Source organism: Arcobacter aquimarinus, assembly GCF_013177635.1.
Taxonomy (GTDB): domain Bacteria; phylum Campylobacterota; class Campylobacteria; order Campylobacterales; family Arcobacteraceae; genus Aliarcobacter; species Aliarcobacter aquimarinus.
On the sequence record NZ_CP030944.1, the window covers coordinates 1,498,630 to 1,960,002 of the forward strand.

The following is a 461,373-nucleotide window of genomic DNA, read 5'->3' on the forward strand; positions in this document are numbered from 1 at the left end:
AAAGAAGATGGAGCTTCTTTTAAAGCATTAATTAATATAAAAGATAATACTTTTAAATCTCAAACCTTTAAAATATTAACAATTGTAGATATAAGTGATATAAAAAGAAAAGAAACTCTATTAGCAGAACAATCAAAACTTGCTGCTATGGGAGAAATGATTGGTAATATTGCTCATCAATGGAGACAACCTTTAAATATTATTTCGATAACTGCTTCAAGTACAAAGTTAAAAAAAGAGATAGGTTTATTAACGGATAAAGTTTTAATTGATGCTTTAAAACTTATTTCAGATACAACTGAACATCTATCTAATACAATTGATGTATTCAAAGATTTCTTAAAAGAAGACAAAGAAAAATCTTTATTTAATTTATCTCAAAATATTCAAAATAATATCTCTTTAATTGAAACTATACTAAATGAAAATAAAATAAAAATCCAATTAGATTTAGATAATGACATATACTTATATAATTATTCTAATGAATTTAGTCAAGCTTTTATAAACATACTAAATAATGCAAGTGATGCAATTAGTTTAAATTTATCTCAAGATGAATTAAGATTAATAAGAATATCTACAAAACAGGAAAATAACAAAATTATTATATCAATAGTTGATAATGCAGGTGGTATAGACAAAAATATTATAAATAAGATATTTGAGCCATATTTTACAACTAAACATAAATTCCAAGGAACAGGTTTAGGTCTTTATATGACTCATAAAATTATAAAAACAAGTATGAAGGGTAAAATAACCGTTTTAAATGAAACCTTTACTTACGAGGATAAACTCTATACAGGAGCTGCATTTAAAATTATCTTAGCAAGTCATACTTGATTGACATAGACTCAACCTTTTGATATAATTTTATTTTTAAAAATTTAAAAATTATATAAATACAAATAGGATTTAAAATGGCAAAAAGTTTATATGAAACATTAGAAATAAATGAAAATGCATCAGCAGATGAGATAAAAAAAGCTTATAGAAAATTAGCAAGGAAATATCATCCTGATGTAAATAAAGATCCAAAGGCAGAAGAAAAATTCAAAGAAATAAACGCTGCATACGAAGTTTTAAGTAATCCAGAAAAAAAACAACAATATGACCAATATGGAGATTCTATGTTTGGTGGTCAAAATTTTCATGATTTTGCAAGAAATCAAGGTTCAAATGTAGACTTAGATGAAATTCTAAGACAAATGTTTGGACAAAGTGGAGGATTTGGACGTTCTGGTTTCTCTCAAGGAGGTTTTGGTGGATTTGGAGGGTTTAGTGAACCTGACTTAGATACAAATGCTCAAATAACTATTCCTTTTGATGTAGCTGTTCTTGGAGGAAAACAACATATTAGTTTAAACAATGATTCTTTTGATGTAAAAATTCCTGAAGGAATAGAAGATGGTCAAAAAATTAGAGCAAAAGGAAAAGGAAAATCTTATCAAGGACAAAAAGGTGATTTGATTTTAAAAATTAATATAGCTCAAAGTCCTGAATATACAAGAGAAAATGATACATTAACTAAATATTTTGATGTTCCTTTGAAAATAGCTTTATTTGGTGGAAAAATTGAAATTAAAACGATTCATAAAGATATAACTCTAAAAATCCCACAAAATACAAAACAAAATCAAAAATTTAGAGTTAAAGAACTAGGTGTTTTAAATAGAAAATCTGGAATAAAAGGTGATTTATATTTGAAAGCAAATATTATTTTACCTAAGATTGAAGATTTAGATGAAGATTTTGTAAAAATACTTGAAACAAAACTTCCTGAAAAATAAAAGGTTATTAATATGGAAACAAATAGTTACATTGAACCCGTATATCTAATCTCAGCAGTTGCTGAGATTTTAAATATTCATCCCCAAACACTAAGACAATATGAAAGAGAAGGACTGATTAAACCTTCACGAACAAATGGAAAAATAAGACTCTATTCTCAAAAAGATATTGATAATATTAAATATGTTTTAACTCTAACTAGAGAATTAGGAGTGAATTTGGCTGGTGTAGACATAATATTACAACTAAATAAAAAAATAGAAGAATTAGAAAAAGATATTTTTGTTTACAAAAATAAAATAAAAAGTATAAATAGTTTATCAGTTGTTCCAGATACAAAAGCATTAGTTGTTCAAAAAACATCTTTAGATATGGTTATAGTTAAAAAATCTTAAAAAATATGGCGACCCCAGCAAGATTCGAACTTGCGTGTTTAGGAGGAAATCCTAACGTCCTTGGCCACTAGACGACAGGGTCAAATTTAAGAGGAATATTATATTTTAGTTTGTGTTTGTTTTTGCTTAAAACTTCTGTATTATCGTAACTTTAAGCTTCGTTTTTTTGATAATTTTATTATAGTTGATGCTTTTGTTTCATAAAAACCTCTATTATCTTCTACAATTATCTCTGCTCCATTTTGTGCAAAGTCTCTTTCAAACTTTTCAGTGGTTTTATTTGCAGAAGTAGAATACAAAACACCAAATTTATAAATAAAATTGTAAAAATCTGAATTCTTATCTACTACTCTAAAAGAGTGTCCATTTGGATAAATAAATGTAGTTCTTGTACTATTTCTTACTTTTTTTCTAAAATTTTTTGGAACTCTTGTATTTTTATTTAATGTACAAAATGAATCAACTGTATTTAAAATTTTTTTTGTTTGAGGTCTTTGTTTTAATAAAGATAGTTTCTCATCACTTGATGATGAGAAACCCACTGTTGTATCTGTTTGAACAAGATAAATTAGATTTGAATCCATTAGTCGTTTAAAAACTCTTGAATTGATTTTGGTGTTGAAACATCAGCTGTTTTTAAAACTTTTATTGCTTCAACAGCTGCAATTGCTGCAGCTACTGTTGTAAAATACGGAACATTATTTTTTAGAACAGTTCTTCTTATCTCTTTCCCATCATCTTTTGATGATTCTTTTGCTTCACTTGTATTAATAGCCATTGAAATATCACCATTTGTAAGTAAATCTGTAATATTTGGTCTACCTTCACTAACTTTTAATACTTTTTCACATTCAATTCCTGCTTGAATTATTGTGTTATAAGTACCACCAGTTGCAACTATAGTAAAGCCATTTTGAGTTAAACCTTTTGCAATACTAGGAGCAAACTCTTTATCTAAATCACATAATGAAATAAATACTTTTCCAGCTTTTGGAAGATGGTTTTTAGCAGCACTTTGAGATTTTGCAAATGCCATACCAAAAGAATTTGAAATCCCCATAACTTCACCAGTTGATTTCATTTCTGGACTTAAAAGTAAATCAGCACCCGTTAATTTATTAAATGGGAAAACTGCTTCTTTAACAGCAACATGATTTTTTAATCTTGGCTTTAATACACCATTATCTTCAAAAACAATATTTTTATCATATACATTTAAAGCATCTCTTAAAGATTGATTCCACATAACTCTTGTAGCTATTTTAGCTAACGGCATTCCTGTTGCTTTTGATACAAATGGAACTGTTCTAGAAGCTCTTGGATTTACTTCAATCAAATAAATTTGACCTTTGTGAATTGCATATTGAACATTCATAAGTCCAACTACACCTAAACCTAAAGCCATCTCTTTTGTTTTTGTTTCTAACTCTTTAATTAATCTATCTTCTATTGAAACAGGTGGTAAAGAACAAGCTGAATCTCCTGAGTGAATACCAGCTTCTTCAATATGTTGCATAATTCCACCAATATAAACCTCTTTTCCATCACAAATACAATCAACATCAAGTTCAATTGCTCTATCTAGGAATTTATCAATTAATACAGGTGCATCATTTGAAACTGAAACTGCTTCATCCATATATTGTTTTAACTCTTCAGTTGAATAAACAATTCTCATTCCTCTTCCACCAAGTACAAATGAAGGTCTTACTAAAACTGGATAACCTATTTTTTCAGCAATTTCTATTGCTTCATTCACTTCAACTGCTGTTCCATTTTCAGGTTGTAATAATCCAATATTTTCAACAAAAGCAGAGAATTTTTTTCTATCTTCAGCTAAATCAATAGTTGCTGCACTTGTTCCTATAATTTTTCCACCAAAATTATGAATTGCATTTGCAAGTTTCAATGGAGTTTGTCCACCAAAATGAACAATAATTCCATCTGGCTTTTCTTGCTCAATTACACTTCTTACGTGTTCAAAATCAATTGGTTCAAAATATAAAATATCTGATGTATCATAGTCTGTTGAAACTGTTTCAGGGTTACAGTTATACATGATAGTTGTTACTCCCATTTCATTTAAAGCAAAACTTGCATGTACACAACAATAATCAAACTCAATACCTTGACCAATTCTATTTGGTCCTCCACCAATAATCATAACTTTTTTGTTAGTTGCTTCACTTTTCGTAACTTTTGGTAATTTTGTAATATTTGTAGTTGAATATAAGTATGGCGTTAAAGCTTTAAATTCAGCAGCACAAGTATCTACTTCATTATACTCAAAATCTACTCCTAAAGCTTTTCTAGCTTCATAAACTTCATTTTCTGTTTTTCCAATTAGATTTGATATCATCTTATCACTAAATCCATTTGTTTTGATTTTTCTCATAAAAATTTCATCAGTTAAAATAGACTCATTGATTGAAGTTTCTAAATTATAAATTTCTCTAAATTTAGATAAGAACCAAGGATCAATTTTTGATAATTCAAAAATATCTTCATTTGTTAAACCTTGTCTCATACCTTCCATTAGATATAAAAGTCTTTTATCATTTGGTCTTCTAATCTCTTTTTTGATTAAATCTAAATCTCCAGCTATTCTATCAAAACCTACAAGTCCTGTTTCAAGAGAACAAAGTGCTTTTTGAATTGATTCATTAAATGTTCTTCCAATTGCCATAACTTCACCAACAGATTTCATAGAAGTTGTTAAAGTTGAGTTAGCTTTAGGGAATTTTTCAAAAGTAAATCTAGGAATTTTTGTAACAACATAGTCAATTACAGGTTCAAATGAAGCAGCAGTTCCTGTAATATCATTTGTAATTTCATCTAATGTAAATCCAACTGCTAAAAGTGTAGCAACTTTTGCAATTGGATAACCAGTTGCTTTTGAAGCAAGCGCTGAACTTCTACTAACTCTTGGATTCATTTCAATTACTATCATTCTTCCAGTATTTGGACAAATTGAGAATTGAACATTTGAACCACCTGTATCAACTCCAATTTCTCTAAGAATTGCAAAAGAAGCATTTCTCATATCTTGGTACTCTTTATCTGTAAGAGTTAAAGCTGGTGCTATTGTGATACTATCTCCTGTATGAACACCCATAGGGTCTAAGTTTTCAATAGAACATACAATAATACAGTTATCTTTGTGGTCTCTGATAACTTCCATTTCATACTCTTTCCATCCAAGCATCGATTCCATAATTTCGATTTCGTTGATTGGACTAGCCTCTAATCCTGCTGCTGCTAGAACTTTAAACTCTTCCATATTATAAGCAACACCACTTCCACCACCTGCAAGTGTAAATGAAGCTCTTGAAATTACTGGAAATCCTATCTCTTTAGCTACTTTTATAGCTTCTTCTAAATTATAAGCATTTGCACTTTTTGGTAAATCCATACCAATTTTTATCATCGCCTCATTAAAAAGATGTCTATCTTCACCTTTTTTAATAGCATCAGGATGAGCTCCAAGGAATTTTACACCTTCTAGCATACCTTTTTCATACATAGATGTGGCAACATTAAGAGCCGTTTGTCCACCCATAGTTGGTAAAATAGCATCTATTTTTTCTTTTTCAATAATCTTAGCAACAACTTCTTCTGTGATTGGTTCAATATAAGTTTTATCAGCAAATTCTGGATCTGTCATGATTGTAGCTGGATTTGAATTTATTAAAACAACTCGGTATCCTAGTTCTTTTAGCGTTTTTGTAGCTTGAGTACCTGAATAATCAAACTCACACGCTTGACCAATTACAATTGGTCCAGAACCAATAAGTAAAATAGACTTTATATCTTCTCTTTTTGGCATAAAAATTCCCCATATTTATTTTATAAAATTTGAATAGTGTATCTAAAAAGCGCTTAAAATTCGGTTATATATTACTGTTTTGTAATCAGAAGTTTTATAGCAAGTGCTAAAAATATAAAACTTGTTAATCTATTTAAGATTTTTTGAGCCAAAATAGAATTAGTGAAAAATTTAGATAAATTTGAAGAAAAAATAGCTATTAAACCAAAAATTAAAATTGTTGAAAATATAAAAAGTAATCCTAAAATTAATATCTGTAAATTAATATTTCCTATCTTTTCATCTGTAAATTGAGGGAAAAAAGCTAAAAAGAAAATAAAAACTTTAGGATTTGTAATATTCATAAAAATACCTTTTAAATAGAGTTTTTTATAGTCTACTAAAATATTTTTATTAAATTTTAACTCAGACTTTGAACTTATAAAAAGTTGCCAAGCAAGGTATAAAAGATATATTGCACCTATTATTTTAAGTATTGTAAAGGCAAATAATGAAGTTTGAAAAATTACAGAAACTCCTATTACAACCATTAAAGTATGAAATAAAAGACCAGTACACAAACCCAAAATTATCATGAAGGCTGCTTTTTTACCTTGCATGATAGATTGAGTTAAAACATATATATTATCAGGTCCTGGAATTAAAGCTAATAAAATAGAAGCTGTAAAAAAAGCTATTAAACTATCTATTTCTAGCACTTTGATTTATGCTTTTGGAAGATTAAATTTTTTTGTATTTAAAATACCTTCACTATCAAATGATAGATAATATAAAACATCTTTTTTTACTTCTAAACCTGCTAAATATCTCAAAGCTAAATTTGCTTGTAAAGAACCTATATGCATAACAATAGGACAAGCTATTCCATTTGGTTTTCTATCATTTATCTGAAAAACAGCTTCATAAGAAGCTTTTTCAAAAAAACAAACTTGACCGTGAAACTCTTCAACACTTCCATAAATCCAAGGTTGATTATGTTTCATACAATACTCATTTATTGCTGCTCGTGTTGGAAGATTATCAGTTGCATCTATGATTAAATCAAAAGTTAATCCTCTTTTAGCAAACTCATCAAAACTCTCTTTATAAGCATTTACTTTAACATAAGGGCATCTTGATTCCATCAAATCTTTTAAAACTTCAGCTTTGTATTTTCCATCATCACCTACTTTAAAACCAATTTGTCGATGGATATTATGAACTCCAACTGTATCAAAATCAACAAAAGAAAACTCCCCTATTCCAGAAGCTCCTAAAGCAATTCCTAAAGTACATCCTAATCCACCACTTCCAATAATTGCTATTTTTTTGTTTTGAAGTGAATCTTGTGTTTCTTGTCCCCAAAGTTTTATTTGTCTATTAAAATATTCATTAAATTCTTGATTCATTTTTATTCCTTACTATATTAGTTAAGATTATTATTTTTATACTATTTTGTAATAATATCAAATTAAAATTAAAATCCTATGACTAAAATCAAATATAAAAAAATAATTTTTCTTTGTAACCTTATTGTAATAATTTCAACATAAAATAGAAAAAATATAATTAAAAAATTTTATAAAATTAATCAAAAGGTAATTTAATGTTACAAAAATGGATAGATATCCTAAAAGAGTTAGATTTTGCTTTTCAACCTATAATTCACACTTTTACAGGTAAAATTTATGCAGTTGAAGCACTTCTTAGAAATGTTGAAATAGCAACAGATTTTCACAATATTCAAGACCTATTTGATACAGCATTTGAAGATGACTTACTTTATCAAGTTGATTTAGAACTAAGAAGAAAAGCTATAAAAAAATTCAAAAAAATTGATATTGAAAATATCAAACTATTTTACAATTTAGATAACAGAATAATCTATAGTAAAAATTGTCCCCAAGGACAAACAGCTAAAATATTGGAAGAGAATGGTTTAAAAAAAGATGCCATTTATTTTGAACTAAGTGAAAAAGGCTCTATGATAGAGCAAAATGCTTTAAGTTCTATGATATATAAATACAAAAATGATGGTTATTCAATAGCTATTGATGATTTTGGGATAGGTATTTCTGGTTTAAAACTGCTCTATTATAGTGAAGCAAATATCATTAAATTAGATAGATTTTTCATTACAAATATAAATACTGATTCGAAAAAAAAACTTTTTTGCTCTTCGATAATTGATATGGCACATACAATGGGAATGAAAGTTGTAGCAGAAGGTGTTGAAACAAAAGAAGAGTATTATACTTGTAAAAATATGGGTGTTGATTTTATACAAGGTTTTTTAGTACAAAGACCAACATTGCTAACTCATGAGGTTACTGAAAGTTACAAGCATATTATAAAATTTTTAAAAGAAGATAGAAGAGATAACTCAAAAAATTCTATTGATAAATCTTTTATTGAAGATATCAAACCTTTACATATTGATACCTCTTTACATGATTTATTTTTATATTTTAAAGAACATCCATATAATACTTTTGTTCCAATAATTGATACTTATAAACATTTAAAAGGTGTTATTTATGAAGTTGATGTAAAAAAAATCTCTTATTCTCAATATGGATTTTCTCTAGCAAAAAACACCTCTTATTGCAGTAATATTTGTAAATATATAAAACCTGCATTATCTGTTGAATCAACATGGGGGATTGATAAAACTTTAGAACTTTATAATATGAATGAAACTGATTCAAAAGGTATTTTTGTAACTAATGCCAATAAATATCAAGGTTTTATAAATGTAAATTCTTTATTGTCTTTGTCTCATAAAAGAAATTTAGAAATTGCAAAAAATCAAAATCCACTCTCAAAACTTCCTGGAAATAATCAAATTGAAGAGTTTATTCATAAAAGTTTTAAACTAATAAAAGATGATAATACTTTTCATATGTTATATTTTGATTTCAATGATTTTAAACCATTTAATGATACTTATGGTTTTAGACAAGGAGATAGAGCAATATTAATTTTTACAGAGATATTACAAAAATATCTTCCTTTAAACTCTTTTATAGCACATGTTGGAGGAGATGATTTTTTTGTAGGTTTCTCTTGTTTAAAGTATGAAGAGGTTTATGAATATGCTTTAAAAATACAAAAAGAGTTTAAACTTAGTGTAAAAAATCTTTATGAAAAAAAAGATATAGAAAATGGTTATATAACTTGTTATGATAGATTTAATGTTCAAAGAAAATTTGAATTATTAACTGTTTCTTGCGCTATTATAGAGATTAGTTTAAATAGTAAAAAGAAAAATTTTGACTATATTTTAGGAATAATTAAAAAAAGTTCAAAAAAAATCAACTTCCCAGTTGGAATATGTATTTAAATTATTTTACTTTTTAGGATATTATTTTAATCTAAATATTCTAAAAGGTATGAAATGAACAAATTTTTCTCAATTTTCATCTTTCTTTTTCTTTTATCTTCAACTTTAAATTCAAACTCCTTTGATACAAAAAATTATGAACAATTAAAAAAAGAGCTAAATGAAAAGTATAAAAATAAAAAACCCAAAGAGTGGGGAGAAAATGTGACAGGAGTAAAAAGTAAAATTAAAACAAATGATAAATTGATAGCTATTACAATGGATGCGTGTGGAAGTCCTCATGGTATGGGTTTTGATAAAGAATTAATAAATTTTTTAGAAAAACATAATATTCCTGCAACTTTATTTATAAATGCAAGATGGATAGATAGAAATCTTGAAATTTTTAAAACTTTAGCAAAAAAACCTCTTTTTGAAATAGGTAATCATGGACTTTTACATAAGCCAGCTTCAGTAAATGGTAAAAGTGTCTATAATTTAGAAGGAACTAAAAATATAAACGAATTAATTGATGAAATAGAATTAAATGCAAAAAAAATTGAATCTATTACAAATAAAAGACCTAAATATTTCCGTTCTGGAACAGCTTATTATGATGAAATAGCTGTAAAAATAGCAAATGAATTAAATCATGAAGTAATTGGTTTTTCAATATTAGGAGATGCAGGAGCTACATTTAATGCAAAAAAAGTAGAAGAGTCTATTTTAAACTCTAAAGAAGGAGATATAATAATCGTTCATTTTAATCATCCTTTATCTCAAACGAAAGAAGGAATGAGTAAAGCCCTTTTAAAACTAAAAAAAGAAGGCTATAAATTTGTAAAATTATCTGATTATTCTTTAAAATAATCAGATAAAACTTTTAGATAAAATATTGCCAATAAACTAAAGCAACAAAAGTTATCATTAAAATAGCTAAGATATTAATAAAAAATCCAAATTTTGCCATATCCTTTACTTTAACAGCTCCACTACTCATAGCTATAGCATTTGGTGGAGTTGCTATTGGAAGCATAAAAGCATAAGAAGCACAAATAGTTGCAACCATTAAAATCAATGTCATATCTACATTTGCAACCTGACCTAATGAATAAATTATAGGTAAAGCTATTGAAATTAAAGCTGTATTTGAAGTAATTTCAGTAGTGAAAGTAATAAGTGATGCAATCATTAAAATAAGAATAATTACAGGTAAATTTGTTAAAGCTAACATATAATTTGCAACCTCACTTGCTAATCCCGTTTTTGAAAAAGCTGCTGCTATTGTAAAACCTGCTCCAAATAAAAAAATTATTTCATAAGGAATTTTTCTTGCATCTTCCCACTCTATAAATCCAATTTTTGGAACAAACATTAAAAGTCCAAAACTTAATAAAATAGCTGTTTCATTAAGCCCTAAACCAGAATAATAAGGCTCAATTTTTGAATTTACCAATAAAGTTATAATTAAACCCAAAAGTATATAAAGCAATCTTCTTTGTGCAGGTTGTAATTCTTCTTTATGCTCAAGGGTATTATCAAGTTTTACATCGCTTAAACCTAAAGATAAGATATAAGGAATTATTAACAACATGATAAAAGCTAAAGGAGCTGTTAAAAATATCCATTGAATAAATGCAATTGGCTCAAGAGAATTTTGTTGCATAAACCCTAATAATATTAAATTTGGTGGTGTTCCAATTGGAGTAATTATTCCTCCTATACTACATCCATAAGCAATAGCTAAAGCTAATCTTGCTTTTAACTTGATGTTTTCTGTTAAAAATATAGCAATTGGAATTAATAAAAGTGCTGTTGTAGAGTTTGATAAAACAGAACTTAACAATGCTCCTGTAAATGCCACAGAAAATATCATTCCCCTTGGAGTTTTAGGAAAAATTGTTAAAAGTTTATTTGAGATGTATTTATGTAAATCTATTTTTTGCGTAGCAATTGCTATCATAAATCCACCCATAAACAAAAATATCGTTGGATTAGAATAATTTGCAGTTGCTGTTTTTACATCAATTAAACCAAAAGCTGGAAATAAAACTATGGGAAGTAAAGATACAACTCCAATAGGTAAAGCTTCATTTGTCCACAATATTACAAGTAAAGCTATTAAAGCTATTAAAATCGAATGTTGTGTTGAAAAAAACATTGTTGCAAGGAAAAAAAATCCAATAGATGCAACAATTGAAATAAATATATTTTTCAAAGATATCCTTTATAAAATTTTATTTTTTAGGTCTAAAAGCTTTAATAACCTCTTCATTAGTTTCTAAATAAGGTCCATTCATTAAATCTATACAATAAGGAATTGCAGGGAATACTGCATCTAAACACTCTTTTATAGATTTTGGTTTTCCAGGAAGATTTACTATTAAAGAACTTCCTCTTAACCCTGCTGTTTGACGTGAAAGAATAGCTGTTGGAACAAATTTTAAAGACTCTGCTCTCATAAGTTCTCCAAAACCTGGCATCATTCTATCACATACAGCTTCTGTAGCTTCTGGAGTTACATCTCTTAAAGCAGGTCCTGTTCCACCTGTTGTAACTACTAAGCAACACTCTTCTATATCAACTAACTCTTTTAATGTTTGCTCAATAGTATCTTTATCATCAGCTATACATTTATAAACAGCTTCCCATGGAGATGTTAAATATTCATTTAATGTATCTATTATAGCTTTCCCTGATAAATCTTCATAAATACCAGCACTTGCCCTATCACTTGCTGTTATAATGCCAATTTTTGCTATTTTTTCACTCATAATAAATGTCCTTTATTTTTTATATAGTATGTAGTTGCAAAATTTTTAAAAAACTCTTTTACTTTTAAAGAGTCTATTATTTTGTCTTTTTCTCCCAAATAAACTTCAATAATTGTCCCTTTATCTACTAATTTTTGAAGTTTTTCTTCACTCCATTCATAAAATAAAAGTTCTTCTAACTCCTGTGCTGTTCCTACTTTAAAATATTTTGAAATATCAATCTCTTTTGGGTAGATAACATTTTTCAAAAAATTTTCTACATAAATATTTTCATCTTTTTTAAAATAATGTAATTGAGCTCTTTTAAACTTTTCATCAAAGTTTTGGAAAAAAGCAGGAGAAAAGAGTTGAAGTCTATCAACTCTATTTTTAGAATTTAAAGCCTCTTCAAATGCTTTAATAGCACCATAAGAAAAACCACTAATTGTAAAATCATTAGTTATTAAATATTCATTAAAAAGTTCTGATTCATTGAAAAAACAAAAACCAGAAAAAAAATTTTTAGAAGTCATCAAGATTAATTACCTCATTTTTTAGCATTATCTCTTTTAATCTAATTATTTCATCTATATTTAAAGAAATTTTAGTTCTTAAATCATTTTTAATATCCAATAAAAGCTCTTGAGTTGAAGTAGCCATTTTATATCTATTTACAATCTCATTTGCTATATTTTCCGCATTTTCTAAATCATTTGAATTTACAGCGTATTTCTCTTTTTTAATTACTTCAACACCAATAAAACCTGCTAAATCTCTTCTTATATTTTCACATAATTCTAAATATGAAGGAAAAGTAGAATTTAATTTTTGAACACTCTCATCAAGAAGTGCTACTTTTGTTTTTGAAATAAATGCTTTTGAAGCTTGATATGTAGCTAAAATATCCTTTTGTTCATCATCTAAAATTTTTATCTGTTTTTTTCCAAACTCAAGTTTATTTTTTGCTATTTCTATATCTTCATTTTCAAGTATTTTTTTACCAGTTTTAATCATATATAAAAGTGCTTCATTTATTAATGTAGCTAAAGAAGCAGAACTAAATCCTGCTGTTTCATTTACTAACTTATCTATATTTATCTCATGATTTTTACCATTTAAATACAACTCTAATATTTTTTTTCTATCTTCAATATTTGGTAAACCTACATGAACACGTCTATCAAATCTTCCAGCTCTTAAAAGTGCATCATCTAAAACTTCTATTTTATTAGTTGCTGCTATTACAATAACTCCACTATCTCCATCAAATCCGTCCATTTGAGTTAGAAGTTCATTTAGCGTTGATTCTCTTTCATCATTTGATTTTCCACTTCTTGCTTTTCCAACAGCATCAATTTCATCAATAAACACAATAGCTGGAGCACTCTGTTTTGCTTTTGCAAAAAGTTCTCGAACTTTTTTAGCACCCATTCCCACATAAATATGTACAAAACTAGCACCACTTTGATAAAAAAATGGAACATCAGCTTCACCAGCAACTGCACGTGCTATCAAAGTTTTTCCAACACCAGGAGGTCCAACTAAAAGTACACCTTTTGGAAGTTTTACTCCAAATTCAAGATATTTTTTTGGATTATTTAAAAAATCAACTATCTCTTCAAGCTCTTCTTTTATCTCTTTAATACCAGCAACATCTTTAAAGGTTATATTTGAAGTTACGGCTTGAATACTTGAATTTAAATCTTCATTTGAAATTTTAGCCCTTGTTTTTATAAGTTCATTATCAAAAGCTGTTGGTTGTTTCTTATTTTTATTAAAAAATGCCTTTACTTTATCCTCTTTAAATTTTAGTATTAAAGCTAAAAAAAGGAGTATAAATAAAAAAACAATTCCTACATAATAAGAACTTCCTTGAATATGTGAACTACTTTTATAAATAGTATAAACAAATAATATCAGCAAAACTATTGCTGACATTGCCATTAATTTTAGATTTTTATCTATATTCTTTTTATTTGAATCTTGCAACATTTTTATCTGCCTTTACTTCATACTCATCTAAGTATACCCAATCTCCAACTAAATCAACACTTGAATCAATCTCAACAGTATTAAAAAATTGATCAAGTCCTATATATTTTCCATTTTTTTCTTGCTCAATTAAAACTTCTAAAGTTTTTTTATTTGCTGTTCTAAAATCAAAGTTTTTTTGCTCTATTATGCTAACTAATTCATTATACCTTTGTTTTGCTATATCACCTTTTATTTCAGGTTTCATAGTAGCACTTGGTGTTCCATCTCTTTTTGAATAGGTAAATGCGTGAACATGAGTTAAAGGAAATCTATGAAGATTTTCCATAGCTTCTTTCCAAATTTCAGCTGTTTCACCTGGATGTCCAACTATAAAATCTGTTCCTAAAGCATATCCGTTGTCTCTTAAAAACTCAAAAAGTTCTAAATCAGATAAAACTTTATTTCTTCTATTCATAATTTTTAGCATCTCTTTTGAAGTATGTTGAAGCGCAATATGAAGATGTTTTGCCATAAATGGCTCATTTATAAGTTCTTTAAACTCATCATCGATTTGAATAGGTTCAATACTTCCCATTCTTATACGTCTAACACCTTTGATTAATGCCATTTTTTTAAGAAGTTTTGCCAAACTTGTATGTTGTTTTTTTCCATAACTTCCTACATTTGTTCCAGTTAAAATAAATTCACCAAAACCATTTGATGCTAAAGTTGTAACTTGTTCTAAAATTTTATCTTCATTATAACTTCTTGCATCGCCCCTTACATAAGGAATAATACAATATGAACATCTAAAATCGCATCCCTCTTGAATTTTGATAAATGCCCTACTTTTACCAACAAACTCTTCAACGATTGTTTCATCAATATGAGTTAAATCACCAGCGTTAAAAAATCTATTTTCATTTAATAAAAGCTCATTTATTTTCTCTTTTTCAGAATGTCCAAAAAGTGAATCAACTTTATTTTCATTAAAAAGTGCTTCCCCTTTTGTCCATACTCCACACCCTGTAAAAACAACTCTTGGGTCTTTTGGAAGTTTTTTCAAACCATTTATATAACCCCTTGCAGTGCTATCAGCACTATTTGTAACTGTACATGAGTTTATAACAACTACATCCGCTAAAGATTCATCTTGAGTTACTTCAAAATCTTTTAAATTACTCATCATAACTTGAGTATCAAATACATTTGTTCTACAACCAAAAGTTTTAAAATATACTTTTGGTTTATTTTGTGAAAAATTCATAAATCTCTTTTCCTAATTATCTTCTTATTATTTCATCTTCTAAATCTTTTGGAACAGGTCTTGGTTTTGAAGCTGGTCCATAAGCATTTTCTGTCTTATTTATATTGATTTGTTGAGTTGGGTAAGCTATGTGAATATCATCTTCTTTCATAAAAGCATCTAGTATTTCAGGACTTATCGTACTTCTTAAAACTAAAGCAGCATAAGAGTTTGTTAAATACCAAGATGAAATTACAATACCATGAGATTCTACAAAAGTAAATACTCTAGGTTCAACTCCAGTTGCACGTAATTGGTACTTATTTCTCATTTTAGAAAGTTGTTTTCTTGTAATATCTGTATAACCTTTTGAATAGTGTTTTAAAATATCTCTTGCAATTTTTTGAGCTTTCTTATGATTTGAATCAAAAGTAATTGTAATATCAATTCCATCCCAAACAGTTCTTAAACCTGAGTGTGTATAGTTTGAGATAAGCTCCGAAAAAATATAGTTATTTGGAATAAAGAATATTCTTCCACTTCTTCTATTTACCATATAAGAAGTCAAAGTAATATCTTCTCTTATTGTTATTTTAAATAAAGAAATATCCAAAACATCACCAACTGTTTCAACTCCACCTTTTGTAACTTTTATTCTATCTCCTACTTGAATAGAACCTGAAGTAACTATTACCATCCATCCAAAAATTGACATAAACCAATCTTTTAGAGCAATAGCAATACCAGCTGAAGCAAATCCAAGAATTGTTACAAGATATGAAACATTATCTATATATGAAAATAAAACTACCATAACAACTAAAAAAACCAATGTAAAATTGATTATTTTATTTATCATATAGTAATTTTCATTTTGTGAAAAATACTTCTTAAGAGCTAGTTTTACCAAAAATGAAATGACAAATAAAACTAAAATAATCAAAAAGATAACAAACATTTTTTGGATTTGTTGAGAAATCTGATTTTTAATCTCTAAAATTACTTGTTCTATTTTTCTTGTGTAAACCTCTTCACTTGTAGATACAATATCTAAAACCATAGAAAAATCTTTTTTTTGCTTATCTAAAAAAGTGATTTTATCTTTATATTCTGCTTTTGGTTCTAAATTAAAAAGTTCCAAATATAAAACTAACTCTTCATCAAGTTTTGTCACTAAACTATCTATTTGAATATCAAGACTTTTAAACTGTTTTTTATTATTTTCTAATTTTTTAATATGAGATAAAGCATTAATTATTCCAAAAGGATTAGTTATATTTTCATACTTTTCTATATCAGGAGGATTGATTAAAGCCCCAATTGGTGAACCTCTATACTCTTCAATTAATTCTAACTCGTTCTCTTTTACTCTAATTTTATTATGCAATTGGTAAATTTGTTCATCAGTTGTATTTGTTTTTTTCTTTAAACCATCTTTTAAAATCTCCAATTCTGTAGAAATTTTACTATAAGATAGATAGTTAGAATATCTTTTTAATAAAATATTATCTCTTAATTCGAAATCAATAGTAGCAATTTTTTGAAGTAAACTATTTATTTGAGCTAAATTTTTCATATTTAACTCTTTTGCTTTTTGCTCTTCAAGTTCTTGAAGTTTTCTCTCTTCTTCAAGTTTTAAAGCCTCTTCTTGCTTCTCTTGAATAATATTTTGTTCAATTTTTGCTACTTCTGCTTTATCTTTTTTATTTAAAACATTCTCTTGTGAAAAACAAAAAGAGACTAAAAATACAAGAGTAAATATTTTTTTAAACACTTTAGAAACCTTTTAATATTTCAATAACATCTGTTTTACTAACTTCATTAGTAATCTTACAATTTCCTATTCCAACAGGTAAAATAAACTTGATTTTATTATCCAATGATTTTTTATCTAAGAAAAAATGCTCATAAAAATCATCAACATCTTTTATTTTATAAGTTGTTGGGATATCATACTTTTCAAGTAAATTTTTCACTCTTAACGCTTCTTCTTGACTCATAAGTCCTATTTTTACAGCTAAAGCATTTGCCATACACATACCAATCCCTACAGCTTCACCATGTAAATATGTATCATAGTTTGTCTCATTTTCAATAACATGTCCAAAAGTATGACCATAATTTAAAGCTGCTCTTATTCCTAACTCTTTTTCATCTTGTGAAACCACATCAGCTTTTGTTTGAACAGATTTTGCAATAGCTGTTTGAATGTTTTTTTCATCATTTAAATCATTTTGCTCTAACCATTCGAAAAAATCTTTATTAAAAGTAACTGCCATTTTTACAATCTCAGCAACTCCTGCACCAAACTCTCTTTTTGGTAAAGTTTTTAGCATTGATGGGTCAATATAAACTGCAATTGGTTGATGAAAAACACCAATTAAATTTTTCCCAAATTTATTATTTATTCCAGTTTTTCCACCAACACTTGCATCAACTTGAGAAAGTAAAGTTGTTGGTATTTGTACAAAATCAATACCTCTTTGATAAATTGAAGCAGCAAATCCCGTCATATCTCCAATAACTCCACCACCAAAAGCCACAAGAAGTGATTTTCTATCTAATCTTTTTTCAAAACAATGTTCTAAAATAGACTCTAATGTTTGCATATGCTTATACTCTTCACCATCAGGGATTGTACAAACACTTAACTCTCGTGCTTTTAGCTTTGATTTTAAATACTCTAAATGAAAACCACTAACAGTAGGATTTGTAACTATTACTACTTTTCTATCAAAATATAACTCTTTTAGCTCTTCTATAAAAATTTCGTATGAATTATCATGGGGTAAATTTATTTTAACAGTCATTTTATTTATCCAAATTATTTATTTAATAAGGTTTCTATATTAGCTAAATTGAGGTTAAACAAGGCTAAATTATTTTAAATTCAAATCTAATATTCTTTTGGATATAATAAAATAAAATCAAGATTAAAAGGATTTCTTATTAAAACTTTTACTTCATTAAACTTAGATGAAAAAATCATAAAAGCATTAGAAGATTTAAACTACGAAGAAGCTACACAAATACAAACAAAAACAATTCCTTTGGCACTTAAAAAAAGAGATGTTTTAGCAGCTGCACAAAGTGGTACAGGTAAAACTGCTGCTTTTTTATTGCCAATTTTAGAAGAACTATTAGAAAAAAAACAACCTAATACTCCTATTTTAAGAGCTTTAATTTTAGTTCCAACAAGAGAATTAGCAAATCAAATAGCAAAAGCCGTTGATGATTATGCTAAATATATGGATATTGAAAAATTAGCTGTTTTTGGTGGAGTTTCAGCAAAAGAACAGGAAAGAAAAATAGTAAAAGGTATTGATATTTTAGTTGCTACAAGTGGTAGATTGATGGAGCACATAAAAAATAAAAGCGTTGATTTATCAAGTGTTACAACTGTTGTAATTGATGAAGTTGATACTATGCTTGATATGGGATTTTTAGAAGATATCGAATCTATTTTACCAAATGTTGGACCTCATAGACAAATCATGATGTTTAGTGCAACAATGAATCAAAATGTAAAAAAACTTGCAAAAGAGTTTTTAACAGATCCTGTTGTAATTGAAGTAGCAAGCCAGCGTTCAACTGTAAAAATAATTGAGCAACAAATAGTTTTAGTTGATGAAAATAAAAAAGCTGAACTATTGTCTTATTTAATTGGGTCAAGAAACTACTCTCAAGTTTTAGTTTTTGTTAATATGAAAAAAGAGGCTGATGAATTAGTAGAACACCTTGAACTTGATGGACTAAGTGCTTTATGTATACATGGAGATGTAAGACAAAGTGCAAGAGGAAAAGCTCTTAAAAAGTTTAAATCAGGAGATATTAGAGTTCTAGTAGCAACAGATATTGCAGCACGTGGAATTGATATTGAACTTTTACCTGTTGTTGTAAACTTTGCATTACCAGAAACAATTGCTGATTATACACACAGAATTGGAAGAACAGGACGTGCTGGAAACGCAGGAACTGCAATCACTCTTTTAAGTGTAAAAGATTATAAGTTTATGATTGAAATTGAAAAAGAGTTGATTATAAATATTCCAAGAATTGAAGTTGAAGGTTTTGAAACAACAGAAAAAAAACCAAGACTTTTCAAAGCAAGACCAAAACAACTAAGTGTTAAAAAAGCTGAAGCAAAAAAAACTGCTAAAAAAACAGGTTACACAAAAACTAATGCACCTGAAAAAAAACCTGCTAAAAAAAGAAAAACAACAAAAAGAGATTCAAATAGAAGTTTTGGAAAATAAAAGTAGTAAAAAACTACTTTTATTTAAAAATCACTTCATACTTTCATAAATACCTTTTATAGCATCCATAAAATAAGGATGATGATTAGGAGCTTTTGCAACTCTATAATCTTTAATACCAAGCTCATGGGCAACTTCCCCATACTCAAGAACTAATTCACCTTGTGTTTCTGAATTATCAACTGTAAATGAGATAGGATAGATTATTACTTTTGATTTTATCTCTTTTAATTTATCTTCCATATAAGGTCGTAACCACTCCATTGGTCCTAATCTTGATTGGTATGCAACATGGATTTTTTTAAAACTTATATTTTGTTCTTCTAACTCTTTTTTTGCAAATTCCACATTTGCTAAAATATGTTTTTGATATAAATCACCCTTGTTTATAGTTCTTTGAGTTAAACCATGTGCTGAAAAAACCAATTCAAAATCTTTTGAATCTTCACCATTTAAAGCCTCTTTTATTCTCTCAACTATTACTTTGTTATACAAAGGATTATCATAATAACTATCTATTGTTTTTATTTTTTTATCAATATTATATTTTTTTGCAACTTTTATAAAATCTTCAATAGATGATTTTGTAGTTGTACTTGAATAGTGTGGATACATAGGAATTGCATATATCTCATCATAATTTTTAAGTTTTGGCATAATATCACTTGCGAATGGCGGTGTGTATCTCATTTCATAAAAAACATCAGCGTCAAGCTGTTTATTCAATCTTCTTACTAATCTTTTTGTATGTCCAACAATAGGAGACATTCCACCTAATTCTTTGTAGTTTTGCTTTGCAATTTCCAATCTTTTAAACACAATTAATGAACCAATCATTGCTCTTATTGGTTGAGGAGCACCTATTATATATTTATCATTAAACATATTTTTTAGAAAAACTTTTACTTCATTTAGGTTATTTGGTCCACCCATATTCATCAAAACAACTGCTCTTTTCAATTTTTACCCTTTTCTAAAATCTCTTTTGTAGCTTTATGTCTATAATCAAACATTTTTTGTAAATCTTTTTTTACAAATCCCTCTAGTAATTTTCCAAAAATTCCAAAAGGCATTTTAAAAGTAATTACATCTTTCATTTCACACATATTTCCATGTTTTATAAAAATATGTTTGTGTTCCCAATAGGAAAATGGTGATTTTAATGCAAAATCAACCAATAAATTTGGCTCATCAATCTTTTCTATTTTTACTTCCCAATTCATTGGTATAAAATATTTAGTACTTTTGATTTTTAATATTTGTCCAACTTGTGGTTTAAAATCTTTTGTTAAGAGTTCGACTTTTATATCTTTTGGAGTGATAAATGTTAGATTATTTGTATCTAAGTGAAACTCAAATAGAGATTTTATATCACAACTTATATATGAACTTTTGATAAATGTTTGCATTTTTGTATCCTTGTACAAAATATTTTATACAAAGGAAATTTACAAAAATAAAGGCTTGTTTAGTAGGTTGTTTTTGTAGGTTTATAAACTTCTTCTTTCAATATACTCTCTAAAATCTTTCGCACCCTCTTTTGAGCTTGTGATAATCTCTGCAATTCCGTCAAAAGAGATTTCAAGTTTTGATTGTTCTACACTTCTCATAGATTTTATTTTATCCACATTTACGATGTAAGACCTATGAATTCTAAAGAAATTTTTTCCACTTAAAAGTGTCTCTAAATCCCCTATTTTTCTTCTTACATAAGCGTCTGCTTCTTTTATTTTTATTATTACTTCATCTAAGTCAGCTTTAATATAATAAATATCATTTATGTCTATTAAATATAACTTGTCTCCTCTTTTTCCTAAGATTTTTTTTGATTCTTCATTTGATGTAGTTTTGAAATTTCTTACTTTTTCTAATATATTTTTTATATCATTTGATTCTATTGGTTTTACTAAATATCCCATTCCACCGCTTTTATAAGCTTCAAGTGCAAACTCTGAATATGCAGTTTGAAAAATAATAAATGTTTTTGGCTCTAGTTGAATTATAGAATCAGCAAGTTCAAGTCCTGTAATATTTGGCATAGAAATATCTAAAAAAACCGCATCAAACTTTGTTTTTGTAATCTCTTTTAGTGCATCAATTGGATTATCAAAAGCTGTAATATCTTCAATTCCATTTTCATTTAATAACCTTTTTAATCTACTTAAAGCCAAACTTTCATCATCAACAATCATTATTTTCAAAACTTATCCTTTTAACTCTATTATAAATACCATCTTATCATCTAAAATCTGATGACTCAAACTTCCAACATTTTGAAGTTCCAATCTTTTTTGAAGATTTGATAAACCTGTTCCAAATTTCACTATGTTGGTTATTTTACCATTGTTTTGCACTATTATCTTATCTTTTGAGAATTTTATATCAATTTGTAAAATTTTTCCATAAAATCCATGTTTTATTGCATTTTCGACTAAAAGTTGAATAGAAAATTTTGGTATTTTGATGTTTTTAAATTCACTAAAATCTTTTATGTGTAAAACTATTTTTTCATCAAATCTCACATTTTCTATATTTACATAAGTTTTTACCATAGAAAGTTCAGTTTCTAAAGTAATCAAACTCTCTTTATTTATAGCATTTCGTAAAAATTTTGAGATTTCAATCACTGCATTTTCAGCCTTTTTTTGGTCTTGATAAATAAGTTCAGAAACTGAATTTAAGGCATTAAATAAAAAATGAGGATTAAGCTCATTTTCCAAAGCTTTTAGTTTTGTTTCTAAAACTTGAGTTTTTATCTCTTCATTTTTGTATTTCATAGAGATAAATTGATGCAAAATAAGTCCAACTAAAAAAGTCAAAAAACCAATAGTTATAGAGATAAAAATCCAAAAAGAGGAAAAAATATGTAAAATCTTAAAATCACCAAAAGAAAAAATGAAAAATGAAAAACTAAACCCTAAAAATCCTGATAAAAAAGAGAACACAAAACTAATCAAATACCAAAATCTCTTTTCAACTTTAGGAAGAATGAATTTATTTGAAATTGTTATTAAAAAAAATGCAAATAAAGAGATAAAAATAGCTGTAGTTGTACTAAAAATAATAGTTGAAATATTTTGTAAATCATAACTTAGAAAATAAAAACATAAAGAGATAAAAAAACCAAAAAATGCCCCAATTATTATGATATAAAGCCAATCTTTAGGTGCTATTTTTAGTTCAACTGTTTGCATTTAATTCCTTGTTTAAAACATTTACCCCAATAGCAACTCCTGGCCAGCCTTGACCTGCAAAAATTGTATCTCCAACATTGTACAATCCATCAAAAGGAGTGTTGCAACTTGGAAGTTGAAATATTGTTTTTGCGGTTATTGGTTTTCCACCGCAATTACTTCTATTTATGTATCTGTAAAAAGTTTTTGAAGTAGCACTAAAAAGGGTTTTTATATTCTCTTTTTTTATATTATCAAAATTATTTAAAAACTCTGTTATTATAAAATTTTGTGTAAACTCTTTTTTTTCTTCATATTCATCTTTTGTTAAACCTTCCCAAAATATCGCTTTTGAGTGGGTTGAAATTGTTATACTATAACCATCACGTGATAATTTTTCATCATTTATATCAGAAACAGAAACAAAAAATGAGTTTGAAATACAATTTGGAATATCCTCTTTTAAAATTATTTGATAGTGATGTAAAAGTTCCTCTTTTAAATCCAATTTTAAATAAACCACAAAAGCACTCTGGTCTGAAAATGAAAATTTATCATAATATTTTTTTATATTTTCATCTAAAAATAGTTTTGAACTTTCAAAAATTGCAGAATTTAATATAACTTTTGAAGTCAAATACTCATTTTTTGTAGAAATTAATCTATATTTATTTTGCTCTTTTTTTATAGAAATTATTTCTTCTTTATTTTGAATATTTACATCTTTTAATAAATCTTCTATTATTTGTCCCATTCCACCAATTGGATAAAAAACCTTATGAAATGGATAAGCTAAACCCAAACTCATAGCTAAAAGTGATAAATCTTTAGAAGTTGTTTGAAGAGTTATTAAAAGTTGTGAGTTTATAAAAGCTTTATACTCTTTTGAGATATTTGGTAAAACTTCGTTTATATATCCCTTTGCTGTTTTAAAAAGCATAAAACCAAACTCTTTTAGAAGTTCAGATACAAACAAAGCTGTTTTAGCGTAAGCTTGAAAGCCATATTTTGCAAAATATACTTTTTTTAAAGTCCAAAATTTCTCATCAATTTCTTTGATTGTTTTCCAAAAAACTCTATTATTTTTATGATAATAAACATTGTTTAGATTTGTTAAAAACTCCTCAAAATTTGCAACTCTATCAACTATTTTTTTGTTTTGTATTGTTCTAATTGCAATTTTACTCTCAAGAATATTTGGAATAACTCCTACTTCATCAAAGATATTTTTAATTGGATGATTGTTTTCATATCCTACAAAAGTAGTTGCTCCTGCGTTAAAATAAGTTCCGAATCTTTTAAAAGTTGAAGCACAACCTCCAAGATTTTTATCTTTTTCAAAAAGAATTAAATCTTTGTTTTTATTTAAAGCAGAAATCAGACTTCCACCTATTCCACTTCCAATAACTGCAATATCAATATTTCTCATTGTTTGCTCTTTTGAACTCTTCAATAGCCCTATTTCTTGAGTATTCAATAGAAACTAATTGTTTTGGATAATCTAAAAATATATTTGATTGAACACCATTTTCGCTATGAATGAGTTTTGCATTTACATCTTTTAGTTCTGGAATTACTGATTTTATAAAAACAGCCTCTTTATCAAATTTCGCTGATTGTAAATAAGGATTAAAAACTCTAAAATATGGCACTGCATCAGCGCCAGTACTTGCTGCCCATTGCCAAGAACCAATATTTGAACTTGCTTCATAATCAAGAAGTTTTGAAGCAAAATACTCTTCTCCTTTTTTCCAATCAATTAGCAAATTTTTTGTTAGATATGAAGAAACAATCATTCTTAAACGATTGTGCATAGTTCCAGTTAAATTAAAATATCTCATAGCCGCATCAATCAAAGGAACGCCAGTATTTCCTTCACACCATTTTTGAAAAATAGTTTCATCTTTATTCCAATTTACTTTTATATCATTTAGATTTTCAAATTCACTTTTTGGAAAATGAAACAAAATATAGTTATAAAACTCTCTCCAAAAAAGCTCTCTTATATAAAAATCTTTTTGGCTTTTTATAGCTCTCATTTTTTTGATTTTATTAAAAAGTTCTCTTGGACTTATAAGACCAAATCTTAAATGAACAGCTAAATTTGAAGTTGCATTTTTATAAAAAAAATCTCGCCCTTCTTGATATTCTGAAATTTTTAAAGAAAATTCATTTATAAGTTCATCTGCACTTTTTTCTAAAAATTCTGGTAATTTTTGCTCATTAAATCCCATATCTTCTAAAGTTGGAATAAAATCATAATCAAACTCAATTTTTTTTAGATTTTTATTCCTTTCAAATAAAACTAAACTCTCACTCTCCCAAATAAACTCTAAAGATTTATAATATGGAGTAAAAACTTTATAAGGTGTGTTATCTTTTTTTAGACAATTATTTGGATGAGTAATAAATGAATCGGTAAAAGTTTGCATAGGGATGATTTTATTTATCTCTTCATCTCTTTTTTTTGCATAGTTATCAAAATCAATTGAACATAAAATAGAATCAAAGCCTTGATTTTTTAGAGTTTCAAAAATCTCTATAGGAGTTGAGTAAAATATAGCTAAATCTAGCCCTATTTCTTTCAAATCTTCTTTTAGTTGTAAAACACTTTTATAAATAAATGTAACTCTTTTATCATCTTTAGAAAATTTATCTAAGATATTTTTATCAAAAATAAAAATAGGCAATACTTCATCTTTTGCATTTGCTAATATCGCACTATCGTTTATTCTTAAATCTCTTCTAAACCATAAAACTTGTTTCATTATTTATAAGCCTTAATATCACTTCGTAAAGCTAATTCACTTGGATATGGATTTAAAAATTTTTGCACTTTTAAATACTGTACATCAAATCTTTTTACATATAAATTTATTATTTTCATAACAGCAATTAAAGGAATAATTTTTTCTTTATATTCACCTAAAGCTTGTAAAATCTCCTCTTTTTCCTCTTTTGTTATAAGTTTTTTAAAATATCCAAAAATATGAAGTAGAACATTATAAGTTTTATTTACACTTCCTTTTTGACTAATAGCTTTTAAAAACTCCTCTTTATACTCTTCTAAAACTTCGTTTAGTTGATTTTTTTCTTTATTTGCAACAATTCTTCCTAAAGTTGTATATGATTTTTGAGATTTTGAATAAATAAGATATTTATATGAAGTGTGAAAAATCACTAAATCATTAAAAGTTGGATTTGATTTTAAAAACTCGTGTAGATGTTGATAAGCAAAAATCTGCATCAAAAAGTTTTCCCTAAGCCATGGGTCAATCAATCTTCCCTCTTCTTCAACTGGCAAATATGGATATTTCTCTTTTATTTTTCTTGCAAATACTCCAACTCCTTGTTTTACACTTGGAGCATTAAAAGGTTTATAGATTTTTACTCTTTCAAGTCCACAGGTTGGAGATGCTGATTTTAAAATAAAACCACACAAATCATCATTTTTAATTTCATCTGAACACTGTTCTGAAATATCATCAAGCTCTTTTGTCACATCTTTTGGATTTTTAGTAGAAGTTAGGATTTTTAATTCCCCATTTTCATCATGAACTTGTCGTATAGCCTCTCTAGGGCTTCCCCAAATTATAGTTTCAGGACAATAAGGAACTGTTTTAAAATATTTTTGCAAAATATCAACTATAAATTTATCACTAGCACCAACTCCATCATATCTACACTTTGTACCTATTAAACAAGATGATACGCCTAAATTCATAAAAAATCCTTTTTATTTTATTTTATAATAAAAAATGTATTACTTGTAGGACTATTTATACTTTTTATAGTTTTAGATTCATTCTTTTTAGAATTTCATAGGTTTTTGTCACATCATAAGTGGCACTATGATATTTGTCTGCTTCAAATTCTATTCCATAATATAAACAAGTTTCATCAAGTTTTGGATTTTTTACTCTTCCGTTTTTTCCAAAAACATTTACAATCTTTTTATTTTCACTCATAGTACAAATGTGATTTTGAAACTTAACTCTATTATTTATATGTCTTAATTCAAAAGTTATGTTATGAGCAATCAAGGTCTCACTTTTGTAACAAAACTTTTCAAAATCTTCATCTTCACTAAAATAGGAACTATAAGATTTATCTTTTCTATAATCAAGGATTAATTCAGGAGTTAATCTATGAACCGCATAAGAATAAAAATTAACTGGAAATCTTGAAAGATAATATCTATGAAATTTATCCAAAATTTTTAAATCTTTATCTATCTTAACTGCTGCTACTTCTATTACATCACCAATATTTGCTGTATTTGTCTCAAAATCTAAAATTATCATTTTATATATTTTTCTCTTTTTTCATAAATTATCTCTTTTATTTTTCTATAATTTGAACTATTTGTTGATTCTATTTCATCTGTTAAGTATTCATACTTTTTATAAGTATTCCAAACATTATTTGAATGTTCAAATCTTTTCATTTTATAAAGTTCAAAACTAACTGTTGCATTTACAAAAGCTTTTAAAATAAAAGACTCTTTTCTACTCTTTTCATCATTTTTATAAACCCTCCAAAGTCTTTCTAAAAAATCATGACTTTCTATAAATTCATCTTCTAATAATAAAAAAATAACTTTTCTCAAATCCTCTTCTAACTTCATTTATAAACCTATTGATTAATTATATTTAGATTATATCTAATACTTAATAATATTTTAAACTCTTAAATACTAGAATAAACTAATAATTAAAAAAAGGAGTTTAAGATGCAAATAAATTCTAACTCTGTCTTAAATCAAAATGTATATTTAAATGCAAACCAAGCATTAAATAGAATTGCAACAGGTGTTGAACTAAATCAATCAAGTGATAATGCTTCTGGTTTAGCAATAGCAAATAATCTATTAACTCAATCAAATGGTTATGCCCAAGCAATAGAAAATACAAATTCAGCAATTGCAGCAACACAAATAGCATCAGGTGCAACAAATGAACAATCAAAAATTTTGGATAATGTAAGAGAAAAACTTTTACAAGCTTCAACTGATACTACGAGCCAAGAAGGAAGAGATGCTATTTTAAAAGATATAAAATCTCAACTTGAACAGTTTGATAAAATAGCAAGTAGTACAAATTATAATGGACAAACTCTACTTCAAAAAAATGAAACTGATAGTTCAGCCTCAGACGTACAACAATATCAATCAGGTTTAAAAGGTGAAAATTTAATTGAAACTTCTGCTGTTCAATCAAATACAACGGGATTGGGATTAAGTGATTTAGTAAATCAAAATGCTTCTACTTTTACATCTGCCGATGCAAGAGGTTTTTTAGAAAAAATTGATACAGCTGTAAATGGATTAAATGATATTAGAAGTGAAATAGGAGCTGTTCAAAATCAGCTTGAAAGTTCAGGAAGAAGTTTAACAATGCAAAATACTAATACTTTAAATGCAGCTTCAATGTTTGATACAAATTATGCAAAAGAGTCATCAAACTTCTCTAAGCAAAATATCTTAGCTCAAATTGGAGCTTTTGGACAAGCTCAAGCAAATAATATAAACCAACAAATGGTTTCAAGGCTTCTTGGTTAATCTTCTAAAATAAAAAAAGGCTTGAATAAAATTCAAGCCTTATCTTCCGTAATAATGTTTTTTATAATGTTTTGGGTGTCCATGATAGTTTGGATGATAATGTTTCTTATAATGATGTTTTGGATAATATCTATCATAATTTTGATAAACTATTGTAACCTGGGGTGATGGTCTATCGTAAATATAGCTTCTATCATAACCATTATAATAGTGATTATTCACATAAGTTGTAGATCTTTCATAACCATTATCATAAGAGTTATTGTTGTAATAAGCATTATTATTTGAATATGTTGGTGTTCTTGAATTATTTGCAATTGCAGCACCTAATAAGCCACCTGCTACTTTCGCAACATCTCTGCCATTTCCATCTCCTATTTGATTTCCAATAGCAACTCCAATAGTAGCTCCAACTAAAGTATCTAAACCTATTGAGTTATTATTAGCAAAAAGTAAAGAACCAGAAAATAGTAGTATTGATAATAATTTTTTCATTTTGAAATCCTTATAAATATATGCAAGATTATAAGGGTTTATTGTGAACCTATTGTGTAAATAAAAAGATTTATTTTAACTTATCAAAAACTTGATATTTATCCCAATAAATATCTAAAGCTTCCATAAGTTTTTCATCTGATAATTTAGTTTTTTTCTTAATTCCAAATCTTGTAACAAAAGATTCAGCCATAATAGTTTTATCTTTATTAGGATTTTTCAAAAACTCAAACATAGCTTTTTTTACTTCCGTTTCACTACTATATTTTAGTAAATATCTATAAAAATACTTATCAATAGTTACAGGTATTTTACTGTGACATTTAACACAATTGGTTTCATAAATATTTTTTTCATTTTTCGCAAATACTAAAATAGAAAAAAGACTCAATATAAAAAAAACTCTTACCATCTCACTTTTACCTTTGTTCCAATATCAATTTTTGAACTAATATCTATTTTGAAGTCGTACTCTTTTGCAATCAAAGATACAATATTTAAGCCTATTCCAAAACCACCTACACTTTTATCAAATCTTGAATATCTTTGGAAGAGTTTTGATAAGTTTTCTTTATCTATTCCTTTTCCACTATCTTCAATAATCAAACAATTTTTACTTAAAATAACTCTTATAAATCCTGAGATTTTATTATATTTAATAGCATTTGATAATAAATTATCTATTAATTTAGAGATTTTTTTCACATCACAAAATATAAAAATATCATCTTTTACATAAACTTGAAAATTTATTTTTTTCATATTTGCTAAGCTAGAAAAAAAATCAACTCTTTGCCTTACTATCGAAGATAGATTTATATTTTCATTATTTGAAATAATTTGATTATTTAATGTAACAAATGTTAAATCTTCATAAATATTTGATATAGTTTTTGCTCCTATTTCTATTCTATTTATCTTTTTTAACAACCTTTCATCTAATTTATTCTTATCTATCATCTCAATATTTGTAATAATAGCAGTTACTGGAGTATTTAACTCATGAGTTGTATCTTTAATAAATCTATCCAATAAATGCAATGCATCTCTCATAGGTTTTAAAAAAAGTTTTGATATAAAATAACCTATAAAAATCATAAATAAAAATGCGAAAGAAAAATAAATAGCAACTTTATATTTAATATTTTCAAACCAAATTTTATCATCAGGAACTTCAATAATAATATATTTTGCTCCTAAATAATAAGCTTCTGGTTCTTTTATAAAATGAATATAATCATCACTCAAATATATAACATCATCTAAACTTACATCCAAAGAATTTAAAGTAGAAAATATCTTTTTTTTATCACTATCAAAAATAGCTGATTTAAATCTCTCATCTCTTGGATATATATTTTGTTTATCAATATTTATATGAAGTTCTTTTAAATTATAAATGAATTCATTTGAATAATTTTGTAAAATTTGTCTTTTTTCCTGTAACATTAAATCTTTTTGAAATTGATAATATAAAAAAGATATAACACCTAAAATAACTAAAACAAGAAAAGAGTATAAAAGAGAAAAGCCTAGAAGCGTTCTAGTCTCACTCTTGGTTAAATCTATAACCGAGTTTTTTAAGACTAACAATTTTATCTTTTCCTAATATTTTTCTAAGATTTTTAATATAAGTTCTCAAAGAATTATCACTATATTCTTCATCATAATCCCAAACATAATCATAAATTCTATCATGAATTAAAAGTTCATTTGGATGTTGTAAAAAGAATTTTAAAAGTTTTAATTCTTTTAAATTTAGTTTTATTTCAATACCATTCTCTTTTAATTCATTTGAAATTGGGTTAAAAGTAATCGTAGAAGAAATATTTACAAGTTCGCTTTTATGAGAAAATTCTCTTTTCAAAATAGTTTGAACTCTTATTAGTAATTCTTTTAATTCAAAAGGTTTTCTAATATAATCATCACATCCACTTGAAAATCCTTCTTCTAAAGAATCCATTGAATTTAAAGATGTAATAAAAATTGCTGGCACATTTTTTTTGTCAACTCTAACTTCCTTTAAAACTTGAAAACCATTTTTTGAAGGAACATTTACATCAAGAAGAAGTAAATCAAAATGATGTTCATATATAGATGAAACAGCATCATCTCCATCATATACGCAAACTACTTCAAAACCTTGCTCTTCAAAATAATCAGCAACCGTTTCACTTAGATTCAAATCATCCTCTAATAATAATATTTTACTCTTCATCTTCTATTTTCTCTTCCAAAATTTCTTGATTTATTCTTCTGTCATACTGTAATTTTTCTTGTTCATTCATTTTTGGAATTCTAGAGTTTAATTCCTTTAAAAAAGATTCTTTATTTTGTTCTTTTATATACCCAATAATCTCTATCAACTCTTGGGTACTCATCTCTGAATAATCCTCTTTTTTAGCAAAAACTACACTTAGTAATAAAAAAAATACTAACAAAACCTTTTTCATCATAAACAAACTCTTTTTTTTGCTTTAATTGTAACATAACAACTGTATAATAATTGTTGAATATATGCTATTTTTCAACTCTTAAGGTTTAATATAATAAATTTTTAATAGAATCTAATAAAAAAGAGAGAGAGATGATAAAAAATTTATTGATTACTTGTTGTACTGTTTTTTTACTAAGTGGTTGTTTTGGTGGAGAAAAAGAAGAAAAATGGACGGCATTTATCTATCCAAATAAAGAAGATGCAAAAAAGAACATTAAAAGTCCTATGACTTTTGCAACACTTCAAGAGTGTAAAGAAGTATCTATTTTAGAAATCAAAAAGCAAAATTTAGAAGATATTGCAACTTTTAAATGTGGTCTAAACTGTAAATATCATGATGGTATGAAACTAGAAATTTGTGAAAAAATGTTAAGTTCTGTTGAGGAATAATTGATTTGAAAGAATTAAAAAGTTTTAATGTTTGCTCTCATTCAACTTTGATAGATGAAAGATTAAATAATTATCTTTCTTCTTATTCAAATAACTCTTTTAATTTTTTCAATCAAAATGAATTGATTGATATAATAAACACAAAAGAAATTCATATAGTAATTACAAAATATAACTATGAATTATTAAAAAAAATTAGAATTTTAAATAAACAAATTCACATAATTGCATACTTAGATGACTTAAATCATACACATTTTTTAGAGAGTTTAGAGTTGTCTCAAATAAAATTTATTCAAAATGTAGATTGTTTAAATACTTTTATAGATAGTTTAAAAGAGTGTATAAAAAATCTTGATTCTAATAATTCAAACATATTAGCTTTAAAAAATGGTTTTATTTATGATGAATATAATAAAAATTTATTTAAAGATAACAAAATGATAGTTTTAACAAAAAAAGGAAAACTTTTTTTAGATTTTTTAATAAAAAATAGAACAAAAGCTTTAAGTTATGAAGAAATAAATAGTGAAATTTGGAACAATTTGATGACTCAAGACGCCTTAAGATCCTTGATTAAAGAGATAAGAAAAAAAACTTATAAAGAGATAATAAAAAATGTTTCAGGTATTGGTTATAGAATAGATTTATGAAGTTAACTTATGAATGAAAAAATTACATTAAAATATATATTAAAACTTTTATTTGAAAATAAAAAATCTCTTATTTTAGGGCAGTTAATAACAATCATAGCTATTGTTATAAGTGTTCCTATTCCTTTATTACTTCCATTATTGGTTGATGAAGTTTTACTAAATAAACCTGACTTTTTTGTAAATAATATAAATGAATTACTAGGAAATGGTAGTGCTTTTTATTATATTGCAATAGTAACTTTTATTGTTTTATTTTTAAGATTAATATACTTTATTTTTGGTGTAATCATCACTAAAATTTTTACCAAAATCTCAAAATATGTAACTTTTAAAATTAGAGAAAAACTTTTAAATCATTTAGAACTTGTAAATATGAACGAATATGAAAGTCTTGGGAGTGGAAGTATCGGTGCTAATTTAGTAACTGATGTAAATACTTTAGATAATTTTATAGTTTCAGTTGCAAGTAAATTTATAGCTTCAATTTTAACTTTAATTGCAGTTGCTATAGTAATTATAAAAATAGATTTGATTTTAGGTTTGATGATTTTGTTTATTCAACCAATTATTATGATAATTTCAAAAAAAATAGCAAACAAAACAGGATTATTAAAAAAAGAAGAAAATAAAGCTATTGAAATTTTTCAAAATAATATAAATGAAACTTTAGACCTTTTTGGACAAATAAAAGCAAGCAACAAAGAAAAATTCTTCTTTCAAGAATCTGTAAACAAAGCAAAAAATATACAAATAACTTCAAATGAATTCAACTATAAAAGTGTAGCTTACGAAAGATTTTCTTTTACTATTTTTCTGTTTGCTTTTGAAATTTTTAGAGCAGTTGGTTTAGTTTTAGTAGCTTATAGTGATTTATCAATTGGTTTAATGTTTGCAATGTTTGGATATATTTGGTTTATTATGACTCCTGTTCAAGATATTTTAACAATGCAATACTCATATGCAAGTGCTAAAGCTGCAATAAATAGAATAAATAAAATTTTGGATTTGAAAGTTGAAAACAATGGAGAAAAGGAATTAGAAAAAGATATAAAAGAAATAGATATTTCCATAAAAAATCTATCTTTTTCATATAATGAAAATAAAAAGACTCTTCAAGATATAAGTTTTGAGATTAAATCAGGAGAAAAAGTAGCGATAATTGGAGCTAGCGGAAGTGGAAAAACAACAATAGCACATATAATTTCAGGTTTTTATTCAAAAAATTCAGGTGATATTTTATACAACAATATAAGTATTGATAAATTAAATCGACAAAGCTTAAGAGAGAATATCTTTTTAGTTTTACAGATGCCTATATTGTTTAATAACAGTTTACGATTTAATATTACAATGGGCAATGATAATATAAGTAACGAAAAAATTTATGAAGCTTTAAAAATCGCACAACTTTTTGAAACAGTTGAAAATATGCCTGAAAAACTTGATACAATTGTTGGAAAACATGGCATTAGATTAAGTGGTGGTCAAAGACAAAGATTATCAATCGCAAGAATGATTATTGCAAATCCTGCAGTTGTTATTTTTGATGAATCAACTTCTGCTCTTGATGTTCATACAGAGACTAAACTTTTTAGTGATTTAGAAGAATTTTTAAAATCAAAAACTGTTATTACCATAGCTCACAGATTAAGTACAGTAAAAAATGCTGATATGATTTATGTTTTAGAAGATGGTAAATTAGTTCAAAGTGGCAAACATGAAGAGTTGGAAGAACAAGAAGGTCATTATTTAGAGTTTGTAAAAAAACAGTTAATTTAAACAAAAGGAAATAGATGGATGCAATCAATTTAAAAAATTATTTTTTTTATTTTGCAAGTTTTGTTGTAATAATAGCAGGTATGAAAATGGCAAGTGAAGTAGTTGTTATACTATTTTTAGCAATATTTATTTCTTCTATTTTTTCATCGGTTTTAAATCTATTACAAAGAAAACATTTCCCTAAAATCATCTCTTATTTTATTTTATTACTCATAGTCGTAGCTCTTGGTTTTATGTTTGCTTATGTAATAAATATCTCTTTAAAAGACTTTCTAACAAATCTTCCTACTTATGAAGATAAATTAAAAAACCTAATTTTAAATACTATTCATTTTGCTCAAGGTTATGGTTTAGAAATTGATAAAGCAAAAATTATGGAAACATTAAATTTTGGCTCTTTCTTTGGATTAACTACAAATATAATTGGAAGTATTAGTGCATTCTTATCAAAGTTTTTACTTGTAATTATCGGAGTTGCATTTATACTTGCTGAATCAAAATCTTTTCAAACAAAATTAAGAGTAATTTTTAGAAATAATGCAAAAAAACTAGAACACTTTAATCTTTTTTCATTTAATATTCAAAAATATTTTGTAGTTAAAACTTTCACAAGTTTTCTAACTGGATTTATAGTAACACTTATGTTAACTTTCTTTAATGTTGATTATCCTATTTTATGGGGTGTTATAGCAATGCTGTTTAATTTTGTACCTGTTGTTGGGTCAATTATTGCTTCTATTCCTGCTATACTTTTAGCATTAATGAATCTTGATATTTTTTCTGCTATTTGGGTTATTATTTTATATATGATCATAAATATTTCAATAAGTAATATTTTAGAACCAAAATTAATGGGAAGAGAATTAGGATTATCTCCTTTAGTAATCTTTTTCTCTTTAATATTTTGGGGTTATATATTAGGACTTGTAGGAATGTTTTTAGCAGTTCCAATTACTATGACTTTAAAAATAGCTTTTGATTCAAATACAAGTACACACTGGCTTGGTATTTTAATGTCTAATTTATCAAGAAAAAGAGAAAAGAAAAAGGAAGTTTAATTGCTTAAAAAATCTATATTTTTACTATTTACTATTTTTATTTTTACTTCATGTTCAATACAAGAAAATAAAAAATTAAAAATAGCAACAACTTCTTGGATTGGATATACTCCTTTATTATATGCACAAGAAAAAGGTTGGCTTGAGCCTTTGAATATAAAACTATTAAATGTTGTTTCTCTTAGCGAAAGTATGTATTTATACAAAGGAAATAATGCAGATGTATATATGGGAACACAATACGAATATAATTTTTTAGCTCAAAAAATAGAATCTTTAATTCCTATTATGTTGATGAATAAATCAAATGGTGGAGATTTAGTAATGTCAAATTTTTCTGTTGATGAATTGCAAAAAACAGAACAAGAAATAGATGTATATTTAGAAATGGATTCTATAAATTCTATTTTATTTGAAGTCTTTATAAAAAAATATAATCTAGAAAACAAACAAATCAACTATATAAACAAAGACCAAGCATATATTTCAGAGTTAAAAAATATAAATAAACCCACAGTTATTGTAACTTATGTACCATATAATAAAATTTTAGAAAAAAATGGATTTAAATCATTAGAAACAACAAAAAATAATTATGATTTGTTGGTGATTGATGGAATGATTACAACAAAAGAGACTTTAAATGAAAATAAAAAAACTTTCTTAGAGTTAAAAAAATTGATTAACAAAGCTATTGAAAACTTACAAAATGATCCAAAAGAGTATTATGAAACTATAAAAGATTATTTAATAGATGCAAATTATGAAGAGTTTAGTGAATCTTTAAATGATATTATTTGGATAAATAAAAATATCCCTGAAAAAATAATTGAAAATTTAAGTAATAACAACTTTCCAACTAGAGATTTAATAAAATGATATACAACATTCAAAAATTTATACTATTTTTTATCTCTTTAATTTTAATTATTTTTTACACTATTTTTGGATATTACTTTTTTAAACAAGAAGAAGAAATTTCAAATATAATTTTGAAATCTTTAGAAAATAATATAATAGAAACAAGCTACAAACTTGCAAAAAGTATTGAAGAAAAAAGTGATATTTTAAACCATAGATCTTTACTTGATAGAATCTCTTCTAATGAAGATTTTATTCAAGCAATTTTAGTATTTGATAATGAGAAATTATTATTAACAACTAATCCGAAAATAAAAACTATTAATAGAAATTTAAAAAACTACAAACTGAATAGTTCTTATGAAAAATTAATGAATCAAGAATATATAGAAGAAGAAATTACTTTTTATGAAGGTAGAAATCTTAGAAAACTTCTTTTAGTCTTTGTTTTTGAAAAAGAAGAAATATATACTCATTTTGTAAAAAATAAACTAGATTTTATAATATATTTTGGACTTTTCCCTATTTTAACTCTTTTATTATTACTAATTATTTTAAGAATTTATATTTCAAAACCTTTAGAACTTTTAAGACAATATGCTTATTATCATAATATTGTTCCAAAAGCTTTTAAATTAAAAGAATTAGAAGCTATACGACACTCTATGGTTGATTCATTTACAAGATTGGAAGCTGAGAAAAAAGAACTCTATTTAATGGCAAGAACAGATTCATTAAGTGGTTTAGCAAATAGAAATTCACTAAATGAATACTTAGAAAGATTAATCCCTACAATGCAAAGAAATGAAAAAGAATTTGCTTTTTTATTTTTAGATATTGATCATTTTAAAACTATAAATGATTCATTAGGTCACAATATTGGGGATGAACTCTTAAAGAACATCTCTTCTATCATAAAAAAAACTTTAAGACCTAGCGATTTTGTAGCAAGAGTAGGAGGAGATGAGTTTGTTATAATTATTCAAGACTATAAATCTTATATTGAATTATCAAATATTATACAAAGAATTCAAGACTATTTATCACAAACTTGGCTTATACAAACTCATCCTATAAACATTGGTTGTAGTATAGGTGTTGCTTTTTTTCCAAAAGATGGAGAAGATATTGTATCTTTGATGAAAAATGCTGATATAGCTATGTATGAAGCAAAAAAATTAGGAAGAAATCAGTATCATTTCTTCACTGAAGAGTTAAATGAAACTGTTCAAAAAGTTATAACTTTAGACAAACAAATGAGACAAGCTTTAATTGATAATGAATATATACTTTATTATCAACCAAAAATTGATTTATCAAGTGGAAAAATTTTAGGTGTTGAAGCACTGATTAGATGGATAAATAAAACAAATAAATTTGTCCCACCTAGTGATTTTATACCACTTGCTGAAGAAAATGGTTTTATAAAAGAACTGGGTATTTGGATTGTTGATGAAGCTTTAAATCAATATGTAAAATGGAGAGATATGGGAATAGATATATCTATTGCTATTAATATTTCTGCTAAACAATTTTTAGAAAAAGATTTTGAGATAAAATTTATTGAAAAATTAGAAGAAAAAAAGATAAATCCAGCAAAAATAAATCTAGAAATAACAGAATACATTTTAATGGATAAATCAGATTATGTACAAGATATTTTAAATATATTACATGATTATGGAGTTAGAATCTCTTTAGATGATTTTGGAACGGGCTATTCTTCTTTATCTTATTTGAAAAAATTCCCAATAGATTATCTAAAAATTGACAAAGCTTTTTTAGATGATTATGAAAGTTCAAGTGGAAAGATTTTTTTAGAAACTATTGTAAAAATGGGTCAAATGTTAAAAATGAAAGTAGTTGCTGAAGGTATAGAAGAACAAGAACAAATAGACTATTTAAAAACTATTTCTTGTGATGAATATCAAGGTTATTATTTCTCAAAGCCACTGAATAATGAAGATTTTGAAAAATTATATTTCAATAATTTAAAAGATGAGTAAATCTCATCTTTTAAAAATATTTATAAATGTGCGTTTAATTTCTCTTCAAGTTTAGCTTTTGTAGTAGCCCCTATTAATTGGTCAACTATTTTTCCATCCTTGAAAAAAAGAATAGTAGGAATTGATCTTACTTGATATTGTGCTGTCAAATCTGCCTCTTCTTCAGTATTTACCTTACAAATTTTAGCTTTTCCATCAAACTCAACTGCAAGTTGGTCGATTACTGGAGAAATCATTCTACAAGGTCCACACCAAGGTGCCCAAAAGTCAACTAAAGAAACTCCCTCTTTTATTGTATCTTCCATATTATTCTGATTTAATTCTATATATTTTCCCATAATTTTTTATTCCTTATTTTATAATTTATTTTCATTTTTCGCTAAGTATTCAGCAACACCTTTAGTATCTGCTTTCATACCCTCATCACCTTTTGCCCAACCAGCTGGACAAACTTCACCATACTCATTTGTAAATAACATAGCATCAACCATTCTAACCATTTCATCAACATTTCTTCCAAGTGGTAAGTCATTGATAACTGCATGTCTAATTGTTCCATCTGCATCAATCAAAAATGAACCTCTAAGTGCAACTGATTCTCCAAATAAAACATCATAATCTTTTGAAATTTGTTTATTTAAATCTGCAACCATTGGGAATTTCACTCTTCCGATTCCACCATTTTCAACTGGTGTTTCTCTCCATGCGAAGTGAGAAAACTGAGAATCAACAGAACAACCAATTACTTGAATTCCTCTTTTTTCAAACTCATCAACTCTTTTTGAAAAAGCGATAATTTCAGAAGGACAAACAAAAGTAAAATCTAAAGGCCAGAAAAATAGTACTGCACCCTTTTCCCCAATATTTTGATATAAATTAAAATCTTCAACTATTTGACCATCTGCTAATACAGCTGTTGCTGTAAAATCTGGAGCTTTTTTTGTAACTAACATATTAAATCCTTTTTTATATTATATTTATTTTTTAAGTATTGAAATTATACATAACAAATCTTAAATATTTATTAATAAATAATATCAAATGATAATTTTTATCCATTAAAGAAAATGATTCATTTATTATAAATGATACTTTTATAGTACTATTTTCTATTATAATTTTAATAGATATCTAAAATAATTAAAGGATTTTAAATGTTTAAAAAAATTATAAAAATCTTTATATTAACACTAATGGTTTTATCAAACTCTTATGGGAATAACAAAAAAGAATTGATTTTTTATGTTGGAATAACAATGATTAAACCTATTGATTTATTGGCAAAAGAGTTTGAAAAAGAGTTTAATTGTAAAATAAAAATCTTACAAGGAGGAAGTCAAGACTTATATAATAGTATAAAGTCTAGTCAAATTGGAGATTTATATTTACCTGGTTCTTTATCATATAGAACAGATAATTTAAAAGATGGATTATTACTTGATGGGCAATTTGTTGGATTTAATAAATTGTCATTTATCGTAAAAAAGGGAAATCCAAAGAATATTAAGCCATCTTTAGAGGAATTGATAAACGAAGAATTAAGTGTTGTTTTAGGAAATGACCAAAGTGGAAGTGTAGGTCTTGCAACGAAAAAACTATTAGAAAAATTTAATCTTTATGAAAAAGCAATAATGAATGCTACTTTTCTTGCAACTGATTCAAGAAATCTAATAAGTGCTATAAAAGAGAACAAAGCAGATTTAACCCTAAATTGGTATGCAACTATTTTTTGGGATGAAAATAAAAATTTTGCTGAAGTAATTTCATTGGATGAAAACTTATCAAATAAATCTAAACTTGTAATAAATTTATTAAAAACTTCAAAAAATCCCCTACTTGCTAAAAAATTTATGGATTTTGCATCTTCACAAAGAGGTAGAGATGTTTTCAAAGATTTTGGTTTTCTCAATGAAAATGAATTAAAAGAATTTAATAAAGTGACTTTTTAATGTTTAAAAATAATACTATTCTTAATGGCTTATTAGCTTTAGTATTTACTTTTATCTTAGGTTATATAGGATTGATTTTTATTAATAATATATTTAAAAATATGGTTACGACTTTAGATTTAAAAGTAAAAAATGAACACGCAAGATATAAAATTGGGGAATATATCTTAAAAGAGATTAGTTCAGTAGAAACTAACTACTATAAAATTGCTATTTTAACTAACCTAAAAAGTGTACAACCAATTGAAAAAGAGATTAAAAAAGAGATTAATGATATAAAAAATGCAATTGATATTTTAAGTAAAGGTGGAGTTTTAGAGAATTATATTAGATTAAATCTTATTGAAGCTTCACAAGCAACTGATAAAATAGAATTTATTCCATCTTCAAATCAAAAATATACTTTTGAAGAGATAGATTTATCTCCAAAACTTGATGAGTTAGAAGAAAAACTTTATCAAATGGAAAATATAATCAAAATTAAATTATCATCAAATACAGCAAGCCAAGAAGAGATTTTTCAAATTACTCTTTTCTTTAAGCAACTCCCAACTCTATTTACAAGAATGAAAGAAAATGCTAGTAGATTGCTTTATGATAGCAAAAAAAACATATCTCAATTAGAAATTGATATACAAAAAGAGAAAGAAAACTATGAAAAATTAAAGTATATTTTTAGCTATTTTATTATGTTTATAATTATTTTCTTATGTTATTTTTTAATAAAACAAATTATCAAAAAGAGCAAAGAATTAGAATCAATTACAAAAAAAGCTCAACTTTCAGAACAAGAAGCATTAAAAGCAAATGAAACAAAATCACAATTTTTAGCAAATATGTCACATGAAATTAGAACACCATTAAATGCTATTATTGGCTTCGCTGATATATTATCAAATTCAAAGTTAGATTCAAAAGATTCTGAAAAAGCAACTATCATATCAAAAAGTGCAAAAGCATTACTAAATATTATCAATGATATTTTAGACATTTCAAAAATCGAAAGTGGTAAATTTGAAATTTCAAAAAGCCCTTTTAATTTAAGAGAATTAATAGAACAAATAGTTCAACTTTATACAGTAAATACTAAACAAAAAAATATTAGATTTCTATATAGATTAGATAAAAATATTCCAGAGTTTATTATAAGTGATGAAACAAAAATAAAACAAGTTTTATCAAATATTTTAAGTAATGCTATTAAATTTACTCCAAAAGATGGGAAAATCACTTTTGATATAGAATTAATAAAATTTGAAAATAATATTGCAAAAATAAAATTTTCTGTAAAAGATGAAGGAATTGGAATTTCTATTGAAGATCAGAAAAAAATCTTTGAACCTTTTTCTCAAGCAGATGGAAATATCTGTAAAAAATATGGAGGAACAGGTTTAGGATTAACAATAAGCCTAAATATTGTAAAAATGTTAGGTTCACAAATTCAATTAGAGAGTGAAATAAATAAAGGAAGTACTTTTTCTTTTGAACTTGATTTAGAAGTAGAAAATGTAAATAATATTATTACTTCAAAATTTAAATATGATTTTGCAATTTGTAATGTTATTGATGATAGTGAAAATATAAAAGAGCATCTATGTAATGTAGTTAAATATTTTGGAAGAATTCATCAAAATGATGATATTGATAAATGTGAAAAAATAGATTTAATATTCTGTTTTGGTGAGCCTCAATTTTATAATAGATTAAAAGGAAGAAAAAATAGATTTAATTGTCCTGTAGTTTTTGTAGGAAATATAGAAAAACTAAATAATAATATAATGAAAGATTTGATGGATTATTTTTTAGATGTGCCTATTTATGGTTCTAAGATATTCAATATAATTGCAGAAGCTAAAGCAATTGAAAAAAATAATCAAATTTTAGAAGAATCAAATAAAAAATATAAAGGCAAAATACTTGTAGCAGAAGATAATACTAATAATCAGCTATTAATGGAAATAATATTAAATAACTTAGGATTAGATGTTACTATTGTAGAGAATGGAAAAATTGCTTTTGAAAAATACAAAGAAAATCTTTACGATTTAATATTTATGGATATAAATATGCCTATTATGGATGGTATTCAAACATTAAAAGAGATTAAAAAATATGAAAAAGAGCATCAAAAAATTCATATTCCAATAATAGCTCTTACAGCAAATGCTATACAAACTGACAAAGAAAAGTATATAGAAGATGGAATGGATGGATATTTAAGTAAACCAATTGAAAATATTGAACTAGTTAAATTGCTAGATTTATATTTAGATAAAAATTGAGAATAAAATCTAACAATTAATTGTTAGATTTTAAAAGTGATAAAATAGTCCTGCATAAGCACCTTTAACCTGAATATCAGAATAAACATCACTTACATCATCTAGCTCTATTTTTTGAGTTCTATATCCTACTGTTGCTCCTAAACCAAATGATGTTTCATAAGATAACCCACCTTTTAAATCATAAAAAGTATTTGAATCATAAGTTATATAACTAACATCTGTTTCAAGTGACAAACCACTAAATGGTAAATCAAATTTAGCTTTTGCATAAACCATAGGAATAACATAATTTAAATCTTTTGATGAAGCTATTTGAGTAGTTGAATTAACTTGCGTTGAAGCATCAATATATTTAGCATTAAGTCCAAAATCAAAATTTACCCAATTATCTAATAATTCATAATAAAAAATAAAATCTGTTTGATTTAATTTTAAAGTTGAATTAATAGCTCCTGTATATGCTTTATTATCAAAAACAAAACTTGAATTTTTAGAAGAGTTTTCGTCAAGTTGTGTATGTTGAATTTTTAAATTTGGAATAATTGGAATTGGATGTTCAAAAGTTGCCCAAACAAAGTTTGTATTAAAATCTTTATATCCTAAATCTCTATCTAAATCAATTTTATCACCTTTATATCTAAAATCACCAGAAGTTTCTGCTCCCCAATAAGCACCACCTAATTCAAAACCAAAAGTATCAGCATTAGCTCCTAGAGCTAAGATTGTACTTAAAGATAATAAAACAATATTTTTTTTCATAATTTTCCTTATATTTTAGATAATAAACTATCTATTTTTTTATTTGCTTCAATTATAGTTTCTAAAGATATCTCTTCACTTAAAATTTGAGAATAAACTGTATCAACTATTTGCTTTAAAGTTATAGGTTTTGCAAGTTGATTTGCAAATAAAAGCATATTTACACCTGAATTTATAGCTAAAGTTAAAGTTTGTTTTAAATCATAATGTTTAGAAATAGCTTGCATTTGTAAATCATCACTAATTAAAACTCCATCAAATCCAAGTTTATATCTTAATAACTTAGTATTTATTTCATAAGATAAGGTTGCAGGATAAGTTTCATCTAAATTTTTATTAAAAACATGTGCTGTCATTATCATATCAACTTTGTTATTTTTAATAAAATATTTATATGGTTCTAACTCTTTTTCATTCCAAGTTTTTGTAATATCCACAAATCCCAAATGAGAATCAGCTAAAGAAGAACCATGTCCTGGAAAATGTTTTAAAACAGAGATAACTTTTTGTTTTTTTAATTCTTCCACAAAAATAGAAGAGTACTTTATCACCTCTTTTGGATTTTCACCAAATGAACGCCCTCTTGTTACTATTACTTTATTATTTTTATTTATAGCCAAATCAACAACAGGTGCAAAATCCACATTAATTCCTGATTCTTTTAAATCTTTTGCCAATAATTTATAAGTTTGTTTAGCAAAATCTTCACCTTTTAATGCCACATCAATAGCCTTTGGAGTATTTACAAATCCTGCATCACTTTTTAGTCTTTGAACAATTCCACCTTCTTGGTCTATTGATATAAATAACTTTTGTTTTGAAACAGCTTGTAATTGAGAATTTAGATTTTTTAACTGTTCTTTATCTCTTACATTTTTTATCTTATTTTTATCATTTGGATCTTTATCAAATAAAATAACACCACCTAGACCTGCTTTTATATCTTTATAAATTTCGTCATTACTATTTACTTTTTCACCATGAAAACCCAAAACTACCATTTTTGCAATCATCTTTTCTATATCTTGTTTTGAATAACCATTATTTGCAAAAAGATTCAAACCAAACAACAAAATAACTAAAACTAAAACTTTTTTTTGCATTATTGCCCTTTTCTAATCAACTTTTTCTGTATCTTTAAAAATATATCTTTGAGAAGAGATAACAGATAAATATCTAACTACTAATAAAAATATAATAACCCCTGCTAAAATCAAAAGATTATAATTTACAGCGCTTGAAAATATAGCTTCAAAGGTTGTTAATTCTTCTTTATTTACTTTTACAACATTTACTATAAATTCTCTTAAAGCTAATATTATAAAAGCATCAACTAATAAACTCATGGTTACTCTTTGTTCTCTTATATAATTTACAACTGCTCTTACTATTTCTAAAAAAATAATAAAATAAAGCATATAAATAATAAAATCCATTAGCATATCTAAAGCTAAAGCTATTAAAAATAGTGTTCCTGCTATTGATAGTTCTATATATAACTTATCTGAAAAAAAACTAATTATTCTTCTTCTCATAAATTCCCCCTAATTTTAAATCTTTGCATTAATTGATAACCACTCTTTTGGTAATTGATTTATCTCTTTGTTTGCCATAAATATTATAGTTGCAATCATTGCTCTAGCACTTGAGTCACCACCTGCTTTTGCATTATTTATAATCATCTGTTTTAAATTATCATATTTAACTAAAAGATGAATAACTCCACTGATTCCATCATGAATATCACAAGCAACTCCAAAACCTCTCAAAGTTTCGAATGTATTTTGATTTTTTGAATCAATTCCTTTTTGAATTAACTCTTTAAAAGAGTCATCATATTGCTCTTTTAGTTTTAAAATAGAGTCTAAAATATCATTTTTTTCTAAAGCTAAAATCAATAATTTTGCAAAAAAATCAGCACACATTAAAGCTAAACTACTATTATGAGTTATTTGTACAAATTTTTGAACATTTATAAAAAACTCCTCTTTATTTTTTGAAATTTTTAATAAAGGAGCAATTCTTCCAACTATTGATAAATCTGTAGATGAAGCTCCACTTGGAGATACTTTATTTTCAATATTTAAAACTGTATTTCTTGAAGAACCATCTATATAACCTGTGTAATTCTTCATTTTCTCATACCAGTATTTTGAATATAATTCTTCATCAAAACTATCTTTATCTTTCAAAAATTCATATAACCAAAGAGTTTGATCTCCATAATGAGTAAAATCACCCTCTTTTTTACCTTTATGCCAAATAGCCCTAGGAGCATTTAGTTTTTGCCAATCAAAATCTTTTTCTAAAAGTGCTAATTCATCATAAATCCAATGCATTCCTAAACAATAAGAATCTACAATCAACGAACTAAATACTAAATCTTTTATTTTTTCTTCAAACATTTTTTTTCCTTTATTTAACCCAGTTTTTATAGTTCGTAAAAGCTGGAAATTGATGCCTAAATTCATCTTTATCAAAAGAGTAACAATAAGAATCCATATAAGCTAACAAAATCTCATAGTTTTTTTTCAATTCAATAAATTTTTCATCACTACCCTCTGGCATATCAGGATGATATTTTTTTGACAATTTTAGATACTTTTTTTTCAAATCTTTTTTTGAAACTCTTGTCAATATCCCAAACATATCAACAGCTTTTTCAAATTCACTATAATCCATATAAATCCTTTAAAATTCTTTAGTATTGTACACAAAAAGTTTTAAATAACATTTGGATTTGTTTTAAGAATGATAAAATAAGTATATAAAACTATTAGTAGAATTTTTTATAAAAAGATTTTAAACAAATAGAGGTTACTTTGTATAAAGTAAAAATACAAGAAGAAATAAAAGGGAAAAATTCCCTTTTATTTCATAAGTGGATCCATTAAACCTAAACCGTAGATTCCAACAACTCCAATAATTCCAACTATAATACAATAATAAATTGTAGGTATAATCGTTTTTCTTAAAGTCTCTCCTTCTTGGTCAAGTAATCCAACAGTAGCACTAGCTGCAACCACATTGTGAATTGCTATCATATTTCCAGCTGCTGCTCCAACTGCTTGAAGTGCAACCATAAATGCTGTAGAAATTCCCAAAGCATCAGCCACACCAAATTGGAACTGTGCAAGCATCATATTAGAAACAGTATTACTCCCAGCAATAAATGCTCCTAAAGCTCCAATCATTGGGGCAAAAAATGGATATACATCTCCAACACTATGAGCAATAAAATTTGCCATAGCTATTGGCATAGAGTCAAATCCAGATTCATTTACACCTGAATTTATTAAAACTCTAACAAGTGGAATAGTAAATATAAGTACAAACCCAGCACCTATCATAACTTTTGAAGACTCACTAAAAGCTTCTTTTAACTCTTTAAATTCCATTTTATGTATAAAGTAAGTTATTAAAACAACCACTACTAAAATTCCACCTGGTAAATATAAAGGACTCATAGAGAAATTTAATCCCTCTCCTAAAATATTTTTGTATGAAAAACTTAAAGATGAAACAAAAGCTTTAACTTCAGGGCTAACTCTTGTAATTACTAAAATAATAGCAACTAAAATATATGGAATCCAAGCTTTAGTTAAAGACATAGGAATTTTAGATGTTATTGCATCAAATTTCATCTCAAATTTAGAAACCCAAATAACTGGCCATTTTTCTCTTGGAGCAAAATCCCAAATCTTTTTTGGAACTAAAAAACCTTTTTTAGCAGCAAAAATAACTATAGGAAGTCCAACTAATGCACCAATTAAAGATGGAAATTCAGCGCCTAAGAAAATTCCTGTTAAAGCGTAAGGAATAGTAAATGCAAGACCTGCAAAAATTGCAAAAGGCAAAATTGATAACCCTTCTGTCCAAGATTTGTTTTCTCCAAAGAATCTAGTAAGCATTACAATCATAAATAGTGGAATCATAGTTCCAGCAATCGCATGAGTAATAGCAACTTGTGAAGTAATAACTTGTAAGTAAACATCCCAAGATGAACCAGCTGCTTCTAATTGAGCACTAATTGTTTGAGTATCTAAACCTTTATTTACTCCAATTAAAATAGGTGTTCCAACTGCTCCAAAAGATACAGGTGTACTTTGAATCATCATACCAGCCATAACAGCAGCCATTGCTGGAAATCCAATAGCTACAAGTAATGGTGCAGCAATAGCAGCAGGTGTACCAAATCCAGAAGCACCTTCAATAAATGAACCAAATAACCAAGCGATGATAATTACTTGAATTCTTCTATCAGGACTTATATTATTAAATCCTTCTCTAATTACAACAATTGCACCTGAATGTTTTAATGTATTTAAAAGCAAAATTGCTCCAAAAATAATCCATAAAACAGAGATTGTAATCAAAATCCCCTCAATTGTAGATGCAAGAACTCTTGAAAAAGATACTTCCCAAACTATAAAAGCTATAGCAGTTGTTGCTATATAAACCAAAGGCATTGCTTTTTTAGCTGATACTCTAAGCCCTACAAGTAAAATACCTGCAAAGATTATTGGTAAAGCTGCAAAAAAAGCTTGTAAACCTAAACTCATACTCTCCTCCTTATATAATTGTAAGAGAAGAATAGTTTTCATATATGATATTTTTATGATAAAAAATTCTAAACAATAAAATAGTTTAGATTTATATAAGAAATTGATAATTTTTGTAACAAAATAGTTTAATCTTATAGGATTAATTTACTTATAGTAAAAAGGATTATATAATACGCAACTATTTAAAAAGGGTATTTTTATGTACAACAACACCGTTATTTATATTTTTAATAGATTAGTTAGACTTGCTATTTTATTTTTTATTTTATATTTAATCTTTACCAATTTTGGAACTTTTTTGATGATTTTGGGAGTATTTTTTGTAATTATTGCTTTTTTAGTTTATAACTTTAGAAAAAAGATGAGAGAAACTAGTTATAGATTTAGATTTGATAGTACAAATTTTCAAAATGGACAAAATTTTAATTTTAATGATTTTAGAAATTTTAATCAATCAGATTTTCAAGGTTTTGCAAATGCTCCTAGATTTGATGAAGTTGCAAAAGCAAAAGAATTTTTTGGATTTACTTCAACTCCTTCAAAAGAAGAGATAAAGAAAAGATATAAAGAGTTAGCAAAAAAATACCATCCAGATATAAACGATGGTAATGATGAAAAAATGAAAGAGTTAAATCATTACAGAGATATTTTGATGAAAACTGTAGAGTGAATTTAAAATTCACTCTCTCTTATTAAAACTGAAGCTACTTTTTTAAATATTTTAGAAAAAATCGAAGCTGTCTCTCCACTTGTTACTAAAACCCCTTGTTTTCTTGTCGTTAAGTTTAAATTTTCTTCTTCAAGATTTACCAAAATTTTATAATAAGCTTGTTCTGTTTTTATTTGCTTATTTAAATCTTGTCTTGTAGCAATATCTCCACCAAAATCAGAAGATAATTCAGGAAACTCTAAATATGGTATAGAAACCTTTGAAATAGTTGTGATTTTTGTATTTATATCTTTTACATCACCTGAACTAAAAATAAATTTTGCTTCACTATTTTGTTTTAATAATTTAAAATCATTTTCATTACAAAAACCAACAATTTTATAATTCAAATTATCATACAAAACAAATACAGGCTCTTTTTTACTAATCCATTGATTTTGTTTAAAGCTATTTGTAAAATAGATTTTTCCATCAAAAGAGGCTCTTACTTCAAATTTTTCTTTTACTTTTTGTAATCCTTCTAGTTCATTCTCTTTTTTTAATAAATTTTCTTCTAAAACAAATCTTCTATTTAAATTCTCTTTAAATCCTGCTTGTTTATTTATCTCTAGTTTTATTTGTTCTAACTCTTTTAAAACCTGCTCTATTTTATGCTCAACCATAGGAGATTTTATTTTTAAGAGTAAATCATCTTTTTTTACAATTTGAGCATTTGAAAAATAAATCTTTTCTATATAAGCATCTTCTGCTGGATAAAACTCAAAATAGTTTTGTGTTTCGATAATCGCTGGCATTTTAATACTACTATTCCAAGGTATAAAAATAAGCAATAAAAATACGAATATAAAAGTTAAAGAACTAATATTTCTTTTATTTAAACTTACATTTTCCCTCTTGCTCCACCAAATTTTCAACTCTTTATAAACAGGAAGTAAAATAAACCAAATAATCTCTACTAAAAATAGAATAATTCCTAAAACTTTAAAAGCAAAATAGTAAACTAATAAAGCAATTCCAAGAAATAAGAAAAATCTATAAATCCAAGTTAATATTGCATAAATAATGAAAAAATTTTCTTTTTTCTTTGTAAGAAACTCTGGCTTTTGTTCATTTAAACCTAGAATATTTTTTCTAATAAACCATCTAGCCATAGCAAAAGAACGCGGTTGTAAATTTTTGCTATCAGTCATATCAGATAAGGCATAATAACCATCAAATCGTAAAAATGGACTAATATTAATCAAAAGTGAACTAATCCAACTTGTAGTTGCAATAATAAATAAAATACTTTTAAAAATTCCCTCTGGAGCAAAAGACCATAAAAAAGTAGCAATTAAAGCAAGATATAACTCAACTTTTATTCCAGCTACAACAATTTTTAATCTTTGATATTTTGATTTTAATTTCCATGCATTTGTGGTATCAGTGTATAAAACAGGAAATAAAACTAAAAATGCAACTCCCATAGTTGGGACTTTACAGCCAAGCCTTTTTGCAGTAAATGCATGACCTAATTCATGCAAACTTTTTACAAAAACCAATGATAAAAAGTAGTAAAAAAATCCCTCTTTAGAAAAGAGATACATAAAAGTAGAAATAAAATTTTCCCAATCTCTTAATACAAAAATAATACCAATAAATCCTAAAAACAAGACAATATTTTGCCAAAGATTAGAGTATAAAAAATCCACTTTTTTTTTGTTTTTTTCAAGCCAATAATCTGGTTTTACTAGAGGAATTCTAATAAATAAATAGTTATGAATTAACCATTTAAAAATATTTTGTTTAGATTGTTTTTGAATATTTTTCATTCTAGAAGTATATTTTAAATCTTCACAAACTATCAAATTATTATTTATCAAAAAATCCACAAAAGTTTGAAGAGATTCTGTATCTATTTCATAATCTTTTTGCTCTAAGATTTTTATAAACTCTTCAAGTTCAATATCACTTTGCCAGTTTGAAATCAAATCAAAAGCATCAATTCCTATGTTGAAATATTTATTTTGAATAGGATCAAATAAAAGCCACCTTTTAGAACCATCTTCAGCAACGGAAGTTTCTAAAAGTTTTAAATCATCTCTTATTTTTGGTAATATTATTTTTTGTTCTTGTGCAAACATTACCAACCTATCCATTGTCTAGTAGCAGTAATTGGTTTTCTAAATAGATAAAAAAACAAACTTACTTGTTTTGAGTAAATTTTTGCTGTTCCTCTAAGTCCAATAGATGGAATATAACCATTCTCATTTATATCATCAAACTGGGCAATAATTTTATATGATAAAACATTTTGCTCTGTAAGTTCGGGTTTATATGAAATATATTTAACTTTTGCTTTCCAAGAGTTTGTTGGGTCATTATCAAAAAAAGCTTTGACTATTGCGTTCTCTTCTAAAAAAATAGCATCACTAACAGGAAGCATAATTTTAAGTTCTATACTATTTGGATTTGCTATTAAAAATATTCTCTCTCCTGTATTAACTGGTTTTCCTTTCCAATCATTTGGATTATTTATTATTGCTATTCCTTCTTCTTTTGCATAGATTTTTGTTTTATCTAATTGCTCTTTTGCAAAATTTAACTCAGCCTCTTTTAGTTTTACTTGATTTTCAAGTTGTGAAATTTGGCTTTTTTGTTTTGGGTCTAAAAAACTACTCTGTTTCGTACTAAAAAGTTCTGCATTTGTAACATCTAAAGTTCGTTTTGCTACTAAATAGTTATTCTTAAAATCTACATCATCAAATTGAACTATTAATTGTTCTTTTTCTATTTTATCATTTGGAAAAATCTTCACCTCTTCAATTACAGCATTTAAAGGAGAAGTTACCACATAAGGATTTTTTGCATCCACTTCAAGGGGAGCTAAAACTGATAATCTAACAGGTAAAAACATCAAAGCAATGATTAAAATAAGGGCGATTTTAAAATATCTATTTTTAAAAGAGATTTTTTTTAGAGTTTGAAAAAAACCACAATTTCTCATAGCAAATAAAAAATATGATAAAGAAGAAGAGAGATGTTTTAACATCAAAATATCATTTTCAAGCCAACTATTTTCTCTAAATAATAAAAAAACATAGTTAATATCACTATTTTCTTTTGTTGTATTTAAAGGTATATATAAAATATTTGAGGGTGCAAATTCAAAAAGAGATTTATAATTTACCTCTTTTAAATCATTTTTAGCTTCAACCACAAAAATTTCTTTTGATTTAGAATTTTCATTTAAATCTTCAACTACATTTTCAATCCATTGAACATAAGGAGAAGTTGAATCAATAACTGAAATATCAGATATTCCTACAACTTTGTATTTACCTTTTAAATCAGTTGTTAATAAAACTCCTTGTGAATAAGGAACTATATTTCTTGTTTCATTTACAATTTGAAAATATAACTCTTTTATATTTTCACAATTTCTACAGTTATGTTCTAACTGTAGAAGTTTTGAGATGTTTGATTCCAATCTTTATTTTATCCTTTATTTTTTAAGCAAATAATCTCGTAAGATATGAACCATAATCATCAAGTTTTTGATTCTCTAAAGCTATTTGCTCTTTTAATCCCATATATTTTTCATCTGCATCAACTTGATTTTTTTGAGCTTTTTTCAACTCTTTTAAATCAAGTTTTAGATTTAACACTCTTGTTGTTCCATCTTGATTAATTGCTTTTATACTTATTTCTAACTTTTCTAAATCTTCTGGAATTGTTCCTGAAATATTACCAGTTCTTGGGTCAAAAAACAATCCTGCTGGAAGTGCTGTTCCATCAATCTGTGTAACTATGAAGTTTTGAGAAAGATTTGTATCTACTACTTTTATCTCTATAGAGTTATTTTCAATTTTTATATCTTCTATTGTAATTCCAACTATTGAAAAAGAGTCTTGATTTGCTTCATTAAATACAATTTGTCCATTTGTTAATACATTTAAATCAACATTTGCTTGTAATACTCCTCTTGAATCATTTGTATTTGATGTATTATTTGTTGAAAAATTATTTGAACCTTCTGTTCCACCATTTTGATTATTAGAAGAAGTTAATTCAAAACCATTTGTTGTTGAACTATTTGAAGTATCTAAAAAACCAATTCCCGTATCAACTAATAAACCATCATTTGAATTAAAATTTAAAACACCTAGATTAGTAGTATTATCTGTAAAAGTATTTAAGCCATCTATTAAATTATTTGTATTTGTATCACCATTAGTCGTTGAAATAAAAGGTGAACTAGGTTTTGCAGAATCTGTAATTCTTGCTGGTGCAACAACTAACATATTATAAGTTCTTGTTACACTAGCTCCTGATGAATCAATTCCCGTTATAACAATTACAAAATTTCCTGATTGCGCTACTCTTCCCGAAATAATTCCAGTATTAGAATCAATAGTTAAACCTAAAGGTAAATTTGTTGCTTCAAATTTAAATTTATTAGTTAAATCCTTATCACTAAATAAAGATGAAATATCCTTATTATAAACTTCTCCAAAAGGTATTTCAAAATCAATATTTTCAAAAGACACTGTTGGAATATCATTACTTCCTATTATTGTTACAGTTACATCTTGAGTTAATTCTACACCATCATCATCTGTTACTGTTATACTAAATACTGCTGTTACGGTTTCTCCTGCTCCTAAAAAGTTTATTTTATCTTGACTTATTGTGTAATCCCAAGTTATAGTACCATTATTTACATTTGTTGGTAAATTCATAATAGAAAATGCATTTTCTATATCACTTATTTGTTTTTGCGTTAAAGATAAGTTTGTTCCATCTTGTGCTTTTCCTATAATTGATTTTGTATTTTCTACTGCCGTTGGTCTATCTGTAATATCAGCATCAGTAAATTTAATACTTCCTTTATCATTTAATTTACTTCCATCAATAATAGATCCTGTAACATCTACTACCTCTATTTGAGGAATATCATTTACAGAGTTGATTGTAAAATTAATAGTTTGATTAGAAATCTTATTTCCACCCTCTCCTGAAGCACCCAAATCATCTAAAATAATAGTTAAATAATCTTTTCCAAAATAGTTATTTTTTGGTGTATATATCAAATTTTTAATTGTTTCTTGAAGATTATCTAAAGTTCCTCTTAAAACAATTTTAGAGCTAGCATTTTCTCCTTCTAATATAGTAACATTAGATAAATCAATTAAATTTATTTTCCCCTCAATAACTTCAATTTGTAATTCTAACTCTTGAGTTGGAATATTATCAATATCTGAAATAACTATAAAATTACTATTATCAAAAGTATATGGTGTATCTTCATCTATAGTAATATCACTTGTTGTTACACTAATTACTGGTTTATCATTTACTGGTAACACAAAAACATTTATTTGTGCTATAAGACTTGTATCTCCGTCTCCTGATGTATATTGATAAACAAAAGTTTCATTTCCATACCAATTTTCATTTGGAATAAAAATAAATTGCCCATCTTTACTTGTAAAATTACTCTCTAAAGATGAACTAGAATCTGCTAAAATTAATTTACCACTTGTTAATTGATATCCAATTGCATTAGAATTTTCATCATAAATTATATCTGTAACATCGAATGATGATATATTTCCAGCAGTTGTAATGTTTCCATTTATATCTGTAATATCAGCACTTCCTACTCCAAAAGTAAAAAATCCATTATTATCGTTTATATCTAAAATTAGACTCTCCAAATCAACACTAGCAGGATTATCCTCTTTATTAACAATATTTTTACTATCTGCATTTGGAATTGCAGGTAAAACAACTACCATTTTACTTGATACAGAAGTTCCTGAAAGTTCATCTATTGCAGTTACTTTTATAAAATCAGCTCCTGGAGTTACAAAATCATTTCCAATTCCTGCAGTATAAACAATTCCATTAACAGAAGCTAATGTTTTATTTATTTCTTCAATTGTTCCAGTTAATGTCACACTATTCGTATTATTTCCAACTATTTGTGAAGAGATAAGCCCATTTGCAATAGTATTGTTAATCGTAAGTGTTCCATAATTTGTAGTTTCTAAAACAACTGTTAAAACTTCTCCATCTAAATCAGCAAAACTAATCTTATCTAAAACTAAAGTTCCATCTTCATTTATATTGATTATTTTTTCTACCACATACGATGAATTATTAAAATTAATTTGAGGTAAATCATTTATTGTTTGAATATTAACTATTGACTCTTTTGAAGAAAATCTCATACTATTATCGCTATCTCCACCATCATTTACCCTAAATTCAATAACTCTTGAAGTATTACTTAAATCATCAGTTGAATTTACGAAAGCAATAGCTCGAGCTAAAGCTTGAACTTGATGAGAATAAGCTTTATCATTTAAATTAATTTTTAAAGATTTTCCATTTTCTCCATTTTGTAAAGTATCAATTGTTCCTATTTTAATTCCAGAATATAAAACATTTCCTCTATCAAGTGTTATGCCACCTACTTCTAAAATGGTTAAATTATCACTACCTTCTTTTCCTTGTAAATAATCAACTCTTAAATATCCTGCACCAAAATCTGCATATTCAGGATCAACTATTGTAATATTTGAATCAATAATAATAGGTTTAGAGTTTTCAACAAATGTTACTTCTGATTTATCTCCTCCAATTAAAGGCATTGCATTTACATAATCTATTTTTACTGTTAGATTTTGAATAGAAGATGTTGAACTATCACTAACTTTAATTTTAAAATTCTCTGTAGCACTACTTGTTAAAGCATTTATTTTTGTATTATTTGGAATATACTCATATTGTCCTGTTGTACTATTTAGTTTTAGTACTCCATAAACTCCAACTAATTCTTGAATAGGATTATTACTAGAATTTAAAATATTATATGTTAAATTATCATTATCTAAATCAGTTGTATCAATCGTACCAGTAACTTTACTAAAACTCTCTGAACTATTGCTTGTATTCACAATCTCAATTGGAATTAAAGGATTTACAACAACTGTATCATTTGTTCCAGTTATAATTACATCAATCGTCTGTTCTGTAAGTCCCCCATTTCCATCATCTGCTTGGAAAGTATAAGTAAGTTTTAGAACTTCTCCTGCTTTTAAATAATTAAATGCTTCATTCCCAGAATTAAAATACCACTCAAAAGAACCTTTTGTACTTCCACTTTCTATAATTAAAGTAGAATCAAGTGATAACATAGATAAAAGTTGCTCATTTGTAGTTTGACTTAAGCTATTTGAAATTAAGTTATTATTACTATCTCTTAAATCTACACTAACACTTTTCACACTCACTGTTACACTATCTTTTAAATCTTTATCTTCAATTGACATAGTTCCTGAAGAGCTTAGTCCTGAATTTGTTTCAGTTAATCCAGTTTCAATTATAAAACTTTCTCCTGCAGGAATTGGAGCATTTGTATCTTGTTGTAAAGGAGCAAATACTTGATTATTTAAAGTTGTCGTTCCCACAAGATTGTCAACGAACAAATATGGATTTAAAGCAGTATCTCCTAGATTAAATACAGATAAACCTAAGGTATAACTTCCACTTTCTAAAACTTGAATTGTTGTAGTTTGCCAACCCGTACTTCCATAAGACGAAGTCGTATAATTTCCAGTTCCAGGATTTGTAGCTCCAAGAAGTATAACTTCTGCTTTTACTCCATCTAGAACAGCTGTAGAACTTGGATTTGTATTATTTGCAAAAGTTAATACTGAACCATCATTCCATGGAACATAATCTCCTGAAATATAATTCCAAGCAATAGAGTAAGTTGTTCCTGCTTCTGCATAAAATGTTTTAGATATATATGCCATATTTGTAGGAGCTTTATTTGAAGTTGCATAAAATGTATCTTTTATATATTTCACAGTGTCACTTGATACATTTAAATCTGATTGGAAATTTGTATTAAACTCATTACTCGCCCCATTAGCTTCAAGTTTAACCATACCTGTTCCATGAGAATCAACAACCCAAGTCATTTGATTTGAATTTCCTAAAATAGCTTTTACTTCAGGTGTCATTTGCATACTTGATGAAGCAGAAAAAGTAACTATATCTTTATCTACAACTGAAGCATTTCCATTTGTTGTCCACCCTGTTAAACCATTTTCGAAACCCGCATTATCAAATATCTGTTTTGGTGTTGAACTTATTGGATTTGCATTAGCTGGATCTTGAGAGCCAAATGTAGGAGCATCATTTGTCCCAATTATTTTAAATGTAACTATTTTCGTATCTGTTGCATTTTGAGTATCTGTTGCTATTATAGTATAAGAGAATGTTATTGTTTCACCTTTTGCTAAAAAGTTTAAATCAATATTACTTACATTATAACTCCAAGTTCCACCACCACTTTGTACATTATTATTTGTATTTATAGTAAATCCATTTATTAAAGCTGTAGCAATTGTATTATCAAGAACTCCTCCACTATAAACTATAGAGCCATTTATTTTTGTTATATTTACATTGTTATCTAAATCACTAAAATTTATAGTTCCACTTTTAAATAAATTTTGATTATTTGAATCTAAGCTTTCTGTAAAATTATTTTTCAAATCTAAAATTTCAAGAGTAGGAGCATCATTTACTCCTAAAACTTTTATTGTCGAAGTTGAAACTACACTATTTAGTACCCCATCATTTACAGTCCAAGAAACAATTCTTGTTTGTTCGCTTAAGCTTAAAGCTTCACTTGTTGAATCATAACTAACACTTTTTAAGGCATTTTCCCATTGAGAAAGAGTTGCTGTTTGTCCAGCAGAAGTTAACGTTAAAACTCCAGTTGTACTATTGTAAGAAGCTATAATATTCCCCATAGTAGAAGCATCATTTGTAAAATTCAACCTATCCCCACTAACAAATCCACCAATACTAACTGTTGCACTTGCTAATGTTGTATTATCTACATCATTTATAGTTATAGTAGGAGATAAAACTATTCCTGAAGCATTTTCTACATAGTTTATTGTATTTGTAGAGTTATTTATTGTTGGAGCATCATTTACAGGTAAAACTGTAACTGTAAGAAACGCCTGTTGTAAATTATCTCCAGCTAATCCTCCATATTCAACTATATATCCAGATATTGAACTTGTGTTATTTGTATTAAAATCATTCCATTTTCCAGCATTTACTCCTGTATAGTAAAAGTGAGCTACATCTTCACCATCAATACCTGAATCATTTGGTTCACCAGATGCCCAATTAGTAAAATAATTACTTAATAATTGTCCGGCTTCAGGTCCCGTTACCCATTTCCAAACTCCTTCATTTTCTGCATCACTAGCTCCAATCCAACCATTTCCACCAGCCATAGAAGTAATAAGAGCATTTTCACTATCTGAAGTAATTGTAACAAGATAGCCATTTAATCCGTAAAGAGTTCTATTTTCTGCATCAATTTTAGCTTGATCCCATGTAATTCCAGAAGCACTTACAAATTCATAATAGTGTCCATTATTAGGATTATAAAATTTTCCTGTTTGGTTTATTTTATATGGTTGTTCACCACTTCCTTGACCATCATTTATAGTAATTGTCAAAGGATCCTGTCCAGACCAATTTGAATCACCTTGATATCTAAGTGTTGCAAGTGCATTATTCAAATTTGTTACTGTTCCCGTTATTTGAAAAGTCTTATTTATTGCATCCCATGAAGTAGTTACTCCAGTTGAATTTCCTAAACTTAGAGTTCCATAATTTGCATCTATTGTAACAGTTAAATTACTACTTCCACTATCATTATCTCCAACAGTTAAACCAGAAATTGTAATAGAAGTATCTTCATTTACAGTTACTGTTTCTTTTCCTGAAATATATGGTAAATCATTTACTCCAATAATTTCAATAGATCTACTCAAAGAAACATCAGTAGTTCCACCTGAAGTAATTCCATTTATATTTATATTTTTTGTTTCACCTACTATATTTAAAGTTTCTGAACTATTATGATAAGTCAAATTTCTAGTAATATATTGTAAAACACTTCCACTAATTGCTGGTGGCATAACAGCTTGTGTTACAACTATATTATCTATATAAAGACTTGCCCCTGCTGCTCTTCCAAAAGTTTCATCAAATGTTCCAGAAACAAATACAAATTTATAAGTTCCTGCTGTATTTATATTTGTATTTTTTGTTGCCCATGCAGTTGCACTTGTTCCAACACCTGTTTGATTAAGTAACTCTACAGTTGCTCCTGTATCAACATTTAATAAATAAGCATAAATATCATAAGCATCATCTCCACCTTGTGCTTTCCAGTCAAAAGATACAGAATCTCCACTTGATAAAGTTACAGTACTATCTGAAACAACATAAGGACCATGAACAATATCTCCATCTCCTGCTGTTGTCATACCTGAGGAATAAAGTCTTAATGCTCCATCTTCAAAAGCATAAGAATATATAGCACCTGAAGGTGTATAATCATCTCCTCTACTTACTTCACTTGAATCATTTGGATTTGATGGTGTTGGTGTTGAATCAATAGGTGTTGCCCAACCATCAATAGTAGAAGTTCCAGCAACTCCATTTTGTCCTAACATTAACTGTTGAAGATAAATAGTCCACCCACTAATATCAACAACCGTACCAGTTTGAGTAGCAGTAGTATCAGAAAAATTTCCATTTGCAAAAGTATTACTAAAATTAATTCTTAATTTTTGTCCATTTTCACCATTATATGTATTATCAATAGAACCAACTAAAATAGCAACTGTTCCATTTCCTATATAAACTCCATTTCCAACTATACTAATTTGTCCATTTGTAGTACTTGCTGTTATCTCTTTTACTAAAGATAGTGTCTCTGTACTTGTACTTTCTGATAAACTAAACTCAACATATCCTCCTGAAAAATTAGTTCCAGAACTAATAGTTACATTATTTGCTACCAATGTTGCAGAATCATTTTCAGTATATGTCACATCAGCAAGTCTTGAAGAATAGTTTTCAACTACTATAGTAGAAGTTTCAATACTTCCAGTTTCGATTTCTAAATCCCAATCCCCATTTACATTAGAATTTCCAGTTACATCATTTGAAGCTGCAACATCAGCCTCTGTTATAGAAGCTAAAGTATTAATAAACTCTTGTCCTGTTCCATCATTTGCTACATTACATCCATAAAGTAATATATCTCCATTTTCAGATAAAGAATTTTTCATTGTTTGTAAAACAGCATCAAAATTATTTAGTGTATTTTGATTTAAAACATCATTTCCTACACTTATTTCACCTACATTACCATGAGATAAAATATGTATAGCATCTATATTTGTTTCACTTTTTAATATAGAATTTATATCATCTAGAGAACTTACAAGATATACTTCAACACCTTCACCTACACCATCAACTAAAGTTTGATAATCTTTTACAGTTATATCTATAAAAGCGACCTCTCTTCTGTCTCTTTCAAATCCTTGAACAGCTTGTGCTTCGTGTACAGAATTTTCAGCATTATTTTGTGTCACATCATTTGAAGTTGTAGTAGTTTCTGTATTATTTGAAGAGAAACTACTTTCATCTAAAACATCAACAGCTGTAGCAACAGCAGCACCATCAAAAAGAATTCTTTGCTCTAAGGCACTTATCATTGGTTTTTTTAAATTTTTTCTTTTCATAACTCTTCCTTAATGTTAGTTATTTTGTTGGTAAAATGTTGCTGTTGCACTCATACCAGGTATTATATTTTCAAATGGTTCTACAAGTTTCGCTCTTATACTTATAGATTGACTTGTTGGATCAACTATTGAATCTATTTGAACAATTTGAGCTTTCACTGTTGTTTGAGTCTCATCTACACCTAAATCAAACTCTATTCCTTTTTTTAACCAAATAAGCCAAGAAGAAGGAACTACAACTTTTGCTTCAAGATTATCAACTCCAACTATTTCCAAAAGTTCATCTTGTGGTTTAATATTTTGATACTTTGATACTTTTTTAGTTGCAACTTTTCCATCAAATGGAGCTTTAATATCACATCTTGAGATATTAATAGCTGCTATATCACTCTCTGCTTTTTGTTTATTTAAATTTTCTTGAGAAATTTGTATCTCAAAAGTTCCAATAGAACCAAAAGTGTCAAGTTTTTTATTTTTTTCAAGTTCTAGCCTTGCTATATCTTTTTCAACATCAATTTTTCTTTTTTGAGCTTTATAAACAGAACAATCAATTTTAATTAAGCTTTCTCCTTTTTTAAAAGAATCTCCTTCAAATTTTGAAAGCTGTATTATTTCACCAGCTATTTCACTTGAAAGAATTGTTCTATCAAGCGAAACTATTACTGCTCTTGCTGTTTGACTCTCACTTGCATACAAAGTTGAAAACAGTAAAGCAAAACTTAGAAACTTTTTCATCAAATAACCTTTTATTTAAACTCTACTCTATTTTTTTCTACTAACCAAAAATTCTCAACTACAATTTGTTTTATAGAAACACCTTGTTTTTTCGAGATTTTTGAAATATCATCATCTTTTTTAACTATATACTCTTTATCATTTATTAATAATCTTTCATTTTCATAAATTTTAATTTTTGAATTATTAAAATTTTTGTTAAATATAGAATCTTTTATTTTTACTTCTTTTTTCAAAGGTGTTTCAATATTTTCAGAAAATTCTTTTATCTCTTCTTTAGCAACTATTTTATTTTCTTCTTTTATATCTTCTACAATAACTTTTTCTTTTTGATTGAAAGATATTTCTTCTGTAGTTACTTCTTCTACTTTATCTGTAATAGAGTTTTTATTTTCATTTATTCCTAAAGAGGCAAATATTCTTCCATAACTATTTTGTACATTTGCATAAGAAGATGAATATCTAAGAGTTGCTAAAATATTATTTAGTTTTTCTTTTATTAAAATTAATCTACTATTTACATTAACTTCATTTTCTATTTTAGTTAAATCATAAATATCATCAGCAACAGTCAAATACTCTTTTGCAAGTAAATACTCTTTTTTGGCTTGATTAAATTTTACTATTGATAAATGAACTTGAGATAATACAGCCATTGAAAGAGCTAACTTTTGCTCTTTTGCTACTTCAACTTGAGTTTTAGCTAATTTATTCATTTCAGTTGCTTTAAATACATTTAAAAGATTCCATGAAACATTTGCACCATAAGAATACCAATCATTATTTAATAAATAATCACTATTTTCATAAGATAAAGACGCACTTAAATTTATTCCTGGAAGCATTTTAAGTTTTGCTGCTGTTATCTCTTTTTCAGAGATTCTTTCTTGATATCTACTCTCTGCTAATTCAGGTCTATTTTCAAGAGCTAAAATTTCCATCTCTTCAAGATTCATATCGATAGTTGGAATTTCATAATCTTTTTCTACTTTATCAGCTAAATCAAAAGCAATTCCAGGTTTTAAACCCATCAATTCAGCTAATTCAACTTTTGCAGAAATCAAACTACTTTCTAAAGTGTGAAGTGATCTTAAAATATCAAGTAACTCTCTTTGATAAGATAAAGCTTCCATAGGAGTTTTTGCAACTCTTTGTTCTTGCATTTTTTTAGAATCTTCTAAAGCTTGTTTTACTTCAACCATCATAGGCTGAATTCTTTTTAATAAATCTTGAGAAGAAACTGCCTGATAATAGGCTCTTCTTATCTCCTGAGTTAAACTGTGCTCAACTTTTTTTTGTTTTTCTTGAGCAATTAAAAATTTATCAGCTTGTTGTTGAGCTCTTACATAAGATAATCCAAAATCTAAAATATTCCAACTAAATGTTAAATCAGCTGTAGTTCTTTCTTTTTCTTGTGAAACTGAATAAGATGGATTTGAACCTAAAGGTTGAGGCTCACCATTTACGAAAGATGTACTTGCACTTGCAGCATAATTATTTCTTTCTGATAATCCAGAACTTGCTGTTAAACTAGGTAACATATCATAATATACTAAATCTAATTGTTGTTGAGAAAGAGCAGATTCTAAAACTTTTACTCTTTTTTGTAAATTATGTTCAAGTCCTCTTTGAATAGCCTCATCTAAAGAGATTGGTTTAGTAACAGGTTGAACTACTTCACTTAAAATAGTTAAATCATTTTTAACCATTTGTTTCACATCTTCTTTTAAAATTGCTTCTGGTTTTACTGCACAACCAGTTATTACAAAAGAAGCAACAACAGAAATAACTACACCTTTAGAAACTTTTTTTAACATTTTTTACTACCTATATTTATTATTTTTTTTATAATAACATTTTATAATCCTAGACAAATCTCAACTTAGTCTATTTTTTATATTATTTATGAGATGTATTTGAGATTTGGATATGATAAAATAAATTCAAATGAATAAAAAATAATAAAAAGGTTTATTATGAACTTCTTTAATGACAAAAAACTTCTACTTTTAGAGGATAGTAATGAATTTGTAGAAAATGCTATTGCACTTTTTAATATGTTTGTAAAAAAAACTCTTGTAGCAAAAAACATAAAAGAAGCATTTGAAATATTAGAAACAAATAAGATTGATTTAATAATTTCTGATATTCATCTAAAAAATGAGTGCGGATTTGACTTTATAAAAAAATTTAGAGAGACAAATAATGAAACTCCTATTTTAATCTTATCAGGATATAAAGATGAAGAATTGCTATTTAAAGCTATGACTTTAAATCTAAGTGGATATTTGATAAAACCAATAAATTTTAAAGCCCTAATTGAAGCTTTTGAAAAGTGCGAAGAAAAAATAAAATTTAATAACCAAACGGTGATAGAATTAAAAGATGGATTTAAATATGATAAAGACTTAAAAAAACTTGTAAAACAAGATGAAATATTTGAATTAAATAAAAAAGAGATTCTATTTTTTGAAATGATTTGTGAAAATAAAAAAAAGGTAATTACAAAAGATATGTTTGCAAAATTTGTATATGAGTATGAGCCAATGAGTGATAGTGCATTAAATAATTTTATTTTAAGACTTAGAAAAAGATTTGGAAAAAGTTTTTTACATACTATCCCTGATATAGGATATAAATTTATTTTATGATTAAAAAACTACTAAAAATCATATTTATTTTTACTATTTCAATAAATAATTTATTATTTGGTTTAGAAAAAGTAACCCTACAACTAGAATGGAAACATCAGTTTGAATTTGCTGGTTTTTATACTGCTATTGAAAAAGGTTATTATGAAGACATTGGTATTGACCTTGAAATCAAAGAGTTTCATGATGGCATTAACATTTCTCAAGACGTCTTAAATGGCAAATCTACTTTTGGTATCTCTTCTTCTGCTTTAATTTTAGAAAGGCTCAACAACAAACCTATTGTTTTAATCGCTTCTTATTTCAAGCAAAATGCTCTTGCTTTAGTTACCAAACCTGAAATTAAATCTCCAAATGATTTAAAAAACAAAAAAATTATGGCTTTAGATTGGGAAATGGGTCATACTAGTTTAGGAGTTATGTTAAAAGATTTTGGCATTAACAAGAACGATTATGATTTAGTTTTACACGATTATCAAATTGAAAAGTTCATAAATGGAGAAGTTGATGCTATGAGCATATTTACTACTTCTCAACCTTACGAGCTAGACAAGCTTGGAGTTAATTACAATATTTTAAATCCTGCTAATTTTGGAATATACTCTTATGATGTTGAGTTATTTACAAGCGAGGACACAATAAACAAACATCCAAAGATGGTAGAGGATTTTGTAAATGCTACAAATAAAGGTTGGGAGTATGCCTTTAACAATAAAGAAGAGATAGTAGATTTAATATATAACAAATATTCAAAAAGAAAAACAAAAGAAGCTTTATTATATGAAGCAAATCAAACAGAGCAGATATTCAAAACAAACATATTTAAAATAGGAGCAATAGCTCCTGAGTTAATAAAACTAAATGCTGACATGTATACAAATCTTGGTTTAGTTGACAAAAACTTAAAAATTACTAATTTATTGAATGGGTATTACTATTTTAACAATCCAAATAAATATACTTTTTCTTATGAAGAACTATTATATTTAAAAAACAACCCTACCCTTAAAATACACAATGAATCAAATTGGCCCCCTTTTAATTTTATAAAAAATAATAAAGCAACTGGTTTTTCTATTGATTATATGAATCTTTTAGCCTCAAAACTTGGAATACAAGTAGAATATATTTCAGGTTTTAGCTGGGATGAGTATATAGAAAAATTAAAAAACAATGAAATTGATGTAATGTTAAATATCTCAAAAACACCTCAAAGAGAAAATTTTTTTAATTTTACTACTTCATATATGGAATCAATAGACACTGTATTTGTAAAAAGTAACATAAATAATTTTAAATCTTTAAATGATTTTAAAGGCAAAAAATTAGCTGTTTTAAAAGGTTTCTATGAGGAAGAGTTATTGAAAAAACTTTACCCAGAAATAAAACTTATTTTTGTAGAAAATTCATTAGATGGTCTAAAAAAAGTTATGTTTAATGAAGTGGATGGTTTTTTTGATAATCTAATAGTTGCGAACTATTTCTTAAAAAATAATTTTATAACAAATCTAAAACCTGCTTTTGAAATAAAGGATAAAAATTTCAACTTAGATTTAAGAATAGCTACCAATAAATCAAATACCATTTTAAGAGATATTTTAGAAAAAGGTAAAAACCTAATAACAGAAGATGAACTTTTAGATTTAAAAAGAAAATGGATTGATTCTAAAAAAGAAAAATTTGTACCAGAAATAAATCTAACAAAAAATGAAAAAATATATCTTCAAAAAAAACAAGTTATCACTATGTGTGTTGACCCAGATTGGGTGCCTTTTGAAAAAATAAATGAAAATAAAGAACATGAAGGAATTGCTGCTGATTTAATCGCTATTATTTCAAAAAAACTAAATATTGATATAAAACTTATCCCTACAAAAACTTGGGAAGAGAGTCTTGAATTCTCAAAAAATAAAAAATGTGATATTTTAAGTTTTTTAAATGAAACTCCAAAAAGAAAAGAGTGGTTAAATTTCACTAATACTATCTTTAAAGATCCGAATGTAATAATTGCAAGAAATGAATTTCAAAATACTAAAAGTTTACTAGAGATTGAAAATAGAACTATAGCAATACCTAAAGAAAGTGCAATGTATGAACTTTTTGAAAAAGATTTTCCAAATTTAAAAATTATTCCTGTTGATTCCGAAAATGAAGCTTTTTCTTTAGTTGAAAATAGAAAAGTAGATATGACTGTTAGGTCATTAATAATAGCAGTTCATACAATACAAAAAGAGAATCTTTTTAATTTAAAAATAGTTGACAAACCTTTAAAATATAAAAATTTATTAAAAATTGGAGTTATAAAAGAAGAACCTATTTTATTAAATATTTTAAATAAAACTATAGAAACTATCACTAAAGAAGAAGAAGAAAATATAATAAATAAACATCTTACTATAAAAATCCCTAATAATAAAGAATATATTGATATTTTCATATATACAATTATTTTTATTATTTTACTTACTCTATTAATAATTTTTTGGAATTATCAATTAAGAAAAAGAATAGAAATAGAAATTAAAAAAAACAATGAACAACAAAATATTATGTTTCAACAAAATAAACAAGCAGAACTTGGAAACTTAATAGGAAATATTTCCCATCAATGGAGAGATTCTCTTACAAAAATTGGTTATATAAATTTAAATTTAAGAGCTAGACTTTTACAAAATAAAGAAATTCCAAAAGAATTTATGGATAAAAGTACTCTTGAAATTGAAAAAAGCTTAGATTTTATGTCTGAAACTATGCAGAATTTTTTAGATTATTATAAACCTTCATCAAATATTTATAAATTCGAAGTTTATGACTCCATAATAAGTGCATTAAGTATAATAGATACTAAAATCAAAAATTCTAATCTTCATATTGAATTTTTAGGGGATTTTGATGTGAAAATAAAAGGAATTAGAAATGAATGGATGCAAGTTTGGATAAATATAATTATAAATTCTATAAATATTTCAATTATGAGAGATATAAAGAATCCTCAAATTGAGATTTATTTAAGTAAAAATGAGATTGTATTTCAAGATAATTGTGGAAAAATAAAAGAAGAACTTTTGGAAAAAATAAATAAAGAAAAATATACAGGTATTGGTATAAAAATGGCAAAAGAGATAGCTAATAAAAATAATCAAGAAATGATTATTTCAAATTCAAAAAAAGGTGCGATATTTAAATTTGTAAAATATTCTAACTAAAATAGATAATTTATTTTATATATAATATACTTCACTATCACAAAAAGGAAGAAATTTGACAATAGATATGACAAAAGTAGCAAATGTAATTTTATATATGCTACATAAACAAGTAAAACATTTAAATGATAAAAAAGTAGCTATCATGCTTTTTTTAATGGATTATAATCATCAAAAACATTGTGGAGAGAAAATATTTAATGAAGAATATATAAAAGGTTCAAGACATCCTGAGCCTGCTATTGTAGGAGAACTTTTTGATATAGTGGCAAATCAAGAGGATTTAGATGAAGATGATGAAAGAATTTATTTAATGCAAGAATTACTTGATTATTTAGATATTGAAATTATTGAAAAAGAAAAATTTATAGAATTGAGTTTTATAAAAATGGAAGAAGAGTTTGATGAATCACTATTTACAAAAGATGAACTAAAAACTATTCATAAAATTGTAAGTTTATATTCAGACTTAAGCCCAAGAAACATTGCAAATGAGTGTTTTAAAATAGATGAAGTAAGAACTACACCAAAAGGTGAGAAAATAATATAAGGAAAAAAAATGGCAATAAAAAATAATCAAGTAATATCAATGCAATATGAATTAAAAGTAAATGGAAATCTAATAGAATCAAATTTAGATGGTGATTCAATAGAATTTGTATTTGGAAGTGGAGATATAGTTCCCGGATTGGAAGCAAGAATAATAGATATGAATGAAGGAGAATCTAAAGATATAAAAGTTCCAGCTATTGAAGCTTATGGAAATTATGATGAAAATTTATCAGAAATTGTACCTATTGAAGAGTTTAAAGGTATTGATTTACAAATTGGAATGATTCTTGAAGGTGAAAATGAAAATGGAGAACTATTTAAAGCTACTGTAAGTGATGTAACAAAAGAGAATGTAACTGTTGATTACAACCATCCCTTAGCAGGAAATGATTTAGATTTTAAAATAGTTATAAATAAAATAGTTTAAAAAAAAGAGTTTAACTCTTTTTTTTTAAATGTGATAGTTTGGTGCCTCATTTGTAATAGTTACATCATGAACATGAGACTCTCTAAGTCCTGCACTTGTAATTTCTACAAACTCTGCTCTTTCTTGGAAAGTTGGAATATCTTTACTTCCTAAGTACCCCATAGAACTTCTTAATCCACCAACCATTTGATGAATAATATCAGCTATACTTCCTCTATAAGCAACTCTTCCTTCAATTCCTTCTGGAACTAATTTATCAGCAGCTGTTCCTTCTTGGAAATATCTATCTGTACTTCCTTTAGTCATAGCTCCAATAGAACCCATTCCTCTATATGTTTTAAATTTTCTACCTTGGAATAATACAACTTCACCTGGACTTTCATCAGTTCCAGCTAATGCACTTCCCATCATAACTGAACTTGCACCAACAGCTAAAGCTTTAGCTACATCTCCAGAATATTTAATTCCACCATCAGCAATAATTGGTGTTCCTGTTTTTGCACCTTCAGCTGCACATTCATCAATTGCACTAATTTGAGGAATTCCTACACCTGCTACGATTCTTGTTGTACAAATAGAACCAGGTCCAATTCCAACTTTAACAGCATCAGCACCAGCTGCAATTAGATCAGCAGTTGCTTCAGCAGTTGCTACATTTCCAGCAATAATTTGCACATCCATTTCAGCTTTTATAGCTTTAACTGTATCTAAAATACCTTTTGAATGTCCATGAGCTGAATCAAGAACTAAAACATCAACACCAACTGCAACTAAAGCTCTAGCTCTATCTAATTGACCAACACCAATAGCAGCACCAACTCTTAATCTTCCAAATTCATCTTTATTTGCATTTGGATATTCTCTTTTTTTGTTAATATCTTTGATTGTAATCAATCCTATTAATCTATTATTGTTATCAACAATTGGTAATTTTTCTATTTTATTAGCATGCATAATATCAGCAGCTTCTTCTAAAGTAGTACCCTCTTTTGCAGTAACTAAAGGCATAATAGTCATTTTATCTTTAGCTTTTTGTGTAAAATCTTTTGTAAATCTCATATCTCTGTTTGTTAAAATACCAACTAAAATATTATTATCATCTACAACAGGAACTCCAGAGATTCTATAAGATGCCATTATATCTTCTGCATCTTGTAATGTTTGAGAAGGTTTAATTGTGATTGGGTCTATAATCATTCCTGATTCAGACTTTTTTACTTTTTTACATTGTAAAACTTGAGTTTCAATATCCATATTTTTATGAATAATTCCAATCCCTCCAAGTCTTGCCATTGCAATTGCAGCTTCAAATTCAGTTACTGTATCCATAGCTGCACTCACAAATGGAATATTTAATTCAATTTTTTTTGTAAGCTTTGTTTTAATGCAAACTTCTTTTGGTAAAACTTCTGATTTTGCTGGTACTAATAGTACATCCTCAAATGTCAATGCTCTTTTTCTAATTCTCATTTTATATTCCTAGATTAATATTTATTTTGTATAATTAATAGCTTTTTCCAAAGATAAAGCACCATCAAATAAAGTTTGTTCATTATATGCGTTTGCAATAAATTGAAGTCCCACTGGCATTCCATCTTCATCTTTATCAACAGGTAATGAAATAGCTGGAAGTCCCGCTAGATTTACAGAAATTGTATAAATATCACTTAAATACATCTCTAAAGAAGTTTTAAATGAACCAAATTTTGGAGCAGTTGTTGGAGCAACTGGAGAAAGAATTAAATCAGCTTCATTAAATATAGCTGAATATTCATCTTTTATTAAATGTCTTACTTTTTGAGCCTTAATATAATATGCATCATAATATCCAGAACTTAATACAAACGAACCTAACATTATTCTTTTTTGTACTTCTGAACCAAATCCTTGAGATTTAGTTTGAACATACATATCTTTTAAGCCAGAATCACCTTTTCTATTTCCATATCTAACACCATCAAATCTAGCTAAATTTGCACTAGCTTCTGCTGTTGCTACAATATAATAAGTTGAAACAATTTTTTGAGTATCTAACATATTTTTATGAATTATTTTATGCCCAGCTTCTTCTAATGCTTTTACAGCTTTTGCAAAACCTTTTTTTATTGCTGGACTTGCTTGTTCAACAAAATTATCAATTACAGCAATTGTTAATTTTCTATTGCTATTTAATTTTGGAGTAACAGCTTCATAGTCTATATTTGCAGAAGTTGAATCCATAGGATCATATCCTGAAATAATATCATATAAAATTGCAGCATCTTCAACATTTTGTGTAATTGGTCCACATTGATCAAGTGAAGATGAATAAGCAGTTATTCCATATCTTGAAACTCTTCCATAAGTTGGTTTCATTCCAACACAACCACAATACGCAGCAGGTTGTCTAATACTTCCACCTGTATCTGTTCCAAGTGCAGCAATTGCTATTCCAGCAGCAACAGCAGCAGCTGAACCACCTGAACTTCCTCCTGGAACTTTTGTATTATCAAGTGGATTTAATGTTCTTCCATAACAAGAAGATTCTGTTGAACTTCCCATTGCAAACTCATCCATATTTGTTCTACCAAATGGACTTAAACCAGCTTTTTCAAGATTATTTATAACTGTTGCGTTATATGGTGAAATATAACCTTTTAAAATATTACTAGAACAAGTAATTTCCCAATTTTTAACATTTATATTATCTTTTATGGCTATTGGAATACCTATTCCAGATTTTGAAATATCAGTTGAAACTAACTGTTCAACGTAAGCACCTATATTATTTTCTTTTATTTTTAAACTTAAATCATCTCTTAATTTTTTTATATCATCACTAGCTAATGTTAGTGCTTTTTTTAGGGTTATCAATCGGTTCTCCTATGATTTTGCAATTATAATATGCATCGAATTGTATCAAATAATTGATTAAAAAAAGGTTATAAAGGAGGTTTTTATTAAAATTTAAGAAATAAAAAAAGGGAATAGAAATTAAATTCTATTCCCTTGGAAGTATAATTTTTTACTCTTATACAAAAGAGATGAATGCCATTGGAGTAGCATCACCTTTTCTTATTCTAGTTTTAACTATTGAAGTATATCCACCATTTCTACCTTCGTATTTTGGTGCAATTTCATTAATTAATTTTTTAGTAGCTTCTTTTGATTGTAATGCAGCAAATACAAATCTATGTGTATTTAAGTCTGCATTTCTAGCAGATGTTACTAATTTTTCAATATATCTTTTTAATTCTTTTGCTTTTGGTACAGTTGTTTCTATTTTTTCTCTTTCGATAATAGCAATTGCCATATTTTTTAACAATGCTTTTCTATGAGAAGAAGTTCTACTTAACTTTCTATATCCATGCTTATGTCTCATATTAAACCCTTATTATGCTTTTAGTTGCTCTAATTTTCTTCTTAATGCAGAAGCAACATTTTCCGGAAGTGTATTTTCAACAGGGTATCCTAAAGATTCTAACTTTTCAGCTATTTCATCATAAGATTTTTTCCCTAGATTTTTGATATTTTTAACTTCAACTTCACTCATAAGTACTAATTCACCTAAGAATTTAAGCCCAGCTCTATCTAAAGAGTTGAAACTTCTAGCACTTAAATTTAAATCATCAATTTTAACTACTAATTCTCTTAGTTCAACTGGTTCTTCACCACTTTCACTAACTGTTACTTCTGATAAATCAAAAACTTTATTAAATACTGACATTTGAGAATACATAACAGATACAGCTTCTTTAAAAGCAGTAATTGGAGAAATTTGTCCATTTGTTTGTATAGTAAACACAGCCTTTTCAAAGTTAGGATTATCTTCAACTAACATTTTTTCAATACCATAAACCACTTTTTTAACAGGAGTAAAGAATGCATCAATTGGAATATAATCTGGTCCAACAATATCTCTAATATCTTCAGAAGGCATATAACCAATACCTCTTTGAATAATTACAGAAAAAGTTAAATTACAATCGCTATTAATCGTTGCTAAATGAGCATCTTTTGATACAACTTCAACATCAGAGTTAATTAAATCTTCACCTTTAATTTCTCTTGGTCCATTGAAAGAATACTCAACAACAACTTGTTCTTTATCACCATTTATTTTAAACTTAATATTCTTTAAATTTATAACAAAAATAGCTATATCTTCTAACATACCTCTTAATGAGTCAAACTCATGAGTAGCACCCTCTATTTTCACAGCTATTGGTGCATAACCAACTGATGAACTTAAAAGAAGTCTTCTCAAAGGGTGTGCTAAAGTAATTGCAAAACCATCCTCAAATGGGTATGCTGATATTTTAGCCTCATTATCACTGATAGCCTCTATTTCAACTTCAGTTGGTAAAAACGGAGTTTCTGCAAACTTTTTCATTAGCTACCTTTTATTTATTATTTAGAATATAACTCTACTATTAATCTCTCTTCAACAGGGATAACAACTTCTTCTCTAGCTGGTATTCTTGTGAAAATTCCAAATACTTTATCTTTATCAACATTAACCCAATCAACCATTCCTGTTTGATTTGTTAATTCTAATGCTCTTACAACTTGAGGATTAGTTTTAGATTTTTCTTTAATTTCGATTTTTTGTCCAGGTCTTACGATATAAGAAGGAATATCTACTTTCTTACCATCAACTAAAACATGTCCATGTGTTGTAAATTGTCTTGCATTTGCTCTAGTTGTAGCAAATCCCATTCTAAATACAACATTATCTAATCTTTGTTCAATTAAAGTAATTAGGTTAGCCCCTGTATTACCTTCTCTTCTTGCTGCTTCTTTAAAGTATTTTCTAAATTGTTTTTCAGAAACACCATACATAAATTTAGCTTTTTGTTTTTCTCTTAATTGTAATCCATACTCAGAAATTTTAGCTCTTCTTTGTCCGTGTTGTCCTGGAGCAAATGGTCTTTTTTCTAAAGCACTTTTACCTGATAATCTTCTCTCACCTTTTAACCCAAGATCCGCATCAAGTCTTCTTTCGATTTTTTCTACTGGTCCTCTGTATCTTGCCATTATTTACTCCTTACACTCTTCTTCTTTTAGGAGGTCTACAACCATTGTGTGGTAATGGTGTAACATCTTTTAACCAAGTAACTCTAACTCCATCCATAGAACCAACTGCTTTAACAGCTGTATCTCTACCTGAACCTGGTCCTTGAATTTTAATCCCAACATTTTTGATTCCGTGTTCCATAGCTTTATTCATAGCATCTTCAACAGCAGCTTGAGCAGCAAATGGAGTTGATTTTTTAGAACCTTTAAATCCTAAATTTCCAGCACTTGACCATGCGATTGCATTACCTGCATTATCTGTAACTGTAACCATTGTATTATTGAAACTTGCAGCAATATGTACGATACCGTCAGCAATATTTTTTCTTACAATTTTTTTTCTAGTAACTTTTCTTTTTGCCATCTACAATCCCTTATTTAGTTGCTGCACCAACAGTTTTCTTTTTACCTTTTCTTGTTCTAGCATTAGTTTTAGTCTTTTGCCCTCTACAAGGTAAACCTTTTCTATGTCTTAATCCTCTATATGAACCTAAATCCATTAAAGCTTTAATATCCATTGCAACTTTTTTTCTTAGGTCTCCCTCAACTAAATAGTTATCTTGGATCTCTTTTCTAATAATTGCCGCTTCATCTTCTGTTAATTCATATGCTCTTTTGTTGTAATCAATTCCAACTGCATCTAAAATTAATCTTGAGTTATGTAATCCAATCCCGTAAATATACGTTAAAGCGTATTCCATTCTCTTTTTATTTGGTAAATCAACACCCGCTATCCTTGCCATGTGTCTTATCCTTGTCTTTGTTTATGTTTTTTGTTTTCGCAGATTACTCTTACGATACCTCTTCTTTTGATAACCTTACATTTATCACACATTTTCTTTACTGAAGCTCTTACTTTCATAAGCCTGTCCTCTTTCTTTGTGTTATTGCCACTTTCAACAGGAAAAAGCCTTAAAAAATAAATATATTTTATTTTTAAGCTTTTACCAACTCTTTATAAAATAAAAATATTTTATAAAAACTTCCTCGATGGTTGAAAAAATGGATTTGGATTATAATTAATTTTTACTTAAAGCTAGTTGAATATAAGAATAAATATTTATTTTAACAAAATTTATAGTAGAATAATCCAAATTATGTTTAATGAAAGGATATATTTTGTCTATTATTTACAAAAATGAACTGATAAAAATTGAAATTGAACCGTCTGAAATTCCTTGGTTAAAAATATTTACAAATGAACCAATAAAAGAGTTTTCTGAATGTAATAGTGAAACAAAACAAGAAATATGGAAATATTTAGATTTAATTGAAAAAGAGATGATATCTTATTTTAAACCTGAAAAAATAAATATTGCATCTTTTGGAAACTATGTCCCTCATGTTCATTTTCATATTATGGCAAGATTTAAAGAAGATTCATTTTTTCCAGAACCAATGTGGGGGAAAAAACAAAGAGAAGCAAAACTAGATTTACCCTCTTTTGATGATTTTTATGAAAAAATAAAAAAGAAGTTTTAAACTTCTTTTTTATCCATCTTGATTTATTTTAGCAATTAACTCTTGTAATACAACTTCTGCTTTATCTGTATCAATTTGACAACCTCCAGCAGCTTTATGTCCACCACCATTGTATTTAAGCATTAATTCACCAACATTTGTATTTGAAGATTTATTGATAATTGATTTTCCAGTACTAAATACAATATTTTGTTTATCTTTACCCCAAACAACATGAATAGAAATATTTTGTTCTGGATGCATTGCATAAACCATAAATCTGTTTCCAGGATAAATAATCTCTTCATTTCTATAATCAATAATTAAAAGATTTCCTACAACTTTTGTACATCTTTTTAATTGTTCTTTAAAATCATCTTCATATTTAAAGTATAAATCAATTCTTTCTTTAATATCTGGTAAATCTAAAATTTCATCTATATTATGTCTAGCACAATATTCTATTAAATCCATCATTAATTGGTAATTTGAAATTCTAAAATCTCTAAATCTTCCAAGACCTGTTCTTGAATCCATTAAAAAGCTAAGTAATGCCCAACCTCTTGGTTTTAAAATATCATCAATACTAAAATCTGCTGAATCTGCTTTATTTGCACCATTCATCATAGCTGTAAAATATCCTGGGAAAACTTCATCTCCTCCATAATATTCATAAACAACTTGAGCTGCACTTGGTGCATCAGGATTAATAATATGATTATCCTTTTTATCATTTCTTAATGTCTCACTAAAATGATGATCAAAAGCTAGATATACACCATCAACATATGGTAGATTTGTTGTTATGTCATTTGATGTTATTACAATTTTTCCATCTTGCATATCCTTTGGATGTACAAAAGCAATTTCATCAATTATATTCAAATATTTAAGCAGTGTTCCACACACTAAACCATCCATATCACTTCTAGTAACTAATCTATATTTTTTTTCGTTCATAATTAATCCTGATTTTATAATTTTTTATTCTAACACAAAAATTATTTATTTATATAATCAACTATAATGTCACCCATTTGAACAGTATTTAAAACTTTTTTAGCATCAAATGCAGCTAAATCTTTTGTTCTATATCCATCTTTTAACACTGCTTTTATTGCTTCTTCTATCATATCTGCTGCTTTATCTTCATTTAAAGAGTATCTTAGCATCATTGCTGCGCTTACTATTGTTGCTAGTGGATTTGCTATCCCCATTCCTGCTATATCTGGTGCACTTCCATGTATTGGTTCATATATTGCTGTTTTATCTCCTGTTGATGCACTTGGAAGTAATCCAATTGAACCTACTACCATTGATGCTGTATCTGAAAGAATATCTCCAAAAATATTTCCTGTTACTATAACATCAAATTGTTTTGGATTTCTTACAAGTTGCATTGCTGCGTTATCTACATACATATGTGTTAATTCAACATCTGGGTAATCTTTAGCTAATTCATTCATAGTATCTCTCCAAAGTTGAGAAACTTCTAAAACATTTGCTTTATCAACTGAGCAAACTCTTTTATCTCTTTTTCTTGCAAGTTCAAATGCTGTTTTACCAATTCTTACAATTTCTGGTTTTGTATAAACCATTGTATTAAATGCTTTAAATCCATCATTTTCTCTTGGTTTTCCAAAATAGATTCCACCAATTAATTCTCTTACAATCATAATATCAACACCTTTAATTACTTCAGGTTTTAAAGTAGAGGCATTTACTAATTCATCATAAATAATTGCAGGTCTTAAGTTTGCGTATACACCCATTTCTTCTCTAAATTTTAATAATCCAGTTTCAGGTCTTAATTCTCTAGGAAGTGTATCCCATTTTTCTCCACCAATTGCACCAAATAAACAAGCATCAGAATTTAAAACACCTTCAACTGTTTCAGCAGGAAGTGGAACACCTGTAGTATCAATAGCAATACCACCCATTAAATACTCTTTATAAGATAAAGAGAAATCACATTTTTTTGCAACTGCGTTTAATACTTTTATTGCTTCATCTACGATTTCTGGACCTATCCCATCACCTTTGATTATTGATATTTTATAGTTTTTCATTAGTTAGCCTTTTTCATTTCTTCAATTGCATAATTTATTAATCCACCACTTGCAATTAACTCTTGCATAAAAGGAGGAATTGGAATAAATTTATAAGTTTTGTTTGTTGTATTATTTGTAATTTCACCTTTATCTAAATCAATAGAGATTTCTTCACCCTCTTTTATCTCTAAAGATTCAGGTAATTCAAATATTGGTAAACCCATATTAAATGCATTTCTATAAAAAATTCTTGCAAATGATGGTGCAACAACTGCGGCAACTCCAGCAGCTTTTAATGCAATTGGTGCATGTTCCCTACTTGAACCACAACCAAAATTCTCACCTGCAACAATAATATCACCTCTTTGTAATTTTTTTGGAAAGTCAGGATCTGCATCTTCCATTACATATTTTGCTAAATGTTCAGGGTCTGAACTATTTAAATATCTAGCTGCTATGATAACATCTGTATCAATATTTGCACCAAAATTCCATACTTTTCCACTAATTTTATTCATATTTTATATCCTTACATTTAACAAACTAACTATTTATTAAACAAATTATTTTCAAAAAAATGCATTTTAGCCAATTTTTTAGTAATATTTGTTTAAATAATTTTCTTTAATAGGATATTTAATTAATTTGGGTATAATATCCCCCTATCTTACAAGGAGGATTTCCTAAAACAATGAGCGTAAAAGATATAAATAAAGTAATTGAACAATTAGTAAAAGAGTATAAAGACTCTATACTAACTTATGAAAAAATCATTAAAATCTTTCCTAAAGCTCCTTCTGGTCCAACGGTTAAAAAACTTTTAGCATTAATACAATTATATAACGTAACTGTTATTAGTTCTCAAGAACAAGCAAAAAGAATGAATGCAGAAGAAGCAAAAAAAAGAAAAGAATTAAGAGAGAAATTAATTGAAAATGAAGATGATGTTTACGATTTATTAAAAAATAAAGAGTTACTTGAGTGGTCAAGATCAGATTCTCCTGTTAGAATGTATTTAAGAGAAATGGGACAAATTCCATTACTTACAAAAGAAGAAGAGATAGAAATCTCTAAAAAAATTGAAATGGGTGAAGATATTATTCTTGATGCTATTTGTTATGTTCCATATTTAATAGATTTCATTTTAGAATATAAAGAACCTTTAGTAAATAGAGAAAGAAAAGTTAAAGAATTATTTAAAAACTTTGATGATGATGAAAATGAAAATGAAGAAGATGAAGAACTTGATGATGAGGATTTAGATGATGCAGATTTAGAAGACTCTTCAGCTGATAGTGATGACGAAAAAATAAGCGGTAAAAAACAAAAAAAACTTGATAAAAGAGCTCAAACAATTATTGAAGCATTTAAAGAGTTAGAAAAAGCAAAAAAAGATTGGCTTAAATTTCAAGCAAAAGAGACTGCAAAATCAGATGATGAAATGGATCAAATGACATTTAATCTTGCTGTTGCTTTCAAAAAAAGAATTTTAAAAGAAGCTCTTTTAAATTTAGGACCAACTTCTAAATTAATTACTGAAATAGTAAGAGCTATGGAAACAGCGTTAAAATCTGAAACAGGTTTTGATGGTGAATTAAAAAGATTAGAGTATAAGTTACCATTATTTAATGAAACATTATTGAAAAATCACCAAAAGATTTTGGACAATATTGTTAATTTATCAAAAGCTCAAATTACTTCAATGGTTCCAGAAGCTACAATGGTTTCTACTTATATGGAAATTAAAAAACTTTTCCAAACAGCTGAAGCTTCTAAAGGTGGTTTTGATTTAGCACCTGAAGAATTAAAAGATGTTCTTGAGCAAATAAAAAGAGGTAAACAAATAACTGATACTTCAAAAACAAGAATGGCAAAGTCAAACCTAAGACTTGTTGTATCTATTGCAAAAAGATATACAAACAGAGGTTTACCATTCTTAGACTTGATTCAAGAAGGTAATATCGGTCTTATGAAAGCTGTTGATAAATTTGAGTATAAAAAAGGTTATAAATTTTCTACTTATGCAACATGGTGGATTAGACAAGCAATTTCTAGAGCAATTGCAGATCAAGCAAGAACTATTAGAATTCCAATTCATATGATTGAAACTATTAATAGAATCAATAAAATTATTAGAAAAGGTATTCAAGAAAATGGAAGAGAGCCTGATGTAGATGAAATTGCAAAAGAAGTTGGACTTCCTGTTGATAAAGTAAAACAAGTAATTAAAATTACTAAAGAACCTGTATCTTTAGAAGCACCTATAGGAAGTGATGATGATGGTAAATTTGGAGATTTTGTTCCTGATGAAAAAGCTCCAACACCAATTGATAATATCATGAAAGAAGATTTACAAGGGCAAATTGATCAAATATTAGGTCAATTAAATGAGAGAGAACAAGCAGTTATTAGAATGAGATTTGGTCTTATGGAAGATGCAAGTGATAGAACATTAGAAGAAATTGGGAAAGAACTTTCTGTAACAAGAGAGAGAGTTAGACAAATTGAATCAAGTGCTATTAAAAAATTAAAGCATCCAAAAGTAGGTAAAAATCTTAAAAACTATGTAGAAAGTTAAACCTATGAGTTTTTTTGAAGAATGGGTTGAATTAGATTTAAATCCTATACTATCTTTTTCATCTAGTTCTAAAATTTTATATTCTAATTCTGAAGCACAATTTTTATTGAATAGAATAAAACCAAAAGAACTCTTTGATTTAGCCTTAGCGTATGCTCCAAAAACATTTGGAGCATCCACTTCTTACATTGATTTAACTATTAAAAATTATACATTTTATGCTATTAGTGTTAAATATGAAAATGATGAAGAAATTCATATGAAACTATATAAAAGTGCAATGGTTAAAAAAGAATCAAAATTAAATATAAAAAATATAAATACAACTAATATTTTTACTTTAGTTGACCTCTCTATTTCTACGAGTAAAATTAAGAAAAATATAAATTTTATAAAAAACTATGATCCTTCTATTCCAGAATTTAAGTTAGATGCAAGTTCATTTATAAAAAGTCTAAATCAAGTTATTGAATCTTTTAATAATTCAGAAAATATAACTTGTTCAATACTTCTTAAAATTGGAGAATACATAAAAATTGATGGAAAAAAATATTCACTAATTAGTGTAGAAATTGCTTCAAATGAAAAAGCAGATTTTTCAGATATAAATATAAAAGAAAACAACTCTTTTATTTTATCTTTAGATGATTATAAAGCTACTTTAGATTTACCTTTAATTATTTAATAATTTCAAAGCTATATTTTTAGCTTTGAAATTAAAACTCCAAATGGAACGACACTTAAACCAATAATAAAAGAAATTGGCATAAATATTTGATTGTTATTTAAAGCAAAAAAACCGAAAATCAATATGGCATAACCAAGTATTCTATAAAGAGATAAAAATCCACTTGCGCTAAATATAGCATTTTTAATACTATTTTTTTTCAATTTAGATTTTTCATCATTTATTATCTCTTTTATTTTTTCTGGTGTTAAATCTTCTTCTTTTACAGGTTCATAATCACTATATAAATCAAAAGGGTCATCAATTTCATCTATCTTATCCCTTTCAATACCTTCTTGTGCTTTATTTGAATCAAAATTTGATAATCTATTTTGAATATTCTTTTTATAAGATAAAAAAGAGCCTGTAATAACTAATAAAGATGAAAAAAATGCAACCTGAGTATTTAAAAGCCATAAATTATTTTGAAAAATCAATGCATAAATAACTAAGCAAAAGTCTAAAAAAATAAAGACTTTTGCAAATTTTAGAATTTCAGGATTAATCTTCGTCATCAAAAGATTTATCTCCATGTTTTGCTCTATAAGAATATCTTGGGTCATTTTCCATACCCTCATAAGATTTTTGAGCTCTTTTATAAGCTTTATAAATATTAAGAGCAGCTGCAGCTATCCCCCAAAATATTCCAAGCCATAAAGTCCATGTGTATCCTGTTAAATATTTTAAACCATATCCTATACCAAATCCAATAGCAATAGCAACAACAATTGAAATTCCTAAAGACATATTATCTAAAGCTTCTAGTTTATCTCTATGTTTTGGCTTTTCTATTTCTTCATTATTTTTCATAAAAAATTACCAACTATTTTATGAAAGAACAACAATAATCTGTTATAACTTTTACTTTAATATCAAAACTTGAATTTGCAGGAACATTAAAAGATGAATCTGCTGTATAAGTTTGCCATTGTGTTGAATCTTTTAATCTAACTTCTACTTCACCTGCAATTATTTCCATAAGTTCTGCTTCATTTGTACCAAAAGTATACTCACCTGGCATCATAATACCTAAAGTTTTTTTATCTCCATTTGATTCGATAAATGTTCTACTTGTAACATTTCCATCAAAATAAATATTTGCCTTTTTTACTAATTCAACATTTTTAATACTTTCCATTTTTTTTCCTTTTTATAAATTTTTCATAACTATTGAAGCAGCTTCTAAACAAGCTTCTATATCTTCATTTGTAATTTCCGTACACATAAATCCAGCCTCATACTGAGAACAAGCAAAATAAAAACCTTTTTTAATCATCTCATGATGAAAAGTTGCAAATCTTTTGAAGTCACACTTTCCAACCTCTTTAAAATTTGTAGGACTCTCTTCACAAAAGAAAAATCCAAACATACTTCCTCTTGTATTAACTTGTAAAGAAATATTATTTTCATTTGCTATTTTTTTTAGTCCATTTACAAGTTTTAAAGCTTTTTGATTTAACTCATCGTAAATTTTTGGATTTGCTTTTAATTTTTTTAAACTCACTAGTCCTGCTGCCATAGCAACAGGATTTCCACTTAAAGTTCCAGCTTGATAAATTTTACCTTCAGGGCTTAAATTTGACATAATCTCTTTTGAAGCTGCAAAAGCACCAACGGGCATTCCAGCGCCTATTACTTTTCCAAAAGTTAAAATATCAGCTTGTGTTTTTAATATTCCACTGGCACCTTTTAACGAAGCTCTAAATCCACTCATAACTTCATCAAAAATAAGTAATGCACCATTTTTATCGCAAAGTTCTCTACAAGTAGCTAAAAACTCATCACTAGCTGGTACTAATCCCATATTGCCAGCTATTGGCTCGATTATAATACAAGCAATATCAGATGAATCTTCAAAACATTTTTTTAAATTTTCAATATTATTATATTCACAAAGTAAAGTATGTTTTGTTAAATCTGCTGGAACTCCTGGACTACTTGGACTTCCAAAAGTTGCCATTCCAGAACCTGCTTGAACAAGTAATGAATCAGAGTGTCCATGATAACAACCTTCAAATTTTACAATATCATTTTTTCCTGTAACTCCCCTTGCAAGCCTTATAGCACTCATTACAGCTTCTGTTCCTGAACTAACAAATCTTACTTTTCCAATATTATCAAACATCTCAACAATTTCATTTGCTAATTGTGTTTCAAGTAAAGTAGGAGCACCAAAAGATAAACCTTTTTTAGTAGTTTCAATAACAGCATCTTCAATATCTTTATCACAGTGCCCAAAAATTAAAGGTCCCCAACTTTGAACAAAATCTACATACTTATTTCCATCTACATCGTATAAATAAGCACCCTTTCCTTTTTCTATAAAAGGTGGCGTTCCCCCTACACTTTTAAAAGCACGAACGGGTGAATCAACTCCACCTGGTATTACTTCACAAGCCTCTTCATAAGCCTTAATTGATTTTTCAAACATAAAAATTCCTAATTAATCATTTTGAGGCAATTGTACTATAACTTCTCTAAATGATTATTTAGCATCTTTGCTATGATTCTATTTTTTAAAGAATTCTTCAATTTCAACTTCAAATAAAATTGATAGTTTATATAAATGTGTTAAATTAAAATGTTTTTTATGTTTATAATTTTCCATATGTGAATAAAAGCCTGAAGATTTTTGTCCTATTGACAAAGATACTTCTAATTGACTCATTTTTTTTTCTAACCTAATTCTTTAGATTAATTTTAGGGGGATTTATACTATAATCCTGCCCATGAAAATAGTAATACTTGCGTTTATAATTTCCTTATCACTACATCTGTTTTTATTTAAAAAATATGAGCATAAAGAATTATTAAAAAACTCTCAAAAAGAAGAGATTAAAAATAAAAAAACTGATGTTAAATTTGTAAAACTTAAAGAGAATAAACCAATTATTGAAAAAATTGAAACTGAAAAAGTTATAGAAAAACCTATTGAAAAAATAGTTAAAAAAAAAGAATCTATAAAAAAACCTGTTAAAAAAGAGAATATAATTCCTGTAAAAAAAGTTGAAAAAAAATCTAAAGTTGACATAGAAAAAGCTAAAAAATTGCAAGAAAATATTTTAAAAGAACAGATTGTTAATAAAGAAAATTCAATTCAAAATAAAACTTTAGAAAGTTTTTTATCTCAAAAAGAACCTGTAAATCAAGAGATATTAAATGAATTAGAAAAACTTTATGGAGAAGAGTATAAAACTTTTACAAAAGTTCAAAAAGCATATTTGGAAAAAAATATAAATAATTTTCAAGTTATAACTCAAAGAGTTTTAGATAGACTTGGTTATCCAAAACTTGCGGCTAAACTTAAAATCGGAGGTGTAAATATTGTTGAATTTATGTTTCATCCAGATGGAAGTATTACAGGACTTAAAATAATTAATTCATCAGGTTATGCTGTTTTAGATGACTATTCTATAGAATTAATAGAAATAGCTTATAAAGATTATCCAAGACCAACAACCACAACAAAACTTCGATTTAAAGTATTTTACAGATTATATTAGGTAAAAACTATTATGGAAAGAATAAAAAAATATTTAAAAAATCTTTTTAATGGAAATATCTCCTTAGCTATTGTATTTTGGTTTTGGTTTGTATTTATATCTGTTTTAATTGAATACTTTTTTAATTACAATAACAACTCTGTTAATTTCGTAATTCAATCTATTTTATTGTTATATTCAATATCTATTTTTTTTATTATCTTTAAAAGTGCAAACAAATATGAAGGTAATAAAATTTGGTCTTTTTTAGCTAAAACCATAATAAGTATTAATTTGTTTATCTCAACATCATATTTTATAGAAGTTTATAAATTTAATTTTTTAGAAGATTATTATATAGAAAAAGAGATAAAAAGTTTAAAAGGAAATCTTCCTATTCAAGTTGATATGAATAGTATCTTAGTAGATATTTATAAAGAAAATAAAAATATTTTTTATAAATATAGTTTAAATAATATTGATTTATCTTTAGCAAAAAATCAAAATATTTTAAAAAGAAAAATTCAAGAATCAATTTGTGAAGATTACAATACAACTGATTTATTAAAAAAAGATTATATTTTAATATATGAATATACAAATGAAAAAGAAGAAAAAGTTATAGATATTAAAACAACTAAAGAGAATTGTCCTAAATCTATTTATGATTTGGAAATTTTAGCAGAAATATTAAAACAACAAGGGATGCTTTAAATTTAAATCTTAATTTAAAACATCTTAGTTATTTATAATTTTCTTTCATAACTATATAAATTCATATATCTAAATGCTAATAAATTTTCCAAAATTGCAAAAGTTACTATAAAGTTTATAAAAGAACTTCCTCCATAAGAGAATAAAGGTAAAGGAAGTCCAACAACAGGTGCAAATCCTATAACCATCAATATATTTATACTCATATTAAAAAATATAAGTAAAGCAAGTCCTGAAGCAAAAGCCCTGACTATATAGTCTTCTTTAAAGTAAAAATTCATACTCAAAAGATGAAAAATCAATAATGTATACAAAACAATTAGACCAATAGCTCCTAAAAAACCATATCTTTCAACAAAATAAGCAAAAATAAAATCGCTAGTTGCAATTGGTAAAAATTTTAATTGAGTTTGAGTTGCTTCTTCTGAATCTTTCCCTATCAATCCACCTGAACCAATAGCAATTATTGATTGCTGTACGTGATAACTTGGCTTTTCAGATAAAAAATCAACTATTCTTTTTTTCTGATAATCTTTGATTAAATAAGTATAAATAAAAGGTGAAGATATTCCTATAATCAAAAATATTGAAGCCCAAATTTTCCAATTTACTCCAATTAAAAATAAAATTCCATAACCAACAAAAAGTAAAACCAGTGCTGTTCCTAAATCAGGTTCTTTTGCAATCAAAATAAATGGCAGTAATATATAAAAAGAAAAATATGCAAACTCTTTTAAATTATATCCATTTACAGATGGTGGTTTTTGTTGAATTAAATATCCTAACATCAAAATAAATACTGGTTTAATAAGTTCTGATGGCTGAATGGTTGTACCCAAAAATGGTATATAAATCCATCTTTTAGCACCTAATTTGGTAATTCCCCAAAACTCAACAGCTAATAATAAAATAATTCCTAACCAATATAAAATAGGTATAATTCTTATTTTTCTTCTTATTGGCAAAAGAAATACTACAACAAAAGCAAATATAGCAATAGTATAATAAAATATTTGCTTTTCAGCTAACTGTTCGTTTGTTTCACTAATTAAATGGTATGATAAGAATATCAATGGTAAAACAAATATTATTAACAAATAATCAAAATGGGAAATAATTCTTTTATCAAATAAACGCATAGTGAAAGAGTATCTAAATATGGATAAAAATTTTATTGTAAATGAAGAAAATAGATTAGATAAATTTCTTGCATCAAAAATAGATGCTTCAAGGAATCAAATCGAACAATTAATAAAAAAAGAGTACGTAAAAGTAGATGGTAAAATTGTAAGTAAAACAGGACTTAAATTAAAAGAAAATCAATTAGTTGATGTTCACTTTCCACAAGCTGAATTAAATACAAAAAAAGATGAAATTTTCGTAAAAGATTCATTAGAAAATAAAAATGTTGAAATAATTTATGAAGATGATCACATTTTAGTTGTAAATAAACCTTATAATCTCACAGTTCATGATGCACCTAGTGTAAAAGATGCTACTTTAGTGGATTGGTTAAAACTAAATAATATCTCTTTATCAACTTTAAGTGGTGAAGAAAGACATGGAATTGTTCATAGACTCGATAAAGGGACAAGTGGTGTTATGGTTGTAGCAAAAACAAATGAAGCTCATACTGGTTTATCTAAACAACTTGAAGAAAAATCAATGGGAAGATACTATTTAGCACTTATTGATATGCCATTAAAAGAGAACCTTTTTATCGAAAAACCAATAGGAAGAAATCCAAATAATAGACTAAAAATGTCTATTGAAGAAAACGGAAGAAACGCAAAATCTGCTTTTTCAAAAATTGCTTTAAGTGATAATGAAAAAATAGAATTAATTGCTTGTAAACTTTTTACAGGAAGAACTCATCAAATAAGAGTCCACTTAAGTTCGATAAATAGGCATATACTTGGAGATAATTTATATGGTTTTAAGGGCGAATTAAATAAAATAAATAGATTTTATTTGCATGCTTATTATCTTTATTTAACTCACCCAATTACAAATAAGCAAATGAGTTTCAAAGCAAATTTACCAGAAGATATAAACAATTTCTTAAATAAAAACTTTCAAAAGGAGAATATCAGTGATAAAATTAATGAAAGCAACATCATTGGCAGTTTTACTACTTCTTTCTAGTGGTTGTACTAATATATTTGATAATCTTAATACTCCTTCAAAACCAAAAATTAACCAAAATATCGAAAGTGTAGATTTTAATTCTATAAAATCTATTTCTGATATAACATCTATTGGATTTGAATGGAAAAGAGTAAATGACCCAAAAGTTGTGGGTTATAACTTTTACAGAACAGATTTACAAAAAGGTAGTAAAACTCTAAATCTTATTAAATCAATAAATAATAGATATTCTACTCATTTTGTTGATAAAGATTTAGAACCAAATACAAAATATGCTTATCAAATATCTGCAAGATTAGCAGATGGAACAGAATCACCTACAACTGATGCATATATTGCTCAAACTCTTCCAAGAATAGTTCCTGTTAGTTTTCTTCAAGCTATATCAAATTTACCAAATAGAGTAAAATTGGTGTGGAGACCACATCCTGATCATAGAATTGAATATTATAGAATTGAAAAATTCAATACTACTTTGAATGAATGGATACACCTAAAAACTATAAATCAAAGATTATCTGTTGAGTACATAGATACAGGATTAGATAATAATTCTACTCATAAATATAGACTTAAAGCTTTTACATTTAATCACGTAGAATCAGCTCCAACACCTCCTGTTACAGCAAAAACAAAACCTTTACCTTTGGGAGCAAAAAATGTTAGGGTTTCAAATAATATTCCTAAAAAAATATTTTTAGCTTGGGATGCTTCAACTACTTCTGATGTCATAAAATATGATATTCATAGAAGTTCTTATGAATCTTTTGGATATAAAAATATAGGAACTGTTGATGCTAAAACTTTAGAATTTACTGATAAAGTAGACGATGATGGTAGAGTTTATTATTATAAAGTTATCGCTATTGATAAAGATAATTTAGGAAGTTCGTTTGACATTAAACCTGTAAAAGGAATAACTCTTCCAAAACCTGCTAAACCTATTTTAACATTGGCTCAAATTCAAGGTAATAAAGCTATATTAAACTGGAGAGCAGGAGATAATAGAGCCACATCATATAATGTACATAAAAAAATAAAAATTAATTTTTTTGAACATAAATTAGTTAAATTCAATAATATAACTGATTTAAGATTTGAAGATAATGATATTATAAGTGGAGTTGAGTATAAATACTCTATTCAAGCAAATGATGAATTTGGTTTAATTTCTGATAATACAAATGAAGCTAAATTAGTTATACCAAAATCAAAAAATCAACAATAAGAAGATAGATGCCACACATATTATTTGAAAAAAATGATTTAATTAGAGTTCCTTCTATAAAGAATGATATTGAATTTGATTTTATTGCAAAGTCTTATAATTTTACTCAAAAAGAGAGAAAAACAGAGTATAGAGTTGCCGTAAAAAATCAAAATAAAGAGTTTATGTTATCTTTAAAACCAAAAGATGAAAACTTTATGATTAAAGCTGATAAGGTTACAAGAATTTCTCCTGTAGCACTTATAAAAGGTGCTTTAAATGCTTATGTTGAATTAAATAATGCAAAAGTTTTATTTTCTAATACAAATAATCTTATTGTGAAAGAAGATACAGTTCATGAGTATTTAAAAGATATAAACTATTTTGTTAATGATTTTAAAACAAATAAAGAGATTCAAATAGAGATAGGTTTTGGAAGTGGAAGACATCTTTTACATCAAGCAAAAACAAATCCAGATATTCAATTTATTGGTCTTGAAATTCACTATCCTTCGATTGAACAACTTCTAAAACAACTTGAACTTCAAAATATCACAAATGTTTTAGTTGTAAATTATGATGCAAGATTATTTATGGAATTTATAGAATCAAATAAAGTAGGAAAAATATTCGTACATTTTCCAGTTCCTTGGGATAAAAAACCTCATAGAAGAATCTATTCAGATGAATTTGTAAATGAAGCTTTAAGAGTTTTAAAAATTGGTGGAACATTAGAGCTTAGAACTGATAGTAGAAAATATTTTGATTTTTCTACAGAAGTTTTGACAAAACTTCCAAAAGGAAGAATAACAATTGATATTAATAAAGATTTAGCAGTATCAAGTAAATATGAAGATAGATGGAAAAAACAAGGAAAAAATATCTACGATGTTACTTTAGAATCTTGGAATGAAGATGAAAAAATAGACTTGAATGTTGATTTTTCTTTTGAATTTAAAATTGATTTTAGTAAAATTCTAACGTCAATTCCTACAAAATCAATTATTGAAAAAAACTATTTTGTTCATGTTGAAGAATTATATATTATAGAGAATATGGAAAATTCAGGATTGATAAAAGTAACAATGGGTAATTTTGATAGACCAGTAACTAAATATCTTTTAGTTAAAGATGGATTTATCTCTTATTATCAAGGAAATCCTCTTCCAACAAGTTCAAATATAAATGCACATAAAAAATTAAAAGAGATTTTAAGTAAATGATAGAAGCTAAGAATATTTACCTTACATACGATGATAATAAATACATTATAAAAAAAGGAAATTTTTCTATAAAATCTAAAGAGTTTATCTTTATTGGTGGAAACTCTGGAAGTGGAAAATCAACTCTATTAAAATCATTTTATGGAGATATTCCTTTAAAACATGGAAGTTTAAAAATAGAAAATCAAGAAGTTTTTGGAATAAAAGGAAAAAAGTTAAGACTTCTTAGAAAAGATATTGGAATTATTTTTCAAGATTATAAATTGGTAAATGAGTTTACAATCGAAGAAAATATAATGATACCTCTTAAAATAAATGGCTATACACATGAAGTTTCAAGAGATCAGGCAAATAAACTTTTAGCTCACGTAAGATTGAGTCATAGAGCTGGTTATCATCCAAATGAATTAAGTGGTGGAGAACAGCAAAGAGTTGCTGTAGCACGTGCACTTGCACATAATCCTAAAATTATCATTGCCGATGAACCAACGGGAAATCTTGATGATTATTCTGCTGAAGTTGTGTGGAATTTACTCAAAGGTGCTAATGAACAACTAGGTATTACTGTTGTTGTTGTAACTCACAGAGTTCCTAAAAATTTAGGAATTAAATTTAGACAGCTATCTATAGAGGATGGAATAATTTATGAAGTCTCTTAAGAATATCTTAGCTTTTTTTATTCCATTACTATCTATGTTGATAGCTTTTTCTATATATTTACTAATAAATAATGTAGTTGATGATTACAAATCTAAAATTTCAAGGGATTATTCTATTGTAATTGTTTCAAATGTTCCTATAATAAAAGAGAATATTTCGGAATTAGCTGGAATAAAAGTAGAAAGAATTCAAGCTTTACCAAATGATAAAATTGTTGCTGGAATAAAATCTAGTTTATCTGATAATTCAATTGAATTACTAAAACAAAAATTACCAAACTTTTATCAAATTTATTTGGAAATTTTTCCAACAAGTAGTGAGTTAGAAGAGATTAAACAAACATTATTAAAAAATAAAAATATTAAAAAAGTAGAAGTATTTTACAAAAATCATAATCAAACATATTTATTATTACTTTTATTAAATAGTGTATCTTTCATATTATTTTTTATTATTACTCTATTTGCTATAATAATTATTGCAAAGCAGATTAAATTATGGTTTCATGAGCATAATGTTAAAATATCGATATTAAGGCTACATGGTGCTTCAATTTTATATAGTGCTTCATCTATTTTAAATTATGCATTATTTAGTTCATTTTTATCATTTATAATTTCTGCTGGGTTTTTATTTTATGTTTCAAATAATATTGACGTTTTATTTCCTTTAGAACTTCAAGATATTGTGGATGTAGAAATAAATTTAGGTGTTGAGTTAGTAAAAATCTTTTTATTATCTTTCAGTATATCGATTTTTACAATTTTTGGTGTATTATTAAAGTATAAGATAAACAATGATTAAAATATTTTTTCTACTAATTTTATTAAATAGTATAATATTCTCTTCTAATATTGATAAAAAGATTAAACAAAATAAAGAAATCTTAAATTCAAGTAGTGAAAAAAAAGAGACTACAAACCTAAAAATCAAAGAATTAGCAGATAAAATTGAAGCTCAAAATAATAATATTATAAATCTTGAAAAAGATATAAAACAGATAAATGAAGATATTGATCAACATCAAAAATTACTTGAAGAGCAAAAAAATAAACTTTTAGAATTAAAATCAAAATCTACTGAACTAATAAAAGAAAAAAACAATAATGAAGAAGAGATAGTAAATACTATTATTGAAGAATTTTCAATATCAATGGCATTAAAATTAGCATCTGAAAATAGTCTACAAGAGTTAATAGATAGTGAGATTTATACTCTTTTATCTGAACACTCAAAAGAAAAAGTAACAAAACTAAATAGTAATTATGATGCTGTATCTTCGTCAACAAAAGTTAATCAAAAAGAGATAGAAAAAATCTCATCATATATTGAAAATAGACAAAAAACAAAAGATAAATTAACCAACTTAAAACAAAAACACTCTTCTTCATTATCTAGTTTAGAAGAACAACATAAATCTTATCAAGAAGAATTAAATAAAGTAGTTAAACAACAAGAATCATTAAAAACTCTTCTTGCAGAATTAAATATATTAAAAGAAGAAGAAGATAGAAAAGCTGCTCAAAGAGAAGAAGAAAAAAGAAGAAAACTACAAGAACTTCTTGCTAAGAAAAAAGAGAATAAAAAAGAAGTTGTAACAGAAAATGAAACTGAAGAGATTCAAACAGCTGATGTTAGAAATCAAAAATTTGCAAAAGATTTAAATTTAGATGTTAGGAAAATTGGTTCATCTACAGAAGGTATAAAAATAGTAAGTTATAAAGGACAAAAAACTATAGCACCTTTAAAATCATTTAAAATAATCAAAAATTTTGGTACATATTATGATCCTGTTTATAAAATAAAACTCTTTAATGAATCAATTGTTTTAAAAAGTAATGAACCTAAATCAAAAGTTGTATCAGTTTTAAATGGTAAAGTTGTATATGCTAAAAAAAATGCTGGAATGCTTGATAATGTTGTGATAATTCAACACGAAGGTGGACTACATACAATTTACTCTCATTTAGATGAAATATCACCTACTTTAGTAGTTGGTAAATGGATTAAACAAGGTTATGTTGTTGGACGTGTTGATAATAGCTTAATGTTTCAAGTTACAAAAGACTCTTCTCACATCAATCCAAGAGAGTTAATCAAATTATAATGAGACTTTTTATAGATGGTGATGCTTTTCCAAATTTGCTAAAACCGATTATATTAAGAGCAATTGAAAAACAAAAAATAGATACTATTGTAATTGCAAATAAAAAAATCAATATAGGTATTTCTAAACATATTAGTTATATCATTGTTGATACAAAAGAAAATGAAGCTGATGATAAAATAGTTGAAATGTTAGAAGAAAATGACCTTGTAATAACAGCAGATATTCCACTAGCTGATAGAACTATACAAAAAAATGCTCATGCTATTGACCATAGAGGTGCAACTTATACACAAGACAATATAAAACAGTATCTTGCAATTAGAAATTTAATGCAAGAAATAAGAGATAGTGGAGAAATAACAAAAGGTCCAGCTCCTTTTAGTCAAAAAGATGCACAACAATTTGCAAATTCATTTAATGCTTTTTTGCAAAAATATAACAAAAAATAAGGATTTACCATAATTTTAATAGACCAATCAACAAAAAATCAATTTAGAATTTTTTGTAAAGAAAACAACATCACAGATATGGAAAAAGCTGTTCAATATTTTATAGTATTTGGCGGTTTAAATATAAAAATAGATACAAAAAAACCATTACTTGAACTAATAGAACAACATATTTTAAATAACTATTTACAATTAAGAAATGAAATTCATAGTTTAACGGGTGGTTATAAAGTTGACCATGCTGTGTTAACAGGAATTGCTCAAGGTGATAGAAGAACTAATTCATCTTTTAAAAGAGCCTTTGTAAGTTTTGAAGAGGGTTCAAAATGTGTTGAAAAATTAGTAGAAAGAGGAATAATTGAAGTTGAATCATCTCAACATCACTTAGCAAATAAAAGAGGTGATGATAAAGTTGCTAGAAAACTACTATTTACAACTCCATTTTTAAGATTTTGGTTTGCTTTTGTTTCTCCAATATATAAAGGTATAAAAGAGAAAAATTATGAAGAATTTTATACTCTTTTTGAAAATAAACAAGCTGAATTTGGAAACTTTGTATTTGAAGAATTATCAATGGAATTTATCAGAGATTTATTAAGTGAAGACCCAATAAAACAGTTTGGAAAATATTGGGATGAAAAAAGAGAAATAGATTTAGTTGCAAAAACAACAAGCGGAAAAATCATCGCAGGAAATTGCAAATATATAAACTCTAAAATCAAAAAAAATGAATTAAACAGACTAATGGATGATTGTAAAGGTGCAGGTTTAAATGTAGATATCTTTGTAATCTTTAGTAAAAATGGATTTTCAAATGAGTTAAAATCACTTAAAAGTGATTCTTTAAGACTATTTACTCCGAAGAGCTTTAAGCTATTATTAGCTTAAACCTCGTTCATTCTTCTTTCAAACTCTTTATTCATATCATCAAGTTTAAATTGAGTTGCTTGTAACAATTCAAATTTTTGTTCAATCTCTTTTTCAATTTTTGGAATATCTCTTGAAAGTTTAACTCTTGCATCTTCAAGTGCATCTTCAAGTTTTTCTATTTGTTCTTCTAAATCTTGAATCTCTTTTTTAAGTGGCGCTGTTGCTTTACTTTTTTCAGAAACAATTGCAGCTCTTAATTTTTTACTCTCTTTTTTATTTACTTTTGGTTTTTCAACTTTTTTCTTTTCAACTGTGTCATCTTCTTCCCAACCAATTTTTTCTAAAAACTCATCATAAGTTCCATTGAAATAATCAGCTCCATCATTTGTAAATACAATCAATCTATCACAAATTGCTCTTAATAAATCTTCACTATGCGTTACAATAATACAAGAACCTTCAAAAGCTTTAATTGCATTTGTAAGTGCATCGATAGAATCCATATCAAGGTGGTTTGTAGGCTCATCTAAAAAAAGTAAGTTTACATCTTTTGCTATAATTTTTCCAAGCATTACCCTACTTTTTTCTCCCCCTGATAGAAGTGAAATTTTCTTTTTAGCATTATCACCACTAAACATCATCAATCCAGCAATTCCTCTAATAGTTGACTCAGGAAGTTTTACATTTGTAGAGTGAATTTCATCCATAATAGTATTGTTTTTATTTAGGTGAGAAATATTTGTTTGCCCAAAATGCCCAAAAACTGTACTTGTATGATAATCAATTGTTCCAGTTAAAGCTTTTAGTTCTCCTGCAATTACATTTAATAGTGTTGATTTTCCTTTACCATTTTTCCCGATGATTCCAAGAGTTTCACCACGACTAAGAGCAAAAGAAATATCTTTAAACAAAATATTTTCAGGTGTATATCCAAAACTCACATCTTTTACTTCAAGTAAAAATTTTGCTGCTGTATCTTTATAATTGAAGTTAAAACTTAGATTTGAATCATATTGTAAGTCTTCCATAACTTCCATTTTTTCAAGAATTTTTACTTTTGATTGTGCTAGGGTTGCTGTTGCAGCACGTGCTTTATTTTTAGCAATAAACTCTTCAAGCTCTTTGATTTTTTTCTCTTGAGCTATTTTTTGTTTTTCATAATGCTCTTCATTACTTGCTAATAATTCATAGAATTTATGTGTGCTTCCTTGAACCATAAAAGCACTTTTTCTAATAATTCCCATAGTATGAGTACAAACGCTATCCATAAAATCTCTATCGTGAGTGATAAGAATTACTTCTCCCTCAAAAGATTTTAGAAAAGCTTTTAGCCATCTAATAGATAAGATATCCAAGTAGTTTGTAGGCTCATCAAGTAATAACATATTTGGTTCTGTTAAAAGAAGTTTTGCAAGATTTATTCTGATTTGATAACCACCTGAAAACTCTTTTGGAGCTTTTTCTAAATCATCTTGAGTAAATCCAAGACCAAATAAAATCTTTTCAGCTTTATAGATATTGTATTTATCATCTTCTCCTAAAGCTAAAGCTGTTTCATCAAGAAGAGTTTTCTCTGTAAAATCAAAATATTGCTTTAAAGCACCAATTTTATAATTTTTAGGAATTGCAATTTCTCCACTATCTGGTTGTTCTTCTCCTAAAATCAACTTAAAAAGTGTCGATTTTCCACTTCCATTTCTTCCAACTAATCCTACTTTATTTCCAGCATTTAGTCTTAACTCAAGTTCGCTATAAAGCTCATTTGTTGGATAACTTTTTGATATGTTTACTAGTTCTATCATGATTCTTCTTTTGTATGTTTTTCTATTTTTTAAGGTTAGGATTATATGATAATGTGGGTTATATGTTGATTAGAGTAAATTTTTATTTCGAAGGTTTATTTCTTCTTACTAACTATACATTTTCTTTTAAATTTATTCTTCAAGATACTGATAATAAACTTTTATATCACTCCAAATTTTTCCTATTTTTAATATATCCTCAAATTCTAAATTATTATGGTCATATAAACAATGAAACCACCAACAATGATATTCATTTTTCATAAAATGGTCTGTTCTACCAAAAAATTCATTATGATTTTCACTCCATCTCCAAATATGTTGGTCTTTATTTAGAGATATGTTTTTTTAAATGTTCTTCAATACTTGAAAAAACATTTTCCTCATCTTCTTTAAGATAAAATGAAATAGTAAGTTCAATTTCATAATCAAATAAAAAATCATTTTTATTTGATACTCTTTTTAAAAGTTCTTTATCAAGTTTAATTGCTTCACTTAAAAGTTTATCTTGTAATTTTTTAAGTCTATTATTTACTATTTGAAGTTCATTCAACATTTTAAAATTAATTCTTTTGATAAACTAGGTTAAAAAATATTTTATCTATATCTTTGATAATAATATTGGCTAAATGTATATTGGATTCTTTATTAAATTTATTCAAATCATCTAAAAAACCATTAGCATAAAAATCAATTAATTCTTCTTCACTACTTGAAATACAATTTAACAACAAAGTTTTTACATTTTGGAACTCTTCAAAATTTATCTCTTCTATTATTTGTTCAAAAATTTCACCCTCTTCTTTAAAATATGAAAAAAAACTTTCTTTTGAACACATCTCTTGATTTTCCATAATTTTATATATTAAACTATTTTCTAAATAACTATTTCTATCTTTATATGAAACTACATTTTCTAATAGATTTTTAATACAACTATCAAGTTTATTTTCCATTTTGTTTTACCTTTAGTTTAATTCTTTAACAATAATATCCATATAGCTTTTTATTTCATTAAAAATATTTTCAACAATTTCATCTAATTTCTTATCATCAAAAATATCATAAGTTGGTTCTTCTTTATAATCTTTAGAAAAATTTAATTTTATATTTGAATCTTTATATCTTAATTTCCCTTCTCTATATTTAAAATTTATTTTATTAGAAATTAGAGATATATCTTTTGAATTATCAAAAAAAATTTGATATCTAAAATTACAACTAGAATAAGAATATATTTTAAAATAAAAATCATCTTTTATTAAATCAAAAGATATACAATCTGATGATTTATTTCTAATATTTATTATTTTATTGATTACATCCTCTTGAGATTCATTGTAATTTTCATCATATTCATTGAAAAAAACATCTGATATCTCAAATTTCCAATCTTTATTTTCAATATATGTAAATACTTTTTCTTCCAATTTTTTCCAAAATAAAAACTCTCTTTCTGCCCAAGCATAAGCTAGATTTTTTGACATAATTGTCGCTGATTTTGCCATTTCTGGAGTATTTATGAATTTTATGCTTTCCATTTGTAATTCCTCTGTTGTTTGATTTGTAATTTTTAGTATCAAATTTTTATATTGAATTAGACTTTCCCTTATTATTGGTAAATTAGCACTTTTTTCAATAGATTTTTCTATAAAATTCAATATATCCAATTGAAAAGAGATTTTTTCATATTTTTTAAAACTATTTTCTGTCGAATCTCTACCATCTAAAGTTAAATAGTAAACCTTTGAAAATTCTTTATTTTGTTTTATACTATATTTATAATAATCACTTAATTGATTTTCTTGATCTGTTGCATCTATTTTCATTTCAATTGCAATATAGTAATCTTTGTTTTCTATTGTAAAATCTATTCTTCTTGAAGTATCCGTTAATGTTTCTCTACCAACTTTTATATTATTAAAATCAAAATCTTTAATATTTAAAACTTCCTCAATAAATATCTCCAAATATTTATTGCCTTGAAAATGTGTTCCATTCGGATTTATAAGTTCATATATAAAAGCTGAATGGGTATCAACTTCTAATCTTTCCATTTTTAAAATAGAAAAGATATTAAACTTATCTCCTCTATGTTTTTGAAGCTCTTCAATAATTTCAATTTTTCCATATAACTTTATTAAAGCATTTTCTAGTTCTCTAAAATCTATATTTTTATCACTCATTTCAACAATTCCTTTTTAATTTACAAAATCTTACCATCACTAAATCCCCAAACTCCATCACTCAAACCTTTTCAAATACAAATCAATATTACTTTTAACTTTCATTTTCAACTCATCAGGTTCAATCACACCAATAAAAGGAATATATCTTTGAATAGTTGGAATTATTTCCATATAGTCTGTAATAGTTAGTTCTAAATCAACTGATTCATCATCATAGGTTTTCAGTATTCTTTGGGTTTTATTTAGTGGTTTTCTTAAAAAATATCTTGATACTTTTGAATCTATAAAAAGTTGAACTAAAATAGATTCATTATTTGGTTTATAGTAAGCACTTATTGCATTATCAAAGGTTTTGATTTTTTCTTCATCGAATGAAAAGTGAGTATTTAGAACTTCTATATTTTTTATAGTATTTAGGTGGAAAGTTTTGATTTTATTATCATTTGGTTCATATATGATTAGATACCAAAATCCTTCAAGATTAAGAATCTTTAGAGGATATATTTCTCTATTTTTACCATTATAAAAGCATTTGATAATAGATTTTGATTCAACTGCATTTTTAATCTGAATTATTTCATTTTTAAAGTTATCTATTTTTTCAATTGAGCTTGTTTGATATAGTTTATTAGTTAATTCATCTTCAAATTTTAAAAATAAACTATCAACTTTTGGGGATAAATCAACATCGCTATATTTATCTTTTGATTTGTTTTTTAATATAGCAATAATTGATAATTCATCTGCACTAAACAAAGTTTTTGTTAGAAAGTTATTTTTTGCTTTATAAGTTTTTGAAGAGTAATCATAATAGATTTTATCATCTACAAATAAAGGTAAAATATACTCTTTAAAATCAGTTTGAATAATTTTTTTAGAAACACCAAATCTTTCTACAAGACTAGGAGTTGATAACTCATAGCCTTTACTTAATAGTTCTAGTATTAGTGATAATCTATTTATTTTATTTTGAAAATTCATTTTATTCTTTAATAATAATTTAGCAATTATTATATCAATCAAATGACTCACAAATGACTCTTTTTATAAAATATAAAAAAATTTATAATTTTAGACTAATCCAGTAAAAAGTATTTTACATTTAACCTTATTTTCTGGCATATTTTCATTGATTGTAGTTTTAAAGATTATTTCACAATCTTCATCTATTTTTTCATTGAAAAAACTCATAATATCATTTATTGTAAAGATTGAAACAGTAGGTAAGATTTCAAACTCTATCCAAACACCTTTAGCACTTTTTAATTCATTAGAAAATTCATTTTGAACATCTAAAGCAATATTATCATCAAGACTAAAAACTTTAACATAACCAGCAACTTTTCCAATTTTTGACAAGATTGTTTGTAAATCAAATAAATCATCTTTTTTTGTATCTAAACTCATTTCATTCTCCTATTGTTTATATATTGAAATTATAAACTAGGTGAATTACTTAGGTTGGGAATTTAATAGTAGAAATAAAAAAAGGTAAGAGAAAAAACTCTTACCTTTTGATAGTAAAATAAAAGAAGATTAGTGTAAATCAGCGTTTAATTTAACTTCTCTTGTACTTCTCATAGCGATAGTTTGACCTGTACTTGAATTTACTCTAAAGTGAACTCCATTTACTCCTTGGAAGTCACTTCCTTTCATAACATTTGAAATCTCTTTTCCTGGATTTATTGCTTTTAATTGCTCAACAGCTTTATCAGAAAGAGTGATTTTAGTTCCTGGTAAAATTGTAACACCTGCATCTAAAATACAACCATCACCAATTGCTGTTCCTGTACAAGAGTTAGCACCTAAAAGTGTATTTTCTCCAATAGTTACAGGCACACCATCAGTTCCTGATAGAACTCCTAGAATTGAAGCTCCTCCACCAACATCTGAACCAGCTCCAACAACAGCACTTGAAGAGATTCTTCCTTCAACCATAACAGCACCTAAAGTTCCAGCGTTGAAGTTGATATAAGCAGCACCTGGCATAACAGTTGTTCCAGCTGCTAATTGAGCTCCCATTCTAACTTTTGAAGTTTCTAATATTCTTGTATTATCAGCTAAAATTACATGTTGTAATAATCTTGGGAATTTATCAACGAAATCAATATTTGGATATTTTCCAGAAAGTTTTAATACGATTTCATTTGCTCTTAACCAGTCAAGCTCGATTGGTTGATTTCCAACCCATGCGCAATTATGTAGTTTTCCAAATGCACCATTTAAGTTTAAGCTTCTTAAAGCTGCTTTTCCAGTTGAAAGGGCATAAAGCTTTAAATATACAGCTTCTGTACTTTCAGGTGCTGCGTCTTCAAAAATAAATACAACTCTATAATCATCAGCACTTAATCCTGAATCAATTGGTAAAGATGCAAGTGTTGATATAACTTGAACATTTTTATGTGCTTCACCTTTAGCTTCAGGAATAAATGGTCTAAAAGCTTCAATACAAGAAGTTAAAAACTCATCACTTATTTTGCATACTAATTCTGATTTTGAAGTATCTACGTTTTCACCAGCTACTTTTAAAGCGTTTAATAATACTGCTGCACTTCCAAAATTTTCATTCCAATTTATCAAAGGGAAAGTTGCTTGAAGTATTTTATCTTTGTTTAATTGTCCTCTATCAACTCTTGCAATACCAAATCCGATTGGATTTTTGTACCAAGATTGTGATTGAATATCATCTACTAATTGTTTAAATTCATCTTTTGTATAAGCCATTAGTTCTCCTATTAAATTTTTGCGTATTTTACAATAAACTTGACTAATATAAGGTTAATTAATAAATCGTATCCATATCTATTGTAGCATTTGGTGAATTTATGGAGTGTAAAGCATTTAAAAGTGCTTTTATATTATTTGAACGAAGAAGAATTTCATACCTATATTTATTTGCCATTTTAAAAATAGGACTTTGTCCAAAACCAACAACTTCTATTTGTTTATTATCTTTAAAAATCTTTGCATAATCTTCCATTTCATCTTTTACTTTTAAGCCATTTGAACTTGAAAAAATCACTTTTGCCATTTTTAAAAATGGTGGATAAAAATCTTGACGAAACTCTAATTCACTTTTTAAAAACTCTTCATAATTTGATTCATTTAAGTAATGACTAAAAAACTCTTGATTTTTTGTTTGAATTATTACTTCACCCTCACCACTTCTTCCACTTCTTCCTGATATTTGAATCAATAAAGACAAAGCTTTTTCCCTAGATTTATAAGAGTTCATATTTAAAACTGAATCAATTCCAAGAACAACTGCTAGTTTTACATTATGATAATCATGCCCTTTTGAAAGCATTTGAGTTCCCACTAAAATATCAATTTTTCCATCATTAAACTCGTTTAAAACTGTTTTTAATTGATTATCTGTTTTGATTTCATCCCTATCAAATCTTTTTATTTTGATATTTGGAAAATGAAATTTCAACTCCTCCTCAATTTGTGCCGTTCCAACTCGTAAATTATGAATAATTCCACTATTACAAGAAGGACAAGAATCAGGTATTTTTTGAGTATATCCACAATAATGGCACTTTAATGCCAAATCATTTTTATGTAAACTCATAGAAACCGAACAAAAAGGACACTCAACAGATTTTCCACAAGTTGTACAAATCTGATATTTAAAATTTGCACGTGTAGGTAAAAATACAATTACTTGATTTTTATCTTTTATAGTTTTTTCTATTTTTTCTATAATTTTAGAAGATAAATTTGATTGACTATCATCAAAACTATAAACTTTCTTTGTTTTATGAAAAGTCTCATTTAGTCTAAAAAATGGTATTTTATGAAAAGAACTACTACTTACAGTTGCACTTCCTAAAACTAGTTGTAAGTTATATTTTTTAGCTATATAAATTGCTAAATCTTTAGTATTTAATCTTGGTTTTGAATCACTTTTATATGAATCATCATGCTCTTCATCTACAACAATAACTCCAAGATTAAAATAAGGTAAAAACAGAGCTGATCTTGCACCTGCGATTAATCTTATAGTTCCTTCTTGTAAACCTTTTAAAATCTCAATTTTTTTCTTTTTTGTGATTTTTGAGTGCCAAATAGCAACACTTTTACCAAAAACTTTTTCCAATCTCTTTTGCATTTGAGGAGTTAAAGATATTTCAGGCATAAGTAAAACTGCTTGTCTATTTTGATTTAGATGTTCTTCTATAATTTTTATGTAAATTTCAGTTTTGCCAGCTCCTGTATTTGCAAAAAGTAGAGCCTGTTTTTTTTCATCTAAAAACTCTTTAGCTTTTTGTTGTAAAGAAGATAAAACAATTTTACTATCAAATTTCTCTTCGTTTGAAATTTTTTCTATATTTTTATCAAAAGGATTATAAACACTTAAAGCTTCACCAATTGAACAAACATAATAAGTAGAAATAAAACTTGCTATTTGAAGCATTTTTTCATCATAAAATTGATTTGTAATTTCACTTATATTTGTACAATCAAAAGTTGGTTTTTCAACCTCTTTTATAATAACAGCTTCATCTAAGACTTTTCTATTTCTTAATTTTATAAAAACTTTTGAACCAATATCTATTTTCTCTTCATTTTGAAAAGTAAGATTATTTAAAGGGGATTTTAATAAAGCAACTTCATAATAAAACACTATTCAATCTCTTTACATAATTTTTCTTCACTTTTACACAAAAAAACACCCTCTTCTAAAGTAAACAAAAAAGGATTAGTAGATGTATAAAAATAGTAACTATTCGATGAAGTTTTAGCCCAACTTCCTATTTTTTTTTCATTTAAATCTGTAGAAATAATGTCAAAATCAATAACTTTAGTAAAAAGTTTTTCATTTTTTTTATTTATTGAAGCATCATCTAAACTATTTATTTTTTGATTATCTAATAATAGAACTTTTTGATTTTTTGATTTTGCAACTCCAAAACGGATTAAAGAAAGTTCTGATTTTAAAGTTGTTATATGAGTTTTGTCATTTATTTGACTAAATTTAGGAATAGCAAAAACCGTTATTATAGAGATTAAAACTATCACTATTATGATTTCTAATAAAGAAAAGCCTTTTATTTTAAAACCTTGCTAATTTATTTGTAATATCTTCCACATCTTTTTTGAAAACATGATATTCATGAGATAGTCTTAAATATGCAACTAACAAATCTTTTGTATCATTATTTTTACTTACATCTAAATATTTTGTTAATTCTTTAAATATATTATCATCAACATTTACGGTATAAGCCATATTATTTATATGGAATGTTACTTCTTTATTCACTTCTTTGTGCCTTTATCAATGTCAATGTACTATCTATTCTTAAAAACATATCTTGATTATTTCTAACTAATTCATCATTGTCATTTTTCAATTTTTCAATCTCCTGCATCAAAGCAAGATTTTCTAATCTTAATTTTTCATAATCATGAATTAATTTATCAACTTTACTGTTTAATGTTTCTATTATTTCCATGAAGAGATTTTATCTAAAATTTCCTACTATTAGAGTTTAAAATTTAGTTAATGAAGTTTTTTTTTTCATTTATAAAAATTTTTGCCACTTCATAAAGCATAGCTACTGATTTCCCCCATTGAGAATAATCATTTACGTCGTTTATTTCTATTCCAAAACTATCTGAAATTTTTTCAATTAATATCTGCTCATTTATGTTAAAACTATGGTCAATATGAATTAAAATCATCAATTCTAAAATTACAATTCTTTTACTTGCTTCTGATTTAAAATCTTTTAAAATATCTTCTAAACTAAACTTATCCATATCAAATGAATCTAAATTTTCAATTCCCATTTCTGTGCAATATTCAGATATTATTTCTTCTTCTCTTTCACCATATTTATTATCTATTCTTGCTAAATAATGTGCTAATTGTAAAAAAGAAAACTTCTCTTTTGATTGTAATTTCATTAATAACATTTTAATCTTCCTGATTTTATATTTCGAATTATAATTAATTTAAGTTAATAAGAGATAAATGAATTTCAATCCATCTCTAAACTCATCAGATACATATCTTCTCCATCAGTTACTTTTATATTTACACTTTGACATTTTGGGCAAGAAAATTCATGTTTTTCTAAAGTGGATTTTGTATTACAATCAAGGCATAAAATCTCAATTTTTTGGACATTTATCAAAAACTGTGCATCATGGCAAACAGTTTGTTCTTTAAAAGTATCAAAAGCAGTTTGAAGTAAATCAGGCTCAACTCCACTTAAAACTCCAATTTTTACAACTACTTTTGTAACTTTTTTTGCTTCATTTACCCTTGCATGTTCTTCACAACTCTCTAATAAAGATTGAACAATACTATATTCGTGCATCAGCAAATCCTTGGAAGTAATTCACCAGTTGGTGTATCTAAAAATCTTTTTGTTCCCCAAGAACTGTTTAATATAACTCTTTGCGGATATTGCTGTGTAACTTTTCCAATAATACAAGCATTTTTTGCCTCTACAAACTTATGTAAAACTTCTATTGCTTTGGCAGCATCTTCTTTTGAAATTGCTAGTACAAATGTTCCCTCATTTGCTAGATTTGTTGCTTCAAATCCTAGCATTTCACAAATTCCTTTTACCTCATCACTAACTGGAATATTTTCTTCTTCTACTTCTATACAAATATTTGATTGTTTTGCCCACTCATTTAAAACTGCACTCACTCCTCCTCTTGTAGCATCTCTTAAAGCAGTTATTTTAACACCACTATCAATAAGTGCTTTTACTTGAGGATATAAAGAGTTACAATCACTTTTTAAATTTGAGTGCATATCCATACCCTCACGTGCAGTAAATATAGTAGCTCCATGAGCTCCAATGTCACGGCTAACAAGTATCAAGTCATCTTCACTAATATTGTTTGAGCTTATTCCACTATAAAGTATCTCTCCAATACCAGTTGTATTTATAAAGATTTTATCAACTGCACCACGTGGTACTACTTTTGTATCACCACTTACTATTATCGCTTCATTTTTTGCTAACTCTTCTTTCATAGAGTTTACGATGATTTCAAGTTGCTCTACTTCAAACCCCTCTTCTATGATAACTGAACAAGTAAGATATTTTGGCTTTGCTCCCATCATGGCTAAGTCATTGCAAGTTCCACAAATGGCAAGTTTTCCTATATTTGCTCCATTAAAAAAAAGTGGACTAACGGTAAAACTATCTGTACTAAAAGCAAGTTTTCCATTTTCTATAACAGCTGCATCTTCACTTTTTTCTAATATCTCATTTTTAAAAGCATTATAAAATACTTTTGTTATAAGCTCATTGTTCTCTGCTCCACCATTTCCTTGGGCCAATGTTATTGTTTTTGTCATTTATCTATTTTCCCTACTCTTACTATATTTTTTACTTCCACCTTGAGATGTTTCAACTGGATATTTTTTTTCATTTTTTGTCATTTTATTCATAATCGCATCTTCAAGATTTATATCTAGCTTCATACAAATTCTAAGAAGATAAATAGCAATATCTGCAACCTCTTCTTTTGTATGTTCTTTTACATCATCAGGTAAATTCATCGATTCTTCAAAATTTAGCCATTGGAAAATCTCATTTAGTTCACCTACTTCTCCATTTAATGCCATAACTAGATTTTTTGGATTATGAAAACTTTCCCAATTTCTATCATCACTAAACTTTTGAATTCTTTGTTTTATTTTTTCTATATTCATATTTACTCTTTTATATCTAAAATTTCTATTGTTTTCTTGAAGTTTATCTCATCACCGTAAAAATATTCTTCAAGTAATGGTTTGATTTTATACTCTTTTACAAAGGTTAAATCATCTTCATTTTCAACATTCATAAAATAACTATGTCCTAGTTGATAATCTTCATTAATAGTTTTTTCAATATGATCATTTAATTTTGTAAATACCTCTTTTGAAATTTGTGGAACTAAATTTATGTTTGGTTTCATTTTCAAAAATGTAAATCTTCTTCTTAAAGCTATATCAATAGTTGCTATAGATTTATCTGTACTATTCATAGTAGCTATGATATATAAGTTTGAAGGAATTTTAAATTTCTCTTTAGAGTATGGAAGTGTAACTTCATAGTTATCTCTTTTATCTTCTTCTATAAGAGTTATTAGTTCTCCAAAGATTTTAGAGATATTTCCTCTGTTTATTTCATCTATTACTATATAAAAGTTTTTTAATGGATTTTTATTTGCTTCATTACAAAGTGTTTTAAATATTCCATCTTCTCTATCTATAATCCCATTTTTTTGTGGTCTAAATCCTTCAATAAAATCTTCATAAGAATAGCTTTGATGGAAAGTTACAAACTCAATTCTTTTTTCATTTTTTACTAAATTATATAAAGTGTCAACACTGCCTTCTAATATTTCATCATCTCTATTGTTTATAATAAAATCAAAAATCTCATTTTCTACAAAATCTTGACCTTCAATCAAAGCTACCAATTTTTTATAATTATAAGTTTTACCAACACCAGGAGCTCCATAAAGCATTATATTTTTTGTTTTTACACTTATAATATTCATATTAATATTTAAATCTTCTTCTTTTTCTACATTCCAAATATTTTTAAATTCATCCAAATATAATATTTTTGATAATAAAAGACCTATGTTATCATCATTATTTAAATTTATATCATTAAGGACATCTTTAAAATAATTTTTTATTTCTTCAAAGTATTTACTTGGATTATATTCATTTTTTAATAATCGCTTCGAGGTATCCTCTCGATGTTTTTCTGATAATTGTGTTAAATTTATCTTTGGATTTTGAATATATAAAATAGCATTTTTTACACTATCTGATGACAGTCTATTAATATCCTTTGTCAACTTATACACTATAAGATTTTTAGTCCAAATATTTTGTCTAACATTAGCTCTCGCAATAACTCTTTTATCATCATAAGGATTCCAAATATTTTTGTTATAACCATTTGTATCAAAAATCGAAATCATTTTTCCAATTAATTCTAATAAATCTTTATATTTATAATTTTCTTCTATTAATTCCTTGAATGAGAAAGGTTGCTTAGTACCTATAATATTTAGTAGCTTATTTAATTCATCATTTGATATATCAAATTGCATATAACTTTGAAAATAATCTTGAAGCTTTTTATAAAAAAATTCTTTACTTTCAATAATTTTTTTTATCATTTCATCATTTAATAACATATTTACATTCATTAATCACCTCTCCTATTTTAATTCTGATTTCATCAATATACTCTTTATATTTATTCCCATAAAAATCCAAATCAATAGTGCTAATTTTTAGATTAACAATACTCTCTTTCCCTAAAACTAAATCATATTTTATACTATCTAAATGTTTTGGATATAAAAGCATTACATTTTCAACTTTATAATTTATACCATAACTAAAAGCTTGAAGTTTATCACTTTGTTTTATATCTTCTAAACTATTTAGTTTTTTATATTTTGTATCTATTATCTGATTTTTTAGTATTATATCTGGCTTTAAAGTTAAATCTCCAAAATAGTGTTTATTTTGTATTTTTGCATTATTATCTAATTCTTTTACCATTCTAGCTATAAACTTCTCAAATAATATATTCATATCAAATAAAAATGCAAATGATTTTTTATCTTTATTAAACAATGGGATAGATTGTCTCAAAAGTAAAAGAGCTATTTCAAAACTTGTTTTAAAACGTACCTTTAATCTATTAAAATTAATAGTTTCAACTCTATTTATATCTACTGACTTATATTCAACTTCATCAAAGATTAATTCACACTGTTTTAGAAGTTTCTTATCATTTACAAACTTTTGCAGATATTTTATAGCATATAAGAAAAATTGATTTAAACTATTATTTTCACTAAACTCATCATATTCACAATAGATTTTGTTTTTTGTGAAATTATATTTTAAATTCTCATTTATTAGATATTTTCCTTTTAAAACTGGAAGATTATCTTGTTTAGTTAAATACTCTTTATATAAACCTTTTTTTAGTTCATTTAAAAGATTTATTGCAAACATTTGTACAAATACTTCTAAAATAGTATGCTTTTGATTTGCACAAGAGGCTATTTGTTCATTTGATAGTTTTACATCATAAGCATACATCAACATATAAATAAAAATATTTAGATTTTGTTCATCATTGTGATTTGCAATTTTAGGCAAGATATAAAAATCTTGATTATCAAAATTTAAAATCCCACAATATTGTCTAGCTTTTAGAGTTTTCCAATCAAGTTTAAAATATTTATGTAATTCTGTTGTATTAATAATATGATTTTTTAATTCTTCATTTGTTATAGATTCATATTCATATATCGTATTTTGCATTTACTATTTTACAACAAATTACCATATTTATAATAAGCACTACAAGCACCTTCACTGCTTACCATACAAGAACCTATTGGATTAGTTGGAGTACATACATTTCCAAAAATTTTACAGTCGGTTGGTTTTGCAATTCCCATTAAAATCTCAGGACATTTACAAGCTTTATTCTCTTTTACTTCATGTGTTGGCAATATATCTTTATAAACTATTTTTGCATTGTATTTACTATATTCATCTTTTAGTTCATAACCACTCTCTTCTACCTCACCTACTCCTCTAAATTTGAAAGGAACTTTTTTGAAGTATTTATTTATAAGCTCTTGAGCTTTTAGATTTCCCTCATATGATACAAGTCTTTTATACTCGATTTCCAAATCAGCTCTTTTTTCTTTGAACTGTTTTACTATCATAGAGATACTTTGCATTACATCCACTGGTTCAAATCCACTTACAACAACTGGTTTGTTATAATCTCTTGGGAACTCTTCATATATTTTACTTCCACTTATAACACTAACATGTGAGGGTCCTAAAAAAGCATTTATCTTACAATCACTGTTTTGTACTAATACACGCATTACTTCTGGAACTGTTATGTGATTTATATGAAACAGAATATTTTTAATATCTTGTTTTATAACTTGTTCCATTAAAGCACAAGTCATTGGAGTTGTTGTTTCAAAACCAATTGCAAAAAACACTACTGTTTTATCTTTGTTCTCATATGCAATTTTCAGACAATCCATAGGAGAATAAACAAATCTTACATCAGCACCTTCACTTCTTGCTTTTTGTAAACTTCCTTTACTTCCCGGTACTTTTATCATATCTCCAAGTGTTACAAGTATTACATCTTTTTGTAAACTTAACTCATAAGCACTATCTATTCTATCTTTTGGCATAACACAAACAGGACATCCAGGACCATGAATAAAGTTTATTTTTTTATTTAAAAGTTGTGGTATTCCATACTTCATAATAGTATGAGTATGTCCTCCACAAACTTCCATGATATTTATAATTCCATCATAATCTTTTAAATCTTCATCTATTAGTTTTTTATATGCCTTTATAACTTTAGCATCTCTAAAACCATCATATAAATCTTTTAGTTGTAACTCTTTTTCCATAACTTACCTATTCGGACAGTTTTCAGCTTCTTCAATAGCAGCTAAACGGTCATTTTCTTCCATCTTATCTATGATTTCTTGATAGACTTTCAAACTTTCTAGGGCATCCTCTTCATCTATTTTATTCATTGCAAAACCAATATGAATTAAAACATAATCTCCAATTTTTACATCTTGGTCTATTAAATCTAAACTTGCACTTCTTTCAACTCCCATAGTATCAACTACACAAGTATTCATCTCAGGGTCTATACTTTTAATTTTTGAAGGTATTGATAAACACATATACTTCTATCTCATCTTTCTTTTGAAATTAATCCAATCAATTACATTTTGAAGTGATTGTTTATCTTTGATATTTACTTCTAAAATATCAACATTTGGTTTTAATTTTCTAGCTTCCATTTTCTCTTTTTCAATATCATAATCAAAATATGGAAGTAAATCTGTTTTTGTAATAAGTATTAAATCAGCACTTCTAAACATAACTGGATATTTAGCTATTTTATCTTCTCCTTCTGGAACTGAAACAAGAACGATATTTAAGTGAGTTCCCACATCATAAGATGCTGGACATACTAGATTTCCTACATTTTCCACAAAACAAACATCAATACCATCTAAAGAGATATCGTGTAAACCTTTATGAACCATAAACGCATCAAGATGACAAGCACTTCCTGTTTGTATTTGAACTGCATTTATTCCTTTTGCTTTTAATCTATCTGCATCTCTTGAAGTTTCTAAATCACCCTCAACAACTGCAAATTTAAAATCTACCATATCAGCAATATTTTCTAAAAGTGTAGTTTTCCCACTTCCAGGACTACTCATCAGATTTATTCCTAAAACTTTATGATTATCAAAATGCGCTCTATTGTGAGCTGCTTCATGGTCATTTTTATCTAAAATTTTTTGAATAACTGAGATTGTTTTTGCATCATTTAGTTGAGGATTATGATGAAGTGTTTCATGTGCTGCTTGGTGAGATGCACTATGATTATGAGAGTGAGAATGTTCATGACTATGGTCATGGTCGTGATGATGATGGTGATTATTTTCTTGTCCTGCTATTACACAGCCGCAATCTTTACACATATTAAAATCCTTTTTAGTGAATATTTATTCATTTTATTGGATTTTATCTTTTTTGATTTTAAATAACTATAATCTTTTAAATTTCTTAGGTATTTTTAGAACTATTTTATCAACAACTTATAATTTTGTAAATTCTTCATCCAATCTATAAACAGTTGAAGTCAAACTCTCTATAAAACTTCTATGATGAGATACTATAATCATTGATTTTTTTATTGAATTTAGAATTTCAATTATTCTTTTTTCACTTTGTTCATCTAAAGCATTTGTAGGTTCATCTAAAAGTAGGATTTTTGGTTTTAGTATTAGTAATCCAGCAAGTGCAACTATTTTTTGTTCTCCGCCACTTAAATCAAAAATTATTCTATCTTTTAAGTGTGTTATTTTTAGCTCTTCTAAAATTTCATTACCTTGAATTAAGGCCTCTTCTTTTGAAACTCCCTTTGCTCTTAATGAAAAAATCACATCTTCTATAACTGTTGGACATAAAAAATGATTTGTTACATCTTGAGGAAGATAAGCTATATCATTTCTATAAGTTTTAAACTCTTTTAGATTATTTATTTTACTATGAAAAATTTCCACATAGCCTTCACTTGGGTTTATCAGTCCTGCTATGATTTTTAAAAGTGTACTTTTACCACTTCCATTTGAACCAATTATTGCTATTTTTTCTTCATGTCCTAAATTTAAATTTATATTTTTAAATATCTCTTTTTCATCATTTTTATAAGATATTTCTCTTAAATTAACTGAACAACTCATAAACAACCTTTAATAAAATAATAACCACACTAAAAAACAAAAATTTATCTAAAAATCCAATATTTGAACTATTTAAAAAATAGATTTTATCTACAAATCCTCTTGCATTCATACTATATTTCATATCTTCTGATTTTTTTAAAGCTTTTATAAAAATCATCGCAAAAATATTTCCATAAGTTTGATAAGTAAACATAGAAGTATTAGCTCTAAATCCCCTTGCTTTTAAACTATTTTTTGTTTTTTTTAAATCAATAAGTAAATAATCAATAAGTGAAATAGTAAAGTAAAAAACACTAACTAACTTAGAAGGAAATTTCAAAGAATCCAATGCTCTTACAATATCATAACCCTTTGATTTATAAAAAAGAGAAATACTAAATAAAAGTATTAAATTTGTTCTAATAAAAAGCTCTATAGCTTCTGCTTTATTTTGAAAAAGAACAAATAAAACCAAAACAATAATAAAAAAATTTAAAAAAAATAGTTTTTTAAAAATATTAAAAATATAATCTTTTTCTTTTATCAAAACTATAAAAATAGGAAATAAAACAAAATAATTCAACTGAAAAAAAGCTACCAAAATAGAGTATAAAAAAGCAGTTATTAGAGATATTGCTTCTTTTGTCATTTTTTAACTTTTTTCAAAACTAAAAATACTAAAAATATTAAAGTAAGTCCTAGTAAAATATTAAAATATTTTTTATTCTCTTCTTCTTTTATATGAGTTTGTAAATTCTCTTGTTTTATATTTTCTAATACTAGTTTTTCTTTTGCAATATGTCCACCACTTGCATCAACTACAATTTCTATAGCTTTAACTGTTGGTCTATAAATATATCTTCCTTCCTCATTTAAAACATCTTCTAAAATAATTTTATCTTCATTTTTTATAAGAAGTTTACAACTTTTACAAGGATTTCCAGAAGCAAAATAAGAATAAATCTCTAAAGTATTATTTTCATTTGTAACAAAGAGATTTATTTTATGTGCATAAGAAAAATTAAATATTAAACAAAATAAAAATATATATTTCAAATCAAACCTTCAAAATTTTTGGATAGACTTTTTTGATAAATAGAAGTAAAAACATACTTACAATCCCTTCTATAATCATAGTTATAATATTAACCGAAAAGATACTAAAAGCCGCATAATTAAACTCTTCTTTTGAAAAGTATAATATTAAAGTTAAAAATAACGTAGCAAAAAATGTACCTAAAAAACCTACTAAAAAAAACTTTATTTTCTCATTTAATTTTTTTACTATTTGTAAATTATATAAATAATAAATTATCACAGCAGGTGCTGCCATTATAAATAGATTTACTCCAAGACTTGATATACCACCATATCCTAAAAGTAAAGCTTGTAAAAGTAATGCCACAAAAATAGCTACAAAACTACTCCAAGAAATAAGTATTCCAATAACACCTAAAAGTATAAGATGTATTTGAGTAACACCAAAAGGTATATGAATAAATGAAGCTATAAAAAACATAGCACTAGCTACTGCTGTAAGTGAAATATCTTCATTTTTCAACTCTTTTATAGCTTTAAAAAGTGCAAGTGCTGAAACAGCACTTACAATAATAGTAGTCTCTAAACCTAAAACACCATCAGATATATGCATATTAGTAAGCTTTTACCCACATTAAGGCACCATTTTCGATTACGTACATTTTTCCATCAGTGTGTTTTAACTCACCCTCTTCTATTAGTGCTGCAAATCCCCACCAACCTTTATGATTCATAACAAATGAAAAAACTCCATTATCATCTGTTTTTACAACTTGCGTTATATGTGCATCACTGGCAGCTTCTAAACCAAATTCATTATATAATTCTACTTCTACTTCTGTATTAATTGCAGGTTTTCCATTATGTAAAACTTTCCCTTGAAATAAATTCCCAGCATAAAGTGCAAATGGTTTTACCATAGGAATAATCTCATATTTTAATCCAACTGGCTCATCCCAACCATCTTCAAGACCAAAAGAACTGATAACTACTTTTGGAACATGTGAAATAAATTTTTCTTCTGAAGGTTCAAAATATGGTTGTGGTTGTACAAAAAACTTATAAACTCCTGGAGTTTTTATATCATAAGAACTATTCCAAGCTTTATGGTCAAACTTTTTTGTTTCGTTTAAACTTAGAGTTTTATCTAAACTATTTAAATATAATTTTGGTTTTTCCATTGTCATTCCACTTTGCTCAAAAGGGTGAATAAATGAAATATCAAAATCTATTTTTGTTTTACTCTTATCTGAAATGTTGTCACTACTTGGCAAAAATGTTAAAAAGTGTGCATTTGCTAAAACTGCCAATCCTAAAGTTAATGTTGCTATTTTTTTCATAATATTTCCTATTCATTGAATTTTGAGTGATTATATATATGAAGTTGTTATATTAGTATAAATTTTTATATTCACTTAGGTATTTTTTGAACAAAAAATAGATATTTATGAATTTATAAAATATTTTATAAAATTTTAAAATTTTATAAATCTTTAAATTTCAACTATTTATAAGAAAAAATTTTTTCCTTAAATAGTTATAAATAGGTTATTAAAGAGATATAAATATAATTATCTGTTATATCTACATAATATTACTTTTTTATAATATTTTCATTTTGTAGTTGTTTTATAGTATTTTTATAAATTTATTTAAGTTATTATTTTGCTATTTTGATATAAATTATCAGTTACTTTATGAATCCTTGGAGGTCTTGCCATGCTAAATAATCTTTCTACTAAAAAGAAATTAATGCTTCTGCCCATTACATTTGTGGGAATTGTAATCATTTGTGCCTTTGTATTTAGTTATTTTAATCAAATAACTAATCAAAGAATTAAAACTTCTATACAAACAGATGTTTTTATTCAACAAGTTTTAAAAGGAAGAATTTCTGTATATCAATTTTTAAGAGTTCCATCAGAAGAAAATGCTCAAAAAGTTAAAACTGATTTTAAAGAGTTAAATAACTCTGTTGAAAGCTTAAAACCTTCATTAACAGAAAAAGAAAATATTGATTTAAGTAATCAAATTTTGAAATTATCTACTGATTATATATCAAATTTTGATAAATTCTATCAAATAAGAATTGATGATTATAACAAGGGTGTACAAAATGAAAGTGAAGAAATTTTAGCTATCATCAAACAAATGGTAAATGTTGGATTAGAACTAGAAGAAAAGTTAGCACATATAAATAAAAATGCTGTAGAACTAAAATCTAAATCAGAAAAAACTATGACTACAGTTTTAATTTTAATTGCAATAATTTCTATAATGATTTTTGTAACATTCTCTATAATTTTATCGAATCAATTAATTAACTCTTTAAAAAACTTCCAAAATGGACTGTTAAGTTTCTTTGGTTATGTAAATAAAGAGAATTCAAATGTTGAAATGTTAGATGATAAGGCTGAAGATGAATTTGGAAATATGGCAAAAATTGTAAATGAAAATATTCTAAAAACAAAAAAAACTATTGATTCTGATAATAAATTTTTAGCTGAAATAAATGAAGTTGTACAAGTTGTAAGAAATGGTTATTTAAATAAAAGACTTGAAAATAAAGTTGAATCTGAAAGTATGGAAAAACTAAGAGAGCATATAAATGAAATGTTATATAGCTTACAACTTAGAGTTTGTACAAATATAAATGATATCTCTCATGCATTAGAAAGATACGCAAAACTTGATTTTACACATAGAATAAAAGGCTGTAATAGCGGAGTTACTGTAGGATTAAATAATTTAGCAGATATTATAAATGAAATGCTTGTTGAAAATAAATCAAATGGTTTAACTTTAGATGTAAGTAGTGGTATTTTATTAAATAATGTGGATATTTTAAATAGAAATTCAAATGAAGCAGCAGTAGCACTAGAAGAAACAGCAGCAGCTGTTGAAGAGATTTCTAGTAATATTTCAAATAATACGGATAATATTATTCAAATGTCTAAATTAGCTTCAAATGTAACAAACTCTGTAACAAAAGGTGAAACATTAGCAAGTCAAACAACAGAAGCTATGAATGAAATAGATAAAGAAGTAAATGCAATAAATGAAGCAATTAGCGTAATAGACCAAATTGCTTTTCAAACCAATATATTATCACTTAATGCGGCTGTTGAAGCTGCAACTGCAGGAGAAGCTGGAAAAGGATTTGCAGTTGTTGCACAAGAAGTTCGAAATCTAGCATCACGAAGTGCAGAAGCTGCAAAAGAGATAAAAGATTTAGTTGAAAATGCTACTAAAAAAGCAGACCAAGGTAAAAGAATCTCTGAAGATATGATAAGTGGATATAAAGCTTTAAATGAAGACATTATTCAAACTATTGATTTAATAAAAGGTGTTGAATCATCAAGTAAAGAGCAACTTTCTGGTATTGAGCAAATAAATCATGCAATCAACTCTTTAGACCAACAAACTCAACAAAATGCACAAATAGCTTCACAAACATATAGTGTTGCAACACAAACAGATACTATTGCAAAACTTATCGTTTCAAATGCAAATGCAAAAGAGTTTATTGGTAAAAATGAAGTAAAAGCTAAAACTTTAGATGAAAATAGTGTAAACAAACCTGCTTTAAATATCAAAAAACCTAATCTTAAAAAAGATAAGCCAAAAATTACTCCTTCAAAAAATGAAGATACAGAAAAATGGACAAGTTTTTAAAACTTGTTCATTTAAATAAAATATCTTTATGATTTGTAAATACTGTAAAAACAATACTTTTTATCAACTTAAAAATGATTATATAAAATGTAAATCTTGTGCAAAAAAATATTCTCTAAAAAAACTAAAAACAGATGAAAATATTCTTATTGGTTTTTGGCAAAATAAGACAGCTTTAGAGCTTTCAAAAGAGTTGAACTTAAACTATAAAACTATAAAGACAAGATTTGATGAAATTCGATATAAACTCTCAAAATTTTTGGAAGAAGAGTATTTTAAAATTCCTAAAGATTATAGTGAATATGAAGAGTTTTATTATTTTTCAAAAAAACAAAAATTACTAAATGTAAAATCTTTATATGAAGCTGTAAACATAATAGGTTTTTACTCAAATGAAAAAGTTTATACTCTTTTAATGCCAAATTTAAAACATAGACGTGAATCTAAAAATGAAGGATTTGAAGAGTATTTAAACTGGCATAAAATCTACTCAAAAGAGTCATATAAAACAAAATTATACGATTTTTGGAGATTTTTAGAAGAGAACCTAAAAAAATATAAAGGTGTAGAATATGATACATTTTTTTTCTATCTAAAAGAGTGTGAATTTAAGTTTAATTATGAAAAAGAGGAGCAATTAGAAATTTTGAAAAATTTATAATTGTTTCTTTTTTATATTATTTTCTTAATTTTCCTGCTAAAAAGCCACTTGAAAAAGACCATTGAAGATTATATCCACCACAAGGTCCATCTATATTTACAACTTCACCACAAAAGTACAAACCATCTATTATTTTACTTTGCATAGTTTTTGAATCAATCTCTTTTAATTCAACTCCACCTCTTGTAATCATGGCATTTTTAAATCCCTCATGACCTATGATTGTAAAAGGTGTCCAAGCTAAAGTTTTGACCAATTTTTCTCTTTTAACACCTTCAATTTGTTTAAATCGTAAACTTGTATCTATTTGGCAAATATTTAAAATTTCAGTTGCAACACTAGTTGCAAGTAGAGTTTCTAAATTTTCTAAAATAGTATGTGTTGGATTTTTTGCTATTTCATTTTTTAGATGAGAAAAAATCTCTTCTTCATTTTTACCTTTCAAAAAGTTTATCAAAAGTGGAACTTCATTGTGTTTTGCTAAAATAGGAGTAATTTCTCTAGCAAAATCCAAAATAACTGGACCTCTTAAACCCTCTTTTGTGAAAATCAAATCACCTACAAGTTTTAGATTTTTATACTTTGGAATATTTACTTTTAAGATAGCTTTTGCGACTGTATCAGCCTTACAAGAAGCGAAATTTTTCTCTTTTGTCATTAGTGGCATCATAGCTGGATGAGTTGAAGTAATGCTATGACCAAAATCTTTTGCATAGATATATCCATCACCAGTTGCTCCTAAGATTGGATAACCTAAACCTCCAGTTGCAATAATGATATTTTTTGATTTATAGATTTTATCTTTTGAAGTTATGATAAAAATATCATTTTCTTTTTTTATAGTTTCAATAGCTACAGAACATTCAACATCTACACCAACTCTTTTTAATTCTTCATCTAAAGCACTTAGGATTATACTTGAACTGTGATTTACAGGAAATACTCTAAAACCATCTCTTGCTATTGTTTCAACTCCAATTTTTGCAAAAAAATCTCTTAAATCGCTTGCATTAAAAAGTTCCAAAGCATGACTCATAAAACGACCGTTTTTACCAAACTTTGCCATAAACTCTTCAGTTGATAGAGTATTTGTAAGATTACATTTTCCTCCGCCAGTAGCTTTTAGTTTAGCTGCAATTTTTGGAAGTTTTTCAAGAAGTAGTACCTTGTTATTTTCACTAGCACAACTAATACTGGCTAAGATTCCAGCAGGTCCGCCACCAAGTACGATACAATCATAAATATTATTCAAATTATTCTCTTTATTCATATTTTTTAAAAAAAGTAGGTTCTAAATATATCTGCTAAAATATATAACATAAGTAATGTAAAAATTATTTTATTATAATTCATTTAAATCCTAAAAATCCATAATCAAAGAAGTCAAAAACTTTCTATCTGTTTTTTCTTTTTCAGTTTTATTTATATGGTCAAGCCTATAGCTAACTCCCAAAGATAGATTTTGTGTCATTTTTACAGCCAATGATGATTCACTTGAAATAAAATATTTATCGCTATCTTCTATAGAAATTAGATAATTTAGCATCTGTTTAAATTCTAAATTTTCATTTATTTTATGCCTATAATTTAGTTCACTTCTTGGTGCAACATATTCATCTTTTTTGGAACTATTATATTTATCAAAAGCATAATCTAATCCTACATGAATATCCAAATTTTGAATTTCATTTTCAAAAAAATTATATCCAATACCAGGACCTATATTTAATCTATAATCATAATCAGAAAATTGATCTTTCACATAATTTGCTCCAATATATGAATAAATTTTTTCACCTAACATATGATAATAATCTATTTCAATATCATATTTATTAGCTGATTTTTGTTCATTATTTTCACTATATAAAACACTTCCTTTTGCTTTAAAACTTCCTTTTCCTGTTATTTTTGTAGTGCTTTCAAGTTTTGCGGAAAAAGTATTTGTATTACTATTTCCACTTGTTTTAACGTAAGATAACTCTAAATGCCTATCAAAATGTAAAGCAAAAGAAGAAGTTGTAATAATAAATAAAAAAGAGATTTGTTTTATAAAACTCTTCATTAATTACTCCTTAGCTGTTGTCTTTTATTAGCTTTTGATACATCTTTTTGAGCAAAATCATAAGTTTCTGGAATAATTTTTTTCAAAAATGGAGGAATTTTTCTTCCACCAACTTTCATAACATCTTCTAAAATTGTATTTGCAATTAACTCTTTATCATGATTTTTTGACATATATTCAAATAAAAATTCTGCCATTCTATCAAGGGAAATCTTATAAGTTGATTCACTTCTTTTATATAACCATTTTGATAAATCATAGAAATTTTCAAACACTTTTCCATCTTCAAAAAGTAAAGCTGTTGTTTTTTGGAAATTTCCACTGTTATATACAATATCCCAAAATCTAGCAAATCTTTTCATCTCTTGCATTTGTGAAAAACTAATCAAATCATTTTGTAAAATATCATAAGGAGGTGAATCATTATAAACCATACCATATATTTTATCATGCCTATCAAGAGTAGTCCCAGATAGTTTTTTCAAAATTCCAACTTGAATCTCTCCTGTTGAAAGAGTATAGAGTTGATTTAGATTTTTTCCAAAACTCTCAATACTTTCACTAGGAAGCCCAATAATCAAATCTATATGCATATGAGCGTGTGTTTCTTGTGATAAAAATCTTAAATTATCTTTGATTTTATCTATTTTTAAATTTCTTCTTATCTCTTTTGCAACATCTAAATTTAGAGTTTGAATACCAACTTCAAGTTGTAAACATCCCTCTTTAAACTGCTTAATTAAATCTCTTAATTCTTCTGGGAAATTATCAGGTATAACTTCAAAGTGTAAAAAATAATCCTCTTTTTTTGCTAAAAAATAGTTCAAAATAGCCTTTGCATAAGAGATTTTGATATTAAAAGTTCTATCAATAAATTTAAAACTTCTAGCACCTCGAATCCATAATTTTTCGATTTGTTCTAAAAAAATATCAATATCTAAATATCTCATTTTTGTCTCAATTGATGAAAGACAAAATTCACACTCAAAAGGACAACCTCTTGCATTTTCAACATAAATATGTCTATTTTTTATATCAAAATCTGTGTAATCATCATAAGGTAAAGCTATTTTTTCAAAATCAACTTTTGGCGAATTTATAACTCGTGATTGAGTACAATTCCCCTCTAAAAGTTCTTTACAAAGGTTGTAAAAGCTAACTTCTCCTTCTCCACAAATAATATAATCAGCCATATCAAAATTTACTCTAAGAGGTGTATAACTAACTTCAGGACCTCCTAAAATTACCATTGTATTTGGAGATACTTTTTTTATTACTTTTACAAGTTCTCCAACATCAAAAGCATTCCATATATAAACAGCAATTCCTATAATCTTTGGTTTTTTTTCTAGGATTTGTTCTGCTATTGTTTGAACTGATGAGTTTATTACAAACTCTAATATTTCTGCTTGTTCTTTTAATTCTTTTAAATTTGCTATTAAATATCTCAATCCTAAAGAGGTATGAGAATATCTTGCGTTTAGTGTAGTAAGTATTATATTTTTCATTCGCGATTGTAACACAAAGTTATTGATATTAACTTTTCATAAATCAATCTTAAATATACTTGCACCATTATTTTAAAGGAGAGTTATGTTAGAAAATACATTTTCAAGATTTAGAGTAATCTCTATTATAGAGGGAATCTCTTATTTAATTTTAGTTTTAATAGCAATGCCACTTAAATATATATTTGATTATCCATTAGCTGTAAAAATTGTAGGAATGACGCACGGAATACTTTTTATTCTTTTTGTATTAACTTTAGCATTAGCAGCTAATAGATATAGATGGAGTTTGGCTTTAAATATTAAATTGTTTATTTATTCATTAATACCATTTGGGTTTATTCCAATTGAAAAAATCATTATGAAAAACCCACCAAAAACTCAAGAGATTTAATATTAAGGTTAAAAAACCTTAATATTTTTATTTTCCACCATTTGTAATAGTGTACAAATCAATATCTGCGATATTTACAGGATAACTTTGTTGGTCTTTTGTAAAACTTTGACTTTCATCAGGAGCTAATTCTGAATACTTTTTAGTAGAATCTGTTTCATTCAATGCTCCACCTCTTAAATTTATTTCTAAATAACTATTTTTCATATCTGTAATATCTATATCTAAACTAAACTCTTTTGTAGCTTTTGGGTCTGTCCAGTTTTCATCCCAACCTTCAACCATTAGATATTCAGCTTTTACATTTTTTCCTAACATACCACTATAAATTTCATTTCCAGCTGTATAATAATCAATTTTATCAAAGCTCTTAGTATTATGTGCTTTTATTTTTGAAGCATCTTTTAGTTGAGGGAAAGATACAGCAATTCCTCCCGCTGAAATAACTTCCATATTTGGAGTATATTTAAAAGAAACTCTTAAAAGATTATCATTTATTAATTCATAACTAGAAGTAACTTGAGTATTAGCACCACTAATCCCATCATAAGATAAAGTATCATAATTTTTAGATGGGAATTCTAATTCTTTTTCATCTAAAGCTTTGATTCCATTTATATAAATTCCATCTGTTTTTAATTCTGTTTCAAATCTTTTTATATTTTTGTCTTCTGTATCAACAAAAGTAAATTTAACATCACTTTTACTTAAATCATTTATTAAATTTGTTGCAGATTCATTATCCATATCAACTGTAAATTTAATAACTTCAAAGATATCTTTTATAGATTTTATATCTTTTATAGAAGGAATATTTTTATTTAGTGAAAGTGTTGCATCATATTTTAAAGTATCAAAATATTTTTTTTCTGAAATTACATAATTAGTTGCTTCACCTTTTGAAGATAAAGTAATACTATTTTGAGATAATGCTTTTAAAAACTCATCATATTGTTTTTCAAAATTTACATTATTTGAATATAAAGAATCCATCATCTCTTCATATTTTTTAAATGGAATTTTATCAAAACTTATATCCATTGATGTTTTATTTAATATAGCAGTTTTTCCAACAACAACTTCATCAAAAGAAATCTTACTATTTCCTGAAATATTCTCTTTATCTATTAAAGAGTTAGAATCCATAGTTAAATTTTTAATTTTAAATGACTCCTTTGCATCTGCAAATTCTAAGTTTCCTATATTAATTTTTGAAGTTTTTTTATCTTTATTTGAAACATAATCCATATCTATATTGTCTATAACTAAACTACCTTTTGTATAAGCGTCATTATATACATCAGAAATTTTAACTAAACCGATTTTCATATTAGATTTGTTTCCAAAAATATCTCTAAATGTAAAAAATGCCTTATTTGGAATCACAAAATTTATATCAGAAAGTTTATAATTTCCTTTTTCATCAATATTCAAATGTAATTTTTTCTCTTTTAATAATTCATCAAACCAAACTTTTTGAGTATTTGCATAATAAGAGTAAGTTTGTGCTAAATTATAAGTAGTTCTTGTAGATAATTTAGTCAAATAAACATTTAAATCAAGCTTTGAAGTTATATTATTAATTACAAAATCATAATCAAAAGTAACTCCTTCAAATAATTCATCTTTTGTAGTTCTATCAAGTAATAAAAACTGTTTTTCTAAAGATTTTTTTAAATCCTTATCTTCAATCTCATTAAACAAATATGAAGCTACTTTATCTGGATAGATAACTTCTATCTGACCACTTCCAAAAGTTTTAAATTTTTGTGAATTTTGTTCATGTTTTACAACAAACCCATTGCTATTCAGCTCTGCTATTTTAGATTCAATTTTGCTACTTACAACAAATTTAAATCCTAAGCACCCTACAAAAATAGTTACTAAAACAATAACTATTCCTAAAAAAATCTTTTTCATACTTTTCCTTTTAAAATTTATAAAAATAATATTATATCGAATTTATTTACACTTTATATTTGGTCTATAAACTTTTATATTTGTATAACCTTCGCTATCTCTTAAATATTGTGCATGTAATTGACTCATTATTCCTTTTTCACAATAGAACAGATAAGTTTTATCTTGAGATAGTTTTTTTAACTCATTTTTCAACTCATAAAATGGAATTTTTAAAGTTTCACATGAAGTTTCTATACAATCAGAAGTTTGTCTAATATCTATAACAGTATAATCTCCACTATTTAAATCAGTAACTATCTCCATTTGCCCTATTTCATTTACATCTTGGTCTATTTCATCTACATTTACAAAAACTGTTTTTTTAACAGCTTCATCTAAAATAGAGTAATCAAAAGCATTTGCCTCTTTTTCCATTCTTTCATAACTTCCATGGGTTACTGGATTTTTTGAAATTACGCCACAATATTCAGGCATAGATTCAGCAAATCTTCTTGTTCCTATCTTATTAGCTATATCAATAATATCAGGTTTACTCATCATTGCAAGTGGTCTTAAAACAAGTTTATTTGTACATTGGTCAATCAATGCTAGATTTCTTAATGTCTGACTTGAAACTTGAGCAACACTCTCTCCTGTTACTAAAGCATCAATACCTAAACTATCAGCTATTTTTTCACTTGCTTTTAACATAAGTCTTTTTAACATAACTCCCATATAAGGTTGACTTACACTTTTAAAAATCTCTGTTACTACATCATCAAAAGGTACACTAATAAATGAAACCCTATGAGAACTTCCAAATTTATTCCATAAATAATAAGCTACTTGTTTTACCCCAATTTCATGAGCAATTCCACCAAGATTAAAGAAAATAAAGTGTGTTTTAATTCCTCTTTTCATTGTAAGATAAGAAGCAACTGTTGAGTCAAATCCACCTGACATCAAAGATAATATACTTCCTTGTGTTCCAATAGGAAAACCTCTTAATCCCAAATGCTTTTGAGTAATAATATTTAATTGAGAGTGTTCAAGTTCAATAAGAATAGTAACATCAGCATTTTTTAAAGCAACACCTTTTGTTTTTCCTTCATTCATAGCAAGCATGTATCCACCAACAGTTTTTTCAATATCCATTGATTTAAACTCTTGTGTTCCTGTTCTTTTTGCTCTTACAACAAAAGTTTTACCGATGATTTCATCTTTCATAACTTCATTTACTTTTTCTTTTATATCATCTAAACTACTCATATTATCTATTTGAATAGCTTCTAAAATTTGCTCAATACCTGGAGTATCAAGTAATTTTATTCTCACTTGTTCAACCACTTCAATTGGACAAATAATTTCTACTTTATCAAAAAATTTTTTTATTTGTATCTCTTTTGAAATTTTTGTTAGCATATTATTTAGGTTATTATAAACCTGAGCTATCATTTGTCTTTTTGCTGTTGTTCCTTTTATCATAATTTCTGTGAAATATTTGATGATAAACTTTTGAGTTTTGATTTGAGATTTATCCATTTTCTAAGAAGACCTTTTGTTTTTATTATGTTAGATTATAACATAAGAGGGATTATATGAACTTTTTGACATAATAATTTTTCATTTATAAAAAAGGATAAAAATGGATATTGATACACTTGAAGATTTAGCAAAAGAGTTAAAAAATGATGAAAATGAGAATGTTTTAGCACTTTTTGAAGAGTATGCAAAAACAAATAATATGAAAGAAGAAGAATTAGAACAAATACTTTCAAAAAAATATGACTGTTTTAAATGTGAAAGTTGTAATAAATTCTATTGTTATGATGAATACTCATATTTTGATGAAGAGTGTATTTATTGTTGTGATACAGATGCGGAAGAGGAAGAAGAGTACTAAAATAAAATTATCTTTTTATTACAAAATGCAATAAAATCAAAATAAAGAAAAATTCTTTTCTATAATTCCATAATATTAATAAAAGGTAAAAAAATGAATATTTGTGGAATTGAATTAAAAGCTAACAATACAATTTTAGTTGTGTTAAATAATAATAAATATATTGATATTAAAATAAAAAAAATTAGTTTAGAAGATGATGAAAAACAAGAAGATATTAGAAAGTTTTGTAATGAATTTTTGGATTTTTTACAAAAAAATCAAATAGAAAAGATATTTATAAAAAAAAGAGCAAAAAAAGGTGCTTTTTCAGGTGGTGCTGTAACTTTTAAAATGGAAGGATTAATTCAACTAAATCCACATTGTGAAGTTGAATTAATATCTTCTAATACTATTAGTGCTTTTGAAAAGAAAAATCAAATAGAGTTCCCAAAAGAGTTAAAAAAATATCAAGAGCAAGCTTATTTAGTAGCTAAAGTTTTATCAACTTGAAAATTTTTTAAAACTTTTTTATATCTATTTTCGCTGTTACATTGAATCAACAACATATCATTCTCTTCTAAAATAGTAGAACCTGTTGGTTTTATGTATTCACTCTCTCTTTTTATCAAAAGAATTAGAAAATCAGCTGGTAAATTTAACTCAACAATACTTAATCCTATAACTTTTGAATTCTCTTCTATATAAAATTGTTTTAAAGTATGATAGAAAAGTGGAGAAGCGACAACATTTTCAGGTTTGAAATCTTTACTTTTTGATTCAACTTTTAATAACTTCGCAACAAAAGGTAAAGTTGCTCCTTGAATTAAGATAGAAAATAATACTACGAAAAATACAATATTAAAAATTAGATTAGATTGTTCAAATCCTTGTAAATAAGGATATGTAGCTAAAATAATAGGAACAGCACCTCTTAGTCCAACCCAAGAGATAAAAGTTCTTTCTTTTAAACTAAATGAACTAAACATTGTACTTAAAAAAACTCCAGCTGGTCTTGCTACAAACATCAACCAAAAAGCAATAGCTAAACCATAAAGAGCAACATCAGGAAGTTGAGAAGGAAATACCAAAAGTCCTAAAGCTAAGAAAACAGCAATTTGCATAATCCATGATAAACCATCATGAAAACCAATTAGATTTTTTTTGTGTACAAACTCTTTTGTATTTGCAACAATTCCAGCAAGATAAACAGCTAAAAATCCATTTCCCCCAAGCATAGAAGAAGAAGCAAATAAAAATAAAACCCATCCTATTGTAAATACAGGATAAAGCCCATAAAAGCTTAAATGTATTCTATTTAAAATAGGAGGTAGTAAATACCCAAAGACAAAGCCTAAAGCTCCGCCAATTAAAAACTGTAAAAAAAATGTTCCAATCCATTCAATTGCTGAAGAACTTTGAGGTAACATCAAAATTTGTAAAATAGCAACTGTTAGAAAAATTGCCATAGGATCGTTACTTCCTGATTCTAGTTCTAAAAGAGGACCTAACTTTTTCTTTAAAGCAATTCCTTTTGCTCTTAATATTGCAAATACAGCCGCTGCATCAGTTGAAGATACGATAGCTCCTAAAAGCAAGGCTTCTAAAAAAGTAAAATCAAGTAGATAATAAACACAAATAGCAACAAAAAAAGCAGTTAAAGAAACTCCCAAAGTAGCAAGTATTAAACCATCTTTTAATACAGGTTTAATAGCTTTCCAAGCTGTATCTAATCCTCCACCAAATAATATAAATATTAAAGCTAAAGTTCCAATATTTTGAGCTAACTGTACATTATCAAAATAGATTCCAAGTATTCCATCAGAACCTGCTAACATTCCAAGACCTAAAAATATAAATAAAGAAGGAATTCCAAAACTAGTAGAGAGTTTACTAGCAGCAACACTTAAAAGCATTAAAAAAGCTGTTATTAGTAAATATAGTTCTATAGAGTCCATAAAATCCTTCTTTGTTATCTGTAAATAATAAAAATTATATCAGAAAAAATTTAAATTAAAATAATCTATAAAGTTGATAATATTTCTACCTTATGCTAGAATAAATAATATTTAATCAAAGGAGTTTTTCGTGACTAATAGTAAACTTTTATTAGCTACAGATTTTTCTAAAAAAAGTTTTAAAATTATCAAAAATGTTTTAAAATATATAGAAAATAAAGAAGATGAATTATTTATAATTCATGTTATTGAAGATAAATTATTTCAGGAAAAAATAGATATAGAAATAGCTAAAACAGAGGGTTTTAAATTATTAAAGAAAAAATTTCCTATTTTAAAAGAGGAACAATTTATATGTGTTGAGGGTGATTTAGAAGAACAAATTGCACTTTATACTGAAAAGTTAATGATTTCATTTACTATTTTAGGAAATAGTAAAAAAAATGATTTTATATATAGTTTTTTTGAAAATTCAAACACAAAAGATATAGTTAGAAATCTTAAAACTTTAAATTTAATAATAAAATCAAAAGATGAAATCTCTTTTAAAAATATTTTGATTCCTAGTGATTTATCACCTGAATCAAAAAAATATATTTATGAAGTAAGTTCAGCTTTTCCTGAAGCTAAAATAAAAATATATTATTCTTACTCTTTACCTTATGAAAGAGGTTATAATTTTAATTTAAATAAAAAAGAGATAAGTGAATATCAAAAGGAAATCAAAAAAGATTTAATCAAAGAAGCAGAAGATTTTTTTAATTCTTTAGAAATTACAAATAAGAAAAAACTTATTATAAAAGAGGGTATTTTAGATGTTAAAAAACTTTTAAAAGATTCAAAAGATTTAAAAACTGACCTTTTAGCTATTCATACAACAGGATTTTTTAGCTTTTTTGCCTTTTATTTAGTTGAATATTCAAAAACAAATATTTTAATTAAAAAAGTAAACTCATAGAGTTTAATAATATAAAAGCAAAAAGCTTTTATATTATTATTTTTTTAAATTCATAATTATGCTATAACTCATAACAGTAATCATAGGAAACACTGAAGCAAATGCTATAAGTCCAAATCCATCCATTAAAACATTTCTACCTTCAATATTTGTAGCTAAAAATATTCCAAAAGCTGTAACAATAGGAACTGTAATTTCAGAAGTTGTAACACCTCCTAAATCAAAAGCAAAAGCAACTATCTGTTTTGGAGCAAAAATAGTTAAAATAACAACTATACTATATAAAATAGTTATCAAAAGCCAAATATTATAACCATTTACAATTTTATATGCCCCAAATAAAATACCAAAACCAACACCAATAGCAACAAGAAATCTAATAACAATCACATTTAATCTAACACTTGACATTCTATCAGCTTGTTTTATAACAGCAACCAAAGCAGGTTCTGCCATAGTTGTTCCAAAACCAATTAAAAATGCAAATAAATAGATAAAAAATACATTTTTCATTTGAACTAAATTTCCAGCTATTGATTCTCCAATAGGAAAAAGTCCTAGTTTTATTCCAACAATAAATCCATATAAACCAATAACTAAAAATATAAATCCAAAAATAACTCCTGAAATATTTGCCAAAGGTTTTTTAATAACTAAATATTGAAATATTAAAATTGTAGCAATTATAGGCACTAAATTTAGAAAAGTTTTAAATAAATCAGTAATTACCTTGATTATTGTAAAACCCTCTTCATAATGTGCTTCATCTTCTACAATTGAAACAAATTCTATAGCCTGAGTTCCAAAATCACTTCCAAGTGCAAATATCCCATAAAGTTGAATACTAATCATTGGAGTAATAGCAGCAAGTGCTACAAATCCAAAACCATCTTTTAAAACACTTCTTCCTTGAAGTGCCGAAGCTATTCCTATACCTAAAGCTACAATCAATGGAACTGTTGCAACATTTGTAGCAACTCCTCCTGAATCATAAGCAAGTCCAATAATAGCTGGTGGTGTAAAATATGTGATTACTAAAACCATCACATATCCAACTACAATAATAACTGCTATATTCCAACCTAAAATAGTTCTCACTATTCCAAAAGCTGTAATTAACCCAACGCTTATAGCAATAATCAATCTTAAGGTTAATGGGTCCAAAGCCCCTTTTGATATCTCTCCTGCTTGAGAAGCAACAGCTATAATCGCAGGTTCTGCAATAGAAGCACTAAATCCCAAAGAAAAACCAAATAAAGCAAATAAAAATATGGATTTTCTCTCCAAAAATTCACTTGAAAGATTATTTCCTAGAGGGAAAATTCCTATTTCTAAACCCATCAAAAAAAATGTAACTCCAATAATTACGATAAAAAAACCTATGCAAATAGAGATTACATTTTCAGGTACACTTTGAAATACAAATAATTGAAACCCTACAATAATCAAAAGAATAGGAATTAAATTAATAGTAGATTCAATAAAAGTATGTCTAAATTGCTTTATTAAATCAGACAATTTTTATTCCACCCAAGTCATTAAATAGTTTGTTAAATCAGTGATTGATAAAACTCCTAAAAGTTCATTATTATCTGTTACTACCACTCTTTTTATATTATGTTCAATCATTATTTTTGCAGCATATTTCACATCTATTTTAGAAGATACACTAAAAGCTGGTTTATTATATAAATCATATACATTTAATAATTCTATATCTCCATCTTCAGCAACTATCGCTTTTAAGATTTGTGTATTTGTAATAATCCCATAAGCATCTGAAGGTGAATTTTTATCAACAATTAAAACTTTTAAATTTTTCTCTTTCATAAGTTTTAATGCCTCTTTTAAAGTAGCGTATGGTTTTATCGTTGTAACATTTTTTTTCATCAATTCTTCAACTAACATTTTTTTCCCTTATAAATCATCTTCTTTTTTTATTGTATCTTCAAATTTTCTTAAAACTTCCCTATCTAATCCAACGATATGAGAAATTGGCATGGTAAAAGCTACGCAACTAAGTTCATCATCTAAAATCATTTTATTAATAGCTCTTAATACTTTTTTAGACAACTTTTCTTCCAAAACGTAATTAACAATTGTTTGATTTCCCTCAAAAGTCAAAGAAAAAAAGCTTTTTTTACTTCCTGAACTACTTCCTCTTCCTTGAATTACAGTAGCTCCATCAGCACCACAATCTTTCGCAATATTCTTTATAGCATCTTCATTTTCAGCAGATGTTATAACCATTAAATTAACAAATTTCACTTTTAATCCTCTAAAATTTTATAAATGATTACATCTTTTGTTGAGTGTTCCAATAAATCAAAAGAGAAAATACTAAAACTACTACTAACAGATAAACTTAATAAATCAATAGTTTTATACTCTATTGATTCATCAACCATAGATTTAATATCAATAAATTTTTTTGCTTTTTTAAAAATTTTAATCTCTTGAGGTATATTTAAACTCTCTACAAATTTATTTAATTCTAGTTCCGCTTCTGTAGCATAAAAATCTACAAAATCATGAACTTCATCATCATCAAAACCATACAACTTAATTCTATCTTCAAAAAATGTTTTATAATAATGCTCTATATGAAAATTAGCTTCAGGGAAAAGATTAACTAAATACTCAATATTTTTTTTTGAAGATTCTGATAAATCCGTAGGTATTAAAATATTTTTGTAATTTGGAGTATCTTCTGTTTTTATAACTAATACTGGTAAATCTACTTTTCTAATAATTGAATTTAAATTTGAACCATTAAAAATATCTTCAAAAAAAGTTCTCTCTCTTTTAAAACCAACTATAACTGTTGAAATATTATTTTTTGATATGTGTTCTTTTATTATTTCTATAAAATTTCCACATTTACAATAAATATTTGCATTGTTTTCATAGTACTCTTTTAATATCTCTTTACTTCTTTCCAAAGAACATTCTGTTTTTTCTTTGAAAAATCTCAAAAATGATTCATCCTCAATATGCAAAACGTCCAATTCTTTATTATATTTATTTGCTAAAAATATTGATTTTTTTGCAATAGTTGATGTAAATTCTCTAAGATCATTTAAAACTAATAATCTACTTTTATTCATTAGATATTCCTTTTATTACATTTAGCTAGATTCTAAAACAAAAAAGTTAACAAATAGTTATTTTTTATAAAAAAACAAAATAAATTAAATTAAAATTTCCAAAAGAAACTAAAATACAAAAGCTATATCAGAAATACCAATATTATATATATTTATTTTTACGCCATCACTATCAACAACACTATATGAAATAATAAGCTCATTTGGATTTTCTATTGTTTGATTTTTTTCTACAAAATCCACATATTTATCATAATCAATGATACTATAAATAAATTTTGCCTTTTGTTTAAATTTTTCATTATTTATATATTTTTCATAAACATCTTTATATACTTCAACATCATATTTATCATAAAAATTCTTTTTATACATCAACTCACAATATGACTCTTTTTTAAAATCTTTTGATGCATAACTTAGATAATCATCAGCAATTATAGCAATCAAATCTTCTTGTATCTCAAATAAATTGTATTTTTTATATCCATTTTCATCAGATATTAAAGAAGTTGTTCTAATCATAATTTTGTTTCCTTATGTTTATTTTTATTATAACACAATATAAATTTATGTTTATATTTTTCAAATATGTATAATTTATTTTAATTTATATATTATACAAATTATATAAATATTTTTTGATTATAAATTTAAAATTTTAAGATAATTTTTGATGCTTTTTTAAAAAAATTATTTTTTATAAAATAACCTATATTATAGCTATTTAAAATATTTTTATTACATAATGTATATCTATAAATATATTTTAAATATATAAATTTTGTATATATTTTATTTTTATATAAAGTAGTTTTTTCTTCATCTTTTTTACTTTACATAAATTGATGATATATTTGCCCTATACTAATACCTGAATCATTTGATGGAACATCAACATTAAAGTAAAAAATCCTACCCTCTTCTTGTAATTTATCAATCAAAAGTTCAAGTAAAATTTTATTTTGAAAAACTCCTCCACTTAAAATAACTGGAAGATTTTTGTAAGAATTTGAAATTTCTAAAATTATATTAACAAGAGTATTTATAAATTTTGAACAAATAGTTTTTTTATCTTTTTCTTTTATTATTTCTCTTATCATAGGTTTAATATCTATAGTTTTTTCCAAAATTTCATAAGAAAAACAAGCATTTATAGAACTATCATAATTTAACTCGATTTGAAGCCCTGTTTCACCCTCATAAGTTTGAGTGTGTAAAATATCTGCAAAAGATGAGATAGCATCAAATAAACGACCTATAGAGCTACATAAAGGTGCATTTAAACCCTTTTGCCACATTGTATGTAAAGTTTTGATTTGGGTATGACTAAATGCTTTTGTTGTAGGAATATCTAAATTTAATATCTCTTCTAAAGTAAAAATATCAAATAACAAAGATAAAGCTACTCTTTTTGGCTCTTTAATGGCTATTTCTGTACCTAATAGCTTAAAATACTCTATATGCTTAATTCGTTTATACTCTTTTCTCGAGGCTATTAAAACTTCACCTCCCCAAATATTCCCATCTTCACCAAAACCAGTTCCATCAAAAGCGAAACCCAAAACCTCTTCATCAAGAGAATTTTCAGCCATTACAGAAAGAATATGGGCATAATGATGTTGAACTTGTACCAATTTTATATTTGGATTTTCTTCTTTTAGTTTAAAAGCAAATTTTGTTGATTCATAGTTTGGATGTTTATCACAAATCACAACATCTGGTTTAAAATTATAAAAATTTTTAAATGTTTCTATTGTACGAATAAAATATTCAATTGATTCAATAGAGTTTAAATCTGCTATATAAGGAGATAAAATTAAATTATTTTCAAAAGCCAAACTTATTGTTGATTTTTGATTTGCTCCAAGAGATAAAATCTTTTTGTCTAATTTTTCATTTAATTTTATTAGTGTTGGAGCATATCCTCTAGCGTTTCTTAATTTGATATTATATTTTTTAACAACTTGTATAATAGAATCATCACAACTATTTACAATCTCTCTATTATAATCAAGAACAAAATCTATAATATCTACTAGTTTAGTAAAAATATCTTCTTTAGTCTTTATAATTGGTTCATCTTTTAAGTTTGCACTGGTTGCAATAAGGGGTTTATCTATATATCTAAACAATAAATGATGTATTCCTGTATAAGCTATAAAACATCCTAATTTATTTACATTTGGAGCAACAAAAGAAGATATTGAGCTATTTTCTTTTTTTTCCAGAAGAACTATAGGTTTCTCTTTTGAAGTCAAAATCTTTTCTTCTTCCAAATTTAGATTTGTATAATTTTTAATACTATTAATATCTTTAAACATTAGAGCGTAAGGCTTAGTTGGTCTATTCTTAATACATCTTAACATATTTACAACTTTATCATTTGTTGCATCACATATTAGGTGAAAACCACCCATTCCTTTAACAGCTAAAATATATCCTTGATTGATTAAATTAGCAGTTTTTTTAATAGCTTCTAAATTGTATGATATTTTTATATTATTTTTGTCATGCAAAGTTAAATTTGGTCCACAAACTTCGCAAGAAACAGGTTGTGCATGATATCTTCTATTTAAAGGATTTTTATATTCATCTTTACATTTTGGGCATAATAAAAACTCTTTCATAGAAGTATTACATCTATCATAAGGAACTGTATTAATAATAGAGTATCTAGGACCACAATTTATACAATTTGTTAAAGTATAATTGTATCTATGATTAGACACATCATTGATATCTTCTATACATTCATCACAAATTGCTATATCAGCAGATATGATAGTTGACTTATTATTTGTATTTAAACTTTGTTTAATTTCAAAGCTTTTAAACTCTTCTAAAAAAGTTATTTCTTCTATATTTATTTCATTTATTTTTGAAAGTTTTGGAGGGTTTTGTTTTAGTTCTTCTATAAATAAATTTATATTTGAATAAGAAGCATAAAGTAAAATATTTACACCCTTATCATCGTTATTAACCCACCCTTTTATGTGATGTTTTAAAGCAAGATTATAAACAAAAGGTCTAAATCCTACACCTTGGACTATACCTTTTATTTGTAGTTTAAAAGTTCTCATATAAACCTTTCAGATATTTTAATAATCTAAAGGATACTCTTTAGGAAGGATAATATTGTAGTTTTTACTCAATGTTTTTGTAGTTTTAGATAATAAAATAGAGTTTGCAAACATATTTCCACAAAAAACAACATCTTTCGCTTTTGTCTCTTTTGCTATTTCATTTACATAATTACAAATAAACTCACTTAAACTCTCATAAAAAGAGTATATAAGTGTCACATTATCAACATCTGCCATTTTATAAGCCATTATTGATTGTACTATTCTTCTATAATCTAAATAATTCACCCCATCAAGATTTACAAGTTTCATATCTATTTGTATTCCACTTGAAAGATTAGTACTTAAAGCTATATCTTCAAACTCTTTGGCATTGCTAATAGATAAAACCTTAGCACACATATTTATGATTGATTCAAAACCATTAGTATTGCTTGAAACTTCCGTTTCTAAAATATTTGGAAACTTTTTACTAAAGTTTGTAATCAATCTAGCACAATGTTCATCTATATCCATTATCTCTTCAAAACAATTCTTTATGCTATTGTGGATATTTGGAATAGATATAACCTCTTTTATACCCTTTGTTGGTATGTTTATACTAATTGAGCTATTTTTTGCGTTTAAAGAGAAATATACACCAATAGTTGGTATTAATCTTTTTGCAGTTTGAGCTAAAATAGCCTTATAAACTCCACCGTTTTCTAAAAAATACTCTTTTGATGAGTTAAATTTTTTCTTTGCAATAAAATCATATTTTGGGAATAATCCTTTATCTCCACAAATAATAATATTTTGTTCTTTGGTATATGTAACTTTTAATCCATCTTGATAAACTTCATCATTTGCATATAAAACATAATTTATACCCTGTTCTTTTAAAGCTCGTGCAAATAAAACTGTCTCTTTATCATCGGGTATTTTTGCATATATAAAGTTTGTTGATGAAAACTCTTTATTTGCATTTTTAAACATTTTAAATTTTAACTTTACTAAAGGTCGCTCAATTGAGCAAAGAAGCTGAAAATCTTTTATATTTAATTCAAAAATTTCATCAAGTTTTGATGTATCTGTTATTAAAAGTTTTATTTCATAACCTCTATTTTCAAACTCTTCTCTTAAATCTTTATTTGGTAAAAAAATATCTTTTAAACCATTATGAGTCTCAAATCTTGAAACTTCACCCTTTGTGATTTTTAATATATCATTTAAAAAATCTATATTGTTTTCTTCTATTATCTCTTTTATTGCTTCATTTGTTAATAAACTTAAATTTTGTTTTATTCCAAAATCTTCTAACTCTTCTAAACTCTCATCATAACTTTCAATAACATAAGAATTTCCAATAAATATAGAAACAGGAAGTTTCTTTTCTAAAAGTGCAAAAAAACTCTCAATATTTTGTGCTGTTTCTTCTAAAATAATTAAAATAAAACCTTTATATTGTTTACAAACACCATTTATGTTTGCCTCTTTTATTAAATCTTCAATAATATGTTTGAAGTATAAATTTGTAGTATTAAACTCTATTTTATAAATTAATTGCATGGGTAAAATCTTCTTCATTTGGAATTCTAGTTAAATGTTCTCCATTATAACTTCCTATCATACTTTTTACAACATCACTAATTGGTATATTATTTATTTTTTTAGCTTTTATACCAAGACTTTCTATCTCTTTTATACCATTTAAAATAAACTCTTCAAATTTATCTTCCATAGTTTTTGTAAGTCCTATCCCAACACTTATTATATCTTCTGGGATTATTCCTATAATTGTCACTGTTGCATGAGAATCTAAAACAGATACAATTTCTAACATCTCCACTATTTCAACCTCATGGGCTGTTTTTCTATAGTTTCCAAGTCCTAAAAGAACATCAGAAGGAAGTCTATAAATTCCTCCTACCTCATCTTCAATAGAAACTGTATCTAAAATAATTACATTATCATACTCTTGAAAATATGTCATTAATTTAAAGCCTAATGTTCCACCATCAATAATCTCTAAGGTTTCATCATCAAACTCGTAATTTTGTCTTATATACTCACTTGCATAAATTCCAATGCCTTCATCTTTAAAAAGCATATTTCCAACACCAATAACTATATTTTTCATAGTATTTATCCTTTATAACTCTTTTATAAATTTACTATTTAAACTTATAAAAAAGTTAAAGGACTAAGCTTTTGCTTAGTCCTTTTTATCTTCTTCTTTTACAAATTTACTTCCACCTATAACAATGGCTATATCGCCCTCTTTCCAAAAAATTGTTCTCCAAATTTGATAATAAATATGACACATTACCCAAACAAGTATAAAATACATTGAATAATGATGAGCAATTCTAACTCCCATATTTCCACCAAATACATAAAGTGTCCAATCTGTAACTAAATGAAGCATCCAAGGCCACCAAGTTCCAATTGAACTCTCCCCTGAAGCTAGACCATGTACATAAAGTTGAAGTCCTGTAAACAACATAAATACTAATAATAAATGGAAAATTGTAAAAAACACAATATTATAACTATCACTATGTGATGAATCAAATTTTTTTCTTCTATTAAAAGTAATTAAATTTAAAAATACTTCCCAAAATTCAACAATATTTTGTTTATTTGGAATTAATTTTTTATAAGGTTTTTCAAATCTTGAAAAGAAATATAAATAACCAACTATGATAGCAGTAACATCGAAGATAATTGCTGCCATAAAATGCCACCATCTATTCCAAGCCATTACATACTTATCCACTGCAGGATCAGCTATTAATGTTTGATAATAAGGGTAACCTATATATAAACCGGTTATAACTGCTATTATCATACATATAGCATTAGCCCAATGTATGATTCTCATAGTAGCAGTCATTCTTTTAACCTCTTTAATTTTAGGCACGGCTAGTTCCTCCAATTGGATCTACTTTATAAACTCCTAACTCTTTACCGTTAGTATCAATAATATGAACAGCACAAGCAATACAAGGATCAAAACTATGGATAGTTCTTAAAATCTCTAGTGGTTGATCTGGATTTGCTACTTTTGTACCAATCAATGAAGCTTCATAAGCTCCCAGTCTTCCTTTATAATCCCTTGGTGCTGCATTCCAAGTTGATGGAACAACTGCTTGATAATTTGCAACTTTTCCATCTTTTATTTTTACCCAGTGACCTAATCCACCTCTTGGTGCTTCAGCCATTCCATAACCTTGAGCATCTTTTGAAACATTATCAAAATTAAATTCTGTCCATGTTGATAAATCACCATGTGCAACATTTGAAGCTAACTCATCAACCCAATCCATCATAACATCAGACATAAGTTCAGTTTCGATTGCACGTGCTGCTGTTCTTCCTACTGTTGAGAATAAAACAGTTGTTGGTAGATTTCCATTTTTTAAGAAAGTTGTTACATATTTAGAAATTCTTTCATCTTTGTTTGCAACTCCTACTATCATTCTAGCAAGTGGTCCTACTTCCATTCTTTCATCGTCATACAATGGAGATTTAATCCAAGAATATTTATTTTTAGTATCTAAATAAGCAATATTATTCTCTTTTTTCCCAAATCCTGTATAGTTTGGTTTTGTAACTCCATCATAAGGGTGGAGATTTGTAGTTCCCTCATACCAAGCATGAGTTACATCTTCAGTAATTTTACTTTGATCAACTTCATAAACTTTTGATAAATCTCTATTTTTTACAATTCCTGCAGGGAATAGTTTTGAAGATTTATAAAATGGTAAATCATCTAAGTTGAAGTCTCCAAAACACATGAAGTTTCCAATTCCTCCACCAATTCCTTCTAAAGCTTCATCAGCATACATAGTTCCAGCCATATAAACATCTGGTAAATATGCCTCTTTTATAAACTTTCTACTTCTTTTTAAAAGTTGTTTAAACTCTGCTATTCTTGCAGGGTTTTTAATATCTTGAACACAAGTTACTCCACCCACTACAAAAGATTGTGGATGTGGATTTTTACCACCAAAAATAGCCATCATTTTTGCCATATCTCTTTGTAGTTCTAAAGCATCTAAATAATGAGATAATCCTATTAAATTTTGTTCAGGAGTAAGCTTAAATCCTTTACTTCCCCAATATGCATTTCCAAAAATTCCAAGTCTTCCTTGTTTTACATATTTTGTAACTCTTTCTTGAACTTGAATATATGTATCTTCACTTGCATTCCAAGCTCTTTGTCCTGATAAAGATGCCCACTTTTGAGCTTCAAGAACAGTTGCTTTTGGATTAGCTTTTAAAGCTTCTGTAATATCAACCCAATCAAGAGCATGAAGATGATAAAAGTGTACTACGTGGTCATGTAAATATAAGGCACCTTGAATTAAATTTCGCACTAGCCTTGCATTTTTTGGAATAGTTACTCCAAAAGCATGTTCAACAGCTTCTATACTTCTTTGATAGTGAGTTCCTGTACAAACTCCACAAATTCTCATAGCTAAAAGTCCGCAATCTCTTGGATCTCTTCCTTTTAAAATCTCTTCTATACCTCTAAACATCGTAGAAGAAGAGTAAGCATCAGTAACAACATTATTTTCATCAATGATTGCTTCAATTCTAAGATGTCCCTCTATTCTTGTAATTGGATCTATTACTAAATGTTTTTGTGCCATTATTTTTCCTCTTCTTCTTTTGATTTTTTATTAGCTACAACAGAAGCTACTGCATGAACTCCAATACCTATAGCAGTTGCTGTTAATAATCCAAGACCAAACTCATCAACTGTTCTTTCAACTCCACCTGTAGGAGGTTTTATATTAGCATTAGCCATTGGTCTTTGATAAGCATATTTATCCCAAAAATCTGGCTCAGAACACCCAATACATCCATGTCCTGCACCAATTGGCCAGTTTGTACCTTCGTTATATCTAATAATTGAACAATTGTTAAAAGTCATTGGACCTTTACACCCTACTTTATATAAACACCAGTTATTTTTAGCACCTTCATCTCCCCACTCTTCAACAAATTCACCAGCATCAAAGTGAGCTCTTCTTTCACAGTTATCATGAATTCTATAACCAAATGCAAATTTTGGTCTTAATAATGAATCAAGTTCTGGAATTTGACCTGTTAAAACATAATGAAGTACAACTCCTACCATATTAGCTGGATTTGCTGGGCAAGCAGGAATATTAACCACAGGTTTTCCTCTTACTAAATCCATAACTCCAACTGCTTTTGTTGGATTTGGAGCAGCTGCTGGAACTCCACCAAATGTAGCACAAGTTCCAACAGCAACAATAGCTGCAGCATCTTTTGATAATCTCATTAAATGCTCTTGGAAAGTCTCACCAGCAGGTCCAATAGTTCCATAATTTCCATTCATACCCGTAGGAATTGAACCCTCTACAAAAAGTAAATATTTATCTTTAAAATGTTCCATTGCTTCATCTAATTGATGTTCAGCATCATGCCCTGCACATGCCATTAATGCATGGTGAAACTCTAAACTTAAAACATCAAATAATAAATCATCAACTGTTGGAGCACTACTTCTTAATAATGCCTCAGTATTTCCCGCACAATCTTGTAATTCAATCCAAATTACTGGAACTCTGTTCATAAGTTCAGTTGCTTCTGCCACAAGTGGTGCAAACATAGGAGGAAGCATAAGTGTGGCAGTTGTTGCACTAACCCACTTCATAAAATCCCTTCTATTTACACCTTCTGTTTCTAGAACATCCATAATATCAACATCTCTAAGTGCTGGTTGTACTCTTAAAGATTTTAATCTACTTTTTGCTTTTTCAAATAAAGAGTTATAATACTCTTCACCTTTATTTGTTTCTACTCTTCCTGATTTTTGGGTAAAAATTTTTTTTACCATCTGTGTTGAATCAATCATACTCTTCACTCCTTAAAATGAATGTTCATTTACTTTTTGTAAACTAACAATTAACAACTTATAGTAAACTTAATTTATGAATGATTATTCATAGCATAGAAGTAGCAATCTTTAAAGGTATGATTTTAAGGTATGGTTTTATGGTAAATAGTTTAATTTTTTGTTCGAAAAATACTTAAGTGTATTTTTAATTCAGTATTTTATAATATTGTTACAAATATACACTTTTTATGAATAACTATTCACTAATGGGTTGTGCAAACAGAACATACATCAAAACTTCTAAGAACTATTTTTGCAATTTCTATATTTGGCGAACCAATTATTGCTTTTTGTGCAATTCCTTTTTCTTTTTTATTAGAAGGTCCTAAATTCCAAACAGTTGGAGTAATAACATCATAAGCTTTTATTTTTCCATTTTCAATGTCTATTTTATGATATAAAGAGCCTCTACATGCTTCTACAACTGATAATCCACTTGCTTTTTCTATATCATTTAAAGAAATTTTTGGTTTTATAAAAGAGTTTTCTAATAAATCTATTTGTGAAATTAAAGATTTAGTATCATTTATTAAAAATGCCATTTCATCAACTCTTGCCATTACTCTTGTAAAAACAGAATCATCAAAACTTTTATGTAACTCTTTTATAAATCTTCTATTTGAAATAATTGCTCTAGCAAGTGGACCTGTTTCAAAAAAATTATCATTGTAAGTAACTAATTTGCTCCAAGTATGTTTTTTAGAAATATTTTCTTTTTCATTTAAAGAAAAAGTATATTCATTACTTTCAGCTATTTTAGATAAATCGATTTTATTTACTATTTTTTGTTTTATTTTTCCACTTCTAAAGAGATTCGATTCTGCTAAACTTATAAATCTATTGTGTGATTTTCCATACACATTTAGATGATATTTAAAACAAAGATCTTTAAAATACTTCATATCTTTATCTAATTTTTCTAAATCATTTAAACTATCAAAAGATAAGTAGTCTTCTAAACTAACTCCACTAACAGAATCTTCAAAAAAATCAATAGCTATTTGAAGATAGTTTTGCATATTAATCAAATCCATTCTAGTAGGATCACTCATCACTCCACCAACATTCATATATGAAGTATGAGGCCACTGTCCACCTATAATAGCAAGAGCCTTTATTGTTTCACTTGCAGTTTTACAGGCTTCTAGCCATCTTTTTCCTTTTAAAGGAGCGTAAATACCTAAATCACTACTATTTAGTTTTATAATATCGGGCATAATAAAAAGATAAAACCATTTTATATGAGAATCTATAATCTCTATATTTAAACCTATTTGTCTTAAAAGTTTAGCTTTATTTGAAATTTCAATTTTTTCATTTATATTCTCATAGATATTTTCTAATGCTTCAACGGTTGCTTTTAGATGTGCTTGTCCACAAATTCCACAAATTCTTGGAGTGTAAATTAAGGCATCTAAAGGTGATTTTTCTTCTAATATATATTCAAATCCTCTAAAATTTAAAAAATCAATTCTTGCATCACTTACTTTATTGTTTTTCCAACTACAAATTAGTTTTGCTTCTCCTTCAATTCTTTCAACTAAATCAACTGTTTTCATCAACTATTCCATCAATTTTTTATGAAGTCTATCTATTTTAAAAGTTTTAGCAACTCCACTTATACTTAAATATGCTCTTTTAGAAATTCCTAAAGGAACTTCTAAAGGAATTCCCATATTTTTCTTTGTTTCAAGCATATTATTTCTTGGAAAATCAACTTCAGTACAACCAATACAAGGCATACCTGCCCTTGTTTTAGAGTTTATATCATTCCAAAGTATTTTATTACAAGAACTATGTGTCATAGGAGCACGACATCCTTGGTTATAAAATAAACATCCTTCTTTTTGTCCAAAATTTCCTTCAATTTTCCACTCAAAATACTCATTCCTTGTACAACCATGATGAGCTAAAGTACCATATAATTCTTTTGGTCTACCTTCATCATCTAACGATATTTCTTTAAAATTTTTCAAACTAAAAAGAGTTTGAAAAATCCATTCAGGATGAACAGGACAACCGGAAAGATTTATTATTGGATGTTTTAACTTTTTTTTATTTTCTTCCTCAATAGCATCTTTTAAACCACAAACGTCATCATTTTGAGTAAATTTGGCATGAATTCCACCAAAAGAAGCACAAGAACCAACTGCAATAAGATATTTAGACTTTTGAACTAATTTTTCTAAAATATTTTTTGTTGAATCATTTGAAGTTGTAAAAAATTTTTGATTAGAAGAGATTGCTCCTTCAACCAATAAAAAATCTATTTGTTCTTGGTTTTTTATAATATCTTCCAAAGATTTATCAATAGTTAAACTACCATGATAAATAAAATCAAAATTTTTTAAAAAAAGTTCAAATTTACTAGAGTTTGAACTTAATAAGGAGTGGGTATTTCCATTACATGTAATTGCTGAAAACCAAACAACTGTTGGTTTTTTTTCATTCATCATACTTTAATGCTCGATAAATATTATCTGCAACTGCATCTGAATAACTTAATAAATCTTTATCTAAAACATTTTCACCACTTAAAAAAGCAAAACCACCTAAACTTCCCATTATCATACCAAATGCAGGGAAAAATTCTTGTTCTCTAAACTCTTTTTTTTGTGCACCATCATCAAGTAAAATCATAACTTCTGTTACAAACTCGCCAACACATAAAAAACCTTCACAGCCTTGCTTGAAAACTTCTCTATTCGATAAATAAACCCTTAAAAAATATTCAATTACTTCAGGTGATTTTTGAACATTTTCTAAATATTTTCGTACAAATATATAAATTTTCTCTTTTGAAGATATCTCCATATTATTAACTTCTCTTAATTCATCAGCCAAAATATTTGTTGAATACTTAATTGCAAATTTAGCTAATTCTTCTTTTGAAGCAAAATAGTTATACATATTTCCAACGCTCATTTTCATAGCTTTTGCAATATCTGGAATTGTAGTGTTATAAAAACCTTTTTGAGCGAAAAGCTTTAAAGCATTTTCTATAATATTATTTTTTTTATTTTCTTTTAAATTAGATATAGTTTTTCCTTAAAAAATTTTCTCCGATTTGTTCCGATTTATTATGTTACATTATATTTTATTAAAATTGAATAATTATTTTTAAGTAAAAAAAAGCTTAGGAAAAATCCTAAGCTTTAAAATTATCTTGAAGTAACTAATGTAGTTAAATGCTCAGAAGAAACTTGGTGGAAGTTTAAGTATTTATAAACACCATCTTTGTTTGTTTCATTGATTTTTTGAGCAACAATGTTCATGTACTCTTCAACAGATGGTAATCTACCTAATAATGCAGCAACAGCAGCAACTTCAGCAGAACCTAAATAAACTTTAGAGTTTTTACCAAGTCTGTTATCGAAGTTTCTTGTAGATGTAGAGAATACAGTTGATCCTTCACCAACTTGTGCTTGGTTACCCATACATAATGAACAACCTGGAATCTCAATTCTTGCACCTGCAGCAGCAAATGCAGCATAGTAACCTTCTTCTGTTAATTGAGCTTCGTCCATTTTTGTAGGAGGTGCAACCCATAGTTTTGCTTTAGCAACACCTTCACCTTTTAATACTTCTCCTAAAGCTCTGAATAATCCGATATTAGTCATACAAGAACCAACGAATACTTCATCAATATTTTTTGGTCTGTTGTCATCAGCTAAGATTTCACTTAATGTAGCAACATCATCTGGATCGTTTGGACAAGCTAAGATTGGCTCTTTAATTTCATCTAAATTAATTTCGATTGTAGCTAAGTACTCAGCATCTGCATCTGGCTCTAATAATTCTGGATTAGCAATCCATTCTTTCATTTTATCAGCTCTTCTTTGAAGAGTTTTAGCATCTTCGTAACCTTCTTCAATCATTTTTTCAATTAAAGCAATGTTAGAAGATAAGTATTCAATAATTGGTTCTTTATTTAATTGAACAGAACAAGCTGCTGCTGATCTTTCAGCTGATGCATCTGATAATTCGAATGCTTGCTCAACTTTTAAATCTGGTAAACCTTGAATTTCAATAATTGTTCCAGCAAAAATGTTCTTTTTATTTTTCTTAGGAACTGTTAATAATCCTTGTTTAATTGCATAATATGGAATAGCATTTACTAAATCTCTTAAAGTGATTCCTGGTTGCATATTTCCTGTAAATTTAACTAATACAGATTCTGGCATAGTTAAAGGCATCATACCTGTAACACCTGCGAATGCAATAAGACCTGAACCAGCTGGGAATGAAATACCAATTGGGAATCTTGTATGAGAATCTCCACCAGTACCTACTGTATCTGGTAAACATAATCTATTTAACCATGAGTGAATAACACCGTCACCTGGCTTAAGTGTAACTCCACCTCTTGAGTTGATGAAATCTGGTAAAGTATGTCTTAATTTAATATCTGCTGGTTTTGGATAAGCAGCAGTGTGGCAGAATGATTGCATAACCATATCAGCACCAAAAGATAATGCTGCTAATTCTTTAATCTCATCTCTTGTCATTGGTCCAGTTGTATCTTGAGAACCTACAGTTGTAGCGATTGGTTCAACGTACATACCTGGTTTAATACCTTCTACACCACAAGCTTTTCCAACCATTTTTTGCGCTTGAGTAAATCCTTTACCATTATCAGCTGGTTGTTCAGGAGCAATAAACATATCTGAAGCACCTAATTTTAATGCTTCTCTAGCTTTTGCAGTTAAACCTTTACCAATAATTAATGGAATTCTTCCACCTGCTCTCATTTCATCTGTTAATGTATTTGGAGCTAATTTGAATTCAGAAACAACTGAACCATTTTTTTCAATTACACCAGCGTATGGTTTTAATACGATTACATCACCAGTTTCTAATGAATCAACATTAGCTTGAATTGGTAAACATCCTGAATCTTCTGCAGTGTTAAAGAAAATTGGAGCAATAATAGAACCAATTACAACACCACCTGTTCTTTTATTAGGAACACCTGGAATATCTCTTCCCATATGCCATTGAACAGAGTTGATTCCTGATTTTCTTGATGAACCAGTTCCAACAACATCTCCAACGTATGCTAAAGGATGACCTTTTTCTTTTAAAGAAGCCATCATTTCTAATGGTTTTTCCATTCTTGATTGTAACATTGCAGTTGCGTGTAATGGAATATCAGCTCTTGTAAATGCAACAGTTGCAGGAGATAAATCATCTGTATTTGTTTCACCAGGAATTTTATATACAGTTAATGTAATTTCTTCTTCTAATGCTGGTTTATTTGTAAACCACTCAGCGTTTGCCCATGATTCAATAACTTCTTTAGCTTTTGCATTTCCAGCATCCATTAATTCTTTAACATCGTTAAATGAATTATAAACTAAGATTGTGTTTTTTAATTGCTCAGCAGCTGCACTTGCTACTTCATCAATTTTTAAAGCTTCAACTAATGGTGGTACGTTATATCCACCCATCATTGTTCCTAAAATCTCGATTGCTTCAGTTTTAGAAATTACTGAACATGCAACATTTCCTTGAACAACGTCATTTAAAAATGCAGCTTTAACATAAGCAGCATCATCAACACCTGGGTTAATTTTATTTTTAAATAATTCTAAACAATATTCAGCTTCAGCAACAGGATTAGCTTTTAATAACTCTACTAACTCAGCAGTTTGCTCAGCAGTTAAAGCTAATGGCGGTAATCCACCTTGACTAAGTCTTTCTTCTGTATGTGCTTTATAATTAGCTAATAAACTCATATATTATCTCCTCTTTATTTTAGAAAGTTTAGATATTATATCATAAAGAAAAAAATTAGTATGTACAATTTTTGTAAAGAATTGTACAAGTTCTAAAATTTGTGAATGAAAGTTACAATTAATCTATTTAATATGGCTAAAAGAAATAACTCATACTTAATATTTAAAAATAGTTCTTCTAATGATGTACAACTTTTGTACATACTTTTTATTATTTGTTCAATATATTTTTTATATATTTCTTTCCATAAATTTATAAAAATAAGAGAAACTAATGATTAAAGAATTAGAAAAAAAATTACATAATGAAATACCACTAACCAAATTTATGGAGATAAAAATAACAGATTATAATAATAACTACTTAATCTCACAAGCTCCACTTAGTGTAAATATAAATGATAAAGGTACAGCTTTTGGTGGAAGTTTAGCAACAATGAATATTATTTCTTCTTGGGGTTTGTGTTGGATTATTCAAAAAGAGTTAGGTTTTAATAGTAACAATATAGTTATAATAAAAAATGAACATTCTTATAAAAAACCTGTTACAAAAGATATTGTTTGTTTTACTAAAAAACCCTCTTTAGAAGAGATAGATAAATTAAAAAACAAACTTTTATTAAAAAAAAGTGCCTCAATAAAAATTGAATCAAAAATCATAGAAGATGGTGAAATATGTGTAGATTTTACTGGTTATTATGTGATTAAAATATAATATCTTTTACGGTTATTTGATTCTTTTGATTATCTTTTGATTTATATAAAAGCTTATCTACTTCATGATAAACTATTGAAGAGTTAATCTTTTCTTTAATGCTCAATAAGTTTCCTAAACCAATGGAAATTGTTAGATATTCATAATTTGATTTTTTTGAAGCTTTAATCTTTAGATTTTCAACCTTTCTTCTGATATTTTCAACAAGTAAAAAAGCATCTTTTTGTTCTTTTACTTCAAATAAAATAGCAAATTCTTCTCCACCTACTCTAAATACATAATCATTTGTTCTGTTAAAATTCTCTCTCAATGTTTTAGCCACTTTTTGCAAAGCTATATCACCTTCATGATGTCCAAAACTATCATTATAATCTTTGAAAAAATCTATATCTATAATCGCAAATGAAAACTTTTGTTTATGTCTTGATAAAGCATTTAATTTTTTTTCTAAAATATTTTGGAAATGCCTTCTATTATATAATCCTGTTAAAGAATCCGTTATACTTAACTCACTTAGTAATCTATTTTTTTCATCCAACTCTTCTAAAGCCTTTTTATAGTCACTAACATCAAGCATAATTCCAACTAAACCTACTATTTCATCTTCCATAACAAAAGATGATTTATAAAAATGATAATCTCTTATTTTTCCATCAGCACATTTTACTTTTCCTTCATAAAATTGTTCTTTTAAAGTCAAAAAAAGTTCTCTATCTTTTTCATAATATAGGTCTGCATTCTCTTTTGGAATAACATGAGGTAAATCATAAAGAGTTTTTCCAATAATCTGCTCTTTTGGTATTCCTAAGATTATTTTTGAAAAAGCATCATTACAATGTTGATAAACTCCATTTTTATCTTTGTAAAACATAGGATTAGGAATTACATCAAATAATTTTTTTAAAAATACATCATTAAATTTTGCTTCTTTTTGTAAAAACGCAATTTTAAGGCTCAATTCCTCATAACTTGCCATTTTATTCATTTTTTCCCTTTATTTATCAAGAAAAATATATTATTTATTTTTCATTCAACCATACTACAATTATGATTAATAACTATTTAATAACATTTTATTTTCTATTTTTCTATCAATAAATGTATAAACTATAAATAAAATAACCAACCATATAAAATAAATTATCTCTTTTGAAGATTGATTTTGAAAAAAACTTAATATAAATAAAGAACTTATTATCACAAAAATTAGTGATAAAAATATCTATAGAAAATATATCTTTGTATGTTTTATTTTTAGTTTTGAAAAGCAGTTAGGACAGGTATGTCTACCAAATAAAGAACTAAAATACCTTTTTGTTTTTAGTTCTATTTTTTAGTTGCAATTGGGACATTTCATAATAATTTACCTTGTTTTTTTTATCTATCTTCAACAACAAATAAATGACATTTTTCATATATATTATAATTTTTGTTTTGACAAACACCTACTATATAACTATTATTTTTTAATTCATATTTTGTATAATCTTCATTAAGTCTTATTTTGATTTTTCCAAAACTTTTATTTTCTAAAAAAATTCTATTTTATCAGAATATTCAACTTTATCTAATATTGTTCCTTGAAATGAAATCATTCTATTTTTATCTTCTTTTATATATGTTATGTAATCTTTATTTTCTATCCCATAAAGAAAAATACTTAACATTATTAATAGAGCTATCTTTCTAAACATTTTATCCCTTATAATTATTTTCTTCGTTCCCAAGCTCAAGCTTGGGAATACATACTATCGTATATTTACTTCTGCCATTTTTATTTGTTTTTTTATTTAGTTCTTATATACATTCCCAACGAGGACGTTGGGAATGATGGAAAAGCTCTAGCTTTAGAATGTATATTTAACTCTATTCCAAACCAAAACCCTAAAATAACTTATTATTTTATCTATATCTGCATAAAAACAACTCAATCAAATTATATATCTTTTAACAAAATTATTTTTTAAGCTTTTATTATTTTAAAGATTATAAAATAATTTAAATAAAGGATAAACTATGCAAACTTACAATTTCAAAACCTATAGTGAACTTTTTATACATATTTGTAGTTTAGAAAATGAATATTTTTTAAACTATTTATCAAATGAAAAATATACAAATATCTCAACAAGTGATTTTAAAAATAAAGTTATTTGTCTAAGTCTTGCCTTAAAAGACATGGGAATCAAAAAAGGTGATACGGTTGGGATTTTTGCAAAATCATCTCCATTTTGGCTTATTTTTGACTTTGCTATACATGAGGTTGGAGCTATTAGTGTACCTATTTTTGCAAATATTTCAAGTGAAAATCTTAACTTTGAGATAAAAGACTCTGCTATGAAATATATGTTTATAGACTCACAAGAAAGACTCAAAGATATTGAAGAAAAAAACTCTCATCTTACTTTTATAACTCATAATTTTTGTATAAAAGAGCCAAATTTTTATAACTTTGATGAGATTTTGGTTATTGGTAAACAGATTTGCGATTCTACTGGATTTACTCCTTTTGAGGCAAATCCTGATGATATTTTTTCTATCATTTATACAAGTGGAAACACAGGAACTCCAAAAGGTGTGATGTTAAGCCATAAAAATATAGTTTCGCAACTTCATGATATAAATAAACTCATTGATTTACCACAAAGTGAAGTTGCACTTTCTCTTCTTCCTTTGGCTCATATATTTGAGCGAACTGTTATGAGTTATTATCTAAGTCGTGGAATTAGCATCTATTTTGTAGATGATATTTTAAATGTAGCAAATCTTATGAAAGTTGTAAAACCTACGATTATGACAGTTGTTCCAAGACTTTTAGAAAAGATATTTAACAAAATAAAAGCTCAAATTTTAGAAAAACCATTTTTTTGTAAAGTTATAGCTTCTTTGGCTTTTTCTTATGCTCTAAAAGAAAACTTGAATAAAAGTTCTATTTTATTTAAGATTTATGACAAATTGGTTTATTCAAAATTTAGAGAAATATTTGGCTCAAGGGTTGAAAAACTTGTAAGTGGAGGAGCACCTTTATCAAAAGAAATAGCAATATTTTTTGTAAATATTGGAATTCCTGTTTATCAAGGATATGGCTTAACAGAGTTTTCACCAGTTATTTCAACAAATTACCCAAATGCAAATAAAGTTGGTTCTTGTGGAAAAGTAATTCCAAGTGCGCAAATAAAAATTACTCAAGATAATGAACTTTTTGTTCGTGGTGATTCTTTGATGATTGGTTATTTAAATCAAGAAGAATTAACAGCAAAAACTATTGATAAAGATGGTTGGCTTCATACAGGAGATGTGGCATATTTGGATGAAGATGGATATTTATACATTAAAAGTAGAGTAAAAGAAATATTTAAAACTTCAACGGGAGAGTATGTAAATGCCATTTTTATAGAACAACAACTCTCTAAAAACAAATACATAGAGTTTGCTGTAGTAATCGCTCAAAATAAAAAATATACAACTGCCCTACTTTTTGTGGATAAAGAGAAATATAATCTTGCTAAAAAAGTAAATAATAACTTAACAATAGAAGAGTATTATAAAAGAAGTGATATTATTGAAGCTATTTCTAAACATATAAAAAACATAAATAAAAACTTGAATCAATGGGAAAAGATAGTTGATTTTAGAGTAATAACAAATGATATTTCTATTGAAACAGGAGAATTAACACCCTCTATGAAAATAGCTAGAAATAAGATTGAAGAAAAATATGAAAATATTATAAATAGTATGTATGAGGAGAAAAAATGAGAGAAAGAATAGCCATAATTGATGGATTAAGAAGTCCAATAGCAAAAGCAAATGGTAAATTAGCTGATGTAAATGCTGATATTTTAGGAAGTATTATCGCAAAAGAGTTAGTTATTAGAAACAATCTAAATTATGAAGATTTTGATGAAGTTATTATTGGAAATGTTGCAAATCCTGCAAATTCAACCAATATAGCAAGAGTTATGGCAATTCGTGCTGGATTTCCTAATACTACTCCTGCTTATACAGTTCATAGAAATTGTGCTTCAGGAATGCAATCCATTTCAAGTGCAATTGAAAAAATCCATTCAAATCAAGGAAGTTTATATCTTGTTGGTGGAGTTGAATCTATGAGTAATCTTCCTTTACTTTATAGTGATGAATTAAGAAAATTAATAACAAAATTCTCATACTCAAAATCAACTATTGAAAAATTAAAAATATTAAGTACCTTTAGACCAAGTTTTCTAAAACCAACAGTTGGTTTAATAGCTGGTTTAAATGACCCAATTTCTGGAAAAATCATGGGATTAACAGCTGAAAATTTAGCAAATGAGTTTAAAATAAGCAGAGATGCTCAAGATGAATATGCTTTAAAATCTCATCAAAAAGCCCAAAAAGCTATAGAAACTGGGATTTTCAAAGATGAAATTCATCCTATTATGACTAAAAATGCTTCTATTTTGGATGATGATGGAGTAAGATTTAATCAAACCTTACAAAGTTTAAATAAACTAAATCCAATCTTTGATAGATTAAGTGGAACAGTAACTGCTGGAAATTCTTCACAAGTATCAGATGGAGCTTGTTGTTTGATAGTTTGTAGTGAATCAAAGGCTCGTGAATTAAATCTTGAACCTCTAGGATTTATAAAAGATTATGCTTATGCTGGACTTGATGCAAATAGAATGGGATTAGGTCCTATTTATGCCACAGAAAAACTATTTGAAAAAACTGGTTATTCTTTAAAAGATATAAATTTAATAGAGATGAACGAAGCTTTTGCTGCACAAATAATAGCAAATTTAGAAGCCTTTAAAAAATCTAATTTAGGTGAAATAAATGAAGAGATTTTAAATGTAAATGGAGGAGCAATAGCTCTTGGACATCCAGTTGGAATGAGTGGAGCTAGAATTGTTTTAACAGCATTAAAAGAGTTAAAAAGAAGAAATGACAAGTTAGCACTTGCAACACTATGTATTGGTGGTGGACAAGGTGCATCTTTTTTATTGGAGATATAAAAAATGAGTAATATAAATTTAGAAATCAAACAAAATATAGCAACATTAACTTTTGATTTAAAAGATGAAAAAATAAATAAATTATCTTTTGAAATTTTAAAAGAATTCGATGAAAAATTAAATCAAATAAAAGAAGACTCTTCAATAAAAGCCTTAGTAATAGATAGTGCAAAAAAAGATATTTTTATAGCAGGGGCAGATATTAAAGAGATTGAAAAACTAAAAGATGAAAAAGAAGTTTATGACTCTTTAATAGAAGTACATGAGATATTTAATAAACTTGAAAACTTACAAATTCCAACAATAGCATATATAAATGGTGCTTGTATGGGAGGAGGACTTGAACTTGCCCTTGCTTGTAAATATAGAGTTTGTTCAACTAATCCAAAAACAAAAATAGCTTTTCCAGAGATTAAACTGGGAATTTTCCCAGGATTTGCAGGAACTATTAGAGCTCCAAAAGTAGTAGGGTTAGTAAATGCTTTAGACTTAATTCTAAGTGGCAAAACAATTGATGCAAAAAAAGCTTATAAAATAAAACTTGCTGATATGATTTTTGATAATGCACAAAAAGAGTTTATGCTTGATGATTTTATAAAAAAAGCTATTTATGGAACAGTAAAAAATAGAATTACTTTTAATCCTTTGAATTATGCTCCATTAAATGAAATTGTTTTCAAAAAAGCGCTTAAAAATTTAGAATCAAAAGTACATAAAGATTTCAAAGCCCCTTATGTTGCCCTTGATGTAATAAAAGCAACTTTGCATAAAGAGTTAGAAGATGCAATAAAAATTGAAGCAAAAGAGTTTTCAAAATTGGCCGTTACAAAAGAGTCAAAAAATATGATAAAACTATTTTTCTTATTTGAAAAATTAAACAAAAACTATGAAAAGAGTTCAAATCCTATCTCAAATGCAGTTGTTCTTGGAAATGGAGTTATGGGAAAAGGAATTATTTATCTATTCTCAAAATATTTAAAAGATGTAAGAATCAAACTAAGAGATTTAAGCCAAGCCCATGAGATTTTAAAAGATGTAGCAAAAATTTATGATTACTCGATAAAATCAAAAAGTATGACAAAAAATCAACTGGATTTTAAACTAAATAAAATCTCTTATACAGATAAATTTATAGGTTTTAAAAATTTTGATTTTGTTATTGAAGCAATTATTGAAGATGAAAAAACAAAAAAAGCAACTTATAAAGAACTTGAAAATGTTATAGGTGAAAATACAATAATTGCCACAAATACTTCATCAATTTCAATAGAAAAATTATCAGATGAAATAAAAAATAAAGAAAACTTCTTAGGAGTTCACTTTTTTAATCCTGTAAATTTAATGCCACTTGTTGAAATAATACCAACAAAACATACTTCAAAACAAAGTATAAATAAAGTTTGTGAAATGCTTATAAACTCTGGGAAAACTCCTATTATAGTAGGTGATTGTGCTGGTTTTATAGTAAATAGAATCTTACTTCCATATTTAAATGAAGCAGCTTTTATACTAGAACAAGGTTCAAAAATTGAAAGAATTGATTCAATTATAAAAGATTTTGGAATGCCAATGGGTCCATTTACACTTGCTGATACTGTTGGAATTGATATAGGATATAAAGTTGCTAATATTTTAAATGAAGCCTATGGAGATAGAATGCCAATAGCTTCAATCATAGAAAAAATGTATGAAAAAAACCTTTTAGGAGTAAAAACTAAAGAAGGATTTTATGAATACACAGGACGTGATAAATATCCAAATTCACATGTTACGTCTATGCTAGAAAACAATGGTAAGATTTTTAACGATGAAGAGATTCTTGAAAGATGCCTTTATATTATGATAAATGAAGCTAGTAGATGCTTAGAAGAAAACATCGTGACAGAAGCTTCAGTTATTGATTTTGCAATGATTACAGGAACTGGTTTCCCTGCATATAAGGGGGGATTATTAAGTTATGCAAATGAAATTGGATTAAAAAATATCTTAGAATCTTTAAGAAAATTCGAAAAAGAGTATGGAGAAAGATTTAAACCTTCAAATCTTTTAGTTAAATTAGTTGAAGAGTATGAAGATTTTGAAACAGGAGAGAGTTTATGGAAGCATTAGTTTTATTATTAATCATTTTGGGTTTTGGATTTTTTTCCTTTCCACTCTACAGTTATTTTATAGCTGTTGGAGTTTATAGTGTTATATTTTTTGATGTTGGAGCATTATTTTGGACTATTTTTGCTATTTTAGCTGTTGTTTTTTTGTTACCATCATTTAGAATAAAACTAATAAGTTCTAAACTTGTGAATTTTATAAATAAAAATGGACTATTACCAAAAATATCACAAACAGAACAAGCTGCACTTCAAGCTGGAACAAATTGGGTTGAAGCTGATTTTTTTAAAGCAGAAGTAAATTTCAAAGCTATAAATGCACAAAAAGTTACAACTTTAACACAAGAAGAACAAAACTTTTTGGACAATGAAGTAAATGAACTTTGTAATATGACAAGTGATTGGGAGATTTTTCAAAATAGAGATTTAAGCCCACAAGTTTGGCAATTTATAAAAGAGAAAAAATTCTTTGGAATGATTATTCCAAAAGAGTATGAAGGACTTGGATTTTCTGCCACTGCTCACTCTAAAGTAATAGAAAAATTAGTTTCAAGATCACAAGTTTTAGCTATTACTATTATGGTGCCAAATTCACTTGGACCAGCTGAGTTAATACTAAAACATGGAACAATAAATCAAAAAGAAAAATATCTAAAAGATTTAGCAAATGGAAAACTTGTACCTTGTTTTGGTTTAACAGAACCAAATGCCGGAAGTGATGCTACTTCTATTACTTCAAATGGTGTGATTTTTAAAGATGAAAATGGTGAAATAAAAATCAGATTAAACTTTGAAAAAAGATATATAACTTTAGGAAATGTAGCAACTTTAATTGGTCTTGCTTTTGTTTTAAAAGACCCTGAACATTTACTTGGAGATAAAGAAGATTTAGGTATTACTTTTGCTGTTTTTGATTCAAAATTAGAAGGTATTGATAACTCAAAAAGACATGACCCACTTGGAATTCCTTTTGTAAACTCTCCACTTTATGGAAAAGATGTGATTATTGATATGGAAAATATCATAGGTGAAACTTCTGGTATTGGAAAAGGTTGGCAAATGCTTGTTGAATCTTTATCTATAGGACGTGGAATTTCGTTGCCAAGTGTTAGTCTTGGTGGAAGTAAATTAGCTTTAAATGTTGTAGCTTCATACTCTCAACTTAGAGAACAATTTGGACTTAGTATCAATCATTTTGAAGGGGTAGAAGAAAAAATTGCAAAAATTGCAGCCTTTACGTATATGTTAAATGCTTCAAGAAACTACACTTTAGATGCTATTGATGATGGGGTAAAACCAGGTGTTATAAACTCAATTATGAAATATCATGCAACTGAAAAATTCAGAACTGTTATAAATGACTCAATGGATGTTTTAGGAGGAAGTGCGATTATTAGAGGAGAAAACAACCTTTTAGCTCATGCTTATTTTGCTTTACCTATTTCAATAACAGTTGAAGGTGCAAATATCTTAACAAGAAATTTAATGCAATTTGGTCAAGGGTTAATCAAATCTCATCCATATATTTATAAACAAATAGAAGCTTTGAACAGCAATAACGTAAAAGCTTTTGATAAAGTATTTTTCTCTCATATAGGCTTAGTATATAGTGCGTTTTGCAAATCATTGATATATTATGTAACAAGAGGAAATATCTCTTGTCAAAAAGGAGAATTTCAAAGATATAAACAAAAACTCTCTTGGGTTAGTGCTGAATTTACACTTTTGACAAATATTGCTTTAGGAATTTTAGGACCATCTTTGAAAAAAAGAGAAAATATAAGTGCTAGATTTGGAGATATTTTATCAAACTGTTATTTGATAACTGCAACTTTAAGAGAATTTGAAAATAATCCAAATGAAGAAGATGAACTTTTAGTTGATTACATTTGTAACTATTGTTTTAACGAAATTCAAATAGCAAGAGAAGAGATAATCACAAATATTGGTTATTTAGATTATTTACTTCCTATTGTAAAAATAAATCCATTTTCAATAAAAGCAAAAGATAAATTAAATGCAAAGATAGTAAAAAATCTATCAAATCAAGATTATTTACAAAAATTAACTTCATCTTTGTTTATCTCAAAAGATGAAAATGATAGATTAGCAAAACTGCAACTTGCTGTAAAATTAAATAAAGAGTGTGAAAATTCATTTAAAATTTTAAAAGATGCAATTAAAAATGAAACTATTAAAAAAGATAGTCCAGAGAATATGACTAAAGAGCTTTTAGAAAAAAATCTTTTATCAAAAGAAGAGATAGAAAAAATGCTTGAAGCTCATGCTTTAAAACAAGAAATAATCAGTGTTGATTCATTTGATGCAAAGGAATATAAGGCTTTAAGATGATAGATAAAAATGATTTGTTAATAAATACAAATGGTTATGTTTTAAGTTTACTTCAAAAAATTTTAGATGCAAATATTGAAGTAATTGGAGTTGAAAATATCCCAAAAGAGAATCCAAAAATGTTTGTTGCAAATCATTTTACAAGAACAGAAGCAATGCTTGTTCCTTATACTTTGTATAATCTTACAAATAAAAAAGTAGGAGTTATCGCCGATGATTCTTTATTTAAAACTTTTTTTGGGAATTTTTTAGAAAATTTAGGAGCTTTAAAAAAAAGTGCAAAAAACAGAAATGAACATATAATCGGTGATTTAATAACTTCTTGTAAAGATTGGATGATTTTTCCAGAAGGAATGATGGTAAAAGCAAAAGATATTTCAAAAATTGATAAAAACTTTTGTGTAAAAATTGATGGAACTTGCCAAAGAGTCTATACAGGAGCTGCTGTTTTTGCCCTGACTTCTCAAATTTTTAGACAAAAATATTTTGATAAAACTCTAGAAGATTATGAAGATTTTAGCAAAAAATATTTTATAAATAAATGTAGTGATATAAATGGTCATGAAACTATGATTGTACCTATAAATATCTCTTATTCACGTCTTAGAAATGGAAAAAATTTTTTAGTTGATATGGCTAGTAAGCTTTTTGATGAAATAGGAGAAAATTTTAAAGAAGAGTTAGAAATAGAGAGTAATATTATTTTGAACTCTAAAATAACTATTAGAATTTTGGAACCTATTTCTACAAAAAAACTTTTAGAAAACTTTTATGAAAAAAATCTATCAAATGAAAAAATTATAAATAATCTTCGATATGAAGTTACTCTTAACTTTATGAATAAAATCTATGAATCATTAAGCATAAATTTTGATCATATCTTTGTTTTAATTTTATTTTTATATCCAAAAAAAGAGATAGAAATAGAATATTTTAAAAGATTAATTTATATTATTATTTTTAAAATAAAAGAGAAAAATATCTTTTGTGATGAAGATATAAACAAAGATTTAATCTACTTAATCTCTTATGAAAAATATAAAAATTTTAATGAGATACTTCAAATAGCTATAAATGACAATATTTTGACAACAGATGAAATAAACTGCCATAAATACAAAATAAACAAGGAAAACCTTTTAAATAGTTTTAACCATCATACAATCAGATTAAAAAATATATTAAGAGTGATTTTAAATGAAGTTTTAATACAAGAAGAAATTGTAAATATAGTAAAAAATCTAGTTTCAAATAACGAAGAGTTAAATACTAAAATTCTACTAGAAATTTTAAAATATGAGGAAGATATTGAATTTGAAAATAGTTATAAAAAATTTGAAAACCATAAAGAAATAAAAGATATAGAAATAGGTAAGCATAAATATTTTGAAAATAAAAACTCTAATAGTTGTGTTATAGCTATTCATGGTTTTTCCTCTGCTCCAAAAGAGATGGAAAAACTAGCTATATTTTTAAATAAAAATGGTTTCAATGTTCAAACTCCAAGATTAGATGGACATGGAACTGTATGTGAAGATTTAAAAAATAAAATTTGGCAAGATTGGTATAAATCAGTTTCAAGGTCTATAATCATTGCTTCTTTACAATATAAAAAAGTTTTTATTATTGGCTTTTCAACAGGAGGATTATTAGCGCTTTTAAGTACTAAAAAACAATATAAAGAGTTTGTAAGTTTGATTTGTATAAACGCTGCACTTCATCTAAATGATATGAGAATGAAAACCCTACTTCCTGCAATAACTTTTTGGAATGATGTAGTTAAATATTTTTCTGAAGAAAAATATACAAAAGAATATGTTGATAATTTTCCAGAAAATCCTCAAATAAACTATCATAAGCATTATATTGATTCTATTGAACAACTAAGTTTATTGATGAGCAAAACAAAAAAAATTCTTCCAAAAATAAAAAAACCAATACTAATAATACAATCAAAAGATGACCCTGTTGTAAATCCAAGTTCTGCTCACGAAATTTTTGAAAGAATTAGTTCAAGATATAAAACACTAAAAATTATAGATTCAAAAAAACATGTAATAGTCACAGAAGACAATGAAGAATTATTTTATTTAATTTTAAATTTTATAAAATCTGAATGACAAACTTTGTTATAATGAAAAATATTATAAAATTAATTCATAACAATGAAAAGGATTTAAAATGAAACTTTTAAGAAGTTTATTATTTGTCAATTTAACATTAATTGTAATTGCTGGATGTACACATAAAACACCTTATACAAATAGATCTCAAATGATTTTTGTATCACAAAAAGAAGAATTAGCACTAGGTGAAGAGTCATATAAACAAACTTTATCTGAATCAAAAGTTATTGTTGGAACAAAAGATGCTAATAGAATTAAAAATATTGGTTCAAAAATAGCAAAAGTTGCAAATAGAAATGATTTCAACTGGGAATTTAATCTTGTTCAAAATGATGAAATGAATGCTTTTTGTTTACCAGGAGGAAAAGTTGTAGTTTATACGGGAATTCTAAAAGCAGCACATAATGATGACCAATTAGCTACTGTAATTTCACATGAAATTGCCCATGCTCTTGCACGTCATGGAGCAGAAAGAATGAGTGCATCAATGGTTCAGCAAGGTTTACAAGTTGTAGGAAATTTAGCTATAGGAGCAGCAGCCCCTCAATATCAAAATCTTTTTAATCAAACGTATGGAATTGGTTCTCAAGTTGGAGTAATGCTTCCTTATGGAAGAATGCAAGAAACAGAAGCTGATGAAATTGGTATTTATTTGATGTACAAAGCTGGATACAATGTAAATGAAGCATTAAAATTTTGGGAAAATATGAGTGAAGGTAAAAAAGAAGGAAGTGATTTTTTCTCAACTCATCCAAGCTCAACTAATAGAATAAATGATATCCAAAAAGTTATTGTAAAACTACCAAAATCTTAAGAATATAGTTTTAAACTATATTCTTATCCCCTTATTTTTGTACATTTTTTCATCTGCAATATTTAATAATGTTTCCATATCTTCTGCATCTTTAGGATAGATGCTAACACCTAAACTAAAAGTTAATGGAATTGTTAGATTTTCATTATAAAGTAAAGGTGTTTTTTTTGAAATTTCTTCTATTCTTTTCAGAGTTTTATCTAAATATTCTTCTGATTCAAACTCTTCAAAAAGAATAACAAATTCATCTCCACCCAACCTTGCGATTGTATCTTCCTCTCTAATAACCTTTGATAATACATCTCCAACATGTTTTAAAAGCATATCACCAACATGATGTCCATATTCATCATTTACATTTTTAAATTTATTCAAATCAACAAAACATAAAGCAAAAGATTTTTTTGTTGCTTTGTTTTTTAAAATAAGTTGTTCTATCTTTTTTGTTAACATCAATCGATTAGGAAGTCCCGTTAAGCTATCATGATTAACAGCATATTCCAATTCTGATTCTATTTTTTTTAAATGTGTTATATCTTGACAAATAACAATATTTTCTGATTTATTTTTATCTAATCTAATAGGAATAACATCTGCATGAAAAAAGATATCAATACCTTCTAAATTAACAGCTCTTAAAATATTACTAACTTCACAAAATGATATTTTTATCTCTCTTGAAAAGAAAAATTTTGAAAAATGTTCCCCGACCATATCAGTTTTTTCTAAACCAAAGAAAATAAGACAAGCCATATTTACATCAGTAATAATACCTTTTACATCAATATGAAAACTAATCAATTTTTGATTTATCAAATTAAAGTAAATTTGATTATTTTGTATATTTTGTTTTTCATATTCATATTTTAAATTTTCTTGATTTATATTTTGTATTGTTTTTGAATAAGTAAGAGAATTTGAAGATTGTCTTGTAAACATAACAATAAAGAGTTTTTCATTATTTTTTGCACTAAATGTTTCAATATTAATATCATAAAAAATATCTTTTTTCAAAAGCATCGGAATATGTAAATATTTCTTTTTATTATTATATAAATCTTCAAGCTTTTCTTCTAAGCCAATAAATTCCCAAAAAAAATCTCTTATATCTTTATCTAAAGCTAATTCATCTGAAACACTTACAAAATCTTTTAAATTATCTGTAAATTCAACTATTTTAAAATCTTTTTTAAATAATACACAAGAGATATTATATTTATTACAAATGATTGGTAAAATAAGACTTTCTATCATTTTATACCAATCTTTTTATAATTTCATTATTTAAAACTTCAAATAACTCACTAACGCAATTATCATTTTTTGCCGAAGTTTTAAAAAGTGCAATAATATTTGGTGAAAAAGTTTTAAAATTTTCCAAATCAATTTCATCAGTAACCAAATCACTTTTATTAAAAGCAATACAAATAGGTAAATTTCCTGCTGTATTTTCACATAATTTTATATGCTCTTTTATAGAATCAATTGTATTTTCTCTTGTTAAATCAGCAACTATTATAAAACCTTTTGCTCCACTTAAATAATGAGATAATATTGGTTTAAAATCTGTTCTTCCTTCAATATCCCAAATCATCATTGTTGAATCATAAGTTTTATCATTAATTGAATCACTCAATAACTTTTTAGAAATGGCAACACCTATACTACTCTTATATTCATCACTAAAACTATTATCAACATATCTTTTAATTAAACTTGTTTTACCTACGCCAAAGTCACCAACTAAAACAATTTTATAATTAAACATTATAAACCTTTACTTTTTCCATGTAAAAATTACCCTTCTTCCTTGTTCTGGATAGTTCTGTTCATCTATATTTTTTGGAATATCATTAATCCCTACATTAATTAATTTTTGAGACACATTACCTTTTAACTTCAAATATTTCATAATATTTTCTGCTCTTTCTTTTACTAAAATTGCATTTCTTTCAATAGTACCTGTATAATCTCTAAAACCTTGTATTTCTAAAGTCAAATCTTCATCTAATTTATGTAATAAATTTATTATATTTATTAGTTTATATTCTTGATTAGGTAAAATTTGAGATGAATTCTGCTCAAAGTATATTATGTCATCTATACTTGGAGGGATAACCTCTACACTAAATTCTATATTTTGTAAACCTTTAATCAAGCTAAACTGTTCTTGTACATATTTTTTTTCTTTTTTACTAAATACTTTTCCAAAAATTTTAGCATTGGGATAGTCATAACTATACTCTATTCCATTACCTTCTTTTATATTTAAAGCCAAAGTTAAATAAGTTATTTTATCATAAATATCTTTTGGATTATTGAAAGAATCGATAACTTGAATATTATTTTCCAAACTTACTATTTCTTTGATCTCTTTTAAATTATTATATGCTAAATCTTTGTAAAAAGAGAAAGGAACAACTCCATTTATTTTCATATTTTTATTTTTTACTTCTACATCTAATCTATATATAGTCAAAGCTGAATCTTTATATAAAATATCATTAGCTTTTTTTTCAAGTTTACTATCAATAATATTATTATAAACAATATAAGAGATATAAGAAATAAATAAAATAGGAAATAAATATAATAAAGGATGTATTTTTTTACTATCCTTTTCACTATTTTTACTTATTAGTTGAGATATTATTTCATAAAATTCCTCTTTTGGAATATTTTGCATATCTCCATTAAAATTTTTAATCTCATTTGAATAAGTTGATACCAAGATAGATAATACTTTTCGAATACTATTAATTGTATTATTTGTAACGGCACCATCTATTATAACTGCCAAATAACTATATCCACTTGATTCTAAAACTATTTTACTTCCACCATATTCAATTGTATTTATCTCTTGATGTTTTTCATTTTTATCTACCCAGTCATTTACAAAACTACGAATTGCTGTCAACATAGAAGCTATCATTTCAGGTTCATTAATCTTATTATCCTCATGCTCTTTATGAGATAATACAATACCTGTTTCTTTATGTATAAAAAAAACTGCTCTAATATTTGTTAAAGCATTCTCTTTTAATAAAAGTTCTGTTTCACTGATTCCATGATATTTTGCTTTTATTTTTCTTTTTAAAGTTTTAAATGTTAAACCATTTCTAATTTGAAGATTTATAGAATTTATCATATCTTCAAATGTTTTAGTCACATATCTAGTTATCATATTTCCAATCACTGGATATAACGCATCAACAACTTCATCTTTATGAGATTTAATTTGTTCTTTAATAGCAATCGAAATAAGGGGAGCTAGTTGTTTAGTTACTTTGTCTTTTGATTCATCATAATTTCTATCAATTAATTCTAATACAATAGGAGATAAAACATCAACTAATAACTTTTTATCTTTGGTATAACTTTTTTCTAAAATAGAGAAAATTAAAGGAGAAATTTTCTCTACTATTACTTCGGGATTTTTTAAATCTTTTTTTAGATTATTTAATTCTTCTTCAAGTTTAGATAAACTCTCTTGTTCTTCTTTTAATAAAAGATTACGTAGTTTTTCTAAATCATTCATTTAAATTAATTACACAATTAATTATTCTGAACAGATATAATCTGTTTTTCTAATTGATTACCTTTTAATCTCATTGCTGTTTCCATCATAATCTCAGCAGCATCATCTCTTGATAATTTTAAATCATTTAATTCTTGAAGTTTAAGCTCCATCATAATAAATAACTCTTCTTTTAAATTATTCATCTCTTCTTGTAAAGAATTTTTATTTTCAAGTTGTTCTTTGTAAAGTTGTTCATGTTTAGCACTTAATTCATCATTTAAAAGTTCAATAGAATTTTGAATTCTTTTTTCTTGTTTTAATTCATTATCCCTAATATCAGTCATCTCTTCTTGATGTTGAGTTGTTAAGTTTTTGATTTTTTTAGATAATAGTTCAACTTCATTATCCAATCTCAAAGTAAAATCTTTTTGATTTTGTTCTAATCTATTTTTAATATCTTCTAAAGAACGCTTTATATCACTTTCAATTTTCTCAAATCGTTTATTTAATTCTCTTGTTTGAGAACCAAATAAAATTTCTCTTATTTGATCAACATTTCCCAACTGTCCTATATCATTCTGTGTTTTTTGACTATTATCTTTCATTTTTTTCCTTTTAGAGATGATAAAATTTTAAATTATTAAAATTCTATCATAAAAAAGATTTAAGCGATGTTTGTATATACAGCTTGAACATCATCATCATCTTCGAGTTTTTCTATTAACTTACCAATATCTTCTTGTTGCGCTTCTGTAAACACTTGAGGGTTATTTGGAATTCTTTTTAATTCAGCTTTTGTTAAAGCTATTCCTAACTCTTCAAATTTTTGATTCATATTTCCAAAATCAGTATAATTTGCATAAGCTAAAACTATTCCTTCTTCTTCTTCAATCTCTTCAAGTCCTGCGTCAATTAACTCTAATTCTAACTCTTCAAGATCAATATTTTCCGGCTTTGGAAATTCAAAAATTGCTTTTCTATCAAAGAAAAACTCTAAAGAACCTGTTGGAACTACTTGTCCATTTGTTTTATTAAAATACATTTTTACATTCGCAACTGTTCTTGTATTATTATCTGTAGCTGTCTCCACAAAAACTAAAACTCCATGAGGACCTTTACCTTCAAAATTCACTTCTGAAAAATTCGCAGCATCTTTACCTGTTGCTCTTTTTATTGCTGCATCAATATTTGCTTTTGGCATATTTTCAGCTTTAGCATTTAAAATAGCTGTTCTAAGAGCTGAATTCATTTCAGGATCTGCAACACCATTTTTAGCTGCCATTTCAATCGCTTTTGCTAATTTTGGGAAAACTCTAGACATATTTCCCCATCTTTTCATTTTAGCTGCTTTTCTATATTCAAAGGCTCTACCCATTAATAACTCCCAGTTAATTTTCAAATTTTTAGTAGAATTATAGCAATTTTGTAATAACATATTTATAAATTTTATAATTTTTCATAATAATAGTCAAATTAAAGGATAAATATGATTAAAAAAATTTTACTTCTGTTAATAATAACTATTTCATTAAAAGCTTTTTCTATCTCTCATAAAGAGATAAAAAATGCAAATACTGTATTAATAGAAATTACTCAAAAAGATATAAAAGATATAAAACTTACTTTTGATAAACAAAATATTGATTTTTTTGAAAATCCATTTAAAAAAGATAGTTTTTACGCTTTATTACCTATTTCTTATTATCAAAACTTAGATAACTATAGAATAATTTTGTCATATATAAAAGATAATAAAAAAATATTTAAAGGTTTGAATCTAAAAGTTATAGATGGAAATTATAAAAATGAAACATTAAATGTACAACCTTCAAAAGTAAAACCAAATAAAGAAAATCAAGAAAGAGTTAAAAGAGAAAATGAAGAAGCAACTAAAATCTATAATACTTTTACTCCTGAAATTTTTTGGAATGAAGACTTTATTTATCCTTTAAATTCAAAAATAACAAGCGAATTTGGAACGAAAAGAGTTTATAATCAAGAATTAAAATCTTATCATGGAGGAACCGATTTTCAAGCAAAAGATAATACCCCAATAATTGCTTCAAATTCAGGAATTGTAAGAATTGCACAAGATAGATTTTATGCTGGAAAATCTATCATAATAGACCATGGTCATGGTGTTTATAGTTGTTATTTTCACTTAAATAGTATGAATTTTAAAGTTGGTGATTTTGTAAAAAAAGGTGAAATTATTGGACTTAGTGGAAGTACAGGAAGAATCACTGGACCTCATTTACATTTTGGAATAAGAATTCAAGGACTTCAAGTAGATCCACTACAAGCTATTGAAATTCTTAATAGTTTGAAGAATAGTATTTAAAGCTATCTTCCATAAATTTTATATATAATTGCACCTTTAAAGTAAAGGATTTTAATTTGAAAAAGATAATTTTGATTTTATTTTTAACAATATTCAGTTCTTCAATTCTTAATGCAAATGATTCTATAGATGATTTTGATGCAGAATTCGATAATAGAACTAAAGAAGTTTTTGACCCTTTAAGCGGTTATAATAGATTAGTAACCACATTTAATGACAAAGTTTTTGTAAATGTTTTAATTCCTGTTGCTGACGGTTATGCTTATGCTGTTCCACAAACAGTAAGAACTGGAATAGAGAATTTTTTTGAAAATATTAGATTTCCAATTAGATTTGTAAATAATTTATTACAACTAAAATTTGAAAATGCATCAGAAGAATTAGGTAGATTTTTAATAAATACTCTTTGGGGTCTTGGAGGATTTATGGATTTGGCAACAAGCGAATTAAATATGAAAGCTCATAAAGAAGATTTCGGACAAACTTTAGGTTTTTATGGAGTTGGTGAAGGTTTTCACATAGTTTTACCATTTTTTGGTCCATCAAATTTAAGAGATACTATTGGATTAACAACAGATGGTATAATTTCACCTGTAAACTCTGTAAGTCATAATGTCTTTAACTATAAAGTGCCTAATACTATCATAGAAACGGCTGGAATAAAAACTTTTGATGTAGTAAACTATACATCTTTTAATCCACATCAATATGAAACTATTAAAAAAGATGCTTTAGATTTATATCCATTTTTAAGAGATATTTATACACAAGCAAGAAAAAAACAGATAGAGGAATAATAAAATGTTTAGAAAAAATATATTTAAAATTTTTGCTTTATTAATTATTTTACTTACAAATGCAAATGCATTAAAAGAAAATGAAATAGAAAAAGAGATGACAAAAAAAATAAATGATGTTTTACTGATTTTAGAAAAAAAAGATTTAACTATAGTCCAAAAAGGTGATGAAATAATAAAAATAATAGATGAAGTATTTGATTATGAATTAATGGCAAGAATTGCTCTTGGAAAAGAGACTTGGGATAAACTAAGTCAAGAAAAACAAAAGGAATTTACAAAAATATTTGAAAATAGATTGAAAAAATCTTATATTGAAAAACTTGCATTTTATAATGATCAAAAAGTAAAAGTTATAGGATTAAAACCTTATAATAATACAAGATTACAATTAGAAACAGAATTATTAGGTAAGGATGAGATTTATAAAATAAACTATAATTTTTATAATAAATCAAAAGATAATGAGCAATGGTTGATTTATGATGTTGATTTAGTCGGAGTTAGTATTATTCAAACATATAGACAACAATTTGCAGGATTATTAAAAGAAAAAACTTTTGATGAAATGTTAGTTTTGTTAGAAAAACAATAAAAATATGATAAAAAAGATATACGATACTTTAATTTTAAAGTATCCTATTGCAGTATTACTTACTGTTTTAGTATTTGTTTCAAGTTTGGGTTATTACTCTTCAAAACTTGAAATAGATGCTTCTGCTGAGACTTTACTTTTAGAAGATGATAAGGATTTAGCATTTTTTAGAGAAGTGTATAAAACTTACAATAACTCTAATTTTTTGGTAGTTACTTTTTCTCCTACAGAAGAACTATTATCAAAAAAAAGTTTAGAAATTTTAAAAAAAATTTCAGATGATTTTTTAAAAGTAAAAAATGTAGAAAGCATAACTTCTATTTTAAATGTTCCATTACTTCAATCTCCTATTCGTCCTATTTCTGATTTAGTATCAGGTGTTGATTCATTAGAAACGAAAGAATTTGACAAAAATCTTGTAAAAAATGAGTTGTTAAACTCCCCATTGTATTCAAACTCTTTGGTGAGCAATGATTTTAAAACAACTGCTATTATTTTAAATCTAAAAACTGATGCAAAATATTTTGAACTTTTAGAAAAAAGAAACGCCCTACTTTCAAAAGAAAAAAATCACACTATTTCAAAAGAAGAAAAAGATGAACTAAAAAAAACTATAATTGAATTTAAAGAATATAGGGATTATTTAAGAATTGAAGAAACTAAAGAGATAGAACAAATTAGAGAAGTAATAAAGAATTATGAAAATGAAGCCAAAATATTTTTAGGTGGGGTAAATATGATAGCTAGTGATATTATTGGCTATGTTAAAAATGATTTAATTATTTATGGAACTTCACTTTTATTGATTTTAATTTTTATTCTTTGGTATATTTTTAGACATATTAGATGGATAATTTTACCTTTATTTATTTGTTTGATTTCTGTTATTTCAACAGCTGGTGTTTTAGGTTTATTTTCTTGGGAAGTTACAGTTATATCTTCAAATTTTATAGCTTTACAATTAATCATAACCATTTCAATCGTTTTACACTTAATAGTAAGATATAGAGAATTAAATGTAAAATATAAAAACGCAAGTCAATATAAACTTGTAATTAACACTATTTTATCAAAAATAAACCCTTCATTTTTTGCTATTATTACTACAATTAGTGGTTTTGGTTCATTAGTATTATCAAATATAGAACCTGTAATAAATCTAGGACTTATGATGAGTACAGGAATTGCTATATCTTTATTTTTAGCTTTTATTACCTTTCCTGCTGTTTTAATTTTAATGAATAAAAAAGATGAACATGAACAAAAAAGTATCAGATTCTCTTTTATACAAAAATGTTCAGATATAGTAGAACATAAAACAAAAACAATAGTTATTGTAACTACTCTTGTAATATTATTTTCACTATCAGGAGCTTTAAAACTTGTTGTTGAAAATAGTTTTATTAGTTATTTTAAAGAGTCAACAGATATTTATAAAGGAATGAAAGTAATTGATGAAAATTTAGGAGGAACTACCCCTCTTGATATTATTATTAAATTTAAAGATGAACCAAAAACTCAACTAATTCAAACTTCAAATGATGATTTTGATGACTTTGAAAATGAATTTGCACAAAGTGCAAATGATGAACAATATTGGTTTAGTCAAGATAAAATGGACACTATTATAGCTATTCATGATTATTTAGAAACCATTCCAGAAATAGGAAAAGTTCAATCTTTAGCAACTTTATTAAAAATTGGACAATCATTAAATAATGGGAAAAAACTTGATGGGATAACTCTTGCCTTACTTTATAATCAACTTCCTTCAAACTATAAATCTTTAATTTTATCTCCATTTATAAATATTGAAAAAAATGAAGCTAGAATAACTATGAGAATTTTAGATTCAAATCCAGATTTAAGAAGAAATGATTTAATTAGTAAAATAAATAATGATTTAAAAGAGATTATAAAAAATAAAGAAACAACTTATCAATTATCAAATTTAATGATTTTATATAATAATATGCTTCAATCATTATTTGATTCGCAAATTGCAACATTAGGATTTGTTGTTATCATTTTATTTATAATGTTCCTAATTTTATTTAGGTCAATAAAAGTATCTTTAATAGCTTTAATTGCAAATATAATTCCTATTTCAGTTATATTTGGTATTATGGGTTGGCTAAATATTCCTTTAGATATTATGACGATAACTATAGCAGCTATTGCTATAGGAATTGGTGTTGATGATACAATTCACTTTATTCATAGATTTAAAGAGGAGTTTAAAATTGACCATAACTATATAAATGCTATGAGAAGATCTCATAAAACTATTGGTTATGCGATGTATTATACCTCTTTAGTAATAATCATGGGATTTTCTATTTTAGTTCTATCTAATCTAATACCAACAATCTATTTTGGATTATTAACAGTTGTTACTATGTTTACTGTATTAACAGCTGATTTATTATTACTTCCAAAATTATTGTTAATATTTAAGCCGTATGAAAAATTGAAGGAGAATAAGTAATGAATATTGCAATTTATTGTGGTTCTTCATTTGGAAACGATAAAATATATGAAGAATCTGCAAAACTAGCTGCTCAAAAATTAGCTGCTCAAAAACTAAATATAGTTTATGGTGGTTCTTTACAAGGATTAATGGGAGTATTTTCAAATGAATCTTTAAAATATGGGAACTATGTAACAGGCGTTATTACTTATGACTTAGTTTCAAAAGAAATTGAAAATACAAATATTTCAAAGATTTATAAAGTAGATACTATGAATCAAAGAAAAGAGAAAATGGAAGAATTAAGTGATGCATTTATAGCTCTTCCAGGAGGTTATGGAACTTTTGAAGAGGTTTTTGATGTTATTTCTTCTGCACAAATTGGTTATCATAAAAAACCAGTAGCTTTTTTTAATGTAAATGGATATTATGATAAACTAATAGAATTTCTGAGAAATTGTATAAATGAAGGATTTATAAAAAAAGATTATGTTGATATGATTATTGTTTCTGATGATATAGATGAAATAATCAAAAAAATATTAACATACAAAGCACCTAAAGATAAATGGGTAAAATAAGAGTTTATTTATCGTATTTACTTTTTGTTAACTTTATATTTAATATAGGTTAATTGATACCTATTATAATACTTTTACAAGTTCATAAATATAGCTTAATTTGCGATGTTAAGTGATTTTTTGACTTTATCTCCTCCTTCTATATACAAGTCAAAGGAAGCCTAAATAGGCTTCCTTTTTTTATGCAAATAATATTTTAAATAGGAAAATAATTCAATGAAAAAATACATACTTTTTGATAATGATGGTGTTTTAGTTCATACAGAACCATTATATTTTAAAGCAAATATCATAACTTTAAAAGAGCATTTTAATCTCTCTTTAGAGTTCGATGAGTATATGAAAATTATGAGTGAAGGAACAACAGTTTGGCAAAAAGCTATTGATAGAGGATTTTTAGAAAAAGATATTATTTATGCTAGAGAAAAAAGAAATGAGTATTATCAAGAGTTTTTAAGAAGTGAAAATATTTTAATACATGGTGTAAAAGATATTTTAAAAGAGTTATCAAAAAACTATAAAATGGGAATAGTTACTACTTCAAGAAGAGTCGATTTTGAAATTATTCATAAAAATCTAGGATTAGTAGATTTTATGGATTTTGTTCTTTGTGAGGAGGATTATGAATTTGCAAAACCACATCCACAACCATACTTAAAAGGTTTAGAAATACTTGGCGCAAATAAAAATGAAGCTATTGTAGTTGAAGATTCAAAAAGAGGTTTAACATCTGCTTACAAAGCAGGTATTGAGTGTGTAATTGTAAAAAATGAATTTACAATCACACAAGATTTTTCACAAGCTACTTATTTTATAGACTCTTTAAAAGAACTACAAGCCATATTAAATTAGTTTTCTATAGCTAATTTAATATATTTTTCTAATTCCTCTTTTGAAACTTTTCCAATAAATCTATTTATAAATCTTCCATCTTTTGAAAATAAAAACATTTCAGGAACTTTTGTAACATCACCTAATTCTTTTGCTAATCTAAAGTTTTCTTCTCCCATAGTAATTGGATAATTTATTCCATGTTTTGAAATAAACTCTAAAATTTCCTCTTTTGATTTATCTTTTTCAAATAAAACAGAAACTATCTCAAAATCATCTTTATATTTATCTTTTAATTCTATTAAAGTTGGCAATCCTTCAATACAAGGTGGACACCAAGTTGCAAAGATGTCAACTAAAACAGCTTTTTTATCTTTATATTCATCAAAATCTAAACCTTGAGTTGTACTTCTAAAACTAATGAATTTTTCATCAGTTGTAATTAACATAAAAGATTGAGATATAAATTCTACATTATTCACATCATCTTTTGATTTTGCTATAACATTTCCATCTATAGTCGTTTTCGTATCACAACCACTAAATAAAATACCAATAAAAACTAAAATAACTAATATATTTTTTCTCATTTTTCCAACCTTGATAACTCTTGTAATAAATCTTTTGCTTCTTTTTCATCAAAAAAGATATTCATTGATAATTCATAATTTACTTTTTTTAGAAACTTAATTTTTTCTACTCTTTGTAAATTACTATCATTTTTATACTCTTCTAATATAGCTAAAAGCTCAGCTTTATAAGATTCAACTAATTCCTCTTTCTTTAAGGCTTTTGGTTTATAAACATTACTGTTTTTTCTCTTAAAAAATATAAAAACTAACGTAAATAAAGCACTTAATGTTAAAGCTAATAGATATTCCATTATTTACTTCTTGCTATTGCTTTTGCCTCTTTTGCAATTTTTTCAGCATTTCTTGATACTTCTAAAATTTTTGCAACCGTTGCGTTAAAATCTACTTCATTTTCTAGTTTTTCAATTCTTTCCAAAACATTTCTATAATCAATATGCCCTATTACTCTTAAAACTCCTGAAGAATTTATGATATGTTTAATAAGTTTTAAATCTTTCCAGTTATAAGTAATTTGTGAATTTATATACTCTTTGTAATCATTTACTATTTCTGTTTCATTTTTTACAAAAGCTAAATCTAAATCAATATCTTTACTCTTACCAAAAAAATTAAAATAAAGACTTTGCAAATGATTTTTATCTTTTAAATTTACAATATAATCATAAACCTTTTGTTTTTCATCTGTTTTTAAAACATAAGCCAAAATGGCAATTGAAATTCTTTCTTTTTCACTACAAAATAACTCTTCTATTTTCTTATTTAAAGCATAAGATAAAACTTTTGAAGAGTTTTTATCTAGTTTTTTAATAAATTTAAATAATTCTAAATTAAAAGTAAAACTAAATTTGTTTATCTCATTTTCTAAGGGTTTTAAAATAACTAAAGGATTTGATAAACTATTTGCATAAGAGACTAAAAAGTCTATATTTTCCGCTTCTGATTGAGTAAATCTAACATTTTTATAATAGTTTTCTATCTGTTTTAATAAATTATCTTCTAATAAAGAGATAGATTTTTCTTCGTAAAATTTGCATAATTCCTCTATATCATATTTCTTTGTATTTTTACTTATCAAAGAAAAATTTGAAGATATTTTTTTATATGCTTCAATTTTTTGTTTTATATCAAAATCTTTAGTTAGATCTAATCCTTTAGTTAAAATATCCTCTTTTGAAAGATTTAGTTTATTAGCAATTTCAAGCCCTCTTTTTGAGATTTCATCTGCTATTTTTGATAATTTTTGCTCAAATTCAGAAAAATTAGAAACTTTTGTAATATTTGAAATAAGTTTTGAAAGTTCAGCTTTTTTAAAACTATCTCTAATAAAATATCCTACTATTAATATCACAACGAATAAAAGCAATAACACTGAATAAAAACTACTTGAATCTTGTGAATAAACCAAAGCTAAATCATAATTTGATTGCTTTAATAGAGAAAAAAAGTTGCTAATATTTTCTAAAAATGACATTTTTTACCTTATTTATAAATTTCTGCTTCTACTAAATCAAATAAATCTTTTTGAGATAAAGTAGTTAATCTCTTACCATTTACAAATATAGTAGGAGTACCTCTAACACCCAATTCTTGAGCATCATTTTTATCTGTATTTATAATTTCATCAATTTCTGGATTTTTGAAATCCTCTTTTAATTTATTCATATCCAATCCATCAATTTGTGCTAAAAAGTCCCATAATAATTCTGGTTTTTCATTATCATGTTGAGCCCACAAAGGTTGTTTTTCAAAAATTATACTTAATACTTCTTCGTATTTATTCTGCTCTCTTGAAGCTTCAAGAAGTTTTATAGCAAATTTTGAATTTTTATGATTTGGGATATATTTCACAACAAGTTGAATATCTTCATGATAATCTTTATATAACTTTCTTAATATTGGATGAAATAAAGCACAAGATTCACATTCAGGATCTACAAATTCAACAACAGAAATATTTTTTTTGTTATCACCAAATTTAATAGAATAATCTCTTGTTAATAAATCACTTTTACTTAGAACCTCTTTTTCATCTTTTACAGCTTCGTTTCCTTTATAAAAAAAAGCTAAACCTACGAATACCACAATTAATAAAACTAACGAACCTAAAACTAAACTTTTGTTTTGCATCTACCTTTTCCTTTTTGACATAATTAATAAAATAAGAATGATAGTATAAGCAAAAAAAGATAACAAAGGGATAGTAATAAACCCAAACCAATTTAAATAATCAACAGAACAAGGTATTCCTTGTACACAAGGTGACAAATTTTCAGGAATTATTTTTAGTATTAATAAATTATGATAAATTGAAAATACTAATCCAATAATAACCAAAGGAAAAGAGTATTTATATATCTTATCATCAGGATATAAAAGATTTACTAAAAATATAAAAACTAAAGGGTACATAAATATTCTTTGATACCAACACAATGAACAAGGAACAAAATTCATAATTTCTGAAAAAAATAGGCTTCCCAAAGTAGCAATTAAAGATACTAAAAAAGCCAAAAAAATAAAGGTCAAACTCAAAGAGTCTGACCTAGAAGAAGAATTTAAAGACATAAAAATTAAGCTCCTCCACCAACTTCAGCATTTAACTCGCCATGAAGAGTGTTTCTTGGAATAGAATCACATAAAGCAATAGATTCATTTAAAGCTTTTAAAAATTCTTCAATATTTTCATAAGGAATCTCTACTTCAGAAGATTTTGTTTTTCCCCCTGAATAAATAGCAATACTTACAACTGGACTACTATACTCACCATAAGGCTTTTCTACATGCTCAATTCTAACTGTATCAGATGTTGAATGAGCTAGTTTAAATGTTTTAACTTCAATATGTTTAGCTGGCATAATAAACTCCTTTTTTTAGATAATTTTATTGTAACAAAAAAAAGTAGCATAAACAAAACATTTTTAACTATTTTATTGAAGTTGCAGTCAAAAATAGATAATTTTTTCCTGTCAAAGTCACTCTATACTTTTTTTGTTGTAAATATTTCTTACAAAAATAGACATCTTTATATAAAATAGATTGTTCACTATATGAATAATTTGGTGCTTTTGCCCCATAAATAACTTCACCATTTATCCATCTACAATTTGGAAAACCTAAAATTATAGAACCTTTATCTTCTAAGTGATTTTGAATTAAATCCATAAATAAAAGTTTAAAATTTAGTCCTGAACTTTGTAAAGTACCAATAGAAATAATTAAATCTGCTTTTTTTAATTTCAATTCTTTTAAATTATTTATATCATGAACAAAAAATTTAAAATTTTTGTAAGGAAATCTATTTTTTGCATATTCTATTGCACTTATTGAATAATCAATTCCAGTAAAATTAATAGTTTTAAAACAATCCTCATTTATCAATTTTTTTATAACTTCAAATTCATCTGCTTTATTTATTCCTAAATTCAAAATTTCTTTTTTATCTTCAATTTTTACATTTTTCAAAGCATTTACATAACTATTTAAAAATGAAGCATCTTCATTTTTATTTATTCTAAAAAATGTTGAATTTTCACCATATTTTTCATTATTATTATTTACATCATTATGAAAAGAATCAAATTTATCTAACTTATCAAACTTTATAATCATCGTATTTTCATTTATACTTTCTACATTTAAGCTACAAAAAAACAACTCTGCTAAATCTGTCCAAGTTTTAAAACTTCTATAAATATATTCTTTATTTTCAAAAATATATTTTTCCCCTAAATATATATTTTTTTCAATATTTGGATTTAGCACTTCAAGTAAAATTTGATTTTTTATTTTTAATTCTTCTTCTAAATAAAAAATAATTTCAAACATTGATTCATTAACAAATCTTTTCATTTATTCTCTTTCTTTTTTTATTATTTTATAATTTTAAATTTAATTGATTAAAATCAACTAAAAAATGGTAAAATTATCCTTCATTTATCACAAAAGGAAACTGCATTGAGATATATTATCTTGGGACTTATAATGGCTGGATTATTCCAAGTATTTTTTTGGATTACAAAAGATAATCGAGTATCATTAGTTGAAACTCTATCAGAAAAAATAGAATCATTATCTTATTCACCATACAAAGGTTACAATAAACAAGTTCTATCACCAAGTGAGATAGAAGATGATGTAAATATGTTATCACATATTACAAATAAAGTAAGAACTTACTCTACTATGGATGCAAAAGTAATTTTAGAAGAAACTTCTAAAATCAATTTACCTGTAGATTTAGGTATTTGGTTGAGTGGTGATCATAAAGAAAATCACCTTGAAATAGAAAGAGCTATTAAATTACTTCAAAAATATCCTAATAATATTGAAAATGTAATAGTAGGAAATGAAGTTCTTTTAAGAGCAGACATAAATGAAATAGAGTTATTTGCTTATATTGATTTTATGAGAGAGTTTACAAATAAACCTATAACAAGTGCTGAAACATGGGATGTTTGGGAAAGAGTTCCAGAACTTGCTAATCACGTTGATTTTTTAACTATCCATATTTTACCTTATTGGGAAAAAGTTCCAATTGAACAATTTAATTCTTTCCTTATTGAAAAATATAATGTTGTGAAAAATATTCATCCAAATAAAAAAATAACTATTGGAGAAACTGGTTGGCCAAGTCATGGATATAATAATAATAGTGCTGTACCAAGTTTAAAAAATCAAGCTACTGCTATTAGAAGCTTTATAAACTTAGCTCAAGAGAACAATTGGTCTTATAATATAATTGAAGCTTTTGATCAACAATGGAAAGGTTATGATGAAGGAAATGTAGGTCAATATTGGGGAATTTTCACATCAGATAGAACATTAAAATTTTATTTAAGTGGTGATATTGAAATCAATGAAAATTGGTTATATCAAATGATTGCTGCTATTATAATTGGAGCTTTGATTACTTTATATGGTTTAAAAAATCAAAGATTAAATATAAGTCATGCTCTTGCTTACGCTGTTGCTGCTCAAGGTATGGCATTTGGTATAGTTATGGCAGTAATTTATCCATTTACAAACTATATGAATTTTGGTATGTGGGTTATGTGGGGGATGGGAACATTTTTAATGATTCCTTTAATTATTATTACTCTTGCAAAAGCAAATGAATTATTTAGAAATTCTATTGGAATTGCTCCTCAAAGATTAGTTCCTCTTGATTTAAAATCAGATAATATTCCTTTTGTCTCTATTCATGTTCCAGCTTATAAAGAACAGCCTCATGTATTAGAAGAGACATTAAGAGCATTAGCTAAACTTAAATACACAAATTATGAAGTTTTAGTAATAATAAATAATACTCCAGAAGAGTTTTACTGGAAACCAATTGAAAAATTATGTAAAGAATTAGGCGATAAATTCGTATTTATGAATATTACTTGTACAGGATTTAAAGCTGGTGCTTTAAATGCAGCATTAGAGCAAACAAACAAAGAAGCCGAAATAATTGCTGTAATTGATGCTGATTATGTTGTTGAATCGTCTTGGCTAGTAGATTTAGTTCCTTTATTTGATGATCCTAAAGTTGCAATTGTTCAAGCTCCTCAAGATCATAGAGATGGAAATGAATCAATTATAAAAGCAGCAATGAATGCTGAATATGCAGGATTTTTCGATATTGGTATGATTGATAGAAATGAAGAAAATGCTATTGTTGTTCATGGAACTATGGTTATGGTAAGACTTAGTTCTATGATGGAAGTTGGTGGTTGGGGAACTGACACAATTGTTGAGGATAGTGAATTAGGTTTAAGACTATTTGAAGCGGGATATATCGCTCACTATACAAATAGAAGATATGGTTATGGATTACTTCCTGATACTGTTGAAGCATTCAAAACACAAAGACATAGATGGGCTTATGGAGCTATTCAAATTCTTAAAAAACACTGGAAAGAGTTTAAACCTTCAGCTAATAAACTTACTTCTAGACAAAAAAATAAATTTGTTGCAGGATGGTTTTTCTGGTTAAGTGATGCAATGGGTCCTGTTATGGCTGTTATGAATATTATTTGGGTTCCTGTTATTATTTTTGTTGGAGTTACGATTCCAACAATTCCATTAACTATTCCTATTATTACAGCATTTTTAGTAAATATTTTACATACATTTATTTTATATAGAATGAAAGTAAAAGCAAGTTTAAAAGATACTTTTTTAAGTTCAATCGCATCTATGAGTTTACAACTTATTATTTTTAAAGCTGTATTTGATGGATTTGTAAAAGATGGTCTACCATTTAAAAGAACTCAAAAAGGTGGAAAAGCGAAAAAAGCAAGTGATAATCCAATAAAACATGAGACTATTTTAGCAATTTTATTATTAACTTCATTTTTTGGTCTTATTTTCACAAACCATTCAGGAATTGTAGAAATTTATGTTTTTGCAGCAACTATATTCATTCAGAGTATTCCTTACATCTCAGCTATTATTATGAGAAGATTGGAACTTTATTCTATCAAAAATCAGAAGTCTTAAAACTTCTGATTTTAAAACTAATCTATTGGTACTACTGGATTTAAACTAGAAGTATTATTTAAAAAATGTCTATGTTTTTCAAACTGATCAATTATATCTGTTGCTATCACATCTTCATCATATCCATAAATATCATAAGCTTTGTTTCCATCTTGTAAAAGAACTTCGGCTCTTGCATATTTTTTTTGCATCTTAGTAGGATTAACTGATTCAGGATAAGCATAACTTGGAGTATCATAATTTTTTGCTCTAACTTCATAAATAAAATCAAAATCATCAGAATGTTCAACTCTTATAATTGAAATTGCATTTAGCTTATCATTTGAAACTTCAACATTCCAAGAATATTTAGAAAGTTCATTTTTTACTAAATTCATTGCATTTATAACATCTTCATTTATAAATCTCTTTGTTTCTTTAACTTTTGGAAATTCGATGATTCTACTCAATCTTGCTTGCCATGTTCCACTTATTTTTCCATGACGACCTGCATTCATATGATGTTGTAAACTCTCATTTCTAATACTTTCTAAACTCAAAGCTTTATACATCCCCCAACAAGCAATTAACATAACAAAAACAAAAGGCAAAGCCATGATTATAGAAGCTGATTGTAAAGCTTGAAGTCCTCCTGCTAGTAATAGTGCAATTGCAACTACTCCTTGACTTATAGCCCAAAATATTCTTTGCCAAACTGGATTATTTACTTTTCCTCCTGAAGCTATTGTATCCACAACTAAAGAACCTGAATCAGATGATGTCACAAAAAATGTAACAACTAAAATAATTGCAATAATTGATACAAAACTTGAAAAAGGAAAATGTTCTAAAAATTTAAAAAGTGCTGTTGAAACATCAGCTGAAACAGCAGTTGATAAAATGGTAAAACCTTCATTCATAATAGAATATAAAGCACTATTTCCAAATATAGTCATCCAAATAAAAGTAAAACCAACAGGTACAAATAAAACTCCAATAACAAATTCTCTAATTGTTCTTCCTCTTGAAACTCTTGCTATAAACATTCCAACAAATGGAGCCCAAGCTATCCACCAAGCCCAATAAAATAGAGTCCAAGAACTCATCCATGAAGAAGTTGTATCATACGAGTATTGATTAAAAGTCATAAATACAATATTTGATAAATATGAACCAATATTTTGTATCAAAGTATTTAGTAAAAAAAATGTAGGTCCTGCTAAAAATATAAATAAAAGTAAAAAGCCTGCTAAATAAAGATTTAATTCAGATAATCTTTTAATACCTCCATCTAAACCTAAAATAACTGAAATAGTTGCAATTGCTGTAATTAATGCAATTAAAATAATTTGAGTAGTAATTCCAACAGGTATTTCAAAAAGATAGTTTAATCCTGAATTTATTTGCAATACTCCAAATCCCAAAGAAGTAGCAACTCCAAAAACTGTTCCTAAAACTGCTATTGTATCAACACTATGCCCTATTTTTCCATAGATTTTATCTCCAATTAAAGGATATAAAGCTGACCTAATAGATAAAGGTAATCCATGTCTAAAAGAAAAATATGCTAAAACCAATCCAACTATTGCATAAATTGCCCATGCGTGTAATCCCCAGTGAAAAAACAAAATATTCATTGCCATTTTTGCTGAATCAATACTTTGAGCTGTTCCAACAGGAGGAGAAACATAGTGCATTACAGGTTCTGCCACACTCCAAAACATAAGTCCTATTCCCATTCCAGCTGAAAAAAGCATAGCAAACCATGAAAGATTACTATAGGTAGGTTTTGATTGATCTGGTCCTAATCTAAATTTTCCAAAAGGAGAAACAGCTAAAAAAAGTGCAAATAAAGTAAAAATACCTACACCTAACATATAAAACCAACCAAATTTATCTGCAACAAAATTCCTAACATTTGTAAAAACTTCATTTGCAATTTGAGGCTCTAAAATAGTAAAACTTACTAATGCTATTATAAAAATAACAGAAGGTATAAATACTGGTTTTAAAATTGTGATTTTAAAATTATTTTCCATCTTTTTCCTTTTCATTTTCATTTTCTAAATCTTGTCTTGGGTCTAACTCCACAACTACACTTCCTGAAGCTACTGGAATATTTACAAAAATACTCATATCATCATCTGCCACTCGTTTTTTTGATAAAGAGTAAAATCCTAAAAATAATCCTAAAATAGCAAAAATTAAAAAGATAAATTCTAAATAATAAAAAAGTCCTATACCTAAAATAATAGGAGCAATAAAAGAACCTAAGCCATAAGCAAAAAGTAATGTCCTACTTATCTCAACTATATCTTTGTTTTCATCTACCACATCATTTGCTCTTGCAAGAGATAAAGGATAAATACTAAAAATAGAGAAACCAAGAAAAATTCCTAAAAAATAAATATAGTTATCCAATAAGTGTGAAGACAAAAAAAGTAAAGATATAAAAAAGATATAAAAACCACTATAAGCTATGATTTTTCTTCTCCCATATTTATCAGACAAAAGTCCAATTGGCCATTGTGAAATCAATCCTCCAATTATCGAACAAGCCATAAAAAGAGATACTACTTCAATAGATGAATATTTTTGCATTAAATAAATAGGTACCATTGTAAAAAAACCACCAACAAAAAATCCACCAATAAAACTTCCGGTAAGTGCTAGAGGAACTACACTATAGAGTTTTGGAAAACTATATTTCTCAAAAGGTTTTAAAATTGGTTCTTTTATTTTTGTCATAGAGATAAAAAGAACTGAAAAAAGAATCAAAACTGAACCTAATATAAAAATTATATAAGTTGTATCACCTTTGATATTTAAAAAAACTTGTCCAAGTGCAGTAGCTAGATAAAAAATAATTGTATAAATAGCAAGTATTTTTCCTCTGTGAGTATGGCTAGATTTTTCGTTTAACCAACTTTCGATGATTATTAAAAGTGCATAAAAAGCAAAACCAGAGACAAAACGTAAAAATGCCCATAGATATTCATTAAAAAAGAGAGATTGAATCAAAAAAGAGATAACCATCAAAGAAGCAAAAGTTGCAAAACTTCTAATATGTCCGACGGAGGATATTATTTTTTGACTAAATATTGAGGAGCCAATGGCGCCTAAAAAAAATGAAGCATTTATCAAACCGATAACTGCATCATTTAAACCTAATTCCTTTAGATAAACTCCCACAAAAGTAAGTATCATCCCATATCCAATAGCCAAAAAAGCTATTGCAAAAAACAAAGATGAAACAGGACTTAATGAAAATTTATCTATATACGAGTTTGTGTTTATATTTTCATTCATCTTTTCAAAGTAACATATCTATTCTTAATTTTATCTTTAGATTAAAAAAAGGTAACCACTTTAGAATGATTTTAAACTTGGAAAATTTTTTCTTAAATTTTCCATAAATTCTTCACTTGGGTCTTGTTTTACAGTTCTATAATTATTGTCTTTTTCCAAAAACAAAGGATGATTTTCAAAATTTCTATATTCATAATGACCAATTAAATACTCTATAGTTTTATATTTATTTTTTAAATACTCTACAAGTTTTATATTTGCTTCTAATTGTTCATTTGTTAAAGATTTTTTATTTCCACCGATATTTTCTATTCCAATACTTGAAAGATTTAGACCTATTACGTGTCTTGCCATAAAAGTTTCATTCATCAAAGAGTAAATAGTTCCGTCATAATCTACTAAAAAATGTGCTGAAACATTTACATTTCCTGCTTTTAATATATAACTTCTCTCTTTTGATAAAATTTCTGGATTTAACTTATCAAAAGAGTCTTTCAAATTATCTATTCCTGTGTGATGAATCACTATTATTTTAGGAATAATTTCAATATTTTCAACTTCTAAATCGTAAGATTTTTTTATATATTGTTTTGTTAATTCAACTCTATTTTCACTAAACATTATAGGCATTTGCTTGATTTGTATAGCATTTAAAGTTATTAAAAAACTTGTTATTATTAGTATTATTTTCATAAAGGGGATTGTATCAAAAAATTCATTTGTAAATTAAATAAAGAAGATAATATAATTTAAAACCAATAAAAGGAAATAAATGGAAAATATTAAAGATAAATTAAAAGATTTAATTGAAAATGTTATGATGCCTGAAGTTGAAGAATACTTAGAAGATTTATACAAACTTTTAGAAACAGACTCTCAAACGCAAGATGACAAAGAAGCTATGGAAGAAATGGAATCTTTTTTAGTTGAACTTCAAAATGTTCTAGCTGTTATTGAAGAAAACAAAACTAATGATGAAGAGTATCAAAGAATTTATGATTATATTATGCAAAACATCCAAGAACACGAAAATGAACATGAAAATATTGGTCATAATGATTAATTAATCTGATATAATTGCGTCAAAGGATTTAATATGAAAAAAACGTTCCAACTAAATGTATCAAACAAAAATAGAGATAGACAAGTTGACTCTATAAAAAATGAAGTAAGAAAATATATCAAAAGAGAAAAAAGCAAAAGACCTCCTGAAGGTTTTAATTTTTGGGCATTTGATTGTAAATTTGGGAAAACAGCAAATGAAGCTAGTGAGATAAAATTTGTTGATGTAACAAAATTTATCGATTTTGCAGCAAGTGAAAATTATGATAGTTTTTATTTAGAACTTATTGCTAGAGCTGATATTAAAAAAGTAAAAGAAAAAAATAATTCTAATGAAGAGCAAAATGACGAAGAGATAGAAGAAAACTAATTTTCTATCTTTTAAACCAAAACAAATACTATCTAAAATAAAATCAAAACCTAAATATTATAAAATAGCAATTTTTGGATTGTTAAAATTTATTAATTAGGTTATTGTTTTAAAAATAAAAATTGGAGAAAAAGATGAGTTATATAACAAGTGCGAATTTAAAAGAAGCAGATAATGAAGTATTTTCAATAATTGAAAAAGAATTAGAAAGACAAACAAACCATTTAGAAATGATTGCTAGTGAAAACTTCACTAGTCCTGCTGTTATGCAAGCTATGGGTTCTGTTTTTACTAACAAATATGCTGAGGGTTATCCTTACAAAAGATATTATGGTGGTTGTGAGCAAGCTGATGCTGTTGAGCAATTAGCTATTGACAGAGCTTGTAAAATCTTTGGTTGTACTTATGCTAATGTTCAACCTCATTCAGGTTCTCAAGCTAATGGTGCTGTTTATGCTGCGTTATTAAGTGCTGGTGATAAAATCTTAGGTATGGATTTATCTCATGGTGGACATTTAACTCATGGTTCTAAACCATCATTTTCTGGTAAAAACTATTCTGCATTTTATTATGGTGTTGAATTAGATGGAAGAATCAATTATGATAAAGTTTTAGAAATTGCAAAAATAGCTCAACCAAAAATCATTGTTTGTGGAGCAAGTGCTTATGCTAGAGAGATTGATTTTTCTAAATTTAGAGAAATAGCTGATGCTGTTGGTGCTATTTTATTTGCTGATATTGCTCACATTGCAGGACTTGTTGCTGCTGGTGAACACATGTCACCATTTCCATATGCTGATGTTGTTACAACTACTACTCACAAGACTTTAAGAGGTCCAAGAGGTGGTATGATTATGACAAATGATGAAGAGATTGCTAAGAAAATCAATTCAGCTATTTTCCCAGGATTACAAGGTGGACCACTTGTTCATGTAATTGCTGCAAAAGCTGTTGCATTTAAAGAGATATTAGCTCCAGAATGGAAAGATTATGCAAAACAAGTAAAAGCAAATGCAAAAGTATTAGCAGAAGTATTAATGAAAAGAGGATATGACATCGTTTCAAATGGAACAGATAATCACTTAGTATTAGTAAGCTTTTTAAATAAACCATTTTCAGGAAAAGATGCAGATGCAGCTTTAGGAAATGCTGGAATTACTGTAAATAAAAACACAGTACCAGGAGAAACAAGAAGTCCATTTGTAACATCAGGGATTAGAATAGGATCTCCAGCATTAACAGCTAGAGGGATGAAAGAAAAAGAGTTTGAGATTATTGCAAACAAAATTTGTGATGTATTAGATAACATTGAAGATTCAGCATTACATGCTAAAATCAACAAAGAATTAGAAGAATTAGCTTCTAATTTTGTGATTTACAATCAATCGACTTTTTAGGGTTTTATAATTTGGAGTATTAATGCCTACTTTAGATACTACTTATAAACAAATAGAAAAAGCCATAAAATATATAGATGAAAACTTCAAACAACACCCTAGTGTTGAAGAAGTTGCCAAAAATATAGGTATGAGCAAATTTCATTTTATAAGAGTATTCAAAGAGTATGTGGGTGTTACTCCAAAACAATTTTTACATTGTGTAACGCTAAATTATGCAAAAGAGCATATAAAAGAGTCCAAATCCATACTAGATAGTAGTTTGGATATTGGACTATCTAGTACAAGTAGACTTCATGAACTTTTTGTAAACTTGATTGGAGTTACTCCAAAAGAATGGAAAGAAAAAGGGAAAGACGTACAAATCACTTATGGTTTTGGAGAAACTCCTTTTGGTGAAGCTTTGATTGGATTTACTGATAAAGGGATTTGCTATTTAGGTTTTATTGATGAAAATAAAACTGAAATTTTTAATCGTTTCAATGAACTTTGGGAAAATGCAAATTTAGTTCACGATGAAACTGCTGCAAATGAATACTTAGAAAATATCTTCATAAAAAATAAAAAATATAACCTTTTTGTAAAAGGAACAAACCTTCAAATAAATGTTTGGAAAGCCCTACTAAATCTACCAAATGGAATAGTTGCAACATATCAAGATATTGCAAACTATCTAGATAAACCAAAAGCGGTAAGAGCAATTGCAAGTGCTATTGGGAGAAATCATATTGGTTATTTAATTCCTTGTCATAGAGTTATTGCTAAAAGCGGAGCTATGAGTGGATATAGATGGGGAATTGAACGAAAAAAAATTTTAATTGCTTATGAATCTGTAAAAGAAAATAGTTAAGACATGAATAAAGTTTTTAGTATTTATCAAAAACTTTATGATACTTATGGTCCCCAAGGTTGGTGGCCTTTTATAAATTATAAAGGAAAAAATGATTTAAAAGAGGGAAATAACGATGGTTATCATATTTTAGATTATAGTTTTCCAAGAGATGAAGATGAGATATTTGAAGTTTGTTTAGGTTCGATTTTAACACAAAATACAACATTTACTTCTGTTGTAAAATCACTAAATAATTTAAACAATATTAACTCTTTAAACTATAAAAAAATCAAAGAATTACCTCTTGAAGAGTTAAGATTACTTATCAAACCATCTGGGTATCATAACCAAAAATCAAATTATATTTTAGAATTTATCAATTTTTTTGAATCCCTAAAAGGTAAAATTCCAACACGAGAAGAACTTTTAGCTATAAAAGGAATTGGTCCTGAAACTGCTGATTCTATACTTTTATATGCATATAACCAAGCTCAATTCAAAGTAGATGCTTATACTAAACGTCTATTGGTTCATAATAAACTTCTTCCTGAGAATGTGAAATACCATGATATAAAATATTTTATGGAAAGTGAACTAAAAAAAGAAATCTTTGATGAAAAAGAATTAGTGATTGTTTATCAAGAATATCATGCTTTAATAGTAAATCATTCAAAACTTTTTTATTCAAAACAACCATTTGGAAATGGCTGTTTTTTGAATACTATTTTATAAATAATAACTACTTATAATATCTACCTACACATTCTAAAATATCTATTTTTATAACAGCTGTTCCATTTATCATTTTAGAAGGTAACTCTTTATCTACTAAGTGAGGTGTGAATTTTGCAACAATAGAAGATAAAGCCATCTTTTTTTCATCAAAATCACTGACTAAAGAGGCTTTTCCTTCTACAATAATACTATTAAATTCTGTATTTACATCACAAGGATTTTCAACACCTTCATAAAGAAGAGAAAGCATTTCATCTACTTCAAAACATACATTTGAATTGAATTTAATATTATCTATTTTTTTTCCTTTTGGTAATCCATGCATATATATTTTATTATCAACATAAACAAAATGCATAGGCAAAACATAGGGAAAACCGTTAGAAGAAAAGGTACCTAATCTTCCAACTTCTGCTCTTTTAAATAAATCATCTATTTGTTCTTTTGTCAAAAGATGTGTTTTTGTTCTATGTCTCATAATAATCTTCTTTTAAATATAAATAGGAAATTGTTTAGATAAGAACTCTAAATCTTTTTTTATTTGTAGGTGTTTTTCTTTATTTTCTATATCATCTAAAACATCACAAATTTTATTTGCTATAAATTCAAACTCTTTTTCTTTCATACCTCTTGTTGTAAGAGCTGGACTTCCTATTCTAATACCTGAAGTTATAAAAGGGCTTCTTTTTTCATTTGGTACGCTATTTTTATTTATTGAAATTCCTGCATCATGTAAAGCAAACTGAGCATCTTTTCCACTAAAATCTTTATTTAGTAAAGAGACTAAAACTAGATGATTATCTGTTCCATTTGAGATTAACTCATATCCTCTTTTTATCAATACATCAGCAATTATTTTTGCATTTGCTTTTACTTGTTTCGCATACTCTTTCCACTCTTTTGATAAGTTATATTTAAATCCAACTGCTTTTGCTGCAATAGTATTCATCAAAGGTCCACCTTGAGTTCCTGGGAAAATTGCACTATTGATTTTTGACATTAACTCTTCATCATTACTTAAAATAACTCCACCTCTAGGTCCTGCTAAAGTTTTATGAGTTGTAGTTGTAACCACATGAGCATAAGGAAATGGATTCATATGTTCACCAGCCACAATAAGTCCAGCTATATGAGCCACATCAGCTAAAAAATAAGCCCCAACGATATCTGCAATTTCTCTAAATCTTCTAAAATCTATCTCTCTAGCATACGCAGAAGCTCCACAAACTATCATTTTTGGTTTGATTACTTTTGCAATTTCTAAAACTTTTTCATAATCAATATATCCATTTTCATCTAAACCATAAAAGAAACTTTGATAGTTTTTCCCTGAAAAATTCACTTTTGAACCATGAGTTAAATGTCCACCATGAGATAAGTCCATTCCTAAAATAGTATCACCATGATTTAACAATGCCATATAAACAGCTGCATTTGCTTGGCTTCCTGAATGTGGTTGAACATTTGCATATTTACATGAAAACAACTCACAAACTCGACTTATAGCTAATTCTTCAACTCTATCGACATATTCACAACCACTATAATATCTCTTATTTGGATAACCTTCTGCATATTTATTTGTAAAAACCGTACCTAATGTTTCCATAACAGCTGGTATTGTAAAATTTTCACTAGCAATCATCTCTAAATATTCATTTTGTCTATTTAGCTCTTGTGTGGCTAAATTGTAAATTTCGTTATCAAAATCTTTTAAACTATTCATTTTCTTTTTTCCTCTTTTAAAATTTCTATTAATGAACTCTCAAATCTTTCAAAACCTTGCTTTATCTCCTTTTTTGAAATATTTAAAGCAGGTAAAAATCTAATTATATTTTTTCCTGATTTTAAAACTAAAACACCTTTTTTTAGTGATTTTTTTACTATTTCATCAAGTTTATTTTCATCATTTAAAACAAGCCCTTGCATAAATCCCCAACCATTTTTTTGTAAAAATAAAGATGGATATTTATCTACAAAATAGTGTAAATAGTTATTGAAATATTTTATATTTACACCCAATTTCCCACTATTTAAATACTCTTCTAAAATATTTAAAACTTTAGTGCAAACTGTTGTTGACATATGATTTCCACCAAAAGTAGAACCATGGTCACCAGCTTTAAAAATATTTTTTAAACTACTCATCATTACACCTATTGGAATACCCGTTGCTAAGCCTTTTGCTAAAGTTATTATGTCAGGTTTGATTCCAAAATATTGGGAAATCAAAAAGTTACCACTTCTATAAACTCCTGTTTGAACCTCATCAATTATCAAAAGCAATTTTTTACTTTTTAAGATTGTTTCTAACTCTTTTATTTTGTGAAAATCTTGCATAAAGATTCCACCCTCACCTTGAATTAACTCAAGCATCACAGCAACTGTACTTTCATCTATTAGTGTTATTGCTTCATTTATATCTTTTGCATAAACAAACCCATCTGGATATGGACCAAAAAATTTATGTTTATCTTCTTGGGCTGTTGCTTTTAAAGTAGCAATTGTTCGCCCATGAAAAGAGTTTTTTATAGTAATAATTTTATATTTTGGTTTAGCAAATTCTGTATTTCCATATTTTCTAGCTAGTTTAATAGCACTTTCATTTGCTTCTGCTCCACTATTACAAAAAAAACATTGCATATCAAGATTGCTTAATTCAACTATTTTTTTTGCACATTTTTCTTGTGATTTTATTCTATAAATATTTGAAGTATGTAAAATATTTTTTGCTTGTTCTTTTATAGTTTTTACAACTTCTTTATTTGCATATCCTAAACTATTTACACCAATTCCTGATGTAAAATCTACATAATCTTTTCCTTTTTCATCATATAAAATAGATTTCTTTCCTTTTACAAAACTTACATCTAATCTTTTGTATAAGGGTAATAAATATTCATCTTCTTTCATTTTTATTCCTTATGTGTGATAATGAGAAAATTGTTCATCTTTATCTTTTAATTTATATCTTTTTTCAAGTGATGTTAAAAATGCTTTTCCCAAGTCCTCACAATTTAAAGCTTCTTGGGTTAAATTTTCATCTAACATTGGATTTACAATCAATTGATTCAATTTTTCAATTGTTAAATTTGGATTTTTCCTTGTTTGTAAAATAACCTCATCATCTTTACAAATAAACCCCTCTTCTAAAACTTTCGCATACCAGCCTGTAAGACCACTATCAAAGATAAACTTTGTCATAATTTTTTTATTTGTATTTGCACTCAATTTCCAACAAGGTTGCCTTGGTTGTGTTATTTGAACTAAACTTTCTCCAATTTGCAGTACATCTCCAACACAAATATCTTTTTCACAAATATCAGATAAGATAAGATTTTCTCCAAAATAAGCCATATCTCTCATATCAAAACTATCACTAAAAAAAGAGTTTATTTTTTCATATGTAAGTTCTGAAAACAAAAATAGTGCTTTATTTTCTCCTCCATGATGAAGTAAATCAGCTTGAAAATCATCTTTAAAACCTGTTTTTGTAAGATATGATTTTTCTATTGGATATTTTTTTATGCCTGAAACTAACTCTTGACGTTTACTATTTTCAAGTTTTGTAGTAGTTACAATTCCAACTTTTACATATAAAACATTTGCAATTTTTTTACTCAATGAAAATACTCCAATTTTTTTGATAATTGTATCAGTTAGAAAAAAACAGTATGTGACTTTTATCACATTTTTTTATTTTTGTTATGGAAAGGATTATTTAGGGAAAAGAGGTCTAATAATTTAAATGAACTCTAAATCATTTTCTTGAAATTTTATAAAAGTTTCCAAAAATTCTTCATTTAAAATTATTATTTCATTTTTATTTTTTTTGATAGCTTTATATTCTATAAAAAAACTAATAGCTCTTGAAACAGATTCACGTGTAGTATTTAAAAGGCTAGACATTTCAGTTATAGAAATATATTGTAAATAAGTTTTATGTTCTAATAAAAACATTGCACATTTTACTTTTGTGTTTACAGAAGTGATTGTACTAATAGTTCTTTGTAAAAATCTTACTTTACTTATCATTGCTCTTTGAAAGATTTTATTTAATTCATCTTTTGAAAAATTTGAATTATTCAACGAAGTTCTACTTATAACTACTGCTTTTCCACTTGTCACAAACTTTGCACTCAAAGCGTAGTTTTTTTCTTCTAAAAACGAGATTTCTCCTATAAACATTTTTGGAAAAAAATAGTGAAATATTTTTTCTCTTTTATTTTCAAATATTCCACCTTTTACAAATCCAGAAAGAATAATATAAAAGTTATTTGCTTTTTCATTTTCATAAAATAAAATAGCATCTTCATCATAATTTTTTATTTGTCCAATTCTTTTAAAAAGTTCTATCTCTTCATTTGTTAATTCAAAAAACATCTAAATCTCAATACTGTAAGAACAAGAAAATTCTTCATCTTTTTTTAAACTATTTATTCCTCTTTTTTCTTCTATTTTTTGATTTGAATTTTTATCATCTGCAACTCCAAACCAAGGTTCTATACATAAAAAAGGTGCACCACTAGGTTTTGACCAAATACCTAGATATGGAAAATTATCAAAGTTTACTTTTACAAACTTATCGCTTTTACTGCTTTTAAAAACTACTTGTTTTATATTAAAATCATTAAAAATTAAAGCATCATCTTTAAATAGTTCTTCATTTAAAAATAGTTTTTTATCTTCAAATTCTAAATCTTTATTTTTATAAACTAAACCCAAATTATTTAAAAAATATCTTTTTGCATTTGTTACTTCAAACTCTAAAAAATAATCCTCTTTTTTTAGATTTTTTTCTAAAGCCCAATTAAATGCTGGATGTGCTCCAATTGAGAAAAACATAGTTTCATTACTTTTATTTACAACTTTATAAGAAATTATTAGCTTTGATTTTTCTAGTTTATAACTAATAATTAATTCAAACAAAAATGGATAAATTTCTAAACTCTTTTCATCATTACAAAGTTTAAACTCTATAAAATTTTCTTCATTTTTTACAACTTCAAACTTTTTATCTCTGGCAATTCCATGTTGTGACATAGAATATTTTTTATCTTTATAAATATAACTATCCTCTTTTAATCTTCCAACTATTGGAAAAAGTATAGGAGAGTGTCTTGCCCAATATTTGTCATCTGCTTGCCAAATATATTCGCAATCATTTCCAAGTTTTTGCAAACTATTTAGCTCTGCTCCAAATGAGTTGATTTTTGCTTTTAAAAACTCACTTTTTATTTCGTAATTCATTATATAATACCTTTGATTTTCAAAGCTTCTAAAGTGATAGCTTTTCTTTTTGCTAAATCTTCTTTTGTTTTTGTATCAATATTTAAAGCAAAAAACCAAACATCATCTTTTGTTTCAATATAACCAACATACCAACCATATCTACCTTCCCAACCAGTTTTTGCTCTAATAGTATAGTTTTCATTTTTTTCATCAATCATAATTTCTTTTAGAGTATTTATATCTTCTTGTTTAAATGGCAAATTATTTGAATACAATCTTTTCAAAAAACTTAATTGTCCAAAAATTGTTATTCTCAAACTTTCATCTAACCAAAAAGTTGTTACATCATCACCTATTTTTTTATTTCCATAATTTAATTTTTTTAAATATTTTTTATATTTTTCAATTCCAATTTGAGAAGCAAACTCTTGATAACACCAAACACAAGAGCTTTTAAATGCAGTTTGTAAAGTCTGGTCTTTGTTCCAAGATTCATATTCTCTTAGTTTTTTGTCCCATAAAATCATAGAATCTTTTGTTATGATACCTTCATTTAAAGCTATCAAACTATTTGGAATTTTAAAAGTAGAAGCAGGACTAAGTAATTTTTCGGCTCTTTTATCATTGTAAATATAATTTTTCTTTTTATTCATAGATTCAATAACTATCGTTCCCTCAACTTGTTTGTTTTTAAATATATTTTCAAGTTCCAAATCTTTGGCAAATAAAAAGGAATTTGATAATAAAAATATTGTAAAAAGTAGTTTGATTTTTTTGTGCATTTGTAGTTCCTAAATTTTAAGTAAGGTATTTTATAAAATACTACCTTACTTAAATATTTTTTGAACTATTAGCTTTGTTACTTCTATTTCCAATAGGTTCTGCTTTGATATTTGGATTTACTTTAAATCCATTTATTTCTATCTTTTTAATCTTTTGCTTGATTAATCTTTCAATACCAAACAAATAATCATGTTCATCTACACAAACTAAAGATATAGCCTCACCTGAATTCCCAGCCCTTCCTGTTCTTCCAATTCTGTGAACATAATCTTCTGCAACATTTGGTAATTCGAAGTTTATAACATAAGGAAGATTATCTATATCAATTCCCCTTGCAGCAATATCAGTTGCAACTAAAACTTTTACGTTTCCTAGCTTGAAATCATCTAAAGCTTTTGTTCTTGCACCTTGAGATTTGTTTCCATGAATTGCAGATGAAGAGATACCATTTTTTACAAGTGCTTCACTTAGTTTATTTGCTCCATGTTTTGTTCTTGTAAAAACTAAAACTTGTTGCCAATTGTTTTTATTTATTAAATGCAATAAAAGCTCTTTTTTTCTATCTCTATCCACATGATGAACAGTTTGCTCAACCTTGTATGAAGTGCTATTTGCCTTTGCTGCTTCTATTAAAATAGGAGAATTTAGTAAACCATCTGCTAATTTTTTAATATCAGGCGAAAATGTTGCTGAAAAAAGTAAATTTTGTCTTTGTTTTGGAACTAATTTTAAAATCTTTTTAATATCATTTATAAATCCCATATCAAGCATTCTATCTGCTTCATCTAAAATTAGAAATTCAATTTTTGATAAATTCAAACTATCTTGAGAAATCAAATCAAGTAATCTTCCAGGAGTTGCTATCACAATATCCACACCTTTTCGTAGAAGTGCTTTTTGTGGATTTATACCAACTCCTCCAAAAATAACTGCCGTTTTAAAAGGAAGATGTTTTCCATAAGTTTCTACACTTTGTGCAACTTGAGCTGCAAGTTCTCTTGTGGGAATTAAAATCAAAGCTCTTATATGAGATTTTTTATCCTTTGAATGACTCTTTTTTAATCTTTGTAAAAGTGGAAGTGTAAAACCAGCTGTTTTTCCAGTACCCGTTTGAGCAGCTGCTAAAACATCTTTTTTTGATAAAATCACTGGAATTGATTTTGACTGAATTGGCGTTGGCGTTGTGTATCCCTCTTCTTTAATTGCACGAAGAAGTTCTGAACACAAACCTAATTTTGAAAATGACATAAATACCTTGTCTTTATAAACCTACAAAAGTTATAAACTAAAGTTACGGTCTAGGTTGAATAATTTGAGTTTAATTGAGTTGCAAATTGAATACAAAAACGAAGTCAGGCATAGACCGATGTATGCTGAAATTGTTGGATTATAGCGTAAATTTATTTATATTGATTTCTTTTTGTAATCAATATTTATATCCTATTCTTGAAATATATTTTTTTTAGCTATACTATAAACTATCTAATCAAAAACTTACAAAGAAAGAACAAAAATCAAATGAATTTATTATCAAAAAACTCTCCTGTAGAACAATCTATCTCAAAAATGAAAGCTGTATTAAAAGATGTTGGTTGTGAAGCTACTTTTTCACAAGAAAAACATCCTTTAAAAAACTGTTTTTCAGTAAATTTAGCTTCAATCGAAGCTCCAAATCACATCTATTCAAATGGAAAAGGTGTTATTTCTGATGCTTCAATTGCTAGTGCTTATGGTGAATACATCGAAAGATTACAAACAAACAACTTTTTTATAGATTTTTATTTACCAAATAGAAAATATTATCCAGACGAGCTTGCCTTTGATTTTGGTGGGGATTATTTAAATCCTGAATTAAAAAAAATATATAGTGCAAATGGAGAACTTGAAGATAAAGATTTAGTTGATTTCAACAGCGATTATATGGATAAAATTGTTGCTCTTCCATTTATAAAACAATCAACAAATGAAAAAACATATATTCCAATAAATATTTTAAGTAACCTATTTGTAAGCAACGGACTTGCAACTGGAAACACAGCAAATGAAGCAAAAGTTCAAGCTTTAAGTGAAATATTTGAAAGATATGTAAAAATCAAAATAATCAAAGAAGGATTATCTCTTCCAAAATTTCCCAACGATGTTATAAAATCTTTTCCAAAAGTATATGAAGATATTCAAGCATTAAGAGAATTAGGTTATAAAGTAGAAGTTTTTGATGCTTCTTTAGGTGGAGTTTTTCCTGTTACTGCTATTTCATTTATCAATCCAAAAAATTCAACCTTATTTGTCTCTTTTGGAAGTCATCCTATTTTAGAAGTAAGTCTTGAGAGAACTATGACTGAACTTATGCAAGGAAGAGATTTAAACAATCTTAATAGCTTTGAAATCCCTACTTTTGATATGGAACTTGTAAGTGATTATTTCAACATAGAAGCTCACTTTATTGATTCAAATGGAAAAATGGGTTTTTCATTTTTAAGCTCTAAAAAAAGTTTTGAATACTCTGCTTGGAAATATACTGGAAATGGAAGTGAAGATGAATATGCATTTTTACTTGATATTTTAAAATCTGTAAACAAAGAGATGTACTTAAGAGAATATACATATTTAGATTTTTACTCTTGTCAAATGATAATTCCAAACTTTTCAGAAGTTTATCCCCTTGATGATATGGTTTATAACAACAAAAACAATGGAAAACTAATCCGAGATATGGTTTTAAACTTTGAAAAATATGATGAAAATGAGATTTTAGATGCTATTGATAGTTTAGATAATTCTTTAAATATGCAACTTTATATTGGTGTTATTTTTGAAGAAAATTTTACTATGGGTGATTTTAAAGCTCAACTTTTATTACTTTTAGGTGAAATTGATGATGTTATAGAACTTTTAGAATTTGGAAATAACAAGTTAGGTCATTTAGTAGCTCAACTTCTTAGAATGCAAAATGATGAACTTGATTGGGAAGAATATGAAAGTGCTTTAAATGATATTTATGGAGAAGAAAAAATCAAAAAAGCTATAAATATAATAGAAGGAAATGAGTTTTTAATAAATAGAACTTTACATAAAGACTATTATAATATGTTAAGTATGTTTGATAAATTAGAAGTAAAAAAGAGAGCTTTTTATAAAAATTAATTAGATATAATCCAATAAAATTTCGCAAAAAAGGTAATAAATGCAATATATAGAAGTATCAAATAAAAGTGTTCAAGAAGTTGTTGAAAAGATAAAAGAAGTTTGTCCTAAACACAAATTTGGTGTTCAACATATCCACAATGTAAAAGAGAATTTAAAAACAAAAGGAATTGATTTTAAAAATGAGTGTCAAATAGTTGATATTTGTAATCCATTTATTGCTGAACAATTTTTGAGTATTGATATGTCACTTTCTATTATCATGCCTTGTAAAATCTCTGTTTATTCAGAAAATGGACAAACAAATATCGCTATGAATTCTTTGGTTCAATTAGTTGATGATATAAACCCTGATATGATTGAAACTGCTCAAAAAGTTCAAGAACAAATCTTACAAATTATTGATGAAGTAAAATAGTTTTATGGAATATTTATACAAAATATTTGAAATAGGAATTATTCTATTTTTTATTTATATGCTCATAAAAATTTTTAGATGTAAATTTGGAAAGTGTGATTTAAAAAAGTAAAAACAAAATGTTTTTACTTTTTTACGTTTGTAAAAATTATCTCTACCAAAGTTTGAGGTGTTGACATACTAGCTTGCACACAAGCTCTTGCTGGTGGATTTTCTTTAGAAACCCAATTGTCCCAGATTTCATTGAAGTCTGCAAAATCTCTATCTATATCTTTTAGATAAATCTCTGCTCTTAAAATATTTTCTTTATCAGTATTAGCCTCTTCAAAAAGCTCTTTTGCAATATTTAATACATCTATTGTTTGCCCTTTAACATCAAGTGTTTTATCATTTGGAACTATTCCTGCAAAATAAATAACACCATTATGCTCAACTATTTTACTCATTCTACTTCCAACAATTTTTCTTGTTATCATGATGACTCCTTTAATATTTGGGTGTTTTTTAGTATAGCATTTTAAAATAAAAAACCATTTATTAATTTTATAAATACTAAAATCCATTTCAAATTATCAAATAAGGCTTTTTATGTATACTCCAATTTCATGTGAATTTTTTGACCAATTAAATGTAGCAATGCAAAGAAAAATTCCTTCAACAGTTGTTTATTTAGAAAATAATGAAAAAAAGACTTTAAAAGGTTTAATTCAAACTATGAGTGTAATAGATGGAATTGAATATGTAATTTTAAATAAAAACGACCAAATTAGACTTGATACTGTTTTAACTTTTAATGGAAGAAGATACAAAGAAGAGTAAAAGAGAAAACTCTTTTACTCTTTTACTCTTAAAAAGAGTTTTTACCATTGAACTCTTTTGCATCAGCTTGAGATATTATAGTATTTGAAATCTCTAGTGTTTCTTGAGCTATTTCATTTGCTTGAGAAGCATTTTGAGCGTTTATTTGAGTTATTTTATCAAGATTATTTACAGCATCATTGATTTGAACTATTCCACTTGATTGCTCTTTACTAGCTGTTGTAACATTATCTATTAACTCTAAAGTTATTGATATGTTTTTATTCAATTCTCCATATCCTTCTATCATATTAGAAGCTATATCTTTTCCTTCTTTAGTTTTCTTTTGAGCATTTTCAACTAAATCTTTTATCTGTTTAGCAGCTTCAGCACTTCTACTTGCTAATGTTCTAACCTCTTGTGCAACAACAGCAAATCCTTTTCCAGCTTCACCTGCGGTTGCTGCTTCTACTGCTGCGTTTAAACTTAAAATATTTGTTTGAAATGCAATTTGGTCAATTATTGTAATTGCTTCAGTTATTGCTGTCGTTTGAGCATTTATCTCTTCCATAGACAAGGCTGTTTTATTTGCTAATTCTTGTCCTAAAGTAATTGATTTTTTTACTTCATTTCCAAAACCAGCCATTTTTATTGTTGTTTGAGTGTTGTTTGTGATATTTGAAGTTATCTCTTCAAGTGATGCTGCTGTCTCTTCAAGTGATGTTGCCTGAGAATTCGCTGCTTGAGCAATGCCTTCCATATTTTTTGTTAATATTTGAGCATTAGAACTTAATGTTACTCCAATTCTTTTATTTTCCATCAAAGTTTGAGTAATAACATCACCTAAAATATTTACATCTTTTTCAAGTTCTTTTATTAAACCTTCAAGGTCATTATCAGCTAATTTTGGTCTAAAATCTAGTTTTGAATAAGAAGTTAAAACTTTTAAAATATTTGAAATATTACTATTTAATGTTCCTAACATTTCATTTATAATATCTTTTAGTTCATTTAATGATGGATTATTAGAACCTAATTTTATTTTTGAATCTAAATATCCTTTATTTATTTGATTAGCAACTCTTATCGTATCAGCTATTAAAGCTCTATCTTTTTGGATATTTGCTTTTGTTTCTTCAATATTTTTATTGATAATTCTTGACATCATTCCTAATTCATCATTAGAATTAATCTTAATTAACTCAATATCATCTTTTTCAAAATTGATAAAAGCAAAAAAGTTTTCAACTCCTCTTTTAACAGAATCAACATCAATTAATATTGTAAAAGCAATAGTTCTTGCTAAAATCATAGTCAAAGCAATTCCTAAAGCACTTAAAAGACCAAAAATAATCATATTTCTATTTGCTTCTGCCATTTCTTGATTAATAGTAATAATTAAATTATCTGAAATATAATCTTCAATTTTCTTTAGAATATTTATTTTATCGGTCATTTGTTTGAACCAATAATTAGCATCTACTCCAAAATTTGATTCTATATTACTATATAAAAGAGTTTTTCTCATTTTTTGAATCTCTTCTATAGCTTCACCTTGAAAATTTGTTTTGTAAAATTCAACCAATTCTAAAGGTGCTACTTTCAAAAATGAATCCATATAAGCATTTTGTTCAGCAACTAAAGTATAAAGTCTAGCTTTCATTCCCTCACCAAAACTATTTTTCGCAAAGGTATTAGTTCCAACTGCTCTTTCTATTCCAGCTCTTTCTTTTGATAATAAAAAGTTCATATAAGATACAAGTTCTTGAGATACTTTAGAACTATTTGATAATTTTGTTATTGTTCCAATTGTATTTAAAAGAGAAGTATTAGTATCAGTGTAGTATCCAATAGCAATACTTGCATTGATAGATAGTGCATCAACACCGTTTCTTGTAGTATTTAAATCTTGAAGTTTTTTCAAACTATTATTTAAATTCTCCAAAAATTCTGAACTATATTCATCTTTATTAAATGTATTTAAAAAATTATTTAATTCATTTAATTTATCATTAACTGCTAATCTTTGAGTTGGAAGTTCTGTTTTAAATTTATTTCCATTACTTCCTAAAAATCCAGCGGTCATACCTCTTTCTTTTTGTGTTTCATGAACTAAATCACCTATTTTAACTGATAATATAACAACATTATCCAAGGCTCTTAGATTTTTAGATGTACTAAAAGAATCTACTGCTAATTTTGCTGCTAATAAGATAACTACTGTTAAAGGAATTAGCATTATCAAAATCAATTTTTGTTTGATTGATAATTTTGAAAGCATGAACTTCTCCTTATTATTAAAGATTTTTAATATTATAACCAATTAATTTCGGATTAGTAATGTATAGAATCAAGATTTGTAGGAATATATTTTTAAAAATAATAATTTATATATTAGTTTTTATTATTACTTAATATCAGTTTTGTTTGTTCAATATTTAATCCAGCTTTAGAACTTGCGTCCTCTAAACTTTCATTGTTTTCTAAAAGTCTTAATAAAACTTCGATTTTTTTGTTTGTTTTTATATGTGTAATTGACATATTGTTTTCCTTTTTTCTTCATTTAATGAAGTGTAGTTAAAAAGATAAAAGTGAGCTTGTTGTCTAAATGAGTAATATCAAAAGTGTGAGAATTAATAAAAGGCATAATAACAGATGAAACTCGATTCATCTTAATTGACAAACAGTATAACGCAATAAAATATTAAAAGCAAGAGCTTTATATATTTTTTGTATAATCTTCTCTTAAATTTAAAAAATAAAGAAAAAATATATGAAAATAGATAAAGATTTTATAGAATTAATTTCTCATAAAAATAGTTTAAATAAAGAACAACTAAAAATCTTAGATTTAGATGAAACTTCAAATTGGGAAGAATTAGCATTAAACAAAGAAGTTTCAAGAAATGATGCTAATTTACTTATGCTTTTAAAAGGTGATTTAACTCAAAAAGCTCAAGAGCAAATAATCAAAAATTATCATATGGTTTTAAAATTTAATAACATAAAAGCAAAAGTTTATACACCTAAAAAAGAAGAGATAAAAATAGAAGAAAAAGATGATGATGAAGAACATATAAAAATTTATTGTGATGGTGCATGTTCAGGAAATCCTGGAAATGCAGGGAGTGGACTTGCTATTTATTCAAACAAAAAAAATCCTGTTTTATTATATGGAGCTTATGAAGAGGAAGGAACAAATAATATAGCTGAATTAAATGCTTTACATCAAGCTTTAATCATAGCTTCCCAAACTTCTAGTGAAAATATCATCTCTATATTTTCTGATTCAAAATATGCGATTGATTGTATTTCAACTTGGGCATACTCTTGGAAAAAAAACGGTTGGAGTAAAAAAGGTGGAGAGATAAAAAATCTAGAAATAATCCAAGAAGCTCATGAATTATATTTGAAATTAAAAGACAAAATAGAGATTATTCATGTAAAAGGTCATTCAGGAATTGAGGGAAATGAACTAGCTGATAGAATGGCTGTTTATACAATAAAGGCTAAAAATAAGGATTTTGCTTTCTATTCTTACAATAAGATAGAAGAAGTTTTGAGTATGAAATCTTATTAAAGATTGATTTGAGTGGCTTTTAGATATTATATTACTAATTATTTTTTAGAAAAAACAAGGAACAATGATGATTGAAAAAAAGGGTTCAATACTAACAGTTAGAGAAGATATCAAAGTTTTTGATTGTACGATTAGAGATGGTGGATTAGTAAATAATTACCATTTTAGTGATGCTTTTGTAAAAGCACATTATGAAACTTGTGTAGCTGCTGGGGTTGATTATATGGAAATCGGGAAAAATGTATCACCTACGATTATGAGTGTTGATGAGTATGGTCCTTGGAATTTCTGTAAAGAAGAAGATATAAGAAGAATTGTTGGTGAAAATAAAACTGATATGAAAATTGCTGTTATGGCTGATATTGGAAGAAGTTTAAAAGAAGAATTAATTCCAAAATCTGAAAGTGTTGTTGATATGATAAGAATAGCAACATACATTCACCAAATTCCAGCAGCTATTGAATTAATCGAAGATGCTCACGCAAAAGGTTACGAAACAACTGTAAATATTATGGCTATTTCAAAATCATTTGATGATGAATTAGATGAAGTTTTATCACAACTTTCAAAAACAAATGTTGATGTTATTTATATTGCTGATAGTTTTGGTTCATTTTACCCTGAACAAATCAAAAAATTAACAGAAAAATACCTAAAAGTTGCCCAAGAAAATGGTAAAAAAGTTGGAATTCACGCACATAATAATCTTCAATTAGCTTATGCAAATACTTTAGAAGCTATGATTTATGGAACAAGCTTTTTAGATGTTACTATTTCAGGATTAGGAAGAGGTGCTGGAAACTGTCCTCTTGAATTGCTAATTGGCTTTTTGAAAAATCCAAAATACAAACTTATGCCTGTATTGAAATTTATCGAAGAGTATATTGTTCCACTAGAAAAAGAGCTTGATTGGGGATATAGTATTCCATATATGCTAACAGGTCAACTAAATGAACATCCAAGAGCTGCTATGAAAGCAAGAGATGAAAAAGATACAAAATATAGAGAGTTTTATAAATCTTTAATGGTTGATTAAAAAGGGCTTTGCCCTTTTTTATAAAAAGTTTGCTTTTGTAATTTTGCTTAACTCTTCACTTACTTTAAAAATTTTTCCTCTTATATTTTTATATCCAAAACTCTCAAGTCTTTTTGTATGTTTTTCCAAATATCTTTTTGCATCAGCTTCATTTGAAAATAAATAAATTCCACCAGCTTCTTTTGTAGTTTCACTTTCAGTCCAAATTTTCCAAAGTAATCCCTCTTCATTTGATATATCTTTTGCTAAATCAACAAAAGCTTTAGAAAATTCTTCACCAAAAATTCCATCATGTGGAAAATCTACCTGTAAAATATAACTCATTTAATACTCCTATTTTTTTACAAAATATACTCTAAAATTGATTTTATTTCTCTTTAATCTCAAATCCACTTTTTACAATATCTATACCGTATTTTACCCTTAATTTTTGCATCTGATTTGTAAGATTTCTTTTTTTTAAATCAGATTCATACTCAAAAAGATTATAAGTATATTCATTTACTTTCGCAAAATTCAAAACTGTTATATTTAGTTGTATTATTCCATGGGTTTTATGATTATCTGTTATATCAAAAAGTTTTATCATCTCATTTTTAAAATCCATTTCATTAAAAATCCTATTTACATTTATATAATTTTTTGATTTAATTCTATACTCGTATCTTATTTTTATAGCATAAGTCAAAGGATTAACATTTGCTTTTTTTATTAAAAAACACAAATATCTACAAAGAATCATAACTCTTCTTCTTAATTCATTTCTATCAAAAATTACATCAAAAGTTCTTCCTATTCCTATTGATTTTTTTTCTCTTTCAACACTTAATTTATTATCTCTAATTCCACAAATACGATTGTACAAATCAATTCCTGGTTTTTTCCAAGAATAAAATAACTTTTGATTTTTTTTTATATCACCTAAAGTTTTTATTCCATATCCTTTTAATCTATCTTGAAAAGCTTTACCAATACCAGGAAATTCACCTATTGGAATATTTCTTATGAAATTTGGAATATCATCCAAACTTACATATTTTACTCCATTTGGTTTTGCATATTCAGTTATTAATTTTGAAAGATATTTGGTATTTGCAATTCCTATAGAAATGGGTAGATTTAACTCATCTTTTATTTTTTTCTTTAAAAAATATGCAAATTCTACTACTTCATTTTCATTGATAAAACCTGTAACATCTCCAAAAAATTCATCTATTGAAAACTGTTCTACTAAAGGTATTTCTTTTATTAAAATCTCTTTTAGTTTTGATGATAATTCGTGATATAAAGGGTAATTTGGAGCCAACATTTTTAAGTGTGGACACAAAGACAATGCTTCATTTACACTCATAGCTGTTTTAACTCCAAAAGCTCTTGCTTCATAAGAAGCTGTAGTTATTATTCCTCTTGTTTTCCCGTTTTCATCGACAAAATACTCTTTAAAACTTTTCATTCCTTCGTTTGTAAGAATATTACTAACAAAGGCTCCACTATTAGAAGATATTTCTCTAATTTCTTTTTTTGATGAAAAAATATTAAGATTGCTTCGTCCTCCAACCGCAACTGGAATATGTAATAAACTCTCATCAATACTTCTATGAGCAGAAACAAAAAAACAATCTATATCTAAGTGTAAAAACATGATGAAACTTTATCAAAATTACAAAAATACACTTCATTTTATTACAATTTGAAATATTTTTTAAAAAAATAATTTATCTATTTTTAAGATTAATAAATTATTATATTCTTGTTTATACAGGTTCTAACAAAAGGAGAGAAAATGAAAAAAATTGCACTATTAATGGCGTGTCTATTTGGACTGTCTTATGCTGCTGAATATGATCCAGTACGAGGAGAAATGTTATCTCTATCTTGTGCTTCTTGTCATGGTACAAATGGAAAATCTGAAGCAATTACTCCGTCTATTGCAGGTATGGGTAAAGCTAGTTTACACCAAATTTTATTAGACTATAAAAGTGGTAAAAGAACTGAAACTATGATGCAAAAACATGCTAAAGGTTTTAGTGATGAAGAATTGGAGCAAATTGCTTATTTCTTTTCAAAAATTGAAAGATAAAGGATAATATCATGATAAATAGAAGAAGTTTTAATAAAATACTTTTAGGAACAACAGCTTTATCTTTAGCTGCTTGTACAGGTATAACTGAAGTTTCTCTACCAGCAAATAAAAAAAGAGTTGTAATTGTTGGTGGTGGTTTTGGTGGTGCTACTGCTGCTAAATATATAAAAAGATTTAGTCCTGATACAGAAATTATATTAATAGAGCAAAATAAAGAGTATTTTACTTGTCCATTTAGTAATACTGTAATCGCAGGTATGAATAAAATTGATTATATTAAACACGACTATAAAACTTTAGAAAAAAAATACAATATTATTGTAATGCATGAAAAAGTAAAAAAAGTTGATGGTGCTACAAATACAGTTATTTTAGAAAATGGAAAAGTAATTCCATATACAAAAGCTATTGTTGCTCCTGGAATTGATTTTAAATATGAAAAAGGATATGTTGAAGGTTCTGAAAAATATGCACCTCATGCATATAAAGCAGGAGAACAAACTGTTCTTTTAACAGAACAACTTCATAGTATGAAAGATGGTGGAACTTTTGTAATGGTTGCTCCACAAAATCCATTTAGATGTCCTCCTGGACCATATGAAAGAATTTCATTAGTTGCTCATTATTTAAAAGAAAATAAACCTAATTCTAAAATTATAATTTTAGACCAAAAAAATAAATTCTCAAAACAAGGATTATTCCAAGAAGGTTGGGATAAACTTTATAAAGATATTATTGAGTGGAGAAGTGTTGAATTTGGTGGTAAAGTAGTATCTGTTGATCCAAAAAATAGAGTTGTAAAAACAGAAGATGAAGAAGTAAAAGCAGATGTGTTAAACTACATCCCAGATCAAAAAGCTGGAAAATTAGCATTTGATTCAGGATTAACACAAGGTGATTGGTGTCCAGTAAATACAAAAACATTTGAATCTAAACTTGTAAAAGATATTTATGTAATTGGTGATGCAGCTGTTGCTTCTCCTATGCCAAAATCTGGATTCTCTGCAAATTCTCAAGCTAAAATCGCTGCTTTACAAATTTCAAGAATTTTAGCAAATCAACCGGTTGTAAATCCTCCAAAACTTGCTAATACTTGTTATAGTTTAGTTTCTCCTACTTATGGAATCTCTATTGCTGCTGTTTATGAAGCACAAGAAGATAAAATAACTGATTTAAAAGATTTAGGTGCTGGAGGATTAAGTCCTGCTTATGCTGATGAAGGTATTAGAATGCAAGAGGCTGAATATGCAGTTGGTTGGTATAAAAACCAAATGTCGGATATTTTTAAATAATAAATAAAAGAGTTCTAAACTCTTTTATTTGTTGATATATTGAATTATCTTCTGAGGTGCTTCACCTATTTTTACAATAGTTGGAGCATCAATTAAATCTCTTTTATCTCTATCCAAATTAAAAGTAACTTCATAATCACCACTTGGACAAGAAATAATACTTTTTGCTTCACTTAATTTTAGTTCTTTACATCCTTGAAAATCTTCTAATGCAAATAAAGATATATTTACAATTAGCAATATAAAAAATATTTTTTTCATTTTTCATCCTTTAAATAAATCTAAGAAATAGATTTTAATTGTTTATACTTTAAATAGATTATATCTACAATTTTCTCAATTTCTTTATCATTAAAAAAATCGACAAAAGCTATTTGTATAGAATTTCTACTTGTAATTTCATCATATCCCATAGCTTGTATTATTCTTGAAGGTTTAGAAAGTCCCAATGAACAACCTTCTCCATTTGTTAAAAAGATTTTATTTAAAGCTAAAGTTCTTATAAGTTCTCTTGCTTTTATATCTTTTAAGCCAAAATGTAAAGAGTAAGCCAAAGTATCATTTGGGTTTACAAAAAAGTATAAATCTTTTTTAAATTTCTCTTCTAATTTTTTTTGAAATTTTTCTTTCATCTCAAAATTAAATTTTTGTGTTTTTAAAGCTTCAAAACAACATTTAACTGCAAGAGTATCAATAAAACCTATATTTAAAAGTTCAAAAAAATTATCTTCTTCAAAAAGTAAAACACCTGATAAACTATAACCTGTTAGTTTATAATTATCAAAATATATAGCATCACTTAAAGTGGAGAAATTAGCACTTGCATTTGAAACAATTTTAGCAGTTGTTAGTTTTTTCACATCACTTAAAGAAGTCATAATAAAAGTATCCATAACATAAGAAGACAAGAAAAGAAAATCTATATTTTTGTTTTCTAATTGAGATAAATTTATTTTTCCATCTTTATTTAAATCAATCCAAATAATTTCAAATCCAAAAGATTCATATAACTTTGCACCATTTATTAAAGCTTCACATTCTCCATAACTTACAGCAATATTTCCTTTTAATTCTAAAAAAAGCCCTAAAAATCCCTCTTTTGAAAAAGAAAAAGTTTTGACCTTTGAGAAATTAAAACTTTTTTTATATTCCATACATAACTCTTCAAAATTACTATTTGATAATAAAGAATCTAAAGAATATTTTTCAAAAGAGAAATTTATATCCAAAGGATTGTATTGAAGAGTATTTAATCTTATCAAGCTTTTTTCCCATTTTTTGTTCTAAAACATCCAAGCTGGCAATGACTAACTTGAATATCACTATTTTTTACAGTTGAACCAACTGTTTTTAAAGTAGATCTTTTTGCTTCATCCCACAACACTTTGCATTCTAAAGTTTTATGTCCCATATAATTTTGTTTTAATCTATTATAAACTTGAATATTTGGGTCTTGAAATCTTAATTTTCCAAAAACACCAAGTTCACAATTTGTGATTCTTATGCCCATACTTTTAGTAATTGTACTCATTTCTTTGGGTTTTTTACCTATAAGTCTTGCCACTTTAAAAGCTTTCAGACAAGATAATTTACCATCTTCATCTAAATTTGTTAATAACAATTCTTTTTGAATTTCATCTAAACTTATAACTATATTATCATCTATACTAGACATCTATTCTTCCACTATGAGTATAAACATTCATTTTATTTCCTCTTGCAAATCCAATAAGTGTAATTCCGTGTTCATTTGCTGATTTTATTCCTTGAAAAGTAACTGCAGCTTTTGAAACAACTATTGGAATTCTATGCATTACACATTTTACAACCATTTCCATAGATAATCTACCAGTTGCATATAAAACAGATTTTCTAATATCTTTTTTATTTATACTTGCAAGTCCCACAACTTTATCAATAGCATTGTGCCTTCCAATATCCTCAGCAACAAAAATCTCACCATCTTCTAATACTAATTCAGCTTTATGAACACATCCTGTATTATCAAAAAGCTTAGAAGAGGTATTGAATAATTTCATATTTGATAAAATATTTTTTACACTTACCTTATAATCAGTATTTATAAATGAACAATCAAAAACTTTTTCAGCATTTCCAGTAACTCCAATACAACATCCTGAAGTTAAAGTTTTTTCTTTAAATAAATTTGCATACCCCTCATCACTAACATTTGCAATTACTTCAACTTTTAATCCATCTTCACTTATAACTATTGATTCAACATCATCAAAACTTTTTATAACAGCTTCACTAAGTAAAAAGCCTAAAATATGTGCATCTTGATGTTGTGCGATACTCATAACTGATAAAAATTTATTTCCATTTAAAAAGAATTCTATTTTATCCTCTTTTATAACATAATCTTCAACTACTTCCATCCCATCTTCATAAAATTTTTCTACGATTATCTCTTTTGTGTAATCATCTAAATTATCATGAAAAAGGGAGAAGTTTTCACTTCTCATAGCTCTTGTCATGCCACTTTTCCTTTTTTATTTTCAATATCAGCCAATACATCAGGTGCAAGTTGCTCTAAATGTTCTCTTGGATATTTTCCTGTAATTAAACCTTTTAAATTACCTTTTACAGCAACTAAAGCAGAATATACAAAATCCATTAAGAAAAACATTATTAAAACACTAGACCCAAAATGAACATAAAGTAATGCTCTTTTAAACTGAATAAATTGTGCATGAGTATATGCATCTGGATGTAAAAACCAAATTAAAAAACCACTTGTTAATAAACCTGCCCCCATAGCAACAAATACTATAAAAATAATTCTTTTCATAGGTTTATATTGACCTGGTAACACAAGTTTAGCTAACAAACTATTTTTTGATAATAATTTCACATCTTTAAAAGCTATAATACTCATTAACAACCATATAGGAAACCATACTAACCCTGTAACTTCATGGGTTCCACGTAAAATATATGGAATATATCCACCCTCACTTCTTAAACTCCAAGTTATGTTGAATCCTGTAATTATTAAAGTAATAACTATAAAAACATTCAACCAAATTATAGTTCGATGAAACAATGAAAATACTTCTATTTGGTCATTTGGATTTTTTATAACAGCTTCTTTTCTTCCACTAATTGTGTACATTACACAAAAAATAGCAATTTCAGCTACGAAAACCCACCAAATATAAAGTTGTCTTTCATTACTTGCTCTGATAATTTCAGGAGCAATTGCTTCATAATTTGGTCCAAATGCTGCATTTACCATAGCTTTATAATTAGAATCTGGAGGAGTAATAACTCCATCCAAATTTCCGCCTGTAATTATATGAATTGTATATTTTATTAAATATTCCCAATCTATAATCATTAGAAAATTAATAAATACAAATCCTACTAATCCAAGCCCAAGAAGAGTGAAAATATATGCCTTATTTTTTTCAAAAAATGAGCTATTTTCCATATTATTTCCTACCATCCGTATGAATCAGTGGCAATACCCTTACCTTGAGTAGTAGCTCTATATGTTTTTATTAAAGCAACTTCATCAGCATCACCTACAAGTAAGGCTTTTGTTGAACACATAGCTGCACACATAGGTACTTTACCTTCACTAATTCTATTTTGTCCATATTTATGGAACTCTTCAGGAGAGTTTGTCTCTTCAGGACCTCCTGCACACATAGTACATTTATCCATTTTTCCTTTTGTTCCAAATGCACCATCCCTTGGGAATTGTGGAGCACCAAAAGGACAAGCGAATAGACAATATCCACAACCTATACATTTATCTTTATCATGTAAAACAATACCATCTGTTCTAATGTAAAAACAATCTGTTGGACATACTTGTTGACAAGGAGCATCACTACAATGCATACAAGCCATAGATAAAGAGATTTCTTTACCTACAACACCCTCATTCACAGTGATTACTTTTCTTCTATTAACTCCAACTGGAACTTCATGAGCCTCTTTACAAGCTACAACGCAACCATTACAATCAATACATAAGTTTTCATCACAATAAAATTTCATTTTTGAAAAATCTACAGTTTTACTCATAACTACTCTCCTATGCTCTTTCTATTCTTACCAAAGAACATTTAGTCTCTGGACAAGAAGTCTGTTGGTCGTAACCATAACTTGTAACTTGGTTTGAACTTTCACCAAGTCCAAAAGGTGCAGTTTGTGCAGGATATCTATCTACTAAACTTTCACCACTCCAAACTCCTGAGAAATTTTGAGGTAAGAACACTGAATTCTCATCTACTCTTAAACTATATTTACATTTAATTTTGATTTTTCCTCCACCAGTTCCATAAACCCACATCATTTCATTATCTTTAAGTCCAAGTTTTCCAGCTAAAGTTGGATGTAATTCTCCATACATTTCACCTGAAAGTTCTGATAAATATTTAGATGCTCTTGTTTCTGTTCCTGTTCCCATATGTTCAACAAGTCTTCCTGAAACAATATTGATTGGATAATCTTTCAACCAATCTTGTGCATTTTGTTCACTTTCATATCTAACATCAACTCTAAAGTGGTTAAGTTTATCTTTGATTGCTGGATATTTAGATACTAAATCTGGTCTAAATGTGTGTAATGGTTCTCTATGTTTTGGAATTGGATCAACAAATTCCCAAACAATAGTTCTTGCACGTGCATTTCCATAAGGAGCAAGTCCCGCTTGAAGTGCATATTTTACTAAAATTCCACTATCATCATTTTTCCAGTTTTTACCTTCAACTAATTTTTTCTCATCTTCAGTTAAAGTAATTCCTGCTAATTCTTCAATATTTTTAGCTGTAATCTCATCGTATCCACCTTTGATTCTTGAACCAACAGGTGCAGAACCATCAGCTGCTAACAAGCTTTTTCCATCTCTTTCAACACCAAATCTTGTTCTAAATCCCATACCACCTTGAGAAACTGGTAAATTAATATTATATAAAACTGGGCTTCCAGGATGTGATTCATCCCAACAAGGCCAAGGTAATCCATAATACTCTTTTTCAGTTACGCCTCTTCCTTTTAATGAAGTAGAGTTAAATAGATGCCAATTTTCTTGATGTTTTTTAATTCTTTCAGCCGTTCTTCCTTGCATTCCAATAGTTTTTAATGCTTTTGCAATTTCGTTTGTTGCATCTTCTGGCCAAGTAAATTTATCACCTTTACCCATACCTGCAATAAATTCATTATAGAATCCCATTCTTTTTGCAAAGTCAAATAAAATATCATGGTCAGTTCTTGATTCATATAATGGCTCAACAACTTTAGTTCTCCATTGTGCAATTCTTGAAGTATTTACAACTGTTCCTTCTGTTTCAACTTGTGAAGCAGCAGGTAATAAGAACATATTATCCTTTCTTGTTGTAATAACAGCAGCATCATTTACATAAGGATCAATAAATACAACTAATTCTAAATTATCTAAAGCCTCTTTTACTTTATGTGTTTGAGTAATAGTTGAAATACCATTTCCAATACAAACTAATGCTTTTAAAGGAGTTCCTGCGTTATTTTTAGCATTTGCATCATCAACAACATTATGAATCCATAAAGATAAACTATTACCTTTTGCTTGCATCATTTCAGGAGCTTTAAATCTTCCTTTTAACCATTCATAATCAACTTTCCATTGTTTTGCAAAGTATTTCCATGAACCTTCAGCTAATCCATAATATCCTGGTAATGTATCAGCAAGACAACCCATATCAGTTGAACCTTGAACATTATCATGACCTCTTAAAATATTACATCCACCACCTGGTTTTCCTAGGTTTCCAAGAGATAATTGCATGATTGAACCAAGTCTTGTATTTGATGAACCAATTGTATGCTGTGTCCATCCTTGATTCCAAATTAAACATCCTGGTTTTGCACTTGCAAAAGCTGTTGCTGCTTGAATTAAAATCTCTTTAGGACATCCTGTTATATCTTCTACGTGCTCAGGAGTATACTCTTCACACTCTTTGAAAATATCATCCATTCCAAAAACTCTTTGTTCAATAAATGATTTATCGTACCAATTATTTTCTCTAATAAGTCTAATAATTCCGTAAAGGAATGCTATATCTGTACCTGTTCTGATTCTACAATAAAGATCTGCTTTAGCAGCAGTTTTAGTAAATCTTGGATCTACAACTATAATTTTTGCACCATTTTGCTCTTTTGCTTTCAAAATATGTTGCATAGCAATAGGATGGTTCGCAGCAGGATTAGCACCCATAATTATAATTGCTTTTGAGTTTTGCATATCACCTAAATGATTTGTCATAGCTCCATAACCCCATGTATTTGCCACACCGGCAACTGTTGGACTATGTCAAATTCTAGCTTGGTGATCTATGTTGTTTGTTCCAAACATTGCTGCAAATTTTCTAATATAATAAGCTTGCTCATTACTTACTTTTGCAGATCCTAAAAATTGAATTGCATCTGGACCAAATTTCTCTCTTAAAGCTACTAACTTATCAGTAATTTTACTCATAGCATCATCCCATGAGATTCTATTCCATTTTCCAGCTACTTTTTCAATAGGATATTGTAATCTATTTGTTGCTCTGATTTTATCAATCATATCAGCACCTTTACAACAATGTCCACCATGACTAATTGGATGGTCTTGAGCAACTTCTTGTCTAACCCATACACCATTATGAACTTCAGCGATAACACCACAACCAACTGAACAATGCGAACAAATAGTCTTAATCAATTTTGAACCAGGGAAAGGGTTTCTAACCTCTTCTTCTGTTGCATTTCTTAAAACTTTTTCTGTACTTGCAAAGGCAGATGTTGCTGTTACTGCTGTTGCAAGTGAAGCCATCTTAAGAAAACTTCTTCTTCCAAAGCTTTTCAGCATTTCCATTAAATCCTCCTTTTAATTTACTTTTATTTTGCAGCGTCGTAAAACGTATTCCAATTCGCTGTTTTTTTATAAAGTATCTCTTTTTTTGTAGATGTTCCTACTACTACACCGTTACCAACATTGCTTCCAGCACCTCTGTCTTTACTTTCAGTAGTTGCTGCAGTTGCAACAACAGATCCAGCTAAAACAGAAGCAGCTATTCCAGCTCTTTTGATAAAGTTACGTCTTTCATTTAACTTATCGCTCATGATAACTCCTTTCTTCAATTGGGTAAAAGCCCCTTTAAAAATTTATAAAACTCTTAAAGGGACTTTTTATTCCTAAATTATCTATTTAATTTAGGAATATCCAAATAAGCTCTTTCAAAATTACAGAAATTAGCAAGTATTACTCCAACTTGACTATAAATTTTGCTAGAACTTCCTATTAATTTATAAAATAATTCATCACAATAAGGATTTATTACCTCTTTAAATAACTCTTTTTGTAAATCTTCTTTAATCTCTTCTTTGATTTGTTGCTCTAATAAATAAGAAGCTAATGTAAAAATAAAACCATAGTGATCTTCAGGAGCTTTAAATGAGTTTTCATCTCTTCTAATTTTAGTTTTAGCTAATACATCTTTTACTTTTAATTGCATCAAGCCACCCTCTCTTTGTTCATGATACCAAGATGCACTCAATGATACAAACTCTCCAAAAGGAACTATAAACAACTCTTGATAATCAATATACAATTTATCAAAACCATTAGTTTCTAAATAATTCAAAATCTCTTTTGCGGCAATACAAACATCTTCATCAAAAGAGTTAGTAGAAATAATCTGTAATGCCTCTTTCAATTCTTTGTTTGAATTTTTTACATACTCTTCAACAAACAATAAAGATAAAGTGTTATACAAAAAAGCCCTAGCTTTATTTATTTCTACGTTATGCATCTAATAATCCTTGTTTTATCATCAATTTAGCTTTACAATCTTCACAGCAATAAAGTGTTCTTTTTTTAGTCTCACTAACTTTCGCAAAAATTGGTCCCATGATTGAAGCAATTTTTTCAATAGCTTTAGTTGTTGCAAACTCTTTTCCACATTCAACACAAGCAAATAAACTATCTTTTGCTAAAATATTCTCTTTAAACCACATAGGTTGAAGTTGAATTTCATCTCTTTTTATAGTTAAACAATCTTTTTCAGGACAAGTAACTTCACAATAACCACAAGCTGTACACAAACTTGGATTAACTCTTAATGTAAAATCAGTTTGGTTGGCAAATATTGCATCAACATTACAGGCTCCAACACATGACATACACAAAGTACAATTAGAATCGTTTACTTCCACTGTTCCATAGTGAACAAATTTAGATGTTTTTACAACTCCTAAATCCTCATTTTCAACTATTTTTTGTAATCTTTGAGAGAATACTTCTCTTTTTTTTAGTCCTTTTTGGTTGAAGTTAAAATATGAATCCTCAACAAATGAAACATTTGAAATAGCCTCTTCTAACTCTTGCGTATTTGTAACCAAAAATATAGCTTCAATATTATATTTTCTTCTGTAAATCTCATTTAAAATATCTATTGATTCTTTTGTTCCTATAGAAATTGAATCACTAAAATATATTAGCTGTGAACCTGATAGTTGTAAAAGAGTTAAAAGTGAACTTTCATCAAAAATATCACCTTCACAAAAAAAAGGTAAAACATTCTGCTTTAAAGCTATCTCTAAATTAGAAATATCAACTTTTGACGAAACAATAAAAGGATGTTTATTTTTATAAAACTGACTAATTTCATATAAAGAATCTCTATTTGTAACAGCACTATCTAAAGAACCACTTGGACAAACACTTACACAATCACCACATGAAATACACTCAATAGGAGAAAAAATCAATTTCTTATTTTTATCATTTTTTATAATTGCAGTTGTGGGACAAACTTCAACACAAGCAGAACAAATTTCAACTCTTCTTTCATCATATTGACAAATACTTTGATTATAAGTAGTAAATTTTTTATATGAATATGAATTTATATTTGCTTTTAATTTTTCAATAACCTCATCTATATTTGAAATATTAATATCAAATATCCCTGTTTGTTTTAATATCTCTTCTTTAGCATCAAAATAGACTATTTGAGAAACATTTAAAACAATATCCTCATCTTCATCATTTACAGTAACTTGAAGATTTCCTATATTTCCATTTATGTTTTTCAAGATTTTTTCTTCTATAGAAAAAATTTCAAAATCACTAACATTTACTTTTTTTATAAATTCATCATATTGTTCTTCGTTATTTGTAATTAATAAAATCGTGTTAGAAACTTCTTGGAAATATGAAATATCTTGTGAAAAATCATATTTAGTAGCAGCTATTTCATAAAGTTTTGAAACATTTTTGATTTTGTCTGATAGATTATCTTGTGAATTCTTAATATAAAAATCTATTTCTTTTGAAACTAACTCACAATTTATTTCATCTGTATTTGAAATAATAAAATTCTTATCTTTGGTATCTTCAATATTTGTAGTTACAAATATCTCTTCACCAACGGGAAAATCAAGTCCCAGAGGATTGTAATATATAAACTCTTGCATAAACTATGCCCTTTTTTAGTAAAAAATATTTTACCTATTTTATAGCTATAAAAATTAATTTGAACTTAATCAATAAAATATTTTTTACCTTTTTACTTTAAAGCTTATTTTTTGTAAACTTTCTCATGTCAAAAAAACTATTTATATTTACTTCTATCTTTATTCTATTTTATTTATTTATAAAAGATGATGTTTTTGAAGATAAAACTATTTCAATTGGAACATCTATCCCAAATACTGGAATTATAAAATCTTGGGGAGAAGCTGTTTACAGTGGTGCAAATGCTTATTTTTCTTATACCAATGAAAACAATATAATAAAAAATAAAAAGATAAATTTTTTAGTTTATGATGATAAATATGAACCTGAATTAACCTATGAAAATACTCAAAAATTAATTTATAAAGATAAAGTTTTTGCTCTTTTTGGTTTTGTAGGAACTCCAACAGTTAAAAGAGTTTTACCTATTTTATATGATGAAAACATTCCATTTTTTTCATCTTTTACAGGAGCTTCTTTTTTAAGAGACGAAAAAAATAAAAACTTTATAAATTTTAGAAGTTCTTATGAGCAAGAGATAGAGACTTTAATAAATTATTTAAATAGTATAAAAAAATTAAATAAGATTGCAGTTTTTTATCAAAATGATGATTATGGTGAAGAGGGGTATATCTCTTTAATAAACTCTTTAAAACAAAAAAATCTGAAACTTATAGCAGAAGGTTCCTATAAAAGAAATACTCTTTCAATAAATCACGCTTTTAATGAAATAGAGGATGCAAAACCTGAAGTTATTTTTATGATAGGAGCATATAAAACAAACTCTTTATTTATAAAAAAAGCAAAAGAAAATGAAAATCTAAAAGATGCAATATTTTGTACTATCTCTTTTGGTGATGCAAATTCAATTGTAAAAGAGTTAGAAAATTTAAATTCAAATACTAAAAACATAATCTTTTCTCAAGTAGTTCCTAGTTACACAAACAAAAATCTTCCTGTGGTTATTGAGTATCAAGAACTTATGAAAAAATATTATCCAAATAATGAATTAGGATTTTTATCTTTTGAAGCTTTTTTATCTTCAAAAATTTTAGTAAATGCAATATCAAGAATAAAAGGAGAAATTACAAGAAGTAAATTTTTGTATATGTTAAAAACTACCCCTACAAATCTTCTTGAAGGGATTCCTTTAGCTTATAATCAAACTCAATTATTAAATAAAACCTATCTTTTTGAGTATAAAAATAATGAATTTATTGAGATTGAAAAATGAAAAATTTTTTTAAAAAACTTTTCATCTATTTTGATGAATTAAACTTCAATTACAAAACAGCTTTTTTAGTTTTCATAATTGCAGGTGGGATGATATGTATAATTATCCTATCACAAATATCAATTTTTACTATGAAACAAGATTTTGATACTTTATTTGATAAAAGAACAAAAAGTTTAATGCAACTTGAAAATATAAAAGATTCATATAAAGTAAATCTTCAAGATACTTTACTTGATTTTGAAAAAGAACAAATAAGCCATACTCAAGCAATAGAAGTTCTATTTTTAGCCCAAGAGATTATAGACAAAAATTGGGATTTGTACAAACAACAAATAGAACTAAAAAATAAAGAGTTATTAACCACTTTCATAAAAACTTTTATTGTAAAAGAAGAGAATTATTATGAAAACAAAGCATTGAAAAACTCTATTATGGAAAATATAAATAAGAAAAAAGAGATTATAAAAAAAGAGATTGAAAAGATAAATCAACACATAGATTATAAAAAATTTTCAAATATAAATCTTGAAATAAATGCTATTTCAATCTATCTTACAAGTTTGATAAATTATGATTTAAATCTTGCAATAAATGAAAAAAGAAACACAGATAAGATTTTTAATGTAATTATTATTTTTTCAATTATCTCTATTTTTATAGTATTTCTATTTTCTGTTATTTTATCTTTATTAATTATTGATAATTTTAGGAAACTACATAATTCTCTTGAACATAAGGTAAAAGAAAAAACAAAAGAATTACAAGAATTAAATAACTATCTTGAAATAAAAATTTCAAAAGAGGTAGCTCAAAATAGAAAAAAAGATATTATTATGTTTCAACAAGCAAGATTTGCTTCTTTAGGTGAAATGCTAAATAACATAGCTCATCAGTGGCGTCAACCTTTAGGTTCAATCACTATGATTATTCAAAGTTTTCAAACAAAAATGTCTTTGGGAAAATTAACTGCTTCATTTGTAGATGAAAAAGTAAATGACGCCCTACTTTTAGCATCTAATATGTCAAACACTTTAGATGATTTTAGAAATTTTTTCTCACCTAATAAAATAAAAAGTCAATTTTATATCAAAAATTGTTTAGAACACTCTATTGAATTATCAAAATATTTTTTAAATCAGGAAAATATTCAAGTTATATTAAAAATTAGAAATAATGTAAAAATAGATAGTTATTACAATGAACTTTCTCATGTATTTTTGAATCTTATCTCAAACTCAAAAGATGCTTTAACTTCTAATGTTGACAAAAATGATAGAATTATAAAAATTGTTGTAAATAGATTTAAAAATCATCTTGTTATAAATTTTGTTGATAATGGTGGAGGAATTCCAAAAGAGATTTTGCCAAAAATTTTTGAACCTTATTACACTACAAAATATAAAAGTGCAGGAACTGGTATCGGACTTTATATGTCAAAACAGATAATCGAAAAACATATGAATGGAGAGATTTTATATAAAAATATTTTTTATAAAATAAAAGATGACAGGGTTTTTTCATGCTCTTTATTTACAATAAAAATACCACTAAATCAAACAAACGGAAATGAAAATGAAAAATAGAGATTTAAATATCTTACATAATTTTAATGTCCTCTATCTTGAAGATGATGATAGTTTATTAAAACATACAACTGATGTTTTAGAGGATTTTATAAATCATATATATACAGCGAAAACATCAAAAGAGGCTTTAGATATTTTATTAAATAAAAAAATTGATGTGATTATCTCAGATATTTTACTAAAAGATGAAAATGGAATAGATTTTTTAAAACATATAAAAAGTAAAAATATCAATGTTCCAACTATTCTTACAACTGCTCACACAGATACAAACTACTTACTTGATGCTATAAAATTAAAAGTTGAAAACTACATAGTAAAACCTATAAATATAAAAGAGTTATTAAACTCTTTACATGATGTATTACTTCCAGTAATTCAAGAAAAAGAGATAAGAAAAAACAATAATGTAATAAAAACAATTTCAGCAATTACAGATAGTAAACAAGTAGAAATTGTGAAGTTTATTATAAATAGTTTAGATAATGAAAATCTTTTTGTAGCTTCATATACTGATATTATGGAAAACTTTTCTATTTCAAAACCTACACTAATCAAACTTTTTAAAGATTTAGCAGAAAAAAATATATTGGTAAAAATTCAACACAAAACTTACAGATTCAATGAAAAGAGTTTAAATGACAACTAAATTAAAAAATATTTATAAAATCTTTGGACCAGGGATTTTGATGGCAACGGCTGCTATTGGTGGTTCACATTTAGTTGCATCAACACAAGCAGGAGCTTTATTTGGTTGGGGTTTAGCTATTTTTATACTTTTAATAAACATTTTTAAGTACCCTTTTTTCTTAGCAAATGTTCAATATACAATGGCTACAAAAAAAAGTTTAATAGAAGGTTATGCAACTTTAGGAAATGGTTGGCTTTGGTTATTTACAGTTTTAGCTGTTATTGCTGCTGTTGTAAATACTGCTGCTGTATCAATGTTTGCAGCAAGTTTATTAGGATATTTCATACCTATTCAACTAACTTTAAATTTACTTAGTTTTATTATAATTTTTGGCTGTTTACTCATACTTATAGCAGGAAAATATCATCTTTTAAATAATGTTTCTAAAATTATTATGATAACTTTAAGTATCTCTACAATTATAGCTGTTGTTATGGCTGCTACAAAAGAAGTTACTGTTGTAGAAAATTTTATTTCTCCATCACCTTGGACACTTGCAAGTTTAGGATTTATAGTTATTATGACAGGTTGGATGCCAGCACCAATAGAAGTTTCAAGTATTAGTTCTCTTTGGTTAAAAAGTCAGATGAAACAAGAAAGCATAAACTATAAAAATGCTTTGTTAGATTTTAATGTAGGATATTTTATAACTGCATTTTTAGCTCTATTTTTTCTAGCTCTTGGTGCTTTAGTTTTACATGGAAGTTCTTATGAGTTTAAAGATGGTATTGCATTTTCTCATCAACTTGTATCTATGTACACTTCTGTAATGGGTGAATGGTCAAGACTTCTAATAGCGTTTATTGCTTTTGCTTGTATGTTTGGAACATCTATAACTGTTATTGATGGGTATGGAAGAGCTGTAGCAGAAGCTTTTTCTTTGATAAAACGTAAAAAGTCAGCAAATAATACAAATGTTATGATATGGACAATTATTGTAGGAATAATTGGATTTTTGATAATATTATATTTTACAAGTTCTTTGCGAGCTATGCTTGATTTTGCAATGATTCTATCATTTGCAACAACTCCGATTTTTGCACTTTTAAACTACAAATTAGTAAAAAGTACAACTCTTCCAAAAGAGTTAAAAAATGGAATATTTTTAAATATCTTGTCAATTTTTGGGCTAATATTTTTATTTGGATTTTTAGTTTTATTTATAATTTACAGATGGTTCCCATCTATTTTAGGAATCTAAACTTACTTTTCATACGCTTTTGTAGAAATTTCTACACCTTCGTATGAAGTTGTTTTTATAGCTTTTAAAATCTCATCTATTTTTAATTTTTCATCATAAACCACACTTACTTCTTTTGTATTAAGTCTTGCACTTACTTTTTGCACTCCATCAAGCTCTTTTATAGCTTTTTTTACAGCTGTTGTACAAAGTGGACAATGCATTCCTTCTACTTTAAAAACCGAAATATTTGAAGCAAATATAAGATTTGCCAACATTAAAAATAAAATAAAAATTTTCATAATCTAATCCATAAAATAAGGTATTAATTCAGGGTAAAAAAGTAAAGCAATAACAACTATAAAAAATATAGAAAATAAAATATATTGTTTAAAAAGCTCTTTTTTCGTACATTTGCAAGAAATTTTTTTCTTAAAATTAAAAAAAGCAAATAAAAAAAATCCTATTGTCAAAATCGCAAGGGGAATTCTTGTGTATTCTAAAGTTGTAAAGTAAGTTAAAACTCCACTTGAAACTCCAAAAAAAAGAAATAAAAAAGCAGGTAAACAACAAAGAGTTGATAATAGTGCAGTAAAAACTGCACCAATTATCGCTAAACTATTTTTTTTCATACTCTTTCTTGAGAAGTATATGTATAAACAAACTCTTTTGGTTTATAATAATCAAGAGCATCTTCTCCAACTTCTGCATAAGGATAACCTAACATATTTAAAGGATATTGAGCTGGTTTTGGAGTTAAAATAAAATCTCTTGCACTATTAAATGCAACCCAATTCATCTCCCAAGAACCAAAGAAATACTCTTTTGTATCTTTTAATTTTTTATCTTCATTTGTTAATTTTTCTGCAAGTCTTACTTTTGTAACATCAGCAGGGTCTGTTGGAACCCATCCTAATCCATCTACATAAAATTCAGCTCTACAATGTTGTGCACCTGTAATATCTGCAAAACCTTTGTCATTTGCTTTTCCACAAGCATTTGAGATTTTTGATTGCCCTGCTCTTATTCCAAAAATCTCTCTTGCTGGAATTCCTGCATTTCTTAATAAACAAACAAACACTGAACTAATATCTGTACATTTTCCACCATAAATTTTTTCTTCAATTGATTTTTTAGCATCACCAATTCCGCAACCAACTACACTTTCATCTCTGTACATAGTAGTAACTGTCCAATCATAAATAGCTTGTGCTTTTTCTAATGGTGTTTTAGCATTTTTAGTAATTTCATTTGCATATTTAGTCAACCCTTCTGTAACAGGGATATGTTTTGTTCCTTCTAAATATACTTTTATATCACTTGGATAGTTTGTGTTTGATGTTGCTTTTGAAAAATCTGTTGTTCTTTCTTGCATAATTACATCAAAGTTCACTTCTAATTGTGATTTTTCTTGCGATTTTTCCCATTTTACATATAAAACTCTTGTGTCATATTCATTTTTCACAATTGTTGCTTCACTAAAGTTTCCTTTATAAGAAAAAGCAACTACTTGATGGTAACTTTCATCTTTTGGAAGTGGTACCCAAAGTTGAGTGATTTCTTGGCTTGGATTAAAAGAGTAGTTATTTGTAACACTAAATTTTCTAGGAGTTTTAGTAATTCCAAATGAATTTGTTTCCTCTTTTGCAAATGCAAAATGTGGAGCTAAAATAGCAGCACTTGATAAAGCAGCCGTTGTTTTTAAGAATGTTCTTCTTTGCATGAGATAAAACCTCTAATAGTTTTTGTTCTATTAAGAGATAAAGAGATTAAGTCTTTATATCAAACCATAACCTATGGTCTTTGAACTAATTGTTTGAATACTAATATATCATTTATAAACAAAAGCTTAAAAGGTAAAAAAATATTTACTCATTTTTAACTACATTTAATCAAAGATTTGTATAATAAAATTTAAATTTCAAAAAGCTAGGAAATGCTTAAAATGAACAATGAATATAGGCTAACAAAATTCGTTCAAGCTGCTGGTTGAGCTGCAAAAATGGGTCCGGGTGATCTTAAACAAACTATTTGTGGTTTAACTCCAAAAGATGAAAGAATTTTAGTAGGATTTGATACAAGTGAAGATGCTAGTGTTTATCAAATAAATGATAATCAAGCAATAGTTCAAACACTTGATTTTATAACTCCCGTTGTAGATGACCCATATATTTATGGGCAAATAGCTGCTGCAAATGCACTTAGTGATGTATTTGCTATGGGAGCTGATGTAAAAACAGCCATGAATATAGTAGGTTTTGATAAAAAAAATATATCAAAAGAGGCTTTAGGTCTTATACTAAATGGTGGAAATGAAAAAATCAAAGAGTGTGGAGGAGTGCTTTTAGGTGGGCATACCATTGAATCACCTGAAATGTATTATGGATTATCTGTAACTGGAATGATTCATCCAAATGAGATTATTAGAAATAATACTCCAAAGATTGGACATGTTTTAGTTTTAACAAAACCTCTTGGAATGGGTATTTTAACTACAGCTATAAAAAGAGATTTACTAGATATTAATTTAGTAAAAGAGTGTGCAAAAATAATGTCAAGTTTAAACTACTTGCCATCAAAGATTATGAGAAAATATGATGTAAGTTCTTGTACAGATATCACAGGCTTTGGTCTTATGGGACATGCTTTAGAGTGTACAAATGATTTAGTAACATTAAGTATTTCATGCAATAATGTTCCAGTAGTAAATGAAGCGATTGATTTAGCAACTAATGATGTAATTCCTGGTGGAACAAAAAGAAATATGAAATATACAGAAGATAAAATAACATATTTAAATAATCTTCCAAACCACTGTAAAGCGATACTTTGTGATGCACAAACTTCTGGTGGTTTATTGATAGCCATGAAAGAAGATGATGCAAAAGAGTATATAAAAGAACTTGAAGAGTTAAGCTTTGGATATGCAAGTATTATTGGAGTTGTAATTCCAAGAGGAATAACTCCTATAATTATTCATTAAAAGAAGAGTAAAAAAAACTCTTCTTTTATTAAGATGTAATCCATGTCATATATTTAATTTTATTAAAATGATTTTTAAAGAGAAGTGGCGAGAAGACGAAGGAATCGAACCTCCCGCGGCGTATTACACATAAACCGCCAATCAGGGTTGAAGCCTGTGGTGCCCACCAGGTACACTTGTCTCCCACTTTTTTGTAAGCAAGAAATATTACAGCAAACAATTTTAAAAACATCTGAAAGGGTAAAAATGATTTTACTAAAATCCATTCCAAAGGTTGATAAGTTTATCACACACGAAGCTTTTGAAGGGTTATCAAAAACTTTAGTTACAAAAATCTCAAAAGAAGTTATAGAAAATCTTAGAAATAATATTTTAAATGAAACTATCAAAGAGATAAATGAACAAAGTTTAATATCTGAAGTTTTACAAAATTATGAAAATTTAATATCACCATCTTTAAAAAGTGTTATAAATGCAACGGGTATTATCGTTCATACAAATCTAGGAAGAAGTTTATTAGATGAAAATTCACTAAAAAAAACCATCCAAATAGCTACAACTTACAATAATTTAGAGTATGACCTAAATGAAGGTAAAAGAGGTGAAAGGTATGCTCACATCACAAAAACTCTAAAAGCACTCACAAATTGTGAAGATGCAATAGTAGTAAACAACAATGCAAGTGCTGTTTTTTTGATTTTAAACACTTTTTGCAAAAATAAAGAAGTAGTTGTAAGTAGAGGTGAACTTGTGGAAATTGGGGGAAGTTTTAGAGTTCCTGAGGTTATGACTCAAAGTGGAGCAATTTTAAAAGAGATAGGAACTACTAATAAAACCCATCTAAGAGATTATGAAAATGCCATAAATGAAAAAACATCTATGCTTATGAAAGTTCACAAATCAAACTACTCAATTGAGGGTTTTAGTAGTGAAGTTAGCTTTGAAGAGATTGTAGAAGTAGCCCAAAAAAACAATATCATAGATTATTATGATATGGGAAGTGGTCATATGATTGATTTACCCTACAATCTAAATAAAAACGAACCCTCAATTTTAGAAATTATGCAATATAATCCAAGTTTACTTAGCTTTTCAGGAGATAAACTTTTAGGAAGTGTACAAGCAGGAATCATAATAGGAAAAAAAGAATTAATAGAAAAAATCAAAAAAAACCAACTTTTAAGAATGTTAAGAGTTGATAAAATAACTTTAGCACTTCTTGAGGATACTTTAAATTCATATCTAAAAAATGACTTAGAACAAATACCAACATTAAAAATGCTTTTTGCATCTACTGAAACCTTAGAGCAAAGAGCAACTAAATTAAAAGAAAAAATAGAAGATATTTATAACTGCGAAGTTATAAAAACTTCGACGATGGTAGGAGGTGGAACAACTCCAAATAAAAAGATTCCTTCTATTGCTTTATCACTAGAATACAAAAACTACAAACCAAACCAACTAGAAAAACTTTTAAGAAAAAATCTAATCATAAGCAGAATTGAAAATGAAAAAGTTTTACTTGATTTTAGAACAATTCAAGAAAATGAACTTGAAAAATTAGAGAATATTTTGAAAGGTTTATTTAACTAATGTCAAATATTATTATAGGAACAGCAGGTCATATTGACCATGGAAAAACTGCTTTAATTCGAGCTTTAAATGGTTTGGAAGGTGATAGTACAAATGAAGAAAAAGAAAGAGGAATTACTATTGATTTATCCTTTTCAAATATGTCTAAAGGTCAGCAAAATATAGCTTTTATTGATGTTCCAGGACATGAAAAACTTGTAAAAAATATGATTGCTGGAGCTTTTGGATTTGATTATGTGATGCTTGTAATTAGTGCTATTGAAGGAATAAAACCCCAAACTGTTGAACATATAGAAATCATAAATTTATTAGGACTAAAAGAGATAATTGTAGTAATTACAAAAAAAGATTTAGTAAATAAAGAAGAACTTGAGCTAAAAAAAGAGGAAATTTTAGAATTTTTAAAAGAGTTTGATTTTGAAATTAAGTTTATTTCTTGTGTCTCTATTTATGATGAAACTTCAATCGAAAAACTAAAAATTCAATTATTTAGTATAAAAAACTCAACAAAACAAGAAGAGAATTTCTTTAGATTTTATGTGGATAGAGTCTTTTCTCCAAAAGGAATAGGAACGGTTGTAACAGGAACCGTTCTTGGGAAAAAATGTCTAATTGATGAAAAAGTTTTTATTTGCCAAAATCAAAAAGAGTCAAAAATCAAAAATATTCAAGTTCACAATCAAAATGTTCTTGAAGCAAATATCTCTTCTAGAGCTGCTTTAAACTTACAAAATGTAAATATCACCAATCTAAAAAAAGGTGATTTAATTACAAAAAAAGGTCATATTAGAGGATTTGATGGAATTGACATCTCTTTTAAATGTTTAAAAAACAAAAAACTAAACCACAATCAAACCTACAATTTGTTTATTGGAGCAAAAAAAATTGATGTAAAAGTTTTACTTTTTGATTGTATTACAAATCTTGAAACTGGATTTGCAACCTTAAAAGCAAATGAACAACTTTTTACAATATTTGGTGAAAAAATCATCTTAAGAAGTGGAAATGAGACAATTTGTGGGGGAACTATTTTAAACCCAATAATTGACCCAATGAAAAAAAATCAAAAGAAAAGATTACTTGAAGCTTTAGATAAAAAAGATTTTACAAGCGCCTATAAAGAACTTTTAGAAGCTCATAAAAAAGGTTTAGGAATTATTTCTTCAACTCAAAGATTTGCCCTTTCTCATGAAGAAGCCATTAATTTTGCAAAAAATATGAGTGATGTTTTTATAGATGAAAAAGAGTTAGTTATTTATCCACTTGATACGAAAAACGAGATAAAAGATTATATAAAAGAGATTTATACAAAGAATTCTTATGCCCTACTTTCAAACTCCTCAATAAACTTAAGATTAAAATGGGCAAGTCAAGCTTTTATTCAACTTTGTTTAGATGAACTTGTAAATGAAAACTTCTTAATACATGAAACATCTTTATATAAAAATGCAAATATAAAAGAGGATTTTACAAAAGATTTAGAAAATATTGTTTTACAAAGATTAAAAGATGAAGATATAGAACCAACTGCACCTTATAATATATACGATGATTTGGATATTGATAGAAAATTAGGTGATGATATTTTAAAATCTCTTACTTCTAAAAAACAAGTAATAAGACTTCAACACAATCTTTTTATTCATTTTGAAAGTCTAAATAAAATAGTAAAAACTATGAAAGAGATTATAAAAAAAGATGGATATATAGAACTTTCAAATTTCAAACAAAGATTTGATTTAAGTAGAAAATATCTAATAACTTATCTTGATTATTTAGATAATTATTCAGATATTAAAAAAGTAGATACTAAAAGAATTTTTAGTTAAACTAAAGTTTCTTCTAGTTTTAAGAAAATAGAAAATTTTGCTCCTGATAATTTCTTATCTTTAAAACTAAAATTTTCATTTTCAACTTTTATTATCCCACTAAAAAGATTTTTAACCATTCCTTCTATAATATAAAGACTGATTCCTTTTCCTTGAGTTTTATACTTAGTAGTAAAGTATGGTTCAAAAATTCTATCAATTATATCATTTGGAATTCCACCACCACTATCTAAAAATGAAACTTCTATTTCTTTTTCTTTTTTATAAATATCAATAAAAATAAATCTATCTTTTTTTGAAATCACAGCATCTATACAATTATTTATTATTCCTATAAATATTTGCATAAGTTCATTCTCACAACCATAAAATCCTATTTTTTCTTTTGTATTTATATTTACTTTTATATTGTTTTCTTTCAAGTTTGATTGAAAAATTGTAATAACTTTTTCAAGAGATTTATCCAATAAAAAATAGTCATTTTTTTTATTTGTAGGTCTTAAAAATATCGTAAAATCATCAATAATTTTAGATAGATTTTGACTTGATTGGTTTATGTTTTCCAAAGATTCTATTAAATAGTTATCATCTAAATCATTTATTTGTTTTTTAATTTTTAGTCCTGTTGCCAAAGTTGAAATCAAAGATAAAGGTTGTCTCCAATGATGTGCCATATTTTCAAGCATATCAGCCATAGCTGAAAGTTTTGATTGTTGAAGCATTATTTTTTCATTTTCAACTAATTTTTTTCTATATTTATTTTGCTCTGTAACATCATGAAAAACAAAAACTGCACCTAAAATTTTTCCCTCTTTATTTTTTATAGAAGCAACAGAATCTTCTATTTCAAATAGTTTATTATTTTTATTTATTAAACCTATATTTTCATCCATTACTCTTATTTTTCCTAGACGCAGAATTTTTTTTATTTCTAAATCTATTGGTTTATTAGTTTTTATATCTATTAAATTTAAAATATCATTTATTTTTTTTCCAATAACTTCTTCTTTTGAACAATGCAAAATCTTTTGTGCAACCAAATTTAAAAATGTAACATTAGCATTTTCATCTATTGTTATTACAGCATCACCTATACTTTTTAAAGTAATAATAGCTTTTTCTTTTTCATCATAAAGTTTTTGTTCATACTCATTTTTTTCTTTTCTATATAAATAAAGAAGAATTACTCCGATAAAATTTGATAAAACAAATAAAAAAAGTGCCCATTTAAACTCTTCATTTCTTTTTTCCAATGCATTTTTTATATATTCTTCTTTTAAAGATATTTCTGAATTTAAAGTTTCGATTCTTTTTAGTGTTTCATTCCATTTATTATTAATATTTGCTATTAACCCAAAATCAATTAGAAAAATGATTATTAATGTGATTAACAATATAAGATTTTTTAGTTTATTTATTTTCATATTTTTCCCTATTTAAAAAAGCGAATTGTACCTTAATTAAATAATCAAATAACTTATAAAATTTAAGAATTAAACTACATTTTTTTATTTTATTCACTATTTAGAAATGCTCGCTAAAATTACAAAATGAAATTAACTAAAGAACAAGAAGAGATAATAAATAGCTCAAAACTCTCATTTAAAATAAATGCCGTTGCAGGAAGTGGAAAAACAACAACTTTACTTGAATATGCTAAAAACAATTCTCATTTGAAAATTTTATATCTTGCATACAATAAATCTTTACAAATTTCACTACAAGAAAAATTAAAAGATTATAAACTTCCATATTTACATGTAAGCACCATTCATTCTCTTGCATATAATAAAATAGAAGCTTATAACTATCATTTAACAGCTGATTTAAAAAATCATATTGTTGAAAAAGTTATCACAAATTATGAGTTAAGAGAACATCAAAGAACCTATTATCCAATCCCTGAATATATAGCTTTGATAAAAGATTTAGTAAATTTTTATTGCAATTCATCATTGATAGCTCTTGATTCAAAACTTCTTGAAAATTATAAAAAACAATCAGATTTAGGTGCTAAAATTTTAGAACTTCTAAATAAAAATGAAAAAAGAGTATTAGAACATCTAAAAATCATCCTTTCAAGTATGAAAAACAAAGTTATTGAGGCAACTCATGATTTTTATTTGAAGATGTTTTATCTAAATAAAAAAGTTTCTACAAATCTTCCTTATGATTTGGTTTTGGTTGATGAAGCTCAAGATATAAGTGATGTAATGATAGGAATTATTGAAAATCTAAATTGTAGAAGAATTTATGTGGGAGATTCATTTCAACAAATTTATACCTTTAGATTTGCTACAAATGCCTTAAATAAAATAGATTTACCCTCTTATGATTTAACAAAAAGTTTTAGATTTGGAGATAATTATGCAAAAATTTTACAAAATAATCTAAATAGCTTATATGAAATAAATGGAAGTAAACTTCTAAAAATTTCAGGAATAGAATCAAATACAAAAATAGGAAAAGAACATATAGATTTTTCAAAACAGCTTTGTATAATAGCAAGAAGCACTTTTGGTCTGGTTCAACAACTTGTTTATTATATTCATGATAAGAAAAAAATATATTTTGAAGGTGGCTATAATTCATACTCTTTTATGAATCAAACAGTTTATTCTATTTTTTATCTAAAACAGAAAAAAAATGACAAAATCACAATAGATGAAATCAAAGATTTTGAAACTATTGGTGAGCTTGAACAGTTTGCAAAAGATACAAAAAATCAAGATTATTTAAATATTATTAAATTTATAAACACCTATGGAGATAATATTTTTGAAATAAATAAAAAGATAAAAGAGCATTTAGTAACAAATAAAAAAGATGCTGATATTATCTTTACAACTACACATAAATCAAAAGGTTTAGAGTATGAACAAGTTATAATGGCAGATGATTTTATTTCTAAAAAAGAGCTTGTAAATACAAAAAATAAACTCTCTTTTCAAAGAGCAAATGAAGAGTTAAATATCTATTATGTTGCAGCAACTAGAGCTAAAAAAGCTATACAAATGGCTGATTTAAATCTAACATATACTTACAATGAAAATGACGAAACAACAACTTATGTAAAATCAAGATTTATAAGTAAAAGTGCAAATAATAAAAAAAGTAAAGAATTACAAGAAGAGTGGTTGAAAAAAAATAGGGTTAAAAAAGTATGAAAAAGATTTTAATTATTTTAGCTATTGGTTTTTTAATAGCTATTTTTATGTTTATAGAAAATCAAAAAAAAGAGAATTTAACTTTTTCTTTTTACCATTGGGAAAATAGTTTTAAAGAAAAAAATATAAAAGAGAAACTTTATATAAAAGTTTTAGATATTGCATATTCTACAAAACTTGAAATTATAAAATCAAACTTGCAAGAAAAACCAAAAGATTTTATTCCTGTTGTATATATTACAAATGAAACTATGCAAAATGTAGATTTTTCTTTAGTTTCAAATGCAATTATTCAAGGTTTGAAAAATTATAAGTTTAATGAACTTCAAATAGATTGTGATTGGTCAGGTTCAACTCAATCAAACTACTTTAAACTTTTAGAAGATTTAAAAACTAAACTAAATAAAACTTTGAGTGCAACAATTAGACTTCATCAAATAAAATATTACACAAAAACAGGTGTTCCTAACGTAGATTATGGTGTTTTGATGTATTACAATATGTCAAATATTGCTGATTTTAACACAAAAAATTCTATTTTAGATAATAACATTGCAAAAAAATATCATTATAATTTTGACAATTATCCTTTAAAATTAAAACTTGCTCTTCCTCTTTATTCTCAAACTATTCAATTTAGAGAAAATAAAGCTTTGAGTATTTTTGAAGGAGTTGAAAAAAATGATTTTGATTCAAACTTTATAGAAATTTCTGATAATTTATATAAAGTTTTAAATAGTACTTATTTTCAAGGAAGATATGTATATAAAGATGATATTTTCAGATTTGAAGATACTAAAGAAAAAGAGTTAAAAATCGCTTTAAATGACTTTTTAAAACTTAGTGACAATAGATTTAATGAAGTGATTTTTTATACGTTAAAATATAAAAATAAGTTTAATTTAGAAAAATTAATAAAAGGAAAATGATGATTTTAAGAAGTTTAATTTTAACGCTTTTTATAAAGCTTTCAATTTTTGCTTGTGCTGGTGGTTGGGATTATAATCAAAAAGAGTTTGTTTTTTTAGAAAATAGAAAAATGCCTTTTTCGAATATCGCTCAAGAGATAAACTCAGCAAATGTTTATAATACAATCCTTTGGGCTTATGAAGAAAAGAACAAAGAAGAAAATCTAAAAGAGTGGCAAAAAGAACTAAAAAATACCTATAATTTAGAAGAAATTGAAAAGTTTGTCTATAAAAGAGAAAATCTTGAAAAATTAAAAGATAAAGAAATTTTAGATTATATAAAATTAGTAGAAAAACAAGAAAAACATGTAACTTACAACTATTATATGAGTGATGAAGAAAAAGCAAAACTAAAAGATTATAAACAACTTTTAAATGAAGCTTTAAATAAAATAGAAAATACAAACTCTTCTTGGTTAAAAATCAGATATTTTTATTTAGCGTTAAGATTGGCTCATTATAAAAAACAAAATCCTTTGGAAATTTATGAAAAATACAAATATTTACTGCAAGATGATACAAAAACAATTGCAAAAGATTGGATTTTAGCTTTAAATGCGGGAGCTTTAGTAAAAAGTGGTGAGATTGTAAAAGGTGTTTATGAATTCTCAAAACTATTTGATGAAGATAAAATAAATTCCCATTTAAGTTACTATAACTTTTTTCATATAAAAACAAATGACCAATGGAATGAACTTTTAAATTTTGCAAAAACTCCTGAAGAGAAAACAAAATTTTATGCCCTTAGAGCTTTAAATGAAAATAGCAATATTTTAGAAGAATTAAAAAATATCTATGCTTTAGATAAAAATTCAAAATGGTTTGAATTTGTACTTTTTAGAGAACTTTTAAATACTCAACACTATTTTGACCAATACAGTGATTATGAAAGAAATTTTGATTTCAAAAAATATATAGAATTTTTAAAAGAAGTGAAAAAAGATGATATGTATTTAGTAAATTTAAGCCTTGCTTATTTGAATCTTTATGAAAAAAACTTTGATGAAAGCTCTAAAATTACCCAAGAATTACTAAAAAACTATCCAAAATCCCATGAAGTTCAAACTCTAGCTTATGTTTTATATTTACAACAATTAAAAAATATTGATATAAAAACTGAAAATGATATTTATGAAAAAATGATAAGTCTTACAAAAAATGAGACAAATTCATCATCAATTCATGATTATACTTTTGTAATTTTAGAAAAATTATATCTTGAAAAAAATGATAAATTAAATGCTTTTTTAGCAAATCATATAAACTATTTAGATGAAGCTGTTTTTGATTTAAGTTTATTAGAAAAATTTGAAACATTTATGAAAAATCCTAAAGATTCTAAAATGAAAGAGTATTTTGCCCAAGTTTATGCAAAAAATAATAAATTAACTGAAGAAAATAATAATTTTATTTTAAGTGAATCCTTAATTAATGCAAAAACAAAACTACTAATCAACAACCTAAAATTTAAAGAAGCTTTAACTCTTAATGCTTCTATTTTAAGTGAAAAAGTTCAATTCAACCCTTTTAATGGCTTAATAAAAGGAAATAATAGAAGTGGTAAACAAGATACTATGAGTTTAAAAGAGTTTTTGGAAAAAATTTTGGTTATACAAAATGAACTAGAAAAAAATCCAAAAAGTGTTATGGATAACTATCTTTTTGCAAATGCTTTATATAATTTAAGCTATTTTGGAAACTCAAATATTCTAACAACTGTATATAGAAGCGTTTATTCTTTCAATGATTATGATTTACAAAAAGAAAAAATTGATTTATCAATAAAGCATTATACAATTGCAAAAAATGAAGCAAAAGAAAAAGAGTTTAAAGCAAAAATAACTTATATGCTAGCAAAAGCTGAACTTGCTTCTTATGATATAAAATACTCTAAAAAAGAACAAGATTACTATAATAAAGACCTTTCTAGATATGATTTAGAAAGATTTTGGTATTTTAGAAATGAAAAAATTTATGATGAATATATAAAAAATAATTATGGTAAATATTTTGATATATTAAAAAAAGATTTTAGTGATACAAAATATTACAATGAATTAATCAAAGAGTGTGCTAATCTTAGAGTTTATGAAAAACAAAATATTAAAAAACCTAAGCCAGCTATGCAGTAATATTTGATAATATTTTAGAAGAAATAAATAAGGAAAATTAATGCAATATTTTGGAGTAATTGAAACTAAATATGAAGAGGTTTTTTTAACACAAAGTTATATGTACTTCAATGAAGAAAATGAAGAAATAACAGCTAAAGATTTAAAAGATAAAATCAAAACAACTAAAGATAGAAAAAAAAATATAATAGGAACAGTTTTTTTATACAATCCTGTCGTAACTCCTATTGGATTTGATTCAAATAAATATTTATTAGAGCAAGATTTTGATGATTTTGATAAAATGATTGAATTAAAAGCTGAAACTTATATCACTGTTTTCAAACAAGCAATGAGAGAGAGTTGTAAAGGTAAAATTGTAGAGATTAAGAATCTATTTAACCTAATAGAATCTCATATTGATACAGCAAATTTATTAACAAAATTTAATGAAGATTTAGAAAAATATAATTCAGCTCAAAATACAGAGTTTGATAGAGATATTATGTATGTTGACGCAGCAAATTTTATACCTTCTGGTAAATTTGTATTTTTTTGTTGGGGAGATAAAATCAAGGAAAAAGAATTTCCTTACATAAATGAATACGCAAAAACAATTTATGAAAATAGTTTAAAACTTGGTAAAAAAGTTGTTTATGTTTATAAAAAAGAAAAAAGTGAAGCAGGAGCAATAGAGTATTTACAATTTTCAAATCCAATGCAAAATCATAAATACAAAAATTCTATTTCAAGTGCTATAAAAAAAGCTTTTGAAGAATTTCCTCCAACACCAATACCTTATGAATAAAATGGAAAAATATGGTGAATTCAGAATTTCTAAAAGAACAAGTTTTACTATTTGTAGAAGATGAAGATTTAGCAAGAGAACAACTTGGAAAGATATTAACTAGGTTATTTAAAAAAGTAATCTTAGCTGCAAATGGACAAGAAGGGTTTGAAAAATTCAAAGACTCTTTTAATTCAGAAGAAAAAATTGATTTAATTATCTCTGATATAAATATGCCTATATTAAGTGGTCTAGAAATGCTAGAAAAAATAAGAGAACTTGATAGTATAGTTCCTCTTATTTATACGACTGCAAGAAGTGAAACAGAAAATATCATAAAAGCTATTGATTTAAATGTTAGTAGTTATATTCTAAAACCTATTGATACAGCCATATTAATCAAAAAAATGTCTGATGCTTGTGAAAAGAAATATATCCAAAATCAATTAGATGAAAAACAAAATGAGTTAAAAAAATACCTTGAAGCTGTTGATGATGTAGCTTTGATTTATAAAATGGATATAAATGGAAATATTTTATTTGCAAATAAAAGTTTATTAGAAACTTCGAAGTACTCAATAGATGAGTTAAAGCAGATTGGATTTTATGGTTTAATTCATCCTGATATTCCAAAAGAGTATATAGAAAAAACTTGGAGTATTTTAAAAGAAGGTACAAACTGGAGTGGAAATACCAAATTTTTATCAAAAGATGGGGAAGCTTTTTATTTAAAAAATACAATTTTTAAACTTAACACAAATAATTGTACTGAATATATAACTATTGGTTTTTCAACAACTAAAGAAAATATTGAAAAAAGAGAATTTCAGAAAAAAGTTATTAAAACCTTACAAGATTTTAATAAAAAAGAGTATGCCTATAAAAAATCATTTCAAGAACTATCGGATAGAATTAAACAATTAGAATCTTATATTCCAAGGCTTCAAGAAGAATTAGAAGAACAAAAAGCAAAAACCTTAAGTAGACAAAGACAACTTGACCATTATGAGTTACAAATGCATAACGTTGACGAAAAATATTATGGTCATATGACTACAAAAAGTAAAGAAGCAGAAGAGTATTCAAAAAACGTTTTGTTATTAAAACAAGAGAAAAATACACTTGTAGAAAAAATAAAAAATCAACAAGAAGAGATAGCTGCAACTAAGAAAGAGTTGGCTTTATTGACTGAAACAAATGAACAAAAAAATAAAAGAATTTTAGAATTAAAGGATGTAATTAAATCTTTAGAAACAAAAATAAAAGAGTTAACAGAACCTTCAGAATAAAATATTTAATTTAAGGCTTAAAATGAATTTTAAAAGCATGAAAATAGTATCCATAGATGATAATGAAAATAATCTTTTCTTAATAGAATCTATTTGTACAGAAATGGAACTACAAGTAAGAAGTTTTAGTGAACCTCTTGAAGCACTTATGTATGTACTTCAAAATCAAGTTGATATGATTTTAATTGATTATATGATGCCTAATCTAAATGGTCTTGAATTTATTGAAGAATATAGAAAAAAAATAAAAAATGTTCCAATTATCATGATTACAGCTGCAGGAGATGATGAGAATATCCATAAGAGAGCTTTTGAATTAGGAGCAAATGATTTCTTAAGTAAACCTGTTAATTTTGTTATATTTAAAGCAAGAACAATAAATCTTTTAACAAACTATCAAAATCAAATATTATTAGAAGATAAAGCTAAACTTTTAGAAAAAGAAGTTGAAAAAGCAACTGAAAATTTATTAAAAAGAGAACATGAAACACTTACAATTTTAGGTAAAACGGCTGAATATAAAGACCCTGAAACAGCTTCACACGTTGCTAGAGTTGCTTATTATTCCAAATTACTTGCAAAGGGTTATGGACTGAGCGAAAAAGAACAAGATATACTTTTTTATTCAGCTCCATTTCATGATTTAGGTAAAATTGGAATTGAAGATAAAATACTTTTAAAACCTTCTAAATTAACTAATGAAGAGTTTGAAACAATGAAAAAGCATCCCAAAATTGGTTATGAAATTCTAAAAAATTCTCAAAGTGAATATCTACAAGCAGGAGCTATAATAGCACTAACTCATCATGAAAAAATAAATGGTTCTGGTTATCCAAATGGACTAAAAGGTGATGATATTCATATTTTTGGAAGAATTGTAGCTATTGCTGATGTATTCGATGCGTTAACCTCTTTTAGACCATACAAACAAGCTTGGAGTTTTGAAGATGCTGTAAACTATTTACAAGAAAAAAGTGGCAAAGAGTTTGATACAAAATTAGTTGAAATATTTATAAATAATATTGATGAAGTAACTGTTATTTATAATTCATTTAAAGATGAGTAAATAATGAAAAAAATATTCTCAATTTTTAAAGACCCATATATTGGACCTATTTTTATAATTTCTATAATTCTTCTTGTAATTATGATTTTCATAATTCCAAAATACTCTTATGAAAATCAAAAAAACATTATGGAAAAGAAAGCTATTGATATTGTAAATAATCTAAAAAAAATAAGAGCTTATTACACAGAATACATAATAAAAGACCTAAAAAATCATCCTGAAATAAATATAAATTTTGACCATAAAATAAAAGATAATACTATTCCATTACCTGCTACTTTACTTCATGATTTTACAGAACTTTTGGCTGAAGAAAATATGGAAATAAAACTATATAGTGAATATCCATTTGAAAATAGAAAAGATAGAGTTTTAAATGATTTTCAAAAAGAATCATTAAGTTATTTAATAAACAATCCAACGGAGATTTACTCAAAAATTATACAAACTTCTATGGGAAAAAAATTTGCTGTTGCAATTCCTGATATATTTTTTGACCAAACTTGTGTAAATTGTCATAATACAAGAATAGATAGTCCAAAAAGAGATTGGAAATTAGGTGATGTAAGAGGAGTAATTAAAGTAAATATTCCTATAGAAAAAGAGTTACATTTATCAAGTAATCAAGTTTTAACACTATTTTTGATTTTAGTAACATTAATATTGATTTTAGGTATTCACTACACTATTATGTCTATGAGACGAACAAAAGAGCATGAAAAAATAAAAATTAATCTTGAAGAAGAAATAGATAAAAGAACAAAAGAATTACAAAATAGTATAAAAATTTTAAATCAATATAAAAATGCTGTAGATTCAAGTTCTATTGTTTCAAAAACTGATAAATATGGAAAAATAACCTTTGTAAATGATGAGTTTTGTAAAATTTCAAAATATACAAAAGAAGAACTAATTGGAAAAAATCACAACATTATAAGACATGAAGATATGCCAAAAGAGATTTTCAAAGATTTATGGGAAACTATAAAATCAAAACAAATCTGGAAAGGTCAAATAAAAAACAAAGCAAAAGATGGAGCTTCTTATTATGTAGCTTCAACAATTGCTCCTATTTTAAACTTAGATGATGAAATTGAAGAGTATTTAGCAATAAGACTTGATGTTTCAGAGATTATAGAAGGTCAACTAAAAGCAAAAAGAGCAGATGAAGCAAAATCTACATTTTTAGCAAATATGAGTCATGAAATAAGAACTCCATTAAATGCAATTATTGGTTTTTCTGAACTTTTAGATAAATCACAAAATTTAGACACTCAAAGTAAAAAACAAGCACAAATTATAAATTCAAGTGCTGTTTCACTTCTTACAATAATAAATGATATTTTAGATGTTTCAAAAATAGATAGTGGAAATTTTACTTTATCTATAGAAGAGTCTAATATTATTTTAATTAGTGAGAATGTAATAGAACTTTTTTCAAAAAGAGCAATGGAAAAACATCTAAAACTTATATTTAATTTAGACCCAAAAGTTCCTATTTGCATAGAAACAGACGGGGTTAGATTAAAACAAGTTTTATCAAATCTTTTAAGTAATGCTATAAAATTTACTCCCAAAAATGGAGTTGTATCTTTAAATATTTCATTAATAGAAAATTTAAATAAAAAAGCAAAAATAAGATTTGAAGTTGAAGATACAGGAATTGGAATTGCCAAAGAAAAGTTAATCACAATATTTGATCCATTTATTCAAGTTGATAATAAATCAAATAGAGAATATCAAGGAACAGGTTTAGGTTTGAGTATTTGTTCTCACATCATAAAATCTTTAAATTCAAATATATTTGTGCAAAGTGTAGAAAATCAAGGAACAAAATTTTATTTTGAATTAGAAGTTAAAACTTGCATTGATAACTTATGTATAAATAAAAATTATTTACATCATTTAAATTTTAAAATAATAAATAAAAACAGCTCTATTTTTAACCACGCTAAACAATATTTAGAACTATTTGGTGCAATTGAAGATGAAACTAAAGCAATTGATGTAATTATTTATTGTTGTAGTAATAATTTCGAAAAAGAGTTACAAGAAATTAAAAAAAATTATATTAATACAGCTTTATTAATTTTACATGAATATGAAGATGATTTAGAAAACTTAAATTTAGATGAAAATGAGTATGCCCTATCTCTTCCTCTTTATGCTTCAAAAATCAATGATGCAATTGAAGAGTTATTGAATAAAACTAATAAAAGAAAAATAGTTATAAATGGAATCAAAAAATTTAATGGAAAAATCTTAGTTGCAGAAGATAATAGTGCAAATCAAGAACTAATCTCTTATATTTTAGAAGAAATGGGCATAGAATTTACCATAAAAAACAATGGTTTAGAAATCTTAAATGAGTTTAAAAAAGAATCTTTTGATTTAATTTTAATGGATATAAATATGCCTGTTTTAGATGGTGTTGAAACTTTTAAACAAATAAGAATCTATGAAAAAGAAAATAACTTAGAAAAAACACCTATAGTTGCCCTAACAGCAAATGCTATAAAAGGTGATAAACAAAGATTTTTAGATATTGGTATGGATAACTATCTTACAAAGCCTATAAATGTAAAAGAGTTAAAAAATATCTTTGATATTTATTTAGTAAATAAAATTTTAAATGAGGAAAACAAATGAAAAATATGTCAATTAGAATAAAGTTAATACTACTTTTTGTCATAATAAAAGTTCTACCATTACTATTGATAGCTTATATTGCATATAAAGGTGCAATAGAACTTGAAAAATATGTTCAAGATAGCACGAGGTTTTTAAATAATCAAAATAAAGAGATTATTTTAAATACAGCAAATGCTTCAATAGAAGATAGTATAAAAAATCTAGATTTAAAATCACAATTTACTCTAGAAAGGTTCTCATTTGAAATTGCAAATCAAGTTGCTGATTTTTTATATGAAAGGGATAAAGATTTACTTTTCTTATCAAAAACAAATATCAATGACAATATTTTAAAAGATTTTTATAATAGCAAAACAAAAGATATTATTATTCATGAAGATTATGTTTATGATGAAAAAACAAATACATGGATAAGTACAAAAGCTCCTACTAAAGAAGAAAGAGAGATAAAAAAAGCTCAATTAAAAGATAATGAAAGAGAGTTTAATTTTACGGATCCTTTAAATTTTGAGAAAAAATCTATTCCAATTTATAAAGAAATTTCATATTTTGATTTAGATGGAAAAGAGATATACAAAATTTCTTCTATTGACAATAATTTAAAAGATATTTCTAATAAAAAAAATACTTATATAAATTCAGAAACTTATTTTGATGAAATTAAAAATCTAAAGCAAGGTGAAATTTATGTTTCTGATGTAATTGGAGAATACATAAAATCTAAAATAATTGGAACATTTACAAAAGCAAAAACAGATAAAATCAATATTGACTTTAATCCACAAGAACATGGATATGCAGGAAAAGAAAATCCTGTAGGAAAAAGATTTGAAGGAATTATTAGATTTGTAACTCCTGTTTATAAAAATAATCAAAAAATAGCTTATATTTCACTTGCGCTTGACCATAAACACGTTATGCAATTTACTGAAAAATTTGATCCAACAACACCTGAAGCAAAACAAAATATATCAGATGCCTCACTTGGGAATTATGCTTTTATGTGGGATTATGAAGGAAAAAGTATTGCTCATCCAAGACACTACTCAATTGTAGGTTATGATAAAAACACAGGTAAAAGAGCTATGCCTTGGTTAAGTAGTGAAGTCGCTCAAGAGTTTTATGCCTCAAATAAAGAGATAAATGATTTTTTAAAAACTTACCCTACTTTTGTTGAACAAAGCAATGATAAAAAACCAAATATGAAGCAAGTTTTAGAAGATGGAAATCTTGGATTAGATTGTAGATATCTAAATTTTGCACCACAATGTCAAGGTTGGATGCAACTTACACAAAATGGTGGTTATGGTTCTTTTATTATTCTATGGAGTAATGTATGGAAATTAACAACAGCAGCAGCGATTCCTTATTATACAGGGAAATATGGTGAAACAAAAAGAGGTTTTGGATTTGTTACTATTGGAGCAAATGTTGATGAGTTTCATGCAGCTGCTAATCAAACAAAAACAAATATCACTAAAATATTAGATGAGCAAACAAAACAAATGGAAGAGATAGAAAGGGCAAATAAATATGAAGTTGATAAATTTGTTGAATCATTACTTCATGAACTCACCCTTGCTACTATTTTAATGATTATTGCAATAATTGCAATAGCATTATGGATTTCAAGTTATATAACTTCTAAAATAGAAAAGATTCTAATAGGAACTAAAAAATTTGCAAAAAATGATTTTTCATATAGACTACCAATTACATCAAATGATGAAATTGGAAAACTTGAAGAAGCATTTAATTATATGGCTAAAAATATAGAAATACTATTAAATAATCAAAATAAAGCTTTGGAAAAAGCCCAAAGAGCAGACCAAGCAAAATCAAGCTTTTTAGCAAATATGAGTCATGAAATAAGAACTCCATTAAATGCAATTATTGGGTTTTCAGAACTACTTAGAAATTCAAAAGATTTAAATACAACAAATAAAAAACAAGCTGATATTATCCAATCAAGTGCGAACTCTTTATTATGTATTATAAATGATATTTTAGATATTTCAAAAATAGAAAGTGGTAAATTTCAAATGAATTTAGAAAAAACTGATTTATTTATCACTTGTGAAAATGTTGTTGAATTATTTTCAAAAAAAGCTAGTTCAAAATTTATAAAATTAATATTTGATCTTGATTATAAAATTCCACTATGTGTTCTAACTGATGGTATCAGATTAAGACAGGTTTTATCAAATCTATTAAGTAATGCTATTAAATTCACACATGAATATGGTCAAATAAGTATAAATATAACTTTATTAGAAAAAATAAATAACAAATCAAAAATTAGATTTGAAGTAATTGATAGTGGAATTGGAATAGAAAAAGAAAAAATTGAAACTATTTTTAGTCCTTTTGTACAGGTTGATAATAAATCAAATAGAGAGTATGAGGGAACAGGATTAGGATTAAGTATATGTAATCATATTGTTAAATCTATTGGTTCAAAAATTGAAGTTTCTAGTAAAATCGGCTCTGGAAGTAAATTTTGGTTTGATGTTGAATTTGAAACTTGCGAAGAGAGTATTGGTAAAAAAAGAGAAAATTACTACAATGGTTTAAATTTTAAAGTAGATGATATGCAAAGTAATACATTTCACTATGCAAAAAGATATTTATCTATTTTTGGCTCAATTAATGAACCTATAGATTTTGACGTTATAATTCATAGTTTTAAAACTTCTAAAGAGTTAGAAATGGTAAGAGAAGAGTATAAGAATACTCCAATTTTGATACTTTTAGATGATGAAAATTATATGGAATCAATCAATAAAACACCAAATGAAGAAATTGTTGCGCTACCTTTTTATCCATCAAAAATAAATGATTCATTACAAGAACTTTTAATGAAAACAAAAAAAAGTGTTGAAAAAACACAAACAAAACAAATAATAAAAAAACAAGATAGATACAAAGCTAAAATATTAGTAGCAGAAGATAACTTAGCTAATCAAGAGTTATTAAAACATATTCTTGATACTTTAGAAATTGAATGCACTATGACAAACAATGGGCTAGAGGCTTTTGAAGAGTTTAAACAAAACTCTTATCCATTGATTTTAACAGATATAAATATGCCTATTATGGATGGAGTTGAAGCTTTCAAACAAATAAGAGCCTATGAAGAAGAACATCAATTAGGGAAAACTCCAATCATTGCTGTTACAGCAAATGCAATAAAAGGAGATAAAGAGAGATTTTTAGAGCTTGGTATGGATGATTATATTAGTAAACCAATAAATACAACCGATTTAAAAAATATTCTTAATAGATATTTATCAAATACTAAAGAGAATAAAAAAGAAAATGAGCCAAAAGAAAAGAATTTTATAGATTCTAAAAAAGTAGCAGAAAAAATAGGTATTAGCGAAAATATTGCTACATTAATTATCAATAAATTTAAAAAAGATATTCACAAAGATTTAGCTGAATTAAAAGAGTTTATAGAAATTAATGATATAGATAAAACCTCTCAAAAAGCTCATTATATTAAAAATTCTTGTTTAAATGTTTTACTAAATGATATTTGTGAATTATTAAACAAATTAGAAGATAGAACTCTTTCAAAAGATAAAAAAGAGGAAATTTTCTTTAAAGTTGAAGATATGATAAATCAAAATATCTAAAAAAAATCATAGCTCTTTTTGAGGAAGAGCTATGATATATCTTAATCCTTTATTACTATTATTTACTTTTAAATCTCCTTGAAAACTATTTTTAATTACCAGTTTTACCATATATAATCCAGTTCCAGTTCCAGTTGCTTTAGTAGTATAGTAAGGATCAAAAAGTTTTTCTAATGTATCTATCTTAACTCCTCCTGCATTATCCTCAATAATCAAAATCGTATATGAACTTTTTGATAAAACAGTGATATTTATTTCTCTATAATCTATATCTCTATCGTTAAAAGCATCAATTGCATTATTTATAATGTTCAAAATAACTTGTTCTAACTCTGTTTCAATACCATAAACTTTTTCATCACCTACATCAATATTTAAAATTATTTTATTTACATCAAATTGATTTCCTAATAATTTAATAGAAGTATTTATTGCTTTTTTTATTTCAAAAACTCTTTTTTGTTTATTTGGATTGAAAAAATTTCTAAAATCATCTATTGTTTCACTTAAAAAATCTATCTGTTTTTTTGTATTCTTAGAGAAATCATCAATAAATTTGTCATTTATCTCATTAAATTCATAAGAATTTTTCACATCATTACAATACAAAGATAATATATTTAAAGGTTGTTTTAATTGATGTGCGATAACCCCTATCATCTCTCCCATTGTTGCCATTTTCGACTGATGAATTAAAACTCTATCTTTTGCAGCAATCTCTTCCTCATCTGATTTTCTCTTTTCAAAAATATCAATGTAAACTTTTAATTTTGAATTTAATAAAACATCATGAATTGGTTTAGTTATATATTCAACTGCTCCCAAATTATAACCTTTAGTTTTATACTCATCTTTATCATAAATGCCTGTTATAAAAATAACTGGAATATTTTTTGTTCTTTCAATATTTTTTAAATAATCAACAAATTCAAATCCATCAATTTCGGGCATTTGAACATCAGTTAATATCAAATCAATATTTTCTTTCATCAATATTTCTATACCCTCTTGGGCGCTTAATGCTGAAAAAATATTAACATCGAAACTATCTTCAATCATCATTTTTAAAGAATATATATTTTCAGGAACATCATCTACTAATAAAATATTAAATCTTTCCATATTATTTTCCTAAATAGCTTAAAATTTTTTCTAGTAATTCAGTTTGAACTAACTCTTTTTTTAAAAAATGTTCTTTATTTTCAGTTGAAGAAACAACTATAAATTTAAGATTTTTATTTCTACAATAATCTAAAAAATCATCTATTTCATTTAAGTTTTCATCATAAATAACTACCAATTCATAAATCTCACTAGAAAGAATTTCTTTAGCTTCTTCAATAAATTTGCAATAATTTAAAATAAAATCATTTTTTTTCAAATATACAGCAATTGGGAAAAAAGAACCATAATCACTATCTATTATAAGAATCTTTTCATTTTTTTGTGAAAAAGTATCTTCCTCTTTTATATCTGAATCAAAAAATACTATATCTTCAACACCATAATCTTCATCTTTTGAAGAGATAATAACCTTATCATCTGAAATATTTTTAATATTTGTTTTTTTAGGTAAAATTAACTCAAAAGTACTTCCTTTATTAAGAACACTAAAAGCCTTAATATCAGCTCCAAGTAAAAGTGCTAATTCTTTAGAAATAGCTAAACCAAGTCCTGTACCACCATATTTTCTAGTCGTACTACTATCTGCTTGTTTAAATCTTTCGAAAATATATTTTAATTTCTCTTCTGAAATTCCTATTCCTTGATCTACTACTTTTATTGTTATATCATTTGCGTTTTCTTCTAAAATTACTTCAATCATCCCTTTTTGAGTAAATTTTATTGCATTACTTAATAAATTTTTCAGAATTTGCTTTATTCTATGAGAATCTGTAAGTAAAATAATATTTTTAGATAAATTATTCGTTTTTAAAACTAGATTTTTTTCAATAACTAAAGGTTTCATCTCATTAACTAAATCTTCAATTAACTCATTTATATCTATTTTAGATAAATTAAGAGCGATTTCTCCTGCTTCAATTTTTGAAATATCTAAAATATCATTGATTAAAAGAAGTAAATCATTTCCACAATTATTTATAATTTTCATATTTTTAACTTGTTCTTCATCAAGTTTTTGATTTTTATTTTTGCTCATTATAGAAGAGATAACGATTATTGAATTTAAAGGAGTTTTAAGTTCATGACTCATATTTGCTAAAAAATCTGTTTTATACTTATCTGATTCAATCAATTTTTGTTGTTGTTCTTTTAGTTCGTTAGTTAGATGTTTTAATATTTTATTTTTATTTTTCATTCTTTGAACATTTAAACATGCATCAATACTAATGTTTAATTTAACTATTAAATCCTGAAACATAGAAGTTATATATTCAAAATTAACTTCGAAATTTTCATAAACAATAAATAAAATACCTTTATTTAAAGGTAATATCAACACTTTTCTATTTTCTAAATCAAATGTTTTTACATACTTATAATCAGTTATTTTACTCTTCAAAAACTCTTTATCATATTCAAAAGAGTTATCATAAGATAAATATTTATGTAACAAATCATCTTCATCTAATAAATAAAAAAAACCATTGATAGCATTTGTCTCTTCTACAAAAGTAGAAAGAACTTCTTTCATCATAATTTTTAAATCTAAACTATTACCAATTGAGCTATGACATTTATATGTCAAAGCCAAATGTTCCATGAACATAATATACACCTTATAGCACTTAAATAATACCTAATAGGTAAAAATAATACCATAATATTTGCTTCTTAGTAAAGTGATAAAATTTAATTTATATATATTTTTATAATTTTAGCTAACTTTAATTATTAAAAGTATATAATTCCGTCCACTTAAATTATTGGGGTATCGCCAAGCGGTAAGGCAACGGTTTTTGGTACCGTCACTCGAAGGTTCGAATCCTTCTACCCCATCCAAATTAGTTTAAGTTTTATTGTTGGTGAGGTTGGAGAGTGGTCAAATCCTGCGGACTGTAAATCCGCCGCCTCAGGCTTCGAAGGTTCGAATCCTTCTCTCACCACCACTTTTAAAAGTAAATGGTTCGATAGCTCAGTCGGTAGAGCAAAGGATTGAAAATCCTTGTGTCGACAGTTCGATTCTGTCTCGAACCACCACTTTTAAATCTTTTATACACATGTGCGAGTGTGGCGGAATAGGTAGACGCGCGGGACTTAAAATCCCGTTCCGGTTTCGGAGTGTGAGTTCGATTCTCACCATTCGCACCACTTTTAAACAATCCCTATTTTATGATGTTTCTAAATGAATATAGTTTTTTCATATAAATTCATATAGTAAAAATATTCTAATCTTAAAATTATGGTAAAAAATGCTTTATATTTATGAATAAAATCAGAAAGAAACTAATTTTATTCATTTAAATCAATACTTATTTTATAGTCTTATATTCATTTTTAAATAAGAAATCATATCTTTATTCAATAAAGACAAACCGTTTCTTTCAACTTTATCATTTTGTACAAATCTGTTTAATCTATTTAAATAATCTTCTATTTTTAACTCTAATTTTTTATCGTTTACAAGTAAAATAATTTTTGCACAACTTCTTTTTATTTCTTTTATTTGAATGTTAAAATCTTCACTATCAAGTAATAATATATCTTCTATTAATTTTGAAAATAACTCTAATTTTGTTGTTCTTGCCCATTTATTTTGTTCGATTTTCGTATTTATTTTTGTTGAAACAAAAGTATCAACTAACTTTGTAGCAACTGCTCCAACAAATGCACTTTTTGCAACTGAACTTAAAAGTGTTACATTTAGCATAAAAATCCTTATTTATTTTTTTAAATTATAAAGATAAAATACTTAATTTAGATTTAAACTGATAATTAAAATCAATATTCTTTAAGAGTTTTAATGATAATATTTCTCTTTACAAAAAGGAAGTTTATGAAAAAATCATCTTTATACGAAAAAAATATAAAAATTCACAGGAATTTATGGAAAGTATATCTTTTTTTAATCTTCTTTAGTATCGTAATCATTTCAATAAAAGGTTTTAATTAATGGAAAATAATCAAGAAGTTGCGTTTAATATTTTTCTAAAAAATTTCAAAAAAAATGTTTCAAAAATAGGTTTAAAAAACTCTATACAAAAAGATTATATTTTAAAAGTATTATATTTTTCAAAAGAACATTTAACAGCAGAAGAGATATCAAACAAAATAAGAGAAAATTATAATGTGTCAATAGGAATAGCTACAGTTTATAGAGCTATGAAATTTCTGCATGATATGAAACTTGTAAATATGTTAGATGTTGGGGGAAGTTCTATTCGATATGAATTAAGTTTGGCAGAACATCATGACCATCTAATTTGCAATAATTGCGGTGCTATTTTTGAATTTACAGATGAAATAATAGAAGAACAACAAGAAAAAGTGGCTAAAAAGAACAACTTCATTCTTAAAGAACATGTTATGACTATTTATGGACTTTGTGAAAAATGTCAATAATTTTGTGATAATAATTATTAATTTTTAATAAGTTTAAATTAATTTTCAATTAGAAAAAATGTTCATAGTGAAAGGATAGATTTTGATAAGTACAGAAGATATTATAAAAATTGCTAGTTTTTTTTCTATTATTGCTCATACACCTGGAAGATTAAGAGTTAGAGTAAATCCCAAAATCAAAGATTCAGGTGGAAATATAACAATAGCAGATATAGAAAATTTGCCAAATAAAATAGAAGGAATAATTAGTATTAAAATAAATAAAATTATTGCTTCTGTTACAATTATGTATGACCCTAAAATATTTAGTCCAAAACTTTGGGAAGATTTAATAAAAAATCAAAATATTGAAGAGTTAACACAACTAATAAATAAACTTGCAAAGGAGGTTATTTAGTTGGAAACAAATATAGATGAAGCACTATTAATGAGTGCAAGAGTAGATGAAAATAGCCAAATTCCTATAATTTCGCAGATTTTAAGAATTGCTGTTTATGATGAGTTTAAAGCCTATGAAACCTACACAAAAATAATTGAAAAATTTGGATTAGTTCAACCTTTTGTAAATATAAAAGAGGCTGAAGCTGTCCATTATGCTGCACTTATTCAACTAATGCAAAAATATAATGTTGAAGTTCCTATAAATAACTGGGCTTCTAAAATAGAAGTACCAAACACACTTATTGAGTGTTGTGAAATGGGAGTTGCAGGAGAGATTAATAATATTGCTATGTATAACAATTTATTAAGTTATGCTAATGAAGCTGATATAAAAGATGTTTTATTTAAACTTCAAGCTGCATCTTTTAATAATCACCTTCCTGCTTTTAGAAATTGTGTAATAGCTCATTATAATAATGGTGCAACAAATAATAACGTAACTCAAGAAAATATCATGGAAAAACTAGGTGAATATCAAGTTATTTTAGATGATATTATGAGTGGAAATATAGATGAAAACTCTATATCGAAAATCTTTTCAAAACTAAATCTTTCGATGGTTAGCGGTGCTGTTTTAGGTGGTGCAATAATTGCTTTATTGAACACTTATAATGCAAAACAAGAGAATGAATCAAAGGAGTAGAAAATGGCTTTACCATTTATTTTAGGAGTAGCAGTTGGTGCAGGTGCTGTAATAGCATATAAAAACAAAGAGTTACTAAAACAAAAGAGTTCAAAACTATTTGATAAGTCAAAAGATTTTGCAAATCAAACTATAAAAAAAACAAAAGATAATTTAGAAGAAAAATGTGAAGCAGAAAAAAAGGAAAATGAATGAAAGAGATAGTTATTGATACAGGAGCACCAAGAAATGTTTTGGGTCACGTTATAAGTGGTGCAATTGCAAGTGCTGTAATAAGTGGAGCAATTAATTACAAAAAAGCTCAAAGTAGACAAATCACAAAAAAAGATGCCATTAAAGATACAATAAAAAGAACTTCACAAGGTGCAATTGCAACAGGAAGTGCAATTGCAACGGCTAATTATTTAGGTCAAAAAGGTGGATTATTTAAAGCTCTAACAGCTGCAAGTATTGGAATGATGGGAATATATGCCATTGAAGTAATTGAAGAGAAACTTGATCAAAAATATTTAACAAATGAAAATTGTCATTTAGAGGAGAATATAGATGAATAATCAAAATCTACAACAAAATATACAAACAAATCAATATGATATGAATATTGAGAATAGCAGAGCAAAAACTCTTCAAACAAGTGCTAATATCAATCAAAATCCATATATCAATCAAAATATAAATCCTTTACAAACTCCTATGCAAACACCTGCTCCTGTTCAAAATGGTTTTTTTAATGGTGATTTTGTAAAAGGTGCATTAATTGGTGCAGCTGTAACTTATCTTTTAACAAATAAAAATGCTCAAGAGGGTATTTTTAAAGCTTTTGGAAAAGGAAGTGAACTTTTTAGCGCTGGAATTGAAGAGTTAAAAGAGAGATATGAAGATGCTAAAGCTCAAATGCAAAGCCATCATCAAGAATAAAAAATGAAAAATAGATTTATAAAAGTACATGAAACTCCTTTACGATTAAGGTATAAATATCTTTTATTAAAAGAGAAATTCATAGATGAAAATATTTTACAAAACTATCTTGAAAAAATAAAAGATGTTAAAAGTGTACGAATAAATAAAAAAGCTTATAGTATTGTTTTTGAAATAACAAATGATATTAGCCATGAAATTGAAGAGATTTTATCAAATCTTACAATAGAAGAGTTATTAAAATCTTGTCAAGAAGAGGAAGCTGCTGTTTGTGTTTCATGTGTTGGAAATGAAGAGCCTTCAATTGGTGGAATGATAAGAGCTAGTAGTGGATTAATTGCTGAAAGATTTGTTCAAAATGATTTATTAAAAGCTGGAATCACAACTGCTGCTTCAACTCCACTTTTAATAGAAGGAACTAAAGAGCTTTTTAAAGAAGGTCTTACTTCAAAAGTTTTAGAGAGTGCTGCTGTTGCTATTTCTATTTATAGAAAAGATTATTTAGCTGCAAACTCAACAAATGCAATGCTTGAACTTGGGGAATATATAGAAGAGACAACTGTTCATAAAAGTGATGATTTATTAAAAGAGTTAGCAAAACCAAATGTTGAAGAGGCATGGATTGAAGTAAAAGTTGATGACAAAATAACTGAAGTTTTGGTAAAAAGTGTGGATATACAAGTTGGAGATATTGTAATTGTTGGAGCTGGAAATACTATTCCTATTGATGGGCATATTATAGATGGAAGTGGAAGTGTAAATCAAGTTTCAATGACTGGAGAAGCACAACCAGTAATCAAATATAGAGGTGATAGGGTTATTTCAGGAACAATTGTTGAAGAAGGAAGATTTAGAATTTGGGCTGAACATGTGGGAGCAAATACAGCAACTCAAAGAATAAAACACTACATAGAAAACTCTTTAAATGAAAAATCGTCTGTTCAATTAAAAGCAAATAAATTAGCAAACAAATTAGTTCCTGTGACTTTAGGACTAGCTGGAGTTTCATATATATTTGCAAAAGATTTTGAAAGGGTTGCTTCAATATTACAAGCTGATTACTCATGTGCTTTAAAACTTGCAACTCCTGTTGCTTTTAAATCAACTATTTCAAAAGCTGGTCACAATGGAATTATGATAAAAGGTGCAAAATCTATCGAAGCTTTAAATAATGCTGATACTTTTGTATTTGATAAAACAGGAACTTTAACAGCTGGTGAACTAGAAGTTGTAAATGTAGAGTCTTATGATGAAAACTGGAGTGAAGATGAACTTTTAAATCTTACTGCTTCAACAGAAGAGCACTATTTTCATCCAGTTGCAGAAGCTGTTGTAAAAGCTGCTGTTCAAAGAGGTTTTGTTCATATGCACCATGAAGAAGTTGAATTTATTGTTGCCCATGGAGTAAAAACTGAAGTTGAAGGTAAAAGTGTAGTTATTGGAAGCAGACATTTTTTAGAAGATGATGAAAAAATAGATTTTACTCCTTTTAAAGATAAAATTGATGATGCCATAAAAAAAGGTAAAACTCTACTTTATGTGGGATATGATAAAAAACTTTTAGGAACAATTGAGTTAGCTGATGAATTAAGACATAACTCAAAAGAGGCTATTTTAAAATTAAAAAAATTAGGTGTTAAAAATATCATTATGTTAACAGGTGATACAAAACAAAAAGCACAAATGATAGCTTCAGAATTAGGAATAACAGATGTAAGAGCAGAACTTTTACCTCAAGATAAAGCAAAAATTGTAAAAGAGCTTATGAAAGAAGGTAAAAAAGTGGCTTTCGTAGGAGATGGAATAAATGATGCTCCTGCACTAATCTCTGCACACGTTGGAATCTCTATGAGTAGAGGTGCTGATATAGCAAAAGCAACTGCTGATATAAGTCTTTTAAAAGATGATATTATGGCTGTTGTTGAAGCAAAAGAGTATGCTTTAAAAACAATGAATTTAATAAATAATAATTTTAATGCAACGGTTGGTATAAACTCTTGTATTTTAGCAGGTGCAACATTTGGTCTATTTTCACCAATAACAACTGCTGTTTTACATAATGGAACAACTATTGGTTTATTATTAAATTCTATAAAGGGTGTAAAGCTTAAGAGATAACTATGATAATAGTTATCAGTTTTATTTAAGATTAACTAGATAAAATTCTGATAATTATTATCAAAAGGATTTCTTATGCCAATTTTATTACCATTAGCTACTGCTTTAACAGCAATTTTGACAGTTAAAACTGTAAATAAAACAGTAAAAACAATGGAAAGAAGAAAAAAAAGGAAACAAAGGTATGAAATTTGATTCAGAGCTTCAAAAAGAAGCTGCAAAAATAGGAATGACAGCAACTCTTGGTGCAACTGTTGTTACCTCAATGTTTATGAAAAATTCTGTTGCAAAAAAAGTCCACGTGGTTGCAGGTGTTGCCTTTTGTGGTTTTGCACTTTGGCATCACATGCTTTATCAACCAAAAAAATCAAAACAACTTAAACAATAGTTAAGATTCTTTATATTATGATAACGATTATCATTAATATAAAGGACTTAAGATGTCTAATAATCATCTTTTAAATAAAAACCTAAATCAGCAAATAGTTGCAAATATCTTTTCATCACTAGTAAATAGTGAAAAATGGAATATGTTATTAGAGATGTTTAGATTAAAAATCTTAGATATAAATGCAAAAGACTTCAATGGTAAAAATGCTTTATATTGGGCAATCACAAAAAATAAACTTGAAATTATAAAAGAGTTAATAGCATTAGGAATTAAAACTGAAGTTTCTCCTAATTTTTCTGCTATGAATTATGCTGTTTATTTGGATAATACAAAAGTATTAAAATGTCTAAAAAATTGTGGTTTAAACATAAATGAAATTGATGATATTAACTCTACTCCACTAATTTATGCCTTACTATATAACAAACAAAATAGTATAAAATATCTTATTGAAAATGGTGCTGATTTAGAGCATGAAGATTTTTTAGGTAATAGTGCTAAAAATTTAGCTCATTTTTTAAAAAATGATTATTTGATAAAAAAATTCCAGTAAATTTACTGGAATTTTTATTCATATCTTAAAGCATCAATAGGGTTTAATCTTGCAGCTTTTCTAGCTGGAAAATATCCAAAAAAGACACCAATTAGTGTAGAAAAAACAAATGATATTAAGATAATTTGACTATTTAAAATAAATGGTAAATCCATTATATTTACAGTTATATACCCTATTCCTAAACCCAAAAATATTCCTATTATTCCTCCAAGTGTGGCTAAAACTATAGATTCAACTAGAAACTGTAGTAACACTTCATTTTCCATAGCTCCAATAGCAAGTCTTGTTCCTATTTCTCTAGTTCGCTCTGTTACTGAAACCAACATAATATTCATTATTCCAATTCCTCCCACAAGTAAAGAAATTCCAGCAATCGAACCTAAAAGATAAGTTAGCATTTTAGTAGTTGAAGTCATAGTTGATAATAAATCTTGCATATCTCTTATATGAAAATTATCCGGCTCTTCTAGTTTTACAGCTCTTCTTTCTTGCATCAAAGAAGTTATTTCAAGCTTTGCATTTTCGATATATTTTCCATCTGTAATAGAGATTAAAATAGAAGAGATATCTTTATCTCCTTTTATTTTTTGTTGAAACATTTTAAGTGGAACAATTACTATTTCATCTTGATCATTTCCAAAAGCTGCTGCTCCTTTTGATTTTAAAACTCCAATCACATTACAACTTATATTTTTAAGTCTTATATTTACTCCAATTGGATTTTCATCACCAAAAAGTTGTTTTACAATAGTCGTTCCAATAATACAAGATGATTTTCCACTATTTTCTTCATGTTCATCAAAAACTCTTCCTTGTGTTACTTCCCAATCTTTAATTATAAAATAATCATTACTAGTTCCAATAACTGAAGCTGTATTACTTTTATTTCCATAAACAACATTCATTCTACTTGAGTTTTCAGCAGCAACTGCTTTTATATTTTGAAGTTCATTTTTTATAGCACTTATATCACCCTCTGTAAAAGGTTTTGCACTATTATCTTCTCTAGGAGGTCCTCGTCTTTCTTGTCCAACTCTAAGTGTTAGCATATTTGTTCCAAGTTTAGAGATACTTTGTTGTACATTTGCCGTTGTTCCATCACCAATCATAACCATAGCAATAACTGATGCCACTCCTATTACAATTCCAAGAATTGTAAGAAAAGACCTCAACAAATTTCTTTTTATCTCTTTTATAGCAATTAAAAAGGCATTACTTAGCATTATTTATATCCTTTTTTCAAACTATCTTCTATATGTCCATCTCTAAAATATATAACCCTTGAAGCAAAGGCTGCCATTTCTTCTTCATGAGTTACCATAATTATAGTTATATTTTCATCTTCATTTAGTTTTTTAAGTAAATTCATAATCTCCATACTTTTAATACTATCAAGATTTCCCGTTGGTTCATCTGCTAGTAATACCAAAGGATTTGAAACAATTGCTCTTGCAATTGCAACTCTTTGTTGTTGTCCACCTGAAAGTTGTGCAGGAGTATTATAAATCACACTTTGAAGCCCTACTTTAGTAAGTGCTTCAATTGCCATCTCTTTTCTTTGTTTTGAAGGAATTTTTCTATAAACAAGTGGTAGTTCTACATTTTCTAAAGCACTTGTTCTTCCTAAAAGATTAAAACTTTGAAAAACAAATCCTAAAAAATTTCTTCGCAAAAGTGCCATTTGATTTCTATTTAAATTTTCAACATTAATTCCATTAAATAAATATTCGCCACTACTTGGTTTATCCAAGCATCCAATCATATTCATAGCTGTTGATTTTCCACTTCCACTAGCTCCCATAATAGCTACAAACTCACCCTCTTTTATGGATAAATCAACTCCATTTAAAGCGTAAGTTTTTGCATCTCCTGTTCCATAAGTTTTAACTATATTTTTGAATTCAATAATAGTTTTGCTATTTTGCATTATCGCTCTTTTGTGACATTATTACTTCATCATCAACTTTTAAATCTTTTGATTCAACTGTTGTTGATTTTCCATCTGTTTCTAAAACTTTTACCATTACATGTTTTGGTTGATTATTGTCTAAAATAAATATAGGTGAAAACTCTCTTTTACCCATTTCTTTAGGTGTTCGTTCACCCATTGGTCTTCTTGGACCTTGAACTAAATTTATAGTATTTGCTTTTTGTTCAGTTTGAACTTTTGGTTTAAATCTTAATGCACTATTTGGAATAATCAATTTATCAATACTTTGTTTAGTTATAATTTGTGCAGTTGCTGTCATCCCTGGTCTTAAAAGCAACTCTTCATTAGAAACACCAACTACTGTTTCATAAGTTACCACTCCATTTACAGTTATTGGATTAAGTCTAACTTGTTTGATTTTTCCTTTAAATGTTCTATTAGGATAAGCATCAACACTAAAAGTAACATCTAAATCTTTTTTAATATCAGCAACATCAGATTCATCAATACTAACTATTAAGTCCATTTGTGTTAAATCTTTTGCTAAAGTGAAAAGTTTTGGTGCATTCATAGATGCAGCAAGTGTTTGTCCAACTTCAACAGCTCTATTTAAAACTATTCCATTTATTGATGACCTAACATAGGCTTTATCAAGATTTTGTTTTGCTGTATTTAAATTAAAAGATGATTGCTCTACTTTTGCTCTTGCAGCTTCTAGTGATGAAACTGCTGCTTCATATGCAAATCTTGTAGAATCAAGTTCATTTATAGATGGATATTTCCCACCTGAACTATTGTACATTTTTAAAGTTCTATCATAAACTGATTTTTTATTTCTTAGATTTACTTCACTCTCTTTTAAATTAGCATTTGCAATTGCTAATGCTGCTGTTTGTCCATCAACTTCTGATTGTAATTTTCTTGTATCTAATGTGGCTAAAAGTTGTCCTACTTTTACTTCATCATTAAAATCTACAAAAATCTCTTTTATAGTTCCTGATACTTCAACTCCTATTTCTACACTATTTGTAGGATTGATGGTTCCTGTAGCACTAACAACCACAGATAAATCTCCACGTGTTACTTTCTTTGTATTAAATGATACTACTTGCTCTTTTTTTGATTGATTATTTACAAAATAGTAATATCCTACACCTATTAAAAGTAATAGAATAAGAACTATAAAAAAATATTTTTTCTTTGAAGTTTTATTTGAATAATTTTCTAATTCATTCTTTAAATTTGTATCCATTAAATATTTGCCTTTGTTTTAAAATATATTTTTGTGTATTGAAGTTTTCTATTTATGTCATTTATTTGTAAATCATATTGATTAATTTTTTGAGTATTTTGTAAAATTTCCAAGTCATAATCAGCACTCATACCAGCAGCATTTGAGCTTTGATTTGCAGTAATTAAATCTTCATATAATTTTAAATTCTCAGATATAGTTTTTTCATACTCATCATAACTATTTATTTGAGTTAAAATCTGTTCATATTCATACTCTAATTCATTTTGCATATCTTTAACATTTACTTTTTGTTTTAAAACTTCAAGTTTTGATTTTTCAAGTTTTGAATCTTTTGTAATATCAAAAATAGGCATTGTCATATTTAAACTAACCGAACCTGTTTGTCTATCATCTTCATTTTGGTTATTTCTATAATTAGCATTTGTATTTAAAGTAACTTTTGGTAAATATGTACTTTTTAATTGTTTATAACTTGTATCAAGTAATTCAACTTTAGAGTTTTCATATCTGATATTTAAATTATCTTTTAAAAATTTCTCTTTATCTACAACTTCAAAATCAATTATCTCTATTTGATTTGATTTTAAACTTGTATATTTTGATAACTCATACTCTTTTTCTTTCAATGAGTTTTTCAAAGAGATATTCTCTTTTTGTTGATTATTTTTTGACATAATTGCGTTATTAAGTTCTATAATATCAACTCTTCCAGCTTCATATTGAATTCTTTTTAAAATAAGTTCTATATCCTTATTTTTTAATGAATAATCACTTTGTTCTATTTGAAGTTTTAATTTTTTGATTGCTAACAAAGTTTCATATATAGCTTGAATAAGTGCAATATTTTGATTTTCCCAAGCTATTAAATCTGATTTTAGTTGTTTTCTTGCGTATTCTATACTATATTCAATTCCACCTGATTCAAATATACTTTGAGAAAAACTAAGTCCTAAACTTCTTGTCATATCTCCTGTTGTATTATATGTAAAGTCGTGCTCTTTCCCTAAAGAAGAATTTAGATTTATTTTTCCAATCCATTCATCTTTTGATGCTTCATACTTTTTTTCTATTATTTCTTTATCAATTTTTCTTAACTCTTTTTTATCCTCTTGCAAAAGTTCTAACTCATTTGCAAACATTAAAGAACAAAGAATTGGCAAAATAACAATCTTTCTCAAAGATTCTCCTTTTTTTCAATTGTGCGAATTTTATACGATAATTTTTAATGATTTTTTAACAAAATGTTAATTTTATATTTCAATTAAGATAATTATTATCAATATTGTATTAGAATCCCACTTAATAAAAATAAAAAAGGAATTTATTATGAACGATATGGATATTGAAACTCTTAAGCATATGGTAGATTATGGAGTAATAGGACTTCTTATTTTTATGAGTTTTATAGCTGTTTGGTTTTTTATAGAAAGGGTAATTTTTTATAAAAGAATTAACATAAGAAATTATAAAAACAAAAAACAACTTGATGTTGCATTAACAAAACATCTAACAATCATAGGAACAATAGCTTCAAATTCACCATATATTGGATTGCTTGGAACGGTGTTGGCTATTATGCTTACTTTTATGACTATGGGAAGTGGAGATATTGATGCAGCAAAAATTATGAGTTCGTTAGCACTTGCTTTAAAAGCAACTGCAGTTGGTTTAGTAGTGGCAATTATTTCTATGGTATTTTATAATATTTTAGGAAGATACGCAGAAGTATTGGAGAGTCATTATGAAACTGAAGAAATATGATTCAATAAATGTAATTCCATTTATTGATGTATTACTTGTACTTTTAGCAATAGTTTTATTAACTTCTACTTTTATTACAAGAGGGATTATTCCTATTTCTTTACCTAATGCTTCAAATGCTGATCAATTAAAACCTGATAAAGAAATAATTTTAGTAATACAAGAAAATGGCGAATTACTATTTGAAGATAGAGTTGAAACTTTGGAAAATATAGAAAAATTGGTATTAGAATCATCTAAAGAGACACCAATTCATATAAATACAGATAAAAATACAAAGTTTGAATCTTTTGTAGAGGTTCTTGATATGTTAAAAAAGAATCATTACACTAATGTATCAATAGTGACAAAAAAATGAGTAAACAAACAAAACACAGATATTTCAATTCGTTTTTTATAACAACATTCATATATTTAGTTGCTTCTTTTTTCTTATTTTATGTTTTTGCAGACACTTTAATAGTAGAAGAAAAAAAACAAGATGAAGTTAAAACTATATCTTTACAACATGTGGCATTAATGGAAAAACCAACACCTGTACAAGAAGTAGAACCAGAACCGATTGTAGAGCCTGTAGTTGAAACACCTAAGCCTATTAAGAAAAAAGTTGAAAAACCAAAAAAACATCATAAAAAAGAGAAAAAGCCTATAAAAAAACCTATTGATAAGCCAGTTGAAAAAGTAGTAGAACAAATACAAGAAATAACTGCTCCTATTCAAGAGTCAAAAGTAGTTGAAAAAACAGAAACTCTTCCAATTTCAAAACCAACTTTAAGCGCAAATGAAAAAGAAAATTTAGAGTCAGAATACTTATCTAAAATAAGATTTCATATAGAAAAGAATAAGGTTTATCCAAAGGTTGCTAAAAGATTAAAACAAACTGGAAAAGTTCATGTAAAATTTGTTATTTCGAAAAATGGTGAAATAAAGCACTATAAAGTTCATAAAAATTCACCTTTTGAAAATCTTGATAAAGCAGCTTTAGAAATTTTAGAAAAAATTGCTAAGTTTGAGCCAATTCCTGAGAAATTAGATAAAGATTCATGGGAAATTACAGTACCTATCGTTTATCAAATAGCTAGAAATTAAATAATGGGATAAACTCCCATTATTTTAATCTTTTAATAAACCTCTTAAAAACTCAACTGTAAATCTAACACCTGTTCCACTTGCTCCATGAGGATTATAACCCCAAGCTTTTTCAACAAATGCAGGACCAGCTATATCAAAATGAATCCATTTATTTTTATTTTCTTCATAAATAAAATTATCTAAAAACATTCCAGCTGTAATTGCTCCACCATATCTTGTATTTGCGATATTACAAACATCAGCTATTTCTGATTTTATAGCTTTTCTTAAAAATCTATTAAAATCTAAAGCTGTTGCATACTCACCTGAATTTAAAGCACTTACTACTGCTTCTTTTTTCAAAATTTCATTATTTCCCATAACACCTGTTGTATATTCACCAACACCAACCACACAAGCACCTGTAAGTGTTGCATAATCAAAAATATAATCAATATCTTTTATCTCATCTTGAGCATAACATAAACAATCAGCAAGAACCAATCTTCCCTCAGCATCTGTATTTCTTACTTCAATTGTTTTACCATTTTTTGCTTTTAAAATATCATCAGGTTTATAAGCATTTCCACCTATCATATTTTCAACAGCACCTACAATTCCATGAACTTCAAAAGGAAGTTCAAGTTTAGCAATTGCCCACATTGTAGAAAGAACAGCACAACCACCTGATTTATCTGCTTTCATTGTAACCATAAAATCAGCAGGTTTTAATGATAAACCTCCTGAATCATAAGTTAATCCTTTCCCAACCAAAACAATTTTAGCTTTTGCATTTTTAGGTTTATAAGATAAATGAATTAGTTTTGATTCATGAATTGAAGCTCTTCCCACACTATGCATTGCCATCATATTATTTTTTTCTAAATATTTTTCACCATAAACTTCACAAGAAATATCCACATCTTTTGCTAACTCTTGAGCAATATTAGCCATAACTTCTGGATAAAAATCAGCAGGCGCTGTATTTACCATATTTCTTGCTTTATTTACAGCTTTAGCAATAATTTTTGAATCATTTAAAATCTTTTCTAAACTACTATTTTTTTCTTCAACTATTAGGTCTAATTCAATCTTTCTTTTCTCTTTTTCTGACTTATAATCAGTAAATTTGTACTCACCTAAAATAGCACCTTCAACTAAAGCTTTAAAATTATCTTTTAACTCTTGATTTAAAACAATATTTGCACTTTTGAATTTAGTTGTTTGAAGTTTTTTAATTGCTGTTGCTATCGCTATTGCTATACAATCATAATTATCTTTTTCATATCCAACATAAATTTTTTTAGATTCAGCTAATAAAACACAAGCTTCATCTTTTGCTTTAAAATCAAGAATTTCTAATAACTCTTTATCTTGAGTTAAAGAATCAAGTTCTTTAACAAATATAATTTCAACTTCTGATTTTAATTTATCATTTTTCTCTAAAATATTAATTTTCATCTTTTATCCTTTTTTCTACTTTTTTTGTAGCTTTATTAAAATAATATATTATACTTCCACCAAAAATCACAGCTATTGGAATAGCTAGATACCAATGTTCTTTTGCCCAATGTAAAAGTTCTAAAATTTCATTCCCAAAATACCAAACAGGAACGATAGTAATAGCAGCCCAACACCAAGCACTTATTAAATTTATAAATGCAAACATCCTTGCATCATATCTAGTAAGACCTATTGAAATAGGAATAATTGTTCTCATTCCATACATATATCTTTGTACAAAAATAATCGGCCAACCATGTTTTTTCAATAGAAGATGAGCTAATGCAAACTTTCTTCTTTGCCCTTTAAACTTTCTATGAACAGAAGCTTTATTAAATCTTCCTATATAAAAATATACCTGATCCCCAGCAAATCCTCCAAGACCAGCTACAAAAATAGCTAAATATAGATTCATATCTCCTGTATGAGACAGTAATCCAGCCATTACAAGACCTGCTTCACCTTCAAGCATTCCCCATGCAAAAAGTATTATATAACCATATTTTTTAAGTAAATATACAAATTTTTCATCAAAGCCCTCAACCGGAGCCATATATAAATTGTATGCTAAAAATGAAAAAAATAAAATAACACTTACAGCAAAAATCTTCCCTGAATAAGGCTGTATTTTTCTAAAAAGTTCTTTCACTTTTTTCCTTACTATTCAAAATTTAATAAACTCTTTGCTTGTATCATATCTTTATCACCACGACCTGATAAATTTACAATAACTAATTTTCCTTCTAATTTCTTTTTTGCTTTTTTCAAATAAGCAATTGCATGTGCTGATTCAAAAGCTGGAATAATTCCTTCTTTTCGACTCAACCATACAAAGGCATCTAAAGCTTCTTTATCTGTAATTGAATCATAAGAAACTGTTTTATTATCTTTATGAAAAGAGTGTTCTGGCCCAATTCCTGGATAATCAAGTCCTGCACTAAAAGAGTGAGCTTCAATTACTTGTCCATCTTCATCTTGAAGTAAATATGAACATTGTCCATGTAAAATACCTGGAGTTCCCTTTTCTAAAGAACAACCATGCTTATCAGTATCAAGACCTAATCCACCAGCTTCAATTCCAACACATGTAACTTCTTTATCTTCCAAAAAATGTGAAAACATACCAATAGCATTTGATCCACCACCAATACAAGCAACAACATAATCAGGAAGTCTTCCCTCTTTTTCTAAAATTTGTTTTCTTGATTCATAACCAATAACAGCTTGAAAATCTCGAACCATCATAGGATATGGATGAGGACCTGCAACTGTTCCAATTATATAAAATGTATCTCTAGCATTTGTAACCCAATATCTAATTGCATCATTCATAGCATCTTTCAATGTTTTACTTCCACTTTCAACCGCAACTACTTTTGCACCTAAAAGTTTCATTCTAAATACATTTAACTCTTGTCTGTCAACATCTTTTGCACCCATAAAAATAGTACATTCTAAACCCATAAGTGCAGCAATTGTTGCTGTTGCAACACCATGTTGTCCTGCACCTGTTTCAGCAATAACCTTTGTTTTTCCCATTTTTTTTGCAAGTAAACCTTGTGCAATTACATTGTTTACTTTATGAGCTCCGGTATGATTTAAATCTTCTCTTTTTAAATATACTTTTGCACCAATCTCTTCACTTATATTTTTAGCATGATATAGTGGATTTTCTCGACCTACATAATCTTTTAGTAAAGCATTAACTTCAGCCCAGAATTCTTTATCAAATCTATATTTTTTATATTCTATTTCTAATTCTTTTAAAATTGGCATTAATGTTTCAGGTACATATTGACCTCCAAAAATACCAAATTGACCCTTTTCATCTGGATCAAAAACACTTGGTTTTGGGATATAATTACTCATTCATTTTCTCTTTTTATTAAATTTCTAATACAGAATAAACAGGTGAAATTTTACTTAACTTTTTTGCACCTTCTAAAATTTGGATATTCATTAAAAAACACATTTCAACTAAATTTACATCCAATTTTTTAATTAAAGTAGCAGCTGCATAGGCTGTTCCACCACTTACTATAATATCATCTATTAAAAGTACATTCACATTTTTTTGATTATTAAAAGCATCTAGGTGAAGTTCTACTTCATCAAATCCATATTCTAACTCATATTTTTCACACACAGTTGTACTAGGAAGTTTTCCTTTTTTTCTTACAGGTACAAAACCTATTCCTAATCTATCAGCAAGTGCCGCTCCAAAAATAAAACCACGAGAATCGATTCCTGCTATATAATCTAAATTATAAGATTTATATCTATCTTCTAAATGGTTCATCAAAAGTTTAAATGCCTCTTTATTATTCAATAAAGTTGTGATATCTTTAAATACAATCCCTGGTTTTGGAAAATCATTTATACTTCTAATGGTATCTAATAATATTTTTTTACTATCTTCATTTAATACTTTATTTTCAACCAAACTACATCCTTTTATCTTTTTCTTGTGAAAAGTCAATTATTTTAGCCAAATAATTATTATGATTTTATGATAAGTTTTAAATATTTAAGAATATTATAAATATAATAAATTATATTATTAATGGAGTATTTATGAAACTATTATTACTTTTTTTTATTAGTATTTATTTAAATGCTTTAGATATTCAAAAAGCAAAAATTTATGAAGAAAATAAACAAAATATTAAAAATTGGTACATGAGTGAAAAATTGGATGGAATCAGAGCTTATTGGAATGGAAAAGAGTTTTTAAGTAAAAATGGAAATAAACTTTATGCTCCTCTTTGGTTTACTAAAGATTTTCCTCCTTTTGAGCTTGATGGAGAATTATGGACGAAAAGAAATGATTTCGAAACTATACAAAATATAGTTTTAGATAAAACTCCCTCTAAAGAATGGGAAAAAATAACTTATAATATTTTTGAAGTACCAAATACAAAAGGAATTTTTTCAAAAAGATTAGAAAAAATTGAATCTTACCTAAAAGAAAAACCAAATAAATATTTAAAAGTTATTCCACAAATTATTTGTAAAGATGAAACTCATTTAAGTGAATATTTAAATGAACTATTACAAAAAAAAGCTGAAGGAATAATCTTAAAAAATCCAAATATGGAATATGAAAAAGGAAGAACTAATAATTTATTAAAAGTAAAAACTTTTTTTGATGATGAAGCCACTGTAATAGGACATAATTTTAATAAAGAGAAGAAATTTAAAAGCTTAATTTTAAAATTAAAAAATGGGATTATTTTTAATCTAGGAGGAGGCTTTTCAGATAAACAAAGAGAAAGTCCACCAAAAATTGGTGAAATAGTCTCTTTTAAATATTATGGCTTTACTAAAAATGGTAAACCTAAATTTGCTTCTTTTTTAAGAATTAGAAAAAATGAATAGTCTTCTAATAAAGCTCATAACTTTTAGTAACTAATCCTGAATCTCTTATTTTTTTACAAATAGTTGTTTCTTTTGTTGTATCAACTATCAATTCTATAGATTTGATTCCATTTGTAGTTTTTACTTCTAATGACAAACAAGAATTTTTATCACTCATTTTCAAATCTTCAATTGTCCAATTTGAACTATTTAAATTCATTGTATCAGTAAGTTTATCAATTTTTTGATTAAGTAAATAATAACTTTGAATTGAGTTTATAGCAGTATTTATATCTCTTTTTATAGTTGAAACTAAAGCACTATCTTTAGCATCAAGATATTTAGGAACAGCAAAAGAAGCAATAATTCCTAATATAACTATTGCAAAAATCAATTCTAACAAAGAAAAACCATTTTTCATAAAGAATCCTTTACATAATAATATAAAAGATTATATTTTGTTAATTCTTAAAATAATATAATTTATTATTTATAAAATATCTGGAATATCTATATTTGTCTCTTTTTCAATATCTGCAATATTCTCAAAAATTACTTCTATTGGAGCAGCGCTATTTTCATTTTCTTTATCGACAAATCTTGTAAGAGCTTTTTGGAAATCAAGTTTTACTGTTCCTATTGGACCATTTCTTTGTTTTCCTATAATAACTTCTGCTTCTTCAACTGGTTTATTTATGAACTTAGATTTATAATCTTCACCCTTATCTTTTGCTTCTTTCTCTTTTTTTGCTTCTTCTCTTTCTTTATAAACATCATCTCTATAAACAAACATGATAATATCAGCATCTTGCTCAATAGCTCCAGATTCCCTTAAATCACTTAACATTGGTCTTTTATCTGGTCTATTTTCAAGTCCCCTATTTAGCTGAGAAAGAGCAATAATAGGAATTTTCATCTCCCTTGCAAGCATTTTTAAACCTCTTGAAATATCAGAAACCTCTTGGTGTCTGTCTTTATTTCCTGTTCCTTGCATAAGTTGAAGATAATCGATGATTACAAGTCTTATATTATTTGCTTCATTTTGAGCTAATTTTCTCACCCTTGCTCGAAGTTGATTGATATTTATACTTCCACCATCATCAACAAAAAGTTTTTTTGAATTTAAATCATCAAATGCTTTAGTTAAATTTGACCATTGAGAATCATCCATATCACCTTTTCTAAGATTTTGTAATGGAATAGATGTTTTTGCAGCTAACATCCTAAGCATAAGTTGTTCTGCTGGCATCTCTAGAGAGAAAAAGATAACTCCACTTCCTCTTTCCACATTTTTTAAAGCCATATTAAGTACGAGTGCAGTTTTTCCCATCGCTGGACGTGCAGCGATAATTATCAAATCTCCTTCGTTAAAACCAGTCGTTCTTCTATCTAGTGCCTCAAAACCTGTTGTTTCACCAATAAGATGCTTATTTCCAAGTTTTTTCATTTTTTCAATATATGAAAGAGTATCACTTGTGATAGTATTCATATCTTTTAATTCAGAAGTTGCACTATCTGTTGAGATTTTATAAAGTTCACCTTGAATAGTATCAAGTGCCTCATTTGCACTAACTTCCTCTTCAATAGCTACTTTTTTTATAGTTGTTGCAAGTGAGGCTAATTCTCTTTTTACTGCACCATCTTTTATTTCTCGTACATAAGCTAAAGTATTTGTAATTGGATTTGCAGAAAGAATTTCAAGTAATATAGAGTCATCAACATCTTTTGAATCAAGTCTTTTTCTTATAAACTCTTCATCAATTGGCATATCATCATTATGAAGTTTTACCATTACTTCAAAGATTTTTTTGTGAGCAGGAAGATAAAAATCTTTAGGTTTTAAGACTCCTAAAACATCTTCTAACTCTTCAGGGTTAAATAAAATAGAACTTAATACAGCCCTTTCAATATTTATACTATAAACACTATCCATTCATTCTCCGATTTTTTAAGGAAACGATTGTATCTAAAAGTTAATTAGTGCTTTATAAATACTAAAATACCCTATTTCTTCCACTATTTTTTGCTTCATATAATTTTTTATCTACAATAGAAATTGCATTTTCAAAATCTTTTAAATAACTTTTATCACAAATTTCAGGATTAATTTCAAAAATCCCCATACTAAGAGTTGTTGATATTTTATAATTTTCAAAATCTAAGATAAAATTTGAAAAATCTTCTCTTATTTTATTTAAAATTTCTCTTGCTTTTTTTTCTTTAATAGCTGGAAGTATTAAAATAAACTCTTCTCCACCATACCTAATTATCATGTCAGAATTTCTAAGACTCTTTTTTGCAATAGGAACAAAACTCTCTAGCATTTTATCTCCAGCTAAATGCCCATAAGTATCATTTATATTTTTAAAATAATCAAAATCACACATACAAAGAACAAAAGATTCTGAAGTAGCAAAAGAGATTTCTAATTGATTATTATATAATTGATTAAGTTTTTGTCTATTTAAAGCACCTGTTAAAGGATCTTTTGAAGCTTCAGAATTTATTAAAGTATTATCTATCAAAGCTAATTCTGTTCCTAAAGATAAAGATAACATTTCACACTTTTCTAAATAAGTTAATAAAAGATGATTATTTGTTCCTTTTTGTAGTAAATAATTTTCTATTTGTTTTGCTATATAATGTAAATTTTCATGAAGTTTGCAAATATTTTTATATTTAGAATTATTCTGTATTATTATTTTTCCAGAATCTAATAACCATTTTCCAAAAGTACATAAATTATGATTTGTTTCAGGAAAAAATTTATTATCTCTTAAAGCAATTGATTTTGATAAATAATTTAACCACTCCAAATGTGCTTTATAATACAAAATAACATTTTGTTCATAAATATCACTAAGACTTGAAATTCTAAGAGAATTTTTATTTTGTAAATCTATTACATATTTATCCAAATATTTTTTTGCAATCATATCTTCAAAATATAAATGCAGTTGATACAAAGTATAAAGTTCTTCTTTTGCATTTTTATGAAGTAATCTTTCCATTATTAATCTTTTTAAATTTATTAATTCATGGGTCAATATAACATAAGGAACAGATAATTCTATATTATAATTTATTAAATTTTCACAAACTAAAGAAGCATTTTCCATATCGCTTTTACAAATATATTCAATGATTAAAGAGAAAAAGTTTTTTATTTCTTCTGTCTCTTCATCATCTATTCTTTTTATATTTATTATGTATTTCTGAAAAAATTCTAAACTTATTTCTTCTGCTTCACTATTAAGATATTTTTGAAAATTTGAAATATCCATTTTCATTATTTTCTCTTTTGAGCTTCTATTTCAACTTCTTCTATAAATTTATTTATTAAAGCATCTCCTGAAAGTTTTTCTATAATTTCACCTTTTTTCATTATAAGTCCACTTCCTTTTCCAAAAGCAATAGCTACATCTGCACTTTTTGCTTCACCTATTGCGTTCACGACACATCCCATAACTGAAACATCCATTGGTGTTTTTATATGAGCTGTTCTTTTTTCTATTTGGGCAACAGCACTCACTAAATCAGCTTCAATTCTTCCACAAGTAGGACAAGAAACAATATTTAATCCCTCTTTTGCAATTCCAACATCTTTTAAAATTGCCTTTCCAACTTTTATCTCTTCTTCAAGTTCTCCTGTCATTGAAACTCTTAAAGTATCACCAATACCATCAAGTAATAATGCACCTAATGCAATAGAAGATTTAATAGTTGAGTGAAATTGTGTTCCAGCTTCCGTAACTCCAAGATGGAATGGATAATTATTTTTTGGTCTTAACATTCTATATGCTTCAACTGTTCTTTGAACATCACTAGCTTTTAAAGAAACTTTTAAATTTGTAAATCCTAAATCTTCTAAATACTTAATATTATATTCAGCACTAGCTACCATACCTTGTGGTGTTTGACCGTATTTATCTTCAAATTGTTTTTCCAAACTTCCAGAGTTTACTCCAATTCTAATTGGAATATTTCTTTGTTCACAAGCTTTTACAATCTCTTTTACCCTACTTTTATCTCCTATATTTCCAGGGTTAATTCTAATACAATCAACAACTTCAGCAGCGATTAAAGCTAGTTTATATTTAAAATGAATATCTGCTACAAGTGGTAAATCAATTTGAGATTTTATCTCTTTTAATGCATTAGCTGCTTCTAAATCAGGAACAGCAACTCTTACAATATCTGCACCAGCAAAATGTAATCTTGTAATTTGCTCAACTGTAGCTTTTACATCTGATGTTTTAGTAAAAGTCATAGATTGAACAGGAATTGGTGCATCACCACCAACTGGTACTTTTCCGACGAATATCTGTTTTGTTGGGTATCTTTTTATCATGTCGAGATTTTATCAACATAAATATTAATTTAAAATGAAAAGTTTTTAATAAAGAAAAAAGAACTAATTTAATATAATATTTTCTAATAAATCTACATAAAAGTTATACATTAATATGTCATCAAAAAAAAGCACATTTATAATAATATTATCATTTTTAATCCTTACAATTTTAATTGTTTTAGGAACATATTTTTATATTTCAAAAAAACAAGAAAATTTGTTAAATTCTATTTATTATACGACTCACTCAAATATAAGCAATACAACAGAAAATTTAATCAAAGATAAGCTAAATGCTACTTTGAGTATATCTTTAGCTTTATCAAAAAATAATAATTTACATAAAATTATAAAAGAGGAAAATTACTCTAAATTAGACTACTCTAAATTTATAAATGAAATAAGAGAAAATTCAAAATATAAGAATGTATGGATTCAAATAGTTGATAAAAATGGAAACAGTGTATATCGTTCTTGGACAAATAAAAAAGGTGATAATTTACTTTTTAGAAAAGATTTAAAAAATACTCTTACAAATCAAAATATTTCTACTTCTATAAGTGTAGGATTATTCAATCTTACATTAAAAGCTAGAACACCAATCTATGATGAAGAAAACAATTTTTTAGGAGCTTTAGAAATAATCACCCATTTTAATTCAATTGTGGAAGATTTAAAACAAATCAATGTGGATTCCATAGTAATTACTGATAAAAAATATAAAAATACTATTAAATTTCCCTACTCTAATATTTTTATAAATGATTACTATATAGCAAATAAAAATGTAAATCCAGAATTAATTTCGTATATACAAATTAATAATATTGAAAAATATGTAAATATTTCTGAATATATTGTAGAAAATGGATATTTAATTTCAAATTATAATTTATATGATGAAAATAATGATAAATTAGCTTATATTATAAATTTTGTTAAATTAAAAGATATTGATTTACAAATTGTAAAATCTTTTAAGATACAAATTATTATGGTTTCTGTTATTGCATTAATTATACTATTTTTCTCTTTTTTAATTTTCATATATTCAAAATATATTAAAGAGATAAAATTTCAAGAGAATAAAAAACAATCTATTTTAGATTCACAATCAAACATCATAGTAATAACAAATGGAGAAGAAATAATAGATGCAAATAAACAATTGTGTCACTTTTTTATTGATATAAATAATCTTCAAGAATTTAAAAATAAATATAAATGTATTTGTACAGCTTTTATAGATATGAACAATGAATTTTATGTTATAGAAAAAGATTATGATAATAAAAACTGGGCTGAATATGTCCTTGAAAATAAAAATAAAAATTTTAAAGTTGCAATGAAAGATAAAAATGGTGAAATTAAACATTTTTCATTAAAAACATCAAAAATGAATTTAGAAAATCATATTATTGCTACATTTACAGATATAACTCAAGAAATAGAACAAATTAAAAAAGATAAAGAAAAAGATAGATTATTATATCAACAATCAAAAATATCTGCAATTGCCGATACGCTAAAAAATATAGCTCATCAATGGAGACAACCTTTAAGCATAATAAGTACTATTGCAAGTGGAATGAAAATAAAAAAAGAATTAAATATTTTAGAAGAAAAAGAGTTTAAAGAATCTTGTGAATCTATTATATTAAATACTAAAAAATTATCTAATACTATTGAAAACTTCACAAATTTTTTTAATAAAGATGAAAATATATCTAGTTTTTCTTTTATAGAAGCCTTAGAAGAAACTATAAACTTTTTTGATTCAATATTTGAAAAGAATAGTATAAAATGTATTTTTGATTATAGTAGTGATTTTATTTTAGAATGTAATAGAAATGATTTTTCTCAAGCTATTTTAAATATTTTAGACAATTCTATTTATGCTTTAACAAATAAAAAAGCAGAAAATGAAAGATATATTTTCATTAATTTTAAAGAAAATATATTAGAAATAAGAGATAATGCAGAAGGTATTGATGATCAAATAATCTCAAAAATTCTCGAACCTTATTTTACAACAAAACACCAAGGATTTGGGGTAGGATTAGGACTTTATATTGTACAAGAACTTTTTGTAAAAAATCTAGGATATAAAATTGATGTTAAAAATGTTACATTTGAACATCAAAATAAAAAATATTCAGGTACTAGTTTTATTGTTGATTTTAATTAAACTTCAATTTTGAAAAGATTAGATACAATACCCGCATTAATAAGAAAAGGATTTGTATGCAAGGTTTTGCTGTATTTGATTTAATAATAATTTCTATTACTTTAATATTGGGTTTAAAGGGACTATTTAGAGGTTTAATAAAAGAAGTTTTCGGAATTATTGGAATCATTGGTGCAATTTTCGTAGCTTCAAGAATTTCAAAAGAAACAGGAGATTTATTAGCTCCTGTTTTAGTTTTAGAGAATGAAGCAACTATAAAGCTAATTGGTTTTGTTGTTGCTTTAGTGGGTGTTTGGCTTATAGTTTACAGTGCAGGTATTGTAGTTAGTAAAATATTTTCAGCTAGTGGATTAGGAGTTATTGATAGATTATTTGGATTTATTTTTGGTGCCGCAAAAATATTTTTAATTTTCTCTGTAATTGCTTATGCGTTATATCAAGTAGAATCTTTTAGAAAAGTTATAGATGAAAAATTTGCAACTTCTGCTGTGATGCCACATTTAATAAGCGTTGGTTCACACATTATAAAACTTGATACAGGTTCTTTAACAAATAGTTTTAATAAAGCTATTGATACAGTTAAAGAATCTCCTATAGTAAAAGATACGACATCTAACATTCAAGAAAATGTAGACTCAACTGTAAACGGTGTTCAAGAAGTTATTCAAGAAGAAATAGTAAAACAAGTAGAAGAAAAAGTAGAAGAATCTACGAATATGAGTTCTGAAGAAATTGATGTAATGAAAGAAAAATTAAAAAACATTGCAAATAAACCAGAAGAAAACCAATAAAGGGATTTAATATTGTTCGAAAATAAATATATACAACAAAGAATAGAAAAAGCTGATAAATTAAGAGAAGTTGGGATTAATCCTTATTCAAATGAGAGTTTAAGAAATTGCACAATATCGAAGTATTTAAATGTAAATAGTGATATTTTTCATACTGAAAACAAAAGAGATGAAAATAGAAGTTATACAGTTGCTGGAAGAATTAAATTTTTTAGATTGATGGGAAAAGCTGCATTTTTAAAAATTGAAGATGAAAGTGGAATGCTTCAAGTTTATGTGGCAAGAGATAATTTACCTGAAGGTTTTTATAATGAGATTTTTAAAAAAAATATAGAAGTTGGGGACATTGTTGAAGTTACTGGTTATCCATTTGTAACAGGTCAAGGGGAACTATCTTTACATGTTGATAATTTAAAAATACTTACAAAAGCCATTTCTCCACTTCCTGAAAAGTATCATGGAATTCAAGATAAAGAGTTAAGATATAGACAAAGATATTTAGATTTAATCATGAATTCTGAAGTAAGAAAAACTTTTCATATTAGAAGTAAAGTTATCTCTTTAACTAGAAGATTCTTCGAAAATAAAGGATTTTTAGAAGTTGAAACACCTATGATGCATCCAATTGCAGGTGGAGCAAATGCAAGACCATTTGTTACTCATCATAATGCTTTAGGAATAGATAGATATTTAAGAATTGCTCCTGAACTTTATTTAAAAAGATTAATTGTCGGTGGATTTGAAGCTGTATTTGAAATAAATAGAAATTTTAGAAATGAAGGAATGGATGCAACTCATAATCCTGAATTCACTTCAATTGAATTTTATTGGGCATACAAAACTTATAAAGATTTAATTATTATTACAAAAGAATATTTTGAATACTTATTTGAACATTTAGAATTACCTACTATCCTTCCTTATGGAGATTTAAAAATTGATTTTAATAAATTCACGGAAATTCCATTAATTCAATCTTTAAGTGAAATCGGTGGAGTTCCTGCTGATATTGTTGAAGATAAAGAAAAAATCATATTATTCATGAAATCAAAAAATTTAGATGTAAATGAAAAAATGAATCTTGGGCAACTTCAAGGTGAATTATTTGATGAATACGTAGAAGCGAAATTAATTAATCCAACATTTATTACTGAATATCCTGTTGAGATTTCTCCACTTGCAAGAAGAAATGATGAAAAAACACATTTAACAGATAGATTTGAATTATTTATTGCAGGGAAAGAGATAGCAAATGCATTTTCAGAGTTAAATGACCCTCTTGATCAACTTCAAAGATTTGAAGGACAGATGGCAGCAAAAGATAGTGGAGATGATGAAGCACACGAAATGGATGAAGATTTTGTAAATGCTTTATCTTATGGTATGGCTCCAACAGCAGGACAAGGGATTGGTATTGATAGACTTGTAATGATGCTTACAAATCAACACTCAATTAGAGATGTTTTACTGTTCCCTGCTATGAAACCTGTAAAACATGAAATTAATCTTCATGATGATGAAATATAATAATTAATCCTAAAGGAGAAAAAGATGAGTTATATAACAAGTGCGAATTTAAAAGAAGCAGATAATGAAGTATTTTCAATAATTGAAAAAGAATTAGAAAGACAAACAAACCATTTAGAAATGATTGCTAGTGAAAACTTCACTAGTCCTGCTGTTATGCAAGCTATGGGTTCTGTTTTTACTAACAAATATGCTGAGGGTTATCCTTACAAAAGATATTATGGTGGTTGTGAGCAAGCTGATGCTGTTGAGCAATTAGCTATTGACAGAGCTTGTAAAATCTTTGGTTGTACTTATGCTAATGTTCAACCTCATTCAGGTTCTCAAGCTAATGGTGCTGTTTATGCTGCGTTATTAAGTGCTGGTGATAAAATCTTAGGTATGGATTTATCTCATGGTGGACATTTAACTCATGGTTCTAAACCATCATTTTCTGGTAAAAACTATTCTGCATTTTATTATGGTGTTGAATTAGATGGAAGAATCAATTATGATAAAGTTTTAGAAATTGCAAAAATAGCTCAACCAAAAATCATTGTTTGTGGAGCAAGTGCTTATGCTAGAGAGATTGATTTTTCTAAATTTAGAGAAATAGCTGATGCTGTTGGTGCTATTTTATTTGCTGATATTGCTCACATTGCAGGACTTGTTGCTGCTGGTGAACACATGTCACCATTTCCATATGCTGATGTTGTTACAACTACTACTCACAAGACTTTAAGAGGTCCAAGAGGTGGTATGATTATGACAAATGATGAAGAGATTGCTAAGAAAATCAATTCAGCTATTTTCCCAGGATTACAAGGTGGACCACTTGTTCATGTAATTGCTGCAAAAGCTGTTGCATTTAAAGAGATATTAGCTCCAGAATGGAAAGATTATGCAAAACAAGTAAAAGCAAATGCAAAAGTATTAGCAGAAGTATTAATGAAAAGAGGATATGACATCGTTTCAAATGGAACAGATAATCACTTAGTATTAGTAAGCTTTTTAAATAAACCATTTTCAGGAAAAGATGCAGATGCAGCTTTAGGAAATGCTGGAATTACTGTAAATAAAAACACAGTACCAGGAGAAACAAGAAGTCCATTTGTAACATCAGGGATTAGAATAGGATCTCCAGCATTAACAGCTAGAGGGATGAAAGAAAAAGAGTTTGAGATTATTGCAAACAAAATTTGTGATGTATTAGATAACATTGAAGATTCAGCATTACATGCTAAAATCAACAAAGAATTAGAAGAATTAGCTTCTAATTTTGTGATTTACAATCAATCGACTTTTTAGGGTTTCTATTATAAATTAAGGATTAGTTATGCAAATAAAAGGTGAAGAGTTCATTAGAAAAGTTCAGATTCAACAAGAAAGAGAAGAGCTAGAAAGAAAACTTAGCGAACTTGAAGATGTTGATTTATCGATTAATAATATAAATATTAATCATAATAATGAATCTGCAAAATTTAATGGTACACCTCAATTTGAACCAAATGAACATGAACTTGATAATATTATGCTTAATTCTAGTGGCTATAGTAATAATGATGAAAATAAGAAAAAATATCTAATATTAGGTATTGTTCTTGTTGTTTTATTTTTATTAACTATTATAATAATTAGATTACTAACAAATGATCCTACTAAAGATGATTCATTTACTGCAAACAATGCAAATTCATCAGAAATAAAGAAATTATCAGAAAATAATAATATTGAAGAAAATTTCCAAAAAATAATAAATGAAAGAGTAAAAAAAGATTCTAATGAACCAATAATTCCTGAAAATGCCATATCAACAGAAGATAGATTACAAGCTTTACAACAGACTGTAGAAGAACCAGAAAGAACACAAATTTCTCAAGAAGAAGAACCAACAAATATCTCTAACGAAACTATTGATGAAACAATCAAAAAAATAGAAGAGAAAAAAACGGTACAAAAAGAACAAGTAAAACAAACTGTTGAAAAGAAAACTTCTATTATAAAAGAACCTGTAGAAAAAAAAGTAGAAACAAAAAAAAGTGTTAAAGATTTAGTAGATAACTCTTCTTCTGAAATGGTAAATGGATTTTTTATTCAAGTTGGGGCATTTACAAGAAAACCATCTGATAGTTATATTAATACAATTAGAAATGCAAGATTTAAATATAAAATTTACCAAGATGAAGTGAAAGGTACTGTATATAATAAAGTACTTATAGGTCCATATTCAACACGAGCTGCTGCTGCTGAAAATATGGAAGATGTTAAGCAAAAATTAGATTTATCTAGTGCTTTTATTGTTAAATTTTAAAAAGAGTAAATAATGATTTTTTATACAAAAGAGCTTTTCTTAGACCAATTTACACCCGTATCAATATATGAAAAAGTGAAATCGTTATATCAAAATGAAATTACTTTTTTATTTGAAAGTACAATAAACTCAAATGAGGGAAATTATTCATATATAATAATTGGAGCTAGAGAAAGAGTTTGGTATGAAAAAGATACTTGTTATTATAAAAATGAACAAGGTGATATTCAAATTGTAGATTCAAACCCTTTAGCTTTTTTAAAAAAATATTATAAAAATTTTGATAAACAAGTATATAAAGATAAAGCTTTAGAGTTAGGAATTGGTTTAATAGATGGTTTTATTGGAAATATTGGTTATGACATAGGAAAAGAGTTTGAACCAAAATTAAAAAATACAATGAATAATTTAGTTGATCAACTAGGTATTCCTGATTTAGATTTAATAAGACCAAATATAATTTTAGGTTTTTCTCATAAAACTTCAAAACTTGTGATGGTAACCTCTATTGATTCTAAAAAAGATGAACTTAAAACTATAGAAGAATTACTTCATACAACATACTCATATGCTCCTTTAAAAAAAGCAACTATTTTAGATGAAGGTAGATTCAATTTTACAAAAGAAGAATTCTTTGAAATGGTTTCAAAATCTAAAGAGATGATTAAAGCAGGAGATGTTTTTCAGATTTTAATGTCAAATAGATTTATCCAAAAAGCTGTTGTGGATCACTTAAGTTTTTATAGAGCTTTAAGAAGTAAAAATCCAAGTCCTTATCTGTTTTTACTTGAATTTGAGAAATTTACAATTGCAGGAAGTAGTCCAGAAGTTATGATTAGACTTGTTGATGGACATTTACTTTTAAGACCTATTGCAGGAACTAGAAAAAGAGGAAAAAATCTTGATAGAGATTTAGAACTAGAACTTGAGATGGTAAATGATGCAAAAGAAAGAGCTGAACATATCATGCTTGTTGATTTAGGTCGAAATGACGTTGGTAGAGTTGCACGTCCAGGAACTGTAAAAGTTACAGATTTGATGAGAGTTGAGCGATATTCTCATGTTATGCATATGGTTTCTGATGTTGAAGCTATAATTGATGACAAATATGACATGTTTGATCTATTTATGGCTACTTTTACAGCTGGGACAATGACAGGAGCACCTAAAATTAGAGCTATGGAATTAATTGCACAATTTGAAGGAATAAAAAGAAATTTCTATTCAGGAAGTATTGCATATTTTGGATTTGATGGAAATATGGATAGTGCAATTACAATAAGAACTACAATGCTAACAGAAGATACTGTAATTTTTCAAGCAGGTGCAGGTGTCGTTGCTGATTCAAAACCTGAAGATGAATATTTAGAAGTTACAAATAAACTTGCTGCTAATATAGCAACATTAAAAGACTTATCATAATCTCTTATTTAAAGGATATAAATTGTTACTAGGTGTAAATATAGACCACATCGCAGTTTTGAGAGAAGCTAGAAAAATAAATGACCCTAATCCTCTTGATGCACTTGGAATTTGTAAATTAAGTGGAGCAGATCAAATAACTATTCATTTAAGAGAAGATAGACGTCATATTCATGATAATGATGCAGTTGCAATAATAAAGCAATCTTCTTTACCTGTTAATTTAGAATGTTCAATCAATGATGAAATTATTAATATTGTTTGTAATTTGAAACCTTCAAGAGTAACTTTAGTTCCTGAAAATAGAGATGAAGTTACAACAGAAGGTGGACTTAATATAAAGAAAAATTTTGAAAAACTTCAAAAAGTTATCGATAAATTACATGAGAATGAAATTGAAGTATCACTTTTCATTGATCCAAATGAACAAATTATTGATTTATCAAATCAACTAGAAGTTGAATGGATAGAGTTACATACAGGAACTTTTGCTAATATCTATGCAATGCTTCATTCAAATCTTTCTAATACACATCATTCAATTAAAGAGTTAGAATTAACTAAAAATGAACTGAAAACTAAATTAGCTATTTCTATAAAAGAGATAGAAAATTCTGCAAAAATTGCTAAAAAATTGGGTCTAAAAGTTGCTGCTGGTCATGGATTAAACTATCAAAATGTAACTTTAATTTCAAAAATTCCTGAAATTGAAGAGTTAAATATTGGGCAAAGTATTATTGCACGCTCAGTTTTTAAAGGTCTTAGTCAAGCAATAATTGATATGAAAGAACTTATTAAAAAATGATTGAAAATAAAAAACCAAAAATTGCCATTAGTATTGGAGATTTAAATGGCATAGGAATTGAAATCGCCTTAAAATGTCACGAAGAAATCTCTAATATTTGTCAACCAATATATTGTATAAATAATAAAATGCTAAAAAAAGCTTCTAATGAACTAAAAATTGAAGTTCCAAAAAGTTTTGAAATATTTAAGACAAAGGGTGAATTTGAAATTAAACCTGGAACAGTTTCTAAAAAATCAGGGAAATACTCTTATGATTCATTTTTAGATGCAATAAATTTGGCAAATAAAAAAGAAGTTGAAGCAATTTGTACACTTCCTATAAATAAAGAAGCTTGGAATAAAGCAGATATAAAATACAAAGGTCATACAGAAGTATTGAGAGATTATTTTGGAGAAGATGCTATTATGATGCTTGGTTGTTCTTCAATGTTTGTAGCTTTATTTACTGAGCATATCCCTTTGAAAAAAGTAGCTAAAAAGATAGTTGAAGAAAACTTAACAAAATTTTTAATTGATTTTTATAATAATGTAAAAAGCGACAATATAGCTGTTCTTGGATTAAATCCCCATGCAAGTGATAATGGAGTTTTGGGGGACGAAGAGATAGAAATTTTCAAAGCAATTAAAAAAGCAAATAAATTTTTAGATAAAAATATTTTTAAAGGCCCATTAGTTCCAGATACAGCTTTTTCACCAAATTCAAGAAAAAATCATAAATATTTTATTGCAATGTATCATGACCAAGGTTTAGCTCCATTAAAAGCTTTATATTTTGATGAGAGTGTGAATATAAGTTTAAATCTTCCAATTATCAGAACTTCTGTTGATCATGGAACTGCTTTTAATATTGCCTATAAAAATGAAGATATAAATACTCAAAGTTATATAAATGCTATAAAAGAAGCTATAAATTTAATTCATATTAAAAAATGAAAATATTAGAAGCTTGCTATGAAATTAATTTCTCAAAAATTAATTTTATAGAACGAAAACAAAAAATTGAAAAATCAAAAACTATAATAAGTGGTCCTCCCAAAACGGGGAAAAGTTATTTAATCTACGATTACTTATCAAATCATAAATCTAAAGATTATTTATATCTAGATTTTTCTGATTTAAGAAATAATATTGAAGAAATTTATGTAGATTTACAAAAATTTATAAAAATGAATGAAATCACTATTTTAGTTTTAGAAAATTTTGAGTTCCAATTTGAAATTCCAACTTGTGAAACTATAATTATTTCTACTTCTTATCCTTATAAAATAAGAGGATTTGAAAATATAATATTAAATGCTTTAGATTTTGAAGAATATTTACTTCATGATAATAAACACCAAAACATAACACAAAGTTTCAACAGTTTTTTAAAATTTGGTAATTTACCTGAATTGATAAATATTGATGAACATAAAAAAATACAAAGGTTACAAGAGATATTAAAACTCTCTTCTTTAGATGAAACTTATTACGAAATTTTAAAAAGTTTAATTGAAAATATTGATGAAAAAAAATCACTTTTTCAAATATTTAATTCATTAAAATTAAAAATTAAAATTTCTAAAGATAAATTTTATGAAATTTGCAAAAAAGTAGAAAACAATAAAATAATATATTTTATAGCAAAATATAATCAAGAGAAATCTCTTAAAAAAGTTTACACATATAATCACTCATTTTTTAATGCTATTTCCCATTCTAAAAAATTTAAAAATGAATTCTCGAATATGATTTTTCTAGAACTACAAAATAGATATGATGAAATTTATTATTTAGATAATATTGATTTTTATATAAAATCAAAAAATATGGCTGTGATTGCTATTCCATTTTTTAATAGTTTTTTAACTGCTAATTTAGTGAAAAAAATAATTAAAATTTCTCATGAATTTGATATAAATGAAATAAATATAATAACTATTTCAAATAGTGAAAAAATCAATGACTCAAAAATAAAAATAAATGTAATTCCTTTTTATGAATGGGCTTTAAGCTAAGTATTTGTTAATGATTTTTTAGATAAAATCCAAAAATTATTGAAGGAAAAAAGGGCATGAATAAAAGAGTACTTGTTAAATTTTCTGGTGAAGCACTAGCTGGTGCAGAAGGTTATGGAATTGATACTCAAATACTGGATTATATAGCTGAAGAGATAAAAAGTCTAGTAGAAAATGGTATTGAAGTTGGTATCGTTATTGGCGGTGGAAATATAATTAGAGGTGTAACCGCAGCAGCTGACGGAGTCATAAAAAGAACAAGTGCTGATTATATGGGTATGTTAGGAACTGTAATAAATGGAGTTGCTATGCAAGAAGCCCTAGAATATAAAGGTTTAAGTGCAAGACTTCAAACAGCTATTAAAATGGAACAAATTGCCGAACCATTTATTGTTAGAAAAGCAATGAGGCATTTAGAAAAAGGAAGAGTTGTAATATTTGGAGCAGGAACTGGTAATCCATACTTTACAACAGATACAGGAGCAACATTAAGAGCTACTGAAATTGGTGCTTCAATGCTTATAAAAGCTACTAAAGTAGATGGTGTTTATGATAAAGACCCAATGAAATACTCTGATGCTAAAAAATTAGATACTTTATCTTATGATAGAGCGTTAGAAGACCATATAAAAGTAATGGATGACACAGCAATTGCACTAGCAAAAGATAATAAACTTCCAATAGTTGTTGCAAATATGAATGAAAAAGGAAACTTACTAAAAATCGTAAAAGGTGATTATAGTAAGTGTTCAATAGTTAAATAAAATACTAAAAGGAATAAGAAATGATGAGATTAGAAGAAAGAATTTCAAAAGCATTAAAACAAGTTGACAATGATAGATATATACTAGCAATTGCTGTTGGACAAAGAGCAGATGAATTAAGTAAAGGTGCAAAGCCTTTATTAGAATTAAATACTCAAAAAATGAAATACACTGATATTGCTATTGATGAAATTGCAGCGGGTCTTTTAAAAATAGAAGGATTTGTAGATAAAAAATAAAATAAGTTAAATAACTTATTTTTTTGGTCTAAGTATATGGAACAATTTTTTAAAGAAATTCAAAGCATAAATGCTATTGAAGATGCTATTAGTAAACTAAAAACTCAAATTGAGATTTCTCCTAAGTTATATGAAATAATTAATTTCATAATAGAAGCACATGAGGGACAATTTAGAAAAAGTGGTGAGCCTTACTGTGTTCATCCTGTATTAGTTGCTGCAATTACAGCTCATTTTTCCAAAGATGAATCAGTAATTGCAACAGCTTTACTTCATGATGTAGTAGAAGATACGGAATATACCCTTGATTTTGTAAGAGAAAAATGGGGAAATGATATTGCAATAATGGTAGATGGACTTACCAAAATTGTTGAAATAAGAGAACATGAATTTGTTACTGCAAGTGATGCTACTGATTCTAAAATAATATCATCTGCACTTACTTTTAGAAAAATGCTTATTGCTTCTATAGATGATGTTAGAGTTTTGGTAGTTAAACTCTGTGATAGACTTCATAATATGCTAACACTTAATGTATTACCTCCAAATAAACAAAAAAGAATAGCCGAAGAAACTTTAGTTGTTTATGTTCCAATAGCAAATAGATTAGGTATCTCCACTCTAAAAAATGCACTAGAAGATTTAGCATTTTTTTATATCTATCCAAATGAATACAAAAAAATTGATAATTTTTTAAAAGAGCAAGAACATGCAATGCAACTTACTTTTAATAATTTTATCTCTACAACAAAAAATCTATTAGAAAAAAATGGATATGATTTAAATAAAATTAAAATATATTCAAGAATAAAACATCATTATTCAATTTACTTAAAAATGCAAAGAAAAGGGATTTCGATAGATGAAGTTTTAGATCTTTTCGCTATTAGAATCTTAGTTGAAAATGATATTGATTGCTACAAAGTTTTAGGTTTTATACATTTAGAATTTAAACCTTTAATTTCAAGATTTAAAGATTATGTTGCAACGCCTAAAGAAAATGGTTATCAAACTATTCATACAACAGTATTTTATAACTCAAAAATTTATGAAATTCAAATTCGTTCTTTCGAAATGAATAAAATAGCAGAATATGGAATAGCAGCCCATTGGATGTATAAATCAGGTGTTAAAAATACTACAAATTTAAATTGGCTTAAATCTTTAGAGTTTTCAAATGAAAATATAGAAGAATTTTATCAAGAAACAAAAGATAATTTATATACTCAAGAAATTATAGTTTACTCTCCAAAAGGTGAAGTTTTTACTCTTCCTGTTGGCTCAACAGCCTATGATTTTGCTTTTGCAGTACATTCAAATGTTGGTAAAAAAGCTATTGCTTGCTATATAAATAAAATAAAAAAACCTCTTTTAACTGTGCTTAAAAGTACAGATATTGTCTCTATTGAAACAGGAGATGATATAATTGTTAGATGTTCTTGGATTGATATGGTTCAAACATCAAGAGCAAAAAAACAGATTAAATTTTTATGTACTCATAGACAAAGAGAAATAGATGAAATGTCTGGTAAAAATATCTTAAATACAGTATTTTCTAGATATTATGAAGATGTTACAAAAATATATCCTATTGAATCTCTTTATAAAGTTCCTTTAGTATTAGATTTCTTCAAAAATTCTAAACAACTTATTGAAAAAAACATAGTACAAGATAAAGGATTAATGACTAGGTTTAAAATATTAACTAGTAAAATAAAAGAGTTTAAATTTGATAATATGTTAATATATTCAAATTTCAGTATAACTTCTGTATCATTTGACCATTGCTGTCATCCAAAGTTTGGAGATGATATCGTAGCTTTTAGAAATAACAATGAAGCTATTATTCATCATAAAATGTGCGATAAAGCCTATAATAAAATTAAAAATAATCACCAAATGCTTTTTTGTAAATGGACAAAAAATAGTGTTTATCAATATAAAATGGTAATAAGTATTCCCAATACAAGAGGAGAATTAGCCAAAGTGCTTACATATATGGCTGAAAATGAATTTTATATTTTAGGTGTAGATTTTGGAAGACAAAAACACTCTTACATACAATATTGTGATATAGAGTTTGAAGCAAATAAATCAAATATTGATGAAGTAAAAAAAATAATTGAAAAAAAAGTAAAAGTTATAGAATTTTTCTCGAAAAAAGATGCATATAACAAATAAGAAAAGGTTAATAATTGATGGAAAATAGAGTTCAAGAAGCACTAAATGAAATAAAACGTGGAACTGCTGAAATTATAGATATTGAAGCAATAGAAAAAGTAATAAAAAAATATTTTGAAACAGGTGAGAATTTTTATGTAAAAGCAGGCTTTGATCCAACTGCACCAGATTTACATTTAGGTCATACTGTTTTAATACAAAAACTTGCTACATTTCAAAAATTTGGTGGAATTATACAATTTTTAATTGGTGATTTTACTGCAACAATTGGTGACCCTACAGGTAAAAGTGAAACTAGAAAAGTTTTAAGTAATGAGCAAGTTTTAAATAATGCAGAAACATATAAAGAACAAGTTTTTAAAATACTTGATCCAAATAAAACTCAAGTTATGTTTAATTCAACTTGGTTAAAAGAGTTAGGAACAGGTGGATTAATAGCTCTTGCTTCAAATTTGACAGTTGCAAGAATGCTTGAGCGTGATGATTTTTCTAAAAGATATGCTTCTAATACTCCTATTGCTGTTAGTGAATTTATATATCCTTTACTTCAAGGTTATGATTCAGTTGCTATGAATACAGATATAGAACTTGGAGGAACAGATCAAAAATTCAATCTTTTAATGGGAAGAACTCTACAAAAAGCTTATGATTGTAAAAAACAACAAGCTGTATTAATGATGCCTATTTTAGAAGGTTTAGATGGTGTTCAAAAAATGTCTAAATCATTAGGTAATTATATTGGTGTAACTGATGAACCTTTTGATATGTTTGGAAAAATTTTATCAATATCTGATGAATTAATGTGGAGATATTTTGAACTATTATCATCTAAATCTTTAAAAGAAATAGATGAAATAAAAGAAGGTGTAAAAAATGAAACTTTACATCCTAAAAAAGTAAAAGAATCTTTGGCAATGGAAATCGTTGATAGATTTCATGGTGTTGGATTTGGAGAAAAAGCAAAAGAGGAATTCGAAAAAGTATTTGCTAAAAAAGATATTCCAACGGATATTCCTGTGTTTACTTTTGAAACATCAATTTGGATTTGTCAAGCATTAGTTGATAGTAAACTTGTTGACTCAACTTCTCAAGCAAGACGAGATATAAAGGCAAATGCTGTGTCTATAAACCAAGAAAAAATAAGTGATGATAAGTTAAATTTAGAAAAAGGTGAATTTGTTTTACAAAAAGGTAAAAAAAGTTTCGCTAAGATAATAATAAAATAGAAAGGCTAATGTTTGAAAATAGGAAAATATGAAATAAAACACCCAATAATCCAAGGTGGAATGGGAGTTGGAATTAGTTGGGATCAATTAGCTGGAAATGTAAGTCTTGAAGGTGGTCTAGGAGTTATTTCAGCTGTTGGAACAGGTTATTATAAAAATAAGAGTGAAAATGTAAATATTATTACAAAAAAAGATAAACCAAAAGATGTTTTAAACTTTTATAGTAAAGATGCTCTTACTGAAATTTTCCAAAATGCAAGAAAGATATGTGCAGATGCACCTTTAGCTTGTAATGTTTTGTATGCAATTAATGATTATGGAAGAGTAGTACGTGATGCTTGTCAAGCAGGTGCAAATATCATAATAACAGGTGCTGGAATTCCTACTAATATGCCAGAATTTACAAAAGAGTATCCAGATGTTGCATTAATTCCTATCGTTTCAAGTGCAAGAGCTTTAAAACTTATTTGTAAAAAATGGGAAAGATATAACAAATTACCTGATGCTGTTATTGTTGAAGGTCCATTAAGTGGAGGACATCAAGGATTTAAATATGAAGATTGTTATAAAGAAGAATTTCAACTTGAAAATATTGTTCCAGATGTAATTGAAGAAGCAAAAAAATGGGGAAATATTCCTGTTATAGCAGCTGGTGGTATTTGGGATAAAAAAGATATTGATAAATTTATAAATATGGGTTGTGTTGGTGTTCAAATGGCAACAAGATTTATAGGAACATTTGAATGTGATGCAGATGCTAAATTTAAAAATGTTTTATTAAATGCAAAAGCTGAAGATATTCAACTAATGAAATCGCCTGTTGGATTACCTGCACGTGGAGTTAGAACAAATTTACAATTCTCAATTGAAAATCATACAGCACCAAAGGTTCAATGTATTTCGAACTGTGTTGCACCATGTAATAGAGGACATGAAGCAAAATTAGTGGGTTACTGTATTGCTGACAGACTAGGAGCTGCTTATCAAGGTGATGTAGAAACTGGTCTTTTCTTCTCAGGTTCAAATGGATATAGAATTGATAAAATAATTTCTGTAAAAGAATTAATACAAAAATTAACTGTTGGAGAATAATTATACTTAGAATCTTTTTTATTTTCATCTTTGTTATTAATGTATTACTTGCCGATAACCTAAATTATCTTGAGCAACAATATCGTAATGCAAAAATTGAATTTTTAAAAGCTTCTTTGAAAAAAGATGAAGAACAAAAGATTGAAGAATTAAATAAAATTATATCTTTTGGAGAAAAATTAAATAAAGATGTACGTCCAGATAAAAAAAAACTAGAACTTTTACTGGAAAAAAAAGCTAAAACTAATATTGTAAAATCCAATTTAAATAAAAACATTGAAATCAAAAATAATACAAAAGTAAATAATAATAAAAATACAAATAATCAAAAAATTCTTTATTCAATACAATCTGTTTATAGTAAAAATAATCAAATTATTATTGATTTTAATGTTGATATTACACAAGAAGATATAAAAGCATTTAAATTAAATCAACCTCCTTTATATAAAAATGTTTTTGATATAAATGGTTATTTTAAAGATGCAATACCAACTAAACTCACACTAAATGGAATTGATAAAGTTACATTGGGTCAATTTCAACCAAATATACTAAGAATTGTTTTATCTAATCAAGAAACGCTAAATACATCTTATACAATAAGTAAAAGGCAAGTTGTTATAACTGTTAATAATATCAAAACAAAAAGTAATCCTAGTGTTATGAAAAATGAAAACTCTATTTCCAATCCTGTTGAAAATATTGAAGAATCAAATATAGATACTCAAAATGAAATTCGCTCTATCACTTCTATTGATGATAAGATTATTGTAAAATTTAATAAAAATTACACGAAAAATGATATAAAATTTAAATCTTTTACAAATAATAAAAATTTTGAGACTATTTTTGACATAAAAGGGAAATATAAATATGTTAATCCTACTAAATTAAATATAAGTGGTATAGACAAAATTATTACAACTCAAAATAATACAAATACAGTAAGAATTAGATTTATAAATAACTCTAATACTAAGATTACTTATTCACTAAATAATAAAGAATTAATAGTAACTCCTGTTGTTTTAAATAATGAGAATACTAAACAAAAAACTCAAATTATTACTAAAAAACAAATAAATAAAACTATTGTTATTGATGCAGGACATGGAGGAGATGATGTTGGAGCAGTTGGACCTAAAAAGAGATATGAAAAAGTAGTAAATCTTAGTGTATCTAAATATCTAGCATCCATTTTAAAACAAAGAGGATATAAAGTTTATTTAACAAGAGATAAAGATAAATTCATAAAGGTTATGGATAGAACAATCTTAGCCAATGATAAAAATGCTGACTTATTTTTATCTATTCATACAAATGCAGTTCCAAAAGAAAAAGCTAATCAAATTTCTGGAATAGAAACTTTCTTTTTAAGTCCTGCAAGAAGTGAAAGAGCAAAAAGAGTAGCAGCTCTTGAAAACAAATCTGATATTAGAGAAATGAGTGCTTCATCTAAAAATGTCTTTCTTGAATCATTAAATCGTCCAAGAATTACTGCTTCACATAAATTTGCAATAGATGTACAAGCTGGATTGTTACAAGCTGCTAGAACAAAATATAAAGATACAAAAGATTCAGGGGTTAGAGAAGGACCATTTTGGGTTTTAGTGGGAGCTCAAATGCCTTCTATTTTAATAGAGTTAGGATATATTTCTCATCCTGAAGAGAGTAGAAGATTATACGAAAAGAATTACCAAGAGTTATTAGCAAATGGAATTGCTAATGGGATAGATTCTTACTTTTCAAAAAATCCTTAATCTCTTTTATTAAATTTACTTGTTTATTTTTAATCCTCGGTAAATTATTTAAAGAAAAGAATTTCACCTTAGAATTTTCCCAAGATAAATAATTACTTTTTAGAGTATCATTAGAAAAAAATTTATCCAAATCTTCTATATTTGTAGCATTTACTAGCCAAACTCCAACATCTTTATCAATATTAAGTTGTTCAAAGTAATTTTCAAATAATGCTATCTCAACACTGATTGAACTCTCTTCATAAAACTCTCTTTTTGCACACTCATAAGCTGTTTCGGTTTTATTTTTTGTTCCTTTAAGACATCCCCATTTATCTTTACTAGCAACAGATAAACATAACAATATTTTTATATCATTCCCTTTAATTAAATAAGGAACTACTCCATAAGTTTTAACATGGGATCTCATTTTCATTTTACCTTTTAAGAATTTATTTTTTTATTATAAAAAATAAAAGATATTACAATCCAAAATGAAAAAGGCAATAAAAGAATTATTTCAGGCATTAAATTACCAGAACTTGATAATTTAAATAACATAAAAAAGAATCCCCAAACTATCAATGTTCCAAAAATTGACAAAGATACAAATTTACCCATATTAAAAAATCTACTATTTAAAGAAGCATAAGCATAAACAAGTAAAAGTAAAGGAGTTATAAAAAAAGGAATAATTGTTTGATTATATAAAATTGCTCTTATTTTATCAGTATTAATTCCTTGAGAATTTAGTAAAATTATTGCAGAAATTGCATCATAAATAGAAAAATCTGTTTTACCTTCATAAACATTATCTAAAATTTTAGGTTTAAATCCATCTAATGTATGTAAAAATCTTTCATATTTAATATCTAATTTTTGTTCCAAATCATCTTTATTTATATTTTCAGGTTTTTTAATAACTTTTGCATCAACAATATACCATCTATTATTTTGAAAATAGGCTTTTGGGGCAACAATTGTCTCTATCACATCTTCATTTTTTACTTTAAAAATGTGTATCTGCTCTGCCCTTTTTTCTAAAGGTAATAACTTTTTAAAATAAACATAATAATCATCATATTTTAAAAAAATGTCATTTTTGGTGCTTGTAAAATATTCATTATTCAGAATCTTTCTCTTTTGATCATAAGAATAAGCAAGTGGTGTCATTTGTAAAAAAATTAATAATATTAATAAAAAAGTTGATATTAAAATAATTGGAAGAAAAATCTCTTTTCTTGTAGCTCCCAATGCATTAAAAGCAACAAACTCATTATTTTTAATGAAAATAACCAATGTTATAACCCATGCAAAAACTATTGATAAAGGTAGTGCTAATGTTAAAGTAAAAAATCCATTATATAAAACATAAAGAAGTTGTAAATTTGCTGATTCTGGAACATTTTTAAAATTTTGTAAATAATCTATTCCTACAAAAAATAGTTCTAGAGATATTAAAACAATAATAAAATTAATCAGATATTTTTTTAAAATATATTTTGTTAGTATGCTCATTTTACTTCAATGTGTATTTAGTTTTAACTACATCAATTTCTTCAGTTTTAAGTGATTCAATTGCTTTTATAGTATGAGGAATTATATCTTGCAATAGTTTCATTTCTTCTTTTGAAAAATTACTTAATACATAATTTGCAACATCTAATTTCTCTTTTGGTTTACCTATTCCTATTCTAACTCTTACATAATCTTTACCAATATGTGAATCCAAAGATCTAAGACCATTGTGTCCACCATGCCCTCCACCAATTTTGAACTTCACTGTTCCAAAAGGTAAATCTAAATCATCATGAATTACAATAATATTTTCTAAATCAATTTTATAATACTCTTTTATTGCATGAACTGCAACTCCAGAATTATTCATATATGTTGTTGGTTTTGCAAAAAGATTATAACCCGATTTTAAAAGAGTTGATTGAAAGTTTGGATTATTTATATTTGAAGTTGATAGATTTTTGGTTATCTCATCGATAACCATAAAACCTATATTATGTCTTGTAAACTGATATTTTTCACCAATATTGCCAAGACCTACTATTAAATACATAAATATTAATTATTTAGCTTTAATTACACCAACAACTGGTACTCTAGGATCTAAGAAACAATCTATGTTTTCTGGTAAAGTTAAATCTCTAATTAAGATATTATCACCTGTGTCTAAGTTTGTTACATCTAAAGTAATGTTATTTGGTAAATTTTCAATTGTACATTTAACAGGTACTCTTTTTGTATGAATCATTAAAAGACCTTTATTTTTAAGACCTTTTGCAATTCCTGTAGTTTTAACTGGAATTTTATATGAAGTTTTAACACCTGCTTGTGCAACCATTAAATCAACGTGTAATAACTCAGAAGTTAATGGACATTTTTGGTACTCTTGAACTACAACTTTTAATACATTACCAGATAAGTTAACATCAAATGCTAAAGTTTCTTTATTTCTTAAAAATTTGATGAATTCATTTCTTTTGAATGCAGCTGAAATATTTTCTAAACCTTTACCGTAGATATTTGCAATTAAATATCCTTCTCTTCTTAAAGTTTTAGTAGCTTGTTTTGTCATACTATCTCTAATGATACCCTCTAACATAACGATCCTTTGTGTTTAATTTTAAATTTCGGAAGCGGATTATATTTAAATATATCTAAATATTAGTTTAAGTATTTATTAATTTTATATTTAACTTTTATTAATTGAATTTTGGATATCATAGTTACCTTAATAAATACTAAATATAAGGTAAAATCCAATGATATTATTAGATGGAAAAGCATTATCTGAAAAAATCAAAGAAGAAGTTAAAGTTGAAGTAGCTCAACTTGTAGAAGAAAAACAAATAACTCCAGGTTTAGCAGTTATTTTAGTTGGAAATGATGCTGCAAGTGCAACATATGTAGCTAGTAAAGCAAAATCATGTAAAAATGCAGGAATTTATTCTGTTGTTCATGAAATGCCTGAAACAATTACTCAAGAAGAATTACTTGAAACAATAGCAAGAATGAATGAAAATCCAAAACTTGATGGTATTTTAGTTCAATTACCCTTACCTAAACATATCGATACAACAATAGTTCTTGAAGCAATTAATCCTTTAAAAGATGTTGATGGTTTCCATCCATATAATGTAGGAAGAATGGTTTCAAATCTTGATGCATTTTTACCAGCAACTCCATTTGGTGTTATGAGAATGTTTGAAGAGTATGGAATAGAATTAAGTGGAAAAAACGTTGTTGTTATTGGAAGTTCTGATATTGTTGGAAAACCAATGGCTTCACTTTTAATCAATGCAAAAGCAACAGTTACAGTTTGTAATAGTAGAACAAAAGATTTAAAAGCTCATACACTTGCAGCTGACATAGTTGTAATTGCTGTTGGAGTTCCATATTTACTAAAAGAAGATATGGTAAAAGATGGAGCAATTGTAATTGATGTTGGAATAAATAGACTTGAAACAGGTAAATTAGTTGGAGATGCTGATTTTGAAGGTTTAAAAAATAAATGTTCACACTTAACACCTGTTCCAGGTGGTGTAGGACCCATGACGATTGGAATGCTTTTAAAAAATACTTTAAAAGCAGCAAAATTAAGAGATAAAAGAGAATCTAAATAAATGTTTAAAAAAATATACAACTGGTCTTCATCTTGGACTGGTACTATCGTAATTGTTTTAGGAATCATATTTTTTGTTGCTCAAGCTTTTGTGATTCCAAGTGGAAGTATGAAAAATACTCTTTTAATTGGCGATATGCTTTTTGTTAAAAAATTCTCTTATGGAATTCCAACTCCAAGAATTCCATGGCTAGAAGTAAAAGTTTTACCTGATTTTAATGACAATGGACACCTAATTGAAGGACCTAGACCACAAAGAGGTGATATTGTTGTTTTTAGATATCCTAAAAATGAATTAATACACTATGTAAAAAGAGCTGTTGCAACAGGTGGAGATTTAGTTGCAATTAAAGATAAAAATCTTCTTCTACATCCAAAGGAAGGGAATGAGTTTGTAAAAGCGAACTATCCAAAAGAGAGTATTATTGAAGTTGGAGATAAGTTGTGGGTTGTAAACCCATATATGAAAGAACATCCAGGAATTCATCATGACCCAATTGTTGTTGATAATGGATTAAATCCTAGTGAACTTTTCAATATGATGCCTATTATGGTTCCTGAAGATGAAACTTTTATGATGGGAGATAATAGAGATCACTCGAATGATTCAAGATTTTGGGGAACAGTTCATTATAAATACATAGTTGGAAAACCTTGGTTTATCTATTTTTCATGGGATGATAACTACGAAATCAGATGGGATAGAGTTTTAAGAACAGTTGAAAGTTTAGAAGAAGAGATAATCAATAAAGATTTTAAAATTGAACATAAAGAAGGAATTTATTAATGAAATATTTTATCGGTGCTGATCATGCAGGAATTGATATTAAAGCTTATGTAAAAGAACTTTTTGAAGCAAAAGGTCATGAAGTAATAGATTTAGGACCAAATAGTAAAGATAGAGTTGATTATCCTGATTTTGCTGCACTTGTTTGTAAAAATGTATTAGAGAATGATAACTCTAAAGGTATTTTGATTTGTGGTTCTGGTATTGGTATGAGTATGGCTGCAAATAAATTTGATGGTATTAGAGCAGCTCTTTGTCACAATGAATATAGTGCGAAAATGGCAAGAGAACATAATGATGCAAATATTATCTGTTTAGGAGAGAGAGTTTCAGGTTATGGAATGATTGAAGCTATTGTTGATGCTTGGGACAAAGCCTCTTTTGAAGGTGGAAGACACACACAAAGAGTTGAAAAAATCAATGCACTAGGTAAAATAGGAAGTTGTAGAGCATAGATTTTTTCTATGCCCTATTTTTTATCATCAAATATCCATCTTCATTTTCATAATAATTTTCTAAAACCTTTTTAATTTTAAAACCAAATTTTTCATATAATTTTATCGCATTTTTATTTGATATTTTTACTTCAAGGCTAAACTCATTTTTCTCTAAATTAGTAAAACTATAATCCAATAACTTTGAAGCCAAACCTAAACCCTGAAAATTTGTATCAATTGCTAAGGAATATAATCTAAAATATTTTTTTCTTTCAAGCCATAAAATATATCCTATTATTTTATTTTCAAGTTCTATTTTAAAAATTTTATTTTTTAAAATATGATATTTAAAACTATTTTTACTTAAAGCAAAAGAATCATCTTTAAAAACTTCACACTCAAGATTAAACAAAGGGTTTAAATCTTCTATTTTTGCTTTTGCAATCATTTTTGATAAATCGTATATTTTGGAACTAATTTTTTAGGTCTATATGACATTTTTACTTTTTTAAGATTTTCAAATCCCATATCATCTCCAACATTTATATATTCAATATTATATTTATCTTTTAAAATTTTAGTAAATTCCCTAAAAATAAATTGAGCACAACCTAAAACCTCAAAATCTGTTTTTTCTATAATTACACTTGCTGTATTTTCATTTATTTTTTCACCAACTGTAAAACCTTTTATTTCATCATCTATATAAATTACAAGTCCTATAATATCAAGCTTATCATAATCATTTATGAGCTTTTTTATAGCAAATCTTTCAAAATAAATCCCATCTAAAAAGATTTCTACTTCTTCTTTTGGCATATAAGTTGTTCTATCTTTTACCCATTTATTAAAAAGTGCTAATACCTCTTTTGAATGTTTTTCTTTATCTAAAATTTCTAATCTATAATTTGGATAAACTTTTCTAAATCTATTTATTTCATTTCTTTTTGATTTATAAGAATCCCCTTTTAAATCTATCAAATCTTCAGTTTTATAAATATAATCAACAAGTTTTTTTTCAATAATAAAATCCTTTAGCATTTCATAAACTAAAGTACCCTCTTCTAAATAATCCACAAACCCTTCAAGTAATTCTTCATGTACATACTCAATTTTTGAATAATTTCTATTACTATTATGTGAATTCATAATTTCAAAACATCTTAGCATTGCCTCATAAGTATTCTCTTTTTTTCCAATTGGAGGCAAAAGCATTGATAATTCACCTGAATTTAATATAAATAAACAAAAAGTATCATTTACAATCGTATAAAATCCTGTTGCAGTTGAAAGCCAAATATAATTTCCTGCAAAAGTATAATCACTAACATCTACATTTATTAGTTTTAAATACTCATTCATACTCTCTTTTGCTTTTAAGTCAAAGTGTTTTAAAGTGTAGTTACTAATTGTCAAAGTTGACATTTTATTTTATTCCTTAAGAAAAATTTTGCGAATTATACATCTGTTTTTACAATTTGCGTCAAAGTAATAAAAAAATAATTCTAAGTACCTATTTATCAATATTATGAGATAATCAAAACAAAATAAAAAGGCATATTTATGAGTGATTGGCAAGTATATTTGATGATGTTTATAGTTGTTGTTTTAATGTTACTTGGTAAAAAAATGATGTTCTTTGATGACACAAAAAAAGATAAATAAGGATAAAAATTGATTAATCCACGAATTATAGATTATATATTTTCAAGTGCTTCAATCCAAAGATGGAATGACTATCCAAGAATGGTTGAACTTGTAGAACTTGATAAACAAGCTCACAAATTTATAATCGCATATTTTATAGCAAAACTTGAAAAAGATATAAACTTTACACATCTAATAGAAGCTGGGATTTTTGAGTTTTTAAGAAGAGTTGTTGTAACAGACATTAGACCTGATGTTTTTAGAAAAGCTTTACAAAAAAAATCACGAGAGATAAATGCTTGGGTTATTTCAAAACTAGCTCCATCAATAAAAGATATAGATAATGGAACATTTTTACAAAAATTTGAAGAATATTTAAATAATCCTGAAATATATAAAAAAGAGAGATTTATTTTAAAAGCTGCTTCTTATCTTGCAACAAAATGGGAATTTTCAATAGTTTATCAAACAAGTCAATTTTTAAATGATATTGAAGATGTTAAAAAAAGTGTTGATGAAGAAATTGAAGATTATTATGAATTAATTGGTGTGAGAAAAATTGCTCTAAATAAAAAACTTGGAAAAATTATAGATTTAAGTGGAAGATTAAGATTTCAAAAAAGATGGGCACAGACTCCTAGAATTCCTGAAACTTCTGTTTTAGGACATATGTTAACAGTTGCAATTTTTGGATATTTTTTTTCACTTGAAGTAAATGCTTGTGATAAAAGGTTACAAAACAACTTTTTTACAGCTTTATTTCATGATTTACCAGAAGCTCTAACAAGAGATATTATAACTCCTGTAAAATATTGTGTTGATGAATTATCTGAAATAATTGCAGAGTATGAAATAGAAAAAATTCAAGAGAGTATTTTACCTAATATTCCAGAAATTTTACATGAAGAGTTTTCTTATATTTTAGGACTTTATGATGGAATAAAAGAAGAGTTTACAAACAAAATAAAAAACAATGGAAAAATTGAAGTTGTAGAAGATATTTCAAAATATAATATTGATAAATATGATGCCATAGATGGATTTGCCTTAAAACAATGTGATAAACTATCAGCTTTTGTAGAAGCTAGTTTGTCAATTTCACATGGTATAAAATCAAAAGAGTTAATAAATGGTAAAAAAGAGATATTAAAAGGTCTAAAAACAGTTCAAGGTATTGATTTCAAAGCAATAGCATCACAAATAGATTATGAATTTGGAACAACAGGACAAACTCAAGCTAGAATGGATTTTGATTAAAATCTGTAAAATATAGCTTATTAAAAGCTATATTTTAAGTTTACATATCCATATCGACCTGGGTCATTAAATAATGTAGGAATTGAACCAACTTCAACATATCTAATATCTTGATATGTATTTGTCGAATTATAAACTTTATCAAACACATTATCTAACCCAAGTGTTAAAGTAAAATTTTTATGTAATTGATTTGTGTATTTTAAATTTATAACTGCATACCCAGCTAACTCTTGCTCTTTTGCACTGCTATCAAAACTATCCCAAGAATCAACAGCTACAACTTCAGCTGTATATTTTGCTTTATCTTGCTCATAATTTAAAGCTAAATTTGCTTTTAATGGTGGAATTTCTGCTAAATCTTTATCATTTCCTCTAAAATCTCCATCTTTTTTACCTCTTAGATATGCTAAACCATAATCAAGTGAAAAATTATCAGTCATAAAATAAAATCCTGAAATATCTAATCCATATATTTTCGCATCTATATTTTCAAAACTTCCACTGTTATAAATATAATCTTTTAATACAGAATAGAATATTTTTGGTTTGATATTAAAACTTCCAATAGTCTTATCAAGTCCTAAATCAGCTTGATAATTTTTTGTATCTTCTAAATCATTATTAGCACCCATATAAAGCTCTCTTGCATCTGGAACTCTTGAACTTTTTCCAATACCTGCAAAATATTTAGTATTTTCATCAGCATTATAAGTTGCAAAAATATTTGCATTTAATGAAGCATATTTTTTATCAGTTTTAGCACTATTTACTGAATCAATATCTGTATTATCATATCTCATTCCTGCTTCTAAATCTAACTTACCAAATGACTTCTCAACTTTTGCAAAAACTGCTTTATTTGTTGTATCTGTTGAATCTAAACTAATTGCACCTAAAGTTTTAATCCCTGTTAAAACATTTGTAGTGCTTCTTTGACCTTTCCAGTTTCTAACACTCGTATCAAGTCCCATAGTTACTAAATAATCAGCAATTTCCATAGAATTTTTGATTTTAGCTCCCCAAATAGATGATTTCATATAATTAGTACTATAATTTGTAACACCATTATTTCTAAGTTTCGTACTCATTGGATGATCAACTTTTGAGTAGTAATAATCCAAATTTAACTCTTTAGAAAAATCACCTAAATTTCTAACAGCATATCCAATAGTATAAATATCAGAATCATCATAATCAGCATCCATTGGACCTGCTGGATATAAAATATTATCACTTCTATTTGCTGTATATGATAGTTTTAATTCTTGATCATCAGTTATATTAAATTGAGCTTTTGTTAAAACTGTTTTTTTCTCAAATGCTTTTAAATCATCTTTAGAATACTGTTGTGTAACTGGAACATTTCTTTTCTTTTGTTGAGCTAGAAAATCATCCCCATTTCCATCTTCATATGGGTCACCTTGTTCTGTTGAAGCAGAAATTAGTAATTTTATTTTATCCGTTCCACCACTAACTGTTGCACTAGCTTTTCTATAAGCGAAACTACCTGCATTTAAATTTATTTCACCATGAATATCTTTTGTTGGTTCTTTTGTTTCAACTTTTACAAGACCACTTAAAGTTCCAAAATTTTCAACATCATAAGGACCTTCAATTATTTTTACACTTTCTATATTATTTGTTAAAACATGAGAAGTTGGAGGATCCATTCTGTTTGGACACGCTCCGTAGATTTTTGCTCCATCAAGTAAAATGTTTATATTATCTTTTTTTTGTCCTCTTAAAATAATATCATTTGCAATTCCACTTCTTTTTACAATAGAAATTGAAGCAATATTATTCATCAACGCATCTGCCAAATCCGCATTTTTTAATTGCTCAGAACTAACATCTTTTACAATTTTTGAGTTAGCCGTTTCTACCACACTAATTTTTTCTAAATTGTTTGTTTCATTTGCACTTAATAAAATAGCTGTAGCTACAAGTGATAATGGAATAAATTTTTTCATAAATTTGCCTTGTGTTAAAAAATTTATGAAAGTATTACAAAGAGCTGTTAATTTTTTGTTAATTAAAAATTTGAAATGCTGTTACTAAAAGCTTTTTGCTAAGCTTAGATATAATAAAAATAAAAAAAGGAGTAAAATGCAAATAATTATCGCCCTTGCAATTTTAATAATAACTGCAACAGTTATACTTTATCTAATAAATAAAAGGTTTGAAAAAAAAGAGTTTATAATCCTTTTAGTAATCATCCTATTATCTTTTATTACTTATATTTTTTATGAAAATAAAAAAGAGAACTTTTTCCCTAATATGTTTAAAGAAAAATATGAAAAAGAGAAAAATGTCATAGTTGAAGGTTTAAAAGCAGAACTTTTAAATAATAAAGTAGTAAGTTCAAAAGACAAATTTATTTATAAATTTACATATCTGATCAAAAAAGACAATAAAGAGTTTTTGTGTACAGCAAATGAAGTTGAAATAAATAGAATTCAAGATAATTTTGTTTTCAAAAATTTCTCAGATTTAAAAGAAGAGTGTATAGAAAAATAACTCTTCTTATAAATTAAGCAGGTTTAAAACCGCTTTTACTTTTACAAACCTGAGGAAAGTAGCATTTATCACACTCAGGTTTTACAGCTTTACAAATATATCTTCCAAATAAAACCATTGCTTGATGAAAAATATGTAAATCATGACCTTTTAGTTTTTTTACTAAATCAGCTTCTGTTATATCAACTGTTTTTCCATCACTAAGTCCTAGTCTATGAGAAACTCTAAAAACATGAGTATCAACAGCCATAAGATTTGCACCTTCAAACTCAATCATAAATACATTTGCAGTTTTATTTCCAACACCTGCAAGTTTCATAAGCTTTTTTTGGTCATGTGGAATTTCACCATCATAATTCATCAAAACACTTTGAGCCATTTTTATAATATTTTTTGCTTTATTATTAAAAAATGAACAAGATTTTAATAACTCTTTTACATCTTCAAGCTCAGCAACTGCTAATTCTTTTACACTTGGATATTTTTCAAAAAGAGCTGGTGTTATAATATTTACTCTTTTATCAGTACATTGAGCACTTAAAATAATAGCTATTAATAACTCATAATCATTTCTATAATTTAGCTCTGTAACTGCATCACTATAATTTTCAACAAAGGCTTGTTTTATTATTTCTATTTCTTTTTTTGTTGCTTTTTTCATTTTATATCTCTTTAATCTTAGCTATTTCATCTCTTAATCTAATAGCCTCTTCAAAATTTAAATCTTGTGCTGCTTTTTTCATTTTATTATTTAACTCAATTAAGATTTTTTTTCTCTCATTAGCTGGCATTTTTTCTAATTTTTGTTTTTTCCATGCAACATCATCATACTCTTCAAGTTTTAGGTTTTCATCCAATCTTCTTTTTGTAGATTTTGGAGTTATGTTGTTTTTGATATTGTGTTCTTCTTGAATTTTTCTTCTTCTGTTTGTTTCATCTATTGCAAATTGCATTGAAGCTGTGATTTTTTTGGCAAATAAAATAACTCTTCCATTTTCATTTCTAGCTGCTCTTCCTATTGTTTGAATAAGTGAAGTTTTGCTTCTTAAAAATCCTTCTTTATCTGCATCAAGTATAGCAACTAAAGAAGTTTCAGGAATATCTAAACCTTCTCTTAAAAGGTTAATTCCAATTAATACATCAAAAGTTCCAAGTCTAAGTTCTCTTATTATTTGATTTCTTTCAATTGCATCAATTTCACTATGCATGTATTTTACTTTTATTCCTAAATCTGCGTAATAACTTGCAAGTTCTTCAGCCATTTTTTTAGTTAAAACTGTAACTAAAACTCTTTCATTTTTTGCTATTACTTTTTTTATCTCATCATGTAGTTTTTCAACTTGATATTCACTATCTATTATGTCAATAATTGGGTCAAGTAATCCAGTAGGTCTTATAATTTGTTCAGCAACCACTGAACTCATCTCAAGTTCAAGCTCATTTGGAGTTGCACTTACAAACACATAATGTGGAGCTTTTTTAATAAATTCATCAAATTTTAGTGGTCTATTATCTAAAGCACTTGGAAGTCTAAATCCATAATCAACTAAAACCTCTTTTCTACTTCTATCAGCTGCATGCATTCCTCTAAATTGAGATAAAGAGACATGAGATTCATCAACCACAAGTAAAAAATCTTTTCCCATTTGTTCAAAATAATCAAGTAATGAATAAGGAGTTTCCCCTGGCTTTTGACCTGTTAGATGTCGTGCATAGTTTTCAATTCCTTTGCACATTCCAGTTCCTTCAATCATCTCTAAATCAAACTCAACTCTTTGTTTTAATCTTTGATATTCAACAAGTTTTTGCTCTTTTTGAAAATAATCAAGTCTTTCATCTAACTCTTCTTCTATTTGTTTAACAGCTGTTGCTAATTTATCATTTGAAACAACGAAAGGATTAACAGAATAGATAATTACTTCTTGTAAATCTTTTACTCTGTTATTTGTGATATATTCGTGTTTTGAAATTGATTCAACCTCATCACCAAAAAACTCAACTCGAACAAACTCATCTTCAAAATAAGCTGGAAAAATATCTATCACATCACCATTTACTCTAAAATCTGCTCTATCAAAAAACTTATCGTTTCTTTTATAACCCATTTCTACAAGTTTTAATAAAAACTCTTTTTGTGAATACTCAAAACCTACTTCAACTCTTTGAACCATTGCTTTATATTCAGCAGGATTTCCTAAACCATAGTTTGCAGAAACTGAAGCAATAACAATAACATCATCAAAAGATAAAAGTGAAGCTGTAGCACTAAGTCTTAATCTTTCTAATTCTTCATTTATTGAACTATCTTTTTCAATAAATAAATCTGATCTAGGAATATAAGCTTCTGGTTGATAATAATCATAATATGAGATGAAATATTCAACATGATTGTTTGGGAAAAATTGTTTAAATTCAGAGTATAGCTGAGCTGCTAAAGTTTTATTATGGGTCATTATAAGTGTAGGTTTTTGAACTTTTTCAATAACTTTTGCTATTGTATAAGTTTTACCACTTCCAGTAACTCCTAAAAGCGTGTTATATTGGTTTCCAGCATTTATTGAATCACTTAAGGCTTTTATAGCAACAGGTTGATCACCTGAAGGTTCATATTCACTTACTACTTCAAACTTTGCGATAATTTCTCCTTTATTTAAGTTCTAATATTTCATGTAAAATAATAGAAACTTCTCTTGCTGTCCAAATTACATCTTTACTTAAAGTATCTCTATCTTTATCAACATTTGCGTTATCTAAATATTTCTTCAATATTTTTTGCATATCTTGATTTATATGATTTTTACTAAGATTTAAAATAGTTTCATGAAATAATTGATTACTATTAGAAATATTTAGTACATATTTACTTTTTAAAAAAAATAAAAGTATTGAAACCTGCCAAGTATGCCACTCAATCTTATCCATAGCACTTGGAAGTTTATTAGCATAATTTAACGCTCTATAAGAATCAATGATTACTTTACAAGCTTGAGATAAAATAGTTCCATTCATATTCTCAACATTTCTTGGAAATCTAATTTCATCTAAATCTATAACTTGATTTAAATTTTGATTAATTACTTTTGTTTTAACTTGTTTTGATGAACTACTATTTATTAATAAAAAAACTATTATAAACAATAATATTAAAACTATTGTTACGATACCTACAACGATTAATTGCACAACTCTTCCTGTTTAAAATTAGAATCTATAAATTTTGTATATTTTTTTTGACAACATAAAGAAGGAATATTTATATATTTTTTATCATCAAATAAAAAAGTTTTACCTTGATGATAGTGTCCTTCTATTATGATTTTTGTATTATAGTTTTTCACTCTTTTAGAAACTAACTCTTCAAAATTTTTCATCTCATGGCAAATATTTTTACCCAATAAAGCTTTTTCTATTTTTTTAGAGATAAAATAATTTATATCTATAAAATTCATAAATTTCAAAAAAAATTTATTTCTTATGAAAGAACAATATAAATCATATTTCCAATTTATAAAATTATCCCCATGAGCTAAACTTACTGTTTGATTGTTTTCAAGTGTAGCTTCTAAAGGTTGATTTTTTCTTTTAACAACTAGTATATTTGGAAAAATTGATTTTAAATTATAATCATGATTTCCTTCTAAATAAACTATCTGTATCTCTTTTGATAACTTATTTAAAAGATTTATAACTTCTATATTCTGCTTTATGAAATATCTACTTTCTCCAGAAATAAAATCAAAAATATCCCCCATTAAGAAAAGTTGAGTTGTAAATATCTCTTTACTTTCAACTTTTCTTAAAAATATTAAAAACTCTATATTCTTTTTATTGTAATGGGAATCAGCTACAAAAATAGCATTATCTTGTATATTAAGGTACATAAGCTATTTTAGGAATTCCTTCATACTCTTCATATCCACATAAGATATTTGCATTTACAACCGCTTGAGATGAAGCTCCTCTTAAAAGATTATCAATAGCAGAACTTACGAATAAAGCTTTACCATTTTTAGTTACAAATAAATCACAAAAATTTGTCCCAGCAACTGATTTTACATCTACTGGTTTATCTCTTAATCTTATAAACTCACAATCTTTATAAGCATTATTTAAAACTTCATTTACATCTATATCATCTTTTAAAGTTGCATATACAGAAACCAACATTCCTCTTGTAAGTGGTAATAAATGTGGTACAAAATTAATAGCTAACTCTTTACCTTTTAGTATTTTTACTTTTTCTTGGATTTCTGGCATATGTCTATGTTTAAATGGATTATAAGCATGAACATTATCATTTATTTGACAATAATGTGTTGTATCACTTGGATTTTTCCCAGCTCCACTAACACCAGATTTTGCATCAATAAATATTGGATTTTCTGTTTCAATATAATCAATAAATGGTAAAAGAGCTAATAAAGAAGCTGTAGGATAACAACCAGGATTTGCTATAAGTTTTGCTTTTTTAATATCTTCTTTAAAATATTCAGGTAAACCATAAACTGCATCTTTAATATTTTCTTTATCTCCATGTTCACAATAGTGTTTTTCATAGTTTTCAAGACTTAATCTATAATCAGCACTTAAATCAACAACCTTTATCCCCAAAGCTAAAAGCTCTTTTGCAAAAGCCATAGCAGTTTTATGAGGAAGTGCTAAAAATGCTAAATCAGCAACTTTAGCAACATCTTGTGCATTTGCTAAATTTACATCCATATTTATCACGTTTTTCAAACTAGGATGTAAATCCTGAACATTCATCTCTCCACTTGAATTTGCAATATATGAAATATTAAATTTTGGATGATTTATTAAAATCTTTATTAATTCTAATCCAGTATATCCACTAGCTCCAATAATTGCTACATTCATGATAATTCTATCTCCTTATAACACACATTTAAAACTTCAAAAGTTCTAACTCCTCCTGGAAGTGTAGCTCTTATTTCATCACCTTCTTCTTTTCCCATTAATTGTTTTGCTAATGGTGAATTAAAAGAAATCATTCCTTTTTCAGCATTTGACTCTACTCCACCAACAATAGTATAAGTAAACTCTTCATCTGAATCCGTATCTACCAAACTTACTGTTGAACCGAAGCTTACTTTATCGTGAGGAAGAGTTGAAGGATCTATTATCACAGCTTTTGAAATAACAGTATTTAACTCAGCTATTTGTGAGTCAATTAATCCTAGTTTTTCTTTTGCAGAGTGATATTCAGCATTCTCTTTTAAATCTCCTAATTGTCTAGCTTCATCTAATGCAATTACTGTTTCAGGTCTTTCTGTTTTCTTTAAAAACTCTAATTCTGAAGTAATTTTATTATAACCAGCTATTGTCATTGGTTCTTTATCCATCAACATCTCCAATAAATTTATTTATGATATAATACCCAAAATTAGTAAAAGAGAAGTTTATATGCAATATGATAGAACTAAGAAGTTATTTGGTGATGAAATTTTTGAAACTTTTCAAAACACAAAACTAATACTTTTAGGTGTTGGTGGTGTTGGAAGTTTTGCTTTAGATGCTTTATATAATACAGGAATTACAAATATAACTATTGTTGATTTTGATAATTATGAAGAATCGAATATGAATAGACAGATGGGAAGTCATGGAAATATTGGAAGAGTTAAAGTAGAAGCTTTGAAAGAAAAATATCCAAATGTTACTCCTATCCATGTAAAAATAACACCTGAATGGATTGATAGTTTTGATTTTTCATCTTATGATTACATTTTAGATGCAATTGATGATGTTAAACCTAAAGTTCATTTAATAAAAAAACATTTTACAAAGGTTATAAGTACAAGCGGTGGAGCAAAAAGAATTGACCCTTCTAAAATAGAATATATTTCTATTTGGGATACATATAATGACCCATTTATTAAAAAAATTAGAACAGAGTTGAAAAATCAAGGTTTCAAAAAAAAGTTTAAAGTAATTTTCTCATCTGAACTTCCAATGTGTTTAGAAAAAGGTAGTTTTGAAGGAGTTACAGGCTCATTTGGTCTAATGATGGCATCTGTAACAGTTCAAAAACTAATTAAAAAATTGAAAAAATAACTTAAAGTTACTTAAAGTTTAAAAGATATATAATAAATAACTTACACAAAAAAGGATTTACATGAGCGGTATTAGTGGTAGTGTTGAGCAAATGACTCAAGGACATTTGAGAAATGTTCAACAATTAGCAGTATTTTACACTGGTCATAATAATATTTACGCAATTAATATAGCAAAAGTTAAAGCTTTTATAATTACTGAAGAAGTTGCAATCAATGATACTCCAAGAGATACAAATGTAATCGCAGGAATCGCAACAATTAGGGGAGAACCTGTTACATTGATAAATCTTGATGCATGGCTTGGACTTCCAGCATTGGAAGTTAAAGATTATAAACTTATAATTTTTTGTGAATTTAATCATAAAAAAATTGGTTTTTTAGTTAAAGATATGCTTGATATTGTTGAAAAAACTACTCAAGATTTAAGACATACAGAAGAAACAAATTCTAAGATTACTTATACAACTTATGTAAAAGTAAATAACAAAGATGAGTTATGTACTGTATTTAATGCTGAACAACTTTTAAGAGACATCAAATGGACTGATGATGGTGAAGATGACGTTAGAAAATATGTAGAAGATAAACTTGAATCAAACAAAGTTATATTAGCGGCTGAAGATTCAGGAGTTGCAAGAGAAGTTTTAACTAAATTTTTCAAAAAAACAGGTGTTAGATTTGAAATATATGCAAATGGAACACTATTAGTAAACCGATTAGAAGAATTAAACCCTGAAAATATTGGTATGGTTATAACTGATATTGAGATGCCTGGAACTGATGGTTATCAAGTTGCTTCATATATCAAAACAAATAAAAAATATGAGCATATTCCTGTGATTGTGAACTCTTCTATGACAACAGATGCTGTAAGAGGAAAAATGAATCAAATTGGTGTAGATGGATTTGTTGGGAAAACTGATATATCAACTTTATTTGAACTTACTAAAAAATTCCTTATAAAATAAAAGATGAGTTAAACTCATCTTTTATCTTTTTTCTAACCACTCTTCAAAATATTTAATTTGATTTTCTGTTTGAATTGATGAAGTTCCACCAAATGAATTTCTTGCATTCATTGAGTTTCTTAAATCTAAGTACATGATTATCTCTTCACTTACATTTTTTAATTCATCATTTGCACTTCTAATTTCATTTATATTTAATTCACTAATATCTTTATTTAAATTATTTGCAAGAGCTACAACATCTTTTGTTATGTAATACGCAGTTCTAAATGGCATATTTTGTTTTTGAACTAAATAATCAGCTAAATCAGTTGCTGTTAAATGCCCTATTTTACAAGCTTGTTCCATTTTTTCAACATTTACAATCATAGTTTTTATAACTTCATTTAAAATTGAAATTGAAATTTCAACAGTTTTAACTGAATCAAAAACTCCTTCCTTATCTTCTTGTGTATCTTTATTATAGGCTAATGGTAAACCTTTCATTACTGTTAAAAGTGAAATTAAGTTTCCATAAACTCGACCTGTTTTCCCTCTTAATAACTCTGGAACATCAGGATTTTTCTTTTGTGGCATAATTGAACTTGTTGTTGCATATTCATCGCTCATTCTTACAAATTGGAACTCATAAGATGACCATAATATTAATTCTTCTGAAATTCTACTAATATGCATCATTGTCGTACTTATATTAAATAAAATTTCTAAAGCAAAATCTCTATCTGAAACTGTATCCATTGCATGTAAAGTTGGAGAAATAAATCCTAATTTTTCACTGCTTGCAAATCTATCAATATTATGTGGAGTTCCAGCAAGTGCAGCACTTCCTAAAGGACAATAGTTATTTCTATCATAAGAACTTTCAAATCTTTCATAATCTCTTTTAAACATATTTGCATAAGCTAATAAGTGAAAACCAAAATTAAGAGGTTGTGCATGTTGTAAATGTGTCATTCCTGGAATTAAAGTTGTTGTATATTTACTTGCAACCTTTACAAAAGTTTCAACTAATTCTTTTAATTGCTCTTTTATACTTAAAGATTTATCTTGAACATAAAGTCTAAAATCTGTTGCAACTTGGTCATTTCTACTTCGTGCAGTATGAAGTCTTTTCCCAGGTTCTCCTATAATTTCAGTAAGTCTTGTTTCAACAGCCATATGAATATCTTCATAAGCCAATGAAAATTTGAACTCACCACTTTCAATCTCTTCTTTAACTTGTAGAAGTCCAGTTTCTATTGCTTTTTGTTCTTCACTTGTTAAAATACCTTGTTGAGCTAACATTTGTGAATGAGCAATACTACCTCTAATATCTTGAGCATAAAGCTCTTTATCAAACATTATTGAAGCATTAAACTCATCTAAAATTTGTGCATTTGTGTTTTTTAAAATTTGACTATTCTGATTTGACATTTGGTTTCCTAAAATTATAATGTACCTTTAAATTAAGGCGACATTATAACACAAGTGATATTATTTAAAAGAAGATAAATCCATTGGATCAGTTTTTAAAATATTTGCATATTTTTTTACTGCTATTATCGAATTCAAAAAAAATAACATATTTGATATTAAAAATATAATAGAAGCAAAATAAATAAAAATATCTTGGAAATACGCTATTACAAAAAACACAATAGAAAAAACGTGAAGAAAGAAATGAACTTTTATATATGTTTCATTTATAAATTCTCTAATAGTAGGAATAGAAAAATATCCTTTTGAATTTAAATGAAACCATGATAAAAATGGAATTATTTTATAAACCATTCCTTGTAAAAGAGAATATAAAAATCCAAAAGCAAAAATAATTACTAAAATATAATTTGATTCAGAAATATCAAACATCCAAATAATCATAGAAATAATCAAACAAATTAAAGAGAATTTCCAATACCATAAAGTGACATCAAAAACAGGTCTTTTTCTATTATTTAAAGATTTCAAAGCAAAATATCCAAAACTTAACATCTCAACTACAAATATAAACTTCAAAAATAAAAAATTTATTTCAAAATAAAAAAAGAAAAATGAAATAAAAATTGTAATAAACAAAATAATTGGAAGTTTATGTTGTATAAATTTTGGGAAATCAAGTGCCACGTAAAACATAGGAATAACTTGAAATGAAACTCCCATTATAAGTAAAAATGCAAAACCAAATAGACCAAATAAAATATGTGTATTTACAAAAGCTAAATAATTTTCTCCCATATTTAAGTTAATATGAGAAAGAGCTAAATAAAATCCTAAAATAAAAGTTATTAATCCACTCAATGAAAAAAGTCTCATTGCTTTAACAGTTGAAGTTAAAAACTTTACTTGAAATAAAAGTTTTATACAAACAATAAAAAAAGATAAAAAAGATAAACTTAAAAATAAAATTCCAATATAAAGTAGTTGTTTCATATCTAAAATAAAAGAAAAACTCATACAAATAGTTCCAATAAATAAAGAACTATGAACAATATTAGCAAACAACTTTGATTTAGAAATTACAGCTCCTGCAAGAACTGGCATCATTTGTTGCATTGCTCCAAAAATTATCATTGTTAAAATTCCTAAAGTAAATAGATGTATTAAACCTATTGAAACATTATGATATTCATTTGAAACTTCATCAAAAGGGAAAAATAAAAAAATCAAAGATATAAGCACTCCAAAAATTGGAGCACTTAGAAAAAATCTAAAAGGTACAGATATAGGAGGTGCTTGAGTTAGACTTAATCCTTGATTAAACATTTTTACAAAGCTTTCATACTATCTATTATTTGAGGAACTAAAGTTCCAAGATGTGAATCTGCCATTTTATATAACATCTGTTCTTCTTTCATATTATGTTGTTGCATAAGCATCATCAAACTTTCACTAACACCAAAAAAATGATTTTTATCTTTTTTTGAGATATCTTCTTTTAAAGAGTTTAAAAGTTGTCGCATTTGGTTATGTTCAATTATCATAACCATTGTAGGACCTTGTCTCATTCCTGTAACATCTTCAAAAGTAGGAAACATTACTTTTTCTTCCATATCAAAATGGTGTAATAAATCAACAGAAAATTTGTTAAATTGATTTTCTGCTTCTTCCCAATCCATAGAAGCTACAGCATTTTCTAAACTTGCAAATTGTTCATCACAAACTCTATGGTCATGAGTTAAAAAAGATGAAATTGTGTTCATATTAAATTCCTTATAATTTTAATATCAAATTATAAGGAATTTAAAAAAAATTTTAATTGATGTTAATCAATACATTCTTCCTCTTCTATTTGAGTAATTGCATCTTTCATAATATACAAAAGTTTACTTTTTGCTGTTTCTTCATTATTTTCAGGAACATCTAAACCTATTATTGACATATATTTTTCAAAAATATCTTTTATATCTTCTACTATATTGTCGTGTAATTGGGCTATTTCTTTATCTTGTGCAGTCATTTTCTTATCCTTTTATATTTATTATTATATTTAAGTGATATAATACATAACTTACAATAAAACTACAAGGTGTTATTTCTTGGTTAATATTAAAGAACTTACAAAAAATACTCTTTTTCAATTAAAAAACGAAAATATAGAGACTACTCCTGAAAATTATTTTGTAGAGTTTAAAAAACAATCTTATGCATTAAATGTAGAAATTGAAGAGATAGAAATATTTGAAAAAATAAAAAAATCTTTAACAAATGAAGAAAAACAAAATAAAATAGAATCTTTTAAAGATTTATCAATTGTTCTTGCAAAAAGAACTTCAAAAGAAGAATTAAAAAAATTAATTTTTTGCTTTGAACAAATGCTTACACCTTCTGCTGATTTTAATTTTATAGAAGAGATTGAAAATTTTATAATTGAAATTTTAAAAACTCCTCAAAATATAACTTCTGATGAATCTATAAATAAATTAAAAGAGATTTCACAAAGAAGAATTGATTCAGATAGAAAAGTTCTAAAAGATAAAACTGATGATATTGTAAAACTAACCTCTTTAATGAGTAGATATTTTGATAAAACTTTAAGTGATGGAGAGAATTCTACTGAAGAGATTATGAAAATAAAAGATGAATTAATAAACTTAAATATCTCAAATTCTTCCCATAGAGAACTAAAAATTGTACAAAAAAAGCTAATTGATACTATTTATAAAATTGAAAACTCTTTAAAACAAAACAAACAAATAATAACAGATAATAAAGAAAAATTTGATTATTTAAATAAACAAATAGAAGAACTTCAAAATGAACTTAATTTAGTAAAAGAAGAACATCAAATAGATTTTTTAACTGGAATATTGAATAGAAGAGGATATAACCAAGAAGTTGAAAAAATGGAAAAAAAATTCTCTATTTTCAATGGAGATTATGCTGTAGTTTTTTATGATATTGACCACTTTAAAGATATAAATGATAAATATGGACACAATTGTGGAGATGCTGTTTTAAAAAGTTTTGCAGGAATTTTAAAAAACTTAACAAGAAAAGAAGATATTATAGCTAGATATGGTGGAGAAGAGTTTATAGCTTTAATTAATTATCAAGATGAAATTGAAGTTGAAAGATATGTAAAAAGAGTAAAAAAAGCCTTAAGTAATAGTAATTTTATATATAAAGAAGCAAATATAAAACTAAAATTTAGTGCAGGAGTTACTTACAGAAATAAATATACCTCTTTTCCAGAAGCTAAAAAAAGAGCAGATGAACTTCTTTATGAAGCAAAACATAAAGGTAGAAATAGAATTATACTTGATAATGGAGTAGAAATATAAAAACTATCCTATCTCGGATAGAATAATTTTTATAACATTTGCAACTAACATAAAAATAAGAACAAATATCAATACTTTTTTAATAAATTTTTCTCCACCTTTTATAGCAAAATGACTCCCTACATAAGAGCCCGCCATATTGGCAATAGCCATAGGAATAGCTATCATCCATAAAACTTTTCCTGCCATAACAAAGGCAATTGCTGAACCTACATTTGTAGCTAAATTTAAAGGCTTTGTAGAAGCTGTTGCAACTATATAATCTAAATGCAAAAATTTTTTCATTGAAATTACCATATAAGTTCCTGTTCCAGGACCTAAAATTCCATCATAAAATCCTATTGGTACTGTTGAAAGAATAATATTTTTATTTGTTAATTTTGTATTCTCTTCTTTAATATCTTTTGCTTTTTTAAGTAAAAAAAATAAAGCTATTGGAATAGCTATCAAAATTACCCATTGAATTATCTCATCAGGAATATACATCACAAGTTTACTTCCAATATAAGAAGCTAATAAACAAGGAATTATCGCAATACTTACTACTTTTAAAGAAATCTTTTTACTTAGAAAATATTTGATTGTAGCCATTAAAGTACCAAATAATGATGCCATTTTATTTGTTGCAAGTACAAAAACAGGAGGTATCCCACTATATAGAAGAACTGGTACTTGAATCATTCCTCCACCACCAGCAATAGAATCAATATATCCAGCAATAAATCCAGTAATAATAAAAATAACAATCCAATATGTTGTTATTTCTTGTAAAAAATCCATATATACTCTTTTAATTTTTTGGAAGTATAGCCAAAAATTATATAAAAGTTATATCTAAATTTCAAAAATTATATTTTTTATGACCACAACTGTAATTTTGGATTATGTGCTATTGCTTTTAAAATATCTGTTTTAGTAACAATTCCTATTAAAATATCATTTTCAGCGACTATTGGTATCGCATGAAGTTTAAAATCTAACATTACTTTTGCAACACTTCTAATATCTGTTGATGGGTCTGAAGTAATTAATTGGGGAAGATAAATGTCTTCTATTTTTTTTACTAAAACTACTTCACTATTTTCTAAATCTTCCATCAAAAGATTTAAAATTAGTTTTTTATTTATAACTCCTAAAATCTTCTTAGCAAATGAAACAACAGGTAACTGCTCTATTTTTAACTCTTTCAAAACATCATAAGCTTCTTTTATTGTTGACTTTCCATCAATATAAATACAATCTTTAGTCATAATATCTTTAACTAAAAAAACTGGTTCAGAAGTATCAATATTTGCCATTTTTTTATATGTATTTAAAGCTTTTTGTTCTGATTTTTTATTTTCATTATTTGATTGGTTAAGTAATGCCATAAAACCTTCGTCAGGTTTTAATCTTGTTTCACTTAGACTATCTACATTACTTAAAGTATAAAGATTATCTGAAGTACTTCTAAAACCTACACTACCGTTATTATATATGGCAAACATATTTTATTCCTTGTTTTTCTTATGTTAATACAAATTATTTAATAAATCATTAATGATTTATTTTAAGCAGTAACTTTTTTTGAAATAGAAATCAAATTTCCAATTAGTTGAGTATCTTTTTGTTTTATCCAAAAATCTTCATTTGCAACAATTATCAATCTTTTTTTTGTTCTACTTACAACTGTGTTTATTAGATTTAAACCTTTGAAATTTTCATTTAAAGTATTTGTAAAGAACATTCTTCTTTTTCCACTATTTGAATCATCAACAACACTAAAAATTACATTATCCCATTCACTTCCTTGTGATTTGTGGATGGTCATAATATTTTCAAAATATTTTCTACCCAAGTGTTCCTTTAAAAGTTTCACTTGTTTTTTATATGGAGTTAATATCACAAAAGATTTTCCTTCAAACTTTTTTACTAACTCTTTGATTATCATTACTTCTTCTAATGATGAGCGTTCATCAGCTTCATTTACATTTGAAGCACTATCTATAAAAAATAGATTTGTATCACTTTCTAAAGCTGATTGAAATCCAAATTTGTAAACAAATTTATTTAAAACTTTTGCTAAGTTTTTCCCAAATCTATGGGTTGAGATTAGATTAATTTGTGATGTTTTTTCAAATTTTGGTGTTATATTATTTGTAAAATCTAAATAAATCTCTTCAACACTATTTTTAAAAAAAAGCGTTTCAAAAAAGAGTGCACATTGGCTCCATAAAAAGCTCTTTTTAAAAGCATTTATATCATCAGTTTTTATTTCACTAACAGGTGGAAGTTGCATATGATCACCTAAAAATGTAATTGAAGAATTACACTTAAATAGAGTCAAAGCCTTAATTGTAGACATATATCCAGCTTCATCACAAAATATATGTTCGACTTCGATATTTTCATTTATAGTGTATTGAATATAAGCATCAATTGTCATAGCAATTACTAAACTATTTTTTACTCTTTGTTTAGTACTTTGCTCAATTAATAAATCTTTTTCATCAATCAAAAACTCATATTTTTCTTTTAATTTTTTATCATCAAAATTTTTATGATGTATATTTAAAGCTTGATTTATCAACTCATCATTTGATTCTTTTGCTAAAGTTTTTATAGATTCTAAACTTCTTTTACACCAAAGATTTAGTTGGGATATTTTTTCATTTATTTGAAGCTGTTTTTCATCTAAGTTTGTTTGTGTTAAATCTTTAAATATTTCATTATAAACCTTTTCATTTTTTATTATTTTCTTACAAAAATTTAGTATTTCAAAGTTTTTTTGATTTATTTGATTTATCTTTTCGTCTATTTTTTCCAATTCTTTTCTAATACAATCTATATTTACAACCTCTTTTAATCTATTTTCCTCTATTAGTTTCTCATCAAAATTTACACAAGGATTTTTTTCATGTTTTTTTATTGCATCTTTTATCATTTTTGAATTATTTGAAAAATGGTAAGCTTTTAGGGGTAAAGTTAAAAGATTTATCAAAGGTTGCAAATGTTCTTTTTCATTTTCAAGTTTGATAATTCTTATTTTATTTTCTTGAAGCTTAGAAAAGTGTTCTAAGATTTTTTCTAAATCTTCACTAATTTGTTTACCTTCGCGATATTTAAGTACTCTATTTAAAATATTTATCTCATTTTCAAGTGATTCTAAAACTCTTTCTATTCCTTTTGTTTCACAAACTTCACCATAATTATCAAAAAAATCTTTTGATGGAATTCCTATTCGTAAAATCTTTTCTCGTGAAATTTGAAGTTTTTCAGTATTTTCTAAAACTCCCAAAAGTATCTGTTCTAAAGCTACATTTGTAGGAGCAACAATCAAAACTTTTTTATTTGAAGTTATATAATTTATCAATGCAGTTGATAAAACAGCTTTTGTTTTTCCTGTTCCAGGAGGTCCCCAAATATATGAATATCTGTTTTTAAATATAGAATTTACTGCATCTTTTTGATTTTGGTTTAGTTTTGTATCTTTTAGTATTTCTATATTTGGTTTTAAATCTAAATCAAAATTGTCATCAAAAGTAAGTTTATGAGCGTTTTTTTCATACCATTCAATCAAATTTTTAATCAAAAAAAGTAAATCAGTAACTACAAAAAAATCATCACTACTTATCTTTTCAAAATCAATATCATCTTTCAAAACTTGAACATATAAAAGTCTATTTTTTTCATCATACTCTTTGATTAAAATATCTTTTTTATTAAAATAATATTCATTTGTTTGATTGTTTTTATAATAAGTTTTTTCAAAATCATAAATAGCTTTTTCAAGTTTTATTTCATATAGTTTTGGAGAACTATCTTCTTGGTATTTTATAGATACAACTTTGTCTATACTTTTTCCATTGTTTTCACTATATTTTTTTACATATTCATAATAAAATTGTGCCTGTTCAAGACATAGCTCTTTTAGTTTTGAGATTTCCATTTGGGATTTTAACTTAATAAGTATAAAAAAGGGACTCATCATTCTGATAAGTCCCTTTTTAAATAGCTAAAATAATAAATTATTAGATTGGTAAAACTCTGATATTTTCATCAACTTTTTGTTGTAAAACAGACTCAATAGCAAATAAAGTTCCTGTACTTCCAGACGCACATCCAGAACAAGAACCTAAATATCTAATATATAAATCATAATGAGGAATATTTTCTTTGATATCAATAATTTCCATATTTCCACCGTCCATTACAAGCATTGGTCTAATATCAGAATCAAGTACAGAATCGATTGCTTTGATTCTTTGAACTAAAGTCATTTTATCAAAAGATAGTGTTCCAGCAACACTTGCATCTGCTGCCGTTTTCATTTTTGATTCTTCCATTTCAGCTCTTACATCTTTTAAAACATCTACTAAATAGATATCTTTTTCTTCATGTCCACCTGGCTTAATACATGATTTACAAAAAGCCCCTGCTTTTGTATAATCTGTAATTTGCTCAACTGTTGTTAAATCATTGATTCTAATAACTTCTTTTAAAGTAGCAAGAGAAACCCTTGCACATTCACAAATAATTTGCTCTTCTTCAAAAGATTCCATATCAACACCTTTGTACTCAGCTGCTGCTTTTTTGATCACATCATAAGCCATAACTGAACAGTGCATTTTTTGAGGTGGAACAGCTGGAGTTTCTGGATTATCTCTTAGTGCAAATTCAACATCAATATTTGTAATTTTTACAGCTTCATCAACAGTTTTACCAACACAAAGTTCTGCCATAACATCAGAAGACGCGATTGCTGTACCACATCCAAAAGATTTAAATTTTGACTCTAAAATTTTATCTGTATTTTCATCAACTGCCCAGTAAAGTCTTACTGCATCACCACATGATTCAGCTCCAAAATCTGCAACAATTAGTTTTGCTCCTAATTCTTTTGCTCTTTCTTCTGTGATTTCCCCTTGGTGTTTTGGGTTATTCATTCTATTTACTACTTGATTTGAGTATTCATCCCAAATCGAACCACTTATTAAACTATTTTTTGCCATCTTATTTTCCTTTAAATATTACTCTATTTTTTATAAACCTGATTTATGACACGAAGGTGCATAAGCATAAGAACTTGAAATTCCTCTTAATCTAGTAACAGCTTTTTTAATAACATCTATTGCATAATCTATTTGTTCTTCTGTATTAAATCTACTTAAACTAAATCTAACTCCTGTATGAGCTAACTCACTATCACTTCCAAAAGCATTCATAACTGGATTTGCTTCTAAATCTTCAGATGCACATGCACTTCCTGTACTCGCACCTACTCCATTTTGATTTAAATCCCAAAGCATAGATTCACCTTCAACACCTCTAAAAGAGATTAAAGTTGTATTTGGTGTTCTATTTTCTTTTCCACCAATAACAATAGTATCAGGTAGTTCTAAAATTGCCGCTTCTAATTTATCTCTTAATTTACTTACATGATTTTTTTCATAAGCTAATGCCATAGTTGAAGTTGCTAATTTCATAGCCCAACCCATTCCAACCATTGAAGCAACATCTACTGTACCTGCTCTATTTCCACCCATTTGCTCACCACCATGTAAAAGTGGAGTTAAAGAGTAACCTTTTCTTACATATAATCCACCAACACCTTTTGGTCCATGGAATTTATGAGCTGAAAATGATAAATAGTCAACATTTACATCTTGAACATCAACAGGTACTTTTCCAATTGCTTGAGTTGCATCTGTATGAAAAGGAACTCCTGCTTCTTTACAAATAGCTCCTATTTCTTTGATTGGGAAAATTTTTCCTGTTTCATTATTTGCCCACATAATTGTAACTAATGCTGTATCATCTCTTAAAAAATCTTTTACTAAACTAGCTTCTAAAACCCCTTGCTCATTAACAGGAAGGTAAGTTACACTAACACCTTGAGATTCCAAAAATCTACATGTTGCAGTTACAGCTGGATGTTCTACTTCACTTGTTATTATATGTTTTTTATCACCATTCAGGATTTTATCAATCCAAATTCCTTTTATTACTGTATTAATACTCTCTGTTGCATTTGCTGTAATTATAATATCATCTTCGTCAGCAGCATTAATTCCTTCATATAAAAAATTTAAAGCTTCAACCATTTTTGGATGAGTTCCTGCTCCAAATTTATGTAATGAATTTGGATTTCCGTAAATATCACAGAAAAAAGGTTTCATCTCTTCATAAACTTTTGGGTCTACGATTGTTGTCGCGTTATTGTCTAAATAAACTTCCATTTTTTTTCCTATATTTTTTAATTCTATTTGCAAAACTATTCCAAAATTAATAGTATTTAATAAAACTTTTTCGTATTCTAATGCAAATAGGATAAAATTTGTCTTAATTGATTTCAATTAACATTCTTATGAATTATATTTTATCATTTATATGATTAATCTAGAGGAAACTATATTATTTTTATCACTATTTATAAAAAAATATGTCTTTACATTGTATACTTAATTGTGATAGAATTTTAATTAGGATAAAAACTATCCTATTTAAAAAATTAAATACTATATTGGAGAAGTCATGGCTGATAACCAACAAATACATGACGTAATTAATAAAGAATATAAGTTAGGTTTTGAAACCTTAGTTCAAAGTGATACTTTTGAAAAAGGTTTAAATGAAGATGTAATAAGAGCTATTAGTGCTAAAAAAAATGAGCCTTCTTGGTTGCTTGATTTTAGACTAAAAGCTTATAAAAAATGGCTAAAAATGGAAGAGCCAACTTGGGCAAATCTTAAATATCCAAAAATTGATTATCAAGATATCGCATATTATTCTGCACCAAAAAAAGCTTTGGATTCACTAGATGAAGTTGACCCAGAAATTTTAAAAACTTATGAAAAATTGGGAATTCCACTTGAAGAACAAAAAATGTTAGCAGGTGTTGCTGTTGATGCTGTTTTTGATTCTGTTTCTGTTAAAACTACCTATCAAGAAGAGCTTGAGAAATTGGGAATTATATTTTGTTCTATCTCTGAAGCAGCTCATAAATATCCACAATTAGTTCAAGATTATTTAGCAAGTGTTGTTCCACCAACGGATAACTATTTTGCAGCTTTAAACTGTGCTGTTTTTACAGATGGAAGTTTTGTGTATATTCCACCAAATACTCGATGTCCGATGGAGCTTTCTACTTATTTTAGAATAAATGCTTTAAATACTGGACAATTTGAAAGAACTTTAATTATTTGTGATGAAGGAAGTTATGTTTCTTATAATGAGGGTTGTTCTGCTCCAAGTAGGGATGAAAGACAACTTCATGCAGCTGTGGTTGAACTAATTGCTCTAAAAGATGCTCAAATCAAATATTCTACTATTCAAAACTGGTTTCCAGGAGATGATTCTGGAGTTGGTGGAATTTTAAACTTTGTAACAAAAAGAGGAATCTGTAAAGGTGATAACTCTAAAATCTCTTGGACACAAGTTGAAACAGGAAGTGCAATTACTTGGAAATATCCATCATGTATTTTACAAGGTGATAATAGTGTTGGAGAGTTTTATTCAGTTGCAATTGCTTCAAAATCACAACAAGCAGACACTGGAACTAAAATGGTTCATTTAGGTAAAAATACAAAATCAACTATTATTTCAAAAGGTATTTCTGCTATGAGTGGAGTAAATGCTTATAGAGGATTAGTAAGAGTTGGGAAAAATGCCTCAAACGCTAGAAATATTTCAGAGTGTGATTCACTTTTAATTGGAAATAAGTGCCATGCACACACTTATCCATATCATGAAATTAGAAATAGTAGTGCAAATATAGAACATGAAGCAACAACCTCAAAAATCTCTGAAGAGCAACTTTTTTATCTATCTCAAAGGGGAATAGATGAAGAAGATGCAATTGCTATGATTGTAAATGGTTTTTGTAAAGAGGTATTAAAAGAGCTACCAATGGAGTTTGCTGCTGAAGCTAAGGAATTATTAAACATATCATTAGAAGGAAGTGTGGGTTAAATCATGGAAAAAAATATTATATTAAAAATTGAAGATTTAAAAGTAAATATAAATGATAAAGAGATTTTAAAAGGTTTAGATTTAGAGATAAAAGAAGGAGAAATCCATGCACTTATGGGAACTAATGGAGCTGGAAAATCTACTTTAGTAAAAACTTTAAGTGGTCATTATGACTGTGTTGTAAATGATGGGAAGATTACTTATAAAAACAAAGATTTGCTTGAAATGGATGTGACACAAAGAGCAAATGAAGGTATTTTTATGAGTTTTCAATCTCCGGTTGAAGTAGCAGGAGTTAATAATAGTTACTTTTTAAAAACAGCAATGAATGCAAAAAGAGCCTATGAAGGACTTCCTGAAATGGATGCAATGGAGTTTTTAAAAGTAACAAAAGAAGAAACTGCTAAATTTAATATTGATAGAAAACTTTTACAAAGAGATTTAAATGATGGTTTTAGTGGTGGTGAAAAAAAACGAAATGAATTAATCCAACTGTTAATGCTAAAACCTGATTTAATAATGCTTGATGAGATAGATTCAGGACTTGATGTTGATGCTATTAAAACTGTTGCAAATGTTATAAATTCTATGCTTGATGGAAAAAAATCTATTTTAATGATTACGCATTATGATAGATTATTAGAGCTAATAAAACCTGATTTTGTGCATATCTTACATGATGGAAAGATAGTAAAAACAGGAGATTATACACTAGCTTTAGAACTTGATGAAAAGGGTTATGAAGCAATAGGAATAAATGATGTTAATAAATGAACTAAATACTAAAATTCCAAAAAAAAGTGAAGAAGAGTTTTTAAAAATAAATTTTGACTCTTTGTTCTCTTATGACTTTAAAGAAGTTAAAACCTATGAACTTGATATTATGGGATTAAAAACAATAAAAGATGAAAATAGTTATGAAAGTGTTTTATTTAATATCACTAAAAATTTAGATGATAATCAAAAAGTTTTAACAATAAATAAAAACATAGCTGAACCTATTTTTTTAATTCATAAAATAAAAGAAGATGAAACATTTTTTACTAATTCATTGAAAATAGAAGTAAAAGAGAATATAAAAGCTCAAGTTGTAGAGGTTTTTGTAAGTGAGTTTAATAAATCTTGTTATGGTGTTAATAGAAATATAGTTTTAGAAGAAAATGCCTCTTTAGAGTATGTAAAAATTCAAGATATAAATGCTTCTTCTTCGATGATTTTTAGCAACTGTGCAACTCAAACAAAAAATTCAAAACTAAAAATCACAAATTTTGAATTTGGAGAGGGTTTTATCATCAACAGTTTTGAAAATATCATAAATGAAGAATTTGTAGATTATGAACTAAATGGCTTAATAAAACTATTTAATGAAGCAAATAATGCAACATTAGTAAAAACAATTCATAATGAAAAAAATTCTATAAGTTCAATCAACTATAAAAATAGCTTAAAAAATAGTTCAAAAGCTGTAGTAAAAATAAAATCAATAGTAAATGAAAATGCCCTATTTTCAAAAGCTTTTCAAAATTGTAATACTATTTTATTAAGTGATGATGCAACAATTTTTGCTCAACCACATCTTGAAATTTACATAGATGAACTTGAAGCAAGTCATGGAACAACAACAGGCACATTAAATAAAGAACAACTTTTATATCTTCAATCACGTGGAATCAGCAAAGATAAAGCTTATGATATGTTACTTGAAGCTTTTGAAAGTTCTATTAAAAATAATATTGAAGATGAAATCATAAAAGAGTTTATTCAAAACTATAAAAAGGAACAATATGTTTAAAAATGACTTCCCATATTTTCAAAACTCAAAGGTTGTATATTTAGACAATGGGGCAACCACTCAAAAACCAAAAAGTGTTATTGATTCGCAAGTTGATTACTATACACAATATTGTGCAAATACTCACAGAAGTAATTTTGGTCATGCAAATAAAGCAACACAAGAGTTTGAAAAAGTAAGAGTTATTTTAAAAGAGTTTATAAATGCTTCTAAAAATGAAGAGATTATTTTTACAAAAGGTGTAACAGAATCTATAAATTTTATAGCTTCTTCTTTTGCCACACATTTTAAGACAGTAATAATTTCAAGTTTAGAACACCACTCAAATATAACTCCTTGGCATATGCAAGGAAGAAGTTTGGGAAATGGGCTTGAAGTTGTGAATTTTAAAGAAAATTTAGATTTTGATTTTGAGCATTTTGAAGAACTTTTAAAAGCAAATCCAAACTCTTTTGTAAGTATTACTCATATTTCAAATGCTTTTGGAAAGATTCATGACATAAAAACAATCACAAAAATAGCCCATGATTATGGTGCTATTGTTATGATTGATGGAGCTCAAAGTTTGGCACATTTAAAAGTAGATGTAAAAGAACTTGATGTGGATTTTTTTGCTATTTCAGGACATAAAACTTTTGCACCAACAGGAGTTGGAGCAATTTATGTAAAAGAAAAATTTTTAAAAGATTTAAAAGCATATCAAACAGGTGGCGCTACTATTAATGACGTTGATTTTAATCACTCAACTTTACTTGATTCACCTTATAAATTTGAAGCAGGAACTCAAAATATAGCTGGAATCATAGGTTTTGGAAAAGCTTTAGAGTATATAAATCATATTCATTATAAAAATATTCAAAGCTATGAACACAATGTTTATAATTATTTGGATGAGGAACTAAAAAAACTTCCTGATATTATTTTTTACAATGATATAAGTGATAGTATTGGAAGTAGAAGCTTTAATTTTAAAGGCATAGTTCATGATGATATTGGAATTTTAATTGATAAAATGAATATTGCAGTTAGAGTTGGTCATCACTGTGCTCAACCTATTATGAAAAAATTAGGAATAAAAGGAACTATTCGAGTAAGCACTGCTTTTTACAATGATTTTGTTGATGTGGATAAATTAATAGAGGCTTTAACAAAAGCTTTAAAAATATTGAAGGATTAAAATGAGTATAGAACAAAGAGTACAAAATATAAAAGAAGATTTAGATTTCTTTGATGATGAACTTGCAAAATATGAATATATTATAGATTTGGGGAAAAAATTAGAAGAGTTTAAAGAAGAGGATAAAATCCCTGCAAATATTGTTCACGGTTGTACTTCTCAAGTTTGGCTAACAAAAGAAATAAAAGATGGCAAACTTTTCTTTAAAGGAACAAGCGATGCTATTATCGTAAAAGGTTTAGTTTATATGATTTTAGAAATTTTCTCAAACTCAACAATAGAAGAGTTAAAAGAAGTTGATATGGATATTATTCATGAACTAAAACTTAGTGAAGTAATAACTCCAAATAGACAAAGTGGAGTTATAGGAATGATAAAAAAAATAAAAGAGTATGCACAAAATGCATAAAGGATTTAAAAATGAGTACAATTTTTGATTTAGAAGAAATAGAAAAAAAAGTAATAGAAAATTTAAAAAAAGTTTATGACCCAGAAATTCCATCAAATATTTTTGATTTAGGGTTAATTTATAATATAGAATTTGAACAAAAAAACAACTATTTACATTGTATGATTACAATGACTCTTACAAGTCCAACTTGCCCTGTTGCAGATAGTTTACTTGAACAAGTAAAATATGTAACATTAGCTGTTGATGAAATAGATGAAGCTTTCGTAAAACTTGTATTTTCTCCACCTTGGGATCCATCTATGATGAGTGAAGATGCAAGAGAAATTATGGGAGCAAGTGGAGCTGCTATGCCTTTTTAAGGCATAGCTTTAAAACATCTAAAGAATAAATTCTTCCAAATTTATTCTTCAAAAAAATTACAAATAGGAATCTCTAATATTTTACTAATTTTATATAAGTGTTCAATATTAAAGTGTTTTCCATTAGTATATGGTTCACAAGCAGATATTAAACTTACAGATTTATTACCCATTTCATAAGTTAAATCTAATTGAGTATATCCTTTTCAATCCTATATTTCTTAACATTTTTTCCTATAGTTTTGTACAACTCTTTAATTTCTTCATCTGAAAATTCATATTTCATTATTTAAAACCTACTATGGTAGTTTTAAATGGAGATTATTTATGATTAAAGACTTATTGGAACAAATAGACAACTTACCACCTCTTCCTCAAACTATAATTGAAATAAAAGAATTTAGAAAAAACTCAAAAAAAGATGTAGATGAATTATTAAAAATAAATCAAATGATTTTTTAAAAGAATTAAAAGAAGGTAAAGAAATCGGTGAATTAGAAAAAAAATATTTAGGTGTTACAACATCAAAAGCAACAGCAGAAATTTTTAGACATTGGAAATTAAGTAATAATTTAATAAAAATAGAAGACTTAAACTTTTTTTTGAGTCTTTTTTATTGAACTTATAAATATTCCCAAAAGAATTAAAAAAGTTGAAACAAAAAGTTCAAAACTTAAAGTTTCATCTAAAAATAAAATCCCTAAACAAATAGCAATAACAGGTGCTAAAAGTTGTAAAATACTAGCTGTTAAAATATCTATTTTAGGTAAAACAGCATACCAAATGATATATCCTAAAGCTGAAGTTACAACTCCTGAAAAAATTGCTAAGAATAGTGTAAAAGCATCAAAAGATAAAGAATCTATAAAAAATAGTGCAAATATAACTGTAAAAATTGTAGCTTTAAAAAAATTATCTGTGGTACTAAAAAAAGCATTTGTTGATTTTTTCCCTAAAACTGTATAAAAAGCCCAAGCAATTCCAGAAATTATCATCAAAAAAGCGTGAAATAAAGAAAGAGAGAACTCTTTACTTGGATAAAGTAAATAAACTAATCCAAAAAAAGCTATGAATATCCCAAAAAGTTTATTAAAAGTAAGACTCTCTTTATAAAAAATTGCCATTAAAATCATAGATAATTGTACAGAAGCAAAAAGAATCAATGTCCCAACTCCCGCTTCCATATCCACATAAGAGTAAGAAAAAGTTATTGCATATAAAAAAAGCATAAAAGGATTAATCCAATTTTTTCTCAAATTTAAATCAATTCTTTTGTATCTAAAATAGTAAATCATCAAAAGAAAAATTGCACCTGATAAAATTCTTAAAATAGTAAAACTAACAGCATCTGTATTTTCACTAAGCATTGCCATACGACATAAAATAGGATTTGTACTTAAAGAAAAAAGAGCAATAAAAATCAGAGTAAAAAGTTTTAAATCTATATTTTTTTCACTTTTCATCTTTGTTTCCTTTGAAAATAATCTTATTTATCCCTATTTTAGCCAAATTGTTTATAAAAATATTTATATTAAAAAACACTTTATTACTATTAAAAAGAAAAAATTTAAGGTATCATTAAAAAAACAATGCCCGAAGGAGATTTTATGTTTGGAATGATTTCTAATAAAGAATTAGAACTGATTGATAACTACTTTAATCAATTTGTAAAATTTATCTCTTCTGAAAAGAATGAGTTTGATTACATAGAATCCACTGGAAATAAAAAACTTGATGAAATGCTAAAAAAATGGAATGATGAAATAAAAGCAGTTGATAAAAGAAACAAAGAGGATATGAGAGTTTTAGGTGAAATTGTCCTTACAGCTGATAAAGTTGAAAAAGGTATCTATAATTGTAGAATTAAATCTTCAACTTCAAATCCTACTATTTTTACATTACGAAACACACTAAATAAAATGCTTCATAGTATTAATGAATGCAACTCCTTAATTTTAAAAGTTTTAAATAGTTACACCCATGATGATTACACAAAAAAAATAGAAGTTGTTGATAACTATAAAGATGAGATGAAAGAATTAATGCAAAGTATAAATAAATTAGGAACTGCATTAAGTGAAACAGCAAAAAAAAATCTACAAAATGGAGAAAATCTTAGTCAAAATTCAACTAGTATGAACTCTTCAATGAATAATTTAGCATTAAAAGCAAATGAACAAGCAGCCTCTCTTGAACAAACAGCAGCAGCTCTTGAAGAGATTACTAGTATTACTAGAAATAATGCCGAAAATGCTACTAAAATGGCAACTTTAGGTCAAACTGTTAAAAAATCTGTTTTTACAGGTGAACAATTAGCTTCTAAAACTGCTATTTCTATGGATGAAATCAATGAAAAAGTTAATGCAATAAATGAAGCTATTACTGTTATTGATCAAATAGCATTCCAAACTAACATTCTTTCACTTAATGCAGCTGTTGAAGCAGCAACTGCTGGAGAAGCTGGGAAAGGTTTTGCAGTAGTTGCACAAGAAGTACGAAACCTAGCTAATAGAAGTGCTGATGCTGCTCGTGAAATTAAAAATCTAGTACTTGAAGCAACTTCAAAAGCTAATGATGGGAAAATTGTCTCTTCAGATATGATAGATGGGTATAAAGAATTAAATAAAAATATTTCCGAAACAATTAATATTATAGGAGATGTTTCAAAAGCTTCAAAAGAACAAATGACAGGAATTGAACAAATCAATGATGCTGTAAATATGCTAGATAAAGTAACACAAGAAAATGCAAATGAATCAAATCAAATAAAAATAATTGCACAAGAAGTATCACAATTAGCCCATGAATTACTAACAGATGCAAAAACAAAAAAATTTAACTAAAAGGATAAAAAGATGTCTATAAATAAAGAAACAATATTAGATAAAAATACATTTTTAGTTAGTGAAACAGATGTAAAAGGAATAATAAGATTTGCAAATGAGGATTTTTGTAAAATAGCAGAATATACATTAGATGAATTGCTAGAACAACCACATAGTATGGTAAGACATAAAGATATGCCTAAAAAAGCATTTAAATCTCTTTGGGATACAGTACAAAAAGGTGAAACTTGGACAGGATATGTAAAAAATGCTACAAAAAGTGGAGGATATTACTGGGTGTTTGCGACAGTATATCCATTTGAAAGTTGTGATGGAACAAAAGGATATTTATCTTGTAGAAAAAGAGCAACACCTGAAGAAATAAAAAAAGCTGAAGCTCTTTATGAAATTTGGAGAAGAGAAGAAAAACAAATTTAGCACTAATAAACAAAATTTTTCACAATAATTAAGAAGATTTAATTAAAAAAAAGTTCTACAATTTCTAAATAATTTATAAAATTTCTAAAAAGGAAAAGTAGATGGCAAAAATAAAAAAAGTGCTTATTGCAAATAGAGGAGAAATTGCTCTTAGAATCATCAGAGCTTGTAAAGAACTTGATATTGCAAGTGTTGCAATATTTTCAGAAGTTGATGTGGAAGGTATTTGGGTTAGAAAAGCTGATGAGTGTTATCCTATAATGGGAGATGTTGTTCAAGCTTATTTAAATTTTGACAAAATTATTTCAATTGCAAAAAAAGCCTCTTGTGATGCTATTCACCCTGGATATGGATTTTTGAGTGAAAATGCTGATTTTGCAAGAGCTTGTGAAGAAAATGGCATAATTTTCATTGGACCAAAACCTGAACATATAGAACTTTTTGGAGATAAAATGGCTTCAAAAGTTGCTATGAAAAAAGTTGGTGTTCCTGTTCTTGAAGGAACTGATGAACCAATTACAAATATTGAAGATGGGGCTAAAATAGCAAAAGAGATTGGATTTCCTATTATCATAAAAGCTGCTTTTGGTGGTGGTGGAAGAGGAATGAGAATCGTAAAAGAACAAAAAGATTTCAAAGAGATGTATGAAAGTGCCACAAACGAATCTATGAAATATTTTGGAAGAGATGAAGTATTTATTGAAAAATATGTAGAAAATCCAAGACATATTGAGATTCAAGTAATTGCTGATAAATATGGGAATGTTCTTCATTTAGGTGAAAGAGATTGTTCAATTCAAAGAAGACATCAAAAAGTTATTGAAATTGCTCCAAGTCCAAGATTAAATAATCAAACAAGAAAAGAACTTTATAGAATTGCCACAAAAGCTATGTTTAAACTTGGATATGAAAGTGTAGGAACAGTTGAATTTTTAGTTGATGCCAATGATAATATCTATTTTATAGAGATGAATACAAGAGTTCAAGTAGAACACCCTGTAACTGAAACAATAACTGGTGTTGATATAATTCAAAGAATGATAGAAATAGCAGAAGGTGATAAACTTCAATTCTTACAAGAAGAGATACAATTTAGAGGATACTCTATTGAATTTAGAATAAATGCGGAAAACCCTCAAAAAAACTTTATGCCATCAACAGGAACTGTAAATAAATACTTAACTCCTGGAGGTCCTGGTGTTAGAATTGATACAAGTATTTATACAGGATATAAAGTTCCTGCAAATTATGATTCTATGATTGGAAAATTAATTGTTTGGTCTTTGACTTGGGAAGGTGCAGTTAAAAAAGCAAAAAGAGCATTAGATGAATTTTATATTGAAGGATTCCCTACAAATATTCCATTACATAGAGAAATTGTAAAAGATGAAGATTTTAAAAATGGAACATTTAATACAAGTTATTTAGATAAAAAAATGCAAACTTTTACTTTAAATAGCGAAGAAAATATCAAATTAGAAGAAGAAAAAATTGCAAATATTATGAAGTTTATTGAAACAATAAATAAAAATAATGTTAAGGTAAAACAATAATTTGAAATAAAAAAGAGGTATAACCCTCTTTTTTATTTAATACAAACTTGCGATAATAACTCTATTTCTTCCAGTTTTTTTTGCTTCATATAAAGATTCATCTGCTCTTTTTATAGTTTTTAGAACATCTTCATCATCTCTATATATAGTAGCACCTATAGAACAAGTTTTATTACCAACTGTTTGGAAATTATATTTTTCTATAGAGTTTCTTAGATTTTCCAAAATCTTTTCTAAATTTTCAGGGTCATTTAACTCTAAAATCAAAATAAACTCTTCTCCTCCCCAACGAACAAGAATATCATTTTTTCTTGAGCATTTTTGAATTACTTGAACAAATTCAATTAAAAATAAATCTCCAATATCATGACCAAATCTATCATTTACATCTTTAAAATAATCTATATCTAAAATAGCTAAAGCTAATTTTGTATTATTTAACTTACAATTATCTATAAATCTTTTATAATTATTTTCAAAAAATTCTCGATTATATGTGTTAGTTAATTTATCATGTAATACTTTTTCTTCTAAATATATATTTTCTAAAACTGTTTGTGAAATATCTGTAAAACTAACTATTTTTGTTTCATCATCAAAGCTATTAACTGAAACAGAAAATAGATACTCTAAAGAATCTTTTCCTTTCATACAAACAACTCTTTTTGATTCTTCAAGTTCTAAAATTTTATCTGACCAAATCTCATTTTCATTTATCTTTTTTAGATGAAAAAATCTATCATTTTCAATAAAAAATTCACAAATACATTTATGTTTTTCTTTAAAATCAATAAGATTTTTAAATCCTAAAAAATTAAAAAACTTTTGATTAGCAAATTTTATCTCTTTTCCATTTGTTAAAATAACAATATTATTTTGTGTTTCAATTAATTTTTCAAGATTTTTATATGACTCTTCTAACTTATTTCTTATTCTAAGCTTTTCAGTGATATCTCTTGTTGAAGCATAAATATAATCTTTTCCATCTATTTCAATTTTAACGGCAGTAATTGATGCATTATAAAATGAACCATCTTTTCTTTTATGTACCCTTTGTAAGGAAATAATTTCACTATTTATATTTGAAATTATTTCTTTAAACTCTTCAACATTTTTTAAATCCACATCAATATCAACAATAGTTAGAGTTTTCATTTCAATATCATTATAAGCTAGATTTTTTTGAGTTTGATGACTATATTCTAAAATTTCACTTGTATCAATATCAACAACAAATACAGCATCAGAAGATAATTTCAATAAAGTTTCATACTTTATTTTTTCTTTCAAAATTTGATTCATCAACTCTTTTTGTTTATTTATTGATAACTGTTCTTTCAAGTAATTTTTTCTTACAACTAAGAAAAACAAAAAAGCACTTAAAATAAATAAAAATACCAATATTGAAACTATTATTAAATTTCTTTTCCATTGCTTTAAATACTCTTCTTGAGATAAAGCGACTTGTACATAAAAAGGATATTTATCTATTACTATAAAACTTGCAACCCTTTTTTCATTATCTGTAGAAGCTATATATTCTAAACTACTTGTTTTTTCACCTGCTCTTATTCTTACTGAAATATCATTATTTAAAGGTAATTGTTTATTTATTTCAGATTCATTAATTGGATATTTTGAAATTAAAGTTGTATCATCACTTCTTCTTAACAAAGCAACACCATTTTTTCCAGTATCAATAGAAGATAAAACACTATTTATTGTTTCAAGATCTATTAAAACACTAACAGCTCCTATTAGCTCTTTTTTAGTATCTCTTATAGCTAAAAGTTGAGCTAAAGAGTTTTTATTGGTTGTTCTTGAAACTATAACATCTGAAAAACTAAGCATCAAATCTTTATTATTTTTAAGTTCTAAAAAGTGTCTTCTATCAGATAGATTTATTTTATTGTGTAAAGTATTAGAAGAATAAATAATATTTCCATCTTTATCTAAATAATTTATAACACTAATATTTTTAAAATTATTTATCAAAAAATTAAATTTTGAAGCTATAAATTCTTGTTTTTCTTCACTATTTAATTTTTTTTCATTAGAAAGATTTTTAACAATATTTTCTGCTAATTTTAAAATATTATTAGCTTGGTCAAAATCATTTTCTAGTTTTTTTGTAAGTATAGTTGTTAAATTGTTTGTTATTGTTATTGCATTTTTAATAGCTTTTTTATATTCAAAATAAACTTGAAATAAAGCTATAATAATAACAATAAAGATAGAAAATATGAACCAGCTATAAGTGAAATTTTTTATATTAAAAGAATTATTATTCAAATTTAAAGAGCCTTTTTTATATTAAATATACATTGTATTTTATAATAGGTTAATTACATATTAAAATAAATTACAAGTTTTTATAGTTAAATATAGTTTATTCTAATCAAAACAATGTCAAAATAAACTTATGAAAGATTTAAAAAGTACAATTATTAAAACTATTATTAGTGCTATTATTTTATTAATAGCTTTTAAATATCTTGAAAAAAAACCTGATGTTCCAACATTTAATATAACTATTTTTAAAAAAGAGGATTCAAGTGAGCCACCTATGCCACAAAAACTCAAATGGCATGACCCTTTTAAAGGAGTTGAGAATCTTCCTTCTAAACCAACTCCTAAAGAGTAACTATTTTTTAGTTTGATACAAGTTTTAATCCAACGATTGAGGCAACTAGTGTAAATAAGAAAAATAATCTTAGAAATCCTGCTGGTTCATTGTAAAAAAATATTCCTATTATTATAGTTCCAACAGCACCTATTCCTGTCCAAACAGCGTAAGCTGTTCCAACGGGAATAGTATTTATAGCTTTTGTTAGAAAATAAAAACTTAAAACCATACAAGTTAAAAATATTATAGTTGGTATTGGTTTTGTAAAACCTTGAGTTAATTTCATAGTAGAAGCAAAACCTATTTCTAAAATTCCTGCTAAAATCAAATAACTCCAAGCTGACATACTAATTTACCTCTTTTTCAAAAATTCTATCTAGAGTTGAAATGGCTAAGTATTTATCAAAATATGCCTTATTAAAACCTTGCTTTGCTTGTGTTAATAAATAGTTTGCATCTGTTAAATCGGTAGTTGTTGAAATACCCTCATCAAATCTATTTTTTACAATTTCATAATTTTCTTGAGCTTGTAAAAGTGCTAATTTTGAAGTTTCAAGATTTTGTAATGCCACTTCTAAATTTGATTTTGCATTTTCATATTGCAGTTTTATTTCTAATTTTGTTTTACTTAATAAAGAGTTAGCACTTAAATATTTAGTTTTATAAATAGTTACCATTGAGTCATCATAACCACCATTAAACAAGTTCCAAGTAGCATTTACTTTAGCAATATTTTGATTATCTTCACCTGTTTTGATACTATTTGATGAAAAACCATCATAATATTTATTATGAGAAACCAAAGCATCTACTTTTGGATAAAATCCTGCTTTTGCTGATTTTTCTAACTCTTTTATAGATTTTAGATTAAACAATAAAGCTTGTATTTCACTTCTATTTTCAAGCAATGATTCATCATAATTTGAAATTTGTATTGATTCTTCATCTAATTTTTCAATTGTTTCATTTGTTAAATCAACTCCACCTAAAATATTTGATAACTCAAATTTTGCAACATTTAAATCACCTTGTACTTTTACAACATTTTGTTTTGCATTTGACATATTTACTTGAACTTGTAATAAATCATTTTTTGCAATTATTCCTTGTTCATATCTATTTTTAGAATCTTCATACTGTTGCTTAAAAAGTTTATATGCACTCTCATACGTTTCTTTTGCATTTTGTTTATCCAAATAGTTTAAATATGCACTTTTTGTATTTAAAACAATATCTTGTTTTGTAGCATTTAAACTATATGAAGAGGCTTTTGCTAAATATTGTGAAGACTCTTTTAAAGCTAAATCTTTAAATCCATTAAATAAGTTATACGATAATGCTATTGAAGCTGTTGCACTTTGATCTTCAACTCCTGTATTTGGTTTATCTATATCAGTATAAGAATAAGAAGCATCCAATTTTGGCAAATAATTTGACTTATTTAAATTTACGTTTTCTAAACTTTCATAATAATCATAACTTTTACTTTGAATATCAAAGTTATTTTTCAAAGCTGTTTGAACAGCTTCATCAAGAGTTAAAGCATTTAAATTAACAGCTAAAAAAGCTGTTAATGATAAAGTTATTAATTTTATTTTTTTCATAATCTTTTCCTTTTATGCCTTACTTAAATCTATTGTTTCAACTTTTTTACCTTTTGAAACTCTTTGTTCTAATTTGATGAAAAACATCAATAAAGCAGGTGTAACAAAAATTGTAAAAATAGTAGAAAAAGCTAAACCACCTGTAATAACAGAACCTAGTCCTCTATAAAACTCACTTCCTGGACCTGGAATTAAAACTAAAGGAAGCATTCCAAAAATAGAAGTTAAAGAACTCATATAAATAGGTCTTATTCTTGTTCTTGTAGCTTCAATAACTGCTCTTTTATGTTCGTATCCTTCATCTCTTATCAGATTTAAACTTTGATGAACAATCAAAATTGCATTATTTACAACAATTCCTACTAAAATAATAAATCCAAGCATTGTTAATACATCAAGTGGCTGTGGCTCTAAAAACTTATTTGTTAAAGCAAGTCCGATAAACCCACCAGCAGTTGCAAGTGGAACAGTGAACATAATAACTATTGGATATAAAAAGTTTCCAAATAACGCTGACATTAATAAATAAACAATAACTAATGCAAGTAAAAAATTCAGACTTAACATTCCTATTGTTTCAGTTAATTTATCAGCTGTTCCACTAATACCAATAGTTAAATTATCTGGAATTTTTCCTTCACTTTTTAATTTTTCAATCATCACATCTAAAATACCCATCGTTTCTTGAATAGTCATATTATTAGGTGGTGTAATTTGTAAAGTAATTGTTCTTTTACCATCTAAGTGTCTAATCTCACTAATTCCTGTTGTTGCTTGGGCACTTGCCAAAGAAGAAAAAGGAACTAAAGAGCCATTTGGAACAACAACTAATGAAGATAATATATCTTCAGGTGTTTTAATCTGCTCATCATTTGCTTTTAAAACTAAATCTATTTTTTTCTTACCATCTTGTTCAAAATCTGATATTTTTCTACCACTCATCAAAACATCAGCCATAATTCCTAAATCATTAGAACTTAAATCCAATGCTTTTAAAGAATCTTGATTTGGTTTAATTCTAACTTCTGGATAAAGTAACTCAATAGATGGAACAGGTCTTACTTGTGCTCCTTGTATAGCTTGAGAACTAGCCATAAATAAAGTTGCTCCAACATTTGCTATCTCTTCTATTTTTTCACCACTTATATCTATATTTACAGTTTTTCCTTCACCTATTCCACTTTCAAAAACTCCTGATTGAAGAGAAACTCCAAAAACAGAAGGCATAGAATTGATAATAGGTCTAAAAAATGGTATTAACTCTTTTGCTCTATCTTCATGCATTGATGTTCCACCAAAAAGATTAAAATCTCCAAATGAAACAAAAAATGCTCTATTTATTCCAGGAACTCCATCTACATCTTTTCCAATATTTGGCTCAACACTCTTCATCAAGTAAGCTCCCATGTTATATCTTTCTTCATAAGAAAGCCCAGGAGGTGTTATTAGAATATTAAAAATCAAGTTTTTATTTCCTTGAGGTAAATAGTCCATTTTTGGAAATAATGCCCAAATAGTTAAAACAGAAAAAAGTGCCAAACTTGAAATTGTTATAACTTTTGTCATTACAGATTTCAGTGACCAATTAACAAATCTCATAAAAACTTTTACAATTCTATTTCCAAAATTTGTAAGATTACTCTCTCCTCTTGGCTCTTTTCCACTAATACTTGCAAACTTTTTCCAAAGCATCGGAATAACAGAAATAGAAACAAATAAAGAGAAAGTTACAGCAGCAACAACTGCAATTGCAATATCTTTAAATAACTGACCTGCTTCGTCTTGTAAAAAAACAATAGGTAAAAAAACAGCCATAGTTGTAGATGCACTAGCTATTAATGCTCCCCAAACCTCTTTTGTACCTTTATAAGCAGCTTCAGAAATACTCATTCCCTCTTTTCTATGCCTATCAATATTTTCAAGAACAACAATAGCACTATCAACAAGCATACCAACAGCAAAAGAGATTCCAGCAAGTGAAATAGTATTTAAACTTCTTCCCATTGATTCAAGTATAATAAATGTTCCAATAACAGAAATAGGAATAGCAACAGCAACAACAGCCGTTGGAGAAACCGCTCTTAAAAATAAAATCAAGATAAATACAGCTAAAACACCACCAATAATAATATTTTGTTTAACTAAATCAACAGAACCTACAATATAAGGTCTTTGGTCATACAACCATTTTATATTTAAAGCCTCTTTTTTTAAAATATTTTCATTTAGTTCATTCACTACTTTTTCAACATCATTTGTTAATTGAACAATATTTGCATCAGCGCTTGGTTGAACTCCTAAAAATATTCCATCTTTTCCTAAAAACATGGCTACTGTACTTGGAGTTTCATATCCAAAATCAACTTTTGCAATATCCCCAACTCTTACTCTTTGTTCTTGATTAGAAACTAAAATAATATCTTCTATATCTTGAGGCGTAGTAAATTTGTGAACAGTTCTTATTCTATAAGCACGTCTTCCCATATTTAAAGTTCCAGCTGAAACATCGATATTTTCACTTTGTAAAATACCAATAACTTGTGGAATTGTAAGATTAAATGCAGCTAATTTATTTACATCAAGATTTATCTGCATCTCTTGTTCTCTTCCACCTCCTCCCATAGTTCCAGCAACACCATCAACTCTTTTGATAATAGGTTTTATTTCATTTTCAAAAAAAGTTTTATATTCATCAATGTGTCTATTATTTTCTTCTAAAGTTTGTAACATCATCCAAATAACTGGACTTGCCGTTGCTGTTTCGATAATTGGTTCATCAACATTATCAGGATAAGAACTAACTTCATTTAATTTATTTGAAACATCTTGAAGTGCTACTCGAATATCAGTTCCAAGTTTAAAAGTAAGCGTTATTTCACCTGAATTATCAGAAGAAGATGATTCATATTCGACTAAATTATTCAAACTTTTTAAAGCATCTTCTTGCTCTTCTATAATCTCTCTTTCTATTTCATAAGGAGTTGCACCTGGCCATACTGTTGTGATTTTAATCTCTGGTTTTGTAACATTTGGAGTTAATTGATAAGGTAAATTACCCAATGAAATTAATCCAAATAAAACAACAATTAAAACAGCAACAATAATAGTTACAGGATTTTTAATTGAAAATTTTATTAAATCCATATTTATTCCTATTTATTCAAAATTTGAACTGGCATATCAGGGAAAATTCTCTCATTACCTTTTGTAACCAATTGCATTCCATCAACTAACCCATTTGCTTCAATAGCTACATTTGTTCCTGAATAAGTGATTATTTTAACAGGTATCATCACAGCTTTATTTTCAACAACTGCAAAAATCACATCCATATCAAATCTTTTTATAACAGCATCTCTGTTTATTACTAAAGCTTCACTTTTTGAATCTTTAGCAAATTTTATTTTTGCACTTGCTCCATCAAAAACAAAACCATCAAAACTCTCTGCTTTAAATCTTACAGGAAAAGTTCTAGTTAATTTATCTCCACTTGGAATAGCTGCAAATAAAGTAGCTTTTAAAGTTTTATTAGCAACCTCTACATCATAAACATCACCACTTTTTAAACCATCTATAAATGAAATAGGAAGATTAAATACTATCTCTAACTCTTGTGTGTTTACTATTGTTGCTACTTGTGTTCCTTGATTTAACCACTCATTTAAATTTATATTTTTTTCAACAATAACACCTGAAAATGGTACTTTTATAGTTTTTTTAGATTTTTGAATATTTAATTCATTTAATTTTGCTTTAGCAGAAATGAAATTTTGATTTGCCACATCAAAATCTGTTTTAGAGTCATCAAAAACTTTTTGAGCAATAGATTTTTTTTCAACTAATGCCATATATCTTTCATAATTCTTTTTTGCATTTTTTAGCTGAACTTCATACATATTAACTTCTGCTTGTAAAGCTTTTATTTGTGCATCTAAAATATCAGAATCAATATTTACTAAAACCTCATCTTTTTTTACTTTTTGCCCAACTTCAAAATTTATTTTTTTAATAAGTCCTGAACTTTCACTTGCAATTTTTGATTTTTTATCAAAATTTACAGTTCCTACAAACTCTTGTAAATCATTTATTTCTTGCTTTTTTAAAGTTTCAACTTCAACCAATGAAGCTTTTGGTGCTTCTTGTGCATTTAAAACACAAAAAGCAAAAACCGTACTTAATAATATTTTTTTTAACATTCTTTACCTTTATATTTTTATTACTAATTTATGAACAATTTTATGAACAATTGGAGCTACAATTGTTATTATAGGAAATGCACAAGCAAAAGCTATAAGAAATGCTTTTATCCATATTGATATAAAATTCTCTACAAAGCCCACATTTATATATGTAATTATAAAACTCATGATAAAACTCATAAACATTCCCATAAAAAATGCGAAAACTACTCTTTCATACTTTTTATTTATCATCTCTTACCTCTATTAAATCAAATAAGTTATCTATAAATCTTTTACAAACATCTGACACATCGAAATTCTCTTGTGTCATTTTTTGTAAAACCAAACCTTTTTCAAAAACCAATAATCCATCTATAAAATTTTTAGCTTGTGGTATTAACTCATTACTTTTTATACCCTCATTAATAACATTTTCTAACTGTTCTTTAAAAAATATATGACAAGTATCGTTGTATTTTTTCATTAGTTGATTATCATCACTTAAAACAATTGATAAATAATCTTTATAAGCATTAAATTGTTTCATATTTTCATCGCTATCATCTAAAACAAATTTGAAAAAATAGTAAATTTTTTCTTTTGTACTTTTTGTATTTTTTATTACTTTTAAAAATTCTTGATGATACTCTTCAATACTAATATTTATTATTTCAAAAACAATGTCATATTTATTTTCAAAATATTCATAAATAGTACCTTTTCCTATTCCTGCTATTTTTGCAGCTTGTGCAACTGTTAATTTTCTTATTCCAACTTCAAAAATTAAATCTTTACACGAAATAGCTATTTCTCTTCTTTTTTGCTCTTTATCTACAACTTTTGGTGCCATTATTACCTCTAAAAATATAGATTTATTTATTGACTGACGGTCGGTCAAGGATGGAAGTATACACATAAAAACTTAATTTTTTTTAAATTATTGACCATTGGTCAAAATAAGAGGAATACTCTTATTTATGAAGAACAACTAAGTTTTATGTTTGAATATTTCATAGGTGTTGGTTGGGCATATCTTTCAAAATTTTTATGTTCATCAAAAGGATTTTGAGCGATTTTTAGTAAGTCATTTACCAAAGTATAGTCACCTTCATGAGCTTTTTCTATAGCTTCTTGAATGATATAGTTTTTTAAAATATATTTTGGATTTACTTTTTTCATAATTTCGTATCTTGACTCAAAAGTTGTATTTTGTTCATTACACACTTTTTCATAACTCTCAAACCATTTTTTGAGTGGCTCTTGAAAAACTGCAATATCCAAAATAGAACTCAAATCATCAAAAGATTTTAGATTTGTAAGTCTATAAAAGAAAACATTATAATCCATCTTTGAACTTTCCAAACTTCCTAAAAGTTCCAAAATCAAATAAAGATTTCCATTTCCACTTTTTGAAGCATCTAAACCTAATCTTTTATTCATAAGTTCTAAATAGACTTTTTCATGTTGTGGCAAAAAAGTTTTCATATACTCTTTTAGTCTATTTTCATCACAAATTCCAGCTAGAGCATTTGCTAAAACAAGTAAATTCCATCTTGCTATGTATGGTTGATTGTTGTATGAGTATCTTCCCTCTTCATCTGTATGATTACAAATAGAATTTTTTTCAAAATAATCCATAAAAGCAAATGGACCATAATCAATACTAAGACCTGCAACTGAAAAATTATCTGTATTCATAACTCCATGTTGAAAACCATAAACCTGCCATAAAGTCAAAAGTTCAGCACTTTTATCTACCAAAGAATAAAACATTTTTTCATATTTGTTTTTTTCATCTTTTAGATGAGGATATGATTGATTTATCACATAATTAGCTAATAAACTAAGATTCTCTTTTGCATTTTTTGTTCTTGCAAAAAACTCAAAAGTTCCTATTCTTATCCAAGAAGGTGACATTCTAAGAACAATAGCACATGATTCTTCTTCCCAATCTCTATGGGCAAAAGTTTGAGAATCAATAATTGCTAAAGCTCTTGTTGTTGGAATATTTAAAGCGTGCATGTGTTCACTTATCAAATACTCTCTAATTGATGAACGCAAAACTGCTCTTCCATCTCCTCTTCTTGAATAACGTGTAAGTCCTGAACCTTTTGTTTGTAAATGCCAAGCATTTACGCTACCAAGATTTATAGCTCTTCCATCTCCTAGTTGTGGTACAAAATAACCAAACTGATGACCGGCATAAACCATACTATATGGAATACTTCCATTTAATACTTTTGTTCCATTCATAAACTCTAAAAACTCTTCTGTTTCACACTCTTTATAGTCTAAGCCTATCAAGTCACAAGCTTTTTTATTAAAAGATACAAGTTTTGGATTTTTTAGTGGTGTTGGTTTTACTTTTTGGTATAAGTTTTCATCAAACTCAAAGTAATCAACTTCTAGTTTTAGCTCATTTAATTTCATAGTTTTTCTCTTTTTTTAATCTCTATTTATTATATATAACAACTTTATTTCTTCCTGAGTTTTTCGCTTCATATAAAGCAATATCTGCAAATCTGTAAATTTCATCGCAACTATAATTCATTTCTAATTTATAATTAAATACACCCAAAGAAACTGTTACAAAACCTATATTCTCATTTCTTAAATGCTCTATTCTTTTGTTTAAGACTTCTTTTCTTATTTTTTCTGTGTATCTTATAATTTTTGATAAACTTAAAGTTGGTGTGATTGATGTAATTATTGCAAATTCTTCACCACCTAATCTAAAAGCAAAATCATTTGTTCTTCTCGAATTTATTTTTAATATTTCTGCTATTTGTTTTAAAACTTGATCACCTTTTAAATGTCCATATAAATCATTATATTTTTTGAAATTATCCACATCTATCATTATAAAAACTAAGTTTTTTTTATCTCTTCTTACTCTATTTCTTTCATTTTCCAAAGTCTGTTTAAAAAATCTTTTATTATATAAACCTGTTAAATCATTTGTTATACTTAAAAGTTCAACATATTTCTTTTCTGTAATATCTTGTCTTTTAGCAGCATAGCCAATAATTTCTTGATTTTCATTTCTTTTAGGAAATATTATTGTTTTATACCAAATATCATTTCCTAATTTATCCAAACATTTCAATTCGCCTACCCAACTGTTACCATTGAGAAGATTTTTCCAAATCTCTTTATATTTTGTATTATCTTCCATTGGATGTTTAAAAATAGAATGCTTTTTTCCTATTAATTCCTCTTTTTTAAATCCAACTAAATGACAAAACGAATCACTTATATCTACTATTTTACCTTCTAAATCTGTTTCTGAATAAAATGAGAATTCTTTAAAAGGTTTTATAAATAATTTTAATTCCCTTATTTTTTCTTTATAATGAAAACTTCTTTTATTTTCATCTAATTTTTCTATCAACATTTTTAACTTATCAAAATCAAAAGGTTTTTCTAATACACTTAAAATATTTAATTCAGAGAATTCTTTCAAAGATACTTTTAAGTCTAAATTATTTGAAGTTATTATAATAGGAATATCTTTTTTTAAATTTCTTATCTCTTTTAAATAAGATAAAATATCCAATTCTAAATGATTTAATTCCGTTATAATCAACTCTACTTCATTTGATTCTTTTAAACATAATAAAGCATCTATTACACTCTCTATCAAAATAATTTCATGAGTAGTTTTTGAACAATGTTTATCTATACAAGCAATTAATTTTTTATCATTCTCAACATATAAGATTTTCAAGATTAACCTTTTTAGACTTTAGTTTTTGATTTAACATTACTTTTACCTTCAAACTCCTTTGCATCTGCATTATTTACAACAAGCTTTGCTATTTCATCTGTTAATATTGCTACATCATGAGTTTGAGAAGCTATTTGTGCATTTTGTTGAGTCTGTTGGTCTAGGCTAGTTAAAGCATCATTAATTTGCTCAATTCCAGAAAGTTGTTCTTTACTAGATACTTCTATATCACTAATTAGATTAATTGTATAAGAAATATTTTCATTTAACTCTTTATAACCTTTTATCATATCATTAGATATATTTTTCCCTTGATTAGCTTTTGAAGTTGCATTTTCTACTATTGTTTTTATCTCCTTAGCTGCTTCAGCACTTCTTGATGCTAAATTTCGTACTTCTTGTGCAACAACTGCAAATCCACGTCCAGCTTCTCCAGCAGTTGCTGCTTCTACTGCTGCATTTAAAGATAAAATATTTGTTTGAAATGCTATTTGATCTATCACACTTATTGCTTCATTTATCGCATTTACTTGAGTATTTATTTCATCCATTGCAACTGTTGTTTGATTTGCTAGTTTTTCTCCATGATTAGAAGATGTAGTTACATTTTTTGAATAATTAGCCATTTTTGCAATATTTTGTGTATTATTTCTTATATTTGCAGTAATTTGTTCAAGTGAGGCTGCTGTTTGTTCTAAACTTGCTGCTGCCGCAGTAGAATTAGTGTTTAACCTATCTACATTTTCGAGTAAAATATTTGAACTTTCATCTAATGTTAATCCATTTGCCTTATTTTCTATTAACATTGCTGTAATATTTTCTTGAAGTTTATTTATTCCTTTAAATAACGTATTAAAATCACCATATACATTTTTAGTATCAAGTTTACTTAAATATTTATAATTACTAAATTCTGATAATACCTTCAAAACAACATCAATATTTTTTTTCATTTCTTTATTTAATTCATTTATTGTGGTTGCTATATAATTTAATTTTACATTTGAAGTTTTTGTATGATAAATAATATCTGTAAAATCTCCTCTTTTCATTTTTTCTGATACAAGCATTAATTCACCATAAATCAATAATTCATCATTATTTCTTTTATTTATTGTTTTACAAATAGAACTTAATTTATTTTTTATTGGTGCTTTAATTTTTGATAAACTATCTAATCTCTTTTCCACTTCATTTGGTAAACTATTTATTTCATTCTCTAAATATTTTTCAATTAAATCTAAAACTTCAACTATTATAATAGAGTCATTTGTATTTCCTAAGTAAATTCCCATTTTAAATTCCTTATTTCAAAGTTTTATAAAGTTCAAGAGCATTTAAAATCTCTTCACTAGTTGGTTTTACTCTTACTGAAATATATCTTAACTCACCATCCGAAGTTTTCGAAGGATAAGCTGTTGCATTTACCCAATAATAATCTCCATTTTTTGTTTTATTTTTTACTATACCTTTCCAAATATTTCCACTCTTTATTGTTTTCCATAAATCACCAAATGCAGCCTTTGGCATATCCTCATGCCTTACTTTATTATGATGTGATCCCATTAACTCTTCTAAACTGTATCCAGCAATTTTACAAAAATCTTCATTTGCAAACTTTATCACTCCATTGGAATCAGTTTCTGTAACTATAATCATATCTTTTTGCATTTCAATCTCATTACTCATTTATTCTCTCCTGATAAATTTTTAAATAGGATAATTTTTATCTCATATAAAAATATTACTTTAATTATTATTAACAACAACTTATAAGTGTTTGTTATGAATAAGTATTTATTACTATAATTCTCAAAAACTTCTAGGTGGTTGATTTGTTTGAAGAAAATCCTGAATATTTTTTAGATAAAGTTGTTGAGAAAGTAAAACAAGAGAGAAATCAAAGAAAGATTAGTCAATTAAAACTTGCAAATATTTTAAATTTTTCTTCTCCAAATTATATAGCAAAAATAGAGACTAGAAAACATGGAGTAAACTACAATTTAGTTCATCTTTGTAAAATTGCTAAAGCTTTCAATATGGAAGTTGTAGATTTTCTACCAAAAAAATGAGTATTTATTTTTTATTTTAAATGCTCATCAATCAAATTTCTAACACAAATATCAATCATTTCATAAACTTTATCAAATCCTTCAAAACCTTCAAAAAAGTATGGGTCAGGAACGCACTTTCCATCAAAACCAAAATCTCCTAATTTTAGTGGATTTTTACAACCTAGATTTTTTAGATTTTGAACATTACTATTATCAAGTCCAACTATTAAATCAAATTTTTTGAAATCCTCTTTTTTTACTTGTCTTGCTTTTTGTCTAGAAATATCAACACCATTTAAAAGGGCTACTTTTATAGAGTTTTCACAAGGTGCTTCACCTACATGCCAACTTCCTGTTCCTGCACTATCTATGTGTAAATCTAATTTTTTCTCTTTTATATAATTTTGCGCAACCCCTTGGGCAATTGGCGACCTACAAATATTTCCTAAACACACAAATAAAATCGATTTTACTTCCATTTTAACTCCATTTTAAAACTCATTTCCTTCTATGCTATTGTATGAATATGTTTTTATTTCACCGTTTTCAACTATATATGAAACTTCTATAGGTCTATAACAAACTTCACAATCTTCAATAACTGTTGTATGTTCAAACACTCCACAATCCAATAAAATAGAGATTGCTTGTAAACAATAAGGACATTGAATATGTATCTCTTGCATCTATTTCCTTTTATTATTTATTTAAATTATAAATATGCTACTATTTCAAAAATTTCAAAGGATATTCCATCGCTACTTGTAAAAACTGTAAAAATGAAATCGAACCTAAAAAAAGACAATGCCCCTACTGTGGTATTTTAAATCCAACTGTTACACTTAAAGATATTTTTATTGGGATGGCAATTGTTTTATTTGTGATGAGCATAGTTACTTATTTTGTAAATAACTAACTATCTTCTTATAATTGCATATAAAAACCCAATACCAAAACCAATAAAGTGAGCATACCAAGCAATTGGAAGTCCTATTAATAGTGGTGCTACCGAGATTAGTAAAACCCAAGTTATTATCCCATTTCTTTGCGTTTTATCAAAATATGCTACATATCCAAGTAAAGCACAAATAGCACCCGAAGCTCCTACTAGATTTACTTGTGGGTCTAAATAAAATATGTATAAAAAAGAGAGTAAAGAAGTAACAATTCCTGTTATAAAATAAAGAGCCACTAACTCTTTTGCACCTCTAAATCTCTCTATTAGATTTCCAAATTGCCATAAAACAAACATGTTCATACCAAGGTGAGCTATTCCTCCATGGGCAAACATCGTACTTAGTGGTTGCCACCAAAAATCATAAACTAAGAAATAGAGATTTAGTCCTAAAAATAGACCACCTTGAGAGATATTTATTTGAATTATATACATTAAAACTGTAATAATTATCAAAATATTTGTAGCTGTAAAATCTTTTTTACTGAATCTTTTTAACATTGTTTTCATATACCTTTATAGTGCAATCTATTTTTGAAGCTATCTCATTTTTATCATATAATCTAAAATCAATATAAAATTTAAATATTTCTTTTTCACCTGCTAAAAAAGAGGTCAAGATAGCTCCTGAACAAAATTTGCAATTACTTAATTTTTTATTTGCATCATTTTTATCATATTCTAAAATCTCATATTTTATGGTTAGATATTTGTTTTTATTCTCTTTAGGAGTTTTTTCAATAGCTTTTATATAATAACCATCTAATTCATCCAAAGTAATAAAATCTTCAATAATAGTATGAGTTTGCTGGGATTTTTTATAACTTCCTTCTAATTTATAAAAACCTCTATATAAAGCCTTCATAGATTCGTTTAGAAGTTCTTGATTATAAACTTTTGAAACAGAAAAAATCTCTTTTTCACAAGAAAGTGGAGTTACAATCTCTTTAGTAGGTTCTTCATAACCATCATTTAAAATATATTTTGAATATAAAACTAAAGTAATAGATATGATTACGATAGAGGCTAAAGTAAAAAAATTATTTACTATTAGACTCTGTCGTCTTGATTTGCTCATTGATTAACTAATGCCTCTTTTAAAACATCTTCTATTGTATCAACTGCTTTTATTTCCATTGAAGCTTTTACCTCTTCTGGAATTTCATCTAAATCTCTATCGAAATTTTTTCTAGGAATTAAAGCTTTTTTCATTTTTGCTTTATATGCTGCAATTAATTTCTCTTTTAATCCACCAATTGGTAAAACTTTTCCAGAAAGAGTAAGTTCTCCAGTCATTGCAACATCTGCTTTGATTGGTTTATTACTTAAAACAGAAGCTATTGTTAGTGCCATAGTTATACCAGCACTTGGTCCATCTTTTGGAGTTGCACCTTCTGGAATATGTAAGTGAATGTCATATCTTTTATAAACTTCACTTGCTTCTATCTTTTGTTTTTCCTCTTCCTCTTTTACAGTTTTTGGAATAATAGCTTCATCAATTTTTAAAGAACCCTCATCAATTAGAACTTTTACAACAGAATAAGAGATTCTTGAAGACTCTTTCATAACTTCACCTAAATTTCCAGTAACTGCTAAAGTTCCTTTTCCTTTTAGTTTAATTGCTTCAATTTTTAAAACATCTCCACCAACTGCTGTCCAAGCTAGTCCATTTGCAATTCCAACAGAATTTTTCTTATCAGCTGGGTCGATTTCAAAAATTGGATTATCTAAATATGTTTTTAAATCTTTTGTAGCAATTGTTACTTTTTCAACTGTTTCATCATTTAAAATCTGTTTTACAACTTTTCTAAATAGTTTAGAGAAAACTCTTCTTAGATTTCTAACTCCAGCTTCTCTTGTATATTTTCCTATTATCATCTCAATTGTTGCTTTATTTAGACTAACTTCTGTTTTTTTAAGTCCATGTTTTTCTAACTCTTGAGGAATTAAATAATCTTTTGCAATATGATATTTCTCATTTGGAGTATAAGAAGAAATTTCAATAAACTCCATTCTATCTCTTAAAGGGGCTGGAATTCTTCTAGCATCATTTGCAGTTGAAACAAAAATTACTTGAGATAAATCAACTGGGAAATTTAGATACAAATCTCTAAATTCATGGTTTTGTTCTGGGTCTAAAATTTCAAGCATTACTGCTGTTGGGTCACCTCTATGGTTTGCTCCTAGTTTATCAATCTCATCTAAAACCATAACAGGATTCATCTTTTTAGCGTCAATTAATCCTTTGATTAATCTTCCTGGCATTGCTCCAACATAAGTTCTTCTATGTCCTCTTAACTCATTAACATCTTCCATTCCACCAAGAGCAACTCTAATAAGTGGTCTTTGTAGTGCTTTTGATATAGAGTTTGCAAGTGAAGTTTTACCAACACCTGGAGGTCCCACAAAACACAAAACAGTACCTTTAGATTTTAAATCTTCAATATTTCTTTGTTCAAGTAGTTGTTTAACCGCAAAATATTCAGAAATTCTCTCTTTTGCTTTTACTAAAGAATAGTGGTCTTTATTTAGCTGTTCTTCTACACTTTTTACAGAGATTTTTTCATTTGCATATTCTCCAAAAGGAATATCTAAAACTTGCTCAACATAAGTTTGTAAAAGTGAAGCATCCGGAGAATCAGGGTTCATTCTACCTAATTTCTCTATCTGTTTTTTTGTCTCTTTATAAGCCTCTTTTGGCATAAACTCTTTTTTAGTTTTTAATCTTTTTTTATAAGATTTTATTTCTTCATCTTTTTGATTATCGCCACCTAGCTCTTTTTGAATAGCTTTGATTTGTTCTTTTAAAAAATAATCTTTATGAGTTTTCTCTATTTTTGAATTTACTTTTTGTGTAATCTCTTTTTGAATTTTAAATGATTCTATCTCTTTTTTAATAACTTCAATAATATCAAGTAATCTTTGTTCTATATTTGTTTGAGAAAAAAGTTTATAAGCTTCATCTTTTTTTACTTTTAAAACTGAAGAGATTAAATCAGCAATTCTTGTAGCATCATCATTCTCTTCAATAGTTTTTACTAAATCAGCTGGAAATTTTGAATTTAATCTTGATAATTTTTTTATATTGTCAATTAAAACTTCAATTACTGATTTTATACTTTGTTCATTTCCTTCTTCACTTTTTAAAATATCAACTCCTGAAAATAAAGGTTCTTCAGGATTAAAGTTTGTAATTTTACCTTTTGTTAATCCTTGAAAAAGAACTTTTATCTTTCCATCAGGTAAAGATACTTTTCTCATTATATTTCCAACAACTCCAACATCATAGAAAGAGTCAGCTTCTCTTTTCCCCTCTTTTCCATGTTTTGAAACAGTTACTACTACTAATTTGTTATGTTCAATTGCATATTCAACTGCTTTAATATTTTGCTCATTCCCTAAAAATAAAGGAGCAATCATAAAAGGATATAAAAATATATCATCTTCAATAATCAATGGTATAGTTTGTGGAAATTCATCATAATTTTCTAATTCCATTTTTATTTAACTCCTAAAAAATATTATAATTTATTAAAATTATTCAAATATTGATCTATAAAATGGTACTTTAACAGGTTCTATTTCTGCTGGATTTACCCAAGAATTCTGAACTTTTTGTTCATAAAAAGTTGCTGCAGCTTGTTTATCTTTTCTGATATAAAGTTCAGCAATTTCTTTATCCATAGAAGCCTTAGCCATATATAATCTTGAATTTATTGTATCAACTAAAGGCATATAAGGTGAATTTTTATATTTAGTTTTAAAATCTCGAATTTGTGCGATTGTATCTTCCATCAATTGCTGATCTCTAAACTGATATCTAAATCCTAAAAAGTTTGCTTTAATTTTTAAATATCTAGCATAATCAATATCTTTACTTAATCCAAATCTTTTAATGTATTCATCTAAATAAAAATTTGCTAAAGCATACTGTTCTTCGTCAATGTGAGCATTTACAAGTATTAACATAGCACTTGGAATAAATGGTGAATTTCTATGTTCACTTTCCAAAGATGTATAAGTATCATCTGCTTGGTCTAAATCTCCTGAAGATATTTGCTTCATCATTTTGTTATACCAATAAAGAGCTGGCTTATTATATTCTTGCTCCTCTTTTGAAGAACAAGCTGTGAATACAAAGGTTGCACAAGCTATTAATAATAGATTTTTCAATTTCAAACTTTTTATCATTTTAATATCCTTTCTCATGAAAGTGTTATTCTATCCAATCCTACCTTAGGAATTATCTGCTATAATTTTTGAAAAAGAATTTAGAAGGTAATAATTATGAAACTAACATTAATAGGCAATGGAATTATGGCTCAATCTCTTGCAAGAGGACTTGTTAAAAATCATGAAGTAGAGATTATTGGTAGAGATTTAGATAAATTGAAAAATATTCAAGAAAAAATGCCTCAAATAAAAATAAAGGTATTGGATGATCAAGAAGATATTACTGGTAAAAATGTTATTTTTTGTGTAAAACCTTATGCACTACAAAGTGTTTCAGCAAGACTTACAGGAAATGCAAATGTTTTATTATCAATATTAGCAGGAACTAAACTTGAAACTTTAAGAAAACAAATAAAATCAAAATATTACATAAGAACTATGCCAAATATTGCAGCTTCAGTTCAAAACTCAATGACAACAATCACAGGAGATAATGAAGCAAAAACTCTAGCTATGGAAATTTTTAATAGTATAGGTCAAGCTATTTGGGTTAATACTGAAAATCAACTAGATATAGCAACAGCAGTTGCTGGTAGCGGTCCTGCTTTTTTAGCTTTAGTTGCTGAAGCTTTAGCAGATGGTGCTGTAAAAGCTGGACTTGAAAGACATTTAAGTACTCAATTAGTTCAAGGTTTATTTTCAGGAACAGCATCACTTTTAAAACATTCACATCCTGCAATTATCAAAGATTCTGTTATGAGTCCTGGTGGAACCACAGCTGCTGGATATGGAAAACTTGAAGAACATGGTGTTAGAAATGCTATGATTAAAGCAGTTGAAGAAGCTTACAATAAAGCATTAGAACTTGGAAAAAAATAGTTTTACGCTACTTGAAACTCTAATTAGCATAACTTTTTTAGTAGTTGTAATAACTGGATTTAAATATTCTACTTATTATGATGAAAAAGAAAATGTAAATTTTATGCTTTTAAATGATTTAGAAAATAGTTTTGATAATAAAAATTATGAAAACTTTTCTAAAACTTCACAAAATGTTCAAATTATAAAAAACAGAGTTGAAAGTGAAAATTTAACTCTGTTTAAATATCAGTTTGAAAATGAAAATATAAAGCTTTTCAAATATGAAAAATAGTTTTTCACTTTTAGAAATAATTTTAACTCTAATAATTTCATCAATTGTAATAATTTATTCAACTCTTTATACAAAAGAATTAATTCTAGAAAACAAACAAACCCAACAATTAGAAATTGATAAAATCGATTTCTTAGCAACAAAAATATTTATTGAAAAAAATAAAAATAGTATAGAAAAACTAAGCTATTCAAACAATAATCTATATTTTGAGAACTCTTTACTTTTAAAAGATGTAAGAGAATTTAATTTAAATAAAACCTCTACAAATATCACTATTTATATAAATCTAAAAAATAAAATTATTCAAACTTGGAAGATTCCATTATGAAAAAATCATACACACTACTAATAACCATAGTTTTAATCTCTTTTTTTTCATATTTTAGTCTTTCTATTTTAGAAACAAAAGCTTTAAGAAGTGAAAATTTAACAAATCAGTATTTATATATCCAAGCAAAAAATCATATGAGTTTTTTTAAAGAATTCATAAAAGATTATGATTTAAAAGGAATAAACCATCTTCAAATAGAAGATGGTTTTTTTGATATTTATGCAAATATCACTTTTGAAGATTCAAAATATCTTGTAAATTTATACGTTAAAGCTAAAGATTACGATATTTCAATTTATGAAAAAATAATCAAATAATAACTTCTAAAACTTTTTTAGCTAAATTTAAAGCTTTAGTTCTATGAGAAAAATCTTTTTTAGCTTCATAACCTAACTCTCCCAAAGTTTTATCAAAACCATTTGGAATAAACATAGGGTCATATCCAAATCCACCCTCACCTAATTCTTTATTTATAACATTTCCATGCATCCAACCATGAACTGTATAAACTTCATTTTGATAAACAATCGCTATACAAGCTGTGTAAAAAGCTGATGTTTTTTCAATATTTAATTTATTTAAATTCTCTATTAATTTTTTATTATTCTCTTTATCACTTGCATTAATTCCTGCATATCTAGCGCTATAAATTCCAGGTTCATTATTTAATACTGGAACACTAATCCCTGAATCATCTGATATTACAATGACATTTTTGTAATTTTCATAATCTTTACTTATTAATAAATCATAAATAGTTTTAGCTTTTTTTATAGCATTTCCTTTAAAGCTATCTTGGTCTTCATCTATGTCAATAGTCCCTAAAATCTGGCTAAATGCCACCACCTCATCATTTGGCATAAGTTTTTCAAACTCTAATATTTTTCCTTTATTTGCTGAAGCTAATACAATTTTCACTACTATCCTTTTCAACCTATTATTAACTATATTTAACTATAATCCCCACAGATTATAATATGTTTAGGATTATATATGATTAAATCAGTTTTACCTCTTAGTTTGATTATCGCGCTAAGATTTTTTGGTCTATTTTTAGTTTTACCAGTAATATCAGTATATGCTATGAATTTAGAAGGAGCAACTCCAACTTTAGTTGGAATTGTAATAGGTGGGTACGCCCTAACACAAATGATTTTTCAAGTTCCATTTGGAATAATTAGTGATAAACTAGGAAGAAAAGGCACTATTATTATGGGATTAGTGCTTTTTGCTATTGGTTCTTTAATCTGTGCAATTTCAACAGATATTTATTCTTTATTACTTGGAAGACTTCTTCAAGGTGCTGGTGCTATTGGTGCTGTTGTAACAGCAACAATTAGTGACCTTGTAAAAGAAGAACAAAGAGCAAAAGCTATGGCAACAATGGGAATGTTTATAGGAGTTGCTTTTGCAGCATCTATGATTGCAGGACCTACACTAGGTTCTAATTTAGGTGTTGAAGCTCTATTTTATATAACTATGATTATAGCTTTAGGTTCTATTTTTGTTTTAATAAAATTAGTTCCAAATCCTCCACAAATAACTCATACTTACAACAATAAAGTTGAATTAGCTCCTATTCTTGGGAATATAAATTTGATAAAAATGAATCTTACAAACTTTTTACAAAAAGGTTTGATGACTTTTGCATTTATGATTATTCCAATGATTTTAATAAAAACTTATGGTTGGGAAATGTCTGATTTATGGAAAGTTTATCTTCCTGCTATGATTTTTGGATTTTTATCTATGGCACCTGCTGCTATTATTGCAGAAAAAAAAGGAAAATTTAGAGAAATTTTAATCATCGGTATTGTTTTTTTTGCTATCTCATATCTAATAATTGGATTTAGTACAACAGCAACTATATTTGTAATTGGAGTTGTAATATTTTTTATTGGATTTAATATGCATGAACCAATTATGCAATCTCTTGCCTCAAAATTTGCAAAAGTTCACCAAAGAGGTTTAGTTTTAGGAATTTTTAATTCAGCTGGTTATTTAGGAACTTTTCTTGGCGGATTACTTGGTGGTATGTTTTATGAAGATGTTTCTTTATCAACATTAGTAATTATAATTGCTGTAATTTGTCTAATTTGGGGTGTTTTAATTATAACTATGGCAAATCCATCTAAAAAGAAATTTTTATATCTATCTTTAAATGAATTCCATTTAGAAAATAGTGGGAAATTAAATAATGATGCAATTGATGAGTGGTATATTAATAACACAGAAAATATTATTGCAATAAAATATGATAATGAAAAAATAGATGAAGAGGCGATTAAAAATCTTTTAAGATAATCTCTTTTATTTTAATCTAAGATTAGATAACATAATAATAAAAAAAGGAGATAAGATGAAAAAAATGTTTTTTATATCATTTTTTCTTATCCCTTTATTCTCTTTATTTTTAACTGCATCAAAGAATTTCTATATTTCTCCTACACAAATTGCTCAAATAGAGAAAAAATATGGAAAACAAGCAAAACAAAGAGTTGAACAATGGGACTCTTTAATTCAATCTTCAAAAAATGAATCCACATTGAATAAACTAAAAAATGTAAATGATTTTTTTAATAAAATTCCATATAAAACAGATTTAGCTCATTGGAAGAAAAAAGATTATTGGGCTACGCCTATAGAATTTATGGGAACAGGTGCTGGAGATTGTGAAGATTATGCTATTGCAAAATATTTTTCATTAATAAATTTAGGAATCCCAGAAGATAAACTGAGAATTACCTACGTTACATATAGAAAATTAAATAGTAAATATGAAGAGGCTCATATGGTTTTAACTTATTATCATAAAGTTGGTGCTGAACCTATTGTTTTGGATAATATAAACAAAAGTTTACAACCTGCTTCAAAAAGACCTGATTTAAAGCCTGTTTATAGTTTTAATGCTTCAGGCTTATGGCAAGCAAAAACAAAAGGTGAATCAAGAGTAGGAAACAATAACCTTAAATCTTGGAAAGATTTAATGAGTAGATTTTAAAAAAGGAACTAAAATGTCTTTGTCTAAACAACTATATATAATCATAGCAATAATATTTTTTATGATTTTTACAGGTAATTTTTTAATTAGTGTTAAAAATACTAAAGAGTATTTGGAAGTTGAATCAATAACAAAAGCTCAAGATACAGCAACTTCATTGGGGATGAGTCTAAAAAATCTTTTAAAAGATAAAACAAATCCTGAAATAGAATCAGTTATAAATGCCATTTCAAATAGTGGATTTTATAAAGAAATAAGATTAGAAGATGTTTTATTTACTATAAAAGAGAGTGAAATAATCAAAGCTTCAAAAGATTTAGATGACTCTATTTGGAAAATCACAAATCTAAGAGTTGATGAAAAAATAGGAAGAATAGAGATAAATACTTTAAGTGATGATTTCGAAAAAGAGTTACTTGCATTAATGAATCCAACAGTAGATTCTAATTTAGAAAAAGAAGAAGTTCAAATACAGAAACTTCCTAGTGAAAATATCTATCATTTTATTCCAAATATAGATTCTCATGGTGATACAAAAGTTACTTTTAATTTTAGTGCAGTTAATAAAGATAAAACTATTGAAACATCTGCAACGCTTACTTTAAATAAAATTTTAGTTCAAGTATCAAGAGATATAAAATTTGATTCTGTTCCACAATGGTTTATTGATTTAATTCCAATTAATTTAGAAGAACAATCAAGTGAAATAAATGATGGATGGAAGACAAGTGCTATTATATTTGTAAGTGCAAATCCTGGAGAAGCTTATGACAAACTTTATACTCAAGTAAAAAGTGCAATTATTTATGCAATTATTGCTTTTATTATTTCAATGATTATTTTATTTGTATTCGTTCAATATATTTTAAAACCACTTAAAAAACTTGAAAAACTTGCAAATGATATAGCAATTGGAAAATTTGGGAAAATAGAAAAACTTCCTTGGACAACTGAAATAAAAGCTGTTGCAATAGCCTTTAACGATATGTCAAGTAAAATTGAAGCAATTATAAATAGATTAAATAATACTTTAGAAAATCTAACAAAAAAACTCTCTTTAGATGAAGTTACAGGATTAAATCTAAAACAAACTTTTGAAACTGATATGAAACAGATGTTTATTCATAAATCAACTGGGTATATCTTTGTTATCAAAATTTTTGATTTAGCATCTTTTGCAAAATCTCATACAAATAATGAAGTAAATCAATTTATTAAAAAATTTGCAAATATCTTAGAAACTACAAAATTAAATGATAACTCTAAAATAACTGCTTATAGATTTTTTGGTTCTGAGTTTGCTTTAATTGCACAAAATTTTACTTATGAAAATGCCGTTGAATTTACAAGATTATTACAAAAAAACTTTGAAAATTTATCACTTGAATTTAATAAAAAAGATTTACTTCATATTGGAGCAACTCCATTTAATCCAATAGGAACAACTCCTGAAATTTTACAAAGTGCAAATCAAGCTTATGAGAAAGCAACTTTAATAGGACAAAATGAGTTTTTTATAACTGATACAAATGAGCTTGTAAAAGATATGCAAAGTTGGAGAGAATTTATTTTTGATATTATTGATAATGCTAAATTTGATGTGAAATATATAGGTGAATGCAAAAAATTAGATGAATCAAATCAAAAAATTGTTATGGAAGAAGCATTTACAAGTATTAAAGATAAAGATGATAGAAATATTGCTATTGGAACATTTGTTTCTATTGCTGAAAAATATGAAAAAATTGTTGATTTTGATAAAAAAGTTATTGAAAAAGTAATAAATCATATTTTAATAAATAATATAAAACATGATATTTCTATAAATTTATCTTTGGAGTCTATAAATAATACCGCATTTATTGCATGGTTGGAGAAAAAACTGCTTGAACATAAAAGTATTGCTTCTCAACTTGTGTTTAGTGCTACTGCTTATGCTGTTGCAAAAGATGTTGATAAATTTAAATTCTTTGTTGATGAAATGCATAAGTATGGAGCTAAAGTTATCATAAAAAGATTTGAAACTAAATTTATACCACTTAATAATATAAAAGACTTCAATTTAGATTATATAAGACTTGCAAGAGACTATACTAGTGAAATAAACAATGACCCTTCAAAACAAAGTTTTGTTGAATCTATTTGTGAATTAGCAACTCTTTTAAATATTAAAGTATTTGCAGAAAATGTTCAAAAAGATGAAGATTTTGAATTTATAAAAAAACACAACTTATACGCAGCAAGTAGATAAGAGTTCAGAAGATTTCTTCTGAACTCTATATCCTATCCCTTTTATTTATGTAATGATTGAGCAATTATTGATAAAAACTCATCTTTAGTTCCCTTATTTGACTTAAATAGTCCTCTAAGTGCTGAAGTTACAGTAGTTGAACAAATTTTTTCAACTCCTCTCATTTCCATACACATATGTCTTGCGTCAATCATAACTGCGACACCTTTTGGTTTTAAATGTTCATTTAAAGCATCACAAATTTGCTCAGTTAATTGTTCTTGGATTTGCAATCTTCTTGCAAAAACATCAACCACTCTTGGAATTTTTGAAAGTCCAATAACTTTTCCATTTGGAATATAAGCAACATGAGCTTTTCCAATAATTGGTAACATATGATGTTCACAAAAAGAGTAAAATTCTATATCTTTTACAACTACCATTTCATCATTTGTTGAAGTAAATAAAGCTTTTTGAATAATCTCTTTTGGATCTTGTTTATATCCACTACACATAAATTCATAAGCTTTTCTTACTCTTTTTGGAGTATCGATTAAACCCTCACGATTTACATCTTCTCCAATATGCTCTAACATTGTTTTTATGGCATTTTCAAATTCTATTTCACTATGCATTAAATTTTTTTCCTTTTAAAATTATTATTAATATTTATTAAAATACTAAATCCAACCCTTCTTTTTAAAAATTAAAAGTGGAGTAACTGAAGCTAAAATCATAAATATAATTGAGAATAAATAACCATATTCCCAATGTAATTCAGGCATAAAATCAAAGTTCATACCATACATACTAGCAATCAATGTTGGTGGAAGAAATATTACATTTACAATTGTAAATATTTTAATTACTTTATTTTGTTCGATACTTAAAACACCAATAAAAATATTTTGTAAGTAGTCTAATCTTTCAAAATTAAAATTTGTATGATCTATTAATGATTTAATATCTTTTAACATAATTGGTAATTCTTGTTTATCATCAACAAACTTTTGAGATTTCAATAAAGAGTTTAGAATTCTTTGTTTATCTGTAAGATTTTCTCTAATTTTCATATTTAAATCTTCAAAAGTAGAGATTTTTTCAAGAATCTCTTCATCATCATTTGAATAATCTGTAAATACATGTTTTCTAATTTTTGTAATCTCTTTTGATAAATTTTCAATTGTATCAGCATCAGCATCAATTCTAATATCAATAATTTGACAAAAAATAGAATAACCTGTTCTAAACTCTCGTGGTGAAATTAAAAGTTTTTTAGTAAAGGTATCAAAACTTTGTAATTTTTTATATCTTACAGAAATCAAAAGTGTTCCTTGTAAAATAAAAGATACGGTTTCATTTGATGCTTGATTATTTTCATTTACCAAGAAATAACTATTTATTTCTATTCTATTATTTTCTTCCCAATATCTAGAACTAAGCTCAATTTCCTCACTCTCTTGTTTTGTAGGAAATTTCATATCAAACATATTTTCGACAGCTTTTATTTCATCAATAGTTGGTAAAAGCATATCTATCCAAATTACACTGTTTTTATCTTCATTAGTATCAAGAAACTCTATTCCTTCAACTATTGTAAGTTTATTACCTTTTTTTACATAACAATTAATCAAGGTTACTCCTTTTTAAATGTTTATCATATTTCCCATATTCCAAATTGGCATAAATATAGCCAAAACTATCCAAAGAATTAAACCCATAATAATTAATAAAAATATAGGTTGAATTAGTGATGTTAGTAAATTTATTTTATCATTAAATCTATTTTTGTAAATCTTTTTTATTTCATCTATTGTAATACCCAAAGAGTTAGAAACTTCTCCTGTATTTATAAGATTTAAAACTATATCATCAAATATTTTTGTTTTTAAAAAAGAGTCATTGATACTTTTTCCATTTTGTAATAAGTTATCAATTATAGATATTTTATCCAATAGATATTTGTTTTTTAATAAAATTTTGGAAGAAATAAAAGCTTTATGAAATTCATAGTTTGATTTGAGCATTATATCAATGAGTAAAAAAAGTTTATAAAGTTCCATATTTAAATATATATCTTTTATTAATACAAAATTATTAACCAAAAATTTATCTACAAAATATTCAAATCGGCTATTTTTTATGTATAAATTAGAGAAAAAAAGAATTAATAAAATAATTAAACTCAATAAATATAAAAAATAGTTTTCAAAAAAACTTTGTGAAGCTAATAAAAATTTTGTTGCCATTGGAAGTTCATTTTGTGTTTGAGAAAAAATTACTTTAAATTTCGGAACAACAAAACTAAAGATGGTAAAAAGGGAAATTATAAAAGTTATCATTAAAACAATTGGATAAGAAATTGCTTTATAAAAACTCTTTTTTATTTCTTCACTTTGTTTTAATAATTCACTTAACGCTCTCATATTTAAAGCTAAATTTCCACTATCTTGAGATATTTTTAAAAAAGAGATTACTAAACTATTTATTTTGAATTTATCTAAATTTTCATCTATATTTTTCCCTTTTGATAAAGAATATTTTATAGTCTTCAAAAAATCTATTATATTTTTATCTTTTTTATTTTTAATCAAAATATCTAAAGCATCAGAGATATTTATATTTGCTTGAAGCATTAGATTAAACTCATAAAAAAGAAGATTTAACTCTTTATTATTAATCCTTTTTTTTCTTCTAAAATCAAATTTATAATTTGTTTTATATTCGATTATTTCAATAATATTTTTAGGTAATCTTTCACTGGATAAATTTGTAGTTTCAATAATTGTTTCTTCAATTTTATCAATATTTTGATACCTAATTTTATATTTTTTCATCAATAAGAAACTACTTTATAAACCTCTTCTAAAGAGGTGAGATTATCTTTTACTTTATCTTTTCCATCATCTAAAAGTGTTTTAAAATTCAAAGTTTTTAAATATTCATTAAACTCATTTATTGATGCTTTTTTAAAAATCAATGATGAGATTTTTTCATCAACCTTTAAAATTTCTCCGATACAAGACCTATCATAAAATCTTGTAAAATTACATTTTTTGCAACCAATAGCACCACAAAATTGACAAAAATTCAATACCAACCTTTGTGCCATAACAAGTTTTAAAGTTGTTGAAATTAAAAAAGGATCTGCTTGTAAATCTATAAGTCTTGAAATTGTTTCAACTGAAGAATTAGCATGAATACTTGCAATTACAAGATGACCTGTTAAAGAGGCTTGTAAAGCTATGTCTAAAGAGAATTTATCTCTTATTTCCCCAATAAAAATAATATCTGGATCTTGTCTTAAAATATTTTTTAAAACAACTTCAAAACTAAGACCAATTTTTGTGTTTATTGGTACTTGACAAATAGAATCAATCTTATATTCAATTGGATCTTCAACTGTAATAATTTTTTGTTCTTCACTATTTAATTCTTTTAATATTGAATATAAAGTTGTAGTCTTTCCACTTCCTGTTGGTCCTGAAATCAAAATCAATCCTTGAGTTAATTTCAAAGTTTGAATTAGAGTTGTTAATAAATCTTTTGATAAACCCAAAGTTTGAAGATTTTTATTTATGTTTTTATTATCTAAAATTCTTAAAACAATTGATTCAGCTTCAATTGTTGGCATACAAGAAATTCTAAAATCATATTTTTTATTATCATATATTAAACTAAATCTACCATCTTGAGGAAGTCTTATTTGAGTCATATCCAAATTAGAGATTAATTTTATATGTGAAGAAATAAATTTAAAAAATTCTGCTTTAAATGTAAAAAAAGTTTTTAATCTTCCATCAACTCTAAATTTAAATAAAACTGTCTCTTTATATTTTTCAATATGTATATCACTAGTTCTTGATTCTATAGCAAAAAAAATCAACTCTTCTAAAAATTTATCAATATATTTATCAAAACTGTTTTGTAAAATTGATTTTGTAGCATGATTAAATAAAGAGATTTTTTTTTCTAAATTATTTAAAATAAAAAGTAATTCTAACTCCTCTATTTCTTCAAAAGAAATCAATTTGTTAAAATCATTTTTTATACTCTTTAAATTTGAATTTTTACAAACTAATACCTTTAGATGAATATTATCTTCATAAAAAGGAACTATTTTATTTTCTATAAAATAATTTTTATCATATCTTTCAAACATCGAATAATCAATTATTTTCTTTAAAATATTCTTCATTTAATAACTCCAATTTTATTTCATTTGATTCATTACTTAAAACAACAAAATTTCTATCTATTTTTATTAATTTATAATCTTCAATCTTCTCATTTTTCTTAATCCAAGTCTCATTTATAAAAGCAAAATCGTCAACTATTGCATTTATCCTAAATTCTTTATTTTGACTATTTTGTGTAGCAATAACTTTTTCATATTTTTTTTCATATTCAATTTCTTTTAGATTTTTAATATAGTATTTATTCAAATTTATTTTTAATTCAAATATGTAATTTTTTGTTTCTTCATTTTTATTCATATTAAAAAAATCTATTTTTGTAAAATTATTTAAATTTTCTATATCTTTAATAAAATTTAAAATAGATTGTTTCTTGCCTTGTGCTTTTAATAAAATAATATTTTTATCTTTTTCATTTTTAAGAATTAAAATTTCATATTTTTTTGCTAGTTTTTCTAAAGATGAAAAAAGTTCTAAAAAAGAACTTTCAAATTTTTTATTATAAAACTCTTCATAATTTAACTTTGATGAAATTTCAACATCTTCATTTTTACCTTTTTCAAGAAAAAACAAATAAAGAAATACACAAATCAAAAGTGGCAGAATATAAAGTTCTATTTTTGTTTTTTTATTACTTTTTAAAAAGTTATTATTAAAATAATTTAACATTAATCACTACTTCGTATAAACTCTTATTTTCTAAAAAATTTATTGATGAAGATAAAAAAATAGCTTTATTCTCTTCTAAAAAAGAATAAATGTTCTCTTTAATATCACTATTTAAAACTATTTTTAATCTATTTTGATTAAATTCTAAAGAGATTAAATCTAAATTATTTGAATCTATTTTTTCTAATAATAAAGATATTTTTTCTTCAAAACTAATAAATTGATGCTCTTTTTTAAAAATCTCTATTTGTAAATTATTATCAATATCATTGTTTTTTTCTTCAATATTAAAATTAAAAAAGAAATATAAAACCATTACTTTTATCAATATAAATATATATAATATATAGAAACAAAAGCTATACTTCTTTCTTAAATTAATTAGCTTCAACTCTTTTTTCTTGGGATTATTTAGATATTTATCTTTTAATCGAACCATTTCATTTTCACTAATAAACTTGTATTTATTTATCTTATTACCAAATTTATTATTGATATATTCAAATAATTCATCATTTGATATTTCTAAAATAATTTTTTGTAAATAGTAAAATTCTCCATTTTTATACAAACAAAAAAAATTATTGCAGATGTATAAATCTATACTATTTTCAATTTCAATTTCTTTATAATATTCTTCAAAAAGTTGAAAGTCAAAGTATTTTTCTTCTTCATTAAAAATCAATAATTGATATATTTTTAATTCATCTATATAACTTAAAAATATTTTATCTGTATCTTTATATATAAAATTTTGGATTTTGAAAAAACTTAAAAGAAAATTTCTGATATTACTATCAGAAATTTTTTGAGTTACCTCTATTTCAAATAGAGTTAATTTTTCTAAAGAAGAGAAGTTATTCATTTCAAGCTCATTTATATAATAAATTTAATTATTAAAGTATATAAAAACGAAGCTTAATTTAAATAATAATTTATATTATTAAGAATTTATATCATATCCTAATGCTTTTAAACCCTCTTTATTTTTTGTCCAACCTTTTTTTATTGAAACAAAAAGCTCAAGGAAACATTTTTTTCCTGTTAATTTTTCTATTTTTGTTCTTGCATCTTTTCCTATTCTTTTAATAGCCGTTGCACCTTTTCCTATTATCATTCCTTTTTGAGTATCTTTTTGCACAATAATAGTTGCTTTTATAACATCAACGTTTGGTTTTTCTTCGACTTTATTTATAAGTACATCTGCTTCATAAGGTATTTCATCACTAATATTTTCAAAAATTGATTCTCTAATAAACTCTTTAAAAATATCTCTTAAATGTTCTGTTGTGATAATTTCTGGATCAAATAAATATGGATGTACAGGAAGATGTTTCACAACATTATTTAAAATATCAGCTGGTTTTGTTTGTTTTTTTATAGAAACTGGAATCACACACTCATATTTATCACTATATTTTTCATACTCTTTTATTTTTTCAATAATCTGAGCATTTGTTACAAAATCTATCTTTGTAAGAAGCAAAATATGTTTTACATTTTTTTTATTTTTTAATAAAAAATCCTCATAATAAGAAATTTTATCAGTTACAGGAGCTAAGTATAAAATTAAATCACAATCTCCCATAGCTTTTAATGCTTCTTCCAACATATATTGATTTAATAGTTTTTCTGTCTCATGAATTCCTGGAGTATCAACAAATATAACCTGATCACTATTGTGCATAACTATTATATTTGATCTTTTTCTTGTAGCATTTGCTTTATGTGAAACCATTGCAATTTTTTCACCAACAAGCCAATTTAAAAGTGAACTTTTTCCAGCGTTTGGACGACCAACAACTGAAACATATCCGCATTTTGTCATTATTTACCTTTGTTTATTAATAGTTTGAATTTTACCATATTTTTACTCCAAAGGGCTTTAATTTTATGCCTTATCTTCTCCTAAAATTCAAACTTTGTAATAAATCATTTTTAGTGATTATTTCATTGTCATTTAAATCAGCAATTGTTCTTGCAACTTTTAAAACTTTATTAATACTTCTAAAGGATAATTGATAATTAAATCTTGCTTTTTCTAAAATATTAAGACTCTCTTCATCTAAAATACAATATTTTTTTATCTCTTCATCACTTAATTTACCATTTAACTCTTTTTGTCCTCTTTGTTTTTGTTTGATAAAAGCTTTTATTATATTTTCATGTAATTCTTTTGAACTAACTTTATTTTTATTATCTTTAAAACTATCATTCATAACTAAATATAAATCTACTCTATCTAAAAAAGGTTCACTTAATCGATTTTTATACCTTTGAATTTCAATTTCATTACATCTACACTCTTTAACACTTGACAATAAATTACCACATGGACATGGATTCATCGCTGCAACAAAAATAAATTTTGTTTCATATAAAATTTTGTTATTAACTCTTGATATTAAAATTTTATTATCTTCAAGAGGTTCTCTTAATGCTTCTAATATGGATTTAGAAAAATGTGGTAATTCATCAAAAAATAAAATTCCTCCATTACTCAAAGCAATTTCTCCCATTTTTGCATTGGAACTTCCTCCACCAAAAATTGAAGATTTTGTACTTGAATGATGAGGAGAACGAAATGCCCTAATTGGAGAGAAATCAACCTCTTTAAAATCTAAAGCTAGAAGTTTTGCTTTTTCTAAAATTTCTTCAAGATTCATAGGAGGCATAATATATTGTAATCTTTTAGAAATCATAGATTTTCCACAACCAGGACTACCTTCCATAATAAGATTATGGTTACCAGCAGCACATATCATTGCAGCATATTTAGCCATATCTTGACCTATTACATCTTTAAAATCTTCTAAATAATTTGTATCATAAAAATATTGTTCATCATTAATAATCAGAGTTTTATACTCTAACTTTTTTTTCTCATATAAATAGTTTTCTTTTTTATCTGTTTTAATAAACTCTATTGCTTCAGATAAATTATTCACACAATAAATTTTAAGATTAGGAATATTTGCCAATTTTTGAGCTGTTTGACTACTAACTAAAACCTTATTTATTGAGTCTTTTTTACTCAAAGATAAAATAATTGGAAAAATAGAGTTTGTATCTTTTATATTTCCATCAAGAGCCAATTCACCAAAAACAAATATATCACTAAAATTAACTTTTTTATCATCATAAAAAGCAATTTGTAATGCAATTGCTAAATCAAAATGTGTTCCTTTTTTGGCAATTTCAGAAGGAGATAAATTTACGGTTATTTTTAGTGGAGGAAATTTAAAACCATTTGTTAAAAGTGCTGATTTAACTCTGTCTTTTGATTCACTTATACTTGTACTTATCATTCCAACTATTGTAAAAGTAGGAAGTCCTTTAGTAAATGTTGATTCCACATCAATAGCTATTGCTTCTATTGAATCTAAAGAAGCTGATTTGATTATTTTCATATGTTGCTCTAATATAATAATTTTATTTATTATATTTGTTTTTCTTTAATCCTAACTTTTGTTTTAACTTTACTTGCTATAATTGTCAAAAAATCTAGGAATTATTAAATGTCAACACTTATGAACTGTCCTGAATGTAACCATGAAATACTATCAAGAATGGGTACCATTTGTCCAAATTGTGGTTTTACTGTTGGTTATTTTAATGGAGATAAAAGAAGAAAAATATATGGTAAATTTTTTGCATTAACTGTTTTTGCTCCATTTATATCATTTATAACAATAATATTTGCATCAGTAAACAAATACACTATGATGATTGCAATTGCTCTGTTTTTTTACTTTGCAATAAAATCTTGTCCATTATTGTTTAAAGATCTTTTTGTAACGAAATTTGAAAAAATCTTTTTTTGGTTTGTTTGGATTTTAGTAAATAGTATGCTTTTTACAATGATTTTTAATATATTAAGAAAAGGCTTTGAAGCTTAAAAAAGATAAGAGGTAAATTTTACTTCTTATCTTTTAGTTTTTTTTTCCACTCTTTTTCAAACTTTTTTCGTTTGATTATAGATAAATTTTCAATAAAAAGATGTCCTGAAAGATGTTCCATTTCATGTTGCCAAGCAACAGCTAAAAAATCTTCACACTCCATAGTTTTTTTATTTCCATCTCTATCAAAATATTCAACTATAATATGTTTCGCTCTTGTTACATCTTCAGAAAATCCAGGAACACTAAGACAACCTTCTGTAAAAACTTGAGTTCCATCTTTATGTGTAATAACCGGATTAATAGCTTCAATTAAATCATTTTTATCTTGAATATCTTCTTCATTTGGAAGATTTATAATCAAAACATTTAATGGAATAGCAACTTGAATTGCTGCAAGTCCTACTCCATTTTGAGCCATCATAGTATCATACATATCATCTAAAAGAGTATGAAGTTCACTATCGAACTTCTCTACATCTTGCGATTTTAATCGAAGTAATTTGTTTGGATAAGTTATAACTTCTCTAACCATAATAAATTCTTATTTGTGTTTTGTTATAACTTCGTCAATTAAACCATAAGCACAAGCTTCATCAGCACTCATAAAATTATCTCTATCTGTATCTTTTTCAACTTTTGAGATATCTTGTCCTGTTTGCTCTGAGATAATAGCATTTAAACTATCTTTCATTCTTTGAATCTCTTTTGCTTGAATTTGAATATCAGTAGCTTGACCTCTTGCTCCACCTAATGGTTGGTGAATCATTATTCTAGAATTTGGTAAAGAGTATCTCTTACCTTTTGTTCCAGAACTTAATAAAAATGCTCCCATAGATGCAGCTTGTCCTATACAAATAGTACAAACATCAGGTTTGATATAATTCATAGTATCATAAATAGACATACCACTTGTAATCACACCACCTGGAGAGTTGATATATAAATAGATATCTTTATCTGGATCTTCTGCTTCTAAGAAAAGTAATTGAGCAACAACTGTTGAAGCTACTGCATCATTTATTTCACCACTTAACATAATAATTCTATCTTTAAGAAGTCTTGAATAAATATCGTAACTTCTTTCTCCTCTACCTGTTTTCTCAACTACGTATGGTATATAACTCATAATAACCTACTACTTTCCTAATTTTTCATCTAATAATTTAGCTATAACTTTTTCTTCTATCATAGACATTTTAATAGCTGGTAAATATCCAGCTTCTTGATATTGTTTTAACACTTCTTGAGGATTTTGTCCCATTTGCATTGCTTCGTAATATAATACTTGCATTACTTCTTGATCACTTACTTGAACATTTTCAGCTTTTGCTAAAGCATCAACAATAAACGTTGCTTTTACTGAATTTGTTGCATCTTCTTTTAATTCATTTCTAATCTCTTCAACTTTTGAAGCATTCTCTTTTAATTCATTGATTTCTGCTTCACTCATTGTTCTAATTTTATTATTTAATGCATAGTTAACTTCTTGCTCAACAACAGAACTTGGTAATGCAAACTGAACTTTTTCTACTAAAGCTTCTAAATATGCAGGTTTTAACTCTTCTCTGTAGTATTTAGATTTAATTTCAGCAGACATTTGCTCTTTTACTCTATCTTTTAATGTATCAATAGTTACATTTTCTTGACCTGGTAACATTCTTTGTGCAAATTCATCATTTAATTCAGGTGCAGCTTTTTCTTGAATTTCATGTAAAGTTACTTTAAAAGTTGCCTCTTTTCCTGCTAAATTTTTAGCTTGATAAGATTCAGGGAAAGTTACAATAATATCTTTTTGCTCTTCATATTTCATTCCAATAACTTGCTCTTCAAATCCTGGAATAAACGAAGCTGAACCAATTTCTAATGGATATTTTTCAGCTTTTCCACCTTCAAATGCAACACCATCAACAAATCCTTCAAAATCAATAACAGCAAAATCACCATCTTTTACAGCTCTTTTTCTTGCTATTTTTGCAAGTGGAGCTGAAGATTTAGCAATCTCTTCTAATCTTGCTTCTACATCTTTAATATCAGCTTCTTTATTTTCAACAGCTGGAATTAAAGATTTATAATCACCTAAATCAACATTTGGTTTACAAGCAACTGATAATTCAACTTCTATTGAACCATCTTCTTTTTTATCAAATTTACTTACTGTTGGCTCACCAATTAAATCTTCATTTTTAATTTCTAATTGTTTTAAACCATCTTTTAAAATTTTTCTGATTGCATCAGCTTCTGCATCTTCTGCTAATTTATCTGCAAATCTTTGTTTAACAACAGCTACTGGAACTTTACCTTTTCTAAAACCTTGAATATTCATAGTTTTAGAAGCTTGTTTTGCAACTTTATCTAAGTTTGCTTCTAAAATTTCTTTTGTTACCGTTGCAGATATAACTGCGTTTGCTTCATCAACTCTATTTGCGTTAAATTCCATTAAATTTACTCCGATTGTTATAATTTTAGCGATGATTTTATCTAAAAATTACTAAGGCTTTACTAAAATAGCTTTTTTAAAGGAGTTTTGTTGAGTTTTATATACTATAAAGTGCTTTTTTTAATGTTAATTCCTAGTTTTTTATTGATATATTTATTAATTACAAAACAGAGTAAAATTGAAAACTATTTTTCAAAAAGCGCATTAAAAAAATTAAGTATTTCAAATCAATATCTTTCCAATAAAACAAGAAATCTATTACTTTTTTTATCCTTAATATTTATGATTATAGCTCTTGCAAGACCTGTCAGTAATGAAAAGATAAAAGAAATTGAATCAAATTTAATACCAATTATAATTGCTATAGATATTTCTAAATCTATGAAAGCAAATGATTTATATCCAAATAGAGTTGATTTTGCTAAAAGAAAACTTTTAAATATTTTAGAAATTAGTAGCAATAACAATATTGGAATAATTTTATTTGCAAAAACTTCATTTTTACTTTCACCTTTAACACAAGATTTTAACTCCTTAAAAATTTTGTTAAACAATCTTGATACAGCTATAAACTTTGATAATGGAACAAATATTTATTCTGTTATCGAAACAAGCCAAAAATTACTTAAGGATTATTCAAATAAAAATCTAATTTTATTAACAGACGGAGGAGATAATCAAAATTTTGATAAAGAGATAAAATTTGCAAAACAAAATAATATAAAAATCTATACAATAGCTCTTGCAACAAAAGAAGGCTCTGTAATACAAGAAAAAAATGGAAATTATCTAACTGATAAAAAAGGAAATATTGTAAATTTAAAATTAAATGAAAAAATAAAAGATTTAAGTTTAAAAACAGATGGTGGATATATAGAATACTCTTTAAATAATAGTGATATTAATCAAATAATTAATGATATAAATAATAAATTTACAAAAGAAAAATTTGAAAAAAAAGAGTATAAAACATATACAGAACTTTTTTATTATCCTTTATTTATTGCAATTGTTTTATTATTGTTTGCTTTTTCCTCTCTACCAAATTTAAAAAATCTGAAACTCTCAATTTTTATAATATTTATATCTTTTAATTTTTTAAAAACAGACCTCTTAGCTTTTTCAATTTTTGATTTTAAAACTATAAAAGAAGCTAATAATGCCTATAAAGAAGGTGACTTTGTAAAAGCTTCAAAAGAGTTTGATAAACTAGATGAAAATGAATTTAAAGATTATAATCTAGCAAATAGTTTATATAAAAATAACAATTTTGAAGAGGCTATAAAACTGTATGAAAATATAAAAACAACTTCTTCTGATTTAGAATTCAAAAGACTTCATAATTTAGGAAATTCTTATGTACAAATCAATGATTTAAATAATGCTTTAAAAAAGTATGAAGAAGCTTTAAAATTAAAAAATGATTCCAAAACAAGAGATAATCTAGAACTTGTAAAATCTATCTTAGAGAAAAAAGAAGATAATCAAAATAATGAACCTCAAAATAATCAAGAAGAGAAAAAGAAAGATAATAAACCATCAAAAAATAACAATATAAACAAAGAAGAATCAAAAATCAAACAAAATGAAATGATTGAAGATATACAAGAAGAAAAATGGCTAAAAGAGATTGAAAATCAAAAAACAAATTCTTTACTAAAAAAAATGGAATCTTCAAATGAAGATTCCATAATAAATCCTTGGTAAGATAAAAGATTAATAATCTTTTGTTTTTCTCATTTGTAAAAGTTCTCTTTGAACAGAAATATTTATTTCTTCATTTTCGTCAAAATCTAAAGAGTAATTTCTTCCATCATAATCAACTGAATTTAAGATAATTTTCATAGCTTCAAGACGTGCAAGATGTTTGTTGTCACTTCTTACTATATGCCAAGGAGCACTTCTTGAAGTTGTACGTCTAAGCATTTCATATTTTTTTTCAGAGAACTCATCCCACAAATCTTGAGCTTGCATATCAACTTCTGAGAATTTCCATTGTCTTAGAGGATCTTGTATTCTTCTATCAAATCTTCTTTTTTGTTCCTCTTTAGAAACGGAAAAATATAATTTAATTAAAATCATTCCTTGTCTTACTAAATCTTGCTCAAAATTTACAATATCTTCCATAAAAATTTCATGCTCTTCAGGCGTACAAAATCCAAAAATTGGCTCAACCATAGCTCTATTGTACCAACTTCTATCAAATAAAACTATCTCTCCACCTGTTGGAAAATGTTCTATATATCTTTGTAAAAACCACTGATTTCTTTGAGTTTCAGTTGGTTTTCCTAATGCAACAACTCTATAGTGTTTATTGTTCATATATCTAGTAATTCTTCTAATTGCTCCACCTTTTCCAGAAGCATCTCTTCCTTCAAAAAGAATAATCATTCTTTTATTCTCTTTTTCAAGCCAATTTTGAAGTTTTATAAGTTCTATTTGATATTTTTTTAAAGCTTCTAAATCATAAATTTTTTGAATTCCTTCATTCAAAACTTGTGGATTTAAATTTTTATAATCACCTAATATAGACTTTAAAAAGTCATTTTCTTCTTTTAACTTAATTAAAGTTTCATTATCTTTTGTTGACAATTTATCTTCCTGCTTAGTTATTTTTTCTTCTACTTTTGGTATTACTGAATCTTTAAAAGATTGCATTAACTCAATAGCAGTTTTTATACTTAGATTATCTCTTTTCGTATAACCTAAAACCTTTACATATCTTTTCCTATCATACTGAAATCTAGCAATGTATTTTTGTCCAAATTTAGGATGAGAATCTTTTGATATATATAAACCACTATGGCTTGTTTTTTCAAAATCATTTAAATTCATTACTATAACCTCGTAAACTTATTATCATGTTCCATCTTTTCTATTTCTTGTGTACCACTGATTATAATATCTTCATCATAACTAAAAATATCTTCTTTAGTTTTATTTGCATAATCAATATTTAGCAATATATGACTGATACAATTTAATCTAGCTTTTTTCTTATTATCACTTTTTATTATTGTCCAAGGAGCAATATCTGTATTTGAAGCCATTAACATTGAAAATTTAGCAATTGTATATTTTTCCCATAAATTTTGTGATTCTTTATCAACAGGAGATAATTTATACTGTTTTAGAGGATCCACTTCTCTTTTTTTAAACCTTTTAGCTTGTTCTTTTTTTGAAACGGAAAAGTAAAATTTAAATAAAATTATTCCTGATTTAACTAACATTTTTTCAAATTCAGGAACTTCTCTTAAAAATTCATGATGCTCTTCTGTTGTACAAAATCCCATTACAGGCTCAACTCCTGCTCTATTGTACCAACTTCTATCAAAAAAGACCATTTCTCCAGCACTTGGAAGGTGCTGTGTATATCTTTGAAAATACCATTGAGTTTTTTCTAAATCGCTTGGTTTTTCTAAAGCTACAACTCTTGCACCTCTTGGGTTTAAATGTTCAGTTATTCTTTTGATTGTTCCACCTTTTCCAGCGGCATCTCTTCCTTCAAATAACATAAGTACTTTTAAACCTTTCTCTTTTACATAATTTTGTAATTTCAAAAGTTCTATTTGTAGCTTTATCAATCTTTTTTCATATTCTAAAGTATCTTTTTTTACCCAAATCTGTACTTTTTTTATTCCATCTTCTTCTTTTTCTTCTAAATCTTCTCTTTTTCTCTCTTTGTTCTTATAATCATGCTTTACAGATTCTTTTGTATCAATTGCTTCCATATCTGAAAATTCATTGTTTATAATATTTCTCTCTTGTCCTTGCATCAATTTTTCCCCTAATGACTTTTAAGAAAGTCTTTGTTTGTAATCATTGTACCCAAAGTTTTTTATTATTTCATAATTATTTTCATCTTTTTTTATTATTATTGATGGTAATTTAATTCCATTAAAGGTTGTAGTTTTAACCATAGTATAATGAATCATATCTTCTAAAATAATCTTATCTCCAACTTTTAATGGTTCATCAAAAGAGTAATCACCAATTATATCACCAGATAAACAAGTATTTCCACCTAATCTATAAGTATAGGCTTTTTCTTGCGCAACTCCACTATTTCTAATCATAGCTCTATAAGGCATAGCTAAAGTATCAGGCATATGAGCTTCAGCACTTGTATCTAGAATTGCTAAATCCATACCATTGTGAATTACATCAAGTACAGTTGCAACTAAATAACCTGTTTGCCAACCAACTGCTTCACCTGGCTCCATATAAACTTTTAAATGTGGATATCTTGATTTGAAATCTTTTAAAAGTTTGATTAAAGCTTCAACATCATAATCAGCTCTTGTAATATGATGACCACCACCAAAATTTACCCATTTTAATTTGTCAAAATATTGACTAAAGTTTTTCTCAAAAGCTGCAAGTGCACCTTCAAGTGCATCTACATTTTGTTCACAAAGTGCATGAAAATGAAAACCATCTAAAAATTCTAGTTGTGATTCATCAAAATTTGCTTTTGTTGTTCCCATTCTTGAAAATGGTGCACAAGGATTATATAAATCAACTTCAACAGAAGAGTATTCAGGATTTAATCTAATTCCTAAAGATACTTTTCCAAAAGCTTTATCTTTAAATCTTTTTAATTGACTAAAAGAGTTAAAAACAAGATGATTTGAAATAGATATAATTTCATCTATTTCTTCATCTTTAAAAGCTGGACTGTAAGTATGAACTTCTCCACCAAACTCTTCTTTTGCAAGAATTGCTTCATGAAGTCCTGATGCACAACAACCTTTAAGATATTTTTTACACAAATCAAAAGTTGAATGCATTGCAAAACCTTTAAGAGCAAGAAGAATACTAATATCAGCTTCATCTTGAACTCTTTTTAAAAGTTTTAAATTTTTTTCAAGTAGTGCTTCTTCACAAACAAAACTTGGACTTGGAAGCTTATCAAAGCTATCTACTGTTGTATAACTATTCTTCATATGGCTCAAAATCTTCTTTCCCTACTCCACAATCTGGACAAGACCAATCTTGGGGTAAATCTTCAAACGCAGTTCCTGCTTCAATTCCACTATCTGGATCACCAACAGCTGGATCATATATGTAGTCACAAGCTGTACAAATATATTTTTGCATAATAAACTCCTTTATTTAAGATTTATTATAACTCTAATATTTTCCAAGGAAGACCTTGAGTCATTAACTCATCCATAAATGGTTTTGCATCAAACTCTTCAATGTTAAATACTCCTGTATTTTTCCAAATACCTTTATAAAGTAATTTAGAACCAATCATTGCAGGAACTCCTGTAGTATAACTTACAGCTTGTGCTCCTGTTTCTTTATAACACTCTTGGTGGTCACAAACGTTATAGATATAAACTTTTCTTGGTTTTCCATCTTTAATACCTTCAATGATACAACCAATATTTGTTTTACCTACAGTTCTAGGTCCTAGGCTTGCAGGATCTGGTAATAATGTAGTTAAAAATTCAATTGGAGTAATCATCATACCTTTATGTTCAACTGGTTCAATACCTAACATTCCAACATTTTGTAAACAATTCATATGTTGAATATAAGCATCACCAAATGTCATAAAGAATCTAATTCTTTTTAAACCTTTAATATTTTTTGATAAAGATTCTAACTCTTCATGATATAGTAAATAAGATGGTTTTACACCAACTTCTGGATAATCATGGTCAACTCTAATTTCTAAAGGAGTTGTTTCAATCCATTGACCATTTTCCCAATATCTACCATTTGCAGATACTTCTCTTAAATTAATTTCTGGATTAAAATTTGTAGCAAATTTATAACCATGGTCACCTGCATTACAATCCATAATATCTATATAGTGAATTTCATCAAAAAGATTTTGTTGAGCATATGCACAAAATACTCCTGTAACACCTGGGTCAAAACCTGAACCTAAAAGTGCCATAATTCCAGCTTCTTTAAACTGTCCATCTCTTTCCCATTGAAGTTTATATTCAAATTTTGCTTCATCTGGATGTTCATAATTTGCAGTATCTACATAATCAACTTTACATTTTGTACAAGCATCCATAATTGTTAAATCTTGATATGGTAATGCTACATTTAATACTAATTTTGGATTAACTTTTTCAATAAGTTTTACTAATTCATCAACACTATCAGCATCAACACTAGCTACGTCAATTTTTACACCTTGATTTTTTAAAATATCAGCAGCAATAGATTCACACTTTGAAACTGTTCTAGAAGCTAATGTAATATGTTCAAATGTGTCAATATTCATTGCACATTTAACAGTGGCTACTCTACTAACACCACCTGCCCCAATAATTAAAATACCTTTTTTACTCATTATTCACTCCGATATATTTTTATGTAAATATTATACAATTTTAAAGTATAAGAAAGAATGAAACAAATAAAGATTTATTATAAAATAACATTTTGATTACAATTAACAAGATTTTAATAATTGCTTATGTAAACTTCGTTTTTAAGTTATGGGGATGACTTGGTATCGATTAGAGCAGTGAGTATTAGTTGCATGTCGGCCTGAACATGCCGTTACGCGGTTCATTTTTTTTAGACGCAAACAATACAAATTACGCTCCAGCTTACGCTAAAGCTGCGTAAGTTTAACAACTTATTGACTCGCCTAACGGCTTGAGTCTTCGGAGGCTAGCACTACAGATTCTATCTATGTAGATTATCGCTGGTTCACCCTAGATAGATTATCTTTGAAGTTGTGATTGGGCTTTAAAGAGAAATTTTAAATCTTAGCTTTATGATTGCTTTTGGAAGTTGAGCTGTTATAAAGTGAAATCTTTCAACTTTGCTAAGCATGTAGACGCTTCTATGATCTGTTTTAAGACTGCGGTTCGATCCCGCACATCTCCACCAAATAACAATCCAATAAAATCCAACAAGTACCATTATAAGGTATTCTTTACAACTTTCTTATTCTTCGTTAGTACATATCAATACACATTAATGTAGCATAATCCTATGCTTTTTACTACATTTAAACCTACATTGAATTTTTTTTAGTATAATTAACTATATCAATGTAGCAAAAGGATTCAAATGCCTAAATCTGTAACTCCACTCAATGATGCTTTATTAAAAAACTTAAAACCACAAACTAAAGATTATATTAAAACAGATGGAAATGGTTTAAGAATATTAGTAAAAACAAGTGGTACAAAATTATGGGAATTTGAATATACAAGCCCTACTTTAAAAAAAAGAAGAAAAACTTCTTTTGGTAATTACCCTCAAACAACATTAGTCATGGCAAGAAATAAAAGAGATGAAAATATAAAACTTATTAGAAGTGGAATAGATCCATTGGAACAAAAACAAATTGAACATGATACTATCAAAAAACAAAATGAAATTAAAAATAATACATTTCAAAAAGTAGCATTAGAATGGCACGATAATTATTCTACTGAGGTATCATTAAATTATCATTATAAGTTATTAAGAGCGTTAGAATTATATATATTCCCTTTTATAAAAAATAAACCAATTTCTGAAATAACAAGAAAAGATATCATAACTATTTTGCAGGAATTAAAAAATAAATCTTTAGTCGAAACAGCAAATAGAACACTTATGATTTTAAATAAAATATATATGTATGCTGTAACTTTAGAATATGCACCTCATAATATAATTGCTGATATTGATAAAAAAGTATTATTAGGGAAAATAGAAAAAGTACACTACCCTACTTTTACAAAAATTCAAGATATAAAAGGATTATTACTAAGTATTGATGAATATCAAGGAGAAATTTCTACTCAATTTGCAATAAAATTATTACCATATGTTTTTGTTAGAAGTTTTAATATAAGAAATATGACTTGGGATGAAATTGATTTCCAAAAAAAAGAATGGATAATACCAGCTAATAAAATGAAAACTAATAAAGAATTCATATTGCCTTTACCACTACAAGCAATAAGAATTTTAAAAAATTTAAAAAAACGACAAACAAATGACAGTAAATATGTATTTGTCGGGATAAGAAGTGTTAATGCACCAATAAGTGATAACACATTAATATCCGCTCTAAGAAGAATGGGCTATACAAAAGATCAAATTGTTCCACATAGTTTTCGAAGTATCTTTTCAACAATTGCTTACGAAAATATGCCTATTCATGGATTTAGTAGCGAAGTTATAGAAGCCTTATTAGCGCATCAAGAAACAAATAAAGTAAAGGAAGCTTATAACAGAGCTACTTATAAAGAACAAATGAAAAATTTAATTCAATGGTATGCAAACTGGTTGGACAATATAAAAAAATAAATTTTTTTAATAATTCAGATAATTTATGTAATTTGAAATGGTCGTATATTGACTTTGATAAAAAGATTTTAATAATACCAAGAGAATTGATGAATGTGAAAAATATAAATTTACCTGATTTTAAAATGCCTTTAACTGATGAAGTTATAAATATTTTGAAAGAACAAGAAATTTTTTCAGGACATCAAGAATGGATATTTTTGGGTAACAACAATCGTGACCCAATTAATAGTGAAACTCCAAATGGAGCATTAAAAAGAATGGGTTACAATGATGAAAGAAAAGGTAGAAAACAAAGATTATATTCATTTCGTGGAGCATTTAGAAGTTTAATAGATACTTTAGATTTAGAAAATAAATTTAGCTTTGAAATAAAAGAAAAAGCACTTAATCATCAAGAAGAGTCAAAAACAGTTAGAGCATATACAAATCAAGTTGATTATGTTAATAGATTCATTCCTTTGATGAATTTTTGGAGTGATTATCTTTTGAGTTTCAAGGATTAAGTGTTGAATTTATACTGTTAATTATCAATAGTAAAATTAATTAGTTTAGTTTTTTCCTCGATTTTATAAAAATTAACCAAATAATCTATAAAAAAATCTCTTGAAATTAAAATTTTTTGGAAAAAAATTTTAATTAATTTTAATAAAAATTCTAAATATAAATTTGATTATTTTTATTCATAATAAATTAATACTATTAATAATTAAAAAAAAGTCTCTAAAAAAGAGTTAAGATTTTTTATCAATTAGTTAAACTTTTGATAAAAAATCTTAACTCTTTTTTATAAAATAATATATAAAATTATTATTATACAAAGATTTAAAAAATTATTTTTTTTGGTTTATAGGTTTTTTTTATTGTCTAATTTGAGCTACAATATCCATATATAGGGAAATTTTTAAAAAAGATATATTGACATGTCATATTATTTTTATTATACTTACACTCTATAAATTAAAAAAATGTTAGATTTTTTTTATAATATAAGTAGTGAAAGGAGGTGATAAAAATTGAATAGGGAAAAACTACAAGCTAAGATGAGAGCTAAGGATATAGTGAAATATTATCCAATTGCATTGAGCACGGTCTGGTTATACGCCAAGCAACGTAAGTTGACACCGTACAAAATATCAAGTAAGGTTACTGTTTTCGATACAGAAGAAGTTTGTCGACTATTTGGCGATAGGTTTTAACAAAAAACTTCTGTAAAAAGTTTAGGTTGAGATTATAACATATTTTAAATATATTAATCTTTAATTGTTTAAAGAGTGTATATTTATATACACTCTTGTATTTTTTAGGAGATATCTTATGGAAAATACAAAAACAGAATTTCCTACTATTGTTGATGATGCCCCAATTGCAGATTGTGATTGGTTACCATCTTATTATAATGGTATTAATAATAATTATAGAGATGAATCTAATGGCATTAATTCAATTGGAAAAATTGAATTTAGAGCTATTTTAGATGATAATCCAATTGCTGAAAGGTATGTATCTCCATTCTCTAATCTTGCTATTTATGATGAAAAGATAGCTGAAGAGAATAATAAAATATTCCCATATGAAATTGAAGATTTAGAGAGATTATATAACATTGAAAGATTCCCTAATAGAATTCGAAGAGAGCCAAGAGTATTAAGGAAATATAATGAGTTAGCTAATTATGTGGTAGTGACTGCTTATCTTTTATTTAAAGAAGCCACCATTGCTAATAAAAAGCCACGTTTACCATATGAAGCTAAGCCTAATCCAAGACCTCAATTGACTAAATATGCTGAATTAGCACATGAAATTATTGATGCACCAATGAAATCATTGAAAGCAAAAATAAGTCAATTAGATAGATGGGATTATATGGAAAATAATCCTCAAGTGTCATTTGGCTTGATTAAAGCATTTTACGATTTAGCAAATATAAATCCACAAATATTATGGAACATTATTAAAAACCATAATAAATTGAATGCACTAGAAGAAATAAAAAAATTGATTAAAAAGGATAAATAATGTTTGATACAAAAACATACGTGACAAACGTAACAATAGATACAATTAATAATTCAATTATTACAATTAATGGTGAGAAATTCAAAATTTATTTAGAAAAGCTTAATGTAAAACAAAAAATTCCATTAACTATTATTTTAGCTTTTGAACCAAATAGTAATGATAAAGTAAAATATATTGAACCTTATGATAATTATAACACTGGAAGTAAAAAATACAAAAGATTTATTTTTATAATAGCTTGCCTTTATATTTCTAAAATTGTTTTTGAATCAAAAAATGATAAAGAAAAAGTAGAAGAAGCTAAACATTCAATGTTAAGTTTTTTTAATGCAGATGAAATAAATATATTTAGTCCTACAATTAAAGAATTTAAAAATTTCTATAAAAGTGAGAATTTGACAAGTGTGTCTAAGCAAGTAGAAGATATTTTTAATACTTACTTTCCTTTTGATAATTTAATCCTTTTTAAAATAATTGTATTTGCATTTTATCATTCATTTGATTTTGAAATAGAAATTGATATTTCTGAAAATTTTAATTTATTAAATATTTGAGAGGAATTATAAAATGTTATCGTATAACAAGTATTATTTATCTGATGAAAGACATGAATATACAGAAGTAGCTAATGCTACTTTTGTTTTGATTTTTAAACAATGGGAAGAAAGAAATTTCAGAACTAAATATATAAAAAGTATATATCCATCAATTTTTAAAAATAATGAAATACCTTTAGCTTGTGTAAAAACAAAAGTAAGTCAATTAAGAAGATATAAAACCACAGGCGATACATTTCGTATTTCTCCGAAATTAATAGATTTATATGAATCACTTAAAGATGTATCCATTTATAAATTAGAAAGTACTATAAAGCAAGTATTAACTGGTTTTAATATTCGTTATTCTATTTTTTATGATTTAATATAGAGATTATTGTTATAAAAGCAATAATCTTATTAATTTATTTAAAAAGATTTATTATCATTATTCAAGAAATTTTTCACCAAATGTTTAGTGGATTTTTTTCTCAATAATGATAATATAGCATAATAGATAAAATTATTTATATCTAATAAGATTTATAAATATTAATATTAAAATCATTTTTTCATTAAATGTAATGCTAAAATATATCGAATTTTTTAATTTATCTAAAAAGATTTATTATCATTATTCAAGAAATTTTTCACCAAATGTTTAGTGGATTTTTTCTCAATAATGATAATATAGCATAATAGATAAAATTATTTATATCTAATAAGATTTATAAATATTAATATTAAAATCATTTTTTCATTAAATGTAATGCTAAAATATATCGAATTTTTTAATTTATCTAAAAAGATTTATTATCATTATTCAAGAAATTTTTCACCAAATGTTTAGTGGATTTTTTTCTCAATAATGATAATATAGCATAATAGATAAAATTATTTATAAGTATCTAAAAATAAATATTTAAAAATTATATAGTGATTTCCCAACCCCATTTCTATCCAAAAACACTTCTTATAATAACTTTTTTTCATAGATATTATTTAATCGAATACAAAAAAACAAGGAGATTAAATGGTATTACTACCTAAAGAAATTGAAGAAAAGTTACCACCACTATACGCAACAGAGAATATAGCTACAAAAAACAAGATTGTGAAAATTAAATTTTTCACCCCAGATAGTAATTGGAGTTGGTATGTTGTGGAATACGATAAAGAAGAAAAAATATTCTTTGGTTATGTGAAAGGACATTACCCTGAATGGGGATACTTCTGCCTAGCAGAGCTAGAAAATGCAACGGGTCCATTAGGACTACATATAGAAAGAGATATACACTTTAAAGAACAACCTTTTGGAAAAATAAAGGAATTACAATGAGTGTAACACCAAGTAAAAAATTAATAGATAAATTACTTTGTATGGAAGTAGATGATAATGATTTCCACCAAGCAACATTAGACATAATGTATGACAAGTGGCAAAATAATCATAAAAAATATTCATATAAAGAGATATTAGATTGGTTTGAAGAAACTTATGATTCATTTGCAAAATTTGCAGTATTGATTGGAAAATACAATCAGCAAGTTTGCAATGGAGGACATATCCAATACTTTAATAATGGATATGCAAACGGAAATGGAGGGTGTTTTAATGAACACTCTTCCTCAATCCCATTACATAAAGAGTTGATACAACTTTTTAAACAAACAGAACTAAAAGATGAAATATCACTAAAAGCATTAGAGATATTAACAAAATTTGAAATAGAACAAGAAGATGATGAGATTTTAAATTGTGAATACCTACAGGTATTAGATAAAAAATATTATGAAATAAATGAACAATTTATGGATTTGATAAATGAGTATATAAAAGAAAAAATTTTAGGAGAAAATAGATGAATAACTATAACCCAAAACAAGCATATTTCGATAGAAGAAATAAAACTCAAAGAAATAATGATAGAAAAAGAGATAACCACCAATACTCTAGCAGTATTGGAGGATGTAGTTGTAATTACATAGTTAATTCAACTAGCGAAACAAAAACGAAAAAAGAGAAATAAAATGAAGAAATTTGAAGAAATAGATAAAACTTTACAAAATCAAATAATTGATATTTGTAATGATGACCCTTATGGGTTAAATCCAGAATTCTTATATATAAACATACTTCATAGTACTGGAAGTACAGAAACACTTTCAAAAGTGTTTGAAGTACCAGAAACATTAATTATAAAAATAAAAGAACAAGGAAAAAAATGAAAACAATAAAAGAAGTTACTAATAATACAGCCATTTTAAGGTTTGTTGAACACAATAACAAAAAGTTCAAACTAACTTACGATAATAGAAATGGCACACCATTAGGCTTTGACTATAGATTCCAAGCCGAAATCTTAAAAGATGATGTTTGGAAAACAATAGCAGGGAAAAATGATATTGAATTTAAAGAAATATCATATGTAAGTGATAAAACTAGATTACTTGAAGATTCAAAAAGATTCTTTAGTAAGATGCAAGAACATATATCACTTATGTATTAAATAAAAGATGGATAATATCCATCTTTTTATTTAGAATAAAATAATTTATCAAATTTGAGAATTTTTTTAACACATTTTTTATTAATTTAATAAAAAATAATTTTCTTATCTAAAAAAATTATAGATGTGATAGAATTAAATAAATTACAATTAAAAGAGATTCAATGAAACTATTATCAATATTAGTGCTTTTTATAACATTAAGTTTTGCAGATACAAATAATCCATTTAAGACAAAAGTTAATCTAATAGAATTAGAAAAAACATATCAGCAATATGAACAAACAGATTATAAAAATTTTATCTTAGGTGCGGAATATTATTTTGGACAAGGTAAAGAACAAAATATCAAAGTAGCTAAAGATATTTTTGAAAAAAATGATTACGATGAATTCATGATTATTTATTCAAATGAATTGAAAAAACTAATAGATGCAGAAATAATACCTACTCAAAACACAGGTGTTGATTTAATTAAAAATTCTTTACAAATTTATAAAAAAACAAATAGTAATGATACTTACACAATAAATATGCTTAATCAAATGATAAATTCATGGAATCAAAATACAATTAAATATTCTCCTGATAAAAAATCAAAAGTTATTGAATATAAAGCAGATTATTTAGCTATAAGTCAATATGATGGATATAATAGACCTAGTTTTGTAGAAATTGAATCTCCTTATGGAAAAGTTTCATTTAAAGATTTTGCTTTTGAACCTTTTGATTTTGCAGAGGAGTATCTTTTTTTAAATAATCAAAAATTATTAATTCATTTTGGAAGTGATACAGCAAGTGGTACATATATTTTGGACTTAACTAATTTTGAAATGAATTTAATAGGTTATGGTAGTCTATCAAGTGTTCAAACTATAAATTCAGAGAAAATAATTAATCTTGTATTGAAAGGTTACCATGATGAAGGTGGTGCTTTTTGGTATGGAAAATCATATGATTCCAATGGAATAGAATTAAAAAATCAAACTTTAAATAATTTTATAAATGATTTTGATAAAGCACACAATACAAAAAATTCAGATTTATTAAATATCTTTTATTTAAATAGCATTTCTTATTACAATTCAAAGAATTACAGTAAGGAAAATGTACTAAAAGATAAAAAAAGACTTTTTAAAAAATATCCAAATTTTAACATGAAAAGTAAAATTTTAGGAATTCAACAAGAAACTGAAAATGATTTTACTATTATTTATAGAAAAGATGTAATTTATGGAAATAATAATAAAATTTTTGATAGTTATTTAAAAGTAAAAATAATTGGTGAAAAAGTTTTTATTAAAGAAGAAAATGATATTTTTGAATCGATATAAAAATATATAAATTATTGAAAAGTTTCTCATTTAATAAAAATAGATTATATTTAAAGTTAATTTTAATTGCCATATATTCTTGAAGAAGCAATAGTTTTACCATCTCTAACTAAAATAAATTTTTCTACTCCCGCTAAACGAAACCAATTACGAGTAGGACTTCTATATAAATATAATTTATCACCTTCTTGTTTTTTTGCTTTAAAACTTTCTAAAAAGCTAGTTGATTCTTCAAAGGGAAAATATCCTCCTAATTTTCTTCTATATTGTAAATATTCCTTTTCTGCTTGTTCAAATGTATACTCTTTTTCATAGGCAAAATACCACCAATATGGATATAGTAACCAAAATTTATAAGGATGTACAGTAGCAAATAACATTATTTATTCCTAAATATTATAATTAAAAAGCCATAATATGTGTTTTTGAATAAAAAGGTTCTGAGTAAAAAATTTTATTTAAAAAGTTGAGAATGTGTTCCAATTCTAAGAAGTTGTAATATATTGTCATTTATCATATAAATTACAAGTAAATCACCACTTATATGAAACTCTTTTGTATCTTTCCATTCACCTGTTAAATAATGGTCTCTTGCTTCACTTGGTAATTCTTCATTATTTAATAACATTGAAATATACAAAAACAGTTTCGCACTATTTGTTGGATTTAGTTGAGCTTTTTTTAAATCTTTTGTAAAAATTTTATGAACAGATAAATCAAGCACCTAAATCCTTTTTTAAATCCTCTAAACTAACTTTTGTCATATTTTTATTTGCTCTTGCATCTTTAATAGCTTCAAGAGTTTCATCATTTGGAATTTTAATTTCAAATGGTATTCCTCTTTCCAAAACACTTTGAGTTAAAAATATATTAAAAGCTTCACTTAACCCTAAACCATATTGTTTAAATATCTCTTGAGCTTTCTCTTTTGTAGTTGCATCAAGGTAAACATTTGTTCTAACTTTATTAGTTGTTGCAGTCATTTAAAATCCTTTATTTATTAGGGAAATTATAACACACATTGTGTGTTATTGTCAATTTGATTTATAGAAATGAATTTGGATTTGAAAATTAGATTTTGTTAAAGCATATAAAATATATTATTTTATTAGGTTCGTAAATAAATATGTAGATGTCTTTAATTATTAGACAATAACTAAAATGCTAAGATTATAATAAATTAGTTATAAGGTAAATTACATGAAAATATATTTTTGTAGTGATAAAATTGATGTTTTTGATGATAATTCTATTTATTTATTTCAGGACCATATATATGACAGACATTCAAAACCATGGGATGATTATGGTTATACTATAATGTTTCAAGCATATATAAAAAAGAATGATGAATTAAAAAATTTAGGCTTTTTAAGAATATTAACAAAAGAATATACTGATACTTCTAAGTATTTTTTAGAAAAAGCACAAAAACTAAACGATGAAATATATGATATCTCAAATATATTAAAACCTGAAAACACAATATCAATTGGTTTTACAATAGATTATTATCATAAGCTGAATAAACTATTTGCCAAACAATCAAGAGATGTTTTGAAGTCAATATGCGACGCTAGTTATAATTACAATAAATACCAAATTTATTCAAAATGGAATGGATTTAATGTCGCACTTATGAGAGGAAAATCTTCTGATTCATTATTGGTTAAAGGATATAAAACAGCACTTGGAGAATATAGCATACCAGATGAATTCAATATAAACTTAACATCTCTAAATAATATTGAAGATACTGATTTCTATTTTAATAATGTTAACGAATTAAGTAAAATAAATATAAATGTACTTGTTGGAAATAATGGTGTAGGAAAGACAACTATATTACAAGAAATAATTGATATTGTTTCAGGTGTTAAAGATATTAAAGAAAAATGGCCATACTTCAATAAGCTAATTACTGTTGCTTTTTCGCCTTTTGAAAAATTTTATACAAAAGAACAATTGATAAAAGAATTAGATAATAAAAACATAGAAGATCAGAACATTCAAATAAAAAATGAAAAAGAAAAAACTAGAAAAAGAAAAAGAAAATTAAAAACGGAATATGCTTATATTGGATTCAGAAATGAAGACAATGTTTTTGATTTGAATTTTCCTAAAAGTAATATAATTTTATCAATAATTAAAATATTTGAATATGATCTTGAAAATAGTTGGTGGCAAGAAAAAAATAGATTGAAAATTCTTTTTGATACGTTATCACTATCGATTACTTTTGATGCTATTAAATTTAAAAAGAAAAATGGTGATTATTTATTATTATCGAAGAATAATGTAACAGATTTCCAAAAAGAAGAAATTGATCTTAAAGAAGAAATTAAATTTTGTATACTAAAAGAAAATAAAGATGAGGAAATTACACTAAGTTCAGGACAAATGATTTATTCGTACATGTTACCTGCTATTATTTCTGAATTAGAAGATGAAAGTTTAATTATTATTGATGAACCGGAACTTTATCTTCATCCAACAATTGAGGTTGGATTAATTAGTATGCTTAATTATCTTTTAGATGTAACTTCGTCTTATGCAATTGTTGCTACACATTCTTCAATAATTGTTAGAGAAGTCAACAGAAGAGGAATAAAAGTATTAAGAAGAAGTGCAGATAAGTATACTGAAGTAAATAATCCATCTGTTGAAACATATGGAGAATCAATTGATATTATTACAGGTGAAATCTTTGATGACTTCTATACTGATAAACCTTATCAAAAAAAAATTACTAACTATATTTCAAAAGATTTTGACAAAAACATTGAAAAAATAAAAAGTGAAATAGGTGATGATGCATTAGCATTTGCTTTTTCTAAAAAATCAACTAATAAAAGCTTAGTTTTTAAGGAAGATGTTTGAAATATTTGAATGACTATATAACCAAATATAATTGGATTAATAAAGCTAGAAAAACTACTAAAAGCAATTTACCTGATTTTCTATTAATAAAAAAAAGTTTGATAAATAGATACTTTGACTATGAGGGATTAATTCAATCATATAGAACACCTTTAGCTAATACTACTTTTTCATCAAGTACAGATTTACTAAAAAACTTTTATGAAAAACCTCCTACGTTATTATCTTCAAAATTAAAAGAAAGAAGAAATAATGATTTAGAGGAATGTCCTTATTGTGGCAAACCTAGCACTCCTAATACATTAGATCATTTTATACCAAAAACACAATGGCCTGATTTTTCAATATACCCTAATAATCTTGTTCCACAATGTCGAAGTTGTGCTCCTATAAAAGGTGAAGATTATTATTGTAATCAAAGTAATCAAGCAATATTTATACATCCTTTCTACTTTGATTATTTATCTAAGGTTAGATTTAAAGTCATAATTGATTTTAATACATCTTTAAATAAAGTTAATACCTATAGTGTTGAAATAATCCATCCTAAAGGTTTCAAAAATTTAGATAGGGTAAGGTTACATTTTGAGAATCTAAATGTTCAAAATAGGATAATTGCATATTGTATAAAAGAATTTAGAAGGTGGGAAACTAGACTATCTCAATACAAATTTGATATTGAAGAGTTATTTTCAATATCATTAGGATCTATTAATCCAAAAGATATAGGTAAAAACTGGGAAACAGCTTTTTTTCAAGCGGTATTAGATAATAAAGATTGTATTGACTATTTCAATAATATAAATACAAATACAACTATAGTTGACGATGATGAAGAAACCACTTCCTCTTTTTAGTATTATTTTATCTAATCAAACATTTCTTCAAGTCTTCATCTGTTGGTCTAATATATCTCATAGTGGTTTTTATATCACTATGACCAATGAACTCTTTAATGAATTTTGGATTAATTGATTTTGACATATCAGTTATTATTCCTGCTCTAAAAGAGTGAGATGAATACCTATGTCCGAGAACTTCTTGAATAAAACTATTTACTTTTGCAATGAATGTTGAACTACTTGGAGTTTTTAAAGGATTACCTTTTGTTGTAATTATAAAATCTTCATCTTTTGAATCATCATTAAATACAAAATGTTTTTTAATTTGTTTAATAGCTTCTTTTGAAAAAAATAGTTTTCTTTCTTTTCTGGTTTTATGAGTAACTATAATTAGTTCTTCTTTTTCAAAAATTGTATTTATATCTTTAACTTTTAACTGTTTTATTTCATTAACTCTCATACCTGTAAAATATAGTAGAATAAAAGTTCTTCTCAGATTGTTTTTAGTGTTAGTAGTTAAATCTTCTTTTCCATTTAAGTATGTTAAGAGTTTTTGGTACTCAATTTCTGTAATATTTTCTCTAATTTTAGTGAATTTTTTCTTTTTCATAATGTTACCTCATAATTTATCTTTTATAAGGCTATTTTAGGTGCTTTAAAATCACAAATGACTGACATTATGACTTTAAAGCTGATGAACTACCCCAAATTATGTGGTTTAATTACAATGATATAAAATTAATTACTGATGTTACAAAACTTATAATAGTTAATTATTGAAGTTTTTGTTATAATTATAAATATTAGGAGTTTAGTTATGAGTAAAACACCATTTTCTAAAGAAAAAGCATTAAAATCAGCAATTGTTTCAAATCAAATCGAAGGTTATGCTCCAGTTAAGGATAAAGAAGTACTAAAAAAAGTTAAAGAATATTTATCATTAATTAAGTAATGAAGTATTATCCACCTTCAAATCACATTTACTATGAAAATAGTGATGTTCCTATAAATAAACTAGAAATCAAAGAACTTGAAATAATAACTGAAATTGAAAAAGAGTTATTAGTTAGAGCTTACGAAAAACTTCATAATGAACTAAACGAAAATGTTCAATTCGATGAAAGATATTTATCTAAAGTTCATGAAACAATTTTTGCACCTCTATATACTTGGGCAGGAAAATATAGAACTGTAAATATTTCAAAAGATGAAAGTATGTTTTGTCCATATTTAAATTTAGAAACTTTTTCAAAAGAGATATTTAGAAAATTAAAAAATGACAATTTCCTAAAAGACTATGAAAATATTTCTAAAAAATCTGAATTTATAGATAAGATATCTTTTTATATTTGTGAACTGAATGTTCTACATCCTTTCAATGAAGGAAATGGAAGAACTTTGAGATTATTTTTTGATATGATAGTTACATATAATGGTTATGAATATATTAACTATGAAGAAGCACTAGAAAATAATGAATACATAAATGCATCAATCGATTGTATGATTGCTAATTGCGAAAAAATTAAAAATATCATAATAAGAGGTTTGCAAAAATCTACTCTCTAAAATAAGAATTCTGACCCTTCATCCAGACAACTAACTTTTAATCAACTAGAAGTTTAACCTATATGAACAAGTAAAATAAGCCTACATATAATCATTAGGATTAAACTTATAAAAACTACTGGCAAAGCCTATTTTTGGTAGAGCAACTCAACTGGTATATATTTATTAAAATGAGGCCTAAATACCTACAAATAAGACTTTATAAACTAAAGCACATCTCCACCATTAACTTTTTCAACTTTCTTAAATCCTATAAAATAAAAAACTACTTTCAAAACTTATTCATAAATACTATTTATTTCATAAAATTTAAACTTTTTATACTTATCTTTTTTTAAAGTGCTATAATTCCAAAAAATTCAAGGAACACAATGTCTACAAGAGCAACCATTCATAAGGCTTTATTAAATATTGCAAATATGGATACTCATTATTACAATGAACATAATTTAACAATAGCACTTCATCCTTCTGAAACTCATGAGAGATTAATGGCAAGAGTTGTTGCATTTATCTTAAACGCAAGTGATAATTTGGCTTTTTGTAAAGGTATAGATGAAGATGACCAGCCAGATTTATGGGAAAAAGATTATGATGGAACTATAAAATTATGGATTGACTTAGGACAAGTTGATGAAAAACGTATAAAAAAAGCTTGTATCTCATCAGAACAAGTGATAATTTATACTTATCAACAAAATATGGCTACACCTTGGTTCAAAAAAGTAGAAGGTAATTTACATAAATTCAAGAATTTATCAATTATTCATCTAAATATGGAAGAAGAAATTGAAAAATTAGCTGATAGAAGTATAAATTTACAATGTAATATAAGTGATGAAGAACTAACACTTATAAGTTCAAACGAAACTATGATTATCCATCAAGAAAAGTGGAAATAAGATTTTTATCTTATTTCTTTTATGAATCTTTTTTCTATCTCTTCATCACTTAATTCAATATTTTCCTCATTTAAAAATCCATATAAATAAGTCTCATCTTTATATAAAACTTCAATAACTAAAATATTTTCATCTTTGTGATTTAAAACAAATTTTTCAACAGCTTCAATCGCACTATCTCTCCAATATTTTTCAATCTCTGCATTATTTCCTGCATCAAAAAACATACAATCTTCACACATAGAAAAGATATAATTTCCAGCACCTTCATATATTTCAAAACTAATAGATTCATTATCTAAAATCTCATTTGTAAAAGGACAATGTAAACTAAATCTTCCTGAATTTTTTGGCTTAATAACTACTTTTTTCATAATTAAATTCTCCTATAATAAATTTTTATTTTAATACAACTTTTATATCATTCATACTTCTAAAATCTATAAACTCATTTAACAAATAAACAAGCTGTATAACTTCACTATTTTTCATTCTTATACAACCACTTGATTCATAAGAACCTATTGTTTTTTCATCTATTGTTCCATGAATTCTAAAAGTATCTTTTCCATCAACTTTGTGGGTTAAGTTTATTTTTGCAGAACCCATATAATTCAACTTATGACCTGCTGGTACTACTTTTGGTAAATCTATTCCTCTTTTTTTAAAACTCTGTATTGTATCAGCAGTTGGATACCAAAGAGGATTTAAAGCAATAGAAGTAATCTGCCCTACTCCTAAAGGTTTTTTTATATTTTTTTTTGCTGTCGAAACCTTATAAGTTTTTAATTTTTTTGTACCCTTATCATTTTTTCCTTTTACATACATCATATTTTTTGAAGAATCAACTTCAATAATGAGTGTTTTGTAAGCGCCTGTTTCTGATAAAAGATTATTCACTTTTTTAAAAGTGCTAAATTTAGGAGTATATCTATCCAATATTTTTGTACCAACTGCACTAAACTCTTTAAAATATTTATCTTCTAAAGAATCAGCAAATAAAAATGAATAAAAAAGAGTCGAAAAAACTAAAACTTTTTTAATCACTTGTTGCCTCATTTATACCTTTTTTAACAGATTTATAGACTTTATTTGAAGTATCTTTTGTAACTCCCCATGCAACTTTACTATCTTTTTTAATTCCCATCCAAGTTGCACAACCTTGAAAAGAGAATATAAGAATAACTAATAATAGAATTTTTATCATTACTTAACTCCTTGAAAATCCAATCTATTCTTGAAGTTATATCATAAATTTAATTAAGTATTTTGAAGATTTTATTTAATCTGAATTTGGATACAATTGCCAAAAAATTAGGATTATTATGTATAAACAAATAGAGACTTCTTTATGTCACATAGCAAAATTTGCCCCTTTTGATGATGTTAGTGGAGCATCACATTTTCCCATTTATAATACTGGAACTTTTGATTTAAAAAAACAAAAAGGTGATAAAATCTATGATTATACAAGAAGTGATAATCCAACACGTGAAGTTTTAGAAAATCTGTTTACTCATGTAGAAAATGGAGCTGGTTGTGTTTGTACACATACTGGAATTGCTTGTGTTTCACTTTTATTTGAAACTGTTTTAAAGGCAAATTCTCAAGTTTTAGTAGAAGCTGATTGTTATGGTGGAACATTTAGATTACTTAAAATTTTTAAAGAAAAATACAATATTCAAGTTCATTTTGCAAATTTTTGCGATGAAGATATGATTGAACATATCTTAAAAACTCATAATATTGATTTAGTTTTATGCGAAAGCCCAACAAATCCTGGACTTAAAATAATTGATTTAGAACTTATTGCAAATTTATCTCATAAATATGATGCTTTATTTGCAGTTGATAATTCACTTGCAACTTTTATTTCTCAAAGACCTTTAGATTTTGGAGCTGATTTTTCACTTTTTTCAACAACAAAATATATAAGTGGTCACGGTAGTGTTGTTGCAGGAGCAATAGTTGCTAAAACAAAAGAGTTAAGTGAACAAATTCATTATTATGCAAATGCTCATGGAAGAAGCCAAAATCCAATGGATGTTTTTTTAATCTCTTTAGGAATTCCAACTTTAAAAATCAGAATGATTGAGCATGAAAAAAACTCTATTTTAATTGCAAATTATCTTGAAAAACAAGATTATATAAAAAAAGTAACTCATCCAGCACTTCCATCACATCCACAATATGAGTTGGCAAAAAAACAGATGAAGTATATTCCTGGAGTTTTTTGTGTTGATTTTACAAGCGTGGAATTAGCTGAAAAGTTTATAGAAAATACAAAAATCTTTGGTGAAAAATGCTCTTTTGGAAGTCCTGATAGTAGAGTTGAAATTCCTGCAAAAATTTCCCATGCAAGTTTTTCAAAAGAAGAGTTAAAAGCTATTGGAATAAGTGATAGTACAGTTCGATTTTCTATTGGATTAGAAAGTGTTGAAGATTTAATAAAAGATATAGAACAAGCAGTAAAATAAAATGAATAAAGAGATTTTTAGTCATATTCCTTGCGGACAAACTTTACCACAAAATAATATTCATGCGGTATCTGTATCAATGCCCTCTTTACAAGATGTGATTGACTATGAAGAGCAAACCCCTGAAATTTTAGAAAAAATAACTGTTGCATATCCAAGATTTATAATGCATCCATATTTAAAACTTTTAGCAAAATATTTAAAAGAAAAATACAAAATAAGTGATTCTTACGAAGTAGTTCTTTTAAGTTCAAAAAAAGCTGTAGAAGTGGTAAGTAGTAAATATTTTATCCATAACAAAATAGAAATAAATGAGCCATTTGGGGTTATTTTAGTTCAAAATGGGACTTCTCAACTGCAAAAAGTTTTAAAATTTATTCAACATGTGGGATACAATCTCTCTTCAAGATTGGCTGAAGATTATTTATATAAAGTTGGAATCATTTCTAAACTTCATCAAGAAAACTTAGAAGAAAAAACTAAAGCAAAAGAGATTTTAATTTCAAATTTAGCAACAGCTTACAAACAACCTACAAAAAACATCTGTTTAAATCCTTCTGGTATGAATTCTATGTATTGTGTTCTAAAAGGTTTAAAAGATATTCAAGCAAAAAATTCAAGAACTATTTTAGTTCAATTAGGATGGCTTTATCTTGATACTATGAATATTGTAAATCACTATTTTGAAGAGAACAAAATCTTTCATGATATTTCAAAACTTGATTTATTAGAAGAGTTTTTGAAAAAAGATGGATTAAAAGTATCTGCAATAGTTACAGAAATTCCTACAAATCCACTTGTTCAAACAGTTGATTTAGAAAAACTAAAAAATCTTTGTAAAACCTATAGTATTCCTTTGGTTATTGATTCAACTTTTGCAACTCCATATAATTTGGATTTAAATGCTTATGCTGATATTTATGTGGAATCTTTAACAAAATTTGCTTGTGGAAATGCTGATGTTTTAATGGGTGCAATTATTTTAAATGAAACTTCTAAAATTTCTTTTATTTCACAAGAGTTTTTTAAACACTGCGATGAACCATATATAAAAGATATTCAAAGAATGGCTTTTCAAATTAAAGATTATAAAAAAAGAGTAAAAAAAATCTCTTCAAACACAAAAAAACTGGTTGAATACTTTAAAACAGCTTCTTTTATAGATGAAATTTTTTATTGTTTACAAGAAAAATATGCAACTAATTATAAAAAATTGATGATAGATGAAGAGTCTATTTGTGGAATTGTTTCTGTTACATTTAAAAAAGATTTTCAAAAAGTTTATGATAATTTAAACTTTGCAAAAGGTCCAAGCCTTGGAACTGAATTTACTCTTTTGATGCCTTATACTTATTTGGCTCATTATGATTTAATAACTTCAAAAGAAGGTAATAAGTTTTTAGAAAAAATTTCACTTCCTATAAATCTTATTAGAATTTCTGTTGGTACTGAAAATATAGAAGAGATAATAAAAGAGTTTGAAAAAATAAATTTTATTTAAACTCTTCAAACATTAAATTAACAATTAAAGTTTAAAATTCCACAAAATGGTCAATATCTAAATAAATACCAACCTATATTATTTGATAAATTTCAGTCTGCTCCTACTAATTTTTGACAAAATTATCTTCTTACTTAAAATTTTTGACCATTTTTATTCTCTCTTTTTCAATAACATAAAATTAACAAAGTAGCAATAACATAGCATTTAGTTTTTACCTAAAAGTAAAAAACCAAAATTTATATAAGGAGAAAAAAATGGAACAAATTGGAATGTTTCCACTTTTTTATTTTCCAGAAATCGGCACTGCGTGGATTATGGGAATAACTGGAACAATTCATATCTTAGCATCTCACACATCTGTTGGAGCTGCACTATTATTTGCTTTTTTAGCACATAAAGCTTATAAAGAAGATAGACCTGAATTGTATGAATATATGAAAAAATATGGGATGTTTTTACTTATTTTTTCTTATGTGGTAGGTTCAATTACAGGTCCGGGGATTTGGTACACAGCAACTGCAGCTAGTCCTAGAGGAATTAGTGCTTTAATTCACAACTTTGTTTGGGTTTGGGCAACTGAGTGGGTATTTTTTGTGTTTGAAGTAGTTGGAGTTTTTGCACTTGTTTATTTTATAAATAAAATAGATAGAAAAACTCACCTAAAACTCACTTATGCTTTTGCTTTAGCTTCTGTTGGAACTCTGTTTTTAATCATTGGAATTATTAGTTTTATGATGTGGCCAGGAAATGATGCTTTTTATCAAACAGGTTCTGTTAGTGATGCTTTTTTTGGACTTACAACTTTCCCTCACCTATTCTTAAGAATAGGATTTATGATTTTAATGTCTGGGGTTATTGGACTTATTATTGCCTCATCATTAGGTGATAAAGAGTTAAAGAATGAACTAATAAGAAAAATGGGAATTACAAGTTTTATTGGTGGATTTATAACCGTTATCTGTTTTATGTGGTATATGACAACAATTCCTGAAAATGCAAAAATATTATTAAGCATCTATATGCCAGATATTATGACTACAAAAGTAGTTTTAGTAGTATTATTTTCAACTTATTTTGCAATAGCTGTTTTAAAACCAAACTTTATAAATAGACCATTTGCTATTGTTATGTTATTTGTTATAGCTATTTTTGGATTATGGCCTGGAGAAAAACTAAGAGAGAGTATTAGAAAACCTTATGTTGTGGGACAATACGTTTATAGTAATCAAATTATGGGAAGAGATGTTCCTGGAAAAAATATTAAAAATGAAGTTGAAATTATTGAAAAACATGGATTATTAAAAGTAAATCCTTGGATTCCAGATAGATTAAAAACTATCACACCTGAAAATAAATTAGAAGTTGGAGAACTTCTTACAAAAATCGCTTGTTCAAATTGTCATTCCCTTGAAACTACTGGAAAATATAGACCTCTATTAAAGAATTTTGTTGGTCAAGATAAAGAGATGATTAAAACATTTATGCAATATTCACTAGCAACTGGTGCAATCCCTTATATGCCAAAAATCAGCCTTCCTGAAGAAGAGTTTGATGCAATAGCACAATGGATTGAATCACAATTACCAAAGGAGAAATAATAATGGATGCAGAAATTTTAAATCTACTTAGAGACCCAGCAGGAGTCCCTTTTTATCCTGTTGTTTTTCAAGGTTTATATATTTTAACTTGGGCTTTACATGCTTTATTTGTATTTTTATCTTTAGGAACTATGGGTTTATCTTTATATGGTGGACTAAGACAAAAAAATGATAATAACTGGAAAATATTAACAGCACATTTATTACAAACTGGAAAAATTAGTGTTTCATTATTGATTGTTTTAGGAGTTGCTCCATTGCTATTTACGCAAGTTATTTATGATCCAAATTGGTACACAATAAATACTTTATCAGGACTTTGGGTTGTTATATTTATTTATTGTTTATTAGTAGGTTATAGTATGTATTATTGGTACTATTATGCAAATAAAAAACAAAGTTCAACAAGTAGTTTTATAGGACTTATATCTTTTTTACTTTTAGTTTTTTGTGGATTAATTATGCATGTATTTTCTGTTCAAGTAATTCAACCTGATAAATGGATGCAATGGTATGCTCCAAATGGAGTTGTTGATACTTCTGGAACAAATTTTCATATTGAAAATATTAGATATATATTTTTCATATTTTTAAGTATTCCAGTTGTTGGACTTTTTTTACAAAACTATAGTGATTTTTTACAATCAAACAAAAACTTTGATGAAAAATTTATAACTTATACTAGAAATCTAGGAACAAAAATAGCTATATTTGGACTTATTTTAAGTTTAGTTCTTTTTGTTTTATGGACATTTTCAATAGATAAATTGACTGATATTTTATCTATTGTAATTTATATCTCTTTTATAGCTTTAATTTTATTGGCTAAAAATCTTAAAAATAGTTATATTATAACTTTGATTTTTCTTGTTCTTTTACTTTTAATTTCAGGTTTTAGAGAATATATCAGATATAACATTATGAATAATATTGGTTATGACATTTATTCTTATCCATTAAATATTGAGTGGGCTTCAATTACAATGTTTGTTCTTACTTTTGTATCTTTGGGTGGAGTTGGTGTTACTTTTATCGCTTCAATGGCTTGGAAAGTTGGAAAAAACAATGGTTATTTTGATGCTTCAAAAGATAAAGCTGTTACAACTATGGCAAATATGCTTTTATGGATTTTATCTATTTGGTGTATTGTATATTTTGCGTGGGGATTTTATACTCTGTTTAAAAACAGTTTATAAAAAAAGGAGAAGTTTTAACTTCTCCTTTTAGATTTAAATATTTATTTTATAACCATTAGTTCTATTTGAAACTATTATATCATTTCCTATTAATTGTCTGATTTTGTGAATATGAAACCTAATTGAACCATTTTTTGAACTACTATTAGCTGGATAAACTCCATTTTCTAAATCTTCTGAAGAGACAAAATAACCTCTAAACTTTAAAAGATAATCTAAAATCAATAAGGGTTTTTCACCTAAAATAACCTCATTCTTATTTATCAAAACTTTTTTTGTAAAAATTTTATATTCTATATTATTTTTTAAATAAATTGAATCAGAATAAACTTTAAATTGTCTTCTAATAAGTGCTTTTATACGTAATATTATCTCTTGCTCATCTATATTTTTTATAATACATTCATCACAACCAGATAAAAAAGATGGTTTTATAATGTTGGGAATTGAAGCAATTACCATTTTCATAGTCATATCTTTATATTCATTTAATAATTGAATTAATTGAAATCTAGGAAGTGATTTTTCATTTATATTTATTAAATATAAATCATATAAGTTATTATAAATACATTCCAAGAATTCATTATTATTAGTACAAACATCTACATAAAAATCATTATTTTTGAGAATTTCAATAATTTGAAAATTCAAATTATCATCACTTTCTAAAACTAAAATCCTTAATGTGTTCAAATATTTTCTCCATTTTCATAATAAATTAGATTTTAGAATAAATCTATTAATTATCTGTTAGTTGAAAAATTATAAAATCGGAAAAAATTTGATAAGAAGAAAAAATGATTAAACAAGCGCAAAAAAATAATATCACAAATATCTCAACTCTGATTTTTGATGCAATTCATAATATAGCAAATACTTTAACAGGTGAAAATGAAGAAAATAAAATATTAGAAACTTTAGATTTTTATATCAAAATGGATATAAATAGATTAAGTTACAATAATATTTGGGTCTATGAAATAGAAAATCAAACAGTTGGTTTAATTCTTGCTTATAATTCAAATGATATAGAAAAACTTGATGCACCAATACTTGAACACTTAAAAACAAAAAATATCTTTTTAGACTCTTTTGAAAAAGAGTCTTTTGCTGATGAATTTTATATAGATACAGTTAGTGTTTTAGAAAATTTTCAAGGGAAAGGAATAGCAAAAGAGTTGTTTATGTTTATTGAAAATAAAGCAGAACAATTAGGTTTTAAAAAATTATCTTTATTGGTTGATTTTGAAAATCCAAAAGCTTTAACTTTATATGAAAAATTAGGTTTTGAAAAAAATGATATACTCAAAGTTTCAGGAAGTAATTTTTATCATATGATAAAAAAATTATATTAAAGAGAGAATTTGAACTTCACTGTAACAAACTTTATATCAATTAGAAAATGTTTTTTAAAAGATTATAATGTTTGTGTTTACAGTGATGAATAATCCTTAGATAGTTATACTAAAAAATAGTAAAAGAGCTAAAATAAACATAAAAATTGGTGAAACTATTTCTAAAATATTTACCAATTTTTTTGATTTTTGCGATACTTTATGAATTGAAACTCCCAAAAAAGATGAAGCAAAAATCACAACTGCCATACCAAGACTAATACTAACACTAGCTAAAATCACAGCAAAATAAGTTTCTAATAAAAAAGCATAAACAAAAAGTAAAACTGTTCCTGGGCAAGGAATAATACCTGCACTTAAAACAAAAAGTAAATCTTGTTTTTTGCTTCTTGGTTTTATTAAAACTAGATTTTGTTGAGCTGTTTTTACAAAGTTTAAATTTTTATTTGGTTTTATATCAAATCTTGCTTGATTTAAAGGAACACAACAAGAACAACTATTTGATTTTTTACTAAGTTTTCTATACAAAATATATAAAGCCAAAAACATAATAATCAAAGCACTAAAATTTGTAATATACAAAATAGAGTCTTGCATAAATCTATTCATAACACTTTGAAGTACAAAAACGGAAAACATAACTAAAATAAATGCTCCTATTATATGAATAAAAGCTGTTCCTAAAGAGATTAAAAAGGCTTCAAAATATGAACTCTTAAAAGAAGAAAAATATGAAAATGCCAAGGCTTTTCCATGTCCTGGACCAAGTGAATGAATAATTCCATAAATAAACGATGCCATAAGTAAAAAAATAAGTGCAAATTTATCTTCACCCTTTTGAATTTTTACTAAATACTCTTTTATTGTTTGATTAAATTTTTCTAAAAGATTTTCATTTTTTACAAGATGTTCTTCTTTTTGTTTTTCGACAAGTTTTTCCTCTTTAACAACTTTTTTATTTTCTTGAATAATCTCTTCTTTTTTATCTTCTTGAACTTTTAAATTTGGAGCATCAATTGTAAAAATAACTTCATTTATATTTGTTTGTTTTGAAATTTTATAAGGAATATATAATAATTGTTTTATATCTTCAAAAATTATTGAAAAATACTCTTCTTCATCAACTATTTTTATATATAAAATATTTTTATCATAAATTTTATAATTCAAATCAATATTATATTCAAAACTCAAAGCAAAATCTTTTAAATTTAATCTATAATTTTTCACCTCAAAGGGTAAAGATTTTTCATTTATTTTATTATCATAAGAAATTGTAGTTAAGAAATTTTTTGGTTTTAAGTAATCAATCAAAGCATTTTCAATTAATTTTAACTCTTTTTCATCAAAAGTTGCATCAAGATTTAAATCATAAATTTTTAGTAACTCTTTTGTAAATTCACTTGGAAAAGACCAAGTTACTTTTAGAGTTTTTATATATTCTTTATCTGCTTTTATTTGGGTTGACACATGAGTTTTTGGAGAATAAATAGAACATAAAGAGCACCCAAAAAGGAGACTCTTTAAAAATAAAAATATTAGTAGATATCTAATCATTTATAGCTATTTGCTATCTCTTTTGCAACTGTTAACATATTATTATGCCAGTCATCTGATAATGGATTAATAGCTACAACATTTGCACCAATACTATTTGAAATAGTTTTTGCACTACTTTGTGAAAATTGAGGTGACACAAAAACTATTTTTATATCATGTTTTTTTGCTTCTTCTACAAGTTCAACTAATTCATTTGGTTTTGGCTCTTTTCCTTCAACTTCTATAGAAATTTGTTCTATTTCATATCTCTTTGCAAAATATCCCCAAGATGGATGAAACACCATAAATGCTTTATCTTTGTATGGAGCTAAAATATTTTTGATTTCTGCATCTAAAGCATCTAATTCTTTTATAAATTCCTCATAATTAGCTTTAAAAAAATCACTATTTTGTGCATCAATTTTTATCATTGCTTCAAAAATATTTTTTGCTTGAATTTTTACAGATGCTGGGTCAAGCCAAATATGCGGATCTAATCCTGTATGTTCATGTTTATCTTTGTGTTTGTCTTCATGCTTATGTGAATGATTATGTCCTTCATGTTCATCTTCTTCCTCATGATGTGTATGTGCTACCATCTCTATTTTTTCTACCCCTATTGTTGTGTCAACAAAAAGAGTATTCTTTACATTTTGTTTAAATTTTTTAAGCCATACTTTTTCAAAAGGATCTCCAACTAAAAAATAAGCTTTTGAATTCATTAAAGATTTCATCTGAGATGGTTTTGGTTCATAATTATGTGGAGATGCCCCTGGCTTTACCATCACATTAATTTCATATTTATCTTTTACTATTTTTTCTACAAAATATTTCTGTGGAAGTATATTAACTGTTAACTCTGGCTTTGAAGCATATAGAAATGAAACCAAAGCTATAAATAAAAAAATTATTTTTTTCACTTTATTATCCTTTGTTTGCAACTAAGTTGCGATATTTTTTGTGATTTTAATTTAAAAATTCTTTGATGCAACTTAGTTGTAAAACTAAATTTAAAAAAAAATTGATATAATCTTAATATGAATAAAATAGATAATTTAACAAACCTTACGAATATTAAGCTAACAAGTGCTAGAAAATCTATACTTGAACTCTTGATTAAGTCAAATAAACCTCTATCTTATGAAGATATGAAAGATAATATTTCTATGGATAAAGCAACTTTTTATAGAAATATTACAATTTTTGAAGAAGAAAATATAATAAGTTCTTTCGAATCAAATGATAAAAAAAGATATTTTGAAATAAAAAGAGTTGCACACTCTCACTTCATCTGTTCTTCATGTTCAAAAATAGAATGTATTCATCAAGCAATAGAAATAAAACTTGAAAATCATCAAATAGATACTATCATCATTAAAGGCTTATGTTCAGATTGTTTAAAAAATTAATTTATAAAAATTTAAAAGAAATAAGTTAGAATAATTAACTTATTCAAAATTTAGGAAGGTATAAAATGTTGGAAACAATTGGTTTACCAATAATAGCTCTTTTGCCGTTTATTGGAGCACCTATAGTTGCCTATTTAGCAACTTACAACCGTCTTGCGGCCGCTTGGGGTGCTGGAATTATAACGGTTATGGCTTTTTCGGTACTTTTACTTTATATAAAGCTCCCCTTTGAAGGTATAACTACTATTCAATCGTGGACTTGGATTGAATCTATTGGATTACAATTTGCATTTAGACTAGATGGTCTTGGTCTATTATTTGCCTGTTTAATCCTAGGTATTGGACTTCTTGTAATTATTTATGCAAGATATTACATTAGTGCAAAAGATTGTATGGGTAGATTTTATTCATATTTACTTCTTTTTATGGGTTCAATGCTTGGTATTGTTTTATCTGAAAATATAATTCAATTAGTTGTATTTTGGGAATTAACTTCTCTTAGTTCTTTTTTATTAATTAGTTATTGGCAACATAAAAAAGAGGGTAGAGATGGTGCTAAAATGGCACTTACTATCACAGGAGCTGGTGGTCTTGCTATGCTTGCTGGAGTAATGTTACTTGGGCATATTGTTGGAAGTTACAATCTAAGTGAAATACTTGCAAATGGTGAACTTATCAAAAATCACACACTTTATACTCCTATTATTATTCTTATTTTACTTGGTGTATTTACAAAATCAGCACAATTTCCTTTCCATTTTTGGTTACCTCATGCAATGGCAGCACCAACTCCGGTATCTGCATACTTACACTCAGCAACAATGGTAAAAGCTGGAATATTCCTACTAGCAAGATTATATCCATCTTTAAGTGGAACAACAGAATGGATTGTTTTAGTTAGTTTTGCTGGTATGGCTACACTTTTAATTGGTGCTTTTACTGCTATGTTTAAACATGATTTAAAAGGTTTATTAGCATATTCAACAATAAGTCATTTAGGTTTAATCACTCTTTTATTTGGATTTTCAACTCCTCTTGCTGCTGTTGCTGCTATATTTCATATCATAAATCACGCAACTTTTAAAGCCTCACTTTTTATGGTTGCTGGAATTGTTGACCATGAAACAGGTACAAGAGATATGAGAAAATTAAGTGGTCTTTGGGCATTTATGCCTCATACAGCTACATTAGCTATGGTTGCAGCTTCAGCCATGGCTGGAGTTCCTTTATTAAATGGTTTTTTATCAAAAGAGATGTTTTTTGAAAGAGCTTTAGATGGAACGACTAGTTTTAGTTTACTAATTCCTATTTTAGCAACTATTGCTGGTATTTTTTCAGTTGCTTATTCTTTAAGATTTATACATGATGTGTTTTTTAATGGAAAAACAAAAGATTTACCTAAAACTCCTCATGAACCACCAAGATTTATGAAAATTCCTGTTGATTTATTGGTGATTATCTGTTTTGCTGTAGGAACTGTTCCTATGTTTACAGTTGCTCCTATGTTAGCAGTTGCAGTAATGGGTTCATTACAAACAGAATTACCACACTATTCGCTTGCTATTTGGCACGGATTTAATCTTCCATTAATTATGAGTATAATAGCTTTTGCTGGTGGTATTTTATTATATACACAAAGAAAGATAACTTTTGCTCTATATGAAAAATACTTAGAAAAAATTGATGCTAGAATTCCTTTTAATTTATTGATGAATTCAATTTTTGCACTTTCGCATAAAGTAACAGCTTCTTTTGATAAGAGTTCATTACAAAGTATGATAGCTTGGTTTATATGTGCCTCAATTATTATTGGCTTTTTTGGATTTACTTATGGAAATTCACCATTATTTGGAAATAGAGAATTTTTAAGTGTAGATTGGATTAGTATAATAGCGGCTGGAATTTTAATATTTGCAACTTTTGCAACAGCATTTTTACACCATAGAAGACTTTTATCTTTGATTACTATTGGAGTAGTTGGATTAATCGTGTCATTAATTTTTATTAAATTCTCAGCTCCTGATTTAGCATTAACTCAATTGAGTGTTGAAGTTGTAACTATTGTTTTAATTTTATTAGCATTATATTATTTACCTCAAACAACACCTAAAGAATCATCTAAATTAAGAATTAATAGAGATATTATAATTTCTGTTTTAGCTGCTATTGGGGTATTTGTGTTAACTTTAGCTGTATTAAGTAGAGAATATACAACTATTGGTCAATATTTCCTAGAAAATTCTGTAAGCGGTGGTGGTGGAACAAATGTTGTAAACGTTATTTTAGTTGACTTTAGAGGATTTGATACATTAGGTGAAATTACAGTTCTTGCAATTGCAGGACTTGGGATTTTTGCTATGCTTCAAGGACTTAAACTATACACACCAAAATATGATGAAAAAGGTTTTGCTTGGTCAAATGATATGCATCCTCCAATGATGCAAACAGTTACAAGACTAGTTTTACCTTTAATGCTAATGGTATCTGTTTATATTTTCCTAAGAGGTCATAACTTACCAGGTGGTGGATTTATAGCAGGACTTATTGCGGCCGTTGCTTTAATCGTTCAATATTTAGCAAATGGAATTGAATGGACAAAAGCAAAACTAAAATTTGAAAAAGAATCACTTATTGCTTATGGATTATTAGTAGCAACTCTAACAGGACTTGTATCTACTTTCTTAGGATATCCATTCTTAACATCAACATTTAGCCATTTACATTGGCCAGTTGTTGGAGAATTTGAAGTAGCAAGTGCTATTGCATTTGATCTTGGAGTATTCTTAGTTGTTGTTGGTTCTACTGTTTTAATATTAGTTCAGCTAGGACAATTAAGTAAAAATTCTCACTCATTTAGTGAAAAAATAAAAGATGAAGAAGGTAAAAACTAATGGAAATATTACTAGCTTTAATCATTGCAATTCTTACAGGTGTTGGTGTTTTTTTAACACTAAGAGCTAGAACTTATCCTGTAGTTTTAGGTTTAACTATGTTAGCTTACGCCGTTAACTTATTTTTATTTGTTATGGGAAGATTAAATATCAATATGGCTGCTATTATTCAAAATGATATAACAAACTATACAGACCCTATTCCTCAAGCTTTAGTTTTAACAGCAATAGTAATCAGTTTTGGAATGACTGCTTTTGTTATTGTTTTATCTCTTAAAGCTTATGGTGAAATGAATAGCGACCATGTTGATGGTAAAACTATTGAAACAAAAGGAGAAAATAAATGATGCATACTCCTATTTTAACAGTTCTTCTTCCTTTAATAGTAGGTTTCATTCTTTTAATTGTTAAAAGATATGGTTTAAAAACTCAACAAGTAATATCTTTATTAGCTGTTGCTACATTAATTTTTATCTCTATTTTTTCATTTATAAAAACTTCAACACAAGGTATACTTGTTTATAGTTTAGGAAACTGGGAAGCACCTTTTGGTATTGTTTTGGTTTTAGACCAATTTTCAATTTTAATGGTACTTATAACTTCTTTATTAGCTTTTGGAGCTTTATGGTATGCAATAAGTGAAGATATAGATAAAAAAGGTGCACATTTTCATCCTTTATATCAATTACAACTTTTTGGAATAAATGGAGCTTTTTTAACAGGAGATTTATTTAACCTTTTTGTTTTCTTTGAAATTTTACTACTTGCAAGTTATAGTTTATTACTTCATGGTCAAGGAGAAGGAAGAACAAAAGCAGGACTTCATTATGTAATACTAAATCTTGTAGGTTCAACTCTATTTTTATTTGCAGTTGGAACTTTATATGGAATATTAGGAACTTTAAATATCGCAGATATGGCTCAAAAAGTTGCAACTTTAAGTCCTGATAATGTTGGAGTTGTAGCTGCTGCTGGTCTTTTACTTTTAGTAGTGTTTGGATTAAAAGCTGCTATGTTCCCTCTATATTTATGGTTACCAAATGCTTATGGAAGAACAAGTGCTCCTATTGCTGCATTATTTGCAATTATGACAAAAGTTGGAATTTATTCAATTATAAGAGTTCATGGTACTATTTTTGGAGCAAATGCTCAAGAATTAGCTTTTTATCATACTCCTTGGGTTTTATATATTGGATTAATCACTCTTATTTTAGCAACTTTTGGAGTTTTAAGTGCAAAAGAGATTAGAAATCAAATAGCTTATTTAGTTTTAGTATCTGTTAGTATTCTTTTAGTAGCTATTGGAATTAACTCAAAAGAAGCATTAAGTGGAGCTATTTATTATATGATTCACTCTACACTTTTAGCTGGTGGATTCTTCTTAGTTGCAGATATTATATTAAAAGCAAGAACAAGTGGCTGTCTTGAAACACGAATGCCAATTTTTCAAAAAGCAATAATTATAGGAAGTTTATTTTTTGTATTTGCAATTGCATTAGCTGGACTTCCACCATTATCAGGTTTTTTTGGGAAAATTATGATTTTAAATGCTGCAATTGAACATAAACAAACAGCTTTAATTTTAACTACTATTTTAGTAAGTAGTTTACTTGTTATTGTGGCTTTAGCAAAAAGTGGAACAACTATATTTTATGATACAACACCAAATGTTCAATCAACACAATACAAGTTATCAAAATCAACTTTAGCATCTGTTTTTTACCTATTCGCTTTTGCTCCTATTTTAGTAATTTTTGCAAATCCAATGACGGAAATAACAAATCAAATAGCTACTAATCTATTTGATACAACAAACTATTTATCAACTGTGTTGAATCTAAACGCAAGGCCTTAATATGAAAAATAAAAATAGTTTTTTACCTCATCCAATTTTAAGTATTATTCTAGTTATTATTTGGTTATTGTTAAATAATACAGTAGCACCAGGACATATTGTTTTAGGAATATTTTTAGCTATATTAATACCTTGGTTTACTTCTAGTTTTTGGCAACAAAAAGTTTGTATTGGAAGTCCTTTAACATTTTTTAAATTCTCAATTATTGTAATTTATGATATTGTAGTTGCAAACTTAACTGTTGCAAAACAAGTTATTGGTTCAAATGATAATTTAAATCCAAAATTCTTCAATCTTCCTTTAGATATTAAACATCCTTTAGGTATTAGTACACTAGCAAGTACTATATCTTTAACACCAGGAACTGTTAGTTGTGATTTAAGTGAAGATAAAACGTACCTAATTATTCATGGTTTAGTTGTAGATGATGTAGAAGCAACTATCCAAGAGATTAAACAAAGATATGAAGTACCATTAATGGAGGTATTTAAACCATGCTAGAATTTGTATTACCAGTAGCTTTTACTATGGTTGCTATTGCAATGATTTTAAATATTTATAGATTAATCATTGGTCCAAGCGTTGCAGATAGAATATTATCTCTTGACACACTTTACATAAACTCTATAGCTTTATTGATAATTCTAAGTTTATATCTTGGAAATACTCTTTATTTTGAAGCAGCTTTATTGATTGCAGTTATGGGATTTGTTGGAACTGTTGCCCTTAGTAAATATTTACTTCGTGGCGATATTATGGAATAAAGGAGTTTTTATGTTTGAAATAATTATCTCAATACTTGTATTAATAGGGGCTGTTTTTACTCTTATTGGTTCTATTGGACTTGTAAAATTACCCGATTTTTTTACAAGGCTTCATGCACCAACAAAAGCTACTACTCTTGGTGTTGGAGCTATTTTATTAGCTTCAACTCTATATTTTACTTTTAAAACAGGAGATTTAAGTCTTCACGAAGTTCTAATTACCCTATTTTTATTTATAACAGCACCTGTAAGTGCTCACTTAATGGCTAAGTCAGCTATTCATATAAAAAATAATGAAGATAAAAAAAATAAATAACAAGTTTGAAAATAATTCAAACTTGTTATTTTAAATCTATATTTATCTTGGATATGAACAATTATTAATATCTAAACAAATTCCATTTATATATTCTGGACAATCTGTTGCTAACCATACAATAGCTTTCGCAACTTCTTCTGCTGTTGCAAATCTTCCTGTTGCAACTGTTTTTTTAAACTCTGCTTTTCTCTCTTCTGAGTTATCTTTTTGCATATCCGTTTCAGTTGGACTTGGAGCAACACAATTTACAGTTATTCCATGAGCGCCTAAAAGTTTCCCATATATTTTTGTAGCATTTATAAGTCCTGCTTTTGCAATTCCATACCAAATATCTGGATGACCTATTTGACCTGCAATTGAAGCTGTATTTACTATTCTTCCATATTTTTGTTTTTTCATATGTTTTGAAAAAATATTCATTAATTCAACCGGAGTATATAAATCTACATTCATAATATGCTCCCGTGCTTCTTTGGGATAATCATCATAACTATATTTTGGTTGCATATATCCAGCATTATTTATTAAAATATCAATATCGCCCACAACTTTTGCTAACTCATGTAATCCATCAATATTTGATAAATCGTACTCAATAGCTGTAACATTAGCAACTCCTACTATTGGACAATCACTAAAATCTCTTGCAACAATTATTATTTCATAACCAAATTCTAACATAGCTCTTGATACTGCTAATCCTATTCCTTTATTTCCACCTGTTATTAATACTCTTTTAGACATAACTTCTTTCTCCTTATATTTCTAATTTGATTATATGAATTCATAGATTTTAATCATCTTAATAAAATTTAATTTATGCTAGAATTTCTACAATCAAAATGCAGGAATCATATGATTTATAAAAATGAAAATCAACTTATAAATATTATTAAATTTACTCCCCCTGTTTTTATAATTACTATTTCTATAGTTATTACATTTTTTTTATATTTAGATAAACAAAATGAACTAGAAAAAGAGAAATTTTTTATTAAAAATGAATTTATAAAAAACAATAAAGAAACAGCTAAACAAGAAGTAGAGAATCTGTATAATTTTATTTCCAATTATCAAGAAAAAACAGAAGAAAAACTCAAAGAAAATATTAAAAATAGAGTATATGAAGCACATAGCATAGCAACTAGAATTTACAATGAGAATAAAAACTTAAAATCAAAAGATGAAATAAAAAAGATGATAAAAGATGCTTTAGTTGATATTAGATTCAACAATGGCAGTGGTTACTTTTTTATATATTCTTTTGATTATGAGTGTATTTTACTTCCAATTAATAGAAAATTAGAGGGCACAAGCTTTTATAATTTTAAAGAAGGGAAAGGAAAATATCTTACAAGAAATATTATTACACAATTAAAAAATGAAAAAGAAGGATTTTTATCTTGGTGGTTTAACAAACCTGATGATTTAGAAAATCAATATAAAAAAATAGGTTTTAATATGCTTTTTGAACCATATAATTGGTTTATTGGAACAGGTGAATATTTTGTTGACTTTGAAGAAATTATAAAAAAAGAGGTTTTAGACTACATTTCTAAACTAAATAAAGATAAAAACAACTATTTTTTTATTATTGATTACAACAAAAATACACTTTTACATTTAATTCCTGATTTAGTAAATAAACCTGCTATTGATGTAACAAATATTGAAAATCAGAAAATATTTGATGAAATGATTGAAATAGCAAAACAAGGAGAAGGATTTTTAACGTACAATCATAAGCCAATAAATAGTGATTCTTTTTCAACAAAAACAAGTTATATAAAAGGAATAAATAATTGGCAATGGGCCATTGGAAAAGGTTTTTATCAAGATGATGTAAATACTATTATTAATAATAACACCTTAATTTTAAATGATAAATTCCATAAAAAGGTAATAAATCTAATCTCTATAGCTTTAATATTAACTTCTTTATTACTAATTATTTCAATTTATGTTTCTAAAATTTTAGAAAAAAAATTTATTAATTATAAAAAAGAGATAAACAAATACATAGAAGAAAATAGTAAACAACAACATATACTTTCTCAACAATCAAAAATGGCTGCAATGGGTGAAATGATTGGAAATATTGCTCATCAATGGAGACAACCCCTTTCAGTTATAACAACTGTTGCAAGTGGTATGAAATTACAAAAAGAGTTTAATACTCTTGATGATAAAACATTTAATGAATCTATTGATAACATAACTAACTCTGCTCAATATTTATCAAAAACTATTGATGATTTTAGAAACTTTTTTAGAACTGATAAAAATGAATCTATTTTTAGTATAAACGAATGTTTATATAAAGTAATAAAACTAACAGATGCACAATTTAAAAATAATGAAATTATTTTTATAAAAAATTTAAAAGATTTCAATATTCTTGGTTTAGAAAATGAATTTATTCAAGCTTTAATAAATATTTTAAACAACGCAAAAGATGCTCTTTTAGAAAAAGATGGTCTTAGAATTATTATTATTAGTACTTATGAAGAAAACCATAAAGCCTTTATAAAAATAGAAGATAATGCAGGTGGAATTGATGAAAAAATAATAGACAAGATTTTTGAGCCTTATTTTACAACAAAACATCAATCAAAAGGTACGGGAATTGGACTTTATATGACTCAAAAAATCATAACTAAACATATGAATGGAACTATAGAAATTAAAAATAGTGAAATAACTTATCAAGAAATTACATATAAAGGAACAAAAGTTTCTATTGAACTTCCAATTAATTTATAAAGTTATGCTTTTTGCATAACTTTAATATTTTATTTTTCTAGCAAATGCTCATATTTTTTATCTGTTAAAAGTTTCATAAAAGCTACAAGAGCCTCAACTTTTCTATCATTTAAAGCTTTTGTTCTTAACTCTTCAAGAGAGATATTCTCTTTTACTTCTGGTTCGTCCCAAACTTTTTTTGTTTCTGGATTTATGGTTCTTTCTTTATTACTATACTTATCATAAAATTCAACTACAGTTTTTAAATCAGCAAATACACCATTATGCATATATGGAGCTGTAACTGCCACATTTCTTAATGTAGGAACTTTATATTTTCCTTTTTGAGATTCATCTGTTACATTTGGATTTGCTAAAAGTCCCTCGTCAATTGTTTTAACACCATTTTTTTCTCTTAAACTATGATTTGCAGGAGTTCCAATATTGTGATATTCGTAATTTGTAAAAGTTTCACCTTTTTTATCTTCACCTTTTAAAACATGACATTTTGCACAAGAGTTATTATTATTTGAGAAAAATATCGATTTTCCCAAATCCTCAAGTGGAGTCAAATCATATTCACCCTTTAAATGTCTATCATATTTTGAATCAAAAGGAGAGAACTCATCACTTCTTTCAAAAGATGCAATTGCTTTTGTCATAGCCTCGTAAGCTACTTCTTCATTTTGAAAAATATCTTTTCCGTATATTTTCTGAAAACTTTCAATATATAAACTATTTTCTTTTAATCTTTCTACTACTTCTTTTTTATCTTTCATCCCCATCTCTATTGGATTCAATGGAGGTCCACCAGCTTGTTCTTCTAATGTTGCTGCTCTTCCATCCCAAAACTGTCCTCCAATATACTTTTGTTTTTTCTCATCAAAATGAAAAGAAGGAGAAAATTTTGCATAAGATGCAGTTGGAGCTTGTCTATCTCCCAATGACTTCTCATCATCTCCTAGTGATGCCATTTTTGAAACACCATTTTCTCTTTCATCTACAAATCCTGTGTTTGGATTGTGACAAGTTGCACAACTTTGAGTTCTATTTTTAGATAAATTTTTATCAAAAAATAGAATCTGCCCTAACTCTTGCTCTTTTAAAATATCATTTGCATTTAAACTACTACTTAAAAATGCTAATAATATTGGTGTTAAAAGTTTTAAATTTCTCAAAATAATTTCTCCCTTTTTTTGCTAAATTAATAAATGGTCTTAATATCAAATCTTTTAATGAAACATAATCATTCATTTGCTCTTTTCTTAATCCAAATTTCAAAATTTTCACATCTTTTGATAAACAAAGTGTTCCAAATAATCTATCCCAAATAGAAATATATCCTCCATAATTCCTATTGAAATGTTTTTTATCATGATGAATCTGGTGCTGTTTTGGAGACATTAACCATTTTTCAATATATCTTCCATATGAAAAAGGCACATGAGAATGTCTAAGATTAGAACCAAACAATGAAAAAATAAATAAAAATATATTTACTCCTAAAACCATATAAATATCTATTTTTGCACCAAAAAAATAGATAAAAACACCTGTTACAAAACCAATACTTAAAGAGTATCTCAAACCGAATAAAAAATTTTCTACTGGATGAACTCTATAAAAAGTAATTGGTGTTAAAACTTTTGCACTGTGATGCACTTTATGAAACTCCCATAAAAATGGAATAGTATGTAAAAATCTATGAAGCCAATATCGTGTAAAATCGCTTACTACAAAAATTGATATTGTATAAAGTAAAATAATTGTTCCATATGAAAAAAAACTATTTTCATAATAATCAAACTGCTCATACAAAAATCTATTTACATATAAAGCTATAGTTTTTGCACCAATAATATAAGGAATTAATAAAAATATATTTATAAAATACGATAAAAAAAAGTAGTAATAATCCAATTTTGCACTTGGATGTAACCATAATTTTGATGATGTAATTACTCTACTATTTTTTTTACTTATATAAAAATATATAAATGCTAAAATTATTGAACTAAGTATATAAACCCAAAATAATCTCTTATTTGGGTTTATTAAATACTCAAATGCAAACAACTCATTCAATTATTAATCTCCATCTGCATCAAGAATTTTCCCTGTTATACTTAACTGTTGTATTAACGAAACATAATAAGCATTATGTAATTCATTTGCTAAAGTAAATAATTTATTTGCTTTTGTAAAGTCATCTTTAGGAAGAGTTTTTAACTCATTTTGCATTTCATTTATCTTATCAATTACCACTAAAAGCTCAATTGCAGCTCCTTTATCCAAAGCATAAGAAGCAAAATCATAATATTTGTGTTTTTTAACTATCTCATTATGCGCTTCTAAAATAGCTTCTATAGCAGCAAAAGAATTTTGACTTAAAAAATACTCTGCTCTATCATTTTTTGCATCGTTTTTAAATTTTGCAGAATTTCCACTTGCATTTCCAATTCTCCACTCTTTTAATCTATAAGAACTAGCAATCAAACCATTTATAACTAAAGCTGTTTCAAATTTTTCATCTTTATTTGGTTTTTCTAAATAGCCTTTATAAACACTATTAATATCTTCTAAATGCGAAATAATAGAATCTAAAATAACTATACTTAACTCTTTTTCTCTTTTTGAAATTTCTTTATCATTAAATAAAACATACTCTAAAGCATTTATAGTTTTATAAGAATTCTTAAAAAGTGCTGTTTTAACCTCATCGTTTGATTCAATTACTCTTTTCATTTGAGAACTTAAGTCCTCTTTTAAATTATTAAAAACATCTATATATCTTGGCGTATCTAAAAAATCTTCATCTAAATCACCAGCAAAATATAAAGCTTCTACTTTTTTCCAAGATTTCAAGAAATTTGTAAAATTCTCTTCATTCAACTCTTTTTGTAAAACTTTTGCATTATCTATACTATTTTGAACATTGATAATAGATACATTTTTCAAAATATTTAAAAACAATCTATCTTCTGCAAACAAAAATGTTGTACAAAATAAAACTAAAAACAAAATCTTTTTCATCATTATAATTCCTCTAAAAATTTAATTAATTTCTCTCTTTTCTCTTTTGGTAAATTCATATAGTTTTCTTTACTACTTTTTGCTTCACCACCATGCCATAAAATAGCCTCTTGAAAACTTCTAGCTCTTCCATCATGTAAAAGTCTAGGTTTCTCTTTGTTTATTTTTTCGTGAAGTGCCAATCCCCATAAAGGTGCTGTTCTAAACTCACTTTGAGATGCCATAAATTCAACTCTTCCATCTGCTAAATCTTCTCCCATATCATGTAATAAGAAATCAGAAAAAGGTGCGATTTTAAAGCCTTTTTTTGTATCAAAACTTGGAATATGACACTTTGAACATGAGATTGCTTCAAATAAAGCTAAGCCCTCATTATACTCTTTTGTATCTTTTGGAATATAAGCTTTTATATTTTTTAAATAATATGTAATTGCATCAAGTCTTTCATCGGGTAAATCTATGGCTTCTCTTGGTTTTACAGCTTCATTACACTCTTTTTGAGCTTGAGTACAATTTTCATTTGGGAAAAGAGAAGTTGTTAATCCCATATCATTTGATGCAGCACTTGCTACTTGTTCTTTTAAAAATACAACACTTGCTTTCCAAGTATATTTACCTAATTCTATCTGTTTAGTCAAAGTAGAATATACAAAATTTGCTCTTCCTGAAATTCCATCATTATTTGAATCAGATTCATCTACATTTGCTAAAATATCTTCATTTGATATTAAATCAATTAATCCCATACCATTTAACGTTGGTGCAATTCTATAAGAGATATTTACATCTTTATGCATAGGTCCATAATTTAAATTTGTTAGTTGATATTTTGGTTTTAATAGTATTTGTTTTTCACCATCGGGAAAAATAATCACTTTTTCTTCAAAATCAATTTTTATATTTCCCTCAAAATCAACATTTAAAGTACCATTTATTGCCAATTGATTTCCATAAACAGGTTCTGGTACAAAACCTTGATATTTAAGTAACTCTTGATGTTCTAAACTATCATTTGCTTTGATTGATAATCTAGCAACTAATGCTCTTGAAGTTATATTATCTTTTGAGATTAAAGTACCCCTTCCATTTTTTGGATGACATGAAACACAACTATTTGCATTAAAAAGTGGTCCTAATCCATCCCTTGCTGTTGTTGCACTGGGAGCTTCAACCCAAGGAACTGTAAAAAAACTTCTTCCTAAAATAAACTTATCATACTCTTCATCATTTAAATTTGAAATAGGAGTTAAAAGTAATGAACTATTTTTATTTGTTGATAAAATTTCATCACTATTACTAAAGGCAAAAAGCCCTGTAGCAAAAATTACTACAAGGCTTTTTATTAAAATTATTTTTTTCAAAAGTGAAAAATTATATTTTTGTTTCTTCTGCGTCTGTAACATCATCTGTACTTAAACTAATTCCATTTGCAGCTGCAACATTAACCATTTCATCACCTAGTTTTCTCATCTCATTTTTAAGTTTTACGATAACTTTTGATTGTTCATTGTCTGGTCTAATTTGATAATCAAAATGAGCTTTTGTTTTTGCAACTTCATCAATACTTTTAATTTTTGCTTCAATTGAAGCCATTAGTTTTTCAATTCTATCTTTTGTCTCTTTATCAACTGCATCAAATAAAGATTTTCCATATTTTTTACCATTATAAGTAGCTGTTAAAATATTTTTAAAACCTAAATAGTTAGCTTCTATATCCCTGTGTGTATTATCAGAAAAACAAGAGTGTTCATCTTCTTCACTTGGAGTTAAAACTGCAACTGCAATTCTTTCATTTGCAAGTTCTGATTTAATAAACACACCCATTCCAGCAATAATTTGTTTTAAAGCTTCTGTAGTTTCAATATTTTTTGAAGCATTATCACCTTTTAGAATTCCATTTAAAGCAGCTTGATATAAACCTTTTTCTCCATCAACTTTTTTCTCCCAAGCAGATGTTATTAAAGCTAAATCATTAACTAATTTATCAGTTGAAGCTTGTAAATAAGCTAATCTTCTTTTTGAATTTTTATCCGTAGTAAAATCAGAAAGTGGTCTTTGCCCTGCTGTCATTGCACCATTTGTTACAGCATCTGTCATAAAGTTTGAATAATCTTGATCTTGTCCCCATAATAAAAATTCAATTGCATGATAACCTGTTGATACATTTGCTTCTCCACCATTTTCATTTAAATCTGTAAGTGCATCAACTGTAATTTTTGTAACATCAACTTCTTTTGATTCTTCTCCACCTGGATTAAATTTCCCAACTGTATCAATAATATTTCCAGAAGTAGTTTTTCCTTCTGCATCAATTGTATAATCAATCATATTTTCATCAAGTGGCCAAGCATTTATTTGTCCCTCTAAAGCACCATAAGCTTCAGCAATCCAACCCTCTTCTGCATCAATTGGACCATTTGCAAGTCTAAAAATTTCTGTTTGACCATAAGATTCTCTTGATTGTAACCAAGCATTTTTTGAAGCATCAAAATTAGCTTGAGTAGGATTTTTTGCAAAAGCATCTATAGCTTTTTTTAAATTTTTTGCATCTTTTAAAGTATCACTATAATTTGCTAATGCTATATCACTATACGCTTGTAAAATAGATTTAGCTTGAGAAATTTCCATTTTTTTTACTTCATTATTTGTAGAAGCATTTGAACTTAATGCCACAGCTGTTACTAAAGATAAAGAAATCAACACTTTTTTTGTTAAATTCATAATTATTCCTTCTTAATTTTAATATTAATTATCATTTATGAATTAAATCAAATTTTTACTTGATTTTTTCTTAAATTGATAATTATTATCATATTTTATTCTCCTATTAAGTATATTTTTAAGTTATTAAATCTATACTACTTGCAAATAAACATAAAAGGAATTTTTTGAAATCTCTCTTATTACCATTTTTAAGTGCTTCTTTTCTTTTTGCTTCAAATATCTCTTTACAATATAAAGGTATAGAAGTTATTCATACTTATTTAAACAATCAACAAGAAAAGTTTACAATAGAACGAGAGATTGCAAAAGATTGTATAAATATTGGAATAAGCCCTGAATATTTTACTGAACAAAATATTAGAAATAATACTTCAAATAAATGTAAAAAAACTATTATTACAAGTACAGGGATTATTCAACCTTTATACATTAATGATAAAATAAAAACTGTTTCAGAACTTGAAGTATTAAACTTTATTTTAAATAAATCTTCAAAAGAACCTCAAAACTATGCTTTAGTTGATTCAAGAAAATCTTCATGGTTTAATCAAGCAACAATTCCTAGTGCTATAAATATTCCTTATGAAGATTTAAGATATGATGAAGATTTTAAAGAAGAGTTTTTTAAAGCTTATGAAAACTTAAATGCAAAAATTATTGATTTCGAAAAAAATATCTATGATTTTTCAAATGCAAAAACTATAATCTCTTTTTGCAATGGTTCATGGTGCCCTATTTCAACAAAAGCTATTGAATACTTAGTTAGTATTGGTTATCCAGCTGAAAAAATTATGTGGTACAGAGGTGGAATGGCTGAATGGACTGCTTTATCAATGACAGTTACAAAAGAGCTAAAAAATTGATTTTAAATTTTTTATAAGCTCTTTAGCTTTTTCATCTTCTAATTTATTCCCTAAAACTTCATCTAATTTTTCATTTATTTTATCTCTATTTTTTTCCAATTTTTTATCAATCTCTTGTTTTAATAAATCCTTAACATCTAAAGATATTTTTGGTTTATTCATTTCCCCTTCTAATTTAATAGAAAAATTACTATTTTTAATTTGTGTATCAAGTTTTGTATCAATTATATTTTTTTCAAAATCTAAAAAAGAATCTTTTATATTAATTTGAGTATTTTTACTTTTCATAATCAAATTTGATATTAATTGTTTATCATCTATATTACTGTTTATTTGCACACTTTCATAAAGTTCTTTTGTTAAATCAAATTTTGCTAATTGATTTATTATTTTTGAAAATTCACTCGGTAAAAAATGTCCATTTAAAAGAGTACCTACAAGATTCCCTTTTTTTGATAATAAATCATAATCTAAATTAAAATCTGCCTTAGAATTAAAAAATTCTGGTTGTATCAACATATAAGATAGATCTTTGATACTAGCATTAATTAATTTTGCTTTTAATTCACTATTTTGTAAATTAAAATTGAAGTCTCCTCCTAAAATATCTGATTTTCCATCTACAAAAAGTTCACTTTCATTTTTATGAATTTTTCCTAAAATTTTTGCTTCACCTCTTAATTTTACTTTAGTAAAATCTTTTATTTTTTCTAAAGATTCAATATCTACAAAATAATCACTATTAAAAGTGCTATCATTTAAATTATAAATACCATTTTGAATTTTCATTTCTGCAATATTTGAGAAGAAATCAATTTGAGAAACTATTTGATTAGAAATTAAAGAAGTATTTGATTCCAAATCAAATGTTATTACATCTTTTAATTCTTGACTAAATACAGCATTTACAACTTCATTTATTATTTTTGCATTACTAATCTTTGATTTAACGCTTCCATCTAAATTATTAGTTTCACTATTTTTTATGTCACCTTTTACACTTAAATCCCCTGTAACATAAATAGGTTCATTTAGCATATTTAAAAGTTTTTCAACTTTTGTATTCTCTACTTCAAAACTTATATTTTTAGCTATTTTATCGTTGATTTCAAATTTATATGAAGTATTACTATCTATAATATTTGATTTTCCATCTACAAAAAGAATAGAATCTTTAAATTCAACTCTACCATTTGTAGAAAATTCTCCATTTAATTTCTTTCCAATAATTCCTTCTAATCTATTTAAATTTTTAATATCAACTTTATAATCTGTATCTATATTTTTATTTTTTAAATCTATTGAAGTTTTTTCCATGAATAAATCAAACAATGAACTTATAAGTTCTGATTTAATTTCTACTTTATTCCCCAATAAAGAGGCATTAATATTTGCTTTAAAACTTACAGAAGAACTTATTTTTTGTTCAAACTCTTTATTTATAACTTCGTTATCCAATAATCCTTTTGTAATACTTGCTGTTAATAATCCATCTAAATTATCAATATCAATATTTCTTATATTTGCATTTATAGTTAAAAAACCTTTTGTATAAATAGGTTTATTTAATAAATTTAATAACTCTTCTATTTTTGCATTTTTTAAATCCAATTGAATATTATTTGGTTTAAAATCTATTAAATTTACATAATATTTAGTTTCACTATTTGCAATATTTGAAAAACCATGAACTACTGCTTCTTTTGAATCCCCTTTTAAAATACCATTTGTGAAAAGAGCTCCTTTAAACTCTTGATTTGTTAAATTTTTCAAAGTCGATAAATCATTTATCTTGATATCATAAACTAAATTAACACTTTTTTTTAAAATTGCTAAATCACCTGATACATTCATATAAGAATCATCATTTATTACAGCATTAAAATCTAATCTATTAAAAGTTAATCTAAAATTATTTATTTTTAATTTTACTTTTTCTTGCCCTTCGTTGACTTTATTTTCCAAATAAGATGAGATAATTCCATTACCATACTTTGTAAATGCTAAACTATAAATAATAGATAAAATAAGTAAAATTAATATCAATAAAGAAATAAATATTTTCTTCATAACTCATCCTTTTTCGTAATTTAAATTATTATAACAAATTGTAGATAAAAGATTTAATTATATTCTTTTAGCTATTTTTTAGCTTGATTTATTTATAATCTCGCCTATCAAAGTGTCAAGTAGGGATACGCAAGCCGAACAGACTTTGAATACAATATTTTTATAAGGATTTTAGAATGAAAAAAATCGTTCTTTTAATGCTAGCATTTGCTGGTTTCGCTTTCGCTAACGATGGTGATTCAATGATTAAAGCTTACTCTGTAGTAGCTGCTGGAATTGGATTAGGTCTTGCTGCACTTGGTGGTGCTATTGGTATGGGTAATACTGCTGCTGCAACTATTGCTGGTACTGCTAGAAACCCAGGTTTAGGTGGAAAGTTAATGACTACAATGTTCATTGCTATCGCACTTGTTGAAGCACAAGTTATTTATACACTTGTTATTGCTTTAATTGCATTATATGCAAATCCATTTTTAGGGTAATTTTTAAATCTACAGATTTAATAACTCATCTAAGGTCAAGAAGTTTTCTTCTTGACCTTTTTTAATTATGCGGATATGGTGGAATGGTAGACACGTGGGCTTGAGGTGCTCATGAGGAGACTCGTGCTGGTTCAAATCCAGTTATCCGCACCATTTCAAAGTTCTATTTTTTATCAACTTAAACTAACTATAAAAACAATATAATCAAAAAAACCAAGGACTTTTATGTTTAAAATATTCAAACCATTATTAATTATTTTTTTACTACAAAATATAATATACTCTCAAGAAATAGTAACAAGCCCTATAAAACTTATGTCTAAAGAAGTCTCTTCAAATACGGCAACGCCCATTGAACAATCAAATACTCAAGAGTTAAGTCAATCTATAGAAGAACAAATAGATAAACAAAATAGATTAGTTGAAGAAGTTATAAATAATATAAATAATGAATCATACTTAATAACTTTAGCAAATAAAGAACAATATGAGAATGATATAAATTTTTTAACAAATAGAATAAATGCAAATAAAATTCAAAAGAACTCTCTAGCTATTGCCAGAGATGAATTAAAAATCTTTTATTTAAAGCACAAAATAGAATACGAGCAGAATTTAAAAAGTATAATTATTGGAAAACAAGAGTTTAAAGATAAAAAATTCTTTGAAGATTTACTGCAAAGAAATATTAAATCATTAGAAGATTTTAAAATAGATGATTATACAGCACTTTATGAATCTGAGATAAAAAATGTAAACAATAAGATTTCTATGGAATTTATAGATAATTATATAGAAATTTATAATCAAAAACATACTCAACTATTTATTCTTCAATATTTATACTCAAATATAAAAAAATTTAGAGCATCAAATTTTTTTATAGATGAATTTAATTTAAAATACATAATCAATAAAATTGATTCCTTAAAAGGTATTTCTTTCGTATCTTCACTGACATCTTATCATCTAAATTTTTCAATAGGTGAGCTTTTTGTTGTACTTATGATAATAATATTTTTTAGATTATTGAATAGATATTTAATAGTAATTATTACAAGTTTTATATCAAAAATATTTATACAAAATAAAAATACAAGAGAAGAAGAAAGTATACTATTTAATTTAAAAGAGGCTATAAATTCTCCTTTAATTTATAGTTTATATCTTTTCTCGATACAACTTTCAATATTTATTATTGTAAAAGACCAAAATTTTATAAATGCAATTATGCCTTGGATAAATACTATTTATATCGCCCTTTTAACTTGGGCTGTTTATGCGATTTTAAATATTGCCATTAATATTTATGCACAGAATTTATTAGAAAAATATCAAAATGTAAGAAAAGAGATGATTGTTTTTATACTCAAAATCATCAAAGTTGTACTTATTATTCTTGTTATTTTATTTTTATTTACACAATTAGGTTTAGATGTAAAAGCTATTTTAGCTTCTTTGGGAGTTGGAGGTATTGCAATAGCACTTGCAGCGAAAGATACTCTTGCAAACTTTTTTGCTTCTTTAAATATTATGACAGATAACTCTTTTTCACAAGGTGACTGGATAAAAACAAGTGATTTTGAAGGAACTGTTGTTGATATTAGAATGAGAACTACAAGAATTAGAACTTTTGATAATGCTATGATTACTGTTCCTAATTCTCAAATTGCAAATGCTCATATTTTAAACTGGTCAAAAAGAATAATTGGAAGAAGAATTAAAATGAATATTTCTATTACTTATGAAAGTAAAATGGAAGATATTTTAAATCTAAAAAGAGATATTTATGATATGTTATCAAACCACCCAAAAATCGCAACTAATCAAAATATAAATATTTCTAGAACAAGAGCATTTGAAGCTATTAAAAGAGAAGATTTAGAGGGTATAAAAAATACATTATTGGTATTTATTGATGAATATTCAAGTTCATCTATAGATATCTTAGTTTATTGTTTTTCAAAAAGTCCAAATTGGGAAGATTGGCTTATTACAAAAGAAGAAGTGATTGTAGAAATATCAAAACTTGTAGAAAAAAATAATTGTGAATTTGCATATCCTGCACAAACTATTTTTCTAAAAAAAGAGAATGAGATGAAAAAAGAGATAGAAGAGATTTAAATTTTCTATCTATCCACTAATAAATCAGCTTTTGAACGAATCTTTTTTTTATATAAAAACTCTTTTTCTCTTTGAGTAAATTTTTCCTCTTTTTTTTCTTCATCTAAAACTTTTTCTTTACTTTTTTTAAAAATCTTATCATTTTTCTTTTCTTCTACAAATTCATCTTTTTTAAACATTGTTAAAAAAAGATATACCGAAAAAACTATATTAAAAATAATAATAAGCCATTTTGAAATAATAGCAATTTCTAAATATTGAAGTTTATTAGTTAGTTTTAGATATTGAACCACATCACCATAAATTACTCCAGCAAAAAGGGCAATTACCATTAATAATACGATAGAAATAACTCTTTTTCTGAATTTAAATAAATAGTACCAAAAGATTGCAGATTTCACTTGTTTAAACATTTTTATATCCTACACAAAAAAGTTTAAACCAAGTGCAGCTAGAGCAACAACTAAAGACTTAGTCTTTAAATCATCAACAATTTTTCTCTCTTCATCAGCAATAATAATTTCAAGTTCTTCATCACTATAATCATCAAAAGTTTTATGATTTTCCACTAACCTTGCTTTTGTAGCAAGAACTGCTTTTTCTCTTACTTTTGTATTTATAGCATCTTTTATTTGTTGACTTTTTATTTTTGGATAATCAAAAGCTTTAGTAGCATTTTCACTAGCAATATTTAATATTTTGCTTGAATTTTCTTTGAATTTATCTTTTATTCCCATATTTTTTCCAATTAAATTTTAACTATTGTAACATTTAATGATTAATAAATTTTTAAAAGATTAGTTATTAAGAAAGAGGAAATAATGGCTTAAAGCCATTATTTTTACAGAAAACAACTTAGATTACATATTCCCAACGAGGATAAGCTGCTGCAATTGCTTTCATTTCATCAAATTTAAATACCTTAATGATTTTAAATCTTCCACTTGTTAAAAATGCTTTTATTCTCATTTTGAATCCTAGTATTTTCGTGAGTACATTCTACTTTATTTCAAATTACATCATCCTTAAAAATAATATATATTTATATATTTTTTTATAATTTATGATATACTATTGCATATTTATTTTTAGGAGCAAAATGGATAAGGAAAATTTCAAATTATTATTAAAAAAAGCTAATTTCAATAAACGCACTTTTTCTGAATATTTGGGATTAAAATATCAAAGTGTAAATTCTTGGGGAAATAATGGAAGAAATATTCCCTATTGGGTTGAATCGTGGTTAAATTTGTACATAGATAACAACAAATGTAAACAAATGAAAGAGATGTTAAAAGAGAGTGGTGTTTGTAAATAAAGCCTATAACAAAGCCTTAATTAGCTATACTACATAAAAATTATAAATTTACTAAAGGATGATTATTGGAACCACAAATAGAAAAAATCATAGTACTTTTGATTGTACTAACAGCTTCAATTTTAACTTGGAAAATGGTAAAAGATTTTTATATGACTAAGTTTCATAAACTTTTTGCCCATTTAATTGCAGTTATAACTTCATCATTTATGCTTTTATCTTCGATGATTTTATTTGTTCCTAAAAATTATCAAAGAGGTGTTGGTCCTGAAGTAGAAATTAGTTTTGTAGGAATTTTAACTGTAATTGTTATGTTAGTAGTTTTATATATTTTCTTCAAATACATACCAAACAACAAAAATAAATCTTAAAATATAGGAATTTAATTATGCAAGCATTTTTAGAAGAAGCTAAAAAATCTAGCCGAACTATTGCAAATCTAAGCACTGCTATAAAAAATAAAGTTTTAAATGAAATGGCTGATGCTTTATTGAATCATTGTGATTTTATAATATCTCATAATGAAAAAGATATGAGTAATGCTAAATTAAACAATTTAGATGAAGCATTACTTGATAGATTACTTCTTACTGGTGATCGAATAAAAGCAATGAGTGATGCTATAAAACAAATCGCATCTCAAACAGAACCTGTAGGAAGAATACTTGATGGTTGGGTTACAAAAGATGGATTAAATATTCAAAAAGTTTCTATTCCAATTGGAGTAATTGGAATTATTTATGAAAGTCGTCCAAATGTTACAAGCGATACAGCTGCACTTTGTTTTAAAAGTGGAAATGTATGTGTTTTAAAAGGTGGAAAAGAAGCTGAACACTCAAATAAAGCAATTGCTATTGTTTTAAGAGAAGTACTAGCAAAAAACAAACTTCCAGAACAAGCTATTTCATTGTTACCTGATTCTACAAGAGAAGGTGTAGCTAAACTTATAAAACAGGATAAGTATGTAGATTTAATAGTACCACGTGGAGGAGAAGCACTTATTAAATTTGTGAGTGAGAATTCATCAATTCCTGTTATTAAGCATGATAAAGGACTTTGTCATATTTATGTTGATAAGGATGCTGCTCCATCAAAAATAATAGATATTGTAATAAATGCAAAATGCCAAAGACCTGGTGTTTGTAATGCAATGGAAACTTTGCTAATTCATGAACAAATAGCACCTTATATTTTACATGGGTTAGAAGATGCATTCAGTGAACAAGGAACTATAATAAAAGCTTGTCCTGAAACATTAAAGCTAATAAAAGCAATTCCAGCAACAAATGAAGATTATGATACGGAATATTTAGCGAATATTTTAAATATCAAAATTGTAAAAAATTGTGATGAAGCAATTTCTCATATTCAAAAATATGGTTCTGGACACTCTGAATCAATTTTAAGTGAAAATTATTCAACTGTAAATAAATTTTTAAATGAAGTTGATGCAGCTTGTGTTTATGCAAATGCAAGTACAAGATTTACAGATGGGGGAGCTTTTGGATTAGGAGCAGAAGTTGGTATATCAACAAATAAACTTCATTCAAGAGGACCTATGGGAATCAATGATTTAACGACATTTAAATATAAAATTTATGGCTCTGGTCAAATAAGAAATTAGGAAAAAAATGGGGAAAAAAATATTTTTAACACTAATTAGTGTTAGTGTTGCCATCTTCTTTTGGTACTTTGTGGGTGAAAAAACTATTTTAAAAGATAATTCCAACTCTTTTTCAAAACTTCAATGTGTTTCTTATGCACCTTTTGGGAAAGATGAATCTCCTTTTTTATTTGATAGTGGGTTAATAATTTCTGAAGATTTAGTAAGAAAAGATTTAAAACTACTTTCAAAATATACAGATTGTATTAGAACTTACTCAACATTAGGTTTAGAAATGATTCCTAAAATTGCTAGGGAAAATAATCTTAAAATGCTAATGGGAGCTTGGGTTAGTAAAGATGAAAAACAAACAAAAGGTGAACTTGAAACTTTAATAAAACTTGCAAATGAAAATGCAGATATTGTAAAAGCTGTTATTGTTGGAAATGAAGTTTTATTAAGAGGAGATGTTTCTGATAAAAAATTATATGAATATATAACACAAATAAAAGAAGCTCTTCCTAATACAAAAGTAACTTATGCTGATGTTTGGGAATATTGGGTTAAGTATCCACATATCAAAGATGTTACTGATTTTGTAACTATTCATATCTTACCTTATTGGGAAGATGAACCTATGAATATTCACGAATCAATAGAACATCTAGCAAGTGTAAGAGAAGAAGTTGAAGGGATATTGAAGACTTCAAATATTTTAATTGGTGAAACAGGTTGGCCAAGTGAAGGAAGATCAAGAGAAGATGCTATGCCTAGTAAAATCAATCAAGCACTTTTTGTAAGAGATTTTGTTAAATTAGCTGAAGAAAAAAATTGGAATTATAATATCATTGAAGCTGTTGATCAACCTTGGAAAAGGGTAAGTGAAGGAGCTGTTGGAGGTTTTTGGGGATTATTTGATAAAGATAGACTTGATAAAAATGTTTTTGCAGGAGATGTTTCAAACTTTCCAAACTATAAATATTTAGCTTTTGGTTCTATTTTATTAATTATTTTATTCTCTTTATTACTTAAAAATAGTGAAGTTTCTACAAAAAAACTTCTTCAATTTACAATAATAAATACTATTTTTGCAATTTTATATATGCTTCAAGTTGAACAATACAATATCATTGCAAGAAATAATTTAGAAGGAACTTGGGCTATTTTACTTTTAATAACTCAAATTTTTGTTTATTATTTTATGCTTTCACATATATTAAAACCAAAAAGAATTGATGTAATTCCATCAGTTTTCTTCTATTTATCAGCATTTTTTGCCTTTATATTAAGTATGAATTTAGCATTTAATGGAAGATATGAGAATTTTGAAATTTACGGATTTATAATTTTAGCAATCTCATTTTTATGGTTATATTCTACTCAATATGAAAAATTAAATTTTGGTAAATTTGAAAAAGCCTTATCTTTAGTTTTAGTATTAAGTTCAATACTTATAGTTTATAATGAAACTTTTTTAAATATTTTCTCAAATATTTGGGTAATTATCGCATTAATTTTTGCATATATTTTAAATAAAGGTACAAAAAATATTGGTTTATGTGATTTAAAACAAGTATCTATTTATACACTTATTTTTGTAGCAATTTTTGTAGCTTTTAAAACAGGATTTGTTTCAAATAAAGAATTAGCAATAGCTTGTAATTTAGATTCAAACTCTTTATCTTGTTCTATTAAAGACTTTATGGGAGCTTCTATTTATTTTGGATATGTAGGATTAATATCTATTATATTTGCAATAATTGCTTTTGTAATAAACAAGAAATCTTTTTCTATAATTGCTTTATTCTTAAGCATAGGTTCATTGATACTTTCAAATACTTTCTTAGGAGCTATTTCATTTATAATAGCTATTTATCTTCTTACAAAAGAAGATATAAAAAATCTTCAATAAAAAAGGGAGTTTCATTTTTTGAAACTCCCTTTTTTTAATGATGCTAACTTTTTAATCACCACTTGGAATATATTCACCTTCTTGACCAATTATTTCTTCAATAACTTTTACAGGAAAAGCTGGTAATTTAAATTTATCATTTTTTATATCCACATTAAAAACAGCAAATTTTGCTTCTTGAATTTGAGTAATTCCTAAAGATTTAGTTATTAGTTTTAAAGGAACTGAATTATGAATCCAAATTTTATCTTCACCTAATTGCCAAACATCACATTTGTAACCTAAAATATTTTCAGTTCCTAAATTTTTTGCACCCATTTGTACAAAAGATTCATAGTTTTTGATATTTTGAACAGGATTTTCTTCATCCAAAGCTAAAGATTGAGAATAAATAACCTCATCGTTAAAATCAACTGTAAGCATTTTATTATTAACTATTTTAGATATGGTTCTTTCTTCTTCTTTTTCTCCCATATTCGTTTGAACAACTTTTTCATCCACTAATTCTAAAATTCCAAAATCTTTAAAATACAATTTACTTGTACCATTTAACCTACTTCCGTTTTCACTTTGAATATTTCCTACAATTTCATATTCAACTATTCCAGATTTTATGTCATATCTATTTGAATTTGCAAATAAATCAACAAAACCAAGAACTAATAATGTAATCCCAACACTTATCTTTCCCACTTATCTCATCCTCTTATAAATTGGCAAATTATACATCTAAAGTATAAATAATGCAATAATTTTTATACTTATTAAAATATATACCACCAAAGAAACACCATTTTCTTTTATTATAAAAAAAATAAAAGGAGTAGAATATGACTTATGCTAAAAAAAGGTATCTTATTTATTTTATTAGCACACTATTTATTATGACTTTACCATTTATAACAATAAATGGGAATCATATTTTATTATTATCATTTGATAAATTACAATTTCACTTTATTGGAAATGTTTATAGTGTTAGCGAACTTTATATAATGCCATTTTTACTTATGTTTTTATTTATAGGTATTTTTGCAATAACTTCCATGTTTGGAAGAGTTTGGTGTGGGTGGGCTTGTCCTCAAACTATTTTTAGAGTTATTTATAGAGATTTGATAGAAAGTACTATCTTAGATTTAAGAAGAATTAAAAACAAACAAAAAGATATAGACTACAATAAAAAATCAAATCAAATTAAAAAATATATATCTTTAATTTTATGGGGAATTATATCTTTTATTATCTCTTGTAATTTTATGTTATATTTTGTTCCACCTGAAGATTTTTTTGTTTATATCCAAAATCCTGCCGAACATAGTTTTATGATTATATTTATTTTGAGTGTTGCCCTATTTTTAGTTTATGACATTGTTTTTATGAAAGAAAACTTTTGTATTTATATATGTCCTTATTCAAGAATACAATCTGTTTTATATGATGATAATACAAAACAAGTAACTTATGATTTTAATCGTGGTGGAAAAGTATATGAAAATGGTGCTAAATCAATATTCAAAATAAAACAATGGAGTAATAACGAAGAGTGTACAACTTGCGAAGCCTGTGTAAAAGTTTGTCCAACACATATAGATATTAGAAAAGGTTTGCAAGTTGAGTGTATAAATTGTCTTGAATGTAGTGATGCTTGTTCAACTGTTATGGGAAAACTAAATAAAAAATCTTTAATAAATTGGGGGAGTACAAATAAAGTATTAAACAAAAAAGATGTTTCAATATTTACTAAAAAAAATATAACATATTTTGCATCTTTATTTTTATCTATATTTCTAGCTTTTTATTTTTCACTTGAAAAAGAGAGTTTTTTAGTTAATGTAAATAAAACAACAGAACTTTATAAACAAAAAGAAAATGGAATTATTTCAAATAACTATATCTTGACTATTCATAATACACAAGATAAAAATTATATTTTTGATATTAAATTACTTGAAAATAAAGATTTCAACATAAAAAGATTTGAAAGTGTAGAGCTAAAAGCTGGTGAAAAAAGAAAACAAGTTTTAATTTTAGAGACAACAAATGATTTTAATAAATTAAAAAACAAACCATCTAAAATTTCAATAGAAATATTTGCAAATGAAGATGAAAAAATAAAAGTTAGAAGACAAATTGCATTTTTTTATCCCAAAAACTAAAGAGCCTTTTCAATAAAGAGGGAAAATAAAACTCCCTCTTTTTTATTTTCCACCAAAATTCTCCCACAAAAACTCTCTTCTATAATCATTTTTGATAAGTAAAGTCCTATTCCACTTCCCTCTTCTTTTGTAGAAAAATATGGTTCAAAAATCTTTTTTAAATTTTTAGTTTTTATTCCTCCTCCATTGTCAACTAATTTTATTATTACCTCAGCACTAGAAGAAGAAATTTCTATTTTTATTTTTGGATTTTTGTTACTTTTTAAAACATCTATTGAATTTGAAATTATTGATATTAAAACTTGAGAAAGTTCACTTTTTATTCCAAATATTTTAATCTCTTCAAATGTTTCAAAATTTATTTCTAACTCTATATTATAAGTTTTTAAATCAGCACTCAAAATAGTTGTTGCATTTAAAATTGCATCCTTTACGCTAAAAATCTCTTTCTCTTTTGAAATTTTATAAAATTCTTTAAAATCATCTATTGTTTTTGACAAAAAATTTAATTGCTCATTTGCTTGATTTACCTTTTTATCGAAATAGCTTTCATCTAAATTTTTATTTTCAAATCTTTTTTTTAAGTTCATTAAAATATATGAAATATTATTTAAAGGCTGTCTAAATTGGTGGGTTATATTTGCTATCATTTCACCTGATTTTACAAACTTTGATTGCTGTAAAATTAACTTCTCAAAATTTTTATTTTGTATTTTTAAATCATTATATTTATAAGCTATCGAAATTGTAAAAAGCATTGCTTCAATAGCAAAAACTAATAAAACTAAATCAAAATATTCCCTTTGATTATAAAAATTTTTAAAATCAAAAACAAAAAGTAAAATACAAAAAATAGACCAACCAATAACATAAATAAGTGTTGGTTTAAAACCTTGTTTTAGATTAAAAATCAAAGAGATAAATAAAATTGCATAAACTATCGTATAAGGCAAATATTCAAATAAAACATAATGATAAAAAGCTGTTAAAATAACCACATTTAACAATAAAGTATTAATAATCAATTCTTTATAATTTTTAATTTTTGGTAAGAAGTTTCCCTCATAATAAGTTATAGCAAATAAAACTGCGCTCAAACTAGCAATCACTAAGCAAAGCTCTTGAACAAAAAAACTAATCTTAAATAACTTACTATAAGAAACTATATAAAGTAAAGAAAAAATCTGCATAAAACAGTAACTTATATAAAATATCTCTTTTGAATAAACATATCTAATGAAAGTATAAACTATTGTCATAATCAATATTCCAAAAGTAATACCATAAAATAAAATTAAATTTATTTCAGACATCTATTTTATAACCACTATTTGTAAGATTTAAAATTAAATCTTTTGGTATTTTAGTTTTTAAATTTTTAACTAAAGTTTTTAAAGCATCTTTTGTCATAACAGAATCAGCCCAAACATAGTTTTCAATCTCTTCATAACTTACATATCTATTTTTATTTTTTAATAATAACTCTAAAAACAGAATCTCTTTAGTTCTCAATTTTACTATTTCATTTTTTATTAGTAGATTTTTATTAAAAGTATCAAAATATGAATCAATATCTAGTTTTACAATATTTGAATTATCTTCTTTTAAAGAATTTACACATAAAAACAAAGCCTCTTCAAACTCTTTTTCCTTTACAGGTTTTACAAGATATTTTACAAGCCCAAGTTCAATTGCTTTTAATAAATAATCTTTATCACAAAAAGCTGTGATTATTATGATTTGAGTTTTTTTATCTTTTTGTCTTATTCTTTTTACAAATTCTAAACCATTTAATTTTGGCATTTGAATATCTGTAATTATAATATCTGGTTGATATTTTTCATATAATTGTAAAGCAATAATAGCATCACTTGCTTCATAAATTTGCTCAAAAAAATTTTGCAAATATTCAACACCATTTTCTCTAGCTATTTCATCATCTTCAACATACAAAATTTTTATATTTTTATATCTATTTTTTAACATTTTGGATTATATCTTATATATGATTATGATAAAATTCTAACATGAGAGAATACAAAACACAAACAAAAGAGACAATAATTACTACAACATTTTCTACACCTTTAGGAGAAATGTTCGCTGCTGCTTCAAAAAAAGGTATTGTAATACTAACTTTTTTTACACCTTTTAATATAGAAGCAAAAATTCAAACTTTAAAAACTACACTTGAATCAGATATAGTTCCTGGAAATTGTGAGTTTTTTGATACTTTAAAAATACAATTACAAGAGTATTTTGAGAAAAAAAGAATAACATTTGAAATTCCTTTACAATTAGTTGGTTCATCTTTTCAAGTAAAATGTTGGAAAGAGTTATTAAATATTCCTTATGGGAAAACTGTTTCAGCTAAAGAATTAGCTATCAAAATGAATGATATAAAAATAGAGAAAGCTATATTTAATGCATCTTCTCAAAATATGATAGAGATTTTAGTTCCTTCCCATAGAGTCTTAATAAATGATGAGTTAAAAACAAAAATAGAGGGAATAGAAAAAAAAGAGTTTTTAATAAAGCTAGAAAAAAATGATAAATAAAACAATTTTTAGACAATACGATATTAGAGGTATTGTAGATGAAGATTTAACTTTTGAAAATTCAAAACTTATTGGCTATTTTTTAGGTTTAACAATAAAAGAAAAAATCAAAACAACTCCATATATAATTGTAGGTTATGATATAAGAACTCATTCAAATATGTTATTTGAAGCTTTGATTTCAGGATTAAATTTTTCAAATTGTAAAATTTTAAATATAGAACTTGTAGCAACAGGTGTAAATTATTTTGCCTCTTATCAAGAATTTAAAATAAACAAAGAGATTATAAAACCCAATGCTTCTGTTATGATAACAGGAAGCCACAACGCAAAAAAATATAATGGATTTAAAATCACCATAAATAATGAGCCATTTTTTGGAGATGAACTTTTAGCTTTATATGAAACAATTAGCAAAAATCAAAATATAAAGATTCCACTAAATTTAGATTTTATAAAAATTGATGCAAAAAAATTATACATAGATTATATAGTAAATCAATTTTCTCACTTAAAAAACTTTAATATTCCTTTTGCAATTGATTGTGGAAATGGTGTTGCAAATACAGTTTTATGTGAAATATTAGATAAATTAAATCTAAATTATAAAGGTTTACATCTAACTCCTGATGGAGAGTTTCCAAATCATCATCCAGACCCAACAAATGAAAAAAATCTTGAAGATATAAAAGCCTTATTAAAAGATGAGTGTAATTTAGGTTTTGCTTATGATGGTGATGCTGATAGAATTGCTGTTTTAACTCAAAAATATAATATCAAAGGCGATATGTTAGCCCTACTTTTTTCAAAAACTATGAAAAATCCAGTAATTATTGGAGAAGTTACCTATTCCCAAAATATTTTTGATGAATTGAATACTGAGTCAAAAACAATTATGAATAAAACTGGTTATTCAAACTTAAGACTTAAACTAAAAGAGTTAAATGCTGATTTAGCTGCTGAAGTTTCGGGACATATTTTTTTTAATGATAGATATTATGGTTTTGATGATGCAATTTATGCAACTTTTAGAGTATTAGAGCTTTTATATAAAGGGATAAATTTAGATTTTGAGTTAGATAAACTTCCAAAAGTTTACACAAGTAAAAATATAGAAATAAAAGTAAATGAAAATATCAAATTCTTAATAATAAAAAAAATAGAAGAAAAATTAACTAAAACCCAAAGAGGTTTTCCAATTATAAAAGATATTTTAAAAATCGATGGTCTTAGAATAAATTTTGAATATGGCTGGGCATTAATTCGTGCATCAAATACAAGTGCACTAATTATGACAAAATATGAAGCCACAACTTACGCAACAGCCATGAGTTATAAAAATGCAGTTGAGAATATTTTAAATGAGGTAATAAATGAAATTAATAGCACTACAAACTAAAACAACACAAAATTTTCAAGAAAATTTAAATCATTTAAAAGATTTAATAAATTCATGTGAAAAAGATTCTCTCATACTCGCACCAGAACTAAGTCTAAGTGAATTTTCCTATGATAGAATGCAAGAAGCTTCAGATTTTTCCATAAAAGCCATAGAAGAGCTAAAAGCCTTAAGTAAAGACAAAATTATAGCTTTAACCTTTATTACAAAAAAAGATGATAAATTTTTTAACACTTTATATATGTTTCATAACTTACAAATCATTCACACTCAATCAAAAGTGAAACTATTTCCACTTGGAAATGAACTTGAACATTTTAGCTGCGGAAATGAACAAGATATAAAAATCATAGAAATAAATGGATTAAAAATTGCTACTTTAATATGTTTTGAACTGAGATTTCCTCAACTTTGGGAAAAAGTAAAAGGTGCAGATATTATTTTAAATCCTGCAATGTGGGGATTAAAAAGGAAAGAACATTATGAATCAATCTCAAAAGCTTTAGCTTTAGTAAATCAATGTTTTGTAATAGCAAGCAATTGTGCAAATGATAATATGGCTAAAGGAAGTGCAATAATAAGTCCATTTGGAAATACAACAAAAGATGATTCAAAAGAGATAATTGAAGCTTTATTTGATAAGGATGAGATAAAAAAAGTTAGAACTTATATAGATATTGGATTGAATAAAATAGATTAAAAGTAGATATTACTAATCTACTTTTAACGAATTTCTTATTTCCTCTAAAGGAACACCACTTTTTTTAGCTAAAAGTGCTAACTTTGTAATTCTTCTAATATGAGAAGGAATTACTTTATAAGTCGTAAAAGTTGTTGCTTTCACACCTATTTCTTCTGCAAATTTCCCTTGAGAAGAAAAACCTATTTCTTTAATTATTTTTTTAAATTCTTTCTTTTCCAATGTCTTTTCATTCTCATTAAATTTTTTCGAAATTATAGTTATATACAACTAAATAAAATATTAAACAATCCCCAAAAAACAAGAAAAATATAGTGAAATTTGACAAAAAATTGATTTTTATGTAAAATACACAACTTTTTAAAAGAAAAAACAAAGGAGAAACCATTGAGATTAAGAAATATTTTACTTATTCTACTATTTATTTCTAATGTTTTTGCATCAGATTTTGATATTAAAAACTTAACACAACAAGAGATAGAAACCCTAAAAGAGATAAAAAGAGAAGGTCAAGCACATGGACTTAGTTACTCATTAATGGCTATAGCAATAAAAGAGTCAGGTCTTGGAAAATATATGATAAATGTAGATTCAAAAGACTTTGGTTTATATCAAGCAAATATTAAAACAGTAATTAGCCGACATAATGCAAAAGACACTTCTTGGAATAGAAACTTATTTGCTACAAAATTAATTTCAGATTTTCAGTTTGCTACAAAAAATGCAATTGATGAATTAGTTTATTGGCAAAAAATTCACAAAAATGACTGGACAAAAGTTTGGAGCAGTTACAATGGTGGATGGAAATATAATTCTAAAGAAGCAAAAGAGTATTCAAAACAAATAGCTGCGATTATCAGAGAACTTAAAAAAATCGAAGTATAACTTATAATTTAACTAGGATTTTCCTAGTTATTCCCGAATTCCAAATCCCATTATTTTACTATTTTTTATTACTTTTCAATTTTGATTAGTTATTTACTAATAAAATGATAATCATTCTTAATATTAATAGTATTTTAAGTTTTGTTACACTAATATTTCAATAATGATTATCAATATAAAGGATATAGCATGTTTGATTGTTTAGTAGTTCAAAATAAAAAAGACTTAGTAAAACCAACTGGTTGTACTTGTTAAAAGGATTGAAAATGAGTATATTAATAATAGGTGGAGACCAAATATCACAAATCTCTTCAATGCTTACACAATTAGGTGCAAAAAACATAAATCACTGGGATGCAAGAAAAAAATCATCAGCACCAAAAAAGAAAGTTCCTCAAGATACAGATTGTATTGTAATGTTAACTTCTTTTTTAAATCATAATACTATGCTTAAATATAAAAATGAAGCAAAAAAGAAAAATATTCCATTTATTTGTGCTAAAAGATCAATAAATTGTGTATATGATGAATATATAAAAATTATGGGAATTAAAGATTGTAAAGAGTGTTATGCAAATTGTGATAAGGAATTAAAATGTTAGAAAATAACTTAATTGGATTTTTAGGAAATAAAGAATTTTTACCAAAAGATTTTGATGAATTTAATTCAACAAATAGACTTAGACAACTTTTTTTAAGTCTTAGTAATAATATCTTAAAATCATACTGTCACTTTTCAAAATATGAACAAAAAAAATTATCAAATTGTTCTTTAGAAAATGCCTTTAAATACAAAATTAAAAATTTGCTTCCTATTAATTTTATAAAAACAGATAAAAAAACTATTAGTAAAAATTTTAAAATCTGTATTAATTCAACTATTATTATTAATAATTATCTAAATTCAACTAATAAAAAAACTATTTTTATATCAAACAAACATCTATTACCTATAGCTAAATTAATTTCAATTTGTTTTATAAATAACAAAATGCAATTATTAATTGATAAACATTTACTATTTCATGAATTCGTTTTAAAAAAGATAAAAAAACTACATAGTGATAAAATTGTAATAGATTTAGGTGATTCAATCTGTATTAAATCAAAAGATTTTATTGGACTTAAAATCTATACTTCATGGAAAGATATAGAGGTTAAAAAACCAAATATAAAAGATGAACTTGAAAGTGCAATTAAATCTATAAAAAAAGGTGAGTTTTATCAAATTTATTTAGCTTATCCAAAAAACAATGAATTTACAAAACAGATTCCTGTTTATGTGGATGAACTAAAAAATAAAGAGTATCAAATAAAAGCTATTCCTTACTCTTTAAGATCAATTATAAAAAATTAAATTAGGAGAATACATTATGTCAACAGCTATATTTTTTGCAAGTAGCACAGGAAATTCTGAAGAGATTGCAAATAAAATTGCAACAAATCTTGGAGAAATTGAAGTATTTGATTTAGCAGGTACAAAAGTAGATAAAATAAATGATTATGACAAAATAATTCTTGGAGGTTCTACTTGGGGAGATGGTGAATTAAATGATGATTGGGAAGATGCATGGGGTGATTTTTGTAAATTAGATTTATCAAATAAAACTATTGCTTTATTTGGTCTAGGTGATCAAGAAAGTTATAGTGATGAATTTTGTAGTGCTATAGGAATTATCTATGAACATATAAGTCAAACTAATGCAAAAATTATAGGATTTACATCAACTGATGGTTACTATCATGATGGTTCAAAAGCTCAAATTGAAGATAAATTTGTTGGTTTAATAATAGATGAAGATAATCAAAGTGATTTAACAGAAGAGAGAATAAAAAACTGGGTAAATGAAATAAAAGAAGAAATTTTATAGTTTAGAAAACATTTAGTATATTAAGATTTCTTAATATACTAAGCTTCTTGACAATTTTCGCAAGTTCCATAAAGTTGCATTGAGTGACTTGATATTTTAAATTTATTTTTTTTAGCTATTTTATCTTGTCTTTTTTCTATTTCATCATCAATAAATTCAACAATTTTTCCACAATTTGTGCAAATTAAATGATCATGATGAGATTTTGCATTACTCTCATATTTTTTTCCATCTGTTCCAAACGTAATAGAAGTAATCAAATCAACTTCTTCTAAAAAACTAAGTGCTCGATATACAGTTGCTATTCCAATATTTGAATCTGGACAATCTTTTTTTATTTGATTATAAACTTCTTCAGCTGTCAAATGCTCTTTTGCATGTAGTAAAATACTTAAAACGATCTCTCTTTGTTCAGTGTATTTAAGACCTTTTTGTTTTACTATTTTTTTTAATTCATCAATTATTTCTTCATTAGTGTTATTTTCGTTTAACATAAAAAACCCTTAAAATTTTTATAACTATCTAGTATATCCAAAGTTAACCTAAATTACAAATGGATTAATTGATGTTAATCAAGTATAAGAAAGTTTAATTATATTATAATAATCATTATTAATCCTATTAAAGGAATTAGATGACTTTAGATAAATTAAAACTAAATGAAGAAGCAATAATTAGCTCAATAAATTGTGATGATATACTTAGAAATAGACTTTATTCATTTGGAATAATAAAAGGTTCAATTTTAAAAGTAGTTGCTTTTACTCTTACAAAAAGTACCATTGAAATAAAAGTAAATCAAACAAAAGTAGCATTAAGATTAAGTGAAGCCAGTAAAATAGAAGTAAAATATGAAAAATAAAATAATAAAAATTGCACTAGTTGGACAACCAAATGTTGGTAAATCAATGCTTATTAATTCACTTTCAAATGCAAAATTAAAAGTTGGTAATTTTTCAGGTGTTACTGTAACAAAAGAAGAGGTTTTTTTAGAATATAAAAACTATACCATCCAAATTATTGATTTACCAGGAGCTTACTCTTTAAACAACTATACATTAGAAGAGAAAGTTACTAAAGAGTTTTTAAATAACTCATCTTATGATATTATCTTAAATGTTTTAGATTCCACAAACTTACAAAGAAATCTTTTATTAACTTCAGAACTATTAGCCTTAGATAAAAAAATGATAATAGCTTTAAATATGTGGGATGAAGCACAAAAAGAATCAATATCAATAGATGAAATACAACTAAGCAAAATTCTTGGTAAACCTTGTATTAAAACAAGTGCCGCAAAGAAAATTGGAATAAATAAACTTTTAGATGAAATAATATCAAAATATGAAAATGAAAAACTTCCATCAAAACTATTTTTTTCAGATGTAATAGAAGAAGAGATAGAAAAGATTTGTAAATTGCTAAAAGATTGCAATTATAAAACAGAAGACAGTTTCAGGCAAATTGCTATAAAACTTCTAAAAGAAGATAAGCAAATCTATAAATTATTCCATGATGAACCAATTTGGATAAAATTACAAAGCTTATTAAATGAATCTTTTAATCATTTATATATTCATTTTGAAACAAAAAATATAGAAGATATTTTTAATGATGAAAAATTTGCATTTGCAAAAGGTGCATTTGTTGAAACTGTTAAACAAAAAAATATTGATAAAAAAACTTTAACTGAAAGATTTGATGATATCTTAATTCACAAATTTTTTGGTCTTCCTATATTTTTATTTTTAATGTGGAGTTTATTTCAATTAACTTTTGAAATAGGAAATATTCCTATGGATTTAATAGATACTTTTTTTGCAAATATTATTAATAACACAAAAGAAATTTTAGGAGAAAATCAACTTGCTTCTATTATTGGAGATGGGATAATAGCTGGTGTTGGTTCTGTTATCTTATTTTTACCAAATATTGTAATTTTGTTTTTTGGAATTGCACTACTTGAAACAACTGGATATATGAGTAGAGTTGCTTTTTTATTAGATGGTTTTTTTCATAAATTTGGACTTCATGGAAAATCTTTTATTCCATTAGTTACAGGATTTGGATGTTCAGTTCCTGCATATATGGCTGCTCGAACACTTAAAAATGAAAAAGATAGATTATTAACTCTATTTATTATAGGTTTTATGTCTTGTGGAGCTAGACTTCCTATTTATGTACTTTTTGTAGGAGCATTTTTTAGCGAACAAAATGCGGGAAATATACTCTTTTTGATATATATAAGTGGTGCAATTTTAGGTCTATTTGCGGCAAAAATACTTAAAATTATTGTATTTAAAAGTGAAGATGAACCATTTGTTATGGAGATGCCAAAATATAGAATTCCATCATTTAAACTCATTTGGCACACTGTTTCAAATCAAGCTATGATGTATTTAAAAAAAGCGGGAACTTATATACTTGCAGCATCTTTACTTATTTGGTTTGCAAGTAACTATCCAAAACATCTTGAAATTGAAGAAATTTATAATCAAAAAATAGAGCTAGCAATAAATAAAGAAGAAAAAATAAAACTACAAAATGAATTGAGTTTATATAATCTTGAAAATTCTTATTTAGGATATATAGGAAAATTCACTGAACCTTTATTTATTCCATTAGGATTTGATTGGAAAATGTCTGTAGCGCTTGAAACAGGACTTGCTGCAAAAGAGATAGTTGTTTCTACTTTATCAATTCTTTATGGATTAGGAGAAAACAACGATGAATCATCAAATAGTCTAATAGAAAAGATAAAAAATAATATTCCCTTTGCATCTGCTATTTCATTTATAGTATTTGTTATGATTTATTTACCTTGTTTGGCTGCATCTATGGTATTTGTAAAAGAAGCTGGCAGTTGGAAATATTTAGTTTATCTATTTATTTTTACCACATCAACTGCGTGGATTTTGTCTTTTATTGCCTATAATGTAACAAAATTCGTAATGAGTTAAAAATTAATTTTTTAACTCAAACTTTGAAGAATACTCTTTTCCATTATATATTATCATGAAATCCCATTTTCCACCTTCTCTTCCATCAAGATATCTATAATCATAGGCTGAACTATCTCCTGGAGGAATAATCATCTCTCTACTTCTTGAAATTTCACCTGTTGGACTAACCCAATTTATAGTAATTACTTGTTCTTTTTCAGTATCTCTTATAACTTCAAATTTACAAATTATTGAATTTTCATCCTCTAAAATTAGACAATCAACATTTGGATCATATGATTGATTTATATCTATCGTCTCTTGAGTATTTACTAAATTTTCTTGAGAAAATAACAATGTAGTAAATACCAAAAAAGATACTAAGTATCTATTCATTTATTTTCACTTTCATCTTCATTAAGATTCATAAATTTAATTATTATATGCTTTGTAGGTGCATAAAATGTTGTCATTGAAATTATTGCTATAATCAGTTGGAGAGCTTTAAAAAAATTACTATCTTCTCCAACTATAAATAATGCTAAATAATAACTAATAAACAAGGAAATTATAGCACAAATAACCACACTTATTACAATAACAATATTATAGTTCATGATTTTTCCATATTGGTGTTTCGTTTAGAGTAGCTCTATTTTCCAGAGTTTCAAAAGGAGTATAAGCTTCTTTATAACCCATTGAAAAATGGTCTTTTATCCAATATCCCAAATAAATATAAGGAATATTTAACTCCTTAGCTATTTTTATTTGAGCTAAAATAGAAAACTTTCCAATTGATAAATCAGAATAATCATGATCATAATAACAATAAATTGCAGAAATTGACTTTGGTAAAATATCAACCAACGCAACTCCAATTAATTTATCATCTTTTATATATAAAAATTCTTTTGCATAATCTTCGGTTGCATCAATATAAGATTTTATATAATCTTCTGCTTCTATTGGTGTATAAGGCCAATCTTTTTTTTCATTCATAAATCTATGATATTTATCATATAAATTTAAATGTTCAGTAGTTAAAGACGGAGGTCTTATATAAAGTTTAGTATCTTTATTTTTAGAAATCACTCTTTTTTCAGATTTTGAAAATTTATAATTTTTTACATCAATTCTTATTGAAACACATTTATTACAAGTTTTACACTCAGGTACAAAATGCATTCTTCCAAATCTTCTCCATCCTCTCTCTAATAACTCCTGATATTGTGGAGTTGAACAAGAATAAATATATTTGTATCTAATATCTGATATATTTTCTTCAAAATAAGAGCAACTTCTATTCTCTTCAAAAAATTCAATATCTTGATTCAAAATATGCATATCTATTCGTTTATTTTTTCTTTTATCTCTTTTACAATACTTGAGATTTTTTTAATTTTTTCATTACTTGATAAACTATCGTCAATTATATGTTTAACAAATGCACTTCCAACAATAACTCCATCTACACCTATAATTTTTTCCTTACAAGTTTTCTCATCAACTCCAAAGCCTATATAAAGTGGTGTATTAGAATATTTTCTCACATTTTGTATAATTTGAGATAAATCTTCTTTTTGCCCATTTCCAGTAATTCCAGTATAAGCAACCATATAAATAAACTTTTGAGCATTTGTAGCAATTTGTTTAATTCTCTCTTCACTATCAGTGGGAGCAACAAAACAAATATTTGATTTATTATATTTTTTAAATAATACTTCAAAATTCTGAGCCATTTCATAAGGTAAATCAGGAATAACTGTTCCACTTATTCCAAATTCATCTGCTTTTTGTAAAAATTTTTCAATTCCAAAATGATAAAAAGGATTCATATATCCCATCCATAAAGTATCAATATCTTTAGCAATTTTTGAAGAAATTTCAAATAAATCTTTTAATTTAAATCCATTATTTAACGCTATTAAATTTGCTTTTTCAATAACAGGACCATCTGCAACAGGGTCTGAAAAAGGAATTCCAAGTTCCAACATATCAACACCTGCTTCTTTCATACTATATGCTAAATCCACTGTAAAATTATTATTTGGAAGAGATGCTGTAATATAACCTACTAATTTTTTCAAAATATTAATCCTATTTTAAGAGTTTTAGTTATTTTATCTAAAATCTTCTTTTAATTCATTAATTAATTTTATATTCAATTTAAAAAGTATTAATAGGATATAATCATAGATAAATATAGAAAATTTTATTACTTTATATATGGGAGAAATTATTATGAGTATTATAAAAAGTGATTTTGAAAAAATGAATATCTCTAAAATTAAAAAAGCTAAAAATAATAAAAAACTAACAGTTATTACAGCCTATGATGCACTTTTTGCAAAACTTTTTGAAGAAATTGCTGATATGATTCTTGTAGGCGATAGTTTAAACATGAGTTTTGCAGGTCGTCCTGATACTCTTTCAGCAACTTTAGAACAAATGATTTATCATACAAATGCAGTTTGTTCAGGAGCAAAAAAAGCTTTTGTAATTTTAGATATGCCTTTTGGAACTTATATAAATAAAGATATTGCTCTTACAAATGCTGTGAAAGTTTATTCTCAAACAAATGCAGCTGCTATTAAAATAGAAGGAGGAGAAGATAAAGCTGATATTATCAAACATTTAACTTCAAATTCTATTGCTGTTATGGGACATATTGGACTTATGCCTCAATATGTAAGAAGTGAAGGTGGATATAGGGTTAGAGGGAAGACTAAAGAAGATGAAGAACAGCTTATTCGTGATGCGATTGCAGTTGAAAAAGCTGGTGCTTTTTCTATTGTTGTAGAAGGTGTTATGAGTGATGTTGCAAAAAAAATCACTGAAGCTGTAAATATTCCTATTATTGGTATTGGAGCAGGAAATGTAACAGATGGTCAAGTTTTAGTTTGGTCAGATATGTTAGGATTTTTTGAAGAGTTTAAACCAAAATTTGTAAGACATTACCTAAATGGTGCAGAACTTGTAAAAGAAGCTGTAAATCAATATAGAAGTGATGTACAAGACTCTAGTTTCCCTTCAAAAGAGGAAGAGTATTAATGGAGCGATTAGTAGAAGTTGAATCTGTATCTTTTGAAGAAGATAATAATGAAGTAAGTTTAAGACCCTCAAATTGGGATGATTATATAGGTCAAGAAAAAATCAAAAAAAATTTAAGAGTTTTTATTGATGCTTCTAAAAAAAGAAAAGAGGCTCTTGACCACATTTTATTTTATGGACCTCCGGGACTTGGGAAAACTACTTTATCATATCTTATTTCAAATGAAATGAATACAAACATAAAAGTTACAGCTGGTCCTATGATAGAAAAAAGTGGAGATTTAGCTGCAATTTTGACAAATCTTGAAGAGGGAGATATTTTATTTATCGATGAAATTCATAGACTCTCTCCTGCTGTTGAAGAGATTTTATATCCAGCTATGGAAGATTATCGACTTGATATTATAATTGGTTCAGGACCAGCTGCACAAACTGTAAAAATAGATTTACCAAGATTTACTCTAATTGGAGCAACTACAAGGGCTGGAATGCTTTCAAATCCATTAAGAGAGAGATTTGGGATGCACTTTAGAATGCAATTTTATACCCATGAAGAACTTGCAAAAATTATTCAAAAAGCTGCAGTTAAACTTGGTAAAAATTGTGAAGATGATGCTGCGTTAGAGATTTCAAAAAGAAGTAGAGGAACACCAAGGGTTGCATTAAGATTACTTAGACGTGTTAGAGATTTCTCTGAAGTTGAAAATGAAAAATATATTCATATAAAAAGATGTCAATATGCTTTAGATGAACTAGGAGTAAATGAAAGTGGATTTGATGAAATGGATATAAATTTACTTGAATTACTAATTTCAAATAGAGGAAAACCTATGGGTCTTTCTACAATTGCGGCAGCTCTTAGTGAAGATGAAGGAACAATTGAAGATGCAATTGAGCCTTACTTACTTGCAAATGGTTATATAGAAAGAACTGCACGTGGAAGAGTTGCTAGTGTAAAGACTTATGAAATGTTTAGATTATCATACCCTCAAAGTATGAAACTTGATGATGATACAAAACAAGGAAAACTATTTTGAAAACTAGCTATTTTTTAATTTCAATAGCAATTGTTACAATTTTTTTTATGATTGAACTTTTCAATCCTTTTTTAAAATCAATAACTGTTGCTATTTTATTAACTATTGCTACTAGTACTTTAACAATTTATTTAGAAAAAAGAATTTCTAGCCGTGCATTAGCAACTTCAATTATAACTATAGGATTAGCAGCTCTTTTTTTCTTACCTATTCTATATTGTATTTTTTCATTTGCAAATTTCTTTAACCAAGTGGAGCAACAAACTTTGATTAAAAGTTTAAATGAAATAAAATCTTTTATAGAACAATTATTTTCTGACTTTCTCTTTTTAAATGAATTTTTTTCAAATATTAGTTCACGAATTGATATAGGTAAAATTGTTCAAAATATGTTCTCTTTTGGTGCTTTTTTAGGTAAAAATTCATTAAAATTTATGGTTGATATGATATTAATTCTAATATTTTTCTTCTTTTTTACTCTTTACTCAACACCTATTTCAAGTTTTATAAAAGATTTATTGCCCTTAAAAAAAGAAGATTCAATTATACTATTTTGTGAATCATCAAATGTTATGACAATAGTTTTATACTCTATATTAGTGACGGCCATATTAGAAGGATTTTTATTTGGATTTTTCGTATCAATTTTTGGTTATGATGGACTTTTATTTGGAGTTTTATATGGATTTGCTTCATTAATTCCTGTAATTGGAGGAGTAATTATGTGGCTACCCATAGTAATTTATGAAGCTTCTACAAACTCTTTATCAAATGCAATCATTATTGCTTTATATTCTATTATTGTGATTTCAATTATTGCAGATACTTTTGTAAAACCAATGATTATAAAATATATTAATAGAAGAATAATAAAAACTCCTACAAGTATAAATGAACTTTTAATTTTTTTCTCAATAGTTGCAGGTTTATCAACATTTGGTTTTTGGGGAATGATTATAGGTCCAGCAATGGTAACATTCTTTATATCTATTATGCATTTACTAAAAAAATATAATGATGATTTTAAAGAGAACGCATCTTAATTTTAGATGTATTCTCTTTAGTAAATTTAAATATCTCCTCTTTCTCTTTCTCCACCATAAGAAGAAATTCCATAATCAAGATTTGTTACTGATTTAAAACCTAAATTTAACATTATTCTTTGACAGTATGCGCTTCTACTTCCACTATGACAATAAACAACCGTTGCAATATCTTTTTGATTATTAACTTGTTCTATTGCTTGATAAAATGATGTTGTAGGAATTAAATAATCTGTTCCTTTAATTCTTGAGCCAACCCACTCCATCCATTCTCTTGTATCAACTAAATTAAATTTAATCACACCTGCATTTCTGGCATCAATTAAAGCTTCTAATTCTGTTGAATTTATTTCATCTTTTTGTAATAACTTTTCACACTCATTTTTATTTAAACCATCATGAGTTGCAATAGCATCATGTAAATGATTCTCTTTCATAATATTCTGTGCTTCTTCTTTTGTACAGAATATTCCACAATGACATGAACCTTTAGATGGTATTTCTTTTGTTAGAGCAGGAACACATGGACAAAGTCTATTTTCACCAGTCTCTTGTTGTTCTTGAGGTGTTTGTCCAATAACCATAAAACATGGGCAAAATCTTTTTCCATAAATTATCTTATTTCTTGTTAATCCCATTTGAATTGATTCATTAACTTCATCATCAGGATTATATGTTAGATTATGTTCTTTTAATACTTTATCAGTAAATTGTTTTGTTAATTCAAATTCAATTTGAAATTCTTCACTATTTGTGTCAATTTTTTTTATCATTTATTATCCTAAAATTGTGTTTATTATTTTTAAGAAAATGTATTTAAATATAATTTCTCAACTTTTTGTCTTGCCCAAGGTGTTTTTCTTAAAAATTTAAGGCTAGAATTTATTGAAGGTTCAAAATTAAAACATCTTATATTAATTTTATATCCCAACTCTTCCCAACCATAATAGTTTACTAATTTATTTAAAATTGATTCTAATTTCACACCATGAAGTGGATTATTTGGATTATTATTCAAAGAAATTCCTAAAAATAAAATTAGATGCAAGTCTAACATAAGGAAGTGGAAAAAGAGATAAACTAAGAAAGAGGAAATAACAAACAAGGGTAAAAAGGGTAGGTAAAAAAAAAGCTTCTTCCAAAGAGAACTAGTAGTAGTTCAAATAGAAAGAAGCTTTGTGTGTGTAAAAACTCAAAGCTGGCAGCGACCTACGTTTCCACCAGGGGACCCGGCAGTATTATCGGCGATGAAGTGCTTGACTTCCAGGTTCGGAATGGGACTGGGTATTTCCACTTCTCTGTAGCCACCAGCAAGTTGAGTATTAAATAAATTAAGAATAAAAAAGAACTAAAATTCTGTTCACTCATAAAAATCATCACTTAGATAATTTCTCTAAATTTACTTAATACTCAACTCGTTAAGGAGTTAAGAAAAAATAATGCTAAAGTCTTTGCTTCTTAAAAAAATTGACATTTTTTCAAGGTAACATTAAACACAATATATATTAAATATAAAAACATATATTTAATAAGATAGTAAACCAAAGAATTGTTAAAATAAGCCAAACGTTCTATTAGTACTGGTCAGCTAAACGCCTTACAACGCTTACACATCCAGCCTATCAACCAGCTAGTCTTGCTGGGAACTTCAGGGAAAGTTAATCTTAGAGTTGGCTTCGAGCTTAGATGCTTTCAGCTCTTATCACATCCGTACGTAGCTACCCAACGATGCTCTTGGCAGAACAATTGGTACACCAGTGGTACGTTCATCCCGGTCCTCTCGTACTAGGGACAAATCTCTTCAACTTTCCTACGCCCACGGAAGATAGGGACCGAACTGTCTCACGACGTTCTGAACCCAGCTCGCGTACCGCTTTAAATGGCGAACAGCCATACCCTTGGGACCGACTTCAGCCCCAGGATGCGATGAGCCGACATCGAGGTGCCAAACCTCCCCGTCGATGTGAGCTCTTGGGGGAGATCAGCCTGTTATCCCCGGCGTACCTTTTATCCTTTGAGCGATGGCCCTTCCACGCAGAACCACCGGATCACTATGACCGACTTTCGTCTCTGTTCGACTTGTATGTCTCACAGTCAAGCTAGTTTATGCCATTATACTCAACAAGCGATTTCCATCCGCTTTGAACTAACCTTTGTAAGCCTCCGTTACTTTTTAGGAGGCGACCGCCCCAGTCAAACTACCCACCAGACATTGTCCTGATACAAGATAATTGTACGCAGTTAGTAACTCAAATATTCAAGGGTGGTATCTCAAGGATGGCTCCGCTAGTACTTGCGTCCTAGCATCACAGCCTCCCACCTATCCTGCACATGAATATCCAAGCTACAGTGTCAAGCTGTAGTAAAGGTGCACGGGGTCTTTCCGTCTTTCCGCGGGTAGGAGGAATTTTCACCTCCACTACAATTTCACTGGATCCCTGGTTGAGACAGCTCCCATCTCGTTACGCCATTCATGCAGGTCGGTATTTAACCGACAAGGAATTTCGCTACCTTAGGACCGTTATAGTTACGGCCGCCGTTTACTCGGGCTTCAATCAAATGCTTCGCTTGCGCTGACATCATCAGTTAACCTTCGAGCACCGGGCAGGCGTCACACCTTATACATCCACTTACGTGTTAGCAAAGTGCTGTGTTTTTGGTAAACAGTCGGGAGGGACTCTTTGTTGCAACCTCTCTAGCTTTTTGGAGCAAGTCCATATACCAAAGTAGGCACACCTTATACCGAAGATACGGTGCTAGTTTGCAGAGTTCCTTAACCAGGGTTCTTCCACGCGCCTTAGAATACTCATCCCACCCACCTGTGTCGGTTTACGGTACGGGCAACATACAATATACTTAGTGGCTTTTCTTGGCACGACAGTATCATCGATTCTCCATCTCCTCCGAAGAGTGTCAAGAGCCTGTAAGATCTCGGCCTATTGCAACCCGGATTTGCCTAAGTTACAGCCTACGTCCTTCGACCCACTATTCCATCAGTGAGCTCGATTAACTCTATGCGTCCCCACATCGCGCTTATATGTTGGTATTGAAATATTAATCAATTTGCCATCGTCTACCCCTTTCGGACTCGACTTAGGTCCCGACTAACCCTACGATGACGAGCATCGCGTAGGAAACCTTGGGTTTTCGGCGTTGAGGATTCTCACCTCAATTATCGCTACTCATGCCTGCATGCTCACTTCTATCCGCTCCAACGCTCCTTACCGGTACATCTTCTACGCTGAATAGAACGCTCTCCTACCACTCAATTAAAAATTGAATCTAAAGCTTCGGTGTACATCTTAGCCCCGTTATATTTTCCGCGCAGAATCACTAGACCAGTGAGCTGTTACGCTTTCTTTAAAGGATGGCTGCTTCTAAGCCAACCTCCTGGTTGTCACAGTAACTCCACATCGTTTTCCACTTAGATGTAACTTAGGGACCTTAGCTGTTAGTCTGGGTTGTTCCCCTCTCGACGATTGATTTTATCACCCACCGCCTGACTCCTGTGATTCCACATATAGTATTCATAGTTTGATAGGGTTTGGTACCGCGGTAAGCAGCCCTAGCCCATTCAGTGCTCTACCCCTATATGCTACAACACAAGGCTATACCTAAATATATTTCGGAGAGAACCAGCTATCACGAAGTTTGATTGGCCTTTCACCCCTATCCACAAGTCATCCCAAGACTTTTCAACGCCTGCGGGTTCGGTCCTCCACTGGCTCTTACACCAGCTTCAACCTGCTCATGGATAGATCACTTCGTTTCGGGTCTGCAGCATCTGACTAATTCGCCCTATTAAGACTCGCTTTCGCTACGGCTTCGTACTTGACTTAACCTTGCCAGACACCACAACTCGCAGGCTCATTATGCAAAAGGCAGTCCATCACCCTGATAAATCATAGGGCTCTGAATGATTGTAAGCTAATGGTTTCAGGTTCTATTTCACTCTCCTCGCTGGAGTACTTTTCACCTTTCCCTCACGGTACTTGTTCACTATCGATCTGTAAGTAGTATTTAGGATTGGAGGGTGGTCCCCCCAGTTTCAGTCAAAATATCACGTGTTCCGACCTACTCAGGATACCATTAGAGCTATTGAGAATTTAAACTACAGGAGTTTCACCTTCTATGCTACACTTTTCCAAGTATTTCATCTATCCTCTTTAGTCTCATGTTATGGTCCTACAACCCCCAATGCAAGCATTGGGTTTGTCCTAATCCGCTTTCGCTCGCCGCTACTAACGGAATCTCGTTTGATTTCTCTTCCTCTGGCTACTGAGATGTTTCACTTCACCAGGTTAGCTCCCATATTGGGTAATATAGCTCTCACTATATTGGGTTGCCCCATTCAGAAATCCCCGGATCAAAGCTCTTTGGCAGCTCCCCGAGGCTTATCGCAGCCTAATACGTCTTTCATCGCCTCTTACAGTCTAGGCATCCACCATTAGCCCTTAATAGCTTATTAATAAATAGAGTTAAACTCTATCGCATTTTTGATAATATTCTTTGGCTACTATCTTATTAAACATATTACTTAAAATATATCTAATAAAACATGTTGTGTTCTATCTATAGTTTTATTTCTAAAATTTAGATATGAAATTTTTTTTGTTTTAAATTATTTAACATTGCTGTTATATAATTCTTACGAAAAAATTAAAGACTTTAACATTATATTTTTAAATATCATTTTCAAATCTCTTTGAAAAACTTTGATTCGAAAATCAAATATAAATTCAATCTCTTTGAACTTATATTTAACTTTCTATCATCTTTTTTTATCTTAATTGAACTATTTCTATTTAAAACTCTCATTTTAAATAATAGGTGGTGGAGAATAGCGGGATCGAACCGCTGACCTCCTGCGTGCAAAGCAGGCGCTCTCCCAGCTGAGCTAATTCCCCAACCTAAATTAATCTTTACTAGATTATTTAATGGTGGGCCTATCAGGACTTGAACCTGAGACCTCACGATTATCAGTCGAGCGCTCTAGCCAGCTGAGCTATAGGCCCCTTTTACTACCTATTTAAATAATCTTTATAAACCGAATATAAAATCATATATTTTTTTAAGTTTTTAAGTTAAGAAACAAATCTTAACTTAATTCTCTGAAAGGAGGTGATCCAACCGCAGGTTCTCCTACGGTTACCTTGTTACGACTTCACCCCAGTCGCTGAATCCACTGTGGAAGGTAGCTATTTTAGCATCCCCGCTTCGAATGAGTTCAACTCCCATGGTGTGACGGGCGGTGAGTACAAGACCCGGGAACGTATTCACCGTAGCATAGCTGATCTACGATTACTAGCGATTCCAACTTCATGTAGTCGAGTTGCAGACTACAATCCGAACTGGGAGATATTTTTGAGATTTGCTCCACCTCGCGGTATTGCTGCTCTTTGTATACCCCATTGTAGCACGTGTGTAGCCCTGGACGTAAGGGCCATGATGACTTGACGTCGTCCTCACCTTCCTCCTACTTGCGTAGGCAGTCTCATTAGAGTTCTCAGCCGAACTGTTAGCAACTAATGACGAGGGTTGCGCTCGTTGCGGGACTTAACCCAACATCTCACGACACGAGCTGACGACAGCCGTGCAGCACCTGTATATAAGTTTCTGCAAGCAGACACCAATCTATCTCTAGAAAGTTCTTACTATGTCAAGTCCAGGTAAGGTTCTTCGTGTATCGTCGAATTAAACCACATGCTCCACCGCTTGTGCGGGTCCCCGTCTATTCCTTTGAGTTTTAATCTTGCGACCGTACTCCCCAGGCGGTACACTTAATGTGTTAACTGCATTACTGCAAGGTCGAGCCTCACAACAACTAGTGTACATCGTTTAGGGCGTGGACTACCAGGGTATCTAATCCTGTTTGCTCCCCACGCTTTCGCGTCTCAGCGTCAATAATGTTCCAGTAGATCGCCTTCGCAATCGGTATTCCTTCTGATCTCTACGGATTTTACCCCTACACCAGAAATTCCATCTACCTCTCCCACATTCTAGGTATACAGTTTCAAAAGCAGTTCTATAGTTAAGCTATAGGATTTCACTTCTGACTTATATACCCGCCTACACGCTCTTTACGCCCAGTGATTCCGAGTAACGCTTGCACCCTCCGTATTACCGCGGCTGCTGGCACGGAGTTAGCCGGTGCTTATTCATATAGTACCGTCATTATCTTCCTATATAAAAGGAGTTTACGCACCGAAATGTGTCATCCTCCACGCGGCGTTGCTGCATCAGACTTTCGTCCATTGTGCAATATTCCCCACTGCTGCCTCCCGTAGGAGTCTGGACCGTGTCTCAGTTCCAGTGTGACTGATCATCCTCTCAAACCAGTTAGGCGTCATAGTCTTGGTGAGCCATTACCTCACCAACAAACTGATACCATACAGACCCATCCTCTAGCACTAAAGCGTTTCCCTTGCATACTTATGTATTAAAGGCATATAGGGCATTAGCAGACGTTTCCATCTGTTATTCCTTTCTAGAGGGCAGGTTATCTATACATTACTCACCCGTGCGCCACTTAGCTGACAATTATAGCAAGCTATAATCCGTTCTCGTTCGACTTGCATGTGTTAAGCACGCCGCCAGCGTTCACTCTGAGCCAGGATCAAACTCTCCATAAATTATAGATTATTTGAAACTGACATTTTTGTATTATTTTACTAATTACAAAATTATCACTCATTATCATAGACAAGTTTTCAATGTTTTACCATCTCATCTTGTTTTATATATTTTTTATATTAACATTATTTCTTATTTTATTTCTGTAAACAATGAAACAGATTTTTATAAGATTTATATATTCGGTTTATAAAGATTACTTCATAAACTTCAATTAAATTATTTTAAAGATCATCCTAATAAACTAAAACCTTTCTCATCTCTCTTTCGTTTGATGCGCTTCAGTCAATTTGGACGGGAATTATAATAGGATTTTTTATCCTTGTCAAGAGCTTACAGCTTAAATTTAGCTAAAATTTTCAAATTTACTGTACACTCTATTCTTTTACTATCTTATCTTTGTGTTTCTACCCTTACTACCTCTTAATATATCTTTAATTATTATTTATTACTTCTCTAAATCCACTTTTTGGATATATTTCTATCTCTTTCTTCTCTTCCTCTTTTGTTCTTAATATGATTTTACATCTTTCTTTTATCTCATATTGATTAAGGTTGATAATAAATATCTATAAAATGCTAAATAAGGTAAATATTCATGAAGAAAAAAACTTATCAAATTATTCAAGAAATGATTCTATAAATGATAAAAAGGGAGAGTAGGGAGAAAAGACAATAATACTATTATATATAGTAGATCTAACAAATACGAATGAAGATGATTATTTAAATCTTAATACAAAGGAACCATTTATTTATATAATTAGATGTTAAAATTCTCATATTATAACAGATAAAATAATGACAAAAGAATATGAAAACATTAAATGCTTTACTTTAGAAATACTAGAAAGTAGAAATGAAAACTTTAACAAAGGATCTTCTTTAAGAAATTCAATTTTTGAAGATATAATAAATAAAATGGCTCCGGCACCTGGATTCGAACCAGGGACCAAATGATTAACAGTCATCTACTCTACCGCTGAGCTATGCCGGAATTTGATTTTTTATTTATTGTAAGCTTTAATTTATAAATGGCTCCGGCACCTGGATTCGAACCAGGGACCAAATGATTAACAGTCATCTACTCTACCGCTGAGCTATGCCGGAATTTATAAATTATAAGTATTAAAGTTAAAGTAATGGCTCCGGCACCTGGATTCGAACCAGGGACCAAATGATTAACAGTCATCTACTCTACCGCTGAGCTATGCCGGAATTTATGACTTCAACTTTAATGGGGTGGAATTATAGTAAAAAAAGTTTTTATTGTCAAGACTTTTTCACACATTTTTGTAAAAATCGACTCCACTACTATTTAGAATTGATATTTTCTTTTCTTCTAAAAGTTTTGACAAAATATCTTTTGATTTATCATCAAACATATTTTCTATATCTTCTTTTGTAAGAGGTCTTCTTTTTAACATAAAAAGTATTTCATCTTCACTATAAGTTTGAATCAATTTTGGTCTATTTTTAAAAACTATATTTACATTGATATTTTCAAATCTATTTGCAACTTTTTCTAAAAACTCATAACTAACTGGATTTACTTTATATGCTGGTGGTCTATCAATAGTTCCAATATCAACTCTTTTAGGATTGATTTGTTTTACAGCATTAAACAATAACTCTATTTCTTCATCTTTATCATTTACATCTTTAACAAATAAAATTTCTAAAACAAAATCTTTTGTAGTTCTTTGTGAAAATTCAATCATTGAAGGAACAATTTTATCAATTTCTACACTTTTATTTTGTCTATCAAGTTTTTTAAAACACTTTTCACTTACACAATCTAAAGATAATTTAACTATATCAATTTTTAATAAAGCATCAAAAATCTCTTTTTTATAAATTGTACTTCCATTTGATAAAATCAAAGTTTTTGTTTCACCTTTTATTTTATTAATTTCTTTAATTAAATCATTTAATTTGGGATATAAAGTTGGTTCACCATTACATGTTATTGTAATCACATCAATTTTTGGATGTTTTTCAAAACTATCTTTTATTGCACTTATAATTTCTTCAACACTTGGAAATATATCCATTTTTTCAATAGTTTTAGCTGGTTCTAATTCACAATATAAACAATCAAAATTACACTGTTTTTTTGATGGTGATAAATCAATACCTAATGATATTCCAAATCTTCTTGAAGGAATTGGTCCAAAAATAATTGAATTTGAATAAGACAAAATAAAAATCCTTTTAAATAAAAAAAGAGAAGCTAAATAGCCTCTCTTTTATAATAATTTTCTAAAACAAATTTGTTTTATGCTTTTTTTGAAACTCTTTGACACTCTTTTACAAAGTGAATTGCATTTTCAACAGGAACATCAGGTAAAATACCATGACCTAAATTGAAAATATGTCCTTCACCTTTCATTATGTTTTGAATTGCTTCAACACACATAGTTGTTGCTTCTTTTGAATATAATCTACAAGGTTCCATATTTCCTTGTAATACATATTTCTCACCTAATTTTTCTTTTGCAAGAGCCATTGGTGTTCCCCAATCTACTCCAAATACATCAAAATTTCCATAAACTAAACCTCTTTCAATAAATGCAGCTATTCCTTTTGGGAACATAATAATAGGAATATGTGGATATTTTTCTTTTAAATATTCAGCAATTTCTACCATATATTTCCATGAAAATTCATCATATTTAGAAGGTTCAATTGCAGCTGCCCATGAATCAAAGATTTGAACTACATCTGCTCCAGATAGAATTTGATTTTCCAAATAAATTTTTACAACATCAGTTACTTTTCTTAAAATTTTATGTAAAAGCTCAGGATTTGAATACATCATTTTTTTACATAAATTATAAGTTTTAGTACCCTGCCCTTCAATCATATATGTAGCAAGTGTCCAAGGAGCACCTGTAAATCCAATAAGTGCTTTGTTTTCTGGTAATTGTTGTTTTAAAAGTTTAATAGTTTCATAAACATAAGTTAATTTATTTGCAGCTTCAACTCCACCTATTAAAGAATCAATATCAGATTCTGTTTTAATAGGATCTTTAAAAACAGGACCTTCACCTTTTATAAAATCTAAATGCATCCCCATTTCATTAGGAACAACTAAAATATCACTAAATAAAATAGCTGCATCAACACCAACAATATCTAAAGGTTGAATAGTAACCTCAGCTGCAAGTTCAGGATTATGGCAAAGATTTAAAAAATTTCCAGCTTGTGCTCGAACTTTCATATATTCAGGGAGATATCTTCCTGCTTGTCTCATCATCCAAACAGGAGTATAAGGTGTTGGTTTTCTAAAACATGCATCTACAAATATTTTTGACATTTTTTTCCTTTTTATTTTTTACCAACTTTACCTAAAAAGTAAAGTCCTACAGCTAATGCTGTAATTGCTAAAGCAAAATATAATAACTCTAAAGGGGTTTCATATTTTGTATGTAAAACCCTTTGAAAATAATTTACAATTAATACCATTATAATAACTTTAGCTATTTTATCTTTTAATTGATCCAAAGAATGAATAGCTAAAATAGTATTACAATTTTCATTTTCTTCATTACAAGCTGCATCTATTTTAGATATGAACAATTCATAAATTCCAAATGAAAAAATCAACATAACAACAGCAATAAGATACAAATCAACTGCACCTATTATTCCTGCAACTATATCTTCATGAAAATGTTCAGGATGTGTTCCATTTAATACGTTTGTAATAACAAACTTTGCAACACCAATAATATCAACACTAGCTACCAAAAAGAGAATAACTGCACCCAAAAATCCAAAAATAACTGCAAGAATAACTACAAATCTACTCTTCCATAGTCCATTTTCGAATAATTTTTCTAACATTAAATGTCATTCTCCATCTCTATCCATTTAAGACCAATTCTAACTGCATTAGTTGCTGCTCCTACTCTTACTTGGTCAGCAACATTAAAATAATGAATAATGTTTGAAGCATAGATATCTTTTTTAATTCTTCCAACATAAGTAAAATCTGTATCCGTTGCAATTAATGGCATTGGATATTTTTTATTTTCTAAATCGTCTATAACTTTTACATTTTCAAAATTATTTAAAGCATTTCTAACTGCATCTAAATCAACATCAACATTTTCGTTAAACGTAACTGTAATTGATTCACTATGAGATCTTAAAACAGGAACTCTAACGCAAGTAGCTGCTACTTGAATATTTCTATGCATAATTTTTTGAGTCTCTTTTACCATTTTCATTTCTTCTTTAGTAAATCCATTATCTTGTGCAACATCAATTTGAGGAATTACATTTAAAGCTATTTGGTGTGGAAAAGCAGATTTTTCTGCATCTTCTAAATTGAATGCAAAAAATGCTTGCATTTGAAGAACTAATTCTTCCATACCTTTTTTCCCAGCACCAGAAACAGCTTGATATGTTGAAACATCTACTCTTTTTATTCCATATAATTCATCAAGTGGTTTTAAACTTTGAACCATTTGAATAGTTGAACAATTTGGATTTGCAATAATTCCAGTTTCTTTCCATAATTTAATATCTTCTGGATTTACTTCAGGAACAACTAAAGGTACTTTTGGATCCATTCTAAAATGACTTGTATTATCAATTACAACTGCCCCTGCTTCAACTGCAAATTTTGCAAATTTTTCAGAAATTGAACCACCTGCACTAAAAAAAGCAATTTCAACATCATTTTCTTCAAAAACTGTTTCAGTTAATTCTAAAACTGTTACCTCTTTTCCTGCATATTCTATTTTTGAACCTGCACTTCTTGAACTAGCTAATGGTATTAATTTATTTATTGGGAATTCATACTCTTCTAAAACTCTAAATAACTCTTCACCAACTGCACCAGTTGCTCCAACAACTGCAACATTAAATTTTCTCATTTTTTTACTCTTCCTCTTCTTTATCTAAATTATCTTCTGAATCTATTACATCCATTAAAGTTGGAGTTTTTGTAGTACCAACATCAAGAGTAGTAGTTTCAAGGATTTCTCCGTCTTCGTTATATCTAATTACATTTCCATTTTCATCAAGTTCTATCTCTTCATCTTCTTTTGGACATTTAGCAATTGATACAACTTTATCATTCTTATCAACATTTACGATAATAACACCAGCTGTATTTCTTCCAGCTTTTCTTATTGATTGCATATCAACTCTAATCATTTTTCCAATTGAAGTTAATAGCATTAAGTCTTGTGTATCATCAACTAAAACTTCACCTATAACATTTCCTGTTTTTGGAGACAATTTCATAGAAATAACACCAGAACCTGCTCTGTTTGTAAGTCTATATTCACTTACAGTTGTTCTTTTTCCAATACCTTTTTCAGATACTGTTAAAAGTTCTTGCTCTTCACTGCTTACTACATCGGCATCAACTACAAAGTCAACTTCATGTTTAAATTTGATACCTCTAACACCTCTAGTTGATCTTCCTTGATCTCTTGTTTTTTCAATTTCAAATCTAATACATTGTCCCATACTTGTAAAAATCATTAAATATTGTGTTTCTACATCTGCAATTTTTGCTGTAACAATCTCATCTAAATCATCAAGAACTATTGCTCTTACACCATTACTTCTGATATTTGAGAATTCACTTAATGATGTTCTTTTTATAATTCCATTTCTTGTGAAGAATACTAAAGATTTAGACTCATCAAAATCAGGAGTTGGAATAATTTCCATAATCTTTTCATCAGGTCTTAAATTAATTAAGTTAACAACCGCTTTACCTTTAGCTGTTCTACTTCCTTCTGGAATTTTATATACTTTTAACCAATATAATTGTCCCATATTTGTAACAAACATTAAAGTATCATGGGTATTACTTACAAAGAATTTTTCAATAAAGTCATCATCGTGAGTAGTCACAGCAACTTTACCTTTTCCACCACGTCTTTGTTTTTCATAAGACTTAATTGGAACTCTTTTTACATAACCATTATGTGTAATCGTAACAACCATTGGTTCATTTGGAATTAAATCCTCTATATCTATTTCATCATAAGAGTCTTCAATCTCTGTTCTTCTATCACTTGAGAATTTTTCTTGAATCTCAGTTAACTCTTCTTTTATTATTTGATTTAACTTTTCTTCAGATTTTAAAATAGATTCTAATTCAGCAATTAAAAGCATAAGTTCTGCATATTCTGCTTCAAGTTTATCTCTTTGAAGACCTGTTAATCTTCCAAGTCTCATATCTAAAATTGCTTGAGATTGAATAGCACTTAATCCAAATCTATTTTCTAAGCTCTCTCTTGCTTCAGCATCATTTGCACTTGCTCTAATTATCTTTACAACTTCATCAATATTGTCTAAAGCAATTTTTAAACCTTCTAAAATATGAGCTCTTGCTTTTGCTTTTTCTAAATCAAAAATAGTTCTTCTAATAATTACAGTTTTTCTATGAGATAAGAAAATATTCAATAACTGTGGTAAATTAAATACTTTTGGCTCTTTATTATGAACTGCTAATAAAATAATTCCAAAAGTTGTCTCCATTGGAGTCGATTTATAAAGGTTATTTAGAACTATTTCACTCATTGCATCTTTTTTAAGTTCAATTACAACTCTAATACCTTCTCTATCAGATTCATCTCTAACTTCTGAAATTCCATCTATTTGTTTATCTTTTGCAAGGTTTGCTATAAGTTCAATTAATCTTGCTTTATTTACTTGATAAGGTAATTCATCAAGAACTATAATCTCTTTTTTACCTCTTGTTTCTATATGATGCTTAGCTCTTATTCTTACTCTTCCTCTTCCTGTATTATATGCATCTATAATTCCACGTCTTCCAAAGATTGTTCCACCTGTTGGGAAATCTGGTCCTTTAACAAATTGCATTAACTCATCTGCTGTTGTATCTGGATTATCTATTGTATATAAAACTGCTTCTAATAACTCATTTATATTATGAGGAGGAATTTTTGTAGCCATACCAACAGCAATTCCTTCACTTCCATTTAAAAGTAAAGTAGGAACTCTTGTTGGAAGAACTGAAGGCTCTTTCATAGTATCATCATAATTTGGAACAAAATTAACTGTATCTTTATCCAAATCTCTTAATACTTCTTCAGCTATTCTAGTCATTCTAGCTTCTGTATATCTCATAGCAGCAGCACTATCTCCATCGATAGAACCAAAGTTTCCTTGTCCATCAACTAAAGGAGCTCTCATAGAGAAATTTTGAGCCATTCTTACAAGGGCATCATAAACAGAAGTATCACCATGAGGGTGATATTTTCCTATTACGTCTCCAACAATTCTTGCTGATTTTTTATAAGCTGATTTTGAAGTAATACTTAAATCATGCATTGCAAATAAAATTCTTCTATGCACTGGCTTTAAACCATCTTTTGCATCAGGTAATGCCCGACCAATAATAACACTCATAGAATAATCTAAATAAGAAGCTTTAACAGAGTCTTCAATATTTACATTTATAATATCTTGATTTTCGAAAAGGTTTTCCATAAAAAAAGGCCTTTGTAATATAAAATTGTTTTATTATATCTAATTTGTACTTAGTGATAGTTGTAATAAAATTTAATAATATAAATTTATAAAAAAAGGGGATAAAAGTTTAAACTTTCATCCCCTTGATTAGTTAATTCTTTTAATATAAAAGATTAATTTCCAGCTTTATGTTTAACTATCATAGAGTAAATTTCATCTTTTAGTTTTAATTTCTCTTTTTTCTTTGCTTCAATTTCAAATTGATCTGCATGAGACTCTTCTAATCTTGCAATTTCATGATCTAAATCATTATGTTTTTCAAAAACTTTATGGAAATGAGCATCCTTTTGTTTTAGTTCTGTAATTACATCTCTATATTCGTGAAACATTTTCTATCCTATCTGTTTAAATTTGATTTTATAATTATACAACTTATGTACTTAAATTATTGTAAATTTTTTATACACTAACTTCTATAATCTGCATTAATTTCTACGTACTTATATCCTAAATCACAACCATACGCTGTAAATTTTCCATCACCTAAGCCAATATCACAAATAATTTTATATTTATCTTTTTTTAATACATCTGCTGCTTTTGCTTCAGTCGCTGCATCAAAACAAATTTCACCTTTATTAAATACTACAACATCATTGTAAGAAATTACCAATTTTTCATCATCACAATCAATTCTACTTGCACCAATTGTTGAAGCAATTCTTCCAAAGTTTGGATCTTCTCCAAAAAGTGCAGTTTTAACTAAAAGTGAATTTGATAATGCTTTTGCTGCAATTTCAGCTTGTTCATTTGAAACTGCGTTTATAACTTCAAATGCTGCAACTTTTTTAGCTCCTTCACCATCTGCAACCATTAACATCGCCATATCATGCATTACAAGTCTTAGTGCTTCTTTAAATGCCTCTTTATCGTAAGCATTTGATTTTCCATTTGCTAAAACCATAACGGTATCATTTGTTGAAGTATCACCATCAACAGAAATTGCATTAAATGTAGTATGACTATTTGCAATTAATGCCTCTTTTATATCTTCAAAAGGAGCATTTGCATCTGTACAAATAAAACAAAGCATAGTTGCTAAATTTGGATTTATCATCCCTGCACCTTTTGCAACAGCACCAATCTTAAATGAAGTTCCATCTTCAAGTTTTACTTCATACATGCAAGTTTTAGCATATGCATCAGTTGTCATAATTGCACGAGAAAGGTTTTCACCGTTTTTAGCTGTTAAATCAAACTTTTTAGCACCAGCAACTAATTTTTCAATTGGTAATGGATTTCCAATAACACCTGTACTACTCATTACTGGATTTATTAAATCAAAATCAAGTTGAGAAAACAAAGTATTAATTGATTCAATACCTTTTCTTCCTGTTAATGCATTTGCATTTTTTGAGTTAATTAATACAAAATTTGTTTTAAAATTTTCACCATATTGTAAAAAATGTTTTAAAGGTGCAGCTTGAAATCTATTTTCTGTAAAAATTGCCGCAACAGTACAAGCTTCTTTTGTATAAATAAATCCTAAATCATTATTTCCATTTGGTTTAAGCCCTGCATGGATTCCATCACAATAAAATCCATCAATTTGATCAATATAACCTTTAATTGGTAAAATAGTAAACATTTTATATATCCTCTGGTTGTGTAGTTAAATTTATAATTTTTCTAGCTCTTGATATTCCTTTTTGAGAACCAACTAATAATAATCTACAATTTGCTTTAATTACTGTAGTTCCTTTTGGCATTTGAATAAACAATCCACTAACTTCAGTAATACCTATTACCGAAACTTTTAAAATATCTCTAAGTCTTAAATCTTTTAATTGCCTATCAACTATCCAAGATTTTTCGTTTACATAAATCTCTTCCATGTCAATTGGTGTATCTTTTTTATACAAAAACTCTTCTAAAACATTTTCCATATCTGGTCTTATTGCCATTGCACTAATTCTTTTAGCCATTAAAGATGGAGTTGCTACAACTTTATCCGCTCCAAGCTTTTTAAGTCTTATTTTTTCATTTTGAGTTTCTGCATTTGAAATAATCAAAAATGGATTTCGTCCCAACTCTTTTTCATAAAGTCTAACCGATGCAATTAAAGTAATATTATCTGATATATTTTTTGATAAAGAAATAACACCCTTTGCTGAACTTAAATGTGATTTCAAAAAAGCAAGTTCTTTATATGGTTCTTCTTTTATGAAATAAGGGTAATGATTCTCTTTTGCTATTTGCTCAATATTATCACTTGGATCAACAACAACAAAAGGAATATGATTTTCTCTAAATTGCCTTGCCAATTGAATAGTATATTCATTATGATAAAAAATTACAAAATGTCTTCTTAATCTTGCTATTTTATAAAGCATTTTTCTTTCCTTTAATAATTCACGCAAAGTACCATTTGCAATAACATCTATTACAATCCCCACAGCAAAAATAAGACTTGCAAATCCTGATAACATTAAACATACTGTAAAAACAATTGTTTCATTTCTAAAATTTGATTCATTTAAAGCACCAAAACCAGTATTTGTAAGCGTATAAGCTGATTGAAAAATTGCATGCATTATAGAATAATCTTCAAGATATACATACCCTAAAGTTCCTATCATCATTACAATTTGAATTAATATAAGGGGCAGTCTTAAAGGTTTTAACTGAGAATAAATTATTGGATTTAAGTCGTATTGAGGTTTAATTCTCCTAACTTCCCAGCCAAGAGACTTTTTAATTTTATTGATTATGCTCATGAAAGCACTATACTAGCGCCTTCTATTATGAGTGTTTTTTAAGAGTTCTTAACTCTTTTGCAGAAATTTTTAACTTAGTTGTAGTTCCATCTTCTAAAGTAACTCTAACTGTTCTAATGTTTGGTAAAAATCTTCTTTTAGTTCTGTTTTTTGCGTGACTTACGTTGTTACCAACCATAGGTCCTTTTCCAGATATTGCACATTTTCTTGACATTTGTCTTCCTTACGTAGTGAAAAATATTTGCGTATTGTATCTTAATTTTCTTAAGTTAAATTTAAACATTTTCTAAGATATTGTTTATTTTAATTAAATTTGAGTTTATATCGAACTCTAAAGCTAATTTTCTATTTTGTTTTTTTATTTTTTTCATCTCATTTTTATCTAATAAAACGGCATCTATCTTAAAAGCTGTACTTGGGTCTGTTGGTGAATCCATTGAAGCAAACACATCAACAATCTCTTTTGCATCATTCTCTATAGATAAAAAAACAACACACTTACAAAACATTGCTTTTACAACATTGGCAGAAAAAAATTTATTATAAGTTGGTAATAAAAAAATATCACTTGCTAAAAATAAATCATCAATATTTTTATAATCTTCTAATAAAATTATTTTGTCTTCTAAATTTTGATATTTTGGTAATTGAAACTGCAATGCAGTAATCTGTTTTTGTTCACCTGTAATTATAATTTTTAGATTTTGATAAGAAATTGAAGAACAAATATCTAAAAACTCTTTTATTCCTGAAGTTTTAAAATTTTTTGCTGTAAATAAAATCAATTTAGTATCAATATTAATATTGAGTTCTTCACAAAGTTTAACTTTTACTTCTTTTGGTTTTTTATATTCAATATTTATACTTGGATATATCACTTTTATTTTTTCATGAGAAATTTTTGTTTTTGCTATTATTTCATTCATTGAAGCAAAACAATTTGTTATTGTCATTTTAGAGTTTATTATATTTTCAATAGATTTTTCATCTAAACTGCCAGAATGAAAGTATACATCTGCATATTTTTTTTTACTAAATAAAGAGACTAAAAAAGTACTCTGTTTTAAGACTTCTATATTTTCTTGTTGTTTCAGTTTTTCTACTAATATATTAGTTGTTTTGTAAGAAATTGTTATTTTGTCCATAAATTACTTTTCATTTAAATATTTAATTCTTATTATAGTTAAAACTGCTTTATGTTAATATTTAATAAATTATTACAAAAGGATTTATCATTCAAACAACTAAAAAAAAGATAATTTTCCTAGATAGAGATGGTGTTATAAACCATGACCATGGATATGTTTATGAAATTGAAAAATTTGAATTTATAGATGGTGTTTTTGATGCTTGTAGATATTTTATTTCTTTAGGTTATGAAATTATTGTTATTACAAATCAATCAGGAATAGGAAGAGGATATTATACTCAAGAGGATTTTTTAAATCTTACAAATTGGATGATAAAAGAGTTTAGTAAAAATGGAATTGAAATATTAAAAGTATATTTTTGTCCCCATTCACCTACTGAAGATTGTGATTGTAGAAAACCAAAAATTGGGATGATTACACAATCTTTAAATGATTTTTCTATAGATTTACAAAATTCTTGGCTTATTGGTGATAAAATAAGTGATATTCAAACAGCAATAAATGCTAATATTCCAAATAGAATATTAATAGGAGAAGATTCAAATAGTTTATTTGATACAATTAATATAATAAAAAATGAGGCCAATAATGAAATATAATGATATAAACTTTAACAAAAAAACGATTTTAATAACAGGTGGTGCTGGTTTTATAGGTTCTAATCTTGCATTTTATTTTCAAGAAAATTATCCAAAAGCAAAAGTTGTAGTTTTAGATTGCTTTAGAAGTGGTGAAACATTTTCAAATGGAAATTTAAAAAGCTTTGGACATTTTAAAAATCTTTTAGGATTTAAAGGTATTGTAATAAGTGGTGATATAAATGATAAGAAATTATTAAAAAGCTTAGAAAAAAACTATAAATTTGATTATATTTTTCATCAAGCAGCAATTTCAGATACAACTGTTAGTGAACAAGATTTGATGATAAAAACAAATGTAAATGCCTATGAAGATTTATTAAAAATTGCTATTAAACATAAAGCAAATATGATTTACGCTTCAAGTGCTGCAACTTATGGTGATAGTGATAGATTTGAAGTTGGATACGAAAAACCAAATAATGCTTATGGATTTAGTAAAGTTATGATGGATAATATAACAGCTGAATATCTAAAAAAAGATTTAGAAATTTCAATAGTTGGTTTAAAATATTTTAATGTTTATGGTCCAAGAGAGTTTTTCAAAAATAAAACAGCTTCTATGGTTGTTCAATTTGGTCATCAAATTTTAAAAGGATTAACGCCAAAACTCTTTGAAGGAAGTGACAAAATAGTTAGAGATTTTATATATATTGATGATATTATTCAAGCAAATATAAAAGCTACTAATCCTAAAAAATCTGGGATTTATAATGTTGGAACTGGAAAAGCAAGAAGTTTTGAAGATATAGTAAATATTTTGCAAAATGAGTTAGAAATAAATAATGGGAAAGAGTATATTCCAAATCCTTATGTTGGTTCTTATCAGTTTTTTACCCAAGCAAATATAGAAACTACAAAAAAATATTTAGATTATGAACCAAAATTTTCTATGGAAGATGGAATAAAAGCATATATTCCTGAAATTAAAAGATTATTTCAAGAAGAAGTTAAATGATAAAATTAAATAAAAAACCAAATATTCTTGTAATTGGTGATTTAATGATAGATCACTATTTATGGGGAAGTTGCGATAGAATCTCCCCTGAAGCTCCTGTTCAAGTTGTAAATGTAAAAAAAGAGAGCTCAGTTCTTGGAGGTGCAGGGAATGTGATAAATAACCTTTTTGCACTTGGAGCAAATGTTGATGTGATAAGTGTAATGGGAGATGATACTGTTGCCAATGAATTAAAAGATTTATTAGAAAAAATAGAAGTTTCAAGTTCAAATTTAATAGTTGAAAAAAATAGAAAAACATCTAAAAAAAGTAGATTAATTGCTTCTCAACAACAAGTTCTAAGATATGATATGGAAAGTATTGATGATATAAGTGAAGAAAGTTCTAATAAAATTTTAGAAAATTTAAAAGTAAATATCAAAAAATATAACTCTATTATTTTATCAGATTATGGGAAAGGTGTTTTAACTACAAATTTAACAAAAGAAATTATAAAAATCGCAAATAAAAATAATATAAAAATTTTAGTTGATCCAAAAGGTAAAGATTACAGTAAATACAAAGGTTCTTACACTTTAACACCAAATAAAAAAGAGGCTATGGAAGCTACTAATATCAATATAAAAGATGAAAAAAGTTTAATAAAAGCCCTAGAAGATTTAAAGCAAAAATGTGATTTAGAAGTATCACTTATAACTTTAAGTGAAAATGGAATTGCTATTTTAAAAGATGAGTTAACAATCAAACCAACTGTTGCAAGGGAAGTTTATGATGTAACAGGTGCTGGAGATACAGTAATTGCATCTATTGCTTTTGCTTTAGGAAATGATTTGAGTATTGAAGAAGCTATTAGTTTTGCAAACTTAGCAGCAGGAGTTGTAGTAGGAAAAATAGGAAGTGCAACAGCCTCTTTAGATGAAATATATGAATATGAATCAAGTTTACATAAATCAAGTTCAACTTCACATATAAAAACTTTTCAAGAGATAGAAAAGCTTGCTTATAAATTCCATGAACTTGGTAAAAAAGTAGTTTTCACAAATGGTTGCTTTGATATTTTACACGCAGGTCATGTAAAATATCTTGAAGTCGCAAAAAGTTATGGTGATGTTTTAATTGTTGGAGTAAATGCAGATAGTAGTGTAAGAAAACTAAAAGGACCAACAAGACCTATTAATAATCAAGATGATAGAGCATATATTTTAGCCTCTTTAGAATCAGTTGATTATGTGGTTATTTTTGAAGAAGAGACTCCTTATGAACTTATAAAATTGGTAAAACCTCACACTTTAGTAAAAGGTGGAGATTATGAGGGTAAAGATGTTGTTGGACAAGATATAGCAAATGAGTTAAAACTTGTTCAATTTGTTGATGGAAAAAGTACAACAAATACTATAAAAAGGATACAAAACAGTGAAACAAGCAATTAAAGATGAATTTTCATCACATTTAGAAACAATTAATACAGTAATAAACACTATGGAAGAAAAACTTGAAGCTGCATCAGCACTTGCAGTTGAGACTTTAAGAAATGGAAATAAAATCTTACTTTGTGGAAATGGTGGAAGTGCAGCAGATGCTCAACATATAGCAGCAGAACTTACAGGAAGATATAAAACGGAAAGAAGAGGATTACCAGGAATTGCTCTTACAACTGATACGAGCGCATTAACTGCTATTGGAAATGACTATGGATATGATAGAGTTTTTGATAGACAAGTTGAAGCTTTAGCAAATAAAGGTGATTTAGTAATTGGTATTAGTACAAGTGGAAATAGTAAAAATGTTATTAATGCTTTAAAAATAGCAAAAGAGATGGGATGCAAAACTTTAGGACTAAGCGGTCGTGATGGTGGAGCTATGAATGATGTTTGTGATGTAAACTTAGTAGTTCCATCAAACAATACTCCAAGAATTCAAGAGATGCATATATTATTTGGACATACAATTTGCCAAATAATAGATAATGAATTAAGCTAAATTTTCAACTGCTTTTAAAACATCATCAGCTGTAATTTCTTTCATACAGTTATGATGTTTTAAAGGACAACTTCTTTTCATACAAGGTGCACACTCTAAATTTTTTGTAACTATCAAACCATTTTTATCATTATTCCATTGATTTGTTTCTGTAAATTTTGTAGGTCCAAAAATAGCTATTGTTTTTGTTTTATAAGCAGCTGCTATATGCATAGGTCCACTATCATTTGTAATAAATAAATCTAATCCCGCTATTTTTTCTATAAGTTCAGGGATTGTGGTCTTTCCTGCTAAATTTTGGTAATTTGTAATACCATTTTTTATTAACTCTTTTTCTATATCATTTGCAATATCAGTCTCAGCAGGTCCTCCAAAAATTACAATATCATATTTTGAAGCTAAAGTTATTGCTACTTTTGCAAATTCATTTGGATACCATCTTTTAGCACTTCCATAGGTTGCACCTGGGTTTATTCCTAAAGTTGGTTTAGAGTATAAAAATGGTTTAAAATAGAGCTTTAAATCACCAACTTGATTATTTAAATTCAAAACTTTATTTACAAAATCATTGTACCTTATACATAAATGTATCTCTTCTTTTGTAAGTCTTTTATAGTTGAATTTCTTTTTTGCTTTTACAAAAAACATCATAAATTTTGAAGAGAAACTTCTTCTAAAAGATATAGCTAAATCAACTTTTCCAATAGATTTTGCCAAAGAGATTAGATTTTTATATCTATTTCCACTTTTTTTTGTATCATCAACTAAAACTTTTTCAATATTTGGATAATCTTTAAAAGCTTGTATTGAAACAAAAGAACCTAAAAGAGTAATTTTTGCATCTGGATATGTTTTTATTATATTTTGTATTGCAGGTGTTGTCATAATAGCATCACCCAACCAAGTTGGAATTTCTATAAATATTTTCATTTTTTTATCATCTCTTTAAACTCATAAAATTGGGGGTACTTTACAATTTTCCCATCTCTATTATCAACTAATCCATATCCAGCGGCAACTAATTGATGCCAATAGACTCTTTTTATTTTTTTAGATTCCCGTGCAATTTTAAAATAATCTAACATATATTTTGTGTAATCTTCAAGGCTAACACACTCTTTTTCACTTGTTGGTGCATAAGGAGTTGTATTTGAAATAGGCCAATTTACTTCTGTTATATAAATATCATTTTTACATTTATTTGATAGTTTTACTAAAGAATAAAGTAAATCTATCTTATTTTTTGTATCAAAAAAACCATATTGGGTATTTCTTGGGCTTCCTCTTCTATCCACATAAAGTAAAGAACTAACAATATCATATTTTATATTTTGAAAATTAAACATCGCTCGAACATTGTAGTAATATTCAAAATCTATAACACTAGGTCCCAAAAGTTTAATATTTGGATACTTTTCTTCTTTTAAATTTTGAGCTATTTTATAAAAATTCAAATACTCTTGAACTGAAAAAAATCCCCATTTTGCACGATTTATTGTAGTTGCGATTTGATATTCATCTACTAAAGTAGCAAACTTTGTAAAAATGAGTTCTAAGTTTTCTTTTAAAAGTTTAGGATTTTCAATATTTTGTCTATCTTGCATAATATTTAATAAAATATTCTTTTTACTCGTTTTATTAAATTTTTGTGCAAATTCAACATATAAATCAATATTTTTTATATCCCATAAAGGAAATCGAATAATCAGATTTTTTACACCTAACTCTTCAACTAATTCATGTTGAATTTCACCCTTATCAAGATTTACTCCAATTCCATAAAAATCTTCATTTGAAGCTTGATTTTTTCCACGAAAAAATTTCATAAAAAAAATAGCAATTGGTAAAATAAAAATAGAACTAAAAAAAAGTTTTATAAAATCTTTTAAATGTTTTTTTCTCATAGCTTTTTTATAAGCTCTATCTTTTATCACATGAGGTTGGTCTGAGTAATTGTCCCAAATAAATGGTTCTTTATTCACTAACTAACTCTTTTAATCTATTTTCAATTTTTTTATAAACTTCTACTGAATACTCTTTAGGAACTGTAAAATTATTTTGATTTTCCTTATTACTTATAGTTCCCCATCTTTTTGCACTTGCGAATAAAGAATCTCCAAAAAAAGATAATGTTTTTGTATTTGTAGCACCTGCAAGATGCATAGGTCCTGTTGAAGTACTAACAAACAGATAACTACTTGCAATATATTTTGTAAACTCAAATAAAGATACTTTTGATTCAAAAATAGTAGCTTCAAAATCAATATTTTTATTTATATACTCTTTTGATTTATCATCATCAGGTCCAAAACTAAAAGCTATTTCATAATCACTATCTTTTATACTTCTAGCTAAGTTTATATAATCATCTAAAGTCAAATTTCCATCACTGCTTCCACCAAATCCAGCATGAAAAACAACTCTTTTTTCTTTATTTACATCCATATCTAAAAGTGGTCTTGTAAAATCAAGTTTCATATCAGGGAAAAGTTTTTTTGCTAAATCAAGATTATATTGCCACTCTGTTTTTTCTACTTTACTTCTTTTTTGTTTTACTCTTTTGTTAAAAAAAAGTTGTGCTATTTTGGTTGCAGGAGCTACTCTTTTTTTTATTTTACTTTTAAAAAGAATTTTTCCTAAACTTATATCAATATATGCACTAATACTTGCATCAAATTTTTTACTTTTTATCTCTTTTTGTGTTTTAGACAAATCATTTTTATCAAATAAAATAACATCATCAATAAAGTCTATCTCTTGTGCAAATTCATAATTCACTTTACTTACAAGTGCTGTAAGTTTTGTCTTTGGGTATTGTTCTTTTATTGCTTTAAATAAAGGTAAAGTTACTACAAAATCCCCTATTTTATCATGTCTTGTTATTAGTAAATTCATTTTTTCAACTCTTTGTTTAATTCATATAATTTTATATATTTATAAAAATTTGTAACTGCATGGGAAAATGCGATAATCAAGCCAACATAACCATCTCTAAAACCCTGTTTTAAAATGTATGTTCTAAAAAAAGAGTACATACCATTAAAAAAAGCTTTTGTTGGACTTGAAGATTTTTTACCTACATTATTTGTAGCAAAAAGTGTTGAATATCTATCTGCTTTTATAATAAATTCTGAAATAGAATGATAGCTATAGTGTTCAACATTTCCTTTTAAAAGTTCTTGATTTAACCCTTGCGTTATGATATCTTCGTGAACATCATTTGAATTATAAGAAGTTACATCTTTATTGTATAATCTTTTGATTTTTTGGTTATTCCAGCCACAATGTTTCACTTGAATATTTTTATAAAAAGCTTTAAAATTAAGTTTATAAACTGTTCTTTTATCTAATTTTTTATTTTTTAACTCTTTTAAAAGTTCACTATCTACTACTTCATCACTATCAATAATCAAAATCCAATCATTTTTTGCAAAGCTAGTTGCATAGTTTTTAGTCCAACCAAAACCTTTAAATTCTCCTTGAACTAAATTTACATTTTTAAAACCTTTTGCAATACTTATTGTTCCATCTGTTGAACCATTATCATACACAACCACATCATCAAATTCTATTAGACTATTTAAAGTTTTACCTATGGTTTTTTCATTATTTTTTGCTAATACAACTACACTTATATTCATTTTTTGCCCAATCTTTTTACTAAACCTTTTATCTTATAGTTAAGTATTTTTTTAAATGTAAATATCTCATCTGCTGTTTTTAAACCATCACCATCAACTCTATAAATAGCACCATTAATTCCATTAAAATCTTTGTGAATAGCATTTCCTATTCTAAAATTGTATTGGTAATATTTTTTAGCCTCTTTTAAAATATCTTGATTGTATTTTCCAAAAGGAAATACAAAACTCTCTATTTTTGTATTTAATTTCTCTTCTAAAATCTCTTTTGAAATTCTTAACTCTAAATCTAAATCCACTTGGTTTTGTGTTAAATCTATATGTGAATGAGAGTGTGAACCAAAAACAACTAATCCACTCTCTTTCATCTCTTTCAATTCTTTATATGTACAAAATGTGGCTTTTTGATAATTTTCAAATAAATCATTATGCTCAAAATTCATTCTATTTTCTGCTGTTTGCTCTGTATCATCTAAAATATATTTTGAAGGAATAGCTAAGAGTGCTTTTAAATTATATTTTTTCAAAAGTGGAAAAATTAAAAAATAAAAATCAGCATAAGCATCATCAAAAGTCAAACAAACACTTTTTTGAGTTACGTTTTCACCTGGAAAAATAGTTTTGAAATTGTTTTTTATATATTTTAAATGCTCTTCAAAAATTGCTAAAACATTTGAACATCTATCGCTGTTCACATGATGATACATAATACTAATCAACAACTTTTTTTCCTTTTAATCTTTTTTTGAAATTTATTTTTGCTTTATGTTTATGAGAAAAATCTAAAGCTTTAGAAACTAATTTTTTTTCATCTTCTTGCAAAAGTTTCGCATACTCTTTTATAACAACTTCCAAATCTTCATCTTTTGCCCAAAGTTTTGAAAAGTTTTTAAGTCTGTCATCAAGTTCTAAATGAAAAAATTTCATTCTATTTATATCAACTATTTTAAAAACAAAATTATCATTCTCTTTTTTAATTAATATATTTCCAGGACTATAATCAAAATGAAAAATACTAGCTTGGTGTAAATCAAAGGTAAAGTTTGCAAAAGCTTTTAAAATCTCATTTTTATTTGGAAAATTTGTATCTAAAAGTGGTTCACGAATCGTAAAATCATAATCAAATTTTTCACTTACAAAATAGCTCTCATTTAATAATCCAAATTTATAAAACTCTATAAATCCTATAGGTTTTGGAGTGAACTCTTTGATTTTTAGAGCATATTCATAAGACTTTTGTGCTTTTGAGTTTTTAAAAAATGTATATACAATTTTATTTATAAAATGTGGTATTTTAAAAGATTTAACAACTAATTTTTGATTTTTATGTTCTATTACTTTTATTTCATTTCTAGCTTTATGTATGGTATTTGAATTTTCTTTGAAAAATTGTTTTATATTGCATAAAAAAGATTCAAATTTTTTGAATTCTTCATTTAAAATAAATTTATAGTTTGACAATTTTTACCTTTTTGTTATTTAATAATTTAGATTTTAGCCAAAAAAGCATTTAATTTGGATTTAACTACTAAAAAAGTAGAATATAGGCTTAAAATCAATAAATAAAGAGTTCTATGAAAAAAGTTTTAGAAGTTTGTCTCTCTCCTGATTTAGGTGGACTTGAGCTATATATGAAAAATATAACTAAGTATTTAAATTCACCTGCTGTAATTAACAAAAAATCAAAACTAAAAGATATACTTAAAAATGAAAAAATAGATTATTTTGAACTTTCAAAATATAACTTTTTTAAACTAGCTCATATCATAGATAAAGAAGAGATTGATATAGTGCATCTTCATTGGACAAAAGATATTCCAGTAGTTGTTTTTGCAAAACTTCTTTCTAAAAGAAAACCCAAAATTGTTCAAACAAGACATATGCATATGACAAGATTTAAAAGTGATTTTTACCATAAATTTCTATATAAAAATATAGATATGATGATTGCTGTTACAAATCTAGTAAAAGAGCAACTTGAAAAATTTATTCCAAAAGATATAAGACCTAAAATAGAAACTTCTTACATTGGTGCAAATACTCCTAAAATTTTAAGTTATGAAGAAAAAAATAATCTAAAAAAATCTCTTAATATTACTGATGAATTTATAGTTTGTATAGTTGGAAGAATTGAAGAAGCAAAAGGACAACATATAGTTTTACAAGCTGTTGAGAAATTACGAAAAAATAGCATAAAAATAAAAACTTTAGTTGTTGGTCACTATATGGATGAAAACTATTTTAATAATCTAAAAAACTCTTATCCAAGTGATATTTTTACAGGTTTTGTTTCTAATCCAACAGATTTTATGCAAATTTCTGATTGTTTAGTTTTGGCAACAAAAAAAGAGACTTTTGGACTTGTACTTATTGAAGCCATGAAATGTGGTGTTTGTGTTTTAGGAAGTAATAGTGGTGGTCCTCTTGAAATCATAGATGATGAAAAAACTGGACTTTTATTTGAAAGTATGAATAGTGATAGTTTATGTGAAAAGCTATCTTTTATTATAGAAGATGAGAAATTAAAAGAATCATTAGCTGTAAATGCTAAGATTAAAGCAGATGAAGTTTTTGATAGTCAAAAACAATTTGAAAAAATAAAAAATTTACTTAAAAATTAGGATTTCTAAAATATGTTTAATTTTTTCCAAATAAAAAAATATTTTAAAGTAAAGAAAAATAATAAAATAAATATCTTAACTAATTTAAAAAGTTCTAGAATTATTGTACAAGGTAATCAAAATTCTTTGTTGATTAAGAATTCTGATTTAAAAAGACTAAAAATAGGTATTTATGGAAATAACAATATCTTAGAAATAGATGAAAATTGTATGTTGAGAGATACTAATATTATAATGCAAGGTAATAATCTAAAAGTTAGTATAAAAAATCATTGCGAAATTGGAGGTGCAACGATTGTTTGTGCAGGAGAAAATAATTTTATACAAATTGATGAATACTGCTTGATTGCCTCAAATATAGAGATTAGAAATAACGATGGTCACTCTATTTTTGAAAATGAAAAACTAATAAATCCAAGTTCAAATATCCATATTTCAAATAATGTATGGATTTGCCAAAATGTAAAAATTCTTAAAGGTGCATATATTGGAAGTGGTAGTGTGATTGCTTTAAACGCTCTTGTAAGTTCAGGAACATATGAAAACAACGTAATTTTAGCTGGAATTCCAGCTAAAATTATAAAAAGGAATATTACTTGGAGTAAAGATTTACCTAATTAATTGAATATATTTTTAAAACTTTCATCTTTTATGATAGTTTTACTTGCTTTATAACTCCAATGGGTATCATCTACATAAAAAATATCTTTTTCACCTTTTTCTAACTCTTTTGACAATATTTTCTTTGTATTTATGAAAATATAATCTTTAGGTAAAGTTTCTAAATATTCAAAGAATATACTTTCATTATATATATTACTTACTATATATGGTCTATAAAGATTATATTTGTCTACAGCTGGCATAAATATAAGTTTTATATTTTTTTTAGCTAAAGCATGAGATAGTTTGTTGAAATTATCATTTAATAATTCAATTCTTTCTTTACTTTCTTGCTCTATAAATTTTAAATCTTCATAATAAAATAAAAGTTCATTACCAATTTTTATAGAAAATAAATTTTGATTTAATTTTTCTCTATAAATACTAGAAGATATTTTACCATATCCATTCATTTTGAATTTTAAATTATATGAAAGTGCATTTAAATTTAAATTATTGATTATTCCTACACCATCACTAGCTTTTTTAACATTTTTATTATCTTCTTGTTTTGTCAAAGGATATATTTCACTCTTTTCAAAATCAATATTATTTATAGCAAATCTTTGTAATGCAAATCTTTGAACAGATTCTATTAATACATATCTTGTTTTCATATTATCAAGTTGTCCAGAATTTAAAAGCAATGATGCTATTTCCATAAAATTACTTGTTCCTTTTATATTTAATACATTTAGATTAAATTCTGTTGCTATATAATCTTGATAATAACTATTAAGACCTCCTCCTCCTCCATTTGAAAAAGAATCTCCGATAGTTATCATTTCAATTTCATTATCATCTTTATACTCATTTGATTCCAAATGTAATTTTTTTAAATCTATCTTATTTTCTCTTAAATCTAATAAATCTGTAGCATAACTCATTCTTCCTAAATCACCTATAGTCATTGGAGATTCTGGGAATACTTTGTGAACATACATAAAATAAATTACTGCATGAAAAGAACATACTAATATGATTGAAACAATCCAAAAAAAAGATAACTTCTTAAATTTATTCATGTTTTATTACCTCAAAAATTAAAATATAAAAATTCTGTAAATTTAGTCATAATAGATACAGTATATGCCATAATAATAATAGATATAATCATATATACTATTGGTGATTTAAAAAATATCTTTTTAAATTCCATACTATTTTTAAAAGCTAATATAACTAAAAATCCTACCAATATAAATGTTGTAGTTTTACTTTCTCCAACTATATTTGTATAAACCGTACCAAAATTAAAATAAACTTCATTATATTCTGCTAAAAACTTAAAATATTTCTGTGGCAACACAACATTATCCAAGCTAAACATTGAACTTAAAACCTTTATAGCATCTTCCCATTCCTTCGCTCTAAAAAACACCCATGCTATATTTACAAAGTTAAATGTTATAAACCATGCTAGGATTGTATTCATTCTAAATCCTAGGTTTGTCCATGCCCTATGTATTATCAATGCCATTCCATGCAGAAATCCCCAGAACACAAATGTCCATCCTGCTCCATGCCAAAGTCCACCAATTACAAAAGTAGCTAGTAGATTATTATATGTTCTAAAGCTTCCTTTTTTATTTCCTCCCAATGGAATATACACATAATCTCTTAAAAATCTTGAAAGAGTTATATGCCATCTTCTCCAGAAGTCTTGGATATTTGTCGCTTTATATGGAGAGTTAAAGTTAATAGGAAGTTTTATATTAAACAGCAGTGCTATTCCTATTGCCATATCTGTATATCCTGAAAAATCAAAGTACAATTGAAAAGTATAAGATAGGCTTGTTGCCCATGCTTCTATTAGGTTTAAAGTTTGAGCATTATCAAATCCTGCTGTTGCCCAAGTTGCAAATGTATCTGCTATTACTACTTTTTTAAACAATCCTATTGAGAATATAAAAAGACCCAAAGCAATATTTTTATAATTCTTTACCATATTCCATTTACTTGCAAACTGAGGCATCATCTCTTTATGATGAACTATTGGTCCTGCTATTAGTTGTGGAAAAAATGTTACAAACAGTGCATAGTTTAAAAAGTCATACTCTTTTGTTTCACCTCTATAACTATCAACTAAATATGCTATTTGTTGGAATGTAAAGAACGATATTGCCAATGGCAAAACTAAATGTAAAAGGTTTACATTTGAAGAAGTTACTAAATTAAAGTTTTCAATAAAAAAATCTGCGTATTTAAAGTATCCAAGCAAAGATAAATTTACTATTATTCCAAAAATCAATATTGATTTTTTTGAAAATGATTTATTCAATCCTTTTTTATTCTCTTCACTACTTTTTGCTAAACTATTTCCAACTACATAATTAAACAGCATTGATATCAATATCAATGGCAGATATGCTATATTCCACCAAGAATAAAAAAACAAACTTGCAAATACCAAAAAACCTTTTGAGGCAACTGTTAATCTTTTACTATTTAAGTAAAAGTATACAAAAAAAGTTATTGGCAAAAATGCAAATATAAATTCGTATGAGTTAAATAACATTATTCTCTTCTTTCTTTATTAATTTTTATAAAACTTATCATTATTCAAAAAGTTGTTTTCGATAATATTCAGTATCT

Annotated in this window: 458 protein-coding genes, 12 tRNA genes, 3 rRNA genes, 1 other RNA gene and 3 pseudogenes (2 of these 477 cut by a window edge); 199 read left to right on the top strand and 278 right to left on the bottom strand. The window is 26.5% G+C overall.

The genetic code is table 11. The features are described from left to right. The 3 genes from AAQM_RS07545 to AAQM_RS07555 form a co-directional block, all read left to right on the top strand. Positions 1 to 846 carry the 3' portion of an ATP-binding protein gene (locus tag AAQM_RS07545; protein WP_129094929.1) on the top strand. The gene continues 648 nt to the left of window position 1, outside the view, so the window shows 846 of its 1,494 coding nt (coding positions 649-1,494); the start codon falls outside the window, past its left edge; its stop codon occupies positions 844 to 846. Positions 847 to 923: 77 nt separating this feature from the next. Further along, positions 924 to 1,793, top strand: coding sequence for a DnaJ C-terminal domain-containing protein (locus AAQM_RS07550; RefSeq protein WP_129094928.1), 870 nt, complete (start codon positions 924 to 926; stop codon positions 1,791 to 1,793). Positions 1,794 to 1,805: 12 nt separating this feature from the next. After that, entirely contained in the window at positions 1,806 to 2,189 is a 384-nt protein-coding gene (locus AAQM_RS07555; protein WP_128985710.1) for a heat shock protein transcriptional repressor HspR, read from the top strand. 6 nt (positions 2,190 to 2,195) lie between these two features. Here the strand turns inward: AAQM_RS07555 and AAQM_RS07560 are convergent. The 5 genes from AAQM_RS07560 to AAQM_RS07580 form a co-directional block, all read right to left on the bottom strand. Continuing rightward, a tRNA-Glu gene (locus AAQM_RS07560) sits at positions 2,196 to 2,271 on the bottom strand. Positions 2,272 to 2,329: 58 nt separating this feature from the next. Then, positions 2,330 to 2,773 (bottom strand): Sua5 YciO YrdC YwlC family protein, encoded by a 444-nt coding sequence (locus AAQM_RS07565; RefSeq protein ID WP_129094927.1) that lies wholly within the window; start codon positions 2,771 to 2,773, stop codon positions 2,330 to 2,332. Beyond that, positions 2,773 to 6,015, bottom strand: a complete 3,243-nt coding sequence (carB, locus tag AAQM_RS07570; protein WP_129094926.1) for a carbamoyl-phosphate synthase large subunit — start codon at positions 6,013 to 6,015, stop codon at positions 2,773 to 2,775. The genes AAQM_RS07565 and carB overlap by 1 nt, the downstream gene beginning before the upstream one ends. Positions 6,016 to 6,086: 71 nt before the next feature. Then, positions 6,087 to 6,713, bottom strand: coding sequence for a LysE family translocator (locus AAQM_RS07575; protein WP_129094925.1), 627 nt, complete (start codon positions 6,711 to 6,713; stop codon positions 6,087 to 6,089). Positions 6,714 to 6,719: 6 nt separating this feature from the next. Then, on the bottom strand, positions 6,720 to 7,403 hold the full coding sequence (locus tag AAQM_RS07580) for a HesA/MoeB/ThiF family protein (protein WP_129013881.1): 684 nt from the start codon (positions 7,401 to 7,403) through the stop codon (positions 6,720 to 6,722). A gap of 197 nt (positions 7,404 to 7,600) precedes the next feature. Between AAQM_RS07580 and AAQM_RS07585 the strand changes: the two genes are divergently transcribed. After that, positions 7,601 to 9,337: a GGDEF domain-containing protein gene (locus AAQM_RS07585; RefSeq protein ID WP_129094924.1), complete on the top strand. Its 1,737-nt coding sequence runs from the start codon at positions 7,601 to 7,603 to the stop codon at positions 9,335 to 9,337. 54 nt (positions 9,338 to 9,391) lie between these two features. Beyond that, the gene (locus tag AAQM_RS07590; RefSeq protein ID WP_129094923.1) at positions 9,392 to 10,186 is read left to right on the top strand and encodes a polysaccharide deacetylase family protein; all 795 of its coding nucleotides are present in this window, start codon (positions 9,392 to 9,394) and stop codon (positions 10,184 to 10,186) included. Positions 10,187 to 10,199: 13 nt separating this feature from the next. Here AAQM_RS07590 and AAQM_RS07595 read toward each other — a convergent pair whose 3' ends face one another. Genes AAQM_RS07595 through aroB form a run of 7 tightly spaced genes read right to left on the bottom strand, consistent with a single transcriptional unit; the run spans position 10,200 to position 18,099 of the window. Beyond that, entirely contained in the window at positions 10,200 to 11,534 is a 1,335-nt protein-coding gene (locus AAQM_RS07595; RefSeq protein ID WP_129094922.1) for an SLC13 family permease, read from the bottom strand. 19 nt (positions 11,535 to 11,553) lie between these two features. Continuing rightward, on the bottom strand, positions 11,554 to 12,090 hold the full coding sequence (mog, locus tag AAQM_RS07600; RefSeq protein ID WP_128986106.1) for a molybdopterin adenylyltransferase: 537 nt from the start codon (positions 12,088 to 12,090) through the stop codon (positions 11,554 to 11,556). Continuing rightward, positions 12,087 to 12,602 carry a pimelyl-ACP methyl ester esterase BioV gene (bioV, locus tag AAQM_RS07605; RefSeq protein ID WP_171920692.1) on the bottom strand — a complete coding sequence of 172 codons (516 nt, stop codon included), beginning with the start codon at positions 12,600 to 12,602 and terminating at the stop codon, positions 12,087 to 12,089. The genes mog and bioV overlap by 4 nt, the downstream gene beginning before the upstream one ends. Continuing rightward, entirely contained in the window at positions 12,592 to 14,061 is a 1,470-nt protein-coding gene (locus tag AAQM_RS07610; RefSeq protein WP_129094920.1) for an AAA family ATPase, read from the bottom strand. Before AAQM_RS07610 ends, bioV begins: the two co-directional genes overlap by 11 nt. Beyond that, positions 14,042 to 15,310, bottom strand: a complete 1,269-nt coding sequence (gene mtaB / locus AAQM_RS07615; RefSeq protein WP_129094919.1) for a tRNA (N(6)-L-threonylcarbamoyladenosine(37)-C(2))-methylthiotransferase MtaB — start codon at positions 15,308 to 15,310, stop codon at positions 14,042 to 14,044. The genes AAQM_RS07610 and mtaB overlap by 20 nt, the downstream gene beginning before the upstream one ends. Positions 15,311 to 15,326: 16 nt before the next feature. Further along, entirely contained in the window at positions 15,327 to 17,063 is a 1,737-nt protein-coding gene (locus AAQM_RS07620) for a mechanosensitive ion channel domain-containing protein (protein ID WP_129094918.1), read from the bottom strand. Between the two features lies 1 nt (position 17,064). Then, complete coding sequence (aroB, locus tag AAQM_RS07625) at positions 17,065 to 18,099, bottom strand: 3-dehydroquinate synthase (RefSeq protein ID WP_129094917.1); 1,035 nt, start codon at positions 18,097 to 18,099, stop codon at positions 17,065 to 17,067. Positions 18,100 to 18,318: 219 nt separating this feature from the next. Between aroB and AAQM_RS07630 the strand changes: the two genes are divergently transcribed. Next, positions 18,319 to 19,545, top strand: coding sequence for a DEAD/DEAH box helicase (locus tag AAQM_RS07630; RefSeq protein ID WP_129094916.1), 1,227 nt, complete (start codon positions 18,319 to 18,321; stop codon positions 19,543 to 19,545). A gap of 30 nt (positions 19,546 to 19,575) precedes the next feature. Here the strand turns inward: AAQM_RS07630 and hemH are convergent, their stop codons facing one another. The 9 genes from hemH to AAQM_RS07675 form a co-directional block, all read right to left on the bottom strand. Further along, positions 19,576 to 20,505: a ferrochelatase gene (hemH, locus tag AAQM_RS07635; RefSeq protein ID WP_129094915.1), complete on the bottom strand. Its 930-nt coding sequence runs from the start codon at positions 20,503 to 20,505 to the stop codon at positions 19,576 to 19,578. Then, positions 20,502 to 20,954 (bottom strand): SRPBCC family protein, encoded by a 453-nt coding sequence (locus AAQM_RS07640; protein WP_129094914.1) that lies wholly within the window; start codon positions 20,952 to 20,954, stop codon positions 20,502 to 20,504. The genes hemH and AAQM_RS07640 overlap by 4 nt, the downstream gene beginning before the upstream one ends. An 81-nt stretch (positions 20,955 to 21,035) precedes the next feature. Next, the gene (locus AAQM_RS07645) at positions 21,036 to 21,737 is read right to left on the bottom strand and encodes a LytR/AlgR family response regulator transcription factor (RefSeq protein WP_228254511.1); all 702 of its coding nucleotides are present in this window, start codon (positions 21,735 to 21,737) and stop codon (positions 21,036 to 21,038) included. Positions 21,738 to 21,749: 12 nt separating this feature from the next. Beyond that, the gene (locus AAQM_RS07650; RefSeq protein ID WP_129094913.1) at positions 21,750 to 22,739 is read right to left on the bottom strand and encodes a sensor histidine kinase; all 990 of its coding nucleotides are present in this window, start codon (positions 22,737 to 22,739) and stop codon (positions 21,750 to 21,752) included. After that, the gene (locus AAQM_RS07655) at positions 22,726 to 24,147 is read right to left on the bottom strand and encodes a phytoene desaturase family protein (RefSeq protein WP_129094912.1); all 1,422 of its coding nucleotides are present in this window, start codon (positions 24,145 to 24,147) and stop codon (positions 22,726 to 22,728) included. The genes AAQM_RS07650 and AAQM_RS07655 overlap by 14 nt, the downstream gene beginning before the upstream one ends. Next, positions 24,134 to 25,486 (bottom strand): cryptochrome/photolyase family protein, encoded by a 1,353-nt coding sequence (locus tag AAQM_RS07660; protein ID WP_129094911.1) that lies wholly within the window; start codon positions 25,484 to 25,486, stop codon positions 24,134 to 24,136. The genes AAQM_RS07655 and AAQM_RS07660 overlap by 14 nt, the downstream gene beginning before the upstream one ends. Further along, a complete protein-coding gene (locus AAQM_RS07665) occupies positions 25,486 to 26,442 on the bottom strand; it encodes a YbgA family protein (protein WP_129094910.1) in 957 nt (318 codons plus the stop codon). Before AAQM_RS07665 ends, AAQM_RS07660 begins: the two co-directional genes overlap by 1 nt. 64 nt (positions 26,443 to 26,506) lie before the next feature. After that, positions 26,507 to 27,022: a 3'-5' exonuclease gene (locus AAQM_RS07670; RefSeq protein WP_128986092.1), complete on the bottom strand. Its 516-nt coding sequence runs from the start codon at positions 27,020 to 27,022 to the stop codon at positions 26,507 to 26,509. Further along, complete coding sequence (locus AAQM_RS07675; RefSeq protein ID WP_129094909.1) at positions 27,019 to 27,345, bottom strand: DUF309 domain-containing protein; 327 nt, start codon at positions 27,343 to 27,345, stop codon at positions 27,019 to 27,021. The genes AAQM_RS07670 and AAQM_RS07675 overlap by 4 nt, the downstream gene beginning before the upstream one ends. 105 nt (positions 27,346 to 27,450) lie before the next feature. Between AAQM_RS07675 and AAQM_RS07680 the strand changes: the two genes are divergently transcribed. Further along, positions 27,451 to 28,278, top strand: coding sequence for a flagellin N-terminal helical domain-containing protein (locus tag AAQM_RS07680; protein ID WP_129094908.1), 828 nt, complete (start codon positions 27,451 to 27,453; stop codon positions 28,276 to 28,278). A gap of 39 nt (positions 28,279 to 28,317) precedes the next feature. Here the strand turns inward: AAQM_RS07680 and AAQM_RS07685 are convergent, their stop codons facing one another. The 5 genes from AAQM_RS07685 to AAQM_RS07705 all read right to left on the bottom strand — a co-directional run bounded on the left by AAQM_RS07685 (position 28,318) and on the right by AAQM_RS07705 (position 31,229). Continuing rightward, the gene (locus AAQM_RS07685) at positions 28,318 to 28,773 is read right to left on the bottom strand and encodes a glycine zipper 2TM domain-containing protein (RefSeq protein ID WP_129094907.1); all 456 of its coding nucleotides are present in this window, start codon (positions 28,771 to 28,773) and stop codon (positions 28,318 to 28,320) included. Positions 28,774 to 28,843: 70 nt separating this feature from the next. Continuing rightward, on the bottom strand, positions 28,844 to 29,185 hold the full coding sequence (locus AAQM_RS07690) for a hypothetical protein (RefSeq protein WP_129094906.1): 342 nt from the start codon (positions 29,183 to 29,185) through the stop codon (positions 28,844 to 28,846). After that, the gene (locus AAQM_RS07695; RefSeq protein ID WP_328590248.1) at positions 29,179 to 30,222 is read right to left on the bottom strand and encodes a sensor histidine kinase; all 1,044 of its coding nucleotides are present in this window, start codon (positions 30,220 to 30,222) and stop codon (positions 29,179 to 29,181) included. The genes AAQM_RS07690 and AAQM_RS07695 overlap by 7 nt, the downstream gene beginning before the upstream one ends. A 100-nt stretch (positions 30,223 to 30,322) precedes the next feature. Next, positions 30,323 to 30,991 carry a response regulator transcription factor gene (locus AAQM_RS07700; protein ID WP_129094904.1) on the bottom strand — a complete coding sequence of 223 codons (669 nt, stop codon included), beginning with the start codon at positions 30,989 to 30,991 and terminating at the stop codon, positions 30,323 to 30,325. Next, positions 30,981 to 31,229, bottom strand: coding sequence for a DUF1104 domain-containing protein (locus tag AAQM_RS07705; protein ID WP_228254510.1), 249 nt, complete (start codon positions 31,227 to 31,229; stop codon positions 30,981 to 30,983). The genes AAQM_RS07700 and AAQM_RS07705 overlap by 11 nt, the downstream gene beginning before the upstream one ends. A gap of 131 nt (positions 31,230 to 31,360) precedes the next feature. Between AAQM_RS07705 and AAQM_RS07710 the strand changes: the two genes are divergently transcribed. Genes AAQM_RS07710 through AAQM_RS07735 form a run of 6 tightly spaced genes read left to right on the top strand, consistent with a single transcriptional unit; the run spans position 31,361 to position 38,020 of the window. Next, positions 31,361 to 31,660 (top strand): hypothetical protein, encoded by a 300-nt coding sequence (locus AAQM_RS07710; protein ID WP_129094902.1) that lies wholly within the window; start codon positions 31,361 to 31,363, stop codon positions 31,658 to 31,660. Between the two features lie 5 nt (positions 31,661 to 31,665). Beyond that, a complete protein-coding gene (locus tag AAQM_RS07715; RefSeq protein ID WP_129094901.1) occupies positions 31,666 to 32,313 on the top strand; it encodes a winged helix-turn-helix domain-containing protein in 648 nt (215 codons plus the stop codon). A gap of 9 nt (positions 32,314 to 32,322) precedes the next feature. After that, positions 32,323 to 34,095, top strand: a complete 1,773-nt coding sequence (locus AAQM_RS07720; RefSeq protein ID WP_129094900.1) for an ABC transporter ATP-binding protein — start codon at positions 32,323 to 32,325, stop codon at positions 34,093 to 34,095. A 14-nt stretch (positions 34,096 to 34,109) separates the two neighbouring features. After that, complete coding sequence (locus AAQM_RS07725) at positions 34,110 to 35,153, top strand: AI-2E family transporter (protein WP_129094899.1); 1,044 nt, start codon at positions 34,110 to 34,112, stop codon at positions 35,151 to 35,153. Further along, positions 35,154 to 36,032 carry an ABC transporter substrate-binding protein gene (locus tag AAQM_RS07730; protein ID WP_129094898.1) on the top strand — a complete coding sequence of 293 codons (879 nt, stop codon included), beginning with the start codon at positions 35,154 to 35,156 and terminating at the stop codon, positions 36,030 to 36,032. It begins immediately after the preceding gene. Beyond that, positions 36,029 to 38,020, top strand: a complete 1,992-nt coding sequence (locus AAQM_RS07735; protein ID WP_129094897.1) for a putative bifunctional diguanylate cyclase/phosphodiesterase — start codon at positions 36,029 to 36,031, stop codon at positions 38,018 to 38,020. Before AAQM_RS07730 ends, AAQM_RS07735 begins: the two co-directional genes overlap by 4 nt. 20 nt (positions 38,021 to 38,040) lie before the next feature. On the opposite strand, the gene trxA is transcribed toward AAQM_RS07735, so the two are convergent. Both trxA and AAQM_RS07745 read right to left on the bottom strand, forming a co-directional pair. Further along, complete coding sequence (gene trxA / locus AAQM_RS07740; protein WP_129094896.1) at positions 38,041 to 38,358, bottom strand: thioredoxin; 318 nt, start codon at positions 38,356 to 38,358, stop codon at positions 38,041 to 38,043. A gap of 18 nt (positions 38,359 to 38,376) precedes the next feature. Further along, the gene (locus tag AAQM_RS07745) at positions 38,377 to 38,973 is read right to left on the bottom strand and encodes a peroxiredoxin (RefSeq protein WP_129094895.1); all 597 of its coding nucleotides are present in this window, start codon (positions 38,971 to 38,973) and stop codon (positions 38,377 to 38,379) included. A gap of 201 nt (positions 38,974 to 39,174) precedes the next feature. Here AAQM_RS07745 and AAQM_RS07750 point away from each other — a divergent pair, with 201 nt between their 5' ends. Both AAQM_RS07750 and AAQM_RS07755 read left to right on the top strand, forming a co-directional pair. Beyond that, positions 39,175 to 39,969 (top strand): substrate-binding domain-containing protein, encoded by a 795-nt coding sequence (locus AAQM_RS07750; RefSeq protein ID WP_129094894.1) that lies wholly within the window; start codon positions 39,175 to 39,177, stop codon positions 39,967 to 39,969. Further along, positions 39,969 to 42,251 (top strand): ATP-binding protein, encoded by a 2,283-nt coding sequence (locus tag AAQM_RS07755; RefSeq protein WP_129094893.1) that lies wholly within the window; start codon positions 39,969 to 39,971, stop codon positions 42,249 to 42,251. The genes AAQM_RS07750 and AAQM_RS07755 overlap by 1 nt, the downstream gene beginning before the upstream one ends. 30 nt (positions 42,252 to 42,281) lie before the next feature. Here AAQM_RS07755 and AAQM_RS07760 read toward each other — a convergent pair whose 3' ends face one another. The 6 genes from AAQM_RS07760 to AAQM_RS07785 all read right to left on the bottom strand — a co-directional run bounded on the left by AAQM_RS07760 (position 42,282) and on the right by AAQM_RS07785 (position 47,575). Continuing rightward, on the bottom strand, positions 42,282 to 43,013 hold the full coding sequence (locus AAQM_RS07760; protein ID WP_129094892.1) for a TIGR04219 family outer membrane beta-barrel protein: 732 nt from the start codon (positions 43,011 to 43,013) through the stop codon (positions 42,282 to 42,284). 8 nt (positions 43,014 to 43,021) lie between these two features. Continuing rightward, a complete protein-coding gene (locus AAQM_RS07765; RefSeq protein ID WP_129094891.1) occupies positions 43,022 to 44,116 on the bottom strand; it encodes a glycoside hydrolase family 3 N-terminal domain-containing protein in 1,095 nt (364 codons plus the stop codon). 12 nt (positions 44,117 to 44,128) lie between these two features. Then, the gene (locus tag AAQM_RS07770; protein WP_129094890.1) at positions 44,129 to 44,548 is read right to left on the bottom strand and encodes a phosphate-starvation-inducible PsiE family protein; all 420 of its coding nucleotides are present in this window, start codon (positions 44,546 to 44,548) and stop codon (positions 44,129 to 44,131) included. Between the two features lie 15 nt (positions 44,549 to 44,563). After that, positions 44,564 to 45,418: an ADP-ribosylglycohydrolase family protein gene (locus AAQM_RS07775; protein ID WP_129094889.1), complete on the bottom strand. Its 855-nt coding sequence runs from the start codon at positions 45,416 to 45,418 to the stop codon at positions 44,564 to 44,566. Positions 45,419 to 45,428: 10 nt separating this feature from the next. Beyond that, entirely contained in the window at positions 45,429 to 45,695 is a 267-nt protein-coding gene (locus tag AAQM_RS07780) for a DnaJ domain-containing protein (protein ID WP_129094888.1), read from the bottom strand. A 188-nt stretch (positions 45,696 to 45,883) separates the two neighbouring features. Then, positions 45,884 to 47,575: an L-lactate permease gene (locus tag AAQM_RS07785; protein ID WP_129094887.1), complete on the bottom strand. Its 1,692-nt coding sequence runs from the start codon at positions 47,573 to 47,575 to the stop codon at positions 45,884 to 45,886. Positions 47,576 to 47,777: 202 nt separating this feature from the next. On the opposite strand from AAQM_RS07785, the gene AAQM_RS12795 reads away from it, so the two are divergent. Continuing rightward, complete coding sequence (locus AAQM_RS12795) at positions 47,778 to 48,248, top strand: J domain-containing protein (RefSeq protein WP_129094886.1); 471 nt, start codon at positions 47,778 to 47,780, stop codon at positions 48,246 to 48,248. Positions 48,249 to 48,250: 2 nt separating this feature from the next. On the opposite strand, the gene AAQM_RS07795 is transcribed toward AAQM_RS12795, so the two are convergent. Genes AAQM_RS07795 through AAQM_RS07815 form a run of 5 tightly spaced genes read right to left on the bottom strand, consistent with a single transcriptional unit; the run spans position 48,251 to position 62,424 of the window. Continuing rightward, positions 48,251 to 50,371 (bottom strand): site-2 protease family protein, encoded by a 2,121-nt coding sequence (locus tag AAQM_RS07795; protein ID WP_129094885.1) that lies wholly within the window; start codon positions 50,369 to 50,371, stop codon positions 48,251 to 48,253. Beyond that, the gene (locus tag AAQM_RS07800) at positions 50,371 to 51,717 is read right to left on the bottom strand and encodes an efflux RND transporter periplasmic adaptor subunit (protein WP_129094884.1); all 1,347 of its coding nucleotides are present in this window, start codon (positions 51,715 to 51,717) and stop codon (positions 50,371 to 50,373) included. The genes AAQM_RS07795 and AAQM_RS07800 overlap by 1 nt, the downstream gene beginning before the upstream one ends. 22 nt (positions 51,718 to 51,739) lie before the next feature. Next, positions 51,740 to 59,872, bottom strand: coding sequence for a DUF4347 domain-containing protein (locus AAQM_RS07805; protein ID WP_129094883.1), 8,133 nt, complete (start codon positions 59,870 to 59,872; stop codon positions 51,740 to 51,742). Positions 59,873 to 59,887: 15 nt separating this feature from the next. After that, entirely contained in the window at positions 59,888 to 60,607 is a 720-nt protein-coding gene (locus AAQM_RS07810; protein WP_129094882.1) for an efflux RND transporter periplasmic adaptor subunit, read from the bottom strand. Positions 60,608 to 60,618: 11 nt separating this feature from the next. Further along, complete coding sequence (locus AAQM_RS07815) at positions 60,619 to 62,424, bottom strand: TolC family protein (RefSeq protein ID WP_129094881.1); 1,806 nt, start codon at positions 62,422 to 62,424, stop codon at positions 60,619 to 60,621. A gap of 159 nt (positions 62,425 to 62,583) precedes the next feature. Here AAQM_RS07815 and AAQM_RS07820 point away from each other — a divergent pair, with 159 nt between their 5' ends. From AAQM_RS07820 to AAQM_RS07835, 4 genes are read left to right on the top strand one after another with little or no spacing between them, the layout of a single operon-like run. Further along, positions 62,584 to 63,258, top strand: coding sequence for a response regulator transcription factor (locus AAQM_RS07820; protein ID WP_129094880.1), 675 nt, complete (start codon positions 62,584 to 62,586; stop codon positions 63,256 to 63,258). Further along, entirely contained in the window at positions 63,255 to 66,464 is a 3,210-nt protein-coding gene (locus AAQM_RS07825) for an ABC transporter substrate-binding protein (RefSeq protein ID WP_228722690.1), read from the top strand. The genes AAQM_RS07820 and AAQM_RS07825 overlap by 4 nt, the downstream gene beginning before the upstream one ends. Positions 66,465 to 66,519: 55 nt before the next feature. After that, positions 66,520 to 67,014 carry a type II toxin-antitoxin system antitoxin SocA domain-containing protein gene (locus AAQM_RS07830; RefSeq protein ID WP_129096243.1) on the top strand — a complete coding sequence of 165 codons (495 nt, stop codon included), beginning with the start codon at positions 66,520 to 66,522 and terminating at the stop codon, positions 67,012 to 67,014. A 9-nt stretch (positions 67,015 to 67,023) separates the two neighbouring features. Then, positions 67,024 to 67,443: an FKBP-type peptidyl-prolyl cis-trans isomerase gene (locus AAQM_RS07835; RefSeq protein WP_129096244.1), complete on the top strand. Its 420-nt coding sequence runs from the start codon at positions 67,024 to 67,026 to the stop codon at positions 67,441 to 67,443. Between the two features lie 24 nt (positions 67,444 to 67,467). Here AAQM_RS07835 and guaB read toward each other — a convergent pair whose 3' ends face one another. From guaB to rpmJ, 8 genes are all read right to left on the bottom strand, one after another. Further along, the gene (gene guaB, locus AAQM_RS07840) at positions 67,468 to 68,913 is read right to left on the bottom strand and encodes an IMP dehydrogenase (protein ID WP_129096245.1); all 1,446 of its coding nucleotides are present in this window, start codon (positions 68,911 to 68,913) and stop codon (positions 67,468 to 67,470) included. 21 nt (positions 68,914 to 68,934) lie between these two features. Beyond that, the gene (gene gatA / locus AAQM_RS07845) at positions 68,935 to 70,296 is read right to left on the bottom strand and encodes an Asp-tRNA(Asn)/Glu-tRNA(Gln) amidotransferase subunit GatA (RefSeq protein ID WP_164967086.1); all 1,362 of its coding nucleotides are present in this window, start codon (positions 70,294 to 70,296) and stop codon (positions 68,935 to 68,937) included. A gap of 157 nt (positions 70,297 to 70,453) precedes the next feature. Next, on the bottom strand, positions 70,454 to 70,804 hold the full coding sequence (rplQ, locus tag AAQM_RS07850) for a 50S ribosomal protein L17 (RefSeq protein ID WP_129096246.1): 351 nt from the start codon (positions 70,802 to 70,804) through the stop codon (positions 70,454 to 70,456). A gap of 12 nt (positions 70,805 to 70,816) precedes the next feature. Beyond that, positions 70,817 to 71,815, bottom strand: a complete 999-nt coding sequence (locus AAQM_RS07855) for a DNA-directed RNA polymerase subunit alpha (protein ID WP_129096247.1) — start codon at positions 71,813 to 71,815, stop codon at positions 70,817 to 70,819. Between the two features lie 17 nt (positions 71,816 to 71,832). Then, entirely contained in the window at positions 71,833 to 72,459 is a 627-nt protein-coding gene (gene rpsD / locus AAQM_RS07860; RefSeq protein WP_128986762.1) for a 30S ribosomal protein S4, read from the bottom strand. A gap of 10 nt (positions 72,460 to 72,469) precedes the next feature. Then, positions 72,470 to 72,862: a 30S ribosomal protein S11 gene (gene rpsK / locus AAQM_RS07865; RefSeq protein WP_014474481.1), complete on the bottom strand. Its 393-nt coding sequence runs from the start codon at positions 72,860 to 72,862 to the stop codon at positions 72,470 to 72,472. 10 nt (positions 72,863 to 72,872) lie between these two features. Further along, the gene (rpsM, locus tag AAQM_RS07870) at positions 72,873 to 73,241 is read right to left on the bottom strand and encodes a 30S ribosomal protein S13 (protein WP_128986761.1); all 369 of its coding nucleotides are present in this window, start codon (positions 73,239 to 73,241) and stop codon (positions 72,873 to 72,875) included. Positions 73,242 to 73,246: 5 nt separating this feature from the next. Next, entirely contained in the window at positions 73,247 to 73,360 is a 114-nt protein-coding gene (rpmJ, locus tag AAQM_RS07875; RefSeq protein ID WP_004509205.1) for a 50S ribosomal protein L36, read from the bottom strand. Between the two features lie 263 nt (positions 73,361 to 73,623). On the opposite strand from rpmJ, the gene AAQM_RS07880 reads away from it, so the two are divergent. Further along, positions 73,624 to 73,980, top strand: coding sequence for an HIT family protein (locus tag AAQM_RS07880; RefSeq protein ID WP_412784088.1), 357 nt, complete (start codon positions 73,624 to 73,626; stop codon positions 73,978 to 73,980). A gap of 9 nt (positions 73,981 to 73,989) precedes the next feature. Here the strand turns inward: AAQM_RS07880 and AAQM_RS07885 are convergent, their stop codons facing one another. Genes AAQM_RS07885 through AAQM_RS07895 form a run of 3 tightly spaced genes read right to left on the bottom strand, consistent with a single transcriptional unit; the run spans position 73,990 to position 76,528 of the window. Continuing rightward, positions 73,990 to 74,919, bottom strand: a complete 930-nt coding sequence (locus AAQM_RS07885) for a DHH family phosphoesterase (RefSeq protein ID WP_129096249.1) — start codon at positions 74,917 to 74,919, stop codon at positions 73,990 to 73,992. Between the two features lie 41 nt (positions 74,920 to 74,960). Beyond that, positions 74,961 to 76,028, bottom strand: a complete 1,068-nt coding sequence (gene leuB, locus AAQM_RS07890; RefSeq protein ID WP_171920693.1) for a 3-isopropylmalate dehydrogenase — start codon at positions 76,026 to 76,028, stop codon at positions 74,961 to 74,963. Continuing rightward, positions 76,028 to 76,528: a 3-isopropylmalate dehydratase small subunit gene (locus AAQM_RS07895; protein ID WP_128986757.1), complete on the bottom strand. Its 501-nt coding sequence runs from the start codon at positions 76,526 to 76,528 to the stop codon at positions 76,028 to 76,030. Before AAQM_RS07895 ends, leuB begins: the two co-directional genes overlap by 1 nt. 173 nt (positions 76,529 to 76,701) lie before the next feature. Here AAQM_RS07895 and rpoD point away from each other — a divergent pair, with 173 nt between their 5' ends. Together rpoD and AAQM_RS07905 are read left to right on the top strand one after the other, a co-directional pair. Then, positions 76,702 to 78,588 (top strand): RNA polymerase sigma factor RpoD, encoded by a 1,887-nt coding sequence (gene rpoD / locus AAQM_RS07900; RefSeq protein ID WP_129095325.1) that lies wholly within the window; start codon positions 76,702 to 76,704, stop codon positions 78,586 to 78,588. A 4-nt stretch (positions 78,589 to 78,592) separates the two neighbouring features. After that, on the top strand, positions 78,593 to 79,273 hold the full coding sequence (locus AAQM_RS07905) for a hypothetical protein (protein WP_129095324.1): 681 nt from the start codon (positions 78,593 to 78,595) through the stop codon (positions 79,271 to 79,273). An 11-nt stretch (positions 79,274 to 79,284) separates the two neighbouring features. Here the strand turns inward: AAQM_RS07905 and AAQM_RS07910 are convergent, their stop codons facing one another. From AAQM_RS07910 to AAQM_RS07930, 5 genes and pseudogenes are all read right to left on the bottom strand, one after another. Next, positions 79,285 to 79,830, bottom strand: coding sequence for a hypothetical protein (locus AAQM_RS07910; protein ID WP_129095323.1), 546 nt, complete (start codon positions 79,828 to 79,830; stop codon positions 79,285 to 79,287). Next, a complete protein-coding gene (locus AAQM_RS07915) occupies positions 79,817 to 80,125 on the bottom strand; it encodes an AtpZ/AtpI family protein (protein WP_128986753.1) in 309 nt (102 codons plus the stop codon). Before AAQM_RS07915 ends, AAQM_RS07910 begins: the two co-directional genes overlap by 14 nt. Positions 80,126 to 80,138: 13 nt before the next feature. Next, the gene (gene ppnP, locus AAQM_RS07920; RefSeq protein ID WP_129095322.1) at positions 80,139 to 80,453 is read right to left on the bottom strand and encodes a pyrimidine/purine nucleoside phosphorylase; all 315 of its coding nucleotides are present in this window, start codon (positions 80,451 to 80,453) and stop codon (positions 80,139 to 80,141) included. 12 nt (positions 80,454 to 80,465) lie between these two features. After that, a complete protein-coding gene (hemL, locus tag AAQM_RS07925) occupies positions 80,466 to 81,746 on the bottom strand; it encodes a glutamate-1-semialdehyde 2,1-aminomutase (protein ID WP_129095321.1) in 1,281 nt (426 codons plus the stop codon). A 78-nt stretch (positions 81,747 to 81,824) separates the two neighbouring features. Next, positions 81,825 to 82,004, bottom strand: a pseudogene (locus AAQM_RS07930) (helix-turn-helix domain-containing protein); the annotation flags it as partial. A gap of 40 nt (positions 82,005 to 82,044) precedes the next feature. Here AAQM_RS07930 and AAQM_RS07935 point away from each other — a divergent pair. Beyond that, a complete protein-coding gene (locus AAQM_RS07935) occupies positions 82,045 to 82,818 on the top strand; it encodes an energy transducer TonB (RefSeq protein WP_129095319.1) in 774 nt (257 codons plus the stop codon). Between the two features lie 12 nt (positions 82,819 to 82,830). Beyond that, the gene (locus AAQM_RS07940; RefSeq protein WP_129095318.1) at positions 82,831 to 83,511 is read left to right on the top strand and encodes a hypothetical protein; all 681 of its coding nucleotides are present in this window, start codon (positions 82,831 to 82,833) and stop codon (positions 83,509 to 83,511) included. Positions 83,512 to 83,543: 32 nt separating this feature from the next. Here AAQM_RS07940 and AAQM_RS07945 read toward each other — a convergent pair whose 3' ends face one another. Continuing rightward, positions 83,544 to 84,650 (bottom strand): FtsW/RodA/SpoVE family cell cycle protein, encoded by a 1,107-nt coding sequence (locus tag AAQM_RS07945; protein ID WP_129095317.1) that lies wholly within the window; start codon positions 84,648 to 84,650, stop codon positions 83,544 to 83,546. Positions 84,651 to 84,669: 19 nt separating this feature from the next. Here AAQM_RS07945 and AAQM_RS07950 point away from each other — a divergent pair, with 19 nt between their 5' ends. The 8 genes from AAQM_RS07950 to AAQM_RS07985 all read left to right on the top strand — a co-directional run bounded on the left by AAQM_RS07950 (position 84,670) and on the right by AAQM_RS07985 (position 92,196). Beyond that, positions 84,670 to 85,656, top strand: a complete 987-nt coding sequence (locus tag AAQM_RS07950; protein ID WP_129095316.1) for an RluA family pseudouridine synthase — start codon at positions 84,670 to 84,672, stop codon at positions 85,654 to 85,656. After that, on the top strand, positions 85,604 to 86,887 hold the full coding sequence (locus tag AAQM_RS07955) for a fibronectin type III domain-containing protein (protein WP_228254523.1): 1,284 nt from the start codon (positions 85,604 to 85,606) through the stop codon (positions 86,885 to 86,887). The genes AAQM_RS07950 and AAQM_RS07955 overlap by 53 nt, the downstream gene beginning before the upstream one ends. 8 nt (positions 86,888 to 86,895) lie before the next feature. Next, a complete protein-coding gene (gene trmB, locus AAQM_RS07960; protein WP_129095315.1) occupies positions 86,896 to 88,089 on the top strand; it encodes a tRNA (guanosine(46)-N7)-methyltransferase TrmB in 1,194 nt (397 codons plus the stop codon). After that, positions 88,086 to 88,748: a cell division ATP-binding protein FtsE gene (locus AAQM_RS07965; RefSeq protein ID WP_128986745.1), complete on the top strand. Its 663-nt coding sequence runs from the start codon at positions 88,086 to 88,088 to the stop codon at positions 88,746 to 88,748. The genes trmB and AAQM_RS07965 overlap by 4 nt, the downstream gene beginning before the upstream one ends. After that, the gene (locus tag AAQM_RS07970) at positions 88,735 to 89,553 is read left to right on the top strand and encodes a cell division protein FtsX (RefSeq protein WP_129095314.1); all 819 of its coding nucleotides are present in this window, start codon (positions 88,735 to 88,737) and stop codon (positions 89,551 to 89,553) included. The genes AAQM_RS07965 and AAQM_RS07970 overlap by 14 nt, the downstream gene beginning before the upstream one ends. Continuing rightward, on the top strand, positions 89,546 to 90,856 hold the full coding sequence (locus tag AAQM_RS07975; protein ID WP_129095313.1) for a murein hydrolase activator EnvC family protein: 1,311 nt from the start codon (positions 89,546 to 89,548) through the stop codon (positions 90,854 to 90,856). The genes AAQM_RS07970 and AAQM_RS07975 overlap by 8 nt, the downstream gene beginning before the upstream one ends. Next, positions 90,856 to 91,308 (top strand): YaiI/YqxD family protein, encoded by a 453-nt coding sequence (locus AAQM_RS07980; RefSeq protein WP_171920694.1) that lies wholly within the window; start codon positions 90,856 to 90,858, stop codon positions 91,306 to 91,308. The genes AAQM_RS07975 and AAQM_RS07980 overlap by 1 nt, the downstream gene beginning before the upstream one ends. Before the next feature lie 78 nt (positions 91,309 to 91,386). Continuing rightward, positions 91,387 to 92,196 carry a DUF234 domain-containing protein gene (locus AAQM_RS07985; protein WP_171920695.1) on the top strand — a complete coding sequence of 270 codons (810 nt, stop codon included), beginning with the start codon at positions 91,387 to 91,389 and terminating at the stop codon, positions 92,194 to 92,196. Here AAQM_RS07985 and AAQM_RS07990 read toward each other — a convergent pair. The 26 genes from AAQM_RS07990 to AAQM_RS08110 all read right to left on the bottom strand — a co-directional run bounded on the left by AAQM_RS07990 (position 92,193) and on the right by AAQM_RS08110 (position 111,849). Further along, positions 92,193 to 93,980, bottom strand: coding sequence for an ABC-F family ATP-binding cassette domain-containing protein (locus AAQM_RS07990; protein WP_129095310.1), 1,788 nt, complete (start codon positions 93,978 to 93,980; stop codon positions 92,193 to 92,195). The genes AAQM_RS07985 and AAQM_RS07990 overlap by 4 nt on opposite strands. A gap of 132 nt (positions 93,981 to 94,112) precedes the next feature. Continuing rightward, positions 94,113 to 94,244 (bottom strand): hypothetical protein, encoded by a 132-nt coding sequence (locus AAQM_RS12800; RefSeq protein ID WP_268878215.1) that lies wholly within the window; start codon positions 94,242 to 94,244, stop codon positions 94,113 to 94,115. 64 nt (positions 94,245 to 94,308) lie between these two features. After that, positions 94,309 to 94,536 (bottom strand): hypothetical protein, encoded by a 228-nt coding sequence (locus tag AAQM_RS07995; RefSeq protein ID WP_129095309.1) that lies wholly within the window; start codon positions 94,534 to 94,536, stop codon positions 94,309 to 94,311. A gap of 7 nt (positions 94,537 to 94,543) precedes the next feature. Continuing rightward, on the bottom strand, positions 94,544 to 94,936 hold the full coding sequence (locus tag AAQM_RS08000) for a hypothetical protein (protein ID WP_129095308.1): 393 nt from the start codon (positions 94,934 to 94,936) through the stop codon (positions 94,544 to 94,546). Positions 94,937 to 94,948: 12 nt separating this feature from the next. Beyond that, positions 94,949 to 96,166: a PDDEXK-like family protein gene (locus AAQM_RS08005; protein ID WP_129095307.1), complete on the bottom strand. Its 1,218-nt coding sequence runs from the start codon at positions 96,164 to 96,166 to the stop codon at positions 94,949 to 94,951. A gap of 57 nt (positions 96,167 to 96,223) precedes the next feature. Continuing rightward, positions 96,224 to 97,201: a helix-turn-helix transcriptional regulator gene (locus AAQM_RS08010; RefSeq protein WP_129095306.1), complete on the bottom strand. Its 978-nt coding sequence runs from the start codon at positions 97,199 to 97,201 to the stop codon at positions 96,224 to 96,226. A gap of 39 nt (positions 97,202 to 97,240) precedes the next feature. After that, entirely contained in the window at positions 97,241 to 97,576 is a 336-nt protein-coding gene (locus AAQM_RS08015; RefSeq protein WP_129095305.1) for an FtsZ/tubulin family protein, read from the bottom strand. Positions 97,577 to 97,705: 129 nt separating this feature from the next. Then, positions 97,706 to 98,893, bottom strand: a complete 1,188-nt coding sequence (locus AAQM_RS08020; RefSeq protein ID WP_129095304.1) for a tetrahydrodipicolinate N-succinyltransferase N-terminal domain-containing protein — start codon at positions 98,891 to 98,893, stop codon at positions 97,706 to 97,708. 58 nt (positions 98,894 to 98,951) lie between these two features. Further along, positions 98,952 to 100,799 (bottom strand): primosomal protein N', encoded by a 1,848-nt coding sequence (locus AAQM_RS08025; RefSeq protein WP_129095303.1) that lies wholly within the window; start codon positions 100,797 to 100,799, stop codon positions 98,952 to 98,954. Beyond that, complete coding sequence (locus AAQM_RS08030; RefSeq protein ID WP_129095302.1) at positions 100,799 to 101,227, bottom strand: prepilin-type N-terminal cleavage/methylation domain-containing protein; 429 nt, start codon at positions 101,225 to 101,227, stop codon at positions 100,799 to 100,801. The genes AAQM_RS08025 and AAQM_RS08030 overlap by 1 nt, the downstream gene beginning before the upstream one ends. A 1-nt stretch (position 101,228) precedes the next feature. Beyond that, entirely contained in the window at positions 101,229 to 101,438 is a 210-nt protein-coding gene (locus AAQM_RS08035; protein WP_129095301.1) for a hypothetical protein, read from the bottom strand. Then, entirely contained in the window at positions 101,431 to 101,631 is a 201-nt protein-coding gene (locus tag AAQM_RS08040) for a cell division protein ZapB (protein ID WP_129095300.1), read from the bottom strand. The genes AAQM_RS08035 and AAQM_RS08040 overlap by 8 nt, the downstream gene beginning before the upstream one ends. Before the next feature lie 43 nt (positions 101,632 to 101,674). Then, entirely contained in the window at positions 101,675 to 102,094 is a 420-nt protein-coding gene (locus tag AAQM_RS08045) for a tellurite resistance TerB family protein (protein ID WP_129095299.1), read from the bottom strand. A 65-nt stretch (positions 102,095 to 102,159) separates the two neighbouring features. Beyond that, entirely contained in the window at positions 102,160 to 102,501 is a 342-nt protein-coding gene (hypA, locus tag AAQM_RS08050) for a hydrogenase/urease nickel incorporation protein HypA (RefSeq protein WP_129095298.1), read from the bottom strand. Beyond that, positions 102,501 to 103,499, bottom strand: coding sequence for a hydrogenase expression/formation protein HypE (gene hypE / locus AAQM_RS08055; protein WP_129095297.1), 999 nt, complete (start codon positions 103,497 to 103,499; stop codon positions 102,501 to 102,503). The genes hypA and hypE overlap by 1 nt, the downstream gene beginning before the upstream one ends. Further along, positions 103,500 to 103,856 (bottom strand): nucleotide pyrophosphohydrolase, encoded by a 357-nt coding sequence (locus tag AAQM_RS08060; RefSeq protein ID WP_129095296.1) that lies wholly within the window; start codon positions 103,854 to 103,856, stop codon positions 103,500 to 103,502. It lies immediately after the preceding gene. A 2-nt stretch (positions 103,857 to 103,858) separates the two neighbouring features. Beyond that, complete coding sequence (locus AAQM_RS08065) at positions 103,859 to 105,358, bottom strand: McrB family protein (RefSeq protein ID WP_228254522.1); 1,500 nt, start codon at positions 105,356 to 105,358, stop codon at positions 103,859 to 103,861. Continuing rightward, entirely contained in the window at positions 105,333 to 106,493 is a 1,161-nt protein-coding gene (locus AAQM_RS08070; protein WP_129095295.1) for an McrC family protein, read from the bottom strand. Before AAQM_RS08070 ends, AAQM_RS08065 begins: the two co-directional genes overlap by 26 nt. A gap of 8 nt (positions 106,494 to 106,501) precedes the next feature. Next, the gene (hypD, locus tag AAQM_RS08075; RefSeq protein WP_129095294.1) at positions 106,502 to 107,626 is read right to left on the bottom strand and encodes a hydrogenase formation protein HypD; all 1,125 of its coding nucleotides are present in this window, start codon (positions 107,624 to 107,626) and stop codon (positions 106,502 to 106,504) included. 3 nt (positions 107,627 to 107,629) lie between these two features. Then, on the bottom strand, positions 107,630 to 107,911 hold the full coding sequence (locus tag AAQM_RS08080) for a HypC/HybG/HupF family hydrogenase formation chaperone (protein ID WP_129095293.1): 282 nt from the start codon (positions 107,909 to 107,911) through the stop codon (positions 107,630 to 107,632). 6 nt (positions 107,912 to 107,917) lie between these two features. Next, positions 107,918 to 108,724: a hydrogenase nickel incorporation protein HypB gene (hypB, locus tag AAQM_RS08085; RefSeq protein WP_129095292.1), complete on the bottom strand. Its 807-nt coding sequence runs from the start codon at positions 108,722 to 108,724 to the stop codon at positions 107,918 to 107,920. 117 nt (positions 108,725 to 108,841) lie between these two features. After that, positions 108,842 to 109,489, bottom strand: coding sequence for an energy-coupling factor ABC transporter ATP-binding protein (locus tag AAQM_RS08090; protein WP_129095291.1), 648 nt, complete (start codon positions 109,487 to 109,489; stop codon positions 108,842 to 108,844). Next, positions 109,473 to 110,120, bottom strand: a complete 648-nt coding sequence (locus AAQM_RS08095) for an energy-coupling factor transporter transmembrane component T (RefSeq protein ID WP_129095290.1) — start codon at positions 110,118 to 110,120, stop codon at positions 109,473 to 109,475. Before AAQM_RS08095 ends, AAQM_RS08090 begins: the two co-directional genes overlap by 17 nt. Next, positions 110,117 to 110,527 carry a hypothetical protein gene (locus tag AAQM_RS08100; RefSeq protein WP_129095289.1) on the bottom strand — a complete coding sequence of 137 codons (411 nt, stop codon included), beginning with the start codon at positions 110,525 to 110,527 and terminating at the stop codon, positions 110,117 to 110,119. The genes AAQM_RS08095 and AAQM_RS08100 overlap by 4 nt, the downstream gene beginning before the upstream one ends. 1 nt (position 110,528) lies before the next feature. Then, positions 110,529 to 111,122, bottom strand: coding sequence for a cobalt transporter CbiM (cbiM, locus tag AAQM_RS08105; protein ID WP_129095288.1), 594 nt, complete (start codon positions 111,120 to 111,122; stop codon positions 110,529 to 110,531). Between the two features lies 1 nt (position 111,123). Next, entirely contained in the window at positions 111,124 to 111,849 is a 726-nt protein-coding gene (locus tag AAQM_RS08110) for a DUF4198 domain-containing protein (protein WP_129095287.1), read from the bottom strand. A gap of 379 nt (positions 111,850 to 112,228) precedes the next feature. On the opposite strand from AAQM_RS08110, the gene AAQM_RS08115 reads away from it, so the two are divergent. Beyond that, positions 112,229 to 114,184, top strand: a complete 1,956-nt coding sequence (locus tag AAQM_RS08115; RefSeq protein WP_129096168.1) for a methyl-accepting chemotaxis protein — start codon at positions 112,229 to 112,231, stop codon at positions 114,182 to 114,184. A gap of 28 nt (positions 114,185 to 114,212) precedes the next feature. Next, the gene (locus AAQM_RS08120) at positions 114,213 to 114,845 is read left to right on the top strand and encodes a hypothetical protein (protein ID WP_129096167.1); all 633 of its coding nucleotides are present in this window, start codon (positions 114,213 to 114,215) and stop codon (positions 114,843 to 114,845) included. Positions 114,846 to 114,861: 16 nt separating this feature from the next. Here the strand turns inward: AAQM_RS08120 and AAQM_RS08125 are convergent, their stop codons facing one another. From AAQM_RS08125 to AAQM_RS08135, 3 genes are all read right to left on the bottom strand, one after another. Then, on the bottom strand, positions 114,862 to 116,097 hold the full coding sequence (locus tag AAQM_RS08125; RefSeq protein ID WP_129096166.1) for a BaiN/RdsA family NAD(P)/FAD-dependent oxidoreductase: 1,236 nt from the start codon (positions 116,095 to 116,097) through the stop codon (positions 114,862 to 114,864). A gap of 108 nt (positions 116,098 to 116,205) precedes the next feature. Beyond that, positions 116,206 to 116,910 (bottom strand): DUF481 domain-containing protein, encoded by a 705-nt coding sequence (locus AAQM_RS08130; protein WP_129096165.1) that lies wholly within the window; start codon positions 116,908 to 116,910, stop codon positions 116,206 to 116,208. Beyond that, positions 116,910 to 118,418 carry a B12-binding domain-containing radical SAM protein gene (locus AAQM_RS08135; RefSeq protein ID WP_129096164.1) on the bottom strand — a complete coding sequence of 503 codons (1,509 nt, stop codon included), beginning with the start codon at positions 118,416 to 118,418 and terminating at the stop codon, positions 116,910 to 116,912. The genes AAQM_RS08130 and AAQM_RS08135 overlap by 1 nt, the downstream gene beginning before the upstream one ends. Positions 118,419 to 118,503: 85 nt before the next feature. Here AAQM_RS08135 and AAQM_RS08140 point away from each other — a divergent pair, with 85 nt between their 5' ends. Next, positions 118,504 to 118,812 carry a DUF3817 domain-containing protein gene (locus tag AAQM_RS08140; RefSeq protein ID WP_129096163.1) on the top strand — a complete coding sequence of 103 codons (309 nt, stop codon included), beginning with the start codon at positions 118,504 to 118,506 and terminating at the stop codon, positions 118,810 to 118,812. Positions 118,813 to 118,839: 27 nt separating this feature from the next. Here the strand turns inward: AAQM_RS08140 and AAQM_RS08145 are convergent, their stop codons facing one another. Then, positions 118,840 to 120,732 carry a YdgA family protein gene (locus AAQM_RS08145; protein ID WP_129096162.1) on the bottom strand — a complete coding sequence of 631 codons (1,893 nt, stop codon included), beginning with the start codon at positions 120,730 to 120,732 and terminating at the stop codon, positions 118,840 to 118,842. 42 nt (positions 120,733 to 120,774) lie between these two features. Next, complete coding sequence (gene thiI / locus AAQM_RS08150; RefSeq protein WP_129096161.1) at positions 120,775 to 122,256, bottom strand: tRNA uracil 4-sulfurtransferase ThiI; 1,482 nt, start codon at positions 122,254 to 122,256, stop codon at positions 120,775 to 120,777. Positions 122,257 to 122,359: 103 nt separating this feature from the next. Here thiI and AAQM_RS08155 point away from each other — a divergent pair, with 103 nt between their 5' ends. Beyond that, positions 122,360 to 122,617 (top strand): hypothetical protein, encoded by a 258-nt coding sequence (locus AAQM_RS08155; RefSeq protein ID WP_129096160.1) that lies wholly within the window; start codon positions 122,360 to 122,362, stop codon positions 122,615 to 122,617. A gap of 93 nt (positions 122,618 to 122,710) precedes the next feature. After that, positions 122,711 to 123,109 carry a DUF3010 family protein gene (locus AAQM_RS08160; protein ID WP_129096159.1) on the top strand — a complete coding sequence of 133 codons (399 nt, stop codon included), beginning with the start codon at positions 122,711 to 122,713 and terminating at the stop codon, positions 123,107 to 123,109. Here the strand turns inward: AAQM_RS08160 and AAQM_RS08165 are convergent. Beyond that, positions 123,079 to 124,554, bottom strand: coding sequence for a potassium/proton antiporter (locus AAQM_RS08165; RefSeq protein WP_129096158.1), 1,476 nt, complete (start codon positions 124,552 to 124,554; stop codon positions 123,079 to 123,081). The two genes, AAQM_RS08160 and AAQM_RS08165, sit on opposite strands and share 31 nt — an antisense overlap. A gap of 130 nt (positions 124,555 to 124,684) precedes the next feature. Between AAQM_RS08165 and AAQM_RS08170 the strand changes: the two genes are divergently transcribed. Then, positions 124,685 to 125,512: a universal stress protein gene (locus AAQM_RS08170; RefSeq protein WP_129096157.1), complete on the top strand. Its 828-nt coding sequence runs from the start codon at positions 124,685 to 124,687 to the stop codon at positions 125,510 to 125,512. Positions 125,513 to 125,548: 36 nt separating this feature from the next. Here the strand turns inward: AAQM_RS08170 and AAQM_RS08175 are convergent, their stop codons facing one another. The 15 genes from AAQM_RS08175 to AAQM_RS08245 form a co-directional block, all read right to left on the bottom strand. Then, positions 125,549 to 127,030, bottom strand: coding sequence for a DUF1538 domain-containing protein (locus AAQM_RS08175; RefSeq protein ID WP_129096156.1), 1,482 nt, complete (start codon positions 127,028 to 127,030; stop codon positions 125,549 to 125,551). 3 nt (positions 127,031 to 127,033) lie between these two features. Beyond that, complete coding sequence (locus AAQM_RS08180) at positions 127,034 to 127,420, bottom strand: CBS domain-containing protein (protein ID WP_129096155.1); 387 nt, start codon at positions 127,418 to 127,420, stop codon at positions 127,034 to 127,036. 9 nt (positions 127,421 to 127,429) lie between these two features. Next, positions 127,430 to 127,780, bottom strand: coding sequence for a P-II family nitrogen regulator (locus AAQM_RS08185; protein WP_129096154.1), 351 nt, complete (start codon positions 127,778 to 127,780; stop codon positions 127,430 to 127,432). Between the two features lie 2 nt (positions 127,781 to 127,782). After that, positions 127,783 to 128,619 carry a universal stress protein gene (locus AAQM_RS08190; RefSeq protein ID WP_129096153.1) on the bottom strand — a complete coding sequence of 279 codons (837 nt, stop codon included), beginning with the start codon at positions 128,617 to 128,619 and terminating at the stop codon, positions 127,783 to 127,785. A 108-nt stretch (positions 128,620 to 128,727) separates the two neighbouring features. Next, positions 128,728 to 129,144, bottom strand: coding sequence for a hypothetical protein (locus AAQM_RS08195; RefSeq protein ID WP_171920696.1), 417 nt, complete (start codon positions 129,142 to 129,144; stop codon positions 128,728 to 128,730). 311 nt (positions 129,145 to 129,455) lie between these two features. Beyond that, the gene (gene hypF / locus AAQM_RS08200; protein ID WP_171920697.1) at positions 129,456 to 131,702 is read right to left on the bottom strand and encodes a carbamoyltransferase HypF; all 2,247 of its coding nucleotides are present in this window, start codon (positions 131,700 to 131,702) and stop codon (positions 129,456 to 129,458) included. An 18-nt stretch (positions 131,703 to 131,720) separates the two neighbouring features. Further along, positions 131,721 to 133,271 carry a Kae1-like domain-containing protein gene (locus tag AAQM_RS08205; protein WP_228722691.1) on the bottom strand — a complete coding sequence of 517 codons (1,551 nt, stop codon included), beginning with the start codon at positions 133,269 to 133,271 and terminating at the stop codon, positions 131,721 to 131,723. After that, positions 133,237 to 133,824 (bottom strand): hydrogenase maturation protease, encoded by a 588-nt coding sequence (locus tag AAQM_RS08210; RefSeq protein WP_129095656.1) that lies wholly within the window; start codon positions 133,822 to 133,824, stop codon positions 133,237 to 133,239. Before AAQM_RS08210 ends, AAQM_RS08205 begins: the two co-directional genes overlap by 35 nt. Before the next feature lie 75 nt (positions 133,825 to 133,899). Continuing rightward, positions 133,900 to 134,580, bottom strand: a complete 681-nt coding sequence (locus AAQM_RS08215; protein WP_129095693.1) for a cytochrome b/b6 domain-containing protein — start codon at positions 134,578 to 134,580, stop codon at positions 133,900 to 133,902. Between the two features lie 19 nt (positions 134,581 to 134,599). After that, positions 134,600 to 136,342: a nickel-dependent hydrogenase large subunit gene (locus AAQM_RS08220; protein WP_129095657.1), complete on the bottom strand. Its 1,743-nt coding sequence runs from the start codon at positions 136,340 to 136,342 to the stop codon at positions 134,600 to 134,602. Continuing rightward, positions 136,342 to 137,577, bottom strand: a complete 1,236-nt coding sequence (locus AAQM_RS08225) for a hydrogenase small subunit (protein ID WP_129095658.1) — start codon at positions 137,575 to 137,577, stop codon at positions 136,342 to 136,344. The genes AAQM_RS08220 and AAQM_RS08225 overlap by 1 nt, the downstream gene beginning before the upstream one ends. A gap of 245 nt (positions 137,578 to 137,822) precedes the next feature. Beyond that, a complete protein-coding gene (locus AAQM_RS08230; protein WP_129095659.1) occupies positions 137,823 to 139,178 on the bottom strand; it encodes a nickel-dependent hydrogenase large subunit in 1,356 nt (451 codons plus the stop codon). A gap of 3 nt (positions 139,179 to 139,181) precedes the next feature. Then, positions 139,182 to 140,072: an NADH-quinone oxidoreductase subunit B family protein gene (locus AAQM_RS08235; RefSeq protein WP_228722692.1), complete on the bottom strand. Its 891-nt coding sequence runs from the start codon at positions 140,070 to 140,072 to the stop codon at positions 139,182 to 139,184. Next, positions 140,065 to 140,658, bottom strand: a complete 594-nt coding sequence (locus tag AAQM_RS08240; RefSeq protein ID WP_129095661.1) for a TetR/AcrR family transcriptional regulator — start codon at positions 140,656 to 140,658, stop codon at positions 140,065 to 140,067. The genes AAQM_RS08235 and AAQM_RS08240 overlap by 8 nt, the downstream gene beginning before the upstream one ends. Before the next feature lie 122 nt (positions 140,659 to 140,780). Further along, positions 140,781 to 143,357 carry a bifunctional aconitate hydratase 2/2-methylisocitrate dehydratase gene (locus AAQM_RS08245; protein ID WP_129095662.1) on the bottom strand — a complete coding sequence of 859 codons (2,577 nt, stop codon included), beginning with the start codon at positions 143,355 to 143,357 and terminating at the stop codon, positions 140,781 to 140,783. 105 nt (positions 143,358 to 143,462) lie between these two features. Between AAQM_RS08245 and AAQM_RS12735 the strand changes: the two genes are divergently transcribed. Further along, positions 143,463 to 143,639 (top strand): hypothetical protein, encoded by a 177-nt coding sequence (locus AAQM_RS12735; protein WP_216678753.1) that lies wholly within the window; start codon positions 143,463 to 143,465, stop codon positions 143,637 to 143,639. After that, positions 143,632 to 144,072 (top strand): YiiD C-terminal domain-containing protein, encoded by a 441-nt coding sequence (locus tag AAQM_RS08250; protein ID WP_129095663.1) that lies wholly within the window; start codon positions 143,632 to 143,634, stop codon positions 144,070 to 144,072. Before AAQM_RS12735 ends, AAQM_RS08250 begins: the two co-directional genes overlap by 8 nt. Here AAQM_RS08250 and AAQM_RS08255 read toward each other — a convergent pair. Both AAQM_RS08255 and AAQM_RS08260 read right to left on the bottom strand, forming a co-directional pair. Further along, positions 144,062 to 145,057 (bottom strand): GGDEF domain-containing protein, encoded by a 996-nt coding sequence (locus AAQM_RS08255; protein ID WP_129095664.1) that lies wholly within the window; start codon positions 145,055 to 145,057, stop codon positions 144,062 to 144,064. The genes AAQM_RS08250 and AAQM_RS08255 overlap by 11 nt on opposite strands. Positions 145,058 to 145,601: 544 nt before the next feature. Beyond that, positions 145,602 to 145,766: a hypothetical protein gene (locus AAQM_RS08260; protein ID WP_164967059.1), complete on the bottom strand. Its 165-nt coding sequence runs from the start codon at positions 145,764 to 145,766 to the stop codon at positions 145,602 to 145,604. 322 nt (positions 145,767 to 146,088) lie between these two features. Here AAQM_RS08260 and AAQM_RS08265 point away from each other — a divergent pair, with 322 nt between their 5' ends. The 6 genes from AAQM_RS08265 (at position 146,089) to AAQM_RS08290 (ending at position 156,469) form a co-directional block, all read left to right on the top strand. Next, on the top strand, positions 146,089 to 147,831 hold the full coding sequence (locus AAQM_RS08265) for an AMP-dependent synthetase/ligase (protein WP_129095665.1): 1,743 nt from the start codon (positions 146,089 to 146,091) through the stop codon (positions 147,829 to 147,831). After that, entirely contained in the window at positions 147,828 to 149,072 is a 1,245-nt protein-coding gene (locus AAQM_RS08270) for a thiolase family protein (RefSeq protein WP_129095666.1), read from the top strand. The genes AAQM_RS08265 and AAQM_RS08270 overlap by 4 nt, the downstream gene beginning before the upstream one ends. Positions 149,073 to 149,075: 3 nt before the next feature. Next, positions 149,076 to 151,181 (top strand): 3-hydroxyacyl-CoA dehydrogenase NAD-binding domain-containing protein, encoded by a 2,106-nt coding sequence (locus AAQM_RS08275; protein ID WP_129095667.1) that lies wholly within the window; start codon positions 149,076 to 149,078, stop codon positions 151,179 to 151,181. After that, positions 151,169 to 153,529 carry an acyl-CoA dehydrogenase gene (locus tag AAQM_RS08280; RefSeq protein ID WP_129095668.1) on the top strand — a complete coding sequence of 787 codons (2,361 nt, stop codon included), beginning with the start codon at positions 151,169 to 151,171 and terminating at the stop codon, positions 153,527 to 153,529. The genes AAQM_RS08275 and AAQM_RS08280 overlap by 13 nt, the downstream gene beginning before the upstream one ends. Further along, the gene (locus tag AAQM_RS08285; RefSeq protein WP_129095669.1) at positions 153,526 to 155,649 is read left to right on the top strand and encodes a serine aminopeptidase domain-containing protein; all 2,124 of its coding nucleotides are present in this window, start codon (positions 153,526 to 153,528) and stop codon (positions 155,647 to 155,649) included. Before AAQM_RS08280 ends, AAQM_RS08285 begins: the two co-directional genes overlap by 4 nt. A 61-nt stretch (positions 155,650 to 155,710) precedes the next feature. Then, positions 155,711 to 156,469 carry a M48 family metallopeptidase gene (locus AAQM_RS08290; protein WP_129095670.1) on the top strand — a complete coding sequence of 253 codons (759 nt, stop codon included), beginning with the start codon at positions 155,711 to 155,713 and terminating at the stop codon, positions 156,467 to 156,469. A 15-nt stretch (positions 156,470 to 156,484) separates the two neighbouring features. Here AAQM_RS08290 and AAQM_RS08295 read toward each other — a convergent pair whose 3' ends face one another. The 5 genes from AAQM_RS08295 to AAQM_RS08315 are packed head-to-tail and all read right to left on the bottom strand — an operon-like array spanning position 156,485 to position 161,367. Beyond that, a complete protein-coding gene (locus AAQM_RS08295) occupies positions 156,485 to 157,723 on the bottom strand; it encodes a GGDEF domain-containing protein (protein ID WP_129095671.1) in 1,239 nt (412 codons plus the stop codon). 1 nt (position 157,724) lies between these two features. Further along, on the bottom strand, positions 157,725 to 158,237 hold the full coding sequence (locus AAQM_RS08300) for a Rab family GTPase (RefSeq protein ID WP_129095672.1): 513 nt from the start codon (positions 158,235 to 158,237) through the stop codon (positions 157,725 to 157,727). A 9-nt stretch (positions 158,238 to 158,246) separates the two neighbouring features. Next, complete coding sequence (locus AAQM_RS08305; RefSeq protein WP_129095673.1) at positions 158,247 to 160,010, bottom strand: OmpA family protein; 1,764 nt, start codon at positions 160,008 to 160,010, stop codon at positions 158,247 to 158,249. A gap of 17 nt (positions 160,011 to 160,027) precedes the next feature. Next, positions 160,028 to 160,597, bottom strand: coding sequence for a hypothetical protein (locus tag AAQM_RS08310; RefSeq protein WP_129095674.1), 570 nt, complete (start codon positions 160,595 to 160,597; stop codon positions 160,028 to 160,030). Positions 160,598 to 160,656: 59 nt separating this feature from the next. Next, on the bottom strand, positions 160,657 to 161,367 hold the full coding sequence (locus AAQM_RS08315; RefSeq protein WP_129095675.1) for a YebC/PmpR family DNA-binding transcriptional regulator: 711 nt from the start codon (positions 161,365 to 161,367) through the stop codon (positions 160,657 to 160,659). 111 nt (positions 161,368 to 161,478) lie between these two features. On the opposite strand from AAQM_RS08315, the gene pgp3 reads away from it, so the two are divergent. From pgp3 to AAQM_RS08345, 6 genes are all read left to right on the top strand, one after another. Further along, positions 161,479 to 162,333 (top strand): peptidoglycan metallopeptidase Pgp3, encoded by an 855-nt coding sequence (gene pgp3, locus AAQM_RS08320; protein ID WP_129095676.1) that lies wholly within the window; start codon positions 161,479 to 161,481, stop codon positions 162,331 to 162,333. 56 nt (positions 162,334 to 162,389) lie between these two features. Beyond that, positions 162,390 to 163,130, top strand: coding sequence for an MlaA family lipoprotein (locus AAQM_RS08325; RefSeq protein ID WP_129095677.1), 741 nt, complete (start codon positions 162,390 to 162,392; stop codon positions 163,128 to 163,130). 4 nt (positions 163,131 to 163,134) lie between these two features. Next, positions 163,135 to 163,725 (top strand): Tgt2/MlaC family protein, encoded by a 591-nt coding sequence (locus tag AAQM_RS08330; protein ID WP_129095678.1) that lies wholly within the window; start codon positions 163,135 to 163,137, stop codon positions 163,723 to 163,725. A 4-nt stretch (positions 163,726 to 163,729) separates the two neighbouring features. Next, positions 163,730 to 166,213 carry an efflux RND transporter permease subunit gene (locus tag AAQM_RS08335; RefSeq protein WP_129095679.1) on the top strand — a complete coding sequence of 828 codons (2,484 nt, stop codon included), beginning with the start codon at positions 163,730 to 163,732 and terminating at the stop codon, positions 166,211 to 166,213. After that, entirely contained in the window at positions 166,213 to 166,776 is a 564-nt protein-coding gene (locus AAQM_RS08340) for an LOG family protein (RefSeq protein ID WP_129095680.1), read from the top strand. The genes AAQM_RS08335 and AAQM_RS08340 overlap by 1 nt, the downstream gene beginning before the upstream one ends. 216 nt (positions 166,777 to 166,992) lie before the next feature. Beyond that, positions 166,993 to 167,628 carry an HAD family hydrolase gene (locus tag AAQM_RS08345; protein ID WP_129095681.1) on the top strand — a complete coding sequence of 212 codons (636 nt, stop codon included), beginning with the start codon at positions 166,993 to 166,995 and terminating at the stop codon, positions 167,626 to 167,628. On the opposite strand, the gene AAQM_RS08350 is transcribed toward AAQM_RS08345, so the two are convergent. From AAQM_RS08350 to AAQM_RS08380, 7 genes are all read right to left on the bottom strand, one after another. Next, positions 167,625 to 168,197 carry a TlpA family protein disulfide reductase gene (locus AAQM_RS08350; RefSeq protein WP_129095682.1) on the bottom strand — a complete coding sequence of 191 codons (573 nt, stop codon included), beginning with the start codon at positions 168,195 to 168,197 and terminating at the stop codon, positions 167,625 to 167,627. The genes AAQM_RS08345 and AAQM_RS08350 overlap by 4 nt on opposite strands. Beyond that, positions 168,194 to 168,490, bottom strand: a complete 297-nt coding sequence (locus tag AAQM_RS08355; RefSeq protein ID WP_129095683.1) for a hypothetical protein — start codon at positions 168,488 to 168,490, stop codon at positions 168,194 to 168,196. Before AAQM_RS08355 ends, AAQM_RS08350 begins: the two co-directional genes overlap by 4 nt. Next, a complete protein-coding gene (locus tag AAQM_RS08360) occupies positions 168,490 to 169,671 on the bottom strand; it encodes a hypothetical protein (protein ID WP_129095684.1) in 1,182 nt (393 codons plus the stop codon). The genes AAQM_RS08355 and AAQM_RS08360 overlap by 1 nt, the downstream gene beginning before the upstream one ends. Before the next feature lie 8 nt (positions 169,672 to 169,679). Further along, positions 169,680 to 170,327, bottom strand: a complete 648-nt coding sequence (locus AAQM_RS08365; protein WP_129095685.1) for a DsbA family protein — start codon at positions 170,325 to 170,327, stop codon at positions 169,680 to 169,682. Next, positions 170,328 to 170,765 (bottom strand): disulfide oxidoreductase, encoded by a 438-nt coding sequence (locus AAQM_RS08370; protein WP_171920698.1) that lies wholly within the window; start codon positions 170,763 to 170,765, stop codon positions 170,328 to 170,330. A gap of 5 nt (positions 170,766 to 170,770) precedes the next feature. Then, the gene (locus tag AAQM_RS08375) at positions 170,771 to 171,055 is read right to left on the bottom strand and encodes a hypothetical protein (protein WP_129095686.1); all 285 of its coding nucleotides are present in this window, start codon (positions 171,053 to 171,055) and stop codon (positions 170,771 to 170,773) included. Between the two features lie 67 nt (positions 171,056 to 171,122). Continuing rightward, positions 171,123 to 172,049, bottom strand: coding sequence for a class I SAM-dependent methyltransferase (locus AAQM_RS08380; protein WP_129095687.1), 927 nt, complete (start codon positions 172,047 to 172,049; stop codon positions 171,123 to 171,125). Positions 172,050 to 172,154: 105 nt separating this feature from the next. On the opposite strand from AAQM_RS08380, the gene AAQM_RS08385 reads away from it, so the two are divergent. Continuing rightward, complete coding sequence (locus AAQM_RS08385; RefSeq protein WP_129095688.1) at positions 172,155 to 174,683, top strand: glycosyltransferase family 2 protein; 2,529 nt, start codon at positions 172,155 to 172,157, stop codon at positions 174,681 to 174,683. A 17-nt stretch (positions 174,684 to 174,700) separates the two neighbouring features. Here the strand turns inward: AAQM_RS08385 and AAQM_RS08390 are convergent, their stop codons facing one another. Genes AAQM_RS08390 through AAQM_RS08400 form a run of 3 tightly spaced genes read right to left on the bottom strand, consistent with a single transcriptional unit; the run spans position 174,701 to position 178,664 of the window. Beyond that, on the bottom strand, positions 174,701 to 176,701 hold the full coding sequence (locus AAQM_RS08390; protein ID WP_129095689.1) for a BCCT family transporter: 2,001 nt from the start codon (positions 176,699 to 176,701) through the stop codon (positions 174,701 to 174,703). After that, a complete protein-coding gene (locus AAQM_RS08395; protein ID WP_129095690.1) occupies positions 176,691 to 177,971 on the bottom strand; it encodes an MFS transporter in 1,281 nt (426 codons plus the stop codon). The genes AAQM_RS08390 and AAQM_RS08395 overlap by 11 nt, the downstream gene beginning before the upstream one ends. Before the next feature lie 60 nt (positions 177,972 to 178,031). After that, on the bottom strand, positions 178,032 to 178,664 hold the full coding sequence (locus AAQM_RS08400) for a peptidoglycan recognition protein family protein (protein WP_164967060.1): 633 nt from the start codon (positions 178,662 to 178,664) through the stop codon (positions 178,032 to 178,034). 79 nt (positions 178,665 to 178,743) lie between these two features. On the opposite strand from AAQM_RS08400, the gene AAQM_RS08405 reads away from it, so the two are divergent. The 5 genes from AAQM_RS08405 to AAQM_RS08425 all read left to right on the top strand — a co-directional run bounded on the left by AAQM_RS08405 (position 178,744) and on the right by AAQM_RS08425 (position 182,364). Next, positions 178,744 to 179,034: a hypothetical protein gene (locus AAQM_RS08405; protein ID WP_129095691.1), complete on the top strand. Its 291-nt coding sequence runs from the start codon at positions 178,744 to 178,746 to the stop codon at positions 179,032 to 179,034. Positions 179,035 to 179,067: 33 nt separating this feature from the next. Continuing rightward, positions 179,068 to 179,403 (top strand): DUF6172 family protein, encoded by a 336-nt coding sequence (locus tag AAQM_RS08410; RefSeq protein ID WP_129095692.1) that lies wholly within the window; start codon positions 179,068 to 179,070, stop codon positions 179,401 to 179,403. Between the two features lie 134 nt (positions 179,404 to 179,537). Further along, positions 179,538 to 180,800 (top strand): serine hydroxymethyltransferase, encoded by a 1,263-nt coding sequence (locus AAQM_RS08415; RefSeq protein WP_129096169.1) that lies wholly within the window; start codon positions 179,538 to 179,540, stop codon positions 180,798 to 180,800. Positions 180,801 to 180,822: 22 nt separating this feature from the next. Continuing rightward, positions 180,823 to 181,650, top strand: a complete 828-nt coding sequence (locus tag AAQM_RS08420; RefSeq protein ID WP_129095963.1) for a bifunctional helix-turn-helix domain-containing protein/methylated-DNA--[protein]-cysteine S-methyltransferase — start codon at positions 180,823 to 180,825, stop codon at positions 181,648 to 181,650. Positions 181,651 to 181,653: 3 nt separating this feature from the next. Further along, on the top strand, positions 181,654 to 182,364 hold the full coding sequence (locus tag AAQM_RS08425; protein ID WP_129095962.1) for an endonuclease III domain-containing protein: 711 nt from the start codon (positions 181,654 to 181,656) through the stop codon (positions 182,362 to 182,364). 7 nt (positions 182,365 to 182,371) lie between these two features. Here the strand turns inward: AAQM_RS08425 and AAQM_RS08430 are convergent, their stop codons facing one another. From AAQM_RS08430 to AAQM_RS08465, 8 genes are all read right to left on the bottom strand, one after another. Then, the gene (locus AAQM_RS08430) at positions 182,372 to 182,845 is read right to left on the bottom strand and encodes a pyridoxamine 5'-phosphate oxidase family protein (protein ID WP_014474664.1); all 474 of its coding nucleotides are present in this window, start codon (positions 182,843 to 182,845) and stop codon (positions 182,372 to 182,374) included. Positions 182,846 to 182,857: 12 nt separating this feature from the next. After that, positions 182,858 to 184,093 carry a serine hydroxymethyltransferase gene (locus AAQM_RS08435; RefSeq protein ID WP_129095961.1) on the bottom strand — a complete coding sequence of 412 codons (1,236 nt, stop codon included), beginning with the start codon at positions 184,091 to 184,093 and terminating at the stop codon, positions 182,858 to 182,860. After that, positions 184,090 to 185,280 (bottom strand): aminotransferase class III-fold pyridoxal phosphate-dependent enzyme, encoded by a 1,191-nt coding sequence (locus AAQM_RS08440; protein WP_129095960.1) that lies wholly within the window; start codon positions 185,278 to 185,280, stop codon positions 184,090 to 184,092. Before AAQM_RS08440 ends, AAQM_RS08435 begins: the two co-directional genes overlap by 4 nt. 9 nt (positions 185,281 to 185,289) lie before the next feature. Continuing rightward, positions 185,290 to 185,991 (bottom strand): MOSC domain-containing protein, encoded by a 702-nt coding sequence (locus AAQM_RS08445; protein WP_129095959.1) that lies wholly within the window; start codon positions 185,989 to 185,991, stop codon positions 185,290 to 185,292. Positions 185,992 to 186,111: 120 nt separating this feature from the next. Further along, positions 186,112 to 186,750, bottom strand: a complete 639-nt coding sequence (locus tag AAQM_RS08450; protein WP_129095958.1) for a Crp/Fnr family transcriptional regulator — start codon at positions 186,748 to 186,750, stop codon at positions 186,112 to 186,114. After that, positions 186,751 to 187,617, bottom strand: coding sequence for an aldose 1-epimerase family protein (locus AAQM_RS08455; protein WP_129095957.1), 867 nt, complete (start codon positions 187,615 to 187,617; stop codon positions 186,751 to 186,753). Continuing rightward, positions 187,617 to 188,381, bottom strand: a complete 765-nt coding sequence (blaOXA, locus tag AAQM_RS08460) for a class D beta-lactamase (protein ID WP_129095956.1) — start codon at positions 188,379 to 188,381, stop codon at positions 187,617 to 187,619. Before blaOXA ends, AAQM_RS08455 begins: the two co-directional genes overlap by 1 nt. A gap of 49 nt (positions 188,382 to 188,430) precedes the next feature. Continuing rightward, on the bottom strand, positions 188,431 to 189,630 hold the full coding sequence (locus AAQM_RS08465) for a DEAD/DEAH box helicase (protein ID WP_129095955.1): 1,200 nt from the start codon (positions 189,628 to 189,630) through the stop codon (positions 188,431 to 188,433). A gap of 270 nt (positions 189,631 to 189,900) precedes the next feature. Here AAQM_RS08465 and AAQM_RS08470 point away from each other — a divergent pair, with 270 nt between their 5' ends. Continuing rightward, a complete protein-coding gene (locus AAQM_RS08470; RefSeq protein WP_129095954.1) occupies positions 189,901 to 191,526 on the top strand; it encodes a YcaO-like family protein in 1,626 nt (541 codons plus the stop codon). Positions 191,527 to 191,566: 40 nt separating this feature from the next. Next, the gene (locus tag AAQM_RS08475) at positions 191,567 to 191,944 is read left to right on the top strand and encodes a DUF302 domain-containing protein (protein WP_129095953.1); all 378 of its coding nucleotides are present in this window, start codon (positions 191,567 to 191,569) and stop codon (positions 191,942 to 191,944) included. Between the two features lie 125 nt (positions 191,945 to 192,069). Here AAQM_RS08475 and AAQM_RS08480 read toward each other — a convergent pair whose 3' ends face one another. After that, positions 192,070 to 192,420: a RidA family protein gene (locus AAQM_RS08480; RefSeq protein ID WP_129095952.1), complete on the bottom strand. Its 351-nt coding sequence runs from the start codon at positions 192,418 to 192,420 to the stop codon at positions 192,070 to 192,072. Between the two features lie 112 nt (positions 192,421 to 192,532). On the opposite strand from AAQM_RS08480, the gene AAQM_RS08485 reads away from it, so the two are divergent. After that, complete coding sequence (locus AAQM_RS08485; RefSeq protein WP_129095951.1) at positions 192,533 to 192,763, top strand: transcriptional antiterminator Rof; 231 nt, start codon at positions 192,533 to 192,535, stop codon at positions 192,761 to 192,763. Between the two features lie 28 nt (positions 192,764 to 192,791). Here AAQM_RS08485 and AAQM_RS08490 read toward each other — a convergent pair whose 3' ends face one another. Both AAQM_RS08490 and AAQM_RS08495 read right to left on the bottom strand, forming a co-directional pair. Then, positions 192,792 to 195,023, bottom strand: a complete 2,232-nt coding sequence (locus tag AAQM_RS08490; protein ID WP_129095950.1) for a methyl-accepting chemotaxis protein — start codon at positions 195,021 to 195,023, stop codon at positions 192,792 to 192,794. Positions 195,024 to 195,136: 113 nt separating this feature from the next. Further along, positions 195,137 to 195,283, bottom strand: a complete 147-nt coding sequence (locus tag AAQM_RS08495) for a hypothetical protein (protein WP_164967072.1) — start codon at positions 195,281 to 195,283, stop codon at positions 195,137 to 195,139. Positions 195,284 to 195,515: 232 nt separating this feature from the next. Here AAQM_RS08495 and AAQM_RS08500 point away from each other — a divergent pair, with 232 nt between their 5' ends. Beyond that, positions 195,516 to 196,322, top strand: a complete 807-nt coding sequence (locus AAQM_RS08500) for a ribonuclease HI (protein ID WP_129095949.1) — start codon at positions 195,516 to 195,518, stop codon at positions 196,320 to 196,322. A gap of 67 nt (positions 196,323 to 196,389) precedes the next feature. Continuing rightward, positions 196,390 to 197,358, top strand: coding sequence for an aldolase catalytic domain-containing protein (locus tag AAQM_RS08505; protein WP_129095948.1), 969 nt, complete (start codon positions 196,390 to 196,392; stop codon positions 197,356 to 197,358). An 18-nt stretch (positions 197,359 to 197,376) separates the two neighbouring features. Here the strand turns inward: AAQM_RS08505 and AAQM_RS08510 are convergent, their stop codons facing one another. Both AAQM_RS08510 and AAQM_RS08515 read right to left on the bottom strand, forming a co-directional pair. Beyond that, positions 197,377 to 197,682: a monooxygenase gene (locus AAQM_RS08510; protein ID WP_129095947.1), complete on the bottom strand. Its 306-nt coding sequence runs from the start codon at positions 197,680 to 197,682 to the stop codon at positions 197,377 to 197,379. A gap of 43 nt (positions 197,683 to 197,725) precedes the next feature. Continuing rightward, positions 197,726 to 199,000 (bottom strand): Y-family DNA polymerase, encoded by a 1,275-nt coding sequence (locus AAQM_RS08515; RefSeq protein ID WP_129095946.1) that lies wholly within the window; start codon positions 198,998 to 199,000, stop codon positions 197,726 to 197,728. 141 nt (positions 199,001 to 199,141) lie between these two features. On the opposite strand from AAQM_RS08515, the gene AAQM_RS08520 reads away from it, so the two are divergent. Together AAQM_RS08520 and AAQM_RS08525 are read left to right on the top strand one after the other, a co-directional pair. Continuing rightward, a complete protein-coding gene (locus tag AAQM_RS08520) occupies positions 199,142 to 199,438 on the top strand; it encodes a c-type cytochrome (protein ID WP_128987191.1) in 297 nt (98 codons plus the stop codon). An 11-nt stretch (positions 199,439 to 199,449) separates the two neighbouring features. Beyond that, complete coding sequence (locus tag AAQM_RS08525) at positions 199,450 to 200,733, top strand: NAD(P)/FAD-dependent oxidoreductase (RefSeq protein WP_129095945.1); 1,284 nt, start codon at positions 199,450 to 199,452, stop codon at positions 200,731 to 200,733. A gap of 24 nt (positions 200,734 to 200,757) precedes the next feature. Here the strand turns inward: AAQM_RS08525 and AAQM_RS08530 are convergent, their stop codons facing one another. The 10 genes from AAQM_RS08530 to AAQM_RS08575 all read right to left on the bottom strand — a co-directional run bounded on the left by AAQM_RS08530 (position 200,758) and on the right by AAQM_RS08575 (position 210,204). Further along, positions 200,758 to 200,994 (bottom strand): hypothetical protein, encoded by a 237-nt coding sequence (locus AAQM_RS08530; RefSeq protein WP_129095944.1) that lies wholly within the window; start codon positions 200,992 to 200,994, stop codon positions 200,758 to 200,760. Positions 200,995 to 201,014: 20 nt separating this feature from the next. Beyond that, a complete protein-coding gene (locus AAQM_RS08535; protein ID WP_129095943.1) occupies positions 201,015 to 201,995 on the bottom strand; it encodes a cysteine desulfurase in 981 nt (326 codons plus the stop codon). Beyond that, positions 201,992 to 202,408 carry a ModE family transcriptional regulator gene (locus AAQM_RS08540; protein ID WP_129095942.1) on the bottom strand — a complete coding sequence of 139 codons (417 nt, stop codon included), beginning with the start codon at positions 202,406 to 202,408 and terminating at the stop codon, positions 201,992 to 201,994. The genes AAQM_RS08535 and AAQM_RS08540 overlap by 4 nt, the downstream gene beginning before the upstream one ends. Further along, complete coding sequence (fdhD, locus tag AAQM_RS08545; RefSeq protein WP_129095941.1) at positions 202,401 to 203,231, bottom strand: formate dehydrogenase accessory sulfurtransferase FdhD; 831 nt, start codon at positions 203,229 to 203,231, stop codon at positions 202,401 to 202,403. Before fdhD ends, AAQM_RS08540 begins: the two co-directional genes overlap by 8 nt. Further along, positions 203,228 to 204,187, bottom strand: a complete 960-nt coding sequence (locus AAQM_RS08550) for a cytochrome b/b6 domain-containing protein (RefSeq protein ID WP_129095940.1) — start codon at positions 204,185 to 204,187, stop codon at positions 203,228 to 203,230. The genes fdhD and AAQM_RS08550 overlap by 4 nt, the downstream gene beginning before the upstream one ends. An 8-nt stretch (positions 204,188 to 204,195) precedes the next feature. After that, the gene (gene fdh3B / locus AAQM_RS08555) at positions 204,196 to 204,789 is read right to left on the bottom strand and encodes a formate dehydrogenase FDH3 subunit beta (RefSeq protein WP_128987198.1); all 594 of its coding nucleotides are present in this window, start codon (positions 204,787 to 204,789) and stop codon (positions 204,196 to 204,198) included. Positions 204,790 to 204,799: 10 nt separating this feature from the next. After that, complete coding sequence (locus AAQM_RS08560; protein WP_129095939.1) at positions 204,800 to 207,601, bottom strand: molybdopterin-dependent oxidoreductase; 2,802 nt, start codon at positions 207,599 to 207,601, stop codon at positions 204,800 to 204,802. Positions 207,602 to 207,624: 23 nt separating this feature from the next. Further along, on the bottom strand, positions 207,625 to 207,849 hold the full coding sequence (locus tag AAQM_RS08565; RefSeq protein WP_128987200.1) for a twin-arginine translocation signal domain-containing protein: 225 nt from the start codon (positions 207,847 to 207,849) through the stop codon (positions 207,625 to 207,627). Positions 207,850 to 207,926: 77 nt separating this feature from the next. Continuing rightward, entirely contained in the window at positions 207,927 to 208,538 is a 612-nt protein-coding gene (locus AAQM_RS08570; RefSeq protein ID WP_129095938.1) for a TorD/DmsD family molecular chaperone, read from the bottom strand. Next, positions 208,531 to 210,204 carry a 4Fe-4S dicluster domain-containing protein gene (locus tag AAQM_RS08575; protein ID WP_129095937.1) on the bottom strand — a complete coding sequence of 558 codons (1,674 nt, stop codon included), beginning with the start codon at positions 210,202 to 210,204 and terminating at the stop codon, positions 208,531 to 208,533. The genes AAQM_RS08570 and AAQM_RS08575 overlap by 8 nt, the downstream gene beginning before the upstream one ends. Positions 210,205 to 210,329: 125 nt before the next feature. Between AAQM_RS08575 and AAQM_RS08580 the strand changes: the two genes are divergently transcribed. The 4 genes from AAQM_RS08580 to AAQM_RS08595 are packed head-to-tail and all read left to right on the top strand — an operon-like array spanning position 210,330 to position 214,959. Further along, positions 210,330 to 211,478, top strand: coding sequence for an ABC transporter substrate-binding protein (locus AAQM_RS08580; RefSeq protein WP_129095936.1), 1,149 nt, complete (start codon positions 210,330 to 210,332; stop codon positions 211,476 to 211,478). Beyond that, positions 211,475 to 213,064, top strand: coding sequence for a sensor histidine kinase (locus AAQM_RS08585; protein WP_129095935.1), 1,590 nt, complete (start codon positions 211,475 to 211,477; stop codon positions 213,062 to 213,064). The genes AAQM_RS08580 and AAQM_RS08585 overlap by 4 nt, the downstream gene beginning before the upstream one ends. After that, entirely contained in the window at positions 213,054 to 213,716 is a 663-nt protein-coding gene (locus AAQM_RS08590) for a response regulator (protein WP_129095934.1), read from the top strand. Before AAQM_RS08585 ends, AAQM_RS08590 begins: the two co-directional genes overlap by 11 nt. Further along, positions 213,706 to 214,959, top strand: coding sequence for an NRAMP family divalent metal transporter (locus AAQM_RS08595; RefSeq protein ID WP_129095933.1), 1,254 nt, complete (start codon positions 213,706 to 213,708; stop codon positions 214,957 to 214,959). The genes AAQM_RS08590 and AAQM_RS08595 overlap by 11 nt, the downstream gene beginning before the upstream one ends. A gap of 2 nt (positions 214,960 to 214,961) precedes the next feature. Here the strand turns inward: AAQM_RS08595 and AAQM_RS08600 are convergent, their stop codons facing one another. From AAQM_RS08600 to AAQM_RS08610, 3 genes are read right to left on the bottom strand one after another with little or no spacing between them, the layout of a single operon-like run. Continuing rightward, a complete protein-coding gene (locus AAQM_RS08600; RefSeq protein ID WP_129095932.1) occupies positions 214,962 to 215,240 on the bottom strand; it encodes a heavy-metal-associated domain-containing protein in 279 nt (92 codons plus the stop codon). A gap of 3 nt (positions 215,241 to 215,243) precedes the next feature. Continuing rightward, positions 215,244 to 215,570 (bottom strand): transporter, encoded by a 327-nt coding sequence (locus AAQM_RS08605; RefSeq protein ID WP_129095931.1) that lies wholly within the window; start codon positions 215,568 to 215,570, stop codon positions 215,244 to 215,246. Then, a complete protein-coding gene (locus AAQM_RS08610) occupies positions 215,567 to 216,661 on the bottom strand; it encodes a transglutaminase-like domain-containing protein (RefSeq protein ID WP_129095930.1) in 1,095 nt (364 codons plus the stop codon). The genes AAQM_RS08605 and AAQM_RS08610 overlap by 4 nt, the downstream gene beginning before the upstream one ends. Positions 216,662 to 216,883: 222 nt before the next feature. On the opposite strand from AAQM_RS08610, the gene selD reads away from it, so the two are divergent. Further along, positions 216,884 to 217,921 carry a selenide, water dikinase SelD gene (gene selD / locus AAQM_RS08615; protein WP_206731601.1) on the top strand — a complete coding sequence of 346 codons (1,038 nt, stop codon included), beginning with the start codon at positions 216,884 to 216,886 and terminating at the stop codon, positions 217,919 to 217,921. Between the two features lie 85 nt (positions 217,922 to 218,006). Here the strand turns inward: selD and AAQM_RS08620 are convergent. After that, positions 218,007 to 218,106, bottom strand: a tRNA-Sec gene (locus AAQM_RS08620). A gap of 61 nt (positions 218,107 to 218,167) precedes the next feature. On the opposite strand from AAQM_RS08620, the gene selA reads away from it, so the two are divergent. Further along, a complete protein-coding gene (selA, locus tag AAQM_RS08625; protein WP_129095928.1) occupies positions 218,168 to 219,514 on the top strand; it encodes an L-seryl-tRNA(Sec) selenium transferase in 1,347 nt (448 codons plus the stop codon). Then, positions 219,514 to 221,343 (top strand): selenocysteine-specific translation elongation factor, encoded by a 1,830-nt coding sequence (selB, locus tag AAQM_RS08630; RefSeq protein ID WP_129095927.1) that lies wholly within the window; start codon positions 219,514 to 219,516, stop codon positions 221,341 to 221,343. Before selA ends, selB begins: the two co-directional genes overlap by 1 nt. On the opposite strand, the gene AAQM_RS08635 is transcribed toward selB, so the two are convergent. Beyond that, positions 221,340 to 222,767: a sensor histidine kinase gene (locus tag AAQM_RS08635; RefSeq protein ID WP_129095926.1), complete on the bottom strand. Its 1,428-nt coding sequence runs from the start codon at positions 222,765 to 222,767 to the stop codon at positions 221,340 to 221,342. The genes selB and AAQM_RS08635 overlap by 4 nt on opposite strands. A gap of 126 nt (positions 222,768 to 222,893) precedes the next feature. Between AAQM_RS08635 and AAQM_RS08640 the strand changes: the two genes are divergently transcribed. From AAQM_RS08640 to AAQM_RS08675, 8 genes are read left to right on the top strand one after another with little or no spacing between them, the layout of a single operon-like run. Then, entirely contained in the window at positions 222,894 to 224,510 is a 1,617-nt protein-coding gene (locus AAQM_RS08640; RefSeq protein ID WP_129095925.1) for a UvrD-helicase domain-containing protein, read from the top strand. Then, entirely contained in the window at positions 224,507 to 225,439 is a 933-nt protein-coding gene (locus tag AAQM_RS08645; protein WP_129095924.1) for a hypothetical protein, read from the top strand. Before AAQM_RS08640 ends, AAQM_RS08645 begins: the two co-directional genes overlap by 4 nt. After that, positions 225,439 to 227,610: a hypothetical protein gene (locus tag AAQM_RS08650; RefSeq protein ID WP_129095923.1), complete on the top strand. Its 2,172-nt coding sequence runs from the start codon at positions 225,439 to 225,441 to the stop codon at positions 227,608 to 227,610. Before AAQM_RS08645 ends, AAQM_RS08650 begins: the two co-directional genes overlap by 1 nt. Before the next feature lie 40 nt (positions 227,611 to 227,650). Continuing rightward, the gene (locus AAQM_RS08655; RefSeq protein WP_129095922.1) at positions 227,651 to 228,397 is read left to right on the top strand and encodes a hypothetical protein; all 747 of its coding nucleotides are present in this window, start codon (positions 227,651 to 227,653) and stop codon (positions 228,395 to 228,397) included. 11 nt (positions 228,398 to 228,408) lie between these two features. After that, positions 228,409 to 229,665, top strand: a complete 1,257-nt coding sequence (locus tag AAQM_RS08660) for a response regulator (RefSeq protein WP_129095921.1) — start codon at positions 228,409 to 228,411, stop codon at positions 229,663 to 229,665. 22 nt (positions 229,666 to 229,687) lie between these two features. Further along, complete coding sequence (locus AAQM_RS08665) at positions 229,688 to 230,731, top strand: HD-GYP domain-containing protein (protein WP_129095920.1); 1,044 nt, start codon at positions 229,688 to 229,690, stop codon at positions 230,729 to 230,731. 3 nt (positions 230,732 to 230,734) lie between these two features. Continuing rightward, entirely contained in the window at positions 230,735 to 233,383 is a 2,649-nt protein-coding gene (locus AAQM_RS08670) for an ATP-binding protein (RefSeq protein ID WP_129095919.1), read from the top strand. After that, positions 233,380 to 237,024 (top strand): ATP-binding protein, encoded by a 3,645-nt coding sequence (locus AAQM_RS08675; RefSeq protein WP_129095918.1) that lies wholly within the window; start codon positions 233,380 to 233,382, stop codon positions 237,022 to 237,024. The genes AAQM_RS08670 and AAQM_RS08675 overlap by 4 nt, the downstream gene beginning before the upstream one ends. Before the next feature lie 6 nt (positions 237,025 to 237,030). On the opposite strand, the gene AAQM_RS08680 is transcribed toward AAQM_RS08675, so the two are convergent. Continuing rightward, positions 237,031 to 238,146, bottom strand: a complete 1,116-nt coding sequence (locus tag AAQM_RS08680; RefSeq protein ID WP_129095917.1) for a hybrid sensor histidine kinase/response regulator — start codon at positions 238,144 to 238,146, stop codon at positions 237,031 to 237,033. A gap of 1 nt (position 238,147) precedes the next feature. Then, entirely contained in the window at positions 238,148 to 239,755 is a 1,608-nt protein-coding gene (locus tag AAQM_RS08685) for a sensor histidine kinase (protein WP_129095916.1), read from the bottom strand. Between the two features lie 158 nt (positions 239,756 to 239,913). Between AAQM_RS08685 and AAQM_RS08690 the strand changes: the two genes are divergently transcribed. The 4 genes from AAQM_RS08690 (at position 239,914) to AAQM_RS08705 (ending at position 240,297) form a co-directional block, all read left to right on the top strand. Beyond that, positions 239,914 to 239,988, top strand: a tRNA-Gln gene (locus AAQM_RS08690). 22 nt (positions 239,989 to 240,010) lie between these two features. Further along, positions 240,011 to 240,095: transfer RNA gene (locus AAQM_RS08695), tRNA-Tyr, on the top strand. Positions 240,096 to 240,110: 15 nt separating this feature from the next. Continuing rightward, positions 240,111 to 240,186 (top strand) — tRNA-Phe (locus AAQM_RS08700). A 24-nt stretch (positions 240,187 to 240,210) separates the two neighbouring features. Next, a tRNA-Leu gene (locus AAQM_RS08705) sits at positions 240,211 to 240,297 on the top strand. Positions 240,298 to 240,463: 166 nt separating this feature from the next. On the opposite strand, the gene AAQM_RS08710 is transcribed toward AAQM_RS08705, so the two are convergent. After that, complete coding sequence (locus AAQM_RS08710; protein ID WP_129095915.1) at positions 240,464 to 240,856, bottom strand: hypothetical protein; 393 nt, start codon at positions 240,854 to 240,856, stop codon at positions 240,464 to 240,466. A gap of 242 nt (positions 240,857 to 241,098) precedes the next feature. On the opposite strand from AAQM_RS08710, the gene AAQM_RS08715 reads away from it, so the two are divergent. From AAQM_RS08715 to AAQM_RS08755, 9 genes are all read left to right on the top strand, one after another. Then, positions 241,099 to 241,548, top strand: a complete 450-nt coding sequence (locus AAQM_RS08715; protein ID WP_129095914.1) for a Fur family transcriptional regulator — start codon at positions 241,099 to 241,101, stop codon at positions 241,546 to 241,548. Positions 241,549 to 241,630: 82 nt separating this feature from the next. Beyond that, on the top strand, positions 241,631 to 241,945 hold the full coding sequence (locus tag AAQM_RS08720) for a hypothetical protein (protein WP_129095913.1): 315 nt from the start codon (positions 241,631 to 241,633) through the stop codon (positions 241,943 to 241,945). Continuing rightward, positions 241,946 to 242,632, top strand: a complete 687-nt coding sequence (locus AAQM_RS08725) for a ferritin-like domain-containing protein (protein ID WP_129095912.1) — start codon at positions 241,946 to 241,948, stop codon at positions 242,630 to 242,632. Positions 242,633 to 242,635: 3 nt separating this feature from the next. Next, positions 242,636 to 242,827, top strand: coding sequence for a hypothetical protein (locus AAQM_RS08730; RefSeq protein WP_129095911.1), 192 nt, complete (start codon positions 242,636 to 242,638; stop codon positions 242,825 to 242,827). Further along, the gene (locus AAQM_RS08735; protein ID WP_128986792.1) at positions 242,824 to 243,186 is read left to right on the top strand and encodes a magnetosome protein MamC family protein; all 363 of its coding nucleotides are present in this window, start codon (positions 242,824 to 242,826) and stop codon (positions 243,184 to 243,186) included. Before AAQM_RS08730 ends, AAQM_RS08735 begins: the two co-directional genes overlap by 4 nt. After that, positions 243,179 to 243,550 (top strand): YtxH domain-containing protein, encoded by a 372-nt coding sequence (locus AAQM_RS08740; RefSeq protein WP_129095910.1) that lies wholly within the window; start codon positions 243,179 to 243,181, stop codon positions 243,548 to 243,550. Before AAQM_RS08735 ends, AAQM_RS08740 begins: the two co-directional genes overlap by 8 nt. A gap of 3 nt (positions 243,551 to 243,553) precedes the next feature. Continuing rightward, entirely contained in the window at positions 243,554 to 245,668 is a 2,115-nt protein-coding gene (locus tag AAQM_RS08745; protein WP_129095909.1) for a heavy metal translocating P-type ATPase, read from the top strand. A 184-nt stretch (positions 245,669 to 245,852) separates the two neighbouring features. Continuing rightward, complete coding sequence (locus AAQM_RS08750) at positions 245,853 to 246,056, top strand: hypothetical protein (protein WP_129095908.1); 204 nt, start codon at positions 245,853 to 245,855, stop codon at positions 246,054 to 246,056. Positions 246,057 to 246,108: 52 nt separating this feature from the next. Then, positions 246,109 to 246,612, top strand: a complete 504-nt coding sequence (locus tag AAQM_RS08755; protein ID WP_129095907.1) for an ankyrin repeat domain-containing protein — start codon at positions 246,109 to 246,111, stop codon at positions 246,610 to 246,612. A 14-nt stretch (positions 246,613 to 246,626) separates the two neighbouring features. On the opposite strand, the gene AAQM_RS08760 is transcribed toward AAQM_RS08755, so the two are convergent. Genes AAQM_RS08760 through AAQM_RS08775 form a run of 4 tightly spaced genes read right to left on the bottom strand, consistent with a single transcriptional unit; the run spans position 246,627 to position 250,978 of the window. After that, the gene (locus AAQM_RS08760) at positions 246,627 to 247,838 is read right to left on the bottom strand and encodes an ABC transporter permease (RefSeq protein ID WP_129095906.1); all 1,212 of its coding nucleotides are present in this window, start codon (positions 247,836 to 247,838) and stop codon (positions 246,627 to 246,629) included. Beyond that, the gene (locus AAQM_RS08765) at positions 247,838 to 248,542 is read right to left on the bottom strand and encodes an ABC transporter ATP-binding protein (protein ID WP_171920699.1); all 705 of its coding nucleotides are present in this window, start codon (positions 248,540 to 248,542) and stop codon (positions 247,838 to 247,840) included. The genes AAQM_RS08760 and AAQM_RS08765 overlap by 1 nt, the downstream gene beginning before the upstream one ends. Continuing rightward, entirely contained in the window at positions 248,532 to 249,797 is a 1,266-nt protein-coding gene (locus AAQM_RS08770) for an efflux RND transporter periplasmic adaptor subunit (protein ID WP_129095904.1), read from the bottom strand. Before AAQM_RS08770 ends, AAQM_RS08765 begins: the two co-directional genes overlap by 11 nt. After that, positions 249,797 to 250,978, bottom strand: coding sequence for a TolC family protein (locus tag AAQM_RS08775; protein WP_129095903.1), 1,182 nt, complete (start codon positions 250,976 to 250,978; stop codon positions 249,797 to 249,799). Before AAQM_RS08775 ends, AAQM_RS08770 begins: the two co-directional genes overlap by 1 nt. Before the next feature lie 157 nt (positions 250,979 to 251,135). Here AAQM_RS08775 and exbB point away from each other — a divergent pair, with 157 nt between their 5' ends. The 3 genes from exbB to AAQM_RS08790 are packed head-to-tail and all read left to right on the top strand — an operon-like array spanning position 251,136 to position 252,650. Continuing rightward, positions 251,136 to 251,561 (top strand): TonB-system energizer ExbB, encoded by a 426-nt coding sequence (gene exbB, locus AAQM_RS08780; RefSeq protein ID WP_129095965.1) that lies wholly within the window; start codon positions 251,136 to 251,138, stop codon positions 251,559 to 251,561. Continuing rightward, positions 251,542 to 251,919, top strand: coding sequence for a biopolymer transporter ExbD (locus AAQM_RS08785; RefSeq protein WP_128986784.1), 378 nt, complete (start codon positions 251,542 to 251,544; stop codon positions 251,917 to 251,919). Before exbB ends, AAQM_RS08785 begins: the two co-directional genes overlap by 20 nt. Then, positions 251,916 to 252,650, top strand: a complete 735-nt coding sequence (locus AAQM_RS08790; protein WP_129095902.1) for an energy transducer TonB — start codon at positions 251,916 to 251,918, stop codon at positions 252,648 to 252,650. Before AAQM_RS08785 ends, AAQM_RS08790 begins: the two co-directional genes overlap by 4 nt. A gap of 24 nt (positions 252,651 to 252,674) precedes the next feature. Here the strand turns inward: AAQM_RS08790 and AAQM_RS08795 are convergent, their stop codons facing one another. From AAQM_RS08795 to AAQM_RS08810, 4 genes are read right to left on the bottom strand one after another with little or no spacing between them, the layout of a single operon-like run. Continuing rightward, on the bottom strand, positions 252,675 to 254,093 hold the full coding sequence (locus tag AAQM_RS08795; RefSeq protein ID WP_129095901.1) for a leucyl aminopeptidase: 1,419 nt from the start codon (positions 254,091 to 254,093) through the stop codon (positions 252,675 to 252,677). Further along, on the bottom strand, positions 254,083 to 254,784 hold the full coding sequence (locus AAQM_RS08800; protein WP_171920700.1) for a DedA family protein: 702 nt from the start codon (positions 254,782 to 254,784) through the stop codon (positions 254,083 to 254,085). Before AAQM_RS08800 ends, AAQM_RS08795 begins: the two co-directional genes overlap by 11 nt. Positions 254,785 to 254,795: 11 nt before the next feature. After that, positions 254,796 to 256,004, bottom strand: coding sequence for a tryptophan synthase subunit beta (trpB, locus tag AAQM_RS08805; RefSeq protein ID WP_129095900.1), 1,209 nt, complete (start codon positions 256,002 to 256,004; stop codon positions 254,796 to 254,798). Positions 256,005 to 256,020: 16 nt separating this feature from the next. Continuing rightward, positions 256,021 to 256,578, bottom strand: a complete 558-nt coding sequence (locus AAQM_RS08810; protein WP_129095899.1) for an adenine phosphoribosyltransferase — start codon at positions 256,576 to 256,578, stop codon at positions 256,021 to 256,023. 131 nt (positions 256,579 to 256,709) lie between these two features. Between AAQM_RS08810 and AAQM_RS08815 the strand changes: the two genes are divergently transcribed. Next, positions 256,710 to 257,513 (top strand): DNA ligase, encoded by an 804-nt coding sequence (locus tag AAQM_RS08815; RefSeq protein WP_129095898.1) that lies wholly within the window; start codon positions 256,710 to 256,712, stop codon positions 257,511 to 257,513. A gap of 4 nt (positions 257,514 to 257,517) precedes the next feature. Here AAQM_RS08815 and AAQM_RS08820 read toward each other — a convergent pair whose 3' ends face one another. The 4 genes from AAQM_RS08820 to ispG all read right to left on the bottom strand — a co-directional run bounded on the left by AAQM_RS08820 (position 257,518) and on the right by ispG (position 261,843). Further along, positions 257,518 to 257,913 (bottom strand): type II secretion system protein, encoded by a 396-nt coding sequence (locus tag AAQM_RS08820; RefSeq protein ID WP_129095897.1) that lies wholly within the window; start codon positions 257,911 to 257,913, stop codon positions 257,518 to 257,520. 69 nt (positions 257,914 to 257,982) lie between these two features. Continuing rightward, the gene (locus AAQM_RS08825) at positions 257,983 to 259,425 is read right to left on the bottom strand and encodes a replicative DNA helicase (protein ID WP_129095896.1); all 1,443 of its coding nucleotides are present in this window, start codon (positions 259,423 to 259,425) and stop codon (positions 257,983 to 257,985) included. 61 nt (positions 259,426 to 259,486) lie between these two features. Further along, positions 259,487 to 260,782, bottom strand: coding sequence for a diguanylate cyclase (locus AAQM_RS08830; RefSeq protein WP_129095895.1), 1,296 nt, complete (start codon positions 260,780 to 260,782; stop codon positions 259,487 to 259,489). Continuing rightward, positions 260,782 to 261,843, bottom strand: a complete 1,062-nt coding sequence (ispG, locus tag AAQM_RS08835) for a flavodoxin-dependent (E)-4-hydroxy-3-methylbut-2-enyl-diphosphate synthase (RefSeq protein ID WP_129095894.1) — start codon at positions 261,841 to 261,843, stop codon at positions 260,782 to 260,784. Before ispG ends, AAQM_RS08830 begins: the two co-directional genes overlap by 1 nt. Before the next feature lie 115 nt (positions 261,844 to 261,958). Here ispG and AAQM_RS08840 point away from each other — a divergent pair, with 115 nt between their 5' ends. The 15 genes from AAQM_RS08840 to AAQM_RS08910 all read left to right on the top strand — a co-directional run bounded on the left by AAQM_RS08840 (position 261,959) and on the right by AAQM_RS08910 (position 280,133). Next, positions 261,959 to 264,034: an ATP-binding protein gene (locus AAQM_RS08840; RefSeq protein ID WP_129095893.1), complete on the top strand. Its 2,076-nt coding sequence runs from the start codon at positions 261,959 to 261,961 to the stop codon at positions 264,032 to 264,034. 56 nt (positions 264,035 to 264,090) lie between these two features. Continuing rightward, the gene (locus tag AAQM_RS08845; RefSeq protein ID WP_129095892.1) at positions 264,091 to 264,825 is read left to right on the top strand and encodes a CvpA family protein; all 735 of its coding nucleotides are present in this window, start codon (positions 264,091 to 264,093) and stop codon (positions 264,823 to 264,825) included. A gap of 9 nt (positions 264,826 to 264,834) precedes the next feature. After that, positions 264,835 to 266,352, top strand: a complete 1,518-nt coding sequence (lysS, locus tag AAQM_RS08850; protein WP_129095891.1) for a lysine--tRNA ligase — start codon at positions 264,835 to 264,837, stop codon at positions 266,350 to 266,352. A 24-nt stretch (positions 266,353 to 266,376) separates the two neighbouring features. After that, positions 266,377 to 267,639: a serine hydroxymethyltransferase gene (locus AAQM_RS08855; protein WP_129096169.1), complete on the top strand. Its 1,263-nt coding sequence runs from the start codon at positions 266,377 to 266,379 to the stop codon at positions 267,637 to 267,639. A 28-nt stretch (positions 267,640 to 267,667) separates the two neighbouring features. Further along, positions 267,668 to 268,642 (top strand): SPOR domain-containing protein, encoded by a 975-nt coding sequence (locus AAQM_RS08860; protein ID WP_129095745.1) that lies wholly within the window; start codon positions 267,668 to 267,670, stop codon positions 268,640 to 268,642. Positions 268,643 to 268,654: 12 nt separating this feature from the next. Further along, entirely contained in the window at positions 268,655 to 270,064 is a 1,410-nt protein-coding gene (locus AAQM_RS08865) for an anthranilate synthase component I family protein (protein ID WP_129095746.1), read from the top strand. A gap of 22 nt (positions 270,065 to 270,086) precedes the next feature. Beyond that, entirely contained in the window at positions 270,087 to 270,869 is a 783-nt protein-coding gene (locus tag AAQM_RS08870) for a pyridoxine 5'-phosphate synthase (protein WP_129095747.1), read from the top strand. After that, a complete protein-coding gene (pdxA, locus tag AAQM_RS08875; protein WP_129095748.1) occupies positions 270,866 to 271,804 on the top strand; it encodes a 4-hydroxythreonine-4-phosphate dehydrogenase in 939 nt (312 codons plus the stop codon). The genes AAQM_RS08870 and pdxA overlap by 4 nt, the downstream gene beginning before the upstream one ends. Next, the gene (locus AAQM_RS08880) at positions 271,801 to 272,868 is read left to right on the top strand and encodes an ATP-binding protein (protein ID WP_129095749.1); all 1,068 of its coding nucleotides are present in this window, start codon (positions 271,801 to 271,803) and stop codon (positions 272,866 to 272,868) included. Before pdxA ends, AAQM_RS08880 begins: the two co-directional genes overlap by 4 nt. A gap of 56 nt (positions 272,869 to 272,924) precedes the next feature. Then, a complete protein-coding gene (pyrH, locus tag AAQM_RS08885) occupies positions 272,925 to 273,632 on the top strand; it encodes a UMP kinase (protein ID WP_128987234.1) in 708 nt (235 codons plus the stop codon). A gap of 20 nt (positions 273,633 to 273,652) precedes the next feature. Continuing rightward, positions 273,653 to 273,871, top strand: coding sequence for a DNA-directed RNA polymerase subunit omega (locus tag AAQM_RS08890; protein ID WP_129014214.1), 219 nt, complete (start codon positions 273,653 to 273,655; stop codon positions 273,869 to 273,871). Positions 273,872 to 273,907: 36 nt separating this feature from the next. Then, a complete protein-coding gene (locus AAQM_RS08895) occupies positions 273,908 to 276,052 on the top strand; it encodes a RelA/SpoT family protein (protein WP_129095750.1) in 2,145 nt (714 codons plus the stop codon). 17 nt (positions 276,053 to 276,069) lie between these two features. After that, a complete protein-coding gene (tyrS, locus tag AAQM_RS08900) occupies positions 276,070 to 277,278 on the top strand; it encodes a tyrosine--tRNA ligase (RefSeq protein WP_129095751.1) in 1,209 nt (402 codons plus the stop codon). Positions 277,279 to 277,290: 12 nt separating this feature from the next. Continuing rightward, positions 277,291 to 278,370 carry a nitronate monooxygenase gene (locus tag AAQM_RS08905; protein WP_129095752.1) on the top strand — a complete coding sequence of 360 codons (1,080 nt, stop codon included), beginning with the start codon at positions 277,291 to 277,293 and terminating at the stop codon, positions 278,368 to 278,370. Positions 278,371 to 278,486: 116 nt separating this feature from the next. Beyond that, positions 278,487 to 280,133, top strand: a complete 1,647-nt coding sequence (locus tag AAQM_RS08910; RefSeq protein WP_171920702.1) for an N-acetylmuramoyl-L-alanine amidase family protein — start codon at positions 278,487 to 278,489, stop codon at positions 280,131 to 280,133. Here AAQM_RS08910 and AAQM_RS08915 read toward each other — a convergent pair. Genes AAQM_RS08915 through AAQM_RS08930 form a run of 4 tightly spaced genes read right to left on the bottom strand, consistent with a single transcriptional unit; the run spans position 280,096 to position 282,729 of the window. Further along, positions 280,096 to 280,548, bottom strand: a complete 453-nt coding sequence (locus tag AAQM_RS08915) for an NUDIX hydrolase (RefSeq protein ID WP_228254539.1) — start codon at positions 280,546 to 280,548, stop codon at positions 280,096 to 280,098. The genes AAQM_RS08910 and AAQM_RS08915 overlap by 38 nt on opposite strands. Positions 280,549 to 280,556: 8 nt before the next feature. After that, positions 280,557 to 281,630 (bottom strand): LptF/LptG family permease, encoded by a 1,074-nt coding sequence (locus AAQM_RS08920; RefSeq protein ID WP_129095753.1) that lies wholly within the window; start codon positions 281,628 to 281,630, stop codon positions 280,557 to 280,559. A 1-nt stretch (position 281,631) separates the two neighbouring features. After that, the gene (gene pth / locus AAQM_RS08925) at positions 281,632 to 282,183 is read right to left on the bottom strand and encodes an aminoacyl-tRNA hydrolase (RefSeq protein WP_129095754.1); all 552 of its coding nucleotides are present in this window, start codon (positions 282,181 to 282,183) and stop codon (positions 281,632 to 281,634) included. A 9-nt stretch (positions 282,184 to 282,192) separates the two neighbouring features. Then, positions 282,193 to 282,729 carry a 50S ribosomal protein L25/general stress protein Ctc gene (locus AAQM_RS08930; RefSeq protein WP_129095755.1) on the bottom strand — a complete coding sequence of 179 codons (537 nt, stop codon included), beginning with the start codon at positions 282,727 to 282,729 and terminating at the stop codon, positions 282,193 to 282,195. Between the two features lie 160 nt (positions 282,730 to 282,889). Here AAQM_RS08930 and folD point away from each other — a divergent pair, with 160 nt between their 5' ends. From folD to rpiB, 3 genes are read left to right on the top strand one after another with little or no spacing between them, the layout of a single operon-like run. Beyond that, positions 282,890 to 283,750 (top strand): bifunctional methylenetetrahydrofolate dehydrogenase/methenyltetrahydrofolate cyclohydrolase FolD, encoded by an 861-nt coding sequence (gene folD, locus AAQM_RS08935; protein WP_129095756.1) that lies wholly within the window; start codon positions 282,890 to 282,892, stop codon positions 283,748 to 283,750. Beyond that, positions 283,751 to 284,536, top strand: coding sequence for a signal peptidase I (gene lepB / locus AAQM_RS08940; RefSeq protein ID WP_129095757.1), 786 nt, complete (start codon positions 283,751 to 283,753; stop codon positions 284,534 to 284,536). Next, positions 284,536 to 284,991 (top strand): ribose 5-phosphate isomerase B, encoded by a 456-nt coding sequence (gene rpiB / locus AAQM_RS08945; RefSeq protein WP_129095758.1) that lies wholly within the window; start codon positions 284,536 to 284,538, stop codon positions 284,989 to 284,991. The genes lepB and rpiB overlap by 1 nt, the downstream gene beginning before the upstream one ends. 7 nt (positions 284,992 to 284,998) lie before the next feature. Here the strand turns inward: rpiB and AAQM_RS08950 are convergent, their stop codons facing one another. Together AAQM_RS08950 and AAQM_RS08955 are read right to left on the bottom strand one after the other, a co-directional pair. Next, entirely contained in the window at positions 284,999 to 285,421 is a 423-nt protein-coding gene (locus AAQM_RS08950) for a GNAT family N-acetyltransferase (protein ID WP_129095759.1), read from the bottom strand. Further along, positions 285,418 to 286,398, bottom strand: coding sequence for a DUF2156 domain-containing protein (locus tag AAQM_RS08955; protein WP_129095760.1), 981 nt, complete (start codon positions 286,396 to 286,398; stop codon positions 285,418 to 285,420). The genes AAQM_RS08950 and AAQM_RS08955 overlap by 4 nt, the downstream gene beginning before the upstream one ends. 249 nt (positions 286,399 to 286,647) lie before the next feature. Between AAQM_RS08955 and AAQM_RS08960 the strand changes: the two genes are divergently transcribed. Further along, the gene (locus tag AAQM_RS08960) at positions 286,648 to 287,877 is read left to right on the top strand and encodes an HD domain-containing protein (protein WP_129095761.1); all 1,230 of its coding nucleotides are present in this window, start codon (positions 286,648 to 286,650) and stop codon (positions 287,875 to 287,877) included. Positions 287,878 to 287,897: 20 nt separating this feature from the next. Here the strand turns inward: AAQM_RS08960 and AAQM_RS08965 are convergent, their stop codons facing one another. Next, the gene (locus tag AAQM_RS08965; RefSeq protein ID WP_129095762.1) at positions 287,898 to 289,850 is read right to left on the bottom strand and encodes a TonB-dependent receptor; all 1,953 of its coding nucleotides are present in this window, start codon (positions 289,848 to 289,850) and stop codon (positions 287,898 to 287,900) included. A 136-nt stretch (positions 289,851 to 289,986) separates the two neighbouring features. Between AAQM_RS08965 and AAQM_RS08970 the strand changes: the two genes are divergently transcribed. Beyond that, positions 289,987 to 290,397 (top strand): hypothetical protein, encoded by a 411-nt coding sequence (locus tag AAQM_RS08970; protein WP_129095763.1) that lies wholly within the window; start codon positions 289,987 to 289,989, stop codon positions 290,395 to 290,397. Positions 290,398 to 290,410: 13 nt separating this feature from the next. On the opposite strand, the gene nth is transcribed toward AAQM_RS08970, so the two are convergent. The 6 genes from nth to greA are packed head-to-tail and all read right to left on the bottom strand — an operon-like array spanning position 290,411 to position 295,757. Then, on the bottom strand, positions 290,411 to 291,058 hold the full coding sequence (nth, locus tag AAQM_RS08975) for an endonuclease III (protein WP_129095764.1): 648 nt from the start codon (positions 291,056 to 291,058) through the stop codon (positions 290,411 to 290,413). Between the two features lies 1 nt (position 291,059). After that, positions 291,060 to 293,033 (bottom strand): excinuclease ABC subunit UvrB, encoded by a 1,974-nt coding sequence (gene uvrB / locus AAQM_RS08980; RefSeq protein WP_129095765.1) that lies wholly within the window; start codon positions 293,031 to 293,033, stop codon positions 291,060 to 291,062. A 10-nt stretch (positions 293,034 to 293,043) separates the two neighbouring features. Further along, on the bottom strand, positions 293,044 to 293,580 hold the full coding sequence (locus AAQM_RS08985) for a hypothetical protein (RefSeq protein WP_129095766.1): 537 nt from the start codon (positions 293,578 to 293,580) through the stop codon (positions 293,044 to 293,046). Further along, positions 293,571 to 294,278, bottom strand: coding sequence for a UDP-2,3-diacylglucosamine diphosphatase (locus AAQM_RS08990; RefSeq protein WP_129095767.1), 708 nt, complete (start codon positions 294,276 to 294,278; stop codon positions 293,571 to 293,573). Before AAQM_RS08990 ends, AAQM_RS08985 begins: the two co-directional genes overlap by 10 nt. Beyond that, the gene (gene argC, locus AAQM_RS08995; RefSeq protein ID WP_129095768.1) at positions 294,268 to 295,272 is read right to left on the bottom strand and encodes an N-acetyl-gamma-glutamyl-phosphate reductase; all 1,005 of its coding nucleotides are present in this window, start codon (positions 295,270 to 295,272) and stop codon (positions 294,268 to 294,270) included. The genes AAQM_RS08990 and argC overlap by 11 nt, the downstream gene beginning before the upstream one ends. Continuing rightward, the gene (gene greA, locus AAQM_RS09000) at positions 295,269 to 295,757 is read right to left on the bottom strand and encodes a transcription elongation factor GreA (protein ID WP_129095769.1); all 489 of its coding nucleotides are present in this window, start codon (positions 295,755 to 295,757) and stop codon (positions 295,269 to 295,271) included. The genes argC and greA overlap by 4 nt, the downstream gene beginning before the upstream one ends. Before the next feature lie 61 nt (positions 295,758 to 295,818). On the opposite strand from greA, the gene AAQM_RS09005 reads away from it, so the two are divergent. Together AAQM_RS09005 and AAQM_RS09010 are read left to right on the top strand one after the other, a co-directional pair. Next, on the top strand, positions 295,819 to 296,469 hold the full coding sequence (locus AAQM_RS09005; RefSeq protein WP_129095770.1) for a tRNA threonylcarbamoyladenosine dehydratase: 651 nt from the start codon (positions 295,819 to 295,821) through the stop codon (positions 296,467 to 296,469). A gap of 61 nt (positions 296,470 to 296,530) precedes the next feature. Beyond that, complete coding sequence (locus AAQM_RS09010; protein WP_129095771.1) at positions 296,531 to 297,439, top strand: chemotaxis protein CheV; 909 nt, start codon at positions 296,531 to 296,533, stop codon at positions 297,437 to 297,439. Between the two features lie 21 nt (positions 297,440 to 297,460). Here the strand turns inward: AAQM_RS09010 and argH are convergent, their stop codons facing one another. The 4 genes from argH to AAQM_RS09030 all read right to left on the bottom strand — a co-directional run bounded on the left by argH (position 297,461) and on the right by AAQM_RS09030 (position 300,875). Next, a complete protein-coding gene (gene argH, locus AAQM_RS09015; protein ID WP_129095772.1) occupies positions 297,461 to 298,852 on the bottom strand; it encodes an argininosuccinate lyase in 1,392 nt (463 codons plus the stop codon). 60 nt (positions 298,853 to 298,912) lie between these two features. Continuing rightward, positions 298,913 to 300,181, bottom strand: a complete 1,269-nt coding sequence (locus AAQM_RS09020; protein ID WP_129095773.1) for a hypothetical protein — start codon at positions 300,179 to 300,181, stop codon at positions 298,913 to 298,915. A gap of 2 nt (positions 300,182 to 300,183) precedes the next feature. Beyond that, positions 300,184 to 300,618, bottom strand: coding sequence for a hemerythrin domain-containing protein (locus AAQM_RS09025; protein WP_129095774.1), 435 nt, complete (start codon positions 300,616 to 300,618; stop codon positions 300,184 to 300,186). Positions 300,619 to 300,680: 62 nt separating this feature from the next. Beyond that, positions 300,681 to 300,875, bottom strand: a complete 195-nt coding sequence (locus tag AAQM_RS09030; RefSeq protein WP_129095775.1) for a hypothetical protein — start codon at positions 300,873 to 300,875, stop codon at positions 300,681 to 300,683. Positions 300,876 to 300,954: 79 nt separating this feature from the next. Between AAQM_RS09030 and AAQM_RS09035 the strand changes: the two genes are divergently transcribed. Further along, positions 300,955 to 302,199 carry a GGDEF domain-containing protein gene (locus tag AAQM_RS09035; protein ID WP_129095776.1) on the top strand — a complete coding sequence of 415 codons (1,245 nt, stop codon included), beginning with the start codon at positions 300,955 to 300,957 and terminating at the stop codon, positions 302,197 to 302,199. Positions 302,200 to 302,202: 3 nt separating this feature from the next. On the opposite strand, the gene AAQM_RS09040 is transcribed toward AAQM_RS09035, so the two are convergent. The 5 genes from AAQM_RS09040 to AAQM_RS09060 all read right to left on the bottom strand — a co-directional run bounded on the left by AAQM_RS09040 (position 302,203) and on the right by AAQM_RS09060 (position 308,417). Beyond that, positions 302,203 to 302,979 (bottom strand): sulfite exporter TauE/SafE family protein, encoded by a 777-nt coding sequence (locus tag AAQM_RS09040; RefSeq protein ID WP_129095777.1) that lies wholly within the window; start codon positions 302,977 to 302,979, stop codon positions 302,203 to 302,205. A gap of 77 nt (positions 302,980 to 303,056) precedes the next feature. Next, the gene (locus AAQM_RS09045; RefSeq protein WP_129095778.1) at positions 303,057 to 303,686 is read right to left on the bottom strand and encodes a CBS domain-containing protein; all 630 of its coding nucleotides are present in this window, start codon (positions 303,684 to 303,686) and stop codon (positions 303,057 to 303,059) included. A gap of 62 nt (positions 303,687 to 303,748) precedes the next feature. Then, positions 303,749 to 306,127: an AAA domain-containing protein gene (locus tag AAQM_RS09050; RefSeq protein WP_164967065.1), complete on the bottom strand. Its 2,379-nt coding sequence runs from the start codon at positions 306,125 to 306,127 to the stop codon at positions 303,749 to 303,751. A gap of 82 nt (positions 306,128 to 306,209) precedes the next feature. Next, positions 306,210 to 307,190: an iron-sulfur cluster assembly scaffold protein gene (locus tag AAQM_RS09055; protein WP_129095780.1), complete on the bottom strand. Its 981-nt coding sequence runs from the start codon at positions 307,188 to 307,190 to the stop codon at positions 306,210 to 306,212. A 30-nt stretch (positions 307,191 to 307,220) separates the two neighbouring features. Then, on the bottom strand, positions 307,221 to 308,417 hold the full coding sequence (locus AAQM_RS09060) for a NifS family cysteine desulfurase (protein ID WP_129095824.1): 1,197 nt from the start codon (positions 308,415 to 308,417) through the stop codon (positions 307,221 to 307,223). Positions 308,418 to 308,712: 295 nt separating this feature from the next. Between AAQM_RS09060 and sufB the strand changes: the two genes are divergently transcribed. Genes sufB through AAQM_RS09090 form a run of 6 tightly spaced genes read left to right on the top strand, consistent with a single transcriptional unit; the run spans position 308,713 to position 313,889 of the window. Beyond that, positions 308,713 to 310,149, top strand: coding sequence for a Fe-S cluster assembly protein SufB (gene sufB / locus AAQM_RS09065; protein ID WP_129095781.1), 1,437 nt, complete (start codon positions 308,713 to 308,715; stop codon positions 310,147 to 310,149). A 3-nt stretch (positions 310,150 to 310,152) separates the two neighbouring features. Next, complete coding sequence (gene sufC, locus AAQM_RS09070) at positions 310,153 to 310,923, top strand: Fe-S cluster assembly ATPase SufC (protein WP_129095782.1); 771 nt, start codon at positions 310,153 to 310,155, stop codon at positions 310,921 to 310,923. Continuing rightward, a complete protein-coding gene (locus AAQM_RS09075) occupies positions 310,910 to 311,941 on the top strand; it encodes a SufD family Fe-S cluster assembly protein (RefSeq protein WP_129095783.1) in 1,032 nt (343 codons plus the stop codon). Before sufC ends, AAQM_RS09075 begins: the two co-directional genes overlap by 14 nt. Continuing rightward, a complete protein-coding gene (locus AAQM_RS09080; RefSeq protein WP_129095784.1) occupies positions 311,934 to 313,118 on the top strand; it encodes an aminotransferase class V-fold PLP-dependent enzyme in 1,185 nt (394 codons plus the stop codon). The genes AAQM_RS09075 and AAQM_RS09080 overlap by 8 nt, the downstream gene beginning before the upstream one ends. A gap of 1 nt (position 313,119) precedes the next feature. Next, on the top strand, positions 313,120 to 313,527 hold the full coding sequence (locus tag AAQM_RS09085) for a SufE family protein (RefSeq protein WP_129095785.1): 408 nt from the start codon (positions 313,120 to 313,122) through the stop codon (positions 313,525 to 313,527). An 11-nt stretch (positions 313,528 to 313,538) separates the two neighbouring features. Continuing rightward, the gene (locus AAQM_RS09090) at positions 313,539 to 313,889 is read left to right on the top strand and encodes a metal-sulfur cluster assembly factor (RefSeq protein WP_129095786.1); all 351 of its coding nucleotides are present in this window, start codon (positions 313,539 to 313,541) and stop codon (positions 313,887 to 313,889) included. A 41-nt stretch (positions 313,890 to 313,930) separates the two neighbouring features. On the opposite strand, the gene AAQM_RS12815 is transcribed toward AAQM_RS09090, so the two are convergent. Next, on the bottom strand, positions 313,931 to 314,062 hold the full coding sequence (locus tag AAQM_RS12815) for a hypothetical protein (RefSeq protein WP_346726118.1): 132 nt from the start codon (positions 314,060 to 314,062) through the stop codon (positions 313,931 to 313,933). 154 nt (positions 314,063 to 314,216) lie between these two features. On the opposite strand from AAQM_RS12815, the gene AAQM_RS12805 reads away from it, so the two are divergent. Beyond that, positions 314,217 to 314,351: a hypothetical protein gene (locus tag AAQM_RS12805; protein ID WP_268878224.1), complete on the top strand. Its 135-nt coding sequence runs from the start codon at positions 314,217 to 314,219 to the stop codon at positions 314,349 to 314,351. Positions 314,352 to 314,479: 128 nt separating this feature from the next. Here the strand turns inward: AAQM_RS12805 and AAQM_RS09095 are convergent, their stop codons facing one another. After that, a complete protein-coding gene (locus tag AAQM_RS09095) occupies positions 314,480 to 315,352 on the bottom strand; it encodes a DMT family transporter (RefSeq protein WP_129095787.1) in 873 nt (290 codons plus the stop codon). Between the two features lie 627 nt (positions 315,353 to 315,979). Here AAQM_RS09095 and AAQM_RS12840 point away from each other — a divergent pair. The 3 genes and pseudogenes from AAQM_RS12840 to AAQM_RS09110 all read left to right on the top strand — a co-directional run. Further along, positions 315,980 to 316,591 (top strand): annotated as a pseudogene (locus tag AAQM_RS12840) (methyl-accepting chemotaxis protein); the annotation flags it as partial. 153 nt (positions 316,592 to 316,744) lie between these two features. After that, positions 316,745 to 317,152: a PAS domain-containing protein gene (locus AAQM_RS09105; protein WP_129095789.1), complete on the top strand. Its 408-nt coding sequence runs from the start codon at positions 316,745 to 316,747 to the stop codon at positions 317,150 to 317,152. 101 nt (positions 317,153 to 317,253) lie between these two features. Beyond that, positions 317,254 to 318,705 (top strand): acetyl-CoA carboxylase biotin carboxylase subunit, encoded by a 1,452-nt coding sequence (locus AAQM_RS09110; RefSeq protein WP_129095790.1) that lies wholly within the window; start codon positions 317,254 to 317,256, stop codon positions 318,703 to 318,705. 36 nt (positions 318,706 to 318,741) lie between these two features. Here AAQM_RS09110 and AAQM_RS09115 read toward each other — a convergent pair whose 3' ends face one another. Continuing rightward, positions 318,742 to 320,997, bottom strand: coding sequence for a sensor domain-containing diguanylate cyclase (locus AAQM_RS09115; RefSeq protein ID WP_129095791.1), 2,256 nt, complete (start codon positions 320,995 to 320,997; stop codon positions 318,742 to 318,744). Between the two features lie 130 nt (positions 320,998 to 321,127). On the opposite strand from AAQM_RS09115, the gene AAQM_RS09120 reads away from it, so the two are divergent. Next, positions 321,128 to 321,349: a hypothetical protein gene (locus tag AAQM_RS09120; protein WP_129095792.1), complete on the top strand. Its 222-nt coding sequence runs from the start codon at positions 321,128 to 321,130 to the stop codon at positions 321,347 to 321,349. A 7-nt stretch (positions 321,350 to 321,356) separates the two neighbouring features. Here AAQM_RS09120 and AAQM_RS09125 read toward each other — a convergent pair whose 3' ends face one another. From AAQM_RS09125 to AAQM_RS09170, 10 genes and pseudogenes are all read right to left on the bottom strand, one after another. Next, entirely contained in the window at positions 321,357 to 321,677 is a 321-nt protein-coding gene (locus tag AAQM_RS09125; RefSeq protein ID WP_129095793.1) for a DMT family transporter, read from the bottom strand. Position 321,678: 1 nt separating this feature from the next. Then, positions 321,679 to 322,935 (bottom strand): TolC family protein, encoded by a 1,257-nt coding sequence (locus tag AAQM_RS09130; RefSeq protein ID WP_129095794.1) that lies wholly within the window; start codon positions 322,933 to 322,935, stop codon positions 321,679 to 321,681. Positions 322,936 to 322,947: 12 nt separating this feature from the next. Beyond that, on the bottom strand, positions 322,948 to 326,079 hold the full coding sequence (locus AAQM_RS09135; protein ID WP_129095795.1) for an efflux RND transporter permease subunit: 3,132 nt from the start codon (positions 326,077 to 326,079) through the stop codon (positions 322,948 to 322,950). Positions 326,080 to 326,087: 8 nt separating this feature from the next. After that, positions 326,088 to 327,131: an efflux RND transporter periplasmic adaptor subunit gene (locus AAQM_RS09140; protein ID WP_129095796.1), complete on the bottom strand. Its 1,044-nt coding sequence runs from the start codon at positions 327,129 to 327,131 to the stop codon at positions 326,088 to 326,090. Between the two features lie 9 nt (positions 327,132 to 327,140). Further along, a complete protein-coding gene (locus AAQM_RS09145) occupies positions 327,141 to 327,368 on the bottom strand; it encodes a DUF2798 domain-containing protein (RefSeq protein ID WP_128987029.1) in 228 nt (75 codons plus the stop codon). Then, a complete protein-coding gene (locus AAQM_RS09150; RefSeq protein WP_164967066.1) occupies positions 327,358 to 327,966 on the bottom strand; it encodes a TetR/AcrR family transcriptional regulator in 609 nt (202 codons plus the stop codon). The genes AAQM_RS09145 and AAQM_RS09150 overlap by 11 nt, the downstream gene beginning before the upstream one ends. A 125-nt stretch (positions 327,967 to 328,091) precedes the next feature. Continuing rightward, on the bottom strand, positions 328,092 to 329,546 hold the full coding sequence (locus AAQM_RS09155; protein ID WP_129095798.1) for a protein adenylyltransferase SelO: 1,455 nt from the start codon (positions 329,544 to 329,546) through the stop codon (positions 328,092 to 328,094). A 22-nt stretch (positions 329,547 to 329,568) separates the two neighbouring features. Beyond that, entirely contained in the window at positions 329,569 to 330,843 is a 1,275-nt protein-coding gene (locus AAQM_RS09160; protein ID WP_129095799.1) for a diguanylate cyclase, read from the bottom strand. Positions 330,844 to 330,854: 11 nt separating this feature from the next. Then, positions 330,855 to 331,790, bottom strand: a pseudogene (locus AAQM_RS09165) (methyl-accepting chemotaxis protein); the annotation flags it as partial. A gap of 358 nt (positions 331,791 to 332,148) precedes the next feature. After that, positions 332,149 to 332,532 (bottom strand): PAS domain-containing protein, encoded by a 384-nt coding sequence (locus AAQM_RS09170; protein WP_129095801.1) that lies wholly within the window; start codon positions 332,530 to 332,532, stop codon positions 332,149 to 332,151. A gap of 146 nt (positions 332,533 to 332,678) precedes the next feature. On the opposite strand from AAQM_RS09170, the gene AAQM_RS09175 reads away from it, so the two are divergent. After that, positions 332,679 to 332,915, top strand: coding sequence for a helix-turn-helix domain-containing protein (locus AAQM_RS09175; protein ID WP_129095802.1), 237 nt, complete (start codon positions 332,679 to 332,681; stop codon positions 332,913 to 332,915). An 11-nt stretch (positions 332,916 to 332,926) separates the two neighbouring features. Here the strand turns inward: AAQM_RS09175 and AAQM_RS09180 are convergent, their stop codons facing one another. From AAQM_RS09180 to AAQM_RS09205, 6 genes are all read right to left on the bottom strand, one after another. Next, positions 332,927 to 333,376, bottom strand: coding sequence for a low molecular weight protein-tyrosine-phosphatase (locus AAQM_RS09180; RefSeq protein ID WP_129095803.1), 450 nt, complete (start codon positions 333,374 to 333,376; stop codon positions 332,927 to 332,929). A 12-nt stretch (positions 333,377 to 333,388) separates the two neighbouring features. Next, on the bottom strand, positions 333,389 to 333,583 hold the full coding sequence (locus AAQM_RS09185) for a zinc ribbon domain-containing protein (protein ID WP_129095804.1): 195 nt from the start codon (positions 333,581 to 333,583) through the stop codon (positions 333,389 to 333,391). A 230-nt stretch (positions 333,584 to 333,813) separates the two neighbouring features. Then, a complete protein-coding gene (locus AAQM_RS09190; RefSeq protein WP_129095805.1) occupies positions 333,814 to 334,353 on the bottom strand; it encodes a rhomboid family intramembrane serine protease in 540 nt (179 codons plus the stop codon). After that, positions 334,334 to 334,930: a hypothetical protein gene (locus AAQM_RS09195; protein WP_129095806.1), complete on the bottom strand. Its 597-nt coding sequence runs from the start codon at positions 334,928 to 334,930 to the stop codon at positions 334,334 to 334,336. The genes AAQM_RS09190 and AAQM_RS09195 overlap by 20 nt, the downstream gene beginning before the upstream one ends. Continuing rightward, positions 334,927 to 337,350 (bottom strand): endopeptidase La, encoded by a 2,424-nt coding sequence (gene lon, locus AAQM_RS09200; protein ID WP_129095807.1) that lies wholly within the window; start codon positions 337,348 to 337,350, stop codon positions 334,927 to 334,929. Before lon ends, AAQM_RS09195 begins: the two co-directional genes overlap by 4 nt. 39 nt (positions 337,351 to 337,389) lie before the next feature. Then, positions 337,390 to 338,043, bottom strand: coding sequence for an outer membrane protein assembly factor BamD (locus tag AAQM_RS09205; RefSeq protein WP_129095808.1), 654 nt, complete (start codon positions 338,041 to 338,043; stop codon positions 337,390 to 337,392). A 96-nt stretch (positions 338,044 to 338,139) separates the two neighbouring features. Here AAQM_RS09205 and AAQM_RS09210 point away from each other — a divergent pair, with 96 nt between their 5' ends. Genes AAQM_RS09210 through AAQM_RS09225 form a run of 4 tightly spaced genes read left to right on the top strand, consistent with a single transcriptional unit; the run spans position 338,140 to position 339,829 of the window. After that, complete coding sequence (locus AAQM_RS09210; protein WP_129095809.1) at positions 338,140 to 338,904, top strand: pyrroline-5-carboxylate reductase; 765 nt, start codon at positions 338,140 to 338,142, stop codon at positions 338,902 to 338,904. Further along, the gene (locus tag AAQM_RS09215; RefSeq protein ID WP_129095810.1) at positions 338,891 to 339,178 is read left to right on the top strand and encodes a hypothetical protein; all 288 of its coding nucleotides are present in this window, start codon (positions 338,891 to 338,893) and stop codon (positions 339,176 to 339,178) included. Before AAQM_RS09210 ends, AAQM_RS09215 begins: the two co-directional genes overlap by 14 nt. Continuing rightward, positions 339,168 to 339,509, top strand: a complete 342-nt coding sequence (locus tag AAQM_RS09220; RefSeq protein WP_129095811.1) for a hypothetical protein — start codon at positions 339,168 to 339,170, stop codon at positions 339,507 to 339,509. Before AAQM_RS09215 ends, AAQM_RS09220 begins: the two co-directional genes overlap by 11 nt. Next, entirely contained in the window at positions 339,506 to 339,829 is a 324-nt protein-coding gene (locus AAQM_RS09225; RefSeq protein ID WP_129095812.1) for a hypothetical protein, read from the top strand. The genes AAQM_RS09220 and AAQM_RS09225 overlap by 4 nt, the downstream gene beginning before the upstream one ends. Here AAQM_RS09225 and AAQM_RS09230 read toward each other — a convergent pair. Then, positions 339,822 to 340,430, bottom strand: a complete 609-nt coding sequence (locus tag AAQM_RS09230) for a non-canonical purine NTP pyrophosphatase (protein ID WP_129095813.1) — start codon at positions 340,428 to 340,430, stop codon at positions 339,822 to 339,824. The genes AAQM_RS09225 and AAQM_RS09230 overlap by 8 nt on opposite strands. Before the next feature lie 75 nt (positions 340,431 to 340,505). Between AAQM_RS09230 and AAQM_RS09235 the strand changes: the two genes are divergently transcribed. The 3 genes from AAQM_RS09235 to AAQM_RS09245 are packed head-to-tail and all read left to right on the top strand — an operon-like array spanning position 340,506 to position 344,764. Continuing rightward, complete coding sequence (locus tag AAQM_RS09235) at positions 340,506 to 341,816, top strand: MFS transporter (protein ID WP_129095814.1); 1,311 nt, start codon at positions 340,506 to 340,508, stop codon at positions 341,814 to 341,816. Between the two features lie 55 nt (positions 341,817 to 341,871). Further along, positions 341,872 to 342,513, top strand: a complete 642-nt coding sequence (locus AAQM_RS09240; protein ID WP_129095815.1) for a transglutaminase-like cysteine peptidase — start codon at positions 341,872 to 341,874, stop codon at positions 342,511 to 342,513. 13 nt (positions 342,514 to 342,526) lie between these two features. Beyond that, entirely contained in the window at positions 342,527 to 344,764 is a 2,238-nt protein-coding gene (locus AAQM_RS09245) for a bifunctional diguanylate cyclase/phosphodiesterase (protein WP_129095816.1), read from the top strand. 41 nt (positions 344,765 to 344,805) lie between these two features. Here the strand turns inward: AAQM_RS09245 and folE are convergent, their stop codons facing one another. The 8 genes from folE to AAQM_RS09285 form a co-directional block, all read right to left on the bottom strand. Beyond that, complete coding sequence (gene folE, locus AAQM_RS09250; protein WP_129095817.1) at positions 344,806 to 345,378, bottom strand: GTP cyclohydrolase I FolE; 573 nt, start codon at positions 345,376 to 345,378, stop codon at positions 344,806 to 344,808. 45 nt (positions 345,379 to 345,423) lie between these two features. After that, positions 345,424 to 346,377, bottom strand: coding sequence for a magnesium/cobalt transporter CorA (corA, locus tag AAQM_RS09255; protein ID WP_129095818.1), 954 nt, complete (start codon positions 346,375 to 346,377; stop codon positions 345,424 to 345,426). Between the two features lie 12 nt (positions 346,378 to 346,389). Continuing rightward, entirely contained in the window at positions 346,390 to 347,580 is a 1,191-nt protein-coding gene (locus tag AAQM_RS09260; RefSeq protein ID WP_129095819.1) for a type II secretion system F family protein, read from the bottom strand. Beyond that, on the bottom strand, positions 347,580 to 348,941 hold the full coding sequence (locus AAQM_RS09265) for a GspE/PulE family protein (protein ID WP_129095820.1): 1,362 nt from the start codon (positions 348,939 to 348,941) through the stop codon (positions 347,580 to 347,582). Before AAQM_RS09265 ends, AAQM_RS09260 begins: the two co-directional genes overlap by 1 nt. After that, entirely contained in the window at positions 348,913 to 349,608 is a 696-nt protein-coding gene (locus tag AAQM_RS09270) for a hypothetical protein (RefSeq protein ID WP_171920703.1), read from the bottom strand. Before AAQM_RS09270 ends, AAQM_RS09265 begins: the two co-directional genes overlap by 29 nt. Then, positions 349,592 to 350,473, bottom strand: coding sequence for a hypothetical protein (locus tag AAQM_RS09275; RefSeq protein ID WP_171920704.1), 882 nt, complete (start codon positions 350,471 to 350,473; stop codon positions 349,592 to 349,594). Before AAQM_RS09275 ends, AAQM_RS09270 begins: the two co-directional genes overlap by 17 nt. 78 nt (positions 350,474 to 350,551) lie before the next feature. After that, positions 350,552 to 351,436, bottom strand: a complete 885-nt coding sequence (gene era, locus AAQM_RS09280) for a GTPase Era (RefSeq protein WP_129096110.1) — start codon at positions 351,434 to 351,436, stop codon at positions 350,552 to 350,554. A gap of 70 nt (positions 351,437 to 351,506) precedes the next feature. Continuing rightward, complete coding sequence (locus AAQM_RS09285; protein WP_129096111.1) at positions 351,507 to 353,018, bottom strand: YifB family Mg chelatase-like AAA ATPase; 1,512 nt, start codon at positions 353,016 to 353,018, stop codon at positions 351,507 to 351,509. A 108-nt stretch (positions 353,019 to 353,126) separates the two neighbouring features. Between AAQM_RS09285 and AAQM_RS09290 the strand changes: the two genes are divergently transcribed. After that, positions 353,127 to 353,507: a hypothetical protein gene (locus tag AAQM_RS09290; protein WP_129013978.1), complete on the top strand. Its 381-nt coding sequence runs from the start codon at positions 353,127 to 353,129 to the stop codon at positions 353,505 to 353,507. A gap of 19 nt (positions 353,508 to 353,526) precedes the next feature. Here AAQM_RS09290 and def read toward each other — a convergent pair whose 3' ends face one another. From def to tig, 3 genes are read right to left on the bottom strand one after another with little or no spacing between them, the layout of a single operon-like run. After that, on the bottom strand, positions 353,527 to 354,042 hold the full coding sequence (gene def / locus AAQM_RS09295; protein WP_129096112.1) for a peptide deformylase: 516 nt from the start codon (positions 354,040 to 354,042) through the stop codon (positions 353,527 to 353,529). A 9-nt stretch (positions 354,043 to 354,051) separates the two neighbouring features. Then, positions 354,052 to 354,636 carry an ATP-dependent Clp endopeptidase proteolytic subunit ClpP gene (gene clpP / locus AAQM_RS09300; protein ID WP_128987042.1) on the bottom strand — a complete coding sequence of 195 codons (585 nt, stop codon included), beginning with the start codon at positions 354,634 to 354,636 and terminating at the stop codon, positions 354,052 to 354,054. A 9-nt stretch (positions 354,637 to 354,645) separates the two neighbouring features. Then, the gene (tig, locus tag AAQM_RS09305) at positions 354,646 to 355,947 is read right to left on the bottom strand and encodes a trigger factor (RefSeq protein ID WP_129096113.1); all 1,302 of its coding nucleotides are present in this window, start codon (positions 355,945 to 355,947) and stop codon (positions 354,646 to 354,648) included. Positions 355,948 to 356,037: 90 nt separating this feature from the next. Between tig and AAQM_RS09310 the strand changes: the two genes are divergently transcribed. Next, positions 356,038 to 357,654 carry a VWA domain-containing protein gene (locus AAQM_RS09310; RefSeq protein ID WP_129096114.1) on the top strand — a complete coding sequence of 539 codons (1,617 nt, stop codon included), beginning with the start codon at positions 356,038 to 356,040 and terminating at the stop codon, positions 357,652 to 357,654. Positions 357,655 to 357,663: 9 nt separating this feature from the next. On the opposite strand, the gene ppk2 (AAQM_RS09315) is transcribed toward AAQM_RS09310, so the two are convergent. The 5 genes from ppk2 (AAQM_RS09315) to AAQM_RS09335 form a co-directional block, all read right to left on the bottom strand. Then, on the bottom strand, positions 357,664 to 358,782 hold the full coding sequence (gene ppk2 / locus AAQM_RS09315; RefSeq protein WP_129096115.1) for a polyphosphate kinase 2: 1,119 nt from the start codon (positions 358,780 to 358,782) through the stop codon (positions 357,664 to 357,666). Between the two features lie 2 nt (positions 358,783 to 358,784). Further along, positions 358,785 to 359,678, bottom strand: a complete 894-nt coding sequence (gene ppk2 / locus AAQM_RS09320) for a polyphosphate kinase 2 (RefSeq protein ID WP_164967078.1) — start codon at positions 359,676 to 359,678, stop codon at positions 358,785 to 358,787. A gap of 66 nt (positions 359,679 to 359,744) precedes the next feature. Further along, positions 359,745 to 360,893 (bottom strand): carboxynorspermidine decarboxylase, encoded by a 1,149-nt coding sequence (nspC, locus tag AAQM_RS09325; RefSeq protein WP_129096117.1) that lies wholly within the window; start codon positions 360,891 to 360,893, stop codon positions 359,745 to 359,747. Continuing rightward, positions 360,883 to 361,047: a rubredoxin gene (gene rd / locus AAQM_RS09330; protein ID WP_129096118.1), complete on the bottom strand. Its 165-nt coding sequence runs from the start codon at positions 361,045 to 361,047 to the stop codon at positions 360,883 to 360,885. The genes nspC and rd overlap by 11 nt, the downstream gene beginning before the upstream one ends. 25 nt (positions 361,048 to 361,072) lie before the next feature. Next, positions 361,073 to 362,266 carry a saccharopine dehydrogenase family protein gene (locus AAQM_RS09335; RefSeq protein ID WP_129096119.1) on the bottom strand — a complete coding sequence of 398 codons (1,194 nt, stop codon included), beginning with the start codon at positions 362,264 to 362,266 and terminating at the stop codon, positions 361,073 to 361,075. A gap of 150 nt (positions 362,267 to 362,416) precedes the next feature. Here AAQM_RS09335 and ssrA point away from each other — a divergent pair. The 12 genes from ssrA (at position 362,417) to AAQM_RS09395 (ending at position 370,632) form a co-directional block, all read left to right on the top strand. Next, positions 362,417 to 362,814, top strand: a transfer-messenger RNA (tmRNA) gene (gene ssrA / locus AAQM_RS09340). Between the two features lie 183 nt (positions 362,815 to 362,997). After that, the gene (locus AAQM_RS09345; protein ID WP_129096120.1) at positions 362,998 to 364,230 is read left to right on the top strand and encodes a tyrosine-type recombinase/integrase; all 1,233 of its coding nucleotides are present in this window, start codon (positions 362,998 to 363,000) and stop codon (positions 364,228 to 364,230) included. After that, positions 364,194 to 364,736 carry a tyrosine-type recombinase/integrase gene (locus AAQM_RS09350; protein WP_129096121.1) on the top strand — a complete coding sequence of 181 codons (543 nt, stop codon included), beginning with the start codon at positions 364,194 to 364,196 and terminating at the stop codon, positions 364,734 to 364,736. Before AAQM_RS09345 ends, AAQM_RS09350 begins: the two co-directional genes overlap by 37 nt. An 811-nt stretch (positions 364,737 to 365,547) precedes the next feature. Further along, complete coding sequence (locus tag AAQM_RS09355) at positions 365,548 to 366,249, top strand: hypothetical protein (protein ID WP_129094303.1); 702 nt, start codon at positions 365,548 to 365,550, stop codon at positions 366,247 to 366,249. Continuing rightward, complete coding sequence (locus AAQM_RS09360) at positions 366,249 to 366,806, top strand: hypothetical protein (RefSeq protein ID WP_129094302.1); 558 nt, start codon at positions 366,249 to 366,251, stop codon at positions 366,804 to 366,806. The genes AAQM_RS09355 and AAQM_RS09360 overlap by 1 nt, the downstream gene beginning before the upstream one ends. A 13-nt stretch (positions 366,807 to 366,819) precedes the next feature. After that, entirely contained in the window at positions 366,820 to 367,179 is a 360-nt protein-coding gene (locus AAQM_RS09365; protein ID WP_129094301.1) for a hypothetical protein, read from the top strand. 642 nt (positions 367,180 to 367,821) lie between these two features. Next, positions 367,822 to 368,127 (top strand): DUF2958 domain-containing protein, encoded by a 306-nt coding sequence (locus tag AAQM_RS09370; protein WP_129094300.1) that lies wholly within the window; start codon positions 367,822 to 367,824, stop codon positions 368,125 to 368,127. Next, positions 368,124 to 368,654 (top strand): DMP19 family protein, encoded by a 531-nt coding sequence (locus tag AAQM_RS09375; RefSeq protein ID WP_129094299.1) that lies wholly within the window; start codon positions 368,124 to 368,126, stop codon positions 368,652 to 368,654. Before AAQM_RS09370 ends, AAQM_RS09375 begins: the two co-directional genes overlap by 4 nt. Continuing rightward, the gene (locus AAQM_RS09380; RefSeq protein WP_164967020.1) at positions 368,651 to 368,818 is read left to right on the top strand and encodes a hypothetical protein; all 168 of its coding nucleotides are present in this window, start codon (positions 368,651 to 368,653) and stop codon (positions 368,816 to 368,818) included. Before AAQM_RS09375 ends, AAQM_RS09380 begins: the two co-directional genes overlap by 4 nt. Before the next feature lies 1 nt (position 368,819). Further along, positions 368,820 to 369,017, top strand: a complete 198-nt coding sequence (locus tag AAQM_RS09385) for a hypothetical protein (protein WP_129094298.1) — start codon at positions 368,820 to 368,822, stop codon at positions 369,015 to 369,017. Next, complete coding sequence (locus tag AAQM_RS09390; RefSeq protein WP_129094297.1) at positions 369,014 to 369,298, top strand: immunoglobulin-like domain-containing protein; 285 nt, start codon at positions 369,014 to 369,016, stop codon at positions 369,296 to 369,298. The genes AAQM_RS09385 and AAQM_RS09390 overlap by 4 nt, the downstream gene beginning before the upstream one ends. A gap of 164 nt (positions 369,299 to 369,462) precedes the next feature. Next, complete coding sequence (locus tag AAQM_RS09395) at positions 369,463 to 370,632, top strand: hypothetical protein (RefSeq protein ID WP_129094296.1); 1,170 nt, start codon at positions 369,463 to 369,465, stop codon at positions 370,630 to 370,632. A 62-nt stretch (positions 370,633 to 370,694) separates the two neighbouring features. On the opposite strand, the gene AAQM_RS09400 is transcribed toward AAQM_RS09395, so the two are convergent. The 3 genes from AAQM_RS09400 to AAQM_RS09410 all read right to left on the bottom strand — a co-directional run bounded on the left by AAQM_RS09400 (position 370,695) and on the right by AAQM_RS09410 (position 371,615). Beyond that, positions 370,695 to 371,012: a hypothetical protein gene (locus tag AAQM_RS09400; protein ID WP_129094295.1), complete on the bottom strand. Its 318-nt coding sequence runs from the start codon at positions 371,010 to 371,012 to the stop codon at positions 370,695 to 370,697. A gap of 74 nt (positions 371,013 to 371,086) precedes the next feature. Continuing rightward, positions 371,087 to 371,356, bottom strand: a complete 270-nt coding sequence (locus AAQM_RS09405; protein WP_129094294.1) for a type II toxin-antitoxin system YafQ family toxin — start codon at positions 371,354 to 371,356, stop codon at positions 371,087 to 371,089. Beyond that, positions 371,349 to 371,615, bottom strand: a complete 267-nt coding sequence (locus AAQM_RS09410) for a type II toxin-antitoxin system RelB/DinJ family antitoxin (protein WP_129094293.1) — start codon at positions 371,613 to 371,615, stop codon at positions 371,349 to 371,351. Before AAQM_RS09410 ends, AAQM_RS09405 begins: the two co-directional genes overlap by 8 nt. Positions 371,616 to 371,832: 217 nt before the next feature. Between AAQM_RS09410 and AAQM_RS09415 the strand changes: the two genes are divergently transcribed. Then, positions 371,833 to 373,512, top strand: a complete 1,680-nt coding sequence (locus AAQM_RS09415) for an AAA family ATPase (protein ID WP_129094292.1) — start codon at positions 371,833 to 371,835, stop codon at positions 373,510 to 373,512. Beyond that, on the top strand, positions 373,509 to 374,369 hold the full coding sequence (locus AAQM_RS09420) for an HNH endonuclease (RefSeq protein WP_129094291.1): 861 nt from the start codon (positions 373,509 to 373,511) through the stop codon (positions 374,367 to 374,369). The genes AAQM_RS09415 and AAQM_RS09420 overlap by 4 nt, the downstream gene beginning before the upstream one ends. Positions 374,370 to 374,376: 7 nt before the next feature. On the opposite strand, the gene AAQM_RS09425 is transcribed toward AAQM_RS09420, so the two are convergent. Beyond that, positions 374,377 to 374,964: a tyrosine-type recombinase/integrase gene (locus tag AAQM_RS09425; protein ID WP_129094290.1), complete on the bottom strand. Its 588-nt coding sequence runs from the start codon at positions 374,962 to 374,964 to the stop codon at positions 374,377 to 374,379. A 207-nt stretch (positions 374,965 to 375,171) separates the two neighbouring features. On the opposite strand from AAQM_RS09425, the gene AAQM_RS12810 reads away from it, so the two are divergent. From AAQM_RS12810 to AAQM_RS09435, 3 genes are all read left to right on the top strand, one after another. Then, on the top strand, positions 375,172 to 375,306 hold the full coding sequence (locus tag AAQM_RS12810; protein WP_268878207.1) for a hypothetical protein: 135 nt from the start codon (positions 375,172 to 375,174) through the stop codon (positions 375,304 to 375,306). Next, entirely contained in the window at positions 375,306 to 375,923 is a 618-nt protein-coding gene (locus AAQM_RS09430) for a Fic/DOC family protein (protein WP_129094289.1), read from the top strand. The genes AAQM_RS12810 and AAQM_RS09430 overlap by 1 nt, the downstream gene beginning before the upstream one ends. A 371-nt stretch (positions 375,924 to 376,294) precedes the next feature. Next, positions 376,295 to 376,825, top strand: coding sequence for a YaeQ family protein (locus tag AAQM_RS09435; RefSeq protein WP_129094288.1), 531 nt, complete (start codon positions 376,295 to 376,297; stop codon positions 376,823 to 376,825). A gap of 5 nt (positions 376,826 to 376,830) precedes the next feature. Here AAQM_RS09435 and AAQM_RS09440 read toward each other — a convergent pair whose 3' ends face one another. The 3 genes from AAQM_RS09440 to AAQM_RS09450 are packed head-to-tail and all read right to left on the bottom strand — an operon-like array spanning position 376,831 to position 378,032. Further along, entirely contained in the window at positions 376,831 to 377,199 is a 369-nt protein-coding gene (locus tag AAQM_RS09440) for a hypothetical protein (protein WP_129014573.1), read from the bottom strand. Positions 377,200 to 377,224: 25 nt separating this feature from the next. Beyond that, complete coding sequence (locus AAQM_RS09445) at positions 377,225 to 377,872, bottom strand: L,D-transpeptidase (RefSeq protein WP_129094287.1); 648 nt, start codon at positions 377,870 to 377,872, stop codon at positions 377,225 to 377,227. Then, the gene (locus tag AAQM_RS09450) at positions 377,865 to 378,032 is read right to left on the bottom strand and encodes a hypothetical protein (RefSeq protein WP_164967019.1); all 168 of its coding nucleotides are present in this window, start codon (positions 378,030 to 378,032) and stop codon (positions 377,865 to 377,867) included. The genes AAQM_RS09445 and AAQM_RS09450 overlap by 8 nt, the downstream gene beginning before the upstream one ends. Before the next feature lie 118 nt (positions 378,033 to 378,150). On the opposite strand from AAQM_RS09450, the gene AAQM_RS09455 reads away from it, so the two are divergent. The 4 genes from AAQM_RS09455 to AAQM_RS09470 all read left to right on the top strand — a co-directional run bounded on the left by AAQM_RS09455 (position 378,151) and on the right by AAQM_RS09470 (position 383,600). Further along, a complete protein-coding gene (locus tag AAQM_RS09455; protein WP_129094286.1) occupies positions 378,151 to 379,302 on the top strand; it encodes a trans-sulfuration enzyme family protein in 1,152 nt (383 codons plus the stop codon). A gap of 1 nt (position 379,303) precedes the next feature. After that, positions 379,304 to 380,803, top strand: coding sequence for a PLP-dependent transferase (locus tag AAQM_RS09460; RefSeq protein WP_129094285.1), 1,500 nt, complete (start codon positions 379,304 to 379,306; stop codon positions 380,801 to 380,803). A gap of 257 nt (positions 380,804 to 381,060) precedes the next feature. Further along, on the top strand, positions 381,061 to 382,404 hold the full coding sequence (locus AAQM_RS09465; RefSeq protein ID WP_129094284.1) for a c-type cytochrome: 1,344 nt from the start codon (positions 381,061 to 381,063) through the stop codon (positions 382,402 to 382,404). 2 nt (positions 382,405 to 382,406) lie between these two features. Beyond that, a complete protein-coding gene (locus AAQM_RS09470; protein WP_129094283.1) occupies positions 382,407 to 383,600 on the top strand; it encodes a hypothetical protein in 1,194 nt (397 codons plus the stop codon). Between the two features lie 33 nt (positions 383,601 to 383,633). Here the strand turns inward: AAQM_RS09470 and AAQM_RS09475 are convergent, their stop codons facing one another. Further along, a complete protein-coding gene (locus AAQM_RS09475) occupies positions 383,634 to 384,296 on the bottom strand; it encodes a response regulator transcription factor (RefSeq protein WP_129094282.1) in 663 nt (220 codons plus the stop codon). Between the two features lie 104 nt (positions 384,297 to 384,400). Here AAQM_RS09475 and AAQM_RS09480 point away from each other — a divergent pair, with 104 nt between their 5' ends. Continuing rightward, positions 384,401 to 384,958: a GNAT family N-acetyltransferase gene (locus tag AAQM_RS09480; RefSeq protein ID WP_129094281.1), complete on the top strand. Its 558-nt coding sequence runs from the start codon at positions 384,401 to 384,403 to the stop codon at positions 384,956 to 384,958. Between the two features lie 96 nt (positions 384,959 to 385,054). Here the strand turns inward: AAQM_RS09480 and AAQM_RS09485 are convergent, their stop codons facing one another. After that, the gene (locus AAQM_RS09485) at positions 385,055 to 386,428 is read right to left on the bottom strand and encodes a HoxN/HupN/NixA family nickel/cobalt transporter (RefSeq protein ID WP_171920706.1); all 1,374 of its coding nucleotides are present in this window, start codon (positions 386,426 to 386,428) and stop codon (positions 385,055 to 385,057) included. A gap of 83 nt (positions 386,429 to 386,511) precedes the next feature. Next, positions 386,512 to 387,417 (bottom strand): metal ABC transporter solute-binding protein, Zn/Mn family, encoded by a 906-nt coding sequence (locus AAQM_RS09490; RefSeq protein ID WP_129095890.1) that lies wholly within the window; start codon positions 387,415 to 387,417, stop codon positions 386,512 to 386,514. Positions 387,418 to 387,534: 117 nt separating this feature from the next. Here AAQM_RS09490 and AAQM_RS09495 point away from each other — a divergent pair, with 117 nt between their 5' ends. The 7 genes from AAQM_RS09495 (at position 387,535) to AAQM_RS09525 (ending at position 393,733) form a co-directional block, all read left to right on the top strand. Continuing rightward, positions 387,535 to 387,906: a Fur family transcriptional regulator gene (locus AAQM_RS09495; RefSeq protein WP_129095889.1), complete on the top strand. Its 372-nt coding sequence runs from the start codon at positions 387,535 to 387,537 to the stop codon at positions 387,904 to 387,906. 65 nt (positions 387,907 to 387,971) lie between these two features. Then, positions 387,972 to 390,797, top strand: coding sequence for a monovalent cation/H+ antiporter subunit A (locus AAQM_RS09500; protein ID WP_129095888.1), 2,826 nt, complete (start codon positions 387,972 to 387,974; stop codon positions 390,795 to 390,797). Beyond that, the gene (locus tag AAQM_RS09505) at positions 390,797 to 391,144 is read left to right on the top strand and encodes a Na+/H+ antiporter subunit C (RefSeq protein WP_129095887.1); all 348 of its coding nucleotides are present in this window, start codon (positions 390,797 to 390,799) and stop codon (positions 391,142 to 391,144) included. Before AAQM_RS09500 ends, AAQM_RS09505 begins: the two co-directional genes overlap by 1 nt. Next, positions 391,141 to 392,652 carry a monovalent cation/H+ antiporter subunit D gene (locus AAQM_RS09510; RefSeq protein WP_129095886.1) on the top strand — a complete coding sequence of 504 codons (1,512 nt, stop codon included), beginning with the start codon at positions 391,141 to 391,143 and terminating at the stop codon, positions 392,650 to 392,652. The genes AAQM_RS09505 and AAQM_RS09510 overlap by 4 nt, the downstream gene beginning before the upstream one ends. Position 392,653: 1 nt before the next feature. Then, on the top strand, positions 392,654 to 393,154 hold the full coding sequence (locus AAQM_RS09515) for a Na+/H+ antiporter subunit E (protein WP_129095885.1): 501 nt from the start codon (positions 392,654 to 392,656) through the stop codon (positions 393,152 to 393,154). After that, on the top strand, positions 393,148 to 393,417 hold the full coding sequence (locus tag AAQM_RS09520) for a K+/H+ antiporter subunit F (protein ID WP_129095884.1): 270 nt from the start codon (positions 393,148 to 393,150) through the stop codon (positions 393,415 to 393,417). Before AAQM_RS09515 ends, AAQM_RS09520 begins: the two co-directional genes overlap by 7 nt. A gap of 10 nt (positions 393,418 to 393,427) precedes the next feature. Further along, a complete protein-coding gene (locus tag AAQM_RS09525) occupies positions 393,428 to 393,733 on the top strand; it encodes a Na+/H+ antiporter subunit G (RefSeq protein ID WP_129095883.1) in 306 nt (101 codons plus the stop codon). Between the two features lie 42 nt (positions 393,734 to 393,775). On the opposite strand, the gene AAQM_RS09530 is transcribed toward AAQM_RS09525, so the two are convergent. Then, positions 393,776 to 394,480 (bottom strand): SDR family NAD(P)-dependent oxidoreductase, encoded by a 705-nt coding sequence (locus tag AAQM_RS09530; RefSeq protein ID WP_129095882.1) that lies wholly within the window; start codon positions 394,478 to 394,480, stop codon positions 393,776 to 393,778. A gap of 111 nt (positions 394,481 to 394,591) precedes the next feature. Here AAQM_RS09530 and AAQM_RS09535 point away from each other — a divergent pair, with 111 nt between their 5' ends. Beyond that, positions 394,592 to 396,499 (top strand): sensor histidine kinase, encoded by a 1,908-nt coding sequence (locus AAQM_RS09535; RefSeq protein ID WP_164967070.1) that lies wholly within the window; start codon positions 394,592 to 394,594, stop codon positions 396,497 to 396,499. Between the two features lie 29 nt (positions 396,500 to 396,528). Here AAQM_RS09535 and AAQM_RS09540 read toward each other — a convergent pair whose 3' ends face one another. The 5 genes from AAQM_RS09540 to AAQM_RS09560 are packed head-to-tail and all read right to left on the bottom strand — an operon-like array spanning position 396,529 to position 402,232. Beyond that, positions 396,529 to 397,656: a cytochrome-c peroxidase gene (locus AAQM_RS09540; RefSeq protein WP_129095880.1), complete on the bottom strand. Its 1,128-nt coding sequence runs from the start codon at positions 397,654 to 397,656 to the stop codon at positions 396,529 to 396,531. Continuing rightward, positions 397,607 to 398,563 (bottom strand): sterol desaturase family protein, encoded by a 957-nt coding sequence (locus AAQM_RS09545; RefSeq protein ID WP_129095879.1) that lies wholly within the window; start codon positions 398,561 to 398,563, stop codon positions 397,607 to 397,609. Before AAQM_RS09545 ends, AAQM_RS09540 begins: the two co-directional genes overlap by 50 nt. A 3-nt stretch (positions 398,564 to 398,566) precedes the next feature. Further along, a complete protein-coding gene (locus AAQM_RS09550; RefSeq protein ID WP_129095878.1) occupies positions 398,567 to 399,514 on the bottom strand; it encodes an imelysin family protein in 948 nt (315 codons plus the stop codon). After that, positions 399,514 to 400,872, bottom strand: coding sequence for a di-heme oxidoreductase family protein (locus AAQM_RS09555; protein ID WP_228722693.1), 1,359 nt, complete (start codon positions 400,870 to 400,872; stop codon positions 399,514 to 399,516). Before AAQM_RS09555 ends, AAQM_RS09550 begins: the two co-directional genes overlap by 1 nt. Positions 400,873 to 400,882: 10 nt before the next feature. Beyond that, on the bottom strand, positions 400,883 to 402,232 hold the full coding sequence (locus tag AAQM_RS09560; protein WP_171920707.1) for an imelysin family protein: 1,350 nt from the start codon (positions 402,230 to 402,232) through the stop codon (positions 400,883 to 400,885). A 167-nt stretch (positions 402,233 to 402,399) separates the two neighbouring features. On the opposite strand from AAQM_RS09560, the gene AAQM_RS09565 reads away from it, so the two are divergent. Beyond that, entirely contained in the window at positions 402,400 to 403,098 is a 699-nt protein-coding gene (locus AAQM_RS09565) for a rhodanese-like domain-containing protein (protein WP_164967069.1), read from the top strand. Here the strand turns inward: AAQM_RS09565 and AAQM_RS09570 are convergent. After that, positions 403,087 to 405,168, bottom strand: a complete 2,082-nt coding sequence (locus AAQM_RS09570) for a hypothetical protein (RefSeq protein WP_129095874.1) — start codon at positions 405,166 to 405,168, stop codon at positions 403,087 to 403,089. The two genes, AAQM_RS09565 and AAQM_RS09570, sit on opposite strands and share 12 nt — an antisense overlap. A gap of 176 nt (positions 405,169 to 405,344) precedes the next feature. On the opposite strand from AAQM_RS09570, the gene AAQM_RS09575 reads away from it, so the two are divergent. From AAQM_RS09575 to AAQM_RS09585, 3 genes are all read left to right on the top strand, one after another. Further along, positions 405,345 to 405,650, top strand: coding sequence for a F0F1 ATP synthase subunit C (locus AAQM_RS09575; RefSeq protein ID WP_128987077.1), 306 nt, complete (start codon positions 405,345 to 405,347; stop codon positions 405,648 to 405,650). A 69-nt stretch (positions 405,651 to 405,719) separates the two neighbouring features. After that, a tRNA-Leu gene (locus AAQM_RS09580) sits at positions 405,720 to 405,803 on the top strand. Between the two features lie 72 nt (positions 405,804 to 405,875). Continuing rightward, the gene (locus AAQM_RS09585; RefSeq protein ID WP_129095873.1) at positions 405,876 to 407,774 is read left to right on the top strand and encodes a mechanosensitive ion channel family protein; all 1,899 of its coding nucleotides are present in this window, start codon (positions 405,876 to 405,878) and stop codon (positions 407,772 to 407,774) included. 5 nt (positions 407,775 to 407,779) lie between these two features. On the opposite strand, the gene AAQM_RS09590 is transcribed toward AAQM_RS09585, so the two are convergent. Continuing rightward, on the bottom strand, positions 407,780 to 408,187 hold the full coding sequence (locus tag AAQM_RS09590; RefSeq protein WP_129095872.1) for a hypothetical protein: 408 nt from the start codon (positions 408,185 to 408,187) through the stop codon (positions 407,780 to 407,782). Positions 408,188 to 408,196: 9 nt separating this feature from the next. Further along, positions 408,197 to 408,511, bottom strand: coding sequence for a hypothetical protein (locus AAQM_RS09595; protein WP_129095871.1), 315 nt, complete (start codon positions 408,509 to 408,511; stop codon positions 408,197 to 408,199). Between the two features lie 362 nt (positions 408,512 to 408,873). Here AAQM_RS09595 and AAQM_RS09600 point away from each other — a divergent pair, with 362 nt between their 5' ends. The 4 genes from AAQM_RS09600 to AAQM_RS09615 all read left to right on the top strand — a co-directional run bounded on the left by AAQM_RS09600 (position 408,874) and on the right by AAQM_RS09615 (position 412,607). Continuing rightward, positions 408,874 to 409,092 (top strand): XRE family transcriptional regulator, encoded by a 219-nt coding sequence (locus AAQM_RS09600; RefSeq protein ID WP_129095870.1) that lies wholly within the window; start codon positions 408,874 to 408,876, stop codon positions 409,090 to 409,092. Positions 409,093 to 409,157: 65 nt separating this feature from the next. Next, entirely contained in the window at positions 409,158 to 409,463 is a 306-nt protein-coding gene (locus AAQM_RS09605; RefSeq protein WP_129095869.1) for a hypothetical protein, read from the top strand. Between the two features lie 17 nt (positions 409,464 to 409,480). Further along, positions 409,481 to 410,716 carry a glutamate-5-semialdehyde dehydrogenase gene (locus AAQM_RS09610; protein ID WP_129095868.1) on the top strand — a complete coding sequence of 412 codons (1,236 nt, stop codon included), beginning with the start codon at positions 409,481 to 409,483 and terminating at the stop codon, positions 410,714 to 410,716. Positions 410,717 to 410,723: 7 nt separating this feature from the next. After that, on the top strand, positions 410,724 to 412,607 hold the full coding sequence (locus tag AAQM_RS09615; protein WP_129095867.1) for a glycoside hydrolase family 17 protein: 1,884 nt from the start codon (positions 410,724 to 410,726) through the stop codon (positions 412,605 to 412,607). A 51-nt stretch (positions 412,608 to 412,658) separates the two neighbouring features. On the opposite strand, the gene AAQM_RS09620 is transcribed toward AAQM_RS09615, so the two are convergent. Then, the gene (locus AAQM_RS09620) at positions 412,659 to 413,300 is read right to left on the bottom strand and encodes a hypothetical protein (RefSeq protein ID WP_129095866.1); all 642 of its coding nucleotides are present in this window, start codon (positions 413,298 to 413,300) and stop codon (positions 412,659 to 412,661) included. Between the two features lie 137 nt (positions 413,301 to 413,437). Between AAQM_RS09620 and ccoG the strand changes: the two genes are divergently transcribed. Further along, entirely contained in the window at positions 413,438 to 414,763 is a 1,326-nt protein-coding gene (gene ccoG, locus AAQM_RS09625) for a cytochrome c oxidase accessory protein CcoG (RefSeq protein WP_129095865.1), read from the top strand. On the opposite strand, the gene AAQM_RS09630 is transcribed toward ccoG, so the two are convergent. Continuing rightward, complete coding sequence (locus AAQM_RS09630; RefSeq protein WP_129095864.1) at positions 414,760 to 416,076, bottom strand: sensor histidine kinase; 1,317 nt, start codon at positions 416,074 to 416,076, stop codon at positions 414,760 to 414,762. The two genes, ccoG and AAQM_RS09630, sit on opposite strands and share 4 nt — an antisense overlap. Continuing rightward, positions 416,069 to 416,749: a response regulator transcription factor gene (locus tag AAQM_RS09635; RefSeq protein ID WP_129095863.1), complete on the bottom strand. Its 681-nt coding sequence runs from the start codon at positions 416,747 to 416,749 to the stop codon at positions 416,069 to 416,071. Before AAQM_RS09635 ends, AAQM_RS09630 begins: the two co-directional genes overlap by 8 nt. A 41-nt stretch (positions 416,750 to 416,790) precedes the next feature. Here AAQM_RS09635 and AAQM_RS09640 point away from each other — a divergent pair, with 41 nt between their 5' ends. The 3 genes from AAQM_RS09640 to AAQM_RS09650 are packed head-to-tail and all read left to right on the top strand — an operon-like array spanning position 416,791 to position 419,420. Then, the gene (locus AAQM_RS09640) at positions 416,791 to 417,321 is read left to right on the top strand and encodes a methylated-DNA--[protein]-cysteine S-methyltransferase (RefSeq protein WP_129095862.1); all 531 of its coding nucleotides are present in this window, start codon (positions 416,791 to 416,793) and stop codon (positions 417,319 to 417,321) included. Next, complete coding sequence (locus AAQM_RS09645) at positions 417,311 to 418,720, top strand: phosphomannomutase/phosphoglucomutase (RefSeq protein ID WP_129095861.1); 1,410 nt, start codon at positions 417,311 to 417,313, stop codon at positions 418,718 to 418,720. The genes AAQM_RS09640 and AAQM_RS09645 overlap by 11 nt, the downstream gene beginning before the upstream one ends. Beyond that, positions 418,695 to 419,420, top strand: coding sequence for a carbon-nitrogen hydrolase family protein (locus AAQM_RS09650; RefSeq protein ID WP_129095860.1), 726 nt, complete (start codon positions 418,695 to 418,697; stop codon positions 419,418 to 419,420). The genes AAQM_RS09645 and AAQM_RS09650 overlap by 26 nt, the downstream gene beginning before the upstream one ends. A 12-nt stretch (positions 419,421 to 419,432) precedes the next feature. On the opposite strand, the gene AAQM_RS09655 is transcribed toward AAQM_RS09650, so the two are convergent. Beyond that, positions 419,433 to 419,642: a hypothetical protein gene (locus tag AAQM_RS09655; RefSeq protein WP_129095859.1), complete on the bottom strand. Its 210-nt coding sequence runs from the start codon at positions 419,640 to 419,642 to the stop codon at positions 419,433 to 419,435. 165 nt (positions 419,643 to 419,807) lie between these two features. Between AAQM_RS09655 and AAQM_RS09660 the strand changes: the two genes are divergently transcribed. From AAQM_RS09660 to AAQM_RS09675, 4 genes are all read left to right on the top strand, one after another. Continuing rightward, entirely contained in the window at positions 419,808 to 420,305 is a 498-nt protein-coding gene (locus AAQM_RS09660; RefSeq protein ID WP_129095858.1) for a transglycosylase SLT domain-containing protein, read from the top strand. A 266-nt stretch (positions 420,306 to 420,571) separates the two neighbouring features. Then, on the top strand, positions 420,572 to 420,907 hold the full coding sequence (locus AAQM_RS09665; protein WP_129095857.1) for a DUF2325 domain-containing protein: 336 nt from the start codon (positions 420,572 to 420,574) through the stop codon (positions 420,905 to 420,907). Then, a complete protein-coding gene (locus tag AAQM_RS09670) occupies positions 420,901 to 421,662 on the top strand; it encodes a hypothetical protein (protein ID WP_129095856.1) in 762 nt (253 codons plus the stop codon). Before AAQM_RS09665 ends, AAQM_RS09670 begins: the two co-directional genes overlap by 7 nt. A 16-nt stretch (positions 421,663 to 421,678) precedes the next feature. Next, the gene (locus tag AAQM_RS09675; RefSeq protein WP_129095855.1) at positions 421,679 to 422,176 is read left to right on the top strand and encodes a flavodoxin; all 498 of its coding nucleotides are present in this window, start codon (positions 421,679 to 421,681) and stop codon (positions 422,174 to 422,176) included. Positions 422,177 to 422,214: 38 nt separating this feature from the next. Here AAQM_RS09675 and AAQM_RS09680 read toward each other — a convergent pair whose 3' ends face one another. Next, positions 422,215 to 422,670 (bottom strand): Fur family transcriptional regulator, encoded by a 456-nt coding sequence (locus tag AAQM_RS09680; RefSeq protein ID WP_128987097.1) that lies wholly within the window; start codon positions 422,668 to 422,670, stop codon positions 422,215 to 422,217. A 140-nt stretch (positions 422,671 to 422,810) separates the two neighbouring features. On the opposite strand from AAQM_RS09680, the gene AAQM_RS09685 reads away from it, so the two are divergent. Beyond that, positions 422,811 to 423,038, top strand: a complete 228-nt coding sequence (locus tag AAQM_RS09685) for a FeoA family protein (protein WP_129095854.1) — start codon at positions 422,811 to 422,813, stop codon at positions 423,036 to 423,038. Continuing rightward, entirely contained in the window at positions 423,028 to 425,136 is a 2,109-nt protein-coding gene (feoB, locus tag AAQM_RS09690) for a ferrous iron transport protein B (RefSeq protein WP_129095853.1), read from the top strand. Before AAQM_RS09685 ends, feoB begins: the two co-directional genes overlap by 11 nt. Positions 425,137 to 425,139: 3 nt before the next feature. Here the strand turns inward: feoB and AAQM_RS09695 are convergent, their stop codons facing one another. The 4 genes from AAQM_RS09695 to trpA are packed head-to-tail and all read right to left on the bottom strand — an operon-like array spanning position 425,140 to position 427,205. Continuing rightward, the gene (locus tag AAQM_RS09695) at positions 425,140 to 425,514 is read right to left on the bottom strand and encodes a hypothetical protein (RefSeq protein ID WP_129095852.1); all 375 of its coding nucleotides are present in this window, start codon (positions 425,512 to 425,514) and stop codon (positions 425,140 to 425,142) included. Next, the gene (locus AAQM_RS09700) at positions 425,511 to 425,735 is read right to left on the bottom strand and encodes a hypothetical protein (protein WP_129095851.1); all 225 of its coding nucleotides are present in this window, start codon (positions 425,733 to 425,735) and stop codon (positions 425,511 to 425,513) included. Before AAQM_RS09700 ends, AAQM_RS09695 begins: the two co-directional genes overlap by 4 nt. After that, the gene (locus AAQM_RS09705; RefSeq protein ID WP_129095850.1) at positions 425,725 to 426,462 is read right to left on the bottom strand and encodes an arginyltransferase; all 738 of its coding nucleotides are present in this window, start codon (positions 426,460 to 426,462) and stop codon (positions 425,725 to 425,727) included. The genes AAQM_RS09700 and AAQM_RS09705 overlap by 11 nt, the downstream gene beginning before the upstream one ends. A gap of 2 nt (positions 426,463 to 426,464) precedes the next feature. Further along, complete coding sequence (trpA, locus tag AAQM_RS09710) at positions 426,465 to 427,205, bottom strand: tryptophan synthase subunit alpha (RefSeq protein ID WP_129095849.1); 741 nt, start codon at positions 427,203 to 427,205, stop codon at positions 426,465 to 426,467. A gap of 154 nt (positions 427,206 to 427,359) precedes the next feature. On the opposite strand from trpA, the gene panB reads away from it, so the two are divergent. The 3 genes from panB to AAQM_RS09725 are packed head-to-tail and all read left to right on the top strand — an operon-like array spanning position 427,360 to position 430,249. Then, a complete protein-coding gene (gene panB, locus AAQM_RS09715; RefSeq protein WP_129095848.1) occupies positions 427,360 to 428,169 on the top strand; it encodes a 3-methyl-2-oxobutanoate hydroxymethyltransferase in 810 nt (269 codons plus the stop codon). Further along, entirely contained in the window at positions 428,169 to 429,206 is a 1,038-nt protein-coding gene (gene ruvB / locus AAQM_RS09720) for a Holliday junction branch migration DNA helicase RuvB (protein WP_129095847.1), read from the top strand. Before panB ends, ruvB begins: the two co-directional genes overlap by 1 nt. Next, the gene (locus tag AAQM_RS09725; RefSeq protein WP_129095846.1) at positions 429,203 to 430,249 is read left to right on the top strand and encodes an AI-2E family transporter; all 1,047 of its coding nucleotides are present in this window, start codon (positions 429,203 to 429,205) and stop codon (positions 430,247 to 430,249) included. Before ruvB ends, AAQM_RS09725 begins: the two co-directional genes overlap by 4 nt. Before the next feature lie 26 nt (positions 430,250 to 430,275). On the opposite strand, the gene AAQM_RS09730 is transcribed toward AAQM_RS09725, so the two are convergent. The 20 genes from AAQM_RS09730 to AAQM_RS09825 form a co-directional block, all read right to left on the bottom strand. Then, positions 430,276 to 431,022, bottom strand: a complete 747-nt coding sequence (locus tag AAQM_RS09730) for a ferredoxin-thioredoxin reductase catalytic domain-containing protein (RefSeq protein ID WP_129095845.1) — start codon at positions 431,020 to 431,022, stop codon at positions 430,276 to 430,278. 29 nt (positions 431,023 to 431,051) lie between these two features. Then, positions 431,052 to 431,267 carry a VF530 family protein gene (locus tag AAQM_RS09735; protein ID WP_228254541.1) on the bottom strand — a complete coding sequence of 72 codons (216 nt, stop codon included), beginning with the start codon at positions 431,265 to 431,267 and terminating at the stop codon, positions 431,052 to 431,054. Between the two features lie 178 nt (positions 431,268 to 431,445). Next, positions 431,446 to 431,561 (bottom strand): 5S ribosomal RNA (rrf, locus tag AAQM_RS09740). A 241-nt stretch (positions 431,562 to 431,802) separates the two neighbouring features. Then, positions 431,803 to 434,717 (bottom strand): 23S ribosomal RNA (locus AAQM_RS09745). A gap of 363 nt (positions 434,718 to 435,080) precedes the next feature. Further along, positions 435,081 to 435,156, bottom strand: a tRNA-Ala gene (locus tag AAQM_RS09750). A gap of 31 nt (positions 435,157 to 435,187) precedes the next feature. After that, positions 435,188 to 435,264, bottom strand: a tRNA-Ile gene (locus AAQM_RS09755). A 99-nt stretch (positions 435,265 to 435,363) separates the two neighbouring features. Then, positions 435,364 to 436,881: ribosomal RNA gene (locus tag AAQM_RS09760) — 16S ribosomal RNA — on the bottom strand. The 16S, 23S and 5S rRNA genes sit together here with 2 tRNA genes alongside, the layout of an rRNA operon. Before the next feature lie 923 nt (positions 436,882 to 437,804). Further along, positions 437,805 to 437,879 (bottom strand) — tRNA-Asn (locus AAQM_RS09765). A 38-nt stretch (positions 437,880 to 437,917) separates the two neighbouring features. Continuing rightward, positions 437,918 to 437,992, bottom strand: a tRNA-Asn gene (locus tag AAQM_RS09770). A gap of 33 nt (positions 437,993 to 438,025) precedes the next feature. Beyond that, positions 438,026 to 438,100 (bottom strand) — tRNA-Asn (locus AAQM_RS09775). Between the two features lie 65 nt (positions 438,101 to 438,165). Beyond that, positions 438,166 to 439,083, bottom strand: a complete 918-nt coding sequence (locus tag AAQM_RS09780) for a radical SAM protein (RefSeq protein WP_129095989.1) — start codon at positions 439,081 to 439,083, stop codon at positions 438,166 to 438,168. 77 nt (positions 439,084 to 439,160) lie between these two features. Further along, entirely contained in the window at positions 439,161 to 440,201 is a 1,041-nt protein-coding gene (gene hemE / locus AAQM_RS09785) for a uroporphyrinogen decarboxylase (protein ID WP_129095990.1), read from the bottom strand. Between the two features lie 11 nt (positions 440,202 to 440,212). Beyond that, the gene (locus AAQM_RS09790; protein ID WP_129095991.1) at positions 440,213 to 440,731 is read right to left on the bottom strand and encodes a YqhA family protein; all 519 of its coding nucleotides are present in this window, start codon (positions 440,729 to 440,731) and stop codon (positions 440,213 to 440,215) included. Next, positions 440,731 to 441,768 (bottom strand): aspartate-semialdehyde dehydrogenase, encoded by a 1,038-nt coding sequence (locus AAQM_RS09795; protein ID WP_129095992.1) that lies wholly within the window; start codon positions 441,766 to 441,768, stop codon positions 440,731 to 440,733. Before AAQM_RS09795 ends, AAQM_RS09790 begins: the two co-directional genes overlap by 1 nt. Positions 441,769 to 441,772: 4 nt before the next feature. Continuing rightward, the gene (gene gyrA / locus AAQM_RS09800; RefSeq protein ID WP_129095993.1) at positions 441,773 to 444,367 is read right to left on the bottom strand and encodes a DNA gyrase subunit A; all 2,595 of its coding nucleotides are present in this window, start codon (positions 444,365 to 444,367) and stop codon (positions 441,773 to 441,775) included. Positions 444,368 to 444,522: 155 nt separating this feature from the next. Next, positions 444,523 to 444,738, bottom strand: a complete 216-nt coding sequence (locus AAQM_RS09805; protein ID WP_129095994.1) for an HP1242/YdcH family protein — start codon at positions 444,736 to 444,738, stop codon at positions 444,523 to 444,525. A 77-nt stretch (positions 444,739 to 444,815) separates the two neighbouring features. Then, positions 444,816 to 445,997: a bifunctional glutamate N-acetyltransferase/amino-acid acetyltransferase ArgJ gene (argJ, locus tag AAQM_RS09810; protein WP_129095995.1), complete on the bottom strand. Its 1,182-nt coding sequence runs from the start codon at positions 445,995 to 445,997 to the stop codon at positions 444,816 to 444,818. A gap of 1 nt (position 445,998) precedes the next feature. Continuing rightward, the gene (locus AAQM_RS09815) at positions 445,999 to 447,126 is read right to left on the bottom strand and encodes a potassium channel family protein (RefSeq protein ID WP_129095996.1); all 1,128 of its coding nucleotides are present in this window, start codon (positions 447,124 to 447,126) and stop codon (positions 445,999 to 446,001) included. A gap of 25 nt (positions 447,127 to 447,151) precedes the next feature. Continuing rightward, complete coding sequence (gene rpmB, locus AAQM_RS09820; RefSeq protein WP_129095997.1) at positions 447,152 to 447,340, bottom strand: 50S ribosomal protein L28; 189 nt, start codon at positions 447,338 to 447,340, stop codon at positions 447,152 to 447,154. Positions 447,341 to 447,401: 61 nt separating this feature from the next. Next, the gene (locus AAQM_RS09825) at positions 447,402 to 448,271 is read right to left on the bottom strand and encodes a glycosyltransferase (RefSeq protein WP_129095998.1); all 870 of its coding nucleotides are present in this window, start codon (positions 448,269 to 448,271) and stop codon (positions 447,402 to 447,404) included. 113 nt (positions 448,272 to 448,384) lie between these two features. Between AAQM_RS09825 and gmhB the strand changes: the two genes are divergently transcribed. Genes gmhB through gmhA form a run of 4 tightly spaced genes read left to right on the top strand, consistent with a single transcriptional unit; the run spans position 448,385 to position 451,853 of the window. Next, complete coding sequence (gene gmhB / locus AAQM_RS09830; RefSeq protein WP_129095999.1) at positions 448,385 to 448,876, top strand: D-glycero-beta-D-manno-heptose 1,7-bisphosphate 7-phosphatase; 492 nt, start codon at positions 448,385 to 448,387, stop codon at positions 448,874 to 448,876. Further along, positions 448,866 to 449,873 carry an ADP-glyceromanno-heptose 6-epimerase gene (rfaD, locus tag AAQM_RS09835; RefSeq protein ID WP_129096000.1) on the top strand — a complete coding sequence of 336 codons (1,008 nt, stop codon included), beginning with the start codon at positions 448,866 to 448,868 and terminating at the stop codon, positions 449,871 to 449,873. Before gmhB ends, rfaD begins: the two co-directional genes overlap by 11 nt. Next, entirely contained in the window at positions 449,870 to 451,303 is a 1,434-nt protein-coding gene (gene rfaE1 / locus AAQM_RS09840) for a D-glycero-beta-D-manno-heptose-7-phosphate kinase (protein WP_129096001.1), read from the top strand. Before rfaD ends, rfaE1 begins: the two co-directional genes overlap by 4 nt. After that, positions 451,287 to 451,853 carry a D-sedoheptulose 7-phosphate isomerase gene (gmhA, locus tag AAQM_RS09845; protein ID WP_129096002.1) on the top strand — a complete coding sequence of 189 codons (567 nt, stop codon included), beginning with the start codon at positions 451,287 to 451,289 and terminating at the stop codon, positions 451,851 to 451,853. Before rfaE1 ends, gmhA begins: the two co-directional genes overlap by 17 nt. Here gmhA and AAQM_RS09850 read toward each other — a convergent pair. The 6 genes from AAQM_RS09850 to AAQM_RS09875 are packed head-to-tail and all read right to left on the bottom strand — an operon-like array spanning position 451,845 to position 456,955. Then, the gene (locus tag AAQM_RS09850) at positions 451,845 to 452,783 is read right to left on the bottom strand and encodes a glycosyltransferase family 9 protein (protein WP_129096003.1); all 939 of its coding nucleotides are present in this window, start codon (positions 452,781 to 452,783) and stop codon (positions 451,845 to 451,847) included. The two genes, gmhA and AAQM_RS09850, sit on opposite strands and share 9 nt — an antisense overlap. Continuing rightward, positions 452,780 to 453,835, bottom strand: a complete 1,056-nt coding sequence (locus AAQM_RS09855; RefSeq protein WP_129096004.1) for a hypothetical protein — start codon at positions 453,833 to 453,835, stop codon at positions 452,780 to 452,782. Before AAQM_RS09855 ends, AAQM_RS09850 begins: the two co-directional genes overlap by 4 nt. Then, entirely contained in the window at positions 453,828 to 454,748 is a 921-nt protein-coding gene (locus tag AAQM_RS09860; RefSeq protein ID WP_129096005.1) for a glycosyltransferase family 9 protein, read from the bottom strand. Before AAQM_RS09860 ends, AAQM_RS09855 begins: the two co-directional genes overlap by 8 nt. Beyond that, positions 454,745 to 455,494 carry a glycosyltransferase family 2 protein gene (locus AAQM_RS09865; RefSeq protein ID WP_129096006.1) on the bottom strand — a complete coding sequence of 250 codons (750 nt, stop codon included), beginning with the start codon at positions 455,492 to 455,494 and terminating at the stop codon, positions 454,745 to 454,747. Before AAQM_RS09865 ends, AAQM_RS09860 begins: the two co-directional genes overlap by 4 nt. Continuing rightward, the gene (locus AAQM_RS09870) at positions 455,491 to 456,213 is read right to left on the bottom strand and encodes a polysaccharide deacetylase family protein (RefSeq protein WP_228254544.1); all 723 of its coding nucleotides are present in this window, start codon (positions 456,211 to 456,213) and stop codon (positions 455,491 to 455,493) included. Before AAQM_RS09870 ends, AAQM_RS09865 begins: the two co-directional genes overlap by 4 nt. Next, on the bottom strand, positions 456,206 to 456,955 hold the full coding sequence (locus tag AAQM_RS09875; RefSeq protein WP_129096007.1) for a lipopolysaccharide kinase InaA family protein: 750 nt from the start codon (positions 456,953 to 456,955) through the stop codon (positions 456,206 to 456,208). Before AAQM_RS09875 ends, AAQM_RS09870 begins: the two co-directional genes overlap by 8 nt. 113 nt (positions 456,956 to 457,068) lie before the next feature. Here AAQM_RS09875 and AAQM_RS09880 point away from each other — a divergent pair, with 113 nt between their 5' ends. Together AAQM_RS09880 and AAQM_RS09885 are read left to right on the top strand one after the other, a co-directional pair. Further along, entirely contained in the window at positions 457,069 to 458,115 is a 1,047-nt protein-coding gene (locus tag AAQM_RS09880; RefSeq protein WP_129096008.1) for a glycosyltransferase family 4 protein, read from the top strand. A 12-nt stretch (positions 458,116 to 458,127) separates the two neighbouring features. Next, on the top strand, positions 458,128 to 458,736 hold the full coding sequence (locus AAQM_RS09885; protein ID WP_129096009.1) for an acyltransferase: 609 nt from the start codon (positions 458,128 to 458,130) through the stop codon (positions 458,734 to 458,736). Here AAQM_RS09885 and AAQM_RS09890 read toward each other — a convergent pair. The 3 genes in view from AAQM_RS09890 to AAQM_RS09900 are tightly spaced (at most 40 nt apart) and all read right to left on the bottom strand, a layout consistent with a single transcriptional unit that may run on beyond the window. Further along, on the bottom strand, positions 458,733 to 459,803 hold the full coding sequence (locus AAQM_RS09890) for a hypothetical protein (RefSeq protein ID WP_129096010.1): 1,071 nt from the start codon (positions 459,801 to 459,803) through the stop codon (positions 458,733 to 458,735). The two genes, AAQM_RS09885 and AAQM_RS09890, sit on opposite strands and share 4 nt — an antisense overlap. 11 nt (positions 459,804 to 459,814) lie before the next feature. Next, positions 459,815 to 461,296 carry an MBOAT family O-acyltransferase gene (locus AAQM_RS09895; RefSeq protein ID WP_171920708.1) on the bottom strand — a complete coding sequence of 494 codons (1,482 nt, stop codon included), beginning with the start codon at positions 461,294 to 461,296 and terminating at the stop codon, positions 459,815 to 459,817. A 40-nt stretch (positions 461,297 to 461,336) separates the two neighbouring features. Then, a protein-coding gene (locus AAQM_RS09900; protein WP_129096278.1) for a hypothetical protein crosses the window boundary here: on the bottom strand, positions 461,337 to 461,373 show its 3' end. 1,094 nt of this gene lie beyond the right edge of the window; the window shows 37 of its 1,131 coding nt (coding positions 1,095-1,131); its start codon lies beyond the right edge, outside the window — the gene reads right to left on this strand; the stop codon is at positions 461,337 to 461,339.

Coding starts and splice junctions, on each gene's coding strand:
- AAQM_RS07550 (WP_129094928.1), top strand. CDS start 924: ATGGCAAAAAGTTTATATGAAACATTAGAAATAAATGAAAATGCATCA.
- AAQM_RS07555 (WP_128985710.1), top strand. CDS start 1,806: ATGGAAACAAATAGTTACATTGAACCCGTATATCTAATCTCAGCAGTT.
- AAQM_RS07565 (WP_129094927.1), bottom strand. CDS start 2,773: ATGGATTCAAATCTAATTTATCTTGTTCAAACAGATACAACAGTGGGT.
- carB (WP_129094926.1), bottom strand. CDS start 6,015: ATGCCAAAAAGAGAAGATATAAAGTCTATTTTACTTATTGGTTCTGGA.
- AAQM_RS07580 (WP_129013881.1), bottom strand. CDS start 7,403: ATGAATCAAGAATTTAATGAATATTTTAATAGACAAATAAAACTTTGG.
- AAQM_RS07585 (WP_129094924.1), top strand. CDS start 7,601: ATGTTACAAAAATGGATAGATATCCTAAAAGAGTTAGATTTTGCTTTT.
- AAQM_RS07590 (WP_129094923.1), top strand. CDS start 9,392: ATGAACAAATTTTTCTCAATTTTCATCTTTCTTTTTCTTTTATCTTCA.
- mog (WP_128986106.1), bottom strand. CDS start 12,090: ATGAGTGAAAAAATAGCAAAAATTGGCATTATAACAGCAAGTGATAGG.
- bioV (WP_171920692.1), bottom strand. CDS start 12,602: ATGACTTCTAAAAATTTTTTTTCTGGTTTTTGTTTTTTCAATGAATCA.
- AAQM_RS07610 (WP_129094920.1), bottom strand. CDS start 14,061: ATGTTGCAAGATTCAAATAAAAAGAATATAGATAAAAATCTAAAATTA.
- mtaB (WP_129094919.1), bottom strand. CDS start 15,310: ATGAATTTTTCACAAAATAAACCAAAAGTATATTTTAAAACTTTTGGT.
- aroB (WP_129094917.1), bottom strand. CDS start 18,099: ATGACTGTTAAAATAAATTTACCCCATGATAATTCATACGAAATTTTT.
- AAQM_RS07640 (WP_129094914.1), bottom strand. CDS start 20,954: ATGCAAACATTTATCAAAAGTTCATATATAAGTTGTGATATAAAATCT.
- AAQM_RS07645 (WP_228254511.1), bottom strand. CDS start 21,737: ATGATTGTTGATGATGAAAGTTTGGCTTTAAGTAGATTAAAAAGGTTA.
- AAQM_RS07650 (WP_129094913.1), bottom strand. CDS start 22,739: ATGCAAACAGTTGAACTAAAAATAGCACCTAAAGATTGGCTTTATATC.
- AAQM_RS07655 (WP_129094912.1), bottom strand. CDS start 24,147: ATGAGAAATATTGATATTGCAGTTATTGGAAGTGGAATAGGTGGAAGT.
- AAQM_RS07660 (WP_129094911.1), bottom strand. CDS start 25,486: ATGAAACAAGTTTTATGGTTTAGAAGAGATTTAAGAATAAACGATAGT.
- AAQM_RS07665 (WP_129094910.1), bottom strand. CDS start 26,442: ATGAATTTAGGCGTATCATCTTGTTTAATAGGTACAAAGTGTAGATAT.
- AAQM_RS07670 (WP_128986092.1), bottom strand. CDS start 27,022: ATGATAATTTTAGATTTTGAGACAAATACAGCAAATATTGGTGATGTA.
- AAQM_RS07675 (WP_129094909.1), bottom strand. CDS start 27,345: ATGAAGTTAGAAGAGGATTTGAGAAAAGTTATTTTTTTATTATTAGAA.
- AAQM_RS07680 (WP_129094908.1), top strand. CDS start 27,451: ATGCAAATAAATTCTAACTCTGTCTTAAATCAAAATGTATATTTAAAT.
- AAQM_RS07685 (WP_129094907.1), bottom strand. CDS start 28,773: ATGAAAAAATTATTATCAATACTACTATTTTCTGGTTCTTTACTTTTT.
- AAQM_RS07690 (WP_129094906.1), bottom strand. CDS start 29,185: ATGGTAAGAGTTTTTTTTATATTGAGTCTTTTTTCTATTTTAGTATTT.
- AAQM_RS07695 (WP_328590248.1), bottom strand. CDS start 30,222: ATGTTACAGGAAAAAAGACAAATTTTACAAAATTATTCAAATGAATTC.
- AAQM_RS07700 (WP_129094904.1), bottom strand. CDS start 30,991: ATGAAGAGTAAAATATTATTATTAGAGGATGATTTGAATCTAAGTGAA.
- AAQM_RS07705 (WP_228254510.1), bottom strand. CDS start 31,229: ATGATGAAAAAGGTTTTGTTAGTATTTTTTTTATTACTAAGTGTAGTT.
- AAQM_RS07710 (WP_129094902.1), top strand. CDS start 31,361: ATGATAAAAAATTTATTGATTACTTGTTGTACTGTTTTTTTACTAAGT.
- AAQM_RS07720 (WP_129094900.1), top strand. CDS start 32,323: ATGAATGAAAAAATTACATTAAAATATATATTAAAACTTTTATTTGAA.
- AAQM_RS07725 (WP_129094899.1), top strand. CDS start 34,110: ATGGATGCAATCAATTTAAAAAATTATTTTTTTTATTTTGCAAGTTTT.
- AAQM_RS07735 (WP_129094897.1), top strand. CDS start 36,029: ATGATATACAACATTCAAAAATTTATACTATTTTTTATCTCTTTAATT.
- trxA (WP_129094896.1), bottom strand. CDS start 38,358: ATGGGAAAATATATAGAATTAAATCAGAATAATATGGAAGATACAATA.
- AAQM_RS07745 (WP_129094895.1), bottom strand. CDS start 38,973: ATGTTAGTTACAAAAAAAGCTCCAGATTTTACAGCAACAGCTGTATTA.
- AAQM_RS07750 (WP_129094894.1), top strand. CDS start 39,175: ATGTTTAAAAAAATTATAAAAATCTTTATATTAACACTAATGGTTTTA.
- AAQM_RS07755 (WP_129094893.1), top strand. CDS start 39,969: ATGTTTAAAAATAATACTATTCTTAATGGCTTATTAGCTTTAGTATTT.
- AAQM_RS07760 (WP_129094892.1), bottom strand. CDS start 43,013: ATGAAAAAAAATATTGTTTTATTATCTTTAAGTACAATCTTAGCTCTA.
- AAQM_RS07765 (WP_129094891.1), bottom strand. CDS start 44,116: ATGCAAAAAAAAGTTTTAGTTTTAGTTATTTTGTTGTTTGGTTTGAAT.
- AAQM_RS07770 (WP_129094890.1), bottom strand. CDS start 44,548: ATGAGAAGAAGAATAATTAGTTTTTTTTCAGATAAGTTATATATAGAA.
- AAQM_RS07775 (WP_129094889.1), bottom strand. CDS start 45,418: ATGTTTGAAGAAAAAATAAAAGATTTAGTATTTAGTTCGTTGATTGTA.
- AAQM_RS07780 (WP_129094888.1), bottom strand. CDS start 45,695: ATGGATTATAGTGAATTTGAAAAAGCTGTTGATATGTTTGGGATATTG.
- AAQM_RS07785 (WP_129094887.1), bottom strand. CDS start 47,575: ATGAGTTTAGGTTTACAAGCTTTTTTTGCAGCTTTACCAATAATCTTT.
- AAQM_RS12795 (WP_129094886.1), top strand. CDS start 47,778: ATGTACAACAACACCGTTATTTATATTTTTAATAGATTAGTTAGACTT.
- AAQM_RS07795 (WP_129094885.1), bottom strand. CDS start 50,371: ATGTTTGCACAAGAACAAAAAATAATATTACCAAAAATAAGAGATGAT.
- AAQM_RS07805 (WP_129094883.1), bottom strand. CDS start 59,872: ATGAAAAGAAAAAATTTAAAAAAACCAATGATAAGTGCCTTAGAGCAA.
- AAQM_RS07810 (WP_129094882.1), bottom strand. CDS start 60,607: ATGAAAAAGTTTCTAAGTTTTGCTTTACTGTTTTCAACTTTGTATGCA.
- AAQM_RS07815 (WP_129094881.1), bottom strand. CDS start 62,424: ATGTTAAAAAAAGTTTCTAAAGGTGTAGTTATTTCTGTTGTTGCTTCT.
- AAQM_RS07820 (WP_129094880.1), top strand. CDS start 62,584: ATGAACTTCTTTAATGACAAAAAACTTCTACTTTTAGAGGATAGTAAT.
- AAQM_RS07825 (WP_228722690.1), top strand. CDS start 63,255: ATGATTAAAAAACTACTAAAAATCATATTTATTTTTACTATTTCAATA.
- AAQM_RS07835 (WP_129096244.1), top strand. CDS start 67,024: ATGGCAATAAAAAATAATCAAGTAATATCAATGCAATATGAATTAAAA.
- guaB (WP_129096245.1), bottom strand. CDS start 68,913: ATGAGAATTAGAAAAAGAGCATTGACATTTGAGGATGTACTATTAGTA.
- rplQ (WP_129096246.1), bottom strand. CDS start 70,804: ATGAGACATAAGCATGGATATAGAAAGTTAAGTAGAACTTCTTCTCAT.
- AAQM_RS07855 (WP_129096247.1), bottom strand. CDS start 71,815: ATGAAAAAGTTTGCAGAAACTCCGTTTTTACCAACTGAAGTTGAAATA.
- rpsD (WP_128986762.1), bottom strand. CDS start 72,459: ATGGCAAGATACAGAGGACCAGTAGAAAAAATCGAAAGAAGACTTGAT.
- rpsK (WP_014474481.1), bottom strand. CDS start 72,862: ATGGCAAAAAGAAAAGTTACTAGAAAAAAAATTGTAAGAAAAAATATT.
- rpsM (WP_128986761.1), bottom strand. CDS start 73,241: ATGGCAAGGATAGCGGGTGTTGATTTACCAAATAAAAAGAGAATGGAA.
- rpmJ (WP_004509205.1), bottom strand. CDS start 73,360: ATGAAAGTAAGAGCTTCAGTAAAGAAAATGTGTGATAAATGTAAGGTT.
- AAQM_RS07885 (WP_129096249.1), bottom strand. CDS start 74,919: ATGAACGAAAAAAAATATAGATTAGTTACTAGAAGTGATATGGATGGT.
- leuB (WP_171920693.1), bottom strand. CDS start 76,028: ATGAAAAACTATAAAATATCAATAATCAAAGGTGATGGGATAGGTCCA.
- AAQM_RS07895 (WP_128986757.1), bottom strand. CDS start 76,528: ATGAATAAAATTAGTGGAAAAGTATGGAATTTTGGTGCAAATATTGAT.
- rpoD (WP_129095325.1), top strand. CDS start 76,702: ATGAGCGTAAAAGATATAAATAAAGTAATTGAACAATTAGTAAAAGAG.
- AAQM_RS07905 (WP_129095324.1), top strand. CDS start 78,593: ATGAGTTTTTTTGAAGAATGGGTTGAATTAGATTTAAATCCTATACTA.
- AAQM_RS07910 (WP_129095323.1), bottom strand. CDS start 79,830: ATGACGAAGATTAATCCTGAAATTCTAAAATTTGCAAAAGTCTTTATT.
- AAQM_RS07915 (WP_128986753.1), bottom strand. CDS start 80,125: ATGAAAAATAATGAAGAAATAGAAAAGCCAAAACATAGAGATAAACTA.
- ppnP (WP_129095322.1), bottom strand. CDS start 80,453: ATGGAAAGTATTAAAAATGTTGAATTAGTAAAAAAGGCAAATATTTAT.
- hemL (WP_129095321.1), bottom strand. CDS start 81,746: ATGTTTGAAAAATCAATTAAGGCTTATGAAGAGGCTTGTGAAGTAATA.
- AAQM_RS07935 (WP_129095319.1), top strand. CDS start 82,045: ATGAAAATAGTAATACTTGCGTTTATAATTTCCTTATCACTACATCTG.
- AAQM_RS07940 (WP_129095318.1), top strand. CDS start 82,831: ATGGAAAGAATAAAAAAATATTTAAAAAATCTTTTTAATGGAAATATC.
- AAQM_RS07945 (WP_129095317.1), bottom strand. CDS start 84,650: ATGCGTTTATTTGATAAAAGAATTATTTCCCATTTTGATTATTTGTTA.
- AAQM_RS07950 (WP_129095316.1), top strand. CDS start 84,670: ATGGATAAAAATTTTATTGTAAATGAAGAAAATAGATTAGATAAATTT.
- trmB (WP_129095315.1), top strand. CDS start 86,896: ATGCCACACATATTATTTGAAAAAAATGATTTAATTAGAGTTCCTTCT.
- AAQM_RS07965 (WP_128986745.1), top strand. CDS start 88,086: ATGATAGAAGCTAAGAATATTTACCTTACATACGATGATAATAAATAC.
- AAQM_RS07970 (WP_129095314.1), top strand. CDS start 88,735: ATGAAGTCTCTTAAGAATATCTTAGCTTTTTTTATTCCATTACTATCT.
- AAQM_RS07975 (WP_129095313.1), top strand. CDS start 89,546: ATGATTAAAATATTTTTTCTACTAATTTTATTAAATAGTATAATATTC.
- AAQM_RS07980 (WP_171920694.1), top strand. CDS start 90,856: ATGAGACTTTTTATAGATGGTGATGCTTTTCCAAATTTGCTAAAACCG.
- AAQM_RS07985 (WP_171920695.1), top strand. CDS start 91,387: ATGGAAAAAGCTGTTCAATATTTTATAGTATTTGGCGGTTTAAATATA.
- AAQM_RS07990 (WP_129095310.1), bottom strand. CDS start 93,980: ATGATAGAACTAGTAAACATATCAAAAAGTTATCCAACAAATGAGCTT.
- AAQM_RS12800 (WP_268878215.1), bottom strand. CDS start 94,244: ATGAAAAATGAATATCATTGTTGGTGGTTTCATTGTTTATATGACCAT.
- AAQM_RS07995 (WP_129095309.1), bottom strand. CDS start 94,536: ATGTTGAATGAACTTCAAATAGTAAATAATAGACTTAAAAAATTACAA.
- AAQM_RS08000 (WP_129095308.1), bottom strand. CDS start 94,936: ATGGAAAATAAACTTGATAGTTGTATTAAAAATCTATTAGAAAATGTA.
- AAQM_RS08005 (WP_129095307.1), bottom strand. CDS start 96,166: ATGAGTGATAAAAATATAGATTTTAGAGAACTAGAAAATGCTTTAATA.
- AAQM_RS08015 (WP_129095305.1), bottom strand. CDS start 97,576: ATGAGTTTAGATACAAAAAAAGATGATTTATTTGATTTACAAACAATC.
- AAQM_RS08020 (WP_129095304.1), bottom strand. CDS start 98,893: ATGGCTTATACAAAAGATGAATTTAAACAATTAGTAGATGATATTCAA.
- AAQM_RS08040 (WP_129095300.1), bottom strand. CDS start 101,631: ATGGAAATAATAGAAACATTAAACAGTAAAGTTGATAAATTAATTCAT.
- AAQM_RS08045 (WP_129095299.1), bottom strand. CDS start 102,094: ATGTTATTAATGAAATTACAATCAAAAGAGAAGTTTTCTTTTTTACAA.
- hypA (WP_129095298.1), bottom strand. CDS start 102,501: ATGCACGAATATAGTATTGTTCAATCTTTATTAGAGAGTTGTGAAGAA.
- hypE (WP_129095297.1), bottom strand. CDS start 103,499: ATGACAAAAACAATAACATTGGCCCAAGGAAATGGTGGAGCAGAGAAC.
- AAQM_RS08060 (WP_129095296.1), bottom strand. CDS start 103,856: ATGAATATAGAAAAAATAAAACAAAGAATTCAAAAGTTTAGTGATGAT.
- AAQM_RS08065 (WP_228254522.1), bottom strand. CDS start 105,358: ATGAATGTAAATATGTTATTAAATGATGAAATGATAAAAAAAATTATT.
- AAQM_RS08070 (WP_129095295.1), bottom strand. CDS start 106,493: ATGCAAAATACGATATATGAATATGAATCTATAACAAATGAAGAATTA.
- hypD (WP_129095294.1), bottom strand. CDS start 107,626: ATGGAAAAAGAGTTACAACTAAAAGATTTATATGATGGTTTTAGAGAT.
- AAQM_RS08080 (WP_129095293.1), bottom strand. CDS start 107,911: ATGTGTTTATCAATACCTTCAAAAATTAAAAGTATAGACCCTGAGATG.
- hypB (WP_129095292.1), bottom strand. CDS start 108,724: ATGTGTAAAGATTGCGGCTGTGTAATAGCAGGACAAGAAAATAATCAC.
- AAQM_RS08090 (WP_129095291.1), bottom strand. CDS start 109,489: ATGAGTTGTTCAGTTAATTTAAGAGAAATATCTTATAAAAATGATGAA.
- AAQM_RS08095 (WP_129095290.1), bottom strand. CDS start 110,120: ATGACAAAAGAAGCAATATCTCTAATAACTGCTTTTTTATACTCTATT.
- cbiM (WP_129095288.1), bottom strand. CDS start 111,122: ATGCATATATCTGATGGTGTTTTAGGTTTAGAGACTACTATTATTGTA.
- AAQM_RS08110 (WP_129095287.1), bottom strand. CDS start 111,849: ATGAAAAAAATAGCAACATTAACTTTAGGATTGGCAGTTTTAGCAAAT.
- AAQM_RS08115 (WP_129096168.1), top strand. CDS start 112,229: ATGCTAAATAATCTTTCTACTAAAAAGAAATTAATGCTTCTGCCCATT.
- AAQM_RS08120 (WP_129096167.1), top strand. CDS start 114,213: ATGATTTGTAAATACTGTAAAAACAATACTTTTTATCAACTTAAAAAT.
- AAQM_RS08130 (WP_129096165.1), bottom strand. CDS start 116,910: ATGAAGAGTTTTATAAAACAAATCTCTTTTTTATTTATTATTACAACT.
- AAQM_RS08135 (WP_129096164.1), bottom strand. CDS start 118,418: ATGAAAAATATAATACTTACTACACTAAACGCAAGATATTCTCATACC.
- AAQM_RS08140 (WP_129096163.1), top strand. CDS start 118,504: ATGTTAGAAAATACATTTTCAAGATTTAGAGTAATCTCTATTATAGAG.
- AAQM_RS08145 (WP_129096162.1), bottom strand. CDS start 120,732: ATGAAAAAGATTTTTTTAGGAATAGTTATTGTTTTAGTAACTATTTTT.
- thiI (WP_129096161.1), bottom strand. CDS start 122,256: ATGGATAAATCTCAAATCAAAACTCAAAAGTTTATCATCAAATATTTC.
- AAQM_RS08155 (WP_129096160.1), top strand. CDS start 122,360: ATGGATATTGATACACTTGAAGATTTAGCAAAAGAGTTAAAAAATGAT.
- AAQM_RS08160 (WP_129096159.1), top strand. CDS start 122,711: ATGAATATTTGTGGAATTGAATTAAAAGCTAACAATACAATTTTAGTT.
- AAQM_RS08165 (WP_129096158.1), bottom strand. CDS start 124,554: ATGGACTCTATAGAACTATATTTACTAATAACAGCTTTTTTAATGCTT.
- AAQM_RS08180 (WP_129096155.1), bottom strand. CDS start 127,420: ATGTTAGTTGAAGAATTGATGAAAAAAAATGTTACAACGATAAAACCA.
- AAQM_RS08190 (WP_129096153.1), bottom strand. CDS start 128,619: ATGAATAAAAGTAGATTATTAGTTTTAAATGATCTTAGAGAATTTACA.
- AAQM_RS08195 (WP_171920696.1), bottom strand. CDS start 129,144: ATGATTAGAACAACTTCTTTAATATCTGATGAAAATGGATATAAAAAA.
- hypF (WP_171920697.1), bottom strand. CDS start 131,702: ATGAGAACTTTTAAACTACAAATAAAAGGTATAGTCCAAGGTGTAGGA.
- AAQM_RS08205 (WP_228722691.1), bottom strand. CDS start 133,271: ATGAAGAAGATTTTACCCATGCAATTAATTTATAAAATAGAGTTTAAT.
- AAQM_RS08210 (WP_129095656.1), bottom strand. CDS start 133,824: ATGAAAAATATAGTTATTGGTGTTGGAAATATGCTTTTTAAAGATGAA.
- AAQM_RS08215 (WP_129095693.1), bottom strand. CDS start 134,580: ATGACTGCTACTATGAGAATCATACATTGGGCTAATGCTATATGTATG.
- AAQM_RS08220 (WP_129095657.1), bottom strand. CDS start 136,342: ATGGCACAAAAACATTTAGTAATAGATCCAATTACAAGAATAGAGGGA.
- AAQM_RS08225 (WP_129095658.1), bottom strand. CDS start 137,577: ATGATTGATTCAACACAGATGGTAAAAAAAATTTTTACCCAAAAATCA.
- AAQM_RS08230 (WP_129095659.1), bottom strand. CDS start 139,178: ATGAAAACAGTTGATTTAGTTGAAAGAATTGAAGGAGAAGCAAAACTA.
- AAQM_RS08235 (WP_228722692.1), bottom strand. CDS start 140,072: ATGAATGAAAAAAAACCAACAGTTGTTTGGTTTTCAGCAATTACATGT.
- AAQM_RS08245 (WP_129095662.1), bottom strand. CDS start 143,357: ATGAGTTTATTAGCTAATTATAAAGCACATACAGAAGAAAGACTTAGT.
- AAQM_RS12735 (WP_216678753.1), top strand. CDS start 143,463: ATGAAAGTTACAATTAATCTATTTAATATGGCTAAAAGAAATAACTCA.
- AAQM_RS08250 (WP_129095663.1), top strand. CDS start 143,632: ATGATTAAAGAATTAGAAAAAAAATTACATAATGAAATACCACTAACC.
- AAQM_RS08255 (WP_129095664.1), bottom strand. CDS start 145,057: ATGAATAAAATGGCAAGTTATGAGGAATTGAGCCTTAAAATTGCGTTT.
- AAQM_RS08260 (WP_164967059.1), bottom strand. CDS start 145,766: ATGTTTAGAAAGATAGCTCTATTAATAATGTTAAGTATTTTTCTTTAT.
- AAQM_RS08265 (WP_129095665.1), top strand. CDS start 146,089: ATGCAAACTTACAATTTCAAAACCTATAGTGAACTTTTTATACATATT.
- AAQM_RS08270 (WP_129095666.1), top strand. CDS start 147,828: ATGAGAGAAAGAATAGCCATAATTGATGGATTAAGAAGTCCAATAGCA.
- AAQM_RS08275 (WP_129095667.1), top strand. CDS start 149,076: ATGAGTAATATAAATTTAGAAATCAAACAAAATATAGCAACATTAACT.
- AAQM_RS08280 (WP_129095668.1), top strand. CDS start 151,169: ATGGAAGCATTAGTTTTATTATTAATCATTTTGGGTTTTGGATTTTTT.
- AAQM_RS08285 (WP_129095669.1), top strand. CDS start 153,526: ATGATAGATAAAAATGATTTGTTAATAAATACAAATGGTTATGTTTTA.
- AAQM_RS08290 (WP_129095670.1), top strand. CDS start 155,711: ATGAAACTTTTAAGAAGTTTATTATTTGTCAATTTAACATTAATTGTA.
- AAQM_RS08295 (WP_129095671.1), bottom strand. CDS start 157,723: ATGATAGAAAGTCTTATTTTACCAATCATTTGTAATAAATATAATATC.
- AAQM_RS08300 (WP_129095672.1), bottom strand. CDS start 158,237: ATGTTTAATTATAAAATTGTTTTAGTTGGTGACTTTGGCGTAGGTAAA.
- AAQM_RS08305 (WP_129095673.1), bottom strand. CDS start 160,010: ATGAATGATTTAGAAAAACTACGTAATCTTTTATTAAAAGAAGAACAA.
- AAQM_RS08310 (WP_129095674.1), bottom strand. CDS start 160,597: ATGAAAGATAATAGTCAAAAAACACAGAATGATATAGGACAGTTGGGA.
- AAQM_RS08315 (WP_129095675.1), bottom strand. CDS start 161,367: ATGGGTAGAGCCTTTGAATATAGAAAAGCAGCTAAAATGAAAAGATGG.
- pgp3 (WP_129095676.1), top strand. CDS start 161,479: ATGATTAAAAAAATTTTACTTCTGTTAATAATAACTATTTCATTAAAA.
- AAQM_RS08330 (WP_129095678.1), top strand. CDS start 163,135: ATGTTTAGAAAAAATATATTTAAAATTTTTGCTTTATTAATTATTTTA.
- AAQM_RS08335 (WP_129095679.1), top strand. CDS start 163,730: ATGATAAAAAAGATATACGATACTTTAATTTTAAAGTATCCTATTGCA.
- AAQM_RS08340 (WP_129095680.1), top strand. CDS start 166,213: ATGAATATTGCAATTTATTGTGGTTCTTCATTTGGAAACGATAAAATA.
- AAQM_RS08345 (WP_129095681.1), top strand. CDS start 166,993: ATGAAAAAATACATACTTTTTGATAATGATGGTGTTTTAGTTCATACA.
- AAQM_RS08350 (WP_129095682.1), bottom strand. CDS start 168,197: ATGAGAAAAAATATATTAGTTATTTTAGTTTTTATTGGTATTTTATTT.
- AAQM_RS08355 (WP_129095683.1), bottom strand. CDS start 168,490: ATGGAATATCTATTAGCTTTAACATTAAGTGCTTTATTTACGTTAGTT.
- AAQM_RS08360 (WP_129095684.1), bottom strand. CDS start 169,671: ATGTCATTTTTAGAAAATATTAGCAACTTTTTTTCTCTATTAAAGCAA.
- AAQM_RS08365 (WP_129095685.1), bottom strand. CDS start 170,327: ATGCAAAACAAAAGTTTAGTTTTAGGTTCGTTAGTTTTATTAATTGTG.
- AAQM_RS08370 (WP_171920698.1), bottom strand. CDS start 170,765: ATGTCTTTAAATTCTTCTTCTAGGTCAGACTCTTTGAGTTTGACCTTT.
- AAQM_RS08375 (WP_129095686.1), bottom strand. CDS start 171,055: ATGCCAGCTAAACATATTGAAGTTAAAACATTTAAACTAGCTCATTCA.
- AAQM_RS08380 (WP_129095687.1), bottom strand. CDS start 172,049: ATGAAAAGATTTGTTAATGAATCAATGTTTGAAATTATTTTTTATTTA.
- AAQM_RS08390 (WP_129095689.1), bottom strand. CDS start 176,701: ATGGAAAATAATTTTAAAATCACAATTTTAAAACCAGTATTTATACCT.
- AAQM_RS08395 (WP_129095690.1), bottom strand. CDS start 177,971: ATGAATGAAAATATAAACACAAACTCGTATATAGATAAATTTTCATTA.
- AAQM_RS08400 (WP_164967060.1), bottom strand. CDS start 178,664: ATGAAAATAATACTAATAATAACAAGTTTTTTAATAACTTTAAATGCT.
- AAQM_RS08405 (WP_129095691.1), top strand. CDS start 178,744: ATGGAAAATATTAAAGATAAATTAAAAGATTTAATTGAAAATGTTATG.
- AAQM_RS08410 (WP_129095692.1), top strand. CDS start 179,068: ATGAAAAAAACGTTCCAACTAAATGTATCAAACAAAAATAGAGATAGA.
- AAQM_RS08415 (WP_129096169.1), top strand. CDS start 179,538: ATGAGTTATATAACAAGTGCGAATTTAAAAGAAGCAGATAATGAAGTA.
- AAQM_RS08420 (WP_129095963.1), top strand. CDS start 180,823: ATGCCTACTTTAGATACTACTTATAAACAAATAGAAAAAGCCATAAAA.
- AAQM_RS08425 (WP_129095962.1), top strand. CDS start 181,654: ATGAATAAAGTTTTTAGTATTTATCAAAAACTTTATGATACTTATGGT.
- AAQM_RS08430 (WP_014474664.1), bottom strand. CDS start 182,845: ATGAGACATAGAACAAAAACACATCTTTTGACAAAAGAACAAATAGAT.
- AAQM_RS08435 (WP_129095961.1), bottom strand. CDS start 184,093: ATGAATAGTTTAAAAGATTTTGATAACGAAATTTACAATTTAGCCACA.
- AAQM_RS08440 (WP_129095960.1), bottom strand. CDS start 185,280: ATGAAAGAAGATGAATATTTATTACCCTTATACAAAAGATTAGATGTA.
- AAQM_RS08450 (WP_129095958.1), bottom strand. CDS start 186,750: ATGTTTTTTGAATTAACAAATGAAGAGATAGAACTTTTTAAAAGAATT.
- AAQM_RS08455 (WP_129095957.1), bottom strand. CDS start 187,617: ATGAATTACGAAATAAAAAGTGAGTTTTTAAAAGCAAAAATCAACTCA.
- blaOXA (WP_129095956.1), bottom strand. CDS start 188,381: ATGCACAAAAAAATCAAACTACTTTTTACAATATTTTTATTATCAAAT.
- AAQM_RS08465 (WP_129095955.1), bottom strand. CDS start 189,630: ATGTCATTTTCAAAATTAGGTTTGTGTTCAGAACTTCTTCGTGCAATT.
- AAQM_RS08470 (WP_129095954.1), top strand. CDS start 189,901: ATGAATTTATTATCAAAAAACTCTCCTGTAGAACAATCTATCTCAAAA.
- AAQM_RS08475 (WP_129095953.1), top strand. CDS start 191,567: ATGCAATATATAGAAGTATCAAATAAAAGTGTTCAAGAAGTTGTTGAA.
- AAQM_RS08480 (WP_129095952.1), bottom strand. CDS start 192,420: ATGATAACAAGAAAAATTGTTGGAAGTAGAATGAGTAAAATAGTTGAG.
- AAQM_RS08485 (WP_129095951.1), top strand. CDS start 192,533: ATGTATACTCCAATTTCATGTGAATTTTTTGACCAATTAAATGTAGCA.
- AAQM_RS08490 (WP_129095950.1), bottom strand. CDS start 195,023: ATGCTTTCAAAATTATCAATCAAACAAAAATTGATTTTGATAATGCTA.
- AAQM_RS08495 (WP_164967072.1), bottom strand. CDS start 195,283: ATGTCAATTACACATATAAAAACAAACAAAAAAATCGAAGTTTTATTA.
- AAQM_RS08500 (WP_129095949.1), top strand. CDS start 195,516: ATGAAAATAGATAAAGATTTTATAGAATTAATTTCTCATAAAAATAGT.
- AAQM_RS08505 (WP_129095948.1), top strand. CDS start 196,390: ATGATTGAAAAAAAGGGTTCAATACTAACAGTTAGAGAAGATATCAAA.
- AAQM_RS08510 (WP_129095947.1), bottom strand. CDS start 197,682: ATGAGTTATATTTTACAGGTAGATTTTCCACATGATGGAATTTTTGGT.
- AAQM_RS08515 (WP_129095946.1), bottom strand. CDS start 199,000: ATGTTTTTACACTTAGATATAGATTGTTTTTTTGTTTCTGCTCATAGA.
- AAQM_RS08520 (WP_128987191.1), top strand. CDS start 199,142: ATGAAAAAAATTGCACTATTAATGGCGTGTCTATTTGGACTGTCTTAT.
- AAQM_RS08525 (WP_129095945.1), top strand. CDS start 199,450: ATGATAAATAGAAGAAGTTTTAATAAAATACTTTTAGGAACAACAGCT.
- AAQM_RS08530 (WP_129095944.1), bottom strand. CDS start 200,994: ATGAAAAAAATATTTTTTATATTGCTAATTGTAAATATATCTTTATTT.
- AAQM_RS08540 (WP_129095942.1), bottom strand. CDS start 202,408: ATGTCTAGTATAGATGATAATATAGTTATAAGTTTAGATGAAATTCAA.
- fdhD (WP_129095941.1), bottom strand. CDS start 203,231: ATGACAAGAGCTATGAGAAGTGAAAACTTCTCCCTTTTTCATGATAAT.
- AAQM_RS08550 (WP_129095940.1), bottom strand. CDS start 204,187: ATGGAAAATAGCTCATTTTTTGAAAAAAATAAGGCATATATTTTCACT.
- fdh3B (WP_128987198.1), bottom strand. CDS start 204,789: ATGAGTAAAACTGTAGATTTTTCAAAAATGAAATTTTATTGTGATGAA.
- AAQM_RS08565 (WP_128987200.1), bottom strand. CDS start 207,849: ATGAGCGATAAGTTAAATGAAAGACGTAACTTTATCAAAAGAGCTGGA.
- AAQM_RS08570 (WP_129095938.1), bottom strand. CDS start 208,538: ATGCATAACGTAGAAATAAATAAAGCTAGGGCTTTTTTGTATAACACT.
- AAQM_RS08575 (WP_129095937.1), bottom strand. CDS start 210,204: ATGCAAGAGTTTATATATTACAATCCTCTGGGACTTGATTTTCCCGTT.
- AAQM_RS08580 (WP_129095936.1), top strand. CDS start 210,330: ATGTCAAAAAAACTATTTATATTTACTTCTATCTTTATTCTATTTTAT.
- AAQM_RS08585 (WP_129095935.1), top strand. CDS start 211,475: ATGAAAAATTTTTTTAAAAAACTTTTCATCTATTTTGATGAATTAAAC.
- AAQM_RS08590 (WP_129095934.1), top strand. CDS start 213,054: ATGAAAAATAGAGATTTAAATATCTTACATAATTTTAATGTCCTCTAT.
- AAQM_RS08595 (WP_129095933.1), top strand. CDS start 213,706: ATGACAACTAAATTAAAAAATATTTATAAAATCTTTGGACCAGGGATT.
- AAQM_RS08600 (WP_129095932.1), bottom strand. CDS start 215,240: ATGAAAATTTTTATTTTATTTTTAATGTTGGCAAATCTTATATTTGCT.
- AAQM_RS08605 (WP_129095931.1), bottom strand. CDS start 215,570: ATGAAAAAAAATAGTTTAGCGATAATTGGTGCAGTTTTTACTGCACTA.
- AAQM_RS08610 (WP_129095930.1), bottom strand. CDS start 216,661: ATGCAAAGAAGAACATTCTTAAAAACAACGGCTGCTTTATCAAGTGCT.
- selA (WP_129095928.1), top strand. CDS start 218,168: ATGATTTTACTAAAATCCATTCCAAAGGTTGATAAGTTTATCACACAC.
- selB (WP_129095927.1), top strand. CDS start 219,514: ATGTCAAATATTATTATAGGAACAGCAGGTCATATTGACCATGGAAAA.
- AAQM_RS08635 (WP_129095926.1), bottom strand. CDS start 222,767: ATGAAAATAAATAAACTAAAAAATCTTATATTGTTAATCACATTAATA.
- AAQM_RS08640 (WP_129095925.1), top strand. CDS start 222,894: ATGAAATTAACTAAAGAACAAGAAGAGATAATAAATAGCTCAAAACTC.
- AAQM_RS08645 (WP_129095924.1), top strand. CDS start 224,507: ATGAAAAAGATTTTAATTATTTTAGCTATTGGTTTTTTAATAGCTATT.
- AAQM_RS08650 (WP_129095923.1), top strand. CDS start 225,439: ATGATTTTAAGAAGTTTAATTTTAACGCTTTTTATAAAGCTTTCAATT.
- AAQM_RS08655 (WP_129095922.1), top strand. CDS start 227,651: ATGCAATATTTTGGAGTAATTGAAACTAAATATGAAGAGGTTTTTTTA.
- AAQM_RS08660 (WP_129095921.1), top strand. CDS start 228,409: ATGGTGAATTCAGAATTTCTAAAAGAACAAGTTTTACTATTTGTAGAA.
- AAQM_RS08665 (WP_129095920.1), top strand. CDS start 229,688: ATGAATTTTAAAAGCATGAAAATAGTATCCATAGATGATAATGAAAAT.
- AAQM_RS08670 (WP_129095919.1), top strand. CDS start 230,735: ATGAAAAAAATATTCTCAATTTTTAAAGACCCATATATTGGACCTATT.
- AAQM_RS08675 (WP_129095918.1), top strand. CDS start 233,380: ATGAAAAATATGTCAATTAGAATAAAGTTAATACTACTTTTTGTCATA.
- AAQM_RS08680 (WP_129095917.1), bottom strand. CDS start 238,146: ATGGAAAGATTTAATATTTTATTAGTAGATGATGTTCCTGAAAATATA.
- AAQM_RS08685 (WP_129095916.1), bottom strand. CDS start 239,755: ATGTTCATGGAACATTTGGCTTTGACATATAAATGTCATAGCTCAATT.
- AAQM_RS08710 (WP_129095915.1), bottom strand. CDS start 240,856: ATGCTAAATGTAACACTTTTAAGTTCAGTTGCAAAAAGTGCATTTGTT.
- AAQM_RS08715 (WP_129095914.1), top strand. CDS start 241,099: ATGGAAAATAATCAAGAAGTTGCGTTTAATATTTTTCTAAAAAATTTC.
- AAQM_RS08730 (WP_129095911.1), top strand. CDS start 242,636: ATGGCTTTACCATTTATTTTAGGAGTAGCAGTTGGTGCAGGTGCTGTA.
- AAQM_RS08735 (WP_128986792.1), top strand. CDS start 242,824: ATGAAAGAGATAGTTATTGATACAGGAGCACCAAGAAATGTTTTGGGT.
- AAQM_RS08740 (WP_129095910.1), top strand. CDS start 243,179: ATGAATAATCAAAATCTACAACAAAATATACAAACAAATCAATATGAT.
- AAQM_RS08745 (WP_129095909.1), top strand. CDS start 243,554: ATGAAAAATAGATTTATAAAAGTACATGAAACTCCTTTACGATTAAGG.
- AAQM_RS08750 (WP_129095908.1), top strand. CDS start 245,853: ATGAAATTTGATTCAGAGCTTCAAAAAGAAGCTGCAAAAATAGGAATG.
- AAQM_RS08755 (WP_129095907.1), top strand. CDS start 246,109: ATGTCTAATAATCATCTTTTAAATAAAAACCTAAATCAGCAAATAGTT.
- AAQM_RS08760 (WP_129095906.1), bottom strand. CDS start 247,838: ATGCTAAGTAATGCCTTTTTAATTGCTATAAAAGAGATAAAAAGAAAT.
- AAQM_RS08765 (WP_171920699.1), bottom strand. CDS start 248,542: ATGCAAAATAGCAAAACTATTATTGAATTCAAAAATATAGTTAAAACT.
- AAQM_RS08770 (WP_129095904.1), bottom strand. CDS start 249,797: ATGGATACAAATTTAAAGAATGAATTAGAAAATTATTCAAATAAAACT.
- exbB (WP_129095965.1), top strand. CDS start 251,136: ATGGATATTGAAACTCTTAAGCATATGGTAGATTATGGAGTAATAGGA.
- AAQM_RS08785 (WP_128986784.1), top strand. CDS start 251,542: ATGAAACTGAAGAAATATGATTCAATAAATGTAATTCCATTTATTGAT.
- AAQM_RS08790 (WP_129095902.1), top strand. CDS start 251,916: ATGAGTAAACAAACAAAACACAGATATTTCAATTCGTTTTTTATAACA.
- AAQM_RS08795 (WP_129095901.1), bottom strand. CDS start 254,093: ATGAAAATTAATATTTTAGAGAAAAATGATAAATTAAAATCAGAAGTT.
- trpB (WP_129095900.1), bottom strand. CDS start 256,004: ATGAGTAATTATATCCCAAAACCAAGTGTTTTTGATCCAGATGAAAAG.
- AAQM_RS08815 (WP_129095898.1), top strand. CDS start 256,710: ATGAAACTATTATTACTTTTTTTTATTAGTATTTATTTAAATGCTTTA.
- AAQM_RS08820 (WP_129095897.1), bottom strand. CDS start 257,913: ATGAAAAATGGTTTTTCTTTGTTAGAATTGATTTTTGCAATAGTTATA.
- AAQM_RS08825 (WP_129095896.1), bottom strand. CDS start 259,425: ATGGATAGTGTTTATAGTATAAATATTGAAAGGGCTGTATTAAGTTCT.
- AAQM_RS08830 (WP_129095895.1), bottom strand. CDS start 260,782: ATGAAAATGGATATTTCAAATTTTCAAAAATATCTTAATAGTGAAGCA.
- ispG (WP_129095894.1), bottom strand. CDS start 261,843: ATGATAAAAAGATACCCAACAAAACAGATATTCGTCGGAAAAGTACCA.
- AAQM_RS08840 (WP_129095893.1), top strand. CDS start 261,959: ATGTCATCAAAAAAAAGCACATTTATAATAATATTATCATTTTTAATC.
- AAQM_RS08845 (WP_129095892.1), top strand. CDS start 264,091: ATGCAAGGTTTTGCTGTATTTGATTTAATAATAATTTCTATTACTTTA.
- AAQM_RS08855 (WP_129096169.1), top strand. CDS start 266,377: ATGAGTTATATAACAAGTGCGAATTTAAAAGAAGCAGATAATGAAGTA.
- AAQM_RS08860 (WP_129095745.1), top strand. CDS start 267,668: ATGCAAATAAAAGGTGAAGAGTTCATTAGAAAAGTTCAGATTCAACAA.
- AAQM_RS08865 (WP_129095746.1), top strand. CDS start 268,655: ATGATTTTTTATACAAAAGAGCTTTTCTTAGACCAATTTACACCCGTA.
- pdxA (WP_129095748.1), top strand. CDS start 270,866: ATGATTGAAAATAAAAAACCAAAAATTGCCATTAGTATTGGAGATTTA.
- AAQM_RS08880 (WP_129095749.1), top strand. CDS start 271,801: ATGAAAATATTAGAAGCTTGCTATGAAATTAATTTCTCAAAAATTAAT.
- pyrH (WP_128987234.1), top strand. CDS start 272,925: ATGAATAAAAGAGTACTTGTTAAATTTTCTGGTGAAGCACTAGCTGGT.
- AAQM_RS08890 (WP_129014214.1), top strand. CDS start 273,653: ATGATGAGATTAGAAGAAAGAATTTCAAAAGCATTAAAACAAGTTGAC.
- AAQM_RS08895 (WP_129095750.1), top strand. CDS start 273,908: ATGGAACAATTTTTTAAAGAAATTCAAAGCATAAATGCTATTGAAGAT.
- tyrS (WP_129095751.1), top strand. CDS start 276,070: ATGGAAAATAGAGTTCAAGAAGCACTAAATGAAATAAAACGTGGAACT.
- AAQM_RS08915 (WP_228254539.1), bottom strand. CDS start 280,548: ATGAAAATGAGATCCCATGTTAAAACTTATGGAGTAGTTCCTTATTTA.
- AAQM_RS08920 (WP_129095753.1), bottom strand. CDS start 281,630: ATGAGCATACTAACAAAATATATTTTAAAAAAATATCTGATTAATTTT.
- pth (WP_129095754.1), bottom strand. CDS start 282,183: ATGTATTTAATAGTAGGTCTTGGCAATATTGGTGAAAAATATCAGTTT.
- AAQM_RS08930 (WP_129095755.1), bottom strand. CDS start 282,729: ATGTTAGAGGGTATCATTAGAGATAGTATGACAAAACAAGCTACTAAA.
- folD (WP_129095756.1), top strand. CDS start 282,890: ATGATATTATTAGATGGAAAAGCATTATCTGAAAAAATCAAAGAAGAA.
- lepB (WP_129095757.1), top strand. CDS start 283,751: ATGTTTAAAAAAATATACAACTGGTCTTCATCTTGGACTGGTACTATC.
- rpiB (WP_129095758.1), top strand. CDS start 284,536: ATGAAATATTTTATCGGTGCTGATCATGCAGGAATTGATATTAAAGCT.
- AAQM_RS08950 (WP_129095759.1), bottom strand. CDS start 285,421: ATGATTGCAAAAGCAAAAATAGAAGATTTAAACCCTTTGTTTAATCTT.
- AAQM_RS08955 (WP_129095760.1), bottom strand. CDS start 286,398: ATGTCAACTTTGACAATTAGTAACTACACTTTAAAACACTTTGACTTA.
- AAQM_RS08965 (WP_129095762.1), bottom strand. CDS start 289,850: ATGAAAAAATTTATTCCATTATCACTTGTAGCTACAGCTATTTTATTA.
- AAQM_RS08970 (WP_129095763.1), top strand. CDS start 289,987: ATGCAAATAATTATCGCCCTTGCAATTTTAATAATAACTGCAACAGTT.
- nth (WP_129095764.1), bottom strand. CDS start 291,058: ATGAAAAAAGCAACAAAAAAAGAAATAGAAATAATAAAACAAGCCTTT.
- AAQM_RS08990 (WP_129095767.1), bottom strand. CDS start 294,278: ATGTACCTTAATATACAAGATAATGCTATTTTTGTAGCTGATTCCCAT.
- argC (WP_129095768.1), bottom strand. CDS start 295,272: ATGAATGTAGCAATTATTGGAGCTAGTGGATATACTGGATTAGAATTA.
- greA (WP_129095769.1), bottom strand. CDS start 295,757: ATGGATAAAGAACCAATGACAATAGCTGGTTATAATAAAATTACTTCA.
- AAQM_RS09005 (WP_129095770.1), top strand. CDS start 295,819: ATGCAATATGATAGAACTAAGAAGTTATTTGGTGATGAAATTTTTGAA.
- AAQM_RS09010 (WP_129095771.1), top strand. CDS start 296,531: ATGAGCGGTATTAGTGGTAGTGTTGAGCAAATGACTCAAGGACATTTG.
- argH (WP_129095772.1), bottom strand. CDS start 298,852: ATGTCAAATCAGAATAGTCAAATTTTAAAAAACACAAATGCACAAATT.
- AAQM_RS09020 (WP_129095773.1), bottom strand. CDS start 300,181: ATGTTTAATCAAGGATTAAGTCTAACTCAAGCACCTCCTATATCTGTA.
- AAQM_RS09025 (WP_129095774.1), bottom strand. CDS start 300,618: ATGAACACAATTTCATCTTTTTTAACTCATGACCATAGAGTTTGTGAT.
- AAQM_RS09030 (WP_129095775.1), bottom strand. CDS start 300,875: ATGACTGCACAAGATAAAGAAATAGCCCAATTACACGACAATATAGTA.
- AAQM_RS09040 (WP_129095777.1), bottom strand. CDS start 302,979: ATGGATTTTTTACAAGAAATAACAACATATTGGATTGTTATTTTTATT.
- AAQM_RS09045 (WP_129095778.1), bottom strand. CDS start 303,686: ATGTTTGCCATATATAATAACGGTAGTGTAGGTTTTAGAAGTACTTCA.
- AAQM_RS09050 (WP_164967065.1), bottom strand. CDS start 306,127: ATGGAAATCTCAAAACTAAAAGAGCTATGTCTTGAACAGGCACAATTT.
- AAQM_RS09055 (WP_129095780.1), bottom strand. CDS start 307,190: ATGGCAAAAAATAGTTTAATAAGTGGTTCGATTTGGGATGAATACTCA.
- AAQM_RS09060 (WP_129095824.1), bottom strand. CDS start 308,417: ATGGAAGTTTATTTAGACAATAACGCGACAACAATCGTAGACCCAAAA.
- sufB (WP_129095781.1), top strand. CDS start 308,713: ATGGCTGATAACCAACAAATACATGACGTAATTAATAAAGAATATAAG.
- sufC (WP_129095782.1), top strand. CDS start 310,153: ATGGAAAAAAATATTATATTAAAAATTGAAGATTTAAAAGTAAATATA.
- AAQM_RS09075 (WP_129095783.1), top strand. CDS start 310,910: ATGTTAATAAATGAACTAAATACTAAAATTCCAAAAAAAAGTGAAGAA.
- AAQM_RS09080 (WP_129095784.1), top strand. CDS start 311,934: ATGTTTAAAAATGACTTCCCATATTTTCAAAACTCAAAGGTTGTATAT.
- AAQM_RS09085 (WP_129095785.1), top strand. CDS start 313,120: ATGAGTATAGAACAAAGAGTACAAAATATAAAAGAAGATTTAGATTTC.
- AAQM_RS09090 (WP_129095786.1), top strand. CDS start 313,539: ATGAGTACAATTTTTGATTTAGAAGAAATAGAAAAAAAAGTAATAGAA.
- AAQM_RS12815 (WP_346726118.1), bottom strand. CDS start 314,062: ATGGGTAATAAATCTGTAAGTTTAATATCTGCTTGTGAACCATATACT.
- AAQM_RS12805 (WP_268878224.1), top strand. CDS start 314,217: ATGATTAAAGACTTATTGGAACAAATAGACAACTTACCACCTCTTCCT.
- AAQM_RS09095 (WP_129095787.1), bottom strand. CDS start 315,352: ATGAAAAGTGAAAAAAATATAGATTTAAAACTTTTTACTCTGATTTTT.
- AAQM_RS09105 (WP_129095789.1), top strand. CDS start 316,745: ATGTCTATAAATAAAGAAACAATATTAGATAAAAATACATTTTTAGTT.
- AAQM_RS09110 (WP_129095790.1), top strand. CDS start 317,254: ATGGCAAAAATAAAAAAAGTGCTTATTGCAAATAGAGGAGAAATTGCT.
- AAQM_RS09120 (WP_129095792.1), top strand. CDS start 321,128: ATGAAAGATTTAAAAAGTACAATTATTAAAACTATTATTAGTGCTATT.
- AAQM_RS09125 (WP_129095793.1), bottom strand. CDS start 321,677: ATGTCAGCTTGGAGTTATTTGATTTTAGCAGGAATTTTAGAAATAGGT.
- AAQM_RS09130 (WP_129095794.1), bottom strand. CDS start 322,935: ATGAAAAAAATAAAATTAATAACTTTATCATTAACAGCTTTTTTAGCT.
- AAQM_RS09135 (WP_129095795.1), bottom strand. CDS start 326,079: ATGGATTTAATAAAATTTTCAATTAAAAATCCTGTAACTATTATTGTT.
- AAQM_RS09140 (WP_129095796.1), bottom strand. CDS start 327,131: ATGTTAAAAAAAATATTATTAAGTACGGTTTTTGCTTTTTGTGTTTTA.
- AAQM_RS09145 (WP_128987029.1), bottom strand. CDS start 327,368: ATGATAAATAAAAAGTATGAAAGAGTAGTTTTCGCATTTTTTATGGGA.
- AAQM_RS09150 (WP_164967066.1), bottom strand. CDS start 327,966: ATGGCACCAAAAGTTGTAGATAAAGAGCAAAAAAGAAGAGAAATAGCT.
- AAQM_RS09155 (WP_129095798.1), bottom strand. CDS start 329,546: ATGAAATTAAATGAGCTAAAACTAGAAGTTGATTACTTTGAGTTTGAT.
- AAQM_RS09170 (WP_129095801.1), bottom strand. CDS start 332,532: ATGAGTAATGAGATTGAAATGCAAAAAGATATGATTATAGTTACAGAA.
- AAQM_RS09180 (WP_129095803.1), bottom strand. CDS start 333,376: ATGGAAGTAAAATCGATTTTATTTGTGTGTTTAGGAAATATTTGTAGG.
- AAQM_RS09185 (WP_129095804.1), bottom strand. CDS start 333,583: ATGCAAGAGATACATATTCAATGTCCTTATTGTTTACAAGCAATCTCT.
- AAQM_RS09190 (WP_129095805.1), bottom strand. CDS start 334,353: ATGTTAAAAAGATTCAGTAAAAAAGATTTTACAGCTACAAATATTTTG.
- AAQM_RS09195 (WP_129095806.1), bottom strand. CDS start 334,930: ATGAGCAAATCAAGACGACAGAGTCTAATAGTAAATAATTTTTTTACT.
- lon (WP_129095807.1), bottom strand. CDS start 337,350: ATGGAATTAGAAAATTATGATGAATTTCCACAAACTATACCATTGATT.
- AAQM_RS09205 (WP_129095808.1), bottom strand. CDS start 338,043: ATGATAAAAAGTTTGAAATTGAAAAATCTATTATTAATAGCTTGTGCA.
- AAQM_RS09210 (WP_129095809.1), top strand. CDS start 338,140: ATGAAACTAACATTAATAGGCAATGGAATTATGGCTCAATCTCTTGCA.
- AAQM_RS09220 (WP_129095811.1), top strand. CDS start 339,168: ATGAAAAATAGTTTTTCACTTTTAGAAATAATTTTAACTCTAATAATT.
- AAQM_RS09225 (WP_129095812.1), top strand. CDS start 339,506: ATGAAAAAATCATACACACTACTAATAACCATAGTTTTAATCTCTTTT.
- AAQM_RS09235 (WP_129095814.1), top strand. CDS start 340,506: ATGATTAAATCAGTTTTACCTCTTAGTTTGATTATCGCGCTAAGATTT.
- AAQM_RS09240 (WP_129095815.1), top strand. CDS start 341,872: ATGAAAAAAATGTTTTTTATATCATTTTTTCTTATCCCTTTATTCTCT.
- AAQM_RS09245 (WP_129095816.1), top strand. CDS start 342,527: ATGTCTTTGTCTAAACAACTATATATAATCATAGCAATAATATTTTTT.
- folE (WP_129095817.1), bottom strand. CDS start 345,378: ATGCATAGTGAAATAGAATTTGAAAATGCCATAAAAACAATGTTAGAG.
- AAQM_RS09260 (WP_129095819.1), bottom strand. CDS start 347,580: ATGAAAAAATATAAAATTAGGTATCAAAATATTGATAAAATTGAAGAA.
- AAQM_RS09265 (WP_129095820.1), bottom strand. CDS start 348,941: ATGAAGAATATTTTAAAGAAAATAATTGATTATTCGATGTTTGAAAGA.
- AAQM_RS09270 (WP_171920703.1), bottom strand. CDS start 349,608: ATGTTAAATTATTTTAATAATAACTTTTTAAAAAGTAATAAAAAAACA.
- AAQM_RS09275 (WP_171920704.1), bottom strand. CDS start 350,473: ATGAATAACTTCTCTTCTTTAGAAAAATTAACTCTATTTGAAATAGAG.
- era (WP_129096110.1), bottom strand. CDS start 351,436: ATGACAAAATGCGGATATGTTTCAGTTGTTGGTCGTCCAAACGCTGGA.
- AAQM_RS09285 (WP_129096111.1), bottom strand. CDS start 353,018: ATGAAAATAATCAAATCAGCTTCTTTAGATTCAATAGAAGCAATAGCT.
- AAQM_RS09290 (WP_129013978.1), top strand. CDS start 353,127: ATGTCAACACTTATGAACTGTCCTGAATGTAACCATGAAATACTATCA.
- def (WP_129096112.1), bottom strand. CDS start 354,042: ATGGTTAGAGAAGTTATAACTTATCCAAACAAATTACTTCGATTAAAA.
- clpP (WP_128987042.1), bottom strand. CDS start 354,636: ATGAGTTATATACCATACGTAGTTGAGAAAACAGGTAGAGGAGAAAGA.
- tig (WP_129096113.1), bottom strand. CDS start 355,947: ATGGAATTTAACGCAAATAGAGTTGATGAAGCAAACGCAGTTATATCT.
- ppk2 (WP_129096115.1), bottom strand. CDS start 358,782: ATGAATTTAAATGATTTTGAAAAAACAAGCCATAGTGGTTTATATATA.
- ppk2 (WP_164967078.1), bottom strand. CDS start 359,678: ATGGAAGCAATTGATACAAAAGAATCTGTAAAGCATGATTATAAGAAC.
- nspC (WP_129096117.1), bottom strand. CDS start 360,893: ATGAAGAATAGTTATACAACAGTAGATAGCTTTGATAAGCTTCCAAGT.
- rd (WP_129096118.1), bottom strand. CDS start 361,047: ATGCAAAAATATATTTGTACAGCTTGTGACTACATATATGATCCAGCT.
- AAQM_RS09335 (WP_129096119.1), bottom strand. CDS start 362,266: ATGAGTAAAAAAGGTATTTTAATTATTGGGGCAGGTGGTGTTAGTAGA.
- AAQM_RS09345 (WP_129096120.1), top strand. CDS start 362,998: ATGCCTAAATCTGTAACTCCACTCAATGATGCTTTATTAAAAAACTTA.
- AAQM_RS09350 (WP_129096121.1), top strand. CDS start 364,194: ATGGTATGCAAACTGGTTGGACAATATAAAAAAATAAATTTTTTTAAT.
- AAQM_RS09355 (WP_129094303.1), top strand. CDS start 365,548: ATGGAAAATACAAAAACAGAATTTCCTACTATTGTTGATGATGCCCCA.
- AAQM_RS09360 (WP_129094302.1), top strand. CDS start 366,249: ATGTTTGATACAAAAACATACGTGACAAACGTAACAATAGATACAATT.
- AAQM_RS09365 (WP_129094301.1), top strand. CDS start 366,820: ATGTTATCGTATAACAAGTATTATTTATCTGATGAAAGACATGAATAT.
- AAQM_RS09370 (WP_129094300.1), top strand. CDS start 367,822: ATGGTATTACTACCTAAAGAAATTGAAGAAAAGTTACCACCACTATAC.
- AAQM_RS09375 (WP_129094299.1), top strand. CDS start 368,124: ATGAGTGTAACACCAAGTAAAAAATTAATAGATAAATTACTTTGTATG.
- AAQM_RS09380 (WP_164967020.1), top strand. CDS start 368,651: ATGAATAACTATAACCCAAAACAAGCATATTTCGATAGAAGAAATAAA.
- AAQM_RS09385 (WP_129094298.1), top strand. CDS start 368,820: ATGAAGAAATTTGAAGAAATAGATAAAACTTTACAAAATCAAATAATT.
- AAQM_RS09390 (WP_129094297.1), top strand. CDS start 369,014: ATGAAAACAATAAAAGAAGTTACTAATAATACAGCCATTTTAAGGTTT.
- AAQM_RS09395 (WP_129094296.1), top strand. CDS start 369,463: ATGAAACTATTATCAATATTAGTGCTTTTTATAACATTAAGTTTTGCA.
- AAQM_RS09400 (WP_129094295.1), bottom strand. CDS start 371,012: ATGTTATTTGCTACTGTACATCCTTATAAATTTTGGTTACTATATCCA.
- AAQM_RS09410 (WP_129094293.1), bottom strand. CDS start 371,615: ATGACTGCAACAACTAATAAAGTTAGAACAAATGTTTACCTTGATGCA.
- AAQM_RS09415 (WP_129094292.1), top strand. CDS start 371,833: ATGAAAATATATTTTTGTAGTGATAAAATTGATGTTTTTGATGATAAT.
- AAQM_RS09425 (WP_129094290.1), bottom strand. CDS start 374,964: ATGAAAAAGAAAAAATTCACTAAAATTAGAGAAAATATTACAGAAATT.
- AAQM_RS12810 (WP_268878207.1), top strand. CDS start 375,172: ATGAGTAAAACACCATTTTCTAAAGAAAAAGCATTAAAATCAGCAATT.
- AAQM_RS09430 (WP_129094289.1), top strand. CDS start 375,306: ATGAAGTATTATCCACCTTCAAATCACATTTACTATGAAAATAGTGAT.
- AAQM_RS09435 (WP_129094288.1), top strand. CDS start 376,295: ATGTCTACAAGAGCAACCATTCATAAGGCTTTATTAAATATTGCAAAT.
- AAQM_RS09440 (WP_129014573.1), bottom strand. CDS start 377,199: ATGAAAAAAGTAGTTATTAAGCCAAAAAATTCAGGAAGATTTAGTTTA.
- AAQM_RS09450 (WP_164967019.1), bottom strand. CDS start 378,032: ATGATAAAAATTCTATTATTAGTTATTCTTATATTCTCTTTTCAAGGT.
- AAQM_RS09455 (WP_129094286.1), top strand. CDS start 378,151: ATGTATAAACAAATAGAGACTTCTTTATGTCACATAGCAAAATTTGCC.
- AAQM_RS09460 (WP_129094285.1), top strand. CDS start 379,304: ATGAATAAAGAGATTTTTAGTCATATTCCTTGCGGACAAACTTTACCA.
- AAQM_RS09465 (WP_129094284.1), top strand. CDS start 381,061: ATGGAACAAATTGGAATGTTTCCACTTTTTTATTTTCCAGAAATCGGC.
- AAQM_RS09470 (WP_129094283.1), top strand. CDS start 382,407: ATGGATGCAGAAATTTTAAATCTACTTAGAGACCCAGCAGGAGTCCCT.
- AAQM_RS09480 (WP_129094281.1), top strand. CDS start 384,401: ATGATTAAACAAGCGCAAAAAAATAATATCACAAATATCTCAACTCTG.
- AAQM_RS09495 (WP_129095889.1), top strand. CDS start 387,535: ATGAATAAAATAGATAATTTAACAAACCTTACGAATATTAAGCTAACA.
- AAQM_RS09500 (WP_129095888.1), top strand. CDS start 387,972: ATGTTGGAAACAATTGGTTTACCAATAATAGCTCTTTTGCCGTTTATT.
- AAQM_RS09505 (WP_129095887.1), top strand. CDS start 390,797: ATGGAAATATTACTAGCTTTAATCATTGCAATTCTTACAGGTGTTGGT.
- AAQM_RS09510 (WP_129095886.1), top strand. CDS start 391,141: ATGATGCATACTCCTATTTTAACAGTTCTTCTTCCTTTAATAGTAGGT.
- AAQM_RS09515 (WP_129095885.1), top strand. CDS start 392,654: ATGAAAAATAAAAATAGTTTTTTACCTCATCCAATTTTAAGTATTATT.
- AAQM_RS09520 (WP_129095884.1), top strand. CDS start 393,148: ATGCTAGAATTTGTATTACCAGTAGCTTTTACTATGGTTGCTATTGCA.
- AAQM_RS09525 (WP_129095883.1), top strand. CDS start 393,428: ATGTTTGAAATAATTATCTCAATACTTGTATTAATAGGGGCTGTTTTT.
- AAQM_RS09530 (WP_129095882.1), bottom strand. CDS start 394,480: ATGTCTAAAAGAGTATTAATAACAGGTGGAAATAAAGGAATAGGATTA.
- AAQM_RS09535 (WP_164967070.1), top strand. CDS start 394,592: ATGATTTATAAAAATGAAAATCAACTTATAAATATTATTAAATTTACT.
- AAQM_RS09550 (WP_129095878.1), bottom strand. CDS start 399,514: ATGATGAAAAAGATTTTGTTTTTAGTTTTATTTTGTACAACATTTTTG.
- AAQM_RS09560 (WP_171920707.1), bottom strand. CDS start 402,232: ATGAATTTAACAAAAAAAGTGTTGATTTCTTTATCTTTAGTAACAGCT.
- AAQM_RS09570 (WP_129095874.1), bottom strand. CDS start 405,168: ATGAAGAAAATATTTATTTCTTTATTGATATTAATTTTACTTATTTTA.
- AAQM_RS09575 (WP_128987077.1), top strand. CDS start 405,345: ATGAAAAAAATCGTTCTTTTAATGCTAGCATTTGCTGGTTTCGCTTTC.
- AAQM_RS09585 (WP_129095873.1), top strand. CDS start 405,876: ATGTTTAAAATATTCAAACCATTATTAATTATTTTTTTACTACAAAAT.
- AAQM_RS09590 (WP_129095872.1), bottom strand. CDS start 408,187: ATGTTTAAACAAGTGAAATCTGCAATCTTTTGGTACTATTTATTTAAA.
- AAQM_RS09595 (WP_129095871.1), bottom strand. CDS start 408,511: ATGGGAATAAAAGATAAATTCAAAGAAAATTCAAGCAAAATATTAAAT.
- AAQM_RS09600 (WP_129095870.1), top strand. CDS start 408,874: ATGGATAAGGAAAATTTCAAATTATTATTAAAAAAAGCTAATTTCAAT.
- AAQM_RS09610 (WP_129095868.1), top strand. CDS start 409,481: ATGCAAGCATTTTTAGAAGAAGCTAAAAAATCTAGCCGAACTATTGCA.
- AAQM_RS09615 (WP_129095867.1), top strand. CDS start 410,724: ATGGGGAAAAAAATATTTTTAACACTAATTAGTGTTAGTGTTGCCATC.
- ccoG (WP_129095865.1), top strand. CDS start 413,438: ATGACTTATGCTAAAAAAAGGTATCTTATTTATTTTATTAGCACACTA.
- AAQM_RS09630 (WP_129095864.1), bottom strand. CDS start 416,076: ATGTCTGAAATAAATTTAATTTTATTTTATGGTATTACTTTTGGAATA.
- AAQM_RS09635 (WP_129095863.1), bottom strand. CDS start 416,749: ATGTTAAAAAATAGATATAAAAATATAAAAATTTTGTATGTTGAAGAT.
- AAQM_RS09640 (WP_129095862.1), top strand. CDS start 416,791: ATGAGAGAATACAAAACACAAACAAAAGAGACAATAATTACTACAACA.
- AAQM_RS09645 (WP_129095861.1), top strand. CDS start 417,311: ATGATAAATAAAACAATTTTTAGACAATACGATATTAGAGGTATTGTA.
- AAQM_RS09650 (WP_129095860.1), top strand. CDS start 418,695: ATGAAATTAATAGCACTACAAACTAAAACAACACAAAATTTTCAAGAA.
- AAQM_RS09665 (WP_129095857.1), top strand. CDS start 420,572: ATGAGTATATTAATAATAGGTGGAGACCAAATATCACAAATCTCTTCA.
- AAQM_RS09670 (WP_129095856.1), top strand. CDS start 420,901: ATGTTAGAAAATAACTTAATTGGATTTTTAGGAAATAAAGAATTTTTA.
- AAQM_RS09675 (WP_129095855.1), top strand. CDS start 421,679: ATGTCAACAGCTATATTTTTTGCAAGTAGCACAGGAAATTCTGAAGAG.
- AAQM_RS09680 (WP_128987097.1), bottom strand. CDS start 422,670: ATGTTAAACGAAAATAACACTAATGAAGAAATAATTGATGAATTAAAA.
- AAQM_RS09685 (WP_129095854.1), top strand. CDS start 422,811: ATGACTTTAGATAAATTAAAACTAAATGAAGAAGCAATAATTAGCTCA.
- feoB (WP_129095853.1), top strand. CDS start 423,028: ATGAAAAATAAAATAATAAAAATTGCACTAGTTGGACAACCAAATGTT.
- AAQM_RS09695 (WP_129095852.1), bottom strand. CDS start 425,514: ATGAATAGATACTTAGTATCTTTTTTGGTATTTACTACATTGTTATTT.
- AAQM_RS09700 (WP_129095851.1), bottom strand. CDS start 425,735: ATGAACTATAATATTGTTATTGTAATAAGTGTGGTTATTTGTGCTATA.
- AAQM_RS09705 (WP_129095850.1), bottom strand. CDS start 426,462: ATGCATATTTTGAATCAAGATATTGAATTTTTTGAAGAGAATAGAAGT.
- panB (WP_129095848.1), top strand. CDS start 427,360: ATGAGTATTATAAAAAGTGATTTTGAAAAAATGAATATCTCTAAAATT.
- ruvB (WP_129095847.1), top strand. CDS start 428,169: ATGGAGCGATTAGTAGAAGTTGAATCTGTATCTTTTGAAGAAGATAAT.
- AAQM_RS09730 (WP_129095845.1), bottom strand. CDS start 431,022: ATGATAAAAAAAATTGACACAAATAGTGAAGAATTTCAAATTGAATTT.
- hemE (WP_129095990.1), bottom strand. CDS start 440,201: ATGTCAAAAATATTTGTAGATGCATGTTTTAGAAAACCAACACCTTAT.
- AAQM_RS09790 (WP_129095991.1), bottom strand. CDS start 440,731: ATGTTAGAAAAATTATTCGAAAATGGACTATGGAAGAGTAGATTTGTA.
- AAQM_RS09795 (WP_129095992.1), bottom strand. CDS start 441,768: ATGAGAAAATTTAATGTTGCAGTTGTTGGAGCAACTGGTGCAGTTGGT.
- gyrA (WP_129095993.1), bottom strand. CDS start 444,367: ATGGAAAACCTTTTCGAAAATCAAGATATTATAAATGTAAATATTGAA.
- AAQM_RS09805 (WP_129095994.1), bottom strand. CDS start 444,738: ATGTTTCACGAATATAGAGATGTAATTACAGAACTAAAACAAAAGGAT.
- argJ (WP_129095995.1), bottom strand. CDS start 445,997: ATGTTTACTATTTTACCAATTAAAGGTTATATTGATCAAATTGATGGA.
- AAQM_RS09815 (WP_129095996.1), bottom strand. CDS start 447,126: ATGAGCATAATCAATAAAATTAAAAAGTCTCTTGGCTGGGAAGTTAGG.
- rpmB (WP_129095997.1), bottom strand. CDS start 447,340: ATGTCAAGAAAATGTGCAATATCTGGAAAAGGACCTATGGTTGGTAAC.
- AAQM_RS09825 (WP_129095998.1), bottom strand. CDS start 448,271: ATGGACAAAATAACAATTTCTTACAAAACAACTAATATATTAGTAGAA.
- rfaD (WP_129096000.1), top strand. CDS start 448,866: ATGAAATATAATGATATAAACTTTAACAAAAAAACGATTTTAATAACA.
- rfaE1 (WP_129096001.1), top strand. CDS start 449,870: ATGATAAAATTAAATAAAAAACCAAATATTCTTGTAATTGGTGATTTA.
- AAQM_RS09850 (WP_129096003.1), bottom strand. CDS start 452,783: ATGAAAATATTTATAGAAATTCCAACTTGGTTGGGTGATGCTATTATG.
- AAQM_RS09860 (WP_129096005.1), bottom strand. CDS start 454,748: ATGAATTTACTAATAACAAGACATGATAAAATAGGGGATTTTGTAGTA.
- AAQM_RS09865 (WP_129096006.1), bottom strand. CDS start 455,494: ATGAATATAAGTGTAGTTGTATTAGCAAAAAATAATGAAAAAACCATA.
- AAQM_RS09880 (WP_129096008.1), top strand. CDS start 457,069: ATGAAAAAAGTTTTAGAAGTTTGTCTCTCTCCTGATTTAGGTGGACTT.
- AAQM_RS09885 (WP_129096009.1), top strand. CDS start 458,128: ATGTTTAATTTTTTCCAAATAAAAAAATATTTTAAAGTAAAGAAAAAT.
- AAQM_RS09890 (WP_129096010.1), bottom strand. CDS start 459,803: ATGAATAAATTTAAGAAGTTATCTTTTTTTTGGATTGTTTCAATCATA.
- AAQM_RS09895 (WP_171920708.1), bottom strand. CDS start 461,296: ATGTTATTTAACTCATACGAATTTATATTTGCATTTTTGCCAATAACT.